The organism is Enterobacter cloacae complex sp. 402C9 (genome assembly GCF_050030745.1).
GTDB classification, from domain to species: domain Bacteria; phylum Pseudomonadota; class Gammaproteobacteria; order Enterobacterales; family Enterobacteriaceae; genus Enterobacter; species Enterobacter intestinihominis.
This window is the reverse complement of sequence record NZ_JBLGUW010000001.1, coordinates 1-461373: the sequence shown is the minus strand read 5'-3', so window position 1 is coordinate 461373 and position 461373 is coordinate 1. Positions and strand designations below refer to the sequence as shown.

Sequence of the window (461373 nt, the reverse complement as noted above, 5' to 3'; positions counted from 1 at the left end):
CCTTCCGTAATGCCGCCGATCTCTACCTCTATCCCAACACCCTCGTGGTGGTGAAAGCCACCGGGAAAGAGGTGAAGGAGTGGCTGGAATGCTCTGCCGGACAGTTCAACCAGATCGATCCGCACAGCAGCAAACCGCAGTCGCTGATAAACTGGGACGGTTTCCGCACCTACAACTTCGACGTGATCGACGGCGTGGAATATCAGATTGATGTAACCCAGCCCGCGAAATATGACGGCGAATGTCAGGCCATTAATCCGCAGGCAGAACGCATCAAACACCTGACCTTCAACGGCAAAGCAATTGATCCGAATGCCTCTTTCCTGGTGGTGACCAACAACTACCGCGCCTATGGCGGTAAGTTTGCCGGTACGGGTGACAGCCACATCGCCTTTGCCTCGCCGGATGAGAACCGTTCGGTGCTGGCGGCGTGGATTAGCGCGGAGTCGAAAAAAGCGGGTGAAATTCATCCGGCGGTGGATAACAACTGGCGTCTGGCGCCGATCCACAGCGACACGACGCTGGATATTCGCTTTGAGACATCACCGTCCGATAAAGCAGCCGCGTTTATCAAGGATAAGGCGCAGTATCCGATGAAACAGGTCGCGACGGATGATATTGGGTTCGCGATTTATCAGGTGGATTTGAGCAGGTAGCGATGATTGTGCCGGGTGGCGCTTGCGCTTACCCGGCCTACGGGATCGAGGATTGCGGGTAGGCCGGGTAAGGCGAAGCCGCCACCCGGCATTTCATGCCGCACGATCGTCCCGATTCGCCATCACCTTCGGCGTATTCACCTCAATCCAGTCAGCCAGCGCGGCCACCTTCTCGCTAACCTCCATCCCCATCGGCGTCAGGCTATATTCCACGTGCGGCGGCACAACCGGATAAGAAACGCGATCGACAAACCCGTCCTGCTCCAGCGCCTGAAGCGATTGGGCCAGCATCTTCTCGCTCACACCGCCCAGCTTGCGGCGCAGATCGCTAAAACGATGCGTCCCCTGACGTAACGCCACCAGGATCAGCACGCCCCAGCGGCTGGTAACATGTTTGAGCACTTCCCGTGACGGGCACTGTTCTGCGAAGAGATTGCCATCGCGCATTTGCTCGCTGAGCGTCGGTATCGGTGTTTTCATACTTACCTTTTTGTGCGTACTTACTAAAAGTTAGTTATGGTGATAGTGTGCCACAACACCAGACAAACACGAAGGAGATTCATCATGATCGCGATTACCGGCGCAACCGGCCAGCTTGGCCAACACGTTATTGAAGAACTGCTGAAAACCGTTCCGGCCAGTCAGATCGTGGCTATTGTGCGTAACCCGGCAAAAGCCGACGCCTTAAGCCAGCGGGGAATTGTGGTACGTCAGGCGGACTATACCGACCAGGCCGCGTTCACCACCGCCCTGAACGGCGTGGATAAGCTGCTGCTTATCTCCTCCAGCGAAGTGGGCCAGCGCGCCGTACAGCACCAGAACGTGATAAACGCCGCCAAAGCCGCCGGGGTGAAATTCATCGCCTATACCAGCCTGCTGCATGCGGACAGATCCCCGCTGGGTCTGCACGTTGAGCACGTCGAAACCGAAAATGCACTGGCGGCTTCAGGCGTGCCTTACGCCCTGCTGCGCAACGGCTGGTACACCGAAAACTACCTGGCAAGCGCGCCGCCAGCGCTGGAACACGGCGTATTTATAGGTGCCGCAGGCGAAGGCAAAATTGCCTCTGCGACCCGTGCGGATTACGCGGCGGCTGCGGCAAAAGTGATTTCTGAAGAGGGTCACGCCGGCAAGGTGTATGAACTGGCAGGTGACAATGCCTGGACGCTGAGCGAACTGGCTGCGGAGCTTAGCAAGCAGAGCGGTAAGCCGGTAACGTATCAGAACCTCAGCGAAGCCGATTATGCCGCTGCACTGAAAGGCGTTGGTCTGCCTGCCGGGCTGGCGGAGATGCTGGCGGATTCCGATACCGGCGCGTCCAAAGGCGGCCTGTTTGACGACAGCCGTACCCTGAGCAAACTGATTGGCCGTCCGACCACGCCGCTGGCGGAGAGCATCAAAGCCATTCTGTAATTGTTAAGAATTGGTTATTTTTTGTGGCATCCCTTCGGGTCATCTCGGATAATGAAGCGATGACCCACAAGGAGGCTCACCGTGCAAGGCGTACCGGAACAGTTTACTGATGAGAGAGACAGCGCGCGCTTTCGCCATCTGGCGCAGTTGCCGGGTCTGGAGCTATATCACGCGCATATTGCTGACTACGCCTTTGAGCCTCACACGCATGAAGCCTTCGGTATCGGCACCATTGAAACCGGTGCCGAACGCTTCCGTTACCGCGGAACCCAACACTTAGCCGCTGAAAAATCGGTCGTGACCATGAACCCGGACGAGATCCACACGGGCGAATCCGCCACCGAAGGCGGCTGGCGCTACCGGATGGTCTATATCGAACCCGACCTGCTGGAAGAAGTCACCGGCCTGCGCCACTGGTGGTTTAGCGACGTGACCCGCCACGACCCGCTGCGCTCGCAGCAAATTGGCCAGCTGATTTACGGCCTTTGGCATACGAACGATGCGCTGGCACAAAAAGGGTTGCTGCTGGATCTGATTGAGACGTTCCAGCCGCTGGCCCGTCACGCGCCGGTAGCCCGGGAGGGCGCGCACCGCTTCGAGCGCGTTCGCGACTATCTGCACGACAACTATATGCGCGCGCTCACCCTGGACGAACTGGCGAGCGTCGTGTCGCTCAGCCCGTACCATTTCCAGCGCCAGTTTAAGGCCCATTTTCACGTCACCCCACACCAGATGCTGATGGCCATCCGGCTGTGGCGCGCCAAAGCATTCCTCACCCACGGCATGCCTGCCGCCGAGGTGGCCGCCGCAACGGGGCTGACCGATCAGTCTCACCTGACCCGCGCCTTTACCCGCCGCTACGGCATTACGCCCGTGCGTTACCAGAAGCAGGTTTCGCCGCGCTAATGCGCAACCTCATACAATACGCGTGCATCTGTGCCTCCTACACTGGCTACAACATGTATTACTGTGGACGAAAAGATGATTAGCGGCGTGTTGTATGCCCTGCTTGCAGGGTTGATGTGGGGGCTGATTTTCGTCGGCCCGCTGATTGTGCCGGAGTACCCGGCAATATTGCAGTCGACCGGACGCTATCTGGCGCTGGGGCTTATTGCCGTGCCGCTGGCATGGCTGGGGCGTGCGCGTCTGCGCCAGCTGAGTTGCCAGGACTGGCTCACCGCGCTGTGGCTGACCATGATGGGTAATCTTATCTACTACGTCTGCCTGGCGAGCGCCATTCAGCGTACCGGTGCGCCGGTGTCGACCATGATTATCGGCACGCTGCCGGTGGTCATTCCGGTTTTCGCAAACCTGCTTTATAGCCAGCGTGACGGCAAACTGGCGTGGTCAAAAATGGTGCCTGCGCTGGTATGCATCGCCGTGGGGCTGGTGTGCGTGAATATTGCCGAGCTACGCCACGGCCTCGAAAACTTCAGCTTGTGGCGTTACGGTTCTGGGATCTTTCTGGCGGTTATTTCGGTTGTCTGCTGGGCCTGGTATGCCCTGCGCAACGCACGCTGGCTGCGGGAAAACCCGGATAAGCATCCGATGATGTGGGCGACGGCGCAGGCGCTGGTCACGCTTCCTGTCTCGTTGCTGGGCTATGTGGGTGCATGTATCTGGCTGGGTAGCCAGCATCCGGATTTCGCCCTGCCCTTCGGACCGCGCCCGTGGGTATTCGTCGGGTTAATGGTCGCCATTGCCGTGCTCTGTTCGTGGGTTGGCGCGCTGTGCTGGAACATTGCCAGCCAGAAGCTGCCGACGGTGATACTGGGGCCACTGATTGTCTTTGAAACGCTGGCCGGGCTGCTCTATACCTTCCTGATGCGCCAGAGCGTGCCGCCGCTGCTAACGGCCTGCGGGATCGCGCTGCTGGTCGTTGGGGTGGTGATTGCGGTGAGAGCGAAGCCGGAAAAACCGATGGTCGTTCCGGCGTCGGAGGGGTGAGCTTTTCGACCAGCGGCGCTTCGCTTGCAGGGCCTACAAAACCGTAGGCCGGGTAAGCGTCAGCGCCACCCGGCACAGTATCAGAACGTTTCCCAGTTCGCTTCAGACGCCGCTACGGTCTGCGCTTTAGGTACATAGGTCTTTACCGGCGCGGCTTTCACCGCCTGGTTACGGGTGATCTTAAACACCGCCACCGCGTCGTTCAGGCGCGCGGCCTGATCTTCCAGCGCCGCCGCCGCCGCCGCAGACTCCTCCACCAGCGAGGCGTTCTGCTGGGTAACGCGATCCATCTCCGCCACCGCCTGGCCCACCTGGTCGATACCGCGGCTCTGTTCGTCGGAGGCCGACGCAATCTCCCCCATGATGTCCGTCACGCGCGTAACTGCATTGACGATCTCTGCCATCGTCGCGCCCGCTTCATTTACCAGCTGAGAGCCCGCGTTAACGCGCTCGCCGGAATCATCGATCAGGGCTTTGATCTCTTTCGCCGCCTGAGCGCTGCGCTGGGCAAGGGTACGCACCTCACCCGCGACAACCGCGAAGCCACGCCCCTGCTCGCCCGCACGCGCCGCTTCTACCGCCGCGTTCAGCGCCAGAATATTGGTCTGGAAGGCAATGCCATCGATTACGTTGGTAATTTGCGCAATTTTGCTGGAACTGGTGGCGATTTCGTCCATGGTGCGCACCACGCCTTCTACCACATTTCCGCCCTTCTTCGCGGTGGAGGAGGCGTCCAGCGCCAGACGAGAAGCCTGACGCGCGTTATCGGCGTTTTGCTTCACGGTGGCGGTTAACTGTTCCATGCTGGCTGCCGTCTCTTCCAGAGAAGCGGCCTGCTGCTCTGTGCGAGACGAGAGATCGTTGCTGCCCGCCGAGATTTCACCCGCGCCGGTGTAGATGGTATCTGCGCCTTCACGCACCACGCCCACCGTGTTGGCCAGCGCAGTCTGCATCTCTTGGACATTGCGCGCCAGGATCGCCATTTCATTTTTACCCTCAGCCTGAATCGGCTGGGTTAAATCCCCTGCCGCAATGGCGCGGATATGGCTGATCACCTCTTCCAGCGGCAGCAGCAGCACGCGGCGCATCGCAATCCAGCTGGAAATAATCACCGCGATCACCAGCAGCATCACCGCAGACAGGATCCACAGAATGCGTTTGTAGTCGCTTTCATTGTCCTTGATGCCTTTGTCGGTGAGCGCGGCCTGCGCCTCCCGCCACTCGCGATAGACCTTTTGCATCGCGGTCTGCTTCTGTTCGGCATTTTGTTTGAACATATCTTCCAGATTGCCCTGCCCCAGCAGAACGTTCATTTGCGTCAGCGTGGCGGAGTAGATGCGGTAGTGCTCTTCCAGCCTGTCGGCCAGGTGCTCGTCCATACCCGGCGTTTCCGGCAGCGCGTAATATTTATCGTAATGTGTCTGGGCATCAGCCAGCAGGTTTTTCGCGGTATTGACCAGCTCGTTCAGCTGCCCGCCATTAATCTGCGACGCCATGCTGCTTTGCAGACGCAGCATGCCGCGGTTAAGGGTGACACGCGCCTGATTCAGGCTGATCCAGGCGTCGGTAAACTCCGCGACGTTCTGGCTGGAAAGCTGAGAAACGGTGAAGTTCTCTTTGTCGTTATTGAGCGCATTAATGAAAATGCCGGCGGAGATCAGTTGCATGATGCCGAGCACAAGCAGCACCGAAATCAAAAGAGTAATGACTTTTATACGTTTAAACATGCGTTGCCTTTTTTATATACAGGTATTGTCTGACCTGTATCTATCGGCACGCGCGGCAGGTTGTTTACTGTTTCTCCACCTTTAAAAACTTTCGAAAGCCCTTTTCTGCATTCAATCAGCAAGTTAAAAGCACGATTTTTTTGTGATCCCCTTCTCATTTTTACCCTTGCCTCTAAAGGGTTATAGTATCCACATAAAGATGCATTTAAAATGCATCTTATATTCCTGATGATGAGGTAACTGCTATGGCCTTCCGCGACCAACCCTTAGGCGAGCTGGCGCTCTCCATCCCTCGCGCTTCAGCGCTGTTCCGTAAATACGATATGGATTACTGCTGCGGCGGTAAGCAAACGCTGGCGCGCGCAGCGTCGCGTAAAGAGCTGGATGTAGAAGCTATCGAAGCGGAGCTGGCTAAGCTGGCAGAACAGCCTGTCGACAAAGACTGGCGCACCGCGCCGCTGGCTGAAATCATCGACCATATCATTGTGCGTTACCACGACCGTCACCGCGAACAGCTGCCGGAGCTGATTTTACAGGCCACCAAAGTTGAGCGCGTTCACGCCGATAAACCTTCCGTACCGCGCGGCCTGGCGAAATACCTGACCATGCTGCACGAAGAACTATCCAGCCACATGATGAAAGAGGAGCAGATCCTCTTCCCGATGATCAAACAGGGCATGGGCAGCCAGGCAATGGGGCCAATCAGCGTGATGGAAAGCGAACATGATGACGCCGGCGAACTGCTGGAAGTGATCAAACACACCACCCACAATGTCACACCGCCGCCAGAGGCGTGCACCACCTGGAAAGCGATGTACAACGGCATCAACGAGATGATCGACGATCTGATGGAACACATCAGTCTTGAGAATAACGTTCTGTTCCCGCGTGCATTATCGGGTAAATAAAAAAGCCCGGTGGCGCTAGCGCTTACCGGGCCTACAACGTCCTCGAACGTAGGCCGGGTAAGCGACAGCGCCACCCGGCAACATGCTTAACGCATGCCAGCCATCCGTTTCTTACCGATAAACAGCCAGCCCAGCCCCAGCGCGATAAACCACAGCGGCGTGACGATCAGCGCCTGACGGGTATCTTCTTCCAGCGTCAGTAGCACCAGCACGAAGACGAAGAACGCCATGCATACCCAGCACATCAGCTTGCCCAGTGGCATCTTGTAGATCGACTTCTCATGCAGATGTGGACGCTGTTTGCGGTACACCAGGTATGAGCAGAGGATGATGGTCCAGACGAACATAAACAGGATCGCCGACACCGTGGTGATCATGGTGAACGCGCCGATTACGCTCGGGTTAACGTAGAGCATCACCACACCGCCCAGCAGACAGATGCAGGAGAAGGTCAGCCCTTTCGCCGGTACCGCGCGTTTTGAGAGTTTGGCGAACGCGCTTGGGGCAACCCCCTCCTGCGCCAGACCAAACAGCATACGGCTGGTGGAGAAGACGCCGCTGTTCGCGGAAGAGGCCGCAGAGGTCAGCACCACGAAGTTAATCAGGCTCGCGGCAGCGGGCAGCCCCACCAGCACGAACAGCTCGACGAACGGGCTCTTGGTTGGCACTACTGAGCTCCATGGCGTCACGGACATAATGATGATCAGCGCGAACACGTAGAACATGATGATACGCAGCGGAATGGAGTTGATCGCGCGCGGCAGGGATTTCTCCGGATCTTTAGTTTCCGCCGCCGTGGTTCCCACCAGCTCAATCCCGACAAACGCGAACACCGCAATCTGGAAACCGGCGAAGAAGCCGCTGATGCCTTTCGGGAACCAGCCGCCATCATTCCACAGATGGGCAAACGAGGCCTGAACGCCAGTTGGCGACTGGAAGTGCGTCAGCACCATTACCAGCCCGACGACAATCAGCGCGATGATGGCGACGATTTTGATCATCGCGAACCAGAACTCCATCTCACCGAACATTTTAACGGTCGCGAGGTTGAGGCTCAGCAGCAGGACAATCACCGCCAGCGAGGCCACCCAGTCCGACAGGCCGGGGAACCAGAATTGGGCGTAGGCCGTAATAGCGACAACATCCGCCATGCCGGTAACCACCCAGCAGAACCAGTAGGTCCAGCCGGTAAAATAGCCCGCCCACGGGCCAAGCAGGTCTGACGCGAAGTCGCTGAAGGATTTGTATTCGAGGTTCGAGAGCAGCAATTCACCCATTGCACGCATCACGAAAAAGAGCATAAAACCGATGATCATATAAACGAAGATGATCGACGGGCCTGCAAGACTGATGGTTTTGCCCGAGCCCATAAATAGCCCTGTGCCGATGGCGCCGCCAATGGCAATAAGCTGAATGTGACGGTTCGTGAGATTTCGCCGTAGCGACTGTTCAGACGTCGCCTCTTCTGCGGCGGCGACTTTGACCTGATCTACCATGTGATATTTTCCTGTTTATGCCTGTCTGTGTTGTTAAGGCTCTTCTGGCCTTTAAATACGCCAAAAAAAATGACGGTCCCTTTGTAAGGGCTTATCGATAGTAGGTAAGAATCGGCGGGATGAATACTATGATTTGAATATTATGTTAATAATATGTTGAAAGTGAGTGTCATATCACTCATACAGCGCGAAACAGCTCACAAAAATACACGTAACAGTTTCGTTTGCAATACAAAATGTTGATTCCGTCGTAACTCCAGGTTTTATCGCTATTTTCCTCTCCCCGATCGGAGAGAGGAAAATAAGAAAAACCGATTACAGGATTTCCAGCAGCTCGACTTCAAACACCAGGGTGCTGAATGGCGGAATGGACGCGCCAGCGCCACGCTCGCCGTATGCCAGGTTGTGCGGGATAGTCAGTTCCCATTTTGAACCTACTGGCATCAGGGTCAGGGCTTCGATCCAGCCTGCAATCACGCCGTTGACCGGGAATTCAGCCGGTTCGCCACGCGCGACGGAGCTGTCGAACACGGTGCCGTCGATCAGCTTACCGGTGTAGTGTACGCGAACGTGGTCGGTACGCGCCGGGATTGCGCCATCACCCTGATTGATTACGCGGAACTGCAAGCCGGACTCGGTGCTGTTCACGCCTTCACGCTCACGGTTCTCTTCCAGATATTTCACGCCTTCTGCCGCCATCTCTTCGAAACGCGCGCGACGTACAGTGTCAGCACGTTCGTGGATTTCACGCAGCGCACGGTGCACAACGTCAACCGGCACAGCGGGCTGCTTGCCTTCCAGCGCGTCAGCGATACCCGCCACCAGCGCTTCCGGTAACAGACCTTCCAGGCCGGATTCGCTCAGCTGCTGTCCTACCTGCAAGCCGATGCCGTAGCTTGCCTGCGCTTCGATAGTGTCAAAAGTCGGGGTGGTCATGGGTTTTCCTTCCATCACATTTAAAGTAGCGGGCAGCATATCAGCCATGCCCTTATGGGTAAAACTTTGTCTTAAGTAAAGGTGACAAACTGCGACGAAACGGAAACAATAGTAGCCGTCAGGATTTTCCCTAATATATGTCACGAAAGCTGGCTTTGTTACGCCCATCAGGCAGTTAGCAAACTACACTTCTCAGGACAGGATAAAAAGACGCGGAGCAGGAGGAGAGCCATGCCCGGGCGATTTGAACTGAAACCTACCCTGGCGAAAATCTGGCATGCGCCGGATAACTTTCGCATCATGGACCCGCTGCCGCCTTTGCACCGCAGAGGCATTATCATCGGCGCGTTGCTGATGGTCATCGGTTTCCTGCTTCCTTCCGGCAGTGACAACGTTGATACCGGGCCGGTAAGCCGCAATGCTGAGCTGGATATCCAGTCGCAAAGCCAGCCGCAGCCTGATTCACAGCCGATGCAGACGCAACTGGTCACACCGTCTAACGATCCGGGCCAGGTTGCGCCGGTTGAACCTGAACCTGTTCAGGAAGATCAGGAGCAGGCCGCCGCCCCTTCAGAGCCACAGGCGCAACAGCCCACCGGCATTGAGCAGCAGTGGCGTTCGTATCGCGTAGAGCCAGGGAAAACCCTTGCTCAGCTGTTCCGCGACCACAATCTGCCGGCAACGGATGTGTATGCCATGGCGCAAGTCGAGGGGGCTGGCAAGCCGCTCAGCAACCTGCAAAATGGTCAGATGGTGCAGATCCGCCAGAATGCCAGTGGGGTGGTGACCGGGTTAACGATCGATACCGGAAACGGGCAGCAGGTACTGTTTACCCGCCAGCCGGACGGCAGTTTTATCAGAGCACGTTAATAGCCCAGGCCGGGTAAGGCGAAGCCGCCCCCCGGCACTTTTGTTCTCAGGCACGACGTTTATTCACCCACCAGATCCCCGAGCAGACCAGCACCAGCGCAATCGCGTATTTGATGTCCAGAATGTCTTCGCCGAGGAATATGGCGGAGAGCACTGTTCCTGCTACAGGTATGACAAAGTTGAACGGGGCAATCATACTCACGCGGTTCACTTTCAGCAGCGCGCTCCACAGGGCGAACGCCACGGATGAGAGCAGCGTCAGATACCCCAGCACGGCGACGGCCTTCATGCTGTGCACCTCCAGCGCCCCGCCCGTGGCATAGCCTCCCACAACCAGTGCCGCCCCGCCTATCGCCAGCTGCCATCCCGTCATCACCGTCGGGTCAACGGTCTGGGAAATGCGTTTCCCGTAAAGCGTGGCCGCAGAGAGAATAAAGGCCGCCAGCACCACAAATCCGTCACCTTGCCAGACAAACTGGAAATCACTTAACCCGCCGTGGAAGTTCACCAGCATCACGCCGGTAAAGCCCAGAACACAGCCCAGCGTTTTGTTATAGCTGAGTTTGTCGTTGTGGTAGATAAAGTGCGCCAGCAGCACGCTGAAGAAGGTCCCGGTGGCATTCATGATCGAGCCGTTCACCCCGGTGGTGTAAGCAAGGCCGATATAAAAGAAGGTGTACTGGATGGTGGTCTGGGTCAGCCCGAGGATCGTGAGCTGACCAAACTGCGTGGGTGTGAGCCTGGCAATCGGTTTACGCTGGGCCAGGGCAAAGAGCAGCAGCAACGCACCGGCAAACAGAAAACGGTATCCGGCAAAGACGACTTTGGACGGAATATCATCGGTCGCGATCTGGAAGAGTTCGTAGCCACTTTTAATGGCCGGGTATGAGCTTCCCCAAAGCAGACAGCAGAGCGTGGCGCAGGCATAGGCCACATTTCGACGGGCAAAGACGGGCGTGGGCAGAGCGGTATCCATGACAAATCTCATAAATAAAATTGCGTTTCAATTTATTATCAGAGAATGCATCAGGAATAGCGACCTTACAATCGCAAAACATGACGTAGGGTCACGCTAAAAAGCAAAACGCCGGCACAAGGCCGGCGCTTCGACGTGAGCAGAGTAAAAAATTACTCAGCTACTACGTTAACAACCAGTTTAGCGAACACTTCGCTGTGAACCTGGAAGTCAACTTCGTGCTCACCAGTGGTACGCAGAACGCCGTTCGGCATGCGAACTTCGCTCTTAGCCACTTTAACGCCTGCTGCAGTGACTGCATCAGCGATATCGCGGGTACCGATGGAACCGAACAGTTTACCTTCGTCGCCAGCTTTAGACGCGATGGTAACGGTGCCCAGTGCGTTGATTGCTTCAGCGCGAGCGTTAGCAGCCGCCAGAACGTCAGCCAGTTTGGCTTCCAGTTCAGCACGACGTGCTTCGAAAAACTCTACGTTTTTCTTAGTAGCTGGAACAGCTTTACCCTGTGGTACCAGGAAGTTACGAGCGTAACCCGCTTTAACGTTTACCTGATCACCCAGGCTGCCCAGGTTTGCTACTTTATCAAGCAGAATAACTTGCATTACCTTATCCTCTTAAAGTCGTATTAATGGACCGTGCCCGATTACTGATGACGATCAGTGTACGGCAGCAGAGACAGGTAGCGAGCGCGTTTGATAGCGCGAGCCAGCTGACGCTGATATTTTGCACGAGTACCGGTGATACGGCTTGGGACAATCTTACCGCTTTCGGTGATGTAGTTTTTCAGCGTTGCGATATCTTTATAGTCGATCTCTTGAACGCCTTCCGCGGTGAAACGGCAGAACTTGCGACGACGGAAATAACGTGCCATTTGGCTAGTCTCCAGTATCTATCAAATCAATCTGCTCGGCATGCAGAACCATTTTGCTCAGGCCGTTCTTTGCCTTGTGGCAAGAGATGAACCCCTGAACGATTACTGCACTACCGACCGTTAAACTGTGAGTAATGGCCTGGTTTTCGTGTCCGCTAATGATAACGGGCATTTGGCACCACGCCTGCCGGTGAAACCCGGCTTCCTCTTGCACAGAACGATGCTCAAGCACGAACTGGCAATGCGGAATTCCTGATGGGCTGACCTTTCGAAGGGGGGTCCTGCACACGGTGCCGGACAACACCAGACGGTTGGTCATCAGAAATTACTCTTCAGAATCCCCAGCATCAGAATCATCTGCGGTTTCGTTTGCGAAATCATCGCGACGCTCACGGCGCTCGTCTTTCGCTTTAACCATCGGAGATGCTTCGGTCACTGCGTGTTTGGTACGCATAACCATGCTGCGGATAACGGCATCGTTGAAGCGGAAGGTAGTTTCCAGCTCATCAATCACTTCCTGCGGCGCTTCAACGTTCATCAGAACGTAGTGAGCTTTGTGCAGTTTGTTGATTGGGTAAGCCAGCTGACGGCGGCCCCAGTCTTCCAGACGGTGGATCGTGCCTTCTGCACCAGTGATGGCAGCAGAGTAACGCTCGATCATACCCGGAACCTGTTCGCTCTGGTCAGGATGGACCATAAAAACGATTTCGTAATGACGCATCGAATTGCTCCTTACGGATTATTCAGCCTCCTGTCTGGGTCAGCCGAGGCCCGGGGAGGCAAGGAACGTGTTAAAGGTCGGCTGAAAAATTGACGCGTCATAATACTTGCGCGCCCCGCTAAACACAAGGTGATTGCACAAATAATTCGCACAAAGGGTAAAGCTGTTCTAAGTGGGTGATTTAAAATCTCACTTATCAGAAACGCTGTTTTTTTGAACAACACCATCAGAAATGGTCACCCATCGCAACCCGAGTAGCGATTACACTTTAATCAGAAGCCTTAAGCAGAGAAGGAGAGCATTACCCCATATCACAGCACGCAGTCGTGGAGCGCATATCATGAAAAGAATCGCATTCGCCATTTTGGCTGCGCTTTTGCTCAGTGCAAACGCGATGGCAGCCATCAAGATAGACAGCCGACAGGCCAGAAACATGGATGATGTGCAGAGCTTAGGCGTTATTTACATCAATCATAACTTCGCCACTGAAAGTGAAGCAGATCAGGCGCTTAATGAAGAAACCGATGCGCAGGGCGCAAAATACTATCACGTCATACTGACACGTGAGCCCGGCAGCAACGGCAATATGCGCGCCAGTGCAGATATTTACCAGTAACGCTTTATCGCCAGCACCAGGAAAGCCAACGAAAATCATAGCTATATATGATTGCCCCCTGCCGGGGGCTTTTTTTATGAATGGCTCCGGAATACCACCGGTTACAACTGTTTCGGTATTCCAGAGCACTTATTCACTTCTGCCCGTAATAAGCATTCGGGCCGTGCTTACGCATGAAATGCTTGTTCATCAGATAATCATCAATGCCCTGAAGCTGTGGGTTAATGCCGCGCGCAATCCACGCCATTCGAGCCACCTCTTCCATCACCACCGCGTTATGCACGGCGTCATGCGCATCTTTACCCCATGAGAATGGACCATGCTGGTACACCACAATACCCGGCGTATGCAGTGGTTCCGTCTCACCCAGCGTTTCGATAATGACCCTGCCGGTGTTAAGTTCGTACTCGCCTTCGACCTCAGCCTGCGTTAACGCCCGCGTGCAGGGAATATCGCCGAAGAAGTAGTCCGCGTGCGTCGTACCCAAAGCAGGGATCGCCAGCCCGGCCTGTGCCCAGGCGGTGGCGTGCGTGGAATGGGTATGCACAACACCACCCAGGGACGGGTAACGCTGGTACAGCGCCAGATGGGTTGCCGTATCTGAAGAAGGACGCCATTTGCCTTCAACAACGTGTCCTTCCAGGTCAACCACCACCATATCGTCCACTTTCATGGCGTCATAGGCCACGCCGCTCGGCTTAATCACCACCAGCCCCTGATCGCGATCGATGGCGCTTACGTTGCCCCAGGTAAACGTCACCAGTCCATAGCGCGGGAGATCCATATTGGCCTCAAAGACCTGCTGTTTCAGCTTAAGCATGTTCCGCCTCCAGTAAGCCTGCCCGCGCCATGCGCTCGCGCACCCAGTCCCGGGCTTTCGCCACTTCTGCCGCCGGGTCGTCCGCGGTTTCGCTCCACATCTCAATCAGGTAAGGTCCGCAATAACCTGTCTGTTTAAGCGTCTGGAAGCACCGTTCGAAATCCACCACCCCGGTGCCGAACGGTACGTTTTTAAACACGCCGGGACGGGTATCTTTTACGTGCACCGCCACGATATGCCCGATGCCCGCCTGAAGCTCCATCTGTACGTCGTTATCCCATGCCGACAGGTTGCCGATATCCGGATAAAGCTGGAACCACGGATTGTTCAGATAGTGCGCGTAGCCCAGCGCCTTGCTGATGGAGTTCATCAATGGATAATCCATGATCTCCATCGCCAGCGTCACCTGCGCACGGCTTGCCATCTCAACGCTCTCTTTCAGGCCGTCACGGAAACGACGGCGCGTCTCATCGTTGGCTTCCTGATAGTAAACATCGTAACCCGCCAGTTGGATCACGCGGATGCCAACATCCTGTGCAAAGCGAATGGCTTTACGCATGATCTCCAGCCCTTCGGCGCGTACGGCATCATCTTCGCTGCCAAGCGGAAAACGACGGTGAGCGCTCAGGCACATGGATGGCACGCGCACGCCGGTTTCGGCAATGGCGCTCACCAGCGCCAGACGCTGGTCGCGGCGCCAGTCCAGGCGAGAAAGACGCTCGTCCGTCTCATCCACCGACATTTCGACAAAATCGAAACCCAGCTGCTTCGCCAGCTGTAACCGCTCCAGCCAGCACTCCCCCGCAGGGAGTGCCTTTTCATAGATGCCAAGCGGGACCTGTTTTGACAACATACCCGCTCCTTAACCCCAAAGCTGAGCGATTGAGCTTTTGAACTGACGCGCCGCTTCCACCGGAGACGCAGCATCACGAATGCTACGACCGGCAATAAAGACGTGAATCGGGATACCCTGGAACAGCGGCAGATCCTCCAGCGCCAGGCCACCGGTGACGGTCACTTTGAAGCCCATATCGGCCAGACGTTTGATCGCGCTGATATCGGCTTCGCCCCACGCCACGCCTGCGGCCTGCGCATCACGGCTACGGTGATAAACCACCTGCTGGATACCCGCTTCGCGCCACTCCTGCGCCTGCTCCCAGGTCCAGAAACCAGTCAGTTCAATCTGCACGTCGCCGTTGAACTCTTTCGCCACGTCCAGCGCGCCTTTCGCGGTGTTGATATCCGCACAGCAGATCACGGTGACCCAGTCGGCGTTGGCTTCAAAGCACATGCGAGAGAGAATTTTGCCCGCATCGGCAATTTTGGCATCCGCCAGCACGATTTTATGCGGATAGAGCGCCTTCAGGTCACGAACCGCACGAACGCCTTCGCCCACGCACAGAATGGTGCCGACTTCGATGATGTCCACCTCTTCCGCAATCAGACGGGTGGTTTCGTAAGCGTGAGACAGCGTCTGGTTATCCAGCGCGACCTGCAACATTGGTAATGACATTTTCAATTCCTCTTAAACGGCCGCCGCAGTGGCGTTATCAATTAAATCCAGCACGTCCTGCGCGGTACGGCAGGCACGTAAACGGTCAAAATTAGCTTCGTCATCAAACAGGTTAACGATCTGCATGATGCCCACTTCCTGGTGGGTGTTGGCATCGACAGCTGCCATGGTGATCAGAATGTCGACCGGGTCGTTATCTTCGTGGTTGAACACCAGCGGGGTTTTCAGCGTCACCAGCGCAAAACCGGTTTTCTTGACACCCTCTTCCGGGCGGCCATGCGGCATTGCCAGCCCCGGGGCAATCACAAAATAGGGGCCGTGCTGCGCCACGCCATCCAGGATGGCCTGGTAATAACGCGGCTCGACAACGTCCGCCTTAACCAGCAGGTCCACGCTCAGCTTCACCGCTTCCTGCCAGGTACTGGCTTCGGCCTGTAAAAGGATGGAGTTATTCTCAGCCAGCGAATCACGTAGTTTCATGTGGCATCCTTACTTCACGTCTTGTGGGAAGTGCTCTTTGATCACTTCCAGCAGTTTTGGCCCAAAATCCGCAGGCGACAGCATGTTGCGCACGCCTACCACGTATTTGTTGCCCGATACGCTAATCTCGCCGGCAATGTGCGTTGAAGCGATGATGATGTCCGCGCCGTTCAGTTCACTTTTGTATTCACCCACTGCGCAGCTGTTTACCGTGTGGTCAATGTTTGACTGGGTTAAAAACTGATCCACTTTCATTTTCATGATCATGGAGCTTCCTTGCCCATTGCCACACACAGCCAGGATACGTACGGTCATAATCGAAACTCCTTAGTGAGCAGAAACTTCTGCTGTTTGTTTTTCCGCATCTTCTTCAGCTCGCAGCGAACGGCCAGCGAAGAACATATAAGTCAGTGCAATCAGGATGATGACGGCCATAAAGACCAGCCCGACGGACGCAAAGCCCTGCATCATCGGCGGCGCCAGAATTGACCAGTCCGCCATGCCCATCCAGGCGCTCATGCCGGTGAGCTTGACCGCCCACACGCACCCGAAGATTTCAACCATGCCCATCACCAGGCAGATCTTGAGCGCGGCGCGCCATCCGCCGAAGTGGTTAGCAAACACGCCGATAGTGGCGTTGGAGAAGAACATCGGGATAAAGCCAGGAATAATCAGGATTGAGGAGCCACAGCCCACCAAGATGCCGACCGCAATCAGCTGGCCGATGGTGCCCCACATAAAGCCCCAGACGACGGCGTTTGGCGCAAAGCTATAGATAGCCGCACAGTCAATCGCCAGCACCGCGCCAGGGATCAGGCGCTGAGAGATACCGTTGAACGCTTCCGACAGCTCGGCGACGAACATACGCACGCCCTGAGTGATGATGAAAATGGCCACGGCAAAGGAGAAACCGGTTTGCAGGATATAGACCGTCCAGTGGGTTTTACCCGCCATCGCCTGCACCACGTCAATGCCAAAGGAAAGCAGGATGGCACCGAAGAAAAGGGTCATCACAATCGCCGTGGAGACGATGTTGTCGTGGAAGATATTCAACCAGCCAGGCAATTTGAGGTCTTCAACACTCTCCTCTTTTTTACCCAGGTACGGTGCAACTTTGTACGCAATCCAGGAGGCGAACTGCTGCTGGTGACCGATGGAGAAACCGCAGCCGTCAGTAACGTCCTGCGTTGGCTTATACATCATGTTGGAGGTGATGCCCCAGTAAAGCGAGACCAGCACTGCCGTGCAGATGACCGTGGTCCACATTGGGTAGCCGAAGATATAGAGAGAAACGGCAATCAGCCCCGCCTGCTGGAACATGATGTGCCCGGTGAGCATGATGGTGCGAATACCGGTGATGCGGCGCAGGAGCACGTAAATGATGTTCAGCGCCAGCGCGAGCAGTACCGCATACCCAACCCAGCTGTACGCATCCCCCATGCGATCGATGGTGGCCATCATGGACGCGTAAGTGTCAGAGATGGCGCCGTTAATGCCATATACCTCAGACATTTTGGCAACGACCGGCTTAAACGTGCTGGTCAGAATGCCAGACCCCGCCTGCAACAGCATAAAACCAATGATGGTTTTGATGGTGCCTTTGATAATCACGCTGACGCTTTTGCGCAGCAGGATGTACCCCAGGCACGTCACGATACCCAGCAACAGCGGGGCGTTGGTCATTACCTGATTAAAGAAAACGGTAAAGACGTTGTAGAGGATCTCCATAACTCTCTCCAGAAAATGAGAACACGAGGGGCAATCCCTGTGTGGTTGGTGTCATCACTCTATTAATCACAAATAATCACCACAAGATTGCATTTGATTATTTGTGACGGATCACGCAATTTATTTCCATGGAGTTAGTAATGATTTTCACTACCGATCCAGAAAGATAAATAAATTGTTAATTTTCAATATATTAATTATATGTAGCGGTTATCTTAACAACGACGAGGTGTATTTTCTGTGATGTGGCGAGGGGAATTTTCCGCAAATCAGCCATTGCAAATCGATTCAAACAGTGCCAGCATTAATCACAACAAGTCACAGTATGATTACTTTTGATTAAAACCAGGAGTCAAACGATGAGTAAAGTGAAAACCATCACCCGTGAATCATGGATTTTGAGTACCTTTCCGGAGTGGGGTAGCTGGCTGAACGAAGAGATCGAGCAGGAACAGGTTGCTCCTGGCACATTTGCGATGTGGTGGCTTGGATGCACCGGGATCTGGCTGAAATCAGAAGGCGGCGCCAACATTTGTGTCGATTTCTGGTGCGGCACCGGCAAACAGAGCCACGGCAATCCACTGATGAAAAAAGGCCACCAGATGCAGCGTATGGCCGGCGTTGAAAAGCTCCAGCCGAACCTGCGCACCACGCCTTTTGTGCTTGATCCTTTCGCCATTCGCCAGATCGACGCCGTTCTCTCTACCCACGATCACAACGATCATATCGACGTGAACGTGGCGGCAGCGGTAATGCAAAACTGCGCGGACGACGTACCCTTTATCGGGCCGCAGACCTGCGTGGATTTGTGGATTGGCTGGGGCGTGCCAAAAGAGCGCTGCATTGTGATGAAGCCGGGCGACGTGGTGAAAATCAAAGACGTTGAAATTCACGCGCTGGATGCCTTTGACCGTACCGCGCTGATCACCCTGCCTGCCGACCAGAAAGCCGCAGGCGTACTGCCAGACGGGATGGATGAGCGCGCGGTGAACTACCTGTTCAAAACGCCTGGCGGTTCCCTGTATCACAGCGGTGACTCTCACTACTCCAACTACTACGCGAAGCACGGTAACGAGCACCAGATTGACGTGGCGCTTGGCTCTTACGGTGAAAACCCGCGCGGGATTACCGACAAAATGACCAGCGCGGACATGCTGCGCATGGCCGAAGCGCTGAACACCAAAGTGGTGATCCCCTTCCACCACGATATCTGGTCAAACTTCCAGGCCGATCCGCAAGAGATCCGCGTCCTGTGGGAGATGAAAAAAGACCGACTCAAGTATGGTTTCAAGCCGTTCATCTGGCAGGTTGGGGGCAAGTTCACCTGGCCGCTGGATAAAGACAATCTCGAGTACCACTACCCGCGTGGTTTTGATGATTGCTTCACCATTGAGCCAGACCTGCCGTTCAAGTCCTTCCTCTGATTGTGCAGCCCAATCGCCAGACACAGTGTCTGGCGATGTCATATTTAATTTAGTAATTTCATGCTATTTCAAATATCATCTTTTCAAATCAATTCTTTTCGGAATAGCTCATGACGGAAGCGCAACGGCATCAAATTTTACTGGAACTCCTGGCGCAAACAGGGTTTATCACCGTCGAGAAAGTGATCGAACGTTTAGGGATCTCCCCTGCTACCGCGCGGCGGGACATTAACAAGCTGGATGAAAGCGGCAAGCTGAAAAAAGTCCGCAACGGCGCAGAGGCCATCAGCCAGCAGCGTCCACGCTGGACGCCGATGAATATTCACCAGGCGCAGAATCACGATGAAAAGGTGCGGATTGCCAGAGCGGCATCACAGCTGGTGAATCCCGGGGAAAGCGTGGTGATTAACTGCGGCTCGACAGCGTTTTTACTGGGCCGTGAGATGTGCGGCAAGCCGGTGCAAATCATTACCAACTATCTGCCGCTGGCCAACTATCTCATTGACCAGGAACATGAAAGCGTGGTGATCATGGGGGGCCAGTATAACAAGAGCCAGTCCATAACCCTGAGCCCGCAGGACAGTGAAAACAGCCTCTACGCCGGGCACTGGATGTTTACCAGCGGCAAAGGCCTGACGGCGGATGGCCTGTATAAAACCGATATGCTCACCGCAATGGCAGAGCAGAACATGCTCAACGTGGTGGGTAAACTGGTGGTGCTGGTCGACAGCAGCAAGGTCGGTGAACGCGCCGGCATGCTTTTCAGCCGCGCCGAGCAAATCAGCATGGTGATCACCGGCAAAAACGCCAACCCCGAGATCCTCAGCAAGCTCGAGGATCAGGGTGTCACGGTGCTGCGCGTTTAAAGGTGCTGACGGAAAAACTCCACGGTGGCTTCCAGCGCAGCCGGAGTAATACGGTGCCGGACACCGGCACCCCACAGGCAGATCAGATTGCTGTCCAGCCCTTCACGCTGTAGCGCCTGTTGCAGACGGAACGTTTCACCGGGCGGTACGACATCGTCGGCATCCCCATGCCACAGCAGCAGGGGACGATCGGCCAGCTGCGAAAGCGCATGGCTGACGTCCCATTCAGACAACAAGGCTTCAATCTCCTGAGGTGCCTGCGGCGGGAACAGCGTCTTTGCCAGTGACATAAAGTAGCCCGATCCCATCAGGCAAGCCACGGACGTCACCTCCGGATGCCTGGCCATGAGCCCCAGCGCCGTCATTCCGCCCATTGATGCGCCGACGACCGCCAGCCGTTCCCCCTCCACCAGCCCGGCCTGTAAAAGCGCGTCACGCAGCCCGGAGAACTCGGTCAGATTGCCGTGCAGCGTTTGCCAGAACAGCCCCAGCCGCGCCTGTTCATCGCCCGTAAAGCGTGCCCCATGATTCGGCGCATCAGGCATGACCACCCGGAAACCGGCCTGCGCCAGCGCGACGGCAAAATAGCTGTAGACCAGCTTTGAGGAGAGAAAGCCATGATAGAAAACTACCGTCGGCAGCGGCTGTTCACCTTTACCAGCCGGAAAAGCATGGATGATTTCATGCTCACTAAGCAGGCGAGTTTCAATTTCAATCATTGTCGATCCTGTGCTGATGAATGATTCATAATGTTGAGAGCTGGATTACGGTTTCACGATATTTTCATTCGAAATCTACGTCCCAGATAACACTTCGGGAACATTCCCCCAAAACTAAATTCGCAGACCACTACACTATGGCTATCAGGAAAAGAGACAGGTTTATGCGCAGGCTTACCGCTTTATTGCTGGTCTCACTGCTCAGCGGATGTTCCGTATTGCAGGGTACTCCAGAACCGGCACCGCCGGTTACCGATCATCCTCAGGAGATTCGTCGTAATCAGACGGAAGGATTACAACGCCTGGGAACCGTATCCGCGATGGTTCGCGGTTCACCGGATGATGCAGAAGACGCAATTGAAGCACAGGCCGTTGCCGCAAAAGCAGATTATTACGTCATCACGATGATTGATGAAACCATTATTACGGGACAGTGGTATGCACAAGGCATTTTGTACCGTAAGTGAGCATCATCATTTGAACGACCTTTACACTGCTTTGCGTCCGTAGACATTTTCCTGTCCACAATAAACTCCATGCCAGCAACAATGGAAATGAGTTTATTCGCGAAGGATTGCCCGGCGGATACCGGAGACAGGTGAAAAGGAGCTGACGATGAAACGAACCCTTGCTTTAACGACGCTATTGCTTTCAGCGGGCCTGCTGAGCACCACGGCGCAGTCGGCTGAATTTGCCAGCGCGGATTGCGTCACGGGCCTGAATGAGATTGGTCAGATCTCCGTCAATAATATCACGGGGAGTCCGCAAGACGTTGAACGTGTCGTCGCCCTGAAGGCGGATGAACAGGGCGCATCCTGGTATCGTATCGTCCAGATGCAGGAAGATCACCATGTTAATCACTGGCGCGTGCAGGCTATTCTTTATGCATAATCCCCTCCGATAAAAGCCACTTAATTTTAGTGGCTTTTCACTTTTGCAAATTTTTTATCTCTCCCGAAACCCAATAAAAACAAACGCGTAACATTCAGTTACATTAAACAGATAAACGTTCTCTCCGCTCTGCCGTTGAACAGCCATCACTTTTCAATAATGAGCAATTTATGATCACCTTTTTCCGCCGGGCAGGACTGGGCACGAAGCTATCGCTGCTAACAGCTGTAAGTGTCGCTACGCTTTTTTTGCTGTTCACTTTCCTGTTGAGCCACAACGCCAGCCAGCAGCTTGAAGATCTTGCGGTTGAAGACCTGCATAACCAGTCCACCGGCATGGTGGATATGGTAGAGATGTTCAACACCAGCCTGAGCGAAGAAGTTGAAAGCTATACCCGTCTGTTCACCACCTTTTTGCCACAGCCATTGAACAGCGACAGTAGCCAGAGCCGGACCATAAATGGGCTTACCGTTCCTTTGCTGAAAGGCGGCGAAACGGAGTTGCATGAAAACAATACGCTTTCTGATGACTTCCTGAGCCGAACGGGAGCCATCTCGACGCTGTTTGTCCGCAGCGGTAACGATTTTGTCCGCGTGGCGACGTCGCTGCGCAAAGAGAATGGTGACCGCGCGATCGGAACCGTTCTTGATACCACCAGCACGGCATTTGCCGCCGTCACTAAAGGGGAGGTCTATCGTGGCCTCGCGCTGCTGTTCGGCAAGCGCTATATCACGCAGTACCAGCCTGTTAAGAATGCGGAAGGCCAGGTTATCGGGATTATCTTTGTCGGCGTGGACATCACCCATTCGTGGAACGTCATGCGCGAGAAAATCCTTAACCGTCGTCTGGGCGAGAGCGGTCACTTCTTTGTACTGGATCGCAGTAGCGGCAAAACGCGCGGACAGTATCTGTTCCATGCCAGCGAAGAGGGCAAACTGCCTAACTGGGACACGGCGACACAGCAGCAGCTTCTGAGTGATAAAGCCGGCACGCTGGAACGCGTGAGCGCGGATGGCCGTACGCTCAAAGTTGCCTACACGCCGCTGCCGGGCTGGAACTGGACCATCGTGGGTGAAGTGGATAAAGCCGTACTGCTTTCAAGCGTCACCACACTGCGCGATCGCTTCCTGATGGCGGGCGTGGTGCTATCCGCTCTCTTCGCGGGCCTGTTCGTTATCCTCATTCGCCGGATGCTAACCCGCCCACTGCGCGAGGTGATCGCGCTTGCCCGGCAGTATGCCGCAGGCGATCTGCGCGCCAGCCTGCCGGTTACCCGCCAGGATGAAGTCGGCCAGCTGATTGACGCCATCAACGGGATCGGGGAAGGCCTGCAAAAAATTGTGTTGCAGGTCCGCGAGGCCGCAAGCGAGATCCATCTGGGGACTAACGCGCTGGCTTCAGACACCGGCGAGATCTCTGAACAGATTAACAAGCAGGCCAGCAGCGTTGAGGAGACCTCCGCCAGCATGGAGCAATTAGCCGCCACCGTGCAGCAAAATGCCGCCAACATGGAGCAAACTCAGCAGCTGGTGGGTGAAACCTCGCGCGCGGTGCATCAGGGTGGAGAGACGGTGACCCACGCAGTCTCCACCATGGATGATATTCGCGATGCATCGAAACGCATTGAAGACATCACCCGCGTGATTGAGTCCATCGCTTTCCAGACCAATATCCTGGCGCTCAATGCGGCGGTTGAGGCGGCTCGGGCGGGCGAGCACGGGAAAGGTTTCGCAGTGGTGGCGCAAGAGGTACGCGCCCTGGCCGCACGCAGCGCCAACGCGGTAAAAGAGATTGAACAGCTGATTGGCGACACGCTGAACAAGGTGAGCGAAGGCCATGCGTTGTCTGAGCAGACGCGTCTGGCGATGGATGCCATCATTGTTCATATCGATAACATCAGCCAGCTTGTCACTGAGATCAACCACGCCTCCCGCGAGCAGTCGGCGGGAATTGGCCAGGTGAATCTGGCGATGACGCACATCGGTGAGGCATCGCACATCAATGCCGATCGCATCTCACGCAGCGAGCAGACGGCACAGACGCTGCGCGAGAAGGGTTCACATCTGACCCGGCTGGTGAGCCTGTTCCAGCTGAAGGCTTAACCGACCCGGCCCGTGGCGCGCAGCAGCAGGTCGTTTTGCACCTGCTCGCTCATCAGCGTGCCGCCCCGGGTATCCAGCATCATGCGGCACCACGCCTGCGCCACGGGCGGCGATGCGTGCCGCAGTATTTGACTTCCGGCCCCGAGTAAAAAGAGCTGCTGCGCGATCTCCCTGCCCTGCGCTTCCTGCGGTTTCCGCAGCTTCTGCTGTAGCTGCCGCCAGCTGCGATCGAAGTGCCTGTCCTGGCCTTTTACCTGCGCGAAATCATCGGCGAGCAGGTCGAGAATGCCCGACTGCTTCGCCAGCACGCGCAGTACATCCAGGCACATAATATTGCCAGAGCCTTCCCAGATGCTGTTGACGGGCATTTCACGGTACAACCGCGGAAGCTCACTCTCTTCGCAATAGCCTGCACCGCCCAGCACCTCCATTGCCTCTGCCACAAACGGTATGCCCGCTTTGCAGACGCTGTATTTTGCCGCCGGAGTGAAAAGCCGCGCCCATGCGGCTTCCTGTGGGTCGTTGCGGTTGTCCCACGCCCGGGCGAGTCGGAACAGCAGTGCCGTGTGTCCCTCCAGCACCAGCGCCATACGGCTTAGCACGTCGCGCATTAACGGCTGGTCGATCAGATTTTTGCCGAAGGTCTGCCGCTGATGGGCATGATAAAGCGCCACCGAGAGCGCACGGCGCATCAGTCCGTGACTGCCCAGCGCGCAGTCAAAGCGCGTCAGCCCGCCCATCTTCAGAATTTGCCGGACGCCTTCCCCCTCTTCGCCCAGCAGCCAGCCGGAAGCATCAAGAAATTCAGCCTCACTGCTGGCATTTGAGCGGTTGCCGAGCTTGTCCTTCAGACGCTCAAGGCGCACGGCATTACGTTGCCCGTCGGGTAAGAAACGCGGGACAAAAAAGCAGGACAACCCGCCCTTCGCCTGCGCCAGCACCAGATGCGCATCGCTCTGCGGCACGGAGAAAAACCATTTGTGCCCCACCAGCCGGTAACTGCCATCGCTGCATTTCTCTGCTTTGGTAGTATTACTGAGTACGTCCGAACCGCCCTGCTTTTCCGTCATCCCCATGCCGATCAGCAGGCCGCGCTTTTGCGCCCCCGGCGCAAGATGGGGGTCGTAGCGATCGCTCATCAGCGGCGTTAACCACTCATGAAACGGTTTGGGCAGCGACTGTTGCAACAGCGGCGTGGCCGCAAAGGTCATGGTCACCGGGCAAAGCGTTCCCGCCTCCACCTGAGCATGAAGTACGAAACGCGCGGCCCTGGCGACGAACGATCCTTTCCGCGCCTCCTCCTCCCACGCCAGGTTGTGCACCCGGTTGGCGCAAAGCCCCTGCATCAGAAGATGCCATGCCGGATGAAAGCGGACGTCATCCAGCCTCGCTCCCGTGGCGTCATAACGCAGCAGCTCCGGCGGATTAACGTTCGCCAGTCTGCCCAGCTCCAGCGACTCTGCCGTACCCAACTGCTGGCCGATGCTGGCAAGAAGATCCACATCCCACTCAGCCCCTTCGCGCGCTACCGCATCGCGCAGGGCGCAATCAGAGAGAAAAAGGTTGCTGTTCGATAGCGGTGCAGGTTGATTAAAAACGGTATGTGTCTGCCAGTGCATGCTGTCTCCCTCCTTTCATTGGCAATAAAGATAAGTATGGACAGAGGGCATGCACGCTGCATGGGAGGGGGGTCACACGATGACGATCATGTTGATATCATTCGTGAAACAGCTCACAGAACATAAGAATAAACTATTTCTTTACTTAACTAATGCTGAATAATTTATTCTTACCCCGTTTTTGTGAGGATCGTTATGCAACAGGCTGCGCACAAGCGTGCATTAATTGCAGGCTCCATCGGTAATTTCATCGAGTGGTATGAATTTGCGGTCTATGGTTTTCTGGCAACGGTGATTGCCAGAAACTTCTTCCAGCTTGAGGGGGAAGCGGAGCTCACCAGCCTGATCCTCACCTGGGCCTCGTTCGCCATCGCTTTCTTCTTCCGTCCGCTGGGTGCGGTGGTCTTTGGCCGCATTGGCGACAGGATTGGCCGCAAACCGACGCTGATTATAGTGCTGGTATTGATGACGCTCGCCACCGCTGCCATCGGTATTGTGCCGGTCTACGCCAGTATCGGGATTGCCGCGCCGCTGATCGTTACGCTCCTGCGTATTCTGCAAGGACTGTTCGCGGGCGGTGAGTATGGCGGTGCGGTCTCATTGATGACGGAGTTCGCCCCGCGCGGCAAGCGCGGTCTTTACGGGGCATGGCAGTCCTTTACCGTGGCGCTCGGGCTGTTAGCGGGCGCAGGCATTGTCGCGTTGCTCTCTGCCCTTCTCTCCCCTGAAGCCTTGCACGACTGGGGCTGGCGCATTCCGTTCTTCCTGGCGCTGCCGATGGGTGCGGTCGCGCTATGGCTGCGGGTGAGCATGGAAGAGACGCCGAGCTTTGTGCAGCAACGGGAAAAACCGGTCGTTACTCAGGCCAGCACCGCCGCCACGTTCAAAACCATCCTGATGGGCATTGGCCGCGTGATGGTCTGGTCTGCGGCGGGTTATACCTATCTGGTGATTATGCCGACCTATCTGCAATCTGCGCTGCACACCGGTTTTAACCAGGCGTTACTGATTGCGGTGATTTCTAACATTGGGTTTGCGCTCACGATCATTCCGTCGGGCATACTGAGCGACAGGATCGGGCGGCGGACGGTGATGATTATCGCCACCGTGCTCCTGCTGATCCTCGCCCTGCCGCTGCTGAAAATTTTGCAGGCGGAGTCCAGCACGTTGGCTGTCAAAGCGATTGTGGTGTTGATTGCGGGGGGTTTGGTTGGGATGCTGGCAGGGCCGGGGCCGGCAATGCTGTCTGAGATGTTCCCGACGCGCGTGCGTTATACCGGGCTGGGGCTGGCCTATTCTCTGTCGAATGCGATCTTCTCGGGCTGTGCGGGGCTGATCATTACCGGGCTGATTAAAGAGACGGGCAATCTGGATATTCCGGCGTACTACGTGATGGCAACGGCGGTGGTGAGTATTTTCGCGCTGATGACGTTGAGAAAGGATGACCATTTGCGGTCGTTAGAGGAGTGAGATTGTTGCCCGGTGGCGCTGCGCTTACCGGGCCTACGGTACCATGCTTTTGTAGGCCGGGTAAGGCGAAGCCGCCACCCGGCACAACAGGCTACCCGCGCTGACGCACCGCTTCAAACAGGCAGATACCCGTCGCAACAGAAACGTTCAGGGACGATACGCTGCCCGCCATCGGGATGCTGATCAGCTCATCGCAGTGCTCGCGGGTCAGGCGACGCATGCCTTCACCTTCTGCCCCCATCACCAGCGCCATACGGCCGGTCATTTTGCTCTGATACAGGGTGTGATCCGCTTCACCGGCTGTGCCGACGATCCAGATATTTTCTTCCTGCAACAGACGCATGGTGCGCGCCAGGTTAGTCACACGGATCAGCGGAACGTTTTCCGCCGCGCCGCAGGCCACTTTTTTAGCGGTAGCGTTAAGCTGCGCGGAGCGATCTTTTGGCACAATCACCGCATGCACGCCTGCTGCATCGGCGCTACGCAGGCACGCGCCCAGGTTGTGCGGGTCGGTTACGCCATCGAGGATCAGGAAGAACGGGTTATCCAGCTCAGCGATCAGATCCGGCAGATCGTTCTCCTGATACTGACGGCCCGGCTTCACGCGCGCGATAATGCCCTGGTGTACAGCACCTTCGCTTTTCTCATCCAGATACTGGCGGTTCGCCAGCTGGATCACGACGCCCTGCGCTTCCAGCGCGTGGATCAGCGGCATCAGACGTTTGTCTTCACGCCCTTTCAGAATAAAAACTTCCTGAAAACGCTCCGGCGCGCGCTCCAGCAGGGCCTGCACCGCGTGGATGCCGTAAATCATTTCACTCATTGATGGTTCTCGTAATAAATATTTTCCCTCTCCCCGTTGGGGAGAGGGTCAGGGTGAGGGGAAATTACTCCGCCTGCTGTTTCTTCGCCGCGCGCTTCGCTTTGGTTGCGGCCGCTATTTTTTGGGTCTTGGTCGACGGTTTTTTCGCTTTACGAGCGTCTTTTTTCGCCGCCTTGGGCTTCTGCTGCTTCTCGCCACGGAAGGCGCTGTCTGGCTCAAAGTTTACTCTTTTACCTGCCTGACGTCGCTTGCCGCCCGCTTTACCGTTGCCGCCTTTTTTCGCTTTCTCACGCTCGGTTTTCCCGACGTTACGCGGAGCACGTTCGCTGGAGATGAGGCTGAAGTCGATTTTACGGTCGTCCATATTCACGGCTTCAACCTTCACTTCCACCCGATCGCCCAGACGGTAGGTCTGACCGCCGGATTCACCGATCAGACGTTGTCCGACCTGGTCGAAGCGGTAGTAATCGTTATCAAGGCTGGAAACGTGCACCAGACCGTCGATAAACAGCTCATCCAGACGTACGAAGAAGCCAAAGCCGGTGACGCTGGCAATCACACCTTTAAAGACGTTACCCACCTGATCCAGCATAAAGTCACACTTCAGCCAGTCCGCCACGTCGCGCGTTGCTTCATCCGCACGACGCTCGGTCATGGAACAGTGCTGGCCCAGTTGCAGCATCTCTTCCATGGAGTAGTGATACCCACCGGTTTCGGTCGTATTGCCTTTGTGACCTTGCTCGTGCGCCAGCAGATACTTGATCGCACGGTGCAGGGACAGATCCGGATAACGGCGAATCGGCGAGGTAAAGTGCGCATACGACTGTAACGCCAGACCAAAGTGGCCCCGGTTTTCCGGATCGTAAATCGCCTGCTTCATGGAACGCAGCAGCATGGTTTGCAGCATTTCCGCGTCAGGACGATCGCTGATGGATTCCAGCAGCTCGGCATAATCGCGTGGCTCAGGCTTATTGCCGCCAGGCAGTTCCAGGCCGAGTTCGGCCAGCACGGAACGGAACGAGGTTACGGCTTCCGTGGTTGGCTTATCGTGAATACGGAACAGAGCAGGCTCTTTGGCTTTCTCAACGAAACGTGCCGCCGAGATGTTCGCCAGGATCATACACTCTTCAATCAGCTTGTGCGCATCGTTACGCTGAGTCTGCTCGATTCGCTCGATACGACGCTCAGCGTTAAAGATGAATTTCGCCTCTTCACTCTCAAACGAGATCCCACCGCGCTCTTCGCGCGCCTGATCCAGCGTTTTGTAGAGGTTGTGCAGCTCTTCGATGTGTTTGACCAGCGGCGCGTACTGTTCGCGAAGATCCTGATCGCCCTGCAACATATGCCAGACCTTGGTATAGGTCAGGCGCGCATGAGAACTCATCACCGCTTCGTAGAACTTATAGCCCGTCAGACGTCCCTTGCTGGAGATGGTCATTTCGCAGACCATACACAGGCGGTCCACCTGCGGGTTGAGGGAACACAGGCCGTTCGAGAGCACTTCTGGCAGCATCGGTACAACCTGCGACGGGAAGTAGACCGACGTACCGCGGCTGCGCGCTTCGTTATCCAGCGGCGTGTGTGGACGTACGTAATAACTCACATCCGCGATAGCCACCCACAGACGCCAGCCACCACCGCGTTTTTTCTCACAGTACACGGCATCATCGAAGTCACGGGCGTCTTCACCATCAATGGTGACCAGCGGCAGATCGCGCAGATCCACGCGGCCTGCTTTGGACTCTTCCGGCACTTCTTCACGCAGGTTTTCGATCTGGTCTTCAACCGCTTTCGGCCAGACGTAAGGAATTTCATGGGTGCGCAGCGCCATATCAACGGCCATGCCGGTGCCCATGTTATCGCCCAGCACTTCGACGATTTTACCTACCGCTTTGGTACGGCGGGTCGGGCGCTGGGTAAGTTCAACCACTACCACAAAGCCCATGCGTGCGCCCATCACCTCTTCAGGCGGGATGAGAATGTCGAAGCTCAGACGGCTATCGTCCGGCACCACAAAGCCTACGCCCGCATCGGTAAAGTAACGGCCTACAATCTGGCTGGTTTTCGGCACCAGCACGCGGACCACGCGCGCTTCGCGGCGGCCTTTACGATCTGCACCCAGCGGCTGCGCCAGGATCTGGTCGCCGTGAATACACATCTTCATCTGTTCGGATGAGAGGTACAGGTCGTCTTTACGGCCTTCCACGCGCAGGAAGCCGAAGCCATCGCGATGACCAATAACGGTGCCTTTCAGCAGATCGAGGCGTTCTGGCAGCGCGTAGCACTGGCGACGAGTAAAGACCAGCTGGCCGTCGCGCTCCATGGCGCGCAGGCGGCGGCGAAGGGCTTCAATTTGCTCTTCACCCTCAATGTTTAATTCAACGGCAAGTTCTTCACGATTGGCGGGTTTTTCGCGTTTTGTTAAGTGTTCAATGATGAACTCGCGGCTGGGGATAGGATTCGCGTATTTTTCGGCTTCGCGTTCCTGGAAAGGATCTTGTGACATGTCGGTTCCTCCGTTGTCAGCTCCGGTGGAAATTTTCTTCATTCCACCAGCAATAATTTATAAAGCGGTTGATTCTCTTCAACCAAATCGGCCAGCGTGTAGTTATCCAGTTCCTTGAGAAAACTTTGCACGGCCTTTGAAAGCGCCTGTTTCAGGCGGCAAGCGGGCGTAATGTGGCAAAACGCACTGCTACAGTTCACCAGAGATAGCGGCTCCAGTTCACGTACCACATCGCCAATACGGATACTCTGTGCCGGTTTACCGAGACGGATCCCTCCATTCTTCCCGCGGACGGCAGCAACGTATCCGGCACGACTAAGTTGATTGATTATTTTGACCATATGATTACGGGACACACCGTACACCTCTGTGACTTCAGAGATGCTGGTCATCTTCCCATCGGGTAACGACGCCATGTAAATCAGCGCGCGTAAGCCGTAATCGGTGAAACTTGTTAACTGCACATCAACCTCAGGAAAAAGGGAAAACGCGGTCAAACCGCAGAGATATTCATTAATGATGATAAACCAGCCAGATAGTTAGCGGCTAATTTATTTGACAGACGGGGCGAAAAAGCGGAGATCCAGGAGCGGTCGCCGGATGGCGCTGCGCTTATCCGGCCTACGGGTTTCCCCGCAGGCCAGCAGTCACGAAGATTATGCGTCGAACGGGTCGCGCAGGATCATCGTTTCAGTACGATCCGGGCCGGTAGAAATAATATCGATCGGCACTTCGGTCAGTTCTTCAATACGCTTAATGTAGTCCAGCGCAGCTTTTGGCAGGCCACTACGTTCTTTCACACCGAAGGTGGTCTCAGACCAGCCCGGCATGGTTTCGTAGATTGGCTCAATGCCTTCCCAGTCGTCAGCGGCCAGCGGAGTGGTAGTCACTTCGCGACCATCTGGCAGACGGTAGCCCACGCAGATTTTCACTTCTTTCAGGCCGTCCAGTACGTCCAGCTTGGTCAGGCAGAAGCCAGACAGGGAGTTGATCTGCACAGCACGACGCACGGCAACGGCGTCCAGCCAGCCGGTACGACGACGACGACCGGTGGTTGCGCCAAACTCGTTACCCTGCTTGCAGAGGAACTCGCCGGTTTCATCAAACAGCTCGGTCGGGAATGGACCTGCACCCACGCGAGTGGAGTACGCTTTGATGATGCCCAGAACGTAATCCACATAACGTGGGCCCAGGCCGGAGCCGGTTGCCACGCCACCCGCGGTGGTGTTAGAGGACGTTACATACGGATAGGTACCGTGGTCGATGTCCAGCAGGGTACCCTGCGCACCTTCAAACATGACGAAATCGCCACGCTTGCGCGCCTGGTCCAGCAGATCGGACACATCAACAACCATGCCGGTCAGAATGTCAGCAATCGCCATGACGTCATCCAGCACTTTCTGGTAGTCAACGGCTTCGGCTTTATAGAAATTCACCAGCTGGAAGTTGTGATATTCCATCACTTCTTTCAGTTTTTCAGCGAAGGTCGCTTTGTCGAAGAGGTCGCCCACGCGCAGACCGCGACGAGCCACTTTATCTTCGTATGCCGGGCCGATGCCACGACCGGTAGTGCCGATCGCTTTCGCGCCACGCGCTTTTTCACGCGCCACGTCCAGCGCCACATGATAGTCCAGGATCAGCGGGCAGGCTTCGGAGAGCAGCAGACGCTCACGAACAGGGATACCACGGTCTTCCAGACCTTTCATCTCTTTCATCAGCGCAGCTGGAGACAGCACAACGCCGTTACCGATGATGCTGGTGACGTTTTCGCGAAGAATGCCTGATGGAATAAGATGGAGGACGGTTTTTTCACCGTTGATTACGAGAGTATGGCCTGCGTTGTGACCGCCCTGGTAGCGTACAACATATTTAGCCCGTTCAGTCAGAAGATCGACAATCTTCCCTTTACCTTCGTCACCCCATTGGGTGCCCAGTACGACGACGTTGTTACCCATTTTTTTCAAAATCACCGTTTGCTTAAAAATGGATTCTACCATCGCTTTTTCAGATATACAGCACTTTTTGACCCTAAAATATGCCGATTGCGGTTAGTTTTTGATCAGCCAATCGTTTTCCTCAACATGTAGTAGATAACGATACCGGCAACCACAAGTCCACCACCAAAACGACGCAAAATATTGTCCGGAAGTTGGCTCATGGTCGCGATCATCCGTCGCCATGCGCGTGGATAGAGCATCGGGCCGAGGCCTTCCAGCACCAAAACTAAAGCCAGTGCGAGCCAGATCGTTGAATTCATTTTTCATCCTTATAAAAGAAAACCACCGCTCCGTGAAGAGCGGTGGTTTGAATACTCAAACGAGCCTGAGTTTATCGCGTTGCGTTAGTCGGCGTCTTCATATAACGGAAGAAATCGCTGTCCGGGCTGAGTACCATCACATCCTGGTTGCTCTGGAAGCTATTCTCGTAAGCACGCAGGCTACGGATAAAGGCGTAGAAGTCGGGATCCTGGCTGAAGGCATCGGCAAACAGCTTCGCGGCTTCGGCATCGCCTTCACCACGCAGGATACGGCCCTGACGCTCAGATTCCGCCAGCGTCTTGGTCACTTCGTAGTCCGCTGCGGCACGCAGTTTCTCGGCCTCTTCCTGACCCTGTGAACGGTGACGACGGGCTACCGCTTCACGCTCGGCGCGCATACGGTTGTAGATCGCCTCGGACACCTCCGCTGGCAGGTTGATCTGCTTGATACGCACGTCAACCACTTCGATACCCAGTGCAGCCATACTGTTCGGGTTGATCACCGGTACTTTACCGTTGGTTTCAGCCTGAACGCGTTCAGCCGCTTTGGCAATCGCGTCATCCGCTGCCGGTGTTTCCACTTCGTCTTCGGTACCCGCTGTACCTGAGTTCAACGCATCACGCACTTCCAGGGTCAGACGACCACGGGAGTCGGTCACGATGTCTTTTACATCCAGACGACCAATTTCAGAACGCAGACGGTCAGAGAACTTACGTTTCAGCAGCACTTCTGCCTGAGAAACGTCACCACCGCCGGTTGCCAGGAAGTAGCGGCTGAAGTCGCTGATACGCCATTTGATGTAGGAATCAACGATCAGGTCTTTCTTCTCTTTAGTCACGAAACGGTCGGCCTGGTTATCCATGGTCTGGATACGTGCGTCGAGCGTTTTGACTGACTGAATGAAAGGCACCTTGAAGTGCAGACCCGGCTCGTAGATCACCGGACGCTTGTCGCCGTCACGCACGACGCTGCTAAACTGGAACTTGATCCCACGTTCGCCCTCTTTCACCACAAAGATGGAGGTGTAGAGCACGACCAGTGCGATGATGATGATCGCAATAACTGACTTACGCATCCTTATTCCCCCTGACGCTGGTAGTCGTTACGCTGCGCGTTAGCACGGCGTTGGTCCATAATGTCACCATCGTTCGAAGAAGGCGTTGTGTTCGCGCTGGAGCTACCAGACGAGGCTGGCGGCAGACGCAGCAGGTTGTTGGCTCCGCTGTTGTCTTTTGCTGCCGGTGCAGAACCGCCTTTAAGCATCTGATCCAGCGGCAGGACCATCAGGTTTCCGCCTTTGTTGTCGTTAACCAGCACTTTACGCGTATGGCTCAGCACTTTTTCCATGGTCTCGATATAGAGACGCTCACGGGTAATTTCCGGCGCGGCTTTATATTCCGGCAGGATCTTCGCGAAGCGAGCCACTTCACCCTGTGCTTCCAGGATGGTCTGGGTCTTATACGCGCGCGCTTCTTCCAGAATACGCTGCGCCTGACCGTTTGCACGCGGCTGAACTTCGTTGGTATACGCTTCCGCTTCACGGATGTACTGCTGTTCGTTTTCACGCGCGGCAATCGCATCGTCAAACGCCGCTTTCACCTCTTCCGGCGGACGTGCAGCCTGGAAGTTGACGTCCAGCAGGGTGATACCCATGTTGTACGGACGGATGGTCTCTTCCAGCTCGCGCTGGGTATCGCTACGAATAACGGTACGACCTTCGGTCAGGATACGGTCCATGGTGTATTTACCGATCACGCCACGCAGGGCGCTGTCGGTCGCCTGACGCAGGCTGTCATCCGCGCTGGTCACGCTAAACAGATAACGCTCAGGATCGGTCACGCGGTACTGGACGTTCATCTCAACGCGCACCACGTTTTCGTCAGAGGTCAACATCACGCCAGACGCCGCCAGTTCACGGACGGACTCCACGTTCACTGCGGTCACGTTATCAATGAAGGTCGGTTTCCAGTTCAGGCCCGGCTCAACCAGATGGCTGAACTTACCGAAACGGGTTACCACGCCGCGCTCTGCTTCTTTAATGGTGTAGAACCCGCTGGCTGCCCAGATGATGACTACCGCCGCGGCCACAATGCTTACTACGCGGCCACCCATAGGCGGGCGCGGACTCTGAGTGGAGTTGCCACCCGAGCCAGAACCTTTTCCTCCGCCAAGGCCACCAAGCTTTTTGCTCAGTTTGCGGAAGATATCATCCAGATCCGGCGGCCCCTGCTCGCGACCACCTTTGTTGCCATTTCCCCCAGAGTTGCCGCCTTGATTATTGCTGCTTCCCCACGGGTCGCGGTCTTGTCCGTTATTACCGGGCTGATTCCACGCCATGTATATGCTCCATATTTGTTATGCAAGGGCGAATTTTTCAGGCTTCCCCTTTCTGATCAGACGATATAGTCCGCCAGCGCAGGTTCTTGTTTACAGAGGCGACGCCAGTCAACGATCGGCATACGCACCTGCATCCCCACGCTGCCGTCATCCTCCATCCACTCTTTTTCTATCGCCTGAAGCTGATAAAACCGGCTACGCAGCCTGCCTTCCTGTGGCGGCAGTCGCAGCGTGTGCTGAGCTACCTCACCGGAAAGACGTTCTGTCAAAGCCTGGAAAAGCAGTGGCACACCAATCCCGGCCTGAGCAGATAGCCAGACCCGAATTGGTTTGTTCTCTTCATCTCGGTCGATACGCGGTTCGAAATCGTCCAGCATATCGATCTTGTTCATCACCAACAGGGTGGGAATTTCGTGGGCGTCAATCTCTTCGAGCACCACATTCACCGCGTCGATGTTCTCCTGCACGCGTACGTCAGCCGCATCAATCACGTGCAGCAGCAGGGTCGCCTGACGCGTCTCCTGCAACGTCGCTTTAAACGCCGCCACCAGATCGTGCGGCAGATGGCGGATAAACCCTACGGTATCCGCCAGTACCGTTTCACCGACGTCTGCGACGTCAATACGGCGCAGCGTAGGGTCCAGGGTCGCAAACAGCTGGTCTGCGGCATACACCTGGGCCTCGGTTATCTGGTTAAACAGGGTGGATTTACCGGCGTTGGTATAGCCCACCAGCGACACCGTTGGGATGTCGGCTTTGGTTCGCGCCCGACGCCCCTGTTCGCGCTGTTTCTCGACACGCTCCAGACGAGAAAGGATCTGGGTTATACGGCCACGCAGCAAACGACGGTCGGTTTCGAGCTGGGTTTCACCCGGGCCACGTAAACCAATCCCGCCTTTTTGTCTTTCAAGGTGTGTCCAGCCACGCACCAGACGCGTCGCCAGATGGCGCAACTGCGCCAGCTCAACCTGCAACTTACCCTCGTGGGTACGCGCACGCTGAGCAAAAATATCTAAGATCAACCCCGTGCGATCGATAACACGACATTCGCAGAGAGCTTCCAGGTTACGTTCCTGAGCCGGAGACAGCGCATGATCAAACAGCACGACTGATGCGCCGGTTGCTTTTACGGCATCCGCAATTTCAACTGCTTTACCTTCACCAACAAAGTACTTCGGGTGCGGCGCTTTACGGCTACCGGTAATCACCTGCATTGCTTCGACACCGGCGGAAGAGACCAGAGATTCAAACTCCTGGAGGTCTTCCATATCTTTGTCTTGCGAAAAATAGATGTGTACCAGCACCGCCTGCTCACCGGCGTCATAACGGTCAAACAAGCGTAAACCTCTCAAAAAAGATCAGCGGGGAACGCAGGATCCCTGGCTCCCCGTGTGGAAAACAGCCCAAAACCTTATTCGGTTTCTTCGCTGTCCTGCGCAGGAGCAGATGAACCCTGCGCGTTGCTGCCATGATGGTAGTTACTGCCAGTGCCGCCGCCAGCGTTATTGCTGTGATGAGATACCGGACGGGACGGAACAACAGTAGAAATCGCGTGCTTATAGACCATCTGGCTGACCGTGTTTTTCAACAGGATCACGAACTGATCGAAAGACTCAATCTGACCTTGCAGCTTAATACCATTCACCAAATAAATAGAAACTGGAACACGCTCCCGACGCAATGCGTTCAGGAACGGATCTTGTAAAGATTGCCCCTTAGCCATTCTATCTTTTCCTTATATGCTTGTTTTGTACTTAGAACCTTGCGATTCTGAAAAATTGCGCACGATACGGCTTAATTGTACACATTCAGTCAGCGATATCACCAATAACCTCAATCACTTCGTTTAACGCCTGTTGTGGTTTTTCACTGTCTAACCAGTGAACACCCTCCCAACCACGCAACCAGGTGATCTGGCGCTTCGCTAACTGTCTCGTGGCGCAAACACCTCGATAAACCATTTCATCGTATGAAATCTCGCCTTCAAGATACGACCACATCTGGCGGTATCCCACACAACGAATGGAAGGCATGTCCGTATGCAAATCTCCACGGGCAAAAAGCGCCCGCACTTCTGCTTCAAAATCTGAAGCCAACATCTGATGAAAACGCTGCTCAATTCGTTGATGGAGCAGTTCACGGCTCGCCGGGGCGATGGCGAACTGATGCACCTGATACGGCAGAGCGTCTCCTGACGTTTGCGTCAGTTCCGTTAAAGTTTTACCCGAAATGAAAAAAACTTCCAGTGCCCGGGAAAGCCTTTGCGGATCGTTTGGGTGGATCCGCGCTGCGGCAACCGGGTCAATCTCTTCCAGTTGCCTGTGCAAAACGTCCCACCCCTGCTCTGCCGCCTGCCGCTCAATCTTCGCTCTCACTTCCGGATCGGCCGATGGCAGAGGCGATAACCCCTCCAGCAGCGCCTTAAAGTAGAGCATCGTGCCGCCAACTAACAGCGGTATGCGTCCCGCGGCGGTAATCTCGGCCATCTCGGCTAAGGCGTCGCGGCGAAAATCTGCTGCGGAGTAAGCCTGTGCCGGGTCGAGAATATCCAGTAAACGGTGCGGTGCCGCACGCAGTTCGTCTGCGTTGGGCTTCGCCGTGCCGATGTCCATTCCTCGGTAAATGAGGGCTGAATCAACGCTAATCAACTCTACTGGCAAAACTTTACGTAACTCAATGGCTAACGCCGTTTTACCGGAGGCCGTTGGCCCCATTAAAAAAATCGCCTTTGGCAGGCTCGCCTTACTTACATCAGTCATGTTTCAGGGCGGTCATCGCCGTTTTTAAATCAACAGGTTGTAACAAACCACCTGGCGGCGCTTTCACCAGCTGTGGACAGAGGCGTTCCACCTCTGCCAGAACGGAAATCGCCTGTGCCATACTCCACGGCGAATGTTCGCTGGCCAGATGGCGGGCGATCCACTGCGCGGTATCGGCGGCATCAAACGTCGTTTGTTGCGCCAGGTAGCCTATCAGTTCAGGAATCAAGTTTTGTAAATTTTGTTGGCGTAAGGGTAAAGGCACTGCGCGAATTGTCACATGCTGCGCGTCCAGTACGATTTCAATCCCCATTTCGGCAAGAAGCGCCTGGGCACGCTGCAAAACCCCTGTTTCCTCATGGTTTATTTTCAACCGAACCGGGATCAGTAACGGCTGAGCGCAGGCGGCGTTTTCCCCTGGCGTCAGTTGCGCCTGTTTAAGCCAGCGTTCCGCTACCGGCAACGCCAGCAGCATCAATTTCCCCTCGCGTTCAAGCAGTGCCATGTCCGGGGCGACAATCGTCAATACCCGGCCAAAACTCTGGCTATGTCCGTCAAGGGAAGACGGCGATACCTCAATATGTTCTTTCCGTTCCACGGCTGGGGTGTCCAGCAATTTACGGTATAACGCACCTTGCTGCTTTTGATACCCCGGCTGGGCATTCGGGTAGTTGGCGCCCGTCGGGCGCGGTGCGCTTCCCGCTGACGAAAAACGCGGAGCCACTGGTTCGCGCGCGGCTGCGGGTTCAGCGAAATGGTTACGTCCGGCCGCCACGCGATTTTCTGGCAGCGATCGCGGTGCAGGAACGTCGTTTTCCAGCGGCAGCGTTGGCTCAGCCTGCTTCTGCAAAACGCTAACGACGCCCTGATAGATAAAATCATGCACCAGACGCGACTGGTGGAAACGCACCTCGTGCTTGGCGGGGTGCACGTTGACGTCAACCTGATGCGGGTCGATCTCCAGATAAAGCACAAAGGCGGGCTGTTGATCGGCGCCGAGCTTATCTTCACAGGCCTGGCGAATGGCGTGGTTAATCAGACGGTCGCGCATCATGCGACCGTTGACGTAGCAGTACTGAATCTCAGCAAACGCGGCGCTACTGGCGTTCGGATCGGCAACCCAGCCGCGCAGGGCCAAATCGCCATGCTGCCACTCAATGGCCAGCGCTTTTTCCAGGAACGGCGTGCCGCAGATGGCGCCCAGCCGACGCTCCTTTTGCCCGCCTTCCGCCACTGCCCGGTACTGACGCATCACCTTACCGTTATGACTGAGGTTAAGAGTGACATCAAAGCGTGCCAGCGCGATGCGGCGGATGATCTCGTCGATATGTCCGAATTCGGTCTTCTCGGTTCGCATAAACTTGCGCCGGGCGGGCGTGTTATAGAAAAGATCCAGCACTTCAAGCGTGGTGCCTACCGGGTGCGCCGCTGGTTTAACCGTGACGTCCATATCGCGCCCTTCGGCGTAGGCCTGCCAGGCTTCCTGCTGGTCGACCGTGCGGGAAGTCAACGTTAAGCGGGAAACGGAGCTGATACTGGCCAGCGCTTCGCCGCGAAAACCCAGGCTGATAATCGCTTCCAGATCGTCAAGTGACGCAATTTTACTGGTGGCATGACGCGCCAGCGCCAGCGCCAACTCGTCCTTTTTGATGCCACTGCCGTTATCACGAATGCGGATAAGCTTTGCGCCCCCGCGTTCAATATCGATATCAATGCGGGTCGCCCCTGCATCGAGGCTGTTTTCCACCAGCTCTTTCACCACCGATGCAGGGCGTTCCACCACCTCACCGGCGGCGATTTGGTTCGCGAGCTGCGGCGGTAGAACCTGAATCGGCATGAACTCTCCTTAATTAGTCGCGGTCATCTCACCCGGCAGCGCGGCGCTTGCCGTCTGGGCTGCCCCGCCCTGCGGCGCAGACTGAAGCGGATGCGCGTCAAAGTATTTACGCAGACCGTTATAAATCGCTTCAGCAATTTGCTGCTGATAGCTGTCGCTTCCCAGTAAACGCTCTTCACCGTGATTACTGATAAAACCCGTCTCTACCAGAATCGACGGAATATCCGGCGAACGCAGGACACCGAGGCTCGCATGTTCCGGACGACGCTTATGCAGCGATCCGACGCTTTGCAGCTGGTTGAGTACGTTAGTGGCGACATCATACCCGACGCGCTGAGAATGACCGAACTGTAAATCCAGTACCGCCTGGCTGAGATACGGATCGGCCTGGCTGTTTGCCAGCACATCGCCTGCCCCGCCTAACAGTTCAGACTGCTTCTCGTGCTCTTCAAGCCAGTTCGCCATTTCACTGTTGGCACGACGGTTCGACAGCACCCATACCGACGCGCCGGTGGCGTTACGGTTCGGCGCAGCATCCGCGTGAATCGACACCAGGAAGTTGGCGTTTTGCTTACGCGCCACATCCGAGCGTCCCATCACTGAAATAAAGTAATCTCCGTCGCGGGTCATGACCCCTTTGAACATCGGATCGTCATTCAGAAGCGCACGCAGCTTACGGGCAATGGCGATAGTGACGTTTTTCTCCCGCGTGCCGCCCGGGCCAATCGCGCCAGGATCTTGCCCGCCGTGTCCGGCGTCGATGGCGATAATCACTTTGTCGCCACTGACCGGCGTTCGCCGCGCGCTGACCGCCGGACGCGTCACCGTGTTGCTGCTGGTCACGGCGGTAAGTCGGTCATTTTGTGATTTAAACGGATTACGGGCTGGCTCAGACGGCCTTGGGGTATAAACCGGCGCTTCTACGCGTTTTGCTACCACAGGTGCAGGCGGTGGCGGCGGCGGAACATCAGCATTAATGGTAAAAACCACCGTATAACTGGCGCCGTTTTGCTGCTTAACCGCCTTCGTTTTGCCCTTTTCGGTGAGATCGACCACCAGACGCAGAGACTGCGCATCCTTCGGCGTCCCCGAACGGATGCTTTTCACCAGATTGTTGCCGCTGAACTGGAGCGGCAGCCCCTGGATCACCCCGGTCTGTTTAATATCGAGCGCCACGCTGCGGCTGTCGATTTGTGAGAAAGCATATTCAGGATCGCCCATAAAGCTGAAGGTAATGCGGGCCTGGCTATCGCCATTCGACACCTGAATATCCGAGAGGCTGGCCGCACCGGCCTGCGCGCTCAGCAGAACCGTGGCTGCCAAAATCCAACCTTTAACGCGATTAATCATCCCGTTATCCCTACGCTCAACCGGCTAAACGCGCCAGTAAGGAACAGCCTGATGAGGAAACCGCACTGATGCGCGCCTCACGCCCTTGTGCCTGATAATCCAAGTGAATTTCGACATCCGGGTCAGGCAGCACACCCGCACCTTGTTGCGGCCACTCCACCAGGCAAATGGCGTCGTTGGCAAAGTAATCGCGGATCCCCATAAATTCCAGCTCCTCAGGATCCGCAAGACGATATAAATCAAAGTGGTACACCATGATATTTTCAAGCGTGTACGGTTCTACTAGCGTATAAGTCGGGCTTTTTACGTTCCCGTTATGGCCTAACGCCTGCAAAAAACCACGGCTGAAGGTTGTTTTACCCGCGCCTAAATCACCATACAGATAAATGACGGTCGCCCCCTGACAGGCCTGCGCCACGCGCTTGCCGAGATCTAAAGTGGCTTGTTCATCAGGTAAAGGAATCGCTCGATTAGTCATTTTCTACGTCAATCACATCCGGGTTAACAACACGCCGCAGCGTGCAAAAAAGATCGGTGGCCAGCATACCGCGCGTTCCGTAACGAGCAGCCAGCCTGTCAGCCGCCGCACCGTGGGCCACGCAGCCAGCACAGGCTGCATCATAAAGGGGAAGTTTCTGTCCGAGCAATGCGCCAATGATGCCAGAGAGCACATCACCCATGCCGCCGCTCGCCATGCCTGCATTACCGGCATCAACGATGCCCATCGCATCATCGCTGGCAATAACGGTCCCCGCCCCTTTCAAAACGACAACACCTCCGTAACGTTTTACCAGACGTTGGGCTGAAAGTAAGCGATCGCATTCAATTTCTGCCACGCTACAGTTAAGCAGCCGTGCGGCTTCGCCGGGGTGTGGCGTCAGAATGCGATTGTGACGCGTATCCGGGTTTATTGCCAGAAGGTTAAGCGCGTCGGCATCCCAGAGCATCGGCTTACGAAAATTCTCGGCCTTTTGCAGGGCCTGTTTACCCCACTCCTGCTGACCCAGGCCCGGACCAATGACTACCACGTCCGCCCACTCAAGACCCTCTTCAATCGCCTGTGGGGCAAGCTCGTGGACCATCAGCTCCGGCCGCGCGGTAATAATCGGCGGAATGTTTTCGCTGCGGGTCAGCACGCGTACTAATCCGGCACCGCTGCGTAACGCGGCCTCTCCTGTCATGCGAATCGCACCTGCCGTGCCATGATCGCCACCGATAATCAGCAGCCGGCCATGATCACCCTTATGGGATGTGGGGCGGCGTGGAGGCAGCCACTGAGCAAGCAGGGAGGCATCAAAGCGGGTGATGTGGGTATCCTGTCCAGCCAGCCAGTTTTCCAGCCCCAGTGCGTTGTGATGTAACGTCCCCACGACATCCCGCGCTTTACCGGTAAGCAAACCCGGCTTCAGGGCGATAAAGGTCACGGTGTGCGCAGCCTCAATCGACACGCCCGGCGTCGCGCCGGTTTGCGCCATCAGGCCGGAGGGAATATCCAGCGCCACCACCGGGGCGGGGTGCGCATTAGCGTGGGTAATCAGCGCGGCGACGTCATCGCGAGGCGCGCGCATCAGCCCCGTCCCCAGCAGACCATCAACAATCACGTCGACATCCTCGGGCCAGATAATATCAGGCGCATGAATAATGCCCCCCGCATTCAGCCAGGCCTCTCTCGCCATGCCAGCCTCTTCCGGTAGCGGCTTGTCGCTCTCCAGCGCCAGTAGGGTAACGCGCAGCCCCGCCGCCACCGCAAGACGAGCCACCACATAGCCATCGCCACCGTTATTGCCGTGCCCGCACAGAATCAGGTAGTGCGAGGCATCCGGATAAGCCGTGCGCGCTATGTTAAACGCCGCCTCGCCCGCGCGCTGCATCAGTTCATAAAGGGTAACGCCCAGGCTATCTGCGGCCTCTTTTTCGGCCCGACGGAGGTCATCCGCATGCCAGATGGAATGTGGTATACTTGCGGGGTTTTTCTTCACAGTATGGTCCGTCATGTCACAGCCCCTCGATCTCAATGAATTAGCGCAAAAAATAAAACAGTGGGGTGCTGAACTGGGCTTCCAGAAGGTCGGTATTACCGATACCGACCTCTCTGCCAGCGAGCCTAAGCTACAGGCATGGCTGGATAAACAATACCACGGCGAGATGGAGTGGATGGCGCGCCACGGTATGATGCGTGCCCGCCCCCACGAGCTGTTGCCGGGTACGCTGCGCGTCATTAGCGTACGCATGAACTATCTGCCCGCTAACGCGGCCTTTGCGCGCACGCTAAAAAATCCTTCGCTGGGTTACGTCAGCCGATACGCTCTGGGACGTGATTACCATAAACTTCTGCGCAACCGTCTAAAAAAGCTCGGGGAAACCATTCAGCAGCACTGTGTTTCGCTGAATTTTAGACCCTTTGTCGATTCTGCGCCTATTCTTGAGCGCCCGATCGCCGAAAAAGCCGGGCTTGGCTGGACAGGTAAGCACTCACTTATCTTAAGCCGCGACGCGGGCTCATTCTTTTTCCTGGGTGAACTGTTGATTGATTTACCCCTGCCGGTAGACGGTCCGGTGGAAGAAGGGTGTGGCCGCTGCGTGGCCTGTATGACCATCTGCCCAACGGGCGCTATCGTTGAACCCTATACCGTTGATGCGCGCCGCTGTATCTCTTATCTCACCATCGAGCTGGAAGGTGCTATTCCAGAGGAATTTCGTCCGCTTATTGGCAACCGCATCTACGGCTGTGATGACTGCCAGCTGATTTGTCCGTGGAACCGTTATTCACAGTTGACGGACGAAGAAGACTTCAGTCCCCGCAAGGCGTTACATGCCCCGCAGCTGATCGAACTTTTCGCCTGGAGCGAAGCCTGGTTCCTGAAGGTGACGGAAGGTTCCGCCATACGTCGTATCGGCCACCTGCGCTGGCTGCGTAATGTGGCCGTTGCGCTGGGTAATGCCCCATGGGATGAAGCCAATCTTCAGGCGCTCGAAAGCCGCAGAGGTGAGCACCCACTTCTTGATGAGCACATAGAATGGGCGATTGCGCAGCAAATTGAGAAGCGAAATGCCGGCGTGGTTGAAGTGCAGTTACCGAAGAAACAGCGCCTGGTCAGGGTGATTGAAAAAGGGCTGCCACGGGATGTGTGATATATTCACAGGCTGTGAATAAAAATAAGAATTCAGGCGCAATAAGGTTTAGCAAACAGGTCAAGTGATCTCAATAACATTTTGAAATCAAATTTTCTTCATAGATTACAGTTAATTACGAAGATATTATTCACCCTGCTAACATTTTGCACAACTGGGATTTATCACAGTTTCTGTGGATAACTCTGTTTACAAGAGTGTTTCAGATACAATAGAAAACGTCCCCAACGAAGCATTTCGCTGTGGATAATTTAGGAAAGAAGAAGAATTTGGAGCGGGAAACGAGACTCGAACTCGCGACCCCGACCTTGGCAAGGTCGTGCTCTACCAACTGAGCTATTCCCGCTTGGGTATTCTGGTGCTGTGCGTATCTTGCGATACTTTCAAATTTTGGAGCGGGAAACGAGACTCGAACTCGCGACCCCGACCTTGGCAAGGTCGTGCTCTACCAACTGAGCTATTCCCGCTTGGGTGTTCTGGTGCTGGCGTATCTTGCGATACTTTTCAAATTTTGGAGCGGGAAACGAGACTCGAACTCGCGACCCCGACCTTGGCAAGGTCGTGCTCTACCAACTGAGCTATTCCCGCAAATCTGTACTGCTTTTGTTGCTGTCGTAACGTGTAATTCTCTGTCGTTACGGGAGGCGCATTATACGAGAAATCCGTTTAGCTGCAACCCCCCTCAAAGCGATTTTTTTGAAATTCAGTTCAAGTGCTTATTTAATCGGCAAGCTGAACAATTTAGCGACAAAAACCCGGCCACGCAAGGCGCCGGATCGCAAAATTAAAGCTTAATAAAGTTTTCGCGATAGTACGCCAGCTCCGCAACAGACTCACGGATGTCGTCCATTGCCTGGTGCGTCCCCTGCTTTGTGAAGCCGTCGAGAATTTCCGGTTTCCAGCGGCGGGCCAGCTCTTTTAAGGTGCTCACATCCAGATAGCGGTAGTGGAAGTAGGACTCCAGCTCCGGCATGTACTTAAACAGGAAACGACGATCCTGACCAATGCTGTTGCCACAGATAGGCGATTTTCCTGCCGGCACCCACTGCTTCAGAAACTCAATCGTCGCCAGCTCCGCTTCGCGGTCGCCCAGAGTGCTGGCCTTCACGCGTTCCACCAGCCCGCTGCCAGTATGGGTACGCACGTTCCACTCATCCATCAGCGCAAGCTGGTCATCGGACTGGTGCACGGCAATCGTTGGGCCTTCCGCCAGAATATTGAGGTTGGCATCGGTGACCAGTGTGGCGATCTCAATAATGCGATCGCGCTCGGGATCCAGGCCGGTCATCTCCAGATCGATCCAAATCAGGTTGTTTTCGTCCGCGCTCATGTTATTTTCCACCCTTCTCGCTTAACCGGCAGTAGCAGGTTAACTAGTATTAATTAGAGTGTATCATAGAGGTTTTGCCCGCTATGGGCGACCAGGAGCCAGCGCGATTGAGTAAAAATAAACTCTCCAAAGGGCAGCAGCGCCGCGTGAATGCAAATCACCAGCGCCGTCTTAAAACCACTACGGAGAAGCCCGATTACGACGACAACCTGTTTGGCGAAGCGACGGAAGGCGTGGTGATTAGCCGCTTCGGTATGCATGCCGATGTCGAGTCTGCCGACGGGGACATCCACCGTTGCAATATCCGTCGCACCATCCGTTCCCTGGTGACCGGTGACCGCGTGGTCTGGCGTCCAGGCAAAGCGGCTGCGGAAGGGGTAACGGTTAAAGGTATCGTTGAAGCCGTGCATGAACGCACGTCGGTTCTGACCCGTCCTGATTTCTACGACGGCGTAAAGCCCATTGCCGCCAATATCAACCAGATCGTGATCGTTTCAGCGATTTTACCCGAACTTTCGCTCAACATTATTGACCGTTACCTGGTGGCCTGCGAAACGCTACAGGTTGAGCCGCTCATCGTGCTGAATAAAATCGATCTGCTGGATGACGAGGCCATGGCCTTTGTGAATGAGCAGATGGATATCTATCGCAATATTGGTTATCGCGTTTTGATGGTTTCCAGCCGCACCAAAGATGGCCTGAAGCCGTTAGAAGATGCGCTGACCGACCGCATCAGTATCTTTGCAGGGCAGTCTGGCGTGGGTAAATCGAGCCTGCTTAACAACCTGCTCGGCCTTCAGCAAGAAATCCTGACCAACGATGTGTCGGACGTCTCCGGGCTGGGCCAGCACACCACCACCGCCTCACGTCTCTATCACTTCCCGCACGGCGGCGATGTGATTGACTCCCCGGGTGTGCGTGAATTTGGTCTCTGGCATCTTGAGCCGGAACAAATCTTTAACGGATTTGTCGAATTCCATGACTATATAGGCGCTTGCAAATACCGCGACTGTAAACATGACAACGATCCGGGCTGCGCCATCCGCGAAGCGGTGGAGAACGGTGAAATAGCGGAAACCCGTTTCGAAAATTACCATCGTATTCTCGAAAGCATGGACCAGGTAAAAACGCGTAAAAACTTTTCTGATTCTGATAACTGACAACTAAGCTAAGCGTCGCTAAAATCGTCCCCTTTTTTCAGGTTCCGGCAGCGTACTGCCGGATCAGGAACGACAAAACAATGGCCTGGAGGCTACCTTGTTAAACTCATTTAAACTTTCGCTTCAATACATTCTGCCTAAACTGTGGCTCACTCGCCTGGCGGGCTGGGGCGCGAGCAAACGAGCGGGCTGGCTGACCAAACTGGTCATCGATCTGTTCGTGAAATACTACAAGGTCGACATGAAAGAAGCGCAGAAGCCGGATACGGCAAGCTACCGCACCTTCAACGAATTTTTTGTGCGTCCGCTGCGCGACGAAGTGCGCCCGCTGAATACCGACCCGAACGTGCTGGTGATGCCTGCTGACGGCGTGATCAGCCAGCTGGGTAAAATTGAAGACGACAAAATTTTGCAGGCGAAAGGCCATAACTACAGCCTGGAAGCGCTGCTGGCCGGTAACTACATAATGGCGGATCTGTTCCGCAACGGGACTTTCGCGACCACCTATCTCTCCCCACGCGACTACCACCGCGTTCATATGCCGTGTAACGGCATCCTGCGCGAGATGATCTACGTGCCGGGGGATCTGTTCTCTGTAAACCACCTGACGGCGCAAAACGTCCCTAACCTGTTTGCCCGTAACGAGCGCGTCATCTGCCTGTTTGATACTGAATTTGGCCCAATGGCGCAGATTCTGGTAGGTGCTACCATTGTGGGCAGCATCGAAACCGTCTGGGCGGGCACCATTACGCCGCCACGCGAAGGCGTGATCAAGCGCTGGACCTGGCCTGCCGGGGAAGAAGAAGGTTCTGTGGCCCTGCTGAAAGGTCAGGAGATGGGCCGCTTCAAGCTGGGCTCAACGGTAATCAACCTGTTCGCACCGGGCAAAGTTAACCTTGTCGACGAGCTGGAAAGCCTGTCCGTGACCAAACTCGGCCAGCCTCTGGCAGTATCGACGGAGGTCTTTGCAACGCCAGACGTTGCGCCAGCCCCGTTGCAGGAAGAAGAGATCAAAGCCGAGCACGATGCCAGCCCGCTGGTTAACGACAAAAAAGACGAAGGTTAACAACAGAAGGATCGCTGACGTGCGCCCGATTATCGTATTACTGATGGCCTGGTGCCTCAGCATGGGGGCGTACGCAGCGACGGCCCCCGACGCCAAACAGATAACCCAGGAGCTGGAGCAGGCAAAAGCGGCGAAACCCGCTCAGCCGGAGGCCGTTGAGTCGCTCCAGTCTGCACTGAACGCACTTGAGGAACGAAAGGGTTCTCTTGAGCGCGCCCAGCAATATCAGCAGGTTATCGACAACTTCCCCAAACTCTCTCAGACCCTGCGCTCGCAGTTAAACAGCCTGCGTGATGAACCACGCCAGGTACCCGCAGGGATGACGTCCGAGGCGCTGAATCAGGAGATCCTGCAAGTCAGCAGCCAGCTGCTGGAAAAAAGCCGTCTGGCACAGCAGGAGCAGGAACGGGCGCGTGAAATTGCCGACTCTCTCAGTCAGCTTCCACAGCAGCAAACCGATGCCCGCCGTCAGTTAAATGAGGTGGAACGCCGCATTGGGACGCAGACCGGCAACACCCCGCAGAATCAGGCCCAAAATCTTGGGCTACAGGCGGAATCCGCCAGACTTAAAGCACTGGTTGATGAACTGGAGCTGGCACAGCTTTCTGCTAACAACCGCCAGGAGCTGTCGCGGATGCGTTCGGAACTGGCGCAGAAGCAGAGCGAACAGCTGGATGCGTATCTCCAGGCGCTGAGAAATCAACTCAACAGCCAGCGTCAGCGTGAAGCTGAACGTGCGCTGGAAAGCACCGAGTTGTTGGCCGAAAACAGCGCTAACCTGCCCGACAGCATCGTCGCCCAGTTTAAGGTTAACCGCGAGCTTTCTGCCGCGCTGAATCAGCAGGCGCAGCGCATGGATTTGGTGGCCTCGCAGCAGCGTCAGGCCACTAATCAAACCCTCCAGGTTCGTCAGGCTCTCAACACGCTGCGTGAACAGTCCCAGTGGCTTGGCTCGTCTAACCTGTTGGGCGAAGCGTTACGCGCACAGGTGGCTCGTCTGCCAGAGATGCCAAAACCGCAGCAGCTTGATACGGAGATGGCGCAGCTGCGCGTTCAGCGTCTTCATTATGAAGACCTTCTTAATAAGCAGCCACAAATCCGCCAGATCCGTCAGGCTGACGGACAGCCGCTCACCGGCGAGCAAAGCCGTATTCTGGAAGCGCAGCTGCGCACCCAACGCGAACTGCTCAATTCCCTGTTGCAGGGGGGCGATACGCTGATCCTCGAACTCACCAAGCTGAAAGTCTCAAACAGCCAGCTGGAGGACGCGCTGAAAGAGGTCAACGAAGCCACGCACCGTTACCTGTTCTGGACCTCCGACGTGCGGCCGATGACCTTCGCCTGGCCGATCGAGATCGTGCAGGATCTGCGCCGCCTCATTTCGCTGGACACCTTCAGCCAGCTGGGTCTCGCCAGCGTGATGATGCTCACCAGTAAGGAGACCATCTTCCCGCTGCTGGGGGCACTGATTCTGGTGGGTTTCAGTATTTATTCCCGTCGCCACTTCACCCGTTTCCTTGAGCGCTCCAGCGCCCGGGTGGGGAAAGTGACACAGGATCACTTCTGGCTGACGCTGCGTACAGTGTTCTGGTCAATTCTGGTCGCGTCCCCGCTGCCGGTGCTGTGGATGACGCTCGGATACGGCCTGCGTGAAGCCTGGCCCTATCCGCTTGCCGTCGCAATTGGCGATGGCGTGACCGCCACCGTTCCGCTGCTGTGGGTGGTGATGATTTGCGCCACGTTTGCGCGGCCAAATGGTCTGTTCATCGCTCACTTTGGCTGGCCGCGTAATCGCGTGGCGCGGGCGATGCGCTATTACCTGATGAGCATCGGGCTGATTGTGCCGCTAATTATGGCGCTGATCATGTTCGATAATCTCAATGACCGGGAGTTCTCCGGCTCGCTGGGACGGCTGTGCTTTATGCTGATCTGCGGGGCATTAGCGGTAGTGACGCTCAGCCTGAAGCGCGCCGGGATCCCGCTCTATCTCGACAAGTCCGGCAGTGGCGATAACATGTTTAACCGTCTGCTGTGGAACCTGCTGCTTAGCGCGCCGCTGGCGGCGATGCTGGCGGCGGCTGTCGGTTATCTCGCCACATCGCAAGCGCTGCTCGCACGACTGGAAACGTCAGTAGCTATCTGGTTCCTGCTGCTGGTGGTCTACCATGTTATTCGCCGCGGCATGCTGATCCAGCGTCGTCGTCTGGCGTTTGACCGTGCCAAACATCGTCGCGCAGAAATACTGGCCCAGCGCGCGCGGGGTGAGGAAGAGCCGAACCACGTCAACAGCACCGAAGGGACTTCAGACGCCGATGACGTCGAACTGGATCTCGATGCGATCAGTACCCAGTCCCTGCGGCTGGTACGCTCAATTCTGATGCTGGTTGCCCTGCTGTCGGTGATCTTCCTGTGGTCGGAAATCCACTCCGCGTTTGGCTTCCTGGAGAACATCTCTTTGTGGGATGTGACGTCGACGGTGCAGGGGGTCGAAAGCCTGGAGCCCATCACCTTAGGGGCCGTGCTGATTGCGATTCTGGTACTCATTATCACCACGCAGCTGATCCGTAACTTCCCTGCCCTGCTGGAGCTGGCGCTGTTGCAGCATCTGGATTTAACCCCCGGCACAGGCTATGCGATCACCACCATTACCAAGTATTTAATCATGCTGTTTGGTGGGCTGGTTGGCTTCTCGATGATTGGTATCGAATGGTCAAAACTGCAATGGCTGGTTGCCGCCCTGACCGTAGGCCTGGGCTTTGGTTTACAGGAGATCTTTGCCAACTTCGTCTCGGGTCTGATCATTCTGTTTGAAAAGCCGATTCGAATTGGCGATACGGTGACCATCCGCGATCTGACCGGCAGCGTCACCAGGATCAACACCCGCGCCACCACCATCAGCGACTGGGACCGTAAAGAGATCATCGTCCCGAACAAAGCGTTTATCACCGAGCAGTTTATCAACTGGTCGCTGTCTGACTCCGTCACGCGTGTGGTGCTGACCGTACCCGCTCCGTCGGATGCCAACAGCGAAGAGGTGACGCAGATCCTGTATACGGCTGCTGAACGCTGTTCGCTGGTAATCGACAACCCGCCGCCGGAAGTCTTCCTGGTTGATTTGCAGCAGGGGATCCAGATTTTCGAGCTGCGTATCTACGCCGCCGAGATGGGACACCGTATGCCGCTGCGCCATGAGATCCACCAGCTGATCCTGGCTGGCTTCCGCGAGCACGGAATTGATATGCCGTTCCCACCTTTCCAGATGCGTCTGGAAACGCTGGACGGACGTAAGACGGGAAGAACGTTGACGTCTGCGGCGCGTTCGCGCCCGGCGGGAAGTTTATAATCCATTTCCCCCTCCCTTCCGGGAGGGGTTTTTTCATCCGCTATGCCACTTCTGCCACGCAGGTCATCATGCGGCGGCGGTAGTTCTCATAAATCCCCATTGCCAGCAGCGAGAAGAAGATCGGTCCGCCAACCATCCACAGCGTGCTGCTCCAGTCATTTGCCTCAACCACGGGCTGAATGACGGTAAAGATGTTGGCGAACGCGACGACCAGCACCACAACAGTGGTCGCCAGCAGCGTCGCCACGCGGGTTTTGAAGATCACAAACGGTCGCTCCAGATCCCGCTTCGCCTTAAAGAACGGGAACGCCAGCGCCAGGAATAGGTACGGAAGCGTCATCGATACGTTTGCCATCAGGGTCAGCTTGTTATAGAACGCCGACGCGGTATCGCCGCCAAAGGACACCAGCAGAATGAACACGCACACCAGCAGGCACTGCATCCACATTGCGTTGGCAGGCATACCGGCAGCGTTCAGCTGCGTCATACGTGCGGGCCACAGCGCCTTTGGCGTCCCCTGAATAATCGCTTTCAGCGGCGAGTAGATCAGCGTGAAGAACGCGCCAGTATAGGCGAGGAACATCGACAAACCGGTAATCCGCGCAAACCAGATCCCCAGGGTGGCCGACGTTTCCGGCGCGAGATCCATGGCGTTGCCCAGCGTCACCCCCAGGCTTTTCATCAACACGTAGGTAATGTTGCCGAGGTTGGTGGTGTTATTGCTCAGTACCTGCTGCCAGTTGGTGCTGACGCCCCAGAGGAAAATCGCCAGCGAGTAGCCAATGGAAATGACGATGGCGGCAAAGATAATGCCTTTGGCGAAGTTCTTTTCCGGGTTTTCGGTTTTATCGACCAGCCCGCCCACGGCTTCAATTCCACCGTAAGCAAAGATGGCAAACACCACGAAGGAGAGCATGGCCAGCCCGGACTGGTAACCCGGATTAGGCGATGAAACGAAGTTGACTTCCTGTGCGAAATGCCCGCCGTTCAGGCACAGAATAGCGATACTGACCAGCAGCAGCACCAGGTTCAGGCACATCACGGAAATTCCGCCAACGGCAGTGATACGGGCAATTTTGTTGATGCCTTTCGAGGCCACCCGCGTGACAACCACCATCCAACACACCGCCAGAATACCGACCACCTGTGTGGAACTCAGCCCCGCCAGAGACCAGACCTGCGTTTTATCCGCACCGAAGAGAAACGTTGAGAACGGCACCCAGACCTTGGCCGCCGTGCTGACCATCCAGACGACATAGGATGAAAACCACATGAACGTACCGATAAACGCATAACGCGGACCGACGCTGTTGTTCATCCACGAATAGATGCCGCCTTCTTCTTTCCTGTACGCCGACCCCATCTCCGCCATCATTAGCGCAAACGGAATAAAGAAGAACAGCGCGGAAACGATATAAAACGGCGTCGCGCTGTAGCCCATCAGATAAAACGCGGACGGGCTATTGGCAAAGCCAAAAACTGACGTAAAAATCATCAGGATGAGCCCGGTAAGGGTCATTTTTTTGATTGAGTGAGACATATAACCATCCGAAACGGAATTAAACTGCGCGGATGGTAGCAGATGACCTGACAAATATTGTGTCTATCCGAGTCAAATTAAGAAAAAGCCCCGTGCATAGAGAAGATAGTAGTTTTTAATGTGGCAGAGTTAAATGACCAAGTAGGCCGGGTAAGCGACAGCGCCACCCGGCAATCCTTTATGCGCGATCGACCGTAAAGGCAATCACATCGCCCAGTTGTTCTGCGCCCAGCGCCAGCATGACCAGGCGATCCACACCCAGCGCCACGCCGGAGCAGTCCGGCAGACCGGCTTTAAGCGCTTCCAGCAGGTTGGTGTCAATCGGCTGCTGCGGCAGACCGCGCGCGTTGCGCTTGCGGTTATCCTGCTCGAAACGCTGTTGCTGTTCGCGCGCGTCGGTCAGCTCATGGAAACCGTTCGCCAGCTCGATGCCTTTAAAGTACACCTCAAAGCGCTCCGCCACGCGGTGATCTTCGGTGCTGATCTGCGCCAGTGAAGCCTGGCTGGCCGGGAAGTGATAGACAAACGTCGGACGATCTTTGCCAATCTGCGGTTCAACACCAAAGGTGAACAGCAGTTGCAGCAGCGTGTCGCGATCCTCTTCGTTATCCGCCACGTTGCTCAGATCCAGTTTTGCCGCCACTTCACGCAGCTGTGTTTTATCAGCCGACAGCGGATCAATTTCCAGATGACGCTGGAAGGCCTGCTGATAGGAGAGCGTTTCAGCTTCCGCACAATCCAGCACCTGTTGGAGCAGATCGTCGACTTCGTTCATCAGACGATACATGTCGTAGTGCGGGCGGTACCACTCCAGCATAGTGAATTCCGGATTATGGTGTCGGCCCATCTCTTCATTACGGAAGCTACGGCACAGCTGATAGACCGGACCACACCCGGCCGCCAGCAGACGCTTCATATGGTATTCCGGGCTGGTCATCAGATACAGATTCATGCCCTGAGAGTGGCCTGGGCCAACAAAACGGGTTTCAAACGGGACCAGATGAATATCCGTGACCGTCGCCTGACTCATGCACGGCGTTTCCACCTCCAGGACGCCGCGATCCGCAAAGAAGCGGCGGATCTCCGCCATAATTGCTGCGCGCTTTAGCAGGTTTGGAATGGATGCGCTCGGCTGCCAGGTGGCCGTTTCGCTCATGAGTTATTTCTCCGTTTTCAGACAAGGGCACGAAGTCTACTCGCAAGCCGGGGCAGAGACAAATTTTGCACAGTAAAAGCCCCTTTTCATTGCACAGAGAAATACTGTGACGCCATTCATTAATCACGATGATAAATCACCGCACAGAACAGCAAAAAAATCGAACACGTCAAATTTCCCTCACTTCTACGCGGTTATACTGTTTTACCCATAAAGGAGCAGTGGAATCGCTTCCGCAATCGTCCGTTCGGGCAGGTGAACGTCCTTTAGCTCATCACGTTGCGGGAAAACCAAAATCTGGAGGAATGTCGTGCAAACTTTTCAAGCCGATCTTGCCGTAATAGGCGCTGGCGGGGCTGGATTACGCGCTGCAATTGCTGCGGCACAAGCCAATCCGAACGCCAAAATCGCATTGATTTCAAAAGTCTATCCGATGCGCAGCCACACGGTAGCCGCAGAAGGAGGATCCGCCGCCGTCGCGCAGGATCATGACAGCTTCGAATACCATTTCCACGACACGGTTGCAGGGGGCGACTGGCTTTGCGAACAGGATGTCGTTGATTACTTCGTGCACCATTGCCCAACGGAAATGACCCAGCTGGAACAGTGGGGATGTCCTTGGAGCCGCCGTCCGGACGGGAGCGTCAACGTCCGCCGCTTCGGTGGCATGAAGATCGAACGCACCTGGTTTGCCGCCGATAAGACCGGCTTCCACATGCTGCACACCCTGTTCCAGACCTCCCTCCAGTTCCCACAAATCCAGCGCTTTGACGAACATTTCGTTCTCGACATTCTGGTCGACGACGGTCATGCGCACGGACTGGTAGCAATGAACATGATGGAAGGCACGCTCGTCCAGATCCGCGCTAAGGCGGTGGTGATGGCAACGGGCGGTGCGGGCCGCGTATACCGCTACAACACCAACGGCGGCATCGTCACCGGTGACGGTATGGGCATGGCGCTCAGCCACGGCGTCCCGCTGCGTGATATGGAGTTCGTCCAGTATCACCCAACCGGCCTGCCGGGCTCCGGTATTCTGATGACGGAAGGCTGCCGCGGCGAGGGCGGTATTCTGGTCAACAAAAACGGCTATCGCTATTTGCAGGATTACGGCATGGGTCCGGAAACCCCGCTTGGCGAGCCGAAAAACAAATACATGGAACTCGGCCCACGCGACAAAGTCTCTCAGGCTTTCTGGCACGAGTGGCGCAAAGGCAATACCATCTCAACGCCGCGCGGCGACGTGGTACATCTCGACCTGCGTCATCTCGGCGAGAAGAAACTGCTGGAGCGTCTGCCGTTTATCTGCGAGCTGGCGAAAGCCTATGTGGGCGTCGACCCGGTGAAAGAGCCGATCCCGGTGCGTCCAACCGCGCACTACACCATGGGCGGTATCGAAACCGACCAGCAATGCGAAACCCGTATCAAAGGGCTATTTGCGGTGGGTGAGTGTTCCTCCGTCGGTCTGCACGGCGCAAACCGTCTGGGCTCGAACTCGCTGGCTGAGCTGGTGGTCTTTGGTCGCATGGCGGGCGAACGCGCGATGGAGCGTGCCGCAACGGCAGGTGAAGCTAACAGCGCGGCGCTGGATGCGCAGGTTGCAGACATCGAAAAACGCCTGAAAGGCCTGGTGAACCAGGAAGGTAACGAAAACTGGTCGAAGATCCGCGACGAAATGGGGCTGTCGATGGAAGAAGGCTGCGGGATCTACCGTACGCCAGAGCTGATGCAGAAAACCGTCGACAAGCTGGCGGAACTCCAGGAACGCTTCAAGCGCGTGCGCATCACCGACACCTCCAGCGTCTTCAATACCGACCTGCTCTATACCATTGAACTGGGCCACGGCCTGAACGTCGCAGAGTGTATGGCCCATTCTGCCCTGGCGCGTAAAGAGTCCCGCGGCGCGCACCAGCGTCTGGATGAGGGCTGCACCGAACGTGACGACATCAATTTCCTTAAACATACTCTCGCCTGGCGCGATGCGGATGGTACCACCCGGCTGGACTACAGCGACGTGAAAATCACTACGCTGCCACCGGCGAAACGCGTGTACGGTGCAGAAGCAGAAGCCGCCGATAAGAAGGAGAAGGCGAATGGCTGAGATGCAAAAACTGAAAGTTGAAGTGGTGCGCTACAACCCGGAAGTGGACGCCGCGCCGCACAGCGCTTTCTATGAAGTCCCTTACGACGAGCAAACCTCCCTGCTGGATGCGCTCGGCTATATCAAAGATAACCTGGCCCCGGACCTGAGCTACCGCTGGTCCTGCCGCATGGCAATCTGCGGCTCCTGCGGCATGATGGTCAACAAAGTGCCGAAGCTGGCGTGTAAAACTTTCCTGCGTGATTACACCAAGGGCATCAAGGTTGAAGCGCTGGGCAACTTCCCGATTGAGCGCGATCTGGTGGTCGACATGACCCACTTTATCGAAAGCCTCGAAGCGATTAAGCCGTACATCATCGGCAACCCGCGCACGCCGGATCAGGGGCCAAACACCCAGACGCCCGCGCAGATGGCGAAATACCATCAGTTTTCCGGCTGCATCAACTGCGGCCTGTGCTACGCCGCCTGTCCACAGTTTGGCCTGAACCCTGAGTTTATCGGCCCGGCCGCCATTACTCTGGCGCACCGCTATAACGAGGACAGCCGCGACCACGGCAAAAAAGAACGTATGGCACAGCTTAACGGCCAGAACGGGGTCTGGACCTGCACGTTTGTCGGTTACTGCTCCGAAGTCTGTCCGAAGCATGTCGACCCGGCCGCCGCTATTCAGCAGGGAAAAGTGGAAAGTTCGAAAGACTTTCTTATCGCTACCCTGAAACCACGCTAAGGAGTGCATGATGACGACTAAACGCAAAGCCTACGTGCGACCAATGCCGTCCACCTGGTGGAAAAAACTGCCGTTTTATCGCTTCTATATGCTGCGTGAAGGCACGGCTGTTCCCGCGGTCTGGTTCAGCCTCGAACTGATGTACGGGGTGTATGCCCTCAAGCACGGCCCGGAAGCCTGGGCCAGTTTTGTGGGTTTCCTGCAAAACCCAATCATCGTGGTTCTGAATCTGATTGTGCTCGCAGCCGCGCTACTGCATACCAAAACCTGGTTTGAACTGGCGCCAAAAGCAGCGAACATCATTGTAAAAGGCGAAAAAATGGGGCCAGAGCCGGTTATTAAAGGGCTCTGGGCAGTGACGGCCGTTGTCTCTGTGGTCATTCTGTTTGTCGCACTGTTCTGGTAAGGAGACTACTATGATCAATCCAAATCCAAAACGTTCAGATGAGCCGGTCTTCTGGGGGCTGTTTGGCGCAGGCGGCATGTGGAGCGCCATTATTGCCCCGGTCATTATCCTGCTGGTCGGGATCATGCTGCCGCTGGGGCTGTTCCCGGGCGATGCGCTGAGCTATGAGCGCGTACTGGCCTTTGCGAGCAGCTTTATTGGCCGGGTATTCATCTTCCTGATGATCGTCCTGCCGCTGTGGTGTGGTCTGCACCGTATCCACCATGCGATGCACGATTTGAAAATCCATGTGCCAAACGGTAAATGGGTCTTCTACGGTCTGGCAACCATTCTGACGGTCGTCACGTTGATTGCCGTGGTTACCATCTGACTGAACAGGCCCGCCATCCGGCGGGCTTTTTACTTTTTCATCTTCTCCACCAGCCACCGGGAAAATTCGCGCATGGCAGGCGTTTCTGCCCGGGATTGCAATCGGGTAAGCCAGTAACTGCCGAGCTCAATCTGCGTTGCAAAGGGCTGCACAATGCGCTCGCTGGCTAACAGATGGGTAAACATATCGACAGGCGCAATGGCAATACCTACCCCTGCCTGAGCGGCCTCCAGCATGGTCACGGACGAATCAAATACCATCACACGGTGCGTTGGCGAAGGGGGGTGCTCGCCGGCCGCCTGCATCCACGCGGTCCACTCGTCGCGTCGGTAGGAGCGCAGCAGCGTAAACCTGAGGATGTCGGCCGGACTGTGCAGACTGGCGGCGATATCGGGTGTACACAGCGGCGCGAGCGGCGCATGACAAAGAAATTCAGCCTCGGTGCCATGCCACGCCCCGCCACCGTAGCGGATCGTATAGTCAAGCCCTTCGGCAGCCGGATCAACGCGGTTGTTATGGGTGGAAAGCTGAAGATCGATGTGCGGATAGCCACGGCGAAAATCGTCCAGCTGTGAGAATAAAACCCCGATGGCAAACGTACCCACCACGCCGATTTTCAGCTTCTCCTGCGCACGATGGTTAGCGAAGCGATCCAGCATTCCGGCTATACGATCGAACGAATCATTCAGTACCGGCAGTAAGTTTTCTCCCTCGGTAGTCAACATCAGCCCGCGCGACACGCGAACGAACAGCTGACAGTTCAGGTGCTGCTCCAGCGTTTTCACATGCTGGCTAATGGCTGAATGGGTCACGTTCAGCTCAATGGCCGCATGCGTAAAGCTGAGATGTCTCGCGGCGGCTTCAAAGGCTCGAAGCGAATTGAGGGGGAGATAGCTTCGCGTCATGGTCTCTTCCGTTAGAAAAATTAACAGCTAATGCTAAATTTAACCGTTTGTCAGGCACAGTCAAATCCAACAGACTACGCCTGTCTGACGGGCCCGGACATCCCCTTGACTCGCTATTACGGAAGATTACTGATGATGAAAAAATCTCTTTGCTGCGCCCTGCTGCTCGGCATCTCTTGCTCTGCTCTCGCCGCGCCAGTGTCAGAAAAACAGCTGGCGGAGGTGGTCGCGAATACGGTTACCCCGCTGATGAAAGCCCAGTCGATTCCAGGCATGGCGGTGGCCGTTATTTATCAGGGTAAACCGCACTATTACACGTTTGGCAAAGCCGATATCGCGGCCAGCAAACCCGTTACGCCTCAGACTCTGTTCGAGCTGGGTTCTATAAGTAAAACCTTCACCGGGGTTTTAGGTGGGGATGCCATTGCTCGCGGTGAAATTTCGCTGGACGATCCGGTGACCAGATACTGGCCACAGCTGACGGGCAAGCAGTGGCAGGGGATTCGTATGCTGGATCTCGCAACCTACACCGCTGGCGGCCTGCCGCTACAGGTACCGGATGAGGTCACGGATAATGCCGCCCTGCTGCGCTTTTATCAAAACTGGCAGCCGCAGTGGAAGCCTGGCACAACGCGTCTTTACGCCAACGCCAGTATCGGTCTTTTTGGCGCGCTGGCGGTCAAACCTTCCGGCATGGGCTATGAGCAGGCCATGACGACGCGGGTCCTTAAGCCGCTCAAGCTGGACCATACCTGGATTAACGTTCCGAAAGCGGAAGAGGCGCATTACGCCTGGGGCTATCGTGACGGTAAAGCGGTGCGCGTTTCGCCGGGAATGCTGGATGCACAAGCCTATGGAGTGAAAACCAACGTGCAGGATATGGCGAACTGGGTCATGGCAAACATGGCGCCGGAGAAGGTTGCTGATGCCTCACTTAAGCAGGGCATCGCGCTGGCGCAGTCGCGCTACTGGCGTATCGGGTCAATGTATCAGGGTCTGGGCTGGGAGATGCTCAACTGGCCCGTGGAGGCCAACACGGTGATCGAGGGCAGCGACAGTAAGGTGGCGCTGGCACCGCTGCCCGTGGCAGAAGTGAATCCACCGGCTCCCCCGGTCAAAGCGTCCTGGGTCCATAAAACGGGCTCTACTGGCGGGTTTGGCAGCTACGTGGCCTTTATTCCTGAAAAGCAGATCGGTATTGTGATGCTCGCGAATAAAAGCTATCCGAACCCGGCACGCGTTGAGGCGGCATACCATATCCTCGACGCGCTACAGTAAAACATTGCGGGTGGCGCTGCGCTTACCCGGCCTACACAACGCATGAACTTTGTAGGCCGGGTAAGGCGAAGCCGCCACCCGGCAAAACACCCTGCACAATCTCCCGCATTTTCCCTGCTGTCATCTACACTTAACAAAAAACAGTAAGGAAACTCCTATGCGCATTCTGCCTGTTATTGCCGCAGTAACAGCCGCGTTTTTAGTGGTTGCTTGCAGTTCTCCTACTCCTCCGCCTGGCGTCACGGTAGTCAGTAATTTCGACGCACAGCGCTTCCTCGGCACCTGGTATGAAATCGCCCGACTGGACCATCAGTTCGAACGGGGCTTAGAAAAAGTCACGGTCAGCTACAGCGCGATGGATGACGGCGGGATCCGGGTCATTAACCGCGGCTATAACCCGGATCGCCAGATGTGGCAGCAGTCAGTTGGTCAGGCCTATTTCACCGGCGCATCTAACCGCGCGGCCATGAAAGCCTCTTTCATCGGCCCATACTATGGCGGGTATAACGTCATTGCGCTGGACAGAGAGTACCGCCACGCGCTGGTCTGTGGGCCGGATCGCAACTATCTGTGGCTCCTCTCACGCACGCCAACGATCTCGGCGGAAATGAAACAGCAGATGCTGGAGATAGCGACCCGGCAAGGGTTTGATGTGACGAAGTTAATCTGGGTAAAACAGCCGCATTAGTGCGTACTGAGTTTTAACCCGATGATACCCGCGACAATCAACGCGAGGCTGGCGATGCGCGCCAGACTCGCAGACTCCCCCAGCAGCAGAATGCCGGTAATGGCAGCCCCTACCGCGCCAATTCCCGTCCAGACAGCGTAAGCTGTGCCGACCGGTAAGGTTCGCATCGCCCATGAAAGCATGACGATACTGACAATCATTGCGGCGATAGTGATGACGCTGGGCGTCAGGCGGGTAAAACCGTGTGTGTATTTCAGACCAATTGCCCATACCACTTCGAGCAAACCAGCAATAACAAGAACGATCCAGGACATTTCAGGCTCCTTAACTTAAAGACAAGTTGGGGCCGTCCCCGATGAGTGAAGCGCTTACGGGTCGTCCCGCAAGGCAGAAGTTGCGCCTTATATTTTGGTTAGCGTGGAATTTTTTTTCAAACTTTTTCTGCTGAACACCTTAAAGCAAGAAATAGCCTCAGTAAGGCACGTAGTTCAGGCATTTATGACTCATCCGACTTCTCTATGATGATAGGCTTTCTGATGGCAGGAAGCCAAACCACTAGCCGACTGCGAAAATTTTATGTTCAAAATTCTTTTGATTGACCGTTGTCACTTCACCCGCGCGGGATTTGAAGCATGGGTCAATCATTCAGACCTGTTTTCGGGTCATTTCGTCGTAACCGAGGTAAATAATCTTTTCCTCGCCAGAGAGCATATCCTGCAATGGAAACCTGCGCTGGTCATCGCTGATTTATCTGGCTTCCGGCAGGATCTACACCATTTTCAGCAGCTTTCCTCCCTGCTAATTGCCAGCGAAACACTGCCTTTTATTATGCTGCAATCAGGGCAGGAGCAGGAGATGACTGATTATCTGGCGCAGTTCCCGATATGGTCTTCGCTCTCCAAAAATACCGATCTGGAAGCACTGGCGGCGGTGATAAACGACGCGCTAACGTCATGCGCGAGCGCGGAGCTACCGAAAATGGCGGCACCGTTGCTGACGCGTCAGGAAGAAAGAGTTCTGACCTTGTGGATGGATGGTGCGAGCAACCAGAAAATTGCCAGCAATCTTCGCATTAACGGAAAAACGGTATACACGTACAAACGCAATATCCGCATGAAGCTGCATATGGATACGCGCTACTCGCCGTTTTTATCGCTACAGGAAGTGGAGAATTGACGGTACGGTGTAATAACTTGCCGTACCGTCGCTTACATTAGTTCTGAGCTTTAGTTGCTGCGCCAGAAATCGCGCTACCACCGTCGGAGATATCTTCCCCTACGCCACGGGTGGTGTTACATGCAGTCAGTACCGAAGAAAGCACCAGAACAGAAAAGATCGCTGCAATTGTTTTCTTAACCATAATATCTTCCTTTTATAGCCAAAGTTATTTTGTGTATAGCAACTTAAGAATAGACAAAATCTTGCCGTTTGACGGAAAAGGAAGAATTTTTAGGAAAATTAGACGGAATTAGCTGGCCGCATGGGAAATGATATGGCCGAGATCCTTGATATCTTCACCCACGCCACGCGCGGTGTTGCAGCCGGAGAGAATTGCGCTGGAGAGCGCTAACAGAAGCAGAATTTTAACGGTACGTTTCATCTTCCCTGCCTGCAAAATCAGGCGCAGCGGGCGCTGCGCCTTTAATCATGACGTAAATTACTTCACGCGGGATACGTATTCGCCGGAGCGGGTATCCACTTTGATCACTTCACCGATCTGTACGAACAGTGGCACTTTCACCACAGCGCCGGTAGACAGGGTGGCAGGCTTGCCGCCAGTACCTGCGGTATCACCTTTCAGACCTGGATCGGTTTCAACGATTTCCAGCTCAACGAAGTTCGGCGGCGTAACCGCGATAGGCTGACCGTTCCACAGGGTCACGATGCACTCAGCCTGATCCAGCAGCCACTTGGCGTTGTCGCCAATCGCTTTCGCGTCCGCAGACAGCTGCTCGAAGGTTTCGTTGTTCATGAAGTGCCAGAACTCACCGTCGTTGTACAGGTAAGTCAGGTTCATATCGACAACATCAGCGCCTTCAGCGGAGTCAGTAGATTTGAAGGTTTTCTCAACACGGGTACCGGTCAGCAGGCGGCGCAGCTTAACGCGCGCAAATGCCTGGCCTTTACCTGGTTTAACGAATTCGCTGGCTTCAACCGCGTACGGTTCGCCGTCCATCATGATTTTAAGACCAGCACGAAAATCGTTGCTATAGTACGTTGCCATAAGGCCCTCTAAATTTGTTAACTGGTAGCTAAGCCACAAAATGGCGCATATTGTAACCCTAAACACCCCGTCCAGAGAAGATTGGTTATCGCAACTTGCCGATGTAATCACCAGTCCTGATGAATTGCTGCGTCTTTTAGACCTCGAACAGCACGAAGCGTTGCGTGCAGGCCGTGAGGCGAAGCGCCTTTTCGCCCTGCGCGTTCCCCGCGCGTTTGTTGCCCGAATGGAAAAGGGTAACCCTGATGATCCATTATTAAAACAAACGCTGACCTCTCAGGATGAGTTTATTACCGCCCCCGGATACAGCACCGATCCGCTGGAAGAGCAGAACAGTGTTGTACCGGGTTTACTGCATAAATACCGCAATCGTGCCCTGCTGCTGGTTAAGGGCGGGTGCGCGGTAAATTGCCGCTATTGCTTCCGTCGCCACTTCCCGTACGCCGAAAACCAGGGCAATAAGCGCAACTGGCAGGTGGCGCTGGACTACATCGCAGCGCATCCGGAACTGGATGAAATCATCTTTTCCGGCGGCGACCCGCTGATGGCAAAAGATCATGAGCTGGACTGGCTGCTGACTCAACTTGAGACCATCCCGCACATTAAGCGTCTGCGCATTCACAGCCGTTTACCGATCGTCATCCCGGCGCGTATCACCGACGCCCTGGTCACGCGCCTGGAGCAGTCCCGTTTACAGGTGCTGCTGGTAAACCATATCAACCATGCAAATGAAATTGACGCGGACTTTCGTGCGGCGATGACGCGTATGCGAATGGCAGGCGTGACGCTGCTCAACCAGAGCGTATTACTGCGCGGCGTGAACGACAGCGCCCACGTGTTGGCCGATCTCAGCAATGCCTTATTTGATGCGGGCGTAATGCCCTATTACCTGCATGTTCTGGATCGCGTCCAGGGCGCGGCGCACTTCATGGTGACGGATGAAGAGGCCCGGAAGATTATGCGCGAGCTGTTAACGCTGGTTTCAGGTTATATGGTGCCGAAGCTGGCACGTGAGATTGGCGGAGAGCCGAGTAAGACGCCGCTGGATTTGCAGCTGCGGCAGCAGTAAAAAAAGCAGGTGGCGCTACGCTTACCTGCCTACAGGTAAAGCGGCAGCGCCATCAAAATGTTATATCAGTTCGGGCACTTATAGACCTGGCCGTTCATCTGGCTGGCGGTTGGCACAAAGCTGGACAGCATACCCTGCGTCGGGCTGCTTACCCCGTAAATCACGTTGCCGCCCATTGCCGCAGCCTGATTACGCAGGGCATTGGCCGCACCGCGCATAGAGCCGCCCTCCTCGCCGTGCTGCCCTGACATCCAGTTGCTTTGCTCGCCAGAGGCGGTGCCTAACAGCTGGCATTCGCTGCCCGGCTTATCTTCCACAAAGCGAACGCTCTGGCCCGCTGCCGTCAGCTCATTGCTGGTGCTACAACCCGCCAGCAGCAATGCTGCACCTACAATCCCTGCACAGACTTTTATGCGCATGTTATTCCTCGTTTTCAATAAGCTGGACAGTAGTTGTCCGCGTGTAAACCTTATACTAAAAAGATGACCAAAAGAAAAATGCTGAGCATTTCTGCGAGCCAGATTCCGCTGGCACTCCTCCGACATCTTAAATGAATTCTGATAATAACCTTTGGGATATCGTGTTTTAGCCCCCGATCGTTTTTAGTGATGCGACGTACAACTTTTGTACGGGACTAAAAAAAAGGGGGTTTCATGAGTGCATCATCCTCAGGAGAGGAAAAAGTAACCTGGGTGGGCTATCTGGCGTTCGTGCTCACCATCGTATTTTTCTCAGGTTTTTTCGCCAAAAGTACTGAATGGTGGCGCATGCTGGATTTTACCGTCCTGAACGGCAGCTTTGGACCGGTGAACGGCGCCCTAACGTTTCGCGGCGAGGGTGGCACAGGAGCGAAAGACGGTTTTTTGTTTGCCCTTGAACTGGCGCCCTCGGTCATTTTATCGCTCGGGATCATTGCCGTTACCGAGGGGCTGGGCGGGCTGCGCGCCGCACAACAGCTCATGACGCCCATTCTGCGCCCGCTGCTCGGCGTGCCGGGCATCTGCTCTCTGGCGCTTATCGCCAACCTGCAAAATACCGATGCAGCCGCAGGGATGACCAAAGAGTTGACCGACGAAGGGGCGATTACTGACCATGAACGCGCCATTTTCGCCACCTTCCAGACCAGCGGTAGCGCCATTATTACCAACTATTTTTCTTCCGGTGCCGCACTTTTTACCTTTATTACCGTCCCGGTGATCGCGCCGCTGGCGGTCATTCTGGTATTTAAATTTGTTGGCGCCAACTTCCTGCGGCTGTGGATCGCCCACATGGAAGTTCGTCGCGTTCAGGAGGAAAAATGATCGCCCAGACGCGTAAAAATATCATGGACTTGTTTATCGATGGCGCCCGCCGCGGCTTTACCATCGCCACCACCAGCCTGCTGCCGAACGTGGTCATGGCGTTTGTCATCATTCAGGCGCTTAAGGTGACCGGCCTGCTGGATATTGTCGGCAGGGTATGCGAGCCCATCATGGCCCTGTGGGGGCTTCCGGGTGCGGCGGCAACGGTACTTCTGGCCTCGGTGATGAGCATGGGCGGCGGCGTGGGGGTTTGCGCCAGCCTGGTCGTCGCCGGCACGCTCAGCGGCCATGATGCCACCATCCTGCTGCCCGCCATCTACCTGATGGGCAATCCGGTGCAAAACACGGGCCGCTGCCTCGGCACCGCGGGCGTGAACCCGAAATATTACCCGCACATCATCGCTGTCTGCGTTATCAACGCCTTGCTCTCGATGTGGGTGATGCAGCTACTCTTCTGAGGAGATAAAAATGGATTTTTCAGTGCTGGAACCGCATCTCTTCCGCCATGCACATCTTGTTTGAGTAACGGCTCGACGGGCAATAAAAAACCCCGGGCATCGCTGCCCGGGGTTCATTCTGAGAGGTTCAGAACAACATGATTACATCATGCCGCCCATGCCACCCATGCCGCCCATACCACCAGCAGCACCTAAGTCAGGCGCGTCGCCTTTAGGCATGTCGGTTACCATGCATTCGGTCGTGATCATCAGGCCAGCTACAGATGCCGCGTACTGCAGAGCAGAACGGGTAACTTTAGTTGGGTCCAGGATACCGAAGTCGATCATGTTGCCGTATTCTTCAGTTGCTGCGTTGTAACCGTAGTTACCTTCGCCCGCTTTCACGTTGTTCGCAACTACTGATGGCTCTTCACCGGCGTTGGACACGATCTGACGCAGAGGGGCTTCCATTGCGCGAAGCGCAACTTTGATACCTACGTTCTGGTCTTCGTTCTGAGCGGTCAGGCCAGCCAGTTTAGCGGCTACACGCACCAGCGCGACACCACCACCAGCAACTACGCCTTCTTCTACCGCAGCACGGGTCGCATGCAGGGCATCGTCAACGCGTGCTTTCTTCTCTTTCATTTCAACTTCGGTCGCAGCACCAACTTTGATTACCGCAACGCCGCCTGCCAGTTTCGCTACGCGCTCCTGCAGTTTTTCACGGTCGTAATCGGAAGTTGCTTCTTCGATCTGCTTACGGATCTGACCAACACGGCCCTGAATAGCGGCTTCTTCACCCACACCGTCGATGATGGTGGTAGTGTCTTTGTTGATCACAACGCGTTTCGCCTGGCCCAGGTCTTCCAGGGTCGCTTTTTCCAGCTCCATACCAATCTCTTCAGAGATCACGGTACCGCCGGTCAGGGTAGCGATATCCTGCAGCATCGCCTTACGACGATCGCCGAAGCCAGGTGCTTTAACCGCTGCCACTTTCACGATGCCACGCATGGTGTTAACCACCAGAGTCGCCAGCGCTTCGCCTTCAACGTCTTCAGCAATGATTACCAGCGGCTTGCCTGCTTTCGCAACGGCTTCCAGCACTGGCAGCATTTCGCGGATGTTGGAGATTTTCTTGTCAGCCAGCAGGATGAACGGGCTTTCCAGCTCAACAGCGCCAGTTTCTGGCTTGTTGATGAAGTATGGGGACAGGTAACCGCGGTCGAACTGCATACCTTCAACCACATCCAGTTCGTCTTCCAGACCAGTACCGTCTTCAACGGTGATCACGCCTTCTTTACCGACTTTATCCATCGCTTCAGCGATCAGTTTACCTACGGTTTCGTCGGAGTTAGCGGAGATAGTACCAACCTGAGCAATGGCTTTAGAGTCAGAGCACGGTACGGACAGCGCTTTCAGCTCTTCAACAGCAGAGGCGACAGCTTTGTCGATACCACGTTTCAGATCCATTGGGTTCATGCCCGCAGCAACGGCTTTCAGGCCTTCGGTGATGATCGCCTGCGCCAGTACGGTCGCGGTGGTGGTACCGTCACCAGCAGCGTCGTTCGCTTTAGAGGCAACTTCTTTCACCATCTGTGCGCCCATGTTTTCGAACTTGTCTTCCAGCTCGATTTCACGTGCAACAGAAACACCATCTTTGGTGATGGTTGGCGCGCCGAAGGATTTGTCCAGCACGACGTTACGGCCTTTCGGGCCCAGAGTGACTTTCACTGCGTCTGCCAGTACGTTTACGCCGCGGAGCATTTTTACACGAGCGTCGTTACCGAATTTTACGTCTTTAGCTGCCATGTTCTTATTTCCTCAAATTCGTACAGTTTCGTGCGTTAATTACGCTTCAACAATTGCCAGAATGTCGCTCTCGGACATGATCAACACTTCTTCATTGTCGATCTTCTCGGATTTCACGCCGTAGCCATCGTTGAAAATGACGATGTCACCAACTTTAACGTCCAGTGGCTGCACAGTTCCGTTTTCCAGGATGCGGCCCTTACCGACAGCGATGATTTCGCCACGCGTTGATTTTGCTGCTGCTGAACCGGTCAGAACGATGCCGCCAGCAGACTTGGTTTCAACTTCTTTACGTTTGACGATCACACGATCATGTAACGGACGAATACTCATTGATAGCTCTCCTTTGAGAAAGTCATTATCAGTTATGGATGACGCCGGTCCGCATGCGGTTTTCCGGCTAGTGCCCTGAGAGATGGGGATAGCTTTTTACCCCTTCAAGGGGTAATCGAAAAAAAATTTGCGAAAGTGTTACCATCCACTCTCTTTTGATGGTGGCGGGACGAGGTAAATGAGTGGACTCAGGCAGGAGTTGGGGCTGGCGCAGGGCATTGGCTTACTCTCAACGTCTTTGTTAGGCACGGGCGTTTTTGCGGTTCCCGCGCTGGCGGCGTTGGTTGCCGGCAATAACAGTCTTTGGGCATGGCCGGTGCTGATCGTGCTGGTGTTTCCGGTGGCGATTGTCTTTGCCATACTCGGGCGGCACTTCCCGAGCGCAGGCGGCGTAGCGCATTTTGTCGGCATGGCGTTTGGGCCGCGAATGGAGCGCGTCACCGGCTGGCTATTTTTGTCGGTAATACCCGTTGGCCTTCCGGCAGCCCTGCATATCGCAACCGGCTTCGGACAGGCGCTGTTTGGCTGGCACGATGAACAACTGCTGCTGGCTGAACTCGGTACGCTGGCGATTATCTGGTGGGTTGGCTCACGCGGGGCCAGTTCCAGCGCCAACCTGCAAACGCTGGTCGCCGTGTTAATCGTCGCGCTGATCATCGCCATCTGGTTTGCAGGCGACATTACGGTGGCGGATATTCCTTTCCCCGCGATTAATGACATCGACCACACACAGCTTTTCGCTGCACTATCCGTCATGTTCTGGTGTTTCGTCGGTCTGGAGGCGTTCGCTCATCTGGCATCCGAGTTTAAACAGCCCGAGCGTGATTTTCCCCGCGCCCTGATGATTGGCCTGCTGCTAGCGGGCACCGTGTACTGGGCCTGTACCGTACTGGTGCTGCACTTCAACGCGTTCGGTGAAGAGAAAGCCGCCGCCGCGTCGCTGCCGGGCATCGTGGTGCAGCTGTTTGGCGTTAAAGCCCTGTGGGTAGCCTGCGTGATTGGCTATCTCGCCTGCTTTGCCAGCCTCAACATCTATATTCAGAGCTTCGCCCGGCTGGTGTGGTCTCAGGCACTTTATAAACCGGATAGCCCCCTCTCACGCCTGTCAAAGCGTCAGCTTCCGGTGAATGCGCTGAATACCGTACTGGGCTGCTGCGTGGTGAGTTCCCTGGCCATTTATCTCCTCGACATCAACCTTGACGCGCTGATTATCTACGCCAACGGTATTTTCATCATGATCTATCTGTTGTGCATGCTGGCGGGCTGTCGGCTACTGAAAGGACGCTTTAAGGCGCTGGCGGCTATCGGGTGTGTCCTGTGCCTGCTGCTGCTGGCGATGGTGGGATGGAAGAGTGTGTACGCCATCGTCATGCTGGCGGGGCTGTGGGTGTTTTTACCGAAGCGGCAAAATCCGCAGGCCCGGTGAGCGAGCGCCACCGGGCAAGAAACTTACCGATCGTCTTTATGATCTAACCGGTCGCGCTGCTCATCCTTACGCTGATATTCCCCTTCAAAGGTATCCCCCGGGCCGGTGCTGAAACCACCGCCTGGCATACGGCTGAAACGCAGATGCGGCAGCAGCTTCATGGTCAGATGCTTCTGCACCGGCGGCAACAGCAACAGCAGGCCGAGGAAGTCTGTAAAGAAGCCCGGCAGGATCAGCAGCAGGCCAGCAATAATCAGCGACACGCTTTTGATCATCTCGGCGGCCGGGCTTTCACCTGCGGCCATCTTCTGCTGCATTAACAGGAAATTTTTGAAACCCTGATTGCGCACCAGCGACATGCCGATGACGGAGGTGAAGATCACCAGAATCAGCGTCAGCAGGACGCCCAGCACATGGGCAACCTGGATGAAAATCGAAATCTCAATGTAAACATAAAGAAAGAAAGCAATAAATGGTATCCAGCGCACTGGCATCTCCTGTGTGGCAGGTGCCTTCTGGCCCCTGACTGAATGTGTTCGCGAAGCGCGTAGATAAGAAATGGTGACGGTTAGCCAAAATTCAATCGGTTTGCACGGATATTTTTTCTGGAAATATTAAAGCGGTGACATATTTCACAGATTAATAATTATCATGAAATCGGGTCGATAATAAGTGATCCAGCTTACGGCAATTCGCTATCATCAGCATATGATCTCGAACATCTGGCCGATTGAGGGAATAATCGTCGGTCATAAAATATTCAAAACCACATATCTACTGTGTGTTTAGTACAATCCATCGGCAGCTTGAAAAGAAGGTTCACATGTTAAACAACATTCGTATCGAAGAAGATTTGTTGGGTACCAGGGAAGTTCCAGCGGATGCCTACTATGGTGTTCACACTCTGAGAGCGATTGAAAACTTCTACATCAGCAACAGCAAAATCAGCGACATCCCTGAATTTGTGCGTGGCATGGTGATGGTAAAAAAAGCCGCGGCTCTGGCAAACAAAGAGCTGCAAACCATTCCTAAAAGCGCTGCAAATGCGATTATCGCCGCGTGCGATGAAGTGCTGAACAACGGCAAATGCATGGATCAGTTCCCGGTTGACGTCTATCAGGGCGGCGCAGGCACCTCCGTCAACATGAACACCAACGAAGTGCTGGCAAACATCGGCCTGGAGCTGATGGGTCATCAGAAAGGTGAATACCAGTACCTGAACCCGAACGACCACGTTAACAAATGTCAGTCCACCAACGACGCCTACCCAACCGGCTTCCGCATCGCGGTGTATGCCTCTGTCGTCAAACTGGTCGACGCGATTAATCAGCTGGGTGATGGCTTCCAGCGTAAAGCCGTTGAGTTCCAGGACATTCTGAAAATGGGTCGTACCCAGCTGCAGGACGCAGTGCCAATGACCCTCGGCCAGGAGTTCCACGCGTTTAACGTGCTGTTGAACGAAGAGACCAAAAACCTGCTGCGCACGTCCGAACTGCTGCTGGAAGTGAACCTGGGTGCTACCGCCATCGGTACACGCCTGAACACCCCGGATGGCTATCAGCAGCTGGCGGTACAGAAGCTGGCTGAAGTGTCCAACCTGCCGGTTGTGCCTGCAGAAGACCTGATTGAAGCCACCTCAGACTGCGGCGCCTACGTGATGGTGCACAGCGCATTGAAACGTCTGGCGGTGAAACTGTCCAAAATCTGTAACGACCTGCGCCTGCTCTCCTCCGGTCCGCGCGCTGGCCTGAATGAAATCAACCTGCCAGAGTTGCAGGCGGGTTCATCCATCATGCCAGCTAAAGTGAACCCGGTGGTGCCAGAAGTGGTGAACCAGGTTTGCTTCAAGGTGATTGGTAACGATACGACCGTCACCATGGCCTCCGAAGCCGGTCAGCTCCAGCTGAACGTAATGGAGCCGGTGATTGGCCAGGCGATGTTTGAATCTATCCACATTCTGACCAACGCCTGCTACAACCTGCTGGAAAAATGCATTAACGGCATCACCGCGAATAAAGAAGTGTGTGAAGGCTACGTCTATAACTCCATCGGCATCGTCACCTACCTCAACCCGTTCATTGGCCACCACAACGGCGATATCGTCGGGAAGATTTGTGCCGAAACCGGTAAGAGCGTGCGTGAGGTGGTTCTCGAGCGAGGATTGTTGACCGAAGCCGAACTGGACGATATCTTCTCCGCCCAGAACCTGATGCACCCGGCATATAAAGCGAAACGATATACCGATGAAAGCGAACAGTAACCGTTCAGGCTAAGCTTCCGAAAGGCACGTCACTTGTGACGTGCCTTTTTTCTTTATGGCCGTTACCAAAACACAACAATTCAATATCAACTTGTTAATAAGCAAGGCAGGTCTTTATGTTTGGAGCAGAACTCGTCATCGTCCTGTTGGCGATTTATTTGGGCGCACGACTCGGGGGTATCGGCATCGGCTTTGCCGGCGGTCTCGGCGTACTCGTACTTACCCTGATCTTTCAGATTAAACCCGGCGCAATCCCTTTTGACGTTATCGAAATCATCATGGCGGTTATCGCTGCCATTGCGGCCATGCAGGTTGCTGGCGGTATGGACTACCTGGTGAGCCTGGCGGAGCGTATGCTGCGTCGTCATCCAAAATACATCACCTTCCTTGCCCCACTGGTGACCTGGTTTATGACCATTCTCGCCGGTACTGGCCATACCGCTTTCTCCACGCTGCCGGTCATCACCGAAGTGGCGAAAGAGCAGGGTATTCGCCCGTCTCGCCCTCTTGCTATTGCTGTAGTCGCCTCCCAGATTGCGATCACCGCCTCGCCCATTTCCGCGGCGGTGGTCTTTTTCGCGGGTATTCTCGAGCCGATGGGCGTAAGTTATCTGACGCTGCTGGCGATCTGTATTCCGGTCACGCTGATTGCGGTAATGATCACTGCCGTGCTGTGTAACTTCCTCGGCGCCGAGCTGAAAGACGATCCGGTTTACCAGGAGCGTCTGGCAAAAGGTGAAGTGAGCCTGCGCGGTAGCCAGGTCTTTGAGCTGAAGCCGCATGCAAAACGCTCCGTGCTGCTGTTCCTGATTGGTATCGTCGCCGTGATGTTCTACGCGACCGCCATCAGCGATACGGTAGGTCTGATCCAGAACCCGGTTCTGCCGCGTAACGAAGCGATTGTGGTATTTATGCTGACCATCGCGACGCTGATCAGTATCACCTGTAAAATCGACACCAGCGAAGTGCTGAATGCCAGCACCTTCAAATCCGGTATGAGCGCCTGCGTGTGCGTGCTGGGTGTGGCGTGGCTCGGTGACACCTTCGTGAAAGCGCACATCAGCGATATCCAGACAGTTGCAGGCGACCTGCTGCACAACTATCCGTGGCTACTGGCGGTGGTGCTGTTCTTTGCCGCAACGCTGCTGTACTCCCAGGCTGCGACCACCAAAGCGCTAATGCCTGCGGCACTGATGCTGGGCGTGACGCCGCTGACGGCGATTGCCTCTTTCGCGGCGGTTTCCGCCCTGTTCGTGCTGCCAACCTACCCAACCCTGCTGGCTGCGGTTGAGATGGATGACACCGGCTCGACCCGTATCGGTAAATACGTGTTTAACCACGCGTTCCTCATCCCGGGCGTGGTGGCGATTACGCTCTGCGTGGTCCTCGGCTTTATCATCGGCGGCATTGTGCTGTAAACGGTTAGCCGTTGTAAAAATAGTTAAAAACGGGCCGCGCTGCGGCCCGTTTCATTAATGACCAATCACATGGCGTGATATAGTGAAGACTTTCGTGATGAGGAGGTCGACTCGTGAACACGCCTGATGCTGTTGTTGTACTGTGTACCGCCCCTGATGAAGCTTCTGCCCAGGATCTCGCCGCCAAAGTGCTGGCCGAAAAACTGGCTGCCTGCGTCACGCTACTTCCCGGCGCCACCTCCCTTTATTACTGGGAAGGCAAGCTGGAGCAAGAGTACGAAGTCCAGATGTTGCTCAAAACCAATCTGACCAACCAGCAGGCGCTCCTCGACTGCCTCAAGTCTCATCATCCTTACCAAACCCCGGAGCTGCTGGTGCTGCCAGTGGTCCACGGCGATAACGATTATCTCTCATGGCTCAACGCTTCTTTACGCTGATCCTGCTGCTGTGCAGCACGTCAGTTTTTGCCGGGTTGTTTGACGCGCCCGGCCGTTCGAACTTTATTCCTGCCGACCAGGCATTCGTTTTCGACTTTCAGCAAAACCAGCACGATCTCAGCCTCACCTGGCAGGTGAAAGAGGGTTACTACCTCTATCGCAAGCAGGTCAGCATCACGCCGGCAAAGGCTGACGTCGGCGCATTGCAGATGCCCGCTGGCGAATGGCACGAGGACGAGTTCTACGGTAAAAGTGAAATTTATCGCCAGCGCTTAAGCGTGCCCGTCACGGTGAATCAGGCGGATAAAGGCGCTACCCTGACGGTGACGTATCAGGGTTGCGCCGATGCGGGCTTCTGCTATCCCCCTGAAACAAAGGTCGTTCCGCTTAGCGAAGTGAAAGCGGCGGCCTCCCCTCTCCCCTCAGGGGAAATGGCCAGTGTGAGGGGTGAAGGCGAAGCCGCTTCAGACCTTCCGTTCTCAGCGCTTTGGGCGTTATTGATTGGTATCGGCATCGCCTTTACGCCCTGCGTACTGCCTATGTACCCGCTTATCTCTGGCATCGTGCTGGGCGGTAAGCAACGCCTTTCCACCGCCCGCGCGCTGTTGCTGGCCTTTATCTATGTGCAGGGCATGGCGTTAACCTATACGGCGCTCGGCCTCGTGGTCGCCGCTGCCGGGTTGCAGTTCCAGGCCGCCCTTCAGCACCCCTATGTGCTTATCGGACTGTCAGCAGTGTTTATTATGCTGGCGCTGTCGATGTTTGGCCTGTTCACTCTGCAACTGCCCTCTTCCCTGCAAACCCGTCTGACGCTAATGAGCAACCGTCAGCAGGGGGGCTCTGCGGGCGGCGTGTTCGCCATGGGTGCCATCGCCGGGCTGATTTGCTCCCCCTGCACCACCGCGCCGCTGAGCGCCATCCTGTTATACATTGCCCAGAGCGGCAACCTTTGGCTCGGCGGCGGCACACTGTACCTTTACGCGCTCGGCATGGGTCTGCCGCTGATCCTTGTGACGGTATTTGGCAATCGTCTGCTGCCGAAGAGCGGCCCGTGGATGGAGGCAGTGAAAACCGCGTTTGGTTTTGTCATTCTGGCGCTACCGGTATTCCTGCTGGAACGCATCATCGGTGATGTGTGGGGTACGCGTCTGTGGGCTATGCTCGGCGTGGCCTTCTTCAGCTGGGCATTTATCGTGAGTCTGGGTGCGAAGAAACCGTGGATGCGCCTGCTACAGATCCTTCTGCTGGCGGCCGCGCTGGTGAGCGTCCGTCCGTTACAGGACTGGGCGTTTGGCACCCCGACAGGTCAAACGCAGGCTCATCTGAATTTTATACAGATTAAAAACGTGGATGACCTTAACCGAGCCCTGGTGCAGGCGAAAGGCAAACCGGTCATGCTCGATCTCTATGCCGACTGGTGCGTGGCCTGCAAAGAGTTTGAAAAATACACCTTCAGCGATCCGCAGGTACAACATGCGCTGAGCGATACCGTTCTGCTCCAGGCGAACGTTACCGCCAACAGCGCGCAGGATAAGGCTCTGCTGAAGCAACTTAACGTGCTCGGGCTGCCTACCATCCTGTTCTTCAATGAACAGGGGGAAGAACAGCTGACGCAGCGTGTAACCGGGTTTATGGACGCGACGGCATTCAACGCGCATTTGCGCAATCGCCAACCGTAAACAACACTTTAGACGGGACAAACCGTTGGGAATAGCGGAGGAGATAACCGTGCAACGCGAAGACGTACTGGGACAAGCCCTGCAATTACTTGAGATTCAAGGGATCGCCAGCACCACGCTTGAGATGGTAGCCGACCGTATCGATTACCCTCTGGATGAACTTAAGCGCTTCTGGCCGGATAAAGAGGCGCTGCTGTATGATGCCCTGCGCTATCTCAGCCAGCAGGTGGATATCTGGCGCAGGCAACTGATGCTGAATGAAGAGCTGACCACCGAGCAAAAGCTGCTGGCACGCTATACCGCACTGACGGAGTGTGTCACCAACAACCGTTACCCAGGCTGTCTGTTTATCGCCGCCTGCACCTACTTCCCCGATCCCGGACATCCCATCCATCAACTGGCAGATCAGCAAAAACGAGCCGCGCACGAGTTCACACACGAGCTGCTGACCACACTTGAAGTGGATGATCCGGCAATGGTCGCGAAGCAGATGGAGCTGGTGCTGGAAGGTTGCCTGAGCCGCATGCTGGTGAACCGTAGCCAGGCGGATGTGGATACGGCGCACCGTCTGGCGGAAGATATTTTGCGGTTTGCGCAGTGTCGTATGGGTGGTGCACTGACCTAAGCCAGCATTCCCGTCCAGGCGGAAATAAACAAACACAGCGCCATTGCACGTTGAAATCGCACCATCGCCACGGTGGTGCGGAAAATCCGGTTCACCGCCTTCCCCAGCCACGCCCAGCACAACAAACAGACCACTGAGATCGCCAGAAACCATAGCGCCATCAGCGAAATATCCCGTAATGCATGGTCGCTTGCCGGAGCAAACAGGCTGACGACGGCCAGCGCCATCATCCAGGTTTTTGGGTTTACAACCTGTAATAACGCCGCTGCCCGCGCGGTAAATCGGACATGACGCCTGGAGGAGAGATTCGCGGCCGGGGCGCTAAACAGCTGCCAGCTCATCCAGGAAAGCCACAGCACGCCCGCCCAGCTCATCACCTGACGTATCAGCGGATACTGGCGTAACACTTCTCCTGCCCCAGCGCCAGAAACCAGAACAATAGCGCTGGCGGCAATACACCCGCCCAGGATCGCAGGAATCGTATTTTTTACGCCAAAGTGCTGACTGTTAGCCAGTACCAAAATATTGGTTGGCCCCGGTGTAATCGAGGCGACAAATGCAAACAGCAGGAAGGGTATTAAATTCACAGGTGGCTCCTTTTAGTAGAGCCATGAATGTGCCGTTATTTTCTGGAAACGTCTGGAAGGTTTGTGCACAACCGACGGTAGTGTGCCGGAGAAATACGGTACGCCCGCTGGAACCAGCGACCAAGATGGCTTTGATCGGCAAAACCTACTGCCGTCGCCACATCAACAGGCAGTTCCCCATACGCCAGCATCTGTCGGGCCTTTGCCAGGCGCAGCTGGATAAGCCAGGCGTGCGGCGCAAGGTGAAATTCGCGCTTAAAGCAGCGGGTGAGCGTAAAGCGATCCGTCCCCGTCTCCCGCGCAAGGTCTGACAGCCCCACGTTCTCGCCGATATGCGCATAGAGATAGTCGCGGGCACGATGCGCCACAGCGGAGCTTTGTAACTGCGACGGGAGTTTCTTCCGCCAGTGGCAGTGGGCTGTAATCTTAGTGAGCAGGTTATCCATTGTGCTCTGTTGTACGATCTTCATCTCATCGTTATGCAGCGAGGCAAATGTATCACCGATAGCGCGCACCAGCTGAGGCTCTCGCGTCAGCGTTTGGGCAAAGTGGAGGGTGTAACTCCCGGGAGTAGAGTCATACAGCCCTTGAAGCGTACGGGTGAGCCAGTGTTCATCCAGATAAAAGGTCAGATAAGTAAAGCCACCCTCTACCGGTGCATCACCGTCATGTATTTCACCAGGCTCAAGTAAAAAAGCATCGCCCGGCTGGCTACGGTGGCGTTCACGGCGACAGTGGAACTGCTGCGTACCGGAAAGGGTTATTCCGACCAGATAGCTATCATGCCAGTGGGGATCAAAGGCGTGTCCTTCGAAATGCGCCTTAATTGTCTCAATACCTGTTTCTGCATGCTGACGCAGCTCAAGCCAGTCGTTTGCCATACTGCCCTCCTCTTACCGTCAGCATTGCCACATCTTGCCTGAACTGTCTGAAAGATTTGTGCATTTTCAGCGCACAAACGGACAGATTGCCGCAAACTTAAGCAGTTGAACAGCTTTTCCCGAAATAATGTTGACGATCGCGCGCGATTGCGGTTTAATGCGCTCCGTTGCCCGGATAGCTCAGTCGGTAGAGCAGGGGATTGAAAATCCCCGTGTCCTTGGTTCGATTCCGAGTCCGGGCACCACTATTTAAAGAACCCAGCCTATGGCTGGGTTTTTGCTTTTCTGCGCTTATCAAAACCTTACCTAAATTTTATTCCTGTATCTCTTCCCGATGAGGTCGTGCGGCCGGCATTGCCCGGTGGCGCTGCGCTTATCGGGCCTACAAAACCCGCATGCCAGATAAGGGGAAGCCGCCATCCGGCATGTTTTTCCGCGCACAAAGCAAAAAACCCCGCACCTTCCGGTACGGGGTTCTTCCTGATTGATGCCTGGCAGTTCCCTACTCTCACATGGGGAGACCCCACACTACCATCGGCGCTACGGCGTTTCACTTCTGAGTTCGGCATGGGGTCAGGTGGGACCACCGCGCTAAAGCCGCCAGGCAAATTCTGTTAATCTGTATCAGGCTGAAAATCGTGTCTGTCTCTCTTCGCCAAAACAGCTTCGGCGTTGTAAGGTTAAGCCTCACGGTTCATTAGTATCGGTTAGCTCAACGCATCGCTGCGCTTACACACCCGACCTATCAACGTCGTCGTCTTCAACGTTCCTTCAGGAGACTTAAAGTCTCAGGGAGAACTCATCTCGGGGCAAGTTTCGTGCTTAGATGCTTTCAGCACTTATCTCTTCCGCATTTAGCTACCGGGCAGTGCCATTGGCATGACAACCCGAACACCAGTGATGCGTCCACTCCGGTCCTCTCGTACTAGGAGCAGCCCCCCTCAATTCTCCAGCGCCCACGGCAGATAGGGACCGAACTGTCTCACGACGTTCTAAACCCAGCTCGCGTACCACTTTAAATGGCGAACAGCCATACCCTTGGGACCTACTTCAGCCCCAGGATGTGATGAGCCGACATCGAGGTGCCAAACACCGCCGTCGATATGAACTCTTGGGCGGTATCAGCCTGTTATCCCCGGAGTACCTTTTATCCGTTGAGCGATGGCCCTTCCATTCAGAACCACCGGATCACTATGACCTGCTTTCGCACCTGCTCGCGCCGTCACGCTCGCAGTCAAGCTGGCTTATGCCATTGCACTAACCTCCTGATGTCCGACCAGGATTAGCCAACCTTCGTGCTCCTCCGTTACTCTTTGGGAGGAGACCGCCCCAGTCAAACTACCCACCAGACACTGTCCGCAACCCGGATTACGGGTCTACGTTAGAACACCAGCCATTAAAGGGTGGTATTTCAAGGTTGGCTCCACGCAGACTGGCGTCCACGCTTCAAAGCCTCCCACCTATCCTACACATCAAGGACCAGTGTTCAGTGTCAAGCTATAGTAAAGGTTCACGGGGTCTTTCCGTCTTGCCGCGGGTACACTGCATCTTCACAGCGAGTTCAATTTCACTGAGTCTCGGGTGGAGACAGCCTGGCCATCATTACGCCATTCGTGCAGGTCGGAACTTACCCGACAAGGAATTTCGCTACCTTAGGACCGTTATAGTTACGGCCGCCGTTTACCGGGGCTTCGATCAAGAGCTTCGCGTTGCCGCTAACCCCATCAATTAACCTTCCGGCACCGGGCAGGCGTCACACCGTATACGTCCACTTTCGTGTTTGCACAGTGCTGTGTTTTTAATAAACAGTTGCAGCCAGCTGGTATCTTCGACTGATTTCAGCTCCGTCCGCAGGGACTTCACCTACATATCAGCGTGCCTTCTCCCGAAGTTACGGCACCATTTTGCCTAGTTCCTTCACCCGAGTTCTCTCAAGCGCCTTGGTATTCTCTACCTGACCACCTGTGTCGGTTTGGGGTACGATTTCGTGTTACCTGATGCTTAGAGGCTTTTCCTGGAAGCAGGGCATTTATCACTTCAGCACCGTAGTGCCTCGTCATCACACCTCAGCGTTAACAAGGTACCGGATTTACCTGGAACCTCCGCCTACATGCTTAAACCGGGACAACCGTCGCCCGGCTGACATAGCCTTCTCCGTCCCCCCTTCGCAGTAACACCAAGTACAGGAATATTAACCTGTTTCCCATCGACTACGCCTTTCGGCCTCGCCTTAGGGGTCGACTCACCCTGCCCCGATTAACGTTGGACAGGAACCCTTGGTCTTCCGGCGAGCGGGCTTTTCACCCGCTTTATCGTTACTTATGTCAGCATTCGCACTTCTGATACCTCCAGCACCCCTCACAGGACACCTTCAACGGCTTACAGAACGCTCCCCTACCCAACAACACATAGTGTCGCTGCCGCAGCTTCGGTGCATGGTTTAGCCCCGTTACATCTTCCGCGCAGGCCGACTCGACCAGTGAGCTATTACGCTTTCTTTAAATGATGGCTGCTTCTAAGCCAACATCCTGGCTGTCTGTGCCTTCCCACATCGTTTCCCACTTAACCATGACTTTGGGACCTTAGCTGGCGGTCTGGGTTGTTTCCCTCTTCACGACGGACGTTAGCACCCGCCGTGTGTCTCCCGTGATAACATTCTTCGGTATTCGTAGTTTGCATCGGGTTGGTAAGCCGGGATGGCCCCCTAGCCGAAACAGTGCTCTACCCCCGAAGATGAGTTCACGAGGCGCTACCTAAATAGCTTTCGGGGAGAACCAGCTATCTCCCGGTTTGATTGGCCTTTCACCCCCAGCCACAGGTCATCCGCTAATTTTTCAACATTAGTCGGTTCGGTCCTCCAGTTAGTGTTACCCAACCTTCAACCTGCCCATGGCTAGATCACCGGGTTTCGGGTCTATACCCTGCAACTTAACGCCCAGTTAAGACTCGGTTTCCCTTCGGCTCCCCTATACGGTTAACCTTGCTACAGAATATAAGTCGCTGACCCATTATACAAAAGGTACGCAGTCACCCCATAAAGAGGCTCCCACTGCTTGTACGTACACGGTTTCAGGTTCTTTTTCACTCCCCTCGCCGGGGTTCTTTTCGCCTTTCCCTCACGGTACTGGTTCACTATCGGTCAGTCAGGAGTATTTAGCCTTGGAGGATGGTCCCCCCATATTCAGACAGGATACCACGTGTCCCGCCCTACTCTTCGAGTTCACAGCATGTGTGCTTTCGTGTACGGGACTATCACCCTGTACCGTCGGACTTTCCAGACCGTTCCACTAACACACAAGCTGATTCAGACTCCGGGCTGCTCCCCGTTCGCTCGCCGCTACTGGGGGAATCTCGGTTGATTTCTTTTCCTCGGGGTACTTAGATGTTTCAGTTCCCCCGGTTCGCCTCGTTAACCTATGTATTCAGTTAACGATAGTGCAACGGATTGCACTGGGTTTCCCCATTCGGACATCGCCGGGTCAAAGGTTCATATCACCTCGCCGGCGCTTTTCGCAGATTAGCACGTCCTTCATCGCCTCTGACTGCCAGGGCATCCACCGTGTACGCTTAGTCGCTTAACCTCACAACCCGAAGATGTTTCACTTCATGATTGCGAAAATTTGAGAGACTCGAACACACATGAGCTGTGTGTCGTTTCAATTTTCAGCTTGATCCAGATTTTTAAAGAGCAAATATCTCAAACATGACTCGCAAGTCAGTTTTGAGATATGACGGCAGGTGACTTTCACTCACGAACCAGCAAGTGGCGTCCCCTAGGGGATTCGAACCCCTGTTACCGCCGTGAAAGGGCGGTGTCCTGGGCCTCTAGACGAAGGGGACGTACAGTCTCAATCGCAAGACGCCTTGCTATTTACTTTTCATCAGACAATCTGTGTGGACACTACAAAGGCAGGTTCTTTAAGGTAAGGAGGTGATCCAACCGCAGGTTCCCCTACGGTTACCTTGTTACGACTTCACCCCAGTCATGAATCACAAAGTGGTAAGCGCCCTCCCGAAGGTTAAGCTACCTACTTCTTTTGCAACCCACTCCCATGGTGTGACGGGCGGTGTGTACAAGGCCCGGGAACGTATTCACCGTGGCATTCTGATCCACGATTACTAGCGATTCCGACTTCATGGAGTCGAGTTGCAGACTCCAATCCGGACTACGACGCACTTTATGAGGTCCGCTTGCTCTCGCGAGGTCGCTTCTCTTTGTATGCGCCATTGTAGCACGTGTGTAGCCCTACTCGTAAGGGCCATGATGACTTGACGTCATCCCCACCTTCCTCCAGTTTATCACTGGCAGTCTCCTTTGAGTTCCCGGCCGGACCGCTGGCAACAAAGGATAAGGGTTGCGCTCGTTGCGGGACTTAACCCAACATTTCACAACACGAGCTGACGACAGCCATGCAGCACCTGTCTCAGAGTTCCCGAAGGCACCAATCCATCTCTGGAAAGTTCTCTGGATGTCAAGAGTAGGTAAGGTTCTTCGCGTTGCATCGAATTAAACCACATGCTCCACCGCTTGTGCGGGCCCCCGTCAATTCATTTGAGTTTTAACCTTGCGGCCGTACTCCCCAGGCGGTCGACTTAACGCGTTAGCTCCGGAAGCCACGCCTCAAGGGCACAACCTCCAAGTCGACATCGTTTACGGCGTGGACTACCAGGGTATCTAATCCTGTTTGCTCCCCACGCTTTCGCACCTGAGCGTCAGTCTTTGTCCAGGGGGCCGCCTTCGCCACCGGTATTCCTCCAGATCTCTACGCATTTCACCGCTACACCTGGAATTCTACCCCCCTCTACAAGACTCTAGCCTGCCAGTTTCGAATGCAGTTCCCAGGTTGAGCCCGGGGATTTCACATCCGACTTGACAGACCGCCTGCGTGCGCTTTACGCCCAGTAATTCCGATTAACGCTTGCACCCTCCGTATTACCGCGGCTGCTGGCACGGAGTTAGCCGGTGCTTCTTCTGCGGGTAACGTCAATCGACAGGGTTATTAACCCTGTCGCCTTCCTCCCCGCTGAAAGTACTTTACAACCCGAAGGCCTTCTTCATACACGCGGCATGGCTGCATCAGGCTTGCGCCCATTGTGCAATATTCCCCACTGCTGCCTCCCGTAGGAGTCTGGACCGTGTCTCAGTTCCAGTGTGGCTGGTCATCCTCTCAGACCAGCTAGGGATCGTCGCCTAGGTGAGCCGTTACCCCACCTACTAGCTAATCCCATCTGGGCACATCCGATGGCAAGAGGCCCGAAGGTCCCCCTCTTTGGTCTTGCGACGTTATGCGGTATTAGCTACCGTTTCCAGTAGTTATCCCCCTCCATCAGGCAGTTTCCCAGACATTACTCACCCGTCCGCCACTCGTCAGCAAAGCAGCAAGCTGCTTCCTGTTACCGTTCGACTTGCATGTGTTAGGCCTGCCGCCAGCGTTCAATCTGAGCCATGATCAAACTCTTCAATTTAAAAGTTTGATGCTCAATGAATTAAACTTCGTAATGAATTACGTGTTCACTCGTTGAGACTTGGTATTCATTTAGTGTCCGAGGACATTAAGAATCCATGTCACTTTGAGTGCCCACACAGATTGTCTGATAAATTGTTAAAGAGCAGTTGCGACGCGCTTCAGCGCTCTGTCGCGAGGTGGCGTATATTACGCTTTCCTCTTTCAGAGTCAACCCGTTATTTCAGGATTTTTTCTCTTCAACCGACCGGGTTGTCTGTGAAGTGATTCACATCCGCCGTGTCGATGGAGGCGCATTATAGGGAGTTCCCGAGCGACCGCAACAGAAAAGTTGCAAAAAAATGACTGACTGCTGTATTCCCCAGCAAAACCCCGCCTTATACCCTTTTACGCACAGAGTTATCCACAATCCATTGACGATCCCGGTGCGATCCCGCTAATTGAACACTATACTAGCGGCAAATATTCCTCTCGCAGACCAACCTGATGACGACACAACGACTTCAACGTGACTGGCATATCCCAACCGCCGGGCTCGCCGTGCTGGTGTTACTTATGGCAGGTTTCGCACTGCATACGCACTGGAATGCATTTATTCAGTGGTGCCTCGCCGCTCAGATCACCCTGCACCGTTATCTGGTGATGTATTTGCTGCAACTTAATAATCATCAGTACAGCGGTGGGTTGTGGTTGTTAACCGGTGCGTTTCTTTATGGTGTACTCCATGCCGTTGGACCAGGACACGGCAAATTTATCGTCGCCACGTATCTCAGCACCAATAAAGAGAGCCAGCTCGCGGCGCGCGTCGTACCGTTTATCGGTAGCCTGATGCAGGGCGTCAGCGCGATCCTCTTTGTCTTTATCCTGGCGGTTGGATTGAACCTCGCATCAGGAGATATCAGTACCAGCCGTTGGTACGTCGAGAAAATCAGCGCCTTACTGATTGCCGCCTTCGGTGCGTTTATCATTTATCAGGCGCTCAGCAGCCTGCGTCCGCGCAAAATGGCGATTAGCGCCATCAAGCCGCATCATCAGCATAATGAACACTGTGGCTGCGGCCATCACGGCGTAGGGGTGGATCTGGCTAAAAGCGACTGGAAAACCCGTCTGGGCGTGGTGCTGGCCATTGGCGCACGCCCGTGCAGCGGAGCAATTATGATCCTGATGTTCTCGAATGCGCTCGGCATTATTAGCTGGGGAATTGCTGCTGTGATGACAATGTCGCTGGGCACGGCGCTGTCGATTATGGGGCTGTCGCTGGCAGTACGTTACGCGCGTGAACGCACAGTAGCCTGGTTTAGTGGCGGCACTTCCCTGAACTGGGTAATGCCGATGGTCAAAATAGCCGGAGGAGTTGTTCTGATATTGTTCGCAACTATCCTCTTCCTGACGGTGATCCCCGTCAGCGTCAGCGGCGACTATATCGCCGCAGGATGCTAATAAAAGAAAACCCGCCAGCGGCGGGTTTTTTATCACTCGTTAATTCGCGGATGCTGGTCAACCAGGCGAGAACGTTTTTTCTGAAGCTCTTCAATCTCTGCGTCAATATCTTCAATCTTCTGCTCTACGTTATCGTAGTGCTCGCGCAGGATCTCCTTCGCTTCCTGAATATCGGACGCCGCAGGCGTTGCCCCTTTCAGTGGACGGTTCGCCGTCTCCTTCATAGTAATACCGGTAATCAGGCCAATCACCGCAATAACCATCAGATAGTAAGCAGGCATCATCAGGTTCTGCGTGCTCTCCACCAGTGAAGCAGCAAGCGTCGGCGTCAGGCCCGCAATCAGAACGGAGATATTAAAGGCTGCCGCCAGCGCACTGTAGCGAATATGCGTCGGGAACATTGCCGGTAGCGTAGAAGCCATCACCCCGATAAAGCAGTTGAGGATCACCGCCAGCATCAGCAGACCGGCGAAAATCAGCCCCAGCACATTGCTGTTAATCAGAATAAAGGCCGGGATTGCCAGCGCGAACAGCGCGACGCTACCGAGAATAATGAATGGCTTACGGCCAAAGCGGTCGCTCAGCAGACCCATAATCGGCTGCACGAACAGCATGCCTACCATGATGGCGATAATAATCAGCACACCGTGGTCTTCCGAGTAGTGCAGGTTATGCGACAGATAGCTCGGCATGTATGTCAGCAGCATGTAATAGGTCACGTTGGTGGAAATCACCAGACCGATACAGGTCAGCAGGCTGCGCCAGTGTTTGGTCGCAATCTCCTTGAACGACACTTTCGGGCCATCCTGCAACCCTTCACGGTCGCCCTGCTCCAGCTTTTCAACGTGCTGCTGGAACGCAGGCGTCTCTTCCAGGGCGTGACGCAGGTAAAGACCGATGATGCCAAGCGGCAGCGCCAGGAAGAACGGAATACGCCAGCCCCAGTCGAGGAAGTTCTCTTCACCCACTACGGTTGAAATCAGAACCACAACTCCCGCGCCCATGACAAACCCGGCAATCGAACCAAAGTCGAGCCAGCTGCCCATAAAACCGCGTTTTCGATCCGGAGAATACTCAGCGACAAAAATCGATGCACCGGTATATTCGCCGCCAACGGAGAAGCCCTGCGCCATCTTACAGATCAACAGTAGGATCGGTGCCCATATACCAATGGTCGCATAGGACGGAATAAGGCCGATACAGAATGTACTTATCGACATGATGACAATAGTAATAGCCAGGATCTTCTGGCGACCATATTTATCACCCAGCATGCCGAAGAACAGGCCACCGAGAGGGCGAATAAGGAAGGGAACAGAGAACGTACCCAGCGCGGCAATCATCTGCAAGCTGGGATCGGCACCGGGGAAGAACACTTTACCAAGCGCATAGGCAACAAAGCCGTAGACACCAAAATCGAACCACTCCATCGCATTACCGAGCGAGGCCGCCGTAATCGCTTTGCGCAGTTTCGCGTCATCAATAATGGTGACATCGCGCAGCGTGATGGGTTTTACTTTTTTCCTTCTAAGCATAGCTTTCCTCGTAGACTCAGCCCCGTCCGTTTCACAGCGCATTTGCAAGCTGTGAACCAGAGATCCGCTCCATGCGAATCTCCTTATTCAAGCGTAGCAGGTTTACTTACATTGACGTTTTACCGCAATACAACCGAACCTGTTGACGCCTGTCTGGGCAGTTAAAGACCTTTTTACCCTACCAGCGTTTATATATGTGATCAACTTCACATATATTTTTCCGGTTCGTAAGTTGGCTTCAGGTTTTGTCAATTCACGATAAATAAGGTCATTCTCACCCCCTTTATCAAGCACATCTTAACACCCGTTATTATTCCTCTTAAAACAAAAAACAATCACATTTCTTCACATCGAATTTACACAAAATTTAATTATTAACAGCGGGCATTCCTGTTTACATTCAATATGCGACGCAGATAACTAAAACATTGTTTTATTTTCATTGAATCGCAATTCCAAAGATCGCATGATAAACCCGAACACAATATCCCAGCGGCTTTCAAATGAAGGAATGCTAAGCACCTGAATTTCGCTTTACAGCATAAGTAACGAATCGATTGGTCTTCAAAAAAGGCAATCATTTGAATTTGTTTATCTATTTTTTGAGATTTCCGCCAGCCACGCGGGCGAGATGTGAGGGTTAATGATGAAGATTAAAGCAACAATAGAACGCATCCCGGGCGGGATGATGCTGGTCCCGCTGGTACTTGGCGCGATATTAAATACGCTGGCCCCGAATACCGGTGCTTATTTTGGCGGTTTTACAAAAGGTATGATCACTGGAACGGTGCCGATTCTGGCAGTCTGGTTCTTTTGCATCGGCGCATCTATTAATTTACGTGCAACTGGTACGGTATTAAGTAAATCAGGGACGCTGGTCATTACTAAAATTGCGGTCGCCTGGGTCGTTGCCATGATCTGCGCGATGTTCATTCCGGAGAATGGCATACAGACCGGATTCTTCGCCGGATTATCCGTTCTGGCCATTGTTTCAGCAATGGATATGACCAACGGCGGTCTCTATGCCAGCCTGATGAATCAATATGGCACCAAAGAAGAATCAGGCGCGTTCGTGCTGATGTCCCTGGAGTCGGGTCCGCTAATGACCATGCTGATTCTGGGTTCCGCCGGCCTTGCCTCCTTTGAACCCCACCATTTTGTCGGGGCGATCCTGCCGTTCCTGATTGGTTTTGCGCTAGGCAACCTCGATCACGATCTGCGCGATTTCTTCAGCAAAGCCACCCCGGTACTGATCCCGTTCTTCGGCTTCGCGTTGGGCAATACCATCAATCTGAACGTGATTCTGGAAACCGGCCTACTGGGTATTGTGCTGGGTGTTGCCGTCATCGTCATCACGGGTATTCCGCTAATTATTGCAGACCGCGTCATCGGGGGCGGTAACGGAACCGCAGGTGTGGCCGCCTCGTCGGCCGCAGGCGCTGCGGTAGCTAACCCGGTGATTATCGCCCAGATTAACCCGGCCTTTGAACCGGTGGCGGCTTCCGCCACGGCCCTGGTTGCCGCCAGCGTGATTGTGACGGCGATTCTGGTCCCGATCATCACGGCGCTGTACGCCAGACGTTTTGGACAGGTTCCGGAAACCCAGGCAGAGCCAAAAGCGGTAGAAATGCACCACTAAGCCGTTCGCCCCCTCCTTAAAAAGAGGGGGCAATCACGCACTAAATATCTCTTCCACCATGCCATCCACCAGCCGTTTTGCCGAACAGAGTCTCGGCATACCCAGCGCGACCGTTTGCCAGCTCTGCGTCACTGACCAGCTCACCGGATGTTTATCCGCCTGACACCAGTCCCCCAGCCAGCCAAGCATATCTTTATAATCCATTAGACAGGAGAAGCGGGCGTCGTCAGCCACTGATGGTAAAAATGCCGGGTGGTGGGAGAAGCGTTAATCCCCTGTGCCAGATAGTTTGCGGCCATGCTGCGCAGGTTATCTTTCAGCATGGCCGCCACATCACTATTCGCCAGACGACAGGCATCGCCAAACGCGCCCCAGCGCAACTCTTCCAGCACGATAAAGCAGCGGCCAGCCAGCGACCAGCCGTCATACTGCCCGGCTCGCCAGCGGGTAAAAATTTGCTCGCTGTGCTCACCCGCCTGAACCGTAAGGCCACGCTGCGCGAGCGCTTTCTCTTTATAGGCGGCACGCTGGTTGAAATGTGCGGAGAGCGCCTCGTACTGTTGCAACAATCCGGAAGGTTGAGGGAGGCGTGGATTAACCTGCTGGCGCAGGGCTACCAGCTTGTCGGACATGCGGGTCAGCGCCAGGTGTCCGGGGTCGAGCATACCGGCCAGTTTCTCCGCCAGACCCAGCCGCAGTGCTGCATTTTCGTTGAGCATTCCCGCCATTGCCCATGGCCGCAACCGGGTCTGCGTAACGATCTCCTGCGTCAAACGCTCACGAAATTGCAGTTGCTGTGGCCCCAGGAGGGTGTGACGAGCAGCATCCGCCCCCTGGACCAAATCGACCATAAATTTTGGATGAATACACTCCAGCGTCCGCCCGGGACCGTCCAGTAGCTGTGTTGTCATGGTTGCTCTGCCGCGAATAAGGTTTGAATATCATCGCGTAACAGTCGGGTATCTTCCTGAATCCACGCCGCTGTGGTCATACTTTGCTTCAACAACTGGCTAAGCGCCCGGGTTGAATGCTCATTCTGCTGCCGCACGGCAAGGCTATCACGCAAGCTTTCCTGTAACCCGGTCAGGCACAACGAAAACTCTGCAAAAAACGTTGCCATACCTGCCGTAACAGAGACATCGACCTGCGCGGCCAAAGCTTTACGAATTTGATCGCAAAACTGATCGGTATGCTGCGTAAATTTGCCATGAAGCTGGGCGATATCGATGACATATCGGGTGCGCGTCTCCACATACGCTTCCCAGCCCCAGCCGGGATGATTGAGCCAGCGCGAGACGGTATTACGTACGCTGCCCGCCCCTGCAGGCTGACTGGCGGGAGGGGTGTCCTGCACAATGGCATCATTAAATAAGCCGCGCGTATTGAAGTTAAGCTGGTTTGCCTGAAACGCCGGAAAGCTAATCCGCGCCCGAAAGCCGGCATGACTGAGCTGTTCCTTAATTTGCATCTCGATGGGGCGCATCGCCTCATTCAACGATCGGGCGAGCGTAGACTCCAGCTGATCGAAGCGTAACGCCAGCTCCCGGCTAATTCTGCTCTGCGCATTCAGCAAAATCTGCTCGCATGACGATCGGATCTTGCTCAGGACAATCTGTGCCTGCCCTTCATCGTCAAGCACCAGCTGCTGGTGCTCATCCGTGTCGTCTGTACGCATGCTGGATGGCTCGCGCCCGGCTAAATCAAGAATTAACGGGCGGCTAAACATGTCGTCCAGCGCCTGGTGAAGTTCACCTTTCTGACTAAGCAGAAATGCATCCGCTGCGTTGAGCGCCTCTTCAACTTCATGCTGGACCTCATCGCTCACTACGCTCTGCCGCTGACGCAGCATCGCCATGTCCTCTTCCAGGCGCTTAATATTCCGCTCCAGCTCATCAAAGGCGACCGTCAGTCCCTGATGGCGAAAATCCAGGTATTCTCTGGCATTTTGCGCATAGTTCAGCAGCTTATGCGATGCCGACCGCAGGGCGAACAGCGAGGCGTTGGCGTAAGCCGCGTAAATCAGCTTGCGGATGGGCTGTTCGAACAGCGAATCCTCCCACAGCAGATCCGCCGCATGGCGAATATGGTCACTATCGTCGAGATCGGCCGTACGCCAGCGGCGGCCCAGCGCGGCCTCGGCAAAATCCTGTACCCAACGCTGATCCTGATGATCGGGAAGCCGCCCATGGGTGTTCATCTCATAGCGGGCGCGGTTTGCCAGGTAGGCCCACATGGAAGAGACCGGATAAATTTGTCCCGGAGAAATATTCCCTTTCATCAGCGTGCCGGAAATCATCGCCCGTATCTGCTCTTCATCGTCGCTGTTACGATCTTTCTGATCGAATTTGTTGACCAGGGCGTAAAGCGGCACGGATTTCCCCGCCGCCGAAATTGCCTGACGAACCTCGGCGTCGGAAATGGATTTAAGCTGGGTATAGTCCATCACCGCCAGCACGGCGGAGGCGCGCGCCAGCTGCTCGCTGAGCATTTTTTGCAGGTGCGGCTGACCGGCCTCGTTCGGCCCCGGCGTGTCGAGCAGCGTCAGTTGCCCCAGGCGCGCATCCAGACCGGCGAGGTGCACAAATTCCACCTCAATCACCGGAATATGTTCAATCGCGGCGTACTCAGAAAAAGGAAACTCCACGCCCAGCGCCTGAGAAAGCCGCACCAGATCGTTCAGGCTTTTCAGACAATGAAAGATGGGCTCCGCGCCCAGGTGATGTTTTCCGAACGCCTCACCTCTTTCGATGCGCTCCAGCAGCGTATTCATGTCCTTGTCGATTTCCAGACGCCGCGCCAGCTTGCCGCGATCTTTATCGCACAATTTCGTCTGCAACTGGGAAATCAGGGTATCAATGGGCGCAACGTGCAAAAAATGCAGCACCGGCTCCTTCTGGCCCGGCGTATGGCGGATCAGCGTGGGCAGCGCCGTCATCGGACGATTGCGGTTCGGCAGCACTTCCGTGCCCACAATCGCATTAATGGTGGTCGATTTTCCCGCTTTCATGGTACCCACAATCGCCAGCACCATTTCGAGGCGGGTTATTTTGCGTAATTCGTTATTCAGCAACGCCTGCTGAGCGTCGACACCCCGCGCGCTAAAATGTAATGGCAAAACGTTGTTATTAACGCCGCTCATGGCAGCGGCTGTGCTATCCAGCTTTGCAATCGGCATTGATTTTAATGAATCAAGATTGTTCAGAGCCAGCTGTAACAAACGTTCGGCTTCCTGGCTTAATTCAAATATGGTCTGTGTGTGCATGATAAAAGCCTTCCCTTAACGCAAATTTATTACTTTTATTAAGCCACGTTTTTTTAATTATACTGTTCAGGCTTATATGATCACGTATGGAAAACATGTTCATTTAATACAAGTAACTGAAGATAATGAGAATTTAAATCTCACCCTTCTAATACGTGTAAAACATCCCTCTGGTCAGAAGACCAAAAGTAAATAGACAAAACGCATTTTCAGGAAACATCAGGAGATATCATCGTTATTTACCCACCAAAAAAGAGAGGTATTCCCTGACACCAAAAGATGTATAGCATCAGAAAGGATAGATAAATAACGGTTTGTTCCTTCACCTTATCCGAAATGGCACAGCGTAGCAATTTGCTGTAATAAAATATTCGATATATTTATCATCATAACGATCACTGCCGTGCAGGGCATAAGCTTCCCCTAATTCACTGACAGTTCGTGTCATCTTTTACGCATTTTTGCGCTATTTTTCTAAAACAATATCACCGACAAAAGTGGGGATTTGCGTTATACTCGCTGCCTTTTTCGGCACACTGCCGTCATTTAGCTGGCGTTTTCCAGCGTGTTAACACTTTTGAGGATACCAACATGCAACTTCCACACTGCCCGAAATGCAATTCTGAATACACCTATGAAGACAATGGCATGTTCGTTTGCCCGGAATGCGCCCATGAATGGAACGATGCGGAGCCTGCGCAGGACAGCGATACGCTGATTGTGAAAGACGCGAACGGCAACCTGCTGTCAGACGGCGACAGCGTTACCGTTGTGAAAGATCTGAAGGTAAAAGGCAGTTCTTCCATGCTGAAGATTGGTACCAAAGTGAAAAACATCCGTCTTGTTGAAGGCGATCATAATATCGATTGCAAAATTGACGGCTTCGGTCCGATGAAACTGAAATCTGAGTTCGTGAAAAAGAACTGATTGACCCGCCCGGTGACGCTTCGCTTACCGGGCGTTCGGGAACTACACTTAACGGGCTTTTCTTACGTGAGGTAAAGATTATGCCGTTAAGTCCCTACATCTCTTTCGCTGGCAACTGTGCGGAGGCCACCGCCTTCTATCAGCAGGCCGTCGGCGCAGAACTCCTCTACAAAATCACCTTCGGCGAAATGCCTAAAGACGAAAACAGCGAAGAAGGCTGTCCGTCCGGCATGAACTTTCCGGATACCGCCATCGCCCACTCTAACGTCCGCATCGCGGGCAGCGACATTATGATGAGCGACGGGATACCGCCTGGCAGCAGCGCGCAATACGCGGGTTTCACACTGGTGCTCGACACCCAGGATGTGTCGGAAGGCAAGCGCTGGTTCGACAACCTCGCCGATGGCGGCAATATTGAAATGGCCTGGCAGGAGACCTTCTGGGCGCATGGATTCGGCACTGTGACCGACAAATACGGCGTGCCGTGGATGATTAACGTCGTTAAATCGTAGGCTGGATAAGCGCAGCGCATCCGGCAACAGCGTCCGGTGGCGCTGCGCTGACCGGGCCTACGGTGATTGTCATCAAATCCCCCTCAACTCTTCAAACTCCCGCAACCAACACTTAACCTGAATGTCATATTGATGCGCCAGCATGAGGCCACATTTATCGTGAGGCCCAGCACATGCAAACTGTCATTCGCGTCGAGAAACTGAGCAAAACCTTCCATCACAACAAGGCGCTGCATGCCGTTGATCTGACCGTCCAGCAGGGCGAAATGGTGGCGCTGCTGGGGCCATCCGGTTCAGGAAAATCCACCCTTCTTCGTCACTTAAGCGGCCTCATTACCTGTGACAAAACGCCGGAAAGCCGCGTCGAGCTGCTGGGTAACACCGTGCAACATGCGGGGCGTCTGGCGAGCGATATTCGCAAAAGCCGCGCGCAGACGGGCTATATCTTTCAGCAGTTCAACCTGGTGAACCGCCTGACGGTGCTCGAGAACGTGCTGATTGGCGCGCTCGGCAGCACCCCGTTCTGGCGCACCTGCCTGCGCTGGTTCTCCCCTTCCCAGAAACAAGAAGCCTTACAGGCGCTGACCCGCGTCGGCATGGCGCATTTTGCCCACCAGCGCGTCTCAACGCTCTCCGGCGGACAGCAGCAGCGCGTCGCCATCGCCCGCGCCCTGATGCAGAAAGCCAAAATCATTCTGGCCGATGAGCCTATCGCCTCGCTGGATCCGGAATCGGCCCGCATCGTGATGGAAACCCTGCGCGACATCAACCAGAACGACGGCATCACAGTGGTGGTGACGCTGCATCAGGTGGATTACGCCCTGCGCTACTGCGAGCGCATCGTCGCCCTGCGTCAGGGCCACGTGTTCTTCGATGGCGCCAGCCATCAGTTTGATAACGAACGTTTTGATCATCTCTACCGCAGCGTAAACCGCGTCGAAGAACGCGCGCAGGCTGCTTAACGCCCCGATAACGAGGAATGGAAATGAACTACAAAGCCGTTGCCGCGCTGGCCTTCACCAGCATGTTCAGCATCAGCACCCTGTTAAGCCCGGCCTGGGCAGAGGAACAGGAAAAAGCGTTGAACTTTGGCATCATTTCAACGGAATCACAGCAAAACCTGAAGCCGCAGTGGGAACCGTTCCTGAAAGATATGGAAACCAAACTGGGGATCAAAGTGAACGCCTTCTTCGCCCCGGACTACGCGGGCATTATCCAGGGAATGCGCTTCAACAAAGTCGACATCGCGTGGTACGGCAACCTCTCTGCCATGGAAGCGGTAGATCGCGCCAACGGCCAGGTCTTTGCCCAGACCGTTGCAGCAGACGGCTCCCCGGGCTACTGGAGCGTGCTGATCGTTAACAAAGACAGCCCGATCAACAACCTCAACGATATGCTCGCCAAACGCAAAGAGCTGACCTTTGGTAACGGCGACCCGAATTCTACGTCCGGCTTCCTCGTCCCGGGTTACTACGTCTTCGCGAAAAACAACATCTCCGCCAGCGACTTCAAGCGCACGGTCAACGCCAGCCACGAAACCAACGCCCTGGCCGTAGCGAACAAGCAGGTAGACGTTGCCACCAACAACACTGAAAACCTCGACAAGCTGAAGACCTCCGCGCCGGACAAGCTGAAAGCGCTGAAGGTGATCTGGAAATCGCCATTGATCCCGGGCGACCCGATTGTGTGGCGTAAAAACCTCTCCGAAAGCACCAAAGACAAGGTCTACGACTTCTTTATGAACTACGGCAAAACGCCGGAAGAGAAAGCAGTGCTGGCGCACCTGGGCTGGGCACCGTTCCGCGCGTCCAGCGATTTGCAGCTGGTGCCGATTCGCCAGCTGGCGCTGTTTAAACAGATGCAGGGCGTGAAGGACAACAAAGGTCTGAAGGAAGAAGAGAAGACCAGCAAAGTGTCGGAAATTCAGGCGCAGCTGGACGATCTCGACCGCCTGACCGCCGCGCTCGGGGCGATGACCAGCGTGAATAAAGCGGTGCAGTAACTCAAGTCCCCTCTCCCACAGGGAGAGGGAGAACAGATTAAGGAGCCAACATGCAAACCATCACCCTCCCGCCGCCAAAGCGCAGCTGGTTCTCGCTCATAAGCTGGGCCGTTCTGCTGGCGGTGCTCGTTATCTCCTGGAAGGGCGCGGAGATGGATCCGCTGCTGCTCTTCAGGGACTCGGGCAACATGGCGACCTTCGCCGCCGACTTCTTCCCGCCGGACTTCAGCCAGTGGCAGGACTACCTCAGTGAAATGGCCACCACCCTGCAAATCGCCGTCTGGGGCACCGCCCTCGCCGTGATCCTCTCCATTCCGTTTGGCCTGATGAGCGCCGAAAACATCGTGCCGTGGTGGATCTACCAGCCGATGCGTCGCCTGATGGACGCCTGTCGCGCCATCAACGAAATGGTCTTTGCGATGCTGTTCGTGGTCGCCGTCGGCCTGGGTCCGTTCGCTGGCGTGATGGCGCTGTTCATCCACACCACCGGCGTACTCTCCAAGCTGCTCTCCGAAGCGGTTGAAGCCATCGAGCCCGGCCCGGTGGAAGGCATCCGCGCAACCGGCGCGAACAAAATCGAAGAGATCCTCTACGGCGTCCTGCCGCAGGTCATGCCGCTGCTCATCTCCTATTCGCTATACCGCTTCGAGTCCAACGTTCGCTCCGCCACCGTGGTCGGCATGGTGGGCGCAGGCGGTATTGGCGTCACCCTGTGGGAAGCGATTCGCGGTTTCCAGTTCCAGCAAACCTGCGCATTGATGGTGCTCATCATCGTCACCGTCAGCCTGCTGGATTTCCTCTCTCAACGCTTGCGTAAGCACTTCATCTGAGAAGCGAGGCTTTGATTGGTATGCACTTATCCAGACATCCGACCAGTTACCCTACCCGCTGGCAAGAGATTGCGGCAAAGCTCGAAGTGGAGCTGCGCACGCACTATCGGTGCGGCGACTACCTGCCTGCCGAGCAGCAGCTTGCCGACCGCTACGAAGTGAATCGCCACACCCTGCGTCGCGCCATCGATCAGCTGGTGGAACGCGGCTGGGTCCAGCGTCGTCAGGGCGTCGGCGTGCTGGTGCTGATGCGCCCGTTTGACTACCCGCTCAATGCTCAGGCGCGTTTTAGCCAGAACCTGCTCGATCAGGGCAGCCACCCCACCAGCGAAAAGCTGCTGTCTGTCCTGCGCCCGGCCTCCCGCCACGTAGCGGACGCGCTGGGGATTCAGGAGGGCGACAACTTCGTTCACCTGCGCACGTTGCGCCGGGTGAACGGCGTGGCGGTCTGTCAGATCGACCACTACTTCGCGGACCTCTCCCTCTGGCCCGTGCTGCAACATTTCGCCAGCGGTTCCCTGCATGATTTTCTTCAGGAGGCGACGGGTATCGCGCTCAAACGCACCCAGACGCGCATCAGCGCCCGCCGCGCGCAGGCTAAAGAGAGCAAGGTGCTGGAGATCCCCAACATGGCCCCGCTGCTCTGCGTGCGCACCCTCAACCACCGTGACGGCGACGTCAACGCAACGGAATACTCCGTCAGCCTGACCCGCGCCGACATGATTGAATTTACCATGGAGCACTGAATGCACTTCGACACCTCCACTCGTCAGCGCTGGATGCGCGTGCTGGCCCACAGCCAGCCTGCTGCGCTGGCTGCCCGCATGAACGCGCTTGGCCTGACGCCGGACTACGACACGATCCGCGCGCCGGAGATCGGCCTGGTGCAGATCCAGGCACGCATGGGCGGTACCGGCGAGCGCTTCTTCGCCGGCGATGCCACCCTCACCCGCGCGGTGATCCGCCTGAGCAGCGGCACGCTGGGCTACGGCTACGTACTTGGACGCGACAAAACGCACGCCGAGCGCTGCGCGGTTATCGACGCGCTTTTACAGGAACAGCCGCATTTTCAGACCTTAATGGAAACCCTTATTGCCCCGCTGGAAGCTGACCGCGCCGCACGCCTTGCCGCGCGTCAGGCCGAAGTGAATACCAGCCGGGTCGACTTCTTTACGCTCGTTCGCGGAGACAACGCATGACGCTTCAACCTGCCTTTACCCTGGCCGTCCAGGATGCCCAACAGAGTTTCCGTCGCCTGCTGAAAGCCATGAGCGAGCCCGGCGTGATCGTCTCGCTGCACCAGCTTTCGCAGGGCTGGCTGCCGCTGAACCTCGCCTCTACCAGCGTGCTGCTGACGCTGGCGGACAACGACACGCCGGTATGGCTGTCAGGGGCATTGCTGAACGATATCGCCAGCCAGAACCTGCGCTTTCACACCAACGCACCGCTGGTCGAGCAGCCCCAGCAGGCGGTCTTTGCCGTGGCAGACGAGCAAATCAGCCACGAGCAGCTTAACGCCCTGAGCGAAGGCAGCGCCGTCGCCCCGGAAACCAGCGCCACGCTGATTTTGCAGGTCTCCAGCCTGAGCGGTGGTCGCATGCTTCGCCTGACGGGTGCAGGCATCGCCGACGAGCGGATGGTCGCCCCCCAGCTGCCGGAGTGCATCATCCATGAGCTGACCGAGCGCCCGCATCCGTTCCCGCTCGGTATCGACCTGATCCTGACCTGCGGCGAGCGCCTGCTGGCGATCCCGCGAACCACTCACGTGGAGGTGTGCTGATGTACGTTGCCGTCAAAGGGGGCGAGAAGGCGATCGCCGCCGCCCATGCCTTGCAGGCGCACAGACGCCGGGGGGATGACGCTCTTCCCGAGCTGAGCGTCGCCCAGATTGAACAGCAGTTAAATTTGGCCGTCGACCGCGTGATGACCGAAGGCGGCATCGCGGACCGTGAGCTGGCGGCGCTGGCGCTGAAACAAGCCAGCGGCGATAACGTGGAAGCCATCTTCCTGCTGCGCGCTTACCGCACAACGCTTGCGAAGCTGGCGGTGAGCGAGCCGGTAAATACGGCGGAAATGCGTTTAGAGCGCCGTATTTCTGCGGTGTATAAAGATATTCCTGGCGGCCAGCTGCTTGGCCCCACCTACGACTACACCCATCGTCTGATGGACTTCGCTCTGCTGGCAAACGGTGAAACACCGCAGCTCAGCGCCTCTGACGCTGAACAAGACGCCTCCCCGCACGTCTTTAGCCTGCTGGCAAACCAGGGGCTGGCGAAGGCGGAAGAAGACACCGGCAGCACACCGGATGACATCACCCGCACGCCGCCGGTCTATCCCTGTTCGCGCTCGTCCCGTCTGCAACAGCTGATGCGCGGCGACGAAGGCTATCTGCTGGCGCTGGCCTACTCCACGCAGCGCGGCTACGGGCGCAACCACCCGTTCGCGGCAGAGATCCGCAGCGGCTATCTCGATGTCGAAATTGTGCCAGAAGAGCTGGGGTTTGCGGTGAACATCGGCGAACTGCTGATGACCGAGTGCGAAATGGTCAACGGTTTTGTCGCGCCAGAAAATGAAGATCCACACTTTACCCGCGGCTACGGGCTGGTGTATGGCCTGAGCGAGCGCAAGGCGATGGCGATGGCGCTGGTTGACCGTGCGCTCCAGGCGCCGGACTACGGCGAGCATATTGCAGGCCCGGCACAGGACGAAGAGTTCGTGCTGGCCCACGCGGATAACGTTGAGGCCGCGGGCTTTGTCTCGCACCTCAAGCTGCCGCACTACGTCGATTTCCAGGCCGAACTGGAACTGCTGAAACGCCTGCAACGGGAGCGCGCCAATGGCTAACTTAAGCGGCTACAACTTTGCCTATCTGGACGAGCAAACTAAACGCATGATCCGCCGCGCCATCCTTAAGGCTGTGGCGATCCCCGGCTACCAGGTGCCGTTCGGCGGCCGCGAAATGCCGATGCCCTACGGCTGGGGCACCGGCGGTATTCAAATCACCGCCAGCGTGATTGGCGAAGCGGACGTGCTGAAGGTCATCGACCAGGGGGCAGACGACACCACCAACGCCGTGTCGATCCGCAACTTCTTCAGGCGCGTAACGGGCGTCAACACCACTGAAAAAACCGAAGACGCGACGCTGATCCAGACCCGTCACCGCATTCCGGAAACCCCGCTGACGGAAGATCAGATTTTGATTTTCCAGGTGCCGATCCCGGAGCCGCTGCGCTTTATCGAGCCGCGGGAAACCGAAACCCGCACCATGCACGCCCTGGAAGAGTACGGGATCATGCAGGTCAAACTGTATGAGGACATCGCCCGCTTCGGCCATATCGCCACCACCTACGCCTACCCGGTGAAGGTGAACGGCCGCTACGTGATGGACCCGTCGCCGATCCCGAAATTCGATAACCCGAAGATGGACATGATGCCCGCCCTGCAACTTTTTGGTGCCGGACGTGAAAAACGCATCTACGCCGTACCGCCGTTTACCCGCGTAGAGAGCCTGGATTTCGACGATCACCCGTTTACGGTGCAGGAGTGGGACGAGCCGTGCGCCATCTGCGGATCCAAACACAGCTATCTGGATGAAGTGGTGCTGGACGACACGGGCAAACGGATGTTTGTCTGCTCCGACACCGATTACTGCCGCCAACAGAGCGAGGCGAACAGCCAATGAAACCGCTGCTTTCGGTTAACAACCTGACTCACCTTTATGCGCCGGGCAAAGGCTTTAGCGACGTGTCGTTTGAGCTGTGGCCGGGCGAAGTGCTGGGCATTGTCGGCGAGTCCGGCTCCGGTAAAACCACCCTGCTGAAGTCCATCTCCGCGCGCCTGACGCCGCAGAATGGCGACATTTTGTATGAGGGCGTGTCGCTGTACGGCATGAGCGAAGCCGAGCGCCGCCGCCTGCTGCGCACCGAGTGGGGCGTGGTGCATCAGCACCCGATGGACGGCCTGCGCCGTCAGGTGTCAGCGGGGGGCAACATCGGCGAACGGCTGATGGCCACCGGCGCACGCCACTACGGCAATATCCGCGCCACGGCGCAGCACTGGCTGGAGGAAGTTGAAATCCCCGCCTCGCGCATCGACGACCTGCCGACCACCTTCTCCGGCGGCATGCAGCAGCGTTTACAGATTGCCCGCAATCTCGTCACCCATCCGAAGCTGGTGTTTATGGACGAACCGACCGGCGGGCTGGACGTATCCGTGCAGGCTCGCCTGCTCGACCTGCTGCGCGGCCTGGTGGTGGAGCTGAACCTGGCGGTGGTGATTGTCACCCATGATTTAGGCGTCGCGCGCCTGCTGGCGGACCGTCTTCTGGTGATGAAGCAGGGTCAGGTGGTGGAAAGTGGGTTAACCGACCGGGTGCTCGACGATCCCCATCATCCGTATACCCAGCTGCTGGTGTCGTCGGTGTTGCAGAACTGAGGGCGCTGTTGCCGGGTGGCGCTGCGCTTACCCGGCCTACGAACAGCGCACCCGTAGGCCGGGTAAGGCGAAGCCACCACCCGGCAAAACGAACACCGCACCCGTAGGCCGGGTAAGGCGAAGCCGCCACCCGGCAAAACGAACACCGCACCCGTAGGCCGGGTAAGGCGAAGCCGCCACCCGGCAAAACGAACACCGCACCCGTAGGCCGGGTAAGGCGAAGCCGCCACCCGGAAAAACGAACACCGCACCCGTAGGCCGGGTAAGGCGAAGCCGCCACCCGGCAAAACGAATCGCGAGGCAAAAATGATCCACGTTGAAAATGTCAGTAAAACCTTTGTGCTCCACCAGCAAAACGGTGTCCGCCTGCCGGTACTGCAAAATGCCTCATTAGAGGTCAGCAACGGCGAATGCGTGGTGCTGCATGGCCATTCCGGCAGCGGAAAATCCACCCTGCTGCGCTCCCTGTATGCCAACTACCTGCCGGACGAAGGCCATATCCATATCCGCCATAACAATGAATGGGTCGATCTGGTCCAGGCTCCCGCGCGCAAGGTGCTGGAAGTACGCCGCTCGACGATCGGCTGGGTCAGCCAGTTCCTGCGGGTGATCCCGCGGATCTCTGCCCTGGACGTGGTCATGCAGCCCCTGCTGGATCTCGGCGTGCCGCGCGAAACCTGCGCCGCTAAAGCCGCCAGCCTGCTGACGCGTCTCAACGTACCGGAGCGTCTGTGGCACCTCGCCCCGTCGACCTTTTCCGGCGGCGAACAGCAGCGCGTGAACATCGCCCGCGGCTTTATCGTCGATTACCCGATTTTACTCCTGGATGAACCCACCGCCTCGCTCGACAGTAAAAACAGCGCAGCGGTGATGGAACTGATCGAACAGGCCAAAGCGCGCGGCGCGGCGATCGTCGGGATCTTCCACGACGACGCCGTACGCCATCGCGTGGCGGACAGACTGCACCCGATGGGGACAAACGTATGATTATCAATAACGTCAGGCTGGTACTGGAAAATGAAGTCGTGAACGGCTCGGTTGAGGTCCGGGACGGTGTCATCCGCGCGTTTGCTGAAACCCAGAGCCGCTCACCGGACGCGATGGATGGCGAAGGCGGCTGGCTGCTGCCGGGGCTGATTGAGCTGCATACCGATAATCTTGATAAATTTTTCACGCCCCGCCCGAAGGTCGACTGGCCTGCTCATTCAGCGATGAGCAGCCACGACGCGCTGATGGTCGCCAGCGGCATCACCACGGTGCTGGACGCGGTGGCGATCGGCGACGTGCGCGACGGCGGCGATCGGCTGGAGAACCTGGAGAAGATGATCAACGCCGTGGAGGAGACGCAAAAGCGCGGCCTCAACCGCGCCGAGCACCGCCTGCACCTGCGCTGCGAGCTGCCGCACCACACCACCCTGCCGCTGTTTGAAAAGCTGGTGGGCCGCGAGCCGGTCTCGCTGGTTTCCCTGATGGATCACTCGCCGGGGCAGCGCCAGTTCGCCAATATTGAAAAGTATCGCGAATACTATCAGGGCAAATACGCGCTGAATGATGCCGAGATGGCGCGCTATGAAGAAGAGCAGCTCCAGCTTGCAGCGCGGTGGTCGCAGCCGAATCGTCTCTCCATTGCCGCGATGTGCCGTGACCATAATATTGCCCTGGCCAGCCATGATGATGCCACGCACGACCATGTTCGCGAATCCCACCAGCTTGGGAGCGTGATCGCCGAATTTCCCACCACGTTCGAGGCGGCAGAGGCATCGCGTAAGCATGGCATGAACGTGCTAATGGGTGCGCCGAACATCGTGCGCGGCGGGTCGCACTCCGGAAACGTGGCGGCAAGCAAGCTCGCCTCCCTCGGCCTGCTGGATATCCTCTCATCTGACTATTACCCCGCCAGCCTGCTGGACGCGGCCTTCCGCGTCGCGGACGACGAAGGCAACAGCTTCACGCTGCCGCAGGCGATTCGTCTGGTGACGAAAAACCCGGCCTCGGCGCTTAATCTTCACGATCGCGGGGAAATTGCCGAGGGGAAACGGGCCGATCTGGTGCTGGCGCACCGTAAGGGCGAGCATATTCATATCGACCACGTCTGGCGTCAGGGAAAAAGGGTGTTCTGATGGGAAGACTCATCTGGTTAATGGGCCCGTCCGGCTCCGGGAAGGACAGCCTGCTGTCGGCGTTACGGCAGCGGGAACACTCACAGCTGCTGGTGGCGCACCGCTATATCACGCGCGATGCCAACGCCGGAAGCGAAAACCATATCGCCCTGAGCGAGCAGGAATTTTTTACCCGCGCCGGACAAAACCTGCTGGCGCTAAGCTGGCATGCCAACGGTTACTACTATGGCGTCGGCATTGAGATCGACCTCTGGCTGCACGCGGGGTTCGACGTGCTGGTTAACGGCTCACGGGCGCATCTCCCGCAGGCTCGCGCCCGGTACGAAGCGGCGCTGCTCCCGGTCTGTTTGCAGGTTTCCCCGGAGGTTCTGCGTAGCCGGCTGCAAAAGCGGGGGCGCGAAAACGCACGCGAGATCGACCAGCGGCTGGAACGGGCGGCGCGCTACACCCCGTCGGGTTGTCATCTCCTCAATAACGACGGAAGTTTGCTACAGTCAGTCGAGACCTTTCTATCGCTTATTCGCCAGAAGGAGAAACAGCATGCCTGACTGCCAGCTTCGCCCCGCCACCGCCGACGATGCGCCGATCGTTTACGCTCTGATCTGCGAACTTAAGCAGGCCGAGTTCGATCATCAGGCGTTTCACGCCGGGTATCTGGCCAACTTGCAGGATCACAATATGCGCTACCAGCTGGCCGAGCTGGACGGGCAGATCATCGGTATGATCGGCCTGCATATGCAGTTTCACCTGCATCACGCCCGCTGGATCGGCGAGATCCAGGAGCTGGTGGTGATGCCGCAGGCGCGCGGATTAAAAGTGGGCAGCCAGCTGCTGGCCTGGGCAGAGGAGATCGCACGCCAGGCAGGCGCCGAGCTGACCGAGCTTTCCACCAGCGTGAAGCGCGTGGACGCGCACCGTTTTTATGTTCGTGAAGGATATACGCAAAGCCATTTCCGCTTCACCAAACCGCTGTAGAGGTGCGTTATGAGTCTGACGATCACGCTAACAGGAACGGGAGGGGCGCAGCTGGTGCCGGTGTTTGGCTGCGACTGCGCGGCGTGCCGACGGGCGCGTTTGCAGGAAAACCATCGCCGTCGCCCCTGTAGCGCGGCGGTGAAATTCAACGATGCGGTCACCTTGCTGGACGCAGGTATTCCACACCTGATGGACGACTGGCCCGCAGGGAGTTTCAGGCAGTTTTTGCTTACCCACTATCATATGGATCACGTTCAGGGGCTGTTTCCTCTGCGCTGGGGCGTGGGAGCGACCATTCCGGTTTACGGTCCGCCGGACGACGCAGGCTGTGACGACCTGTTCAAACATCCGGGCCTTCTGGATTTCAGCCACACGGTGGAGCCGTTTGTGACGTTTGAACTTCAGGGCTTGCGGGTCACGCCGCTGCCGCTCAACCATTCAAAACTCACATTTGGCTATCTGCTGGAGTCCGCCCACAGCCGCGTGGCGTGGCTTTCTGATACCGCCGGGCTACCGGATAAAACGGTGACGTTTCTGCTAAATAATCAGCCGCAGGCGATGATTATTGACTGTAGCCATGAACCGCACCAGGAGACGCCGCGCAACCACTGTGATTTGAATACGGTGATTGCGCTGAACGAGGTGATTGGCTGTCCGCAGGTGATCCTGACGCATATCAGCCATCAGTTTGACGTCTGGATGATGGATAACCCGCTGCCGTCCGGCATTGAAGCGGGGTATGACGGGATGGTACTGGTGCTGGATTAGGTTTTGCCGGGTGGCGGCTGCGCCTTACCCGGCCTACGCGTTGCGATAACGGGGTTTACCACCGATCGTAATCATCCTCTAACCGGCGCTCATCCTCCTCTAACCGACGCCGGTCGTCATCCAGCTGCCGCTGACGCTCGTCTAAGCGCTGGCGTCGGTCTTCTAACTGCCGACGACGATCGTCGTACTGGCGGCTGTCGGTTTGACGGCTGCGATCGTAACGATCGTCGTCATCGTCATTACGGCTGCTGCCGGGGTTATAAGCGTCGTTGATCGCCTGCTGAATATTGCCAATAGCATCATCAATCACATCGGCATGCGCCAGTTGGCTGGTTAAAGTCAGCAGACCCAATAACAGAGCGGTAGAGTAACGTTTCATAAGGCCAGACTCGCAGGTGAACTGGCCTTAAAGTAATGACTGGCTGTTAGCGGGAGTAGCGGAGGAATCTCAAATTACCATCACCTTGCGCAGCGCCTGCGCCAGCTGTGCGCGGGTGAACGGTTTTCGCAGTAACGGAACGTCCGGCAGCTGCGGGTTATGCGCCGGGCGCAAATCCTGCCCGCTGATCAGCAGAACCGGCAACTGCGGATAGTGGCTGCGTACATGGCCGATCACCTCCGCACCGCTCAGGCCGCCCGGTAACATCAGGTCGCTGATAAACATGCCGATATCCGGTGATGCGTCCAGCATGTTCAACGCCTGCTCGCCGTTTTCGGCTTCAAACGTCAGGTAGCCAAGCTGGTGCAGTTGCTCGCACAGGGTCTGCCGCACGCCCGCCTCATCTTCCAGGACCAGCACAAGCAGCTCACTTTCTGCCGGGGCCGTGGTCGCCAGCGCGGCATCATCGGAGAACGCGGGCAGCGTCGAGCGCGGCAGCTGGAGCCGCACGGTGGTTCCCTGCCCCGGCGCGCTTTCGATCTCAACGCGACCACCCGACTGGCGCACAAAGCCGTACACCATCGACAGCCCTAACCCGCTGCCGCTGCCGGTCTGTTTGGTGGTGAAGAACGGTTCAAAGACCTGCGATTTCACCTCCTGCGACATCCCGCAGCCGTGGTCAATCACCTCCAGCGCGACCATATCCTGCCTGCACCCGTCGCTGCGGGTCACACGCTGGTTCCAGGTGCGGATTTTGATCACACCGTATTGCCCCTCCATTGCGTCACGGGCGTTCATTACCAGGTTGATAATGGCGTTTTCCAGCTGGCTGACGTCAATCCATGCGGGCCACGCCGGGGTTTGCGCTTCAATATCCAGCGTCAGCGTGGCGGGAAGCGAGTGCCGCATCAGCTCGCTCAGGTTCTCCAGCAGCGGCTTCATCTCTACCGCATGTGGATGCAGGGATTGCTTGCGCGAGAAGGCCAGCAGACGCTGGGTGAGCATGGCTCCGCGTTCCGCGGCTTTAAGCGCACGGGTGATGCGCGGCGCGTCCGGTGATGCCGAATCGGTCAGCTCCAGACTGCCGATAATCACCGCCAGCAGGTTATTAAAATCATGCGCCAGGCCACCCGTCAGTTGCCCGACCGCCTTCATTTTCTGGCTGTGCAGCAGCGCCTCCTCCAGCCCCTGACGTTCGATGCGGTCAACCTCCATCTGTGAGGTCTTCTCCTTCAGCAGCCGCGTGGTGTGCTCCAGCGAAGCGGTATTGCGGGCGAAAACGTTAAACGCGCGCGCCAGTTCCCCCAACTCATCACGCCGCTGTAGCGCGGGCACCGACACATCCTGCTCCCCGTGAGCGAGACGCGACATCGCCCTTGAGATAGCCGTCAGGTTGGAGCCCAGATTGCGGTAAATATACCAGCAGGCACAGCCGGTGATGATCAGCGCCAGCACCGCGAAGATGCTGATAAACACGCTGATGGATTGCAGCTCGTGATGGCTCTGGGCCGTGCGAAGCCGGGAAGCCTGCGCCACCTGTTCAACGTACTGATTAATGTCGCTGTTTAATATCGCCACCAGCGCCTTGATGTGGAACATGTACCAGCTGATGGACAGATCGCTCTCCTCCAGCTGCGTCGACAGTGGTGCGAGCTTGCGCAGCTCATCATTAAAATCCGGGAGCACCAGGTTGGCCACCGGTTGCAGGGCGCTCGCGGGTAACCCCGCGGTTACTGCATCCAGCTGCTGCACCGTGGCGCGCGGTGAAGGGGTATCAATGGCGGCAACGATCAACCTGTCCATCTCTGCAAGCTGTCGGGCGTCTGGCACATTGCTCGCGTAACGGCGGTTGATATCCTGCAAATGACGCAGGTAGCTTTGGCTTTGATAGAGCGAGCTGAGCAGCGCGTTACGCTCCAGATGCCGCTTTTGCCCGCGCTCCAGCATTCCCGTCACGCTCTGCTGTAATTCATTACTCCTGCGAATAATTCGCGCCACCAGCGCCGGCTCCTGCTGCGCCAGCGGCGCATCGGCAAGTTGATCCAGCGAGTGGCGCAGCGCCATCTGCGTCTGTTTCAGCCGCTCGGCTTCGCCTTTGTACTCCAGCGCACCGACCACCTGCGACAGCCGCACCGCCGCCGTTGCCACATTTGCGGTATCACGGGCGAGGTTCATGCTGCCGGTCATGTCATCCAGCGTTTGCTGTTGGACCTGCTCCTGGATCTGGCTGGCGTGACGAAAGCCGAGCACCGCCACACCGCTCACCATCAGCGTGACGGCGACCACCAGCAGATTAAAAATCAGCAGGCGTCCGCGGGCGCTGGTGAAGAACGGGGGGCGTGAAGACATGGGTTTGGGCTCCTCTGCGGATTGGTGCCTTCACCCTGGCCCTCTCCCACAGGGAGAGGGAAAAGGAAAATGTGATGGCGATTAGCTATTCATAACTATGACAAATATGAACAGCTTCTGACATTTTGCATTTACGCGCCTGTGATGAAGTGCAGATATCGACATTCACAGGAGATCCGCCATGAGCAGAACCCCGGTTTTAGAGATGCGCAATATTGCCAAGACGTTTGGCAATTTCCACGCGCTCAAGGGCGTGGATTTGACGGTTTTCCCCGGTGAGATCCACGCGCTGATGGGGGAAAACGGCGCCGGAAAAAGCACGCTGATGAAGATCCTCGCAGGTGCCTATACCGCCAGCAGCGGCGACATCCTCATCGACGGCAAGCCATTTCACATCAAAGGTCCGAAAGATGCGCTGGCCGCAGGCATTACCCTGATTTATCAGGAGATGCAGCTTGCTCCTAACCTGACCGTGGCGGAAAACATTTTTCTCGGCAGCGAGCTGTCACGCGGCGGGCTGGTCCAGCGCAAAGAGATGGCTGCCCAGGCGCAGGCGGTCATTGACCGCCTCGGTGCGCAGTTCAGCGCCACCGACCTGGTCATGAAGCTGACGATCGCCGAGCAGCAGCAGGTGGAGATCGCCCGCGCCCTGCACCGCAACAGCCGCATTCTGGTGATGGACGAACCTACCGCCGCCCTCTCCTCACGCGAAACCCACCGTCTGTTCGAACTGATTTTGCGCCTGCGCGATGAAGGCATGGCGATTATTTACATCAGCCACCGGATGGCGGAAGTGTATGAACTCTCGGACCGCGTCAGCGTGCTGCGCGACGGGCAATACGTCGGCAGCCTGACGCGCGACAGGCTCAACGCCTCCGAGCTGGTGCGCATGATGGTGGGCCGTCCGCTCAGCGATCTGTTTAACAAAGAGCGCGATATTCCCCTCGGCAGCCCGCGTCTTAACGTCCACCACCTCACCGACGGCAAAAAAGTACAGCCGTGCAGTTTGCAGGTGCGCTCCGGTGAAATCGTCGGGCTGGCAGGGCTGGTCGGGGCCGGGCGTTCCGAGCTGGCACAGCTGATCTTCGGCGTGCGCAAAGCCACCGGCGGCATGATTGAGGTGGACGGCGAACCGGTGGTGATCCACTCCCCGCGCGCGGCCATTGAGAACGGCATCGGTTTTCTTACCGAGAACCGCAAGGAACAGGGTCTGTTTCTGGAGCTGGCGGCGCAGGAGAACATCACTATGGCGACGCTGGAGCGCGACGCCACTTTCGGCTGGCTGAACCGCAAAAAAGCGCAGTCGATTTCCGACGACGCCATCGCCCTGCTCAATATCCGCGTGCCCCATTCACAGGTGCGCGCGGGCGGGCTCTCCGGCGGCAACCAGCAAAAACTGCTGATCTCCCGCTGGGTGGCGATAGGCCCGCGCATTCTGATTCTGGACGAGCCCACGCGCGGCGTAGACGTCGGCGCAAAAAGCGAGATCTACCGCATCATGAACCAGATGGCGCGCAAAGGCGTTGCGATACTGATGATCTCCAGCGAGCTGCCGGAAGTAGTAGGGATGAGCGACCGGGTGTACGTGATGCGGGAAGGCAGCATTGCGGGTGAACTGCACGGGCGCGACATCTCTCAGGAAAACATCATGACGCTGGCAACCGGCGTAAACGACACACATCATCAGGCGGTGTAATTATGACAACTCCAACCCATCCGCAGCAGGTGGCGAAATCCGCCTCCGCCAAAAAAATGCTGATGAGCGATCTGATGCAAACGATCGGCATTTTGCCGATTTTAATCCTGATTGTGGCGGTATTTGGCTTTATCGCCCCTAACTTTTTCACCGAGAGTAATCTGCTCAACATTACCCGGCAGGCGTCGATCAACATTGTGCTGGCGGCCGGGATGACCTTCATCATCCTGACCGGCGGGATTGACCTCTCCGTGGGCTCGATTCTGGGCACCACGGCAGTGGCGGCGATGGTGGTCTCACTTATCCCTGAATTTGCGATGCTCTCCATTCCGGCGGCGCTGATGCTCGGTATGGTGCTGGGGCTGTTCAACGGTGCGCTGGTGGCCTTCGCCGGACTTCCGCCGTTTATCGTTACGCTCGGCACCTATACGGCGCTGCGCGGCGCGGCCTATCTGCTGGCGGACGGCACGACGGTTATTAACTCCAACATTAACTTCGAGTGGATCGGCAATAACTACCTCGGCCCGATTCCGTGGCTGGTGGTGATCGCCCTGGCGGTGATTGTGGTGTGCTGGTTCATCCTGCGCCGCACCACCCTCGGCGTTCACATCTATGCGGTTGGTGGCAACATGCAGGCGGCACGCTTAACCGGCATTAAGGTCTGGCTGGTGCTGCTGTTTGTCTACGGCATGAGTGGCCTGCTCTCGGGCTTAGGCGGCGTGATGAGCGCTTCACGTCTCTACAGCGCCAACGGCAACCTCGGCACGGGGTACGAGCTGGATGCGATTGCGGCGGTGATCCTCGGCGGCACCAGCTTCGTCGGCGGGATCGGCACGATCACCGGCACCCTGGTGGGCGCGCTGATCATCGCCACCCTCAACAACGGCATGACGCTGATGGGCGTCTCCTATTTCTGGCAGCTGGTGATCAAAGGGGCGGTGATCATCATAGCGGTGCTGATCGACAAATACCGTACCCGACACCATCAAAGTGCATAACAACAATACCCTACGTGAGGAATACAGCATGAGATTGAAGCCCTTAGTGACCGCGCTCTGTGCTGGCGCGCTGCTGGCCGCAACCCCGTTTGCGCAGGCAAAAGATCTGAAATCCATCGGCGTGACGGTGGGTGACCTGGCTAACCCGTTCTTCGTGCAGATCACCAAAGGTGCCGAGCTGGAAGCGCGCAAGCTGGCGGGGGACAACGTCAAGGTGACGCTGGTCTCCAGCGGGTACGATCTGGGCCAGCAGGTGTCGCAGATCGATAACTTCATTGCGGCGAAAGTAGACATGATCATCCTCAATGCCGCGGATTCCAAAGGGATCGGCCCCGCGGTAAAACGCGCTAAAGAGGCGGGGATCGTGGTCGTGGCGGTGGACGTGGCGGCGGAAGGGGCCGATGCGACCATCACCTCCGATAACACTCAGGCGGGAGAAATGGCCTGTAAGTACATTACCGACCGCCTGAAAGGTAAAGGCAACGTGGTGATCATCAACGGACCGCCGGTTTCTGCGGTACAAAACCGCGTGGAGGGCTGCCAGACCGAGTTCAGGCGCCACCCGGATATCAAAGTGCTCTCGGATAATCAGAACGCCAAAGGCAGCCGCGAAGGCGGCCTGGAGGTCATGACCTCCCTGCTGGCTGCCAATCCGAAGATCGACGGCGTATTCGCGATTAACGATCCGACCGCGATCGGCGCCGATCTGGCGGCTAAACAGGCGCAACGCAATGAATTCTTTATCGTTGGCGTAGATGGCAGCCCGGATGGTGAAGAAGCCCTGAAGCGCGAAAACTCGCTGTTTGTTGCTACCCCGGCGCAGGATCCGCAGGTGATGGCGGCGAAGGCGGTGGAGATCGGCTATGACATTCTTCAGGGCAAACCTGCGCCGAAAGAGCCCGTGCTGATCCCGGTGACGATGATCGATAAAAAGAACGTCGGCACATATAAGGGGTGGACGGTTAAGTAAGCCCCTCACCCCGACCCTCTCCCCAAAGGAGAGAGGGTGTTCAAGTTCCCTCTCCCCTTTGGGGAGAGGGTTAGGGTAAGGGGGCGGCAAAAACTCAAGGAGTCCCCATGAAACGCTCCGACATCAATGAAATCCTCGGCCACACGCGGCAGTTCTTCTCCATGCACGGCGTGCATCTCCCGCCGTTTGCCAGCTTTCCGCCGACAAAATGGCAGCAGCTTGACCAGGCAGCATGGCAGGAGGTGTTTGACCTCAGGCTCGGCTGGGACGTGACGGCATTTGGTGGCAACAACTTCGCTGCACAGGGGTTAACGCTGTTCACCCTGCGCAACGGCTCCCCCAACGGCGTGCCCTATGAAAAGTGCTATGCCGAAAAAATCATGCACGTCCGCGACGGCCAGGTGACGCCGATGCATTTTCACTGGCGCAAGCGGGAGGACATTATTAACCGCGGCGGCGGGAATCTGATTATTGAGTTATGGAATGCGGGCGCGCATGAAGAGACCGAAAACACCGACGTGACCGTCACGATAGACGGCTGTCGGCAGACGCACGCGCCCGGCAGCCAGCTGCGCCTCACGCCTGGGGAGAGCATCTGCCTGACGCCCGGCCTGTACCACAGTTTCTGGGGTGAACGCGGCTTTGGTGACGTGCTGGTGGGCGAAGTGTCGTCGGTCAATGACGATGAACACGACAACCACTTTTTACAGCCCATTGACCGCTACAACACCATTGAAGAAGACGAACCGGCGGTGCTGGTGCTGTGCAACGAGTACACCCTCTTTCGGATATAAGGAGTGAATGATGCCATTGATTTCTCTTGCCGACGGTCTGGCCCACGCCAGGGAACACCGCTACGCCCTGGGCGCGTTCAACGTGCTCGACTCCCATTTCCTGCGCGCGCTGTTTGCCGCCGCGAAGCAGGAACGCTCGCCGTTTATCATCAACATCGCCGAAGTGCATTTTAAGTACGTGTCTCTGGAGTCGCTGGTGGAAGCGGTGAAATTCGAAGCTGCCCGCCACGATATTCCCGTGGTGCTTAACCTCGACCACGGACTGCATTTTGAGGCGGTGGTGCTCGCCCTGCGTTTAGGGTTCAGCTCGGTGATGTTCGACGGCTCCACGCTGAGCTATGAGGAAAATATCCGCTAGACCCGGGAAGTGGTGAAGATGTGCCACGCGGTGGGCGTCTCGGTAGAGGCGGAGCTGGGCGCGGTAGGCGGGGATGAAGGAGGCGCGCTGTACGGTCATGCGGATGAAGCCTTCTTTACCGACCCGCAACTGGCGCGCGAATTTGTTGATTCAACCGGCATCGATGCGCTGGCGGTTGCCATTGGCAACGCGCACGGCAAATACAAGGGCGAGCCGAAGCTTGATTTTCCGCGTCTGGACGCCATTCGCCAGCAGACGGGCCTGCCGCTGGTTTTACACGGTGGCTCTGGCATAAGCGACACTGATTTCCGCCGCGCCATTGAACTCGGTATTCATAAAATCAATTTCTATACCGGCATGTCGCAGGCCGCACTTGCCGCCGTTGAGCAACGCATGGCGAACCGCCAACCGCTTTACGATGAGTTTGCCGAGCTGCTGCTGGGCATTGAAGAGGCCATTACCGATACGGTTGCGGAACAGATGCGCATCTTCGGCAGTGCGGGGCAGGCCTAATGGAACGCAAAGGGATCGTCGCCGCAGGCAATATGCTGGTGGATCACGTCCACCAGATCGTACAGTGGCCGGAGCGCGGCTGGCTGGCAGAAATCACCCACAGCGAACGCTCAACCGGCGGTGCGCCGCTCAACGTTCTGCTGACGCTGGCAAAAATGCACGTCGGCCTGCCGTTACAGGCGGTGGGGCTGATTGGGGAAGACAGCGACGGAGACTATATTCTGGCGATGCTCGACCAGTATCACGTCAATCGCCAGCGCGTGCAGCGCACGACGTTCTCCCCAACGTCGATGTCGCAGGTGATGACCGACCCCAGCGGACAGCGCACCTTTTTCCACTCGCCGGGCGCCAACCGCCTGCTGGATCTTCCCGCCTTCGATCGTTTAGATGGATCGCTGAAGATCTTCCATCTCGGCTATCTGCTGCTGCTCGACAGCCTGGACATGCCGGATGACGAATTTGGCACCCGCAGCGCGCGGTTACTGGCACAGATGCACGATCAGGGGTATGAAACCTCGCTCGATCTGGTGTCCCGCAAGGGCGACCCGCGCTATCAGCCGCTGGTGCTCCCTGCCCTGCGCCATCTTGATTATCTGGTGATTAACGAGCTGGAAGCCGGTGAGTTTAGCGGGCTTGAGATCCGCGACAGCCATGATGCGCTGAACATGGCCCATATCGCCGACGCTGCCGCACAGCTGCTGGCGGCAGGCGTGCGGCAGCGGGTGGTGATCCACTGTCCGGAAGGGGCATGGGGTGAATCGCCGGGTGAAAAAGGGCAATGGGTTCCGTCGTGGAAGCTGACGCAGGACGAGATTATCGGCAGCGTCGGCGCGGGCGACGCGTTTTGCGCGGGCTTTTTATACGGCTGCCATGAATCCCTGCCGCTGACGGAGAGTATTTATCTGGCGCACGCCTGCGCGCGGGCCAGCCTGCTGGCGGCTAATGCAATTGACGGCGCGAAAACGCTGGCCGAGCTTCAGACGTTTATTCAGGAGAACGGTCAGGCGGCTTTCTCATGATGGGAAACGTCCGTGGCAAAAACATAGCCCAGACCGCGAATGGTTTTGATCAGCAGAGGCTGGTGCGGATTGACCTCAATTTTTCGCCGCAGCCGCATGATCAGCACGTCGATAGTGCGGTCAAAGACCTCAGCGCTTTCGCTGTGGGTCAGTTCAAGCAGCTGTTCACGGCTCAGTACCCGGCGGGCGTTTTGCGTTAATGCCAGCAGCAGGCCATATTCGCCCTGGGTTAACGGCACGGTATTACGCTGCGGATCGCTCAGCTCGCAGCGGGTGGTGTCCAGCGTCCAGCCGTTAAAAGCAATACCCTCAACGCGCGGCGCGGCAGGCTCCGCGGCCAGCGCGCCGGTACGACGCAGCACCGCCTTAACGCGGGCGACCACCACGCGCGGATTGAACGGTTTTCCGATGTAATCATCAGCGCCCATTTCCAGCCCAACGACCACATCTGATTCACTTCCCAGCCCCGTCAGCATCACCACCGGTAGCGACGGTCGCCGCTTTTGCATCTGCAGCAAAACCTGTAATCCGTTGATATCCGGCAGCATCATGTCCAGCAGAACCAGCGCAATGCCGGAGTCCTGCTGGACACGGTTCACCGCTTCCTGACCGGTGTGACACGTCAGCACGGTAAAGACGTGCTCGCTGAGCACATCCTGTAGCAGTTCGCAGACTGCGACATCATCATCAACCACCAGAATCGCCGGTTTCATCGCATGCTTCCGTCAGGGAATTATGTTAAGTCTGAACCATTCTGCCGCCGGCTCCAGCCGAATTGTTTTTTACGTGACGGAAATTCAATCCATGTCACATCCCCTGCCCTTTCGACACGTCAATTTTGACGATTGGCTGTTTTTCGTCAGGGTTTTGCCCCGCAAAGGGTCGTAAAGTCAGGAAATACCCATAGTAAAAACATGGCATAGAAGCTGCATATTGGGCAGGTAAGAACTGTTTAACTGGAGCAAAGTGATGAAAAAAGTCGTCACGGTTTGCCCTTATTGTGCCTCAGGTTGCAAGATCCACCTGGTGGTCGATAACGGCAAAATCGTCCGGGCGGAAGCGGCGCAGGGTAAAACCAATCAGGGCACGCTGTGCCTGAAAGGGTACTACGGCTGGGATTTTATTAACGATACCCAAATCCTCACCCCGCGCCTGAAAACCCCTATGATCCGCCGCGAGCGCGGCGGCAAGCTGGAAGCCGTCTCCTGGAATGAAGCGCTGGATTATGTTGCCACGCGCCTTAGCGCCATCAAGGCCAAGTATGGCCCGGATGCGATTCAGACCACCGGCTCCTCACGCGGAACCGGGAATGAAACCAACTATGTGATGCAAAAATTCGCGCGCGCCGTTATTGGTACCAATAACGTCGACTGCTGCGCTCGCGTCTGACACGGCCCATCGGTTGCAGGTCTGCACCAGTCGGTCGGTAACGGCGCAATGAGTAATGCCATCAATGAGATAGATAACACCGATCTGGTGTTCATCTTCGGCTATAACCCGGCGGATTCTCACCCTATCGTCGCGAATCACGTGATTCGCGCCAAACAGAACGGGGCGAAAATCATCGTCTGCGATCCGCGCAAAATTGAAACCGCGCGCATTGCCGATATGCACATCGCACTGAAAAACGGCTCGAACATCGCGCTATTAAATGCAATGGGGCACGTCATTATTGAGGAGAACCTCTACGACCAGGCGTTTGTCGCGAGCCGTACGGAAGGGTTTGAAGAGTATTGCAAGATTGTCGAAGGCTATACGCCGGAGTCCGTAGAGGCGATAACCGGCGTCAGCGCACAGGAGATCCGCCAGGCGGCGCGGATGTACGCCGGAGCGAAAACCGCCTCTATTCTGTGGGGTATGGGCGTGACCCAGTTCTACCAGGGCGTGGAAACCGTGCGCTCGCTCACCAGCCTCGCCATGTTGACCGGCAATCTGGGTAAAGCGCATGTGGGCGTGAACCCGGTACGTGGTCAGAATAACGTGCAGGGCGCGTGCGACATGGGCGCGCTGCCGGACACCTATCCGGGCTACCAGTACGTCAAATTCCCGGAAAATCGCGAGAAATTCGCGAAGGCCTGGGGCGTGGAGAGCCTGCCTGAGCACACGGGGTATCGCATCAGCGAGCTGCCGCACCGCGCGGCGCACGGTGAAGTGCGTGCGGCCTACATCATGGGTGAAGATCCGCTCCAGACCGACGCCGAGTTGTCTGCGGTGCGTAAGGGCTTTGAGGATCTGGAGCTGGTGATTGTTCAGGATATCTTTATGACCAAAACCGCGGCGGCGGCGGATGTGATTTTACCGTCGACCTCCTGGGGAGAGCATGAAGGTGTCTATACGGCGGCAGACCGCGGCTTCCAGCGCTTCTTCAAGGCTGTCGAGCCGAAGTGGGATCTGAAAACGGACTGGCAGATCATCAGCGAAATCGCCACCCGCATGGGCTACCCGATGCACTACAACAACACCCAGGAGATCTGGGACGAGTTGCGGCATCTGTGCCCGGACTTTTATGGGGCAACCTATGAAAAAATGGGTGAGCTAGGCTACATCCAGTGGCCATGCCGGGATGAGTCAGAGGCGGATCAGGGAACGTCGTACCTCTTTAAAGAAAAATTCGACACCCCGAACGGGCTGGCGCAATTCTTCACCTGCGACTGGGTCGCGCCGATCGATAAACTCACCGACGAGTATCCGATGGTGCTCTCCACCGTGCGTGAAGTGGGCCATTACTCCTGCCGTTCCATGACCGGCAACTGCGCCGCGCTGGCGGCGCTGGCGGATGAACCGGGCTACGCGCAGATCAACACCGCCGATGCCGAACGGCTCGGTATTGAAGATGAAGCGCTGGTGTGGGTGAACTCGCGTAAAGGCCGCATCATTACCCGCGCGCAGGTCAGCGACCGTCCGAACAAAGGCGCGGTCTATATGACCTACCAGTGGTGGATTGGCGCCTGTAACGAGCTGGTGACGGAGAACTTAAGCCCGATAACCAAAACGCCGGAGTATAAATACTGCGCCGTAAACGTGGAGCCCATAGCGGATCAGCGCGCAGCGGAACAGTACGTGATCGACGAATATAACAAGCTGAAAGCCCGCCTGCGTGAAAGCGCAATGGGATGAAGCTGTTAATTAATCGCTGACTAAATGGGGTGAGATATTCACCCCATTATTATTTCTGGCATCGCTATTAATAATAACAATATATTTCTCTGAAGACGTCTCGCAGAAAAATGTAATTTTCGCGAAAATTAATTACATCTTTGCATTTTAATTCAGAGGGATAAGATATGCGGCGGGTGCTTAAGACTTTCTGTCTTGAGCATTGTTGAGGGACAGAAAGTGGAAAGCCCCGGGAAATTTGCATTTACCCGAGGCTACCCCTCAACCCCAACAAGTTGAGAGCAGCCTCTTATTCTTTTTTTCACAAGGAGTAAAAGGCATGACGCCATTAAAAACTGCGTTAGGCATCGTTTTTATTATTTGCCTGACGATAGTGAACTTTACCTTTATTACTCGCGGTAAGTTATGTGAGTTTTCAATAAAGAGTGAACATCAGGAGGTGGCGGCGAAATTAGCCTGTAACGCAGGCTAACCTCTTCGGGCGGAACGCGTGTTCCGCCCGGCTTGTGGGATGCTGAGGTCTTAACGCACCCGTTTTTTTCTTCTGTCACCGCGATTATACTGCGCGGCATGTACCCCGATGATAAGAATCCATGAAAGCCATTTTTCTGTTGTTGTTATTTTTAACCGCCTTTGCCCGTGCCGATGAGATAGGCAGCCAGTATCGAAAACAGGCGGAAGCCGGTGATGCGCGCGCCCAGTATTATCTTGCCGATACGTACTTCAGCTCCGGCGACAGCAAGCAGGCCGCGCTGTGGGCCGAGAAAGCGGCGAAAGGCGGCAATGTCGACGCCATGGCGCTGCTGTCGCAAATCCTCTTTACGCAGGGCGACTACGCACAGGCCAAAGCTCTGGCCCAACAGGCAAACATTGCGGGCAGCAAACGCGGCGCGATCATGCTGGCGCGGGTGCTGGTGAATACGCAGGCAGGCAAGACCGACTACCCGCAGGCCATTAAACTGCTGCAAACGGCGACCGAAGACATCGATAGCGACTCGGCGGTAGACGCGCAACAGCTGCTGGGGCTGATCTATGCCAACGGCGTTGAAGTCCCTCAGGATGACGTGCAGGCTGCGGCGTGGTTCAAGCGGAGTTCGGCTCTGTCCCGGACGGGCTATGCGGAGTACTGGGCAGGCATGCTGTTCAGGCAGGGTGAGAAAGGCTTTATCACACCGAATAAACAGAAAGCGCTTTACTGGTTAAACCTGAGCTGTATGGAAGGGTTTGATACCGGGTGTGAAGAGTTTGATGCGTTGAGCGGAGAGTAAATTATTGCCCGGTCGCGCTGCGCTTACCGGGCCTACGGCTTATGTAGGCCGGGTAAGGCGAAGCCGCCACCCGGCATTTTTACATCAATGGTCAGCCGTTTTATCAAAACGACCCAGCACCTCGCGTTCATACGCCAGCGCTTTTTTACGGTCGAACTTGTGTTCCCACTTGGAGATTACCAGCACCGCCAGCGCATTACCCACCACATTCAGCGCGGTACGCGCCATGTCGAGGATACGGTCCACACCGGCGATAAACGCCAGGCCTTCCAGCGGAATACCGACGCTGCCCAGCGTCGCCAGCAGCACCACGAAGGAGACGCCCGGCACGCCTGCGATACCCTTTGAGGTCACCATCAGGGTCAACACCAGCACGATTTCCTGCCACAGCGACAGGTCAATGCCATACAGCTGAGCGATAAAGATTGCCGCAATACTCTGATACAGCGTTGAACCATCCAGGTTGAAGGAGTAACCGGTCGGTACAACGAAGCTGGTAATGGACGCCGGTGCACCGTAGGCCTCCATCTTCTCAATGATACGCGGCAGCACGCTCTCGGAGCTTGCCGTGGAGTACGCCAGAATCAGCTCATCTTTCAGAATGCGGATCAGGATCCAGATGCTCAGCCCGCACAGGCGCGCCACAATCCCCAGCACCACCAGCGCGAAGAACAGGATCGCGAAGTGCACCAGAATCACCAGCTTCGCCAACGGCCACAGGGAGGCAAAACCGAAGTTCGCCACGGTTACGGCGATCAGCGCAAAAACACCCACCGGCGCATAGCGCATCACCATGTGGGTGACTTTGAACATGGTTTCAGAGATAGAGCGGAACACCGTTACCAGCGGTTCACGGTGCGTCGCGGGCAGGGAAGAAAGCCCCAGACCAAAGAGCACCGAGAAGAAGATGATCGGCAGCATCTCGCCCTTCGCCATTGACGCGATAATGTTGGTCGGCACCAGTGACAGAATTGTGCCCATCAGACCGTGCGAATGGCTCTGCACGTCGGCGGTGGTGCTTTGATATTTCGAAATATCCACCGTCGCCAGCTGCGACATATCAATCCCGGAACCTGGCTGGAACACGTTCGCCAGGGTGATACCAAGAATGATGGCAACCGTGGTGATCACTTCGAAATAGAGAATGGTTTTAACGCCGATGCGGCCTAACTGTTTCGCATCACCTACCCCGGCAATACCGACCACCAGCGTCGAGATCACAATCGGCACAACAATCATCTTGATCAGATGAATAAAGATATCGCCCGCTGGCGAGAGAAGGTTCGCAATCAGCCACTCGCGGCTGTCGCTATGATAATGGAGGTAACTGCCCAGCAAGATGCCCAGCACAAGGGCCAGCAGGATCTGCCAGGCCAGGCTGACTTTCAAATTTTTCATAGAAACTGACTTCCTCAATGAAATCTCCGCACCATCAAAACTGCATGAATATGAAGACATACTGAAAGAGTATGAATTGTGTTGCGTTGGTTTATGGGATTTTTTAACGCGCCGTATGAGTATCATTTGCACGGCATGCTGCGCAAGCCTTAAAGAACAAGGCATTTCACTGCAAAAAGCGTCATTGACGGTAATAAATAGCAATCCACATCAATAACCGATTGTTATGAAAAAACTTTTACAAACAAAAAAGTGAATAATTCTTCAGATGAATTATTTCCCTTCAAAGTTTCATTCGCTCAATTTTCATACTCTTCAGACATTGCGTGATCTGTCGCCCAAATACTAAACAAAGCTTGTAAAGCCCCTACTATTAACGTTTTTGCGACATATTATTAACATCTTACAAGGAGAAAAAAAGCCATGAGCCAAATACACAAACACGACATTCCCGCAAACATTGCGGACCGTTGCCTGATAAGCCCGGAGCAGTACCAGGAGAAATACCAGCAGTCCATTTCCAGCCCTGACGCATTCTGGGGTGAACAGGGCCACATCCTCGACTGGATCAAACCTTATCAGAAGGTAAAGAACACCTCTTTCGCGCCGGGCAACGTCTCCATTAAATGGTATGAAGACGGCACGCTGAACCTGGCGGCGAACTGCCTGGACCGCCATCTTGCCGAACGCGGCAACGAAACGGCCATTATCTGGGAAGGCGACGATGCCTCTCAGAGCAAACACATCTCATATAAAGAGCTTCATCGCGACGTCTGCCGCTTCGCCAACGTGCTGCTGGCCCAGGGCATTAAAAAAGGCGATGTGGTGGCGATCTATATGCCGATGGTGCCGGAAGCCGCGGTGGCTATGCTGGCCTGCGCGCGCATCGGCGCGATCCACTCCGTTATTTTTGGTGGCTTCTCGCCGGAGGCGGTTGCCGGACGTATCGTCGACTCGAACTCAAAGCTGGTGATCACCGCTGACGAGGGCGTGCGTGCCGGGCGCGGCATTCCGCTGAAGAAAAACGTCGATGAAGCGCTGAAAAACCCGAACGTGAAATCCATCCATAACGTCATTGTCTTCAAACGCACGGGCGGCAACATTGACTGGCACGAGGGCCGAGACCTGTGGTGGAGCGATCTGATTGAAAACGCAAGCGACCAGCATCAACCGGAAGAGATGAACGCGGAAGATCCGCTGTTTATCCTTTATACCTCCGGATCCACCGGTAAGCCGAAAGGCGTGCTGCATACCACCGGCGGCTATCTGGTTTACGCGGCCACCACCTTTAAATACGTTTTCGACTACCATCCGGGCGACATCTACTGGTGTACCGCCGACGTGGGCTGGGTCACCGGTCACAGCTACCTGCTGTACGGCCCGCTGGCCTGCGGCGCAACGACGCTGATGTTTGAAGGCGTACCTAACTGGCCATCGCCGGCGCGTATGTGTCAGGTGGTTGATAAGCATCAGGTCAACATTCTCTACACCGCGCCAACGGCGATCCGTGCGCTGATGGCGGAAGGCGATAAAGCCATCGAAGGGACCGACCGCTCTTCCCTGCGCATCCTCGGTTCCGTGGGCGAGCCGATCAACCCGGAAGCCTGGGAGTGGTACTGGAAGAAGATCGGCAACGAGAAGTGCCCGGTGATGGACACCTGGTGGCAGACCGAAACCGGCGGCTTCATGATCACCCCGATGCCGGGCGCCACGCAGTTGAAAGCCGGTTCGGCCACCCGTCCGTTCTTCGGCGTGCAGCCCGCGCTGGTGGACAACGAAGGCAATCCGCAGGAAGGGGCCACCGAAGGCAACCTGGTAATCGTCGATTCCTGGCCTGGCCAGGCGCGTACCCTGTTCGGCGACCATGAGCGCTTCGAGCAGACCTACTTCTCGACCTTTAAAAACATGTACTTCAGCGGCGACGGCGCGCGCCGGGACGAAGACGGTTATTACTGGATCACCGGACGCGTGGACGATGTGCTGAATGTTTCCGGCCACCGTCTGGGTACGGCGGAGATTGAGTCTGCGCTGGTGTCGCATCCGAAGATTGCCGAAGCGGCAGTTGTCGGCATTCCTCACAACATCAAAGGCCAGGCGATCTACGCCTACGTCACCCTGAACCACGGCGAAGAGCCGTCACCAGAGCTGTATACCGAGGTGCGTAACTGGGTGCGTAAAGAGATCGGCCCGCTGGCCACACCGGATGTGCTGCACTGGACCGACTCACTGCCGAAAACCCGTTCCGGCAAGATTATGCGCCGTATTCTGCGCAAAATCGCAGCGGGCGACACCAGCAACCTCGGTGATACCTCAACGCTTGCCGATCCTGGCGTGGTGGACAAACTGCTCGAAGAGAAGCAGGCCATCGCAATGCCTTCCTAGTGTTTTCTCCCTCTCCCCGTGGGAGAGGGCCGGGGTGAGGGCATCAGACCGCACCTTCCTTCCATCACCCTAACCCTCTCCCCATAGGGGAGAGGGGATAAAAACAAACCAACCTTACCTTTGGAGACTCTGTGATGAATAACGATATTTGTCAGCAGATAGAGAATAGTGCGCACTACAGGGAGCTCGTCGAAAAACGGCAACGGTTTGCCTTTATCCTTTCCATCATCATGCTGGTTATTTACGTCGGCTTTATTCTGCTGATCGCCTTTGCGCCGCAGTGGCTCGGTACGCCGCTGCACGCCGGAACCAGCGTTACGCGCGGCATCCCAATTGGCATTGGCGTTATCGTTATTTCGTTTGTGCTGACAGGTGTGTATGTCTGGCGTGCGAACGGTGAATTCGATCGTCTTAACAGAGAAGTTCTGCGCGAGGTAAAAGCATCATGAAGCGAGTCCTGACGGCGCTTGCCGCCACACTTCCCTTTGCTGCCCATGCGGCAGATGCCCTTACCGGCGAGGTCCAGCGCCAGCCAACCAACTGGCAGGCGATTATCATGTTCCTGATTTTCGTGGTGCTAACGCTTTACATCACCTACTGGGCGTCGAAACGCGTGCGCTCCCGTAACGATTACTACACCGCGGGCGGCAACATTACCGGCTTCCAGAACGGGCTGGCGATTGCGGGAGACTTTATGTCTGCCGCCTCGTTCCTCGGGATCTCCGCGCTGGTTTATACCTCGGGGTATGACGGCCTGATCTACTCTCTCGGCTTCCTCGTCGGCTGGCCGATCATTCTGTTCCTGATTGCCGAGCGCCTGCGTAACCTTGGCCGCTACACCTTTGCAGACGTAGCTTCATACCGCCTCAAACAAGGCCCCATCCGCATGCTCTCCGCCTGCGGTTCGCTGGTGGTGGTGGCGCTGTACCTGATTGCGCAGATGGTGGGCGCGGGTAAATTGATCGAGCTGCTGTTCGGTCTGAACTACCACGTCGCGGTGGTGCTGGTAGGCGTGCTGATGGTGATGTACGTCCTGTTCGGCGGCATGCTGGCCACCACCTGGGTACAGATCATCAAAGCGGTACTGCTGCTGTTCGGCGCCAGCTTTATGGCCTTTATGGTGATGAAACACGTCGGGTTCAGCTTCAATAATCTGTTTACCGAAGCCATGTCAGTGCACCCGAAAGGGGAAGCGATCATGAGCCCGGGCGGGCTGGTGAAAGATCCGATATCCGCGCTCTCGCTCGGTCTCGGCCTGATGTTCGGTACCGCTGGCCTGCCGCATATCCTGATGCGTTTCTTCACGGTGTCTGATGCACGTGAAGCGCGTAAAAGCGTGTTCTACGCCACCGGGTTTATGGGCTACTTCTACATACTGACCTTTATCATCGGCTTTGGCGCGATCATGCTGGTGGGGGCAAACCCGGCGTTTAAAGACGCGGCGGGCGCGCTTATCGGCGGTAACAACATGGCGGCGGTGCATCTGGCCGACGCGGTAGGCGGTAACCTGTTCCTCGGCTTTATCTCTGCCGTGGCCTTCGCCACCATCCTCGCGGTGGTTGCAGGGCTGACGCTGGCTGGTGCGTCTGCGGTATCGCACGATCTCTACGCCAACGTTTTCCGCAAAGGCGCAAGCGAGCGCGATGAGCTGAAAGTCTCCAAAATCACCGTACTGGTGCTGGGCGTCGTCGCCATCCTGCTGGGGATTTTGTTCGAGAAGCAGAACATCGCCTTTATGGTGGGGCTGGCCTTCTCGATTGCGGCAAGCTGTAACTTCCCGATCATTCTGCTCTCCATGTACTGGTCAAAACTGACCACCCGTGGGGCGATGATTGGCGGCTGGCTGGGGCTGCTGACGGCGGTGATTCTGATGATCCTCGGCCCGACCATCTGGGTGCAGATCCTCGGTCACGAAAGCGCTATCTTCCCGTATGAATACCCGGCGCTGTTCTCCATTGCCGTGGCGTTTATTGGGATCTGGTTCTTCTCAGCGACCGACAACTCGCCGGAGGGTAACCTGGAGCGTGAGAAATTCCGCGCCCAGTTTATCCGCTCGCAAACCGGCCTGGGTGTTGAGCAGGGCCGCGCGCACTAAACCTTTTCTCCCCGGTCGCTCTGGCCGGGGAACTTAAAACATCACCCACGCCACCAGCGGCGCGATTAATACCATTGTCACGCCCGAGAGCATCATCACCAGGCTTGCAACAACGCCTTCCTGCTGTCCCAGCTCATACGAACGTGCCGTCCCCGCCCCGTGCGACGCCGCGCCAAACCCCGCCCCTTTCGCCATCCCTTCGCGAATGGAAAGGCGCAGAAACAGCACATCCCCCACTGCCATGCCGAACACGCCGGTCACCACCACAAACAGCGCCACCAGATCCGGCTGTCCGCCGAGCGGTTTAGCCGCCGCCAGCGCGAACGGTGTGGTCACCGAGCGTACCGCCAGGCTGCGCTGGATTTCATCAGACAGGGTAAACAGCCGCGCCAGCCAGACCGAGCTGCACACCGCCACTACCGTCGCGGTGACGACTCCCGCGCTGAGCGACATCCAGTGGCGTTTAATAATTGCCAGGTTGTCATACACCGGCACCGCAAAGGCGATAGTCGCCGGGCCGAGCAGCCACAGCAGCCAGTGGGATTCACCAATGTAGTTCTGCCAGGAGATATGGCCGAAGACCAGCATCAGCACCAGCAGGATCGGCGTAAAGACCAGCGGCATCAGCGGCAGCGTGCGAAAGCGGCGATACAGGCGCTTGTTGGCAAAGTAAATGACGACTGTCGCAATCAGGCATAGCACGCTTATCTGAAAGTTAGTCATGCTTCTGCCTGCTGATTTCAAAGCGATACACTTTATCCACCACCCAGGCGGTGGCGCCCAGCACCATCAGCGTGCTCAGGGCGATAACCGCAAAGATGCGCCAGCCGTCGACCATCAGCAGTTGCGCATAATTCACCACCGCCACCACGGCCGGAACGAAGAACAGCAGCATCTCCGCCAGCAGCCAGCGCGCACCGGCCCGCACCCAGCTAAGGGGCAACGCGCGACAGAGGATCAGCGTCAGCATCAGCACCATTCCCACCAGGTTGGCGGGTAAAGGCAGGTTCAGCCAGTCGACAAGATAATCAGCAAAAACAAACAGTCCCGCGTAGAGCAGTACCTGAACCGGTACCTGGAGTCGTTGAACAACGGCAGGCGTAACACGGCTTAACGCCACGGCCATGGGGGTTTTCCTCAGAAATGAGACGAGGCGCCAGTATAGTGAGCGTACGGTATCGACTGAAATGAATTAAAATCATCGAAGGTATAGTTTCGAGGAATAATCATGGACATAAGAACGCTGCGCTATTTTGTCGAGGTGGTTCGCCAGCAAAGTTTTACCCGCGCAGCGGAGAAGTTATTCGTAACCCAGCCTACCATCAGTAAGATGCTGAAAAACCTCGAAGATGAGCTGAACTGTACCCTGCTGATCCGCGACGGGCGCAAGCTGCTGCTGACCGATACCGGTCGCGTGGTGTTCGAGCGCGGGCTGGCAATTCTGGCGGAGTTCCGCCAGCTGGAGGCCGAGCTTGGGGACATCAACCACCTGACAAAAGGGCTGCTGCGGCTCGGCATTCCGCCGATGGTCGGCATGATGATGGCCGGGCCGATTAGCCTGTTTCGCCAGCGCTATCCCGGCGTTGAGCTAAAAATCTCTGAATTTGGCGGCCTGACCGTGCAGCAGGCGGTGATGAACGGTGAACTGGACGTGGCCATGACGGCCCTTCCCGTAGAGGAGGAAAGCGGCCTGGCGACGCTGCCGCTGTTCAGCCACCCGCTGTGCGTGCTGGTGCCGCGCTCCGGCGACTGGCTGAAGATTGAATCAGTAAAACCCGAGCTGCTCGGCGAACACCCGCTGCTGATTTACAACGAAGATTTCGCCTTAAGCCGCCAGCTGATGGCGCTGTTTAACCAGCACAACGTAAAGCCGCGCATTGCGGTGCGCAGCGGCCAGTGGGATTTTCTGGCGGCGATGGTACAGGCGGGCGTGGGGATAGCCATTCTGCCGCAGCCGATCTGCGAGCGGCTGGATAAAAACACGCTGCGCTGGATCCCGCTGGAGAGCGATCTGCACTGGCAGTTAGGGATGATCTGGCGTGAAGGGGTGTATCTGTCGCACAGCGCACAGGCGTGGTTGCAATGCTGTGAGGGGTTTTGGGTACCCTCACCCTAACCCTCTCCCATAGGGCTGAGGGATCCCCAGTAATTTTTTTATGCAGAAGCAATAAAGTTGCTTTCTAAATGACTGAGGGCTGTCAGCGATGCCCTGGTCCGGCTGTAAATCGCTGAGGCGTTTCCTGCAGGCCGGGGCGAGGCGCAGGGATGCGCCGAGAGGGCGGCTTTACAGGGACGTTGCCTCCGCCCGTACCCGATAAGCCGGAAGGAATAAGCCGAGGGCACCGCGAAGCGGCGATTTTCCGCCGGGAGCCCGGGTCGCCAGGGTGGTGGCGACTGAGCCACCCTGGCACGTTCACCGGTCATGTCGTTACAGAGTAGCAAGGAACATAAAGTGAACGGAATGACCACCACCGCCGTATGTTCCCCTCACCCTAACCCTCTCCCCGGAGGGGCGAGGGGATTGCTCAGTGCTCGCATTAATTTGTGGGGAACCCTCAGCCCATAGGGAGAGGGAACCGATCGAGCACGTAGGCCCGGTAAGCGCAGCGCCACCGGGCAATTACAGCGCTACTGATTCTCTATCAACAACGCTTCCAGCAGATCCAGATCGTGCAGCAGCTTTTGCAGCGTCTCGTTGCTGATCTGCCGCGTCGCGCGCAGGTGATACAGCTCGGCACGCTCGGAGCGCAGCGCCGCCAGGCGGAAACGGCGCTCGAGGTTCTCTTCCTGCAACGAACTTTCCACGTCGTTACGTCCGTCAGCACGGCGACGCAAATTACCGATCACGCGTGAACTGACTTCCTTCAGCAGCTGGTTATCAATGTTCTCTTCGGCATCGGCGGCCAGACGCTCCTCCATCTTCTCGATGGCGACAATCGCTACTTCCGCCGTCGCCGCACGGGCAATCCGCTCTTCCTTATGCTGCTGCGAGGTGTCACCCGCATCAATATGCTGCAGCAGAATCGGCAGCATAATTACGCCGACAAACAGGGAGAAGAGGATCACGCCCGCCGCCAGGAACACCAGCTCGTAGCGCGCCGGGAAGACCTCGCCCGTCGGCAGAAGCAGAGGAATGGAGAGCACACCAGCAAGGGTGATCGCCCCGCGAACGCCCGCGAAAGAGGCAATCAGCAGCTCGCGCGTGGTCCAGGAGCCGAACTCCATCGGCTTTTTGGTCAGGAAGCGAACGCTGAACTTCTTCATCGTCCACAGCCAGCCGAAACGCACCAGCATTAGCGAAAGGTAGATGAGTACGATATCGGTAAACAGCATCCAGACTTCAACGTTTGGATCCGCTTCGGCCGCGATCAGCGAAGATTCCATAATGCCCGGCAGTTGCAGGCCCAACAGCAGGAACACCATGCCGTTAAAGACAAACTCGAGCATCGCCCAGGTACTGTTCGCGCGCAGACGCATCGCCAGCGGCGCCCGGCGCATCACGCCGGAACGGGTGATGGTCATCCCCGCGGCTACCGCCGCCAGAATGCCCGACACGCCGATATGTTCGGCAATCAGGTAAGAGGCGAACGGCAGCAGGAACAGCAGGACGATCTGCGTCGCCGGTTCATCGCCGCCCCAGCGGCTGAGGAAGCGCAGCGAACGACCGTACAGCCAGCTTACAACAAAGCCTGCGAGGATACCGCCAATCGCCACCTTGAAGAATTCGAGGGTTGCACCGCCGACGGTAAAGACCATGGTGCCCATGGCTACCGCCACGGCAAACTTCAGGGCTACCAGGCCGGAAGCGTCGTTCATCAGCGCCTCGCCCTGCAAAATGCCCATGATTTTCTTAGGAATGCGCCCTTCGCCCACAATGCCGGACAGCGCCACGGCGTCGGTCGGCGACAGCACGGCAGCCAGCGCAAAGGCGGGTATAAGCGGGATCCCCGGTACGGCCCAGTAGATCAGGAAACCAATCCCGACCACGGTAACGACCACCAGCGCCAGCGCCAGACCGAAGATCTCTCGCCCGTGCTCAAGAAATTCGCGCGTCGGCGTTTTCCAGCCATCGGCAAACAGCAGCGGCGGGATAAACAGCACGAGGAACAGTTCCGGATCGAACTCCACGTGCAGACCGAACGTCGGCCACGCCAGCAGCGCACCGATAGCTATTTGCATTAAAGGCAGGGGGACCTGGAAGGGCAGTACGCGTGTAACCACCCCGGATAATGAGACCACAAGGGTCATGATGAGTATTGTGAAGAAAATTTCCATGCGTTCCCTGTTTGCTGTGTTTCTTTTTAAGCCAAACCTGAGGCGTCGTGCCTCTTATTCTATCCTCTCCAGAGTAACGTAAAAGACAACGGGATGAGTCCTGAAAATAAAAACGGGCGGCCTGAGCCACCCGTTTTCGCATCAATGGATAACTTAAATTGCCCAGCCGCCCGCGTAGAACGCCACCAGCGCAACGGCGATGACAACGGTACCGATGTTCAGCTTGCGCCACTCACCGGAGACCAGACGCCCAATCACCAGCGAGGCGAAACCGATCATAATGCCGGTCACGATGTTACAGGTCAGCACGATAAAGACCGCGGTGATCAGGCCGGACATGGCATCAACAAAGTCAGCAAAGTCGATTTTCGCCACGTTGCTCAGCATCAGCAGGCCGACGTACATCAGCGCAGGTGCGGTCGCGTAAGCTGGCACCAGATAAGAGAGCGGAGAGAGGAACAGGATCAGCAGGAACAGTACGCCAACGGTAATAGCCGTCAGGCCGGTTTTGCCGCCTGCCGCCGTACCCGCTGCGGACTCAATGTACACTGCCGCTGGCGCTGCACCCACCAGGCCAGAGAAAACGCTGCTCAGGGAGTCGGTGGTCAGCGCTTTGCCGCCGTCAATGATCTGGCCGTCTTTGTCCAGCAGGTTAGCCTGCCCCGCCACCGCGCGGATGGTCCCGGTGGCGTCAAACACCGCGGTCATTACCAGCGCCAGCACGCTTGGCAGGATCACCGGGTTCAGCGCGCCCACAATATCCAGGCTGCCAATCAGGGAGTTACCGTTGTCATCGCTCAGCGACGGCATGGCGAAAATCCCGGAGAAATGAACGGACGGGTCGAAGATCAGACCGACGATGGACACGCCGATAATGGTCAGCAGAATGCCGCCCGGCACTTTCAGTTTTTCCAGGCCAATGATCACCGCCAGACCCACCAGCGACATAATTACCGGGAAGCTCGCGAAGTTACCCAGCGCAACCGGCAGGCCGTCCAGCGGGTTCTTGATGACCAGACCCACGCCGTTGGCAGCGATCAGCAGCAGGAACAGGCCGATGCCGATACCGGTGCCGTGCGCCACGCCCTGCGGCAGGTTGCGCAAAATCCAGCTACGGATGCCGGTAGCAGAGATCACGGTGAACAGAACACCCATCAGGAACACCGCGCCGAGCGCTACGGGGACGCTGATATGCTGGCCCAGCACCAGGCTGAAGGCGGTAAACGCGGTCAGGGAGATGGCGCACCCGATCGCCAGCGGCAGGTTCGCCCACAGGCCCATCACAATCGAACCCACACCCGCAACCAGGCAGGTGGCAACAAAGACCGCCGCTGGCGGGAAGCCCGCTTTGCCGAGCATGCCCGGCACCACGATGACGGAGTACACCATCGCCAGAAACGTCGTCAGACCGGCAACAACTTCCTGGCGCACGGTGCTGCCGCGAGCAGAAATTTTAAACATGGCGTCAAGTGAACCGCCGGTACGCGCAGATGGCGTAGACATAGAAAACATCCCCTGAAAATTTTTATTGAAAGTCCGTAAGCGTGGTGGAGACTCCACTGCCAGCGAAACGTCAAATCCTTGTGCTGCGTTTGCGACGAAAGGGGCGTCACAAAAAAAGCAAACGTTTAGCTCCGCGCTTACAAAACGGGTGGTCAAATGTAGGCAAACGATTATCTAGCCTAATACCCGCCCTTTTCAACTGAACTTTCTCGTTTTTCGCTAAAATTGCCTCATGACGATGAAGAATTAAGCAGAGGATGCGCAAACGTTATCGTCCATGCGCAATTTCGTTACATTTCATCCCCCGCCGGGTATCGTCAGCGGGCCGCCTTTCGCAAGCGTTGTCTGCCAGCCCGGACGTGCCTCCACTCTCTGTTTCCACGCCGCTATGTGGTCGAGATTGTCGATGCCGCCTCTCGCCAGCAGGGCGAAGAGGGGAAAACTCATCTGGATGTCCGCCATGGTCAGCGTGTCGCCGGCAAACCAGCTGTTTTCGGCAAGATGATCGTTAATAAAGCGCGCATGCGTTTCCAGCTGGCGGTTGAGATACGCTTTTTGCACCCCCTGCCCCAGCGCCTTACCCAGCGTGCGCAGGCCAAACGGGACGGGGGGTTTGCCGAGGCTGTTAAATACCAGCTTCATTAACAGCAGCGGCATCAAGGACCCTTCGGCGTAATGCAGCCAGAAGCGATACTGCACTTTATGAGCGGGATCTAACGGTTTGAATCGTGACGCCGAATCGTACGTTTCCTGAAGATATTCCAGAATCGCGCCTGATTCAGCCAGAACCAGTCCGTTATCTTCCAGTACCGGGGATTTTCCCAGCGGATGCACTTTTTTGAGCGCGTCTGGTGCGAGCATGGTTTTTTCGCGCTGGTAGCGCACAATCTCATATGTCAGACCCAGCTCTTCCAGCGCCCAGAGGACGCGATGGGAACGAGACTGGTTAAGGTGGTGGACCGTTAGCATGATGTTCTCCGGTGATTCATACTTTTTAACTATAGAAAACTGAACAACTTCACGAAAAAAATTCGGCTAAAATCTCATCATCTCCGGTGGCAAAAACGGCGGCCGGGCATAGAATTAAAGTGTCAGTACAAACCGGAACCTCCTCCACAAGCTCGACACGAGGAGTACTGATGTCGGGGGAAACCCTCCCGTGAGCCAGCGGGATAGAGAGAAAGACAAAGACCGGAAAAAACTAAAGCGCCCTTAGTGGCGCTTTAGTTCTTTATGCTTGTTGCCGGGTGGCGGCTGCGCCTTACCCGGCACACACCTCTCAATCCTCCTCCAGCAACCGCGCCCCCGTCCCCTGCTCGCCCAACCTGTCACCCGGGTTACGCAGCGGACAATCGCTACGTGATAAACACCCGCAACCAATGCAGCCATCCAGTTCATCGCGCAGGGCCACCAGCGTGTGAATACGACGATCCAGTTCTTCTCGCCACTGGGACGACAGCTGCTTCCACTCTTTCGCGCTCAGCGAGTGTCCTTCCGGCAATACGCCGAACGCGTCGCCGATGGTAGCCAGGGGGATGCCGATACGTTGCGCAATTTTGATAATCGCCACGTAGCGGAGCACATCGCGGGTATAGCGCCGCTGGTTTCCGGCGTTACGGATACTTTTTATTAACCCTTTGCTTTCATAGAAGTGGAGCGCCGACACCGCCACGCCGCTTCGTTTCGCCACTTCACCGGGGGTTAACAGCGCTTTGATGCGCGGTAATCTCTTTTCCATAAAACCTCTTTACCTCAAGTTAACTTGAGGAATTATACTCCCCCGCAGAGAAAACGACGAATCAACCAGGACAGATGTCTCCACAGAGGGGTAACCTTATGTCGCATCAGCAAATTATTCAGACGCTTATTGAATGGATTGATGAACATATCGACCAGCCGTTGAACATTGATGTGGTCGCTAAGAAGTCGGGCTATTCGAAATGGTATTTACAGAGAATGTTCCGCACCGTAATGCATCAAACGCTGGGTGACTACATTCGCCAGCGCAGGCTCCTGCTGGCGGCGCAGGCGTTACGCTCAACGCAGCGGCCCATTTTTGATATCGCAATGGATCTGGGCTATGTGTCGCAGCAGACCTTTTCCCGCGTCTTCCGCCGCGAGTTTGACCGTACGCCGAGCGACTACCGCCATCAGCTCAATTAATGCGTGTTAACGCAAGGGTTGCTGCTGCCAGGCCATAAATGCCTGGGGCGGCATCGCTTTCGCGAAGTGCCATCCCTGACAATACTGCACGCCACGCTTCAGCAGCCAGCTCACCTGCTCCCCCGTCTCGACCCCTTCCGCAATGGTTTTCAGCCGCAGGCTTTGCGCCATCTCAATGATGTGCTCGGCAATCAGGTGGCTGGTGCTGTTGGTGGTTAAGGTATCGATAAAAGATTTGTCGATTTTCAGGATATCGACGTTCAGCGAATAGAGGTTATGCAGGTTAGAGTAGCCGGTTCCGAAATCATCAATCGCCACTTCATACCCCGCCTGGCGAAACGCCTGAATGACCGGCGTGGTTTTCGGCACGTCAATAAACCCCCGCTCCGTCACCTCAATTTTTATTTGCTGCGCGCGAACCGAGTAAAAGCGGGCTTTGTCGGAGATCAGGGCAATAAGACGTGAAGAGTGAAAATCCGACGCCGACAGGTTAATCGAGACATACAGATCGGGGTGAGCGGCAAGAAAATGGCCCAGATCGGTGAACACCTCCTCCACGACGTAATCCGTAATGCGCTCAATCATCCCCTCTTTTTCGGCCAGGGGAATAAATTCCGCCGGGCTCATAACCTGACCGTTGAATCCTGGCCAGCGCAACAACGCCTCTGCTCCCACGCACTGGTTATTTTTTATATCAATAATGGGCTGATAATGGACGCACAGCTGGCGTTTATTCAGCGCCCGGTGCAGAAGTCGGCCAGGCGAATTGAATTCACGGTGTGTTCGCGACCACACCAGCAAAATAATAATGCTGCAAATCATCCCCAGCGGTAGCGTCAGAGTAGCCTGATGATAAAGCGTTTTATAAAAACGGGCATTGGAGGTTGAAACGATGGCCGCAATGGGCCTCTGCTCTGATTTTACGATCGTATAAAAACGGTCATCTTTCTGAAAAGTCGTTTCCTGATGTCGGAGCATCGAATGCAATAAAGAAATATTGGCTTTCTGACTCACAGAAAAGAATGCATTGCTGACGGTGTCATACACTCCCCACGACAGGGAACGATCGTCTGACATCACCTCACTGTACGAAAGCGGGTTGACCACTGCGACATAATTTCCGCGCTGCATATATATCATTTTATAACCATTAAAAAATGGCGTATCGCGAAAATAATAGATAGCAACGTCGGGTTTACGTGTGTAATTGGCAGCGGGGATGATGTAAGGATGATCCGGCGTAAAAAGGGTCGAGCAGAGAAAGTCCTGGCCTTCAGCATAAATTAAATCGGCAACAAAAAGGCGACCGCGGGAAACGTTCAACATATATTGACGATGCTCCGGCGTACACACTTTACCCTGATATTTTTCCGCGTCTTCCCGGGCCATATCAACCTGTTGAATAACCCGTTCAGTTTTGTTTAAAGCAAGTTCAGCAAACGTGCGCAGCTGAGCGCTGATTTCCGACACGGCTCTAAGCTGGGCAAACCATAGCGCAAGCATCACCGGCAGCATAACTACCATGATAATCCCGACCGCTTTGAGCATTTTGCGCCGCGCGCTACGATTCATTTCCCGCTCTGTATCCCTGCATGTTGTACGCCTGTAGCAATGAAGACCGGCTGCTTTGATAAACAGGTGATTACGTTGCATGAATCATGGGAAGTTAGCAACTGACTTTTGGTATTAAAAATCCTAAAATTCGTGATGCCGATAATATTTTCCCGTAAGCCAAACTAAAAGTATTCATTTCGTTTCTGATAAGGATAATAATTACCCGCGACAGGTGTGGAAAATTTGTTGGCTGAAATAGCCTGCTCTTTGTTCTTATGCTGATTTATAAATAATCAGACGCCAGAACCGTTTTTCCTCTTCCCGTACGCTTGGCGTCATATAATGCCTTATCAGCACGCATCAGTATGGCAGAAGTATCCCGTTGCCCCTGACAGACTTCAACCACCCCGGCGCTGAAAGAGAGTACCAGCGTTTTATCGCCCACACGCAGCGGTTTTGAGATCAGCGCGGCACGCAGCCGGGAAGAGAGCAACGTAGCGGCCATACCATCCGTACGCGCCAGCAGAAGAACAAACTCTTCGCCCCCTACCCGTCCCAGTGCTGACCCGGCCGGGCTCACTTCGCGAATACGGTCGCAAAAGTGAATCAATGCCGCATCGCCAACCTGATGTCCCCACCGATCGTTGATCTGCTTGAAATAATCGAGATCGAACATCAGGAGACAGAAATGGCTACTGACATCCTGCGGCGAACTGGCTGCCAGCGCCATTTTGAGCCGCTGTAAAATTGTCGAGCGATTCAGACAGCCCGTCAGATCGTCCGTGGTGGCTTTGACGGTCAGCTGCTGTTCTGCTTTTTTACGTTCGGTGATATCGAGGCCAATATTGAGAATGGAGTTATCCGGTAAAAGGATGTTTGACCAGAGGATGGTTAACGGCGTCCCGTCTTTACGCACCGGGTGCCATTCGTACATATCCTTAAGTGGTGCGAAACGAACCGACTCCTGCACGCGCTGTCGCTCCTCGGGATCCGGGTAAAACAGGGCCAGCGGATCGGGGTGCTCGCCGATTTCAGTCATACTCCAGCCAAAGACTTTTTCGCATTCGGCGTTCCACAATACACACCGGTTATGTCTGTCAAAGGCGTTCATCAATACCGGAGCACGTTCAAATAAAGTTTTATATTGCGTGACGACGCGCTGCATCTCTTGCGCTGTTTTTTCCCGCACGATGATGTCATCAAAATAATCTTTTAGCTTCTCGACCAATACCACCACGATATTTTTCAATATCGGTAACGAGGTCAGTTTTTCATTAAAAGCCAAAAAGAAATAACCACTGCACTGTCTGCCATGCGCTGAGAGTTTACACAGCACGCCGCTTTGCAGCCGCGCATAGCCCGGGTGCTGAGGGGAAAATACCGCCCGGCCAATATGCTCTTTCCAGTAGATAACGCGCCAGGCGCGGTGATGCCGTTGCAACAGGGTGCTGGCAAGAAAATCCGCCACGTTGAAGGCGTGACACGTCACGTCGCCGGCACAAACCACGCGCGGCCCGTCTGCGGATTCGACACTGACCCACGAGAGATTTGCCCCCAGTGCGCTGTTGATGATTTCCAGCATTTCAACCGGCGAACACTGCGCGTTGAGTTGTGGCATCAGCTTCGCCAGGGCGTGCAGAGCCTGCATGCTGTCGTTAATAATCTCGCGTCTTTTTTCTTTCATTATCTTTTCGCAGGTCATTAATCGAGAGAGCAACCGCAATAACTCATATCTGAATAAAAGAATAAGACCACGAAATCAAAGAGTATGCTGAGTGTTAAAAAAGAATAAAAATCCAAAAAAAACCAAATAATTCAATGTGATGAATTATTTTTGCGGGTACATTTATTGTTCCACACAAGCATAATCCATAGACATAATGCTGTAAACGCTATACAGCCGAGGGTGTTTTGCAAAGGTTTTGCTATCTGAATGAATTAAAAATAAAAATTCCGGCTTAGCGCCGATCTGAACGAGGACGATATATTTTACCCGGTTATAAACCCACTTTTACCTCATACGATACTGGCGAATAAAACAGCAAATGTGATATAGTTCACACATCTTATGTAACGAGAAACATTGTTTCATTCCAGTTCGTCTGTTTTGTCGAGGATGGGTTTTATGGCAACCATTACCACCAGTATGGTGCTCCTGCGCTGGCCGTTGTTGAGCGCGGTTTTGATGTTCCTGGCCAGCACGTTAAACATTCAGTTCCGAAAGTCCGACTACGCAGGTCTTGCTGTGATTAGCACCCTGTTAGGGTTGGGTGCCGCATGCTGGTTCGCGACAGGTTTGCTCGGCATTACGCTGGTGGATATGGCCGCCGTCTGGGAAAACATTAAAGTGGTGATGGTTGAAGCCATGAGCCACACTCCGCCAGACTGGCCGATGGTGATTACCTGATAGCCTGTTATAAAAAAACCCAGACATTGTCTGGGTTTTTTGTGTTTCACGCGTCTGGATATCAGAACGGGATATCGTCGTCGAAGTCCATTGGCGGTTCGTTAGACGGTGCCGGAGCAGACTGCTGCTGAGGACGAGACTGCGCGCCGCCGCTGAACTGATTGCCGCCCTGAGGCTGTTGAGGCTGACCCCAACCGCCCTGCTGCTGGCCGCCACCTGCCGGTGCGCCACTGCCCTGACGACCACCCAGCATCTGCATGGTGCCGCCTACGTTGACCACCACTTCCGTGGTGTATTTTTCCTGACCGGATTGATCGGTCCATTTGCGGGTACGCAGCTGGCCTTCGATATAGACCTGAGAACCCTTACGCAGATACTCACCGGCCACTTCAGCCAGTTTGCCAAACAGCACAACGCGGTGCCATTCGGTCTGCTCTTTCATTTCACCGGTCGCTTTATCACGCCAGGATTCGGAAGTAGCCAGCGTAATGTTGGCAACTGCGCCACCACTCGGCATGTAGCGTACTTCCGGGTCCTGGCCCAGATTACCGACGAGAATCACCTTGTTTACGCCTCTGCTGGCCATGTTCGTGTCTCCTGAATACGTTTCTTAATAGTGTAAACGCGCGAGTGTACCATTTCCATGCGACACTTTGATAGTTGCGTAGCATGTTCCAGAGTTCTCTCGCGGACTCGACATTGTTACACAGTGAATCAGAAAATGCATTCCAATACTGTATATTCAAACAGGTCATTTTGTGTCATAATTAGCCGTTTCTGACAGCCGTTTGTCCTTCAAACAAATCAGGCAATCCGTGTTCCAACCGGGAAAGGTGAATGGATAAGATCGAAGTTCGGGGCGCCCGCACCCACAATCTCAAGAATATCAACCTCATAATCCCTCGCGACAAACTCATCGTCGTGACCGGGCTTTCGGGGTCTGGCAAATCCTCACTGGCTTTCGACACTTTGTATGCCGAAGGACAGCGTCGTTACGTTGAATCGCTCTCGGCGTACGCGCGTCAGTTCCTGTCGCTGATGGAAAAACCGGATGTCGACCACATTGAAGGGTTGTCTCCTGCTATCTCCATTGAGCAGAAATCCACATCGCATAACCCGCGTTCTACGGTCGGTACCATTACCGAAATCCATGACTACCTGCGTCTGCTGTATGCGCGCGTGGGCGAGCCGCGTTGTCCGGATCATGACGTTCCGCTGGCGGCCCAGACCGTCAGCCAGATGGTGGATAACGTGCTGTCTCAGCCGGAAGGCAAACGCCTGATGCTGCTGGCGCCAATCATTAAAGAGCGTAAGGGTGAACACACCAAAACGCTGGAAAACCTGGCAAGCCAGGGCTATATCCGCGCCCGTATCGATGGCGAAGTGTGTGACCTGTCCGATCCGCCAAAGCTGGAGCTGCAAAAGAAACACACCATCGAAGTGGTGATTGACCGCTTTAAGGTACGTGAAGATCTGGCGACGCGTCTGGCGGAATCCTTTGAAACGGCGCTGGAACTGTCGGGCGGCACGGCGGTGGTGTCAGACATGGACGATGCGAAAGCGGAAGAGCTGCTCTTCTCCGCCAACTTCGCCTGCCCGATTTGCGGCTACAGCATGCGCGAGCTGGAACCGCGCCTGTTCTCGTTCAACAACCCAGCGGGCGCGTGCCCGACCTGTGACGGCCTCGGCGTTCAGCAATATTTCGACCCGGACCGCGTGATCCAGAACCCGGAGCTGTCGCTGGCGGGTGGCGCCATTCGCGGCTGGGATAAGCGTAATTTTTACTACTTCCAGATGCTGAAATCGCTGGCAGAGCACTATAAGTTCGACGTTGAAGCCCCGTGGGCCAGCCTGAGCGCGAACGTACATAAAGTGATCCTGTTCGGTTCCGGCAAAGAGAACATCGAGTTCAAGTACATGAACGATCGCGGTGACACTTCCGTGCGTCGCCACCCGTTCGAAGGGGTGCTGCACAACATGGAGCGCCGCTACAAAGAGACCGAATCCAGCGCGGTGCGCGAGGAGCTGGCGAAGTTCATCAGCAACCGCTCCTGCGCCACCTGCGAGGGTACACGTCTGCGTCGCGAAGCGCGTCACGTGTTTGTCGAAAACACGGCGCTGCCGACCATCTCAGACATGAGCATCGGCCACGCGATGGACTTCTTCAACAACCTGAAGCTCTCCGGCCAGCGCGCGAAAATCGCCGAAAAAGTGCTGAAAGAGATCGGCGATCGCCTCAAGTTCCTCGTGAACGTCGGCCTGAACTACCTGACGCTTTCCCGATCGGCTGAAACGCTCTCCGGCGGTGAAGCCCAGCGTATCCGCCTGGCGAGCCAGATTGGCGCGGGCTTAGTCGGCGTAATGTACGTGCTGGATGAGCCGTCTATCGGCCTGCACCAGCGCGACAACGAACGCCTGCTCGGCACGCTGGTTCACCTGCGTAACCTTGGCAACACGGTGATTGTGGTTGAGCACGACGAAGACGCCATTCGCGCCGCAGACCACGTGATCGACATCGGCCCGGGCGCTGGCGTGCACGGCGGACAGGTGGTGGCAGAAGGAACGCTGAAAGACATTATGGCGGTGCCCGAGTCGCTGACCGGCCAGTACATGAGCGGCAAGCGCAAAATTGAAGTGCCAAAACAGCGCGTGGCGGCGAACCCGGAAAAAGTGCTGAAGCTAACCGGGGCGCGTGGCAACAACCTGAAAGACGTGACCCTGACGCTGCCTGTCGGGCTGTTTACCTGCATCACCGGCGTGTCCGGTTCCGGTAAATCGACGCTGATCAACGATACGCTGTTCCCGATTGCGCAGACGGCGCTGAACGGCGCGACGCTGGCCGAGCCTGCACCGTACCGCGACATTCAGGGGCTGGAGCATTTCGACAAGGTTATCGATATCGATCAGAGCCCGATTGGCCGCACCCCACGTTCCAACCCGGCGACCTATACTGGCGTCTTTACGCCCGTCCGTGAACTCTTCGCGGGTGTACCGGAAGCGCGTTCGCGCGGCTACACGCCAGGACGTTTCAGCTTTAACGTGCGCGGCGGCCGCTGTGAAGCGTGCCAGGGCGACGGCGTAATCAAGGTTGAGATGCACTTCCTGCCGGATATCTACGTGCCGTGCGACCAGTGTAAAGGCAAGCGCTATAACCGCGAAACGCTGGAGATTAAGTACAAAGGCAAGACCATCCACGAAGTGCTGGATATGACTATCGAAGAGGCGCGCGAGTTCTTTGACGCCGTCCCTGCGCTGGCGCGTAAGCTGCAAACCCTGATGGATGTTGGTCTGACCTATATCCGTCTGGGGCAGTCAGCGACAACGCTGTCCGGTGGTGAAGCGCAGCGCGTGAAGCTGGCGCGTGAGCTGTCCAAACGCGGAACCGGTCAGACGCTGTATATTCTGGACGAGCCGACCACCGGCCTGCATTTTGCGGATATCCAGCAGCTGCTGGACGTGCTGCACCAGCTGCGCGATCAGGGCAACACCATCGTGGTGATTGAGCACAACCTGGACGTGATTAAAACCGCGGACTGGATTGTCGATCTCGGCCCGGAAGGCGGCAGCGGCGGCGGTGAAATCCTCGTCTCCGGTACGCCAGAGACCGTTGCAGAGTGCGAAGCCTCGCACACCGCGCGCTTCCTTAAACCGTTGCTGTAATCGTTACACGGAGAGCTGCTGTCGGATCGTTTCCGGCAGCAGTTCTACCGCCTGTTGATACGACGCATCTACCAGGTAGTAAATTTGCGAATCTGGCAGCGAGCCGTCGAGAAACACCGTACTCCAGTGTGCTTTATTCAGATGCTTGCTTGGCCTGACATCATCGTGCTGCTGGCGCAGTAAGTCGGCCAGTTCAGGACTGGTTTTCAGCGATGCCGCAGGACGTCCCTCCACCTCTTTTACCATCGCGAACAACACATCACCCACTTTGATCTGCGTGGCTTTCCAGTCGCTGTGAACGCTCTGTTCTGCGCCCGGCTTGCTCATGCAGTACTGAAGTATCTCCGAAATTGTCATCTTTATTCCCCTTGTAGCGTTGCGATAATTTTACGCGAACCACCGTGAATGCGATGTTCTCCCAGCCAGATCCCCTGCCACGTTCCCAGCAGCAGCCGTCCGTTGTGGACCGGCAGCATCAACGAGACCCCCAGCAAAGAGGATTTGATGTGCGAAGGCATATCATCCGCCCCCTCGTAATCATGGTCATACGGGGCGTTATCCGGGACGGTTTTCAGAAAATGCCGCTCCATGTCAGACCGGACGGTGGGATCGCAATTTTCATTGAGCGTGAGAGAAGCAGACGTGTGCTGAAGCAGCAGATGCAGCAAACCCGTTTTGACGCGCGACAGGTCGCGGATTTGCCCGATGACTTCGTCCGTCACCAGGTGAAATCCGCGTGGTTTTGCGCTTAAGGTCAGGGTCTGTTGATACCACATGTGCTGCTCCGTGTTGAAAGATGAATCTTTCTAAGTGTGCAGCAAGAAAGCGAAAGGTAAAACCCGCGCGGCGAGATTTGCTTAAAAAAGCATTCACCCCGCCGTTAATGCATCAGTATTCGGAGTTAACGATCACCTCTTCACCAAATTTTCCGGCCATTGGCAGCGGCCGGTAGGTGGAGTTCGAGGCGCGTAACACCCGGATGCCTCTGGCTCCCACATCGTGCGCCGCGGTGATGTCGTTATCTGAATCACCGTAGAACACCTTGATATTTTTCTTTTCCAGCCACTGGGTTTTGGTGTTTTGCCCTTCCTGGTCCCCGGCAAAAATGACCGGATTCATGCTGGCCGCCGGGATCAGAAAATCATCCTGTAGCGTTTTCGAGACGGTTTCGGTTTTGGTCTGGCTACGTCCGGTCACGAAGTAAATGCTGTCGCCGCGCTTTACGTGCATGGCGATCAGCGCGCGGGCAACCTCTTTCGGGATACTGAACTCATCCCAGCCGTTGTTCATCTTTTCCCAGAATTCCGGGTTTTTCAGATAGGCTTCGCTCTCAGGGGAGTACGTTTTTTTGCCGCGCCAGAAACCGGGACTGGAGAAGAGAACGGTATCGTCAATATCGAAGCCCACGGCCATCGGCGGGCGACCCGTCAGGCTGTTTTCGATTTGTGCCACTGAAACCCAGTGAATGGGGGCCTGTTCGGCAAGAATGGCGGCGGTGGTGCCGGTATAAAGCGGCGTGGGTGCAGAAGCCCGCGCAACAACGGTACTATTAAGCGAGAACAATAAGCAGGCGGCGCTGAGCGCCAGTGTGATCTTGCGCATGTTTTCCCCTGAATATTCAGTTTGTTATCTTTTTATTTTGAGCGGATGGTCAAAAACTATCCGACCATAACCCCAGCGGGAGGGGAAGAAAAGGAGTTTTTACTTATGAAGCTGAATAAAAAGAAGACGATCACAAAGTGTGGATGAGTGATGTAGGCCCGGTAAGGCGCAGCCGCCACCGGGCAAGATTTTCTGCGGCCTGATGCCCTCACCCCAGCCCTCTCCCACAGGGAGAGGGAGATAATAAGTAGTGAGTACTTACATCACAGCTGCAAACGCCTGCGCCACGCGCTGGACGTTGCCAGCATTCAGCCCCGCCACGCACATACGGCCGCTGGCGATCAGGTAGACGCCGAACTCTTCCCGCAGGCGATCGACCTGCGCCGCGCTCAGTCCGGTATAGCTGAACATCCCGCGCTGCTTGAGAAGATAATCAAAGTTATGTCCAGGCACGGCCTCTTTCAGAACGTTAACCAGCTCCTGACGCATCGACAGGATGCGCTTACGCATGCCTTCCACTTCCGCAAGCCAGGTGGCTTTCAGCTGATCATCGCCCAGTACGGTCGCGACCACCTGCGCACCAAAATTCGGCGGGCTGGAGTAAATACGGCGGACCGTCGCTTTCAGCTGACCGAGTACGCGTCCCGCGGCTTCGGCGTCTTCACACACCACGGACAGACCGCCGACGCGCTCGCCGTAGAGGGAGAAGATTTTTGAGAAAGAGTTGCTGACCAGCGCAGGCAGACCCGCGCTGGCAATCGCGCGAATGGCGTAGGCGTCCTCCTCCATGCCCGCCCCAAAGCCCTGATAGGCGATGTCGAGGAACGGGATCAGGTTACGCGCCTTCAGTACCTCGATCACCGCATCCCACTGGGCATTGGTGAGGTCCGCACCGGTCGGGTTATGGCAGCACGGATGCAGCAATACGATACTGCGCTCCGGCAGGGTGTTCAGTTTTTCCAGCAGCGCATCAATGCGTACGCCGTTGGTTTCGCTGTCGAACCATGGATAGGTCGCAACCTTAAAGCCCGCGCCTTCAAAGATGGCCACGTGGTTTTCCCACGTCGGGTCGCTGACCCACACGCCGGAATCCGGGAAGTACTTTTTCAGGAAATCTGCGCCTACCTTCAGCGCACCCGAGCCACCCAGCGTCTGGATAGTCGCCACGCGCTTTTGCGCGAGCACCGCGTGATCCGCACCAAACAGCAGCGGCGCAATGGTATTACGGTAGGTATTTAACCCTTCCATCGGCAGATAAAGCGAAGCCCCGTGCGGGGTTGCGTTAAGACGCGCTTCGGCTTCGGCAACGGCTTTCAGTTGAGGAATGATGCCGTCCTCGTTGTAATAAAGACCGATGCTGAGGTTCACTTTGTCGCTGCGAGGATCTTCTTTGAAACGCTCCATCAAGGAGAGGATAGGGTCGCCGGCGTAGGCGTCTACTTTCTGAAACACGCGATGTTCTCCGGATTGTTATGAGGCAGGATTTTCAACAATAAACCGGAAGCAGGAGAAGGTCGAGAAGGTTATGAAAACCGTTTCTTGATATGCCCACGAATTTGTTCGATACGCTCAGACGTCGACCCTGTGACGCGTAAATACGGGATGTTTCGGCGCGCCAGTTCAGCGATATACCACGACTGCTGCCTGCGGCGAAACGCCGCGCCTTGCCTGGTACCGTCCTGTACGAAGGGAAATTCATCGCCGCACAGTACAACCAGCGAATAGTCCCGCCCGGCTAAGTCGTGCAGCGCCTGAGGCGCCGAGCCATACTGGTCGAGGGTATAAAACAGCGTGGTTAAGGGCGACGTATCACAAATCAGATAAGGCGCCGTGCTGGCTGCGTCCTCACGCCGCACCTGCTCGCGCGCAATATGCAGGAGATCGTCGCATTCCAGTACTCCGTTCTTTTCTTCCCAGTATTCGCGCCCGAACTCAGCGACATAGGGCGCGTTAAGCGCTGCTGCCAACGCCCGGGAAAGCGTGCTTTTGCCCGTCGACTCGCCGCCCAATAAGCAAATTCGAAAGACAAAACTCCGGTAAACCTCCGCCGAGAGCATCTCGCGGTAGCGATGAACATCAGAGCGAATAAGCGTGCCTGAGGGCGCATCAGGGCCCTCCGGGCGCTGAAGCCGCACGTGCGTGACCGGTTTGCCAAAACGCTGGCTTAATACGCGGGCAAAGCCATCGCCGTAATCCTCCGCAGTGAATACGGCGTCCGGTCGGCAGTGAAAGAAGCGTTCGCACAGGGTAGCCACGTAGTGTCGGTGGCGATCGGCATCTGCGTCGTTGGGCGGCGGCGGTTCAATATCATGGCCCGCCGCGATCTCTGGCGAAAACACCAGGTGACGACACCGCGGGAAACGCGTCTGTAGCCACTGAAGGCGCTTTTCGGGTTCGCACCCCGGCATTTCCGGTAGCGAATAGCTGATGATAAATACCGTCTCGCACCGGGCAAGCGCAGCGTTGATAAGCAATTCATGTCCTGCGTGTAAGGGCGCGAACTTGCCGACAATCAGACCCTCTGCGTAAGGTTTCATCGCGCGCGGATCTCCTTACGCCATTGATATAAACCGTGCCAGGCGTTAAACCAGAACACCAGATACAGAACCGCGGTCAAATGCAGGCCCCTCATCGCATACAGCGGCACGGCAAGGGTATTGACGGCAAGCCAGACGTACCAGTTCTCCAGGCGTCGGCCCATTAGCATGAACTGCGCCAGGATGCTGAAGGTTAAAATAATGGAGTCCAGCCAGGGTGCCCAGGCGTTGGTATACCGATGCAATAAAAGCCCGTACAGCGCCGCTACTGCCACGGCACAGGCCAGCAGAAGGAGAAAATGTCTGGGGTGGGTTCGCCGCACCGGCAATACCTCTCCGCGGTTTCCTTTCAGCCAGTGCACCCAACCCGTTATGCTCGTGATAATGAAAAAGAGCTGTAGGGTAACATCGGCATAGAGCTGCACTGAATAGAAGACCCAGGCGTATAGCCCGCTGCCGAGAATACCGATCCACCACGTGTTGATATTGTTTCTGGCCGCCAGCCAGACAGAGAGCGCATAGGCCAGACAAGCAGCCATTTCAGATGGTGACATATCCCTTCCCGGATACTGTGATTAGTCGACGTATTTCATCGCGACCCTTGAGGTAAGGCGCGTGATAAGTTCGTAAGCACTCACTTTTGTTATTTCAGCAATACGCTCTACCGGCAGGCCTTCGCCCCACATCACCGCATCGTCCCCCGCTTTATCCTGCGCGTCGGGTCCCAGATCGACACAAATCATGTCCATCGCCACACGGCCGACAATCTTCACTTCGCGACCATTGACCAGCACCGGCGTGCCCGTTGGCGCGGCGCGCGGATAGCCGTCGCCGTAGCCCATCGCTACCACGCCAAGCCGCGTGTCGCGCTCACTCGTCCAGGTGCCGCCGTAACCTACCGGCTCGCCTGCTTTGTGCTCACGCACGGCAATCAGCTTTGAAACCAGCGACATCACCGGCTTAAAGCCGAAGTCCGGTCCCCAGGGTTTGTTCTCAAGCGGGGAAACGCCATACAGTATAATCCCCGGACGCGCCCAGTCGAAGTGCGACTGCGGCCACAGCAGAAGGCCGCCGGACGCCGCAATGGAGCGCATCCCCGGTTTGCCTTCGCAGAAGGTGGTGAAGATATCAAGCTGCTGTTCCGTTGCGCCGCATTCAGGCTCATCGGCGCGGGCAAAGTGGCTGACGATATTCACCGGTTGACGCACGTTCTTGCACTGGCACAGCCGCTGATAAAACGCTTCGGCATTCTCCGGGCGCACGCCCAGGCGGTGCATGCCCGTGTCGAGCTTCATCCACACGGTGACCGGCTCGCTCAGTTCGGCCGTTTCCAGCGCGGCCAGCTGTTCTTCGTTATGCACCGCCGTGTGCAGGTGCTGATCGGCAATGGTCGGCAGGTCCGAGGCTTCAAAAAAGCCTTCGAGGAGCAGAATCGGTTGCGTAATTCCACCTGCGCGCAGGCGGAGAGCTTCTTCGAGACGGGCGACGCCAAAAGCGTCGGCATCGGGGAGCGTTCGCGCGGTCTCAAGAAGACCGTGTCCGTAAGCGTTCGCTTTCACGACTGCAACGAGCTTACTGGCGGGCGCCAGTTCTCGCAGATGTTGCAGGTTGTGTCGCAGAGCGCGGCGGTTAATCACAACAGTTGCCGCTTGCATTTGAATTCCTTAGAAATTACTCATCATCATATTGAGGACCGGCATAGTTGTCGAAACGCGACCACTGGCCGTTAAAGGTCAGACGTACCGTACCGATGGGGCCGTTACGTTGCTTACCAATAATAATTTCGGCGATCCCTTTCAGATCGCTGTTCTCGTGATAAACCTCATCACGGTAGATGAACATGATTAAGTCGGCATCCTGCTCGATGGAGCCGGATTCACGCAGGTCGGAGTTGACCGGGCGCTTGTCTGCACGTTGTTCCAGAGAACGGTTTAGCTGCGACAGCGCCACCACCGGCACGTGCAGCTCTTTGGCTAACGCTTTGAGCGAGCGGGAAATTTCGGCAATCTCCAGCGTACGGTTGTCGGAAAGCGACGGAACACGCATCAGCTGGAGGTAGTCAATCATGATAAGGCCGATGCCACCGTGTTCACGGGCGATACGGCGCGCGCGGGAGCGCACTTCCGTCGGCGTCAGGCCGGAGGAGTCATCAATATAGATGTTCCGTTTTTCCAGCAAAATCCCCATGGTGCCGGAGATCCGCGCCCAGTCCTCATCGTCGAGCTGACCGGTACGGATGCGGGTCTGATCCACGCGCGACAGGGATGCCAGAGAACGCATCATGATCTGTTCTGAGGGCATCTCAAGACTGAAGATAAGAACCGGTTTATCCTGCAACATCGCCGCGTTTTCGACGAGGTTCATCGCAAATGTCGTTTTACCCATCGACGGACGTGCCGCGACGATAATCAAATCCGATGGCTGAAGACCTGCCGTTTTCTTGTTGAGATCGTCATAACCGGTGTTCACCCCCGTCACGCCATCGTGCGGCTGCTGGAAAAGCTGCTCAATACGCGCAACGGTGGCGTCGAGCACATCGGCGATGTTTTTCGGGCCTTCGTCTTTGTTCGCACGGCTTTCGGCGATTTTAAAGACGCGGGACTCGGCAAGATCAAGTAGATCTTCGCTGGTGCGCCCCTGGGGATCGAAACCGGCCTCGGCGATCTCATTCGCCACCGAGATCATCTCGCGGACAACGGCACGTTCACGGACGATATCAGCGTAAGCGCTGATATTCGCGGCACTTGGCGTGTTTTTTGACAGTTCTGCCAGATAGGCAAACCCGCCGACACTGTCGAGCTGTCCCAGACGCTCCAGCGATTCTGCGAGCGTAATCAGGTCGATAGGGCTGCCCGACTCCTGCAAACGCGCCATTTCCGTAAAGATATGGCGGTGCGGGCGGGTATAGAAGTCTTCCGCGACAACGCGCTCGGCGACGTCGTCCCAGCGTTCGTTATCCAGCATTAAACCGCCCAACACCGACTGTTCCGCTTCAATCGAGTGCGGCGGGACTTTTAACCCGGCGACCTGATAATCACGTTCACGGGGTTCAGTCTGTTTGTTGAAGGGTTTGTTTCCTGCCATAGTGAATGGAGTTACCGAGATAAAGAGTGGGTCGAAAGATTACCATAATTTTCTAACGGAGGGAGCATGGCAACACGCATTGAGTTCCAGAAACATGGCGGGCCAGACGTACTGCAAGCCGTGGAGTTTACCCCCACGGCACCTGGCGAGAACGAAATCCAGGTTGAAAACAAAGCAATCGGCATTAACTACATCGATACCTATATTCGCGGCGGTCTCTATCCGCCTCCGTCGATGCCGAGCGGACTGGGCACCGAGGCGGCCGGTATCGTCAGCAAAGTGGGCAGCGCGGTTAAGCACATTAAGGAAGGCGATCGCGTGGTGTACGCGCAGTCGGCGCTGGGCGCTTACAGCTCCATCCATAACGTTCCGGCCGAGAAAGCGGCGCTTCTGCCAAATGCGATCGGCTTCGAGCAGGCTGCCGCCTCATTCCTGAAAGGGCTGACGGTCTATTATCTGCTGCGCAAAACCTACGAAATTAAGCCTGACGAGCAATTCCTGTTTCACGCAGCCGCAGGTGGCGTAGGGCTGATTGCCTGCCAGTGGGCGAAAGCCCTGGGGGCGAAGCTGATCGGCACCACAGGCAGCGCGCAAAAAGCGCAGCGCGCGCTGGACGCGGGCGCATGGCAGGTGATCAACTACCGGGAAGAGAGCATCGTTGAGCGGCTGAAAGAGATCACTGGCGGCAAAAAGGTACGCGTGGTGTATGACTCGGTGGGGAAAGACACCTGGGAATCTTCGCTGGACTGCCTGCAACGTCGCGGGCTGATGGTGAGCTTCGGTAACGCCTCCGGGGCTGTCACCGGCGTGAACCTGGGCATTCTGAATCAGAAAGGGTCACTGTACGTCACTCGCCCTTCCCTGCAAGGTTACATCACTAATCGGGAAGAACTTGAGGAAGCCAGCAACGAGCTGTTCTCGCTGATCGCCAGCGGGGTGATCAAAGTGGATGTGGCAGAAGCGCAGAAATATCCGCTGACCGATGCGCAACGTGCGCATGAGGTGCTGGAGAGCCGGGCAACCCAGGGCTCAAGTCTGTTAATTCCCTGAGCCATAAAAAGAAATTGGGCTTCCCATGGGAAGCCCTTTCTTTTTTTTAGTTCGGCTGTATGTAGGGTACAGCTCGATGAATTCTTTAGCGGCAGCCATAGTGACAGATTCGATAAGTAAATCCTATTCTGTTCTAAAGATTGCTGCCGGAAAAGTTGCAGGTATGTGACGTACCCCTCAATACCTTAGTAACGGAAGCGGTTATTACGCTGATAAGTCGGCAGTTTTGGTGATTTAATCGCCCGTATGGCCCATACCACCGCAATCGCCAGAAGTAACCACGGCAAGAGTTTAATCGTCAGGGCAAATAATCCGCCGACAAACATCACCACCGTGGCCACAACGAGCGCGGCCAGAATACCGAGCAGCGACACGCCCGTGACCATCAGCATGATAAAGAAGCCAATCACAAAAAGTAGTTCCAGCATGGTGCTCTCCCACGAGTTCCCGAATGATGCTGCGATCATTACAAGAATCATGCCAAAAATAAGTTGTTGTTCTGAAAGCAAAACGCCCCGCAATGTGTTGCAGGGCGTGGCGTATTTGACCATCTTTTAGCGAAATTTAACGTTTATCCGCAACCAGACGCAGCGCGTGTTCCAGTACCTCAATATCCGCACCGGCTTTATGCGCGTTCTCGCTGAGATAACGACGCCACTGGCGCGCACCAGGAATGCCCTGGAACAGGCCAAGCATATGGCGGGTAATGTGGCCCAGATACGTACCATGACTCAGCTCGCGCTCAATGTACGGATACATGGCGCGCACTACGGCCACGGGATCGGTGTCAGCACCCTCAACGCCAAAGATTTCCCGGTCAACCGTCGCCAGAATGCCCGGATTCTGATACGCCTCGCGTCCGACCATCACGCCATCCATATGTTCGAGGTGCGCTTTGGCCTCGTCCAGCGACTTAATACCGCCATTGATCGACATGGTCAGGTGTGGGAAGTCGCGTTTCAGCTGGTACACGCGCGGGTAGTCCAGCGGCGGGATCTCGCGGTTTTCTTTCGGGCTAAGGCCTGAGAGCCAGGCTTTACGGGCGTGGATGATAAACATCTCGCATTCACCCTTCCCTGATACCGTGTTGATGAAATCACACAGAAACTCATAGCTGTCCTGGTCGTCTATGCCGATACGGGTTTTGACCGTGACCGGGATAGAGACGACGTCGCGCATCGCTTTGATGCAGTCCGCCACCAGGTGCGCATTTCCCATCAGACACGCGCCGAACATGCCGTTTTGCACACGGTCGGACGGACAACCGACGTTGAGGTTAATCTCGTCATAGCCGCGTTCTTCGGCCAGCTTCGCGCACTGCGCCAGCGCAGCCGGATCGCTGCCACCGAGTTGCAGCGCAACCGGATGCTCCTCTTCGCTGTACGCCAGATAGTCGCCTTTGCCGTGAATAATTGCGCCGGTAGTGACCATTTCGGTGTATAGCAGCGTATGGCGGGAGAGCTGACGCAGGAAATAGCGGCAATGTCTGTCCGTCCAGTCGAGCATTGGCGCAATGGAGAAACGATGTGCAGGGAAAGCGGTCTGAAATTCTGACGACATGGCGAACTTTTAAGCATCTGGTGGAAAAGGGGCGCTACTATAGCACAAAGAAAAGCCGGAGGCGCAGCGCCTCCGGTGTACTTTAGAACGTCATGCTCAACTGTGCCCCTGCGCCCCAGGTCTCGTCTTCGCCATAAAGCCCCATCAGGTCAACATGGACGGAGTTGAACGGCGCAAAACCGACACCGCCGGTAAAGACGTTGCTGTCGTTCCCCTTCATATCCGCACGATAACCGGCGCGTACTGCCAGCCAGCTCAGCGGCGTGACTTCGGCACCGACGCCAACGTACTGGGAGGTGTCTTCGCTTTTAAAGCCCTTGGTTTCGGTCAGATCGCCATCTGCGGTCAGCGTGACCAGATCGTTGTGCCAGGCGGCCCCGGCAGTGACCAGCGGACGGATCTGATAGGTGTCTTTATAACTCACCACCTCTCCTGTGCGCCCGTTGCGAATGCGGATATCTTTGGTATCGATATCGCGCGACATCAGGTTTTGCCCGCTCACGCCGACCGTCCAGTTTTCACCGAAATCAGCAGCAATACCGGCTTCAACGTTGAAGCCAGTGTCGTCGGTACGGTAGCGGCTGTCGTTCCACTTATTACTGTCGTAATCGTAGATTGAGGTAGTGTAGTTATAGAGCCAGGTTTTTTGCAGCTTCGGCGTGACGCCAACGGAAACCGGAACGCCGCCAAGATCGAACTGACGGGCTACCGCAATACCGTAGTCGGACACAATCGCCGCCCGACCAGACGCCGTAGAGTTAAGGTTTTTGGTGATCTGATCGGAACCGTTTAGCGCGGCATCCAGCGCCACACCGGCAGCCACCGCATCGCTTCGTTGTATACCGCGCAGATAATCAATGTCCTGCTGATCGATTGAAGAGCTGACGCGGCCATGTGCATAGCCTTTGGCCATAAAGGCCACGGAAAGGACATCGTTAGGGATACTGACGGCAATCCCCGCCCCTGCGGTGGCGTGTGCGGTTTTGCCTTTCAGGTAGTCCAGCTCATCAGCGAGATCTTTCGCTGCGCCCTGGAACTGATTGATCGAACCTAATGGATCCGTGATGATATCAATGGGGGTCAGACTATCAACCACGTCCTTGTAATGATTGATTTTATCGTTAATGGTATCAATCTCGTCCTGAAGATTGTCTTCATCGGTCACCTGCACGCCAACGGACGGCAAAATGACCGTCACATCATCCTCGGGCTTAGATTTTGCCAGTAACGCGGGGTTGATTAACGCCCCGCTGCCATAGCTCCCTGCCGCGACACCCGTTCCGCCCATTGCGTCGCTACGCGCTTCCGTCCAGGTATTGGCTGCTCCCGCCTGATTTGCCATAAAAAAGGAGACAGCAATGCTAACCATCGAAAATTTAAAATGTTTTTTCACAGTGTGCTCGTAAATAGTTTGTTATTAGTTAACCCTGTCTGTTATCACCCAAACAGGAACGAACTATTGCTGTGAATAAGTACAAAAAGACCCGCTATTTCCCTAAGTTAAATTCCATCCCGGCCTGTTCTAATGTGTGACGACCATCAATATTTATAGAAGAGGAAATTATTTTCGCCCAGGTTTTCCATCGTGCGGGCCAAAAAACTGAGGCGGATGGTCTACCCAGTGGTCTTCGCGCGTCACGGCATACACCGGATTGAGGGGATAGTAGATGCGGTTATGTTTTTTATTAGCCTCACCCACCACCAGTAAGCGCACCTCTTCATCGGTGTTGTTGATAAAGGTATGGCACACCCCCGTGCCGGCAGGAAATCCCACGCTGTCTCCGGGTTCAAGCTTCCACAGATAACCATTGATCCAGGCCTCAGGGTAACCCTCCAGAACGTAAACAAACTCCTCTTCGTCGCTTTCCGCATGCGGATAAGAAGTACGGCGTCCGGGCGGCAGCCGTTCATGGTGAATACCAATGCGGCCGAGACCCAGCTTGCGGGCCAGCGGCGCGCCAATAGAAAACCGTTCATTGCTGTCCGGATACGTTGCGTCATCGGCGCCTTCCACGTCCCGCCAGTGCCGAATACAGTCAGGTCTTTTCATCATGCGATCTCCCGATTTGCGATGCGTCAGGTATAGCACAGCCCGGCGGATCTCGGTGTTTTTAGCAGAACATGATAAAGTGAGGGTTTTCACCCCTTACCACATCCGAGGTGCCCGATGGACAAGTCCACAAAAGAGCTGTTAGCGCAAGCTGAAAAGCTCTGTGCGCAACGCAATGTGCGCCTGACCCCGCAGCGCCTTGAGGTACTGCGTCTGATGAGCCTGCAACAGGGTGCCATCAGCGCTTACGATCTGCTCGACCTGCTGCGTGAAAGCGAGCCGCAGGCAAAACCGCCGACCGTCTATCGGGCGCTGGATTTTCTGCTGGAGCAAGGGTTTGTGCATAAAGTGGAATCAACAAACAGCTATGTGCTGTGCCATCTTTTTGACCAGCCTACTCACACGTCCGCCATGTTTATCTGCGATCGCTGTGGCGTGGTGAAGGAAGAGTGTGCGGAAGGTGTGGAAGATATTATGCATACGCTGGCAGCCAGAATGGGCTTTGCGCTGCGTCATAACGTGATCGAAGCCCACGGCTTATGTTCTGCCTGCGTGGAGGTGGAGTCATGCCGTCATCAGGATGCCTGTCAGCACGATCACTCTATCCTGGTGAAGAAAAAGCCGCGTTAAGGCCAAAGAAAAAGGCGGCTCAGAGCCGCCTTTGGGGATAGTGCCGGTTACCAGCGGTAGTCGTTACGGGTTTCCCAGTCTTTGACTTCGTTTTCCGCCTGATCTTTTTCATAACCGTAGCGCTCCTGGATTTTACCTACCAGCTGATCGCGCTTACCTTCAATGACGGTCATATCGTCATCTGTCAGCTTACCCCACTGTTCTTTCGCTTTACCTTTGAATTGCTTCCAGTTGCCGCCGATTTCGTCTTTATTCATAATCGTGTCCTCGTGTTAAGCGTCTATGAGTGTCGTCCGCTTCGTTCTTTTCTGCTGGACGTGATTATTATTGTAGTTAAGGATTCGGCATTTATTTTTATATTCGGAATCTTTAACCGTTACGATATATCGTGCGGGGCTGGAAACCAGGTCTTGTTTCGCCAGTGACGACGCCAGATAACGGCAAGCGAAAGGCCACGCAGTGAGAGAAACACCGCCAGCGCGAGCCACAGACCATGATTGCCGAGATACGGCAAGGTCAGCAGCGTCAGGCCGAACCCCGCCGCAGCGACGGCCATGCTGTTGCGCATCTCCGCCCCTCGCGTCGCACCAATAAACATGCCGTCCAGCAAATAGCACCACACACCCACCACCGGTAATACTACCTGCCAGAGGATGTAGCGATCAGCCAGCTCACGTAGCGCGGGCAACGAGGTGAGAAGCGCGACAATATGCCCACCAAAACAGGCGTAAACCAGAGCAAAGACCAGCGCCACCAGACCCGCCTGACGACAGGCAGCACGCCAGACTTCGCGTAACTGGCCGCTTTCACGCGCGCCATAAGCCTGCCCTGAATGCGCCTCGACGGCGTAAGCAAAACCATCCAGCGCGTAAGCGGTAAAGGTCAGTAACGTCATGAGCACTGCGTTGACGGCGACGATCTCAGGCCCAAGACGCGCACCAAAAACGGTTAATGCGCCGAAGCAGAGTTGCAGCAGGAGCGAACGGAGCATGATGTCGCGATTAAGCGCCAGCAGCTTACGCATATTGCCGCGCCAGGCCGATTTCAGCAGATCCAGGGTGATACCGCGCATCGCCAGCACGCGCCAGACCATCCCCAAACCGATCAGCAGCGTCCCGTACTCGGCAATTGCCGTAGCCAGCGCCGCGCCCCGGACGTTCATGTGCAGTCCCATCACCAGCCAGAGATCGAGGACAATATTGAGAAGGTTACCCACCACCAGCAGGATCACCGGCGCGCGGGCATACTGCACGCCCAGCAGCCAGCCCAGAAGGACCAGGTTTGCCAGTGAAGCGGGCGCGCTGAGCCAGCGAATTTCGAGGAACCGACGGGCTTGTTCCAGTACGGCATCGCTGCCGCCTACAATATGGAGCGCAAGATCAATCAGTGGCGTACGCAACAGAACGATTAACGCGCCAGCACCGAACGCCAGAATGAGCGGCTGAACCAGCGCACGCGCCAGACGCAGGGGATCTTTTGCACCATACGCCTGGGCCGTCAGGCCTGTCGTACTCATGCGCAGAAAAAGTAGCAGCATAAAGAGGAAGCTGGTCGCCGTTGCGCCAATCGCGACGCCGCCCAGGTAAATCGGCGAATCGAGATGCCCGATAACTGCCGTATCCACCAGCCCCAGCAGAGGAACGGTAATATTGGAAAAAATCATCGGTAGCGCAAGACGCCACAACGCCTTATCGGCAGAAGTTAGCAATGCCATGGAAATTACCGGAATCAGAAAACAGGCCAGGCTGTAGAGGAACTACAGCCTGTCAGGAAGAGATTACAGCCATTCACCGTTGCGGATAACGCCGACCGCCAGCCCTTCAATAGAGAAGCTCTGCTCGCGGAGATCCACCACAATCGGGGAGAATTCATTGTTTTCAGGCAGAAGCTGCACGGTATTGCCTTGTTTTTTCAGGCGCTTAACCGTCACTTCATCATCAATGCGCGCCACCACGACTTGCCCGTTACGCACGTCCTGCGTTTTGTGTACCGCCAGCAGATCGCCATCCAGAATACCGATATCTTTCATGGACATTCCGCTAACGCGCAGCAGGAAATCGGCGCTCGGCTTGAACATGCCTGGGTCAACCTGATAGTGCCCTTCGATGTGCTGCTGCGCCAGCAGAGGTTCACCTGCGGCTACGCGACCCACCAGCGGAATACCGCTCTCTTCTTCCACCAGCAGACGGATGCCGCGTGAGGCGCCGGAAACAATCTCAATCACGCCCTTACGCGCAAGCGCCTTAAGGTGCTCTTCGGCAGCATTAGGAGAACGGAAGCCCAGACGCTGCGCAATTTCTGCACGCGTGGGTGGCATACCCGTCTGGCCGATATGATCCCGAATGAGATCAAACACCTCTTGCTGCCTGGTCGTTAACGCTTTCATACCGCCCCCTGGGTGTATATACAGTTATGCTGTGAGTATATACAGTCAAAGGCGATTTTGGAACCAAAAACTGCACAAAAAACCAGGGGCTTAATTATTCCTCGAGGCTCATTGGAAATGCGACCAAAGTAGCGTGACCCAGGTGATCGCCGCCGTGATAATCGACAGCAGTACGGCAGCGGAACCCATGTCTTTCGCCCGGCCAGACAGTTCATGGAATTCCGACCCGATTCGGTCAACAACGGCCTCAATAGCGCTATTCAGAATTTCCACTATCATCACCAGAAGGACAGATCCGATGAGCAGTACGCGGGTGATAGCATCAACATCAAGGAAGCAGGCGATAACAACGGCAACGATTGCGGCAACCGCTTCCTGGCGGAAAGCGGCTTCATTAACCCATGCGGCGCGGAAACCTTTCCATGAATAACCGGCAGCTTTAATGATTCGAGTTAACCCAGTGGTATTATTGGCCATTAAAAGAACCTTTTATGATAAATAGCGTCAGTAACTAAAGCCGCAACGCGTTTTGCTGCGACCTGAAGTATGACGGGTAACAACAGAAATTTTGCGCGCTTTCTGTTATCCTTGCGCCGCAATTGCATTATTAACCAGAGGCTTTACATCGTTTATGTCCGGCTGGCCACGAATTTACTACAAATTACTTAATTTACCATTAAGCGTACTGGTAAAAAGTAAGTCTATCCCAGCAGAACCTGCGCTGGAATTAGGGCTCGATACGTCGCGCCCTATTATGTACGTTTTGCCTTATAACTCGAAGGCAGACCTGCTAACGCTTCGCGCTCAATGTCTGGCGCACGATTTACCTGACCCGCTTGAACCGCTGGAAGTCGACGGTACGCTGCTGCCGCGCTACGTGTTCATCCATGGCGGACCGCGCGTGTTCACCTATTACACGCCGAAAGAAGAGTCCATTAAGCTGTTCCATGATTACCTCGATCTGCACCGCAGCAACCCCGATCTGGACGTGCAGATGGTGCCGGTGTCGGTGATGTTTGGCCGTCGTCCGGGGCGTGAAAAAGGGGAAGAGAACCCGCCGCTGCGTATGCTCAACGGCATTCAGAAATTCTTCGCCGTCTCATGGCTGGGACGCGACAGCTTTGTTCGCTTCTCGCCTTCCGTTTCACTGCGCCGCATGGCGGATGAACACGGTACTGACAAAATCATTGCGCAAAAGCTGGCGCGCGTTGCGCGTATGCACTTTGCACGTCAGCGTCTGGCGGCCGTTGGGCCTCGTCTCCCGGCGCGTCAGGATCTGTTCAACAAGCTGCTGGCTTCCAAAGCGATTGCCCGTGCCGTAGAAGACGAAGCGCGCAGCAAGAAGATTTCGCACGAGAAAGCGCAGCAGAACGCAATCGCGCTGATGGAAGAGATCGCCGCGAACTTCTCCTACGAGATGATTCGTCTCTCTGACCGTATCCTCGGTTTCACGTGGAACCGCCTCTATCAGGGGATTAACGTCCACAACGCCGAGCGCGTGCGTCAGTTAGCGCATGACGGCCACGAGATTGTCTATGTGCCCTGCCACCGCAGCCACATGGACTACCTGCTGCTCTCTTACGTGCTCTATCACCAGGGCCTGGTGCCGCCGCATATTGCTGCCGGTATCAACCTGAACTTCTGGCCAGCAGGTCCGATTTTCCGCCGTCTGGGTGCGTTCTTCATTCGTCGTACCTTCAAGGGTAACAAGCTCTACTCCACCGTTTTCAGGGAGTATCTGGGCGAGCTGTTCAGCCGCGGTTATTCCGTGGAGTACTTTGTTGAAGGCGGTCGCTCCCGTACCGGTCGTCTGCTCGATCCGAAGACCGGCACGCTGTCGATGACCATTCAGGCCATGCTGCGTGGCGGTACGCGTCCTATCACGCTGGTGCCTATTTACATCGGTTATGAACACGTGATGGAAGTGGGCACCTACGCGAAAGAGCTGCGCGGTGCGACCAAAGAGAAAGAGAGTCTGCCGCAGATGCTGCGTGGTCTGAGTAAATTGCGCAACCTCGGTCAGGGCTACGTGAACTTTGGCGAGCCCCTGCCCCTGATGACATATCTGAACCATCATGTTCCGGAGTGGCGCGAGTCTATTGATCCTATCGAAGCGGTACGTCCGGCCTGGCTGACGCCAACGGTCAACGGCATTGCATCCGAGCTGATGGTACGCATCAACAATGCTGGTGCGGCAAACGCCATGAACCTGTGTTGTACCGCGCTTCTGGCCTCTCGCCAGCGTTCACTGACCCGTGAACAGCTGACCGAGCAGATTGATTGCTATCTGGATATCATGCGCAACGTGCCGTATTCCGTGGATTCGACCGTGCCGTCTGCCACCGCCAGCGAATTGATCGATCACGCGTTGCAGATGAACAAGTTCGAAGTCGAGAAAGATACGATTGGTGACATCATCATTCTGCCGCGCGAGCAGGCCGTGCTGATGACCTACTACCGTAATAACATCACTCACATGCTGATGCTGCCGTCACTGATGGCTGCCATTATTACCCAGCACCGCCGTATTTCGCGTCAGGAGCTGCTGCGCCATATTCAGGCCATCTATCCGATGCTGAAAGCGGAGCTGTTCCTGCGCTGGAGTAAGGATGAGCTGGCGGCAGAGCTCGATAAAATGTCCGCAGAGATGCGTCGTCAGGGGCTGATTACCATCAGTGATGACGAACTGCATATCAATCCGTCACGTTCCCGAACCTTGCAGCTCCTGGCTTCCGGTGCGCGTGAGACGTTGCAGCGCTACGCCATTACCTTCTGGTTATTGAGTGCTAACCCGTCAATCAACCGCGGTACGCTGGAAAAAGAGAGTCGGACGCTGGCCCAGCGCCTGTCCGTTCTGCATGGCATTAACGCCCCGGAATTCTTCGACAAAGCGGTATTCAGCTCCCTGGTGCTGACCCTGCGCGACGAAGGTTACATTAGCGATACGGGCGATGCTGAGCCGGAAGAGACGATGAAGGTTTACCAGATGCTGGCAGAGCTGATTACCGCGGATGTGCGTTTAACGATTGAGAGTTCGACGCAGGGCGAGTGATGTTAAAGCCGGGTGGCGCTAACGCTTACCCGGCCTACATGTTCTGCTAAATCGTAGGCCGGGTAAGGCGAAGCCGCCACCCGGTTTTTTTATGACCAGTAACTCATCGCCAGCCCCATAAACAGCACCAGCCCGACGTAGTTATTATTCAGAAACGCTTTAAAGCAGGCTTCACGCTCGCGCTTCACGATCAGCTTCTGCTGATACGCAAACAGCAGACCCGCCACCAGCACGGACCAGTAAAACTCCCAGTTCAGCCCGTTCAGGCGACCAATCGCCACCATCAACGCCAGCACCGCCACCTGCAATATGCCGATGATCAGTTTGTCGTGACGGCCAAACAGGATCGCTGTCGATTTGATGCCAATCTTGAGATCGTCATCGCGATCGACCATCGCGTATTGGGTATCGTACGCAACGGCCCAGAGAATATTCGCCAGGAACATCAGCCAGCAGCTGAGCGGAACGGACTCGCTGACCGCGGCAAACGCCATGGGAATCGACCAGCCAAATGCCGCACCCAATACCACCTGCGGCAGATGGGTGTATCGCTTCATAAATGGGTAGACCCAGGCCAGCGCCAGAGCAGCGACGGACAGCAGAATGGTCATGGTGTTAAGGGTTAACACCAGCATGAAAGAGAGAAGCACCAGCACCACAAACAGGATGCGCGCCTCTTTCCCGGTCACCTGACCGCTCGGCAAAGGACGATTCGCGGTGCGCTTAACATGTCCATCAAATTTCCGGTCAGCATAGTCGTTGACCACACAGCCCGCAGCGCGCATCAGCCAGACACCCGCCACAAACACCGCCAGGATCCACAGCGGCGGTACGCCCGGCGTGGCAACCCACAGCGCCCATAAGGTCGGCCACAGCAGCAGCAGCGCGCCAATGGGTTTATCAGTACGCATCAGGCGGTGATAGGCCAGCAGCTTATTCTGCGTCAGACTCCACTCCATTTTTTCTCCCTCTTAGTACAACGGCGATGCAGGCAAAAAGAGTTCCGTCAGTATTAACGGCTTGCCACTCAAACGAAGGCGGGAACGGCGCCCCCACAAATCGGCATCGCAACCAATTTCAATAAAATCACGGGTCAGTTCAGACGAGGTGAACAGATAGCGCCCCAGCGGCGTTTTGCCGAGGCGTTGCAGTGCAAGCTCCGGCCCGGAAAGTGTAGACTCAGGAACCACCGTTCGCCCGGCAAGCCACGGCTCGCCATCCGCACAGAGTAAAATTTCACGCAGCCAGTAGCGTTCTTCCTGCGGCAGCAGCGGCAGCTCGCTGGCAATCGCTTCAGCCGAGACAAAACCTTCCTGAATCATCGTCACCGTGACCGTTTTACCCTGTTGCTCAAAACGTTTTGTCATGGAATCTTCCAGCAACAGCCAGTCCAGTTGCTCCGGGTCAAGCGCGGGTATTTGGTCGAAATAGCGTAGCGCACGCAGCTGCGTTAGCGCGGGGTGTGACATGCCAGACTCTCCGATACATAACGTAAAGGCATTGTATCGCAGATTGGCAAAATGAGGACGGACAAACCAAATTTAGCGATCACTATCGCAACAATGGTGCAACAGCGCGGGAGAAATGTTCGTGGCAGCAATAGCAGAACTTGATTTTGGTTAAGTATCGCGCGGATAAATTGTGAGCTAATGCAGCTCTTGAGAAGGAATATCAGGAACTTAATACATGGATGACAACAAAAATAGCCCCCCTAATCGGTCTTATCATCGTCCCATCTGGGATGACGATGGCACGTTTCATTATAAAGTTTTTTCTCAGCCAAAAGACAAAAACCACATCTCGGTTTGTCTCAAGCCCCCTACAAAAGTGATCCCGGTGATTTTTATTCCTGGGGTGATGGGGTCAAACTTAAAGAGTGGAGATAAAAAAGTCTGGCAGTTCAGCTTGTCATCGCTTAAAAAATGGCCACTTGCTGGCCCCCAAAAAAGAAAGCAACTGCTTGATCCGACGACCACCGTCGTCGATGACTCTGGGGAAATTTTAAACGACGGTGCGGATGGGAAAAAATTCCCGTCCCGTCACGCCCGCGGATGGGGAAGTGCGTTTTACATGAGCTACGGTGAGGCGCTTGACCGGCTGCAATACCTGCTCAGCGACGACGAGATCCTGATGGATAATTACTTTCGGGAGACACAGTTGCAAACGGCACGTCAGCGTTTTATCGGCGTCAGAATCGGTAACGAGCCTCAGGAGCAGGTGCTGAGCGAAGAAGAAGTGGCTCACGGGCACAAGTTCTTATTCCCGCTGCACGTTTTTGGTTACAACTGGCTGCAATCGAATGCGGACTCTGCGGCGTTGCTGGGCGAATATATCCGTAAGGTGCTGAGTGTGTATCACGGACGCCTGGCAGTCAACAAGGTCGTCCTGATCACCCATTCGATGGGCGGACTGGTCGCCCGCCATTACTCGGAAAATATGGGCGGACAAGACTCAATCCTGGGTATCGTACACGGCGTCATGCCGGATCTCGGCTCACCGGCAGCTTATCGCCGCATGAAGATCGGTGAGCGTGGCATTACTGGAATGATTATCGGGGAAAGTGCTGAAAAGCTGATGCCGGTGCTGGCACAGTCTCCCGGTCCGTTACAGCTTCTGCCGGGTATGGCTTATGGTCCGGGATGGCTGAAAATCAACAGTAAAGAGACTCAACTTTCCCTCCCGGTGGCCGATCCGTATGAGGAAATTTATCTAAACAAAACAGCGTGGTGGCGGCTATGTGAGCAGGATTTGCTGCTGGATGATACTAGGGTCGAATGGAATAAATATGAGAAAACAATAAGTAATATCGTTAAAAAATTTATTGAGAAGTTAAACGGCAAATACCACCCCCAGACCTGGCTATTTTACGGAGCCAGCAAAAGCAACCCGTCAGATGGATTCCTGACATGGGAAGAGCGGATCCCCCTGAGCGTTAAGGAAGCGCAGAGGAGCAGGGAAAATGCAGCTAACCCTTTTGAACTGTCCCCGTTAAGGTCCCATCAACTAATTTCATCCGCAAGCCCCGGCGATGGGACCGTGCCGATCACCTCCGTCTGCACCAGCTCTTCACGTATTCAGGGCGTCCTGGCGACAGATGTCGATCATGAAGGAGCTTATGCTGTCGATCCTGTCGATCTCTCCCGCTCGGTATACAGCGATCTCTCCGACGCACTGGTGTTCACGGTTCGCTCGGTGGTGAAGATTGTGCAGCAGGTTCCCGCCCCATGAAAAAAGACACATCCCCCCTGATTGTTACGCTGACGCTCCTGCTGCTGGCGGCAGGATATTACATCCATAACTATGTGACATTTGTGCATGCGCCCCCGGCGTTAACGGACAAGGAAAAACGTATGGTTAATACTCTTTTTGCCACCACCAAATCCCAGTGCGTGGGGCGCTATGTGTTTGAGGTTCCGGCCTCATTCGAAAACACCTTGACTGACCGGGCACAGATTAATGAGATCCGCATCAGCAGCAAGCGACTCTACCGCCCGGCATTTGAGCAGCGTATCCGGTTGCGGGAACAGAAACTGAAAAACAGCGCTACCGTGGACCCTGTTGATCAGCCATTTCTTAAGCAGATATACAAGCTGAGTGATAATGCGGTCATTTTTGACCGTAATGAAAATGAGAGTGTGGCGGGATTTGGGCGCATTCTGGAAGGTCATCTCTACGTTGACGGAGTAGCGTTTATCCTCATGCAGGGGATTACCGATTATTCTGATCCGCGCTTCGCTAAAGAGCGAGCGTTTTATCTGCGCAAGGAAGCGGGAAGACCTGACTGGATGGCGAATGATAAACCCCAGAAATTGGCGGAATTACAGGACCTCATGTCCCGACTGAGCGGACGGCATAATGAGGATATTCCTTCCGTGCCCGGCACCTGTATTCCGCAAGGGTTTATCCGCGACGGAAACGGCAAGCCTAAGGAAGATATTACCTTTGTTTACCCCTATAGTTCGGTGTTTTCTTTTTCAGTCTGGAGCAATAACGCCCTTAAGGAAAGCACAACCATGCTGGAGCGCAGCGGGGAAATTCAGTCTTATATCAATAGCATAGACGGAAGTACGCTGCGAAAAGGAGAAGCACGCATTGCCGGTTTTAATGCCAGTGAATGGCTAATCACCGCCCCGCCAGATAAATCATCCGAAAATCCGTCAAAACAACTAATGTTTACCGCCGTAGCCAATGAAACCAACGCTGATTTTGCACACCCCAGCCTTGATCTGACATTAAGCAATGAAATCTTACCTGAAGGAAGTGATGTCTCATCCCCACCTGATTACAGCGACGCTGAACTAGTGGAAATCTGGGATCGCATCATTCTTTCTTTCCGCGTCAGGGATAATGCGTTCTGAACAGATTGCCCCTGAGTAGTGGCAAAAAAAGTGCGCCCGCGAAGGCGCACCAAACGACTAACAAAATCAGCACTGTGGGGAGACGGTTACCCCTTGCCTTTTACACTGCTGATAAAGGTGGAACGGGCAGTGGTTGAACCTAAACGCTCGGCTTCATCAAGCAGTTTCAGCGCTTTATCGACATCGCCGTTTTTAACTGCCTGCTTGATGGCGTTGTTAAAGTAAGTTTCAGTATCGTTAAGCACCGGCTCGGCTTTTTTCGCCGGGGCTGCGGCTGGTGCTGCGGCTGGCGCGGCATACACAGGCGCGGCAGTATTACCCACCGTTACCGGACCCGGGCCAGATGAGCCAAACAGTGGGCCTACGAGTACGCTGGAGCTGCTGTTGGTTTTCACCTTCAGCTTAAGCAGGCCGTCGGTGGTATGGCGCGCAATCGGATCGGGAATATCGGGAATGGCGTTACCAACCCCTTTGGCATAGGCTTTTGCCGGATCGAGCAGAGTGGTGGTTTGCTGCAAATCTTTTTCAGTGGTGAAGACCAGTACGTAGAGCTTTTGCTGCCCGAGCGCCGGGGTCAGACGCATTACCCCTTCCAGGCGGTCCGCGCTCATTACACCCGGCTCTTGATAGGTAAAATAGCTGCTGGGGAAATAGGCGGAAGGCGTCATGTTCTGATCGAGGATCAGAACGTTCGGCGCAAAAACGCTGGTCTGTTTGTTAACTTCACTGGATAAAGTCAACGTTAGCTCACCGATATTAGCCGGTACGCTATAGGCGGCTACCGGCCCGGTAATGCCAGCCACATTGAGCTGTTGGCCACCCGTCGCAAGCTGTGTGCTCTGCGTTTTGGACTGATCCACCGGCGTCCAGGTTAATTGCTGTAGAGCGGCTGTCGGAATGGCAGGCGCTGCGCTGGTATTCTGCGGTACATAATTGACGTCAGCGAGCGTAACGCCAGGCACACAGGCCAGCAGACCCGCTGTCAGGCACAGCGCGACGAGATTTTTCTTCATTTTCATTGTTATCACCTCAGAAAGCGTAAGCACTGCGGTGGCCAGGCAATAGCGCGCAGTACCTCAGGAATTGAGGGGCTTTCGCCCCCCAGATTACATCGTCAGATCAGGATGCGGTTACCACCAGATTTCCATCTGGGCGCCGAAGGAGAACTCATCGTCATCGCCGCGGCTGGTAGAGAATCGACCGTTACCGGTGGAGTCAGAGATCGCGTAACGGGTGGCATCGCCGTTACCGTTCTTCGCGTAGCCCCATTTCTCATCCCACTTCGCGTAGGTTGCGAAGACACGGATGGCCGGACGAGACCAGATGCTGCCGCCAGCCTGCCACTGTTGCGCCAGGGTGATTTTGTACTGGCTGTTGCGATCGCCGGTTTCCTGGGATTTGACATTGTCGTAGCCCACTTCCAGCAGGGTGCTCATGATTGGCGTCCATTTGTACATCGGACGTACACCCACGGTCCACCAGTCACTCCCCTGGTTATCATCCATGTCGAGTTTCTGGTACATACCGACATACATCAGGTCCCACTTGTCGGCCAGGGTGATTGCACCGTGGTCCAGGATGCGCCAGAGGCTGCCGTTGTTATTAATCACATCGTTGGCGTAGTTGGTCGTCGTGCCATCAGGATTCGTGATGGTAAAGCTGGAAGAACCATAGGAACCCTGGCTCAGACCTTTACCCTGCGTGGTCATTGAGTCCATCGCATACTGCAGCACAAACTTGTTGTAGCCTTTCAGCATGCTCTGGGTATGTTCAGCGGTGAACATCCAGCCATCTTTCGACGCGCCGTCGGCAAGATCATAGCCGTCGGTCGTGTTCGCGCGGCCATAATCCACACCCAGTTCCAGCACGCCGTCCGGGTTAGTTTCCAGGCCCGCTAAACGCACGTCAAATACGTCGTTCGCGGTATCTTTGGTACGGTCATAGATGTTCTGGCTGCTGAAGGCATAAGAACCGCCAGCTTCCTGGGAACGCGTCGCTGCCAGAGACAGTTTACCGAAGCCCAGATCGATGTTTTCAATACCGGCACCAGGACCAGAGATATCCCAGTAGTAGAAGTCGATCATGTGTACGTCATGACGCTGATAGAAGCGCTTACCGGCCCAGATGGTAGAGCCAGGCAGCCATTCAATCAGGTTTTTACCCTGCACGTTAGCTTCACGGAACGCCGGATCGGTACCTTCCCAGTCATTCTGCTGTGCCACGGAGTACGCTACGTTGGTGTCGAAATAGAAGCTCTTGTCGCCTTCTTTCCACACTTCCTGGCCCAGTTTCAGTTCGGCGTAGGTTTCACATTCGTTACCGAGACGGTATTTACTTTGTGCGCCTGTTGCCTGGAAACATTGTTGTTCACCGCCACTACCCGTCCAGCCGATACCAGAACGAGCATAACCATGGAAATCCACTGCCAGTGCCTGAGCAGACATTACGCCCGCTGCGACGGCAACTGCCAAAGGAAGTTTGCGCAGAGTAATCATTATTCTATCTCCTGAGATCATTGCTTTTCTTTGTAATTGGAATGCTTAAACGCCTGGCTCTTTGTGCAACCGACGACATGCAGTGCCATCCTCACGGAACAGATGGCAACGCTCTGGCGGCAAACCGATAGCGAATGTGGCACCCTCTTCTACCAACACCACGTCATTCTGGCGGTAGACCAGGTTCTGACGGATGGCGGGGATCTGGATATGAATCTGTGTTTCGTGACCAAGCTGTTCGACGACCTGAACTTCACCTTCCAGCGTCACATCCGCAATGTGGCTTGGCAGTAGATGCTCAGGACGGATACCGAGGGACATATTGGCCCCCACCTGTACGTTGGCGCTGTCGACTGGCAGCCAGACCTGCTGACGGTTTGGCAGCTCCACCTGTACCTGTTCAATCGCCGTCGCGGTCACTTTGACGGGCAGGAAGTTCATCTTTGGCGAGCCAATGAAGCCCGCTACAAAGCGGTCTGCCGGGTAGTGATACAGCTCCAGCGGTTTACCCACCTGCGCCACGCGACCGGCGTCCAGCACCACGATTTTGTCGGCCAGCGTCATCGCTTCGACCTGATCGTGGGTGACGTAAATCATCGTGCGCCCAAGGCGCTTGTGCAGACGGGAGATTTCGATACGCATCTGGACGCGCAGGGCGGCATCCAGGTTAGAGAGAGGTTCATCGAGCAGGAAGACGCGCGGCTCGGCCACCAGCGTACGGCCGATCGCCACACGCTGACGCTGACCACCGGAGAGCGCCTTCGGTTTACGCTCCAGCAGATGTGCCAGCTGGAGCACTTCCGCCACCTGGGTGACGCGCTGGTTAATGGTCTCTTTTTTCGCGCCGGCCAGCTTCAGGCCAAAGGACATGTTCTCGGCAACGGAAAGATGCGGATAAAGCGCATAAGACTGGAACACCATGCCCACGCCGCGTTCAGCTGGCGGGATGTCGTTCATTCGGGTATCACCAATAAATAAATCGCCACTGGTGATGGTTTCAAGACCGGCAATCATACGCAGCAGAGTAGATTTACCACAGCCTGATGGACCAACGAACACCACAAACTCACCTTCGTGGATGTCCAGATTGATGTCTTTTGACACCACAACGTCGCCCCAGGCTTTCGTTACATTACGCAGCTGTACGCTCGCCATGCCCTTCTCCCTTCGTTACAACCTGTCACCGACAGAAACATTCAAGATAAGTTCACTATGCGTGTTCCATTACTTTCGTGAATCCTCCACCCCCCGGCTTTTTTATGGGGGAGGAGGCGGGAGGATGAGAGAGCAGGCTCTGCGACCGCAGCGGAGGGGCTAAGGCGAAAATCGTGAAGCGGCCTGCAAAATTCAGTGGGTTTTTATGTGCGCCAGCACTCATAACTTAAATTTATGTTACAGGGATCACACAAACAGGGGGTGGGGCGTAGGGACTGGGAGGATGGAAAGAGGATGTCAAATAAGGAGACTGAGTCACGTTGAACCACCTTATGTATCCACGAGCACATCACCAATAAAGGATGGCAGATATGAAGATCAAGACTGGCGCACGCGTTTTCGCATTGTCCGCCCTCGCAGCAATGATGATTTCCGCACCGGCTCTCGCCAAAATTGAAGAAGGTAAGCTGGTTATCTGGATTAACGGCGACAAGGGCTATAACGGTCTGGCCGAAGTGGGCAAAAAATTCGAGAAAGACACTGGTATCAAAGTCACCGTAGAACACCCGGACAAACTGGAAGAGAAGTTCCCGCAGGTTGCGGCAACCGGCGATGGTCCGGACATTATCTTCTGGGCGCATGACCGTTTCGGGGGCTATGCGCAGTCTGGCCTGCTGGCAGAAGTCACGCCAGACAAAGCCTTCCAGGACAAACTGTTCCCGTTCACCTGGGACGCCGTTCGCTATAACGGCAAGCTGATCGCTTACCCAATCGCGGTTGAAGCCCTGTCACTGATTTACAACAAAGACCTGGTGCCAAATCCACCGAAAACCTGGGAAGAGATCCCTGCTCTGGATAAAGAGCTGAAGGCGAAAGGTAAATCCGCTCTGATGTTCAACCTGCAAGAGCCGTACTTCACCTGGCCGCTGATTGCTGCCGACGGCGGCTACGCGTTCAAGTTTGAAAACGGCAAATATGACGTGAAAGACGTGGGCGTGGACAACGCGGGCGCGAAAAAAGGCCTGACCTTCCTGGTTGACCTGATTAAGAACAAACACATGAATGCGGATACCGACTACTCCATCGCGGAAGCGGCGTTCAACAAAGGCGAAACCGCGATGACCATCAACGGTCCGTGGGCCTGGACCAACATCGACAAGAGCAAAGTCAACTACGGCGTGACCCTGCTGCCAACCTTCAACGGCAAGCCGTCTAAACCGTTTGTTGGCGTGCTGAGCGCGGGTATCAACGCCGCCAGCCCGAACAAAGAGCTGGCGAAAGAGTTCCTCGAAAACTACCTGCTGACCGATCAGGGTCTGGATGAAGTGAACAAGGACAAACCGCTGGGCGCCGTTGCGCTGAAATCCTTCCAGGATCAATTAGCGAAAGATCCACGCATTGCGGCCACCATGGATAACGCCCAGAAAGGCGAAATCATGCCGAACATCCCACAGATGGCTGCGTTCTGGTACGCCACCCGTACCGCCGTCATCAACGCTGCAAGCGGTCGCCAGACTGTTGATGCCGCGCTGAAAGATGCTCAGGGTCGTATTACTAAGTAAGTCTGAAAAACGGCGGGTGGCGCGTGCGCTTACCCGCCCTACGACTACGGCACGATCCGTAGGTCAGGTAAGCGCAGCGCCACCTGACGATAAGTTTCCACCGTTGTAGAGGAAGAACCCCATGGATGTCATTAAAAAGAAACGCTGGTGGCAAAGCGACGCACTGAAGTGGTCAGTGATAGGTCTGCTGTGTCTGCTGGTGGGTTACCTTGTTGTTTTAATGTACGTGCAAGGGGAATACCTTTTTGCCATCATGACGCTGATTTTAAGCTCGGTTGGCCTGTATATTTTCGCCAACCGTAAAGCGTATGCCTGGCGCTATGTCTACCCCGGTGTTGCCGGGATGGGGCTGTTTGTCCTCTTTCCGCTGATCTGCACCATCGCGATTGCCTTTACCAACTACAGCAGCACCAACCAGCTCGCGCAGGAGCGTGCCACCCAGGTGCTTCTGGATCGTTCTTATCAGGCGGGTAAAACCTTTAACTTCGGCCTGTATCCTGCGGGAGATGAGTGGAAGTTAGCGCTCACTGACGGTGAGAGCGGCAAAAACTATCTTTCCGACGCGTTCAAATTTGGCGGCGAGCAGAAGCTGGTCTTAAAAGAAGCCGCGGCCCTGCCGGAAGGTGAACGTGCCAACCTGCGTATCATCACTCAAAATCGCCAGGCGCTGACCCAGCTCACCGCCGTGCTGCCCGATGACAGCAAAGTAACCATGAGCTCGCTGCGCCAGTTTTCCGGCACGCAGCCGCTTTATACTCTGGCGGATGACGGCACGCTGACCAACAACCAGAGCGGCGTGAAGTACCGTCCGAATAACGACATTGGTTTCTATCAGTCGGTGAATGCCGACGGCAGCTGGGGCGACGACAAGCTCAGCCCGGGCTATACCGTTACCATCGGCTGGGATAACTTTACCCGCGTGTTTACCGACGAAGGCATCCAGAAACCGTTCTTCGCCATCTTCGTCTGGACGGTAGTCTTCTCCATCCTGACCGTGATCCTGACCGTGGCCGTGGGCATGGTGCTGGCCTGTCTGGTCCAGTGGGAATCCCTGAAGGGCAAAGCGATTTACCGCGTGCTGCTGATTCTGCCGTACGCCGTGCCGTCGTTCATCTCGATTCTGATTTTCAAAGGGTTGTTTAACCAGAGCTTCGGTGAAATCAACATGATGCTGAGCGCGCTGTTCGGCATCAAACCGGCCTGGTTCAGCGACCCGACCACCGCTCGCTCGATGATTATCATCGTGAACACCTGGCTCGGTTATCCGTACATGATGATCCTGTGCATGGGGCTGCTGAAGGCCATCCCGGATGACCTGTACGAAGCCTCGGCGATGGACGGCGCGGGTCCGTTCCAGAACTTCTTCAAAATTACCCTGCCGCTGCTCATTAAGCCGCTGACGCCGCTGATGATTGCCAGCTTCGCCTTTAACTTTAACAACTTTGTGCTGATTCAGCTGTTGACCAACGGTGGACCGGACCGTCTCGGCACCACCACGCCGGCAGGCTATACCGACCTGCTCGTGAGCTACACCTACCGTATCGCCTTCGAAGGCGGCGGCGGTCAGGACTTCGGTCTGGCGGCAGCGATTGCCACCCTGATCTTCCTGCTGGTGGGCGCCCTGGCGATCGTGAACCTGAAAGCTACACGTATGAAATTTGACTAAGGAGGGCACTGAACATGGCTATGGTACAACCCAAATCTCAGAAACTGCGCCTCCTCGCGACGCACTTAGGCCTGCTGATTTTCATCGCGGCGATCATGTTCCCGCTGCTGATGGTTATCGCCATCTCCCTGCGTTCGGGGAACTTCGCCACCGGGAGCCTGATCCCGGACGAAATCTCCTGGGAGCACTGGAAGCTCGCGCTGGGCTTCAGCGTGGAGCACGCGGATGGCCGCGTCACGCCGCCGCCGTTCCCGGTGCTGCTGTGGCTGTGGAACTCGGTGAAGGTGGCGACCATCACCGCGATCGGCATCGTGACGCTCTCCACGACCTGCGCTTACGCCTTCGCCCGCATGCGCTTCCCGGGCAAAGCGACGCTGCTGAAAGGGATGCTGATTTTCCAGATGTTCCCGGCGGTGCTGTCACTGGTGGCGTTGTATGCCCTGTTTGATCGTCTGGGCCAGTACGTGCCGTTTATCGGCCTGAACACCCACGGCGGCGTGATCTTCGCCTATCTTGGCGGCATCGCCCTGCATGTGTGGACCATCAAGGGCTATTTCGAAACCATCGATGGTTCACTGGAAGAAGCCGCCGCGCTGGATGGCGCCACCCCGTGGCAGGCGTTCCGTCTGGTGCTGCTGCCGCTGTCGGTGCCGATTCTGGCGGTGGTGTTCATCCTGTCGTTTATCGCGGCGATCACCGAAGTACCGGTCGCCTCTCTGTTACTGCGCGATGTGAACAGCTACACCCTGGCCGTCGGTATGCAGCAATACCTCAACCCGCAAAACTACCTGTGGGGCGACTTTGCCGCGGCGGCCGTCCTCTCTGCCATCCCGATTACCGTGGTGTTCCTGCTGGCCCAGCGCTGGCTGGTCAACGGCCTGACGGCGGGCGGTGTGAAAGGTTAAGTTTCATCTGTTATGCCACTGCAACCCTCAACTTTAGACGTAATGTATTGAACCAACTTGTGACTGTTGTTAGGCGCTCTTCGGAGCGCCCTTTTTTTATTCGCGTTTCAGCCGCTTTGAGTTGCACAGCCAGAGGGTGATCACCAGCAGCAGGATCGCCGCCGAGTAGATCAGCACGTCGAGCGGGGATTTATGATCGACGATGATCAGCCGCACAATGGCGGTGATGCCAATGTAGACAAAATAGCGCAGCGGGAAGTGAAAGCCGGACTGAAAGTACTTCACAATCAGGGCGATAAATTCAAAGTAGAGAAAGTAGACCACCAGGCCTTCCACCAGCGCGTATTTGCTGGTTTGCTCAGGTGCGAACAGCACATCCGCCAGATGCACCGTCTCTTTACCCAGAAACACGACCAGGATCAGGCCAAGGCTCAGCAGACCGAGGTTCAGCACGGTCTGGAGTATCGTTGAGATAAACTCAACACGCGGACGAGTCAGGGATGTCATAAAGCACCTCATTCTCCAGGGCGAGGTTCCTGTATAACGCAAAAATGTGACGGGGATCTATATTTTTTGTTTATGTTTTGTCCAGATGAACATTCCTGCCGGGCGGCACTGCGTTTGCCCGGCCTACAAAAATATTCTCGTAGGCCCGGTAAGCGCAGCGCCACCGGGCAAACAAGCATCAGCGGAAGTTAATGTTCTTATCGCTGGTCATATCATACAGCTGGAACTTACGTCCAAGCTGCTGACCGCCGTCGCGCGTCAGCGGCGTCCAGCCCACTGCCGCACGGCTGCGGGTTGGGCCTGACGAGAACAGATCCAGCGGAATCGACACGTACACCCCTTTGGTGAAGTCCCCTTCCCCGTACTCGTCTGGCGAAACGTTGGTGATGGTGGCATAACCGCCTACCACTACGCCGCTGTCGAAGTGTTTGGAGATATCCAGCGTGCCGCCCTTATCGCCCGCCAGGTACTGCCCGACGCTGGCTTTCACCAGCACATCCTGTGCGAACGACGGCGTCCAGTAGGCGGTCAGGTGGCCGGTTTTGACGCTGTAGTCGGTGAACTTCATCATGTCCTGCGCGCTGCGCCAGTCACGCTGTTTCACGTAGTTGGCATCAATCCCAAACGCCCAGTTACTGTCGACGGGACGATAAAGCACCTCCGCCCCCGCGCCGCCGAACATGGTTTCCAGATAGCCACCGTAAACCTGGCCGTAGAAGCCGTTACCGAAGTACTGGAAGTAGTTGGCCTGCAGGTTATTCACGTAGATATCGTTCTGCACATATTCGCGAACGCGGGTACGCACGCGCGGCAGTTTTGAATCATTCGGCGGGTTGGTGTAGTTAAATTTGTCGTAGTTGTTGGCAAGGTTACCGAACAGACTACCGGTGGTCAACAGGTGGTCGGTCACCCACAGATCCGCCGTCGCCATCGCGCCCAGCTGATACATGTAGAAGTTTTCCGGCCCACCCACGGACTGGTTCAGCACCGGATCGATATGGAAATCGAAGCGGGATTTATCGATATACCAGCCCTGCTCGGTGCTCTCTGGCACCACCGGCTCAACGCGTTTTTGCACCAGCTCGGTTTCATGTCCCAGCGGTTCGCCTTCAAGATGACGCTTAAGGCTGGCAACATCGGTTTCAGTGGTGACCTGCGGCAGGTTGAGACGGTTCTCCGTCACGCGGATCGTGCGGATCCCCTCCGGCAGATCGTTCATGACGATCCGGTTGGCGCGCTCGATCCCTTCGCGGGAGTCGCGGTATTTTACCTGCTCGCCGGTGACGTACAGCGTATCGCCTTTGGTCTGGATCTTCGGATCCGCCAGGCCTGCGTTATATTTCAGCAGCGTCAGCTGGTTCGCTACCACGGAGTGCTGAATGATCGCATCCTGCGGCTCCGGCTGGTATTTGGGCCGCGGGTTATCATTGTAGCGCGGCCGCATGTCGTTAAAGTTGGTGCGCAGCGTAAAGCCAAACATCAGGGTATTACCGCGCTCATAGCTGAGGTTAACGTCGGCCCAGTCGGTGACGCGGTAAATGGCGCCGACGTTAAACTTGCTCTTCTGCTCAATCTTGCCGGCAAAATCTTCGCTGTAGTTATTGCCTTCGTACTCCAGCTTCAGGCGCAGCGGCTGCCATGGCGTTTGATACTCTACGCCTCCAAACAGCGAGGCCGGGCCGTGGAACATCTGGTCGCCGTTGATGGAACCCGCTTTTTTATAGCTGTTATCGCGGTAGCAGTATTTGTCGCTGTAGGTACAGAACGGGTTGGTTACGTTGCCGCTGGTGCCGAGGTAGCCCCAGCCAAGACCCAGCGAGAAATCAAACGGTCCCCAGGCTTTGCTGGCAACGATGTATTCCGCATCAAACAGGCCGGTCCCGCCAATGTCTTTCGCCCCGACGGAGACCTGCGGCATCCAGTAGCTCTCTTCCCACAGGCGCAGCTTCACGTCGAAGGCTTTGTCTTTATAGGTCTGATCGCCGGAGAAGGCGTCCACGCTGCTGTACTGTTTTGTACGCACGTCGGTGTAACGCAGCGTGGTCTCCAGCCAGGGGAACAGCTGCACGGACGCAGAGTAGTAACGGTACTGATCGTTATCGCGATAGTTAAGGCTGATTTCCCCCTCGCGGGCCATACGCGCGGTCGGGGTTTGCAGTAAGCCCACGCCGCCAAAATCGGACTGCGACGGGCCGATGGGTGCCGGATACGTTTCTGCATGACAGGCGGCACTCACGCACAGTGCAAGCATGCTGTAGAGATAGGTTTTTTTCATTATTCCGGTATCCGCTGTATCAGGGAGCGAAGGATATCGGCATTAAGCCCGTCATACGCTTTCGTCCAGAAATGGTCGGCAAAACCGACAAAAATGATGCTGCCTGGCATAGGTTCGATATGGCGTTTATTCCAGTAAGCCACCGGCGCTTTTTGCGTATGCCCGTCCGGATAGACCACCCAGGCATAGCTGTTATCCGCACCGCTCAGCAGACTCTGCTCATCGAGATAGCTCGCCACATCGCGGCCGGGCGTAAAGGGCTTTTTGCCCGGGCTGCTGATGAGCCCCATCACGGTCACCGTCGTCGGCTTCAGCGGAAGCCAGAGCGTATAGTCGCCTTCAAGCATTGGGTTGCCGTTTTCCGCGACACGCACTTCATCTGGATCAAGATTCACCTTCTGTCGACCTGTCACCTTCAGTGCCTGGAGCTGCTGGCGCACGGCGTTGATGGCTGCGGCATCATCGCCGTCTTCACGCTTCGCCAAACCTGTCAGGCGAGCCAGCAGCGCCTGGTGTTTTTGCTCCGCCTCGACCGTGGCCTGACGCTCGCTGATAACCGCCCCCGGCCACCAGCTGTTGGCAAGCCTTGGCTGCCCAACGAGATCGAGCAAATGCCCGGCGTTGGTTAAGGTTTTGGGTTTTTCATTGTCCGGCGTGTAGACCTTTACTGTCCCTGCGGACCATGCCAGCGGCGCGGAAAGGCTGGCGAGAAGCGCAATGTGGATAAGCGTTTTCATGATTTCGCCGCCTTGATCAGGGTGGTCTTCACCGGGAAGAAACCGGCACCGAGATACTGTAAGGACTGGCGGATTTGCCCCTCTTCGTCCACCCAGAAGCGGTTATGCCAGGTGGCCTGATCGGTTGTCACCTCTTCATCCAGCACGCGCACCTGCGTTTCGTCGCTGCCCACTTTGACGCTGTCCGTACCATCCCAGCGGAAGGTGGAGCGGGCCGTGGCGTAGCGCACCTGTTTGTGCTCGGTCCAGCCCATTGTGCGCGTCCAGCTTGCGCCATCGACGATCTGATTCGGCTTGATGAGCGGATCTTCAGCCAGGTTGTTTACCTCAAGCAGGTTGTCGCCGCCGAGCAACGTTTTCACGATTCGGGAATGCTGAGTCACGATGGTGGCCTGATCCTGCGTCACCCATTTCTGCTGCCCGTTTTCATCGAAAGCGAGCACCACAAACAGTTGCGGACCATCGTTTAGCTGCATGTACTGGCTGGCATACGGCATGTTCTGAAGTTCGTCATCGGTCAGATGCACGCCCGGCGTGCCGAACATGCTGTCCCACAGTGAGTGGCCCAGCCCTTTGGTGGTAGCTGAGCACGCCTGCAACAGCAGGCAAATCAGGATGATTGCAGGTCGCTTCACGACTCTTCTCCGAAGGGGCGAAATAACCACACCGAAGTGTGGTTATGATTAAAACACCCGGTATTACTGGGTGCTGGTCGTCGTAGTGGTCGTGGTTCCGGTATTGGAGCCATCACCGCCACCGGTTGCCGCCAGCGCGACACCCACGGCTGAACTTACGGCGCTGGTGCTGGCTGCGGTAGAACTCCCCGCAGACGCAGACGTCGCTGCCGACCCTGCTGCTTCCCCGACCTGGACCGGAGCTGCATAGACAGACGTCGCCGCAAGCGCAGATATGGCAAAAATGCCATACAGTACTTTCTTCATAACAATTTCCCTTCAATGAATGAATGGAGATTTGCCCGAAAAGAAATTCAGGCGGATTCGAGTATACACAACTAAAGCAGTGGGTTTACCGTGGGGGTAAATAGGGATGAGGTTTTCAGACTAATGGTTAAAAATGAAAAGAAAAAATAATTATTGAAATAGATAACCATTCATTATCAAACAGTTATAATATAAACCCATTAAAGTATCACTCCGTATTTTCTTAAAATAACCCTCAGCAATTAACGGGGTAACCGTGTTTTTCGGATTAAACTCAGATTCAGAATTTGAGATAACTAACAGACATCAGGAATTATCCGATAAAAAAATGCCGGCATATCGCCGGCATTGTTCATGACATATTTATTACGCACGCCATGCTTTATAACGGTTAATCAGACCATTGGTGGAGCTGTCGTGGCTGTCGATTGCTTTATCGTCACCCAGCTCTGGCAGAATGCGGTTTGCCAGCTGTTTGCCCAGCTCAACGCCCCACTGGTCAAAGGTGAAGATGTTCAGAATAGCGCCCTGAGTGAAGATCTTGTGCTCGTAGAGGGCAATCAGCGCGCCCAGGCTGAACGGCGTAATTTCACGCAGCAGAATGGAGTTAGTTGGACGGTTGCCTTCGAACACTTTGAACGGCACAACGTGTTCCAGGGTTGCCGGATCTTTACCCTGGTCACGGTACTCCTGCTCAACCACCTCGCGGGATTTACCGAACGCCAGCGCTTCGGTCTGGGCGAAGAAGTTAGACAGCAGCTTCGGATGGTGGTCGGAAAGCGGGTTGTGCGTAATCGCCGGGGCGATGAAATCGCACGGTACCATTTTGGTGCCCTGATGGATCAGCTGGTAGAACGCGTGCTGACCGTTGGTGCCCGGCTCGCCCCAGATGATTGGGCCAGTCTGATAATCCACCGCGTTACCGTTACGGTCAACGTACTTGCCGTTGGATTCCATGTTGCCCTGCTGGAAGTAGGCCGCAAAGCGATGCATATACTGGTCGTACGGCAGAATCGCTTCGGTTTCAGCGCCGAAGAAGTTGTTGTACCAGATCCCGATCAGCGCCAGCAGCACCGGCAGGTTTTTCTCAGGCGCGGTGGTGGAGAAGTGTTTGTCCATCGCGTGCGCGCCGGAGAGCAGCTCAACGAAGTTGTCGAAGCCGACGGACAGGATGATGGACAGACCGATCGCAGACCACAGTGAGTAGCGGCCACCCACCCAGTCCCAGAATTCAAACATGTTCGCAGTATCAATACCGAACTCACCCACCGCTTTACCGTTGGTGGACAGCGCCGCGAAGTGTTTCGCCACGTGCTTTTCGTCGCCCGCGGTTTTCAGGAACCAATCGCGCGCGCTGTGGGCGTTGGTCATGGTTTCCTGAGTGGTGAAGGTTTTAGACGCCACCAGGAACAGCGTGGTTTCCGGGTTCACCTTTTTCAGCACTTCAGCGATGTGAGTCCCATCGACGTTGGACACGAAGTGCATGTTGAGATGGTTTTTGTACGGGCGCAGCGCCTCGGTCACCATAAACGGGCCGAGGTCAGAGCCGCCGATACCGATGTTTACGACGTCGGTGATCGCTTTCCCGGTGTAGCCTTTCCACTGACCTGAGATGATCGCTTCAGAGAAGGTTTTCATCTTTTCCAGCACCGCGTTCACTTCCGGCATCACATCTTTGCCGTCAACGATAATTGGAGTATTGCTACGGTTGCGCAGCGCCACGTGCAGCACGGCACGGTCTTCGGTGCGGTTGATCTTCTCACCGGAGAACATGGATTTGATGGCATCTGCCAGCTCAGTCTCTTTCGCCAGATCTTGCAGCTTCGCCAGCGTCTCTTCGGTGATACGGTTCTTAGAGAAATCCACCAGCATCAGGTCATCGAAGGTGGCGGAAAACTTGCTGAAACGATCGGCATCTTTCGCGAACAGATCCGCGATAGTGACGTCTTTCATTTCATCAAAATGTTTCTGTAGTGCCTGCCATGCAGCGGTCTGCGTTGGGTTGATGTTTTTCATAGCAATACTCTTCTGATTTGAGAATTGTGACTGCGGTCGATTGTAGCGCCTGCAAATAAAAATTGTGATGGTTTTTATGCCATTGCCCTGGTCTGCATCAAACGCAGGTGAAAAGACCCGAAAAGTATAGCTGCTGTCGCGCCCTTCCGGCGTGGCGAAATGTTGGTCAAAAAGGGGTAAAAAGGAGCATAAAATATGGGCCTGTTATAAGTCCTGTTTCTGAGGGGTACCCCCCCATGAAAAATCCGCATAATCCCAGCATTGACAGGACCTCCCCCGCATTTTATTTATAGGGCCGTATTTTGCGCCTGCACCTGTTCTCGCTTCATTCTTGTGCCAAGGTCGCTCTATTCATTCCCTGACACGAGGTTGTTATGACGAGTTTTGTGGTCGCCAAGTTTGGCGGCACCAGTGTGGCAGACTACGCTGCCATGAACCGCAGCGCCGATGTGGTGCTGGCCGATCCGAATACCCGCCTGGTGGTGCTCTCCGCCTCAGCCGGCGTGACGAACCTGCTGGTTTCTTTGTCTGAAGGACTGGAAGCGACCGAGCGTTTCGTGAAGCTGGATGCACTGCGCAAAATTCAGTTCGACATCCTTGAGCGTCTGCAAAACCCGAACGTCATTCGTGAGGAAGTGGAACGCCTGCTGGAAAATATTACTACCCTGGCAGAAGCCGCTTCACTGGCAACCTCTACCGCTCTAACCGACGAACTGGTCAGCCACGGCGAACTGATGTCCACCCTGCTATTCGTTGAGATCATGCGCGAGCGCAATATTCAGGCGCAGTGGTTCGACGTGCGTAAAGTAATGCGCACCAGCGACCGCTTTGGCCGCGCCGAGCCGGACGTGGAAGCGCTGGCCGAGCTGACCAACCAGCAGCTTGCCCCGCGTCTGGATGAAGGCATAGTGATCACCCAGGGCTTTATCGGCAGCGAAGCCAAAGGGCGCACAACCACGCTGGGCCGTGGCGGCAGCGACTATACCGCCGCCCTGCTGGGTGAAGCCCTGCATGCCACCCGCGTGGATATCTGGACGGACGTGCCGGGCATTTACACCACCGACCCGCGCGTGGTCTCTGCGGCAAAACGCATTGACGTGATCGCCTTTGAAGAAGCGGCTGAAATGGCCACCTTCGGCGCGAAAGTGCTGCATCCGGCCACGCTGCTGCCCGCCGTGCGCAGCGACATTCCGGTCTTCGTTGGCTCCAGTAAAGATCCAAAGGCGGGCGGGACGCTGGTCTGCAAGAAAACCGAGAACCCGCCGCTGTTCCGCGCGCTGGCCCTGCGTCGTAAGCAGACGCTGGTTACCCTGCACAGCCATAATATGCTGCACTCCCGCGGATTCCTGGCGGAAGTGTTTGGCATCCTGGCGCGCCACAATATCTCCGTGGACCTGATCACCACGTCAGAAGTCAGCATTGCGCTGACGCTCGACACCACCGGCTCCACCTCTACCGGCGACACCCTGCTGACGCAGTCGCTGCTTATTGAGCTTTCCGAGCTGTGCCGCGTGGAGGTGGAAGAAGATCTGGCGCTGGTTGCCATCATCGGTAATAAGCTGTCGCGCGCGTGCGGCGTGGGCAAAGAGGTGTTCGGCGTGCTCGACCCGTTCAGCATCCGCATGATTTGCTACGGCGCGTCCAGCTACAACCTCTGCTTCCTGGTCCCTGCCGATCAGGCCGAGCAGGTTGTGCAGAAACTTCATCAGAATTTATTTGAATAAAATTCGTTAGCACGATAAACATTATCCATAAGCCGGGCACAGACCCGGCTTTTTTATAACAAAACAACACGACAATACTGCAAGGAATTCACTATGCTCTCCGCTATCACCCGGCTGTTCCCGTTATGGGCGCTGCTGCTCTCCGTACTCGCGTATTACACTCCCACCACGTTCACGGGCATTGGTCCGTGGGTCACCACGCTACTGATGCTGATTATGTTCGGCATGGGCGTGCATCTAAAAATTGACGATTTCAAACGCGTGCTGTCTCGCCCGGCACCGGTTGCCGCAGGGATTTTCCTGCACTACCTGGTGATGCCGCTCGCGGCCTGGCTGCTGGCGATGGCCTTTAAGATGCCGCCCGACCTTTCCGCCGGGATGGTGCTGGTGGGGAGCGTCGCCAGCGGCACGGCATCTAACGTCATGATCTATCTGGCGAAAGGCGACGTGGCGCTCTCCGTCACTATCTCTTCCGTTTCCACGCTGGTGGGCGTGATTGCCACGCCGCTGTTAACCCGCCTGTACGTGGACGCGCATATCCAGGTGGACGTGATGGGCATGCTGCTCAGCATTCTGCAAATCGTGGTGATCCCGATTGCGCTGGGCCTGGTGATCCACCATCTCTTCCCGCGGGTGGTGAAAGCGGTTGAGCCGTATCTGCCCGCGTTTTCGATGGTCTGCATACTTGCCATTATCAGCGCCGTGGTAGCCGGTTCCGCATCGCACATTGCTTCGGTGGGCTTTGTAGTGATCGTCGCGGTTGTGCTGCATAACACCATTGGTCTGCTGGGCGGATACTGGGGTGGAAAGCTGTTTGGTTTCGACGAATCCACCTGCCGCACGCTGGCGATCGAAGTGGGGATGCAGAACTCTGGCCTGGCGGCGGCGCTGGGTAAAATTTACTTCTCACCGCTGGCGGCGCTACCGGGAGCGCTGTTCTCCGTCTGGCACAACCTGTCCGGTTCGCTGTTAGCAGGGTACTGGTCCGGTAAGCCGATTGATGACCAACCGAAAAAAGATGCGGTGAAACAGGGTTAATTGAGCCGGCTTGCTTTACACTGAAGCCTCCCCATCAGGAGGCTTCAGCAATGGCTACACCACGTTTGACCCAGAAAGACATGACCGAAGCCGAGCAGCGCGAACTTAAAACGCTTCTCGACCGCGCCCGCATCGCGCATGGCCGCACGCTGACGAACGCCGAAACCAATCAGGTTAAAAAAGAGTACATCGATAAGCTGATGGCGCAGCGTGATGCCGCGGCGAAAAAAGCCCGCAAGCTGAAAAAAGAGCAGGCGTATAAACCCGACGCAGAGGCGACTTTTTCCTGGTCCGCCAGCACATCAACCCGTGGAAGGCGCTAATCAGCGCCCTTTCTTTTTGCGCCCCGGCTGGGTAAAGCGTTTTCCGTTGCCCGGCTTGCCTCGCCCTTTCTCTTCCGCCTGCGGTGCCTTCACCACCGGACGCTTAATCGCCTGCGTTTTCGGTTTGGCTTTAGCTTTCGGCTTCGCTTCGGACGAGGAGTTCTCGATAAGTTTGAACAGCTCGATCAGCTCGTCATCCGTTAAGTCACGCCACTCGCCCAGCGGGATGCCAGACAGGCTGACGTTCATGATGCGCGTGCGTTCCAGCTTCGTCACTTCATAACCGAAGTACTCGCACATGCGGCGGATCTGGCGGTTCAGGCCCTGAACCAGCGTGATGCGGAACGCGAACGGTGCTTCTTTTTTGACTTTACACTTCTTCGTCACGGTGCCCAGAATCGGCACGCCAGCGCCCATTCCGCGGATAAACTCGTCCGTCACCGGCTTGTTCACCGTCACGATGTACTCTTTCTCGTGGTCGTTACCGGCACGCAGAATTTTGTTGACCAGATCGCCGTGGTTGGTGAGGAAAATCAGCCCCTGAGAGTCTTTATCCAGACGGCCAATCGGGAAAATGCGGCTGCTGTGGTTCACGAAATCAACAATGTTGTCCCGCTCGCCATCTTCCGTGGTGCTGACAATCCCAACCGGTTTGTTCAACGCGATAAACACCAGGTCTTCGGCATCACGCGGTTCGATGACCTGACCATTCACTTTCACCACATCGCCAGGTTCCACCTGATCGCCAATGGTGGCGCGTTTGCCGTTAAGAAACACGTTACCCTGTTCAATGTAACGGTCAGCCTCGCGACGTGAGCAGATCCCGCTCTCGCTAATGTATTTGTTTAATCGGGTTGATTGAGTTGGCAGCATAGTTTCTCCTGTGAAGGGCGAAATATACCTTACCTTGCGCCTGACAAAAAAGTCCTAGTAACCGCTGATCAGAAAATCGAGTGCATCCCGCAATGAAGCACTGCTGTTAGTAAGATCGGCAACGCGTCACCTAACTCTTTTAGCGATATGCCTGCCATCATGTGCATCATCACCACGCAGGGTTTTCCCGCGACCTCAACGGCGGGAGCGACCAGTACATGCTTCATCAGAACGACCTCTGAAACTCACTAAAGGAGCCGTTTTCATCCACCCACTGGATAATGGCGTCAATAGAAGCTTTATTTTCTTCAAGCCACTCTGCGCGCCGATGTTCACGAAATTGCTCCTGCAAAGCCGCCGTTAGCACGGCAGAAAGGTTAAGTTTAAGCCTTCGCGCCTCTTCAAGAATGTCCGGCGACAGGGAAACATTCACTGATTTTTTAATGCTATTAGCACCGCATGAGACCCCCCATTGGAATGCGCATGAACTGGCGAAGTGTAGCGTAATAATTGAGCACTTCCTATTCCCTTAAAAATGTAAGGGTTGAAGAATAAATTGCTTTATGGGGAGTCACGCCTCACAAAACCGTTTTGCGAGGCGCTTTCAGAGATTAGTACTCATCCCGCTCATCGTCTTCATCCGGTTGCTCCATCACGCTGTATGCCACCGCACAGAACAACGAGTTAAGACGCTTCATATCTCCCAGCAGCCCCAGGTGCAGGGAGCTGGTCTCGATACTCTGCACGTTCTGCTGGTGCAGACGCTCAACGTGGGCGTGCGAGTAGCGCCGGTTGAGGATGCGGAAACGGTGCTTGTTGCGGCGCAGGCGGCGCGCGCTCGGCACGTCGCTGGAGAAGAAGACCGACATCGCCAGCTTCAGGTTGCTGACCAGCTGTTCGTGGAGCGCTTCCAGCTCCTTCAGCCCTTCGACAGAAAACGCCCGACGTGCGGCCAGGGATTTGTCTGCGATTTCACTGCCCATACGCTCGACAATATCCGAAGCCTGCTCCAGGTTAAGCGACATCTCAATGATTTCCGCCCAGCGGCGCGACTCCTCTTCCGCCAGCTCGTCCTGCGGGATCCGCGCCAGATAGAGCTTGATGGCGGTATACAGCACGTTGATATCGTCCGCCAGCCTGCGCAGCTCTTTTTCTTCGCGCGGCTCGCCGTGCATCACCTTTTGCAACCCTTCCAGCATGGTTTCCATCGCGTCACCCATGCGCAGCGTTTCGCGGGCGGCATTGGCGATAGCCAGCGCGGGCGTGTCCAGCACCGAGGTGTCCAGATGCTTCGGTTTAAGGCGCGCGTCCAGCTCCGGTTCATCACGAATAAGCCGCTCGCAGAAGCGGGCCATCGGCGCGGCAAACGGCACCATCGCCAGACAGCGTACCAGGTTGTAGAAGACGTGGAAGTAGATCACCAGCTCCGCTTTCGGCAGAGAGAGGTTGTCCATCAGGTTCGCCAGCGGGTGCACAAACGGCAGAATGATCAGGCTACCCACCAGCTTGAAGAGCAAACTCCCCAGCGCCACCCGGCGGGCGGCAGCATTGGCTGCGCTGTTGTTAAGCATCGCCAGCAGGCCAGAGCCAAGATTCGCACCGATGACCAGGCATAGCGCCACCGGGAAAGAGATCGCGCCCGCAGCGGTTAGCGTGGCCGTCAGCAACACGGCCGCCAGGCTGGAGTAGCTGACAATGGCAAACACCGCGCCGATCAGCGCATCCAGCATAATATCGCCGGTTAACGAGGCGAAAATGACCTGCACACCGTTGGCCTGGGTGATCGGCGTGACAGCCTGCACAATCAGCTCCAGCGCCAGCAGGATCAGCCCGAGGCCAATACCGACGCGGCCAAGCTGCCCGGCACGGCTTTGCTTACGGCCGAGGAAGAAAATGACGCCAATAAAAATCAGCAGCGGCGACAGCCAGGAGAGATCGAAGGTCAGGATACGTGCCATCAGCGCGGTACCGACGTCGGCGCCAAGGACAATCACCAGCGCCGGGGCGAGCGCCACCAGATCCTGCGCCACGAACGAGGTGACGAGCATGGTGGTGGCGTTGCTGCTTTGCACCAGCGCCGTGACGCCAATACCCGCACAGAAGGCGAGCGGCTTCTTCTCAACGCTGCCGCTGAGAACGGTACGTAAACGTGCGCCAAACACGCGCATCACGCCGGTACGAACGATATGGGTGCCCCATACCAGCAGTGCGACTGCGGAGAGCAGGTGTAACAACGTCAACACAGTGGGTTTTCCTCCTTATCGTTATCTGTTTTCCTGAGGCTTGTTGCGCGTTATCTTGCCGGATGGCGGCTACGGCTTATCCGGCCTACGCGCAGGCCCGGTCAGCGCAGCGCCGCCGGGCAATGTAGTAAGAACCTTCTTCCAGTATAAGGGTTTAAACGTAAGAAAGAGACAAGGCACCATAGCGGTGCCCTGTTTGTTGTAAGGAAAAGTGACGTTAGTCTGCGTCGTAGCCTAAATTCGGCGCCAGCCAGCGTTCCACCTCAGACACGCTCATGCCTTTTCGCAGGGCGTAGTCTTCAATCTGATCCCGCTGAAGCTGTGCCACGGCGAAGTACTTGCTGTCCGGGTGGCTGAAATACCAGCCGGAAACGGACGCGCCCGGCCACATGGCGAACGACTCGGTAAGTTTCATGCCGGTATGCGCTTCCACGTCGAGCAGTTTCCAGATAGTGCCCTTCTCGGTGTGTTCCGGGCAGGCCGGATACCCCGGCGCCGGACGAATGCCCTGGTAGTTTTCGCGGATCAGCTCCTCGTTGCTGAGATTCTCATTCGCCGCGTAGCCCCAGTGCACCTTACGTACGCGCTCATGCAGATACTCGGCAAAGGCTTCCGCCAGGCGATCGGCAATCGCTTTCACCATGATTTTGTTGTAATCATCGTGCTGTGCGTCGTACGCGTCCGCCAGCGCGTCTTCTTCCAGACCACCGGTTACGGCAAAGGCGCCGATATAGTCGGCTTTACCGGAGAGTTTCGGTGCGACGAAATCCGCCAGGCAGTAGTTGGCAAAGCCCACTTTCTCGGTTTGCTGGCGCAGATGGTGGCTCACGGCCAGCACATGGGTGCGGGTTTCATCGCGGTAAATTTCGACATCGTCGCCCACGCGGTTCGCCGGGAACAGCCCCACCACGCCGCGCGGGTTGAGGGCTTTCTCTGCGCTCAGTCTGTCGAGCATATCGTTGGCATCTTTAAACAGGCGTTTCGCCTCTTCGCCTACTACCTCATCTTCAAGAATGCGCGGATATTTGCCCGCCAGCGACCAGGTCATGAAGAACGGCGTCCAGTCGATGTAGTTACGCAGCGTTTCGATGCTGGCCGTCACGTCCTGCACGCCCAGACGGTGCGCGACCGGCGGCGTATAGCTGGACCAGTCGAACGCCAGATCGTTATCGCGTGCCGCCTGAAGCGAAACCGGCGGCGTGCGCGGTTTCTTACGTCCATGCTGAATGCGGACGGTTTCATACTCTTTGCGGGTGCGGGCGACAAAGTCATCGCGCTGGGTGTCAGACAGCAGCGCGGAGACCACGCCCACGGTGCGCGAGGCGTTTTGGACATACACCGTCGGCCCACTGTAGTTCTGCTCGATTTTCACTGCGGTGTGGGCTTTCGAGGTGGTTGCCCCGCCAATCAGCAGTGGAATAGTGAAGCCCTGGCGCTCCATCTCTTTTGCCACGTTGACCATTTCGTCCAGCGACGGCGTAATCAGCCCGGAAAGACCAATCAGATCCGCATTCACTTCGCGAGCGGTCCTGAGGATTTTATCCGCCGGGACCATCACGCCAAGATCGATAATTTCGTAGTTATTGCATTGCAGTACCACGCCGACAATGTTTTTGCCGATGTCGTGTACGTCGCCCTTCACGGTGGCAATGACCATCTTACCGTTACTGGAGCCCTTCTCTTTGCTGGCTTCGATAAACGGCTCAAGATAAGCCACGGCCTGCTTCATGACGCGGGCGGATTTCACCACCTGCGGCAGGAACATTTTGCCCTCGCCGAACAGATCGCCGACCACGTTCATGCCGTCCATCAGCGGCCCTTCGATCACTTCAATCGGACGGGCTGCCTGCTGACGCGCTTCCTCGGTATCCTGCTCAATGAACTCAGTAATGCCTTTTACCAGCGAGTATTCCAGACGCTTTCTCACATCCCAGGAACGCCATTCGGCCTGTTGAACATTGGCTGATTCGTCAGCTTTACTGCCGCGGTATTTTTCCGCCAGATCCAGCATGCGTTCGGTGGGGTCGTCGCGACGGTTGAGGATCACATCTTCTACTGCGTCGCGTAGTTCTGCGGGCAGGTCGTCGTAAATCGCCAGCTGTCCGGCGTTAACGATCCCCATGTCCATCCCGTTGCGGATGGCATAGTAGAGGAACACGGCGTGGATGGCCTCACGCACCGGGTCGTTGCCGCGGAACGAGAACGAGACGTTCGACACGCCGCCGGAAATTAGCGCATGCGGTAGCTCGCGTTTGATGTCTTCACACGCGCCGATAAAGTCCTGGGCGTAGTTGTTGTGCTCTTCAATGCCGGTTGCGACAGCAAAGATGTTCGGGTCGAAAATAATGTCTTCCGGCGGGAAGCCCACCTCTTCGGTCAAAATTTTGTACGCCCGGCGGCAAATCTCAATTTTGCGCTCGCGGGTATCGGCCTGGCCCACTTCATCGAAGGCCATCACCACCACGGCGGCCCCGTAGCGACGCACCAGCTTCGCGTGGTGGATAAAGGTATCGACGCCCTCTTTCATTGAGATGGAGTTAACGATGCCTTTGCCCTGAATGCACTTCAGCCCCTTTTCGATGACGTCCCATTTGGAGGAGTCAATCATGATCGGCACGCGGGCGATATCCGGCTCACCGGCAATCAGGTTGAGGAAACGCACCATCGCCGCTTCGGCGTCGAGCATCCCCTCGTCCATGTTGATATCGATAATCTGCGCGCCGCTCTCCACCTGCTGGCGGGCAACGTCCAGCGCTTCGCTGTACTTCTCTTCTTTGATCAGGCGCTTGAACTTCGCAGAACCGGTGACGTTGGTACGTTCACCCACGTTCACAAACAGGCTGTCGTCACCGATGGTCAACGGCTCAAGGCCGGACAGACGGCAGGCTACCGGAAGCTCGGGTAACTTGCGCGGTGCAAGCCCGGCGACGGCGCGGCTCATGGCGGCGATGTGCTCTGGCGTGGTGCCGCAGCAGCCGCCGACGATGTTGAGGAAGCCAGATTCGGCCCACTCGCGGATTTGCGCCGCCATGGTATCGGCATCCAGATCATACTCACCGAACGCGTTCGGCAGACCGGCGTTCGGGTGGGCGGTGATGTAGCACTCAGCGATGCGCGAAAGCTCCTGCACGTACTGGCGCAGCTCGTCCGGCCCCAGCGCGCAGTTCAGGCCGAAGGAGAGCGCTTCGGCATGGCGCAGAGAGTTATAAAACGCTTCGGTTGTCTGGCCGGAAAGCGTGCGCCCCGAGGCATCGGTGATGGTGCCGGAAATCATGATCGGCAGGTCAACACCCAGCGCCTCGAACTCCTCTTTCACCGCGTAAATTGCGGCTTTGGCGTTGAGGGTGTCGAATACGGTTTCAATCAGGATCAGGTCGGAACCGCCTTTCACCAGCGCTTTAGTGGACTCACGATACGCGGCCACCAGTTGGTCAAAGGTGATATTGCGGAAGGCTGGATCGTTCACGTCCGGAGAAATCGACGCGGTGCGGTTGGTCGGGCCCAGCACCCCGGCAACATAGCGCGGTTTGTCCGGCGTGCGGGCCGTCCACTCGTCGGCGCAGGCGCGCGCCAGTTTCGCCGCTTCAAAGTTGATCTCCGCCGACAGGGATTCCATCTGGTAATCCGCCATGGCGATGGTTGTCGAGTTGAAGGTGTTGGTTTCTACAATATCCGCACCCGCTTCGAAGTAGGCGTTGTGGATATCCCTGATGACAGAGGGTTTGCTCAACACCAGCAGGTCATTGTTTCCTTTCAGGTCACAAGGCCAGTCGGCAAAGCGCTCTCCACGGAAATCGTCTTCACTCAGACGATAGCCCTGGATCATGGTGCCCATGCCGCCGTCCAGCACCAGAATTCGTTCATTTAACTGCGCACGCAGTTGCTCTACTTTGCTGCTCACACTTGCTCCCGACAACGTTCAACATGGCCAAAAGGCTGCGTTCCATACTGGCATAATCTCTAAGGGTCGAAAAGTCACACAGCGGTAACATGAGACATGTTCACTATCACTCCTCCGATCAGTCAGGAAAGCGGTTGCAAAACCACCAAATAAAACGAAAATGATTTCCACGATACAGAAAAAGGAGTTCGTCATGGTTATGACCGTTCCCGCTAAACGCGGCAGAAAACCTGCTGCAACCACCGCTGCACAACCTGGCGGACAGGTTCAATCCCTGACGCGCGGCCTGAAGCTGCTGGAATGGATAGCCGAATCGCATGGTAGCGTGGCCCTGACAGAGCTGGCGCAGCAGGCTGGCCTGCCGAACTCCACCACGCACCGTCTGCTGACCACCATGCAGCAGCTGGGCTTCGTGCGTCAGGTGGGCGAGCTGGGACACTGGGCGGTGGGCGCACATGCGTTTATCGTTGGCAGCAGCTTCCTGCAAAGCCGCAACCTGCTGGCCATTGTCCACCCGATTCTGCGCAAGCTGATGGAGGAGTCCGGCGAGACGGTAAACCTGGCCGTGCTGGATCAGAGCGATCATCAGGCGATTATCATCGACCAGGTGCAGTGTACGCAGCTGATGCGCATGTCCGCACCGATTGGCGGCAAGCTGCCGATGCATGCCTCTGGCGCAGGGAAAGCGTTTCTCTCGCAGCTTAGCGAAGAGCAGGTGACGGGTCTGCTGCACCGTAAAGGTCTGCACGCCTACACCCACGCCACCCTGGTGTCGCCGGTGCATCTGAAAGAAGATCTGGCTCTGACCCGCAAGCGCGGCTATTCGTTTGATGACGAAGAACATGCCCTCGGGCTGCGCTGCCTCGCGTCCTGTATTTTCGACGAACACCGCGAGCCGTTTGCCGCCATCTCCATCTCCGGGCCGATTTCACGTATGACCGACGACCGCGTCACCGAGCTGGGTGCGCTGGTGATTAAGGCCGCAAAAGAGGTGACGCTGGCGTATGGTGGGATTCGCTAGGATTGAGAGCGGTCTGGTGCCCTCACCCCGGCCCTCTCCCACAGGGCTGAGGGTTCCCCACAAATTAATGCGAGCACTGAGCAATCCCCTCGCCCCTCCGGGGAGAGGGTTAGGGTGAGGGGAACATACGGCGGTGGTGGTCATTCCGTTCACTTTATGTTCCTTGCTACTCTGTAACGACATGACCGGTGAACGTGCCAGGGTGGCTCAGTCGCCACCACCCTGGCGACCCGGGCTCCCGGCGGTAAATCGCCGCTTCGCGGTGCCCTCGGCTTATTCCTTCCGGCTTATCGGGTACGGGCGGAGGCAACGTCCCTGTAAAGCCGCCCTCTCGGCGCATCCCTGCGCCTCGCCCCGGCCGGAAGGCAAACGCCTCAGCGATTTACAGCCGGACCAGGGCATCGCTGACAGCCCTCAGTCATTTAGAAAGCAACTTTATTGCTTCTGCATAAAAAAATTACTGGGGATCCCTCAGCCCACAGGGAGAGGGAGAAAACATGATGCCCTTACCCTGCGGGAGAGGGAGAAAAGCGGATGCAAAACCGCTGCTTGCGGCGGTAAGCGTAGACATCTTCCACGTGCCCGTTTTTGATCCGCGCTTGCAGCCCGCGCCAGTAGCTGGCGCGGAACAGATCGGCATGCATCTCTTCAAATAACGGCCCGATGCGTGGGTCCGCACACAGCCAGTGGCGAAACTCCTCCGGAAACACATCGCCCGGCGAGACGCTGTACCACGGCTCGCTGGACAGTTCATCTTCCGGATAGCGCGGCGGCGGGATATCGCGGAAGTTCACCTCGGTCATGTAGCAAATTTCATCGTAATCGTAGAACACCACCCGCCCGTGACGGGTGACGCCGAAGTTTTTAAACAGCATATCCCCGGGGAAAATATTGGCAGCGGCGAGCTGGCGGATGGCGTTGCCGTACTCTTCGATGGCATCACGTAAAGCCTGGCCCTCTGACTGTTCCAGCCAGATATTTAGCGGCACCATACGGCGCTCAATGTAGAGATGGCTGATCGCAATCTTATCGCCAAGATCGGTAATTTTCGTCGGCGCTTCCTGCATGAGTAGCGTCATTAGCGCCGGATCGATCTGCTGCTTATCCAGCACAAAGTTTTCAAACTCCTGGGTATCGGCCATTCGCCCGACGCGATCGTGCTCTTTTACAAGCTGATAGCAGGCACGGACGTGGGCTGCGGTCATCTCTTTCTGCGGGGCGAATTTATCCTTAATCACCTTAAACACCCGATCAAAGCCCGGCAGCGTGAAGACCAGCATCACCATGCCGCGGATACCCGGCGCTTCGATAAACTGCTCATCAGCCGTGGTGACATAACGCAGGTATTCCCGATAACTCTCCGTTTTGGCATGCTTCTGACAGCCAATCGCCATATACAGCTCGGCGGTGGTTTTGCCCGGCAGGATCTCGCGCAGCCACTCCACCAGGGCGGCGGGCAGCGGGGCGTAGACCATGAAATAGGAGCGGGCGAAGCCAAATACGATACTCGCCTCAGCGCTGGTAGTCAGGCAGGTATCGACAAACAGTTCGCCGTCGTCGGTACGGTGAATGGGCAGCAGAAACGGCACGATGGCTGTCGGCGTAACCAGTTTGCCCACCAGCCAGGCGGCCTTATTGCGGTAGAAAAGCTCGTTGGCAACCTGCAAATGGCTGCGGCTGAGCACCGCCTCACCGAAGGTTTCACTGAGATACGCGTGGGTATAGCCGATATCCCGGGGTTTATTCTGCCACGGCAGGCGCAGCGGCAAATCCGTTAAGACGCGGTGCAGGAGCTTTTCCCAGCCGCGATCGGGAAAGAAATCTTTCGCCAGCGGACGCGGAATGGTACGGAAGCGTCGCTCGGGCTGGGAGCTGAAGATAAATAACCGCTCAGGAGATAATGAGCGGTGGTCAAATAACCGGCAATAGACGGAGTTGAAAAAGCTCTCCGCAATCTCGAAGCGCGGGTAGTCGGGTAACAGATGGGTGTAATGCTCTTTCACGCGCAGTAAAAATTCCGCATCCGGGCTTTTACCGTCGGTGATACAGCGCAGTTGTTCCACCACCAGACCTACGTGGTGATCATAGAGATGGATACGCTGCTTCATGGCCTGCTGAACCGCATGCCAGTCGGCGTGCTCAAAACGCTGTTGCGCGCCGGATGTGACTTCCAGAAAGCGGCCATACTGGGCATCGAAGCCCTGCAAAATAGTTTGGGCTATCAGTAATTCCAGACCACGCGACATATATTCCCCCTCACCCCAACCCTCTCCCCGAGGGGGGAGAGGGGGAAAGATCAGAACTGTGCTTCTTCCGTTGAGCCCGTTAATGCCGTGACGGAGGAAGTCCCGCCCTGAATAATCGTGGTCACATTATCGAAATAGCCGGTTCCCACCTCCTGCTGGTGCGAAACGAAGGTGTAACCCTCTTTGCCCGCCGCAAATTCTGGCTGCTGTACCTTCTCAACATAGTGCTTCATGCCTTCGCCCTGTGCGTAGGCATGCGCCAGGTCGAACATGTTGAACCACATGCTGTGGATACCCGCCAGGGTGATGAACTGGTACTTGTAGCCCATATCCGACAGCTGCTGCTGGAAGCTGGCGATGGTCGTGTCGTCCAGATTTTTTTGCCAGTTGAAGGACGGCGAACAGTTATAGGCCAGCAGCTTGCCCGGATATCTCGCATGAATCGCATCGGCAAAGCGCTTCGCCAGCGCCAGATCCGGCGTGGATGTTTCACACCAGACCAGGTCGGCGTAAGGGGCATACGCCAGGCCGCGGCTGATCGCCTGTTCAATACCGGCATGCGTGCGATAGAACCCTTCGCTGGTGCGTTCGCCGGTGATGAATTCGCTGTCGTACGGGTCGCAGTCAGAGGTGATCAGGTCCGCTGCGTCCGCATCGGTACGGGCAATGACCAGCGTCGGCACGCCGAGCACGTCAGCAGCCAGACGCGCGGCAACCAGCTTCTGGATCGCTTCCTGAGTTGGCACCAGCACTTTCCCGCCCATATGCCCACACTTCTTCACTGACGCCAGCTGATCTTCAAAGTGTACGGCCGCTGCACCGGCCTCAATCATCGATTTCATCAGCTCAAAGGCGTTCAACACGCCGCCGAAACCGGCTTCCGCATCGGCGACGATCGGCAGGAAATAGTCAATAAAACGCGGATCGTGGGGCTCGATGCCCGCAGCCCACTGGATCTGATCCGCACGACGGAAGGTATTGTTGATCCGATCTACCACTGACGGCACCGAGTTCGCCGGGTAAAGAGATTGATCCGGATACATGCTGGAGGCCAGGTTAGCATCCGCCGCGACCTGCCAGCCGGAAAGATAGATAGCTTCAATGCCAGCCTTCGCCTGCTGCAATGCCTGACCGCCAGTCAGTGCGCCGAGGCTGTTGATATAACCTTTTTTAGCCCCCCCGTGCAGCAGATCCCACATTTTCGCCGCGCCGTTCTGCGCCAGCGTACACTCCGGGTTAACCGAGCCGCGTAACTTCACCACTTCCTCTGCGCTGTACGGACGGCGAATGCCTTCCCAGCGCGGTTGGGTCCACTCTTTTTGTAACTCTTCGATCTGTTGGGTACGGGTTTTCATGTGCAGATGCTCCATATTGTTATGTGGTGAATTACGCCAGGAAGCGGTAGCCCGGCAGGGTCAGGAAGTCGATTAAGTCATCAGAGGTGGTGATTTGCTCCATCAGGCGCGCAGCGTCATTAAAACGCCCGCTGCTGAAGCGGTGCTCGCCCAGTTCGTCCTGGATGACCCGCATCTCTTCGGCCAGCATCTGACGGAACAGGGCTTTGGTGACCGGTTTGCCGTTGCTGAGCGTTTTTTGATGATGGATCCACTGCCAGATGGAGGTACGTGAAATTTCCGCCGTGGCGGCATCTTCCATCAGGCCGTAGATCGGCACGCAGCCGTTGCCGGAGATCCATGCCTCGATGTACTGCACGGCGACGCGAATATTGGCGCGCATGCCCTCTTCCGTACGCTCGCCCGCACACGGCGCAAGCAACTGTTCTTCTGCGATTGGCGCATCGTCTTCACGGGTGACAAACAGCTGGTTTTTGTTGTCGCCGAGTACGCGGTTGAAGACCTCCATCGCCGTGTCGGCCAGACCGGGGTGGGCAATCCACGTCCCGTCGTGGCCGTTACGGGCTTCCAGCTCTTTATCGGCTTTCACCTTGTTGAGCACCTGGTTGTTACGCTCTGCGTCTTTGCTCGGGATAAACGCCGCCATGCCGCCCATCGCAAAGGCGCCGCGTTTGTGGCAGGTCTTAATCAGCAGGCGCGAGTAGGCGCTGAGGAACGGTTTATCCATGGTGACAACCTGACGATCCGGCAATACCCGGTCGGCATGGTTTTTCAGGGTTTTGATGTAGCTGAAGATGTAATCCCAGCGGCCGCAGTTCAGGCCCACAATATGGTCACGCAGCGCATGGAGGATCTCATGCATCTGGAATACGGCTGGCAGGGTTTCAATCAGCAGCGTGGCCTTAATGGTGCCGCGCGGCAGGCTGAAACGGTCTTCTGCGTAGCTGAAGACTTCACTCCACCACGCCGCTTCCTGCCAGGACTGGGTTTTCGGCAGATAGAAATAGGGGCCGCTGCCTTTCGCCAGCAGGTTCTTATGGTTGTGGAAGAAGTACAGCGCAAAGTCGAACAGGCTGCCCGGAATCGCTTCTCCGCGCCACGTAACGTGTTTTTCAGGCAAATGCAGACCGCGTACGCGGCAGATCAGCACCGCCGGATTCGGTTTGAGCTGGTAAATTTTACCGGCTTCGTTGGTATAGCTGATGGTGCCGTTGACGGCGTCGCGCAGGTTGATCTGCCCGTCGATAACTTTCTGCCAGTCCGGCGCGAGGGAATCTTCGAAGTCCGCCATAAATACTTTGACGTTGGCATTCATGGCGTTAATCACCATTTTGCGCTCTACCGGGCCGGTGATCTCTACGCGACGATCCTGTAAATCTTCAGGGATTCCGCGAATTTTCCATTCACCATGACGAATGGAAGCGGTTTCCGAAATAAACCCTGGCAACTTGCCGTTATCGATCTCCTGCTGTTGATGAATGCGTGCCGCCAGCAGTTTATTACGCTGTGGCGTAAAGCGAGTCACCAGTTCAGTCAGAAACTCTACCGCTTCTGCCGTCAAAACTTGCTGTTCTTGCTCACCATTCGGCTGGGTAAAGGTCAGTTCATCGACCGTTGTTGCCTGTTGAGTCATCGTTCTGCTCCTCATCAAAGATCCAAAATCACGCCCCCGATGCGAGCGAAAGATCGTTGTGTAGTTTTCGCTCAGCAGAATTAAGACTATCTATAATTTTTCCAAAATCAAAAACAATTTCCATTTTAATTCATATACAATCACAACTGCATGATTAATATGGGATTAAAGTTTTTCACGATGTTGAGTTGGTTTTCGGAAATAAAAAAGGCACCCGAAGGTGCCTGATGTGAATAGCTGAAACGCTTTAGGATCGTTTAATGCAGACGATTACTCCAGCGTCGGATTCATGTGGCGCAGATCGTACGGCGTAATCTGGTAGACGTAATAGTTGAGCCAGTTAGTGAACAGCAGATTTCCGTGACTACGCCAGGTTGCCCGAGGCGTGTTTTGCGGATCGTCTTTCGGGAAATAGTTGTACGGGACATCCGGATTCAGACCCGCTTCAACGTCACGAAAATACTCTGACGCGAGGGTATGCGGATCGTACTCAGGATGGCCGGTAACGAACGCGATGCGTTTGTCTTTACTGGCGAACAGGTAGGCATCGCCGTCTTCCGTTTCGGCCAGGATTTCCAGGTCGGTGTAATCGCGGATCAGCTGTGCCGGAAAATCGGCGTAGCGAGAATGCGGAGCCAGGAAAGTGTCATCGAAACCACGCGTCAGCAGCGCATGCGGGTGAAGAATGTGGTGTTCGTATACGCCAGAAAGTTTGTCGCTGCGGGTTTGCTTGGGAATGCCATAGAGGATATTCAGCGCGGCCTGTACCGCCCAACAGACAAATAAGGTGGACGTGACGTGATCTTTTGCCCACTCCAGCACCTGCCTGATTTGTGGCCAGTAGGCAACGTCATTAAATTCCACCAGACCCAGCGGTGCGCCGGTGACGATCAGTCCATCGAAATTCTCATCGCGAATATCTTCAAAATTACAGTAGAAGTTATTCAGATGCTCAGCAGGCGTGTTGCGTGACTCACGGGCGTCAATGCGCAGCAGCTGGATATCAACCTGAAGCGGAGAGTTGGAGAGCAAACGCAGGAACTGGTTCTCCGTTTCGATCTTTTTTGGCATCAGATTGAGAATAAGCACCTTCAGCGGGCGAATTTCCTGACCTGTCGCACGCGAAGCCGTCATGACGAAGACATTCTCTTCACGCAAGAAATTGACGGCTGGTAGCTCGTCCTGCACCCGAATCGGCATAACCTTAAATCCTCACAGCATACGTATAAACGTTTAGACATCCAGACAGCTAACGATACCCAGAAACGGGCTTAATGTCGAGTCTGCAAGCGAAAGGTGAGAAAGTTTCAAGGAGGGAAAGCATGTAGGGCGGGTAAGGTGGGGCCACCACCCGACTTTTCAGAACGCACAAAGCAAAAAACCCCGCACCTTCCGGTACGGGCTTCTTTCTGTTTGATGCCTGGCAGTTCCCTACTCTCACATGGGGAGACCCCACACTACCATCGGCGCTACGGCGTTTCACTTCTGAGTTCGGCATGGGGTCAGGTGGGACCACCGCGCTAAAGCCGCCAGGCAAATTCTGTTAATCTGTATCAGGCTGAAAATCGTGTCTGTCTCTCGTTCGCCGAAACAGCTTCGGCGTTGTAAGGTTAAGCCTCACGGTTCATTAGTATCGGTTAGCTCAACGCATCGCTGCGCTTACACACCCGACCTATCAACGTCGTAGTCTTCAACGTTCCTTCAGGAGACTTAAAGTCTCAGGGAGAACTCATCTCGGGGCAAGTTTCGTGCTTAGATGCTTTCAGCACTTATCTCTTCCGCATTTAGCTACCGGGCAGTGCCATTGGCATGACAACCCGAACACCAGTGATGCGTCCACTCCGGTCCTCTCGTACTAGGAGCAGCCCCCCTCAATTCTCCAGCGCCCACGGCAGATAGGGACCGAACTGTCTCACGACGTTCTAAACCCAGCTCGCGTACCACTTTAAATGGCGAACAGCCATACCCTTGGGACCTACTTCAGCCCCAGGATGTGATGAGCCGACATCGAGGTGCCAAACACCGCCGTCGATATGAACTCTTGGGCGGTATCAGCCTGTTATCCCCGGAGTACCTTTTATCCGTTGAGCGATGGCCCTTCCATTCAGAACCACCGGATCACTATGACCTGCTTTCGCACCTGCTCGCGCCGTCACGCTCGCAGTCAAGCTGGCTTATGCCATTGCACTAACCTCCTGATGTCCGACCAGGATTAGCCAACCTTCGTGCTCCTCCGTTACTCTTTGGGAGGAGACCGCCCCAGTCAAACTACCCACCAGACACTGTCCGCAACCCGGATTACGGGTCTACGTTAGAACACCAGCCATTAAAGGGTGGTATTTCAAGGTTGGCTCCACGCAGACTGGCGTCCACGCTTCAAAGCCTCCCACCTATCCTACACATCAAGGACCAGTGTTCAGTGTCAAGCTATAGTAAAGGTTCACGGGGTCTTTCCGTCTTGCCGCGGGTACACTGCATCTTCACAGCGAGTTCAATTTCACTGAGTCTCGGGTGGAGACAGCCTGGCCATCATTACGCCATTCGTGCAGGTCGGAACTTACCCGACAAGGAATTTCGCTACCTTAGGACCGTTATAGTTACGGCCGCCGTTTACCGGGGCTTCGATCAAGAGCTTCGCGTTGCCGCTAACCCCATCAATTAACCTTCCGGCACCGGGCAGGCGTCACACCGTATACGTCCACTTTCGTGTTTGCACAGTGCTGTGTTTTTAATAAACAGTTGCAGCCAGCTGGTATCTTCGACTGATTTCAGCTCCGTCCGCAGGGACTTCACCTACATATCAGCGTGCCTTCTCCCGAAGTTACGGCACCATTTTGCCTAGTTCCTTCACCCGAGTTCTCTCAAGCGCCTTGGTATTCTCTACCTGACCACCTGTGTCGGTTTGGGGTACGATTTCGTGTTACCTGATGCTTAGAGGCTTTTCCTGGAAGCAGGGCATTTATCACTTCAGCACCGTAGTGCCTCGTCATCACACCTCAGCGTTAACAAGGTACCGGATTTACCTGGAACCTCCGCCTACATGCTTAAACCGGGACAACCGTCGCCCGGCTGACATAGCCTTCTCCGTCCCCCCTTCGCAGTAACACCAAGTACAGGAATATTAACCTGTTTCCCATCGACTACGCCTTTCGGCCTCGCCTTAGGGGTCGACTCACCCTGCCCCGATTAACGTTGGACAGGAACCCTTGGTCTTCCGGCGAGCGGGCTTTTCACCCGCTTTATCGTTACTTATGTCAGCATTCGCACTTCTGATACCTCCAGCACCCCTCACAGGACACCTTCAACGGCTTACAGAACGCTCCCCTACCCAACAACACATAGTGTCGCTGCCGCAGCTTCGGTGCATGGTTTAGCCCCGTTACATCTTCCGCGCAGGCCGACTCGACCAGTGAGCTATTACGCTTTCTTTAAATGATGGCTGCTTCTAAGCCAACATCCTGGCTGTCTGTGCCTTCCCACATCGTTTCCCACTTAACCATGACTTTGGGACCTTAGCTGGCGGTCTGGGTTGTTTCCCTCTTCACGACGGACGTTAGCACCCGCCGTGTGTCTCCCGTGATAACATTCTTCGGTATTCGTAGTTTGCATCGGGTTGGTAAGCCGGGATGGCCCCCTAGCCGAAACAGTGCTCTACCCCCGAAGATGAGTTCACGAGGCGCTACCTAAATAGCTTTCGGGGAGAACCAGCTATCTCCCGGTTTGATTGGCCTTTCACCCCCAGCCACAGGTCATCCGCTAATTTTTCAACATTAGTCGGTTCGGTCCTCCAGTTAGTGTTACCCAACCTTCAACCTGCCCATGGCTAGATCACCGGGTTTCGGGTCTATACCCTGCAACTTAACGCCCAGTTAAGACTCGGTTTCCCTTCGGCTCCCCTATACGGTTAACCTTGCTACAGAATATAAGTCGCTGACCCATTATACAAAAGGTACGCAGTCACCCCATAAAGAGGCTCCCACTGCTTGTACGTACACGGTTTCAGGTTCTTTTTCACTCCCCTCGCCGGGGTTCTTTTCGCCTTTCCCTCACGGTACTGGTTCACTATCGGTCAGTCAGGAGTATTTAGCCTTGGAGGATGGTCCCCCCATATTCAGACAGGATACCACGTGTCCCGCCCTACTCTTCGAGTTCACAGCATGTGTGCTTTCGTGTACGGGACTATCACCCTGTACCGTCGGACTTTCCAGACCGTTCCACTAACACACAAGCTGATTCAGACTCCGGGCTGCTCCCCGTTCGCTCGCCGCTACTGGGGGAATCTCGGTTGATTTCTTTTCCTCGGGGTACTTAGATGTTTCAGTTCCCCCGGTTCGCCTCGTTAACCTATGTATTCAGTTAACGATAGTGCAACGGATTGCACTGGGTTTCCCCATTCGGACATCGCCGGGTCAAAGGTTCATATCACCTCGCCGGCGCTTTTCGCAGATTAGCACGTCCTTCATCACCTCTGACTGCCAGGGCATCCACCGTGTACGCTTAGTCGCTTAACCTCACAACCCGAAGATGTTTCACTTCCGATTGCGAAAATTTGAGAGACTCGAACACACATGAGCTGTGTGTCGTTTCAATTTTCAGCTTGATCCAGATTTTTAAAGAGCAAAACTTCTTAATGCACTCGAAAGTACATTCAGAAGTTCATCATTCATCAGACAATCTGTGTGGACACTACAAAGGCAGGTTCTTTAAGGTAAGGAGGTGATCCAACCGCAGGTTCCCCTACGGTTACCTTGTTACGACTTCACCCCAGTCATGAATCACAAAGTGGTAAGCGCCCTCCCGAAGGTTAAGCTACCTACTTCTTTTGCAACCCACTCCCATGGTGTGACGGGCGGTGTGTACAAGGCCCGGGAACGTATTCACCGTGGCATTCTGATCCACGATTACTAGCGATTCCGACTTCATGGAGTCGAGTTGCAGACTCCAATCCGGACTACGACGCACTTTATGAGGTCCGCTTGCTCTCGCGAGGTCGCTTCTCTTTGTATGCGCCATTGTAGCACGTGTGTAGCCCTACTCGTAAGGGCCATGATGACTTGACGTCATCCCCACCTTCCTCCAGTTTATCACTGGCAGTCTCCTTTGAGTTCCCGGCCGGACCGCTGGCAACAAAGGATAAGGGTTGCGCTCGTTGCGGGACTTAACCCAACATTTCACAACACGAGCTGACGACAGCCATGCAGCACCTGTCTCAGAGTTCCCGAAGGCACCAAAGCATCTCTGCTAAGTTCTCTGGATGTCAAGAGTAGGTAAGGTTCTTCGCGTTGCATCGAATTAAACCACATGCTCCACCGCTTGTGCGGGCCCCCGTCAATTCATTTGAGTTTTAACCTTGCGGCCGTACTCCCCAGGCGGTCGACTTAACGCGTTAGCTCCGGAAGCCACGCCTCAAGGGCACAACCTCCAAGTCGACATCGTTTACGGCGTGGACTACCAGGGTATCTAATCCTGTTTGCTCCCCACGCTTTCGCACCTGAGCGTCAGTCTTTGTCCAGGGGGCCGCCTTCGCCACCGGTATTCCTCCAGATCTCTACGCATTTCACCGCTACACCTGGAATTCTACCCCCCTCTACAAGACTCTAGCCTGCCAGTTTCGAATGCAGTTCCCAGGTTGAGCCCGGGGATTTCACATCCGACTTGACAGACCGCCTGCGTGCGCTTTACGCCCAGTAATTCCGATTAACGCTTGCACCCTCCGTATTACCGCGGCTGCTGGCACGGAGTTAGCCGGTGCTTCTTCTGCGGGTAACGTCAATCGACAGGGTTATTAACCCTGTCGCCTTCCTCCCCGCTGAAAGTACTTTACAACCCGAAGGCCTTCTTCATACACGCGGCATGGCTGCATCAGGCTTGCGCCCATTGTGCAATATTCCCCACTGCTGCCTCCCGTAGGAGTCTGGACCGTGTCTCAGTTCCAGTGTGGCTGGTCATCCTCTCAGACCAGCTAGGGATCGTCGCCTAGGTGAGCCGTTACCCCACCTACTAGCTAATCCCATCTGGGCACATCCGATGGCAAGAGGCCCGAAGGTCCCCCTCTTTGGTCTTGCGACGTTATGCGGTATTAGCTACCGTTTCCAGTAGTTATCCCCCTCCATCAGGCAGTTTCCCAGACATTACTCACCCGTCCGCCACTCGTCAGCAAAGCAGCAAGCTGCTTCCTGTTACCGTTCGACTTGCATGTGTTAGGCCTGCCGCCAGCGTTCAATCTGAGCCATGATCAAACTCTTCAATTTAAGTTTGATGCTCGTGAATTAAACTTCGTAATGAATTACGTGTTCACTCAGAGACTTGGTATTCATTTTTCGTCCGAGGACGTTAAGAATCCATGTCACTTTGAGTGCCCACACAGATTGTCTGATAAATTGTTAAAGAGCAGTTGCGACGCGCTTCAGCGCTCTGTCGCGAGGTGGCGTATATTACGCTTTCCTCTTTCAGAGTCAACCCGTTATTTCAGGATTTTTTCTCTTCAACCGACCGGGTTGTCTGTGAAGTGATTCACATCTGCCGTGTCGATGGAGGCGCATTATAGGGAGTTCTCCGCAGGCCGCAACCGCTAAATGACAGAAAAATGACTGACTGCTGCATTCCCCAGCAAAACCCCGCCTTATACCCTTTTACGCACAGAGTTATCCACAGCGCTTCGAAAAAGTGAAAATATGCGAGCGTTGCGCAAACGTTTTCGTTAAAATGCTCGCGCTTAACAAGGAGGCCTCGTCAGGTGTGTTAGATGAGTTTTTCGCTGGAAAATTCATCTAACGCTCTCTGTAATCGTGAAATCCAGGGGATTTACCATGCAACAACGTCGTCCAGTCCGCCGCGCTCTGCTCAGTGTTTCTGATAAAGCCGGTATCATCGAATTCGCTCAGGCACTTTCCGCACGCGGTGTGGAGCTGCTTTCTACAGGCGGTACCGCTCGCCTGTTAGCAGAGAAAGGTCTGCCGGTAACCGAAGTGTCCGACTACACCGGTTTCCCGGAAATGATGGATGGACGCGTCAAAACCCTGCACCCGAAAGTGCACGGCGGCATTCTGGGTCGTCGCGGTCAGGACGACGGCATTATGGAGCAGCACAATATTGCCCCCATCGACATGGTTGTCGTTAACCTCTATCCCTTCGCCCAGACCGTCGCCCGCGAAGGCTGTTCTCTGGAAGATGCCGTAGAGAACATTGATATCGGCGGCCCGACCATGGTGCGCTCCGCAGCCAAGAACCATAAAGATGTGGCCATCGTGGTGAAGAGCAGCGACTACAGCGCCATTATTAATGAGATGGACGCCAACGAAGGGTCCCTGACGCTTGATACGCGTTTCGACCTCGCCATCAAAGCCTTCGAACACACCGCCGCGTACGACAGCATGATCGCCAACTACTTCGGTAGCCTGGTTCCTGCCTACCACGGTGAAAGCAAAGATCCATCTGGTCGCTTCCCGCGCACCCTGAACCTGAACTTCATTAAGAAGCAGGATATGCGCTACGGCGAGAACAGCCACCAGCAGGCAGCCTTCTATATAGAAGAAGAGGTGAAAGAAGCCTCTGTTGCGACTGCTCAGCAGGTACAGGGCAAAGCCCTCTCTTATAACAACATTGCCGATACCGACGCCGCGCTGGAATGCGTGAAAGAGTTCAGCGAGCCGGCCTGCGTTATCGTCAAGCACGCCAACCCATGCGGCGTCGCAGTAAGCACCTCCATTATGGATGCCTACGATCGCGCCTACAAAACCGACCCGACCTCCGCGTTCGGCGGCATTATCGCCTTCAACCGCGAGCTGGATGCGGAAACCGCGCAGGCCATCATCTCCCGTCAGTTTGTCGAAGTGATCATCGCGCCATCCGCATCCGAAGAAGCGCTGAAAATCACCGCGGCGAAACAGAACGTGCGCGTGCTGGTTTGCGGTCAGTGGGCGGAACGCGTGCCGGGCCTGGACTTCAAGCGCGTGAACGGCGGTCTGCTGGTTCAGGATCGCGATTTGGGTATGGTGACAGAAGCCGACCTGCGCGTGGTGACCAAACGTCAGCCGACCGAACAGGAGCTGCGCGACGCGCTGTTCTGCTGGAAAGTGGCGAAGTTCGTGAAGTCTAACGCCATTGTTTACGCCAAAGAGAACATGACCATCGGGATAGGCGCAGGCCAGATGAGCCGCGTTTACTCTGCGAAAATTGCGGGTATTAAAGCAGGTGACGAAGGTCTGGAAGTCAAAGGTTCCGCCATGGCCTCTGACGCCTTCTTCCCGTTCCGCGACGGTATTGATGCGGCCGCTGCTGTGGGCATCACCTGTGTGATCCAGCCTGGCGGTTCAATCCGTGATGACGAAGTGATTGCCGCTGCCGACGAACACGGCATCGCAATGATCTTTACCGACATGCGCCACTTCCGCCATTAATTTCCGGAGCAGAAAATGAAAGTATTAGTGATTGGTAATGGCGGGCGCGAGCACGCTTTGGCGTGGAAAGCAGCGCAGTCTCCGCAGGTTGAAACCGTCTTTGTGGCACCGGGTAACGCCGGTACCGCACTGGAGCCCGCGCTACAGAACGTCGCCATCGGCGTAACCGATATCCCGGCGCTGCTGAGCTTTGCCCGGAACGAGAATATCGATCTGACGATTGTGGGCCCGGAAGCGCCGCTGGTGATCGGCGTTGTAGATGCCTTCCGCGCCGCGGGCCTGAAAATTTTCGGCCCAACGGAAGGTGCCGCACAGCTGGAAGGTTCAAAAGCCTTCACCAAAGATTTCCTCGCGCGTCATAACATCCCGACGGCGGAATATCAGAACTTCACCGAGGTAGAGCCTGCTCTGGCTTACCTGCGTGAAAAAGGCGCGCCGATTGTGATTAAAGCCGACGGTCTGGCTGCCGGGAAAGGCGTTATCGTGGCGATGACCCTTGAAGAAGCGGAAGCCGCTGTGCAGGATATGCTGGCGGGTAACGCCTTTGGCGATGCGGGCCACCGCATCGTGATTGAAGAGTTCCTCGACGGCGAAGAAGCGAGCTTTATCGTGATGGTTGACGGTGAGCACGTCCTGCCGATGGCCACCAGCCAGGATCACAAGCGCGTAGGCAATGCCGACACGGGTCCAAACACCGGCGGGATGGGTGCTTACTCCCCTGCTCCAGTGGTCACTGACGAAGTACACCAGCGCACCATGGACCGCATCATCTGGCCAACCGTAAAAGGGATGGCGGCGGAAGGCAATACCTACACCGGTTTCCTCTACGCAGGCCTGATGATCGACAAGCAGGGTAACCCGAAGGTGATTGAATTCAACTGCCGCTTCGGCGATCCGGAAACTCAGCCGATCATGCTGCGCATGAAGTCCGATCTGGTTGATCTGTGTCTGGCGGCGTGCGAAGGCAAGCTGAATGAGAAAACTTCCGAGTGGGACGAGCGTGCCTCTTTAGGTGTGGTGATTGCTGCGGGTGGCTATCCGGGTAGCTACAACACCGGGGATGAGATCCACGGCCTGCCGCTGGAAGAGATTGACGGTGCGAAGGTGTTCCACGCCGGTACAAAGCTCTCTGACGATGACCGCGTGCTCACTAATGGTGGACGCGTGCTGTGTGCGACCGCGCTGGGTCATACCGTGGCAGAGGCGCAGAAGCGCGCCTATGCGTTGATGGCGGATATTCACTGGAACGGCAGCTTCAGCCGCCAGGATATCGGCTATCGTGCCATTGCGCGGGAGCAGGGGGAGTAATTTCACACCCTCACCCTAACCCTCTCCCAAAGGGAGAGGGGATTTACGTCAGAAACTCTTTTCTGTCGGCTGCCAGGTGCAGAAATCTTCGTTCGCCACCAGCAACAGCTGAGAGCCTTCCGGCGCTTCCAGCCATGCCACACTCACCTCAACAGATGAATGCCGCTGACGACGCTGAATGTGTTCGGTTGCCCAGGATTCAAGCTCAGGTTTCACTGTCTGCCCTTCGCAGGTGGTCACCGTGCCGTCGGCATGCCAGCGCCCCTGGCGCAGCACCACGCGGCCCTGACGCAGCGCATCGCTGGTCTGGCGAAGTTGTTCAGCACGGTAGCGGTAGAGCGCGACCTGATCGCTGGAAAGCTGCTGTTTCAGTCCACTGACCTCATGCTGCATAAAGCTCAGCTCGCCGTGGTCGTCAAAACGCACCTTCACATGTTCGGGAGTCTTACTGTAGATATTCAGTTCAATGAGCGACAGCGCATCGCCCTGCCAGCGGTATTCTGCGGTCGAGGTATTGCCGTTATGCCACGGACTGAACGCGGTAAGCATATGCACTTCATCGCTGGAATCTTTGCGCCAGATCCTGACCGCACCCTGGTTGTCAGCGTAGCCGCTGGCGGTAAACGGGGGGAGTGAGGAATCATGACTACAGGCAGACAGCAACAGTACGCCTGCCAGCGCGAGCGGTCCACGCCATAATGACAAAAGGGGCGTTGCCGCCCCTTCGTTAAAACTGTTCACTGCCACGCGTCTTACTTAACTGCGTCTTTCAGTGCTTTACCAGAAACAAATGCCGGCACGTTAGCTGCGGCGATTTTGATTTCTTTACCGGTCTGCGGGTTGCGGCCAGTACGCTCAGCGCGGTGGTTCACTTTGAAGGTACCGAAACCAACCAGTTGTACAGCATCGCCTTCTTTCAGAGACTCAGTAATAGCAGCCAGGGTAGATTCCAGAGCAGCTTTAGCCTGCACTTTAGACAGATCAGCCTTGTCCGCAATTACATCAATCAGTTGAGTCTTGTTCATAAGTTATCCTTTCAATGTGTTTATCGCTTGCTAAGCATCGAGTGCGACGAAAATGCCAAAAAAGCACTCTCCTGCATACACGCACCGATAGCCACTTTTTTTCGCCCCCCAAATGTAGACCAGACGGGGGGCGAAAGGGAAGAGTCGAGGAGTGACAAAACAGGCGTTAAATCACGTTTTGTTGTCTCATTGGTTAAAAATTATACCAATATTGCTCTCACCGGCCTCGCGCAGGTCCGCGCGAAGCCCTTTGATCAGCTCAATATCACGTTCTTCACACTCCGCCAGCAGACGGAAAATTTCCCACTGAATATCCCATTCCTGTTCAACCCCCGGGTTAGCACGCAGCTCTTCGTCGGTCATTTCACGGCCTTCCTGGGTCATTTCCAGCATCGCGACGGTCGTGATGGATGCCTTACTGACTTCAATGGCGTGCTCCAGGGTTTCACCGCTCAGACGGGAGTGGATCAGCTCGCTCAACGCCACACAGGCATCGATAGCCGGGTAGACACCATACAGGTCGTAATCGTCCGCCGCAGGGATTGCCTCTTCCAGCTTTTCAAGCTGAGAGTCGAAGTTTACCTTTGCGTCTTTGACCGTCAGCGTCTCCCAGATCAAATCCAGGATACGTCGATAAATCTGGCCTTCGCCAAACTCCGTTTGCTTACAGAACGCGGCATAGTTGGGGTACATGCGCTCGCACAGGCAAGCCATAAACGTCACGTGCTGCCAGCTTTCCAGCTTCTCAAGGCGCAGATGAATCGGGTTTTGTAACATGATGATGTCTCGAATCGAAAATTAGCCGCAGTTTACCTGAATCACGGCTGAATTTCCTGCCAACGAATGAATGCCGGACGTGAAGAGGCAACGGCGTCAGCCCAGCGGGTAGGCTCAGGTAAGCGGTAGCCCTTCATACAGCGTTGCACCCATGCCAGGGCGCTGTCCATGCTGACCCGATGCCCGGTTGCGATAAACAGCGGATTGCAGCGCGCTTTACTGCGCCAGACCCACGCCAGCTGCTCGCCTTTATGGATAAGCGGCGCCAGCGCGCCCGGTTCGGCAGAGAGCGGCTCAAACGCGCCGCACAGGCGTTTTTTCGCCACGCCGATGGTCGGCACGTCTACCAGCAGACCAAAGTGGCTGGCAACGCCCAGGCGACGCGGATGGGAGATGCCGTGCCCATCCACAAACAGCAGATCGGGTTTTTGCGAGAGTTGCTCCCACGCGGCCAGCAGCGCGGGATATTCGCGGAAGGAGAGAAAGCCGGGGATATAGGGCATGGTGGTGGCGATACGCGCCACCTTGTACTCCACCAGCTCCAGCGACGGGTATTTCAGCACCACCATCGCCGCTCGCGTCACTTCACCGCCTTGCTCAAACCCGACATCCGCCCCGCCAATGTATCGCGGAGGGTCCGTATCCAGACGATCCTCGCGGATCACCGATGAAGCCAGTTCGATTTGCTGAGCGCGTAGCGACGCGAGATCCATAACCACTCCTTACTTGTGATACTGGGCAGAAAGCCGATGCACCGCCTCCACAAATACGCCAGCGTGTTCTGGCGGTACATCCTGATGAATACCGTGACCAAGGTTGAAGACGTGGCCTTCGCCCTGGCCGAAACCAGACAGTATAGTCGACACTTCTTCTTCGATACGGGCAGGCTGTGCATAGAGCATGGACGGGTCCATGTTGCCCTGGAGCGCCACTTTATCCCCCACGCGACGACGCGCATCGGCAATATCAGTGGTCCAGTCGAGGCCCAGCGCATCACAGCCGGTGGCCGCCATCGCTTCCAGCCACTGACCGCCGCCTTTCGTAAACAGCGTTACCGGCACGCGACGGCCTTCGTTTTCACGCAGCAGACCATCGACAATTTTGTGCATGTAGTACAGGGAGAACTGCTGATAATCACGCCCGGTCAGCACGCCGCCCCAGGTGTCGAAAATCATCACCGACTGCGCGCCCGCTTTAATCTGCGCGTTGAGATAGAGCGTGACGCTCTTCGCCAGCTTGTCGAGCAGGGCATGCAGGGCCTGCGGCTCTGCGTACATCATCTTTTTGATGACGGTAAAGGCTTTGCTGCTGCCACCTTCCACCATGTAGGTTGCCAGCGTCCACGGACTACCGGAGAAGCCAATCAGCGGCACGTCGCCTTTGAGCTCGCGGCGGATGGTGCGCACGGCGTTCATCACATAGCCCAGCTCGCCTTCCGGATCGGGGATCGGCAGCTTATCAACGTCGGCTTTGCTTTTGATCGGTGAGGTAAAACGCGGCCCCTCGCCGGTTTCGAAATAGAGCCCAAGGCCCATCGCGTCCGGAATGGTAAGAATGTCCGAAAAAAGAATGGCGGCATCGAGCGGGAAGCGGCGCAGCGGCTGGAGCGTCACCTCACAGGCCAGTTCGGCGTTTTTGCACAGCGACATAAAATCGCCCGCCTGCGCACGCGTGGCTTTGTACTCTGGCAGATAGCGTCCCGCCTGGCGCATCATCCACACCGGGGTGACATCAACGGGCTGGCGCAGCAGCGCACGCAGATAACGATCGTTCTTCAGTTCGGTCATTTTGCAGTTCCTTATTGCGTCAGTCCGTCAGTGTAACACTACTCATACTCGGCCCGACACATTGCCACGGTATCTTCTATCAGGCGACGCGCCACCGTTCCCGGCGGGGGCAGCAGCGGTAAATCGTCGTAGCGATACCAGTTCGCCTCCAGCAGCTCTTTCTGATCGATAACAATCTCGCCGCTGTCGTATTCCGCCATAAACGCGGTCATCAGGGACATCGGGAACGGCCACGGCTGCGACGTCACATAGCGCAGGTTTTTCACCTTAATGCCGCTCTCCTCCATCACCTCGCGCGCCACCGCCTGTTCCAGCGTTTCGCCGACTTCCACGAACCCGGCGAGGACGGTGTGAATGCCGTTGCGATGGCGGGTATGCTGCGCCAGCAGGATGGAATCATCACGGCGGATGGCGACAATGATGCACGGTGCGATTTGCGGGTAGTAACGTTCACGGCAGTGGCCGCAGAGCAGCGCCCACTCGGTTTTGCTCGGGTGCATGGTGTGGCCGCAGTAACCGCAGTATTTGTGCGAGCGGTAAAACTCCGCCAGCTGTACGCCGCGCCCCGCCAGCTGGAACAGGCCGACGTCCAGATCCAGCACCTGACGTACGGATCCCATATCCTGACGGCGCGCCTGTTGGATCAACCACACGGGATCGCCCTGCCACTCGCCGATCTTCAGCGCGGACTGGCCCACCAGATCGAACGTTTCCGCGGCACCGTAGGGCAACTCTCCTGAGGGTAGCCATAATTTTTGTTCGTGGCTGACGATCCACCAACCCAGATCTGATTTTTCAATAATACGATCCATATCTATTGCACTACCTTCGCTTCACTGACATGTTGTTAGCATTGTGGTTACATTTTGGATAAGCAGATCCCATTTTAAACCTTATGGAGTCGACCATGTTAAACCAGCTGGAAAGCCTGACTGAGCGCGTTGGAGGAAGTAACACCCTGGTGGATCGCTGGCTACATGTGCGCAAGCATCTCCTTGTGGCGTATTACAATCTGGTTGGACTTAAGCCTGGCAAAGAATCCTTTATGCGACTCAATGAAAAAGCGCTGGACGACTTTTGTCAGAGCCTGGTCGACTACCTCTCCGACGGCCATTTCAACCTTTATGAACGCATTATCCGCGAAATGGAAGGGACAACGCCGTATTTAGCGGCCAGTAAACTCTGTCCGTTGCTTGAAGCCAACACCCAGCAGATCATGGACTACTACGATTCCACGCTGGAGAACGCTATCGATCACGATAACTATCTTGAGTTTCAGCAGGCGCTTTCCGACCTTGGCGAAGCACTGGAAGAGCGATTCACGCTGGAAGACAAGCTCATCGCCCTCGTGCTGGACAACAACCTGACTATCAGCACCAGCGATAACGTTGCGCGCCCTGCTTGAGTTCTTAATCGTTAACGAGTAATTTACAACCATTCGCCCCTCTGCGGAGGGGGATTTTTCTTGTCGGAGTGCCCAGTGTGAAAGCACGGGCTGAGACCGTTAATTCGGGATCCGCGGAACCTGATCAGGTTAATACCTGCGAAGGGAACAAGAGTCACACTGCTGTTGTATCGCCCTCGGGCGATCTTCTCTTGCTTCATCCGTCGTCTGACAAGCCATGTCCTTCACATCTGGAATGAGCTATGTCTACAACAAAACTGACCCGCCGCGAACAGCGCGAACACGCACAACGCTTCATCGACACCCTGGAAGGCACCGCTTTCCCGAACTCAACGCGCATCTACATCACCGGTTCACAGGCCGATATCCGCGTGCCGATGCGCGAAATCCAGCTCAGCCCGACGCTTATCGGCGGCAGCAAAGAGCACCCGCAGTTTGAAGACAACGAAGCCGTGCCGGTGTATGACACCTCCGGCCCGTACGGCGATCCTGATGTTGCTATCAACGTGCAGCAGGGTCTGGCAAAGCTTCGCCAGCCGTGGGTTGATGCCCGTAACGACTGCGAAGAACTGAGCGTGCGCAGCTCGGCGTACACCAACGCGCGCCTGGCCGACGACGGTCTGGACGAGCTGCGCTTTACTGGCCTGCTGACGCCGAAACGCGCTAAAGCGGGCAAATGCGTAACCCAACTGCACTACGCGCGACAGGGTATCGTCACGCCGGAGATGGAGTTCATCGCCATCCGCGAAAACATGGGCCGCGAGCGCATTCGCAGCGAAGTGCTGCGCCACCAGCATCCGGGTGAAGGGTTTGGCGCTCGCCTGCCGGAGAACATCACGCCGGAATTTGTGCGTGATGAAGTGGCCGCCGGGCGCGCCATTATCCCCGCCAACATCAACCACCCGGAATCCGAGCCGATGATTATCGGCCGCAACTTTCTGGTGAAGGTCAACGCCAACATCGGCAACTCTGCCGTCACCTCTTCCATCGAAGAAGAGGTGGAAAAGCTGGTCTGGTCGACGCGCTGGGGCGCGGACACGGTGATGGACCTCTCCACCGGCCGCTATATTCACGAAACCCGCGAATGGATCCTGCGTAACAGCCCGGTGCCGATTGGCACCGTCCCGATTTATCAGGCGCTGGAGAAGGTCAACGGCATCGCCGAAAACCTCACCTGGGAAGCGTTCCGCGACACGCTGCTGGAGCAGGCGGAACAGGGCGTGGACTACTTCACCATTCACGCGGGCGTGCTGCTGCGCTACGTGCCGATGACCGCGAAGCGTCTGACCGGTATCGTCTCACGCGGCGGTTCGATTATGGCGAAATGGTGCCTTTCCCATCATCAGGAAAACTTCCTCTACGAGCACTTCCGCGAAATCTGCGAGATCTGCGCCGCTTATGACGTTTCTCTGTCGCTGGGCGACGGCCTGCGTCCTGGCTCCATCCGTGACGCGAACGACGAGGCGCAGTTTGCCGAGCTGCACACGCTGGGCGAGCTGACCAAAATCGCCTGGGAGTACGATGTGCAGGTGATGATTGAAGGCCCGGGCCATGTACCGATGCAGATGATCCGCCGCAACATGACCGAGGAGCTGGAGCACTGCCACGAAGCACCGTTCTACACCCTGGGGCCGTTGACCACCGATATTGCGCCGGGCTATGACCACTTCACTTCCGGGATCGGCGCGGCGATGATCGGCTGGTTCGGCTGCGCCATGCTCTGCTACGTGACGCCGAAAGAGCACCTCGGGCTGCCAAACAAAGAGGACGTGAAGCAGGGACTGATTACCTACAAGATTGCCGCCCACGCGGCGGATCTGGCGAAAGGCCATCCGGGCGCGCAAATTCGCGACAACGCCATGTCCAAAGCGCGCTTTGAATTCCGCTGGGAAGACCAGTTCAACCTGGCGCTGGATCCGTTCACCGCCCGCGCCTACCACGACGAAACCCTGCCGCAGGAATCGGGCAAAGTCGCGCACTTCTGCTCCATGTGTGGGCCGAAGTTCTGCTCGATGAAAATCAGCCAGGAGGTGCGCGACTACGCCGCCGCGCAGACCATTGAAGTCGGCATGGCAGACATGTCCGAAACCTTCCGCGCCAAAGGCGGCGAAATCTACCTCAAAAAGGAGGAGGCGTAATGTACCAGCCCGATTTCCCACCTGTCCCCTTCCGCTTAGGGCTTTACCCGGTGGTGGACAGCGTGGCGTGGATAGAGCGCTTGCTGGAGGCAGGCGTTCGCACCCTCCAGCTGCGCATCAAGGATAAACGCGACGAAGAGGTGGAGGCCGACGTGGCCGCCGCTATCGCGCTGGGACGTCGCTACCTCGCCCGCCTGTTTATCAACGACTACTGGCGGCTGGCGGTTAAACACCAGGCGTATGGCGTGCATCTGGGACAGGAAGATCTGGAAACGACCGATCTCAACGCAATCCGTAACGCCGGTCTGCGGCTGGGCGTTTCCACCCACGATGATATGGAGATCGACGTGGCGCTGGCGGCCCGCCCCTCCTACATCGCCCTCGGCCACGTTTTCCCGACGCAAACCAAACAGATGCCGTCTGCCCCACAGGGTTTGGCTCAGCTGGCAGCCCACGTTAAGCGCCTTGCCGATTACCCCACCGTCGCCATCGGCGGGATCAGCCTTGAACGTGCGCCCGCCGTGCTGGAAACCGGCGTCGGCAGTATCGCCGTCGTCAGCGCTATCACCCAGGCCGCAGACTGGCAGGCCGCCACCGCACGGCTTTTACAACTGGCAGGAGCAGGCGATGAAAGATCGTGATTTTATGCGCTACAGCCGCCAGATCCTGCTGGAGGATATCGCCATTGACGGGCAGCAAAAGCTGCTCGCCAGCCGGGTACTGATTGTCGGTTTGGGTGGCTTGGGCGCGCCCGCCGCGCTGTATCTGGCCGGGGCGGGCGCGGGAACGCTGGTACTGGCCGATGACGATGAGGTACACCTCAGCAACCTGCAACGGCAAATCCTCTTCACGACAGAAGATGTTAACCAGCCTAAAGCACAGGTTACGCGCAAGCGGCTGAACCAGCTTAACCCCGATATTGAACTGGTGGCGCTCCAGACGCGGCTGAGCGGAGAAGATCTGCAACGCGAAGTTGCCCTTGCCGACGTGGTGCTGGACTGCACGGACAATATGGCAACGCGTCAGGCCATTAATGCGGCCTGTGTTGCACAGAACACGCCGCTGATCACCGCCAGCGCGGTCGGTTTCGGCGGGCAGATAATGATGCTTACGCCGCCGTGGGCGCAGGGCTGCTACCGCTGCCTGTGGCCGGACGAGGCTGAACCGGAGCGTAACTGCCGCACGGCTGGCATTCTTGGGCCGGTGGTGGGCGTGATGGGTACCCTTCAGGCGCTGGAAGCCATCAAGTTGCTCAGCGGCATGGAAACAGAGCGCAACACGCTCCGGCTGTTCGACGCCCGTTCCAGCGGCTGGCGCCATCTGGCGTTAAACCGCGCCAACCGCTGCCCGGTATGCGGAGGCCGCGATGCGCATTCTGTTTAACGATGAGCCGATGACGTGCGACGACGATCTCACCGTTGCCGCCCTGCTCGACACGCTGCGCCAGCTGAAGCCGGGAACGGCGCTGGCGCTCAATCAACAGATCCTGCCGCGCGAGCGGTGGGAACATCAGCAGGTCAATGAAGGCGACCAGATCCTGCTGTTTCAGGTTATCGCTGGGGGCTGAGATGTTACGTATTGCCGACAAAGTCTTTGATTCACATCTGTTTACCGGAACCGGAAAATTCGCCTCCCCGCAGCTAATGGTGGATGCTATTCGTGAAAGCGGCAGCCAGCTGGTGACGCTGGCGATGAAGCGCGTGGATCTGCGTCAGCACAACGATGCCATACTTGCGCCGTTACTGGAGGCAGGCGTGACGCTCTTACCCAATACCTCCGGTGCGAAAACGGCCGAGGAAGCAATTTTCGCTGCGCATCTGGCCCGGGAAGCGCTCGGCACCTGCTGGCTGAAGCTGGAAATTCATCCGGACGCCCGCTGGCTGTTGCCCGATCCGATCGAAACCCTGAAAGCGGCAGAGACGCTGGTGCAGCAGGGATTCACCGTTCTGCCCTACTGTGGTGCCGATCCCGTGCTGTGTAAGCGTCTGGAAGAGGTCGGCTGCGCGGCCGTGATGCCGTTAGGGGCGCCCATTGGCTCCAACCAGGGACTGGAGACCCGCGCGATGCTGGAGATCATCATCGAGCAGGCGACCGTGCCCGTGGTGGTGGATGCGGGCATCGGCGTACCCAGTCACGCCGCGCAGGCGCTGGAGATGGGGGCCGATGCGGTGCTGGTCAATACCGCGATTGCGGTGGCCGACGACCCGGTGATGATGGCGCGTGCGTTCCGCCTTGCCGTGGAGTCCGGTCTGCTGGCACGACAGTCCGGCCCCGGCTCGCGCAGCTTTCAGGCGCAGGCCACCAGCCCGCTGACCGGTTTTCTGGAGGCACTCTGATGGCTACCTTTACCGATCGCTGGCGTCAGCTTAACTGGGACGATATTGCCTTACGCATCAACAGTAAAACCTCTGCGGACGTAGAGCGGGCATTAACAGCCCGGCATGTGACCCGCGAGGATTTGATGGCCCTGCTTTCTCCGGCAGCCAGCGCATACCTTGAACCGATGGCGCAGCGCGCGCAACGCCTCACCCGCCAGCGCTTTGGCAACACGGTGAGCTTTTACGTGCCGCTTTATCTCTCTAACCTGTGCGCCAACGACTGCACCTACTGTGGCTTCTCAATGAGCAACCGCATTAAGCGTAAAACGCTGGATGAGCATGAGATCGCCCGCGAGTGTGCGGCTATTCGTGAGATGGGTTTTGAACATCTCTTACTGGTGACGGGTGAACATCAGGGCAAAGTGGGGATGGACTATTTTCGCCAGCATCTTCCGGCCATCCGCCGCGAATTTGCCTCATTGCAAATGGAAGTGCAGCCTCTGTCGCAAGAGGAATATGCGGAACTGAAAACCCTCGGGCTGGACGGCGTAATGGTTTATCAGGAAACCTACCATGAGGCGACCTATGCCCGACATCACCTGAAAGGGAAGAAGCAGGATTTCATCTTCCGGCTGGAAACGCCGGACAGGCTGGGGCGCGCCGGTATCGATAAAATTGGGCTGGGCGCGCTTATCGGTCTGTCCGACAGCTGGCGGGTTGACTGCTATATGGTGGCGGAGCATCTGCTGTGGCTACAGCAGTACTACTGGCAAAGCCGCTATTCCATCTCATTCCCACGGCTGCGTCCGTGTACGGGAGGCATTGAACCCGCCTCGCTGATGGATGAGCGCCAGCTGGTGCAAACCCTGTGCGCATTTCGCCTGTTCGCGCCGGAAGTGGAATTGTCGCTCTCCACGCGTGAATCCCCCGCGTTTCGCGACCGCGCGATCCCTCTGGCGATCAACAACGTCAGCGCCTTTTCCAAAACGCAGCCGGGCGGTTACGCGGACGATCGCCCGGAACTGGAACAGTTTGCACCGCACGACGGACGACGGCCCGACGCGGTGGCGGAAGCCCTGACTGCACAGGGGCTACAGCCCGTGTGGAAAGACTGGGACAGCTGGCTGGGAAGAGCTTCGCATTTGCGCTGAAACCGCCTGCAACAACGCGGAAAGGTTACGAGACGGCTCGTAAGATCAACGCCGGGTGATTGAGGAGATCTGCCCGGTTTTATTAGGATTAACCACGTCAGCAACGGACGCTGACCAGGGTGAAAATGCTTCTTCCTCGTTTCGCCCTGCCCTCCGCCTCTTAAACAAAATTTCAATTGATAAAATAAATACGTCGTTTCTTATCTACTCTTAAGATAAATCAACCCGTCGGAAATCGCTTTCTGTATAATTTACTACCAGCAATCTGACAGCGACTATGCTGAGGATATCGACAGACGCAACGCGTCTACCATCTGGATTGATGCACAACTCATGGCACTCCACAGTAAAAAGCTCTCTTTCACCCGACCAATTATGGTCAGCTTCGCGGGGATTCTGTTCAGTTTCGCGATAATCGCGATTCTGGTCATCCTTTCACAACGGAAGGATTTTATTGAGGATTATCATAAAATTAATGGTAACTTCACCCATAATCTGGCGGTGAACTATACCGAATCCATCCTGCGAGAAAATGACTATATTCTTGGTCGCGCTGCGATGTACTACGCCCGTGAAGACAGAGTGAATCAGACGATAAATATCGATCCGACACAGGGTTTGCAGATGTTAATGCATTTGCAGAATCTGATGCCGACGGTGTCGTCTATCTCTCTTGCGGACACCGAAGGGCACCATCTGCGCGCGCCGGAAGTACTGCCAACGGAGAAGAGTAGGTCGTTCGACGCACGAACACGCCCATGGTTTATCGGGCAAGCGGAAGCCAGCAACTTTCCTCACTACACCCGCCCCTATCTGGACTATTTCACCCAACATCCTACGGTCACCCTCTATAAACCGGTCATTTCACCGGAAGGCCGTCTGAAGGGCACGCTCGCTTTCCATCTTGATTTAACCTCCATGGGGTATACCTTGCGCCAGATGGTGGCACCGGTTCAGGGTGAGTTTTTTGTCGTGGAACGTGACGGCGCCGTTGTGCTGCATCCGGACACGGGGGCGCTCTTTAAGCAGTACGTAAGCGAAGCGCTGATGGACAAAATGACCAGCGGCGAAGGGCATCTTTTCGACCCCAAAAGTAAAACCTGGTATTACTACTACTCTTTCACCAATCCGGACTGGTTTGTGATTTATCGGGTCTCCGATGCCACGCTTTCCGTCATCACCCGGCATGAAACCACCGTCGTCGGCTGGGGATTTGCGCTGGCGGCAATCATCATCATTCTGTTCGGGCTTTACCTGCGCCATGCCTCGCGTTCTGTGCTGATGAACATTATCAACGCCATCAAAACCGGAGACGTCAATCAGGCGCCACGTCTTGAGGCGATGCTCAGCCATACCATTCGAACCAATAAGGAACGTGAGATGGCCTATGTCCGTCAGGCCACCCATGATGCGCTGACAGGCTGCAAGAACCGCCGTGCTTTCGACAACGATGTGGATGAGCTGCTGACCGCTCATCAACCCTTCGTTCTGGCGCTGGTCGATATCGATAACTTCAAATCTATTAACGACACCTGGGGCCACCTGAGCGGGGATATTGTTCTGCGCAGCGTGGCGCGCGAAGGTATTCAGATCATGCAGCCGCACCACGTTTCTGTTTACCGCTACGGTGGGGAAGAGTTCGGGGTGATTTTCCCGGCCGAGCTGATGAACTCCGCGCACGCGCTACTGGAAGCCTGGCGCACCGCCGTGGAAAAACGGACCTGGCGGGAAGAGAACCTGCGAGTAACCTTCAGCGCGGGGGTGGGAGAGTGGCACTTCGAACCGCTGGAACAATTTATTGGTAGCGTAGATGAAGCGCTGTATACCGCTAAACAACAGGGTAAAAACCGCATCGTAAGCACGGCCAGCCGATAATACCCTTTCTCAAATTCTGCCCGTTAAGACGGGCAGAATGCTTTCATGTATAAAATTGTAACCGGTTTCAGAAAAATGCCGATTTCTTTGTGATGCCTGACACACAATCGCGGTAAAGCGGTTGTTGAAGCGGTCTGCGCGGGATAATTATCAATAAACACATGTAGATCGAGGCTGACTATGAAGAACATCGTTTTATGCTGTGCAGCGGGAATGTCAACCAGCATGCTGGTTCAACGTATGAAAGATGCCGCGCAGAAAAAAGGAGTCGAAGTAACCATTAAAGCCGTTCCGGTCGCGGAGTTTAAAGATAACATCGCGACGGCTGATATCGTATTACTGGGGCCACAGGTTAAATACGAACAGGCAAAACTCCAGGCGCAGGCCGATCCGCTCGGAAAAAAGGTCGCGGTTATCGACATGATGGATTACGGCATGATGAAAGGTGATGCCGTACTGGAAAAAGCGCTCAAGCTGCTGGAGTCATAATGGAAGACTTAGAAACCACAATCATGGAGCTACTGGTCAATGCAGGTGCGGCGCGCAGTGCGGCCCTGACAGCGTTGCAGATGGCGCGAAAAGGTGACTTTGACGAAGCCGAGAAAGCGATGGAAGAGTCGCGTGAATATGTGAAACATGCGCATACGATCCAGACGCAGCTCATCGGTCTTGACGAAGGGACCGGGAAACTTCCGGTTAACCTGATCACCGTTCACTCTCAGGATCACCTGATGAACGCGATGGTCATTCAGGATCTGGCGGGCGATATGATTGAGCTTTATCGACGCATCCCGTTAGTGAATTGAAGACATACAGACGTAAAAAAACCCGCCGAGGCGGGTTTTTTATTGTCGGGTGGCGCTGCGCTTACCCGACCTGTGATTCATATGCCCGGTAATTTTACCTACCGGGCATCAACGATTACTCGTTGTCGGAACCGCCCAGACCTGCGTTCAGCAGTTCTGCAAGGCTCGCGGATGCATCTTCGGCAGTCACCTGCGGTGCAGCTGGCAGTTCACCCGCTGCACGACGACGCATACGATCCTGGTGGTACGCATAACCGGTACCGGCCGGGATCAGACGACCCACGATAACGTTCTCTTTCAGACCGCGCAGTTCATCACGTTTACCTGCAACAGCCGCTTCGGTCAGGACACGAGTGGTTTCCTGGAACGATGCAGCAGAGATGAAGGACTCGGTTGCCAGAGACGCTTTGGTGATACCCAGCAGATCGCGTGCAAAGGTCGCACCGATTTTGCCGTTCGCTTCCAGATCGCGGTTAGCGATCTTAACGCGTGAGTATTCAACCTGCTCGCCTTCCAGGAAGTCGGAGCTGCCCGCGTTTTCGATGGTTGCTTTACGCAGCATCTGACGAACGATAACTTCGATGTGCTTATCGTTAATCTTAACGCCCTGCAGACGGTATACGTCCTGTACTTCGTTAACAATGTAACGAGTAACAGCATGCACACCACGCAGACGCAGGATGTCGTGCGGCGCTTCTGGACCATCGGAGACCACGTCACCACGTTCCACGCGTTCACCTTCGAACACGTTGAGCTGACGCCACTTAGGAATCATCTCTTCGTACGGCTCGCTGCCATCTACTGGCGTGATAACCAGACGGCGCTTACCTTTGGTCTCTTTACCGAAGGAGATGATACCGCTGATTTCAGCCAGAATAGCAGGCTCTTTCGGACGACGTGCTTCGAACAGGTCCGCAACGCGTGGCAGACCACCGGTGATGTCCTTGGTACCGCCGGATTCCTGAGGAATACGCGCCAGGGTGTCACCAGAGCTGATCTGTACGCCATCTTCCAGCTGTACAATCGCTTTACCCGGCAGGAAGTACTGCGCAGGCATATCGGTGCCAGGGATCAGAACGTCGTTACCCTGAGCATCAACGATTTTCAGTGCAGGACGCAGATCTTTACCACCGGTAGTACGTTCAGCAGAATCCAGAACCACCAGAGAAGACAGACCGGTCAGCTCGTCGGTCTGACGAGTAATGGTCTGGCCGTCGATCATGTCAGTGAAGCGGATGAAACCACTTACTTCGGTGATAACCGGCATGGTGTGTGGATCCCAGTTTGCTACGGTTTCGCCGCCGGCAACCTGCTCGCCATCACCTTTCGCCATAACCGCACCGTAAGGCACTTTATAGCTCTCTTTGGTACGACCGAATTCGTCGATCAGCTTCAGCTCGGTGTTACGAGAAGTCACAACCAGCTTGCCTGCGGAGTTAACAACAGACTTCGCGTTGCTGAGCTTGATGCTACCTTTGTTTTTCACCTGGATGCTGGATTCAGCAGCCGCACGAGATGCCGCACCACCGATGTGGAACGTACGCATCGTCAGCTGTGTACCCGGCTCACCGATGGACTGTGCTGCGATAACGCCGATAGCCTCACCTTTGTTGATGATGTGGCCACGCGCCAGGTCACGACCGTAGCAGTGCGCACACACACCAAAGTCGGTGTCACAGGATACAACGGAACGCACTTTCACAGAGTCAACAGAGTTCGCTTCCAGCAGGTCACACCACTGTTCGTGCAGCAGAGTGTTGCGTGGAACCAGAATGTCTGCGGTGCCCGGCTTCAGGATGTCTTCCGCGGTCACACGACCCAGTACGCGATCGCGCAGCGGCTCTTTAACATCACCACCCTCGATAACCGGGGTCATGGTGATACCTTCGAGGGTGCCACAATCGTCTTCGGTGACGACCAGATCCTGCGCAACGTCAACCAGACGACGCGTCAGATAACCGGAGTTCGCCGTTTTCAGTGCGGTATCCGCCAGACCTTTACGCGCACCGTGCGTGGAGATGAAGTACTGGAGTACGTTCAGACCTTCACGGAAGTTCGCGGTGATTGGCGTTTCGATGATGGAGCCATCTGGCTTCGCCATCAGACCACGCATACCTGCCAGCTGACGAATCTGTGCCGCAGAACCACGCGCACCGGAGTCGGCCATCATGTAGATGCTGTTGAAGGAGACCTGCTGCTCTTCTACGCCGTCACGGTTAATCACGGTTTCGGTTTGCAGGTTATCCATCATCGCTTTGGATACACGATCGTTCGCCGCAGCCCAGATATCGATAACTTTGTTGTAACGTTCGCCTGCGGTTACCAGACCAGACTGGAACTGCTCCTGGATCTCAGCAACTTCAGCTTCCGCTTCAGAGATGATCTCGTGTTTCTTCTCTGGGATGACCATGTCATCGATACCAACAGATGCACCTGAACGCGCTGCATAAGCAAAGCCGGTGTACATTGTCTGGTCAGCGAAGATAACGGTCGGCTTCAGGCCCAGAATGCGGTAACAGGTGTTCAGCATTTTGGAGATCGCTTTCTTGCCCAGCGCCTGGTTGACGATGGAGAAAGGCAGACCTTTCGGTACGATCATCCACAGAATCGCACGGCCAACGGTCGTGTCTTTCAGGCTGGTAATCGCCACGAATTCGCCGTTTTCATCTTTTTCGTATTCGGTGATACGCACTTTAACGCGCGCATGCAGAGAGGCCAGGCCAGCGCGATAAATACGCTCAGCTTCTTTCGGGCCAGTCAGCACCATGCCTTCGCCTTTGGCGTTAACACAGTCACGGGTCATATAGTACAGACCCAATACAACGTCCTGAGAAGGAACGATGATAGGTTCACCGTTCGCTGGAGACAGGATGTTGTTGGTAGACATCATCAGCGCACGCGCTTCGAGCTGGGCTTCCAGCGTCAGCGGTACGTGAACAGCCATCTGGTCACCATCGAAGTCGGCGTTATAGGCCGCACAAACCAGCGGGTGCAGCTGGATCGCTTTACCTTCGATCAGGACTGGCTCAAATGCCTGGATACCCAAACGGTGCAGAGTTGGTGCACGGTTCAGCAGTACCGGGTGTTCGCGGATCACTTCGTCCAGGATATCCCAAACGACAGCTTCTTCACGCTCAACCATTTTCTTAGCGGCTTTGATGGTGGTGGCCAGGCCACGCAGTTCCAGCTTGCCGTAGATGAACGGTTTGAACAGCTCCAGAGCCATTTTCTTCGGCAGACCGCACTGATGCAGACGCAGGTATGGACCTACGGTGATTACAGAACGACCGGAGTAGTCAACACGCTTACCGAGCAGGTTCTGACGGAAACGACCCTGCTTACCTTTGATCATGTCGGCCAAAGATTTCAGAGGACGTTTGTTAGAACCGGTGATCGCACGACCGCGACGACCGTTATCCAGCAGGGCATCTACCGCTTCCTGCAGCATACGTTTTTCGTTGCGTACGATGATGTCCGGCGCAGCCAGATCCAGCAGACGTTTCAGACGGTTGTTACGGTTGATCACGCGACGGTACAGATCGTTCAGATCCGACGTTGCGAAACGACCACCATCCAGCGGAACCAGCGGACGCAGATCTGGCGGCAGAACCGGCAGAACGGTCAGGATCATCCACTCTGGTTTGTTACCAGACTGAACGAACGCTTCCAGCAGTTTGATACGCTTGGTCAGCTTTTTACGCTTGGTTTCGGAGTTGGTTTCGTTCAGCTCTTCGCGCAGAGTTTCACACTCTTGCTCCAGATCCATACTCTTCAGCAGGGCCTGGATAGCTTCCGCACCCATCTTCGCGTCGAATTCGTCACCGAACTCTTCCAGCGCGTCCAGATACTGTTCTTCGGTCAGGATCTGGTTACGTTCCAGATTCGTCATCCCGCCTTCGATCACAACATAAGATTCGAAGTACAGAACACGTTCGATATCGCGCAGCGGCATATCCAGCAGCAGGCCGATACGGGACGGCAGAGATTTCAGGAACCAGATGTGAGCAGTTGGAGACGCCAGCTCAATGTGGCCCATACGCTCACGGCGTACTTTGGTCTGGGTCACTTCAACGCCGCACTTCTCACAGATCACACCACGGTGTTTCAGGCGCTTGTACTTACCGCACAGGCACTCGTAGTCTTTTACTGGCCCGAAAATACGCGCACAGAAAAGGCCGTCACGCTCAGGTTTGAACGTACGGTAGTTGATGGTTTCCGGCTTTTTAACTTCACCAAAAGACCATGAACGGATCATGTCTGGCGAAGCCAGAGCAATTTTGATCGCATCAAACTCTTCGGTTTTAGTCTGCGCTTTCAGAAACTTTAATAAATCTTTCACGGATTTGCTCCCGTCGGAGTTAGCACAATCTGGTGTCGGGGGTTAACCCGACACCAGTGACCTGTTTGAGCGAGAATTACTCGTCTTCCAGTTCGATGTTGATACCCAGCGAACGAATCTCTTTCAACAGTACGTTGAAGGATTCTGGCATGCCCGGTTCCATCTGATGGTTGCCGTCTACGATGTTCTTATACATCTTAGTACGACCATTCACGTCATCAGACTTAACGGTGAGCATTTCCTGCAGGGTGTATGCTGCGCCGTATGCTTCCAGCGCCCACACTTCCATCTCCCCGAAGCGCTGACCACCGAACTGAGCCTTACCACCCAGCGGCTGCTGAGTAACCAGGCTGTAAGAACCGGTAGAACGAGCGTGCATCTTGTCGTCGACCAGGTGGTTCAGTTTCAGCATGTACATGTAACCTACGGTTACCGGACGCTCGAACTGTTCACCGGTACGGCCGTCAAACAGCGTAATCTGACCAGACGTTGGCAGACCACCCAGTTGCAGCAGCTCTTTAATTTCAGCTTCTTTTGCACCGTCGAATACCGGCGTTGCAATTGGCATACCCTTACGCAGGTTTTCCGCCAGACGCAGAACTTCATCATCGCTGAAGGTGTTCAGGTCGACTTTCTGACGCACGTCGGTACCCAGATCGTAGGCACGCTGGATGAACTCGCGCAGTTTCGCGACTTCTTCCTGCTGCTTCAGCATGGCGTTAATCTTGTCGCCGATACCTTTCGCAGCCATACCCAGGTGGGTTTCCAGGATCTGACCGATGTTCATACGAGACGGTACACCCAGTGGGTTCAGTACGATATCTACCGGCGTACCGTTAGCATCGTGCGGCATATCTTCGATCGGGTTGATCTTAGAGATAACACCCTTGTTACCGTGACGACCTGCCATCTTGTCACCAGGCTGGATCTGACGTTTAACAGCCAGATACACCTTAACAATCTTCAGCACGCCTGGTGCCAGATCGTCGCCCTGAGTGATTTTGCGGCGTTTCGCTTCGAGTTTTTTCTCGAACTCGTGTTTCAGTTCGTCATACTGCTCAGCCAGCTGTTCCAGCTGATTCTGTTTCTCTTCGTCGGTCAGGCCCAGCTCCAGCCAGCGATCGCGTGGCAGTTTGTCGAGCTTCTCAGCTTCAACGCCACCGGCAACCAGCACCGCATAGATACGGCTGAACAGACCCGCTTCGAGGATTTGCAGTTCTTCAGACAGGTCTTTCTTAGCCTGTTTGAGCTGCATCTCTTCGATTTCCAGCGCACGCTTATCTTTCTCAACGCCGTCACGAGTGAAGACCTGAACGTCGATAACCGTACCGGAAACACCGTTTGGTACGCGCAGAGAAGAGTCTTTAACGTCAGACGCTTTCTCACCGAAGATAGCACGCAGCAGTTTCTCTTCTGGCGTCAGCTGGGTTTCGCCTTTCGGTGTAACCTTACCAACCAGAATGTCGCCGCCGGTCACTTCCGCGCCGATGTAAACAATACCGGATTCATCCAGTTTAGAGAGCGCAGCTTCACCCACGTTAGGGATGTCGGCAGTGATCTCTTCTGGCCCCAGCTTGGTGTCACGGGACACACAGGCCAGTTCCTGAATGTGGATGGTGGTGAAACGATCTTCCTGAACCACACGCTCGGAGACGAGGATGGAGTCTTCGAAGTTGTAACCGTTCCACGGCATGAACGCTACGCGCATGTTCTGACCGAGCGCCAGTTCACCGAGGTCGGTGGACGGACCGTCTGCCAGCACGTCGCCGCGCTCAACTGGCTCACCCAGAGATACGCAAGGCATCTGGTTGATACAGGTGTTCTGGTTAGAACGGGTGTATTTGGTCAGGTTGTAGATGTCGATACCCGCTTCGCCCGGATACATCTCGTCTTCGTTAACTTTGATAACGATGCGGGATGCGTCAACGTACTGAACGGTACCGCCACGCTTAGCAACTGCTGTAACACCGGAGTCAACGGCAACAGCACGTTCCATACCGGTACCAACCAGCGGCTTATCAGCACGCAGAGTTGGAACGGCCTGACGTTGCATGTTCGCACCCATCAATGCACGGTTGGCGTCATCGTGTTCCAGGAACGGGATCAGGGACGCACCGACGGATACCACCTGTTGGGTGGATACGTCCATGTAGTCAACCTGGTCGCGGCTGAACAGGCTGGATTCGCCTTTGCTACGGCAGGTAACCAGATCTTCTACAAAGTGGCCTTCGTCATCCAGGTTGGAGTTCGCCTGAGCGATAACGTAGTTGCCTTCTTCGATAGCAGACAGGTAATGAATTTCGTCGGTAACCACACCGTCGGTCACTTTACGATACGGGGTCTCAAGGAAACCGTATTCGTTTGTCTGTGCGTACACGGACAGGGAGTTGATCAGACCGATGTTTGGACCTTCAGGCGTTTCGATTGGACATACGCGACCGTAGTGAGTCGGGTGTACGTCTCGAACTTCAAAGCCTGCACGTTCACGGGTCAGACCGCCTGGGCCGAGTGCAGAGATACGACGTTTGTGCGTGATCTCAGACAGCGGGTTGTTCTGGTCCATGAACTGAGACAGCTGGCTGGAACCGAAGAACTCTTTCACTGCCGCAGAAATCGGCTTGGCGTTGATCATATCCTGAGGCATCAGGGTATCCAGATCGCCCAGAGACAGACGCTCTTTCACCGCACGCTCTACACGAACCAGGCCAACGCGGAACTGGTTTTCCGCCATTTCGCCTACGGAACGGATACGACGGTTGCCAAGGTGGTCGATATCATCGACTTCGCCTTTACCGTTACGGATATCGATGAGCTTCTTCATCACTTCAATGATGTCGTCTTTGCTCAGGATACCGGAACCTTCGATTTCGTCGCGCAGCAGAGAACGGTTGAACTTCATACGACCTACCGCGGACAGATCGTAGCGGTCTTCGGAGAAGAACAGGTTCTCGAACAGGCTTTCAGCCGCTTCGCGAGTTGGTGGCTCACCAGGACGCATCATGCGGTAGATTTCAACCAGCGCGCTCAGACGATCGTTGGTTGGGTCGACGCGTACAGTCTCAGAGATGTACGGACCGTGGTCCAGATCGTTGGTGAACAGCGTTTCGATACGTTTGTGGCCAGACTGGCTCAGCTTAGCCAGCAGATCCAGGCTCAGCTCCATGTTCGCCGGGCAGATCAGCTCGCCAGTTGATTCATCAACGTAATCTTTCGCGGCTACTTTTCCTGCAATGTATTCAACCGGAACTTCGATGTGTTTGATATCATCTTTTTCCAGCTGGCGGATGTGGCGCGCGGTGATACGGCGACCTTTTTCCACATACACTTTGCCGTCGGCTTCGATGTCGAACGACGCGGTCTCACCACGCAGACGTTCCGGCACCAACTCCATCTGCAACTTGTTGTCGCGGATTTCAAAGATCACTTTCTCAAAGAACAGGTCCAGGATCTGCTCAGTGGTATAGTTCAGTGCACGCAGAATGATGGTTGCAGGCAGCTTACGACGACGGTCGATACGGACAAACAGGTTGTCTTTTGGATCGAATTCGAAGTCCAGCCATGAACCACGGTAAGGAATGATGCGTGCGTTATACAGTACTTTACCGGAAGAGTGCGTTTTACCTTTATCGCTGTCGAAGAAGACGCCCGGGCTACGGTGCAGCTGGGAAACGATAACACGCTCAGTACCGTTGATAACGAAAGTACCGTTGTCCGTCATGAGTGGAATTTCACCCATGTAGACTTCTTGTTCTTTAATGTCTTTTACGGTGCCTTCCGGCGCTTCGCGCTCGTAGATCACCAGACGCAGTTTTACGCGCAGCGGTGCGGAATAGGTCACGCCACGGATCTGACATTCCTGAACGTCAAACACCGGTTCGCCAAGGCGGTAGCTGACGTACTGCAGCTCGGAATTACCGCTGTAGCTCTGAATCGGGAACACGGAACGGAAGGCTGCTTCCAGGCCGTACTGCCCTTCAGGATCTTGCTCGATAAACTTCTGGAACGAGTCAAGCTGGATAGAAAGGAGATATGGAATGTCCAGAACTTGTGGACGTTTACCAAAATCCTTACGAATACGTTTTTTCTCGGTATAGGAGTAAACCATAGGGTTCCTCAGCTCGCTGACAAGTCGACCCATCTGTCCGACGAAGGGACAGTTTGTGCAACACCATTTTGTGGACCGGAAAATTGAATACTTTCCGCAATACCTGTTGCTATCACGCTTAAACCATTTCATTGCGATTTACACAGAGCGAGCACCCTGTCGCAGTATATTAAGTCGTCGATAGAAACAAGCATTGTCAGGACAACCAGCAGTCAAACAGTGTGAAATGCTGCTGATGCCTTACAGCGCAAAAAGGCTGGTGACTAAAAAGTCACCAGCCATCAGCCTAATTACTTAGGCTGCAACCAGAAAAGTTGGCTTATTTAACTTCAACTTCAGCGCCAGCTTCTTCCAGAGATTTTTTCAGTGCTTCTGCGTCGTCTTTGCTCACGCCTTCTTTCAGCGCAGCTGGAGCAGATTCTACCAGGTCTTTAGCTTCTTTCAGACCCAGGCCAGTTGCGCCACGTACTGCTTTGATTACAGCAACTTTGTTCGCGCCAGCAGCTTTCAGAATTACGTCGAATTCAGTTTTTTCTTCAGCAGCTTCAGCCGGGCCCGCAGCTACAGCTACAGCAGCAGCAGCAGAAACACCGAATTTTTCTTCCATTGCAGAAACCAGCTCTACAACGTCCATTACGGACATAGCTGCTACTGCTTCAATGATTTGATCTTTAGTGATAGACATTTAAATTGTTCCTGAAAATCAGAATAAGTTTATACGTAAGCAAATGCTTTATAAAGATAACTGCGATTAAGCAGCTTCTTTCGCATCGCGTACAGCAGCCAGAGTGCGAACCAGTTTGCCAGCCGCAGCTTCTTTCATGGTTGCCATCAGGCGTGCAATTGCTTCTTCGTAGGTCGGCAGGGTGGCCAGGCGATCGATTTGCGATGCCGGGATCAACTCACCTTCAAAGGCTGCAGCTTTGACCTCAAATTTTGCATTCGCTTTCGCGAACTCTTTGAACAGACGAGCAGCAGCGCCCGGGTGTTCCATAGAGTATGCAATCAGGGTCGGACCAACAAACGTGTCTTTCAGGCACTCGAACTGAGTACCTTCAACTACGCGACGCAGCAGGGTGTTACGAACAACACGCATGTATACGCCAGCTTCACGACCTGCTTTACGCAGTTCAGTCATTTTGTCTACAGTAACGCCACGGGAATCCGCAACTACTGCAGACAGCGCGCCTTTGGCTACTTCGCTGACTTCAGCAACAATCGCTTGTTTGTCTTGAAGATTTAAAGCCATTAGCTTTGCTCCTGGATGTTTGCCGGAACTCATGTTCCGGAACTCACTTCACTCGACCCAACGGGAAGAGCGTCTTAATACGGTGAGCAGAAACAAGCCAGAGTATTTAAAATAATCTTAGCGTTCTGTCACCGTCTACGCAGGGGATTAAGTTTCTTGCGAAACACCTGCGGTCTTCGACGGAGGCCTGGATAGGCCAGGCTCCAACGAACAATTCTTTTAGCCGCTAACTTTTGTTAGCAAACGTGGGGGTAAGATTGTAGACAAAATCACCGCCCACGTAAAGGCATTAGTTTGCAGCAGCGCTCAGGCCAGCCTGGTCAACTGCAACACCTGCACCCATGGTGGTGGAGATACTAACTTTCTTGATGTACACGCCTTTCGCCTGAGTTGGTTTAGCTTTTTTCAGCGCAACCAGCAGAGCTTCCAGGTTTTCTTTCAGTTTGTCAGCGTCAAAGTCCACTTTACCGATGGTGGTGTGGATGATGCCGTTTTTGTCGTTACGGTAACGAACCTGACCTGCTTTAGCGTTCTTAACCGCTTCAGCAACGTTAGGAGTTACAGTACCCACTTTCGGGTTTGGCATCAGGCCGCGTGGACCCAGAACCTGGCCCAGCTGGCCAACAACGCGCATTGCATCTGGAGAAGCAATAACAACGTCAAAGTTCATTTCGCCTTTCTTGATCTGATCAGCCAGATCTTCCATACCTACCAGTTCAGCGCCGGCAGCTTTAGCCGCTTCAGCGTTTGCACCCTGAGCAAATACAGCTACGCGTACGGAACGGCCAGTACCGTGTGGCAGTACAGTTGCGCCACGAACGTTCTGATCGGATTTACGAGCGTCGATGCCCAGGTTAACGGCAACGTCAACGCTTTCAACGAACTTAGCAGTTGCCAGTTCTTTCAGCAGAGCGATAGCTTCGTTGATGTCGTACTGTTTGGTCGCATCAACTTTGTCACGGATCACGGACATGCGCTTGGTCAGTTTAGCCATTTCTTAGTCCTCCACTACCAGGCCCATGGAACGTGCAGTACCTTCAATGGAGCGAGTCATCGCTTCAATGTCGGAACCAGTCATGTCGGCAGCTTTGGTCTGCGCGATTTCCTGCAGCTGAGCGCGGGAAATTTTACCCACTTTGTCTTTGTTCGGCTTACCGGAACCAGACTTGATGCCCGCTGCTTTCTTCAGCAGAACTGCTGCTGGAGGGGTTTTGGTAACGAAAGTGAAAGAACGGTCAGCGTAAACAGTGATTACAACTGGGATTGGCAGACCTTTTTCCATGGATTCAGTTTTGGCGTTGAACGCTTTACAGAATTCCATGATGTTCACACCCTGCTGACCCAGAGCTGGACCAACTGGTGGACTTGGGTTCGCCATACCTGCTGCAACCTGCAGCTTGACGTAGGCTTGTACTTTCTTAGCCATTCTAAAATCCTCTGATTGGGTAATAACGCCTCGGAGAGGCTCCCCGTGAATAAAATTCGTTTTACGGGTCGGAACCCATAAAAACAAAAGGCGCGAAATTGTATTCCAATCTCGCGCCCTGTGCAACGATTAAATCGTCGCTTTTTTGATCGCTGCTTAGGCTTTTTCTACCTGAGCAAAGTCCAGCTCTACCGGGGTCGCACGACCAAAGATAGAAACGGAAACTTTCAGGCGGGACTTCTCGTAGTCCACTTCTTCGACGACGCCATTAAAGTCAGCAAACGGACCGTCGTTAACACGAACCATCTCACCCGGTTCAAACAGCGTTTTCGGACGCGGTTTATCACCCACCTGCTGGAGGCGGTTCATAATCGCATCAACTTCTTTGTCGCTGATTGGCGCCGGACGGTCAGATGTGCCGCCGATAAAGCCCATCACGCGTGGTACGCTGCGCACCAGGTGCCAGCTCGCGTCGTTCATCACCATCTGAACCAGCACGTAACCCGGGAAGAATTTACGCTCGCTTTTGCGACGTTGGCCGCCACGGATCTCAACCACTTCTTCGGTCGGAACCATAACTTCGCCAAATAACTCTTCCATATTGTGTAATTTGATATGCTCACGCAGCGACGTAGCTACGCGGCCTTCAAAACCGGAAAACGCCTGAACGACGTACCAGCGCTTTTTAGGGGCTTCAGACATCTCAGAACCTCAGGCCAGTGATAAAGGATACCAGGCGAACCAGAATACCATCCAGTCCCCACAGGATCAGTGACATTACAGCGGTTACCGCCGCTACAATCAGCGTGGTGTGCAATGTTTCCTGGCGAGTCGGCCAAATGACCTTGCGGACTTCGGTACGCGCTTCGCGGGCAAACGCAACGGTCGCTTTGCCTTTCGTCGTCAACAGCGCGACACCACCCGCCGCAGCAATCAGAATTACCACTGCAAGCGCGCGTAGCGGCAGCATCATGTCACGATAAAGATAGTTGCCGACAATCGCCACAATCAGCAGCACGGCTACAACTACCCATTTCATCGCTTCCAGGCCGCGCCCGCTCCCTTGAGCTTCGGTATTCGCACTCATAAACCAACCTGTCAGAAGTATTCTACAAACATTTTCACCCCGCGAGTGCGAGGCAAACCAATCGAAATGCTATTCGCTTTTCGTATTATACGCTCTCCGCAGAGCCTGTCTCAGCAATGATTATGACAAAATTAATCACTGATGAGCCAGGTTCTGATGTGAAAGCGTGCAAAAAGGGCATCAAATGATGCCCTTTTATTGCGCATTGCGTCAAATGTTATCAGCGATTAGCCGAGAACTTTAGCAACAACGCCCGCGCCAACGGTACGGCCGCCTTCACGGATTGCGAAACGCAGACCGTCGTCCATCGCGATTGGGTGGATCAGAGTCACAACCATCTTGATGTTGTCGCCTGGCATTACCATCTCTACGCCTTCTGGCAGTTCGATGGTACCGGTCACGTCAGTTGTACGGAAGTAGAACTGTGGACGGTAGCCTTTGAAGAACGGAGTATGACGGCCGCCTTCGTCTTTGGACAGAATGTACACTTCAGATTCGAACTTGGTGTGTGGCTTGATTGAGCCTGGCTTCGCCAGAACCTGACCACGTTCGATTTCTTCACGTTTGATACCACGCAGCAGAACACCAACGTTCTCACCAGCACGGCCTTCGTCCAGCAGTTTGCGGAACATTTCAACGCCAGTACAGGTAGACTTCGCAGTCTCTTTGATACCAACGATTTCAACTTCTTCACCAACTTTGATGATACCGCGCTCTACACGACCGGTAACAACGGTACCACGACCGGAGATGGAGAATACGTCTTCGATTGGCAGCAGGAATGGCTTGTCAATCGCACGCTCTGGTTCTGGGATGTAAGAATCCAGGAAGCCAGCCAGTTCGATGATTTTCGCTTCCCACTCTGCGTCGCCTTCCAGCGCTTTCAGCGCGGAACCACGAACGATTGGAGTATCGTCGCCTGGGAAATCGTACTGAGACAGCAGTTCACGAACTTCCATCTCTACCAGTTCCAGCAGCTCTTCGTCATCAACCATGTCGCATTTGTTCAGGAACACGATGATGAAAGGAACGCCTACCTGACGACCCAGCAGGATGTGCTCACGAGTCTGAGGCATAGGGCCGTCAGTCGCAGCAACAACCAGGATCGCGCCGTCCATCTGCGCAGCACCGGTGATCATGTTTTTGACATAGTCGGCGTGGCCTGGGCAGTCTACGTGTGCGTAGTGGCGAGTCGGGGTGTCATACTCAACGTGAGAGGTGTTGATGGTGATACCACGAGCTTTTTCTTCTGGTGCGTTATCGATCTGGTCGAAAGCACGAGCAGCACCGCCGTAGGTTTTAGCCAGTACGGTAGTGATTGCAGCGGTCAGCGTTGTTTTACCATGGTCAACGTGGCCGATAGTACCGACGTTAACGTGCGGTTTTGTACGTTCAAACTTTTCTTTAGACATCGATTGTCCCTCTAAGACACGGATAAATCGGTGATATCACCACATCAACCAGGCGAAAATGCCTGAACTGTTGAATACATTTACATTGAAACAGAGAGAAAGGGAGGGAGAAGTGAAGTGGTGCTGATACCCAGAGTCGAACTGGGGACCTCACCCTTACCAAGGGTGCGCTCTACCAACTGAGCCATATCAGCACGTATTGGAGCGGGCAGCGGGAATCGAACCCGCATCATCAGCTTGGAAGGCTGAGGTAATAGCCATTATACGATGCCCGCATCCTGAAACTCGGCTACCCAGTTCTTTCTGTAACAAAAAAAGAGATTTCTCTCTTTTCTGTTCGAGCTGGTCAATTTTTCCAACCAGCTCCGGCGGCGTTGACGCTGCCAGAAAGTGGTGGTGGGGGAAGGATTCGAACCTTCGAAGTCTGTGACGGCAGATTTACAGTCTGCTCCCTTTGGCCGCTCGGGAACCCCACCGGACTTGATGGTGCCGACTACCGGAATCGAACTGGTGACCTACTGATTACAAGTCAGTTGCTCTACCTACTGAGCTAAGTCGGCATCAAGTAGCGCGCATTCTATGGAGACCTGCGCAGTCATGCAACTAAAAAATTGCATAAAACGTTCTTTCGCTCACATTTTATTCGAAACCAGGGCTAACCGCTGTAAATTCATCCGCTCGTGATTAAAAATCCAACATGAACGCCTGATTTCGGCACGCTATAGCCCCGGGTGATGCCTGCCCGGTTAAGCATCGCTTTCCCATATTTTTTCTTATTATTCCTCTCATCTGGTGTTAACCTCCTGCCCATTGTCCAAAATTAACTATGTGATGAGCCCGCACCCGCCGTTTCGTGATGGTTCACAGAAGCATGCTTATGAGCAAAAAAGAGCAAACGTTAATGACGCCCTATCTTCAGTTTAACCGTAGCCAGTGGGCAGCCCTGCGTGACTCCGTCCCTATGACACTGACGGAAGGTGAAATCGCACGGCTAAAAGGGATAAACGAAGATCTCTCCCTGGAAGAGGTGGCAGAAATCTATCTCCCCCTCTCTCGCTTGCTTAACTTTTACATCAGCTCCAACTTGCGTCGTCAGGCCGTACTGGAACAGTTCCTCGGCACGAACGGTCAACGTATTCCTTATATCATCAGTATTGCGGGCAGCGTGGCAGTGGGTAAAAGTACCACCGCGCGCGTGCTACAGGCGCTGCTTAGCCGCTGGCCGGAACACCGCAGCGTGGAGCTGATCACCACCGACGGCTTCCTGCATCCCAATGAGGTGTTGAAAGAACGCGGCCTGATGAAGAAGAAGGGCTTCCCGCTCTCTTATGATATGCACCGCCTGGTAAAGTTTGTCTCTGATTTAAAATCGGGCGTGCCGAACGTTACCGCACCGGTCTACTCGCATCTGATCTACGACCGCATCCCGGATGGTGACAAAACGGTGGTGCAGCCCGACATCCTGATTCTGGAGGGCTTAAACGTACTGCAAAGCGGGATGGATTACCCTCACGATCCGCATCACGTGTTTGTCTCTGACTTCGTCGATTTCTCAATTTATGTGGATGCGCCTGAAGATCTGTTGCAACGCTGGTATATCAACCGCTTCCTGAAGTTCCGTGAAGGGGCGTTCACCGACCCGGATTCTTACTTCCACAACTACGCTCAGCTCTCTGAAGAAGAGGCTATCAACGTGGCGACCGGGCTGTGGAATGAGATCAACTACGTCAACCTCAAAGAGAACATCCTGCCGACGCGCGAACGTGCAAGCCTGATCCTCACCAAGAGTGAGAAACACGCCGTTGACCAGATTCGTTTACGGAAGTAGATCTCAGACGTAAAAAAAACCGGCTAATCGCCGGTTTTTTCCTTTATGCATGCGGCTTTTCGCCGTTTTCATCCTGATCGACCGCGAAGCAGGCCACCAGCTGTCCACCATAATCTTTCAGTTGTGGCTGCAACTGCGTACACGGACCGAAGCGGCGACGGCAGCGGGCGTTGAACGCACATCCCGGCGGCGGGTTAAGCGGGCTTGGTAACTCGCCGGTCAGCTTAATGCGCTCACGACGGTCATCCGGGTTCAGTCGCGGCGTCGCAGACAGTAGTGCCTGAGTATATGGATGACGCGGGTTATTAAAGATCTGATCTTTCGTCCCCTTCTCTACGCAGCGTCCCAGATACATCACCATCACCTCATCGGCAATGTGCTCAACCACAGACAGGTCATGGGAGATGAAAACGTACGACAGCCCAAGATCCTGCTGTAAATCCATCATCAGGTTCAGCACCTGCGCACGCACGGATACGTCGAGCGCCGAAACCGGTTCATCGGCAATCACCACGTCCGGGTCGAGCATCAGACCACGGGCGATGGCGATACGCTGACGTTGACCGCCAGAGAACATATGCGGATAGCGATCGTAATGCTCGGTTTTCAGGCCCACCTTCGCCATCATCGCCAGCGCTTTTTCACGACGCTGCTCTTTGCTCAGGTTGCTGTTGATCAGCAGCGGCTCTTCCAGAATCTGCCCCACTTTTTTTCGCGGGTTCAGCGAACCATACGGATTCTGGAACACAATCTGGATTTTCTGACGTCGCAGTTTCTGCGCCTGCGGATCGTGCTTGAGCAGATCCTGGCCCTGATAGTAAAGCTCGCCGCCAGTCGGAACTTCAATCATCGTTAACAGACGGCCCAGCGTGGACTTCCCACAGCCAGATTCCCCTACCACCGCCAGCGTTTTTCCGCGTTCGAGAGTAAAGGAGACACCATCCAGCGCTTTTACCAGGCGCTCAGGAGCAAAGAGGCCCTTCTTCACCGGGTAATGTTTTTTCAGGTCGATGGCCTGCAACAGCATTTGTTGCGTACTCATAGTGTTGGCCTCCCGGCATCATCGAGTGGGTAGTGGCATTTCGACTGACGTCCGCCAGCTAACAGGTTCAGCTCCGGCTCGTCGACGCGGCATTTATCCGTCGCATACGGGCAGCGCGGGTTAAGCAGACAGCCCTGAGGACGGTCATATTTACCCGGTACCACCCCCGGCAGCGAGGCCAGACGCGCTTTATCCTGCGCGAACTCCGGCAGCGCGCGCAGCAGCGCCTGCGTATAGGGATGACGCGGGGCCCGGAAGATATCGTGTGAACTCCCGGTCTCCACCACCTGGCCTGCATACATCACAATGATTTTGTGTGCCGCTTCAGCCACCAGCGCCAGATCGTGCGTAATCAGCACCAGCGCCATATTCTCTTTCTGCTGCAACTCCAGCAGTAGCTCAATAATTTGCGCCTGAATGGTCACGTCCAGCGCGGTTGTCGGTTCATCGGCAATCAGCAGTTTTGGACGACAGGCAATGGCCATCGCGATCATTACACGCTGACTCATCCCACCGGACAACTGGTGCGGATAAACGTCCAGACGCGATGCCGGATCGGGTATACCCACCTGCGTCAGCAGGTCAATAGCGCGCTGGCGACGGGTTTGCTTGTTACCGCCCTGGTGCACCTTAATGGCTTCCATAATCTGGAAACCCACGGTGTAACACGGGTTCAGACTGGTCATCGGGTCCTGGAAGATCATCGCCACTTCCGCTCCCACCAGTTGGCGGCGCTGTTTTTCGGAAATGCGCTGCAGATCCTGACCATTGAACTCCAGGCTTTCCGCCATTACGCGGCCGGGATAGTCAATCAGCCCCATGATTGCCAGTGAACTCACTGACTTACCGGAACCGGACTCCCCAACGATACCAACCACTTCGCCCTGATTTACGCTATAGCTGATGCGGTCCACAGCACGAAACGGTGTGCCTTCATCGCCGAAGTGCACCGATAATTTATCTACATTTAATAACGCCATCTCGTGCCTCTTACTGCTTCAGTTTGGGATCAAGTGCATCACGCAGACCATCACCCATCAGGTTAAATGCCAGCACCGTCAGCAGAATCGCCAGACCCGGGAAGGTGACGACCCACCAGGCGCTTTGCGCGAACTGCAACACGTCGGAGAGCATGGTGCCCCATTCCGGTGTTGGCGGCTGCGCACCCATGCCAAGGAAGCCAAGAGCGGCCATATCGAGAATGGCGTTAGAAAAACCGAGCGACGCCTGAACAATCAGCGGTGCAAGGCAGTTAGGAAGAATATTGACGAACATCTGGCGCATCGCCCCCGCACCCGCCACTCGAGATGCTGTCACATAATCGCGGTTCACCTCGACCAGCACGGCCGCACGGGTTAATCGGACATAGTGAGGAAGCGCAACGAACGTTAGCGCGAGCGCGGCATTGCCTATCGAAGGACCAAAGACCGCGACCAGCACCAGGGCCAGCAGAAGGCTTGGCAATGCCAGCATGATATCGACGATACGCATGATGACGTTATCAACGATGCCGCCGAAGTAGCCCGCCACCAGACCAAGCACAACGCCCATGATCAGCGACAACACCACCACGAGACAGCCAACCAGCAGAGAGAGGCGCGCACCGTACATCAGACGAGACAGCACATCGCGGCCAACGTCATCAGTACCGAGCAGGTGCGTCAGGCTACCACCTTCCTGCCAGGCCGGTGGCGCGAGCAGCGCATCACGGAACTGGTCCGCGGGGTTATACGGCGCAAGGAAGTTCGCAAACACCGCAATCAGGATCATAATGGAAACATACACCAGCCCGACGACCGCGCCTTTGTTGCGCTTGAAGTAGTGCCAGAATTCCTGCATCGGCGTCATTGGCACCGGTGCGGTAACCGCTTTATTTTGAGTAACTTGTGACATGATGGCCCCTTACTTCTTATGACGAATACGCGGGTTCACCACGCCGTACAGCAAATCGACCAGCAGGTTGACGAGGATAATCATCGTCGCGACCAGCAATACACCGCCCTGCACAACCGGATAGTCACGGCGTTGCAGCGCATCAATCAGCCAGCGTCCAAGGCCTGGCCAGGAGAAGATGGTTTCGGTCAGGATCGCCCCGGCCAGCAGCGTACCGACCTGCAAACCGATAACGGTCACCACCGGCAGCATGGCGTTACGCAGGGCATGAATGATGATGACGCGCATACGGGTCAGACCTTTAGCGCGGGCAGTCCGAATATAATCTTCGCCCAGCACTTCCAGCATGGAGGAACGAGTCATACGCACGATCACCGCAAGTGGGATGGTGCCCAGCACCATTGCAGGCAGGATCATGTGCGCAACCGCATCAATGAAGTTGCCCTCTTCGCCCCAGATCGCCGTATCAATCAGCATAAAGCCGGTTAACGGGTTGGTGTCGTCAAGGAAAACCATATCGCTGACACGTCCGGAGACCGGCGTCAGGTTCCACTGCACCGAGACCAGCATGATCAGCATCATGCCCCACCAGAAGATAGGCATGGAGTAGCCGGTCAGTGCCAGGCCAACGGCGGTGTGGTCGAAAATAGAGCCACGCTTAACGGCAGCCAGCACGCCGACGGGAATCCCCACCGCGGTCGCGAAGATCATGGCGCAGATGCCGAGTTCCAGCGTCGCCTGGAAACGCGGCACGAACTCGTCCCACACCGGAAGACGGCTTTTCAGTGAAATCCCTAAATCGCCGTGTAATACGCCCCAGATGTAGTGGAGGTACTGCTGCCACATCGGCTTATCAAGGCCGAGTTCAGCCAGCAGTTGCGCATGACGTTCAGGGGAGATACCACGCTCGCCCGCCATAATCATCACCGGATCACCCGGGATCATATGGACGAAGGCAAAAGTGAGAAGGGTGATACCGATAAACGTCGGGATAACCAGTCCCAGACGTCGGAGGATGAACTGCAACATAACCCGGATTCTCTCTGATGACGCACGCTCAGTAGCGTGACGTCTGTATTGCTCACAAATGTAAATTCCCTCTCCCTTCGGGAGAGGGTTAGGGTGAGGGGATGCATGCACGCCCCTCACCCCTGCCCTCTCCCACAGGGAGAGGGAGAACACCCTACTTATTATTCAACAGACACGTTTTCGAAGTGGTGTTTGCCCAGTGGATCGACCACGTAGCCCTTCACTTCTTTACGCACTGGCTCGTACACGGTGGAGTGAGCAACAATCAGCGCCGGAGCCTGATCGTGCATGACAACCTGCGCTTGCTTGTACAGTTCGATACGTTTGTTGTGATCATCGGTCGCACGCGCCGGCTGGATCAGGTCTTCAAACGGCTTGTAGCACCAGCGAGAGTAGTTGGAACCGTCTTTCGCTGCCGCACAGCTGAACAGGGTCGCGAAGAAGTTGTCCGGATCCCCGTTGTCGCCGGTCCAGCCCATCATGACCGCCTGGTGTTCGCCCGCTTTGGCGCGTTTCAGGTACTCGCCCCACTCGTAGGTCACAATTTTGGCCTGTACGCCAATCTTCGCCCAGTCAGCCTGAACCATTTCCGCCATACGACGTGCGTTCGGGTTGTAAGGACGCTGTACCGGCATCGCCCACAGCTCAACGGTGAAACCTTTATCCTGGCCCGCTTCTTTCAGCAGCGCTTTCGCTTTCTCAGGATCGTAGGTGTAGTCCTTAATGTCGTCGTTATAGCCCCACATGGTTGGTGGGATCAGGTTCTTGGCCGCAACGCCAGCGCCCTGGTAAACGGCTTTGATGATCGCTTCTTTGTTCACCGCGTAGGTCAGCGCCTGACGCACTTTCACGTCATCGAACGGTTTCTTCTCGGTGTTGAAGGAGAGATAACCCACGTTCAGGCCCGCCTGCTCCATCAGGTTGATATTTTTGTCCTGCTTCATGCGCGCGATGTCAGCCGGGTTTGGATACGGCATCACCTGACATTCGTTTTTCTGCAATTTTGCGTAACGCACGGATGCGTCAGGCGTGATGGAGAAGACCAGACGGTCGATCTGCGGCTTGGTGCCCCAGTAGCCCGGGAAGGCTTTATACAGAATACGGGAATCTTTCTGGTACTGAAGCAGCTGGAACGGGCCGGTACCGATTGGGTTCAGGTCCACTTTTTCCGGCGTGCCGGCTTTCAGCATGTTGTCCGCGTACTCTTTAGAGAGAATAGAGGCGAAGTCCATCGCCAGGTCAGCGAGGAATGGCGCTTCCGGACGCGTCAGCACAAACTGAACGGTTTTATCGTCCACTTTTTTCACTTCAGCAATCAGGTCTGGCAGACCCATCCCTTCGAAGTATTCATAGCTGCCGCCAGACACTTTATGGTACGGGTTCTGGGCATTTTTTTGACGGTCGAAGGAGAACACTACGTCGTCGGCGTTAAAGTCGCGCGTAGGTTTGAATTCTTTGCTGTCCTGCCACTTCACGCCCTGACGCAGGTGGAAGGTATAGGTTTTACCGTCTTCGCTGATATCCCACTTTTCAGCCAGGCCAGGAATCACTTCCGTGGTACCGGTTTTAAATTCAACCAGACGGTTATAGATCGGTACAGAGCTTGCGTCGTAAGTCGTACCAGAGGTAAAGAGCTGTGGGTTAAAGCCTTCCGGAGAGCCTTCAGAACAGTAAACCAGGGTTTTTGCCTGTACGCTTGCTGCGACGGTCATGGCCACCAGGCTCAGACCAAGCTTCAGCATCCCTGACTTCTTCAAGGAAATACTCATTATTGTGCTCCAATGTGATGTTTTGCTTTGTTGTGTTACGCCGCCTGACCTTTATTTATTTTTTACCCGGTCCGGTCGGTGATGCCCGAGGGCGTTAAAAGGGATAGAGAATCCTTTCAGAAGAGCGTTTGAGTTGCAGCGCAGATCCTCCCTGAAATGCCCCTCGTGCCCTACAATCTGTCAACAGAATGTGAAAACGTCAATACAGGTGGCGGGGATTTACGTGGAGTGTGAGAAACCGCAAACAAAGATTAAAAAAACTCTGAATGCCAGTTTTCAGCAGAGAAATTTATGCTACTCGCCATGTTGCAGCACAAACCCCTCCCTATTTCGCAACACCCAGTGATTAAGTTTTATTCAGAATGGGTAAATTTTCTTACAGAATGGTGATTATCTGAGCACTAAATACCGCGAACGTTAAAACGCACAGCGAAAAATGCTGAGGTTATCCATAAGCAACGCGAAAAAAGATCAAACTATATATAAAAAAATACAATGGATTATGTCACAAAACCGCAAGCAGGCAGGGGGAAGCAGGGCTAAGGGGTATTTTGAGGACTCGGGTGGGGTAACGCGTTAATGCAAAAAGGGCTAACCTTGCGGTTAGCCCTTTTTAGAATGTGGTCGGCGAGAGAGGATTCGAACCTCCGACCCACTGGTCCCAAACCAGTTGCGCTACCAAGCTGCGCTACTCGCCGAATGCGGAGCACATCTTACTGCTGAGGTGCGCCCTCGTCAATCCCTTATTTTCAAAAAGCCATTCAACTGGCGATATTCTCGCCAGACCAGCTACTGCGCGGCTTTTGTGGTGTTATCAGGGAGTTTACACCAGTTGTTGTTTTCGTTAATCCCACCGTTCGGTGAGGTATAGCCGAGACAGCCCATAATAGTGTCGTACAGCTCAACGTGACGGCGCGGTACCTTAATCTCTGCCTGCTGTTTCAGGTGGGCAAACATTTTGGCTTTGTCCGGGTTTTCCAGATACTTGTCCGACATCCACATGATCATCGGCACGCGGAACTGCTCTGGTGGCGCCAGCTTACGCGGCGTACCGTGTAAATGCTCTTTCTCGTTGATGGACTCGCCGTGGTCGGCCGCGTAGATCACAATCGCTTTCTTATCGCGAAGCTGGTCAATCACCCGGCTGAGGAAGGTATCCACATACAGAATCGAGTTATCATAGGCATTTATCAACTCCTGCTTGCTACAGTTCTTGTTAATGCCGACGCACTCAGGCGTCCATTTGGCGAAATCGCGCGTGTAACGCTGATAGTAGCTGTAGTGTGACCCTTTGGTATGCAGAACAATAAGGTGCTTACCCTGCGGATGGTTTTTCAGCGACTGTTCCATTTCAGAGAGCAGCAGCATGTCATCAACGTTCTTTCCGCGGTTACGCGGCTCGGCGCCAATCTGCTCGCGGTAGGCGATGTTATCCGCCATGGTGTTGGTGTAGAACCACATCTCACTTTGCATGGCGAACAGATCGGAGCTAAATCCAAGCTGCTTCAGAACAGCAAATACGTTTTGCTCTTTGAGAGTGCGCTGAGGGTTATCACTCGCACCGCCCTCGCGAACAAACATACAGCGCAACGAGAGCTTCGTGGCGGTATCGCAGGAGTAGCCGCGGTATGCCACCAGATTCTTTTCCTGCGCCAGTTTCGGGGTGGTATCGCGGTCATAACCGAGAATACCCATATGATCCCAGCGCGTCGTTTCGCCGATAACGAAGACCACGTAAGTATCATCCAGCCCGTCAGCCGGAGCCTGGTAGGTGAACTTTTTGGTTGGGTTAATCAGCGATTTCACATCGCTGGATTCGTCCGCCTGAGCCCAGGCATAAAGACCTAACGCCGACAGCCAGTTAGACGGCAGGTACGAGTTAGCCACCACGCCGCCGTAGCTTGGCATATCCACGCCTGTCGCTTTTTCGATCCGTTTTTGCTGCTTTTCCATCAGGCGAATAGGCGCCCATACCAGCAGACCCGCCAGAAGAACGACGGCGACGTTGCGGATGCGCTGTCCCCGGGTACGCAACTGGCGTAACAGGGTGTAGCGACAGGTGTTACTCCAGATAAAGAAGAGCGGGATCAGGCAGGTCAGAATCGTCCACAGGATGAACCCTTGACCCACCACCTCTTTCGAGAGGTCGATGTCCGTGGTCATCACCGAGGCCACAATACCGTAGCCAATGACCACGTTCATGAATGTCATGTAATAGCTTGCGGCGGCGGAGATAATCACCACCAGCGAGGCCAGAATTTGCCATGTACGACGGCCAAAGAGAGAGAGCAGGCGTAACAGGAAGAAGGTCGCCAGAATTGAGCCAAACACTTCAATCGCGGCAAAAATTCCATTTCTTACAGTGAGGTGTTCGAAATAACCTTCCACTCGTCTGAACAGCACCGCGCCATTCAGAAACAAACCGATATAGACAGCCAGCATCAGACACAATCTTTGCTGGGTAAGAGACCTAATATATTTCATGCAAACAACCCTGGGGGAAGGGGTATAAAAAACCCGCCGAATCTCAGTGAGAAAGCTGACAGAGTAAGTAGATGCGAGAGAAACCGTTATCAGAAACGTCTACAAGCGCGATAAGTAGACCACAGCAGGGAAGAAAAGTGGCAGCAGAGAATGTGAATCGATGAAGATTTTTACAAAATAGCAAGTCCGGAAGCGATTTAGAAATAAATAAAAGAGGCCCAGCGGCCTCTTTTCATCGCATCATACATGCGCTTCTTTATACAGTTCGCGCTGCGGCTGACGGATCGTGGTGGACAGCGCCAGCGAAATAATCAGCAAAGCGAATATCACGCAGAAGGTCACGTAGAAGCCGCCAAACAGCGAGGCAATCAGTGAACCGCAAATACTGCCGATACCGAAGCCGAGATAAATGACGCCGTAGTTTTTCGCCAGGTTGTTCAGGCCGAAGAACTCGCTCACCAGTGACGGGAAGACGGTAATAGTGCCGCCAAAGTTAAAGGCTACGCAGGCAATTGCTGCAAAGAATGTCGCCTCGTTCAGCGGAGCGAACAGCAGTGCTGCCATACCCACCAGGGAGATGACCTGCCCCAGTGTAATCACACGGATACGGGCGATTTTGTCAGACAGGATACCCAGTACCAGACGACCCGAGAGGTTAGCGATGGAGATGACCGTTACCGCGTTCGCCGCCGTCGCCGCGTCCAGTTTTACCATCCCCTGCGCGATATCTTTCGCCACACCGATGACATACAGACCGCTCATGCAGGCCGTCAGGAACATCACCGCCAGCATCCAGTACTGCGGCTTACGCATGGACTGAGCGAGGGTGAAATCGTTCTCCACCACGCCGTTAACGGTTTTCACTTCCTGCTGCGGCGCATCTTTCATCAGCGTGGCGCCGAAAAGGATCATTACCAGCACAATCACGCCCCAGATCATAAAGGTTTTCTCAAGCCCCACCGAGGCCAGCAGATGGGAGTCAATGAATTTGAACCCCAGGCTGCCCAGGCCATATGAACCAATGGCAAACGCGGAGATAAGCCCTTTACGCTCCGGGAACCACTTCACGCAGTTAGACAGCGTCAGCAGATAACCTGCGCCGTCCGCCAGACCCACCAGCACCCCGGCGCTTAGCCACAGCATCATCAGGTTGTTTGAATGTGCCGTCAGGAAGAAGCCCACGCCCAGCAGGATCCCGGAGGCCATGGTTACGCGCTTCACGCCGAAGCGCTCCTGAAGTTTGCCCGCCACGGAAGAGGAAATCGCTAATCCAAGGCTCAGCAAGCCGAAGGAGAATGCCACCTGGCTTATCGGTGCGCCGAGCTTATCGGACAGGGCGCTGTTAAACAGGCTCCAGGTATAGACCGAGCCCAGTGCGAACTGGGTAACGATGGTGCCGAAAAGCGTCAGCCAACGCGTGCGGTTATAAGTTGATGTGTTCATGGCAGTGTCCTGCAAGAGAAATTAAGGAAGTTCGCTGAGGACACGATAAACAAAACCCCAAAACGCCAGGGGTAAAACGGCATGAAATGCAGGAGATACGGAATGAAATGCCTGGAAGCGGGAATGAATGACCTTGCCGGAAAAGAAAACGCTTAAAGGTGAGTGACCACTATCACCACAGCCCGCGCCGTTATTGTATTAAATATGTTACCGCAGCGTTTAAAAAAGTAACAACCCTAAAATTTGGCGCTTAAGCCCAGGGTGTACAAATATTCTTCCTCCGACTGCTGGTTGTAGCTGATCTTCGCCCAGGGATGTAAATCACCATACTGCGTATCAACGCGCCACCCCAACGAGTTCACGCTGGCATGCCAGAGGGGATCGGTAAGCGGCTGCGTGGTAGTTACCTCACCAAATGCATTCACCGTTGCAGGGGGAGCGCCATCAGTGCGCCACGCCATGACGGGGCCGGTGGTAAAATGTCCCGCCACGGGAAAATTCCAGCCAACGCTCAGAACGGTTTCCGCATCTGAACCGGATGGGTCGTTCAGGGCAAAGCCCGCAGCATTCTGCGAATGGTTGATACGCTCCGCGAGAATATCTTCATAACGAGGTTGGTGATCGGCGTCCCATGTATAGCGTTCCGTCGTATTACTTTGTGCATCTGAAACGATATATTCCTGTTGCCACGCAAAAGCGGTGTTACATATAAGCAGGCAGGCTGAGACACCCACCAGGCCAGAAGCAGCATGGCAACCACTGATTTTTTTTAACATCATCAAAGCGACTCCAGAAAGAGCCGAGTTCGGCGATATATGTCATTGTTCGAAGAGGTATTAGGGCGTATAGCCCTGTATTAACTATTGTCTCTTTAGCAAACACGTCAAGCCGGGCAGATTGAAATTTTTGCGTTTACCGTATCAGGAAGGGAGATGACCTATGCAACGTTGCGGCTGGGTAAGCCAGGATCAGCTTTATATCGATTATCACGACAAGGAATGGGGCGTGCCGGAAACCGACGGTAAAAAACTGTTTGAAATGATTTGCCTTGAAGGCCAGCAGGCCGGGCTGTCGTGGATCACCGTTCTGAAAAAGCGTGAGAACTATCGCAAGGCCTTCCACCATTTCGATCCGGTTGCGGTGGCCGCCATGACCGACGAAGACGTGGAAAGGCTGGTTCTGGATACCGGTATCATCCGCCATTGCGGTAAAATTCAGGCCATTATTGGTAACGCGCGTGCTTATCTGGCGATGGAGCAAAACGGCGAACCCTTCTCAGCTTTTGTCTGGTCGTTTGTGGATAACGAGCCGAAGGTGACGCAGGCCGCCACGCTTGCAGAGATCCCAACGTCTACCCCCGCCTCAGATGCCCTGTCAAAAGCGCTGAAAAAACGCGGCTTTAAGTTTGTGGGCACCACCATCTGCTACTCCTTTATGCAGGCCTGCGGGCTCGTCAATGACCACATTAAGGGCTGCTTCTGCCACCCGGAGGGCCACCATGATCCGCAAATGGCAAAGTGAGGATACCGCTCCGCTTTTGAGTCTGTGGCTGGAGAGCACCACCGAGGCGCATCCGTTTATCGACGCAAGTTACTGGCAAGCGAATGAAGCGGTAGTGCGGGATGATTACCTTCCCGCCGCCGAGACCTGGGTCTGGGAGGAAAACGGTACCCTGTGCGGTTTTATCAGCGTCATGCAGTTCCAGTTCGTGGGGGCGTTGTTTGTCGCCCCGGCGTTCATCGGAAGGGGGATCGGGCGTGCGCTGCTGAACTATGTTCAGCAGCACTACCCGTATTTAACCCTGGAGGTGTATCAGAAAAACGTGCGGGCGGTGAATTTCTATCATGCTCAGGGTTTTCGCATCGAAGACAGCGCCTGGCAGGATGATACCCAACACCCGACGTGGATCATGAGCTGGCAGGCGGATCAAATGCCGTAAGGGGAAGCGCCGGCCCCTCATATTTCTCCACCCATGCCAGCGCCGTATTCCCCGCACAGCCGTTCCCCAGCTTCGAGCTGGGGAGATCTTTGGTCAGCACGTTTACGGCGCCGTTCTTACAAATACCGCCCTCGTCCAGCGCCAGATCCGGCCATGCTCCCTGATGAATGCAGAACACGCCTGGGCGGATCCCTTCACTCACCACGGCGCCAGCCAGCACCTGCCCGCGTGCATTCCAGACGCGAACGAGATCGCCGTCGTTAATCCCCCGCGACTTTGCATCGTCGCTATTCAGCGCGATCGGCTCACGACCCGCCACCGCATACTGCTCGCGCAGAGCCGAATAGTTGAGCTGGCTGTGCAGACGATGGGCAGGATGGGCAGACAGCAGCTGAAGCTGCCCCGGCTGCGCATTGCCATGCCATTCGTCCGGCTCCAGCCACGCCGGGTGCGGCGGGCAGTCCGCGTAGCCAAAGCTGGCGATGCGCTCGCTGTGGATCACAATCTTCCCGCTTTCGGTTTTTAACGGGTTATTCTCCGGATCGCGACGGAAGTCAGCAAAGCGCACAAACCGCGCGTTCTGCTCGCTTTCCGGCATTTCGAAGAGTTGATTCGCTTCCCAGAATTCAGAAAATGGCGGCAGCGTCACGCCCTGCGCAGCCCCGCGCTGGCAGGCAATCTGGTAAAACGTTTCCAGCCATTGCAGATCCGTTTTGCCCTCGGTGAAACGCTCCCGTCCGCCCGCTTCCCATAATTCACTCAGGTCAGCAAAGACGTCATAATCATCCCGCGCTTCATCCCGGGGAGCCACGACGCGCTTCATCGGTACCATATGCTGGTTGCTGTAATCCCCCGTCATGGTGAGATCGTTACGCTCGAACGAGGTCGTGGCGGGCAAAACGATATCGGCATGTTTCGCTGACGCGGTCCAGAAGCACTCCGAGATCACCACCAGCTCCGGTTTCTGCCAGGCGCGGATCAGGCGGTTGGTATCCTGGTGATGGGTGAAGTTGGCCCCACCCGCCCACCAGACAAACTTAATATCCGGGAAATGGCGATCCTGACCGTTGTGCTGATAAAACCCGCCGGGGTTCTCCAGAGCTTCAACAATGCGTGCCACCGGAATTTTATCCACAGCGTCCACGCCACCCTGCACCGAGCCCTGCATGGACGCCAGCACCGCCGCTTTACGCGTCGGGTTGCCGCCGTTGGCAAAGTGATAGGAAAGGCCAAAACCGCCGCCGGGTGTGCCAATCTGCCCAAGCATCGCGGCGAGCGTCACCAGCATCCAGTGCTTCTGCTCGCCAAACTGCTGGCGCTGCATCCCCCATCCGGACATGAGCATCGTGACATTGCTATGGAATAACGCTGCCAGTTCGCGGATTTTAGCGGCATCAACGCCGCAAATCGCCGCAGCCCACTCTGCGGTTTTGGCGATACCATCGGTTTTGCCCGTCAGATAGTCGGCAAATTTATCGAACCCCGTTGTGCAGCGCGTCAGAAATTCCGTGTCGTGCCAGCCGTTCTCCACCAGGGTGTGGGCGATACCCAGCATCATCGCCACGTCGGTGCCCATATGCGGCGCGATCCACTCGGCGCTGTCGCCGAAGAAATCAAGCGTTTCAGAACGCATCGGATCGATACAGATGATGCGCTTGCCGCTTTTGCGCAGCGCATCGAAGTAGGAAACGCCCTGCTCGTCGGACGCATTCCAGGCAATTTTAAGGGTATTGAGCGGGTTGGCGCTCCACAGCACCACCACCTCTGTATGCTCCAGCACCAGCGGCCAGCTGGTCTGCTGCTGATAAACCTCATTCCCGCCCACGACATACGGCATGATCGCCTGCGCCGCACCGGTCGAGTAATCACCCAGATGGCCGGTATATCCTCCGGCCAGGCTCATATAGCGTTGCAGCAGGGTTGCGGCCTTATGCAGCACGCCGTTTGAGCGCCAGCCATAGGAGCCGGCAAAAATGGACGACGGGCCATAGCTGTCGCGGATGCGTTTATGCTGCGTATGGATCAGCGCCAGGGCATCGTCCCAGCTCACGCGCACGAACTCATCCTGCCCGCGAATACCTTGCGGTTTATCCGGTGACGCCAGAAAGCCTTTACGCACCATCGGCCAGCGTACGCGGGTTTTGCTATGTACCTGATCGCGAACGACGGTCTGTAAAGAGTTGAGATGGCGCGAAGGCAAAGCCCCGCGAGACGACAGCACGGTGTCGCCATCGGTTTCGACCAGCATCGGCCCCCAGTGGGCGGCGGTCAGAATGGTTTTTGTTGAGGTGCTCAAAGCGTGCGCTCCTGGTTGCGTGCAGGTATGACGGCCTTTCATTGAGGCAGTTTATCGTTTGTGACAAATTTCAGAGTTATACACTGAATTTTCTCCGTATTCGGACGTCATAATCCACTGCCACGTCCGTCGTGGCAAAGAATAAAAAGGATTAAGGAAATAAGATGAAAAAACGCGTACTCGTTATTGCCGCTCTGGTGAGCGGTGCACTGGCTGTTTCAGGCTGCACAACCAACCCTTACACCGGCGAACGCGAAGCGGGTAAATCCGGCATTGGCGCGGGTATTGGTTCCCTGGTGGGCGCTGGCGTTGGTGCACTCTCCTCCTCCAAGAAAGATCGCGGTAAAGGTGCGCTGATTGGCGCAGCGGCAGGCGCAGCCCTGGGCGGCGGCGTGGGTTATTACATGGATGTGCAGGAAGCAAAACTCCGTGACAAAATGAAAGGTACAGGCGTGAGCGTGACGCGCAGCGGTGACAACATCATCCTGAACATGCCAAACAACGTGACCTTTGACAGCAGCAGCGCGACGCTGAAACCCGCAGGCGCGAACACCCTGACCGGCGTGGCCGCGGTGCTGAAAGAGTACAACAAAACTGCCGTGAACGTGATTGGCTACACCGACAGTACCGGCAGCCAGGATCTGAACATGCGTCTGTCGCAGCAGCGTGCCGATTCCGTGGCCAGCTCGCTGATCACCCAGGGCGTAGAAGCGAACCGCATCCGCACCAGCGGCATGGGTCCGGCTAACCCGATCGCCAGCAACAGCACGGCGGAAGGCAAAGCGCAGAACCGCCGCGTTGAGATTACGTTGAGCCCTGTGCAGTAGGTAAAAGCAAAACGGCAACCCCGTTGCCATTTTTAGTGTTTGCGCCCTCTCCCGTGGGAGAGGGTTGGGGTGAGGGCATCAGACCGCCACCCGGCAAATTGCTTGATTCGTCAGATTTTCCCGCTAAGGTATTCTCACTAATTTCAGGGAAATCAGCGATGAGCAAACCAACCCGGGCCACCATCAGCGACGTGGCGAAAGCCGCCAAAACCGGTAAAACCAGCATTTCACGCTACCTCAACGGCGAGAAACACCTGCTTTCCGATGCACTGCTGGCGCGAATTGAACAGGCCATTGCCGATCTCGACTACCGTCCCAGCCTGATGGCGCGCGGCCTCAAGCGGGGTCGTACCCGTCTGATTGGCCTCATCATCGCCGATATCACCAACCCTTACTCCGTTAACGTCCTCAGCGGCATTGAGGCGGCGTGCCGTGAGAAAGGCTTTACCCCGCTGGTCTGTAACACCAATAACGAAGTTGATCAGGAGTTGCACTACCTCGATCTGCTGCGCAGCTATCAGGTGGAAGGGATCGTGGTCAATGCCGTCGGGATGCGCGAAGAGGGACTGAATCGCCTGCAACAATCGTCGCTGCCGATGGTGCTTATTGACCGCAAAATCCCGGAATTTGCCTGCGATGTGGTCGGGCTGGATAACACCCAGGCGGCCACCACTGCCACCGAACATCTGATTGAACAGGGTTTCGAAGCCATTTTGTTCCTGAGCGAACCGCTGGGTATGGTTAACACCCGCCGCGACCGCCTGGCTGCATTTCGTGCCACGCTGGCGCGTTATCCCGGTGTGATCGCCGAAAATGCCGAAATCTCCCTCCATGAAGCCGGTCAGCTGGATAATACCCTGTGCCAGTTCCATACCCGCCATCGGGGTATGCGCAAAGCGGTGATCTCCGCGAACGGGGCGCTGACGCTTCAGGTTGCCCGCTCGCTTAAACGCATTGGCCTGCACTGGGGCAGCGACATCGGCTTACTCGGCTTTGATGAACTGGAGTGGGCTGAACTTGCTGGCGTAGGCATTACCACCCTCAAACAACCCACCTGGCAGATCGGCTATGCCGCGGTTGAACAAGTGGTTCGCCGCATTGAAGGCACCCGCGACGCCGTACGCGAGCAGGTTTTTTCTGGCGAGCTGATCGTTCGCGGCTCTACTGCCCGTTAATTTCCCCTTCGTGACAGCGATCATAAATTCAGCATCCCGATCTTTTCTTTGGAACCGGTTCCATCTAGCGTAATACTATCGATTACGCCCTGGAGTCAGGAAATGAGCAGGAAAATTATGGTGGTCACCGCCGCGTATGGCGCGGATCAGGTGCGACAAGCAGGCGGTCAACGGGCGATGCTTCCCGTTATTGCCGGCGCAGGGGCTGATGGCGTTGAAATCCGCCGTGAGCTCTTCAGCAGCGACGAGTTAATGGCCCTGCCTGCGCTCGGCGAGTCCATTGAACTGCTGGGTTTACTGGCGTGCTACTCCGCCCCGGCCCCCCTGTTTATGCCCGATGGAACCCTCAACCCGGATCTTCCGCGCTACCTTAGCGAAGCCAGCACCCTGAACGCCCTGTGGCTTAAAGTCTCGCTGGGCCATTTCAGCGACAAACAACCGCTTGAAGCCCTGCGCGTACTGCTGGATGAAAGCGGCATGACGCTGGTGGTGGAAAACGACCAGACCGACTGCGGTCAGCTCGCTCCGATGCAGCGCTTCAAAGCCGCCTGCCGGGTAATGGCGCTGCCGGTCACGCTGACGTTCGATATGGGCAACTGGCTGTGGGTTGGCGACTCCCCGGAAGAGGCTGCACGTCAGTTGGCTCCCGCCGTGAGCTACATTCATGTGAAGGCCGCGGTCCCGCATAAGGCGCAATTCCGCGCCGTCGCGCCGGATCAGACCGATTCTCGCTGGCGGGATCTGCTTAATCAACTCCCTGCCGATGCGCCACGCGGTATCGAATTTCCGCTGGAAGGGACGGATCTCACCGCCGTCACCCGCCATTACGTCAACCTGCTGCGCGAGGAGTAAACCATGCACAAGACGCTGGATGTCATCACCATCGGCGAGGCCATGGCGATGTTTGTCGCCACCGAAACAGGCGAGCTGAGCGCAGTGGAGCACTTTATCAAACGCGTTGCAGGTGCTGAGCTGAATGTTGCTACCGGCCTTGCGCGGCTGGGGCTGAATGTTGGCTGGGTAAGCCGCGTGGGAAATGACAGCTTTGGCCATTTCGTACTCGACTCGCTGAAAAAAGAGGGCATTGATGCCGCAGGCGTGACTCTCGACGGACGCTTCCCGACGGGCTTTCAGCTGAAATCTAAAGTTGAAAATGGAACCGATCCCATCGTGGAGTATTTCCGTAAAGGCTCAGCGGCAAGCCATCTCTCCGTGGATGATTATCACGCCGCGTATTTCTCCTCTGCGCGCCACCTGCACCTGAGCGGCGTGGCGGCGGCGCTCTCGGCCAGTTCGTACGATTTACTCGATCATGCCGCTTCGGCAATGAAAGCGCAGGGCAAAACGATCTCCTTTGATCCAAACCTGCGTCCGGTGCTGTGGAAAAGCGAAGCGGAGATGGTTGAGAAACTCAACCGACTGGCGTTTCAGGCGGACTGGGTACTGCCGGGGGTAAAAGAGGGAATGATCCTCACTGGCGAGAGCACGCCGGAAGGCATTGCTGATTTTTACCTCAACAAAGGAGTAAAAGCCGTGGTGCTGAAAACCGGTGCTGACGGTGCATGGTTCAAAACTGCCGACGGCGAGCAAGGCGCCGTCGCTGCGGTAAAAGTCGATAACGTGGTCGATACCGTGGGTGCGGGCGATGGGTTTGCCGTCGGGGTCATCAGCGCCCTGCTGGAGGGCAAACCGCTGTCGCAGGCCGTGGCGCGAGGCAACAAAATTGGTTCGCTGGCGATTCAGGTGCAGGGCGACAGCGAAGGATTACCAACACGAGCAGAGCTCGGAGTCTGAATTCCCTCTCCCTGTGGGAGAGGGCCAGGGTGAGGGCAGCAATCCGCACCAGATAATTAAGCCACCGTGTACCCTACAGACAACGGCGGCAACAACCTCAACAACAGAGGCAAGCCTATGAACAGTTCGACCAATGCAGTAAAACGCTGGTGGTACATCATGCCAATCGTGTTTATCACGTACAGCCTGGCGTACCTGGATCGTGCCAACTTCAGTTTTGCATCCGCCGCCGGGATCAACGAAGACCTCGGGATCACCAAAGGGGTCTCCTCCCTGCTGGGCGCCCTCTTCTTCCTGGGTTATTTCTTCTTCCAGATCCCCGGCGCGATTTACGCTGAACGCCGCAGCGTGCGAAAGCTCATTTTCATCTGCCTGATCTTATGGGGTGCATGTGCATCGCTGACTGGCGTGGTGAATAATATTCCTGCTCTGGCGGCTATTCGCTTTATTCTCGGCGTGGTTGAGGCGGCCGTCATGCCAGCAATGCTGATTTACATCAGCAACTGGTTCACAAAATCTGAGCGTTCACGTGCCAATACGTTCCTGATACTCGGTAACCCGGTCACCGTGCTGTGGATGTCGGTGGTTTCCGGCTATCTGATCCAGTCCTTCGGCTGGCGCGAGATGTTCATCATCGAAGGGGTTCCCGCGATTATCTGGGCCTTCTGCTGGTGGGTGCTGGTGAAAGATAAGCCAGCCCAGGCAAAATGGCTTTCTGAAGACGAAAAAGCCGCACTCCAGGCGCAGCTGGATAAAGAGCAGCAGGGGCTGAAAGCGGTACGTAACTACGGCGAAGCCTTCCGCTCCCGGAACGTTATTCTACTGTGCGCACAGTATTTTACCTGGAGTATTGGCGTGTACGGCTTTGTTCTGTGGCTGCCGTCGATTATCCGCAGCGGCGGTGAAAACCTTGGCATGGTGGAAGTGGGCTGGCTGTCATCAGTGCCTTACCTGGCTGCAACCATCGCGATGATTATCGTCTCCTGGGCATCGGACAAGCTGCAAAACCGTAAGCTGTTCGTCTGGCCACTCCTGCTGATCGCTGCTTTTGCCTTCATTGGTTCCTGGGCCGTAGGCGCGAACCACTTCTGGGCCTCGTATACGCTGCTGGTGATTGCGGGTGCGGCCATGTATGCCCCGTATGGTCCGTTCTTTGCCATCATCCCGGAAATGCTGCCGCGTAACGTCGCAGGGGGCGCGATGGCGCTGATCAACAGTATGGGTGCGCTGGGTTCGTTCTTTGGCTCGTGGTTTGTGGGCTATCTGAACGGCGCCACCGGCAGCCCTTCAGCTTCTTACATCTTTATGGGGGTGGCGCTTTTTGCCTCGGTATGGCTTACTCTGATCGTTAAGCCTGCTAATAATCAACAGCTACCCGTCGGCGCACGCCACGCCTGAATCCTTTTAAATCAACGGAGATTAGCATGAAGCCGTCCGTCATTTTGTACAAAGCACTGCCTGAAGATCTGCAAAAACGCCTGGAGGAACACTTTACCGTTACCCGGGTAAAGAACCTCAGCCCGCAAACCGTGGCACAGCACGCCGACGCGTTTGCCTGCGCCGAGGGCCTGCTGGGTTCAAGCGAAAAGGTGGATGCAGCGCTGCTGGAGAAAATGCCGAAGCTTCGTGCAACCTCGACCGTTTCTGTGGGCTACGACAATTTCGACGTGGATGCGCTTAACGCGCGCAACATCCTGCTGATGCACACGCCACATGCTCTGACGGAAACCGTCGCCGACACGCTGATGGCGCTGGTGCTCAGCACTGCTCGTCGCGTGGTGGAGGTGGCTGAGCGCGTGAAAGCGGGCGAATGGACGAAAAGCATTGGCCCGGACTGGTTCGGCGTGGACGTACATGGCAAAACGCTGGGGATTGTTGGGATGGGCCGTATCGGTCTGGCGCTGGCACAGCGCGCCCATTTCGGCTTCAACATGCCCATTCTGTATAATGCACGCCGTCATCACGCTGAAGCTGAAGAACGTTTCAACGCCCGTTACTGCGAGCTTGATACGTTGTTGCAGGAAGCCGACTTTGTCTGCCTGATCCTGCCGCTGACGGATGAAACGCGTCATCTCATCGGCAGGGCGGCGTTTGAAAAGATGAAGAAATCGGCCATTTTCATCAACGCGGGTCGTGGTCCGGTGGTCGATGAGAAGGCGCTGATTGAGGCACTGCAAAACGGTGAGATCCACGCCGCCGGTCTGGACGTGTTTGAACAGGAGCCACTGCCGGTGGATTCTCCGCTACTGAACATGCCAAACGTCGTCGCCCTGCCCCACATCGGCTCTGCAACTCACGAAACACGCTACAACATGGCGGCGACCGCCGTGGATAATCTGATTGCCGCGCTCGGCGGTAAAGTGGATAAGAACTGCGTTAACCCGCAGATACAACAGTAGAAACGAAAAAACCCGCCAGAAGGCGGGTTTTTGAATTTTGTGCTACTGGGTTGGAAGCTTACAGGCTTACAACGTTACCAGCTGCTGGGCCTTTAGCGCCGCTTTCGATGGTGAAGGAAACTTTCTGACCTTCATCCAGAGATTTGTAGCCATCGTTCTGGATAGCAGAGAAGTGTACGAACACGTCTTTAGAGCCATCGTCAGGAGTGATGAAGCCGAAACCTTTATCAGCGTTGAACCATTTTACCAGACCAGTCATTTTAGCAGACATAGAAATTACCTTATTAACAAATATATTGTGCCTTCCGGCTTGATGGATTGCGTTACAGATTTTTAAGCGATGAAGGAAGGGTCACTACGAAGGGTATCTATGGATAACAATCTGGACTGCTTTACTAAACTGCTTTAGGTCTGTGTAACAAACCGACGAAGATAGTTATACCGATATGGTAGAAGAATGACAAGCGTTATTTTCATCATGCATAAAAAAACCCCGCCGAAGCGGGGGTTTTTCTTATTCCGTTGCAGCGACCGCTGCGCTCCAGGCCTGGCTAAAGGCCTGATGCTGGGACGCCAGCGGCCCAATCAGCGTATTGTACTGACTCGCCTGCTGGGAGGTCGGGAACTGGATACCGTTAGAGACGAAGCTCACCTGCGTACCCTGCTCATTAATAAAGTCACCCACCTGAACCAGCTGCTGAGTAAAGACCTGCGCCGCCGGGATCAGTGGTTGCAAGGCGTTTGACGGCTTGGTCACGACTTTCTCATACACCTGGTCATAAACCGGCTTGAGATCCTCGTCCTGCTTCAACGCGGAGCGCGACGCATCAGCCTGCATTTTGGCATTTTGCAACTGCTGGCTCAGCACCCCAAGGGCGCCGTTGGACTGGCGCAGCGGTTCGCGCTGGGTCATATAATCCTGTGGAACGCGAATGGCATTGACGCTATCCACGACCGGGCGAATGCCCGAATCCATCGCCTGGCTTACCTGCTGTGAATAGCCATACAGAATGGCGTAATCCGACACGAATGGACCAAACTGTTTTTTCTGATCCGCAGTCAGCGTTGGTAAACGCTCGCCGCTACGCATCACTGTATTCTGTAAAAAATCGATAAACGCTTTGCGCTGATCGCCTTCTTTATCGAAACACCCACTCAGGCTAACAACCATCAACAACGCCGCAATAGGCGCAAACCAGCGAGAGCAGGACTTTCCTGTCGCCATTTTATTACTCCTTTCACCCAAAAAGCGCACACCGGCACACGCGTGCCCAACGCTGACAAGGATAGTCCAGGTCAGCCTTGCAAGATAGAGTTTTCATGCAAAACGGGTATTGCCGTTTTTGTACTGACTATTTACAAAAAAATACCTGTGCATCCCTACATATGATTAATCAGGTAATTAGCATAACTATCCATATAGCTGAAACGGGTAAAGCGATCGTTATCGCACAATTAATCACAACCGTGACGATCCTGTGTTTGGTTTAGGGACTATTCTTAACATGCTCTCTGATGTTCATGATCCCGATGTGTGATTTATGAGGAGTTCTCAATGGAATTAAAAGATCCTGAGTTTGAGCTGCTGAGCAGCCTGGAACAGATTATTTTTAAAGATGTACCGCCGACGGTTACCCTGAATCAAAAGTCCAATCCTTTTAGTGAATTTGAGCGTTTACGCAAAGGGTCGGGCCTGAAAACAGATGAATTCGCAAGAGCGATGGGTGTCAGCGTAGCGATGGTGCTGGAGTGGGAGTCAAAGCGTGAAAAACCTACCCCAGCCGAGCTAAAGCTGATGCGCCTGATACAGGCAAACCCTGACCTTCGCAAGCAGTTAGCCTGATAAAGTTTGTTTGCCCCCGCCCTTGCGGGGGCTTGTGTTTAGAGGCTTTCACATCGCCATCCCGACTCTTCCCACACCAGCTCATGCGTCAGCTTTAATCCTGCTAAAAACGCTTCATCGTGCGACACCACCAGAAGCGCGCCGGGATAATCGGCCAGGGCCGCTTCAATGGCCTGAACGGAAGCCAGATCGAGGTGGTTGGTCGGCTCATCCAGAAGCAACAGCTGCGTTGCCGCTTCACGCCACAATACGCAGGCCAGCGCGGCCTTCAGGCGCTCGCCGCCGCTTAGATCGGCCAGTGGAAGTGTCACTTTCTCCGCGCCCAGCTGAAGCTGCGCTAAACGGGTACGCAGCGCCCCCTCTTCGAGCGGTGTATTGCCCAGGCTAAGGTGTGTCATCACCGACTGCGACAGATCCAGCCGGGAAAGATGCTGATCGAGATAAGCACATCTGACGGAGACCTTACAAGTTCCCGTAACAGGGGCGGTTTCGCCCAACATCACTTTCAACAGCGTGGATTTCCCACAGCCGTTCGGCCCGCGTAGCGCCACGCGCATCGGGCCATCCATTCGCCAGTTTATCGGGGAGACAGGCACGTGCGGAAGCACCAGTTCTTCCAGCACCAGCACCTGTTTTCCTTCCGGGATTTCACTGCCCGGCAGGGTAAACATCACCGCGTTATCCTCTTCAACCCGCTCGCGTGCCTGGTTAACCGCAGCGTTCAGGGCATGATTTTGATCGCTATGCTGTTTTTTCCAGGAACCAATCCGCTCTTTCGCCGCCCCTTTGTATTTGACCCGTTCAAACGAGGCGATGTTAAGACTGTCGACCGTGCGAAGCGTTTTGGCCGAACGCCGCTGGCTGTCGTCATGCTCTTTATGCATACGGGCGCGGGTACGCTTGCGTTCGGTGGCAGCATGTTCCAGCGCGGCGCGGGCAGCCAGCTGCTCAGCATCACGCTGGGTTCAATAGTCAGCATAATTCCCGCCGTAGCTGCGCAAGCCCAACGCGCTCAGTTCAAGGATACGCGGTACCTGGGCCAGCAACTCACGGTCGTGAGAGGCCACCAGCACCCCGCCCTGATACCGGGAAAGCTGCTCGTAGAACCACACGCGGCCTTGCCTGTCGAGGTGGTTGGTCGGTTCGTCCAGCAGCAGGTAATCAGCATCCGCGGTGAATGCGCCGCACAGCAAGGCACGAATGCGCTCGCCGCCGCTCAGCTCTGCCGCGCGTTTGTTCGGCTCAAAAGCGGGAAGTTTTGCAGCGATAAAAGCCTGGCTTAGCCGTTCAGCCAGATCCCAGTAACCATCGAGCGTGTCGAGATCGTCGGGTTCATAATGACCGCCGTCGATGCGCGTGCGCGCCGCAAAGATCGCGTCGTAACCAAGCAGTCCGGCAAGAGTCGTATCCGCAGAAATATCCTGCTGCTGCGCCACATAGACGTGTGTACCAAAGCGCTCAATGTGACCGCTGGCGGGTTCATCAACCCCTGCCAGCAGACGCAGAAGGCGTGTTTTACCGCTGCCGTTGCGGCCAACCAGCGCACACACTGACGCATCCAGAGAAAGATTCAGTGGACCAAAAAGGATATCGCCCGTCGCAAACTGACAGGTGACCTGATGCAAAATAAAAGAGGGGGATTGCGCAAAATGAGCCATAAGCACTCCTGAATGAAATCAAAACATCCCCTGCCGACGCGATGCGTTGAGCAAGGATCGAAATTCATCAGTCGTGTTTGTTCATTTTTGGGGGGCGCTCCTGAGGGCGAAATTTAACGGGAACAAGAATAACGGCAATGCGCCGCCCATTTCAAGGTTAAATTTTCACCAGCGCTATTGCCCGAGCGTAAAAAACCCGCCGAAGCGGGTCTCACAATCAGATAAACGCAAACGCATCGCCAAACAGACGATCTTCCCGCGCGTCACGCTCGTTGCAGAACAGGTCGCGGGCAATTTTCGCCATTTCAAAGCGACCGGCAATGTAGATATCGTGCCCGGCCAGCGTTCCGTGATCCTGCAATACCGCAGTCAGCACCGTGCCGCTGCGCCCGCGCCAGCCCTCTTCCGGCTGCTCGACGACCGGCTCGATGCGCAGGTTTGGATGATTGACGCTCAGCGCTTCCAGCTCAGACAGATCGTAAAGGTGCTTCTCTTCACGGCCGCCCCAGTAGATGGTGATATCGCGATTTGGATTACGCGCCAGCGCCGTCAACAGAATAGAGCGGACATAGGAGAAGCCTGTACCACCGGCAATCAGGATCAGCGGACGGTCTTCGTCTTCACGCAGCCAGGCCTCGCCATGAGGAATATCGACCACGATTTCACGCTCTTTCAGGATGCGATCCATCACGGCCATCGCGTACAGGTTAAGCTCAGACGCACCAATATGCAGCTCAATAAATTCCTTCTCTGCTGGCGTTGAGGCCATAGAGAAAGGACGCTTATCACGCTCGTCCATCACGACCATCAGGTACTGACCGGCACGGAATGAGAATGCCGCTTCAGGAACCAAACGGACGCGATATACGGTGTCGGTAATAGCATCTACCGACGTCACTTTACAGCTTAAGGTTGTCATTCGCTCTCTCTGTCGGGAAGTCTATAGGGCTAAACGGTCTTATTCTGCCTTACCGTTATTCATTATGGCCAGCTCGTCCCAGATCGCGTCAATTCGCGCGGTCACGGCAGGATCTTTTTCAATCGGGCGACCCCATTCACGGTCGGTTTCGCCAGGCCATTTGTTCGTGGCATCCAGTCCCATTTTTGAACCAAGGCCGGAAACCGGCGAGGCAAAGTCCAGATAATCAATCGGCGTGTTTTCCACTAACACCGTATCACGCGCCGGATCCATACGCGTGGTGATGGCCCAGATGACGTCATTCCAGTCGCGGGCATTGACGTCATCATCGCAGACAATCACAAACTTGGTATACATAAACTGGCGCAGGAAAGACCATACGCCCATCATCACGCGCTTAGCGTGACCGGCATACTGCTTCTTCATCGTCACCACCGCCAGGCGATACGAACACCCTTCCGGCGGCAGATAAAAATCAACAATTTCCGGGAACTGCTTTTGCAGGATCGGCACGAACACTTCGTTCAGCGCCACGCCAAGTACCGCCGGTTCATCCGGTGGGCGGCCGGTGTAGGTAGAGTGATAAATGGCATCTTCACGCTGGGTAATGTGCGTGACGGTGAATACCGGGAAGTTATCCACTTCGTTGTAATAGCCGGTGTGGTCGCCGTACGGCCCTTCGGGCGCCAGCTCGCCCTGTTCAATGTAACCTTCCAGCACGATCTCTGCGCTGGCTGGCACTTCCAGGTCATTGGAGATGCACTTCACCACTTCGGTTTTGGTACCGCGCAGCAGCCCTGCAAAGGCATATTCCGACAGCGTATCAGGAACAGGCGTCACCGCGCCCAGAATGGTTGCCGGATCGGCACCCAGCGCGACGGAAACCGGGAAGCGTTCGCCCGGATGGGCCGCGCACCACTCCTGGAAATCCAGCGCGCCACCGCGGTGGGATAACCAGCGCATGATGAGCTTGTTTTTGCCAATCAACTGCTGGCGGTAAATGCCGAGGTTTTGACGCTCTTTATGCGGCCCACGCGTCACGGTGAGGCCCCAGGTAATCAGCGGTGCGGCATCTTCAGGCCAGCACTGCATGATAGGAATTTTGGTCAGATCAACCGCATCGCCTTCCAGCACTTTTTGCTGGCATGGCGCGCCGCGCAGGCGTTTGGTGGGCATATTCAACACCTGCTTAAACTGCGGCAGCTTGTCGAACAGGTCGCGGAACCCTTTTGGCGGCTCCGGCTCTTTCAGAAAGGCCAGCAGTTTGCCCACTTCACGTAACGCCGTGACATCTTCCTGCCCCATGCCCATCGCCACGCGGCGAGGTGTGCCAAACAGGTTGCACAGTACCGGCATAGCGTAGCCTTTTGGGTTTTCAAACAGCAACGCCGGGCCGCCCGCGCGCAGGGTGCGGTCAGCGATTTCTGTCATTTCCAGATACGGATCAACAGGAAGCGTAATGCGTTTGAGTTCGCCCTGCTTTTCCAGCAGCGCCAGGAAGTCGCGTAGATCGTGGTATTTCATGCAGTTAATCATGGCCTCTCTGTAAGCGCTTCATTATACGGCGTAAAACCGCGTGATGCTGTAATTTTGTTAAATTAGCGTGAACTTCCACGACTTACTCTCTTTTTCGCCATTATAATCACCTTAGCGATCCCGCCAGGGTTTTGGTATGCTTGCGCCCCGAACAATGGGAAGAGTGATTATGCAGGCCTGGTATTTACTGTATTGCAAACGCGGGCAACTTCAGCGCGCACAGGAACATCTTGAACGTCAGTCTGTTAACTGCCTGACGCCCGTGATCACGCTTGAAAAAATGCAGCGTGGAAAACGCACGACCGTCAGTGAGCCTCTGTTCCCGAACTATCTGTTCGTTGAGTTCGACCCCGAAGTGATCCACACCACGACGATCAGCGCCACGCGCGGCGTCAGCCATTTTGTGCGTTTTGGCGCCCATCCGGCAAGAGTACCGTCATCGGTTATTCATCAGCTCTCTGTCTACCAGCAGCCTGAAGATATTACCGATCCGGAAACCCCTTATGCCGGGGACAGCGTGGTGATCACCGAAGGCGCTTTTGAAGGGTTACAGGCCATCTTCGCTGAACCAGACGGTGAAGCGCGTTCTATGCTGCTGCTCAACCTGCTGAACAAAGAGGTGTTGCAGAGCGTTAAAAACACCGATTTCCGCAAAGTTTAAAACTGCACGCCGAACAGACGACGCACGTTGTCATCGGTTTGGGCTGCCAGCCACTGCGCATCTTCCCCGCGCCAGTACGCCACTCGCTCAGCAATGTGTCCCAGATAAGCCGGTTCGTTACGTCGTGATGCCGGTTTGGGCTGCATATCCCGGGGCAACAGATACGGCGCATCCGTTTCCAGCAACAAACGATCGGCCGGGATTACGGATAACAGCTCGCGCAGCTCTAGCCCACGACGCTCATCGCACACCCAGCCCGTGATACCCAAGTAAAGCCCGCGGTTCAGGCAATCCAGCGCTTCCTGACGGGAGCCCGTAAAGCAGTGCAACACCGCGCCTGGCAGTTTCTCCAGCCAGGGGTCCAGTAGCGCCAGAAAACGTTCATGCGCATCGCGACAGTGCATAAACACCGGCATCCCCAGCTCTGCAGCCAGCGCGAGCTGGGCGGTAAATGCCTTCTCCTGCTCTTCAGGCGTCGAGAAGTTACGGTTGAAATCAAGCCCGCATTCGCCAATGGCAACCACTTCTGGCGTAGCCGCCAGACGATGAAGCGCCTCAGCGCTTTCCTGCGTCCACTGGCTGCTGTCATGAGGATGCACGCCTGCAGTGGACCAGCAGTGTTGATAGCGTTGCGCCAGCTGCCGTGCCTGCTCACTCTCATGCAGATTTGTTCCCGTCAGTAACAGCCCGTTCACGCCGGCGGCAAAGGCGCGCGCCACCACCTCATCGCGGTCTTTCGCAAACTGGGCGCTGGTCAGGTTAAGCCCGATATCAAACATACGTATCCCCATATGACAACCGCCCTGACGGGCGGTTGGTTTTATTCTTTAGTAGTCTCTTCAGACGGCTCGTCTTCTTCGTCCCGGGTACGCCCCTTTCCGACGTAGAAACGAGCGAAGAATACGCCGACTTCAAACAGGCAGTACATGGGTATCGCCAGTAAGGTTTGCGAGAAGACGTCCGGTGGCGTTAACAGCATACCTACGACAAATGCCCCCACCAGGATGTACGGGCGCTTCTTACGTAGATCGTCAGGCGTGGTCACCCCCACCCAGCAGAGCAGGACAATCGCGACGGGCACCTCGAAGGCGACACCAAACGCCATAAACAGCGCCATCACGAAGCTGAGGTAGCTGGCGATGTCCGTCGACACCTGTACCCCTTCCGGCGCGGTATGCGTCAGGAAGCCGAAGGCCAGCGGGAAGACAACGAAGTAGGCGAACGCCATACCGATATAAAACAGCAGCGAACTGGACACCAGCAGCGGAATAACCAGCTTGCGTTCATGCCTGTACAGCGCGGGTGCCACAAATGCCCAGACCTGATACAAAATGACCGGCGCAGAGGCAATCAACGACACCCAGAAGGTCAGCTTGATCGGGGTAAAGAACGGCGAGGCAACGTCCGTTGCAATCATCGTTGCGCCCAGCGGCATCTGCTTAATCAGCGGTGCGGAAACCACCTGATAGATATCGTTGGCAAAATAGACCAGACATAAAAAAATGAGGAAAACCGCAATAATGCAGTTTAACAGACGCTTACGCAGCTCAATGAGGTGCGTAATCAGCGGTTGAGTATCATCTACTGCCATGTTTACGCTTTATCACTCGACGAGGGGGATGATTCGGAAACGGGCGCGGCGGGTTTTACCTCAGCCGTTTTGACCACGGGCTCTTCCGGCGGCACCTGCTTTTTCACTTCGGGCTCCTGCGGCGATTGCTCTGGCGAAGCAGCCTGATGTTCCGCGCTGGAAGGCGTCACACCCTCGCGCTGCTCTTCGCTGCCCTTCACCACCGGATTATGGATGGTGTTTGCTTCATCACTCGCCTTCTCAGGATCGTTAACGCTGTATGAGCGCTTCATGGATTCAGCCGCTTCGCGCAACTCATCCATGGATGCTTTCAGCTCCGGCGTCAGGTTGTCCATGCTCGCCTTTTCAACCTTTTTCAGGCTGTCCTGAAATTCCTGAAGCTTCAGTTCCTGCGCCAGCTCGTTCTGCACGGTCGTTGCCAGCGAACGGAGCGCACGCACCCAGCCCACGACAGTTTTTACCGCAACGGGTAAACGCTGCGGCCCCAGCACAATCAAACCAATCACAAAGACCAGCAGTAACTCACCAAAACCAATGTCGAACACGAATTACACCTGCTCTTTATCGTGACGTTTGGCCTCTTCCTTTTTGGCTTCGTCCTGCTTATCGGCGATAGATTTAGCGGTAAAATCAGCGTCCTGACCGCTTTTTTCCTGCTTATTCTCATCATCGCTCATGGCTTTCTTGAAGCCTTTGATTGACGCGCCCAGGTCGGAACCAATTGATCCGAGTTTTTTCGTGCCGAACAGCAGCACAACAATGACGGCAATGATCACTAACTGCCAGATACTGATACCACCCATGCGTGTTCCCCAGTGATAGATGATTAATTAGTCAGATCGCATTATACGTATGCAATCCCTCGATAGCGACGCTAATTCAGCGTGTTTTTTGCCAGCCAGCAAGCCAGACAACCACACCGGCAGCCATAATCCAGGCTGGCATCATTTCCCAGTCCGGACGATTGATCAACAGCAACGTGCCGCTTATCAGCAGCGTCGCGCCAATTCCGAAGAGATAGCGGGACTGCCCCTGACGCACGCGACTGGATTGAAGCTCGTGCGCGATTTTATCCATGCTGTGCTGAAGGTTCTTGCTCTGACGCAAACTGTCGTAAACCAGTTCAGGAATTTCTGGCATTTTTTCAATCCAGAACGGGCCTTTCTCTTTAAGCGAGCGAACCAGGGCTGGAATACCGACCTGATCCTTAATCCAGGATTCGAGGAACGGTTTCGCGGTTTTCCACAAGTCTAACTGAGGATAGAGCTGGCGGCCTACGCCCTCAACGTAAAGTAATGTTTTCTGAAGTAAAACTAATTGTGGCTGCACTTCCATATTAAAACGACGTGCGGTGTTGAACAGGTTGAGCAGAACATGCCCGAAAGAGATCTCTGAGAGCGGCTTTTCAAAAATTGGCTCACAGACGGTACGGATCGCAAATTCAAACTCTTCCACGTTGGTATCTGGCGGAACCCAGCCTGAATCCACGTGCAGTTCGGCCACCTTACGGTAGTCGCGATTGAAGAAAGCGATAAAGTTCTCGGCGAGATAACGCTTATCCTCTTTATTCAGCGAGCCGACAATACCGCAGTCGATGCCGATGTATTTCGGGTCTTCCGGGTGCTCATAGCTGACGAAAATGTTGCCCGGATGCATGTCAGCATGGAAGAAGCTATCGCGGAAAACCTGAGTAAAGAAGACCTGCACGCCGCGCTCGGCCAGCAGCTTCATGTTGGTGCCCTGTTTTTCCAGCGCTACCACGTCCGAGACCGGGATGCCGTAGATACGTTCCATCACCATCATGTTCTGACTGCAATAGTCAGAATAAACTTCAGGAACATACAGCATCGGGCTGTCTTCAAAGTTTCGACGCAGCTGAATGGCGTTCGCCGATTCACGCAGCAGGTTAAGTTCATCGATGAGCGTTTTTTCGTATTCCCGTACCACTTCCAGCGGACGCAGACGGCGGCCATCCGGCAACAGACGCGGCACCCAGCGAGCCAGGCGATAGATCAGCTTCATGTCCGCTCTGATAACCGGCAGGATATCAGGGCGAATCACCTTAATGACCACCTCTTTGCCATTCTCCTTCAGGCGCGCGGTGTGAACCTGCGCAATAGAGGCAGAGGCCAGAGGCTGAATGTCGAAATCATCAAACCAGGTCTCGATGGGGATATTGCCCATCGCTTCTTCGATTTGTTTCTTCGCTCTCTCTCCGTCAAACGGAGCGACGCGGTCCTGCAATAGCGCGAGCTGATCGGCAATCTGCGGCGGGAAAAGGTCGCGACGCGTTGAGAGCATCTGCCCAAACTTGATCCAGACCGGTCCCAGCTCCTGCAATGCAAGACGCAGGCGTGCGCCCAGCTCCTGATCCTTATGGCGATTCGGCATCCAGAACAGCGTGCGACGCCAAAGCCGAAGCGGCAGGGTGATACGCATTCTGGGGATAAGCTCGTCGAGCCCGTAGCTCAAAAAGGTGCGAACGATAAAATAGAGGCGCCGAATTTCACCAGGCGTCATTTGCCCTCCAGTTTTTCAAGCCGTTTGGTTAACGCATCAACTGCGCGCTCAACTGCCGCGGTCTCTTCTGCAAACCAGGCGACTTCTAAAGGCCCAGGCGCCATACGCCACTCTTCGGTCAGCACCTCGGCAGCATAGCGCTGTTGACGGAGCAGGCCTTTACGCAGGAAAGTGGAACCCGTGCGCAGCGTTTTGCTTATCCCTTCAGCCGCGATGTCGCCGATATAGGGCGCCAGCAGTTCCGCGGGGTCAAATTCAGCCTGATCGCTGAGTGCAACGAAGTTCTGTATCACCTGAATATCGCCCTCGACCTCCAGCTCACCGCTGCGAATAAGCGCCGTCATCTGCTGACGGTCACGCAGTTTTGGCAATACGCTCATGTGCGTAATCACCGAGCAGTCAGCCTCGCCTTCCCACTCCCCCAGAACGTCAAGCTGGCGTTCGCTGAAGACCAGCACAAGCGGCGTCGAGAACTCTTTTAAAACGATACGCAGCACCTTTCCGTTAAGCCGCTGACGTGCGGTTTTCAGCGCCGGGGCGCGATACAGAAAGGCATTCAGTACATTCTCGATGCCTGCGGTGACTAAGGGTTTAATGGGCACGGGAAACCTCCACTCAGAACTTGTAACCACGATGCAGCGCGACGACACCCGCCGTCATATTGAAGTATTCCACGTTTTCAAACTCCGCATCCTGCATCATCGCTTTCAGCGTGTCCTGATCCGGGTGCATTCGGATGGATTCGGCCAGATAACGGTAACTTTCTGCATCGTTTGCCACCAGCTCGCCGATGCGCGGCAGAACGTGGAAGGAATAGGCATCGTAAGCTTTGCTCAGCGGGTCGATAATCGGTTTAGAAAACTCAAGTACCAGCAGTCGGCCACCCGGCTTCAGCACGCGGTACATAGAGCGCAGCGCTTTATCTTTATCGGTCACGTTACGCAGGCCGAAGGAGATGGTGATGCAGTCGAACGTATTGTCCGGGAACGGCAGCGCTTCGGCGTTGGCCTGAACATATTCAACGTTGCCTACCACGCCGATGTTACGCAGCTTTTCGCGTCCCATTTTCAGCATGGAGTCGTTGATATCTGCCAGCACCACGCGACCAGTTTCGCCAACCAGACGGGAGAATTTAGCGGTCAGATCCCCTGTGCCGCCGGCTAAATCCAGGACCTTTTGTCCACGGCGCACGCCGCTGCAATCAATAGTGAAGCGCTTCCACAAGCGATGAATGCCAAACGACATCAAATCATTCATCACATCGTACTTCGCCGCCACGGAATGAAATACGTGGGCCACCATGTCAGCTTTCTGCGCTTTGGCGACAGTCTGAAAGCCAAAGTGCGTTGTGTCTTGTGAATCGTCAACCATCTCAGAGCCTGCTAATCAGTCAAATGTTCGTGAAGTGTAACAGATTGGGCGCATTTGCCCTACGTTTCAACCACCGCGAAAGAAACGCGCCGACTGCGCTTCGGGGGATAAACTCGCCGCTAACCCATTGTCTTCATTGCGGCTATTTTGCTCACCGTCGCCTTCACGCAGACGAAACTCTTCGTCCTGAGCCGTAGCCTGCTCCACCAGTTCCGGATTAATCTCGCGTTTAACTTCCACCCCCAGGCTGCGAAACGCCTCCGCCTGCGCCAGCAAATTGCCGCGCCCGGAGGAGAGTTTTTTCATCGCCTGGCGGTAGTTATCCTGCGCGCGATCCAGGCTTTGCCCCACCGAGGACATATCGTCCACAAACAGCCGCATTTTGTCGTACAGCTTGCTGGCGCGATCGGCAATCTGCTGCGCGTTTCGGCTTTGGTGCTCATAACGCCACAGGTTGGCAATGGTACGTAACGCCACCAGCAGCGTGGTGGGGCTGACCAGCATAATGTTATTTTTCAGCGCTTCGGTGATCAGTTCGGGCTGTCTGTCGAGCGCCAGCAGGAAGGCTGGCTCAACCGGAATGAACATCAGCACATAATCCAGCGATCGCAGCCCCGGCAACTGTTGATAATCTTTTCTGCCCAGCAGACGGATATGGTTACGCACGGAGGCGATATGCTCCTGCAACGCTGTCTCGCGGGTATAGTCATCTTCCGCGTTGAAGTAGCGCTCATAGGCCACCAGCGTCATTTTGGCGTCGATAACCACATCTTTACCCTGCGGCAGACGAACAATGACATCCGGCTGCATTCGCGAGCGCGCATCGTTTTCAATGCTGACCTGCGTTTCGTATTCGTATCCTTCACGCAGGCCAGAGGCCTCCAGCACGCGCGTCATGACCACTTCGCCCCAGTTTCCCTGCGCTTTGTTATCACCTTTCAGTGCGCGCGTCAGGTTAACCGCCTCCTGAGCCATCTGCGCATTCAGCTGCTGGAGATTACGGATCTCATGCGCCAGCGTGTGGCGCTCGCGAGCCTCCTGACCAAAGCTGTCCTGCACCTGACGGCGAAAGCCGTCCAGCTGTTCACGCAGCGGCGTCAGCAGGCTGTTCAGGCTCTGGCGGTTCTGCTCATCCACGCGGCGATTGCTGTGCTCAAAAATGCGGTTCGCAAGGTTCTCAAACTGCTCGCTAAGACGCTGCTCGCTGTTGATCATCTGACGGATTTTGTCTTCGGCGTGCAGTTGGGTGGATTCAAGGCGGGTGGTCACTTCCCGGAGATCGGCCTCCAGCGAGGTGTTAATGTCGCGCAGATTGCGCAGTTCGTTATTGAGCAGTTCACACTCATCGCGCCAGTGGTCACACAGCGCAAGCTGTTGTTTCGTCGCGCTGAGTTCGGCGACGATCTCTTCGCGCTCTGCCAGCTGATCGGCTTTCTGCTGAGCATGTTGGTAGCCGCAAATGAGCCAGCCAATCCCCACGCTCACCAGCGCAACTACCGCATAAACCAGGATTGAGATATCCACAATGCCCCCTGCATCCACGTGTAACCCGCACAAAATAGAATTGTGCTGTATGAACGTCCAGTTTGAAAGGGTTTTCCTGCGAGGCGTTACGCAAAAAAGAAAGGCCGAGCATGTCGGCCTTTTAGCACTGAAGAGAGAATTAGATCAGACGGCGCGCCGCTTCAACCACGATTTTCACCGCATGGCTTTCAGTCTGCTTCATGGTTTCAGCGTTCGGGATCTCCTGCTGGGTACGGTTGACGATAACGCCCGCCACCATACCGGCACGCAGACCCTGGCTTGCGCACATGGTCAGCAGCGTCGCAGATTCCATTTCGTAGTTCATGACGCCCATCGACTGCCACTCTTCCATTGAGCCTTTGAAACGGCTCACCACGCGACCAGAGAAGGTGTCGTAACGCTCCTGGCCCGGGTAGAAGGTATCGGAAGAGGCAGTGACGCCCACGTGGGTGGTGGCGCCCACGGACTTCGCGGCTTCAACCAGCGCGGTGGTGCATTCGAAATCAGCCACTGCCGGGAATTCCATCGGTGCAAAGTGCAGGCTTGCCCCGTCCAGACGCACGGATGCGGTGGTAACCAGCACGTCGCCCACGTTGATGTGCGGCTGAATGGCGCCTGTGGTGCCAATGCGCAGGAAAGTACGAATGCCCAGCTGTGCCAGCTCTTCAACGGCGATAGAGGTAGACGGGCCACCGATACCGGTAGAGCACACGATCACCGCTTTACCGTCCAGCTCTGCGCGCCAGGTGGTGAATTCGCGATGCGCTGCCAGCTTAACCGGCTTATCCATCAGCGCGGCGATCTTTTCCACACGCTCAGGATCGCCAGGGACGATAGCAAGCGTAGCCCCTTGTAAATCGTTTTTAGTGAGGCCGAGATGAAAAACATCAGACTTAGACATAGGTGACTCCTCTGTGGGTCGGTTTGTCAGAAGAAGTAAAACGGTACTTTACAGAAGCAATGTGCATTATTTCGTGACACACCTCACCATGAATGAAAATGATTGCAGTTAATTTCCATAAAATGGTGATTCACATCACATTAACAAGTTATATCGCCGGGTGCTGCACAAAAGATAGACGCTATAAGGCACTGTGGGTTGTTAACCTGGTGTCTATATTTATCTTTGCGCTAATCCATTCATTGGTACGGAGAATGCCATGACTGAAAAAATCGGTTTTGCACCTGCTGCGGCCCCGCATGCTTCAACCATCGTCTCAACCCCTGAAGAGGCCATTACCGCAGGCGAGACCTCCATTCCCTCCCAGGGAGAGAACATGCCAGCGTACCACGCGAGGCCAAAATCCGCCGATGGCCCGCTGCCCATCGTGATCGTGGTGCAGGAAATATTTGGCGTTCATGAACATATTCGCGACCTCTGCCGCCGTCTGGCGCTGGAGGGTTACCTGGCCGTTGCGCCGGAACTCTATTTCCGTCAGGGCGATCCGAATGATTACAGCGACATCCCGACGCTGTTCAGCAACCTGGTCAGCAAAGTGCCGGACGCGCAGGTGCTGGCCGATCTCGACCACGTTGCCAGCTGGGCAGCGCGCAACGGTGGCGATGCGCATCGTCTGATGGTGACTGGCTTCTGTTGGGGCGGACGCATTAGCTGGTTGTACGCCGCGCATAACCCGCAGCTAAAAGCGGCCGTGGCCTGGTACGGCAAGCTGGTGGGTGAAAAAACGCTGAATTCACCAAAGCAACCTGTTGATATTGCCACGGATTTAAATGCGCCTGTGTTGGGGCTCTATGGCGGTCAGGATACCGGGATCCCGCTTGATACGGTCGAGACCATGCGCCATGCGTTGCGCGCAGCAAACGCGAAGGCGGAAATTGTGGTGTATCCGGAAGCCGGGCACGCCTTTAATGCCGATTATCGTCCGAGCTATCACGCGGAATCGGCGAAAGATGGCTGGCAGCGGATGCTGACATGGTTTAGCCAGTACGGCGGGAAAAAAGCGTAAAAGCAAAAAGCCCGGTGGCGGCTACGCCTGACCGGGCCTACATTTCATCAAGCCTGACGCAAATTCTGCGCCGCCTGCACCATGTTCGCCAGCGCCGCGCGGGTTTCAGGCCAGCCACGGGTTTTCAGGCCGCAGTCCGGGTTTACCCACAGACGTTCCGCCGGGATGCGCTGGGCCGCTTTTTGCAGCAGCGATTCAATCCACTCCACGCTTGGCACATTCGGGGAGTGAATGTCGTACACGCCCGGCCCGATTTCGTTCGGGTAGTCGAACTCTTCGAACGACTCCAGCAGTTCCATGTCTGAACGCGAGGTCTCGATGGTGATCACATCGGCGTCGAGCGCGGCAATGGAGTCCATGATGTCGTTAAATTCGCAGTAACACATGTGGGTGTGGATCTGCGTATCGTCCTTCGCGACGGCCGCGTTGAGGCGGAACGCCTCCACGCCCCACTGTAAGTAAGCATCCCAGTCGCTGCGACGCAGCGGCAAACCTTCACGCAGCGCAGGTTCGTCGATCTGAATGATGCCAATCCCGGCCGCTTCCAGATCCGCAACTTCATCGCGCAGCGCCAGGGCGATCTGTTTGGCGATGGTTTCCCGGGTTACGTCTTCACGCGGGAACGACCAGCAGAGAATGGTCACCGGACCCGTCAGCATGCCTTTTACCGGTTTGTCGGTCAGAGACTGGGCATACTTCGCCCACTCCACGGTAATCGCTTCCGGGCGGCTGACGTCGCCGATTACCACCGGCGGCTTCACGCAGCGGGAGCCGTAGCTCTGCACCCAACCGTTCTGGGTAAAGACAAACCCGTCCAGGTGCTCACCGAAGTATTCCACCATGTCGTTACGCTCGGCTTCACCGTGCACCAGCACGTCCAGACCTAAACGTTCCTGCTCGATAATCGCCTGTTTGATGTGTTCCGCAATACCGGTGCGGTAGTGATTCGCATCCAGATTGCCCTTTTTGAAGTCCAGGCGCAGGCTGCGGATCTCGGTAGTCTGCGGGAAGGAGCCGATTGTCGTGGTCGGCCACGCGGGCAGGTTAAAGCGCGCACGCTGGGCTTCGGCGCGCACTTCATACGGGCTCTGGCGCTGGCTGTCCCGGGCGGTGATGGCCGCCAGACGTTTTTCCACTGCCGGGTTATGCACGCGCGTCGAGTGACGGCGCGCCTGGATCGGAGCGCTCCAGTCGCTAATCGCTGCCGTGTCGCCGCTGTTCAACGCGTCGCGCAGCAGAGCCAGCTCCTCACACTTTTGCAGGGCGAAGGCAAACCAGCTTTTCACCTCAGGGTCGAGTCGGGTCTCCACGCTCAGGTCAATCGGGCTATGCAGCAGGGAACAGGAAGAGGCCACCCACAATTCACGTTTACCGACTATGTCTTTAATTTGTGCATATTTCTCGGTGAGATCGGCACGCCAGACGTTACGACCATTCACCAGACCGGCAGAGAGCAGCCAGTCCACTGGCAGACGCTTGTGCAACTCTGCTACATCGTCTTTGCCGTGAACGAGGTCAACGTGCAGACCCTGAATCGGCAGCGCGGTAATGGTTTTCAGGTTGGGCGTGACGCCTTCGAAGTAGGTGGTCAGCAGCAGCTTCACCTGCCCGGTGAGTGCGTTATACGCCGGTTTGAAGGCGTCCAGCCACGCCTGCGGCAGCTCAAGCACCAGCGCCGGTTCATCGATTTGCACCCACTGAATGCCGCGTTTGCCCAGCTCAATCAGCACCTGCTTATAAACCGGCAGAATGTCGTTCAGCAGGCTGAGGCGGTCGAACTGTTCACCTTTCACTTTGCCCAGCCACAGGTAGGTTATCGGCCCCAGCAGCACGGGTTTCACCTTGTGACCCAGCGCCAGCGCTTCGTCCACTTCATCCAGAAGCTGGGTCCAGGTCAGTTTGAACTGCTGGCCTTTAACGAACTCCGGCACCATATAGTGATAGTTGGTGTTGAACCACTTGGTCATTTCCGCCGCTGCCGCTGGCTCACCCGTTGGCGCGCGGCCACGGCCGATGCGGAACAGGGTATCGATATCCACCGATCCATCGTTGTTCTGATGACGAGCCGGCACGTTGCCAAGCAGCAGGCTGGTGGTCAGAACATGGTCGTACCAGGCGAAATCGCCCACCGGCAGCAGGTCAATGCCCGCCTGTTTTTGCTGATCCCAGTGACGCGCGCGCAGCTCACGTCCCACCGCCAGCAGTTCTTCACGGGTGGCGTTACCTGCCCAGTAGCTTTCTTGCGCTTTTTTTAGCTCGCGACGCAGGCCAACGCGAGGGAAACCGAGAGTGTGAGTGCGGATTGTCATGGTATGCCCCTTGTGAAATTCGTTATTTAGACGTCCAGATGTTTACACATCTATAATTGGCAGGTACTGTATATTCCTCAAGCGCAAAATGTTCATGGCGAAGTGAAGGACTTTCATGATCGAGATAAAACACCTGAAAACGCTACAAGCGTTGCGGAACTGCGGTTCTCTTGCGGCGGCAGCGGCCACGCTGCACCAGACTCAGTCTGCCCTTTCTCACCAGTTCAGCGATCTGGAACAACGCCTCGGCTTTCGTCTTTTTGTGCGTAAGAGCCAGCCTTTGCGCTTTACGCCGCAGGGCGAAATTTTGCTTCAGCTGGCGAACCAGGTGCTGCCGCAGATTGCCAGCGCGTTGCAGTCCTGTAACGAGCCGCAGCAGACCACCCTGCGCATCGCCATTGAGTGTCACAGCTGTATTCAGTGGCTGACCCCAGCGCTTGAGAATTTCCGCCAGAAGTGGCCGCAGGTGGAGATGGACTTCAAGTCCGGCGTCACGTTTGATCCGCAGCCGTCGCTTCAGCAGGGTGAGCTGGATCTGGTGATGACCTCAGATATTCTGCCGCGCAGCGGTCTGCACTATTCGCCAATGTTTGATTTTGAGGTGCGTCTGGTGCTGGCCCCGGACCATCCGCTGGCCGCCAAAACGCGTATCACGCCGGAAGATCTGGCAACGGAGACGCTGCTGATTTATCCGGTACAGCGCAGTCGTCTGGATATCTGGCGCCATTTCCTGCAACCCGCAGGCATCAGCCCACAGCTGAAAAGCGTGGATAACACGCTGCTGTTAATTCAGATGGTGGCGGCCAGAATGGGAATTGCGGCGCTGCCGCACTGGGTGGTCGAGACGGTTGAACGCCAGGGTCTGGTGGTTACCAAAACCTTGGGTGAAGGACTGTGGAGCCGGCTGTACGCCGCCGTGCGCGACGGCGAGCAGCGTCAGCCGATTACGGAAGCGTTTATTCGCTCAGCGCGGAACCACGCGTGCGACCATCTTCCGTTTGTGCGGAGCGCGGAGCGACCCAGCGGCGATGTACCCACAGCGAAGCCAGGATCACCGTTCCCCCAATAAGGAAACTCGGCCAGTGCGGCTGTTCCTGCCAGATGGCGAGGTTCACCAGTAGCCCCGCCGGCACGTGCACGTTGTTCATGATCCCCAGCGTTCCGGCGTCTACCTGCGTCGCGCCGTAGTTCCACATAAAGTAGCCCAGCCCCGACGCCACCACGCCCAGCCAGACCAGAACGCTCCACTGCACGGTGGTGGTCGGCAGCTTTTGCGGGTTGCCGAGCATAAACCATGCCGCAATCGCGACAATCGCCGCGCCCATATAGAACCACGCAAACGCGTTATGCTGCGGCATCGGGCGGGTCTCCATCAGGCGTTTATAGCCCACCATCCCGATGGCGAAGCTGATATTGGCGAGCTGGACGAACATCAGCCCGGTCCAGAAGTGATCGCTCACCTTGTCATAGCGAATTATCGCCGCGCCAATGACTGCCAGCGCCGCGCTCAGCAGATATCCCCAGCGCAGGCGGCGCCTGCTGAGCAGGTCGTAAATCAGCGTGATATAGAGCGGCGTGAGCACGGTAAAGAGCAGAAATTCCGAGACGGAGAGGTAGACGTAAGCCCGGAAGCTGAACAGGTACATGATGCCGAGCTGCATCGCGCCCACCAGCATATACAGCAGAATGGTTTTCAGCGATTGCCCGCGGGTACGCAGGAACGGCAGGAACACCAGCGCCGCCAGCCCCACACGCATCAGCACCGAAAAGTAGCTGTCGACCGATCCGGCAAGGTATTCGCCAATCAGGCTAAAGGAGAAGGTCCACAGGATAGTGGTGATAATGAGTAGCGCCACAATGCTTGTCTCTCAGAAAGAAGGAGAGGCATTGTAGCGAACTCTTTAGTTGACATCTGAACAATAAATAATCAAATGAAGATTATTCAAGGAACAGTTTGCGCAAATACTTAGGTACCGCGTTGTCTGCGTTGGTGCCAATCACTTCCAGCTCCGGGTGCAGATCTTTCAGGCGCTGGTGCGCGTTCTGCATGATGCAGCCTTTGCCCGCCATGGAGAGCATCTCGGCATCGTTCATGCCATCGCCGAACGCGATGCAGTCTTTCAGATCAAAGCCCAGACGCTTCGCGACCGCTTCCAGCGCGTGACCTTTGGACACCCCGCCCGCCATCACTTCCAGACAAGTCAGCGTGGAGAAGCTCACGTTCACGCGGTCTCCCCAGCGGGCGTTGATCGCCTGCTCCAGCGGAAGCAGCGCTTCGTGACTTTCGCAGGTAAAGAACACCTTGCTGATCCCTTCAGGATCCAGCAAACCCGGTTCATACAGGGAGTAGTTGAAGACGGCTTCCTTGAAGAAACGCATTTCGTCCGGGCGATGACGGTTCATAAACCACTCGTCGTCGCGATAAACGTTAGTGACGATATCCGGGTTGTTATGCACAATGCCGAACAAATCAGTGGCGATGTCGCGATCGAGATTGTGGGTAAAAATCAGGTTGCCGTCCGTGTCGTGTACGCGCGCACCGTTGGAGGTGATCATGTACGACTTGATCTCCAGGTTATCGCGGATCTGCCCCACGTCCACGTGGTGTCGGCCGGTGGCGAACACAAAGTTCACGCCGCGGGCAGTCAGGAGTTTTAAGGTCTCTTTCGCATAAGGCGACAGGGTGTGGTCGGGGGAAAGCAGCGTGCCATCTAAATCAGATGCAACAACCTGGTACATAGGGATTTCAACCTCTGGTGGAAAACAATAATCAGTTATGCCTGTTGAAAAATTCAACAATGGCGTTGAGCGCGACTGAGCGCATAGCGTCCTTTTCAAAAAGGATCTCATGGTACGCACCGTTGATGACCAGCGGTTTACCCCCTTCACAGGGATGGCCCGCCGCGGCGCGAAGTTCACAATAGCGGTCATGCATGCGGTTATCCACCACACGCTCTTCTTCCGCCTGGATCAGAAGCGTCGGCGTGTCATCATCGCCTACGCCCGCCAGCACCTGCTCACCGGCATGAATACCTTCCCGCACCCAGTGCCAGGTGGGGCCGCCGACCCGCAGACGCGGTTCATCGGCATAAAAACGCAGGTTGCGGCGATAACGCTGCCGACTGTGGGTTAACACGTTGATGGCAAACGGCAACGCCCGCCAGCGTCCTGTTCCGATGGCATAGCCTTCACGAATGCGCTGATGGCCCTCAGCCCAGTCGAGAAGATGGCGCACCATCCAGTCAGGAAAACGTATCACAATGCCGTACATCGGCGCGGTCAGCGCAATGGCGTCGCACTGGTGCTTATGGCGCTGCAAAAACAACGTCGAGATCGCGCCCCCCATGGAGTGGGCAAGAATATAACGCTTGCGCCACGGTCCGGGCTGCACTTCCTGCTGCCAGAACGCGGCCAGATCGTCGACGTAATCGCTGAAGTTATCCACGTGGCCGCGATGGGTATCCGGCAGCATCCGGCCGGAAAGCCCCTGCCCGCGATGGTCGATAATTAACACATCAAAGCCCAGATGGAACAGGTCATACGCCAGCTCGGCATATTTGATATAGCTTTCGATGCGCCCGGGGCAAACCACAATCACCCGGTCATTTTTTTCATCATGGAAACGAACGAAGCGTACCGGGATATCCCCGACGCCCATAAACTCATCTTCCTCACGCTGGCGCCAGAAATCGGTCAGCGGCCCCATGGAGAAAGCAGCAAATGCGTTTTCTCGTGTTTCCCAGTCCTTTTTCTGCTGAAACATTGGGTTTCCACCCCCCGTAATTCAGGGAATATCGTTTTTTTCGTCACCGGTCACAAAATGACTCAACAATAGCGTATTGTGGCATAAAAACAGACGATCCGGGAGTTTCAAATGACCTTCGAGTGGTGGTTCGCTTACCTGCTGACATCCATCATCCTCAGCCTTTCACCTGGCTCGGGCGCAATCAACACCATGACCACCTCCATTAATCACGGCTATCGCGGCGCGGCGGCGTCAATTGCCGGTTTACAGACAGGGCTTGGCATTCACATTGTGCTGGTGGGGATTGGTCTGGGCACGCTGTTCTCCCGTTCGGTACTGGCCTTCGAGGTGCTGAAATGGGCTGGCGCAGCGTATCTTATCTGGCTGGGCATTCAGCAGTGGCGCGCCGCAGGCTCGATTGATCTGCATACGCTCTCCCGGACGCAAACACGCGGCCACCTGTTTAAGCGCGCGGTATTCGTTAACCTGACCAACCCGAAAAGCATTGTGTTCCTCGCCGCCCTGTTCCCGCAGTTTATCGTGCCGCATCAGCCCCAGGTGATGCAGTACGTGGTGCTGGGCGCGACCACCATTATTGTCGATATCATTGTGATGATTGGTTACGCGACGCTGGCGCAGCGAATTGCGGCGTGGATCAAAGGGCCTAAGCAGATGAAGGCCCTGAACAAAGTCTTTGGTTCGCTGTTTATGCTGGTTGGCGCGCTGCTTGCGTCAGCGCGTCATGCTTAGCGAGAAATGATGAGATGAATGCCGAAGCCGGCGAACAGTGCGCCGGCAAAGCCGTCGATCCACTTCGCGATGCGCTGGTAGCCGCGACGCATCGCCGGTAAAGCAAACAGGCTTGCCACAACGGTAAACCAGGCGAACGTCTCAACAACGATTAGCAGGAAGATCCCCCAGCGCGCGCCCGCACCGACGTTATCCCCCACAAACAGCGAGAACACAGAGCCGAAGTAAATAATCGCTTTCGGGTTCGCCAGGTTAGTCAGCAGCCCTTTCACAAAGCTACGGCCGCCCGTTGCCAGCTCAACCTTTGGCTCTTCCGGCTTTTTCTCTTCTTTCTTCAGCGCCCCGCGCAGCATCTGGTAGCCCATCCAGCACAGGTACAGACCGCCGCCAACCATGATGATGTTATGCAGCCACGCCATTTTCGCCAGGATCAGGTTCAGACCAAGCAGCGCAACCGCCGCCCAGACCATAACGCCCATGGTGATACCGAGCACACCCATCATCGCCTCTTTGCGGGAGCGGCTGACGGCCGTTTGTGACACGAAGAAGAAGTCAGGGCCAGGGCTCATCAGCGCAACGATGTGCACTAACGCCACGGTGAGAAATAGCATTAACATAATTAGCTCGCGGGGAAATAATGTAGTGATTCATCATCCTGGCACTTTTTCGCCCGGCTGACTACTCCTCATCATCACCATCAGCGTGGGAACGGATAAGCGCCATAAACTCTTTACCAAAGCGCTCCAGCTTGCGCGTGCCGACGCCGTTGACGCTGAGCATCTCGCTGGCGCTGAGTGGCATTTGCTCGGCCATCTCGATCAGCGTCGCGTCATTGAACACCACGTATGGCGGGATGTTCTCTTCATCGGCAATGGCTTTACGCAGCTTGCGCAGCTTGGCGAACAGCTTGCGATCGTAGTTGCCGCCGTAGGATTTTTGCATCACGCGCGGCTTGAGGGCGACGACGCGCGGAACGGCGAGCTTCAGTTCAACCTCACCGCGCAGGACCGGTCGCGCCGCTTCGGTAAGCTGAAGCGCAGAGTGCTGAGCAATATTTTGCGTGGCAAAGCCGAGATGGATCAGCTGGCGGATGATGCTTACCCAGTGCTCGTGGCTCTGGTCTTTCCCGATGCCGTAAACCGGCAGCTTGTCGTGCCCCATATCGCGGATACGCTGGTTGTTAGCCCCACGCAGCACTTCGACGACGTAGCCCATCCCAAAGCGCTGGTTCACGCGTCCGATAGTCGAGAGCGCTTTGCGCGCGTCCATCAGACCGTCGTACTGCTTCGGCGGGTCGAGGCAGATATCGCAGTTGCCGCACGGCGCCTGACGCCCTTCACCAAAGTAGTTGAGCAGCACCAGACGGCGGCAGGTTTGCGCTTCGGCGAAGGCACCCATCGCGTTAAGCTTGTGGCGTTCGATATCCTGCAACTGCCCCTGCGGTTTCTCCTCGAGACAGCGGCGCAGCCACGCCATATCCGCCGGATCGTAAAACAGCATCGCTTCCGCAGGCAGGCCATCACGCCCGGCGCGGCCGGTTTCCTGATAATAGGATTCGATATTGCGCGGGATATCAAAGTGCACCACAAAGCGCACGTTGGGCTTGTTGATCCCCATCCCGAACGCCACCGTTGCGACCACGATTTGCAGGTCGTCGCGCTGGAATTTTTCCTGTACGTCGGCGCGGATGTGGTTTTCTAACCCGGCATGGTATGCCGCCGCGCTAAAGCCGCGATTTTGCAGACGCGCAGCGGTGTCTTCCACCTTCGCGCGGCTGTTGCAGTAGATGATGCCGGACTTGCCGCGCTGCTCCTGCACGTAGCGCAGGAGCTGATCCAGCGGCTTGAATTTTTCCATCAGCATATAGCGGATGTTCGGCCGGTCGAAGCTGCTGACCTGAATATAGGGGTCTTTCAGCCCCAGCAGGCGAACGATGTCCTGACGCGTGGTGTCATCCGCCGTGGCGGTAAGCGCCATAAACGGCAGCTCAGGGAAGCGCTGACGCAGCTGGCCGAGGGCGGCATATTCCGGGCGGAAATCGTGCCCCCACTGGGAGATACAGTGCGCTTCATCCACCGCCAGCAGCACCGGGTTCCAGTGCGCCAGGTGATCGAGGAAGTTGTCCAGCATCAGGCGCTCTGGCGCGATATACAGCAGGCGGATCTGCCCGGTGCGGCACCCGGCCATCACCTCTTGCTGCTGCTCGCGGGTTTGCGTCGAGTTAAGACAGGCCGCCGCCACACCGTTGGCAAGCAGCTGGTCGACCTGGTCTTTCATCAGGGAAATAAGGGGGGAGACCACAACCGTCAGGCCATTAAGTACCAGCGCGGGCACCTGATAGCAGAGCGATTTTCCGCCGCCGGTCGGCATGACCACCAGGCAATCGCGGCCTTCCAGCACGGTTTCAATGATGGTTTCCTGGCCAGGACGGAACTGCTGGTAGCCAAAGGTTTCATGCAAAACCTGTTTAGCCAGCGATTCCTGATTCAATACTTCCGCCTGCGCCACGTTAACCCCATATGCCAGAAATGAAACAGGCGCTATTTTCAGCGCCTGAGAGAGAAACTTCAACGTTTAACGCAAAAACATTCGAGCAGCTTAGAAAATATCGTTCAGCATGACGCCCACACCAACGCGGGTCTGGTTGAAGTTATAGTCAATCAGCGATTCGCCATAACCGCTATACACCTGGGTATAGAGACGAACGTGTTTCGTCACCGGGTAGCTCAGGCCCAGCTCTGCGCCGCCGTAGCCGGTATTCCAGTTGTACTGCCCTTTGGCGCTCAGCACCGCGTCACCCAGCTGATAGCCCACTTTAAGCTGATAATAGCCCATGTATTTGGTGATATCAGGATTGTCATCGGTGCTGCCCACCACGTACCACGGCTTCACTTCCACCATGAAATTGCCGTTCTGCGCCATCAGACGCGTATAAACGCGATTCCAGCTGCGTGAGGTTGGGTCGGAACGACCGTTGGAATCGTGGTTATAGCCCACCTCCACGTCTCGCAGCGTCCAGCCTGCAAACTCATAATCAGTGGCGAAACCGAGGAACAGCTGCGGTTCATAGTTGGTTTCGCGGAACGGTGAAGATTCCCCGCTGTTGGAGAGCTGCCACCATGACTTCTGCGTGTAAGATGCACCAAGCACCGAGTTCGGCCCCAGGATGCCGCGCCATAACGGGAAGGCCTGGCTGAGCTGGAACTTCACCTCATCTTTACGCGCATTGTCAGACCAGTTATAGGAGCTTATCGCCTCTTTGTTGAGATCGCTGGTCTGGGTATAGATCACGTAGTTTGTGTCATAGGGGTAGAGCGTGAACGGATTGTCATGCTCCTGAAGCATATTGGCGATGATGCTGCCCTGAACGGCAGGTTTATCATGCACTTCTTTGATCGTCGCTTCCTGCGCATATGCTGTGAGGGGCAGCGCAACCGCCGCCAGTAACCAACCCAGATACGTCCGCATCGGTGGTGTTCTCCTGAAATTGTGACATTTAATGAATAGTTTTGTCCGGGCATTCTACAGACTTCTGCGATAACTTCCGCTTCCTCGTTTCTTAAAGTGGCATTCCTTTATCCTGAAGCATAAAATCAACATTTTGTTAACAACAAGGATGCCACGTCAGATGTCAGCCACACTCACCGCCGAAGAAACCTTAAAGCTCGTGGGCGAGATTTTTGTGTACCACATGCCATTCAACCGTGCACTGGGTCTTGAGCTGGAGCGATACGAAAAAGACTTCGCTCAGCTGAGTTTCAATAATCAGCCAATGATGGTCGGTAACTGGGCGCAAAGCATTTTGCACGGCGGGGTGATTGCCTCTGCGCTGGACGTGGCGGCCGGTCTGGTGTGCGTGGGCAGCACGCTGACGCGCCACGACACCATCAACGAAGATGAGTTACGCCAGCGCCTCTCGCGCATGGGAACCATCGATTTACGCGTCGACTATCTGCGACCGGGACGCGGAAACCGCTTCACCTGCACCAGCAGCCTGCTGCGCGCCGGGAATAAAGTTGCCGTCGCCCGCGTTGAGCTGCATAACGAGGAGCAGGTTTATATTGCCAGCGCAACCGCCACTTATATGGTGGGTTGAGGCGGCAAATTCGGGTAAAATTACTTCACTTTTTTGTAACGGATTTTCCCGATGGATGCTAAACAGACGCGGCAGGGCGTTTTACTCGCTCTTGCCGCTTATTTTATTTGGGGTATCGCGCCGGCGTACTTCAAGCTTATCGCCTATGTCCCGGCGGACGAGATCCTCACTCACCGCGTCATCTGGTCGTTTTTCTTTATGATCGCGCTGATGAGCATCAGCCGTCAGTGGTCAGGCGTCAAAACGCTGCTAAAAACCCCGAAGAAGGTCTTCCTGCTTGCCCTCTCTGCGGTGCTGATTGGCGGAAACTGGCTGCTGTTTATCTGGGCGGTGAATAACCATCACATGCTCGAAGCCAGCCTGGGCTACTTCATTAACCCGCTGGTGAACATCGTGCTGGGGATGATTTTCCTCGGCGAACGTTTCCGCCGGATGCAGTGGGTGGCGGTGATTCTGGCCCTCTGCGGCGTGCTGGTGCAGCTGTGGACCTTCGGTTCACTGCCGGTTATCGCCCTGGGGCTGGCGTTCAGCTTTGCCTTCTACGGCCTGGTGCGTAAAAAAATCGCCGTGGAAGCGCAGACGGGAATGCTGTTTGAAACCCTGTGGCTGCTGCCTGTCGCCGCGATCTACCTGTTCGGTATTGCCGACAGCGCCACCAGCCACATGGGCAGCAACCCATGGTCGCTGAACCTGATGCTGATGGCGGCGGGCGTGGTCACGACGATTCCCCTGCTGTGCTTCACCGGCGCGGCAACGCGTCTGCGTCTCTCGACGCTTGGCTTCTTCCAGTACATTGGCCCGACGCTGATGTTCCTGCTGGCGGTGGTGTTTTACGGCGAGGTGCCGGGTGCGGATAAGATGGTGACGTTTGCCTTTATCTGGGTGGCGCTGGCGATTTTCGTTGCGGATGCAATTTATACCCAGCGCAGGACTCGCAGAGGAATTTAGGTGCTTTGTAGGGCGGGTAAGCGCAGCGCCACCCGCCTGATTTTTACAACCAGTTCTTCCGCTTGAAGTACAGGTATGGCGCCAGCCCGGCGAGGATCATAAAGATAATCGCCCCCGGGTAGCCAAAGCTCCACTTCAGCTCCGGCATAAACTCAAAGTTCATCCCGTAGCTGGATGCCACCAGCGTCGGCGGCAGGAACACCACGGAAACCACCGAGAAGATCTTGATGATGCGGTTCTGCTCGATGTTGATAAAGCCCATTGCCGCCTGCATCAGGAAGTTGACCTTCTGGAACAGGGATTCGTTGTGCGGCAGCAGGGATTCGATATCGCGTAAGATCTCACGCGCCTGCTCCAGCTGACCGCCCGGCAGACGCGCCTTGCGAACCAGGAAGTTCAGCGCGCGCTGGGTATCCATCAGACACAAACGCACCTTCCAGCCGATATCTTCCAGCTCTGCAAGCGTGGACAACGCTTCGTCGTACTCATCGCCCTGATGGCCTTCCATGATCACGCGGCTCAGCTTTTCCAGGTCGCTGTAGATGTTTTCGATTTCATCCGCCAGCTGTTCGATTTTGGTTTCGAACAGATCCAGCAGCAGCTCATAGGCGTTACCGTCCATCATCGCCTGGCTGCGGGCGCGCATGCGGTAGAGACGAAACGCAGGCAGTTCGCGCTCGCGCAGGGTGAACAGGCGGCCATCGCGGATGGTGAACGCCACAGTGGAGTTCCCCGCGTGGTCTTCGGCATCTTCGAAGAAGAAGAAGGAGTGAATGTGCAGGCCGTCTTCGTCTTCAAAAAAACGGGCGGATGCTTCGATGTCTTCCAGTTCCGGGCGTGTCGCCAGGCTTTGCCCCAGTTCAGATTGTACGCGAAGGCGCTCATCGTCGTCCGGCTCGACCAGATCCACCCATACGGCATCAATGAGGGGCTGTGACTCTTCGGCTTCAAGCCGAGTCAGTCGGTTATTTTCGAGTTGAAATGCGCTCAACATGACCGGGACTCCCAATGCAAAAAATATCGGACAGTTCGGTGGGCACACAGAAACAAATTGGGTTTCAGACCATTAAACAGCCTGACTCAGCGCGACGGGAATGATGCAGTCGCTGACAACCACTAAGGCCATCAGCAAGAGGAGATAGCCTTAGGAGTTGTTCCTGGATGACAGGGAATTGAGCCAGTATCTACTGGGTGTGTCCAAGGCGAATGTCCTCTTAGCGTAATCGTGCGCGCATGTTACGCCAGCAATAACTGTGGCGTCAACACGCAACGGAACGCTGAAGGGCATTAATTGACCTTCAACGTATAAGGCTAGCAGATTATTACAAAATAGTGATATTTTTCTGAAAGTTACACACTTTCCAGCTTGGCATAGGCTGCCACCAGCCATTTGATCCCCTGCCCCTGGAACGCGACCTGCAAACGGCTGTGCTCGCCGCTGCCTTCCAGATTGACGATGGTGCCTTCGCCAAACTTCGAGTGGCGTACGCGCTGGCCCAGCTTGTAACCGGTATCGGTTTCCGAGATTGGCGAGCCCATACGCTGATGACTGACCGGACGGCTGATGCTTGCGCGCAGGCGCACCTCTTCCACACACTCTTCCGGCAGTTCGCCGATAAAGCGCGACGGACGGTGATACACCTCTTTCCCGTACAGGCGGCGGGTTTCCGCGTAGGTCAGGGTCAGTTTCTGCATCGCACGGGTCACGCCCACGTAGGCCAGACGACGCTCCTCTTCCAGACGCCCGCCTTCATCCAGCGACATCTGGCTCGGGAACATCCCCTCTTCCATCCCGACGATGAACACCTGCGGGAACTCCAGACCTTTCGCGGAGTGCAGGGTCATCAGCTGAACCGCATCCTGCCAGGTATCGGCCTGCCCTTCACCCGCCTCCAGTGCGGCGTGAGAGAGGAATGCCTGCAACGGCATCAGGTCTTCGTCTTCTTCGTTGTAGCTGAACTGTCGCGTTGCCGTCACCAGCTCCTCTAAGTTCTCAATACGAGTCTGGCCCTTCTCGCCTTTTTCCTGCTCGTACATGGTGCGCAGGCCGGAATCTTTGATCACCCGGTCGGTCTGGACGTGCAGCGGCATGTCGGCCGTTTCCTGCGCCAGTGCGTCGATTAATTCCAGAAAGCGTTGCAGTGCGCTGGCGGCGCGCCCGGCGAGGGCTTTTTCCTGTAACAACTCGCGGCATGCCTGCCACAACGTGAGCTGACGATCGCGCGAGGCCTGACGCACCACGTCCAGCGTACGATCGCCGATGCCACGCGTCGGCGTGTTCACCACGCGCTCAAACGCCGCATCGTCGTTACGGTTGGCAATCAGACGCAAATACGAGAGCGCATCTTTGATCTCCTGACGTTCGAAGAAGCGCATACCGCCATAAATGCGGTACGGCATGCTCACCTGTAACAGCGCCTCTTCCAGCACGCGCGACTGGGCGTTGCTGCGATAGAGAATGGCACACTGCTCCAGCGCACCGCCGTTCTCCTGCCAGGTTTTAATGCGGTTCACCACGAAGCGGGCTTCGTCGAGCTCGTTGAAGGCGCAGTAAATCGAAATCGGTTCGCCGTCGACGCCATCGGTCCACAGCTTTTTACCCAGTCGCCCGTTGTTGTTCTCAATCAGGGCGTTGGCCGCGCTCAGTATGTTGCTGGTAGAACGGTAGTTCTGCTCCAGACGGATGGTTTGCGCGCCGGGGAAATCGTTGAGAAAGCGCTGGATGTTCTCCACCTGCGCGCCGCGCCAGCCGTAGATAGACTGGTCGTCATCGCCCACGATCATCACCTTGCCGGTATCCCCGGCCAGCAGGCGGATCCACGCGTACTGAATGTTGTTGGTATCCTGGAATTCGTCCACCAAAATGTTGGTGAAGCGTTCACGGTAGTGTTGCAGGATATGTGGTTTGTTGAGCCACAGCTCGTGGGCGCGCAGCAGCAGTTCGGCGAAATCCACCAGACCGGCGCGATCGCACGCTTCCTGATAGGCCTTGTAGACGTTCTGCCAGGTCTGCTCAACCGGGTTACCGAAGCTTTGAATGTGGTGCGGACGCAGCCCTTCGTCTTTCTGACCGTTGATGTACCACATCGCCTGACGCGGCGGCCACTGCTTCTCGTCGAGGTTCATCGCCTTGATCAGACGTTTCAGTAAGCGCAGCTGGTCTTCGCTGTCGAGGATCTGGAAATCCTGCGGCAGGTTAGCGTCCATATGGTGCGCGCGCAGCAGACGGTGCGCCAGGCCGTGGAAGGTGCCAACCCACATGCCGCCCTGGCTGGTACCCATTAGCTGTGCGATACGGTGGCGCATCTCCGCCGCCGCCTTGTTGGTGAACGTCACGGCCATAATCGAGTACGGCGAGCAGTTCTCCACGCTCTGTAGCCAGGCGATACGGTGAACCAGCACGCGCGTCTTACCACTGCCCGCTCCAGCCAGTACCAGCAGGTTTGTACGCGAGGCGGCAACCGCGTCACGCTGTTTGTCATTAAGGCTGTCGAGCAGGTAAGAAACGTCCATTGGCACCGTCACGTCATGTCGGGCGGGCAAATGTTTCCATTCGCCAAAACCCTGTTAATTTATACAGAACAATTGATGATTATATCAGCGTCGTGAGGGATGCCAACCGTGAAATTTCCACGTGCGGCAGAAGACGGCTATCCGGGGTAGTCATCAGATCGGCATTTTCCGGCTTGATCCAGCAGGCCTGCATGCCGCAGCGGATCGCCCCGGCGACGTCCGTGGTCAGGTCGTCGCCCACGTGCAGGATCTCACCGAGCGGCAAATCCAGTTTTTCCGCTGCCAGATGATACATATCGTTGAACGGCTTCGAGCGTCCGTGCGGGCCCGCGCGCAGCACGAACTGAAAATAGTTACCCAGACCAAACAGTTCAGGCTGAGCGTTGCCGTTGGTAATGGCGACCAGCGGCCACTTTTCGGCGAGCTTCGCCAGCGTGTCGTGGGTCTCCTGCGGCACATCGATGCGACTGCGCCATTTGGCGAAGTTTTCCATGGCCGCTTCAGCACCCATGGCCGCGTCCTGCGCGCTCAGGCCGGCATTGAGCATCGCCTGCTCAACCGCACGGCGGCGCCATTCGGTCACGTCATGGTAAATTTCCGGCTCGGTTTCCCGCAGGGACTGACGCAGCTTCTGGAACTCTTTGTTCTGGATCGCTTTCAGCGCAGGATGGTAGTTTTGCACAAACGCCAGCGACTCCTGCTCGGTACGCAGGATCACTGGGCGGTTGTCGTAAAGGGTGTCATCAAGATCAAACGTCAGGGCTGAGATCTGACCGAGTGGGCGGTAAAAACGCATTATTTCCCCCGTTTGGCGCGTGGATGCGCCGCGTCATACACCGAGGCAAGGTGTTGGAAGTCTAAGTGGGTATAGATTTGGGTGGTCGACAGATTCGCGTGACCAAGCAGCTCCTGTACGCCGCGCAGGTCGCCGCTTGATTCCAGCATGTGCGTCGCAAAAGAGTGGCGCAGCTTATGCGGGTGAACGTGGCTGTTCAGACCCTGCTTAATGCCCCACTCCGCAAAGCGCTTCTGCACGTTACGCGCCGAGATCCGCTTGCCGAGCTTCGACAGGAACAGCGCATCCTCTTCCGCGCCAAACAGACCGCGCAGATCCAGCCAGTGCTCAATCCAGGAAACCGCATTGCGGCCGATCGGCAGGCGGCGCTCTTTGCTGCCTTTGCCCATCACCCACACTTCGCCAGATTCCAGATCGAGGTGCTTTAAGTCGAGGTTCACCAGCTCAGAGAGACGCAGGCCCGCGCCGTACATCACCTCCAGCATCGCGCGGTCGCGCACGGCCAGCGGATCGTTGAGATCGATATCCAGCAGGCGGTTTACGTCGTCGACGTCGATATTTTTCGGCAGATGACGCGGGGCCTTTGGCGTGGCGATCCCTTTTGCCGGGTTGGCTTTCAGACCGCCCTGACTGACCAGCCAGTCGAAGAAACTGCGCAGGGCAGAGAGCCGGAGCGCCAGGCTCGCCGGACTGAGATTTTTTTTACGGCTACGCACGACGAACCCGCGTACCGTGGCGGCGTCACATTGTTGCCAGCTTTTCAGGCCGATTTCATCGGCAATCTGCATGATGGCATCAAGCTGACGCTGATAGTTGAGCAGCGTAATAGGGCTGAGCTGGCGTTCTACGCCCAGATAGCGCAGAAAGCGGTTGACGTCAGTGGCGAGCAGTCCGTCCGTCATACGCGCTCAATCCAGCGCTCCAGCAGCTCAGGCAGCATCAGGGCGATCTCCTGCAACAGTTGCGTACCCTGCCCCTGTTCATAGTGATGCGCGTCGCGGCTGGTAAATAACATCACGCCCAGGTCACCATCGCGCCCCATCAGCGACATCGCCACCGAGCCGATAGCTTTGGCTTCCGGCAGCACCACCAGCAGTTCTGGCCCGTTAAGCGGCCCCAGATAGTGGTGCTCATGGCCCAGACGCTGAATGCGCAGCGGCTCAAACGCCTGACGGCTCAGCGCCAGATGGGTAAACCCGGACGGCGCGCCAATGCGCCAGCGGTCAGGGAAGAGACGGATCGTCGCGCCTGCCAGCCCCAGCTCGCGCGCCCAGCGATGGAAGCGGTTGAGGAACTCTTCGAGACTGTGCGCGGAAGCCAGACGCGCCTGAAGGTGCAGAAGACGATAGAACAGGCTTTCGTTATTGCTGGCCTGCTCCATCAGCAGCGTCATGTTCTCTTCGAGCTGATTGATGTGGTTGCGCGAGCGCGCCATGTGCCATTCAACCAGCGACACGGTCTCGCGAACCGGATGCGGCACGCGCATCCTTTCGACGACGCGTGCATTGCGGATAAAAAACTCAGGATTGTGCAGCAGGTAATCCACAACAGCGCTGTCATCCAGCTCCGTTACAGGTTCCCGCAGTTCTTCCCCTGGTTGCTTCATAGATGGATAAACCCGTCATAAACATGTGTCGCCGGGCCAGTCATGTACAGTGGATGACCCGCTCCTTTCCAGGCGATATCAAGACGCCCGCCCGGTAATTCCACGCGAACCTCTTCCGCCAGTAACCCCTGCGAGATTCCGACGGCCACCGCCGCACAGGCACCGCTTCCGCAGGCCTGGGTTTCGCCCGCGCCGCGCTCGTAAACCCGCAGGCGAATGTGTTCACGCTTCACCACCTGCATGAAACCGATGTTCGCCCGCTCCGGGAAGCGCTCGTGGCTTTCCAGCACCGGGCCGAGCGTTTCAACCGCCGCGGTTTGCACATCATCTACCTGAATCACGCAGTGCGGGTTACCCATCGAGACGACGCCGCACAATACTGTCTGCTCGGCGGCACGCATAATATAGGTCTTTTCCGCTTTGTTGGCGCGAAACGGCACGGCAGCGGGTTCGAAGTTCGGCTCGCCCATGTTCACGCGCACCAGTTCGTCGTCGGTGACGCTGAGCACCATCCGGCCATTGGCGGTGCTGACGCGGATATCGCGCTTGTTGGTCAGCCCTTTCAGCCGAACAAAGCGGGCAAAACAGCGCGCGCCGTTGCCGCACTGGGAAACTTCGCTGCCGTCGGCGTTAAAAATGCGATAGTGGAAGTCCAGGTCAGGATCGTAAGGCGGCTCCACCACCAGCAGCTGGTCAAACCCCACGCCCACGTGCCGATCCGCCAGACGACGGATCAGTTCCGGGGAGAAAAAGACATTCTGCGTTACCGCGTCGACGACCATAAAGTCGTTGCCAAGGCCATGCATTTTAGAGAACTGCATCATTTGCTCCATTGCGCGGGTACAGAACGTAATCGTCAGAGATTGACCTGAGTCGGGCCGCCGTTATTGCCGCGATCGTTGGTATCCGGCGTAGATGACTCGATACCACTTTGCACTGGTTTTGTCGGCGGTGGTGCGTTTTTATCCTCTGGCGGGAAGTACAGTGGTCCCTTCAGTCCACAGCCGGTCAGGCTAAACAGAGTGACAAGAACGACAAGCGTTCGAAAGACGTTTTTCATGTAGAGGTTGCCCGTAAGTTCAAATCTGTTTCTATCATCGCAGGAGAAGACACAAAAGCAAGAGTTTGCCGCTTTCCTGCAACGGGAATTATTTAGCGTTATACTGCCGCCATCACGAAAAACAGGAATAAAACCATGAACGACAGTGAATTTCATCGCCTTGCCGATACCCTGTGGATGACCATCGAAGAGCGTATCGACGACTGGGACGGCGACAGCGATATCGATTGTGAAATCAACGGCGGGATCCTGACCTTAAGCTTCGAAAACGGCAGCAAGATTATTATTAACCGTCAGGAGCCGCTTCACCAGGTGTGGCTGGCGGCGAAACAGGGCGGCTATCACTTTGATCTAAAAGGTGACGAGTGGATCTGCGACCGCAGCGGCGAAACGTTCTGGGATCTGCTGGAGCAGGCGGCGACCGCGCAGGCGGGTGAGAACGTGAGTTTCAGGTAGTTTTGTTGCCCGGTGGCGGCTACGCCTTACCGGGCCTACAACGGCTCGAACCATAGTCCGGGTAAGCGTGAGCTCCAACCGGCGAAAAGGTTCAGGAGAAATACTGCTGCAACAGCGGCGCAGTTTCCTGGTTAGCGGGCGCCGCAGGGGTAATCGCCTGCGTACGGAACGGGATCACCTGCGCTCGTCCATCCACATTCACAATCTGGTAGAACTGCGGCAGGTTGAAGTTGATAAAGCTTGAGCCGTAGGTAAAGCGATCGTGCGAGGATGAATAGAACCGGCTGACGTCGCGCACCAGCTCCTCTTTGCTGCCTTCACAGTGGTGATACACCTCGGCACGGTTGGTTTCATCCAGAATGTAGATATTAAACCCGGCGTTATCGCCCGACTCCTCGAAGAAGAACTGAATAATCCCTTCACTCGCAAAGCCATCCACCACCTGCGGCAGCTTAACGTGGTTGGTTTCCACCTGAACCGACAGGCCATGCAGTTTGTTGTGTGAAATCGCGCCGTAGAATTCAATGGCGTTCTCCAGCTTCTGCACCGACACGTTCAGGCGCTCAAAGAACAGCCCCCAGGTCTGGCCGGAGACGCGCAGCGCTTTAAAGCGTCCGGTTTCATTCCGGGTGCTGGAAAGACGCAATTCGATGCACTCAGACACCAGCTGCTGCACGCGGGTACGAATCAGGCCGCGAAGGTGCTGGCTGTAGCAGAACACCTCCACGCTGTCCGGCGGCGCGGCGTCCTGGTGCATCTTGCCGAGGATCGTTTTCAGCGCCTCGATCATCGCCTGCTCGCCGTTAAAGTGCAGGGTACGCACTTCGTTCCACGAGTTGCGGTACAGCAGATCCACGCTGCCCACCAGGCAGTTTTGCTGCTCACCGAAGCTAAAGACGTCCAGCTTACGGAAGTCAAAGTGAACCACCTGATTGCGGAAGGCCGCCGTCGGGTCGTATTCCAGGTTGACGATGATCGCCAGATGGCGAATCTCGCACGGGCTGTAGAGCGCTTTTGGCGTCGGCGCAGGCAGACGCAGTGGGAAGTGGTGCGAGACATCCGCCACCATCTCCTGCAATTTGGCTAAATCGACCACCTCGTTGCCCTTGATAAACAACCGGGTGCGTGAGGTGAGAAGGCCGTTAAACCAGGCCCAGGCCACCAGCTTGTTAAGGTAGCGGTTATACTCCAGCGGCTGATGGCTGATGATCGAATCCATGCTTGGCGCACGGTTGTACAGATACCACCCGGTGCGGTTTGCGCGGCCCGGCGGCACGTAGATAAAGGTCAGATTCGGTTCAGACAGGTCAGGCGAAATCTGTGGGTTCACCAGCGTTACCTTGCCCGGCAACGCTTCAAACGCGGCGTACAGTTTACGGGTCAGCACCCCGATATCCTGTGGGCTGGCAGAAACGCTAAGGTTGTTACGGCGGGCAAAGCGGATCAGGTTGCGGTAGCTCTGCATCATCGCATCAAGCAGCTCGTTGTGCGCCTCGCGCACCTGATCGATTTTCCAGTTGGCGCGGTTGTCGAGCATGGCGAGACGCGCTTCGTCCCATCCCCACTCTTTGACTAACTGGCTGACCACTTCACGGCGCCAGCCAACGCAGGCGCGCTCGCGGCTCAGTTTTTCACAGACTTTGAGATAGAAACATCGACGCACCAGGTCAAGACGCGTGGCGTCATCAATGGCCGTCAGGTATTCGGTGACGCGTTCCAGCATCATGCAGTAGGCATCAAGCCCGTAGGAGACGATCTCCCCGTCGTGCAGACGCTGCTTAATATCTTTCGCCAGCAGACGCGGGGTGGGGTATTCCCAGGAGTAGGCTTCCAGCAGCAGGGTTTTCAGCACCGCTTTGTACGGTGAATCAATGCTCTTATAGAGCTGCCAGAGGCTTGCACCAAAGTACTCTTCGGCGGACAGGGAGCTCAGACCGCCCAGATCCAGCCACTCGTTTGGCGTCAGTACGCCCTGCGAGTAAAGCGACATGACGTAGTCGTCATAATTCTCTTCTTCATCGCACGGCACCATATTCCACAGAATACGTTTTCCGGCCAGGCGAACCGCAGTACGGTAAAACTCATCCAGCAACAGAATGTGCTGAGTCGAGCCGCAGTCTTCACCACCCAGACTGCCGCTTTCGTTATGGCGGAAACGGTTTTCATCAATCAGGAAGAAGCTCACTTCCACGCCGAGCGACGCCGCCCAGCTCTCCAGCAGACTGCATTTACGCTGCAACAGCTGGCGCTCTTCATTGTCGAGCCAGGACTGATGGCAGACCCAGATATCCAGGTCAGAAGAACAACTTTGCCCAACCGATGACGTGCTGCCCATGGAGTAAACCCCGGTAATCGGCAGCTCGCCTTTCGGCGAAACCTGCGGCGGCATACCACGGTAAAGCTCAAGTTCAGTCAGATAGTGCTGTTGGGTTTCATCAGGCGTGAAGAGGCAAATGCCCTGGGGAACGTTACCATCGAGGTAACCCGGCATTAGCGGATGGTGATAGTGCAACAATGTCGGCAGTAGACTGTATACCTGCTGGAAAGCAGGGCCCATGGCAGCAAGCGCGCGATCCACACGCAATTGATTGATGGCATCCAGTCTCTGTTTCAGAGTCTCAATATAGAGGTACAAGACGTATCGCCTGATGTTTCCGGGTGTCGCACGCCAGTCAAAACAGAACAAGCAGCGGACCCGCAGTATTTCAAAAAATAACCGTTACCCTTTTTCGCCTTGTTCTTTTCTGGTGGTACAGACGAAAAAATGGTCTAAAACGTGATCAATTTAACACCTTGCCGGTTGACCGTAAAGAAAGATGCGCTACATACAAGTGTAGCACCGTTCTGTACGTGTAAATTCCTGAATACGGCGGTGGCTGACGCGAACGCCGCCCTGTCCCTCTCACTCTTCATCAACCGTAAAACTGCCATCCGAGTGTCAACAATGTTAGGATGGTTAGCGATTGATAATGACGGTAACAAGCATGTTAGACAATGTTTTGAGAATTGCCACACGCCAAAGTCCTCTTGCGCTCTGGCAGGCACATTATGTTAAGCAGCGCCTGGAAGCCTGCCACACCGGATTACGCGTTGAGCTGGTGCCAATGGTCACGCGTGGCGATGTCATTCTTGATACGCCGCTGGCCAAAGTGGGCGGAAAGGGTCTGTTTGTCAAAGAGCTGGAACTGGCATTGCTTGAGAACCGCGCCGATATCGCCGTGCATTCGATGAAGGATGTGCCCGTTGAGTTCCCGGAAGGGCTGGGGCTGGTGACCATCTGCGAGCGCGAGGATCCGCGCGATGCGTTTGTCTCTAATCGCTATGACTCGCTTGATGCGTTGCCGGCAGGCAGCGTGGTCGGCACGTCAAGTTTACGCCGCCAGTGTCAGCTGGCTGAACGTCGCCCGGATCTGGTGATTCGCTCGCTGCGTGGGAACGTCGGCACACGCCTTGGCAAGCTGGATAACGGCGACTACGATGCCATTATTCTTGCGGTTGCGGGCCTGAAACGCCTGGGGCTGGAAGAACGTATTCGCGTGGCGTTGCCGCCGGAGCTATCGCTCCCCGCCGTCGGCCAGGGTGCCGTCGGCATTGAGTGTCGTCTGGATGATGCGCGTACTCAGGCACTGCTCGCGCCGCTGAATCATGACGATACCGCCGTTCGCGTAAAAGCCGAGCGCGCGATGAACACTCGCCTCGAAGGGGGCTGTCAGGTGCCAATTGGCAGCTATGCTGAATTAACTGACGGTGAGCTGTGGCTGCGTGCGCTGGTTGGCGCGCCGGACGGCTCGCAGATGGTTCGCGGTGAACGTCGCGGCAAGCCGCGGGATGCCGAGGCGCTTGGCGTATCGCTGGCGGAAGAGCTGCTGAATAACGGCGCGCGTGAAATTCTGGCTGAGGTCTATAACGGAGAGCCCCCTGCATGAGCATACTTGTCACCCGCCCTTCTCCCGCAGGAGAGCAGTTAGTGAGCCGTCTGCGCGCACTGGGGCAGGTGGCCTGGAGTTTTCCGTTGATTGAATTCTCCCCCGGTCGCGAGCTGGCTACGCTCGCTGACCAGATGCGTGCCTTGCAGGAAGGTGATCTGCTCTTTGCGCTATCGCAGCATGCCGTGGAATTTGCCCATGCGCAGCTACAACAGCAGGGCGTTAACTGGCCCCACGCACCCCGCTATTTCGCCATCGGGCGCACCACGGCGCTGGCCTTACATACCGCGAGCGGAATCGATGTTCGTTACCCGTTAGATCGGGAAATCAGCGAAGTCTTGCTACAATTACCTGAATTACAAACTATTGCCGGAAAGCGTGCGCTCATTTTGCGCGGCAATGGTGGTCGCGAACTGCTGGGCGAAACGCTGCGCGAACGCGGCGCAGACGTGACGTTTGTGGAGTGCTATCAGCGCTGTGCAAAACACTATGATGGCGCGGAAGAAGCCATGCGCTGGCATGCGCGCGGCATTAATACGCTGGTGGTTACCAGCGGTGAAATGTTACAACAGCTTTGGTCGCTGATTCCGCTTTGGTATCGCGAAAACTGGTTACTCCGCTGTCGGCTTCTGGTCGTCAGCGAGCGTCTGGCGAACCACGCCCGGGAACTGGGCTGGCAGGATATTCGGATCGCTGATAACGCCGACAACGATGCGCTGCTGCGCGCATTACAATAACTCTCAAATGGGAAGCCATAATGACGGAACACGAAAAATCCTCCGCCGTGGTTGAAGAGACCAGGGAGACTGTGGACACCACGTCACAGCCAGAGACGACAGACAAAACCGTTGAGAAGAAAAACGGCAGCAATAAAACCAGCCTCACGCTGAGCGTGATTGCCATCGCGATTGCGCTGGCCGCAGGCGTGGGTCTCTACGGACTGGTGAAGAAACAAGGCACCAACCAGACGGCCACCAGCGACGCGCTGGTTAACCAAATCACCGCCCTACAGAAAGCGCAGGAGACGCAAAAAGCTGAGCTGGAAGGCGTGATCAAACAGCAGGCTGCCGCCCTCGCCGACGCGAACAGCAAACGTGAAGAGTTGACCAAACAGCTGAGCGAAGTGCAGGAGAAAGTCGCCACGATTTCGGGAACCGATGCCAAAACCTGGCTGCTCTCACAGGCCGATTTTCTGGTGAAGCTGGCCGGGCGCAAGCTCTGGAGCGATCAGGATGTCACCACCGCCGCCGCGCTGCTGAAAAGCGCCGACGCAAGCCTGGCCGATATGAACGATCCGAGCCTCATCAACGCACGCCGCGCTATTACGGAAGATATCGCCAGCCTGTCTGCGGTTTCTCAGGTCGACTACGACGGTATCATCCTTAAGGTAAATCAGCTCTCCAACCAGATTGATAACCTTCAGCTGGCCGATAACAACGACGATGACTCCCCGATGGATTCTGACGGCACCGAGCTGTCCAGCTCCCTGAGCGAATGGCGTATCAACCTGCAAAAGAGCTGGCAGAACTTTATGGACAGCTTTATTACCATTCGCCGCCGCGATGAAACCGCCGTGCCGCTGCTGGCACCGAACCAGGATGTTTATCTGCGCGAAAACATTCGCTCCCGCCTGCTGGTGGCTGCTCAGGCCGTACCGCGTCACCAGGAAGAGACCTACAAACAGGCGCTGGATAACGTTTCAACGTGGGTACGTGCTTACTACGATACCAATGACGCAACCACGACCGCGTTCCTGGAGGATATCGACAAGCTGAGCCAGCAAAACATCACCATGAACGTGCCGGACAAGCTGGAAAGCCAGCCGATTCTGGAGAAGATCATGCAGACGCGCGTGCGTAACCTGCTGGCCCAGCCGGGCGTTCCGGCAGAGCGCCCGGCTGAAGCACCTGCCGCCGCGCCAGCGCCTGAAAGCGCGCCGCAAGGAGAGTGATGATGCTAAAAGTCTTCTTACTCTTCATCCTGCTGATCGCCGGGATTGTACTGGGACCGATGCTCGCGGGTCACCAGGGTTACGTATTGATCCAGACCGATAACTACAACGTCGAAACCAGCGTGACAGGGCTGGTGATCATCCTGATCCTGGGTGTGGTCGTCCTGCTGGCAGTGGAATGGATCCTGCGTCGGATTTTCCGTACCGGGGTTCACACGCGCGGCTGGTTCGTTGGCCGTAAGCGCCGTCGCGCCCGTAAGCAGACCGAGCAAGCGTTGCTGAAGCTGGCCGAAGGCGACTATCAGCAGGTTGAAAAGCTGATGTCGAAAAATGCCGACCATGCAGAACAGCCGGTTGTTAACTATCTGCTGGCCGCTGAGGCGGCGCAACAGCGAGGCGATGAGGCCCGCGCCAATCAGCATCTTGAACGCGCATCTGAGCTCTCAACTAAGGATCCGATTCCGGTTGAGATCACCCGCGTTCGTCTGCAACTGGCGCGCAATGAAAACCATGCCGCACGTCACGGCGTTGACCGTCTGCTGGAAATTACCCCTCGTCATCCGGAAGTGCTGCGTCTTGCGGAGCAGGCATACATTCGGACCGGTGCCTGGGGTTCGCTGCTGGACATTATCCCTTCCATGGCGAAAGCCGACGTGGGCGATGATGAACATCGTGATGAACTTCAGCGTCTGGCCTGGATTGGCCTGATGGATCAGGCGCGCGCCGATCTTGGCAGCGACGGCCTGAAAACCTGGTGGAAAAACCAGAGCCGCAAAACGCGCCAGCAGGTTCCCCTTCAGGTGGCGATGGCAGAACATCTGATTGAGTGTGACGACCATGACACCGCCCAGGAGATCCTTCTCGACGGTCTCAAGCGACAGTATGATGACCGCCTGGTGATGGTCATCCCGCGTCTGAAAACCAACAATCCGGAACAAATAGAAAAAGCATTGCGCCAGCAGATCAAAACCGTGGGCGATCGCCCGCTGCTGTGGAGTACGCTGGGCCAGTCTTTGATGAAACACGGCGAGTGGCAGGAGGCGAGTCTCGCCTTCCGCGCAGCGCTGAAGCAACGCCCGGACGCATTTGATTACGCCTGGCTTGCTGATTCGCTGGACAAGCAGCACAAGCCGGAAGAGGCCGCAGCCATGCGGCGTGATGGGCTTCTGCTTACGCTACACAATAACGGAACGCAGCAGTAATTATCCAGGAGGCCAGATGGCCTCCTTTTTTGTACCCATAAAAAAACGCCTGCTATAAAAGCAGGCGTTAAAACAGGTCTGTAAGACAACATATTTGGTGCTTCACTCAACGTTATGTCCATGGTGTTTGATGAGGCCGAAGCGACATCTGTCAGTGGACGATAAGCACCGTAAACGGCTCTGCGTCATTCCTGAGTTTATGAGGCCGTAGGGCGAACATAAGAGATGGAATGAGCATCTACACGCATATTATTGCATGTAATGCGCCAGGTTTACACGCATAACTTTTACATCGCGCAACATTTTAAGATAAAAGGAAATTATGTTGTTAAGAGCCGCCTTACGCCATACAAACTCGCGCTAAGGGCGGCAATCTGTCGTCACCAGGAGACAGGTTAAGAGAGAAAATAATAAATTCTTTATTATTAACAGCTTATATGTCGCTGAATCGCGACAAGGATATAGAGTGTTGTCGGGGAATGGCTACAGGATGAAAAAGCGCAGAAAACAAAAAACCCCGCCGAAGCGGGGTTCAAAATTGGTCGGCGAGAGAGGATTCGAACCTCCGACCCACTGGTCCCAAACCAGTTGCGCTACCAAGCTGCGCTACTCGCCGATGTACTGCTTTTTTGAATTTTTAGTTCAACTCATTAAAAGTCGTGGTGCGAGGGGGGGGACTTGAACCCCCACGTCCGTAAGAACACTAACACCTGAAGCTAGCGCGTCTACCAATTCCGCCACCTTCGCAATTCACAACTCTTTCAATAATGGGGTGGCTAATGGGATTCGAACCCACGACAACTGGAATCACAATCCAGGGCTCTACCAACTGAGCTATAGCCACCACTGTATTCTTTCACGCGGTTCTGACTACTTCTCAGACCACCGCAGCTCTAGCGCCGGGACTAAAATGGCGCGCCCGACAGGATTCGAACCTGAGACCTCTGCCTCCGGAGGGCAGCGCTCTATCCAGCTGAGCTACGGGCGCTTAGCGCCGTTGCGGGGCTGGATATTACGTACCTCCGACCCCGCTGTCTAGTGCTTTTTTGAAAAAAATGCGCGTTTGGTTATGGTTTGCACATTTTGCCGCTTATTCCTCCACTTTATGGGCGGAGCCACGGCGACCCAGGCCAAAAAGTTTATATGCAGCTGTGACGGCAGCCAGGAAGATCATCCCGACAAACAGCGACATGCGGGTATCTTCATTAAAGTACATTCCAATTAATACGCAAATCAGGAACGCCATCGTCAAGTAGTTCGCATACGGGAACAGAATGGAACGGAATGGATGGCTGGCGATCGCTTCTTTGTGCGCCTGTCGGAAACGCAGCTGGCTAATCAAAATGACAAACCACGGTACCATCCCCGGCAGCACGCTGGCGCTATAAACATAAACAAACACGCGCTGCGGATTCGGGATGATGTAGTTCAGGCAAGAGCCAATCAGCAGAATCACAATCGACACCGCTACGCCCGCCACCGGTACACCGACGCGGGAGACTTTACCCATCACCGCCGGCAGCTGTTTGTTTTGCGAGAGCGCGTAAAGCATGCGCCCGCAGCTGTACATCCCGCTGTTACAGCCGGAGAGCGCCGCCGTCAGCACCACAAAGTTGATAATGGCGGCGGCCGCCGTGATGCCAATCTTAGCGAAGGTTAAGACAAACGGGCTGCCGGTGGTGCCGATCTCGTTCCATGGGAAAATGGTCACGATAACGAAGATCGCGCCCACATAGAAAATCAGGATACGCCACAGCACCTTGCCTACCGCGCTACGCAGCGTGACCTGCGGGTTTTTCGCCTCACCTGCGGTAATGCCGATCAGCTCAACGCCCTGATAGGAGGCGACAACGATACAGAGCGCCGTCAGAAAGCCCTTCCAGCCCCCCGCAAAGAAGCCGCCGTGCCCGGTCAGGTTACCAAAACCTATAGCGTGCCCGCCGTTACCGAAGCCAAAGAAGATGACCCCAAGGCCAACGACAATCATCACGATGATGGTGGTGACTTTGATCATCGCAAACCAGAACTCGATTTCGCCGTAAAGACGAACGGCGGCAAGGTTCGCCAGCGCCACCAGCCCTACGGCAATCAGCGCGGGTATCCACTGGGCCATCTCCGGGAACCAGAACTGCACGTAGACCCCGATGGCGGTGATCTCCGAAATCCCCACGGCCATCCACATAAACCAGTACGACCAGGCCGTGAGATAACCAAAGAACGGGCTCATATACCGGTGGGCGTAAACGGCGAAAGAGCCCGTCACCGGCTCCAGAAACAGCATTTCGCCCATTGAGCGCATGATGAAGAAGACGAACAGTCCGGCAATAATATACGCCAGCAGGACGGAAGGCCCCGCCCACTTCAGCGTGCTTGCCGAGCCCATAAACAGGCCAACGCCGATAGTCCCGCCCAGCGCGATCAGTTCAATATGTCGAGCTTCCAGCCCACGCTGAAGCTCCGGTTTTTTCTCTGCCATAATTCCTCGGTTGTGTTTGCTGTTTCCCGACTTGTTGCCGGGTATTGTTTTGAGGGGTACTGAAATACGGAGCGAATGGTTTCTTAAATTCTGGCAAATGGCAAACAATGCATTAAAAAAATGAATGCATTGCACATAAACTCAGCAGTTTTGCGGGGGGCGTTGCAGCGCGAACAGCAGATCGCGCTGCATATTGATTACATTTTCCCGGTGTAGTGCCAGGCGAGGTAGCGCAGAAGGCGAATCTGTCGTTTTATACGCGTCGGTTGGGAGAGCAGGCGGTAGAGCCACTCCAGCCCCAGGTTTTGCCAGACTTTGGGCGCACGCTTAACGTGGCCGGTAAAGACGTCGTAGGTGCCGCCAACGCCCATATAAAGCGCATCCGGGCTGACCAGACGGCAATCGCGCATCAGTATTTCCTGGCGCGGCGACCCCATAGCGACAGTGACAATTTTCGCCCCGCTGTCGCGCACGCGCTCATATAACGCCAGGCGATCTTCCGGCCTGAAATAGCCATCCTGGCTGCCCACTATGTTAACATTCCACTGGTTACGCAGCTTTTGTTCGGTCTGCGCCAGCACCTCTGGCTTGCCGCCGATCAAAAATACCGGCGTGCCTTCAGCGCCTGCGCGCTCCATAAGCCGCTCCCAAAGGTCAGCACCCGCCACGCGAGACACATTAGCGTCTGGAAACTTTTTACGAATTGAACGCACCACGCTAATACCGTCTGCGTATTTAAACTCCGCGGCTTCAATCAGGCTTTTCACTTCCGCATTATCTTCAACCGCCAGCATTTTTTCTGCGTTGATGGCCACCAGCGTGCCCGACTTCATCTGCCCGTCCGCGAACAGAAAATCCAGCGCGTGCTGCATGTCACGCCAGCCAAACAGCTGTAGCCCGCGCAGCGCATAACGCGGGGCTGAAGTTGTATCCGTCATGATAATCCCTACTCAGACTTGCGACAGCGTTGTGCTGCCCTGTGGCTCACGTCTGTGCACAAGCCCTGCACTGTCAAACAACCAGTACAGCAGTTTTGCCAGCAGCAGACAGAGTCCGAAAACGACCATAAAGAACACCACGCGTGAGACGAATGAATCCAGCCCCTCGCGCGCCAGAACGATCATATTGAAAATGGCACCGAAACAGAAACTGTGCAAAACAGCGGCTTTGTAGCGGTTGGTCTCTTCGTTACCCAGCGTATATAGCCAGTCGAACCATTTTATTATCAGCCCTACCGCGATCGCGCCAGGCAGGATAAACCACGTTCCGCCCATCACTACCAGCGAGCCAATCAGGGTTGGGGAAATCGCCAGACCCGAATGGTTGTTCAGCACTTCCCAGGTGAAGTAGTTCGCCGTGTTCAGGACAATGCCGGGACGATCGGGCCACAGCCACGTCGGTATAAAGACATAGAAATCGCGAACAATCGGCGCCAGCCCCTGGAATTCGATCTTGTCGTAGTTTTGCAGCAGTAATGCCAGGTTTTCCCACGGCGAGAAGGTGTCGCGCGTCAGATACAGGAAGGTGTAAAACGCTTCGTCGCCGGCCACGTTCAGCCCGTAGCGCTTCAGCGCCAGCCAGAACATCCCCACAATGCCAAAGACGCCTGCCGCCGCCAGCATCCACAGCGAGATCCAGCCGCGAATAATGCCGATAAACAGGAAAATCGCGAAGGCGATAATGATGTTGGCGCGGGTGCCGCCGACGATCATGTAGGTCAGAATGCCAAATGCGACGGTGCTGACCAGGAAGAATAGCCAGGCTTTGCTGTCCTGACGCAGGAAAAAGACCACCAGCATCGCCGGGATAAAGAAATAGAAGAAACGCTTGAGCGCGACGCCGGAGACTTCGGCGGAGAAAATCTGGCTATAGGACTGCAACTTAAACAGTAAAAAGCCGTTATGCATGAAGAAAATCGCCACGCTAACGAGGGCGATAGTCATCAGCATAACCCACGTCAGATGGGTTTCTACCCGGTTCATGGTAAACAGCGGACGACGAGGGGTGGTGTCTTTTGCCGCTCGCAGGCGCGTTTTATAAGTGACGTAGTACACCGCGTAGAAGCAGGTCGCAGAGAGCAGCGCCTGCAACAAGATTTCCGGCGGCGCGACGCCAACATCAAAGCGGAACACGAGGATGCTGGTCAGCGGGAAGCCAAAGAAAAAGGTCAGCAAAAACAGCAGCGAGAAGAATACGTTGAAGTTAAAACGTACCCGCCGGAATTCAAACCAGGTGAGCGTGGCGATAAACAGCGTGCTCAGCAGCCAGACCACCAGCAAGCCGCTAAACTGCAACTGGCTCATGCGTTGTCTCCTGAAGCAATACGCAGCGCGCGGTGCCACGGCGTGAGGTAGTTCGGGCTGAAAAAGTCGATGCTATTTTTATCAACCAGCGTGAGCTGACGCTGCGCTTCCCGTACCACCTCGACATTAAGCGTGTCAGAGGTAAACAGCACCGGAATATGCTGCTCGGCCATGTCCTGCCAGAACGGGTTTTCGCGGTTGAGCACGCAGGGTACGCCCGCCTGAATCAGCAGACACAGCGTGCCAATCCCCTGCTGACGGGCAAAGATGAAATAGCCCAGATCGCATTTTCGCAGCAGCGCGAGATAGTCATCAAATTCCAGCTTATCGCTGAGAATGTGCAGGTTTTCTGCGCTAAACAGCGCAAGCCCCTGCTGGCGAACTTCATCGATGTAGGCGTCGTTATTGGCGGGATAGCCCATCGGCACCACCACGTTCACCGTGTCGCCAAACTGCTGATGCACCGCCCTCAGCGCCGCGACATGCTCGTTACTGCGATCGCCGGAATTCCCCACCAGGATGGTCAGCTTGCCCTCTCGAACCGTGTCATTCGCCATGGTGTTCAGCGCCGGATCCATACGGGTCGGGAAATAGAGCAGCTCCCCGCGAACCTTCGGGTGCTGTTTAGCAAAATAGTTGAGATCGCCTCGGGTAGCAAAAACGCAGCCCACGCGCGCCTGCGCCAGACGACGCAGCGGATAGAAAAGTCGGAACTTCCAGCCACGGGAGACTTCGTAGAGATCCGCTCCCCAGATATGCCAGCTGAACTGAGAAGGTTTGATCCCGCCGCTTAACAGCGCCAGCCACAGTCCGGTATTGAACTGTCCATGGAAGAAGAAACGTTGGCTTCGATCCGCTTTGGCTTTAGCAACCACGGCCTTCGTCAGCGCCGCTTTGTCTGGCCAGAAGGTGATATGCAATGCCGGACACGCCGCGCTCAGGCCGTTATCGCATCCAACGACCATAAACTCACGCGCATCGGGCGTGCCGGATGCCAGTTCATCGTTGAAGAACCGCAGAACGGTCTGGTTATGATGCGGGATATCCGATCCCAGTATGTGTATCAGTGCAGTCATGCGCGTTTACGCCAAAGTAAAAATACGCCGCAACAGGCAGCGAAATAAACGATATAAGTTGCCATATAGGCCTGCGCCGCCCCCAGCGCACCGTGGGTGGGGATCAGCCAGTGAGAAAATGCCGTTAGCAGCGCAAACTGGCCGATCTCTGCCAGGATATACAACCGCAGCGAAGCCTTCGCAATCACCAGATAGCCGAAAACGTATGCCCCCACTTTCAGCACATCGCCGACCAGTTGCCAGGCAAACAGATCGCGCATGGCGGTAAACTTCGCCGAAAACAGCAGCCAGATGGCGAAATCACGCAGTAACCAGACGGTAAAGCTGGCGATCGCAACGGCCGGCAACACGAAACGCAGGGCGCGAAAAATCTCGCGGGTAATATCCTGCCTGGACGTCAGGCGCGATAAGGTTGGCAGCAAATAGACGCTAAAGGAAGCCGTAATAAATTGGAGGTAAGCATCTGAAATGCTGCTTACGCCCTGCCAGATCCCCACTTCATCCCAGCTGTAATGCGCTGCCAGCAGGTTTCGCATCATCACGTAAGCCACGGGAAGCGTTACCGAAGTGATGAGCGCCATCAGGGTAAACTTTCCTAGCTGCCCCGCCAGCATCTTGTCCCACTGCGGTTTCAGGTAACTCAGCGGGACATTGCCTCTGCGCATCAGCATAAACGCTGCCGGAATGACAACGAGCGCAGGCACCAGCGCCAGCCCCAGCAGCGCGCCTTCATAGCCGCCCAGTCGATAGCAAAAGTAGTAGGCGATAACGCCGATGATGCTGCCGAGGATCAGCGCCAGCGCATTCCCGGCGGCATCACGGAAGCCTTTCATCAGCGCCAGCAGCAGGTTCGCCCAGGCGATCCCCATCTGAACGAACGCCACCAGGCGCACCAGTCCCTGATAGTGCGTGTGTCCGAACAGTCCCTGACTAACAGGTGCCGCCGCCAGCAAAAAGACGATGGCCAGCAACGTAGAGAAGCCCAGCACCATAGCAGAGGAGGTGCCCACCACCGTGCGAAGCTTTTCGGCATCGTCATGATGCTGCGCGACGTATTTGGTGACGCCATTGAATATCCCGGCACCTGCCAGCACGCCAAGCACCGTGACCAGCTGGCGGAAGTTCCCTGCCAGCCCAACGCCTGACGGACCAAATGAGACGGCCAGCAGCTTGACGACCAGTAACCCGGCGCCAATTTTTACTAGCGTGGACGCTGCCGTCCACACCGACGCTTTTGCCAGAGACATATCAGGCGAAATAACTCAGAAGCGAATTGATCACCGTACGCTGGTTCACCGGCGCGAGGTTGTAGAACAGGGGCAGGCGGAGCAGACGTTCGCTCTCTTTGGTGGTGTAGCGGTCTTCACCGGCAAACATCCCGAAGGCTTCGCCAGCCGGGCTGGAGTGCAGCGGAATATAGTGGAATACCGCCATAATTTCCGCCTCCTTCAGCCAGGCAATCAGCTTGCTGCGATCGTCGTTATCGCGCAGCTTGATATAGAACATGTGGGCGTTGTGGATGCAGTCTGCCGGAATAGTCGGCAGTTCAATACGTCCGGCTTTAGCCAGCGGCTCCAGCGCGTCGTAGTAGGTTTGCCACAGGGAGAGGCGTTGCAGATTGATTCGCTCTGCCGCTTCCAGCTGCGCCCAGAGATACGCGGCCTGCAAGTCCGCCATCAGGTAGCTTGAGCCGATATCGCGCCAGGTGTATTTATCCACCTGACCGCGGAAGAACTGGCTGCGGTTGGTCCCTTTTTCACGGATCACTTCCGCACGCTCCACAAGGGCACGATCGTTAATCAGCGTCGCGCCGCCTTCGCCGCCTGCGGTGTAGTTTTTGGTTTCGTGGAAGCTAAAGCAACCGATATGACCGATGGTTCCCAGCGCGCGACCTTTGTAGGTGGACATCACGCCCTGCGCGGCGTCTTCCACCACGAACAGGTTGTGCTTTTTGGCGATGGCCATGATGGTGTCCATTTCACAGGCCACGCCCGCGTAATGCACCGGAACAATCGCCCGCGTTTTGTCGGTGATCGCCGCTTCAATCAGCGTTTCGTTGATGTTCATGGTATCCGGACGGATATCCACAAACACGATTTTCGCCCCGCGCAGGACAAACGCGTTCGCCGTGGAGACGAAGGTGTAGCTCGGCATGATCACTTCATCGCCGGGCTGAATATCCAGCAGCAGCGCGGCCATTTCGAGCGATGCGGTACAGGACGGCGTCAGCAGCACCTTGGCACTGTCAAAACGTTGCTCCATCCACTGCTGGCAGCGACGGGTAAAACCACCGTCGCCACAGAGCTTGCCGCTGCCCATAGCCGACTGCATGTAATCAAGTTCAGTGCCCACAACGGGAGGCGCGTTAAATGGAATCATCTTGTCACCTGTATAACCAGTAGGCGGTGGCGTCGATGCTGGCACCACTCGCAATATAACGTTTAAGCGCAGCGGTGTTGCCCATCTGGGTTGCGACCCGCAGCGTCGATACCTGTTGTTGCTCCGCCCAGTGCAGCGCCGCCTGCATGAGTTTTTCGCCCATGCCGCGCCCGGCTAACAAACCAATGCGCGCCTCGTGCTCGTTGAGCCTGCGAAGCGAAACAAAACCCTGAATCTGACCCCCGGCAGTACGGAACACCAGACAGACGTGGTCAAACGTGCCTTTAACCGCATTCTCTATCCACCGGGCATAAAAGCGGCCGCTGTCATCGGGCGCATACCAGGGCGTCCGGAAACGGCTTTGAGCGAAAGCCAGCGCCGCCATCTTGCGCAGCGCGGGGATATCCTGCTCCGTTGCAATTTCCGCGCCCGGTGAGCCGTGGCGGGCCACGGTAACAGAGAGATCAACCTCGCCCTCGACCAGCCGGAATCCGTGCTGCTGGAGCGCGTCCAGCAGATCGGCGCGGTCCGCCGGGATCTTAGCCTGTACGCGCTGCCAGGCGCTGAAGTCTGCGTCCTGCAACGCAGGAGCGTTATCGCGCAGACGCACTATCGCTGAGGGGAGCGAAAAAAATACGCTTTCCCACTCAAGGGACTCCAGCACGCCGTTGAGAGTAATCAACGCCAAACGCCCTTAGTATCAACAATATACTGCTGACGCACGGCATCAGCGGAGACCGCTTTAAACGCATTGTGATCCACCAGCAGCACCAGCACATCCGCCGTCGCCAGCGCGTCATCCAGTGCGGTAAGGGTGCAGTGACCGGCAAGTTTTGCCGGCAACGCATGAATATTCGGCTCAACCACCAGCGTTTCACCGCTGTGCCAGGCTGCGATCGTTTCGGCAATTTCCATTGCCGGGCTTTCGCGAAGATCGTCAATATTCGGTTTGAATGCCAGACCAAAGCAGGCAATTTTCAGCTCACTGGCACGTTTACCGCTGTCGGCGAGGCAATCCGCCACCGTGGCTTTCACCTGGTTGATAACCCAGTGCGGTTTGTGGTCGTTTACTTCGCGCGCGGTGCGAATCAGGCGCGCCTGTTCCGGATTCTGCGCCACGATAAACCACGGATCGACAGCGATACAGTGCCCACCCACACCCGGCCCCGGCTGAAGGATGTTCACGCGTGGGTGACGATTGGCAAGGCGAACAAGTTCCCAGACGTTAATCCCCTGATCGGCGCAAATCAACGACAGTTCATTCGCAAATGCAATGTTAACATCGCGGAAGCTGTTTTCGGTCAGTTTGCACATCTCGGCGGTGCGGGAGTTGGTCACCACGCATTCGCCTTCAAGGAAGATCTTATACAGCTCGCTGGCGCGCGCGGAGCAGACTGGGGTCATGCCGCCAATCACGCGGTCATTTTTAATCAGTTCCACCATCACCTGGCCTGGCAGTACGCGCTCAGGGCAGTAGGCGATGTTGATATCGGCCTGGTCGCCCGCCTGCTGGGGGAAGCTGAGATCGGGACGCGCCTCGGCCAGCCACTGTGCCATCTGCTCGGTTGCCCCAACAGGTGAAGTGGACTCAAGAATAACCAGTGCCCCTTTCTTCAGCACAGGCGCAATGGATTTTGCCGCCGCCTCGACGTAAACCATGTCAGGCTCGTGATCGCCTTTAAAGGGCGTAGGCACCGCAATCAGGTACGCATCGGCTTCTACCGGCGTGGTGCTGGCGCGCAGGAAGCCACCGTCCACCGCCTTTTTCACCACACGATCGAGATCGGGCTCCACGATATGAATTTCGCCACGGTTGATGGTTTCTACCGCATGCGCGTTGATATCTACGCCAATAACCTGCTTTTGACGAGAGGCAAAGGCCGCCGCAGTAGGCAGCCCGATATAGCCGAGACCAACAACAGAGATGGTAGTAAAACTCATAGCGTTACCCGATTGTGTTTAAGTGCGTGCAAAATACGTCCACAAGCCTGCCCGTCCCCGTACGGGTTATGGGCACGGCTCATCGCCTGATACTCTTCTTCGTCATGCAGTAAGCGCGTGACCTCTTCGACAATACGACGCGGATCCGTTCCCACCAGACGCACGGTACCGGCAGTGACCGCTTCCGGACGTTCAGTGATTTCGCGCATCACCAGTACCGGCTTACCGAGGGAAGGCGCCTCTTCCTGAATGCCGCCAGAATCGGTCAGGATCAGCCAGGCGTGGTTCATCAGCCAGACAAATGGCAGATAGTCCTGCGGCTCTATCAGGAGCACGTTTTCCACGTGGCCCAGGATACGGTTGACCGGTTCGCTGACGTTAGGGTTAAGGTGCACCGGATAGACAATCTGCACATCCTCATTCTGCGCGGCGATTTCAGCCAGCGCGTGGCAGATTTGCTCAAAGCCACGGCCAAAACTTTCGCGGCGGTGTCCCGTCACCAGAATCGTTTTCTTGCCGTTGTTCAGGAACGGATAGCGCGCAGCGAGTTCTGCCTGAAGCTCGCTGTTAGCCAGCACGCGGTCACGCACCCAAATCAGCGCATCAATGACCGTATTGCCGGTAACGAAGATTTTGCTGTCGCTGATATTTTCGCGCAGCAGGTTCTGACGTGAGTTCTCGGTTGGCGCAAAATGGTACATCGCCAGGTGACCGGTGAGCGTACGGTTGGCCTCTTCCGGCCACGGGGAATAAAGATTGCCGGTACGCAGTCCCGCTTCGACATGGCCAACAGGGATACGCTGATAGAACGCGGCCAGGCTGGTCGCCACGGTGGTGGTGGTGTCGCCGTGCACCAGCACTACATCCGGCTTGAACGACTCCAGAATAGGCTTTAATTCTTGCAGAATACGGCAGGTGATTTCCGTCAGTCCCTGTCCCGGTTTCATTATATTGAGATCGTAATCCGGGACGATAGAAAAGAGGGTTAAGACCTGATCGAGCATCTCACGGTGCTGGGCAGTCACGCACACTTTCGCTTCAATATCAGGATCTCTGGCCAGCGCATGAACCAGAGGCGCCATCTTGATGGCCTCCGGCCTGGTGCCAAATACGGTTAGTACTTTCACATCGATTCTCTTCGATTAGACGATGAAGGCCGAAGCCTTCATCGTAGACGGCGTTCTTAGTTTGTGCGGCGACGTAATAACGCTACGCCAGCGCCAGTCAGTGCGCCCACAATCCCCCACATGATCATCAGGAATGCGCGACGCGGACTATCGCGTTTTACAGGCTCTTCAGGCGTTCTTAAATAACGATAGGTCTGAAAACGCGGGTCCAGCGTTGGACCGACGTTGAGCGTATTGAGCATGGCGCGGTTTTGGTCGTAATCAAGGTCAAAGTCAGGGCCAACGGCCTGGATATTTTCCAGACGTGCCTGAAGCATTGGGCGACCAAGAAGGAACATTTCTGAATCAGGGAGTTCGTCAGCCGGAACATCCGTTTCGCTACGGGAAATATTGTGCTGTTCCGCAATCTTCAGCGCCTGCTCAATATTATGCACGCGACGGGCGAAGATGGCCTTAGCGACCTCTTCCTGACGTTTGACCTGCGCTTTCATCTGGATAGTTCGCGCAGCCCAGGCGCCTTTCAGCTCGTCATTCAGATGACTGGCCGCACGCTGGCTGGCAAAAGCAACGTACTGACGCAACAGGTTATTGGCGTCCGGCGCCGTTTCCGCAATCAGCTTCACGCTGTCGCTAACGTTACGGAGCACATCGCCAGGCATAAACTGAATGTTGTTGATTAAATCATCCAGCAGCGCGGCATCCGCTTTGCTGTTACCGACCATGCGCTGCTTGTAGTAGTCTGTCTGGGACCAGAAATCGCGACGTGTATCCCACGACGCCAGCTGCATCACAAACTCTTTGTAGGACTCATCCATTACCGAGGCCTGATCCGGGGTCGCCAGATTGGCCTTGATATCAAGATTACGCAGGAATTGCTGCTGGGAGTAGTAGCCTCCAAGCATATTCACCGTTGGTCGGTCTGTGATCGCCGTGGCGCTCCACTCTTGTTTCGCAAAGAAGGTGTAGGCAAGCGCTAACAGCGCGAACCCCAGGCCAATCCCCACAATCCACAGTTTGCCCTGCCATAACACTCGAAACAAACCACGAATATCCAGCTCGTTCTCAGTGCCCACTGATTTCGCTCCCGCCAACGGTTGAGTCATCATAGTCCCGGTTTTACTTAGTTAAAGTTGTGTTTTTGCCACTGTTCCGACGCATCCTGCGTTTTAAACGTTTAATAAAACGCGCGACTTTCCATGCACGCTTGATGCAGTAACCGTACATGAAAAATGCTAGCAAGAATAATACCAACATTACCCATTCAGGAATGAAATGAGCGTATTCCGCGGCAACGCCAATCGCAGCCAGAATAGCAGCCGCTAGCGTAATCAGCACAAAGGCCTGACGAGACGTGAAGCCGGCGCGCATAATCAGATGATGAATATGCTGCCGGTCCGCAGAAAATGGGCTCATTCCTTTACGCAGACGACGATACATAATCGCCACCATATCCATCAGCGGAATGGCAATGATCCAAAGCGCTGTAACCGGGCTGATTGGATGTGTTTTACCCTGAGTGGTTTCCAATAAGATCCAGATAATAGTGAAACCAATCAATGTGCTACCCGCATCGCCCATAAAGACTTTATAGCGACGGCCCAGCGCGCCAAGATTTAAAAGAATATAGGGCAGAATGGCCGCAATCATAGCAAAACACCACATTGCCAGGCTGTATTGACCATCAAACCATAAGATTATGCCAATGGCAGCAAATGAAACACAAGATAGTCCGCCCAATAAACCATCAATCCCATCTACCATATTAAATGCATTGATGGCGACCCATACGGCAAAGAGTGTAAGGAAGTAACCAAACGGCCCAAGTACCATCTCCCAAGAACCAAAAATGTATCCAAGACTGCTAAGGTGAAGGTTTGCCGCCACCATCATGGCAAGAGCAACTGCAGCCTGCACGAAGGCTCGAATTTTTACACTGATATCGTAGCGATCATCAAGTGCCCCCACAACAACCAGAACAGACGCACAGCACAGGTACAGCCTGGCATGTGGGATATAGTAATCCGCGATAGCAAAAGTGAAAGAAACACCTGCAAAAACGGAGATTCCGCCCACCAAGGGAATCATACCTTGGTGCCGTTTACGGAAGTTAGGTTTGTCCACTAAACCGACATATTTTGCTACCTTACGTGCTAAAAAAAGAAAGCAAGTAGTGAACAAAAAAATACTGGTGAGTTCAGCAAACGTATCGAATAGGTTCACAACGGATGTTCTCAACATATGTTAGTCAAAGAAGTATAACCATGATGGCATCAAGCCAGAAGGCATAAAGCACACCTCTTGCGACCCATTTGTTTATTATTCAAGCTATTAATATTTTTACTGTGCGAATTTTCTTATTGTCGCACCGACCGGTCAAAATTGGGAGTGTGTGGTAATAGCGTATAGTCCATAAATAAAAAACGCCACGTAAAAACGTGGCGTTTACTGGGATTATTTGCGTTACGAGCGTTTCATCATGTCGAAGAAATCGTCGTTCGTTTTAGTCATCGCCAGTTTGTTAATGAGGAATTCCATTGCGTCGATTTCGCCCATTGGATGGATGATTTTGCGCAGGATCCACATTTTCTGCAGCTCTTCCTGAGTGGTAAGCAGCTCTTCTTTACGGGTACCGGAACGGTTGTAGTCAATCGCCGGGAAGACGCGTTTTTCTGCGATTTTACGAGAAAGGTGCAGTTCCATGTTGCCTGTACCTTTAAACTCTTCGTAAATAACTTCGTCCATTTTGGAGCCGGTATCGATCAGCGCCGTCGCGATAATGGTCAGGCTACCGCCCTCTTCCACGTTACGCGCCGCACCGAAGAAACGCTTCGGACGATGCAGGGCGTTGGCATCCACACCACCGGTCAGTACTTTACCGGAAGCCGGCACCACGGTGTTGTAGGCACGCGCCAGACGGGTAATGGAATCAAGCAGGATGATCACGTCTTTCTTGTGCTCAACCAGGCGTTTCGCCTTCTCGATAACCATTTCCGCAACCTGAACGTGGCGGGAAGCAGGCTCGTCGAAAGTTGACGCAACCACTTCCCCTTTCACCAGACGCTGCATCTCGGTCACTTCTTCCGGACGTTCGTCAATCAGCAGCACCATCAGCACACAGTCTGGATGGTTGTAAGCAATGCTCTGCGCGATGTTTTGCAGCAGCATGGTTTTACCGGCTTTTGGTGGCGCCACAATCAGACCACGCTGGCCACGACCAATTGGCGATGCCAGATCCAGCACACGAGCGGTTAAGTCTTCAGTAGACCCGTTACCACGCTCCATACGCAGACGAGAGTTCGCGTGCAGCGGCGTTAAGTTCTCGAACAGGATCTTATTGCGGGAGTTTTCCGGTTTGTCGTAGTTGACTTCATTAACCTTCAACAGCGCAAAGTAGCGTTCACCCTCTTTTGGAGGACGAATCTTACCTGAAATGGTGTCACCAGTGCGGAGGTTGAAACGGCGGATTTGGCTAGGGGATACGTAGATGTCGTCAGGGCCGGCGAGGTAGGAGCTGTCTGCAGAGCGGAGGAAACCAAATCCGTCTTGCAGTATCTCCAGCACACCGTCGCCAAAGATATCTTCGCCACTCTTAGCGTGTTGCTTCAGGATGGCGAAAATGATGTCCTGCTTGCGCATACGAGCCTGGTTTTCCAGTCCCATATTTTCGCCGAGAGTGATCAGCTCAGAAACCGGCGTATTCTTTAATTCGGTAAGATTCATAATGGTGTGGGTTCTTAAACTCGGGGTGATTCTCGAACTTAATGTTGTGAATGGTATGGCAGGGTCATCCATGCCTGTTTAGCGGCCATCACCTCATGTCTGTTCGCTGTCTGGTCACAGGGAAAGAACGCAGAACTGAAACGACAAGACGGATTGAGTGACAAGCCCGGAATCTAGCAACTTCACGCACTGTTTAAGTTAACAACGGGAAGTATCGGGTAAAACAAGATTCAAACAACAAGATATGTTTAAAACGTAGTCATAGCTAACTTAGCACGACTAAAGCCGGGCGTCCAGAGCTCACCATTAATTAGGCGCTCTGGACGCTCAGCGGAGAAACCTTACGCCAGGTTAGCGTCCAGGAACTCTTTCAGTTGACCTTTGGACAGTGCGCCCACTTTGGTCGCCGCCACGTCACCGTTCTTGAACAGCAGCAGGGTCGGGATGCCACGGATACCGTATTTTGGCGCGGTGCCCGGGTTCTGGTCGATGTTCAGCTTGGCAACGGTCAGTTTGCCCTGATATTCGTCAGCGATTTCATCCAGAATCGGAGCGATCATTTTGCAAGGACCACACCATTCAGCCCAGAAATCAACGAGGATCAGCCCGTCAGCTTTAAGTACGTCCGTGTCAAAACTGTCGTCAGTCAGGTGAATAATTTTATCGCTCATATATAACTCCACAGGAATAAGCCTGGTACGTTGGTTTTGTCTCCACCAACGACGTGTTGATGTCGCATTAACCAACTAAAGGTTGACTTTATTTCACCGGATACGCTTTCGTAAAGCAATAGTAAGCTGATATTCTACCACACTATGAGCAAAACACATTTAACAGAACAGAAGTTTTCCGACTTCGCCCTGCACCCAAAGGTGATCGAAGCCCTTGAAACTAAAGGGTTTCATAACTGCACGCCCATTCAGGCTCTCGCCCTGCCGCTGACGCTGGCCGGTCGTGATGTTGCAGGGCAGGCGCAAACCGGTACTGGCAAAACGATGGCGTTTTTAACGTCAACGTTTCATTATTTACTTTCTCACCCAGCGATTGCAGACCGCAAAGTTAACCAGCCGCGCGCGCTAATTATGGCCCCGACGCGAGAACTGGCGGTACAGATCCACGCAGACGCTGAGCCCCTGGCGCAAGCCACTGGCCTGAAACTTGGCCTGGCCTATGGCGGCGACGGCTACGATAAACAGCTGAAAGTGCTGGAAAGCGGCGTGGATATCCTGATTGGGACCACAGGCCGTCTTATCGACTACGCTAAACAGAACCATATCAACCTCGGCGCAATCCAGGTCGTGGTGCTGGATGAAGCAGACCGCATGTACGATCTGGGCTTCATTAAAGACATCCGCTGGCTGTTCCGCCGTATGCCTGCGGCAAACCAGCGTCTGAACATGCTGTTCTCCGCAACCCTTTCATACCGCGTACGTGAACTCGCATTCGAGCAGATGAACAATGCGGAATATGTGGAAGTAGAACCGGAGCAGAAAACCGGGCACCGCATTAAAGAAGAGCTCTTCTATCCTTCTAATGAAGAGAAAATGCGCCTGCTGCAAACCCTGATCGAAGAAGAGTGGCCGGATCGCGCGATCATCTTTGCGAACACTAAACACCGCTGTGAAGATATTTGGGGCCACCTGGCGGCAGATGGTCACCGTGTGGGCCTGCTGACCGGCGACGTGGCGCAGAAAAAACGCCTGCGCATTCTCGACGAATTTACTCGTGGCGACCTTGATATTCTGGTCGCGACCGACGTGGCGGCCCGTGGCCTGCACATTCCAGCCGTGACGCACGTCTTTAACTATGACCTGCCAGATGACTGTGAAGACTATGTACACCGTATCGGTCGTACCGGTCGTGCCGGCGCAAGCGGTCACTCCATCAGCCTTGCATGTGAAGAGTATGCGCTGAACCTTCCGGCCATTGAGACCTATATCGGTCACTCTATTCCACAGAGTAAATACAATCCGGACGCGCTGATGAGCGAACTGCCGCCACCTAAGCGCCTTACCCGTCCACGTACCGGTAATGGCCCGCGTCGTTCCGGCGGTGCGCCGCGTAATCGTCGTCGTTCAGGTTAAAAAATGATGCTCAGTTCCACCTCGCTTTATGCGGCAATTGATCTCGGTTCGAATAGTTTTCATATGCTGGTTGTACGCGAGGTGGCGGGAAGCATACAGACGCTGACGCGCATCAAGCGTAAGGTCCGCCTGGCGGCGGGCCTGAGCAGCGATAATCACCTCTCTCCCGAAGCCATGGAACGTGGCTGGCAGTGTCTGCGCCTCTTTGCAGAACGTCTGCAGGACATACCGCATGCCCAAATCCGCGTTGTCGCGACCGCGACGCTCCGTCTGGCGGTTAATGCCGTCGATTTTATTGCCAAAGCGCAGGAAATTCTCGGCTGCCCGGTGCAAGTCATCAGCGGTGAAGAAGAAGCGCGTCTGATATATCAGGGCGTGGCGCACACTACCGGGGGCGACGATCGCCGTCTGGTGGTGGATATTGGCGGAGCGAGTACTGAACTGGTGACCGGCACGGGTGCCCAGGCGACCTCGCTGTTCAGTCTGTCGATGGGCTGCGTAACCTGGCTTGAGCGCTACTTTACTGACCGCAATCTCGCGCAAGAAAACTTCGACGAGGCTGAAAATGCCGCGCGTGAAGTGCTGCGTCCGGTCATGGACGAACTGCGCTACCACGGCTGGAAAGTGTGTGTTGGGGCGTCAGGAACTGTACAGGCGTTGCAGGAAATCATGATGGCGCAGGGGATGGATGAGCGGATCACGCTTGCTAAACTCCAGCAGCTTAAACAGCGCGCCATTCAATGTGGTCGTCTGGAAGAGCTGGAAATTGAAGGGCTGACGCTCGAACGTGCGCTGGTCTTCCCCAGCGGGCTAGCCATTCTCATCGCCATTTTTACCGAGCTAAACATCCAGTGCATGACCCTGGCAGGCGGCGCACTGCGCGAAGGTCTGGTCTATGGGATGCTGCATCTTTCGGTGGATCAGGACATTCGAAGCCGTACGCTACGTAACGTCCAGCGCCGCTTTATTGTGGATACCGATCAGGCGCAGCGAGTGGGCCAACTGGCATCGCTCTTTGCGGATCAGGTTAAATCACGTTGGGATATCGAACCGTTAAGCCGCGATTTGCTGCTAAGTGCGTGTGCGTTGCATGAAATTGGGCTTAGCGTTGAGTACAAGCAAGCGCCGCTACACGCAGCCTGGCTGGTGCGTAATCTCGATTTGCCGGGCTACACTCCCGCGCAGAAAAAATTGCTCGCGACCCTGCTGCTGAATCAAACCAACGCCGTTGACCTCTCTTCACTCCATCAGCAAAACGCTGTACCGCCGCGCGTGGCCGAACATCTCTGCCGCTTACTTCGTCTGGCGATTCTGTTTGCCAGCCGGCGACGCGACGATCTCCTCCCGGCCATTACGCTGGTGGCAGACGATGAAAAACTGACGCTGACGCTGCCGGAAAATTGGCTAGAAGATCATCCGCTTGGAGCAGAGTTGATCGAGCAGGAGTGCCAGTGGCAGAGCTATGTGCACTGGGCGCTTGATGTGAAGTGACCCTTGAAGCGTGCCGGGGGGCGGCTTCGCCTTACCCGGCCTACAAAATTGTTATCCCTTCTCTTTGGCTTTCGCCAGCATGGCGCGTATGTTCGCCATGTTGGCTTGCCCCTTGTGCATCCGCTCTTCAGCGGTAATAGCTTTACGCTCCTGCTCCCAGATAAGATCGTCCTGAGGCAACTCCAGCAGGAAACGGCTCGGCTCCGGGCGCACCAGCTCACCATACTGACGGCGCTCTTTGCACAGCGTAAACGTCAGCTCTTTCTGCGCACGGGTGATCCCCACGTAGGCCAGACGGCGCTCTTCGTCGACGTTATCTTCATCAATGCTGCTCTGGTGCGGCAGCAGGCCCTCTTCCATCCCCACCAGATAGACATACGGGAACTCCAGCCCTTTCGAGGCATGCAACGTCATCAGCTGGACCTGATCGGCTTCTTCTTCACTCTCGCCGCGCTCCATCATATCGCGCAGCGTGAAGCGGGTGACCACCTGCGTCAGGGTCATCGGCTCGTCAATCTCAGATCCTTCAAGCATTTCGGTCATCCAGCTGAAGAGCTGGTTAACGTTTTTCATGCGCATTTCTGCCGCTTTCGGGCTGGCGGAGGTTTCATACAACCAGGATTCGTAATCAATGCCGTGGATCAGATCGCGTACTGCCGCCACGGGCTCGCGCTCTGCCAGACGCTGCACCTCACCCAGCCAGTGGGTAAAGCGGGTTAAGGCGTCATAGCCGCGCCCGGTCAGGGTCTGGCTCAGCCCCATATCGAAGCTGGCGGTGAACAGACTTTTGTTGCGGGTCATCGCCCATTCACCCAGCTTTTGCAGCGTCGCAGAGCCAATCTCGCGCTTCGGCGTATTTACAATGCGCAGGAAAGCGCTGTCGTCATCCGGGTTGGTCAGCACGCGCAGATAGGCCAGCAGATCCTTGATTTCCGGACGCGAAAAGAACGACGTACCGCCGGAGATTTTGTAGGGGATGCGGTTCTGCATCAGCATCTTTTCAAAGACGCGCGACTGGTGGTTACCGCGATAGAGGATCGCGTAATCCTTGTATTCAGTTTTGTTGACGAAGTGATGGGCAATCAGCTCGCCGGTTACGCGCTCCGCTTCGTGCTCTTCGTTATTGGCGCTAAGGACTTTCAGCTCGGTCCCGTAACCCAGTTCAGAGAACAGGCGCTTCTCAAAGACGTGCGGGTTGTTGGCAATCAGGATGTTCGCCGCCTTCAGGATACGCCCGGAAGAACGGTAGTTCTGCTCCAGTTTAATCACCTGCAACGCCGGGAAGTCTTTGCTCAGCAGCACCAGGTTCTGCGGACGTGCGCCACGCCAGGAGTAAATCGACTGATCGTCATCGCCTACGACGGTAAAACGCGCGCGCTGTCCTACCAGCAGCTTCACCAGCTCGTACTGGCTGGTGTTGGTATCCTGGTATTCATCCACCAGCAGGTAACGAATTTTGTTCTGCCAGCGCTCGCGCACCTCTTCATTCCGCTGAAGCAGCAGCGTCGGCAGCAGGATCAGATCGTCGAAATCCAGTACGTTGCAGGCTTTCATATGCGCGTCGTACAGGCCATAGCAGTGGGCAAAGATGCGGTCACGCTCGCCTTTGGCACTTGCCGCTGCCTGGGCCGGCGTCATCAGATCGTTTTTCCAGTTCGAGATCGTTGAGATCAGCTGTTGCAACAGCACTTTGTCATCTTCTATCAGCCCTTCCGTCAGCTCTTTGAGCAGCGCCACCTGGTCGGTGTCATCAAAGAGCGAAAAGTTGGACTTCATTCCCAGCGCCGCGTATTCGCGCTTGATGATATCCAGACCCAGCGTGTGGAAGGTGGAGATCATCAGCCCGCGCGCCTCTTTACGGCCAAGCGTCTGGCCGACGCGCTCTTTCATCTCACGCGCCGCTTTGTTGGTAAAGGTGACCGCCGCGATATGGCGCGCCTGGTATCCACAACCCCGAATTAAGTGGGCGATTTTGTTGGTGATCACGCGTGTTTTACCAGATCCCGCTCCCGCCAGCACCAGGCAGGGTCCGGTGACGAATTCGACAGCTTGTTGTTGTCCGGGGTTTAAACGCATAAATGATCACTCAATGAAAGTCGGGAGAGGAGGAAAAACGCGTGGTAGTATACCGATCGTAAACTCGTTGACTCAAGGCACGATCATGGCAAAAACAGCAGCAGCACTGCATATCCTTGTTAAAGAAGAAAAACTGGCACAGGATCTGCTCGAACAGATTAAAAACGGCGCCGACTTCGGCAAACTGGCGAAGAAACACTCGATTTGCCCGTCAGGCAAACGCGGTGGTGACTTAGGCGAGTTCCGCCAGGGCCAGATGGTTCCGGCGTTTGATAAAGTGGTCTTCTCCTGCCCGGTGCTGGAGCCAACCGGCCCACTGCATACGCAGTTCGGCTATCACATTATCAAAGTGTTATACCGCAACTAATCAAAAGCCCGGTGCATTAACTCACCGGGCTTTTTTATTTGAGTGTTCCAGCGTTCAGATACCGTCGCCGTATTCGAAGGTGTGGTGAATACCGTTAAAGTGCTGATCCATATCCATCGACGGTTTATCGCTGTCTGGCTTACCGACGATGCGCGCCGGGACACCAGCGGCGGTGGTGTGCGGCGGTACAGGCTGGAGCACAACCGATCCCGCGCCAATCTTTGCGCCGCGTCCGACTTCAATATTGCCAAGGATTTTAGCACCCGCGCCGATCATCACCCCTTCACGAATTTTCGGATGGCGATCGCCGCTGGTTTTACCTGTACCGCCCAGCGTAACGGATTGCAGAATCGACACGTCATCTTCGATCACCGCCGTTTCACCGACAACAATGCCGGTGGCGTGATCGAGCATGATCCCGCGGCCAATTTTCGCCGCCGGGTGAATATCGACCTGGAAGGTCACGGAAACCTGGTTTTGCAGGAAGATGGCCAGCGCGCGGCGACCCTCATTCCATAACCAGTGGCCGATGCGGTACGCCTGTAAGGCGTGGAAGCCTTTGAGATACAGCAGCGGCGTGGAGTATTTATCCACCGCCGGGTCACGCGTGCGCACGGCCTGAATATCGCAGGCGGCAGAAGCAATCATTTCCGGATCGGCAGCGTAGGCCTCTTCCACCACCTCGCGAATAGCGATAGCAGGCATGATAGGGGAAGCCAGTTTATTGGCGAGCATGTAGCTCAGGGCGCTGCCGAGATTTTCGTGCTTGAGTAGCGTCGCGTGATAAAAACTGGCCAGCATGGGCTCACAGTCGGCCAACGCTCGGGCTTCGGCTTTAATATTATTCCAGACGATATCCAGTTCTTCACACGGCATTGCTTGCTCCAGACGATAGTTAATGACCAGCCAGTTCTGCGCTGGCTGGGTCATTCAGGTGACGATACTTCCCGGCTAATTGCTGCTGCGCTCGTCCTTGCGCGCACGACCTAATAAGGTCAATGCTGCCTCGCGCGCATTTTTTCCGCAATACAATACCTGATAAATTTCCTCGGTTATTGGCATTTCGACACCGAAACGATGCGCCAATTCGCGAACTTCTTTGGTATTGCGATAGCCTTCAACCACCTGACCAATCTTCTCCTGCGCGCTTTTGACATCGCTACCCTGTCCGAGCATCATGCCAAAGCGGCGGTTACGCGACTGGTTGTCGGTGCAGGTCAGCACCAGATCGCCCAGCCCAGCCATTCCCATAAAGGTGGCCGGATCGGCGCCCAGCGCTTCTCCCAGGCGTGACATTTCGGTCAGGCCACGGGTGATCAGCGCCGTACGCGCATTCGCGCCGAAGCCGATGCCGTCAGACATCCCGGCCCCGATGGCAATGACGTTCTTCACCGCGCCGCCCAGCTGTACGCCGATAAAATCAGGGTTGCTGTACACGCGGAAGCTTTTGCCGCAGTGCAGCAGTTGCTGAAGATCGTCGGAAAATGCCTGGTCGGTGGACGCCAGCGAGATCGCCGTCGGCAAGCCCGCAGCCAGCTCTTTGGCGAATGTCGGCCCGGAGATCACCGCCAGCGGGATCGCTGTTCCCAGCGCTTCGCGGGCAACGTCCTGCAACAGACGTCCGGTTTCCGCTTCCAGCCCTTTCGTCGCCCACACAATACGCGCATCCGCACGCATCAGCGGCTTAATCTGACGCAGGACTTCGCCAAACACATGGCTTGGCACCACAATCAAAATATTGCGGCTGGCCGCCAGCGCGGTCGCGAGGTCGCTTTCCAGATACAGTGAGTCAGGGAACGGAACGTCCGGGAGAAACGCCACGTTGCAGCGGTCGTGTTGCAACGTCGCGATATGTTTTGGATCGTGGCCCCACAGGACCACGTCGTGACCATTTCTTGCCAGTGTGATGGCAAGAGCGGTGCCGTAAGAGCCGGCACCGATCACAGTCATTGACGCATTAACAGTGCTCATCAGGCATCCTGATGTTGTTCGGCACCTTCGCCAGCCTGCTGCTGTAGATAGTTCATAAACAGCGCATCAAAGTTGACTGGCGCAAGGTTCAGTTGCGGGAATGTACCGCGAGAAACCAGGCTGGTGATGCATTCACGCGCATACGGGAACAGAATGTTCGGGCAGTATGCACCCAGGCAATGCGCCATCTGGTTACCTTCGATGCCGCCGATGGAGAAGATACCGCCCTGCTGGACTTCGCACAGGAATGCAGTTTCTTCGCCCAGGGAGGCGGTCACGGTGACACGCAGTACGACTTCATACACGTCATCCGCCAGTTGGGTGGATGCGGTATCCAGATCAAGTTTAACCTCTGGCTGCCAGTCTTTCTGGAAAACGTGCGGCGCATTTGGCGCTTCGAAAGAGACATCCTTGGTGTAGATGCGCTGGATCTGGAAAGTCATCTCGGTGTTGTTTTGTTCTGACATGGAAAAACCCTTTTTAATTGTCCTAAAGTCTCTAGCTCAGCAGCGGATCGAGTCCACCGCGGGCGTCGAGCGCATACAAGTCATCACAGCCGCCAATGTGCTGCGCATCAATAAAAATCTGTGGAACCGTTGTGCGACCACTGCGTTGGATCATCTCTTCGCGTTTAATCGCGTCACCATCAATCGGCAGTTCCTTAAACGTTACGCCTTTGCTGGACAGCAGCGCTTTCGCTCGGTGGCAGAACGGGCACGTTGCTTTGGTGTAGATCTCAATATTGGCCATCACTTAACTCCTTATTTACCGCGCACTAAAGGAAGATTCTCCCCGCTCCAGCCGGAGATGCCTTCTTTCAGCACCGTTACGTTTTCAAAGCCTGCTTTATGCAGTGCGTTGGCAGATTCCTGCGCCTGCATGCCAGTGCCGTCAACAACAATAATCGGCTGGGCTTTATGCTTCTCCAGCTCACCAATGTTGTTCGCTTTAATTTCCGCTGGCAGCAGGTTGATAGCACCTGCAATATGGCCCTTGCGGAAATCGTCGCGCTGACGCAGATCGACAACCACGGCGTCCTCTTTGTTGATCAGACGTGTCGCTTCACCGCGGGTGATCACCTTAATTTTAGACGTCAGTCCCTTAAATGTGGTGAACAGTACAGCGACCAGCAGGCCAATCCACGCGATGCTCAGAACCGGGTGGCGGCTAACGAATTGCATAATTTCTTGCATGGGGGGTAACAACTCCCGACTAAGTGATTAAAAAAACCAGGACAGGAGTATACCTGTGCGCTGTGGCAAATACAGCCAGCGACATAAAGCTAATCTATTTTCTGCGGCATGCCACGTAAAAAAAGCCTCAAAATGGCCTGAGAACAGCCTTGCCCCCGCGCTTTCTTTGATCTTCTGCGGCTATTTTATCGATTCAGCTGTAGTAAAATTACGCAAATTTTTTGTCTCTTGAGCATGAGGTTGTCGCAATGTCGGTTTCTAAAAAACCTATGGTACTGGTGATTCTGGATGGCTATGGCTACCGTGAAGATCAACAGGATAACGCCATTTTCAACGCCAAAACCCCGGTTATGGATGCGCTATGGGCAAAACGTCCCCACACCCTGATTGATGCGTCTGGTCTGGAAGTCGGCCTGCCGGATCGTCAGATGGGCAACTCTGAAGTGGGTCACGTTAACCTGGGCGCAGGCCGTATCGTTTATCAGGACCTGACGCGCCTGGACGTTGAAATCAAAGAACGTACATTCTTTGCCAACCCAACGCTCACCGGAGCAGTTGATAAAGCCGTTGCCGCAGGCAAGGCCGTTCATATTATGGGCCTGCTCTCTGCGGGCGGCGTTCACAGCCACGAAGATCACATCATGGCGATGGTAGAGCTGGCCGCTGAGCGCGGTGCGGAAAAAATCTATCTGCACGCCTTCCTGGATGGTCGCGATACGCCGCCACGCAGCGCAAAAGGTTCTCTGAAAGCCTTTGAAGATAAATTTGCCGCACTGGGCAAAGGCCGCGTGGCATCCATCGTTGGCCGTTACTATGCCATGGACCGCGACAACCGCTGGGACCGCGTTGAGCAAGCCTATGATCTGCTGACCCTGGCAAAAGGCGAGTTCCAGTTCCCGACCGCCGTTGAAGGCCTGGAAGCGGCTTACGCGCGTGATGAAAACGACGAATTTGTGAAGGCAACCGTGATCCGCGCTGAAGGCCAGGCCGATGCCGCTATGGAAGATGGCGATGCGCTGATCTTCATGAACTTCCGTGCTGACCGCGCGCGCGAAATCACCCGCGCCTTCGTCAACAGCGATTTCGACGGTTTCGCCCGTAAGAAAGTGGCGAAGATCGATTTCATCCAGTTGACCGAGTATGCAGCGGATATCAAAGCCCCATGCGCGTATCCACCCGCTTCCCTGGAAAATACCTTCGGCGAGTGGATGGCGAAAAACGATAAAACGCAGCTGCGCATCTCCGAAACTGAGAAGTATGCGCACGTGACCTTCTTCTTTAACGGGGGCGTAGAAGAGCCGTTTAAAGGCGAAGACCGCATCCTGATTAACTCACCGAAAGTCGCCACATACGATCTCCAGCCAGAAATGAGCTCTGCGGAGCTGACCGAAAAACTGGTGACCGCGATCGAAAGCGGTAAATACGACACCATCATCTGTAACTATCCGAATGGCGACATGGTGGGCCACACCGGCGTGATGGAAGCTGCCGTTAAAGCGGTTGAAGCGCTGGACCACTGCGTTGAGCAGGTCGCGAAAGCGGTTGAATCCGTGGGCGGCCAGCTGCTGATCACCGCTGACCACGGTAACGCAGAACAGATGCGTGACCCGGCAACCGGTCAGGCGCATACCGCCCATACCAACCTGCCTGTTCCACTGATTTATGTAGGTGATAAGTCAGTGAAAGCAGTGGAAGGCGGCAAGCTTTCCGACATCGCGCCAACCATGTTGTCGCTGATGGGTATGGAAATCCCTGAAGAGATGACTGGCAAGCCGCTGTTCATCGTGGAATAATCGCTCCCCATGAGGGGAAAGGCGATTTTTTCAATCACATGGGTCGTGAAGCCGTTTCGGTTATCAGTCAGACCTCTGCTTTGCGCCAGCGCACTCAGCGCTGGCGTATTGCTGTGCGCCGCATCTGCTCACGCGGATGACCGCGACCAGCTCAAATCCATTCAGGCCGATATCGCCGCCAAAGAGCGTGTGGTACGCCAGCAGCAGCAGCAGCGCTCTGCCCTGCTTGCCCAGCTTAAAAAGCAGGAAGAGGCTATTTCCGCCGCCGCGCGTAAGCTGCGTGAAACACAAAACACCCTTGCCCAGCTTAATAAGCAAATCGATGAAATGAACGCATCGATTGCGAAACTGGAGCGTCAGCGCGATGCCCAGGAGCGGAACCTTGCTGCACAGCTTGATGCCGCTTTCCGCCAGGGTGAGCACACAGGCCTTCAGTTGATCCTCAGCGGTGAAGAGAGCCAGCGCGGTCAGCGTTTACAGGCCTATTTCGGCTATCTCAACCAGGCTCGTCAAGAGACCATTGCGCAGCTGAAACAGACGCGCGAAGAAGTCACCACGCAAAAAGCCGAGCTGGAAGAGAAGCAGAGCCAGCAGCAAACGCTGCTCTACGATCAGCAGGCGCAGCAGGAGAAGCTTGAGCAGGCGCGCAATGAGCGTAAGAAGACGCTCGCCGGGCTGGAGTCCTCTATCCAGGCAGGACAAAGCCAGCTGAGCGAAATGCGCGCCAACGAATCCAGACTGCGTAACAGCATTGCCCGGGCAGAAGCCGCGGCCAAAGCGCGCGCCGAAAAAGAAGCGCGCGAAGCGCAGGCGGTGCGTAATAAGCAGCAGGAAGCCTCCCGGAAAGGCACCACCTACAAACCGACTGAAAATGAACGTTCCCTGATGTCGCGTACCGGCGGCCTCGGCTCCCCGCGTGGTCAGGCTTACTGGCCCGTTCGCGGTACGATCCTGCATCGCTATGGCGAACAGTTGCAGGGTGAGCTACGTTGGAAGGGGATCGTTATCGGTGCGTCTGAAGGTAGCGAAGTGAAAGCCATCGCCGATGGCCGCGTGATCCTGGCCGACTGGCTACAGGGTTACGGGCTCGTGGTGGTGGTCGAGCACGGTAAAGGCGACATGAGTCTTTACGGCTACAACCAGAGCGCGCTGGTCAGCGTTGGCACTCAGGTGCGCGCGGGTCAACCCATTGCCCTTGTGGGCAGCAGTGGCGGTCAGGGCCGCCCGTCACTCTATTTCGAAATTCGTCGTCAGGGTCAGGCGGTCAATCCACAGCCGTGGTTGGGAAGATAAGTTTTGCTTCAATTTCGTCGAATTGTTTTTTCCGTCGTCAGCGCACTGGCGCTGGCTGCACCGGTTTATGCAGGCAAACTCGCGATTGTGATTGATGACTTCGGTTATCGACCACACTATGAAAATCAGGTGCTGGCGATGCCGTCAGCCATCTCTGTCGCCGTCCTGCCTAATGCGCCTCACGCGCATGAAATGGCGACCAAAGCGCACAATGGCGGCCATCAGGTCCTCATCCATCTGCCGATGGCCCCTCTCAGCAAGCAGCCGCTGGAAAAAGATACCCTGCGTCCGGACATGAGCAGCGACGAGATCGATCGGATCATCCGCGATGCGTACAATAAAGTGCCGTATGCCGTGGGTCTGAATAACCATATGGGCAGCGCGATGACCTCCAGCCTGTACGGTATGCTGAAAGTGATGCAGGCCCTGGAGCGTTACAATCTCTATTTCCTCGACAGCATGACCATCGGCAACAGCCAGGCGATGCGTGCCGCTCAGGGGACGGGTGTAAAAGTCATCAAGCGCAAAGTCTTCCTGGACGACTCCCAGAACGAAGCGGATATCCGCGTGCAGTTCAACCGCGCGGTACAGCTGGCGCGCCGTAACGGTTCGGCGATTGCCATTGGGCATCCGCATCCGTCTACCGTTCGCGTTTTGCAGCAAATGTTGCCGGGCTTACCCGCCGATATCACGCTGGTGCGTCCGAGCGATCTGCTCAATGAACCTCAGGTGGATACTTCCCGTCCGGGTAGCGCGCAACCACCCGCAACGCAGCCGCGTAATCCATTCCGCGGCGTGAAGAACTGCACGCTGAAACAGCCGCCTGAACCGGTCTATGCAACCCGCTTCTTCACGGTGATTGGCGAAAGCATCAGCAGCAGTACGCTGGTTAAATACGTCCAGCAACAGTGGCAGGGTTGGGGGAAAAAAGCCTGATCGGCTAACGCCTATTCTGCCAGATAAGAGTCCGACTGCTCTTTTGCAACGGACTCTTTCTTTTCCCGATCCTGATACCAGGCCTTGAAATACTTCAAAAAACTGTACGCCGTGGCATAAAACCCTGTCACCACACCCACTTTGCCCTGACGCCACGCACCGCTAAACAGATACCATTTGAAAAATGCGCCGATAGCGCTGATCGCGCCGCGACCAAGAGAGGGACGTATCGTCTGATATTGAACCAGGCGAGTGGTATATCCGTTTAATTTATTGAAAAGTTCATGCAGTGAATAAAACGTATCATGTCTGACATAGCCAGGAATACGTTCAGAACGGAGAAAACCTTCAACCTGATCGTCTACTGGCCGGTTATTAAATCGCGACTGCGTACGGTTAAAAAGACGCACCGGATAATCCGGAGATGAGACTGGATAAATCGTTCGGACATTTTCTCCCAGAACAAACCAGTGACGACATATCCGCCACGCCATATCCGGTTCGGGTTCATCGCCCATTTTTAATTTTAAAATAGCACCAACGGTTTCTTGATCGAGTATTTCGTCACTGTCCATGCACAGCACCCAGTCGTTGTGCGCATGGGATATGGCATGGTTCATCTGCTCGCCGTGCCAGCTATATTTTTTGAATATGGGCGACAATCCATAACTCTGGCTAATATATATCGTTGCGTCTGTACTTCCGGAATCAACTACAACGAATTCATCTGCTATTTTTAAAAGAGGAGGAATAACATCGTGCAACGTTCTTTCGGAGTTAAACGTTAATAAGCAAACCGTTATTTTAAACATATTCTCACTCTCTCAAAAACAACATAAAATTTTTGTGCTAATACTATCGAATTGAGAAGAGGCGATTAAAGTCTTAAATCGCACTTTTAAAATAAGCGCGTTTAAAACCTTTCCTTATAAAAAGACAAAGAAATACAAAAAATCTATTTTATTTCAGTAAATTCTTTATAATGCGGTCAGATGAAGGGTAGCATACGGATTCAGACATGCCGCAAAAACGTAAAATCCTCCTCCTGGACACAGGCAAAGAATGGGGGGGAGGTACCAACAGTATGCTTGAGCTTCTGAAGCGAATCAACCGCGACAAATTCGACATTACCTGTTGTTTTTACAGTGATTATAGTCGTGCTGAAGGTCAAACGATAGGCCAGGTGCTCAACAGCATTGGGATCCCATTACTCGTTATCCCTCAACGTAAGCAACCGGCATGGGCAAAACTCCTGAAAGAAGCGGGACGTGGTCTGCTGTTTTTCTCGCGTTCGGCGCGCAAAGCATTTACGCGGCATATTGATACCCTGTGGCGTATCCGGCCCAACGTCAGCAAGATCGAGACCATTTTCAGGGAAGGTGGATTCGATACGCTGTATATGAACAACCAGCCAGGCTCTAATGAAGAAGGGTATCTGGCGGGCGCAAACCTGCGTGCACGGATAATCCAGCACTGCCGGATTGAACCAGTGCTGACCCCGCCGCTGGTGAAGCTGGTGAATGCCCATGCCACAAAAATCATTGCCGTCTCGCACGGCGTTGAACGCGTGCTACTTCAGCATGGCGTCCGGCCAGAGCTGTGTACCACGGTCAACAATGCCATCGACATCCATCAGCCTTTGCCGGACCGATGCGCGATGCGCCAGCGACTGAATATTGAAGACGATACGTTTGTATTCGGCAGCATTGGCTCGTTAATCCCTCGTAAGGCCAACCACCACACGCTGGAGGCGCTGGCACAGTTCAGCCAGAGACACCCGCAGGCAAAATGGAAAATGGTGCTGGTCGGTGAAGGGGCTGAACGCGGCGCGCTGGCTGCACAAGCTGATGCATCAGGTATTGCTGAGCACGTCATTTTTACCGGTTTCCAGAACACGCCTTTTGACTATCTCGCCACTTTTGACGCGTTCATTCTGGCCTCGCAGAGCGAAGGCTTGCCCCGCGTAGTGCTGGAAGCAATGCTGCTCAACATCCCCGTGATTGGTTCAAAAGTGACCGGCACGGCAGAATTGATCGACCATGAGTCGACCGGGCTGCTGTTCCCCTGGAGCGACGTGTCGCAACTTGCTCAACATCTGGATAATATCTGGCAGGATCCTGCTCTGCGCGCCCGGCTCGCCGCAGCCGCGCACCAGAATGTCTGCAACATGTATGCCATTGAAAGCTATGTTAACGGTGTCGAGGCCGTTCTTGGCGCGCAATAACCAAACGAGAAGAACATGTTTAAATTCCTGAATGCTCGCTACCGCCACATTACCGGGCGTCATAACATTCCTTACGCTTCCCTTCCGGTCACGCGCGATCTCGTTGCGGTTGATTCCATTGTGATCCCGTGTACGGGCACGGATTTCGTCGAAGAGGCGTTATTGTCAGCGACCTTTGCAGAGCGTTATGCCTCTGACGTCAGCGAGATTGTTATCGTCAGCGATCAGCCTGAATCCGCTTTCGGCGAACTGCCGCCAAAAACTCGCGTTGTTACCCTCACGCTTCCAAAACGTGAAGAAGGTTACCGCTATAAGCAGATCTACCTCAGTCGTCTGGTGAAGCTTAACGCTCCGTTGCAGGCGCGCGGTGAAGGTGTGCTGATGATCGACTCCGATCTCAACCTGCTTAAAATGCCAGAGATCAACATGGCGGATATGCACATCTACTCCAGCTTCCGTCAGGGCAAAATGATTGCCAAGCTGGACGGCGCGCCAGCGGAGAAAGTGCCGGCGTATTACAAAGAAACGGTGCGCCCGTATCTGGTCGATCATGTTAACGGCGCGTTTCTTGCCGCCACCAAAAAGACTTGGCGCCGTATCTGCCCGCTGTGGCTGACGCTGTTCCAGGATACCTGGGAGCTGATGGACGATACGCAGCCGCCGACCGATCAGCTGCCGCTCGCTGCGCTGCTGGACATGCTGGATGTCAAAACGGTTAACCTGGGCGACTGGATGAACTGGCCGGTCTCCAAGAAGATCGGCGGACAGGAAGCCGTTGTGCCGAAAGAGGTGATTGGCGCGCACGGCGGTTTCCCGCTTTCCGAATGGCAGAAGTATCTGGAATCACCGGATAATAAGCTGCTGTTCAAAGGTCAGGATTACACCCGCAAGGTGCGTTACCTGACGGACGAAGAGAAAAAGAATCAGTAAAAAAGGGGCCTCAGGCCCCTTTTTGATTACTTATCCCAGCTCAGGATCACTTTCCCTGACTGGCCGGAACGCATTGCGTCGAAGCCCTGCTGGAACTCATCGATGGAGAAACGGTGAGTGATAATCGGGGACAGATCCAGACCGGACTGGATCAGCGCAGCCATCTTGTACCAGGTTTCGAACATCTCGCGGCCATAAATGCCCTTAATGAACAGCCCCTTGAAGATGACTTTGTTCCAGTCGATGGACATATCTGACGGCGGAATACCCAGCATCGCGATTCGGCCTCCGTGGTTCATGGTGTCGAGCATGGTGCGGAACGCCGGTGGCGCACCGGACATCTCCAGACCCACGTCAAAACCTTCGGTCATGCCCAGCTCTTCCATCACGTCTGTCAGGCTCTCTTTCGAGACATCCACCGCGCGGGTGACGCCCATTTTGCGCGCCAGCGACAGGCGGTATTCGTTCACGTCGGTGATCACCACGTTGCGCGCACCCACATGCTTCGCCACGGCTGCCGCCATAATGCCGATTGGGCCCGCGCCGGAGACCAGCACGTCTTCACCCACCAGGTCGAAGGAGAGCGCCGTGTGTACCGCGTTGCCGAACGGGTCGAAGATGGAGGCCAGGTCGTCAGAGATATTGTCCGGGATTTTGAACGCGTTAAACGCCGGGATCACCAGGTATTCCGCGAAGCAGCCCGGACGGTTCACGCCCACGCCGACGGTGTTGCGGCACAGGTGCGTACGCCCACCGCGACAGTTGCGGCAGTGACCGCAGGTAATGTGGCCTTCACCGGAGACGCGGTCGCCAATGTTGAAGCCTTTCACTTCCTGGCCAATGCCGACCACTTCGCCGACATATTCGTGGCCGACAACCATTGGCACGGGAATGGTTTTTTGCGACCACTGGTCCCAGTTGTAGATGTGAACGTCAGTACCGCAGATGGCGGTTTTACGAATTTTGATCAGCAGATCGTTATGACCGACTTCCGGCTCCGGCACGTCGGTCATCCAAATCCCTTCTTCCGCTTTCAGTTTGGATAACGCTTTCATCACACGTCCTCAGGCAATTACGCCCAGCTGTTTGCCGATGCGGGTAAAGGCTTCCACCGCACGTTCAATTTGTTCAGGCGAGTGCGCCGCAGACATCTGGGTGCGGATACGCGCCTGACCTTTTGGTACCACCGGGAAGAAGAACCCGGTCACGTAAATCCCTTCTTTCTGAAGCTCACGAGCAAATTTCTGCGCGACAACCGCGTCGCCCAGCATCACCGGAATGATCGCATGGTCAGCGCCGGCCAGGGTGAATCCTGCGGCACTCATTTTTTCACGGAACAGGCGGGCGTTAGCCCACAGGCGGTCGCGCAGCTCAGCACCGGATTCCACCATCTCCAGCACTTTAATAGAGGCGGCCACAATCGCCGGCGCCAGGGAGTTGGAGAACAGGTACGGGCGGGAGCGCTGACGCAGCCACTCAACCACCTCTTTGCGCGCAGCAGTGTAGCCGCCAGACGCGCCACCAAGCGCTTTGCCCAGCGTACCGGTGATGATATCTACGCGGCCCATTACGTCGCAGTATTCGTGGGAGCCGCGGCCATTTTCGCCGACAAAGCCAACCGCGTGAGAGTCATCCACCATCACCAGCGCGTCGTATTTATCCGCCAGATCGCACACGCCTTTCAGGTTGGCGATCACGCCGTCCATGGAGAACACGCCGTCGGTGGCGATCAGCACGTGGCGGGCACCGGCTTCACGGGCCTCTTTCAGGCGGGCTTCCAGCTCAACCATGTCGTTGTTGGCGTAGCGGAAACGCTTTGCTTTGCACAGGCGCACACCGTCGATGATGGAGGCGTGGTTCAGGGCGTCGGAGATAATCGCGTCTTCTGCACCGAGCAGGGTCTCAAACAGACCGCCGTTGGCGTCGAAGCAGGAGGAGTACAGAATCGCGTCTTCCATTCCGAGGAAGTTCGCCAGCTTTTGCTCAAGCTGCTTGTGGCTGTCCTGGGTACCGCAGATAAAGCGAACGGAGGCCATGCCGAAGCCGTGGGTATCCATGCCGTTTTTCGCCGCGGCAATCAGCTCAGGGTGATTCGCAAGACCTAAATAGTTGTTCGCGCAAAAGTTGATCACATGGCTGCCGTCGGCAACGGTGATGTCCGCCTGCTGGGCAGACGTGATAATACGCTCTTCTTTGAACAACCCTTCCGCACGTGCGGTGTCGAGGTCGCTGTTTAACTGTTTGTAAAAATCACCACGCATTGCAATTCTCCAGACTCGGCAAATTTTGGCACATATTACCCAAACCAATAGTTCATGACGAGATGACGCCGTATCTCTTCTCGTTTTTGCAGCATAAATCACGTGTACCCCTGCTGCATATCGGTGAATGGCTGAAGACCGGGCATTGTGATGATATGATAAAGAGATTAGCGTTCGGGATGTTCCCCGGACTCCACACTTCAAAGGTTACAGTTATGATCATCGTTACCGGCGGCGCGGGCTTTATCGGCAGCAATATTGTTAAGGCCCTCAATGACAAAGGCATCACCGACATCCTGGTGGTGGACAACCTGAAAGACGGCACCAAGTTCGTAAACCTGGTGGATCTGAACATCGCTGACTACATGGATAAAGAAGACTTTCTTATCCAGATTATGGCGGGTGAAGAGTTCGGCGAGATCGAAGCCATCTTCCACGAAGGGGCCTGTTCCTCCACCACCGAGTGGGACGGCAAGTACATGATGGACAACAACTATCAGTACTCCAAAGAGATCCTGCACTACTGCCTGGAGCGTGAAATTCCGTTCCTGTACGCCTCTTCCGCGGCAACCTACGGTGGGCGCACTTCAGATTTCATCGAATCCCGCGAGTATGAGCAGCCGCTGAACGTTTACGGTTACTCCAAATTCCTGTTTGATGAGTACGTGCGTCAGATCCTCCCAGAAGCCAACTCTCAGATTGTCGGCTTCCGCTACTTCAACGTCTACGGACCGCGCGAAGGCCACAAAGGCAGCATGGCAAGCGTGGCGTTCCACCTGAACACCCAGTTAAATAACGGCGAAAGTCCGAAACTGTTCGAAGGCAGCGACGGCTTTAAGCGTGACTTCGTCTACGTAGGCGACGTGGCGGCAGTGAACCTGTGGTTCCTGGAAAACGGCGTGTCCGGCATTTTCAACCTGGGCACAGGCCGCGCGGAATCCTTCCAGGCGGTGGCAGACGCGACGCTGGCTTACCATAAGAAAGGCAGCATCGAGTACATTCCGTTCCCGGATAAGCTGAAAGGCCGCTACCAGGCATTCACCCAGGCGGACCTGACTAACCTGCGCGCCGCAGGCTACGACAAGCCGTTCAAGACCGTTGCCGAAGGCGTAACGGAATATATGGCCTGGCTGAACCGTGACCGCGATATAAATTCACAAAATCATTCGAGCGGTATCAAGGCGGCAACTAAGTGAATCTCCGGGAGCTTACAAAAGTAAGTGACTGGAGTGAACGCAGGCAGCCAACGCAGAGACAGCTTGAAGGATGAAGTGAATGAAAATACTGGTGATCGGCCCGTCCTGGGTGGGCGACATGATGATGTCGCAAAGTCTCTATCGCACGCTCAAGGCGCGTTATCCCCAGGCGATAATCGACGTGATGGCACCCGCATGGTGCCGTCCGCTGTTATCGCGTATGCCGGAAGTGAACGAGGCGATCCCGATGCCGCTCGGCCACGGGGCGCTGGAAATCGGTGAACGCCGCAAACTCGGCCATAGCCTGCGCGAGAAACGCTATGATCGCGCATATGTCCTGCCAAACTCCTTCAAATCCGCTCTTGTGCCCTTCTTTGCGGGCATCCCGCACCGTACCGGGTGGCGCGGTGAAATGCGCTACGGCCTGCTGAACGATGCCCGTGTGCTGGATAAAGAGGCCTGGCCGCTGATGGTAGAACGCTACGTGGCGCTGGCCTACGACAAAGGCGTGATGCGCAGCGCGAAAGATCTGCCGCAGCCGCTACTGTGGCCGCAGCTCCAGGTAAGCGACGGGGAGAAATCCCACACCTGCAACGCGTTTGGCATTTCGTCCGAACGCCCGATGATTGGCTTCTGCCCCGGCGCGGAGTTTGGTCCGGCAAAACGCTGGCCGCACTATCACTACGCAGAGCTGGCGAAACAGCTGATCGACGAAGGCTATCAAATTGTGCTGTTTGGCTCGGCGAAAGATCACGAGGCGGGCAATGAAATTCTCGCCACGCTCAGCACCGAGCAACAGGCCTGGTGCCGAAACCTGGCCGGGGAAACGCAGCTCGAGCAGGCGGTTATTTTGATTGCCGCCTGTAAAGCCGTTGTCAGCAACGACTCTGGCCTGATGCACGTCGCCGCCGCGCTGGATCGTCCGCTGGTGGCGCTGTATGGCCCGAGCAGCCCGGATTTCACGCCGCCGCTGTCGCACAAAGCGCGCGTAATTCGCCTGATCACCGGCTACCACAAGGTACGTAAAGGTGATGCCGCAGAAGGCTACCATCAGAGCCTGATCGACATTACGCCGCAGCGCGTTCTCGAAGAGCTCAACGAACTTCTGTTGAGCGAAGAAGGATAACGAATGCGGGTATTGATCGTTAAAACCTCTTCGATGGGCGATGTGCTGCATACGCTGCCGTCACTGACGGACGCGATGCGGGCCATTCCCGGCATTCGTTTTGACTGGGTGGTGGAAGAAGGCTTCGCGCAGATCCCCACCTGGCACGAAGCGGTTGACCGCGTGATCCCGGTGGCCATTCGCCGCTGGCGCAAAGCATGGTTCTCCGCACCGATTAAAGCCGAACGTAAAGCCTTCCGCGAAGCGGTGCAGGCCCGGCGTTACGACGCGATCATTGACGCTCAGGGCCTGGTGAAAAGCGCCGCGCTGGTCACGCGTCTGGCGCACGGCGTAAAGCACGGCATGGACTGGCAAACCGCCCGCGAACCGCTGGCGAGCCTGTTCTATAATCGTCGCCACCATATTGCGAAGCAGCAGCACGCCGTGGAACGTACCCGCGAGCTGTTCGCGAAAAGCCTGGGCTATGCAAAACCTGAAGCCCAGGGTGACTACGCTATTGCACAGCATTTTTTGCGCGAGACGGAGGAGCATGCTGAACCGTATCTGGTGTTCCTGCATGCCACAACGCGCGACGATAAGCACTGGCCGGAAACGCACTGGAGAAGGCTGATTGAACTAATGCAACCTTGCGGTATCCATATTAAACTCCCGTGGGGTGCAGAACATGAGCGGCAGCGTGCGGAACGTCTGGCAGCAGGCTTTTCCCACGTTGAGGTGTTACCCAAACTCACGCTGGCGCAGGTTGCCGCACAGCTGGCGGGCGCTAACGCCGTCGTTTCTGTGGATACAGGGTTAAGCCATTTAACCGCCGCACTGGATCGTCCTAATATCACGATTTTCGGCCCGACCGATCCGGGGTTGATCGGGGGTTACGGTAAAAACCAGCATCAGATGGTCAGCCCTACGCAACAAACGAAGGATATTAGCGCAGATGCTATTTTTTCATTTTTACAGGGCAGCCATCGGCTTTCCAACAGGGATATTTAACCCATGAGTTATGTATTTCTGCTGATTTTACTCTTTCCGGTGAAACTCCTCCGGAAGCTGTTTCGAAAAGACACGGGCAAAAACCTTGTCATTCAGACAGCCAAAATCGGTGACTTTATTAATGCGACACCTCTACTGGCATATCTGCAAAAAAGCGATGTGTTGGTCAGTCGCAGCGTTGGTGCGCTGGCGAAGCATGATGAGACTATCGAGCAGATCTATTTTATTGAGCAGCATAAGCGCAACCTGTGGCGTAAACTGTGCTTCGCGTGCAGGATCATGAACCGCTACGACAACGTCTACCTGCTACAACCCAACAGCGTGAACCTCTTTTTTGCCGCCGTCTGCAATGCTAAAAACAAACAATTTTTAACCATTTACACGCGCAGGTGGTATCACGGGATTTTCTATCTTGCGGCTGACGGTACCGTTGAGCATGGCAAAAAAACGCTTTCGGTGACGAACTACCTGAAACTGGCCGACCGCGCACTCACATGGCAAGACTCTCCCAAGCACGCCACAAAGCCGCTCTTTGAACCGACGACCTGGCCGGCCATTCTTGATAAACCTGACGTTATCCGCATCGGCATCAGTATTGCGGCGGGCAATAAAGCCAAAACCGTTCCTCCGGTTATCTGGAAGCGGATTGTTGATCAACTCGCTGATTTACCCTGCGAGTTTTATGTCTTCGGCGCGCCAAATGAACAGTCGTGGATGGACGATATCACCCGCCTTTACGGTGAAATCCCTAATTTTATCAATCTTATTGGCAAAATTTCGCTGGAAGAGCTTCCCTGGGCCATTTCTAAGATGGACTGTTATATCGCGTCTGACTCGGGGAATGTGTATATCGCAGACGCCGTTGGCGTTCCGGTAGTCCTGCTGTTTGGTCCGTGTTGTCACTATGAACAACGTCCGCTTGGCAATGTGTTGCTGATCGGGAATGACGACAACATTTGTTCTTATGTGTTTGAAACGCGCTATTACTTCTCACAAAGCCGGGAAGAACTCTTCGCGGTGACAGACGAATCGCTGGATGAACTCAAACATTTCATTTGCGGGCTACCAACAGCAAATTCTGCCTTTGATGCTCAGGGAAATTAATCACTATGTCTTTTCTCAGCATCATTATTGCCGCACATAACGCCGAAAACTCACTTCACGCTACGCTGGAAAGCCTGCAAAACGCGATTGAGGATGCAGGCGATGATATAGAAGTCATTATCTTAAATGACAGTTCCGATGACGCCACTCAGGATATTATTGAGACGTGGTTACCACAGCTTCCGAATGCGCAATCCCGATACGTTGAGTACCGTAACGTGGGTCATGTTCGAAACAGTGCAGTCTCCCTGGCGTCAGGTGAATACATCACGATGCTGGATAGTGATGACCTGTTGAAACCGGGTAGCATTCGGAATGCCATCGCATTCCTGCAAGCAGAACGTCCTGATATGCTGCTGACGCGCCTGCTGGAAATACGGGATATTCGAAAAATCACGTCCGACTGGCAGGGAGTCACGCCCGTCCCATTGTCGCAAAGCGATGCCATAAAACGGTTTCTGCAGCATAAGGATTTTCAGGCCCATCTGATCGGGCAATTCGCGCATCGCAAACTGTACGAAAGCAACCCGATCCCTGCAATGGTCTGTTATGAGGATTTCGCGGTATTTCCCGGCATGCTGATGCAATCAGCTAAAATATACTACCAGCGTCAGGGGCACTACTATTACATCAAACGCAGCGACAGTTTATCGAGCCGTCTTGACGCCAGTAAAATCGCTGCGCTGGTTGAATGTACGTTACAAATGGAAAAAACATTCCCGCGCTCGTTTAGGCATCTTGTTAATTGTCACTGGTTTGATATCTACAGTAACCACCGGCAACATCTGACCGACCCGCAGCTCAAACTGGTTAAGCAGCGGGTAAACGCACTTTATTCTTTCTCTTTCTTCCTCTCCGGAGATGTACGTTTCAGCTACAAAAAAAGGGTCATTGAGGCATTATGGAAAAAGTAAAACTGCGGCTCTATCAGTTGACGCTGATTTTGAGCCTCATTTCGTTTGCACTGGCGCTGCTGAGCTCAGGTAAACAACGCGAATTTTTCTATATTGCGGTTTATGCCAGCATTATCGGCTTAGCTTGCGAATATAAAAAAATCACCCTGCGACCCTTTTCAATCGCGCTCCCCATTTTGCTGATTGGGCTACTCAATTTTGTCTGGTATATGGTGTATGAATATCATAACGAAGGTTTAAACGCTTACAGCGATTATCTGGGCGCAAGTAAGAAACTGATATTAGCGAGCATTCTCGTTTTTTATCTGGACCGGTTTAAAACTTACGTCGATAAAAACGCTTTCCAGAAGTACTTCCTGTACACGGCAGGTGCGGGGTTTGTCCTCGCCACGGGATATGGCTTATGGCAGGCATTACAGGGTATGGGACGTATAGAGATGGCCATCAATCGCGCTACCGTGTCGGCCTATGTTTACTCTGTACTCTCACTGGCGCTGGTATACAGCCTTTATCTTCAAAAAAACAGAACACTGTTGGGTGTCGCGGGCTTCACCATTTTAATATCTTACTTCGTTATTCTTTTAACGGGGACGCGTGCTGCAATGGGATTATATTTACTCCTTGCGATTGTACTCACGCTATACCATTTCAGAAGAATTCATCTTAAATCAACGCTGATTTTTTTATGTATTGTGGCGGGCATCATTATCGTTAGCTACAAACCATTAATTTCTCCAAAGGTTACGCAAGCTCAGCTCGAAGTTGAAAAATATCAAAATGGCGTTGACGGAACCTCACTTGGTTCTCGCTTTACCATGTGGTCGGTAGGCATTCATAATGGGCTGGCACATCCATTAGGACAGTCATTAAAAGATAGAGAAATTTGGACGCAAAAATATATTAATAATGGACACCCAAATCTAATTACTGCAATTGGCTATTTAAAAATACATCTGCACAATGAATTCATCGAAAAATATTCTCTGCAGGGGCTCCCGGGCCTGGCAATATTACTCTTCTTTTTCGTATCGATGATCGCATATGCGCTGAAGAACAGAAATGGCCTGCTGCTGGCGACCATGCTGCTTTTATTACTTTATGGCCTGACGGACGTCATTTTACTGAGCTCAGAAGCCCTAATCTTCTTTGTAACCCTGTTTGCATTGAGCCCACCCTTCTCGCAAACCAGACAACGTCAATAAGTAATAATGCCCGCCTGGCGGGCATAACTATTTTTTGTACTGGTAAAACTCCGCCAGCGTCATCCCCACGGTCTTATCTGATAACCAGGTAAAGAGCTGCTCCAGATCCTGATAAAGCCCCTCAATCGCGGCCTCGTCTTTAAAAGTAGGGCTCCCGCCAGGCATAAATTCCGACGAATGCAGCATGAACTCCACGTAGTCATTTCCCTGAGACAGGCACTGCTGCGCAACCTTAATCATCTCCTCCGCGTTACCGCCGGCCGGGCGTAACCAGTTAACTGACGGAGAACGGTATTTACCGCGCAGACGATCGTAACCCTGCTTCAGGGAATTCAGCCATGCCGGGTGTTTATACTGGATGCTCATTGGCACTTCGAGGAGAAGGCTGTTTCCCGGCCGGGAAATGTCGTCTACGTCCAAAAAGTAGGCGCGATCGGGAAAATGCTGGTAATTCGTTCCGCCATTACCCTGCGGGGCACCTTTCGCGTTGCGCCAGTTCACGCGCGGCGTAACGGAACAATCTACCTGATACCCCAGCTCAATCAGTAACCGGGCGTAACGGCTGTCGAATGCCCAGCGCCCGGCGCGATGGCTGAGCATTTTTGTCTGGAAAGTCTCTTCCAGTAAGCGGGTCATGAACAGCACTTTCTCACGCATGACCTCGTCTGAAAACTCAATCAGATAAGGCTGCCAGCGCCAGTCATCACCGGTCAGATCGTGCTCCGGAGGGCTGTTCCAGGCATGGAGATGCATTCCTACCTCGCCCTGCCCCCGGGCTATGACCTCTTTCGCGAACTCAATGAACACCGGTTCGACGGCCATCTCGTAATTGGTGAGCCAGACAGGCTTAAAGCCGAAACGCTCGCAAAGCGTCTGAAACCGCGCCAGGTAGCGCGCGTTTTCCGTTTTGATGACCCGGTGGTTCTGCCAGAGATTATCCCCTTCGGTATCGATCGTGATGATAAACGCTGGTTTTTTCATAATGAGTCCGCAAGACAAAATAGTTAGCGCTATGTTACGCACGCCCGAAAGCAGGAGTAAACCCTTCCAGGGAAATTCCTGACATTATGGAGAAAGAGTGCAAGTCGTTACCAGGTCTATTAGAATTGCCAACAGTACAACGCCGATAAGATGATGATGAATAACTTACCTGACACGCCTGATTTGCGCATTTTACTGATTAAACTTCGCCATCATGGTGACATGTTACTCACCACCCCCGTCATCAATTCATTGCGCCAGAAATGGCCTGAAGCCCAAATCGACGTGCTTCTCTATGAAGAGACGCGAGACATGCTCGCCGCGCATCCGGCAATCGGTACGATCTATGGTATCGATCGTAAATGGAAGCAGTTGGGGACGCTGAAGCACCTGCAAAAAGAGTGGCAGTTGCTTCGTGCTCTACGCGCTCAGCATTATCATCTGGTGATCAATCTTGCCGATCAGTGGCGCAGCGCGATTGTTACCCGCTTCACCGGCGCACCGGTTCGGCTCGGGTTCGCTTTTAACAAGCGCAATAATGCCTTCTGGCGTTTTTGTCACAGTGAACTGGTCTCGGTCGCCAGCCATCAGAACCTGCACACCGTTGAACAAAACCTGTCCATACTGAAACCATTACCCGTTGCCGCCAGACCCGCCGTCACCATGGCTTACAGCGCGGATGACTGGCACCATGCTCATCACAAGCTGACACAAAAGGGCGTGGGGGAACGCTATATCGTTATTCAACCCACTTCACGCTGGTTCTTTAAGTGCTGGGACGAAGGCAAAATGGCGCAAACTATCGCCGCGTTGCAGCAGGACGGCCACACTATCGTCCTTACGGCGGGACCGGATAAGAAAGAGCTGGCGATGATTGACCGCATTCTTGCCGCCTCCCCGCAGACGGGTGTTGTATCGCTGGCAGGGCAGTTAACCCTGCGCCAGCTGGCCTCGCTTATCGATCACGCAGCCCTGTTCATTGGCGTTGACTCCGTCCCCATGCACATGGCCGCCGCCCTTCAGACGCCCTGCGTGGCGCTGTTTGGCCCGTCAAAATTGACGTTCTGGTCGCCATGGCAGGTTAACGGCGAGGTCATCTGGGCTGGTAACTACGGCCCGCTTCCCAACCCTGACGCCATTGATACAAAAACGACGGAACGTTATCTCGACGCCATCCCCGTTGATGCTGTCGTCTCCGCCGCAAGGAGATACCTGCAATGAAGCTTCATCGTCTGGCCATTGTGCGCCAAAAATATCGGCCGGATGGGGGAGCAGAACGTTTTGTCTCCAGGGCACTCACCGCGCTGAGCAATCAAAATCTTGAGCTCAACGTCATCACCCGCGAGTGGCAGGGCGAAAAGCAGGACGACTGGCATATTCATATCTGCGATCCACGAAAGTGGGGCCGCATCAGCCGTGAACGCGGCTTTGCACACGCCGCGCGCGCGCTGTGGCAGCAACAGCAGTTTGATATTGTACAGAGCCACGAACGTATTCCGGGCTGCGATATTTACCGCGCCGGAGATGGTGTACATCGACGCTGGCTGCTACAGCGTACGCGTGTTCTTCCCGCCTGGCGCGCGAAGCTGCTCATGCACGATCGCTATCACCGCTACGTGATGAACGCCGAACGTGAAATGTACCAGGCTCCCGAGTTGAAAGCCGTTATCTGTAATGCGGAGATGATCAAGCGCGAAATCGTCGAAGACTTTGATATTGACGCAAAAAAGATACATGTGATTTATAATTCAATAGATTCCCGCCGCTTCGTTCCGGCAGCAGAGAGGCAGCGCGCTGTACTGCGTAAGCAATTTGGCTTACCCGCTGATGCCGTCATTTTCTGCTTCGTGGGTTCAGGGTTTGAACGCAAGGGGCTGGCAAGCGCTATTCAGGCTATAGCAGGAACATCGGCGTGGCTGGTTGTGGTCGGTCAGGATAAAGCGGAAAGCCGCTATCGCGACCTCGCCCGTTCATTAGGCTGTGAGGGGCAAATCCGTTTCCTGGGGATGCAAAAAGAGACGCTGCCATTTTATCAGCTTTCTGATGGTTTACTGCTGCCGACGCTGTATGATCCTTTCCCTAACGTCATACTTGAAGCAATGGCCTGTGGATTGCCCGTCATTACGTCAGAGAGTTGCGGTGGTTCAGAATTTATTGCGCAAGGCCAGAACGGGTTTTACTGTGATGCACTTGATATCCACACATTGAAGGAGGCCGTCATGTCCATCCCTTCACTGGAAAAAAATAACAATATGGGGCTTGCGGCGCGTGAACGCGTCAGAGAAGCAACCCCTGAAAAACTATCAAGTCAGCTTATTTCGCTTTATCAAAAATTACTGGATTAATAATGCGCATCCTAATGATTATTGATGGTTTACCCGGTGGAGGAGCCGAAAAAACGGTTCTCACCCTCTCCAGCGGACTGACAGAACTGGGGCATCAGGTCACCCTTTTCTCCTTACGGAAGGTGTGCGACTACGCCATTCCGGAAGGCATCGATTTTCAGGTCGTGCAGGATACCTGTAAAAAACCCTGGCGGAAGCTGACCGAGATCCCGCGTCGCGCCCGTTTGCTGGATCGCGCCATTGAGCAGGCAGAACGCAGCGGTAAATTTGACGTCGTCTTCTCGCATCTGCATAAAACCGACCGTATCGTGGCGCACAGCCGCGTGCTGGATCGCGATAAGGTCTGGTTTTGCGTACACGGGATGTTCTCCTTCTCCTATTTGCGCCATCGCAGCGGGCTTTCTCGCTGGTTTAAGCATTATAAAATTCGTCATACCTATGAAAACCGCAACGTGGTGGCGGTATCCGGCGCCGTGCTGCACGATCTGTCTGAAGTACTCGCGATCCCCCTGCGGCGCAAAGCGGTTATCCATAACCCGTTTGATATCCCTGAAATTCAGCGTCTGGCGGAAGCGCCCTTTGAGATGCAGGGGCAGAATTACATTATCCACGTTGGCCGTTTTCATGAGCACAAACGTCACGACCGGCTGCTTCGCGCGTTCGCGATGAGCAAGATTGACGCATCACTGGTGTTGATGGGCAAAGGCTCTGACGTGAAAATTAACCAGCTCAAACAGCTTGCCGCTAAGCTGGGAATTGAAAACAAGATCGTCTTCCGCCCGTTTGAAACCAATCCTTATCCGTGGATCAAAGGTGCACGCCTTTTAGTGTTAAGTTCCGACTGCGAAGGTTTTGGTAATGTACTGGTAGAGTCCATTATCTGTCAGACCCCACCGGTGAGTACAAACTGCCCTGGCGGCCCTGCTGAGATCCTTACTGGCCCTCTGGCGCGTGGTCTGACCGCGTTAACCGACGAATCACTGGCGAATACCCTGGCAGAACTGTATGCCTCTCCGCCGGTTGTTGATCGCGAAACGATCGCATCGTTCGGTATCAACGCCATTTGCCAGCAATACATTGCTTTGGTCGACAACCAAAAATAATCAGGTTTCATATGCAAAATTCAGCGCCTTTATTAAGCGTGGTGGTTGCCGTTTATAACGGTGAAGCTTTTCTCGATCAGTTCTTTACCTGCCTTGTAAATCAACACATCGACAGTATGGAAGTCATCATCGTGAATGACGGCTCCACTGACCGCTCGATGCAGATTGTCGAAAAATGGCGCGAACAGCTGCCACAGATGCAGGTCATTGAACAACCTAATCAGGGCGTGTCCATCGCGCGTAATACCGGCCTGGCCGTTGCGACCGGCCAATATCTCTCTTTCCCGGATATTGATGATGTCTTCAAACCCGGCATGTACCAGCGTCTGCTGGATATGGCCGTCACGCAGAACCTGGATGTCGCCACCTGCAATGGCAACTACGTCTGGGAAAATAACAAAAAACCGTCTCGCCCTATCTTCCCTGAAGATAAGCTCGCCTCAACGAGCGTCATGAATGGCGCGGCATGGTTAAAAAAGGCGCTGGATTCACGTAAGTTCCTGCATGTGACCTGGCTGAATATCTATCGTCACGATTTTATTCGTCAGCACGGCTGCCGTTTCGAGCCTGGCCTGCGCCATCAGGATATCCCGTGGACGACTGAGGTGCTGCTTGCTGCGGAACGCGTTCAGTACACCAGCGAGCGCTTTTACGACTACTACATTCACTCCGCCTCGGTATCGCACACCCCGGATAATGACGACACGCTGATTCGCTCAGCGCGCCATTACATGAAGATCCTGAAGATGCTTGATGCCATTAACCAGCGCTACCCGGATAAAGTGAAAAATATCCCGGCCTGTCACTGGCAAATCGCCAAAGAGGGTCTGGGAATTATTCATACCTTCGACAACATGAAGGATGAAGCGAAGAAATCAATGATAATCAAAGAGTTCTTCGACACCGGGATCTGGAAGCTCATCTGGAAAAGTGCCAAAAGCCCGCGTTTGCGCTGGCGCCTGGGCCGACGCTACTTCCGTTTAAAACGGTATCTGGCATAAGAGATAGCTTTAGCACGCTTAAATGCTTAGAATTTCCCGGCCGAAACTAAAAAAACGGATAATCGCTTGGAATTGTTGTATACCGCCCTGCTCTACATCATTCAGCCACTGGTGTGGCTGCGACTGTTGCTTCGTAGCCGTAAAGCGCCTGCGTACCGTAAACGCTGGGCCGAACGCTATGGCTACTGCCGCAATAAAGTGGCGCCGGACGGTATTCTGCTGCATTCCGTGTCAGTCGGGGAAACGCTGGCCGCCATTCCACTGGTGCGTGCCTTACGCCACCGTTATCCGTCACTGCCCATCACCGTCACCACGATGACGCCAACAGGCTCAGAGCGCGTGATGTCTGCCTTCGGTAAAGACGTGCATCACGTCTACCTGCCGTACGATCTCCCCTGCGCCATGAACCGTTTCCTGAATACCGTTCGCCCTAAACTGGTGATCGTCATGGAAACTGAACTGTGGCCGAATATGATTTCCGCCCTGCATGCCCGTAAAATTCCTTTGGTTATCGCCAACGCGCGTCTGTCGGAACGCTCGGCTAAAGGGTACGGCAAGCTGGGTAAATTTATGCGTCGCCTGCTCAGCAAAATTACGCTGATCGCCGCGCAGAACGAAGAAGATGCCGCGCGCTTTATCGCCCTCGGCCTGAAGCGCAACCAGCTTGCGGTCACGGGTAGCCTGAAGTTCGATATTTCCGTCACCCCTGAACTCGCCGCCCGTGCGGTGACGCTGCGTCGTCAGTGGGCGCCGCGTCGCCAGGTCTGGATTGCCACCAGCACCCATGACGGCGAAGAGGCCATTATTCTTCAGGCTCACCGCCAGCTGCTGGAAAAATTCCCTGATTTACTGCTGATTCTGGTGCCTCGCCATCCTGAGCGTTTTAAAGATGCCCGGGAGATGGTGCAAAAAGGCGGTTTCAGCTTCACCCTGCGCAGCAGCGGCGAAATCCCCTCTGGCAGCACGCAGGTGGTGATTGGCGATACGATGGGCGAACTGATGCTGCTGTACGGGATTGCCGATCTTGCATTCGTTGGCGGAAGCCTGGTGGAGCGCGGTGGTCATAACCCGCTGGAGCCGGCAGCCCACGCCATTCCCGTGCTGATGGGTCCACACACGTTTAACTTCAAAGATATCTGCGCGAAATTGCAGCAAGCCGATGGCTTAATCACCGTGACCGATGCGGACTCGGTGGTCAAAGAGGTCTCAACCCTTCTGACTGACGAAGATTACCGCCTGTGGTACGGTCGTCACGCCGTTGAAGTCCTGCATCAGAACCAGGGCGCACTGACCCGTCTGCTGCAACTTTTGCAACCTTACCTGCCGCAGCGGAGCCACTAATGTCAACGCGTCTGTCGGTCGTGATGATCGCCAAAAACGCCGCCGACCTGCTTCCGGATTGCCTGGCCTCTGTTGCCTGGGCTGACGAAATCGTCATTCTCGATTCCGGAAGTACGGACAATACGGCGGACGTTGCCCGTGCAGCCGGGGCAAAAGTCTTTACCGACACCGACTGGCAGGGCTACGGTATTCAGCGTCAGCGTGCGCAGGGTTACGCCACAGGCGATTACGTGTTGATGATCGATACCGATGAGCGCGTCACCCCGGAACTCCGACAGGCCATTCAAACGGTGCTTGCTGCGCCACAGCCCGGCGCGGTCTACAGTATCGCGCGTCGTAACTATTTTCTGGGCCGCTTTATGCGCCACAGCGGCTGGTACCCCGACCGCGTGATGCGCCTCTATGCCCGCGAGCGTTATCAGTACAACGACAACCTGGTCCATGAGTCTCTGGCCTGCGATAACGCTCAGGTCATCCCTCTGACGGGCGATCTGCTTCATCTGACCTGCCGCGATTTCGCCAGCTTCCAGCGGAAACAGCTGAACTATGCCACCGCCTGGGCACAGGAGCGGCATGCGCGCGGCAAGAAGGCCACGCTGACCGGCATCTTCACCCACACGCTGGGCGCGTTTCTGAAAACGCTGCTGCTACGTGGCGGCGTGCTGGACGGCAAACAGGGCTGGTTACTGGCGGTAGTGAATGCCCAGTATACTTTCAATAAATACACCGAGCTGTGGGCGCTGAACCGCGGCTACTCAGAGAAAACGTGAGCCATGAGCACAAAAGCGATTTATCCGGGTACCTTCGATCCGATCACTAACGGTCATCTTGATATCATCACCCGTGCGGCGTGTATGTTCGACAAGGTGATTCTGGCCATTGCCGCCAGCCCGAGCAAAAAGCCGATGTTTGACCTGAACGAACGCGTGCAGCTTGCCACCGATGCGATTTCGCATTTGTCGAATGTTGAGGTCGTCGGATTCAGCGATTTGATGGCAAACTTTGCCCGTGCCCAGCAGGCCAATATCCTGATCCGCGGTCTTCGCGCGGTAGCAGACTTCGAATATGAGATGCAGCTGGCGCACATGAACCGCCATCTGATGCCGGAGCTGGAGAGCGTATTCCTGATGCCCTCCAAAGAGTGGTCCTTCATCTCTTCTTCGCTGGTGAAAGAGGTGGCGCGCCATCGCGGGGACGTTACCCACTTTCTGCCGGTTAACGTCCACCAGGCGTTGATGGAAAAGTTAAAGTAACCCTACTTCTGGCACTGACGGCAGTAAAACGTGGCGCGCTGAGCGTGCTTCGTGGCAATAATCGGCGTCCCGCATGCTCTGCACGGTTCCCCCTTACGACCATAAACCTGCAACTCCTGCGCAAAATAGCCCGGCTTCCCGTCGCTTTGCAGAAAATCCTTCAGCGTCGTCCCGCCCTGCTCAATTGAGCGCAGTAGTACCGCTTTAATCACTCTGACCAGCAGCTCGCACTCCTGCGCAGACAGCGAAGAGGCCAGCCGATCGGGATGGATCCCGGCGGCAAACAACGATTCGCTGGCATAGATATTCCCCACGCCCACGACCAGCTTGTTATCCATCAGCCAGGGTTTAATCGGGGTTTTCTTTTTCGCGCACTTCTCTTTGAGATAATCTGCGTTAAACGCCTCTGAGAGCGGCTCAGGTCCAAGATGCGCCAGCACATTGTGCCCTTCCAGCTCTTTGGTCCACAGCCATGCGCCAAAGCGACGCGGGTCGGTGTAACGCAGCACCTTGCCGTTACTCATCACCAGATCAACGTGGTCGTGCTTTTCCGCAGGCAACTCTTCGGTGAGGATGCGCAGGCTTCCCGACATGCCCAGATGGATAATGATCCAGCCGTCAGGCAGCTCCAGCAGCAGGTATTTCGCGCGGCGCTGTACGCTCAGGACGGGTTTATCGCTTAACGCGTGGATCTCATCGGACACCGGCCAGCGCAGACGCCCGTTGCGAACGACAGCATGAAGAATAGTCGCGCCAACCAGATGGGGCTCAATGCCGCGGCGGCTGGTCTCTACCTCAGGTAATTCAGGCATGGTTCCTCCGTTGAGATGCAGAATGCAAAAAACCCCGCAGTTGCGGGGTTTTTCAATACAAGGAGACTAAAATTATTTGATTTTAGCTTCTTTGTACAGTACGTGCTGGCGTACAACTGGATCGAATTTTTTCAGTTCCAGTTTTTCCGGCTTAGTACGTTTGTTCTTCGTGGTGGTGTAGAAGTGACCTGTACCAGCAGAAGAAACCAGCTTGATTTTCTCGCGAATACCTTTAGCCATGATTTATTTCCTCTTTAAGTACTTAGTACTTTTCGCCACGGGCACGCAGTTCGGACAGAACTGTATCGATGCCTTTCTTATCGATTACACGCATACCTTTAGCAGATACGCGCAGGGTGACAAAACGCTTCTCGCTCTCAACCCAGAAACGGTGAGAGTGCAGGTTCGGCAGGAAACGGCGTTTAGTCGCGTTCAGTGCGTGGGAACGGTTGTTACCGGTCACCGGACGCTTGCCAGTAACTTGGCAGACTCGGGACATGTCTATTCTCCAAAAATCAAATTAGCTCGAGCTTCGTATGGGGTATCGGCGCCTCGTCAGGCTTTACAGCCCGGTCATCGCATAGTTCTATTGAACTCTCGATTGCCAGGCCCAAATGCCAAACCCGAGATTCTCAAAGGTGGCGTAGTATACGCTGACTCGGCGGTGTGCTCAAGTCCCGAACAGACAAAGATCCCGATGGATCGCGAGAAAAGGCCTAAATCCAGCCACGTTCGGCAAAAGAAATGTACTCTCCGCGGCCAATTATCAGATGGTCCAGCACACGAATGTCCATGAATTGACAGCATTTGATAATACGTTCGGTAATTGCTTTGTCAGCTCTGCTTGGTTCTGCACAGCCAGAGGGGTGATTATGCGCGAGGATCACGCCGGCTGCATTCACTTTTATCGCTTCCCGCACAATTTCACGCGGATGCACCTCAACGTGGCTCAATATTCCCGAAAAAAGGCGGGTATGTTTCAGTACCCGGTTTTTGTTGTCGAGAAAGATCACCATAAAGATCTCCCGCTCCAGATCGGAAAGCTGGCTTTGCAGAAATTCGCGGGTCATATCGGGGGTGAGGATCGGGTCTTCTTCCTCCATACGCACGTTGTAAAATCTCCGGGCCAGCTCCGCAATGCCCCGCAACTGGGCATATTTCGCCACGCCAATACCCTCAACGTGCGTAAACGCCTCCAGCTCGGCGGTCAACAATCCATACAGTGAGCCGAAATGCTCTATCAGCTCTTTCGCCAGCGTAAATACCGTTTTCCCCGGCGTGCCTGTGCGTAAAAAGAGCGCCAGCAGCTCGTCGTCCTTTAACAACGTGACGCCATGGCGCAGCATTTTTTCACGCGGTAGCAGCAGTTCAGTCTCTTCCATGTCCGGCCTCCTTCTGTTTGCCATTATGCTGCCACAGGCAAATTCGGGGCTCGACGCTGGCGTTTCGTTCTTGCGTAGCGCCTCGCAAAGTGAATTGAGGACATCATCACCCCGTTTTAGGGATTGTGATAAAATGCCCGCTCTCTGGTGAAACCCAACAGGAAAGAATCATGATGAGCCTGGCCGGTAAAAAAATCGTTCTTGGCGTCAGCGGCGGTATTGCTGCCTATAAAACGCCAGACCTGGTGCGCCGTTTGCGCGAGCGCGGGGCCGACGTACGGGTCGCGATCACCGAAGGCGGCAAAGCCTTTATCACCCCGCTGAGCCTGCAAGCCGTCTCGGGATACCCGGTATCCGACAGCCTTCTCGACCCGGCAGCCGAAGCCGCAATGGGCCATATTGAGCTGGGGAAATGGGCCGATCTGGTTATCCTTGCCCCCGCCACGGCAGATGTAATTGCCCGCGTGGCGGCCGGGATGGCGAACGATCTGGTAACGACCATTTGCCTCGCCACGCCTGCGCCCGTCGCGGTTGTACCCGCAATGAACCAGCAGATGTATCGCAACGCCGCTACCCAGCATAATCTGGATACGCTGGCCTCGCGCGGCCTGCTAATTTGGGGACCGGAGAGCGGCAGCCAGGCCTGTGGCGACGTGGGGCCAGGGCGTATGCTCGACCCATTGACGATTGTTGATATGGCCGCCGCCCATTTCTCGCCTGTCAACGATCTGCAACATCTCAACATCATGATTACCGCGGGCCCCACGCGCGAGCCGCTGGATCCGGTGCGATACATCACCAACCACAGCTCCGGCAAAATGGGCTTTGCAATTGCTGCCGCGGCAGCCAAACGCGGCGCGAACGTGACGCTGGTGAGCGGCCCGGTGTCGCTTACCACCCCTGCGTTTGTGCGGCGTATTGATGTAACTACCGCGCTGGAAATGGAAGCCGCCGTACAGGCGCATGCTCAACAGCAGCATATTTTTATCGGCTGTGCGGCCGTCGCTGATTACCGCGCCGAAACCATTGCCGACGCCAAAATTAAAAAGCAAGGTGATGAATTAACAATAAAAATGGTGAAGAATCCGGATATCGTTGCCGGTGTCGCCGCATTGAAAACTCATCGTCCTTACGTTGTTGGGTTTGCCGCAGAAACGAATAATGTGGAAGAATATGCCCGGCAAAAACGTACCCGCAAAAACCTCGATTTGATTTGCGCGAACGACGTATCGCTGTCCACGCAAGGATTTAACAGCGACAGCAACGCATTGCACCTTTTCTGGCAGGATGGAGATAAAGTCTTACCGCTTGAGCGCAAAGAACTCCTGGGCCAACAATTACTGGACGAGATCGTTACCCGTTATGATGAAAAAAATCGACGTTAAGATTCTGGACCCGCGCGTTGGCGAGCAATTTCCGCTGCCAACGTATGCCACCTCCGGCTCTGCCGGTCTTGACCTGCGCGCCTGTCTCGATGACGCCGTAGAACTGGCGCCGGGTGCAACGACCCTGATCCCGACCGGGCTGGCGATTCACATTGCTGACCCGTCACTGGCAGCGGTGATCCTGCCGCGCTCTGGCCTGGGCCATAAGCATGGCGTCGTGCTGGGTAACCTGGTCGGCCTGATCGACTCTGACTATCAGGGTCAGCTGATGGTATCCGTCTGGAACCGTGGCCAGGACAGCTTCACCATTGAACCGGGCGAGCGTATTGCGCAGATGGTGTTTGTACCGGTGGTGCAGGCAGAATTTAACCTGGTGGCAGACTTCGACGCTACCGACCGTGGCGAAGGCGGCTTCGGCCATTCCGGGCGCAAATAACCGCCCGACAAACACGCATCTCACAGCGCCATAATGCAATAACAAACCGCAAACGTCAGTTTGCGGGTCGCTGTGTGGTTGCCAGCCTGACAAGTGCTTATTTTCAGGGGTATTTTGTAACATGGCAGAAAAACAAACCGCGAAAAGGAATCGTCGCGAAGAAATACTTCAATCTCTGGCTCTGATGCTTGAATCCAGCGACGGCAGTCAACGCATCACCACCGCCAAGCTGGCGGCCTCTGTGGGCGTGTCAGAGGCGGCGCTGTATCGTCATTTCCCGAGCAAAACCCGGATGTTCGACAGCCTGATCGAGTTTATCGAAGATAGCCTGATCACGCGCATCAACCTGATTCTGAAGGATGAAAAAGACACCAGCACGCGTCTGCGTCTGATTGTGCTGCTGATTCTGGGCTTTGGTGAACGTAACCCGGGTCTGACCCGTATTCTTACCGGCCACGCGCTGATGTTTGAACAGGATCGTCTGCAAGGCCGTATAAACCAGCTTTTTGAGCGTATCGAAGCCCAGCTTCGTCAGGTTCTGCGCGAGAAGAAAATGCGGGAAGGCGAGGGATATAATACGGATGAGACGCTGCTGGCAAGCCAGATCCTGGCATTTTGCGAAGGGATGCTCTCCCGGTTTGTGCGCAGCGAGTTTAAATATCGACCAACGGACGATTTTGACGCCCGCTGGCCGTTAGTGGCAGCACAATTACAGTAACGCCATCGCCGGATGGCGGCTTCGCCTTATCCGGCCTACGAACAGGTAGGCCCGGTAAGCGTAGCGCCACCGGGCAATTGAATTATACGCCAAACTCTTCGCGGTATTGACGTACCGCCGCCAGGTGATCCGCCATTTCAGGCTTCTCTTCCAGATATGCAATCAGGTCTGTCAGCGTGATGATAGAGATCACTTTGCAGCCATAATCGCGTTCCACTTCCTGAATAGCAGAGATGTCGCCACGCCCGCGTTCCTGACGATCGAGCGAAATCAGCACACCCGCAAGCGTTGCACCGTTAGCCTGGATAATTTCCATCGATTCACGGATCGCGGTACCTGCGGTGATCACGTCATCTACCAGCATCACGCGGCCCTGCAACGCACTGCCTACCAGATTGCCGCCTTCACCGTGGGTTTTGGCCTCTTTACGGTTAAAGCAGTACGGTACGTCGCGGTCATGGTGCTCCGCCAGCGCCACCGCCGTGGTGGTTGCAATTGGAATGCCTTTGTACGCGGGGCCAAACAGCAGATCGAAATCAATCCCGGAATCCACCAGCGCTTCGGCATAGAAGCGGCCTAACAGTGCCAGGTCGCGCCCGGTATTAAACAGCCCGGCGTTGAAGAAATACGGGCTTTTACGCCCGGATTTCAGCGTGAACTCGCCAAACTTAAGTACCTGCTTGTTAAGCGCAAACTCAATAAACTGGCGCTGATACGATTTCATGGATTTGCTCCTTTGTCTTTTCAGTCTTACAGGCAAAAAAAAGGCGACTCATTGGTCGCCTTAAAATCAATTTTCTAACGCCGCTTTCTGCGTCGCTACAATAGATTCAATACCCCCTCGGGCCAATGCCAGCAAGGTGAGCAGTTCTTCGTGAGTGAATGGCTCGCCTTCTGCCGTGCCCTGCACTTCAATGATGCGACCATCTTCGGTCATCACCACGTTCATGTCGGTTTCTGCGGCAGAATCTTCAACGTATTCCAGATCGCAAAGCGCTTCGCCGTTAACAATACCAACGGAGACAGCAGCAACCATCCCTTTCATTGGGTTGGTTTTCAGCTTACCGGCGGCAACCAGCTTGTTCAGCGCATCTGCCAGCGCCACACAGGCACCGGTAATGGAGGCCGTACGCGTGCCGCCATCGGCCTGGATCACGTCGCAGTCCAGCGTGATGGTGAACTCACCCAGCGTTTTTAAGTCAACCGCGGCGCGGAGCGCACGTGCGATCAGGCGCTGGATCTCCATAGTACGGCCGCCCTGCTTACCTTTTGCCGCTTCACGGGCATTACGGGTATGGGTTGCGCGCGGCAACATACCGTATTCCGCGGTGATCCACCCCTGCCCCTGACCTTTCAGGAAGCGAGGCACGCCCTCTTCGATGGACGCGGTGCAAAGCACTTTGGTGTCACCAAACTCAACCAGCACGGAGCCTTCAGCGTGTTTTGTATAGTTACGGGTCAGGGTGACGGGACGCACCTGGTTGGTGCTACGACCTGCTGGACGCATGATGGATTCTCCGGCTTGAAACGAATGTGGCTGCGCATTATACGGATAAAGGACGCTTATTCCTATCCTGAGAAGCCCCTGAAAGCTATAATCCCCCCATCTCTCCTTTAAAAACGGGAATGTCTATGATCCGCAGTATGACCGCCTACGCCCGGCGTGAAATCAAGGGTAGCTGGGGTAGCGCTACCTGGGAAATGCGCTCGGTAAACCAGCGCTATCTGGAAACATATTTCCGTATGCCGGAACAGTTCCGCAGCCTGGAGCCTGTGGTGCGTGAGCGTATCCGTACGCGTCTGACCCGCGGGAAAGTGGAATGTAACCTGCGTTTTGAGCCCGATGCCAGTGCACAGGGCGAACTGATCCTGAACGAAAAGCTGGCAAAACAGCTGGTTAATGCGGCGAACTGGGTCAAAATGCAAAGCGATGAAGGCGAGATCAACCCGGTTGATATTCTGCGCTGGCCTGGCGTGATGGCCGCCGGAGAGCAGGATCTGGACGCGATTACCGCTGAAATCCTGGCTGCACTCGACGGCACGCTGGATGACTTTATCGTTGCCCGCGAAACCGAAGGCCAGGCGCTGAAAGCGATGATTGAGCAACGCCTTGAAGGCGTGAGCGCCGAAGTGGCTAAAGTGCGCGCTCATATGCCAGAAGTGCTGCAATGGCAGCGTGAGCGTCTTGTCGCCAAACTGGAAGAGGCGGAAGTCCAGCTGGAAAACAACCGTCTGGAACAAGAGCTGGTGCTGATGGCGCAGCGTGTAGACGTGGCTGAAGAGCTGGATCGTCTGGAAGCGCACGTTAAAGAGACCTACAACATCCTGAAGAAGAAAGAAGCGGTAGGCCGCCGTCTCGACTTTATGATGCAGGAGTTCAACCGCGAGTCGAACACGCTGGCGTCTAAGTCTATCAATGCAGAGGTGACCAATTCAGCAATTGAACTGAAGGTCCTGATTGAGCAGATGCGCGAGCAGATCCAGAATATCGAGTAATACCTTTCAGGGTGGTGTCTGGCACATCACCCATTACTTTTTCTAATCCTTATTTATCCTTACTTTCTTTGCCTCCCGCCTTATCACAAGCCCGCTTGGCATGCGTTGATAAATTCCTTTAGGGCAAATCCCCTCGCCTTAGAAAATCTCAATCGTGATCTTGCGCACAAATCGCTAACCTCCTCCACTTCATTCCGGAGGGTTTATGCTGCTTCACATTCTCTATCTTATTGGCATTACCGCTGAAGCCATGACCGGCGCGCTTGCCGCCGGACGTCGCCGAATGGACACCTTCGGCGTGATCATTATTGCCACGGCCACTGCGCTCGGCGGCGGGTCCGTGCGCGATATCCTGCTTGGCCATTATCCGCTCGGCTGGGTTAAAAACCCTGAGTACGTCATTATCGTGGCAACGGCAGCCGTGTTAACCACGATTGTAGCCCCGGTGATGCCTCATCTGCGCCGCTTGTTCCTGGTGCTGGATGCGCTTGGGCTGATTGTTTTTTCCATCATTGGCGCACAAATTGCTCTCGATATGGGTGAAGGCCCGGTTATCGCCACCATTGCGGCGGTGATCACGGGCGTGTTTGGCGGGGTGCTGCGCGATATGTTCTGCAAACGTATCCCGCTGGTTTTCCAGAAGGAACTGTACGCCGGCATCTCCTTTGCCGCGGCAGTGCTTTATGTCGCCTTGCAGCACTATGTCACCAACCACGATGTGGTGGTTATCTCCACGCTGCTGTTTGGTTTCACGGCGCGTATGCTGGCATTGCGCCTGAAGCTTGGCCTGCCGGTTTTTCATTACAAGCACAACGCGCATTAAGGTCAGAACCCGTTAATGTGCTGCTCAGCCAGCCACCTTGCCAGTCTATCAACGGGAGGCGCATGCAGCCAGTTAACGACCTGCTGCGCCTTCTCTTCACCTGTTCCCGGCAAAGCCTGCCAGTCAGCGGCGCTCCGCTGATTCAGCGCCTGCCACGACGCCGCCCCAACCGCATTCAGCGTGGCTTTTGTCAGCGGGATCCCCATCGCTGTGACCCAGCGAATAAAAGGTTGTTTGCGCACAATATTAAAACGATGCCAGAGCGATAACCCGCGCCCGGCGGAAAAGCCAGGCGTGGACTGTAGCTGCGCCTGCGTCAGTGTTAACCACGAAAAAATATTCTCGAAACGATGCGTCTGATGAAGCGTTCGCCAGCCCGCCTCGCCTAACCCCTCGATCCCTAGCCCTTGTTTTGAGCTAAGCCACGTCAACCGGGCAAAGAACTGTTCCATACACGCTGGTGAGGCATAAAAACAGGTCAGCGAGTGGTACTGCAGGGCCGGAGGTTCTGGTTTTTCCCTGTTCGCTCCCCGCCAGACAACTCGATCGAATCGGGGGATCCCCTGCCCGGCGAGGCTTATCAGAACCTGATCGCCGGGAACAATATCCAGCCGCTGCCAGCGTGTGACCGACCCCAGGCTCACCCGCCGCACCTGTTTATCATCAAGCTTTACTGGATCCAGTTCGGCTACAACGGACACCTTGCCCGTTCGCCCGACGCCAAACTGTATCCCTCGCACTTCAGCAACCTGAGCGACAGGCGTATATTTCCATGCGACAACCCAACGGCCTTCACCGGGTAACCAACCGTCGCCCGCGGGTTCATCCGCTGAACGCACCACAATGCCGTCCGTGGCAAAGGGCAATGCTGTTGTATGCCACGCTGAACGCTGCGCTTCGACCGCATTCACAGACGCGGCGGGCAGCGTATAACGCGCCGTCAGGGTGAACCCGGCTTTTGACAACGCATCCAGAGATACCTGCATCTCTTTAGGTCCATCCGGCCAGGCCCAGATAAACACGCCGAGCTGCCTGAGAAGTGCGCTATCGTTATGACGCATCATGGCGCCCGCCACTTTTGCCCGCATGTTCATCCCCCCCATCTGACGCTGGATGTGGTTTTCATGAATCCAGAACAGTTCACCCTGTAAGACGCTATTTGCCAGGGGGCCGGACAGGTTTTGCGGAACAGAGGGGATTGATCGAACCTGCGCCGTCCAGTCTTCACCTTTCACACCGTTGCCACGGCTAATGGCCCGGACAAGCTTCCCGCCCTGGTACACCAGCGTCACAGCCACGCCATCCACTTTGGGCTGCACCCAGAGATGTTGCCGGGCTCGCATCCACTGGCTGAGCTCAGCTTTACTGGCAACCTTATGCACGCCCGTATGCGCAACCGGGTGTGTCACACTACCTGTCAGAGGTGGCGGTCTCTCTTCGGAAGAGACATGACCAAAGCAGCGCTGCCACTGGTTCAACCGCGCGTTAAGCTGATCGTAAACCCCGTCATCAACGTCACTGACTCCCTGCTTCCAGTAAGCATCGTCCCAGCGTTTGATCTGCGCGCTCAGCGCTACAATTTCCTTTTCTGCTTTTGCCTGCGACCATACCGGGCATACCGCTAACCCGGTGCTACACCACAACAGCGCAAACCCGCTTATCCATCGCCACATTATTACCCCTCCTTTGCGTTGGAGGAGGTATAACCCGGTATTGAAAACGACGCGAATGGCAACGTTACGCTTTACGAGGCGTTATCCAGCGTTTCTTTTTGTTGCTGCAAACCGCAGACAAAACCTGAAAACGGCACGCAAAATTTAATCATCCACGGGAAAAAGTGTGACAAAGGCTACGTCACACAGCGGCGACGTGTATAATAAGCCCGTATGTAGGACTTCTTCGTTAACACATACAAAAGACTCTCATGGCTCAAGGCACGCTTTATATTGTTTCTGCCCCTAGTGGCGCGGGTAAATCCAGCCTTATTCAGGCACTGTTAAAAACCCAACCGTTGTACGATACGCAGGTTTCTGTTTCTCACACCACGCGAGCACCGCGTCCGGGTGAGGTGCACGGTGAACACTATTTCTTTGTGAATCACGACGAATTCAGAGCGATGATTGGCAGAGACGCGTTTCTTGAACACGCAGAAGTATTCGGTAACTACTACGGTACTTCGCGTGAAACCATTGAGCAGGTTCTGGCGACCGGCGTGAACGTGTTCCTGGATATCGACTGGCAGGGCGCGCAGCAAATTCGTAAGAAAATGCCTGATTCGCGCAGTATCTTTATTTTACCGCCATCGAAAGATGAACTGGATCGCCGCCTGCGGGGTCGCGGCCAGGACAGCGAAGAAGTTATCGCGAAGCGTATGGCACAGGCTGTTGCAGAAATGAGCCATTACGCGGAATATGATTACCTTATTGTGAATGATGATTTTGATGCCGCGCTGAGCGATCTCAAAACTATCCTTCGCGCAGAACGTCTGCGTATGAGCCGCCAGAAGCAGCGACATGACGCATTAATCACCAAACTGTTGGCAGACTGAACCCACTTTCAGTATCATGCCCAGTCATTTCTTCACCTGTGGAGCATTTTAAGTATGGCACGCGTAACTGTTCAGGACGCTGTAGAGAAAATTGGTAACCGTTTTGACCTGGTACTGGTCGCCGCGCGTCGCGCTCGTCAGATGCAGGTAGGCGGTAAAGATCCGCTGGTACCGGAAGAAAACGATAAAACCACCGTTATTGCACTTCGCGAAATCGAAGAAGGTCTGATCAACAACCAGATCCTCGACGTGCGTGAGCGCCAGGAGCAGCAAGAGCAGGAAGCCGCAGAACTGCAGGCCGTAACCGCCATTGCTGAAGGTCGTCGTTAATTAAACCTGCGGGTCGCCCTTGTATCTGTTTGAAAGCCTGAATCAACTGATTCAAACCTACCTGCCTGAAGACCAGATTAAGCGTCTTCAGCAGGCGTATCTCGTTGCACGTGACGCTCACGAGGGCCAGACACGTTCAAGCGGTGAACCCTATATCACGCACCCAGTAGCGGTGGCCTGTATTCTGGCCGAGATGAAACTCGACTACGAAACGCTCATGGCCGCCCTGCTGCATGACGTGATTGAAGATACCCCTGCCACCTACCAGGACATGGAACAGCTGTTTGGCAAAAGCGTTGCCGAGCTGGTGGAAGGGGTCTCTAAGCTTGATAAGCTGAAATTCCGCGATAAGAAAGAGGCGCAGGCCGAAAACTTTCGCAAGATGATCATGGCGATGGTGCAGGATATCCGCGTCATTCTCATCAAACTTGCTGACCGCACCCACAATATGCGCACGCTGGGCTCACTTCGCCCGGATAAACGTCGCCGCATCGCCCGTGAAACCCTCGAAATCTACAGTCCGCTGGCGCACCGTTTAGGTATTCATCACATTAAAACCGAGCTGGAAGAGCTGGGTTTTGAAGCGTTATACCCAAACCGCTATCGCGTGATTAAAGAGGTGGTGAAAGCCGCTCGCGGTAACCGTAAAGAGATGATTCAAAAGATCCTCTCTGAAATCGAAGGGCGCTTGCAGGAAGCCGGTATTCCGTGCCGCGTTAGCGGTCGCGAAAAGCATTTGTACTCTATTTACTGCAAAATGGTGCTCAAGGAGCAGCGTTTTCACTCGATCATGGATATCTACGCGTTCCGCGTCATCGTCCACGACTCGGACACCTGCTACCGCGTGCTGGGGCAGATGCATAGCCTGTACAAGCCACGTCCGGGGCGCGTCAAAGATTACATCGCCATTCCAAAAGCGAACGGATACCAGTCTTTGCACACCTCGATGATTGGCCCGCACGGCGTTCCGGTTGAGGTGCAAATTCGTACCGAAGACATGGATCAGATGGCGGAAATGGGTGTCGCGGCGCACTGGGCTTATAAAGAGCACGGCGGCGAAAGCAGCACCACCGCGCAAATCCGCGCCCAGCGCTGGATGCAGAGCCTGCTGGAGCTGCAACAGAGTGCAGGTAGCTCGTTTGAATTTATCGAGAGCGTTAAATCCGATCTCTTCCCGGATGAGATTTACGTTTTCACGCCGGAAGGGCGCATTGTCGAACTGCCTGCGGGCGCGACACCGGTCGACTTCGCTTACGCCGTGCATACCGATATCGGCCATGCCTGCGTGGGTGCCCGCGTCGACAGGCAGCCTTATCCGCTGTCGCAGCCGCTCTTCAGCGGGCAGACTGTCGAAATTATTACCGCGCCGGGCGCACGTCCTAACGCTGCCTGGCTGAACTTTGTCGTGAGCTCAAAAGCGCGCGCAAAAATCCGCCAGCTGCTGAAAAATCTCAAGCGCGACGACTCCGTTAGCCTGGGGCGTCGTCTGCTCAATCACGCGCTGGGTGGCAGCCGCAAACTGGCAGAGATCCCACCAGAAAACATTCAGCATGAGCTGGAGCGTATGAAGCTCGCCTCGCTGGATGACCTGCTGGCAGAGATTGGCCTCGGAAACGCCATGAGCGTGGTCGTGGCGAAGAACCTGCAACAGGGCGAAACGACAGCCGTTCCTGCTAACGCGCAAAATCATGGTCACCTGCCAATCAAAGGCGCTGACGGGGTGCTCATCACCTTCGCCAAATGCTGCCGCCCTATCCCGGGCGACCCGATTATTGCGCACGTCAGCCCGGGTAAAGGGCTGGTGATCCACCACGAATCCTGCCGTAACATCCGTGGCTATCAGAAAGAGCCTGAGAAGTTCATGGCGGTCGAATGGGATAAAGAGACAGCGCAGGAATTTATCACTGAAATCAAGGTGGATATGTTTAACCACCAGGGTGCACTGGCGAACCTGACGGCAGCGATCAACACGGCCTCGTCAAACATTCAGAGCCTGAATACTGAAGAAAAAGATGGCCGCGTTTACAGCGCCTTTATTCGCCTGACCGCCCGTGACCGCGTACATCTGGCCAATATTATGCGCAAGATCCGCGTGATGCCGGATGTCATTAAAGTCACCCGTAACCGAAACTAGCATTATGAATTCAACACGTTACGAGCGAATCTGCGAAATGCTCGCCAGGCGTCAGCCTGATCTGACGGTCTGCATGGAGCAGGTCCATAAACCTCATAACGTCTCTGCTATCGTTCGCACCGCAGATGCCGTCGGCGTGCATGAAGTCCACGCCGTCTGGCCAGGCGCACGTATGCGTACCATGGCCTCCACCGCCGCAGGCAGCAACAGCTGGGTATCCGTGAAAACTCACCAAACTATTGGTGAAGCGGTCTCGCACCTGAAAGGGCGTGGCATGCAGGTTCTGGCAACCAACCTCTCTGCTAAAGCCGTGGATTTCCGTGAGATCGATTACACCCGTCCGACCTGCATTTTAATGGGCCAGGAGAAAACGGGGATCACGCAGGAAGCACTGGATTTGGCTGACCGGGACATCATCATTCCGATGATCGGCATGGTCCAGTCACTCAACGTGTCGGTCGCCTCAGCGCTGATCCTGTATGAAGCGCAGCGCCAGCGTCAGAATGCCGGAATGTACGAGCGCAGCAACAGCATGCTGCCGGAAGAGGAGCAGCAGCGCCTGCTGTTTGAAGGTGGCTATCCGGTGCTGGCTCGCGTTGCGAAGCAGAAGAAATTGCCTTACCCCCACGTCAACGCGCAGGGCGAAATTGAAGCCGATGCCGAGTGGTGGTCCACCATGCAGTACGCAGGGTAAATCATGAAAGGCCGCCTGCTGGACGCCATACCGCTCAACAGCCTGACGGGCGTGGGCGCGGCACAAAGCAGTAAACTGGCGAAGATTGGCCTGCACACCGTGCAGGATCTCCTGCTCCACCTCCCCCTGCGTTACGAAGACCGTACTCAGCTTTATAAAATTGGCGATCTGCTGCCCGCTATTTACGCCACCGTTGAAGGGGAAGTGCTGAACTGCAACATCACCTTTGGCGGACGCAGGATGATGACCTGCCAGATCAGCGACGGCACCGGCATTCTCACCATGCGCTTTTTCAACTTCAATGCGGCGATGAAAAACAGCCTTGCCAATGGACGACGCGTACTTGCGTACGGTGAAGCCAAACGGGGCAAATACGGCGCGGAGATGATCCACCCGGAATACCGCGTGCAAGGCGATCTCAGCTCACCTGAGCTACAGGAGACGCTCACCCCGGTCTATCCAACCACCGAAGGCATTAAGCAGGCCACGCTGCGCAAGCTCACCGACCAGGCGCTGGAGCTGCTCGATACCTGCGCCATTAACGAGCTGCTGCCACCGGAGCTAGCGCAGGGCATGATGAGCCTGCCGGAGGCGTTGCGCACCCTGCACCGTCCACCGCCAACGCTTCAGCTTGTTGATTTAGAAAGCGGTAAACATCCCGCCCAACGGCGTCTTATCCTTGAGGAATTACTGGCTCACAACCTGAGCATGCTGGCCCTGCGCGCCGGTGCGCAGCGTTTCCACGCGCAGCCATTAAGCCCGCATGATGAGCTCAAAGATAAGCTGCTGGCCACACTGCCGTTTAAACCCACCGGCGCCCAGGCGCGGGTCACCGCCGAGATCGAACGCGATATGGCGCTGAATGTGCCGATGATGCGCCTGGTGCAGGGCGACGTGGGCTCCGGGAAAACGCTGGTTGCCGCATTGGCCGCTTTACGCGCTATCGTCCACGGCAAGCAGGTGGCGCTGATGGCGCCGACAGAACTGCTGGCCGAGCAGCACGCCAACAATTTCCGTAACTGGTTCGCCCCACTGGGGATCGAAGTGGGCTGGCTGGCCGGGAAGCAGAAGGGCAAAGCACGTCTTGCGCAGCAGGAAGCTATTGCCAGCGGGCAGGTGCAGATGATTGTCGGCACGCACGCCATTTTCCAGGAACAGGTGCAGTTTAACGGCCTGGCGCTGGTCATTATCGACGAACAGCACCGCTTTGGTGTTCATCAGCGTCTGGCGCTGTGGGAGAAAGGTCTGCAACAGGGCTTCCACCCGCATCAGCTGATCATGACCGCCACGCCGATTCCGCGCACCCTGGCGATGACGGCCTATGCCGATCTGGATACCTCCACCATCGACGAGTTGCCGCCGGGCCGAACGCCTGTGACCACGGTTGCCATACCGGACACGCGGCGCAGCGACATCATTGACCGCGTGCGCAACGCCTGTACGCAGGAAGGGCGTCAGGCGTACTGGGTCTGCACCCTGATTGAAGAGTCTGAGCTGCTGGAAGCGCAGGCTGCCGAAGCCACATGGGAAGAGTTAAAGCTCGCCCTGCCAGAGCTGAACGTCGGTCTGGTTCACGGGCGCATGAAGCCTGCCGAGAAGCAGGCGGTGATGCAGTCGTTCAAACAGGGCGAGCTGCACTTACTCGTTGCGACCACGGTTATCGAAGTGGGCGTGGATGTGCCGAACTCCAGCCTGATGATTATTGAGAACCCGGAGCGTCTGGGCCTGGCGCAGCTCCACCAGCTACGAGGCCGCGTGGGCCGTGGCGCGATCGCCTCTCACTGCGTGCTGCTCTACAAAGCCCCGCTGTCGAAAACCGCGCAGATGCGTTTGCAGGTATTACGCGACAGCAATGACGGCTTCGTCATTGCGCAAAAAGATCTGGAGATCCGCGGCCCGGGCGAACTGCTGGGCACGCGTCAGACGGGTAACGCCGAATTTAAAGTGGCGGATTTGCTGCGCGATCAGGCCATGATCCCCGAAGTACAACGCCTTGCGCGTCATATTCATGAACGCTACCCCGAACAGGCGGCAGCGTTAATTGAACGCTGGATGCCGGAAACCGAGCGGTATTCCAACGCCTGACGGTCAGCCAAACATCGGCAGCATCAGGTAGAGCTTAATGACCAGCGCGTTGACGATATCAATGAAGAATGCGCCCACCATCGGCACCACCAGAAACGCCATGTGCGACGGGCCGAACCGTTCGGTGATCGCCTGCATATTCGCGATGGCCGTTGGTGTCGCTCCCAGACCAAATCCACAGTGACCCGCAGCCAGTACCGCCGCATCATAGTTTTTGCCCATCATGCGCCAGGTAACAAAGATGGCATACAGCGCCATAAACACGGCCTGTACCGCCAGGATCGCCACCATCGGCAGCGCCAGCGAGGCCAGTTCCCACAGCTTGAGGCTCATCAGCGCCATCGCCAGGAACAGCGACAGGCTGACGTTCCCCAGCACGGACACCGCGCGTTCGAAGACGCGGTAGAAGCCCATCTGCGCCAGACCGTTGCTCAGGATCACCCCGATAAACAACACGCAGACAAAGGTTGGCAGTTCGAAAGCCGTTCCCGCCAGCCATTGCGCAACGATTTTGCCCACGGTGAGGCAGATGGCAATCATGGCGATGGTTTCAATCATCACCAGCGAGGTGATGCTGCGACCAACGTCCGGTTTTTCGAACGCGGTCGGCACCATTTCATCGTCTGGTCTGCCTTCCGGCGTAGTGGAATGTTTCACCAGATAGCGCGCCACCGGGCCGCCAATCAGCCCGCCAAGCACCAGGCCAAAGGTCGCGCAGGCCATTGCCACTTCCGTTGCGTTTTCAAAGCCATAGCGTTCGATGAACAGCTTGCTCCACGCCGCGCCCGTTCCGTGGCCACCTGACAGGGTAATCGACCCCGCCAGCAGACCCATCAGCGGATCCAACCCCAGCAGCGACGCCATACCGATGCCGATGGCGTTTTGCATCAGCAGCAGGCCCACCACGACAATCAAAAACACGCCCAGCACCTTGCCACCCGAACGCAGGCTTGCGAGGTTAGCGTTCAGGCCGATAGTGGCAAAGAAGGCCAGCATCAACGGATCTTTCAGGGACATATCAAAATCAATTTCCCAACCCATGCTTTTTTTCAGTACCAGCAGGGCCAGCGCCACCAGCAATCCACCGGCGACAGGTTCAGGAATGGTGTACTTTTTCAGAAAGGAAACACTGTGTACCAGCTTGCGACCAAGCAGAAGAACCAGCGTTGCGGCAACAAGGGTCGACAACGTATCGAGATGAATCATAAAAGGCTCCTGTTATGCGCGTGTTCCATACACACGCGGCGTTATCCTGGGCCGGGTGATGCTCGTCATGAGCCGCCGGCGCGAAAAGTGTAATTTTTTTTTCCTGTTCGTTGTAGAAAACCTGCTCACACCGGCAGATTTTCTCTCTTTTTTTTGCTGGCAATCGTTTGCTTTTACCAGGTGGTCAGCTAAAATGCCCGCTTTTCCACCGTGGGATTGCCGCCGATGTCTGTTAACACTCTGGAGTCTGCTGATGCGCAACCGATTGCGCAGAAGCAAAACAGTGAACTGATTTACCGCCTTGAAGATCGTCCCCCGCTACCTCAAACCCTGTTTGCCGCCTGCCAGCATCTGCTGGCGATGTTCGTTGCGGTCATCACGCCGGCTCTGCTGATTTGTCAGGCGCTGGGGTTACCGGCGCAGGATACGCAACACATCATCAGTATGTCTCTGTTCGCTTCCGGTGTAGCCTCCATCATTCAAATTAAAGCCTGGGGTCCGGTGGGTTCGGGGTTGCTGTCGATTCAGGGCACCAGCTTTAACTTTGTGGCGCCGCTGATCATGGGCGGTACGGCACTGAAAACCGGCGGCGCAGATGTCCCGACGATGATGGCGGCGCTATTCGGCACCCTGATGCTGGCAAGCTGCACAGAGATGATCATCTCCCGCGTTCTGCACCTTGCGCGCCGGGTGATCACCCCGCTGGTCTCCGGCGTGGTGGTGATGATTATCGGCCTGTCGCTGATTCAGGTGGGTCTGACCTCCATCGGGGGCGGCTACGCGGCAATGAGCGACCATACCTTCGGCGCGCCGAAAAACCTGCTGCTGGCAGGCGTAGTGCTGGCGATCATTATTCTGCTTAACCGCCAGCGTAACCCGTACCTGCGCGTGGCTTCGCTGGTGATCGCCATGGCGGCCGGTTACCTGCTGGCGTGGGCGCTGGGCATGCTGCCGGAAAACACCACCCCAACCAACAGCGCGTTGATTACCGTGCCAACGCCGCTCTACTACGGCCTGGGCATTGACTGGAGTCTGCTCCTGCCACTGATGCTGGTCTTTATGATCACCTCGCTGGAAACCATTGGCGATATCACTGCCACCTCCGACGTGTCCGAGCAGCCGGTCTCCGGCCCGCTGTACATGAAACGTCTGAAAGGCGGCGTGCTGGCGAACGGACTGAACTCGTTTGTCTCGGCGGTGTTCAACACATTCCCGAACTCCTGCTTCGGCCAGAACAATGGCGTGATCCAGTTGACCGGCGTGGCCAGCCGCTACGTGGGCTTCGTGGTGGCGCTGATGCTGGTGGTCCTCGGCCTGTTCCCGGCGGTGAGCGGGTTTGTGCAGCACATTCCCGAGCCGGTCCTGGGCGGCGCGACGCTGGTCATGTTCGGTACCATCGCGGCCTCCGGCGTGCGTATCGTCTCCCGCGAGCCGCTGAACCGCCGCGCAATCATGATTATTGCGCTGTCTCTCGCCGTAGGACTTGGCGTCTCCCAGCAGCCGTTGATTTTGCAGTTTGCCCCGGACTGGGTGAAAAACCTGCTCTCTTCCGGCATCGCCGCGGGCGGTATTACCGCTATCGTGCTGAATCTCATTTTCCCGCCTGAAAAGAACTGATCCCCACACGGCAGGCTGTCAATGCCTGCCGTGACATCTCTTTACACCATTCCCGCCTTGAGCATTGCGCATAAATCGTGCATAACACCCTTATGTGCGTTTCGCGGGAAGGAAGACCATGAAATTTATTGGAAAGCTGCTTATCTATCTTCTGGTAGCCCTGCTCATTGTAGTGCTCGCCTTTTATTTTCTGCTCCAGACCCGCTGGGGCGCATCGCAGGTCAGTAGCTGGATCACGGTGAATACCGATTACGAGCTCAACTTTGACCTGATGGATCACCGCTTTTCATCCCCTTCTCACATTCTTCTGGAAAACGTTACCTTCGGACGAGATGGCAAACCGGCCACGCTGGTCGCTAAAAAAGTGGATATTGGCTTAAGCAGCCGCCAGATCACCGACCCGCTGCATATGGACGCCATCACCCTGTTCGATGGCACGCTGAATTTATCTCCACAGACGGCGCCGCTGCCGTTCCAGGCCGATCGTCTGCAACTGAATAACATGGCCTTTAACAGCCCGAATACGGAGTGGGATCTCAGTGCGCAAAAGGTGACCGGTGGCGTCAGCCCGTGGCAGCCCGAGGCGGGGAACGTACTGGGGAAAAATGCGCAAATCCAGATGAGCGCCGGGTCGCTCACGCTCAACGGCATACCGGCCAACAACGTGCTGATTCAGGGACAACTCAACGGCAAAGAGGTGGTGCTCAATACCATCGGTGCCGATATGGCGCGCGGCTCGCTTACGGGGTCGGCTCAGCGTAATGCCGACGGTGGCTGGGTTATCGACACCCTGCGTCTGAATGAGATACGCCTGCAAAGCGACAAATCGCTGCTGGATTTCTTCGCCCCTCTCTCCACCCTGCCTTCGTTACAGATTGGGCGGCTGGAAGTGACCGATGCCCGTCTACAGGGGCCAGACTGGGCGGTAACCGACCTCGATCTCAGCCTGCGTAACCTCACCCTGAGTAAAGGTGACTGGCAAAGCCAGGAGGGACGGTTATCCCTGAACGCCAGCGAATTTATCTACGGCTCGCTGCATCTTTTTGATCCTATCCTGAACGCGGAATTCTCCCCGCAGGGCATTGCGCTGCGTCAGTTCACTTCCCGCTGGGAAGGGGGCATGGTGCGCACCTCCGGCAACTGGCTGCGCGACGGGAACGCGCTGGTGCTGGACGACGTTGCCATTGCCGGGCTGGAATATACGCTTCCGGAAAACTGGAAAACGCTGTGGATGGATCCGCTTCCGGCATGGCTGAACAGCGTGACGCTGAAAAAATTCGGCCTGAGCCGCAACCTGGTGATCGACATCGATCCGGCGTTCCCATGGCAGATCACCTCCCTCGACGGTTATGGCGCTAATCTGCGTCTGGCGCAAGACCACAAGTGGGGCGTGTGGGGCGGTAACGCAACCCTGAACGGGGCGGCAGCAACCTTTAACCGCGTCGACGTGCGACGCCCGTCGCTGGCGCTGAATGCCAACGCCGCAACGGTAAACATTACCGACCTGAGCGCCTTTACCGAGAAAGGGATCCTGGAAGCGACCGCCACCGTGTCACAGCTGCCACAGCGACAAACCACCGTGAGCCTGAACGGGCGCGGCGTACCACTCAACGTCTTGCAGCAGTGGGGCTGGCCAGCGCTGCCGATTGCGGGCGACGGCAATATTCAGCTCACCGCCAGCGGCAGCGTGCAGGCGAATGCGCCGCTGAAGCCGACGGTGAACGGGAAGCTGAGCGCGGTAAATATGGATAAACAGCAGGTGCAGCAGACGATGACCGGCGGGATGGTGTCGGCGGTGGCTCCGGCACAGTAAAAAGCCGGGTGGCGGCTTCGCCTTACCCGGCCTACGAGGTTTTGGTTCCTTCTACCGTGGGTGAGGGCATCAGACCGCATAATTACCGTAGGCCCGGTAAGCGAAGCGCCACCGGGCATTTTTACGGCTCAGAGGTGAACCACCACCTCATCCCCGTCGGCTTTCACCACCACACCCCACTCGCTGCCCGCATGTGAACCGCCTTTCACGCCGCCAACCTTTTGCACGTTGCGCAAGCACACCGACCAGTTTTGCGCATCTCCCGCGCCGGTAAAGGTCACGACGTCGCCCTGACGTGACGCCTTCAGCGTAAACACCACAGAACCGTCCGCCGCAGGCACTTCGCTTACCGCCGTTGCGCCATCGCTCAGGTTGAAGAGCTGGAAGGCTGTCCCCTCGTGCCACGCATAGTCCGGCTTCTGGTTATTATTGCCGAGCGCCAGCAGCGTGTTGTCGCGCACATAGACCGGCAGGCTCTGGAAATCGTGCTGCTGCTTATGCCAGCGGCTGCCCTCGATTACATCGTTGTGCCACAGGTGCGTCCAGCGCCCTTCCGGCAGCCAGAACTGCACGTCGCCCGCCTCGGAGAACACCGGCGCCACCATCATTGAATCCCCCAGCATGTACTGGCGGTCAAGGTAATCGCACGCCGGATCGTCCGGGAACTCCAGCATCATTGCCCGCAGCATCGGCGTGCCGAACTCGCGGGCCAGCGCCGCCTGACGATACAGGTACGGCATCAGCTGGCATTTCAGCTGGGTGAAGTGGCGCACCACGTCGCAGGACTCGTCATCGTACGCCCACGGCACACGGTAGGATTTGCTGCCGTGCAGGCGGCTGTGGCTGGAGAACAGCCCGAAAGCGCACCAGCGCTTATAGACGTGCGCCGGAGCGGTGTTTTCAAACCCGCCGATATCGTGGCTCCAGAATCCGAAGCCGGACAGGCCAATCGACAGCCCGCCGCGCAGGCTTTCCGCCATCGATTCATAGTTGGCGTAGCAGTCGCCGCCCCAATGCACCGGGAACTGTTGCGCCCCCACGGAGGCAGAACGGGCAAACAGCACCGCCTCTTCTTCTCCCACCGTCTCTTTCAGCACGTTCCATACCAGTTCGTTGTAGATGTAGGCGTAATGGTTGTGCATCTTCTGCGGATCGGAACCGTCAAACCACTGGACGTCCGTCGGGATACGCTCGCCGAAGTCGGTCTTGAAGCAGTCGACGCCGATCTCCACCAGGCCTTTCAGCTTGTCGGCGTACCACCGGCACGCGTCCGGGTTGGTGAAGTCGTAGATCGCCAGCCCCGGCTGCCATTTGTCCCACTGCCACAGGGAGCCGTCCGGGCGCTTGAGCAGGTAGCCCTTCTCTTTCAGCTCACGGAAGATCGGCGATTTCTGGCCGATGTACGGGTTGATCCACACGCAGACCTTCAGCCCTTTCTCTTTCAGGCGGCGGATCATCCCTTCCGGGTCGGGGAAGGTCACCGGGTCCCACTCAAAATCGCACCACTGGAAGGCTTTCATCCAGAAGCAGTCGAAGTGGAACACGTGCAGCGGCAGGTCGCGCTCGGCCATGCCGTCGATAAAGCTGTTGACCGTCGCTTCGTCGTAGTTAGTGGTGAAGGAGGTGGTCAGCCACAGGCCGAACGACCACGCCGGCGGCAGCGCCGGACGCCCGGTGAACTGCGTATAGCGGTTTAATACCTCTTTTGGCGTCGGGCCGTCGATCACGAAGTACTCCAGATACTCCCCTTCCACGCTGAACTGCACTTTGGACACTTTCTCGGAGCCGACTTCAAACGAGACATTTTCCGGGTGATTCACCAGCACGCCATAACCACGGTTGGTCAGGTAGAACGGGATGTTTTTGTAGGACTGCTCGGTGCTGGTGCCCCCGTCGCGGTTCCAGGTTTCGACCGTCTGACCGTTGCGCACCAGGGCGGTAAAGCGCTCGCCCAGACCGTAGACCGTTTCCCCCACGCCCAGATCCAGACGTTCAAACACATAGTTGCGATCGGTGTTGGTATCCTGCACGTAGCCGTTGTTTTTCAGCTGGCTGCCGGTAATGCGCTGGCCGTTGCGCAGGAAATCCAGCGCCCAGAACTCGCCTTTGGTGACGCGCACGCTGACGCTGCCGCTTTTCAGCTCGGCAAATTCGGCGTTGTTTTCAATCTCAACTTTTACATCCTTCAGAACGTTCAGCGGATAGTGCGGGCCGTTGTTCAGCGCGCCCTGGAAGTGCTCAATGCGCACCCCGATAATCCCTTCCTGCGGAGCAAACAGGCGCACCGTGAACATCAACGTGTCGAGCTGCCAGGTGCGTTCGCGCACGTCACGCGGCGCCACATACACCACCAGGTCATTGCCCTGCTGCTCCACGTCGAACACCTGTACCGGATACGTCACGTTAAGGCCCGGTTGGATAAGCCAGTTTCCATCACTGATTTTCATGCTTACGTCCTCTTAGTTCTGCAATTCTTTACTGACCGGCAGGTTTTCAAACTCCTGCTGATTGCGGCGCGCGCCCTGCGCCAGCTCGCGCAGGATTTTGGTCAGGAAGGGGGTTTTCAGCGTGTAGTAGCGTTTGGCGATAATGGCGCTCAGCACGTAGCAGATCGCCGGAGCCAGGGTAAACAGACCGATAATGATGCTGATGGTCGCGCTGTTCTGGGTTTTGGCCGCAGCGTCGTAGCCGCCGCCTGCCAGCATCCAGCCGATCATCGCCCCGCCCAGCGCCAGGCCGAGCTTCAGCACGAACAGCGTGCCCGCAAAGCTGATGCCGGTCAGGCGTTTGCCGTTGGTCCATTCGCCGTAGTCGACGGTATCGGACATCATTACCCACTGAATCGGTGTCACCAGCTGATGCAGCACGCCGATAACGAAGATGAAGCCGAACATCAGCACGGTGGCATGCATCGGCACGAAGAACATCGCCACGCTGACCACCGCCAGCGCGGCGTTGGTCCACCAGAAGATGCTGACCTTGCACTTCCAGTCGGTGAGCGGTTTCGCCAGCGCGGAGCCAATCAGGTTGCCGACGCAGTAGGTGGTGAGGAACGCGACGAACACTTCCGGCGAACCCATGATCCAGGTGCAGTAGTACATCATCGCGCCGCCGCGCACGCAGACGGCAAGGGTGTTGAGGATGGTCAGCACGCCGACGATGCGCCACTGGTCGTTTTGCCAGATGTCGCGCAGATCTTCCCGCATGGAGGTGGTGCTCGGCGGCACCTGGATGCGCTCTTTGGTGGTGAAGAAGCAGAACGCCAGCATCAGGAACGCGACCACCGACAGCACGGCGATCCCGCCCTGGAAGCCGAACGCTTTATCGTCGCCGCCAATCAGGTTTACCAGCGGCATCATCAGCACCGTAGAGAGCATGCCGCCCGCCGTCGCCAGCACAAAGCGCCAGGACTGAAGGGAGATACGCTGCGTCGGGTCGTTGGTGATCACCCCGCCCAGCGCGCAGTACGGGATGTTGACCACGGTATAAAGCAGGGTCAACAGCGTGTAGGTGATAGCGGCGTAAACCATTTTGCCGTTGAGGCTCAGGTCCGGCGTGGTATACGCCAGCACGCAGACGATGCCGAACGGGATCGCGCCGAATAAAATCCACGGACGGAACTTGCCCCAGCGGCTGCGGGTGCGGTCGGCAATCAACCCCATGCACGGGTCGGAGATCGCATCCAGCGCGCGGGCCAGCAGGAACATGGTGCCGACAAACCCGGCGGGAATACCAAAAATATCGGTGTAGAAAAACATCATATAAAGCATGACGTTATCAAAAATGATATGGCTGGCGGCGTCTCCCATGCCGTAGCCAATCTTCTCTTTTACTGAAAGTACTTCGCTCATATTTTTATCCTTCACGCTGTAGGGGGCGCTGAGACCGGTTGCATTGGTTTTAAACCATTGTTTCAGGAGCGGGTATTGCGTTTTCTGGTTAAGAGATTACGTTTCTTGTTTTTTGTGATCAGGATAAAAGTTGATGAGCACGAAATGCTAACCTGAGGATTTTCTTAAGAATTAGCTGAAACAGGGGGATTCAGGTCAAAAGAGAGGTGAAAAAAGTGGTGTGGGGTATGTGGTAAATGCCTGAAAGTAGCTATAATGCGCCCCGCCTCCATGTAGCAATGCAGGCGCGGAAGATCGTCATCTCCGGTGAGGTGGCTGGACTTCAAATCCAGTTGGGGGCGCCAGCGTTCCCGGGCAGGTTCGACTCCTGTGATCTTCCGCCAAAAATGCAAAACGCCAACAATCCAATAATCCTAATCACCTTTTATTCCTTGAAAAATAAGGTTGTGAAATGGAACTATCCTCCCCTGATTTCTCTAAAATTAGATACAATTTAAATAACTTTATTGATGTTCTTGAGGGTATTGAAGAAACATTACCTACGATTAGAAGGAATCTTTATAGAGATTTTAAGGCAAAAGAAAAACAATCAGACGAATTCATTTTAGCGCACTCATATCAGCGAGAGTATGATGGGGAAGGTATATTAATAAAATATAAAATGCCTTTTGAAAAGCAAAGAGAATTATATTTCCTAATGCGTTCCGTTCATAAATCCTTAAAAACAGCGAGAGCCATTCCATCAAGTTTTCTTGTATCTATCGTAAGCGAGTATGATGCATATCTCGGAGTGCTATTAAAAGAAATCTATCTTTCCAAACCTGAAATAATAAACTCTCTAGAGAAGAACCTTACATTTAATGAGATTATGGAGTTTGGAAGCATTGATAAGATAAAAGATTTTGTAATTGAAAAGGATATTGAAACAACTTTAAGAAAAAGTCATTTAGAACAATTATTAAGTTTGGAAAAAAATTCTCGATTCCATTAACTAAAGGGTTAACTATATTAACATCTTTTATAGAAATTACAGAACGTAGAAATTTATTTGTACATTGTAATGGCGTAGTCTCTTCACAATATATGAAGATTTGTACTGAAAACAATTGTAATATTGGAGATACGAAATTAGGAACTGCTCTTTTCGCTTCAAACACATATATTTTCAATGCGATTGCAATTATTTCTGAGTTAGTAATAAAGCTAACCCATGTTCTTTGGCTGAATCTATTCAAAAGTCAAGAAGATAGCCTCCCTGCATATAATAGTTTGATACAACTATCATATGAATTATAAAAAAAAGGAAAAATATGATTTATGTATTAGTGTATTGCCATTATTTTCGGAAACCAAATCAAAATCTTTAGATGAAATAACAAGAAGGTATCTTGTTATTAATCTTGCCATAGCTTATAAATTTTCCAATGAAGAGAAAAAATGTTATTCGCTGCTTTCTCAGTATGATTGGTCCGCATTAAGTTTTCTTTTCAAAATGGCAGAAAGGATCTTGTTATCTGATTATGACAAGGCTGCTGAATATATGAAAAAGGCATATCTTGCAGAAGAATTTAAAAAAGAACATTTGATAGATTGGCCTTTATTTAAATATTTCAAAGAAAGCGAACAATTTAAGTCCATCTGCCAAGAACTTTTCACAGAAGATGAGATGCTTGAATTCATCGTACCTCAAAACGACCCTGAACCTATAGAAGAGCATACTTCTCCGTCTATGGCTGATGTCAAAGCGGAGGTCGAAGCAGAAGCAGAGGCAGAGGCAGAGGCAGAGGCAGAGGCAGAGGCAGAAACAGAAACAGAAACAGAAACAGAAACAGAAACAGAAACAGAAATAAAATAATCATATAAAAAAGAGGTAGTATTACCTCTTTTTTGATTTTATATTTAGCCTTTCCCAACAAGCCTCTTTAACCCACTTACTAAAATTCCCTTTCCCCGCAGCCTTCTCAATCTGCTCCAAAAGCTCATCCTCAAACCGGATGTTCTTCATAGTGCTTTTGGTACGGTCAAAATTTGGTTTCTTTTTCTCTTGCATGGTAGGTACCACTTCGGTTAATTTATCTGCATGTGGTACCTACCACATGGATTCGTAATTCTGACAACGCCCAGCAGTGTTGGAGCACTAATGGGCGTCTAACCTCACCAACTATCAAGGAGTTGATTATGGCTGATTCGCATTCTACCCCAGACACCGACCAATCCGGAACCGAGCGTTCGTTAATTGTGGGATACCGCCCGAATGTTTACGACAAATCTACGCCAAAAATCATCCTTTCCGGCAAGTGGCTGCGCGCGGCGGGGTTTGATACTGGGCAGCAGGTCACGGTAAAGGTGATGAAAGGGTGCATCGTTCTGGTGGCGTATAACGAGCAGGAGCAGAGGTTGCAGGACGATTATAAAAGGACGAAGGCAAAGCTCACCGAGATAGAGGACGCGCTTGCAGCGATCCAAATTCCACATGCTGAAAAGCGCCTCGCAAAATCAAATACAAACCACCTGGCTTAGCGGCTGTTTCTGGCGCGCAAACCGTCTTGTGCAACAGGCGTTTAAGATATGAAAACGACATGGCTGATAAGACGTAATCCAATCTCCGACAGGTGATTTGTTATGTTTGCCTGTGATGACGGAACCGCTCGCATCACATGTCGCTTTAAACTTGAAACACTCTGGCTGTCGCAAGCAGCCAGAGCGGCTCTTTTTCAGGTCACACCGCAAGCCATAACTCAGCATATCAAAGCAATTTATGAAGAGGGTGAACTTGAATAAAAAGTAACTTGTAAGGCTTACTTACAGGTTCAGCAAGAAGGACAATCGCAACACATTTCACTATTGCCTTCCCGGCTTCCTCGCTTTCGGTTAGGGCAGACCAGGCGCTCCAGGAATAACTTGTAAATGGCTTTGTTATGGATAACAAGTGTCTGAAGAATCTTCCAGTCGGATCATCCGCCCTATATGATCATTTCGAAGAAACGCTGGAAAGCGCCTCGCAGTTTCTCACTTGCACCATCCGTTTGATATCTCTTCTTTGTCATACTCCTGCCACTCACGCCCCGGCTGCCACTGACAGCCATTGCATTTATTAACTACAGCTTATATTCTTTTTATAAGCTACAGCTTATCATGGACGAAAGCATGTGGACGGTACTGTTTAGTAAGGTATTCGAGCAATGGTTGCTTGAACAGGAAGATGGGTTGCAGGAAAAGGTACTGGCAGACCTGTTAAATCTACAGAATTATGGACCGCGTCTTCCTCGTCCCTATGCGGATACCGTTAAGGGCTCACAGTATAAGAATATGAAAGAGTTACGTATTCAATATGCGGGTCGCCCGGTTCGTGCGTTCTTCGCGTTTGATCCTGTACGTCAGGCCATTGTGCTTTGCGCGGGCGATAAGCGTAATGACAAAACCTTTTATGAAAAACTGATTCGCATTGCGGATGCTGAATTCACCCTTCATCTGACAAGCCTGGAGGCAGCCAAGTGAAAACCTTAAATGAAGTGATTGCGTCACGCTCACCGGAAAGCCAACAGCGCATTCAGGAGATGGCAGAGGAAATGTTCCTCGAAACCGGTCTGCAACTTCTGCGTGAAGAGCTCCAGCTTTCGCAAAAACATGTCGCCGATCTTATGGGCGTAAGTCAACCTGCGGTAACACAGCTGGAGCAGCGTGGAAACGATCTGAAGATTGCTACGCTTAAGCGTTACATCGAAGCGATGGGCGGAAAACTTAGCATTAACGTGGAACTACCCACTGGCAAGCAGGTTGCGTTTCATCTCTAGCGCGATTGTATCTGTAGTTGATGGCGCAACTATATAAGCCGCATTTTACATCCACCTCAGAAAATTAATTCTGCGACGTGCGCCACACCCCAGGCGTACAACCATACTCCGTCTGAAAATGACGAATAAAGTGCGCGCAGTCGCTGAATCCCATCCGCTGCGCAATATCCGTCACGCTTTGCTGCGAGTTCTTCAGCAGCCAGCAAGCATAGCGCAGTCTGGCGCTGCGGATAAATTCGCGGGCCGTTTTGCCGAATTCTGCGTGGAACAGACGGTTGAGCTGGCGTTCACTCAATGCCACTTCTCGCGCAAGCCCGGCGGTAGTGAGCGGCCGGGTCAGGAACTGTTCAATCAGCATGACGGCGCGGCGCAACCGCGAGTCAGGGATAAGCGCAAGATTCGCCGGACGTGGGGTGGCAATTTCATGCGGAACGAGCGACAAACGCTGACAGGTGGTGCTGGCGATATCATCCCCGGCATGGGCGCGGATAAGCTCAGTTGCCAGCGTCAGGGTGGAAATACCGCCCGGGCAGGTCAGCACATCGCCATCGTCGATGAAATCATACCCTTGCTCAGCATAAACCAGCGGGAAAGCCTGCCGAAATGCATCAAGGTGGAAAGGATGGATGGACGCTCGTCGTTCATTCAGCAATCCTTCCTGTGCGAGGACAAAACTGCCGGTGCCAATGCCAATGAGCGGAACCCCGGCATGGTGGGCATGTGCCAGATACGCTTTATCCCCCTGATACCCTAAGTCCAGATACTGCAATTCACCGCCGATAACAGCAAGGTAGTTAAAACTTTCCGGCGGGGCATGGGGGGAATCCGGTCTCATGATTATTCCCGCATTGCTGATAATCGGGATATCAGGAAACTCACTTATCAGGCTGATTTTAAATGCTAATTTATCCTGAGCTTTCGCTGCATAACGCAGCGCCTCCAGCAACCCGGAGACGGCCAGGAGTGAATAACGGGGCCATAATATCAACCCAATATGCAGACACTTTTCCGGTACTGATTTCCCCCCATCGGAGGAGTCAAATACACTTTTCATTTACTTGCCAAATTTAAAATTAATTACATTATCGCAACATGATCTGTCGCACTTTATATTTCTAAGATAATCCTGATATTTTAAATCAAGCATAAATGAGACGGGAGGAAAATATAATGCTTTTCTCGTTTACATCATTCTTTTTTTGAACCACGACACACATATGTCGGTAATGTTCCTAAGGTAAAGATATAGTTACCATTATGTTGTTCATTGATACGCATATAAATACTCTTGCCCGGATAGACAAAAAATTGCGGTTCATATTTTTCCAGCCAGCTGTCTTCGACATTATCGTCCGGGAAAGTCATATTTTTTTCTGACGTCAGCAAATAGAGGCGATCTTTTCTCTCCACCCGAAAGGAAATTTTCCTGTCGATGGTTTTACCCGGATCGCTCTTTGCCCGGCCATTCATGCTCAGGGTGCCGAATTTCCCGTCGAAGGTGTAATTCAGCCAGACCGTCAGCGTCTCATCCGGATGGTGCTGTACCAGATTAGCCTGGCATGAAAAAGGCTGAACGTAAGATCGGTGCCACAGGTAATAGCCCGTCAGCACGCCTGCCGTGACGAGGCCCGTCACGATGACATACAGCATCTGCCGAAAACGAGTCATGCTAGCTATCCTTCAGGAAATAATCAGATATACAGCGGTTCGGTTCTTTCATTGGCCGGTCGCAGCGAATAACCGACGCACGAGGAAGCAGGGCGTACCAGCTGATGTAAACCCAGGGATATTGCGCGCATTCAGCCTTGAATTGTTCTACATAGGTCAGCGCGGAAGCGCGTTCAGCGTGAGTCTGAATGTCGTTCGCAAGATAAACGCGACAGGCCCCGACGGATGCCGCAAAACGGTAATCCTCAACAAAACGGTTTTCCCTGGCGCTCATATATCCCGTCACGCCTGCCCCGGCCAGGATGACCAATAGCCCCATGACGACAGCCAGCCAGCGCGTGGGCTTCCTGGCAACGGGCGCTGCTGGCGCGGAGGATGCAGAGACCTCCTCGATCGCTGGCGCCTCCATACATTGTCCCTCTGCGGGTTGAGGCGCGACGGGTGAAGACTCTCTGACAGTTATTTGCGTGTCGCTTGCCAGCGTCAGCCCAATCCGGGGAATGGTAACGATAGGGTCAGTTTCAAAACCAATCTTTTTGAGCCCTTTGCGCAGAATGGAGATGTTCTGGTAATAGGTATTGGAGGAGACAAGCATGCCGCGGCTTTGCCAGACAATATCAAGGAACTCTTGCTGAGTGACAATCGACCCCGCTCTGTCGATTAATAACAACAGGCATCGGCCTGCTGGCGAATTTAACACAACCACACGGTCAGGATTGTTGATATCACGTAACGTGCTGGCCGCAGGATGAAATTCGACGATATTATTTATAATGTAATGCTTATGCATAGGGGCAGTATGAATTCTCCGGTTAACAGATGTTGAACCTGAGTCACCGCATGTATGTGATGACATTCGCGTCGGGATTAATGTGACTGATTAACAGCATGCTGTATATCTTCGCCATTGGCGAAAAATCTTAATTTATATTTCATCCCTTAAGCTTCACTGAACCTGCATAAGAACTCAACCCTTGTAGAATGGGGCTTGCAGAGCCGCTTCATCCGCGACCATCCTCATTATGATGTTTTGTGAAGGGAATTTCCGCTCCACAGAAGTATCTGACTATCGACAGCATCTCTTTTATCAGAGCCTCTCCTTTTGGCGCACTCCTCGCCTCTTGACATTGACAAATATCTACATAAAAAAACATTGTACGCCACGGACATGCGTGTCTGAAATATTCAGTACTCTTAAGCCTTAAGTTTTCTCAACCTGACAAATATCAATAAGTTACATGGTTTTTGTATGCTTTTCACCCACCTCTCTATCAGTTTTTATCGATGATAACATTCGTAAATTGTTATTCCCCGTCAGCAACTTCACACCCGCACTGACACCAGACGACAAACTCCTTACAAAACATTTATCAAAGCTAAATTTTCATTAAAAATAGCGGCTATCATAATTTACAGAAAGCGAAGCGGAATAAGACCAATCAGAGGGAAGCGTCGTAACCGGTCTCGATCTCAGTAATTAATACAATTTTAGATTAATTCAGATTACCTCTTTATTGGCCGACGTATAGTAGGCCTACACTATGCAATACGTCATTGCTTCGAGAATACTGGCGATACCCTTATAAATAATTCGCCTGATTACTATTATAATTCGAGGAATAACATGACGAACAATAACCAAATAACACAGCATATTACTGTTGCATTGATGGGCGGCGATCATTATGCAAGAAACGGCATTAAAACGTTATTACGCAGCATCCGCGACGACCTTCACATCATTATCATCGAAGGAGGTTATCAGGAACTGGATAAGGCGCTGTCGTCGATTCGTATCGATATCTTATTTATATCCGGCGCAGAGAAATACCATACAGGGTATGGCTCACTGAAATATTTAAAAAAAATCAAAGCCACGCATCCAGAGGTGATTATCTGCCTGTACTCAACCTCTGCCCATTCCCTGTTATGGGCCAGGGAAGATATTGATGCCTATATCTCGCTACAGAACACGGTTTATCAGTGGCGGATAAAGCTAGCAAAAATGGTCGATAGCCATTATCGGCCCCAAAAGCAGCCAGCGGCGTTATCGCTGACGCCTGGAGAAAGGAGGGTATTAAAGGAACTCAGGAACGGACTGGATATACGTTACATCGCAGAACTGGAGAAACTTTCTTATCGCCGCGTGAGCGCTTTAAAAAGCTCAGCGATAAGAAAACTCGGGCTCAGGAATAAGACAGATTTGCTGGTCTTTTTAACCAGTTAGACCTGCCGCTTTCAGAGCAAATCTCGTAATAAAAAACCAAGGAACCATGAAATGAAAGCACGCCTTACTTGCCATTCTCTGCTGGCATTAAGCATTGCCGCCCTGCTGCCAGCGGGCTCAGCACTGGCCACCACCACCAGCGGCGGCACGGTTAACTTTAGCGGTAAAGTGGTGACCTCCGCCTGTGCCATCAGCGCCGGTAGCGCGAATATCGACGTCGACATGGGTGAAGTGCGTACCGCCACGCTGGCTGCCGCAGGCAGTGAAGCCAGTACCGCAAAAGCCTTCTCCATCACGCTGGAGGATTGCGAAATCGCCGATACCTCCGCGTCCACGGAAGATAACCCCATTGCCGCAACGACCGTGGCTATCACCTTCACCGGTACGCCGGACAGTACCGATGTGAATAGCCTGGCTGCGGGAGTAAACGGCGGCGCGGGCTCGGCGCAGCATGTCGCTATCCGTCTTTATGATGAACAGGGCAACGTCGTCAGGCTGGGTGAGCCGGCAGCAGCGATCCCCCTGCGTGCGGGGGCGAACACCCTGAACTTCAGCGCGAAATATTACTCCCCACTGGGCAACGCCACGGCGGGTGATGCCAGCGCGGTCGCAACCTACACCGTGACCTATTCGTAATCTTCAGGCCCGGTCTGCTGGCCGGGTCTGACTCAGCTTTCAGGAGACGCACAATGCGCGTAAACACATGGATTTGTCTGGCTGGCACGTTATGTTCATCCGCCGTGTATGCAGGCGGCGTGGGGTTGGGTGCAACGCGGCTGGTCTATGCAGGCGCGACGACGCAGACGATGATGCAGGTAAGAAATACCCACCCTGATGCCACGTTCCTGATCCAGTCATGGATGGAAGACGAGAAAGGGAGCCGTACCAACGACTTCGTCATCACGCCGCCGCTGTACGTCATGAAGCCCGCCAGCGAAAGCGCGGTGAAAATCATGTTCAGCGGCAACGCACTGCCAGCCGATCGCGAAACGCTGTACTGGATGACGGTCAAAGCTATCCCACAGCAGGTTAAAAACGGTTCCGGCAATTCGCTGCAATTCGCCTCTGCCAACCGCATCAAGGTCTTTTATCGCCCTGAGTCGCTTCGGGAAGGCGCAGGAGAGGCATGGAAAAACCTTGCAGGCGCCTACCGCGCGGGCAAGGTCACGCTGACCAACCCAACGCCGTATTACCTCACCACCATTAACCTGAAAATTGATGGCAGGCCGGTGTCGCCCGTCATGGTGCCGCCGAAAGCCAGCGTGACGCTGGCAGACACCTTCAGCCATGCGAGCAGCATGAACTACCAGACGATTAACGATTATGGGGCCTGGACGCCCGTTACCCGCACGTCATTGTCCCAATAATAAAAACAGTAAGGCGTGACCACATGAAAATTAAAATCCTGTGCGCCACGGCGATCGCCCTGGTGATTCGGCAAGCCGTGGCTGCCGAAAGCGAGCTGCACTTTAATCCTGCGTTTCTCAACGGCGAACAGGCAAACAGCGCCGACCTCGCCTGGGTCAACGCCGGGAGCGCGTTGCCGCCGGGCGAGTACAATCTTAACGTGTATATCAACACCCAGTTCGCGTTCACAGGTAACGTCACGTTTCGCGTCGCTGAAAACACCGCCGGTGAAGCCCTGCCGTGCCTTACACCTGCGCAATTCGCCGCACTTGGCATTGACAGCCGTCAGGCGAAAGGGGGTGAGCTGTCGCCTGCGCAGCGCTGCATTTTTTTAACCCGGTCGTTCGCCGATACCCGGTTTGATTTTGACCAGAGGACGCTTACCCTCAACTTCACCGTACCGCAAAGCGCGATGCGCGCTCTGCCGCGCGGGTACGTCAGCCCGGAGAGCTGGGAATCCGGCATCCCTGCCGCGTGGCTGAACTATGTGGTCAATGGCGCGAATAATGACTACCGGGGCGAGACGCGCACGCGGGAACAACAGCTGTTTGTGAGCCTGAACAGCGGCGCCAACCTGGGCGCATGGCGGCTGCGTGATTTCACCACGTGGACCAAAGAGAGTAACGAGCTCACCCACGTCCAGACCTGGCTACAGCGGGATATCCGCGCCCTGCGTGCCCAGGTTTATGCCGGTGAAACGTTCACCTCATCGCAGGTGTTTGACGCCGTTGGCCTGCGTGGGATTGCCCTGAAGACCGATGACAATATGTTGCCCGCCAGCCTGAGCGGTTACGCGCCTGAAGTGCGCGGCATTGCGCGCAGCAATGCCACGGTGACGGTTCGCCAGAACGGTAACGTTATCTATCAAACCTCGGTTCCGCCGGGGGCGTTTGTGCTGAAAGATCTCTATCCGACCTCTTCCGGCGGCGATCTCGCGGTCACCATTCAGGAGAGCGACGGCAGCCAGACGCAATACACCCTGCCCTTTGCCAGCGTGCCGAATCTGGTGCGTAACGGTCAGGTCAAATATGCTCTGGGGGCCGGGAAATACCGCCCTGCGGGCAATCAGATCTCGCCCTCCTTCGCGCAGGGCGAGCTGTTCCTGGGCTGGCGATACGGCCTCACGTTTTATGGCGGGGCGCAGTTTTCCGATCGCTACAACGGCCTGGCCTTCGGTATCGGGCAGAATCTCGGCCGCTTTGGCGCCTACTCCCTCGACCTCACCCATGCCCGCAGCCAGCTGGCTGATAATCAGCACTACACCGGGGATTCGGTACGCCTGCGGTACAGCAAGCTGCTGAACGATATCGGTACGCGGGTCAATTTCTTCTCGCTGCGTTACTCAACGGCAGGGTTTTATACCCTCAGCGATACCACTTACAAAGGCATGGCGGGCGGAGCGCCAGAACAGACCGTGGAAGACGATGGCACCGTCACCACTCACTACGACACGGTTTACAACCTGCATATGTCGCGTAAAGCAAAAAATCAGCTGCTGTTGTCGCAGCCGATGGGCGAATACGGCGCGCTGTCTCTGTCCTGGGATCAACAAACCTACTGGAATACGTCAAAAACCACGCAAAGTTTGCAGTTCGCGTGGAACGCAACGTTTCGTAATCTGTCGCTTGGCATCAGCGCCCAGCGTAGCTCTAGCCTGTACGACAACAAGAAAGACAATATCCTTGCGTTGTCCCTGTCGGTGCCGCTGGGTAACCCGGCGCTGTCGACCCGTCTCCGTTTTACCGCTACCCATGCGGATCCCGCTGGCACCACCGCCAGTACCGGTGTCAGTGGTTATCTGCCGGGACAGGAGAATCTTTTCTATAGCGTCAACCAGCGCTACAGCGCACAGCAGCACTACGGCGGCGATGCCGCGCTGCAATACGAGGGCGCGTGGGGAGACTATAACCTGGGCTACAGCTACGCCGGTAACTCCCGCAACCTCAGCTACGGGATGAGCGGCGGTGCGGTGCTGCATGAGGATGGCCTGACGCTGAGCCAGCCACTCGGGAACACCAATATCCTGGTGAAAGCCCCGGGCGCCAGCCATGTCGCCGTGCTCAACCACAAGGGCATCAAAACCGACAGCCGGGGCTATGCGGTGATCCCGTACGCCACGCCGTATCGCGTTAATCAGGTTGCGCTGGATGTCACCACCGTGGGCAATGACGTGGAACTTGAGAACGCCATCGCCAATAAAATCCCCACCGACGGGGCACTGGTTCGCGCCACCCTCACCACGCGTCAGGGGGCAAAAGCGATGTTTATCGTGCGTCACGCTAAAGACGTGCTCCCCTTCGGCACGCTGGTCTCGTCAGAGGATGACAACGCCAGCGGTATCGTCGGCGATGGCGGCAGCGTGTATCTGACCGGCCTGTCAGCGGAGGGAACATTGCATGCCGTATGGGGGCGCGACAGCGCCCAGCGCTGCACGATCCGCTATGCGTTGAACCCGAAAAATTATCAGGCCCGCACCGGGCTGTATTCTCAGGAGGTCATATGTCAGTAACCGTCCGGTTTCTCCCCCTGATCCTGCTGATGTTCATCACCGTCCCCGTATGCGGCTATGACGTGCTGGTTTCCGTGACCGGCAACGTGATCGGCAATACCTGTATTGTCTCGGAAGATTCGAAGGAGCAAAACGTGCCGCTGGGCACCCTCGGCGTAAAGCAATTTAGCGAGGCGGGGGCAGTCAGCAATATCAAAACGCCCTTCACGCTCACCCTTGAAGCGTGCGGCCCTACCTTTGCTGGCGTGAAAATCCGCTTCAGCGGTACACCGGATGACGAAAACCCGCAGCTTCTGAAAGTCGCTGACGGCGGCGCGACCGGCGTGGCGGTGCAGATTCTGGATAAAGACAGCGTACTTATCCCGCTGGACACCCAAACCACTGCTTACGGCGCGGCGGGGGATGGCAGCGTAAAAATGACCTTCTATGCGCGACTGGCCACCACGGGTGCGCCGGTCAATGCCGGAGACGTTTCGGCAGTGGCGACCTGGACGACGGAGTATCAATAATGCGTTTACTGTTTTTAGGTCTGGTTTTCATGACGTCTCAGGCACTTGCCCTCTCCTGGACATCGGATATCACACTTTCACCCACGTCCATGTCCTGGTCCGGCCCGGCAGACTCCATCGTGCCCGGAAAGACGATCGGCTCTGAATGGAGCGCCACTGCGAGCGTCTCGGAAGTGTTCTGGTGCGGCCTGGTATTTACCTGCTCCAAAGGGACGCTGGAGCCGAGCAGCAGCGTAACGGCCACCGGCATCACGGTTATTCTTGATGGTGCCAGTTACATGGTATTTGAAACGGGCGTGCCCGGCATCGGCTTCATTCTTGGGCTTAAAGATTATAATGGCACCACCTATGTCCCGATGCAGACGGGCATTACGCAGAGTTATCCGGCCGACGGGACTAACGGTTACGCCTCCACACTGGGCTGGTCGGCAAAAGTGACGTTTATCAAGACCGGCGTTCCGCTGAAATCCGGCGTATACCAGACCCCCACCATTAATGCGGCGATCCTGACGGCCTATAACAACGAAGTGAAAACCGCGCAGGTGATCATCAACCCGACCACCATCACGGTGACGGCAAGCGGCTGCACGGTAGGCACGAAAAGCGCCAACGTCGACCTGGGCACCATTGATGTTCACACGCTACCCAGCGTAGGCAGTACCTCGCCATCGGAGGCGTTTAACGTCAGCCTGACCTGCGATGAGAACGTGGCGGTTAACGCAGTAATGACCGATCAGACCACGCCGTCAAATACCTCGTCGGTCGTGACGCTGACCGGGGACTCCACAGCCTCCGGCATTGGCGTACAGTTTTTCTATAACGGTACCGGGCCGCTGATGATGGGGCCAGACAGCTCGGCCGCAGGCACGACGGGACAGTTTTTCATCCAGACCACCAGCGCAGCACAAACGCTGTCGCTGCCGTTCCAGGCGCAGTACATCCGAACCGGAGAGCTGGTCCCCGGCTCGGCCAACGCCCTGGCAAGCATCACCTTTTCGTATCAGTAGGTCAGTGCTTTACCCACACCAGCTGATCGACCCGGAAGCCCAGATCGCGTGCGGTATTCAGGTAGTCCTGTTTTACCGCATCCGGAATGGTCGGGGTGCGCGATAAAATCCACAGGTAGTCGCGGTTCGGGCCGCTGACCAGCGCGTACTGGTACTTATCGTCCAGCTTGATCACGTTATAGCCGCCGTAGAACGGGCCGAAGAACGATACCTTCAGCGCAGCCGTAGTCGGTTCGCCGGTAAAGTACGCCTTTCCTTCGCTCTCATTCCACTTGTTCTTCACCGGATCATAGCCACGATTCAGTACGCTGATACCGCCATCGCTGCGCTTGCCGTACGTCGCGGTCACCTGTTCCAGACCGCGCTCGAAGCGATTTTCCAGTCGGGCGACTTCATACCATTTGCCGAGATAGCGGCTGGCATCAAAGCCGGTAATGGGCTGCACGCCTTTCGGCGGCGTGGGAGATTTACAGGCAACCAGCGTCAGCGCAATGGCGACACCGGTAACGACAGGCCATAGCCTCATGAGAACTCCTTTCATTTACGCGGTTGGACGTTAAGTGTAGCGCACCCGTGCGGCGCTTCATCCCGTCGGGGAATATTCGTAGTATATTGAGACTACTCCTTCTCTTCGGATGCAGACATGGCTTACTCCATCGGCGAATTCGCCAGACTCAGCGGCATCACCGCCACCACGCTGCGGGCGTGGCAGCGACGCTATGGATTACTCAAACCCGAGCGTACGGACGGCGGTCACCGCCTGTACAGCGATGAGGACGTTCAGCAGGCGCTGAAAATCCTCGACTGGGTTAAAAAAGGCGTACCCATCGGCCAGGTAAAATCACTGCTGGAACGTCCTGTGCCGCGCCGCGCCAATAACTGGCAAACCCTGCAACAGGCCATGCTGCAAAAGTTGCAGGAGGGGAAAATTGAATCCCTGCGTCAGATGATCTACGACGCCGGACGCGAATACCCAAGGCCAGAGCTGGTCACTAACGTGCTGCGTCCGTTGCGCAGCCAGATATCGGCCAACGTCGCCGCCGCTATGACGCTGCGTGAGATCCTCGACGGCATCCTCATCGCCTACACCTCGTTTTGCCTTGAGGGCGATAAAAAAGCGCCGGGCGATAACATCCTCATCAGCGGCTGGCATCTGAACGACCCGTGTGAGATCTGGCTTGAAGCCCTGACGCGCACCGGCCAGGGCCACCGCATCGACATTCTGCCGGTTCCCCCTGCCGCGCTGGCCCCGGAAATTTTTCCGGATCGCAAATGGCTGCTGGTTACCAGCGGTAAACTTACCGCCGCGCGAAAAAAGCAGGTTGCGCAGTGGCAGCAGCAGGTTTCCCTTGAGGTAATTATCCTCTGATTATTTTCTGCTGTGGCAAACTTCACGAAAAGTTGAATATTTTTTCGCGCAGCGAGTGCTAACGTTTTCCTGTCACCGACAACTCAACAGGAAAACACGATGAAAAAGACACTCCCTCTGATAATACTGGCTACAATGGCTTTCGCCCCTGCCGCGTTCAGCGCCCCGGCAGGCACCCTGAGCGTCCACGTTCTGGACCAGCAAACCGGTATGCCGCCAGCGGATGTGGCCGTCACGCTGGAAAAGCAGGAGCAGGACAAGTGGACCCCGATTGCCAGCGGTAAAACCGACCACGACGGGCGTATTAAATCGCTCTATCCGCAGGATCAGGATATGGCGCCAGGCGTCTATAAAGTGACCTTCAAAACCGCAGATTACTTCCACGGCAAAAAGCTGGACTCCTTCTTCCCGGAAGTGCCGGTGCTGTTCACCGTCACCCGCACCAATGAAAAACTGCACATCCCGCTTCTGCTCAGCCAGTACGGTTACTCAACCTACAAGGGCAGCTGATTGCTCTTGATTTTAAAGACGATTAAAAAATAACCCCGTCAATACTTGGACAAATACGCATAGTTGTGTAACTTTTAGATATGAGATCGGGAGGTGCACATCATGACAACAAAACCTGTGCTGGGTATTAGCGGATGTTTGACCGGTTCCGCCGTTCGCTTTGACGGCGGACATAAGCGTATGGGCTTTGTGATGGATGAGCTGGCGCAGTGGGTCGCTTTCCGCCCGGTATGCCCTGAAATGGCTATCGGCCTGCCCACGCCCCGTCCGGCGCTGCGCCTGGTGATGACCACTGGCGGCGAGACAGAAATGCGATTCAGCAAAGCGCCGCACGATGACGTCACGCAGAAGATGGCCGCATTTACGGCAGATTATCTGCCGAAAATCGGCGATCTGTCAGGGTTTATCGTCTGTGCAAAATCCCCTAGCTGCGGCATGGAGCGCGTGCGGCTGTACGACGAAAACGGCAACCGGGGCCGCAAGGAGGGTGTCGGGCTGTTCACCGCCGCCCTCCTTGAAACTTTCCCCTGGCTGCCCGTCGAAGAAGACGGTCGCCTGCACGATCCGGTACTGCGGGAAAACTTTGTTGAGCGCGTTTTTGCTCTCCATGAACTGAACGTAATGCGTAAAAATGGCCTGACGCGCCGTGCCCTGCTGGACTTTCACAGCCGCTATAAGCTTCAGCTTCTGGCGCACCATCAGGCAGGCTACCGTGAAATTGGTCCGTTTGTGGCATCACTGCATGAGTGGGACGATCTGGACGCGTTTTTCGTGGCCTATCGCGACAAACTGATGAATATCCTGAAAAAACCCGCTTCGCGGAAGAATCATACTAACGTGCTGATGCACATTCAGGGCTATTTCCGTAACCAGCTGAACAGCCGCCAGCGCGGAGAACTGCGTGATGTGATCCTGCATTACCGGGACGGACTGCTGCCGATCCTCGCGCCGCTGACGTTGCTTAAGCATTATCTGGCTGAATACCCTGACCGGTATCTGATGACGCAAAACTACTTTGATCCCTATCCTGATGATTTGGGTCTGCGTCTGGCCGTTACCTGATAAGAAAGAAGCGAAGGCCCATTGACCCACAGAGGCCCAAAGCTGTACCCCGTTTAGACGACACCCTCACTGTCGTCTTTTTTTTGCGCTCAGCGTAAAATACTGTAATTCTGTACAGGTTAAGCATGCACAGCGGAGTACCCCGATGATCAAAAATCTGCATATTCAAAACTACCGCTCAATTCGCGATATGTCGCTTGAGCTGGAACAGCTCAACATCGTGTTCGGCCCCAACGGCACCGGAAAATCCAATATTTATAAAGCGATTTACCTGATGCACAGCGCGGCGCAGGGGCAATTCTCCCAGGCGCTGGCAAACGAGGGGGGAATTTTGAAAGTGTTCTGGGCGGGCAAAACCCGCAGCGATCAGCTGCGGCGCATGAACCTGGCGGTGGAAACGGAAACCTATGAATATGAGCTTCAGGTCGGGTTCGTGGAAAAGCTGCCCTATCCCTCACAGTTTCAGCTCGATCCGGTGATCAAAGAGGAAGCTATCTGGCTGAGCGGCCAGCACCGTCGTCCGTCGTCACAGCTGATGAAGCGTAAGAATCAGGCGGTTTTCCTGAACAACGTGCATCACGAAAAAGTGACCCACAGCGGTACGCTGTATGAGAACGAGTCGGTGTTCGGGCAACTCGGTGAACCGCACCTCTACCCCGAAGTGTCGCAGATGCGCGAGTCCCTGCGTAACTGGCGATTTTATCATGAGTTTTCCGTCTCATCCGGCTCGGCGATCCGTGCGCCGCAGGTAGGCTTTCGTTCCCCGGTGCTGGCCAGCGACGGTGCGAACCTGGCCGCCGCGTTTCAGACCATTGTCGAAATTGGCGACGAGCTGCTGCTGATGCGCATTCTCGACCAGGCCTTCCCCGGCTGCGTGTTTTACAGCGACAACACCGGCGGGCGCTTCCGCATGATGATGCAGCGCGAGGGGCTAAGCAGACCGCTGGAACCGGCAGAGTTCTCCGACGGCACGCTGCGTTTTTTGTGCCTGGCGGTGGCGCTGCTAAGCCCGCGCCCTCCCGCATTTATCGCCCTCAACGAACCGGAAAACAGCCTGCATCCGCAGATGCTGCCCGCTCTGGCAAGCCTCATTGCCGAGGCCAGCCGCTACTCGCAGATCTGGCTCACCAGCCACTCGCCGGAGCTGGCGCAGTTGATTGAGAAGCACCGATCGTTTTCGCTGTATCAGCTGTCGATGGTGGAGGGGGAGACGCGGATGGAGCGGCTGGGGTAATGCATTTCTTTTATGCAGTCACCACTTTCAAGGTCGCCATCAACGACGAAGATGATTTCCGTCGGTATATACCTTCGGCGAATTCTGCGCTCGCGACAGATTATCAATACTGCGAATATTGTCGGAGGGCAACATCTCAGCGACGGACTCGCACGGATTAAATTTATGGATGATATTCGGCAGTTTGTGATGCAACAATTTAGCGCTACCCGGGCGGCCAGAAGTGATGAGGAGTGCATGGAGTGCCTGAAAAACATCCGGGCTGAGAACGAAAGTCTTCTTGAGCAAAGCAGAATGCTTCGCTCCCGTACTGCTCAGCTTTTTGCTCAGATTAACTAGTTAAAGAAAATAACAAAGTCGTCGGTTACGTTATCTCCCGCTGGATTTCTACCGCAAAGTCGACGGAATGAATCGCGCAGCGCTCACTATGAAAATTGTCGGCTGGGGTGTCTCTGCAAAAGTCTCGTTTGATTTAATTTCTAATGCGTCTGGCCAGAACGAATGTATTTCTTTCTGAAGCGCCAGGCTTTGTAAGCAATGATTGGGGGTTGAAAAAACCAGGCAATAATCAATACGATGAAAAGAGAAATACCGCCGGAAACAATATTGTAATGTTCAGCGAAAAAAAGAAGCGCCAGGAAAATCAGAGCCACAGCCGCAGTAATACACAGTACCATGATGAAACGCTTGCCCAACTCAAGCACCACCTCGAGCAGGGATGAACCATAACGACTACTATTCCGGTTCAGATATGCTAATTCTTTTACGGTGAAACCTGATTCAAGTAACTGCGTTTCAATATTGTTCATGCCACTACCTTTTCTTCTGGAAAGTAACGTGGATTATCTTAACCGGAAGAGAAGTGCTAGTAACCCGTCTGATGCATACCCATTACCGCCCGCTTTAAAGGCAAAGAAGCCGCCCACGTCTTTTTATTCCATCTCGCCAGCATTATTTTTCGCTGCAAACGGCTTAACGCGAAACGTCTTACGCCACTCCGCCGGACTGACGCCAAAGCGCGCCTTAAACTGCTGCCGATACGTCACCGCTGATAAAAACCCCACCTGCTCAGCGACGCTTTCGATTGGCAGACTGCCGGACTCCAGCAGGATCTGGCTGCGCCGCAGGCGCTCGGCGGTAAGCCAGTCGGCAACGCTCATGCCCGTCGCCTTGATAAAATGGCGGGTCAGCGTGCGTCGGCTCATCGACACCACGTCCGCCAGCGAATCCAGGTTATGCGGCTCGGAAATGTGCTGCTGAAGGTAGTCTATGAGACAGTTAATCCGCCCGTCGCGGGTATCTTTCGGCACAGGCTGCGCAATAAACTGCGCCTGCCCACCCTCGCGGTGCGGCGGGACGATCATCCGGCGGGCAATCTGATTGGCGACAACGCTGCCAAAGCGCTGGCGGATGATGTACAAACAGCAGTCGAGCGCGGCGGCGGTACCCGCCGAGGTAATCATATTACCGTCATCCACGTAGAGCGCGTTGATGTCCAGTCGAACGTCCGGAAACAGCGTCTGAAACTGGTGTTCAAACTCCCAATGGGTGGCAGCCCTTTTGCCGCTGAGTATGCCGGCATAGCCCAGCACAAACGATCCCAGACACAGCCCAACAATTTCCGCCCCGTTGTCTCTGGCCTTAACCAGGCTGTCGAGCAGCGTCTGAGGCGGGCGCTCCAGTACGTGCTGCCAGTAGGGTACAACCACAATTTCAGCCGATGCGATCGCGGAAAAATCCTGCGTCGCATGCAGGGCAAAACCGTCTTTCGAGGTCAGGAATCCCGGTTTTTCAGCGCAGATCGTGACGTTAAAGCGCTTTTCCCCGGATACCGTATCGCCAAACAGAATGCAGGGGACGGAGTAGTGGAACGGGCTAAACCCGTCCACCGCGACAATAGCAACGTTAACAAGCGGCATCTGTCTCTCCTTCCCCTTTAACACTCAGAATATAACGGTTTCGCCGTCCTGAGGAATGCTCACCGCGTCACTTACCTCGTTGGCGTCAACATACTCGCGCAGCGCGCGGCGGGTCAGCAGGCAGTGGTTGATAGCTTCCATATGGGTCGCCACGATTTTCGCCTGCGGCAGCAGGAAATGCACGTTAAGCAGATCTTCTTCCCCCATGATAATTGGCCCAAACCCGATGACGTGGGCGTAACCAGCGTTGAGCACGACAACGTCCGGCTGATGCTTTTGTAGATCGGCCGCAACCGCGTCGCGCCAGATGGTATCCCCTGCGATATAAAGCGTCTTCTCATCGGGATGACGGAAGACCACGCCGCAGGCTTCACCCAGACGCTCTGCCAGCTCCGGCAAGGCGTAAGCGCGGTCAGTGCCGTGCTGGCCGCCATAAGTTTTCGCAATTCGGATATCGCCGAACGTCGTTTCGTCGGTCATGACCGTCAGGTTTTGAAAGCCCTGTCCGCGCAGCAGCGCGGCATCGCTATCATTTTGCACGTAGATCGGCTTGTGTTTGGCGATCAGCTCAACGGCATACTGATCCCAGTGATCGTCATGGGTATGGGTGACGATCACCGCATCGGTGTCCAGCAGCGTTTGAACGTCAACGGGAAGCTCGACCATCGGGTTGCGAATATCGGCCCGCGCGGTGCCGGGAAAACCCGGATAAGCGCCTTTTGGCGCCAGCATTGGGTCGATTAAAAAGCGTTTTCCTGCGTAAGTGATCAGCTGGGTGGCATTGCGAATTTGCGTAATGTTCATGGGCTATCCTCCGGTTAGTATGAGAAGGAGAATAGCCTCAGGGTGCCGTTAAGAATGTGGGCTAAAGGGCGATGATCGATGAAATCGGGTCAATCGATAAACCGCTTGCGTACCCTTTCCAGCGGCGCAATCAGCAGATTGATGAGCGGTTTACGATCGATAACGATATCGGCGTTCACCGTCATCCCGCCCATCAGCATGCGCTTTTTCTTGTCCGGGTCGGTAAACCAGGAGGGGACGCGCACTTTAGCCAGGTAGTAGTTCTGCCCTTCCTGGAGCGGGATCAGCGCCGAATGGGCATCAATGTTTACCTCATAGAAATCGGACAGCGTCGCCTCCACGGAACCGTATTTGTCCACGGGCCAGGAGTCGAAGCGCAGCTTGACCTTATCGCCTTTCGCCACGCGCCCCACCCCCGTTGCCGGAACATACAGGTACCCCTCCATCGTCGCCGCGGTATTTTTACGGATCACCACCACCACCTCGCTGTTTTGCGTAATGGCCCGGCCTGGCGGGAAGTTAATCGCCACCACGTAGCCATCTGAAGGGGCCAGCATCGCCATGGTGGAACTCCCCCGGCTGGACAGGTTGCGATCAATTTCGCTGATGCGGTTTTTCACGTACAGCTGCTCTTCGCTCAGCGAGTCAATTTGCGACTGGGTGCTGTCGGTCAGGCTGGTTTTGCGCGCCTCAAGCTCAAGAATAGTGCTCTCCTCCAGCGTCAGGTTGAGCTGGGCGTTGAGCACATCGTTATGGCTTTTATCGAGATCCACTTTGGAGACATAGCCCTTCCCGGAGACGGATTTCCACGCCTCGTAGGTGTCGGTGCTGTTTTTTAACAGCGCGCGCAGCTTCTTCACCTTATCGCGGGAAACGGCGATCTGCTTGTCAGTGAGAGCCAACTGCTGTGCCAGATTTTTGCGATACGACGCAATCGAGTCCTCAATGGCCTGGATGCGCTGCTCGCTGCGCTTTTTCTCCGCTTCCATCTGCTGGCGGTCAAACTGCACCACCGAGCCCTGCTTGCCGCCATAGTCCTGCGACACGGTGAACAGCGGATCGTTTTCCTTCACGTACTGGCCGGGCCGGACGGCAAAATCAACAAGGGTTCCGGACTCTCTGGCGCGCACCTCCACATCGCCCTGCGCCGGGATCAGCACCCCGCGTGCCAGCGTGGTTTCCGAAAAGTTGAAAGCAATCGCAAAGACCAGCAGGCAGAGAAAAAAGGCGATGAACAGCGTCAGCACGGTTTTCAGCCGCGGCGCGTTGATTTGATAGCTTTTTGAGAAGTGGTGCGGGATTAGCGCCCGACGCTGTCGGCTTCGGTTTTTTAATTTCACGATATGTCATCCATGATAAATCACTGAAAGATCGTCCCATCCACTCCAGAGCGTGGGGGTTTTGCGCAGCGCGTTCAGCGTGTCGGCGGCGGCCAGACGGTAATCCTCTGGCGCATACGCCTGGCTCTCCAGCCCAAACTCTACCGCGTGCAGCGAACAGACCGGCAGCAGCGTTCGGACGCTGTAGCCATAACGCGATAAAAACCGCGTGGAGACGTCCGTTAACCACGCCTTGCGATCGCCTGCCTGAATTGGGAACAGTGGCGCATCCGGCAGGCGTTCATCCATCAGCAGCACCGTCACCAGGCGCTGAGGGGCGAAAAACGAGCCGACGCGCCGTCCGTCGTGTGCGGCCATCAGCTTGTGCAGCGCAGGGTGACGGGTAATAAACTGAAAGCGCACATCATCTGGCGCGGTGGCGAGCAGCGCATCCATAATCAGGCCAAAGCCCGCCCAGCGCATGCCCAGAAGCAGGGTGCGAGGCGAACTGTAAAACCCCTGATCCTGCGTCCACTGCGCCACGTACGCATGCAGATTGAAGCGAACGTTGCGCGCCCACAGCGCGGGCGGGAAAATCTGTTCCACGAAGTTAAACCCGCTCAGCTCATGGGCGTTCTGATGCAGAAAATCAGCCGGCACATCGGCCTCCGGGCAGGGCATAAACTGGCTGTAGTTTTGCGCAATCCGGTTTGCCATTAAGGTGCGTCCGGCCTGGCGCGCGCAGAGTCGGGCATAGAGACGCGGCAGAAACATCATTGCTCACTCTCCCGCAGGGTGCCGTTTTCCATGGTATAGAGACGCCCCTGACAGCCCACCACGTCCGGCGAGTGGGTAACAAATACCAGGCCAATCCCCAGGCTACGCAGGTTCGCCAGCACCTTTTGCGCGGTGGTCTTATCCAGGTTCGCCGTCACTTCGTCGCAGAGCAGTAGCTTAGGCTGGCTGTACAGGGCGCGCGCCAGGACCAGACGCTGCATCTCCCCGGCCGAGAAAAAGGTGTTCCCCGGCAGCATCTCCGTTTCGTAACCGTGCGGCAGACGGGCGACGACGTGGTCCACTTCCGCCAGCCGACACGCGGCGATGACCTGCTCTTTATCCGGCGCGCTGTCAAAGCAGGCGATGTTGTCCAGAATCGAGCCGGTGAAGAGAATATCGTCTGCATGGACAATGCGGATGTGCTGGCGTAGCGAGGAAAGATCGCACTCTTCAATGGGGATCTTATTGATCCGCAGCGTGCCAGACGATGACAGCAACATGCCGGAGATCAGACGCAGCAGCGTGGTTTTTCCCGACCCGCTCTGGCCCACAATCACCGCCTCTTCGCCCTGCTTCAGGGTCATGTTGATATGCTGTAGCGTGGCCTCCCGGCCCGGATAGGCAAATGAGACATCCTCAAATTGCAGACAGACCGGCGAGGTGACAATCCGCTTCCCAAACTGGCTGGTTTCAGAGGGGGCAAACAGCAGGTCGCCCACGCGATCCAGCGGCCCCTTAAGGGCATTTTTGTCCAGCAGCTTCTGCGCCACCTGCACCATGGCATCGGAAAAATAGCGCTTATAGCTGATATAGGCGTACAGCATCCCGATACTCATCTGCCCTTCCAGGATCAGCCACGCGCCAAAGCAGACCACCAGCAGCTGCTCGGCATTGATCACCAGCAGCGAAGCCACGTCAAAGCGGGCCAGCAGCCGCTCTTTACGCATCAGCCCGGCGATGTGTTCGCGCTGGGATTTGTCCATCACCGCATCCCGGGCCTGTTCCATATTGTTCGCCTTGAGCGTAATGATCCCTTTCTGTGTCTCTACCAGCAGAGATTCATACTGGGCGGTACGCTCGATGGAGTCATCCACCGCGCGTTGATAGGGGCCGATCAGCGAAAAGCGGATCAGGAAAAACACGCCCATCAGCAGCATCGTCAGCAGCGCAATTTTGACGTTATACAGCAGCATAAACAGCAGGCTGGTGACGGCGATCAGGCTGGAAAAGAGAATTTGCACGTAGCCATTGCTGATGAACTCCGCGCAGGCGTGGAGCGATTTTTCAATAGCCAGCACGATGCCCGGCGGGCGCGAGCGGAACCAGCTGGTCTGGGTGCGCAGCATGTAGTGGCGCACGGACTGGCTTAAATCGTCATAGGCAATGTTACGCATCAGGATCTCAAGCAGCTGCTTGAGGAATTTACCGATGACTTCAAAGATAAAGACGATAGCGAAGATCGCGGTGAGCAGGATCACCAGATCGCTGTCGCTGCGGGAAATGGCCTCATCCATAATCAGCTGCACGTAGGTGGGGCTCGCCAGCATGGTGATGAGAGTAAAAATACAGAGCACAAACAGCAGCAGCTGGCGCTGGAACAGGCTCGGGGATTTATTGGCTAACCGGCCAAGCGTGAGCTTTTCATCCGGGGATTTCTTTTCGAAACACGGCGTGGGCTTAAGCTCAAGCACATAGCCGGAAAACAGTTTTTCCGCCTCTTTCAGGCGGTAACGACGCACGCCGCTGGCCGGGTCGTGAACGGTCACGCTGCGGCTGTCGATCTTCACGATGACCACGAAATGGTTGCCGCGCCAGAAGGCGATGAGCGGCAGCTCAGACGTTTCTATTTCAGTGATTTCGCCTTTAAGCACCCGGCCAGACATATTTTTATCGCTGGCAAGGGTCAACAATTCCGCCATTGAGGTTCCCGCATCGGCGGAAACGGAAATCTCCCGGCGCAGCTGGCTGACGGAGACATGGTGGTCATAGTGCCCCAACACCATCGCCAGGCAGGCCAGTCCACATTCGGTAAATTCATGCTGGCGAATAACAGGGGTCTTACCCTGTTTTTTATACTGAAAGAGCGAAAACATAATGATCCGTGGCTGAAATAAAAAAATGGCCCGGCAATGCGGGCCATGCGTACAACGTGCTTCTCGCTTAAGCGCTGAAGAAACCGCCGATGAAGCCGCCCACCAGGCCGAATACGCCGCCGATGGTGCCGCCCAGCGCGCCTAACATCTGGCTGCCCGCGTTATAGCCCGCGCTTGCGCCCTGAATAGCGGCAGCAAACGGATCCCAACCACCGATGATGGCCTGTGCTTTTTTGAAATCGATAACTTGCATGATACTTTTCCTGTAAACGTGAATTAGTTGTAGCTACCAACCAGCGCGCCCAGGAAGCCCATTGCGCCACCCAGAACTCCGCCAACCACACCGCCAACCATGCCCATGATGCTGGCGCCAGTGTCGTAACCCAGCTGTGCACCTTTAACCAGACCAGCGAACGGGTTTAACGCGCCGCCAATAATGTCTTTCGCTTCTACGAATGAAATCGCTTTCATTTTTATCTCCTGTAGTGATGGATCTTTAGCATGATGCTAAAGGCTAATTTCCTTTTATGAAGGAAAGCGGTTGCTACGGGCAGGTGGTCAGCGGAATGATTTTATTGCCATAAATAATCATTCGCCTTGCAGCCTGCCCGGCATTATCTATTTCCAGCCGTTGCCCCGGAGGAATATATTTTGAATTATTGTATTGCGTACTGCACCCGACCGAGGAAACATATTTAAAATAGGTATTCCCGGTATTACTCACCACCCCGTTGCTAAACGCATAATCAAAATGTCGTGTCCATGGACGGACAATCAAAATAGCCTCAAGCGAGACCACCACATCCGACTGGATGCGCTGGCCTTTGCGCGTGATGACCTTTGCCTGGAGCGGCGTCTCGGTGAATTTTACGCGATAGTATCGCTCTTTGTTGTCATGCGGGCCGGTATAGTAAAATTTAAAACCCGCGCGCTCACCGCTCCCCAGCGTTAATTGCTTAGGCGAATACATGACTTCGCCGTCTTTTATTTCGGTTTCTTTTCCCTTCTCTTTAGGAACGTCTACCTGAATAAGCGAAACGGTATAATTCTGACGTTCGCTGGTATCGTTTTTTATCGGCTGAAAAACAACTTCTCTTTCGGGAAGAAAATCAATATTCAGACTTTCGATAATTAAAGCATTTGCCCCTGTGGAAATGAAGCAATTTATTGCAAAAATAGCCAGGAATTTTCCAGTCATGGTTGATTAATTCCAGGATGCGCTAACATCTATTCTTCCCTGCGCGGTCACTTCGCCAAACCAGCTATTTCCGTCATAGGTGGTCTTCGATACCGGATTATCCATAACGAACTGGAGGATCAGCGGTGTTTTCCAGAGCCACATATCGGTCACGCCGGAACTCATTTTGTCCCACTCTTCCGCATGGGTGGCTGGCGCCGGGATCGACAGTACCTCGCCTTTACAGTTATGCGCCATGCGCGTCTGGCTTTTCCCCACCAGCACGTTGCCCGGAATGGGAACCGTAAAGCCGTTGCCGCTGAAGGCGCAGTAGTCCACCCCATTCAGGCTTTGAGTAGGCCCGGTGACTTTTACCGTGACCGCAATCGCCGCATCTTTTTGCGCCCCGCTGTAGGTGATGGTGTAGGGGATCTCAATGGGCGTTTCGCCGATGGCGCCTTTCCCGGAGCCGCCCAGACCGTCAGGATCGAGGGCGTAATCCGGGTTGTCGGGCGTAATCTCCAGCCCCGGCTGAATAGGGTTAATCACCAGGCCGCCCCCCGGCTGGAAGCAGAAATCCGCCGCCAGCGAGCTGTTGCCGGGCGTCAGGCACAGGCTGACGATATTGCCAATGCTGCTGCCGTCCCCCGCCTGCGCCACGCTCAGAATTAACGCTTTCGGCAAAAATATTTTAAGGTACGCTTTGCCGCCGTTTTTCTGCGGCGCCGCGAGGAAGGTGTTTGCCAGGACACGCGTATCACTCAGGATACCGCCGGAGATACTGTACCAGGTGTTTTCATCGAAGGTCAGCTCGGCGGCAAGCCCGGTGCCGCCGTTCATGTGCGATTGCAGCACGCTGTTGACGCGGGAAGAGGTGAGCGCCAGCCCCCCGTTGTAACCGGAGATATCTTCCCCAACAAACGTGTATTCAAGCAGGTCGCACAGCACGCCAGAGACCGTGTTGCGGGTGTATTTGGTGCAGGTGGCCCCTGTTGATCCATCGACAATCGTCACCTCGCCGCTGATCGGGTCAATCCCCAGGTTGAGCGCCCTGGCGTTGGTCATGGTCAGCGTGCCCACCTTGTGAAGCGTATTGGTGGTGGTCACTTTGTTGATGGAGCTGATTTGCGGCGTGGAGGTGATGGTCACTTCATCCCCTGGCGCGGCGTTGAGCAGATAGTTAAAGAACGGATCGCCCAGGACCCAGCGCCCGTATGACGTGCCGGGCTCCATCACCGGCGGCTTGACCACCATCGACGTATCGGTATAGCGGGTCGTCGGGGTGTACCCCGTGTTGCCGCAGGACGAGGAACACGCCGTCCCTTTAAAGAACGGAGAGGCGCTGGAACCGGTCACCGAAAAGTCGATGGTCAGCGCGCTGCCTGCCGGACCGCTGTAGCTGTTGTCCGGGATGTAAGTGGCGATACCGTTATTCGTTTTCGCGCTCAGCGTCGGCCACTCACGCGAACCGTGTAAAAACGCGGTCGAGGTGCTGTTCAGACTAAACAGCCCCGCGCTGTTTCCCGTACCGTTATTGTCCGGATTATTAATGGCGAAATAGGGCAGCTCCTGCGCATGGGCCACCGCGCTCATCAGCAGCAAATTAAGAGCGAATATCTTTTTCATCGTCACGTTCCTGCGTTCCTTTTGCTTCCTGCCAGACGAAATCGCCTTTGTCGCAGGAGATGTCCCCGAGCCACAGCGCACCGCGGTTAGACTCAATGTCCAGGCGCACTTCGCAGACGCTGTCGTCCGGCGTGGCGATACTCAGGACAGGGTTGTTCTTATCAACGTCGATCACGAAGCGTCCGTCGTTCTCCGTCCGGGTCAGCCCAACGTGGTTTTTGATCTGCGTGGCGCCAATCGGATTGCCGTTTGCATCCACAAGGCGGCCAAACAGGGTGACGATTTTCTTCACCTGCGGCTTCATCACCACGGTATTGCCCGGATAAACCGTGATATGGCGACGCGCATTCGCGCCAATCTCATAGCTTTCCGTACCGGTTTCACTGTTCATCACTTCCAGGTCATAAGCCTGGTATGCCGGCAGCGACAGCCAGGTTTTATCCCCTTTGATGCGTTCTGCCCGGCCGTTAAGCTTCAGGGTCAGCGCTTCATCAGATTTGAGACCGGTACTGACAATCACCCCTGCGCTTTCGGTGCCTTTCCCGGCGGCGATGGCCTCTTTGGACCAGCCCACGCTGCCGTCACTGGTCAGCGTGGAGTTCCAGCCTTTACTCATGCCGCTCTGGACGCTGAGGATGTTGCTGTTCCACGGCGTGTCGAAGTTCACGCTGCCGCCGCCGCTTACGCTGCGATCCTGGCGGCTGTTAAAGGCTTTGGAGACGTTGGCGGTGGCCGATTTCAGGTAATCGCCTTCAAACTGGCGGCTGGCGCTGACGTTCAGCGCCGTGCCGGTATCGCGATTGTGGGAAACGCCAACCGACACGGTATTGCCGAGCGGTATGGCGAAATCGAGCATCACGTAGCGATCTTTCTCTTCGTAATACCCGTCGTATTTGTTGCGCGACATCCCCACCCGCAGGCGCGCCGTACCGTAGCGACCGGCGTATAACCCCTGGGAGTAGTCCAGCTGATAGCGTTTATAGCGATAGAGGTCGTCCTCCTGACGCATCAGGCTCAGGTTGCCCGCTGAGGGCAGGCCGAACGACGGCAGGCTAAAGGAGGCGCCCCAGGTGTTGCCCTTGCTCTCATAGATATCGAGGAACTTGCCGCTGGAGAGCTGTTCATGGGAGTACCAGACCGAACCGATCTGCCACGGCAGGCTGAGATTCGCGCCGTAGTTGGCGCGGTACGTTCCGTCGGAGGCGGCCATGGTCTGGGTATTCACCGAGAAATAGCCCGTCAGGTTCAGGGAGGCCCACAGCTCGCTGACGATGTGTTCCCGCATCATGTAGGTGGAGGCGTTCCAGTCGACCATCCCGCTGCGCTTGCTGAACGAGGCCCCCACCAGCGACATGGTGTCTTTATGTTTGGTGTCGTAATCGTAGTAGTAGGTGTTGTCCTGCTCGTTTTTGTGTTTCGCGTATTTTTTATAATTGACGACGGATTTATCGCGGCTATACATCCCGCCCCACATCTGCCAGCGCAGCGTTTCCGACACGTTGCTGGAGAACGGCTTATTCACGGTGTACATGCTACGCGACACGGTGCGGCTTCCGCTCACCACCTCAACTTCGATGCTGTAGATCCCGTAGGGCAGGCTGCTGGTGTCAATTTCATGGTTGCCGACGTCAAAGCGCTGAATCCCGATAAGCTGCCCGTCACGACGAATACGGGCCTCGCCCGCCGTGGGGAAATAGACCACCACAGGCGTCAGAGAGAGCGTGTTATCGCGCTTACGGGAGTTGGCCTGGTTGCCCATGGAAACGCCGTAGACTTCACCGCCGGAAATCCCGCTGACGCTCGCCAGAGACTGCATCGCCCAGCCGTTCAGCATGCCCGCGGCGTAGCGCATCCCCTGATAGTCGCGCTCCCACATAACCGCATTCATCTGGGTATCGCTGCTGCTCTCGTTGACGTAGCCAGAGCCGTCGATCAGCACATGATCAACGCCCATTGAGATCCAGTTTCTTGCGTTCAGATAGCCCGACGACCAGCTGTCACCGTAGCCGCTCTCGGTGTGATACGCCCCGAGGTTGTAGGAGAATGTGCCGCTCAGATCGTCAGACTCGGGCGCATCAATATCCACCTCGCGCGGGCGGATATTTACCCCGTAGTCGCTCTGCGACAGATTCAGCAACAGGCGCATTTTTTTCTGATCCAGCTCGAACGCGGACCCCGTACTTACCGGAATGCGCATCTGGTCATCAAACTGCTTGTCGTTAATGCTCTGCAATAACGTTTTCATCTCTTTTGACAGACGAATGCCGTTATCAGACTCCTGGACCTGAACGTCCCTCAGCCCCAGCTTCAGATCTTTTGCAAAGAGCGTCACGTCACCGATACGAACATATTCGCTCGCCGTGCCTTCGTGGTTCCCTTGTTGTGCTGAGTGTGGACGCGTATTCACCAGATAGACGGGAATTTTGATCCCCTGCTCCAGCAGTGCATAAAGCGAGTCGGGAAAACGGTAATTAGCGATAACCACGGAGCTTGAGGCTGCATGCGCAAGCGCGGGCAGCGTGCCGGATGCGCAAACCATCATCACCGGCAACACTAATTTATTTTTCACCATGCATCCTTACTTAACAGGTATGAACTGTTTCAGGTCCCATATTCCGAGATGAAAATGGTTATCCGTAACGTTGATATCCTCGATAGCGCGCGAGGTATCCGGCATCAGGTAGAAGTTTTTGGTACACGGCGTAGTCGGTGATTCCGGATTCGGCTTCAGGCAGGTTCCGGTCGCATTGACGCGAAAAGCGGTGTTGCCCTTATTCGTTATTTTCCCCGCCACATAGACGAAGTCGATCTTCTTATCACGGGGCTGAACCACCAGAATGGTGCTCACCACCGCGCGCGTCATCCCGGTACCGTTTTTTGGTGAACCGCTGTCCACCTCTTCGCTCACCCCTTCATCCGTGAAGGTAATGCGGTAGTAACGCTCTTTGTTATCGGCGTTCCCGTGATAGTAAAATTTGACAATATTGCTGGTACCGGCGGGCATTACCATGCGCGTGGGAGTCAGCAACAGCTCGTCCACTTTCTCCGGATTAATGACGATCCCTTCATCCATTGGGCTGCTGATCCGCTGTGCGCGAACAGAAACAATACGCACGCTGTCTGCTTCGTTTTTTATTTCCTTGGCGGTGGAGTCAGCATCCGCAGGAATAATGGTGGTGACTTTTCCCACATTAATGGCCAGCGCGGAGGAAGAGATAAATAATAAAAATAAGAAGGCGGATTTGAGGTTAAACATGCTATTTCCCTAAACAGGGGCTTGCGCCCCTGGATCGATCAGGCCTTAGCCCCAGGTTGCGCGGAACGCAACAGATACGGTCCCTTCCCACAGGCTGTTGGTCAGGTCTTTGAACTCTTTCGCAGTACCCGCGTTGTCCTGAGCGGAGTCAACGTAGAAGACGAATTTGTCCTGGCCGGTAATTTCGGTATCTGCCGCCGCGCCTGCGCTGGTGGTCAGGTTCCACAGGCCAGAAGAGACGCCGGTGTTAGAAGAAGAATCAACCAGCGTGGTCCATGCGGTTGATTTCGCCCCCACGGTGCCACCGATAGAGCCCAGGTCGTTACCGCCCCAACGCGCACCCACTTTCAGCTTGGTCGCTTCACCGCCCACGCTGAACAGCGTGTTGTTTGAATCGTCGAGGATAGCTTCGAGTTTGAAGCTGGTCGCCGTAGAGTGATCGCCACGGATAGCCACATCAAACAGACCGGTATCGGTGTTGAAAGATTTGGTATTGGCGCTGTAAACGAAGTTCAAAGCACGCGTTGGCGTAACAACCAGGTCGGATTCGCTGTCTTTGGTCGCGGTTGCCTGCCAGGTGGCAGAAGCCGTCGTTTCTGCTGCATTAACTGCGCTCAGGGCAGAAACAGACAGCAGGGAGCCCAGAACGATAGCGTTCAGTTTGTTCATTTATTTAGTCCTTCAAAAAAGAATCCACGTGTATAAAAAGGGGAGCCCCTTTTTCGAGGCGGAGTATAGACAGCCGCAAAATAACGAGGCAATACAGAAAAATTCACTCGCCGGAGAATAACAATAAAAATATAAATAAATTTCTCGTATCTTATTGTTACGTATTGAGTAAATCACTCAATTTCCCGAGCAATAGATAAATATCGATTTTTCAATAAAGAGAAATATCAGGACGTCGGAACAGCCACACACATCATTACAGGCAAAACCAGCCCCTTAATTAACCAGGCGTGCGGTTTAACGCGGGTAATATAGAAGAAGTTGATATTATCAAGTAACATTTCGTTTACAACGCCATCCGGTGCCGCATCATCTTCAGATTTATTCAGCTTTTTATCCTTAATATAAAAGATATTGCTTCCGTCGACTTTTTCCACGCTGAGCGTGTAATTTCTGTCAATCAGGTAGCTTTTGCCCTCTTTCTTGAGTACGCCTTTATGAATAACCGTCACAACATCTTTGTTGTTAAACAGGAAAAGCGTGGTTAGCGACATATCGGTTAACTCACCCGTGGAATAGGTTTTCCAGGAAATGGTATCTGACTGGCAGCCAAACCCCTCATCCTGCGTTCTGGTAAAATAGATCCACAACAACGCGATGGCAGACAGCGCCAGTACGATACTGAACAGTACACTCATTTTAGTCCTTGACATATTTTAACTCCCGGTCAGGCTTCTGTAAGAAATGCAGTTCTTATAATCGTCGATACTGTCCTGCTGATAACAGATGGCCAGGAAATAATTTTCTATCTGCGACTTTTTAAACCTGGAATAGTAAGCATCTGCAACCTGGTGTTGACAGTCGATATGTTGACTGGCAATGACCTCTTTTACGTGATTAAAGTAGTGCTGTCGCGGCTGATACATATTCTTATCGATCAGGTATACCGTACACCGGTCCACTTTACCGAGCAGATGCATATCAGAATCTTTCAGGCTCTCGGCATAGGAATCCCTTTGGTGCAACAGTAAAACAGCGGTGCCGATAACGGTAATCAGTAATAACGTGCAAAGAGAAATAAAGAGTCTGTGCAGCGATATTAATTGTTTAGGCGGATCGGCATCTTTCTTATGCGCTAGCGTATCGAATGCTTCAGAGGCAGATTGCTCACTAAGCGTTGAAACGACCGGCGGCCTGACCGTGTGATGTTCAATATGCGCGGCAAGGCTAAATCCCTTGCCACGTATCGTTTTTATCAGTAAAGGATCGCATCCTAAAGTACGAAATGCTTTTCTGATTTCACTTATGGCAACATTCAGACTTACCGAAGAACCAGAGAAACCATGATCCTCCCAGACCTTCTTTATCAGGTCGTCTCTGTCGAGAGTTTTACCATTATTGATGATAAGTTCATAAAGCAGACGACCCGCCTGGTTAGATAACTTAATGGATGACTCTTCCTCTCCATTAATCATGATCATACCGGTGTCGACTTCATAAAGCATTGTAAGATCAATGAGATACTTCATATTATTATTACGCCATTGTTAAAATTATGTGCATTTGCCAGGCAATAATAAGTCTAAAGTTTGTGTGGTCAAGTCGCGTGATATTAATTGAGAGATGAATTCATAAAGCTTCATTAATTAACAATTATTAAATCATTAATAAAAATATTCGAACTAACGCATTTAGGTTAAAACATTAAAAAAAACTAACTCGCAAGATTATAATCTTAAACTTTAGAAGTTGTTGGAATAATGTTTTGTTATGTACTTTTTTAGTGCAACATAATATCGTCAAAGCATTCTCCCGAGTCGCCATGCGTCTAGCCGGTACATCAGGGACATGTGTAGCCGATTAACATTCATTTTAAATAACACAAATCTTCATGGAGTTTATCATGTTCAAATCGATCATGACCGTATCACTGCTGGCCGCCGCTATTGCTTCTACCAGCGCAGTTGCCGCAGACAATTCGGCGGGTGGTATCATTAACTTTACCGGCGCTATTACCGATACAACCTGTACCATTAACGGCGGTAAAAGCGCGGACTTTACCGTTGCGCTTTCCCCTATTTCGGTAAAAGATGCAGGCACCACGGTTGGCCTGATCACTAAGAATAAAAAATCTATTGCGCTGACGTTCTCAGGTTGTTCACCAGCAGCCGGAACAACCGGTACCCCGCTGAAAGTGTATTTCTCCAGCGCGGATAATATTTCCACTGACGGTAAATACCTGCTGAATAACAGCGTGAACGAAAGCGATGCCAGTGTGGCACGTAATGTCGGTTTTGCGTTAGTGGAGCCAGGTTCGTCTACGCCAATTACCCTGAACCAGCCTTACACTACGGATATTATGGGTACAGCGACCGCGCCAGATTCCGAGACGCTGACGCTGGATGTTTATTACTATAAAACGAACGCCGCTGCCGCCACCGTGGGCGAGTTAAGCTCCAACGTAACGTATACCATTTCCTACCTGTAATAATGATTATACAGGCTCTGTTTTCTCAGAGCCTGTATTTAAGGTTGCAATCATGCGCAAGGCAATTTTGCTGGCAGGCTTACTGCTAAGCACCGGTCACTCATGGGCCAATATTGTCATTAATGGCACCCGTGTCCTTTATCCTGAAAATAACAAAGAGGTGATCGTCCAGTTAATGAATACGGGCGATGCGCCCGCTCTGGTGCAATCCTGGATAGATGACGGTGATATTAATTCCACGCCGGAAACAGCCAATGTGCCGTTTCTGCTGTCGCCGCCGGTGATAAAAGTTAACGAACATAATGGCCAACAGCTTCGTATTAAAAAGCTGCCGTCCAGCTTGCCTGCGGATCGCGAATCCGTCTTTTTCCTGAATGTCCTCGACATTCCGCCCAGACCTGAAAATCTGCAAAATCAGAATACCGTTCAGCTGGCGATTAAATCCCGTATCAAACTTTTTTACCGGCCCGCTGCGCTGAAAGGCACGCTGGATGACGCGGTGGCGAAACTGACGCTCGCCGCCGAAGGCGATCGCTTTCGCATTACAAATAACAGTCCGTTCCATATTACGGTCGCCAATATTTCGCTGGGTAAAACGAAATTGCTCCAGGAGTCCCCGATGGTTTCCCCGTTTGGGCAGCTGACGGTCGCCGCAAAAAATACGGTTAAGCGCGGACAGACCTTCCAGCTGATGTATGTGGACGATCTTGGCGCGTATAAAACCCGGACTTTCAACAGTCAGTGATCGGAAAGACTCACCATGAAAATGAAACAAAACAGACTCTGTCTGCTGGCAGTCTGCACGCTTCTGCTTTCGCATAAATCAGGGGCCGTCTCGTTTGATCCCTCCCTGCTTGCTGGCGCATCCGGTGAGTCCGATCTGTCTCGCTTTTCCGAAAACAACGCCATGCCTGCCGGCAGTCAGGAGATGGATATCTACGTAAACGGCAGCTGGAAGGGACGTTATACCGTCATCTACGGCGAGCAGCGTGACGACATCCGCCTTGCCTGGAAAGATGCCCGGTCGCTTGGCATCAACACCACGTCCGTGCCTGCGCCCGCCATTGCGCACGGGCAGGTGCAGCTGCGCGATCTGGTTCAGGGCGGTGAAGTCAAAACCGATACCAGCACCCTGAGTCTGGCGCTTACCGTTCCGCAGGCGGCCGTGCTGCGTACTGAAGAAGGTTACATTGCCCCCCAGTTTTGGGATGAGGGGATCCCGGCGCTGATGCTCTCGTGGAACACGACCTGGTATAACACCCGCGCAAAAGGCGCTGCGAAAGACACAAATGATGATTTTTATGCCGGGCTGGATTCCGGCGCCAACCTGTTCGGCTGGCAGTTTCGCGACAGCAGCGCCTGGCGGAAAACGGCCAGCGGAGAGAGTAGCTGGCAGAATAATACCCGCTACCTGCGCCGTCCCCTGGCCTCGCTGAAATCCAACCTGACGCTGGGTGACTTTTATATTCCTGGCGATCTGTTTGATTCCCTGCGCGTGCGCGGCGTGTCGCTGGCGTCGGACATGAAGATGCGCCCAAATTCACAGCAGGGTTTTTCACCGGTGGTTCACGGCGTGGCACGGACGAACGCCCTGGTGAAAGTTATCCAGAATGGCAACGTGATCTATCAGGAGAACGTACCGCCGGGCCAGTTTACCCTCGACAGCATTCAGCCTACCGGCTCTGCGGGCGATTTGCTGGTGGTGGTGCGTGAAGCGGACGGTTCACAGCAGTCCTTCACGGTGCCGTTTTCCGCCGTGCCCGGGATGCTAAAAGAAGGGGTGAGTCAGTACAGCGTGGTGGCGGGTAAAGTGCACCAGAACACGCTCGATGCCGAACCCGCATTCATGCAGGCCACGCTGCGCTACGGGTTTAATAACCTCATCACCGGGTATACCGGGACGATTATTAGCGATAACTACCAGGCCGGGCTTGTCGGTACCGGGTGGAACCTTCCGTTTGGCGCGGTCTCGTTTGATGTCACCCACGCCAAAACCACCCTACAGGATCGCACCAGCAGCGGTCAGAGTTATCGCGTGTCGTACAGCAAATTTATCGATACCACCGCCACCAACTTCACCCTGGCGGCCTATCGCTATTCCACTAAAGGCTATTACAGCTTCAGCGACGCGCTCTATTCGCGCGAAGGGTATCAGCGCCTGAGAGCGCAGTACGACGACTATGAAGATCGGTTTGGCGTTGCGCCCGACATGTCGCTAAGCACCTGGGATGCCCTGCGCGCGGCGCAGCCCAAGAATACCTTTACGCTTAACCTTAATCAGCGCCTGCTCAATAACTGGGGCACGGTATTTGTCTCCGGCACACAGCGCGATTACTGGAACTCACAGCAAACCACGCGCGAATACCAGATGGGCTATTCCAACGCCATCGGCCGCGCCAGCTATACCCTGTCGGCCAGCCGGGTACGGAACAGGGACAGTGAAGAAGAGACGCGCCTTTACCTCTCCCTCAGCCTGCCGTTCTCGCTGTTTGATAATAATGCCTGGATCACCTCCAGCCTGACGGCCAGCGATTCGCATTACGAGCAGAGCAATATCAGCATGAGCGGGAACGCGCTGGCGTCGAACCGACTGAGCTACACCCTCTCCGGCAGTAATGCGCGGGGGGGTAAAAATGCGGCAAGCGTTAACGCCGCGTACCGTTCGAACTTCGCGACACTCGGTGGCTCTTACAGCGAATCCTCCGACTACCGCCAGACCGGGCTCAGCGGACGGGGAAGCCTGGTGGCCTACCCGTGGCAAGTTCTCGCCTCAAACGAAACCGGCACAACCATGACTATCGTCGATGCGCCAAAAGCGGAGGGACTGATGGTGAACGGCGATGAAAGCATTATGACGAACCGCGATGGCGTGGCGCTGGTGCCTTACGCCACCCCGTATCGCAAAAACGCCATTACGTTATCGCAAACGGAAAACAGCGCTGGCGCGGAGGTGATCGGCAACATGGCTAACGTGGCCCCTTACGACGGGGCGGTGAGCTACATCCGCTTCGAAACCGACAAACGCCAGTCATGGGTACTTCATGCGACGCGTGCCGACGGCAAACCGCTGCCCTTTGGTACCGAAGTGCTTGATGAACACGGTGAATCTGTCGGGTATGTCGGCCAGGCCAGCGTACTGTATATCCGCGCTGAACAGCCGCCACGCGCGCTCAACGTGCATCTCCGGGGCGGGAAGTGCGAAATCTCCGCCCCAGCCTGGGGGCTGAACAGCCCCTCATCGGTTTGCCATTAATTACGGATTATCAAAATGTTACGATCATTCATATTCCTGCTCCTCTCCAGTATTAGTGGGATGAGCTATGCCACCTGCTCCGGCAGCAGCATCGTTTATGGCACACCGATTACCATTGATTTATCGGATAAGCTGAGCCCGGCCACGCCCACATGGACCGGCAGCTTCAGCACCCAGTACAGCGGCTCATTCAACTGTACGACGGGTAACAGTGAATTTTCTTACACGCCGATCCTCTCGACCGACAGCAAATACGCGACCATCCTCGGATTCAGCAATAACAAGTATATGGTGCGGGCGGAGATCACCAATCCCCCGGCCAATAAAACCCTGACTGCCAGCGGTAGCCATACGGCGTCTGAGCTGAACACACCGTTTACGGTTCGCTTCACCCTCGTTAACCAGAGCGGCACCACCCTGACGGGGGATACAGCGAACATGAGCGACGTTCTGTTCGTCAGCGACATGAGTGGGTTATCCTTCTGGGAAATCATCACCTGGCCAATCAATCAGGTCATCAAGATAGCGCAGTGGTTATTCAGCGGGTTCAAGTGGCCTTACGACAACCGGGATATGTTTGGTCAGCCGATGATCATCAAATACGCGCCAAAACTGACTACCTGTTCCTTTGATAATGCGGGGCTGACCGTAGCGCTGCCGACGCTCGGCATTCCCCAGCTCAGTGCATCCTCACAGCCGGGGCTGACGCCTTTTTCACTGAACATGAGCTGTCAGAACGTCGGGGTTAACGGCAATTCCGATCGGGCAATTGAGATGTTTCTGTCCAGCACGCAGCTGCTCTCAACCGACAGCTCGGTGCTGATCGACAGCGGCAGTAGCGCGGCACAGGGCGTGGGGCTACGCCTGATAAAACGTGACGCCCCGCAAACGCCGGTGATCTTCTCTACCTCAACCACCAGCCGTGGCAACGCCACGATGATTTTCAGCGTGGCGGCTGGCGCGGCGCTGGACGAACATTTCACCCTTCCGATGGCGGCGTACTATTACGTGTGGGCGCCCGCCCAGGTGAGCCAGGGTAAGATCAATACATCGGCTACGCTGAATATTATCTATCCCTGATGTGAGCTATTTCTCCATCTTTCCAACCGCTTGCACATACTTAATCAGTTCGCTGTGGTTGGAAAGATTCAGCTTTTTCATCGCATTGTGCTTCTGCGTCGCAATGGTACTGACCGAACGGTTTCGATGACGGGCAATCTCCGTCGTTGAAAATCCTTCCACGATAAGATGGAGCACCTCCCACTCTCTGGCCGAGAGGATGGAGCGCGCCCGGGAACCGGACCGCATTACCCGCCTGAGCCACGAAGAGATCGACGGTGTTTGCCCGTCCGCCATGAGCAACGCGGGTAATTCCTTTTTCAGTTCAGTCAATTCATCCTGCTGACTGATGGTTAATTCAAATTTCATCTCCAGAACTTTTTTTAACAGCCCGTAAGGCAGCTCGGGCACCAACAGAACACGCCTGACGTGATGGGTTTTACATAAAGATGTAAAACGGCTGCTGACCTCCGCACTCCACTCTTTATGATTAAGCAGATAATTAAATTCAGTGAAGAAAACATCCACGTTATTATCCGCGACCGCCGCCAGCGCCTGTTCAGTGGAATCGACCTGAGTAATGTTCAGTACGTAATCGGGTAAAAGATCATGGAGCGCCCGGAATATTATCTCTTTAAATATATTTATTTTGTAAAACACCATTACCTTTACGATACGTTCAGTATTATTCATGTCTTTTCTAAATTCTCGTGACCGGAGGAAAATGATAATAGTTTATGTACTCATCACTCACAACCTCTTCACGCCAGGATTTTATCCTTCTCAGGCTTAAAAATCTGAACAAGGACATTAAATTTATAGAAAAAATTCTATTTTATTCTGCACGCCGTTTCCTCTTGCAGATAAAGCCTTGTCGATAACCCTGCCGCGATCACAATTTTTCTTTCAGGAATAGCAGTAAGCCACTGAAAAAACGGTGGATAAACCCCATCAATCAACCTTCTGATGCTTATTAACCGCCCATTCACAGAATAAAAATCTGGCATGAATATTATTAGAAGATTAAAACAATTGCATATACCATTAAAACCATTTTTCAATTTTATCTTCCTCTAATAATTGGCATCGGCTTTACTCGACGGTTTGTATTGGCTTACATTGATGCCATCGCATCGCGTTATTTAAAAAGTGCTCGCCATTCTTTTAATAAGAGAGTGCGAACCGCCATTTTCTCTTATATGGACTGTTTACTCAGCGAAAGGAGAATGCCAATGCAAAATAAAAAAACAATTCACGTTGCCGTTGTTGACAGCTGCGAATTCACGATGATTGGCCTGCAATCGCTCGGAAAGCGTGAGCCTGATGAAAAACACGACGTTATTTTCCATGGGTTTACCCATATCGAAGAACTTGCTATGAGTGAACAACTCTTTGATATCATCATTTATGATCCGTTGAATACGCGTCATTTCCGGGTGACGACGAATGACGACATTCTCTGTATTAAACAGAAACAAGTGACGGCGAAGATCTATATCTATTCGTTATCCGCCGGCTATTTGAAATTCAAACATGTTGATGGGGTAATCAGCAAAAGAGTCTCCCTGGGGGATATCAAAGCGCTGTGGCAAATACTGATGAGCCAGACGCCGCAAGAGTCTGGTCGTTACAACGTAGGCATGACTACCCGCTTACGCACCCCGGCGAGGCTGTCCAGCGAGGAGGCCAGCGTATTGCGCGGCTATTCCTGTAATCTCAAAACCAAGCAAATCGCCCGTCAGCTGGGGTGTAACGTCAGGCTGGTTTACTTTTATAAAAACAACGCCATGAACAAGCTTAAGGCCGTGCGTGGCCCCTCGTTTTACCAGAGCATTCGCTGGATCCTGAATTAAGAATTTGACCGTGTGTCGTTTGCCTTTTGTTCCCGTGTCCGCGGGAACCTTTTTTTCATTTCCTGAAGGCTGTTCCATGTATACCGTTCTTCCCTCTCCCCTGTTGCAACGTATCTCAGGGCTGCGATTCCAGCCGCTTGTCGATCTTCATTCGGGCCAGGTGTTCGCGCATGAAGTTCTCGTGGAGATCCATAACGTCAATCTGGAGATATTGTTTGCTTCTCTGCCTTCGCGCAGCGCGCTGCAAATCTTCTTCTGGCAGGCCAACACCCTGTTACAGATACCCGTCCGGGACGCTTACTGGCTAAACCTTCCGGCAGAACACCTTCTCGACGAACGCGCTATCCGGTTGTTGCTGGCGTTACGCCATCAGCAGCGGTTAACGATTGAAATTCAGGATCCTCTCACCATCACACGGCTGAGTAAGGCTGAGCAACATCGTCTTCATGCCACGCTTGTTCGGTTAAAAGAGGCGGGATGGCAAATCTGGCTGGACGATTTAACCCGGGAGTTGGCTGAGGCGTTCGCGCGGCTTGCGCTGCCGCTGGATGGGGTAAAAATTGACCGTTCAGCGCTGCGCGAGCGCGCGCCGCTTGCCCCGTTTGTGCAGGAGGTCAGGGCAGGTATCGCGCAATCAATTCTTATCGAAGGCATCGAGAATTCGCGGGATCTGGCGCGCGTCCGCACGTCTGGCGCACAGTCTGGCCAGGGTTTTCTGTGGCCCGAAAGCCGCACCGATGCCCGCGTAACGCTGTGAGGGCCAGCTTACCGTGGCTTACCAGCCCGGCACCGCACCGCCGTTAAAAAGGGTCTCTGCCGCTTTCGCCACTTCCGGCGACTGATAGGACTGGATAAATTCCTTCACGTTTTCGGCGTCTTTGTTGTCTTCACGCGTGACCACTATATTCACGTAAGGCGAGTTTTTGTCCTCAATAAAGACGCTGTCATGTACCGGAGACAGCCCCGTTTGCTGAAGATAGGTGGTACTGATGATGGCCACATCCACTTTCGGATCGTCCAGCACGCGCGGCAGCTGCGCACCTTCCAGCTCCATAATCTGTAAGTTTTTCGGGTTCGCGGTAATATCCAGCGCCGTCGGCAGCAGGCCTACATCCGGTTTAAGGGTAATCAGCTTCTCTTTTTGCAGCAGCAACAGCGCGCGACCGAGGTTGGTGGGATCGTTTGGAATCGCAATGGTTGCGCCATCCTTCAGCTCAGACACCGATTTAATCTTTCGGGAGTAACCCGCCATCGGGAAGACGAAGGTATTGGCCACGGCGACCAGCGTGTAATTGTGCGCCTTGTTATCTTGTGCAAGGAACGGGCGATGCTGGAAGACGTTGGCGTCCAGTTCGCCCTGGTTGGTGGCATCGTTGGGCAGCAGCGAGCCACTAAAGCCCACCAGCTCAACATCCAGACCGTATTTCTCTTTTGCCACCTTTTTGGCGACTTCCGCCACGTCCTGCTCAGCGCCATTAATCACGCCGACTTTAATGTGTTTGGCATCATTGCCGCCTTGATCGCAACCTGCCAGCAGCAGGGCCGCGAGCACCAGAGCACTCAACTGAAATTTCACGAGACAGTTCCTTTCGACAGTGGTTTTGAAGACTATATCGACAACGAGATGGCAGGCTAAAAAACGAAAAGGAATCAGTAAGACGGTTAAGTTATATGCGGCCTGTTGCCGGGTGGCGCTGCGCTTACCCGGCCTACGTAACGGGCGAAGTGTAGGCCCGGTAAGCGTAGCGCCACCGGGCGATGGGCATCAGGCTACGGTAGTCCAGGCGCAAGCAGAACCGCTAACCTCACGCCTGCCGACGCAGCGGCGCTTCGCGCAAAAACCACGACAGCACAAACGCCAGCACCATAATCCCCGCCGCCAGCATAAACACCGCATGGATAGCCGAGCCGAACGCATCCAGATAGTCCAGACGCAGGGCATCAGGCAGATGGTGAATGGCAACGGGATTTAGTTCGCGCGGCAGTTCCGCCCCTTCCGGCAGCCTGTCGATCAGCCCTGATTGCAGAATATGGGTGAACACCGCGCCAAACAGCGCAACGCCAATCGCCCCGCCAATGGAACGGAACAGCGTCACCCCAGAGGTCGCTACGCCGTATTGATCGGCTGACACGCTGTTCTGCACCGCCAGCACCAGCACCTGCATCACCAGTCCCAGCCCCATGCCCAGCACGCCGGTAAACAGGTACAGCTGCCAGGTTGGGGAGGTGATTGAAATGCGCGTCAGTAACGCCATCCCCACCACGCCGAGCAGCGTGCCGAGGATCGGGAACAGACGGTATTTCCCGGTGCGGCTGATGATGCGCCCGCTGATGATGGAGGTGAGCAACAGCCCGCCCATCAGGGGGATCAGCTGCAAGCCGGCCTGCGTTGGCGTGGCGTCTTTCACCACCTGTAAATAGAGCGGCAGGAACGTTACCGAGCCAAACAGGGACATGCCGATGATAAAGCCAATCAGGCTACAGAGCAGGAAGCTGCGGTCGCGGAAGAGCGACAGCGGGATAATCGGCTCCCACGCCAGCCGCTCTTCGTAAATAAACCCGGCGATCCCCGTCAGGCCGAAGGCCAGAATGCACCACAGCTGCGGGTCGTTCCATTGGCGGATCGTACCGCCCTCGGTGGTAAACAGAATGATGCACAGCAGCGCCATGCTGAGGTAAATCGCCCCCAGGTAATCAATCTCATGCTTGCTGCGCCGCGCGCTGCCGTGGAATACCGCGCCAATCACCAGCAGCGCAAACAGCCCCAGCGGCAGGTTGATGTAGAAAATCCAGCGCCAGGATGCATGCTGAACGATAAACCCGCCGATCAGCGGGCCTATCACCGTCGCCAGGCCAAACACGCCGCCAAACAGACCCTGATAGCGACCCCGATCGGCAGGCGGGATCACGTCCGCCACGGCGGCCATGCTGATCACCATCAGGCCGCCGCCCCCCAGCCCTTGCAGGGCGCGCATCAGCACCAGCTGGGTCATGTTCTGCGCCAGGCCACACAGCGCAGAGCCCACCAGGAAAAGCACTATTGCGATTTGCAGGACGATTTTACGGCCAAACAGATCGCCGAATTTGCCATACAGCGGCACCACGATGGTCGAACTGAGGATATAGGCTGTCACCACCCAGGAGAGCTTATCCAGCCCGCCCAGCTCGCCGACGATGGTCGGCAGCGCGGTGGAGACAATGGTCTGATCCAGCGCCGAGAGCAGCATCACCAGCAGGAGTGCGCTGAACAGCAGCTTAATCGACGGTGCGTTTTTCGCAGGTTGAGTCATTACGTCAGACTCCATAAGAGATCGCTTGAAATTAATTAATCGAATAATTAATATTCAGGTAAGTTATGGATAAGATCAAGAGACAGCGTGACCGTGCCAGCACTAAAAGACAATTCTGAACCCCGCCGTCCCGGACGTCCGCGCGGCGGCAAGCGCGTTACCGCCAGCCGCGAACAGCTGCTGGACATCGCCCTGAACCTCTTCTCCCGCCAGGGGATCGCCAATACGTCGTTGAACGCTATTGCCCGCGAAGCCGGCGTGACGCCCGCCATGCTGCACTACTACTTCAACTCCAGAGAACAGTTACTGGATGCGATGATTGAGGAGCGCTTCCTGCCGTTACGTGAGCGGATCGGGGCAATTTTCGCCGACAACCGGGATTCGCCGGTGGATGCCCTGACGGAAATGGTCAGGGTGCTGGCCGAACTGGCGGAAAAGTATCGCTGGTTTGCCCCGCTGTGGATGCAGGAGGTGATCGGCGAGATGCCGGTACTGCGTACGCATTTGCAGGAGCGCTTTGGCGATGAGAAATATCACACCACGCTGGCAACCATCAAAGGCTGGCAGCAGGAAGGAAAGCTGAATCCGGCGCTAGCCCCCGAACTGCTGTTCACGACGCTGCTGAGCCTGGTGCTGGTGCCGTTCTCTCGCATGCGCAATGACGAGAGGCTTAATGCCCTCTCGCCGGAGATCGTTGTGCGCCACGTGTTAGCCGTGATCGGCAACGGGATCGGCGGTTAAAGATCCCTGGTCAGATAGTGTCTCTGCATTCCCTGATAAGGGTAATCCTGTAAGGACATCTGCACCTGATAACCCTGTTTTTCATAGAACGGACGCGCCTGGAAGCTGACCGTATCCACCAGCGCGTGACGACACCCTTTACGACGGGCCTCCTCTTCAGCCGTTTTGATCAGCTGGCTGCCGACGCCCGTTCCCCGCACCCTGTCGCTGACCCACAGAAAGTCGATATTCAGCCAGTCGCCTTTACGTACGCCGATTAACCCGCCCAGCATGACGCCGCTGTCGTCCCGCACATATACGCCAATATCGCCACTAAACGTCGCCAGATCTAAATACTGCGCGTTATAGGCTCTTAGCCCCGTTAATAATTCTTCTTTTTCTTCAGCCGTGACTTTATCTGTAATGCTCAGGTGCATAAATCTCTCCTTATTTTCAGCGCAATCTGAATATCTCACAGCTTAACCTTCATAAAAACTCCTTATTTCCTCCATTGTTTAAACAAGGAAATATTCATTCAATATGTAAATAAAAAAAACCTTTCCAATAGGCTCCGAAAACGTATAATGAGAACGATCATTCTCACTTTTTACGGTAGCCGACGATGAGCACAAAGCTGGAAGAACGACAAAAACTACGGCAGGACGAAATCATCACCGCCGCGCGCCGCTGCTTTCGCGCCAGTGGATTTCACGCTGCCAGCATGTCGCAGATCGCCAGCGAAGCCAGGCTCAGCGTCGGACAAATCTATCGCTATTTCAGTAACAAAGACGCGATCATTGAAGAGATGATCCGGCGCATTATCGACTCACGTATTGAGGAGATGCAGGGCAAAACCCTGGTTGAAGGGATGCCGCAGGCGCTTGCCTGGCGCCAGACGCTTAACGAAGATGATGACGCGCTAATGCTCGAAATGTCCGCAGAGGCCACGCGCAATCCGCTGGTGGCAAACATGCTGATCGAAGCCGAAGCCCGCATGTTCGCCAACGCCTGTGAGCACCTGAAAAAGCAGTTCCCCCACCTGAGCGATGAGCATATTCGCTGCTGCGTGGAGATTACCGCCGTGATGATCGAAGGCACGATTTACCGTCGACTCACGCCTTTAAAAGTACCGTCAGAACAATTAGAGCCCATATACCAGAATATTTTAAATATGCTTTTCTCTGCGAAGTAATCGCATGTGAATAATTAGCGGAAATAAGTAATTTCCCTTTTTTCATTTCTGGCTCTGCCAGAGATGCGGGATCGCTGTGCTTTTAATTAGCCCTCCTCCCTGTTAAGCGATTAACAGGGCAGGCTTCGTTCACCCTGGAAAAAGATTATGAAAACCATAACAACCTCCATCGCAGCATTACTCCTCCTGACAGGGTGCGATAATGCGCAAACATCTGCTCCCCAGCGTCCTCTTCCGGAAGTGGGGATTGTCACACTCATGAGCCAGCCGGTGTCCGTGGTCAGCGAGCTGACCGGCCGCACCGCCGCCGCGATGAGCGCCGAAGTGCGCCCTCAGGTGGGCGGCATTATTCAGAAACGGCTCTTCACCGAAGGCGATACGGTCAAGGCCGGGCAGGCGCTGTATCAGATCGATCCTTCCAGCTACCGCGCCGCTTATGATGAAGCTGCCGCCGCACTGAAACAGGCGCAGGCGCTGGTGCAGGCCGACTGCCAGAAAGCCCGGCGCTATGCGCAGCTGGTTAAGGATGACGGCGTATCACGTCAGGATGCGGAAGACGCGAAGTCCACCTGCGCGCAGGACAAGGCCAGCGTCGAGTCAAAGAAAGCCGCGCTGGAAAGTGCCCGCATTAACCTCAACTGGACCACCGTCACCGCGCCGATTGCCGGACGTATCGGCATCTCCTCTGTGACCCCCGGCGCGCTGGTGACCGCCCAGCAGGATACCGCGCTGGCCACTATTCGCGGGCTGGACAGTATGTACGTCGATTTAACCCGTTCCAGCGCCGATCTGCTGCGATTACGCAAGCAAACCCTCGCCAGCAACAACGATACGCTGAACGTGTCGTTGATCCTCGAAGACGGCAGCAGCTACAGCGAAAAAGGCCATCTGGCGTTAACCGAAGTGGCGGTGGATGAGTCTACCGGCTCAGTCACCCTGCGCGCCGTCTTCCCGAACCCGCAGCATCAGCTTCTGCCGGGCATGTTCGTCCGCGCCCGAGTGGATGAAGGCATCATGAATGACGCGATCCTCGCGCCGCAGCAGGGCATCACCCGCGACGCCAAAGGTACCGCCACCGCGCTGGTGGTGAACGCCAGCAACAAGGTCGAGCAGCGTCAGCTGGAGACGGGCGACACCTACGGCGATAAATGGCTGGTGCTGAATGGCCTGAAGGCGGGCGATAAGCTGATTGTGGAAGGCACCGACAAAGTCACCGCCGGGCAGGAAGTGAAAGCTGAAGAGATGAAAACCAACGGAGGAAACGCCTGATGTTTTCCCGTTTCTTCGTGCGTCGCCCGGTCTTTGCCTGGGTTATCGCCATTCTCATCATGCTCGCCGGGATACTGGCGATCCGCACGCTGCCCGTTGCGCAGTACCCGGACGTTGCCCCGCCGTCGATCAAAATCTCCGCCACCTACACCGGCGCCTCCGCACAAACGCTGGAGAACAGCGTGACGCAGGTGATCGAGCAGCAGCTCACCGGGCTGGATAACCTGCTCTACTTCACCTCCACCAGCAGCTCGGACGGTTCGGTGAGCATCAACGTCACGTTTGAACAGGGAACCGATCCGGACACCGCTCAGGTACAGGTGCAGAACAAAGTCCAGCAGGCGGAATCACGCCTGCCGACCGAGGTGCAGCAGTCCGGGATCACCGTCGAAAAATCCCAGAGCAACTTCCTGCTGATCATGGGCGTATATGATAAAACCGACACCGCCAGCAGCTCGGATATCGCCGACTGGCTGGTGAGTAATATGCAGGATCCGCTGGCGCGCGTGGATGGCGTCGGCAGCCTGCAGGTGTTCGGTGCAGAATACGCGATGCGCATCTGGCTCGACCCGGCTAAGCTGGCGTCGTACTCGCTGATGCCCTCCGACGTGCAGAGCGCGATTGAAGCGCAGAACGTCCAGGTCTCCGCCGGTAAAATCGGCGCGCTGCCCTCGTCGAACGCCCAACAGCTGACCGCCACCGTTCGCGCTCAGTCGCGTCTGCAAACGGTCGATGAGTTCAAAAAAATCATCGTCAAGAGCGAGTCCAACGGTGCGGTGGTGCGCATCAGCGACGTCGCGCGCGTGGAGATGGGCAGCGAAGATTACACCGCCACCGCGAAGCTGAACGGCCACCCGGCGGCGGGTATGGCGGTGATGCTCTCGCCGGGCGCCAACGCGCTTAACACCGCCACGGCGGTAAAAGACAAGATCGCCGAGTTCAAAAAGTCGATGCCGGAAGGCTACGACGTGGCCTACCCGAAAGACAGCACCGAGTTCATCAAGATCTCCGTTGAGGACGTGATTCAGACCCTGTTCGAAGCCATTATCCTCGTGGTGGTGGTGATGTACCTGTTTCTGCAAAACATCCGCGCGACGCTGATCCCGGCGCTGGCGGTGCCGGTGGTGCTGCTGGGCACCTTCGGCGTACTGGCGCTGTTCGGTTACTCCATCAACACCCTGACGCTGTTTGCCATGGTGCTGGCGATAGGACTTTTGGTGGATGACGCCATCGTGGTGGTGGAAAACGTCGAGCGTATTATGCGCGACGAAGGGCTGCCCGCTCGGGAAGCGACCGAAAAATCGATGGGCGAAATTTCCGGCGCACTGATCGCCATTGCACTGGTGCTCTCTGCGGTATTCCTGCCGATGGCCTTCTTCGGCGGCTCTACCGGGGTCATTTACCGTCAGTTCTCGGTCACCATTATTTCGGCGATGTTCCTCTCCGTGGTGGTGGCGCTGACCCTGACGCCCGCGCTGTGCGGCTCGATCCTGAATCACACCGCTCCGCACAAAAAGGGCTTCTTCGGCGCGTTTAACCGCTTCTACAGTAAGACCGAGCACGGCTATCAGAATAAGGTTCTGCGCGCCCTGCGCCGTTCCGGCGGCATGCTGGTGATCTTCGCCCTGCTCTGCGGCGCGATGGGGTTCGCCATGCTGAAACTGCCGGGCAGCTTCCTGCCAACCGAAGACCAGGGTGAAATCATGGTGCAGTACACCCTCCCTGCCGGCGCAACCGCGGTGCGTACCGCAGAGGTAAGCCGCCAGGTACGCGAGTGGTTCCTCACCAAAGAGAAAGCCAATACCGACGTGATCTTTACCGTTGAAGGTTTCAGCTTCAGCGGCAGCGGCCAGAACGCCGGGATGGCGTTCGTCTCCCTGAAAAACTGGTCAGAGCGTAAAGGCGAGGAAAACACCGCGCAGGCCATTGCCCTGCGCGCCACGCAGGAGCTGAGCGCCATCCGCGATGCCACCATCTTTGCGATGACACCGCCGGCAGTGGACGGTCTGGGCCAGAGCAACGGCTTTACCTTTGAGCTGATGGCGAGCGGCGGCACCGACCGCGACGCGCTGCTGAAACTGCGTAACCAGCTGATTGGCGAAGCGAATCAGGACAGCTCGCTGCACGCCGTGCGCGCCAACGATCTGCCGCAGATGCCGCAGCTTCAGGTGGATATCGATAACAACAAAGCCGTGTCGCTGGGGCTCTCCCTGAGCGACGTCACCGACACCCTGTCCAGCGCCTGGGGCGGCACCTACGTGAACGACTTCATTGACCGTGGCCGCGTGAAAAAGGTCTACATCCAGGGCGACAGCGACTATCGTGCGGTGCCGTCGGATCTCAACAAATGGTATGTGCGCGGCAGCGACAGCACTATGACCCCATTCTCCGCCTTCGCCACTACCCGCTGGGAGTATGGCCCGGAAAGCCTGGTGCGCTACAACGGCTCGGCGGCGTATGAAATTCAGGGCGAGAACGCCAGCGGCGCCAGCTCCGGTACGGCGATGAGCAAAATGGAGCAGTTGGCGAATAACCTGCCGTCCGGCAGCACCTGGGCGTGGAGCGGTTTGTCGTTGCAGGAAAAACTGGCGAGCGGTCAGGCGATGAGCCTTTATGCCCTCTCCATCCTCGTGGTGTTCCTGTGCCTGGCGGCACTGTATGAGAGCTGGTCGGTGCCCATTTCGGTGATCCTCGTGATCCCGCTTGGGGTGCTGGGCGCGGCCATTGCCGCCTCCCTGCGCGGCCTGAGCAACGATGTCTATTTCCAGGTGGCGCTGCTGACCACCATCGGTCTGTCGTCGAAGAACGCCATTCTGATTGTCGAGTTTGCCGAAGCCAAAGTGGCCGAAGGCTACTCACTGACGCGCGCCGCCCTGCGGGCCGCCCAGACGCGTCTGCGTCCGATCATCATGACCTCACTGGCGTTTATCGCAGGGGTTACGCCGCTGGCCGTGGCAACCGGGGCAGGTGCCAACAGCCGCGTGGCGATCGGTACCGGCATTATCGGTGGGACGCTGGCCGCGACGCTGCTGGCCATCTTCTTTGTTCCTTTATTCTTTGTACTGGTGAAACGTCTGTTCTCCGGTAAGCACGCAAACCGGAGGTCATAATGTTTCGTGTAACTGTTTTAGCGTTAGCACTGCTGAGCGCAGGCTGTGTGTCATTAGATCCCACGTATCAGCGCCCGGACGCACCCGTTCCGGCCACACTGCCCGGCGCGCACGGCGAAGCCAGCGCCGTGGTGAGCCAGTGGCAGCAGGTGATGAATGATGCGCGGCTGAAAAGCGTGGTGACGATGGCGCTAAACAGCAACCGCGACGTGCAAAAAGCGATTGCGGATATCGACGCCGCCCGTGCCCAGTATGGCGAAACGCGCTCGTCCCTGTTCCCGACGGTGGACGCGGAACTGAGCCACACCCGCAGCCGCACGCTGGCGAGCGGCGTCGCGACGAGCGACGAAGCCAACGGCACGGTCTCCAGCTTCGAACTGGATCTGTTTGGCCGCAACCAGAGCCTGTCGCGCGCCGCGCGTGAAACCTGGCTTGCCAGCGAGTTCACCGCGCAGAACACGCGCCTGACAATGGTCAGCGAGCTGACCACGGCCTGGGTGACGCTGGCGGCGGATAACAGCAATCTGGCGCTGGCGAAATCCACCCTGGAGAGCGCCGCGAACTCGCTCAAAATCGTCAAACGTCAGCAGGAAGTAGGTGTGGCAGCGGCCACGGACGTCAGTGAAGCGATGGCGGTTTACCAGCAGGCGCGCGCCAGCGTGGCGAGCTACCAGACGCTGGTGATGCAGGACAAAAACGCCCTTAACCTGCTGGCGGGCGATACGGTGCCCGAGAACCTGCTGCCCGGCACGCTGGAGAGCCTGAGCGATAACGCCATCACGCTGATCCCGGCGGGCGTCAGCTCCAGCGCGCTGCTGCGTCGCCCGGACATTCAGGAGGCGGAACATAACCTGCTGAGCGCTAACGCCAACATCGGCGCGGCACGCGCCAACTTCTTCCCGACCATTTCACTGACCGCCAGCGCGGGCGTCGGCAGCGATTCGCTGTCATCCCTGTTCAGCCACGGCATGAAGGTCTGGTCGTTCGCGCCGTCCATCACCCTGCCGCTGTTTAGCGGGGGCAACAATATGGCGCAGCTGCGCTATGCGGAAGCGGAGAAAAAAGGGTTAATTGCGACCTATGAGAAGACCATCCAGAGCGCGTTTAAGGACGTGGCCGACGCGCTGGCGCGGCGCGAAACGTTGAGCGAACAGCTTGATGCCCAGCGTGAATACGTGGCGGCGGAGCAAAAAACGCTGGATGTGGCGACGCGCAGTTACAAGGCTGGCGCGGGCGATTATCTGACGGTGCTCACCGCGCAGCGATCGCTGTGGTCAGCACAGGAATCACTGATTGCCTTGCAGCAAACCGACCTGGAAAACCGCATCACGCTGTGGCAATCGCTGGGTGGAGGGGTTCAGTAACGGCCTGAGAGGGCGATTCTCATACCAGGTGAAAAGTAAATTCATACTTTCGGCTGGAATCGCCTGCCTGAATGTAACGATACATTTCAGGGAAAGCCTGTGACTTTACCGGAGGTCTCAATGAAATCTGCACACCTGGTTTGCCTGCTCGTTTGCCTGATTTTCGCTGCGTTTGTTCACGCGCTGGAGAAGAGCGCTCCGGAGAAAGAGGCCCAGATGAAACAGCAGGTCCTGAAAGATGTGAAGAAAACCTGTACCCCGCAGAAAAAGCAGAGCGATAAGGCCTGGCAGGCGATGATTTTGTCGTCTGAGGCCAATCAGCTGCTGATCAAAAATGCCATCACCGCCGTGAAGCGTGACAACCTGGACGCCTACTGGGATGCAGTAAGTCAGGTGGATTGTATGGAAGATTACTGAGGGTTGAGCGCCGGGTGGCGGCTGCGCCTTACCCGGCCTACATCACATGTTTAACGCTTCCGCACATCCGGAATAATCAAATCCCCACGCAGAACGTAGGACCCGAGCATCTGCGTTTTCGCCGTCAGCCAGCTCACGATGCGCGCCGCCATGGCGTCCATGGAATATTCAATCGCCGGGATCACCGGAATACCCGGCAGATGCAGCGAACCGCCGAGGCTGAAGACCATGATGTCTTCCGGTACCGATTTATTAAACGCCTGTAACTGCGGGATCACCCGCTGGGCTTCCTGCTCGTCTGCCACCAGCAGCGCGTTGAAGTTCAGCGTGGACGCGTTGTTGAGTAATTCCTGAAGCGCAACGGACGATGAAGTCGCGTCCATAAACACGAGGTTGCGATTAAAGGGCAGGAAGTTTTTCTCCAGCGCATGTTTGTAACCCAGCAGCACCTGATCGGCAAAGCCGCTGCCGTGCGGGTGGATCAGTGCTATCTGGCGACGCCCCTGGCTGGTGAGATAGTTGCAGGCCGTTTCAGCCGCGAACGCGTGATCGAACTGAATGCTGTTGGCGTTATCGGCTTCCATACAGTCGACCAGAATGACGTTGTCCATGTCCACGTCCAGCGGGAAACGCGCGCCAATCACCAGAATGTCATCACATAAGCCGCAGGAGAGTTCTTCAAGGGCGTTCATCACTTCTGTTTTCGTGTGTGCGAAACGCAGCAGCAGATGTTTTTGATGCTGGCTGAGGTGTTTTTCCAGCGCGTACAGGTAACCGGTGGTCTGGTTAATGTTCTCCTGCGCGCAAATCACCCCAATGCAGCCCGTCGACTGGCTGAGCAGCGACTGGGCGATCACGTTGGGACGATAGTTCAGCTCATCCACCGCTCTCAGAACAGCCTGTCGGCTGGCTTCTTTAACGCCACGCGACCCGCTCAACACCCGTGATACCGTGGCTTTGGACACCCCGGCCAGACGCGATACATCGTTGATTGTAGACATCTTTCTCCCCTGTCAGACGCAACTGGCGTCTGTAATTTCCATCACCGCTACGGCTCACATTATAGCCAGAACGGAGTATATCCGTTTCCGTTTTCCATGGAAACCGATTTTCCGTTTCCACTCAATTTGATGTCAAAACAGCCAAATTATGTGACCCACATCCGGTTAATTAGCGTCATAAGTAGTGGATATTGATGGTTGTCACACTTCTGTCTTTTATGAATGGAAACCGGTTTCCGTATCATGTCCAATCATCATCGCAATAACTTTTTACATTTTGAGGATGGTCGTCGATGTTCAAGATTATGCTGTGCTGCTCTGCCGGGATGTCCACCAGCCTGCTGGTCAGCAAAATGATCGATGTTGCAAAAGAACGGGGCTTGCCCGTGAAGATAGATGCGTATGGCGTATCCGAATTTGATACGCAGTTTCCGCACTATCAGGTGGTGCTTCTCGGACCGCAAGTGAAATACATGTTAAAGACGCTCTCAGACAAGGCAGCGACGCAAGGCATACCGGTGCAGCCCATCGACATGATGGATTACGGCATGCAGCGTGGCGATAAAGTACTGGACTATGCTCTGTCGCTCATCGAAGCGGCACACTAAAAGGTGTTCACATGAGTTCGTTATATCAATCCATGGTCGCGGTGATTGAACAGTCAATTACGCCGCTGGCCGCGAAGCTCGGTCAGCAAAAGTATGTGATTGCCATCCGCGACGGCTTTACCGCCGCGCTGCCGTTTATGATCATCGGCTCGTTTATGCTGGTGTTTATCTTCCCGCCGTTTTCGGCGGATACCACCAACAGCTTCGCCCGCGGCTGGCTGGATTTCTCCGAGACCTACCGCGAACAGCTGATGCTGCCCTTTAACCTCAGCATGGGCGTCATGACCTTCTTCATCTCGGTGGGGATTGGGGCGAGCCTGGGACGTCAGTTTAACCTCGATCCGGTGATGTCCGGTCTGCTGGCCTTTATGGCCTTCCTGCTGGTCGCCGCGCCGTATGCCGACGGCAAAATTTCGACGCAGTATCTGTCGGGTCAGGGCATCTTCACTGCGCTTATCACCGCGATCTACTCCACCCGTGTGTACGCGTGGCTGAAGCAGAACAACGTCACCATCCGCCTGCCGAAAGAGGTGCCGACCGGCGTGGCGCGTTCGTTTGAGATCCTGATCCCGGTGATGGTGGTGATTGGTACCCTGCATCCGCTGAACCTGTTCATTGAAGCGCAGACCGGGATGATCATCCCGCAGGCGATTATGCACCTGCTGGAGCCGCTGGTGTCCGCGTCTGACTCGCTGCCCGCGATTCTGCTCTCCGTTCTGCTGTGCCAGATCTTCTGGTTTGCCGGTATCCACGGGTCGCTGATTGTCACCGGCATCATGAACCCGTTCTGGATGGCGAACCTCTCTGCAAACCAGGCGGCGCTGGCGGCGGGCGCGGCGCTGCCGCACGTTTATCTGCAAGGTTTCTGGGATCACTACCTGCTGATTGGCGGCGTAGGCTCGACCCTGCCGCTGGCGTTCCTGCTGCTGCGCAGCCGCGCCACTCACCTGCGCACCATCGGCAAAATGGGCGTTGTGCCAAGCTTCTTTAACATCAACGAACCGATTCTGTTCGGCGCGCCGATCATCATGAACCCGATGCTGTTTATCCCGTTCGTGTTTGTTCCGCTGGTCAATGCCTGCCTGGCGTACGGCGCAACCAAACTCGGCTGGCTGGCCCAGGTGGTTTCGTTAACCCCGTGGACCACGCCCGCGCCGATTGGCGCCTCGTGGGCGGCGAACTGGGCGCTGAGCCCGGTGGTGATGTGCCTGGTCTGCATGGTGATGTCGGCGCTGATGTACCTGCCGTTCCTGCGCGCCTATGAGCGTACGCTCATCAAAAATGAAGAGCAGAAAGCCCAGGCAACCGTCGGCTCCGCTGAAACAGTTAGCAATTAAGTCAAAGAGGAAGGGTCATGAAATACGCATTTCCCGATAACTTCTGGTGGGGCAGCGCAAGCTCCGCTCTCCAGACGGAAGGGACACGAGAGGGTGAAACCACGTGGGACTACTGGTTTGCCCGCGAGCCGAACCGTTTTCACAACGGCGTGGGACCGCAGCACACCTCCACGTTTTATCAGCACTGGAAAACGGACATTCAGCTGTTGAAGCAGCTGAACCACAACAGCTTTCGCACCTCGATTAGCTGGGCGCGCCTGATCCCCGACGGTATCGGTGAAGTGAACCCGGACGCGGTCGATTTTTATAATCAGGTCATTGATGAGCTGAATGAACAGGGCATCACGCCGTTTATCACCCTGTTCCATTTCGACATGCCGATGGCGATGCAGGAGATAGGCGGCTGGGAAAACCGTGACGTAGTGGACGCCTACGCCCGCTATGCGCAGATCTGCTTCGAGCTGTTTGGCGACCGCGTGCTGCACTGGTTTACCTTCAACGAGCCGATCGTGCCGGTGGAAGGCGGTTATCTGTACGATTTCCATTACCCGAACGTGGTGGATTTTCGTCGGGCGGCGACCGTGGCGTATCACACGGTGCTGGCCCATGCGAAGGCCGTTCAGGCTTACCGCGCCGGGCATTACGCGGGGGAGATCGGCATCGTGCTGAACCTGACGCCGTCATACCCGCGTTCGCAGAACCCGGCGGACGTGAAGGCGGCGCATATCGCGGATCTGATGTTTAACCGCAGCTTCCTCGACCCGGTGCTGCGCGGGGAGTATCCGGCCGACCTGGTGGCATTGCTGAAATCTTACGTTCAGCTACCCGCCTGCAAGCCGGAAGACGGTTTCCTGATTGCGGAAGGGAAAATCGACCTGCTCGGCGTTAACTACTATCAACCGCGCCGCGTGAAGTGTCGCGACAGCGCGGTGAACCCGCAGGCGCCGTTTATGCCGGAGTGGTTCTTTGATAGCTACGAGATGCCGGGCCGCAAGATGAATCCGTACCGCGGCTGGGAAATTTACGAGCCGGGTATTTACGATATTCTGGTTAACCTGCGCGACAATTACGGCAACCCCCGCTGTTTTATTTCTGAAAACGGGATGGGTGTCGAAAACGAGCAGCGCTTTATTGAAAACGGTCAGATAAACGATCGGTACCGCATCGAATTTATTTCTGAGCATTTAGCGTGGCTGCATAAAGGTATTAGCGAAGGCTGCAATTGCCTTGGCTACCATATGTGGACGTTTATTGATAACTGGTCGTGGTGCAATGCCTATAAAAACCGCTACGGTTTTATTCAGCTCGATTTGGAGACGCAGCAGCGCACCATTAAAAAAAGCGGAGAGTGGTTTGCCGCTACCGCCTTAAATAATTGCTTTGATAAAGAGTAAAAATGATGATCGCATTAGAAGAAGCCGTAATGGAAATTATCGTCAACGCCGGTCAGTCCCGCAGCCTGTGCTTCGAAGCGCTGCATGCGGCGCGCCAGGGCAACCTTGACGAAGCCAAAAGCCTGCTGCGTGAAGCCGATGGCTACGCGCGCCAGGCACACAAGATGCAGACCAAACTGATCGAGCAGGACGCGGGCGAAGCCCGCCAGCCGATGACCTTAATTATGGTGCACGCGCAGGATCATTTAATGAATTCGCTATTAGCGCGTGAATTATCTGAAGAGATTATTCATTTATATCAGAGATAGTCTATGGCGAAATAAATTAATGTAATACCTCTGTACCTAAAACTAGAAATCCACTTGTTCTGATGATAGCGACATATTCTGTCAGATCGGAGCGGGATGGTTATTGTCTGAATAAAATTAAACTATATTGAGATAACCATGAATACGATTAAAAAACTTCCATTAACCATGGCGGTTATCGCCGCGCTTTGTCCAATTTCCGTGCTCGCGCAAGAATTTACGCAGGAGCAAATTGACGCCATTGTGGCGAAAGCGGTGGATAAAGCCCTGGCCGAGCGTCAGGCGAAAATGGATGCGGCGGTCGCGAAAAAAGCGGACGTCATCACCGAGCCGCAGAGCGCAGCGCAATCCCCGGACATGGCGATTCCGTTTGGCATCAAATTTACCGGCTACGCCCGCTACGGCGCGCACTTCCAGGCCGCTGACCAGAAGTATGTGGCGGTGGACGGCTCCTACAACGGCGCGTCCGCGATTGGTCGTCTGGGTAACGAAGGCAACGGCGGGGAATTCCAGCTCTCCAAGGCCTTCAAGGGTGATAACGGCGCCATCTGGGACATCAACGTGATGATCGACCACTGGGGCGACGAAGTTAACCTCAAAAAAGCTTACGCCGGGGTGACCAACATTATGGCCTCCAACCCGAACGCCTACTTCTGGGCCGGTCGTGACTTCCACCAGCGTCCGCAGCAGGGCATCAACGATTACTTCTGGATGAACCACGATGGCCAGGGCGCCGGGGTGAAGAACTTCGACATCGGCGGCATGCAGTTCGACGTGGCTGCCGTGGCGGCGGTGGAATCCTGTAGCCCGGAAGTGATGGAAGATGAAGCCAACCCGTCGCGCATCACCTGTACCGGCGGCTCCGGCACGGGTGACAAGGGCAACTACGCTGCCACCTCAAAAATCCACGGCATGAAGCTCGGCCCGATCGACCTGGAGCTGTACGCCAACTACGGTTTTGACTCCAAAGCCGTTGAGAGCGACGAGCGTCTGAACGCCTGGCAGGGCGGCGTGGTGCTGAGCCACACCAACGATAGCGGCGTGAACAAGGTGATCGCCCGCTACTCCGATAATTCGGACAACAGCGTGTTCAACAAAACCGAAGATCTGACCACGGTCTACGCCAGCTTCGAAGGGCTGTATAAATTCACCCAGGCCACGCAGGTGGAGTACATCCTCGCCTTCCACGACTATGACAACAGCCGTGATGACACCGACAACCGTAAGAACTACAACGCCATCGTGCGCCCGATGCACTGGTGGAACGACGTTCACTCCACCTGGCTGGAAGCGGGCTGGCAGCACGTAGATTACGACAACGGCGGCGACAACAAGGGCTGGAAGCTGACCCTGTCGCAGAACATGTCTATCGCCATGGGGCCGGAGTTCCGTCCGATGCTGCGCTTCTACGTGACCGGCGGCAAAGTGGACAACGAACGCACCGCGCGCGTGAACAACACCAAAGATGAGACGCTGGACGACTTCAACGTCGGCGCGATGTGGGAGGCGTGGTTCTAAGGTCAACAACATGCCGGGTGGCGCTACGCTTACCCGGCCTACGGTTTTCCCCCTCTCCCCGTGGGAGAGGGCCGGGGTGAGGGCATCAGGCCGCACACAACCATGCTATGCTGTTGGCCAATTAACGACAACATAACAGGGGAGAACATGGGTTCCACACGCAAAGGGATGCTCAACGTCCTGATCGCCGCCGTTTTATGGGGCAGTTCCGGGGTTTGCGCGCAGTACATCATGGAGAAAAGCCACATTTCTTCACCTTACCTGACCATGGTTCGCCTGCTGTTTACCGGCGTGATCCTGCTGACGCTCTCCTTCGTTCACGGCGACAAGATTTTCTCGGTCATCAAAAACCGCAAGGACGCCCTCAGCCTGCTGTTTTTCTCACTGGTTGGCGCGCTCACCGTGCAGCTCACCTTCCTGCTGACGATTGAAAAATCCAACGCCGCTACGGCCACCGTGCTTCAGTTCCTGTCGCCAACCATCATCGTGGCGTGGTTCGCCCTGGCGCGGAAGAAGCGTCCCGGCATGTTTGTCCTGTCGGCGATTTTGACATCGCTTGTGGGTACCTTCCTGCTGGTGACCCACGGCGACCCGACGTCGCTCTCCATCTCGCCTGCCGCACTGTTCTTCGGTATCGCCTCGGCGTTTGCTGCGGCGTTTTACACCACCTATCCATCAACGCTTATCGCCCGCTACGGCACGCTGCCGATTGTCGGCTGGAGTATGTTGATTGCGGGACTAATGCTGACGCCGTTCTACGCCGGACGCGGCACCACCTTCGCCATTGACGGCGGCCTGCTGCTGGCGTTTTTCTACCTGGTGGTGATTGGCACCGCGCTGACGTTCAGCCTGTATCTGAAGGGCGCGCAGATGATCGGCGGGCCGAAGGCAAGCATTTTGAGCTGCGCCGAACCCCTGAGCAGCGCGCTGCTGTCGGTGGTTTTGCTGGGGGTGGCATTCACCCTGCCGGACTGGCTGGGAACGCTGCTGATTGTGTCGTCGGTGGTGTTGATTTCGATGGATTCACGCAGAAGGGTTAAGGCATCGGCGTAAGCGAATGTCCCCTCACCCCGGCCCTCTCCCCAAAGGGGCGAGGGTGAAAAGACAGCACCGAGCAGTCCCCTCTCCCCGGCCCTCTCCCCAAAGGGGCGAGAGTGAAAAGACAGCACCGAGCAGTCCCCTCTCCCCAAAGGGGCGAGAGTGAAAAGACAGCACCGAGCAGTCCCCTCTCCCCTGCGGGGAGAGGGTTAGGGTGAGGGGAGAATTGACTACTTCGCCTTCACCTTCCCCGCCACCAGCAGCGCGGTCAGCAGCATCAGCATACCGGAGATCACCAGCGGTGACGTCAGCCCCAGATGGTCGAGCGCTACGCCGCCCACCGCCGCGCCGCAGGTGTTCGCCAGCTGGATCACCGCCACCTGAATCGACCCGGCTTTTTCCGCCTGATCGGCAAGCGAGCGGGTGATCCACGTCGACCAGCCCACCGGCACCAGTGCAAAGGCAAAGCCCCAGACAATCGCAATCGCCGATGCGACCCACTTGTCGCTGCCCCACAGCACCAGCACCGCGGCACTGATCGCCAGCACCAGCGGCGCACCCGCCAGCGCCACCTTCAGGGAGCGTTTCAGGAACTGAGACGACAGTGAGGTGCCGACGAAGCTGGCGATACCGAAGCTCAGCAGCACCAGCGTCAGGCCATCCACGTCAAAGCCCGCCATGGTCATATACACCGGGCGAATATAGGTAAAGAAGGCAAACTGCCCGGCAAAGGCCATGAAGATGGCGGTCATCCCCGCCAGCACGCCCGGACGCTTGAGCAGCGCGAACATGTTCTGTTTGTGGTGCGCCGCTTCACCCGGCAGAGACGGTAGCGCTTTCCACACCCAGATAATGCACAGCACGCCCATCACTGCCGCCGCGTTAAAGACGTTACGCCAGCCGATAATCCCACCAAGGAAGCTGCCCAGCGGCGCGGCAATCACCAGCGCAATAGAGACCGCGCCGAAGATAACGGACAGCGCTTTTGGCACGGTGCGCGCGGGCACCAGGCGCATGGTCAGCGAGGCCGACATCGCCCAGAAGCCGCCTAACCCCAGCCCCAGGCAGGCGCGACCCAGCAGCAGCAGGGTGAAGCTTTCAGCGAAAGAGACCAGCAGGCAGGAGAGCGTCAGCAGCACGCTGAACAGAATGACCACTTTACGACGGTCAATGGTGCCAATCGCCTGGGTGATAAACAGGCTGGCGAACATCGCCACAAAGGCGGTGACGGTAACGGACTGCCCCGCCACGCCTTCGGAAATGCCCAGATCCTGCGCCATCGGCGTCAGCAGGCTGACCGGCAGAAACTCAACGGTGATCAGGCAGGCGACGCAGAACGCCACGGAGAAAACCGCCGACCAGTTGGGGCGAGACACCTCTTTGGCCTGCGGCGGAGTCGTGGGCTGGATATGTTCTGTCATGGCATCACCTGAGATTAAAACGTGCGGAAAAGTCGCGCAGTTTATCATCAAAAGTGTGACGGATTTAACGATTTGACAACTTTTGTGGTTTTAGAGGGGATCAGTGCAGATAAAACACACCTTCTTCCGGCAGAAATAGCTGGTTATAGCGCAGCTGGAAGGCGTTCAGCTCCTGCGGATCGGGCTCCATTTCGCGCATAAAGCCAAGTGCCAGTCGAATTTGCGCATCGGTAATGGGTGCGGCAAGGCGGGCTTTACGCAGCATACGGTGCCAGGTATGCAGATTCTCTTCACTGCCGTCGACAATGCAGACCTGCCAGATGAGCAGCACCTGCGCCGCATTTTGCAGATGTGCCTCGTCGGGGCGCTCAAGGTAGCGGATAAACTCATTGCCCGGCGTTTTACCGAACTGATCGATCATCGACTCGACCGGCATCGGGGTGATGCCCAGCCGCTCGCTTAAACGTTTGATGGCGCGGCGGGAGTCTGAGGTCAGGACACGAAATCCAACCACAAATACCACGGCAAGCGTTGCCAGCATTATCCAGACCATGCGTTCTCCTTAGACTAGCCGCCCATCATAGCGGGAAACGCAGCGCGTCAACAGCGGGAACGGCCAGAATAGTGAACCGAAAAAAGCTGGATAATTGCGATGAAAGCAATCCCGCGCAGGCGTGGCTGCGCGGGCTGTTGCTGGAGACCCGTCAGCGCGCCTGAAGCCCTTTCAGCAGCGCGTCGTGGAAACGTTCAGGATCCTGCATCTGCGGCGCGTGGCCCATGTCGTTAAACTCGACCAGCGTCGCGTGCGGAATGCGGTTCGCCGTCTCTTTGCCCAGCACCGCGTAATTGCCGAGCGTCTTGCGGATCTCCGGTGGGGCGAGATCTTTCCCGATGGCGGTATTGTCCTTCGTACCGATCATCAATAATACCGGCATCTTCAGCTCGCTAAATTCATAGACAACCGGCTGGGTATAAATCATGTCATAGAGCAGCGCCGAGTTCCACGCCACGCGCGCTTTACCCGGCCCGTTGTTCAGCCCGGCGAGCATGGTGACCCAGCGCTCGTACTCCGGCTTCCACTCCCCGGCGTAGTAGGTATTTTTCTCGTACTGACGAATACCGTCGGCGCTGACTTTCAGCTCGCGCTGGTACCACTGGTCGACCGTAATATGCGGCACGCCGCGCGCTTTCCAGTCTTCCAGGCCAATCGGGTTCACCATCACCAGCTGCTCCACCTGCTGCGGCCACATCAACGCATAGCGGGTTGCCAGCATGCCGCCGGTCGAATGTCCTATAACCGTCACGCGCTCGACGCCCAGCGTTTTCAGCAGCGCGTGGGTGTTATCCGCCAGCTGCTGGAAGGTGTACTGGTAATGCTCCGGCTTGGTGGATTTACAAAAACCAATCTGGTCAGGGGCGATCACGCGATACCCACCGGCCGACAGCGCGCGGATAGTGCCGTCCCAGGTGCCAGCACAGAAGTTTTTGCCGTGCATCAGCACCACGGTGCGGCCGTTGGGTTTTTCCGGTTTCACGTCCAGGTAAGCCATATCCAGAGGCTGGTTCTGCGAGGTAAAGGTAAAGTGTTTTACCGGCCAGCCGTAGTCAAAACCTTCCAGCTTCTCACCGTAGGTGGGGGCATCTGCGGCCATTGCGGGGGACGCCAGCGCTATCAGCAGCGCCAGGCAGGACAATCGTCGGGTTAACATGCAAGCTCTCCGTTAGCAAAAGGGCTAAGGCTGCACGAAAGGCGGCAGCAAAAACACTGTAGAGCATAGAGAGGAGCGAGTGTGTAAAGCGGAGTAAAGGTAGGCCGTGCAAAATAAAAAAGCCCGGCATCACACACCGGGCAAAGAAGTTACCTGCACACTCAGGCTACTTTTAATTTCTGCGCACGATTCTCACGGCGGATCTTACGCTCTTCCAGCACCGCAACCATCGCCATCAGGACGATACAGCCAATCGCGGCGGCATCCAGCGCGGCGAAGGTGCCCGCCCAGCCGGTAAGGCCGAAAATCGGCGTGCCGTCGGCGATCATCCCCAGGCCCAGCTTGGCGAAGCTGTCGCCGATCAGGTAGGCGAAGGTGCCCTTAATCCCATCGGCGGCGCCGATCGCTTTTTTCGGGACGAAGCCCACTGCCGCCACACCGATCAGTAATTGCGGACCAAACACCAGGAAGCCGAGCGCGAACAGGGACGCCAGGTAAATGTACTGGTTGCTGGCGTGCTGGTAGACGCCAAGGGTGGCGATAATCAGCGCCAGCGCGACGCAGGCCACCAGCGCGCGGCGGCCATTGGCGAGGTCGGAGAGCCATCCCCACAGCAGCGTGCCGACCAGCGCGCCCACTTCAAACAGGGTGAAGCCCTGAATCGCCACTTCTTTAGAAAGCTTCAGCTCCTGGAAGGCATACACGGTGGACCACTGGTCGATACCAATGCGCACCACGTACAGGAAGATGTTCGAGAAACAGAGCAGCCATATCACTTTGTTTTTCAGCACGTACTCAACAAAGATCTGCCATTTGGACATCTCGTTTTCTTCGGTCTCTTTGTCCTCTTCGCTGATCTCTTCCCCGAACAGCTCTTCGGCTTTGCCGAGGCCGTACGATTCCGGAGAATCGCTGCCGTAGCGCAGGCCGATAAAGCCAACAATCAGGGCAATAATCGACGGGAAGATAAACATGCCGATGACGTGACCGTCGAACAGGTAGTTCGCGCCGAACAGCGCCACGCCTGCCGCACCCGCTCCGCCGAGGTTGTGGGAGATGTTCCACATGCCGAGGTACGACCCCCGCTTGCGGCGCGGCGTCCATTTGGTGATGGTGGAGTAGCTGCACGACCCTCCGGTGCTCTGGAAGAAACCGCTCAGGGCGTAAAAGGCGATCATCAGGAACAGGCTGACGGAGCCCGCGCCCATGCTGGCGCTGAAGCCGAGCATACAGATGGCAGAGAGGATCAGCATAAACGGCAGGAACTGCTTGGTGTTTTTGCCGTCCGCATAGTAGGAAACAACGGTTTTCCCCACGCCATAGGTGATGGAGAAGCCCAGGCCAATCATCCCCAACTGCGTCATGCTCAGCCCGTAGGTGGAGATCATGTCGTTCTGCGCGATGTTAAAGTTTTTGCGGATCAGGTACATAGTCAGGTAGCCGATGAAGACCACCAGATAGGACTGCATGAACGGTTTGAACCACATTTTGCGCCGCACGTCGAGCGGCAGATCCAGGGTCGGCTTGCGCACCTGATTTAAGAAGGCCAGCATGACTGAGTTACTCCTGAGCTGATTTTTGCAGCATTGTAAAAACCAGCCAGGAGAGATGCCTGAGACAGCGTCCAGGTGAAACCGGGAAAATTTCTTAGTTTTGCGCGACTCGGCAGCAAAAGGTGAGGCGCGTCACGCTTCGCGCGGTGCCTGCGCGTGCAAAAACGGCAGCAACAGCAGGGCGGAGATGCCCGCCGCGATAGCGATCACCGCGAAGAACCCGCTCCAGTGCCAGATGTCGATCACCCGCGCCAGCGGCCAGCCGGAAAGCGATGCGCCGAGGTAGGCAAACAGCCCGACAAAGCCCGTCGCCGCGCCTGCCGCCTCTTTGTGGGAGCACTCTGCCGCCGCCATGCCGATCAGCATCTGCGGGCCAAAGACGAAAAAACCGATGGTGAAGAAGCACGCCGCCTGCATCACGTAGCTGGCGAACGGCATCAGCCACAGCGAGCCGACGGAGAGCAAAATTCCGGCGGCGAAAATCAGGTTCATCGGCCCGCGGTTGCCGTTGAAGAGCTTGTCCGAGCCCCAGCCCGCCACCAGCGCGCCGATAAACCCGCCCAGTTCAAACATGGTCACCGCCGAGTTGGCGGTCACCAGATCCACACCGAGCGTCTCGGACATGTACAGGTTGCCCCAGTCGTTGATGGCCGCGCGCACCACGTAGACCAGCACGTAGCAGAGCGACAGCAGCCAGATGTAGGGGTTTTTCAGTACGTATTTGGTGAGGATCTGCTGGCGGGACAGCCCGGCCCCCTCCTGCTGCTGGGCGATCTCCATCTCGTCGTGCCGCCAGTCGCCCACCGGTGGAAGGCCGACGGTTTGCGGCCTGTCGCGCAGGCGCCAGCAGAGGAACAGCCCGGCGACAATCGCGAGGCCACCGGCAATCATCATCCCCGCACGCCAGCCGTAGTGCAGCGCGGCAGCCCCCACCACCATCGGGATCAGCGCCCCGCCGACGTTATGCGCGGTATTCCATATCGCCCACCAGCCGCCGCGCTCATTGCGCGAATACCAGGCGGTCAGCAGACGGGCGCAGACCGGCGCGCCCCAGCCCTGGAAAAAGGCGTTCAGCGCCCACAGCAGGGCGAAGGCCCACAGCGACGTCGAGAAGCCAAACAGGATGTTCACCACGCCGGTGGCGATCAGCCCAACGCCCATGAAATAGCGCGCATTGGAGCGGTCGCTGACGATGCCGGAGAAGAACTTCGACAGACCGTAGGTGATGTAAAACAGCGTCGCCAGCAGGCCGATGTCGGTGCGCGCCATCACGCCGCTGGCGAGGATCTCCGGCGCGGCGGCGTTGAAGCTTTTGCGGGTGAAGTAGAACAGCGCGTAGCCGAGCCAGATAGTGACCAGGATATGACGTCGCCAGTAGCGGTAGCGGGCGTCGATTTCCGCTTTGTTGCCTAGCGGGGCGGCGCTGGCCGGGGTTTTAAACATGGTGCGTCCTTAACGGCAAACTGACGCTGACGCGCGTCCCGTGGGTGCAGGAGATTGTCAGCGTGCCGCCGAGCGCCTTCACGCGCTCGCGCATGCCCGCCAGGCCAAAGCCCTGTTGGCCGGATCCCGGCGGCAGGCCGCAGCCGTCGTCTTCAATCACCAGCATCAGGCGCTCGTCCTGCTGCCAGCCCTGGATCGTGACCGCGCTGGCACTGGCGTGTTTGACGATGTTGTTCAGCCCCTCCTGACAGACGCGGAACAGCGTCACGCGCTGACCTTCGCTCAGGATAGCTTCATTGATGCGCCAGTCGAGATGGCTGACTATCCCGCGGCTTTCCAGCTCCATCTCGCGCATCAGGGAACGCACCGCCTGCTCCAGGGACAGATCGTCAAGCTGGCGCGGGCGCAGCCGCCCTAACAGGCGGCGAACGGAGTCATAGACACCCAGCGAAAGCTGTTCGATATGCGCCCCGCCCTGCTTCACACCCGCGTTTTCTGCCGCCAGACGCTGGACAATGCCCGCCTGGGTGCGGATGGCGGTGATGGTCTGGCCGATGTCATCGTGCAGCTCGCGGGCAACCTCCTGGCGCACGCTCTCTTCCGTCTCCAGCAGACGCTCCGCCAGACGGCGATTGCGCGCCAGCTCGGCTTGCAGAGACTGGTTCAGCTCGCGCAGGCGCTGGATGCCCGCCCCCAGCAGCAGCCCGGTCAGGCTCTGGGCCAGCAGCGAGAGCAGCAGATCTACCGGATGATCGTGCCAGGTCTGGCTGGCGATCAGCGCGATGGCATTCATTAGGGTCGCGATCAGCGCCCCCTGCCAGCCGTAGTGCCAGGCGAGGGCGATGATCGGCAGCGCCAGACAAAACGGCGTGAAGCGTGATAATTCAGCGGGCAGACCAAGCTGCAACCACAGGCTCACCACAAACAGCAGCAGATACCAGATCAGGTGCCGGGCGCGCCAGTTCACCGGCTGGGAGACCAGCGCCGGGCCGAGCGGCTGCCAGACGGTGCTGGTAAGGTAATGCCAGAAAACCAGGCAGGTCGGTGCCAGCGTCAGGCCGCCGGTGAGGGTCAGCAGCAGGGCGTTGAGCACCTCCTTTTCGCCCACCCACGGCAGGGACTGCAACAGCGCGGCGGCAATCAGCGCCGCCCCCTGACGCAGCAGCGTGCGCCAGTCGCGCTGGTGACGGTAGCGGGAAATCAGGGCGACCGGGATAAGCGTGAGCAGGCTTCCGGTCATCAATAAAGGCAGATGCGCCAGCGCCACTTCCTGCGCCAGCCAGATCAGCATCAGCCACTCTGCGCCCAGCAAAACGGGCCAGTATCCGCGCGGGCACTGAAGCATCAGTCCCAGACGCAGGCCAAAGGGGAACAGCAGCACCGCCAGCTCCGGGCGTTCCACCAGATGCAGGCTGATGCTCCACAGGCAGAACCATGCGGCGGAGAAGATAAAAAAGCTGGCGACGACGGCGATCAGCCGTGAAAAAACGGGACTCATTGCCAGCTGTCAAACATACGGCGCGCCAGCTCGACATCGTTACTGACGTTGAGTTTTTCCATCAGGTTGGCGCGATGAACGTGCACGGTTTTCGGGGACAGATCCAGCTCCGCGGCAATCTCTTTCACCGACATGCCCTGGGCAAGTTTCTCTGCCACCTGACGCTCGCGTCTGGTGAGCGGATCCTGCCGTCCCGCCGCCAGCTTGATGGCGATATCCGGCGTCAGGTAGCAGCCGCCGGTGGAGACGGTGCGCACGGCGGCAATCAGCTCGTCGGGGCTACAGCGTTTAGAGAGGAAGCCGCGCGCGCCCGCGTTGAGCGCCTGCTCGACCAGCGCCGGGCTGTCGTGGACCGAGAGCATAATGGTCGCCATCCCTTTCGGCAGCTGGCTTAACAGCTCCAGCCCGGAGAGATCCGGCATTGAGATGTCGCAGATACAGACCTGCACCCCGCGTCCCGGCAGGCCCGCCAGCGCCTCGCGACCGGAGCCAAACTCGGCCACGACCTGAAAATCCGGTTCGAGGTTTAAAAGCTGGGCAAAGCCGGAGCGGACGATAAGGTGGTCGTCGATAAGGGCGATGGTGGTCATGGTTTGATCCTGATGCGTGAACACGCCGGATGTCGGCGTAAACGCCTTATCCGGCCTACGTGTAACGTCCTTGCAGGCTGGATAAGCGCAGCGCCATCCGGCAAAAGCCTTTTACCTTAAGTGATTTACTCGAAAAACACCGCAATTTTGTTAAACATGGTGGGATCGGACTGGTTGCGTGCCACTTTGGTGACATCTTCCAGCTTGTCGATCTGCGCCATCATCTGCTCCAGACGCTGGTCGTCGTTCACCAGTAGCCAGATGCGGCTGTGCTCGCTGCCCTGAATCGGCAGGCACAGAATGCCTTCCACGTTAAACGCCCGTCGGGCAAACAGCCCGCAGACGTGGGTCATGACGCCAGGGTGGTTGCGGACGGTGAGTTCCAGAATGACGTTATCATGTTGTTTCTGCATGGCTTATTCCCCCACCATCTCAGTATTGGCCGCACCCGGCGGCACCATCGGATACACTTTTTGTTGCGCGTCGATACGCACGTGGATCAGCGCCGGGCCAGGGCGAGAAATCGCATCCTGCAACGCCGCGTGGGCATCTTCTTCGGCGTTCAGATCGCAGGTGTGCAGGCCAAAACCAGCGGCAATCTGCAGGAAGTTGATCATCCCCGGATAGGTCGCCGCAAACACGCCCTGCTTATAGAACAGGCTCTGCTGCTGGTGTACCAGGCCCAGCGCCTCGTTGTTCATCAGAATGATTTTGACGTCTAACTGATTTTCGGCTGCGGTGGCCATCTCCTGAATGTTCATCATCAGGCTGCCGTCACCGGAGAAGCAGATCACCTTACGGTCCGGGTTGGCGAGCGCCGCGCCAACCGCTGCTGGCAGGCCGAAGCCCATGGTGCCAAGGCCGCCGGAGGTCAGCCACTGGCGCGGGCGGTTAAGCGGATACGCCTGTGCGGTCCACATCTGATGCTGGCCGACGTCGGTGGTGATAATCGCGCTGTCATCCACGCAGGCGGCAACGGCGTTGATAAGACCATAGTGGCTCAGCGGGTCGCCCTCGGTTGGGATAGCGCCCGGGAACTCGCGTTGCAGATCGGCTACCAGCTGGCGCCAGTCGGCGCGGTCGTTTGCCTCCGTCTGTGGGATCAGCTGTGCCAGCACCTCGGCCACGTCGCCCTGAATCGCCACGTGCGGCTGCTTGATTTTACCCAGCTCGGCGCGGTCGATATCCACGTGAATGATTTTGGCGTTCGGGCAGAACTCCTCGGTTTTGCCGATCGCCCGGTCATCAAAACGCGCCCCCATAACAATCAGCAAATCCGCCTCTTGCAGGATGTAGTTGGTGCTGCGCGCGCCGTGCATGCCCAGCATCCCTAAAGACAATGGGTGCGCTTTTGGCAGCATGCCGAGCGCCATCAGGGTCATGGTGGTAGGCAGGCTGGCTTTTTCAGCGAACTGACGAATTTCATCCGCGGCGTTGATCGCCCCGCCGCCCAGATAGAGCACCGGGCGTTTGGCCGCGTTAATCATGGCGGCGGCATCGCGCACGCTCTCAACGCTGAATTCCGGCGCCGGGGCACGCTTGCCCGGCTCGGGCAGGACGTCGATCTCAATTTCTGCGGTCTGGACATCCTTAGGAATGTCTATCCACACCGGACCCGGGCGGCCAGACTGGGCAATGCGAAACGCATCGCTGATCACCTGAGGCAGCTCGCTGATATCGCGAACTAAATAGTTATGTTTGGTGATGGGGATAGAGATACCGTAGGTATCCACTTCCTGGAACGCATCGGTACCGATCATCGAGGACGGCACCTGGCCGGTAATGCAGATCAGCGGAATGGAGTCGAGGCGCGCATCGGCGATGGCGGTCACCAGGTTAGTGGCGCCCGGCCCGCTACAGGCCATACACACCGCCGGTTTGCCCTGGGTACGCGCCATGCCCTGAGCGATAAAGCCTGCGCCCTGCTCGTGACGCGCCAGCACGTGGCGGATCTGTGTGCTTTGGCTTAACGCATCGTACAGCGGCAGCACGGTCCCACCCGGGATGCCCGCAACGGTGGTGATGCCCTGTCGTTCCAGTAAATGAACAATCAGCTGCGCGCCTGTAAAACGCGTTTTTGTGGATGTTGTGCCCGAACTTGCCATGCTCCAGTCCTTTTCTTCTGGGCCGACTTTCCGGGGAGGCTCTTAAACGAAAAACCCCGCCCGGTTTGCGCCGGCGGGGTTTTGGATTCGTGTGTTGATCCAGTCCCTACGGCGCATTGCCGACGACCACCACCACACGCACGACGACCACTGCGGCAGGTTGCGCAGTTTTTAGTAGGGTCGACGTGAAGATGGATGAAGTCATTGGGGACCTGTGTTTGGAATCATTGATAGAATTTATACAAACACAGGTTTTCGGATGTGACAATGGAAATATTTTCAACTGCGCAAAAATGCGTCAGGGATCACGTTTCGTTTGTTGGGCGATGACACTCAATAAAGGGTTTTTACTCACTCAATAAATAGCGCAGGTGATACCCCAAATCTGGCCGCCAGCTTTTTAATATGGTTCAGAGTAAGCTGTCTCTGACCATTCAGAACCCGTGAAACCATCGATTTACTACCAATTTCATCCTTAAAATCCGATATCGTCAGATTGTATTGATCCATCAAGGTTCTCAAAACTGCAATTCCGACGGGAACGGACTCCATCTCCTTGCGTAATGCGACTATCTCTGGCCGATTAGCTTCGTAATGGCTAATTCTGGCGCAAACAATATCCAGCAAGGGGCTATTGGGCTCGTTCATAAGGAGATACTCAACCAGCTCAAGCGCATCCTTATAATCTTTCTCGCTCGGCTGTTCACCCAGTAAAGGAACGGCCGCAACAAGGGCGTTCGTAGCTTTCATTGCATCAGCGACGATCATCATTTCTTCCCCTTAGTGCGATGTTTCTCCGTAAAACGGTCATATACCTTATGAGTAAAAACATGGCGCACATAAAACTTTTGGCTTTCAAAGAATATGAGAGCCACTACTCTGAGATTGTTATTTGCAATATCAATAACATAATGCTTATCAAGATACTTGAAGTTATCCAGCGTTGGGAAAAGTTTCCTCAGTGCAGCGGGCGTCGGGCAGTGGCTCTTTTCAATAACTCGTCCTAAAAAGAGAAGCTCTTCTCTGTGTTGCGGGAACTGGCTTACCGCATCCAAAATTGCCTTCATTGAGATTAAATGCATCCTGCTTGTCTGCCGCGTCCGTTGCCATTATGGCAACGATAACACCTATTGCCAATAAGTCAACGGAGGATACTATTTTCACTTCGTCAGAAAACAAAAAACCCCGCCTAAGCGAGGTTTTTATCAGGGTTTTGCGGTTGGTTGCCGCAGAACACACTGTGTTACGTCAACGCGAAAAGTATACGCGATCGAAGACGAACGCGCAATTCCGGCACGGATTTTGACGTTTTGGAGTATGGATCGCCTTCCAAAATTTGTCCATAAAATACTGTTCATACATACAGTATTTATCTATACTGAGGGTGTTCGCAGTGAGCGAGGGGGCCGCAGTTTACCGGCGCAACGAAGTCCTGGCTGAAACGGGTGGTGCCGTCAGTGCCTTAACCCCTGAAGTGAGCACACTGTGTTACGTCAATCCAGGTGCTGGCCACAGGCGGCGGAAAGGTACGCCAGCATCGTGCTCCTTTTAACCAAAAGGAGGCGCGTATGAGCGTCGTGGATATGGTCATACTTGTCCTCAAACTCATTGTTGCTGTATTGCAACTGCTTGATGCTGTCCTGAAATACGTTAAGTGATTCAGGTTCAAGTCGCACCTGAGAGGGGCGGGCAACCGCCCCTCTTTAATAACGAGGGAATGCTATGTCGCGTCTGTTAATTGAGCCTGTTACGCCTGATGAACCGGGCTATATCGCCCTGAAGGCCGAGAGTATCGCGTTAAATTTCAATATGCTGCGCAGGCTGGAAGAGAACTGGCAGCGCGGTGAGAATCGCTTTAACGCGCCGGGTGAAAAGCTGCTGGGGGCGTTTCTTAACGGCAGGCTGGTGGGCGTGTGCGGTCTAAATCGCGATCCATTCAGCCAGCAGCCGCGCGCCGGACGTATTCGTCATCTCTACGTCAGCGAAAAGTGCCGTGGGCTGGGGATTGGAAAACAACTTTTGACCGTGGTGATGGCGGATGCCAGCATCTGGTTTGATTTTCTTAATACCCATGCGCCGGAAACCGCGTACGGATTTTATCATCGGGCGGGCTTCAGGCTTGTGTCAGACGAGCCCCGGGTGACGCACCGCCTTTTTTGCGCAGTGTAAGCGGCTGACAGCCTCGACGGGGGAATGTTACAGTTGGATGACATTTCACCAACCGATCCGCCATGTCCATCACCGTTTTCTGCATTTTACTGTTCGCCGCACTGCTGCATGCCAGCTGGAACGCCATCGTTAAAGCCGGAACGGACAAGCTCTACTCGGCGATCGGGGTCAGCGGTTCAGCCGCGCTTATTGCGCTGATTTTACTCCCCTTCTCGCCCCAGCCGACTGCCGCAAGCTGGCCATATTTGTTCGTCTCCTGTGCGTTACACTGCTCGGCGGCGTCGGGACGATGGGATCTTACGGTCTGGCACTCTGGGCGATGACTCAGGCGCCGCTGGCGGTGGTCGCCGCACTACGTGAAACCTCTATTCTCTTCGGCGCATTCATCGCATTTGTGCTTTTAAAAGAGAAGGTTGGGGGCCTGCGCATCGCGGCGGCGCTGGGTATTGCAGCCGGTGCGGTCCTGCTGCGCCTGGCGTAATTCGCTGGCAACATTAGTTGCCGATCTTGTTTACAAATCCTGCCTTCACGCCTTCTGTCATTCATCACAGTAATGCTTAAATTGTCATCTCTCTGTGGTAGATTCCTCGCGCATTTATGGGAATGCGTAGTCACTTATTCTTTATTTATCTCTTTTGGCAAAAGTATTCAGCGACATGAAAAAGCAACGGAACGTGAACTTATTGTTGATGCTGGTGTTACTGGTGGCCGTCGGGCAGATGGCGCAAACCATCTACATTCCGGCGATTGCCGATATGGCAAAAGATCTGAGCGTCCGCGAAGGTGCGGTACAGAGCGTGATGGCAGCCTACCTGCTGACCTATGGCGTTTCACAGCTGGTTTATGGTCCCCTGTCCGATCGCGTCGGGCGTCGTCCGGTCATTCTGGTGGGCATGAGCATTTTCATGGTGGCGACGGTGATTGCCATTACTACGCACAGCCTGACCATCCTGATTGCCGCCAGCGCCCTCCAGGGCGTGGGCACCGGCGTCGGCGGGGTCATGGCGCGTACCCTGCCGCGTGATATGTACCAGGGCACCCAGCTTCGCCACGCCAACAGTCTGTTAAATATGGGCATTCTGGTCAGCCCGCTGCTCGCCCCGCTGATTGGGGGTCTGCTGGACACCGTCTGGTCCTGGCGCGCCTGTTACGCCTTCCTGCTGGTGCTGTGCATTATTGTCACCTTCAGCATGGCGCGCTGGATGCCGGAAACACGTCCGCAGGACGCGCCGCGCACGAAGCTCATCGCCAGCTACAAAACGCTGTTCGGTAATGGGTCGTTTACCTGTTATCTGTTGATGCTAATCGGCGGCCTGGCGGGCATTGCGGTGTTTGAAGCCTGTTCCGGCGTACTGCTGGGCGCAGGCCTTGGCCTGAGCAGCATGGTGGTGAGCATTTTGTTTATTCTGCCGATCCCGGCGGCGTTCTTCGGCGCATGGTTCGCCGGACGTCCGAACAAACGCTTCTCTACGCTGATGTGGCAGTCGGTGATCAGCTGTCTGCTGGCCGGGCTGATGATGTGGATCCCGGGGCTGTTTGACGTGATGTCGGTCTGGACGTTGCTTATCCCGGCAGCGCTGTTCTTCTTCGGCGCGGGCATGCTGTTCCCGCTCGCCACCAGCGGCGCAATGGAGCCGTTCCCGTTCCTCGCGGGCACCGCTGGTGCCCTGGTCGGCGGTTTACAGAATATCGGTTCCGGCGCGCTGGCCTGGCTTTCGGCTATGATGCCGCAGACCGGGCAGGCGAGTTTGGGCCTGCTGATGACCCTGATGGGGCTGCTGATTTTGCTGTGCTGGCTGCCGCTGGCGTCGCGCGTCCCGCATCACGAACAGCCGGTTTAACCGCATGATGGCCCGGCTTCTCGCCGGGCTTTTCACACACGGGCGCAATCATCGCCTGTAATAACGGCTCTGGCGCAGGCCGCCAGGCACCCTCTTCCCCGTCGTAAAACTGGAAGTCCGCGTTAAGCGCATACGGGATTTTCGCCTTTTGCAGCTCGCAGGCCATAAAGTTGGCGAAGGCCATTTGCGAAGCGGTTGGTGTGAGGTGGTTTGACTCCCCCACGCCCCAGCCCCCGACCCAGCTAACGTGCCCGGTTTTTTGCTGCCAGTGCAGCGCGGCATTGATTCGGTTACGGATAGCCGCTTTCTCAGCCGCGGTTCCGGACGTCCACGGGTATCTGCCGTTCGTTTTCAGCGGACCCCAGGGGAAAATATGCCATTCCGCCAGCAGGTAATTCTGGCTGTGTGCGGGCAGCTTCAGGCTGGATAAATCCTCCGGCGCGGCGCGCAGACGAGGGGCGATAAAAATCATGCGGCTGGCATCAATGGCGTGAATGTCTTTGATCGCTTTCTCATACACCCGGATGAGCGAAGCAACGTTGTGGTTGAGCTTGTCCGCCGGTTCGTAGATCAGGTCAAACCCCAGCAATGGCGAGCGCTGACCAAAATAGTGCGCCACGGCAATCCACCAGTTGATCACCGCTTTTTCGGTATCCGCTTTCGGATCGTTTTTATATTCATCGGCCTGATAGGCGATGATGGGGATGACGCCGTATTGCTCGCAGGCCTCCACCAGCTTACGCAGGTGAATCAGCCGCGCTTCCGTCGGTTCGCCCGCCACCCGAATACGGACATGATGTATGCCTTTCGCCTGGAAATCACGGACCACCAACGGGTCGAATTCGCGTATACCGCGCTCGGTGCGGGCCCAGTCGACATCCATTCCGACGCCCAACATCTGCGCGTAACGGGCAGCCGTCAGGGGTGGCTCAGCGGCACAGGCCCAGCCGGAAGCGAGCGCTAACACGGTGACAATGAACGGCTTTAACACGACGCCCCTTGCAAATAATCAAATGCTTTACTCTGTATTTAGCATGCTTTTTCACAATTGGTGTAGAGTCAAAACGAACTAAATTCTGAGACAGATTATGAAAACGACTGACCTGATCGGCCTCATTGACCGGTTTCCGCTGCTGGCGGATTTGATTGCCCTGAAAGAGATCACCTGGCTTAATCCGAACACCACGACGCTGGCGGAAGGGTTGCCATATGTCGGGCTGACCAAAGCCGACGTGGACGACGCGCATGCGCGCCTGAAACGCTTCGCGCCGTATCTGGCGAAAGCCTTCCCGGAAACGGCAGCAACGGGCGGGATTATCGAATCCGAACTGGTCGCTATCCCGGCGATGCAAAAGCGGCTGGAGAAAGAGTCCGGCAAGGCCATTCCAGGCACGCTGCTGCTGAAAAAAGACAGCCATCTGCCGATTTCCGGCTCCATTAAAGCGCGCGGCGGTATCTATGAGGTGCTGGCCCATGCGGAAAAACTGGCGCTGGAAGCCGGGTTGCTGAGCGTTGAAGATGACTACAGCATCATGCTGGAGCCACGCTTTAAAGCCTTCTTCAGCCAGTACAGCATCGCGGTGGGTTCAACCGGCAACCTGGGGGTGTCCATCGGCATTATGAGCGCGCGCATCGGCTTTAAGGTCACGGTGCATATGTCCGCAGACGCCCGCGAGTGGAAGAAAGCCAAACTGCGCAGCCACGGCGCGATCGTCGTGGAATATGAGCAGGATTATGGCGTGGCGGTGGAGCAAGGGCGCAAAGCGGCGGAAAGCGATCCAAACTGTTTCTTTATTGACGATGAGAACTCACGCACGCTGTTCCTGGGCTATGCGGTTGCAGGTGAGCGCCTGAAAGCGCAGTTTGCCGCGCAGGGGCGCGCGGTGGATGCTGAACATCCGTTGAATGTCTATCTGCCGTGCGGCGTCGGCGGCGGCCCCGGCGGCGTGGCGTTTGGCCTGAAGCTGGCCTTTGGCGATAACGTCCACTGTTTCTTCGCCGAGCCCACGCACTCCCCGTGCATGCTGCTGGGCGTTTACACCGGGCTGCACGATGAAATCGCCGTGCAGGATCTGGGTATTGATAACGTGACGGCGGCGGACGGTCTGGCGGTAGGTCGCGCGTCTGGCTTCGTGGGCCGCGCGATGGAGCGTCTGCTTGACGGGTTCTATACCCTCGCCGATCAAAGCATGTACGACCTGCTCGGCTGGCTGGCGCAGGAAGAAGGCATTTGTCTGGAGCCGTCGGCGCTGGCGGGGATGGCCGGGCCGGTACGCATAACGGCGAATGCTAACACTACACACCTGGTCTGGGCGACCGGCGGCGGCATGGTGCCGGAAGACGAGATGGCGAAATATTTAGCGAAAGGGAAGTAAATATGCCGGGTGGCGGCTGCGCCTTACCCGGCCTACAGGTGCAAAATTTGTTGAATGTGGGTGACCGCAAACAGCAGTGACAGCGACAGCACGGCCAGGGCGATAAGGAACTTATCCCGCACCGCCTTCGGCTGTACAAAGTCGCTCTGCGCCACGTCCATCAGGTTACGGCTGCGGGTGTAGCGCCATAAAATGATGGCTACCAGCGCCAGCACAACAATGGAGATCCAGAATGGCGCCCCCGTGCGGTGCCAGTTGTGCTTAATGGCAAGCGCGATCAACGCACCATACCCAAGCAGCGTGCGCAGCCAGGCCAGCGAGGTTCGCTCCGGCTGAAGCCCGGGGTCCGCTTCCCGCCGCGCTTTGCGGCTATCCGGCATACAGCACCAGTAACATCACTACGCCCGCAACCATCAGCAAAATCGTACTGATGATGAGCAAACCGCGCGTGTAGGGGAGATCCTGCTTCAGACGCATCGCTTTTTCATTTCTCAGCCAGCGCAGATAGCCATAAATCGCCAGCACGCCGGCAATCAGGCACAGCAGCAGGGCCAGCACTTCGCGAATCAACGGAGTGGCAAAATCGGGGGCGAGCTGATCAAGGCCGACGCCTGCGGCCAGAAAGCCCAGGGCGGTGCGGATCCACGCTAAGAACGTGCGTTCGTTAGCCAGTGAGAAGCGGTAGTCCGGCGCTTCACCGAGGCGGGAAATGTTCATGAAGGTTCCTTGTCGTGCATCATGCAGGCTTCAGCATAGCGTAATTCAGCCAGGACAAGGAGACCGGCATCTGGCGATGCCGGTCAGAAAGATTAGTGCAGCTCTGGCCAGTAATCCTTATTAGCTTCAATCAGATCGTCCAGAATCGCCTTCGCCACCGATGCGCTCGGTACGGTTTTCGACAGGGTAATCGCCTGCCAGAGTTTCTGATACGAGCGCTGCTCCCAGGCGTCCACCACCAGTTTTTCCACCGCCACCTGCTGGCTCATGAGCCCTTTCTGGAAGTGCGGAATATCACCCACGGTCAGCGGCTCCGGTCCGTTGTGGCCGACCAGACACGGAATTTCTACCATCGCGTCGGCGTCAAAATTATGGATAGCCCCATTGTTAGGCACAATCAGCAACATGCGTTCCTGGGTGTTAAAGGCAATCGCGGTCGCCAGATCGACGATGTACGACGCATGTTCGTCGATTTCCAGTTCACCGGCAGAAGAATGACCGGCTTCGATAATCGCCCGGCATGAACTGAATACATGCTTCTCACGGTGATCCATCACTTCATTGGCGCGGGTACGCTCCGGGTTGGAATGGGCGACCACATAGTCCGGGAACAGGTAATACTTCAGGTAGGTGTTCGGCATGGTGTCCGGATCCAGCGCCTGTACGTCTTTGGCCTTGGCGAAGGTATCGTTCCAGCTCGCTTCAGTATGCGCATCTTCCGAAGGCGGAACATAACCGTTTTTCGCCACGTATTCGCGCAGTTTCGGCATCAGATCGTTTCCGTTCAGATCTTCAATCGACGTCCACCAGCCGAAGTGGTTCAGACCGTAGTAGCGCACGCGCATCTCTTTGCGGTCTTTCAGGCCGACGATTTGCGCCATACGGCCTTCAATGCCGATCGGCATGTCGCAGATGTTGAGGATTTTCGCGTTCGGACGCAGGCGGCGCGTGGCTTCCGCGACAATCGCCGCCGGGTTGGAGTAGTTCAGCATCCACGCTTTCGGGGAGTACTGCTCCATATAATCTACCAGCTCAAGCACGCCGCCGATGGAGCGCATGCCGTAGGAGATGCCACCCGGCCCGCACGTTTCCTGGCCCAGCACGCCGTGGCGCAGCGGGATTTTTTCATCTTTTTCACGCATCGGGTATTTGCCCACGCGAATATGCGCCATCACGAAATCCACATCGGTAAAGGCTGCTTTCGGATCGGTGGTGTAACTAAATTCAATCTCAGGCGCCTGCTCCCTGAGGATGATTTTGCACGCCTCCGCGATAACCTCCTGACGTGCTCCGTCATTGTCATAGAACTTCAGCGCACGCAGCGGGAAACGGTCACGGTTGGCTAACAGCATCAGGACGATACCAGGCGTGAATGTACTGCCGCCGCCTGCAATAACAACTGAGAATTTTTTCATGATATAGCCTCTGTCAGAGTGGTTTGTTCGTTTGTTAAAGGGGTTTTCATCAGCGATTCCAGCTGGTCGCGCACCTGAGGAACGTGCAGACCGACAATCACCTGAATGCCGTTGCCGCGTCGCACCACACCGTGTGCGCCCAGGGCTTTGAAGACGTCGTCGCTTTGGGCTTTCGTCATATCCACCAGGGCGATACGCAGGCGGGTGGCGCAGTTATTGATACTTTCGATATTTGCTGCGCCGCCGAGCGCCTGTAAGAACCCAGCGGCCTGTCCGACCTGCTGGCTGGCTGCTGCCGGGGCGGTGGTTTGCCCACGCGCCGCCTTATAGTCGGCCTTGCTGTAGAGCTTGATTTCGCTCTCTTCCCGGCCCGGCGTTTTCAGATTCAGACGTTCGATAAGCGTCCTGAAGACCACGAAATAGAGAGCGGTGAAGCAGAGGCCGATGCCAATCTGGGTGAATACCGTCGAGGCGTGGTTATGGAACATCGGGATCCAGTTTTGCGGCAGGAACTGGTCCAGCAGACCGCCCCCCATGTTCCCCACAACCCCGAAGGTATACATCACCGTCGCCATCGTTGCGGCCAGCACGGCATGGATAGCAAACAGCAACGGCGAGATAAACAGGAAGGTGAACTCCAGCGGTTCGGTAATACCCACCAGCACGGCGGTAAGCGTGGCCGGAACCAGCAGCCCCGCAACCTTGACGCGGTTTTCCGGCGACGCGGTGTACCAGATCGCCAGCGCAATCCCGACCGAGCCAAACACTTTCGAATTGCCGTGCAGGGCGAAGCCGCCTTCAGGGAACAGTGTTTTTAGCGGCACAGTGCTCTGGCTGAATTCCTGCAGGTGCTGCGCCCAGTAGACCTGAATGCCGCCCTCTACCGCCGCCGGGCCGAAGATAAACGGACCGTAGACAAAGTGGTGCAATCCGGTTGGGATCAGAATGCGTTCCAGGAAGGTATAGACCCATACGCCGAGCGCACCGGCAGAGCGCAGGAACGCCTGCAGGGACTCAATGCCCATCTGCACTTTCGGCCAGCCCAGCAGCGTCAGCCAGGCGCAGGGGATCATCACGAAGAACGCGAGGATAACGACAAACGAGGTACCCTGGAAAATCCCCAGGAAGACTGGCAACGGCTTGTCGAAAAATCGGTTGTGGATGGCGGTGACGAGCCCGGAAATGATAATCGCCCCGATGATGCTGGTATCAAGCGTTTTGATTCCGGCAATCATCGCCAGCCCGCTGCCAGCAGTGGGTTCAGCAGAGAAGTCGACGCCAAAGAAGTGACCCCAGGTCATCCCCATCGCGTTGATAAAGTAGTTCCAGGTCAGAAAGCTAATCAGCACCGCCAGACAGGCGCGGCCCTGCGCCTGCTTTGCCAGGCCAATCGGTAAGCCGACAGCAAAAATCAGCGGCATATTGCGGAACACCGCCCAGCCGCCCTCTTCGATGATGTGAACAATCTGCGCGAACAGATGATCGGGGGCCGTTAAAGCTTCGCCGACAAACAGCGGGTTGCGAAGCATGATGGCGATCCCGACCACGATCCCGGCAAAGGGAAACAGTAAAACCGGGGTGAACATGGCGCCGCCAAAACGTTGTATTTGACTGAGCATTTTTAAATCCTCATGAAACAACCTGTAGGGGTAGAGGCCTTTATGATTTTTTACTGGCCTGAGGTGAGCATAAGAAGTTACTGATGCGGGAACATGGCGTGCCGCTGCGATTCGTGATCGCATTCATGGTTTTAATTTGACCAATCAGGTCTACTTTTGATAGCAAATATGGACAAGTTAAGACGTAATCCACGCCATAACGGGCGAGCAGAGGTCTACAGGTGATCTACAAATCTATTGCCGACAGATTGCGGCTACGGCTCAATTCGTCGGACTACAACATTGGCAGCCCGTTACCCGGCGAAAAAGCGCTGGCAAAGGAGTTTGGCGTAGCCCGGATGACCATCCGCAAGGCATTGGATCTGCTGGTAAGCTGGGGGCTGGTTGAACGTCGACACGGCAGCGGGACGTTCGTGGCGCGCAAAGACGTTCATCATGAAACGACTAACCTGACCGGGCTGGTGGAGGTACTGCGCCAGCAGGGGAAAGAAGTGCAGAGCAAGGTGTTGCAGTTTGAAGTGATGCCCGCGCCGCCCGCCATCGCCAGCCAGCTGCGGATTCAGGTTGATGAGCGGATCTATTTTTCAAGGCGGGTGCGTTACGTGGACGGAAAACCGCTGATGCTGGAGGACAGCTTTATGCCGGTGAAGCTGTTCCGCAATCTTTCCCTGGCGCATCTCGAAGGGTCTAAGTTTGATTACATCGAGAAGGAGTGCGGGATTACCATTAGCGGCAACTACGAGAGCCTGACGCCAGTGCTGGCAGATAAACAGCTGGCCGGTTATATGAATCTGCCGGAACAGACGCCGCTGCTGCGCATCACCTCTCTTTCCTACAGCGACAGCGGCGAGTTCCTCAACTATTCCGTGATGTTCCGGAACACCAGCGATTACCAGGTGGACTACCATCTGCGGCGTATCCACCCGGAAGACTTATTAGCCCATCCCCCAGAACAGCACCGCCAGTAGTTGCGGGGTGATAATGCGCAAAAACATCACCAGCGGATAGACCGTGGCGTAGGACAACGCCGCCGCGCCGCTGGTGGCGTGCAGGTTATTGGCGAACGCCAGCGCGGGCGGATCGGTCATGGAACCGGCCAGCATGCCGCACAGCGTGAGATAGTTCATTTTAGCGAACATACGCGCCAGTAATCCGACCGTTATCAGCGGGATGGCGGTAATGAATATGCCGTAGCCTACCCAGCTCATCCCTTCGCCGTTCACCAGAGTATCGACAAAATCACCGCCGGATTTAAGCCCCACCACCGCCAGAAACAGCACGATGCCCAACTCCCGCAGCGCCAGGTTAGCGCTCGGCGGCATAAACCAGTAGAGCTTACCGATGGAGCCGATACGCCCGAGGATCAGCGCCATAATGAGCGGCCCGCCTGCCAGCCCCAGCTTCAGTGCTACCGGGAAGCCGGGCACGTACAGGGGGATGGAGCCAAGCATGACGCCAAGCCCGACGCCGATAAAGACCGGCAGCATCTGCACCTGCTGGAGTTTTTGCTGGGCGTTGCCCACCATGTTCGCTACGGCATCAATAGATGAAGGACGCCCGACGAGGTTGAGAATATCACCGAATTGCAGGCTGGCATCCTGGCTGGCCACCAGCTCGACACCGGCGCGGTTAAGCCGGGAGATCACCACGTCATAACGCTCTTTAACCTGCAAATCGCGTATTTTCTTGCCCAGGACCTTCTCATTGGTCACTACCACGCGCTCCACGCGCATGTCCGTTCCACGGGTTGAGAGCGAGGTATCCACCTCCTGACCAATCACCAGCCGGGCATTGTTTAAATCCGCCGGTTGCCCTACCAGATGCAGGAGATCGCCGTGCTGAATGAGGGTGTCAGGTGAAGGCACCATCAGCGTGTCGTCACGTTTCAGGCGTGAACAGATAATGGTCGCGCTGTTCAGAATGGGGACATCCTGTATCGCCATATTATTCAGGTTGGGGTTTTCGACGCGAATGTTGATGGTTTTAATGAGCGCATGGCCGTTGGTCAGCGTGCTTTCATGCTCTTTCGCCTCCTGCTCGACGTTAATGCGGAACAGCACGCGCACCAGCCACATGGAGAGCAAAATACCGCAAATGCCAAACGGATAGGCCATGGCGTAGCTCATCCCCATCTGATCGACGACATCAGCAGGGATACCCAGATCGCGCAGAATTTGCTGGCCCGCCCCGAGCGCGGGCGTATTGGTTACGGCGCCGGAGAAGATGCCCAGCACGACGGGCAGCGGAATAGCGAAGAGTTTGTGCAGAATGGCGGTGACCAGCCCACCCATCACGACGATGCCGAAGGCAAAGAGATTAAGGCGTAAACCGGAGACGCGCAGGGAAGCGAAGAAGCCCGGCCCCACCTGAATACCGATGGTATACACAAAGAGGATCAGGCCGAACTCCTGGATGAAATGCAGCATATCGGCGCTGAGCACCCACCCAAGCTGGTCGGCAAAATGGCCGACAAAAATCCCGCCGAAAAGCACTCCGCCAATCCCAAACCCGACGCCGCGGATTTTGATATTCCCCAGCCATAGCCCCACTACCGCGACAAGGGCCAACACGCTGACGGTTAACGCGATATCACTCATGTTCCACATCCTGTGTATAACCTTAGTTATAACAGGGATTCTCTCAGAGCTGGCGGCGGTTGTATGGGCGATGGCGCACAAAAAAGCCCTGCCGGGGCAGGGCCTTGTGCGGTCTGTGAGCGTTGTCGGGTGGCGGCTGCGCCTAACCCGACCTACAGTTTCGGCGGGTTTGTTAACTGTTTAACGCCGGCCTGTCGCTAATGGCGATGCGCTGCGGCGCGATAGCTTCCGGCACGTTACGGGTGAGGTCAATATTCAGCAGCCCGTTAGTGAACGTCGCGCCAGAAACTTCCATATGGTCTGCCAGGGTAAAGCTCAGGCTAAACGGCTGAGTGACAAGCCCCTGATGCAACCATTTGGTCTCGGTGTCTGGTTTTTCCGGTGACCCTTTAACGGTCAGGCGCGTACCCTCAAGCTGGATGTCGAGATCTTCCTGACGAAACCCGGCCAGCGCAAGCGTGATGCGGTAGTGGTTATCATCGCTTTTTTCGATGTTGTACGGCGGAAACGTCTGCTGTTCGGTTGCGCTTTGCAGCGCGTTAGCCAGTTTGTCAAAACCGATCCACTGACGCAGCAGGGGGGAAAAATCATAGTTACGCATACTAAATCTCCTTCTGAGAAGCGAGTTCGGCACAGTTTATTTTTGTGCGCAGTTGTACCTGCAAACCCTTACGGATTCGCATATGCTCCCTTTACGGCAAGCAATTTCAGGTGGGCCGCAGCCGCGACCCGCTTAATTAATTGATTTCGATACGACGCGGTTTTTTCTCTTCCGGAATCACACGTTCCAGCTCGATAAACAGCAGGCCGTTCACCAGGTTCGCGCCCTTGACGTGGATGTTTTCAGCCAGCTGGAACTTGCGTTCAAAGTTGCGCTCTGCGATGCCCTGGTAGAGGTAGGTTCGTTCTTTCTGCTCGCCCGCATGGGAGCCTTTCACCACCAGCAGATTGTCCTGCGCGGTGATCTCCAGTTCGCTCTCTGCGAAACCGGCGACAGCAATCGCAATGCGATAGTGGTTTTCGTCAACCAATTCAACGTTGTAAGGAGGATAGCCGTTGCTCTGGCTCTGGTTGTTTTCTAAGTGGTTGAACAGACGATCAAAACCAATGGCAGAACGGTATAGCGGAGAGAGATCGAAATTACGCATAGATAAAAACTCCTGGAATCAGCGAGAAAATGTAGCCTTCCACCATGGACAGGCTTCTGCTTCCCCGAACACCCATCAGGCGTGTCCGTTATCGGGTTACATTCTTAAAATGGGTCTGGATACGGCCTTTTCAAGCCTGTTGATGTGAGATTTTTTTGCACTTTGCTGGTTGTCGCATAGACTCAGGGGCACAGCACAAAGGGTTAAATTGCGATGGCGACCACAGTGCGGGAGTTTTGAGCTATCCATTTTGGACGCGCCTCGCTATAACCCTGAGTTGCAGGTCAATGCCGTGCTACTAATGATGACTGAGTGATGATGAGAAATGTTCTGATTAAGCTGGCGACGTTCAGCGGGGTTGTTTTACTTTGCGGGTGTTCGAGCGTGATGTCGCACACCGGCGGTAAAGAAGGAACATATCCGGGGACGCGCGCCAGTGCCGCCATGATCTCTGATGATGAGACAAACTGGGGTACCAAATCTCTGGCGATTCTTGATATGCCGTTTACGGCGGTTGCCGATACGCTTCTGCTGCCGTGGGATATGTTCCGCACCGACAGCTCAGTGCGTTCGCGCGTTGAGAAAAGCGAGCAGGAGACGCTGGCGACTAACTCCGTCATCCCACCCGCAGAGATGACCCCGCGCTAATTCTGTGCGGTTTCCGTTAGCCACAGCTGGCGGAAACCGTCCTTCTCTTCCATCCACGCAACAAAACGTCCGTCCGGGGAAAACACCACAGCGTCAGCAGACGGCGGGTTGCCATGATCGGACGTCAAAAACGTCACCTCTCCGGTCTGCGCATCGCAGCAGGCAATGCAGCCTGCAAGCACAAATCCCAGCCCGTTGCCGGAAGGATGCCAGTTAAAGGCCGACTGAATATCGCTCTCAGCGTGGGTCAACTGACGCGGCTCACCGCCTTCAGGGGAGATAAGCCACAGCTGCACAATGCCGTTATCGTCCCGCATTAAAAACGCAATCTGCGTCCCCTGTGGATTGCTGCGCACCCAGTGGCGCGGCACGTTCACCAGCCCCGGATACGCCTTCTGATGGGTGAAGGTAAGGCGGCGTTGCATGACGCCCGCAGGCGGCGCGGGCATTGTATCCGGCGTCCCCTGCAACGGCGCATCGCCCGCCCGTTTCCAGCCCTGCTCGTCCTTGGGAAGGTCCACAATAAACAGTTCGGGCACTTTCTCGCCTTTCGCAGACACCGTATCGCCGATAAACGCCAGCCTGTCGTTGTCCACCCAGCCCTCTTCATAGGCGCGGTTGATCTCATCGCTGCCCGGTTGCGGGTTCGGCGTTGTCCGGCTTACCAGCACGCTCCAGAAGGTGCCAGCATATTCCCGCGGATGGTTCCCCTGTGGATTTACCGGACCAAAAGGCGCCGCCACCCCGACGTTACGCAAATCCAGCTGCGGATCGCGCGCGTGCAGTACATGGTCGTTGTAGGTAAAGCTGACGAACTGCCCGTTCGGGCTAAAAACGTGAACGTGGCTGCCGCCACGCAGCGCCCCCGCCGTGTAAGGCGCGGTGATATCCATCGCATCAAGATTGCTCACCTGGCCATTGTGCGCAATCACTCCCTGACGATGGTGAAAATCATACTGCCAGTCTGCATCCGGTTTTTTCGGGCCGTGGATAAAAACATATTTCTCCTCGGCAGGATGAACGGTCACCACGCCGACATGCGCGCCGTCAGTCGCACGGTAGATCACCTCAACCTCGCCCGTAATGACATTGACCCGCTCAATGGTTTTACCGGTAAACGACGCGCCGGACGGGCGGACATCATAGACAAGCCACTGGCTGTCTGGCGTCCAGATGTTGATGTTGGTGAGCTGGTGGTTGCGGGAAGCGAAGGTGATTTGTTTCATGAAAATACCCTGATGCGCGGTTATCGCATCAGGGTAAAACATCCGAAGGGATTAGCCTACTCGTTTCACGTCACCTACCAGCAGGATGTAGGAGAGCGCGCCGATCAGCGCCACGGCAGAGATATACACCAGAGCCGGACCAAAGCCGTAGTCCTGCGCCAGGTAACCGATGACCAGCGGCACGGTGATCCCGCCCAGGCCGCCAACGAAGTTGAACACGCCTCCGGTCAGGCCAATCAGCCGCATCGGTGCCAGGGACGACACCAGCGACCAGGTGATGGAGGCAAAACCGTTCCCGAAGAACGCTACCGCCATCAGGGTCATGATCCACACTGGATCGTTGGTGTAGTTCGCTCCCATGATGCAGGTAGAGATCAGCAGTCCGCAGATAATCGGCGTTTTACGCGCAACGCCCAGTGAGAAGCCTTTTTTCACCAGCTTATCCGCCAGCCAGCCCGAGAGCAGCACGCCGAAAAACGCCGCAAGGAAGGGAACGGTGGTCATAAAGCCCGCCTTCAGCGCGGTTATCCCTTTTTCCTGGGTCAGATAGTTCGGGAACCAGGTGAGGAAGAACCACAGCGTGGAGGTCACCGCGAACTGGCCCAGATATACGCCCACCAGCTTACGGTGGAAGACCAGCTTCCAGTCCGCTCTGGTCAGCGGCTGGCGCGCCTCTTTTTTCACTGGCGCATCGCCGTCCACCAGACCGCCGCCGTCGCGGATGTAGTCCAGTTCGGCTTTGGTGATGCTTTTGGTCAGACGCGGCGGCTGATAGACCTTAAACCAGATTAACGACCAGATAATGCCGATCCCGCCGGTGACGATGAACACCCAGTGCCAGCTCAGCAGCTCCTGGATCCAGATTAACAGCGGCGTCAGAAACGCCAGACCAACAAACTGCCCGGAGGTGTAAAAACCAACAGCGGAAGCACGTTCGTGTTCAGGGAACCAGCTGGTCACCATGCGGTTGTTGGTCGGGAACGCGGGCGCTTCAAACACCCCGGTGATGGCGCGCAGGCCTATCAGCGACATCAGCCCGGTGGCGAAGCCCTGGAACAGGGTCGCCACGGACCAGCCCAAAATAGCGATAAAGTAGGTCAGACGTGACCCCACGCGGTCAAGGAACCAGCCGCCGGGGATCTGGCAGAGCGTATACAGCCAGGCAAACGCCGAGAAGACGTAGCCCATTTCCGCTTTGGTGATGCCAAACTCTTCCTGAATATGAGCCGATGCCACGGCAAGGTTGGCGCGGTCGACATAACAGATGACCACGGTAATAAAGATCATGATCAGCGTCAGGTAACGACGACGCCCGGTTTTTGTAGCAGTAACTGGAATATCCATCGCAATCTGTCTCCAGATTTTGGGCATAGCGAAGCCGCTCACCATGCCCTGTAATTTACAGAGGGTTATATTTTTTCTATGTACGTTTTTTTTGCCCGGTGGCGCTTCGCTTACCGGGCCTACGAGAGAGTAGGCCGGATAAGCGTAGCGCCATCCGGCGATTTACCACTCGGCTACGGAACCGTCTTCAAGACGCCACAGTGGGTTACGCCAGTCCGGCGCACTTTTACTCAGCTCAATGACTTTGGCTTCGTCGATCTCCACGCCAAGGCCCGGCTTCGTTAACGGTTTAAAGAAACCGCCTTCCATGCTGAAGTCTTCCTTGTTTTTCACAAAGTCGAGCAGCTCCGCGCCCTTGTTATAGTGAATGCCCATGCTTTGTTCCTGGAACACCGCATTGCGGGAGACGAAGTCCACATGCAGACAGGCTGCCAGCGCAATCGGCCCAAGCGGACAGTGCGGCGCCAGCGCCACATCGTAGGCTTCTGCCATGCCGGCAATTTTGTAGCATTCAGTGATGCCACCCGCGTGGGAGAGGTCCGGTTGCAGGATCGCAATGCCGCCCGCTTCTAGCACGCGCTTAAACTCGAAGCGCGAGAACATACGCTCCCCCGCCGCGATGGGAATGTGCGTCTGTTCAGCCAGTTTTGGATAGTATTCCGCCTGCTCGGCCAGAACAGGCTCTTCAATAAACAGCGGGCGATACGGCTCCAGCTCTTTAATCAGCACTTTGGCCATTGGCGCGCTGACGCGGCCGTGGAAATCCAGGCCAAACTCAATCTCGTTGCCGAAAGCCTCGCGGATTTGCGCCACGGTGTTCACCGCCCGGTCTACCGCGCGCGAGTTATCGATAACGCCCATCTCTTCGCAGCCGTTGAGTTTGAAGGTGTCAAAACCGATGTTGCGCAGCTGCCGGATACCGTCGATCACTTCCGCAGGGCGGTCACCGCCCACCCAGCTGTAGGCTTTGATTTTGTCTCGCACCAGGCCGCCCATTAATTGCCAGACCGGGGCATTCAGAACTTTGCCTTTGATATCCCACAGCGCCTGATCGATACCGGCGATGGCGCTCATCAGGATCGGACCGCCACGGTAAAATCCCGCCCGGTACATGACCTGCCACAGGTCGTTGATGCGCGCCGGATCCTGGCCAATCAGGTATTCACCCAGCTCGTGAACCGCGGCTTCAACCGTACGCGCACGGCCTTCAATCACCGGCTCGCCCCAGCCAACCACGCCTTCGTCGGTTTCGATTTTCAGGAACATCCAACGCGGGGGTAAACGGTACGTGGTAAGTTTGGTTATTTTCATTGCACTGCCTCTCGATACGCTTTCACAAATGCTGCCGCCTGCTGTGCGGTACGCTCAACGGGCTGTCCGGCACGATAGAGATCGCTGCCCAGCCCCGCGCCCGCACAACCCGCTTTTATCCACTGCACCAGGTTTTCCGGCGTGACGCCGCCCACGGCAAAGACCGGCACGCTGGCGGGTAAGACCGCTTTCAGCGCTTTGATGTAATCCGGACCAAAGGCCGACGACGGGAAAATTTTGAGAGACTGTGCGCCCGCATTGAGGGCGGCAAAGGCTTCTGTGGCCGTGGCGCAACCCGGGCATACGGTCATGCCGTAATCCACCGCCCGGCGGATCACCTCGGGGTTGATATTCGGTGTGACGATAAGCTTGCAGCCCATCTTCGCCAGCTCATCCACCTGCTCCGGCTGTAATACGGTACCAGCACCAATCAGCGCCTTATCACCGAACGCCTTAACAACTGCCGGAATGCTTTTTTCCCATTCCGGGGAGTTGAGCGGGATTTCCACCGCGTCGAACCCGGCGTCGATCACCGCGCCAACGTGCGCTAAGGCCTCACCGGGCGTGATACCGCGCAAAATCGCGATAAGGGGAAGATCAGTTTGCCACTGCATGAGCGATGCTCCTTATGCCTGCCTGAAATGCCGTGTCGCCTTCCACCGCAGCAACATCCCGTCCGATAGCGTGGAACGCCTGGCGGTAACGAGACGTCAGCGATGAACCCGCGACGAGCGTGATGGCCTGCTGCCCGGCGAACCCGTCGCTCAGGGCGGCGACTTCTGCGCCAATCAGCAGGCCGGACAGAAATTCGCTGACCTGCTCGCGCGGAAGATTTCCCAGCACGTGCGAGGCGCGAACCTCAAAAAGTTGCGGCAAAACGGCAGGGGATGCGATCCCGCGCTCAAGCCCGGCGGCAAACGCTTCCGGCGAAGGGGTTTGCTCCGGCAAACCGGCCCCCACCAGCGAATGCTTAAGCAGCAAGTGGTGCAGTTCGCCGGTCATCACCGTGCGGAAATCATGAATTTGCTCAGCATCCGCCTGGACCCATTTGCAGTGCGTCCCGGGCATGACGTAGCCAGAAGAAGGAGAAAGGGTGCGCGCCCCGAGCAGCTGCGTCTCTTCGCCGCGCATCACGTTATGGTTATCGTCGCGAGAGACGCATAAACCGGGAATAATCCAGACATTGTCGCCAACAGACGTTAACTGCTCGCCAACGGCGGTGAAATGCACCGGAACCGACAGGTAAGGCGCAACCTTCCAGCCCACGTTACTGCCGACCATTCCGGCCATCACCACTGGCGTAGTACCGTCGCGCCAGTTTTGTGTCACCTCTGCTAACACCGCTTCGGGGGATTTACCGTTCAGGCGCGTCACACCTGCTTCTGAATGCCTGCTTTCCAGACACTGCTCACCCTGGTAGAGCCAGGCGCGCAGATTGGTCGATCCCCAGTCAATTGCGATGTAGCGTGATGTCATGTGATTTCCTTCAACCTTCGAGTCGAGCTGGCGATCATGGTCAGCGCCGCCTGCTCTGCCGCATCGCCGTCCTGATGCCGTATCGCATCGAACAGCGCTTTATGTTCCTGAAGCGTTTTCGGCATGTTGGCCTCATCGCCCATCCAGGTACGTTCAAAAACTGCTCGCTGTAGCGAGCTGATCGCCACGCTAAGCTGCTGTAACACCGGGTTATGCACCGACTGCAGTACCGCCTCGTGGTAGCGAATGTCCGCCTCGTTGAACGCCTCCCGATTCTGGTTATTGGCGATCATGTCGTTTAACGCCGACTCAATCTGTGCCAGGTCACCTGACGTTGCACGCTCTGCTGCCCAGCGGGCGATGGCCGGTTCCACCAGATTTCGGACTTCGCTCATCGCGCCGATAAGCCGTGGGTCGTAGTCGTTTTCCAGTACCCATTGCAGAACATCGGTATCGAGGTAGTTCCACTGGTTACGCGGCGCAACAAACGCGCCGCGATAGCGCTTCATTTCAATCAGCCGCTTCGCCATCAGCGAGCGGAACACTTCCCGGATGATATTGCGCGAGGTTTCAAACTCCTCGCACAGTTCCGCCTCTGCTGGCAGCGGCGAACCGGGAACGTATTTGCCACCCACAATCTGAGTGCCCAGCGTGATGACAATGCGATCGGTTTTATTGAGTGTCATGGAGAGTCCTTGTGCTCTGTAAGTCCATCACTACTTTACCGCGACCGCTGAATTTCGCCTCACTTTTGCAGTACAAACGTGAGTCCTTTCGCCTTTGCCGTGGTGACAATGTAGTACAATCAATTAATGTTGTACTACAATCCAGATCACAAAAAGAACAATTCGATAAATTCAGCGCCAAAAAAAGCCCCGGTTGATAACCGAGGCTGATGATTACAGACAGCTGTCAGGACAGGACAAATTTCTCAATCGCATAAGCCACGCCGTCTTCCAGGTTAGATTTGGTGACGAAGTTCGCCACTTCTTTCACCGACGGGATGGCGTTATCCATCGCCACGCCCATGCCTGCATATTCGATCATCGCAATATCGTTTTCCTGGTCGCCCAGCGCCATAATCTCCTCAGGCTTGATGCCCAGCGCATCGGCAAGCGATTTGACACCCGTGCCTTTATTGACGCGTTTATCGAGGATTTCGAGGAAGTACGGCGCACTTTTCAGCACGGTGTATTTCTCTTTTACCTCAGCCGGAATGCGTGAGATGGCTTTGTCGAGAACCGCAGGTTCATCAATCATCATCACTTTCAGGAACTGGGTTGCCGGGTCCATGTTTTCCGCTTCGCAGAACACCAGTGGAATGGTTGCAACGTAGGACTCGTGCACCGTGTAGTAGCTGATATCGCGGTTGGCGGTGTAAAGCGTATTGCGATCGAGCGCGTGGAAGTGAGAGCCCACTTCGCGGGAGAGCTTTTCCAGGAACAGGTAGTCATCATAGCTCAGTGTAGTTTGCGCCACCGTGCTGCCATCGGCTGCCTTTTGCACTAGCGCGCCGTTATAGGTGATGCAGTAATCGCCAGGCTCATTCATGTGCAGCTCTTTCAGGTAGCTGTGCACCCCGGCATACGGGCGTCCGGTGGTGAGCACCACGTTCACGCCTTTTTCGCGTGCGGCGGCGATCGCATTTTTAACGGCAGGAGAGATAGTGTGGTCTGGCAGCAGCAGCGTGCCGTCCATATCGATTGCAATGAGTTTGATAGCCATGAGGTCCCCGGGATAAATGAGTGCTATTTCATGCTAACGCGATTAAGCACACAAAAATAGAGCTACCTTGCGTAACAAAAAGCCCCTTTTATATTTATCCCGGGAACAAGAACTCACTCGCGGGTGAGAACGATTTTGCCAAACGCACCGCGATCCAGATGCTCAAGCGCCTGTTCCAGTTCGTCAAAACGATAGCGATGTTCAATCACCGGTTTTAACTCCGTGACATCAACAGCACGGACAAAATCTTCCAGCGCCCGGCGGTGTCCAACCCCAATCCCCTGAATGACGGGGGATTTCAGCAGCAGCTCGCCAGCAGGCAGGGAAATGTCCGTTCCGGCCAGCACGCCAATAACGGAGATACGCCCGTGAACGGCTACCGCGCGAAGGGAATGTCTCAGATTCTCCCCACCCACGGTTTCGATAATATGGTCGATGCCGCGATCCTGCGTCAGTGCCAGCGAATTTTCAGCCCAGTCGCCTTTCAGTCGGTTGATGCCCTGGCTGGCTCCCAGCTTTTTGGCTAGTGCCAGTTTTTCATCACTCCCCGACGTAACAATAACTTCTGCGCCGTGCGCTTTTGCTATCTGCAAAGCGAATAGCGCCACACCGCCCGTGCCTTGTACCAGCACCGATTGCCCGGCGCGTAAATGACCGCGCTCCACCAGCGCGAACCATGCGGTAAGCCCCGCGCAAGGAAGCGTGCTGGCCTCAGCGTCATTCAGGCTTTCCGGGGACGCCACCAGCGCGTTTTCCTTCACAATCACATACTCGGCCAGCATACCCTGGAAGTATCCACCGGACGTTTTATAGGGCAAATCGCGCGCGTCTGCCTGCGGCTTGCCGTCGATCCACTCAGGGAAGAAGGTTGAGATGACGCGTGCGCCGGGTTTGAAACGCGTAACGCCTTCGCCAATGCTGTCCACCACGCCTGCCATGTCAGATGCTGGGGTAAACGGGAAGGAAAGCGGAATCGGCATCGTGCCTTCAATCACCATTTTATCCCGGTAGTTGAGCGCAACGGCACTCACCCGCACGCGGATCTCACCCGGGCCGGGCTGTGGCACAGGCACCTGAACAAGCTGAAGGCTCTCGCGCCCAAGGGCGTTCATTGACCAGCGCTGCATTGTTTCTGTCATTTTTTCTCTCCTGCCATCAAATAAGCTTTAGGACTGACAGTCTACCGTTGACGCCTGGTCGCCAGTGGCGATAAGTTTTCCCATAATTGATGACGCAGTGGATACAATCCATGACCGATACGCTGAAGGATATACCTGTATTTGTGGCCGCCGTTGAGGCGGGAAGTTTTGCGCAGGCCGCCGTCCGTCTGCATTTGTCGCGCTCGGCGGTAGGAAAAAGCATTGCTCGTCTTGAAGAGCGGCTGGGCGTACGTCTTTTCCAGCGTACCACCCGCAGCCAGAGGCTGACCGACAACGGCGCTCTGTTTTATGAACGCTGCCTTCGCGCGCTGGAGGAGATTCGGGGCGCGGAGTCGCTGCTTGAAACAGGGAAGCAGCAGGTCAGCGGCCGCCTGCGCGTCGCCATGCCGGTTCTGTTTGGTCGCCAGTGCGTCGCGCCACTGCTGATAGAACTGACGCAGGAACATCCTGGGCTTGAGCTTGAAATGTCATTCAGCGACCGCGTGGTGGATCTGGTAGAGGAAGGCTTTGATATGGCGGTACGTAACGGCACGCTGCAGGACAGCAGCCTGCTGGTCGCCAGAAGGCTGGGCGAGCATCGCATGGTGCTGTGTGCCGCCCCGGATTACCTGATGAAGAACGGCCATCCAGAAAACGTTGCTGATTTACCCCACCACACTGCCATTAACTATCTGCGATCAGGCAGAGTGCTGCCCTGGCAGCTAATGGATAGCGAAGGGAGATCGCACACCTTTACTCCCCGCTCATCGCTCAATATGGATGATTTACAGGCAATCTGCGACGCTGCGCTGGCCGGACACGGCCTTGCGTGGTTGCCCTGCTGGATGGCCCGCAGAGAAATACATCAGGGAAAACTCATCCCGCTTTTAAAGCAGGCACCGGACGTGCGCTTCGACGTTCATGCAGTCTGGCAGCAGACGCCGCATCTGCCGCTGAGGGTTAGAATAGCGATAGATACGCTGGCGAGCCGTTTACCGTCCGTGATGTCGCTGGATATGCCTGCGCCCATAAAAAAGCCGCGCTAAAAGCGCGGCCTGTTATCGTGCGGTATAACGACGATTAAATATCGATATTCGCCGCTTTCAGGGCGTTCTCTTCGATGAAGGCGCGACGTGGTTCAACCGCGTCACCCATCAGGGTAGTGAACAGCTGATCCGCTGCGATTGCGTCTTTAACGGTGACGCGCAGCATGCGACGGCTTTCCGGATCCATGGTGGTTTCCCACAGCTGATCCGGGTTCATTTCGCCCAGGCCTTTATAACGCTGAATAGAGAGGCCACGACGGGACTCTTTCACCAGCCACTCCAGCGCCTGTTCGAAGCTGGCTACCGGCTGACGACGCTCGCCACGTTCGATAAACGCGTCGTCTTCGATCAGACCACGCAGCTTCTCGCCGAGGGTGCAGATACGGCGGTATTCCGGACCGGTAACAAACTCGTGCTCCAGCGGGTAGTCGGTATCGACGCCGTGGGTACGCACGCGTACGATCGGCTCGAACTGCTGCTCAGCGTTCTGCTGAACGTCAAACTTCCACTGGCTGCCGTGCTGCTCTTTCTCGTTCAGCTCGCTCACCAGGGTGTTCACCCAGCGGGTGACGGTCTGCTCGTTGCTCAGATCGGCTTCGGTCACGGTTGGCTGATAAATCAGCTCTTTCAGCAGCGCTTTCGGATAGCGACGCTCCATACGGCCAATCATTTTCTGCGTGGCGTTGAACTCGGAGACCAGACGCTCCAGCGGTTCACCGGCCAGCGCTGGCGCGCTGGAGTTTGCGTGCAGGGTCGCACCATCAAGGGCGATCGCGATTTGGTACTGATCCATCGCCTCGTCATCTTTAATGTACTGTTCCTGCTTGCCTTTCTTCACTTTATACAGCGGCGGCTGGGCAATGTAGACGTGGCCGCGCTCAACGATTTCCGGCATCTGACGATAGAAGAAGGTCAACAGCAGCGTACGAATGTGCGAGCCGTCGACGTCCGCATCGGTCATGATGATGATGCTGTGATAGCGCAGTTTGTCCGGGTTGTACTCGTCGCGACCGATGCCGCAGCCGAGCGCGGTGATGAGCGTCGCCACTTCCTGAGAAGAGAGCATCTTGTCGAAGCGCGCTTTCTCAACGTTAAGGATTTTACCCTTCAGCGGCAGAATCGCCTGGTTCTTGCGGTTACGGCCCTGCTTTGCAGAACCGCCCGCGGAGTCCCCTTCCACAAGGTACAGTTCAGACAGCGCCGGATCGCGTTCCTGGCAGTCAGCCAGTTTGCCCGGCAGGCCTGCCAGGTCCAGCGCGCCTTTACGACGGGTCATTTCACGGGCTTTACGCGCCGCTTCACGGGCACGCGCCGCATCGATAATTTTACCCACCACGATTTTCGCGTCGGACGGGTTTTCCAGCAGGTATTCGCTCAGCAGTTCGTTCATCTGCTGTTCAACCGCCGATTTCACCTCAGAAGAGACCAGCTTGTCTTTGGTCTGTGAGGAGAATTTCGGATCCGGCACCTTCACGGAGACCACGGCAATCAGGCCTTCACGGGCATCGTCACCGGTGGCGCTGACTTTCGCTTTTTTGCTGTAGCCTTCTTTGTCCATGTAGGCGTTCAGGGTACGGGTCATCGCCGCGCGGAAGCCCGCAAGGTGAGTACCGCCGTCGCGCTGTGGAATGTTGTTGGTAAAGCAGTAGATGTTTTCCTGGAAACCATCGTTCCACTGCAGTGCCACTTCCACGCCGATACCGTCTTTTTCAGTAGAGAAGTAGAAGATATTCGGGTGAATTGGCGTTTTGTTCTTGTTCAGATACTCAACGAACGCCTTGATACCGCCTTCGTAGTGGAAGTGGTCTTCTTTGTTGTCGCGTTTGTCGCGCAGTCGAATCGACACGCCGGAGTTCAGGAACGACAGTTCACGCAGGCGTTTCGCCAGGATCTCGTACTCGAATTCGGTGACGTTGGTGAAGGTTTCAAGGCTCGGCCAGAAACGCACCATGGTTCCGGTTTTGTCGGTATCGCCGGTAACGGCCAGCGGTGCCTGCGGCACACCATGGGTGTAAATCTGGCGGTGAATTTTGCCTTCGCGCTGGATAACCAGCTCCAGCTTCTGCGACAGGGCGTTTACTACGGATACGCCTACGCCGTGCAGACCGCCGGAAACTTTATAGGAGTTATCATCGAACTTACCGCCTGCGTGCAGAACGGTCATGATAACTTCCGCAGCAGATACGCCCTCTTCCGGGTGAATACCGGTTGGGATGCCACGACCATCATCGGTAACGGACACGGAGTTGTCCGCATGGATCGTGACCACGATGTCTTTACAGTGACCCGCGAGCGCTTCGTCGATAGCGTTATCTACCACCTCGAATACCATGTGGTGCAGACCGGTGCCGTCATCCGTGTCGCCGATATACATACCCGGGCGCTTACGCACCGCATCCAGTCCTTTCAGGACTTTGATACTGGAGGAGTCATAAGAATTCGACATCAACGTTTCTCGCTCATTTCAACTTGGGTTAATCCGTTATTTTACCCTTTTCCACGGTAAACATCTTCGAATTTTCGTCCGACATGTCCATAACGTGTTCAGCGCTAATGGCGCTGACGAAAACCTGCGACTGCGTGGCTTTTAAGCGGCTGGCAAGTAGCCCGCGCCGCGCGTCGTCAAGTTCCGAGGCAAAATCATCTATCAGGTACAGGCAGCGTCGCCCACTTTCGCGGGTGAGGAACTCCCCCTGCGCCAGGCGTAGCGCGCACATCAGGAGCTTCAGCTGCCCGCGCGACAGCGTGTCTTCCACCGGCGCACCGTCGGCACGAATGCGGAAATCCGCCTTGTGCGGGCCGTGCGCGGTGTAGGTCAACATGCGATCGCGCTCGAAGCTTCTCTCTAACACCTCGGCATAATCCGTCTCTTTTTCCCAGCCACGCTGGAAAGAGAAGGTGAGAGAGAACTCGGGTAAAAACTGTTTGCAGGTGTCGGCCATGTCTTCGGCGATACCTGCGCTGTATTCGGCACGCCAGCGGCTGATTTGTTCCGCAAGAGGAATTAATTCCATGTCCCACGGACGCAGCTGGGCGTAGCGCGTGACCTGGCGCAATGCGGCGTTACGCTGTTTAAGCAGACGCTTCAGATTGCTCCAGGCGTTAAAGAAACCGGCTTCATTGTGAAAGCATCCCCAGTCGAGGAACGCTCTTCTGTATTTGGGGCCGCCGTTGAGTAAAGTAAACCCCTCCGGCGTAATCAGCTGCATCGGCATCAGCAGTGCCAGCTCCGCCACCTTGTGGCCGTCGGTGCCGTCGATGCGCACCTTGCTGTCGCCCTGCTTGTCTTTGGTCAGGCCGATGGCGGTTTCCCGCTCGGCGCCCTGCAAGCGCCCATGCAGCACAAACGCATCCTGCTCGTGGCGAATTACGCGACCAATCTGCAAACTGCGAAACGCCCGGCCATGACCGAGCGTATAGATGGCTTCCAGCACGCTGGTTTTGCCGCTGCCGTTCGCGCCAACCAGGAAATTAAAGCCAGGGGATAAAGCGAGATCCGCGCTCTCGATGTTGCGAAAGTCGCGGATCAACAGACGGGTGAGCGACATTACAGTCTCATTGGCATGACAACATAAGCAGCCGACTGTGATGCGGCATCTTCAATCTGTACGCTCGAAACGGAGTCAGTCAGCAGGATGCGAACGTTCTCGCATTTCAGTGCATTCAGCACATCCAGCACATAGCTGACGTTGAAGCCGATTTCCATCTCAGCCCCGGCGTAGGTGACGTCCAGAATCTCTTCTGCCTCTTCCTGCTCCGGGTTGTTGGCGGTGATTTTGATCTGGTTTTCACTCACGTACAGACGTACGCCGCGGAATTTCTCGTTGGAGAGAATAGCGGCGCGCGCGAACGCCTGCTTGAGGATGTCGCAACCTGCCTCCAGCGTTTTGTCCGGGTTCTTCGGCAATACGCGGCGATAATCCGGGAAACGTCCGTCTACCAGCTTCGATGTGAAGACAAAATCGCCCACGTGGGCACGAATATTGTTGCTACCGATCTGCACGCGCAGCGGGGTGTCGCCGCCGTCGAGCATACGCATCAGTTCAATTACGCCTTTACGCGGTACGATCACCGAATGGTTTGGCAGTGAATCGCCAATCGGCATGGAACAGACCGCCAGACGGTGACCGTCTGTAGCCACGGTACGCAGCTCTTCACCTTCGGTTTCGAACAGCATGCCGTTTAAGTAGTAACGAACGTCCTGATGCGCCATGGAGAACTGCGTGGCTTCAATCAGACGCTTCATCGTCGCCTGCGGCAGGGTAAATTCAACTTCGCTCTGCCAGTCATCCAGGTTCGGGAAGTCCGCAGCGGGCAGCGTGGAGAGGGAGAAACGGCTGCGGCCAGAGCGCACCAGCATGCGGTCGCCCTCCAGCTGCACGGCGATTTCAGCGCCTTCCGGCAGCCCACGGCAAATATCAAAGAATTTACGTGCCGGAACCGTGGTCGCGCCCGCGTCGTGCGGCTGAGTCAGCGTAACGCGCGCGATCATTTCCATTTCCAGATCTGTGCCGGTCAGCGACAGCGTACCGTCAGCGACCTGAAGCAGCAGGTTTCCAAGAATAGGCAGCGTAGGGCGGCCGCCTAATGGGCCACTCACCTGTTGCAGCGGTTTTAATAAATGTTCACGTTCAACGGTAAATTTCATAGCGTCACGATGATAATGTTCTGATTAAATTGGAAAAATCTTCTTTTATGTCGTGGCTTTCTTCGCGTAACTGCTCAATCTTGCGACAGGCGTGCAGCACGGTCGTATGGTCACGTCCACCAAACGCATCACCGATTTCCGGCAGGCTGTGGTTGGTGAGCTCTTTTGCCAGCGCCATCGCCATCTGACGCGGACGCGCCACCGAGCGGGAACGACGTTTAGACAGTAAATCTGCCACTTTGATCTTGTAGTACTCAGCCACCGTCTTCTGAATATTGTCGATGGTGACCAGTTTTTCCTGCAATGCCAACAAATCGCGCAGCGCTTCACGCACAAAATCGATGGTGATCGCACGACCGGTAAAATTGGCGTTGGCGATAACGCGGTTCAGTGCCCCTTCCAGCTCACGAACGTTGGAACGCAGGCGCTTGGCAATAAAGAACGCCACTTCACCCGGCAGGCGAATGTCGTTCTCGTCGGCTTTTTTCATCAGGATCGCGACGCGGGTTTCCAGCTCCGGCGGCTCGATCGCCACGGTCAGGCCCCAGCCGAAGCGGGATTTGAGACGATCTTCAACGCCGTTGATCTCTTTTGGATAACGATCCGAGGTCAAAATGATCTGCTGATTGCCTTCCAGCAGGGCGTTAAAGGTGTGGAAAAACTCTTCCTGCGATCGTTCTTTATTGGCAAAGAACTGGATGTCATCGATCAGCAGCGCATCAACGGAACGGTAGTAGCGTTTAAACTCTTCGATCGCATTGTTTTGCAGGGCTTTTACCATGTCCTGAACGAAGCGTTCGGAGTGCATATACACTACTTTGGCATTGGGCTTACGCGCCATAATGCCGTTGCCCACCGCATGCAGCAGGTGCGTTTTACCGAGACCCGTGCCGCCATAAAGGAACAGCGGGTTGTAAGCACCACCGGGATTATCGGCAACCTGGCGGGCCGCCGCGCGCGCCAGCTGGTTCGACTTACCTTCAACGAAGTTATCGAACGTGTGTTTCACGTTAACATTAGAGCGGTAGGTAGGCTCAGCGGGGGCTGGAACGTTATCCCAGCCCTGACGAGCCGGTGCAACGCGAGGCGCTGGAGCGGGCGCCGCCTGTGCAGGGGCTGCCACATTGACAACTTCACGAACGGTTTGGGTGACCGGCTTTGTGCCCACTTCAAAACGCAGCTGTGGGGCATCTGACCCGCAGAAATCGTTCAGCAGTCCATTGATGTTATTAAGGTATTTATCCCTTACCCAATCGAGCACGAAACGGTTTGGCGCGTACAAAGCCAGCGTGTTATCGCTCAGTTCCGCCTGCAATGGGCGGATCCACATACTGAATTCTGTGGCTGGTAACTCATCCTGCAATCGGGCAAGACACTGCTGCCAAAGCGAAAGTGACAC

General features: G+C 55.6%; 423 protein-coding genes, 15 tRNA genes, 6 rRNA genes, 6 pseudogenes, 1 riboswitch and 1 other annotated feature (1 of these 452 only partly in view). Of the genes and pseudogenes, 190 read left to right on the top strand and 260 right to left on the bottom strand.

The genetic code is table 11. The features are described 5' to 3' along the window. Nucleotides 1-656, top strand: the end of a protein-coding gene (locus ACQG1K_RS02250) for a bifunctional 2',3'-cyclic-nucleotide 2'-phosphodiesterase/3'-nucleotidase (protein ID WP_426720963.1). The gene continues 1288 nt to the left of window position 1, outside the view; the window shows 656 of its 1944 coding nt (coding positions 1289-1944); the start codon falls outside the window, past its left edge; it ends in the stop codon at nt 654-656. 93 nt (nt 657-749) lie between these two features. Here ACQG1K_RS02250 and ACQG1K_RS02245 read toward each other — a convergent pair whose 3' ends face one another. Beyond that, nucleotides 750-1136 carry a winged helix-turn-helix transcriptional regulator gene (locus ACQG1K_RS02245; protein WP_058647070.1) on the bottom strand — a complete coding sequence of 129 codons (387 nt, stop codon included), beginning with the start codon at nt 1134-1136 and terminating at the stop codon, nt 750-752. A gap of 84 nt (nt 1137-1220) precedes the next feature. On the opposite strand from ACQG1K_RS02245, the gene ACQG1K_RS02240 reads away from it, so the two are divergent. From ACQG1K_RS02240 to ACQG1K_RS02230, 3 genes are all read left to right on the top strand, one after another. Then, on the top strand, nt 1221-2069 hold the full coding sequence (locus ACQG1K_RS02240; RefSeq protein WP_023299152.1) for an SDR family oxidoreductase: 849 nt from the start codon (nt 1221-1223) through the stop codon (nt 2067-2069). An 81-nt stretch (nt 2070-2150) separates the two neighbouring features. Then, complete coding sequence (locus tag ACQG1K_RS02235) at nt 2151-2975, top strand: AraC family transcriptional regulator (protein WP_023299151.1); 825 nt, start codon at nt 2151-2153, stop codon at nt 2973-2975. A gap of 75 nt (nt 2976-3050) precedes the next feature. Next, on the top strand, nt 3051-4016 hold the full coding sequence (locus ACQG1K_RS02230; protein WP_032625208.1) for a DMT family transporter: 966 nt from the start codon (nt 3051-3053) through the stop codon (nt 4014-4016). Nucleotides 4017-4096: 80 nt separating this feature from the next. On the opposite strand, the gene ACQG1K_RS02225 is transcribed toward ACQG1K_RS02230, so the two are convergent. Next, nucleotides 4097-5743 (bottom strand): methyl-accepting chemotaxis protein, encoded by a 1647-nt coding sequence (locus ACQG1K_RS02225; protein WP_171932312.1) that lies wholly within the window; start codon nt 5741-5743, stop codon nt 4097-4099. Between the two features lie 245 nt (nt 5744-5988). Between ACQG1K_RS02225 and ytfE the strand changes: the two genes are divergently transcribed. After that, nucleotides 5989-6651, top strand: coding sequence for an iron-sulfur cluster repair protein YtfE (ytfE, locus tag ACQG1K_RS02220; protein WP_023299148.1), 663 nt, complete (start codon nt 5989-5991; stop codon nt 6649-6651). Nucleotides 6652-6737: 86 nt separating this feature from the next. On the opposite strand, the gene cycA is transcribed toward ytfE, so the two are convergent. After that, complete coding sequence (gene cycA, locus ACQG1K_RS02215; RefSeq protein ID WP_022646840.1) at nt 6738-8147, bottom strand: D-serine/D-alanine/glycine transporter; 1410 nt, start codon at nt 8145-8147, stop codon at nt 6738-6740. A 315-nt stretch (nt 8148-8462) separates the two neighbouring features. After that, nucleotides 8463-9083, bottom strand: coding sequence for an FKBP-type peptidyl-prolyl cis-trans isomerase (fklB, locus tag ACQG1K_RS02210; protein ID WP_022646839.1), 621 nt, complete (start codon nt 9081-9083; stop codon nt 8463-8465). A 231-nt stretch (nt 9084-9314) separates the two neighbouring features. Here fklB and ACQG1K_RS02205 point away from each other — a divergent pair, with 231 nt between their 5' ends. Next, on the top strand, nt 9315-9953 hold the full coding sequence (locus ACQG1K_RS02205; protein ID WP_032625204.1) for an OapA family protein: 639 nt from the start codon (nt 9315-9317) through the stop codon (nt 9951-9953). A gap of 46 nt (nt 9954-9999) precedes the next feature. On the opposite strand, the gene ACQG1K_RS02200 is transcribed toward ACQG1K_RS02205, so the two are convergent. The 5 genes from ACQG1K_RS02200 to rpsF all read right to left on the bottom strand — a co-directional run bounded on the left by ACQG1K_RS02200 (nt 10000) and on the right by rpsF (nt 12521). Next, on the bottom strand, nt 10000-10929 hold the full coding sequence (locus tag ACQG1K_RS02200) for a DMT family transporter (protein ID WP_022646837.1): 930 nt from the start codon (nt 10927-10929) through the stop codon (nt 10000-10002). Nucleotides 10930-11081: 152 nt separating this feature from the next. Then, nucleotides 11082-11531, bottom strand: a complete 450-nt coding sequence (gene rplI / locus ACQG1K_RS02195; RefSeq protein ID WP_006810372.1) for a 50S ribosomal protein L9 — start codon at nt 11529-11531, stop codon at nt 11082-11084. 41 nt (nt 11532-11572) lie between these two features. Beyond that, nucleotides 11573-11800, bottom strand: a complete 228-nt coding sequence (gene rpsR, locus ACQG1K_RS02190) for a 30S ribosomal protein S18 (protein ID WP_000135199.1) — start codon at nt 11798-11800, stop codon at nt 11573-11575. Between the two features lie 4 nt (nt 11801-11804). After that, complete coding sequence (priB, locus tag ACQG1K_RS02185) at nt 11805-12119, bottom strand: primosomal replication protein N (protein ID WP_022646836.1); 315 nt, start codon at nt 12117-12119, stop codon at nt 11805-11807. A 6-nt stretch (nt 12120-12125) separates the two neighbouring features. Further along, complete coding sequence (gene rpsF, locus ACQG1K_RS02180; RefSeq protein ID WP_003856034.1) at nt 12126-12521, bottom strand: 30S ribosomal protein S6; 396 nt, start codon at nt 12519-12521, stop codon at nt 12126-12128. Nucleotides 12522-12861: 340 nt separating this feature from the next. Here rpsF and yjfY point away from each other — a divergent pair, with 340 nt between their 5' ends. Then, nucleotides 12862-13137: a DUF1471 family protein YjfY gene (yjfY, locus tag ACQG1K_RS02175; protein WP_023299144.1), complete on the top strand. Its 276-nt coding sequence runs from the start codon at nt 12862-12864 to the stop codon at nt 13135-13137. A 133-nt stretch (nt 13138-13270) separates the two neighbouring features. On the opposite strand, the gene ACQG1K_RS02170 is transcribed toward yjfY, so the two are convergent. From ACQG1K_RS02170 to ulaA, 6 genes are read right to left on the bottom strand one after another with little or no spacing between them, the layout of a single operon-like run. Then, the gene (locus ACQG1K_RS02170) at nt 13271-13957 is read right to left on the bottom strand and encodes an L-ribulose-5-phosphate 4-epimerase (protein WP_045307814.1); all 687 of its coding nucleotides are present in this window, start codon (nt 13955-13957) and stop codon (nt 13271-13273) included. After that, nucleotides 13950-14810: an L-ribulose-5-phosphate 3-epimerase gene (locus ACQG1K_RS02165; RefSeq protein ID WP_022646833.1), complete on the bottom strand. Its 861-nt coding sequence runs from the start codon at nt 14808-14810 to the stop codon at nt 13950-13952. The genes ACQG1K_RS02170 and ACQG1K_RS02165 overlap by 8 nt, the downstream gene beginning before the upstream one ends. 9 nt (nt 14811-14819) lie before the next feature. Beyond that, a complete protein-coding gene (ulaD, locus tag ACQG1K_RS02160; protein ID WP_058677069.1) occupies nt 14820-15470 on the bottom strand; it encodes a 3-keto-L-gulonate-6-phosphate decarboxylase UlaD in 651 nt (216 codons plus the stop codon). A 12-nt stretch (nt 15471-15482) separates the two neighbouring features. After that, nucleotides 15483-15950: a PTS ascorbate transporter subunit IIA gene (gene ulaC, locus ACQG1K_RS02155; RefSeq protein ID WP_003856024.1), complete on the bottom strand. Its 468-nt coding sequence runs from the start codon at nt 15948-15950 to the stop codon at nt 15483-15485. Nucleotides 15951-15959: 9 nt separating this feature from the next. Beyond that, the gene (gene ulaB, locus ACQG1K_RS02150; RefSeq protein ID WP_003856022.1) at nt 15960-16265 is read right to left on the bottom strand and encodes a PTS ascorbate transporter subunit IIB; all 306 of its coding nucleotides are present in this window, start codon (nt 16263-16265) and stop codon (nt 15960-15962) included. A gap of 12 nt (nt 16266-16277) precedes the next feature. Further along, on the bottom strand, nt 16278-17678 hold the full coding sequence (ulaA, locus tag ACQG1K_RS02145) for a PTS ascorbate transporter subunit IIC (protein ID WP_022646831.1): 1401 nt from the start codon (nt 17676-17678) through the stop codon (nt 16278-16280). Between the two features lie 359 nt (nt 17679-18037). On the opposite strand from ulaA, the gene ulaG reads away from it, so the two are divergent. Beyond that, nucleotides 18038-19102, top strand: a complete 1065-nt coding sequence (ulaG, locus tag ACQG1K_RS02140) for an L-ascorbate 6-phosphate lactonase (protein ID WP_023299142.1) — start codon at nt 18038-18040, stop codon at nt 19100-19102. A 110-nt stretch (nt 19103-19212) separates the two neighbouring features. Beyond that, entirely contained in the window at nt 19213-19968 is a 756-nt protein-coding gene (ulaR, locus tag ACQG1K_RS02135) for an HTH-type transcriptional regulator UlaR (protein ID WP_003856014.1), read from the top strand. On the opposite strand, the gene yjfP is transcribed toward ulaR, so the two are convergent. Further along, the gene (yjfP, locus tag ACQG1K_RS02130; RefSeq protein ID WP_367075411.1) at nt 19965-20687 is read right to left on the bottom strand and encodes an esterase; all 723 of its coding nucleotides are present in this window, start codon (nt 20685-20687) and stop codon (nt 19965-19967) included. The genes ulaR and yjfP overlap by 4 nt on opposite strands. 137 nt (nt 20688-20824) lie before the next feature. Between yjfP and bsmA the strand changes: the two genes are divergently transcribed. The 3 genes from bsmA (at nt 20825) to ACQG1K_RS02115 (ending at nt 23680) form a co-directional block, all read left to right on the top strand. Next, entirely contained in the window at nt 20825-21154 is a 330-nt protein-coding gene (gene bsmA / locus ACQG1K_RS02125) for a biofilm peroxide resistance protein BsmA (RefSeq protein ID WP_003856011.1), read from the top strand. Nucleotides 21155-21302: 148 nt separating this feature from the next. Then, complete coding sequence (gene yjfN, locus ACQG1K_RS02120; protein WP_003856009.1) at nt 21303-21578, top strand: DUF1471 family protease activator YjfN; 276 nt, start codon at nt 21303-21305, stop codon at nt 21576-21578. Nucleotides 21579-21748: 170 nt separating this feature from the next. Further along, complete coding sequence (locus ACQG1K_RS02115; protein WP_367075409.1) at nt 21749-23680, top strand: methyl-accepting chemotaxis protein; 1932 nt, start codon at nt 21749-21751, stop codon at nt 23678-23680. On the opposite strand, the gene ACQG1K_RS02110 is transcribed toward ACQG1K_RS02115, so the two are convergent. Then, nucleotides 23677-25299 carry an isovaleryl-CoA dehydrogenase gene (locus tag ACQG1K_RS02110; protein ID WP_155025628.1) on the bottom strand — a complete coding sequence of 541 codons (1623 nt, stop codon included), beginning with the start codon at nt 25297-25299 and terminating at the stop codon, nt 23677-23679. The two genes, ACQG1K_RS02115 and ACQG1K_RS02110, sit on opposite strands and share 4 nt — an antisense overlap. A gap of 195 nt (nt 25300-25494) precedes the next feature. Here ACQG1K_RS02110 and ACQG1K_RS02105 point away from each other — a divergent pair, with 195 nt between their 5' ends. Beyond that, entirely contained in the window at nt 25495-26769 is a 1275-nt protein-coding gene (locus tag ACQG1K_RS02105; RefSeq protein WP_108367496.1) for an MFS transporter, read from the top strand. 91 nt (nt 26770-26860) lie between these two features. On the opposite strand, the gene rlmB is transcribed toward ACQG1K_RS02105, so the two are convergent. The 14 genes from rlmB to nnr all read right to left on the bottom strand — a co-directional run bounded on the left by rlmB (nt 26861) and on the right by nnr (nt 42633). Continuing rightward, nucleotides 26861-27592, bottom strand: coding sequence for a 23S rRNA (guanosine(2251)-2'-O)-methyltransferase RlmB (gene rlmB, locus ACQG1K_RS02100; protein ID WP_006810385.1), 732 nt, complete (start codon nt 27590-27592; stop codon nt 26861-26863). Between the two features lie 64 nt (nt 27593-27656). Then, nucleotides 27657-30098: a ribonuclease R gene (gene rnr / locus ACQG1K_RS02095; RefSeq protein ID WP_023299135.1), complete on the bottom strand. Its 2442-nt coding sequence runs from the start codon at nt 30096-30098 to the stop codon at nt 27657-27659. 38 nt (nt 30099-30136) lie between these two features. Then, nucleotides 30137-30562 (bottom strand): nitric oxide-sensing transcriptional repressor NsrR, encoded by a 426-nt coding sequence (gene nsrR, locus ACQG1K_RS02090; RefSeq protein WP_003855998.1) that lies wholly within the window; start codon nt 30560-30562, stop codon nt 30137-30139. Nucleotides 30563-30754: 192 nt separating this feature from the next. Further along, nucleotides 30755-32053 (bottom strand): adenylosuccinate synthase, encoded by a 1299-nt coding sequence (locus tag ACQG1K_RS02085; protein WP_032621775.1) that lies wholly within the window; start codon nt 32051-32053, stop codon nt 30755-30757. Between the two features lie 104 nt (nt 32054-32157). Further along, complete coding sequence (locus tag ACQG1K_RS02080) at nt 32158-32355, bottom strand: DUF2065 domain-containing protein (RefSeq protein ID WP_003855996.1); 198 nt, start codon at nt 32353-32355, stop codon at nt 32158-32160. 71 nt (nt 32356-32426) lie between these two features. Then, a complete protein-coding gene (gene hflC, locus ACQG1K_RS02075) occupies nt 32427-33431 on the bottom strand; it encodes a protease modulator HflC (RefSeq protein WP_022646821.1) in 1005 nt (334 codons plus the stop codon). A 2-nt stretch (nt 33432-33433) separates the two neighbouring features. After that, nucleotides 33434-34693, bottom strand: a complete 1260-nt coding sequence (hflK, locus tag ACQG1K_RS02070; RefSeq protein ID WP_022646820.1) for an FtsH protease activity modulator HflK — start codon at nt 34691-34693, stop codon at nt 33434-33436. A 56-nt stretch (nt 34694-34749) separates the two neighbouring features. Continuing rightward, the gene (gene hflX / locus ACQG1K_RS02065; RefSeq protein ID WP_003855991.1) at nt 34750-36030 is read right to left on the bottom strand and encodes a ribosome rescue GTPase HflX; all 1281 of its coding nucleotides are present in this window, start codon (nt 36028-36030) and stop codon (nt 34750-34752) included. A 74-nt stretch (nt 36031-36104) separates the two neighbouring features. Further along, a complete protein-coding gene (hfq, locus tag ACQG1K_RS02060; RefSeq protein ID WP_006810391.1) occupies nt 36105-36416 on the bottom strand; it encodes an RNA chaperone Hfq in 312 nt (103 codons plus the stop codon). An 85-nt stretch (nt 36417-36501) separates the two neighbouring features. Further along, entirely contained in the window at nt 36502-37452 is a 951-nt protein-coding gene (miaA, locus tag ACQG1K_RS02055) for a tRNA (adenosine(37)-N6)-dimethylallyltransferase MiaA (protein ID WP_023299133.1), read from the bottom strand. Continuing rightward, the gene (gene mutL, locus ACQG1K_RS02050; RefSeq protein WP_367075403.1) at nt 37445-39289 is read right to left on the bottom strand and encodes a DNA mismatch repair endonuclease MutL; all 1845 of its coding nucleotides are present in this window, start codon (nt 39287-39289) and stop codon (nt 37445-37447) included. The genes miaA and mutL overlap by 8 nt, the downstream gene beginning before the upstream one ends. A gap of 9 nt (nt 39290-39298) precedes the next feature. Next, on the bottom strand, nt 39299-40639 hold the full coding sequence (gene amiB, locus ACQG1K_RS02045; protein ID WP_367075401.1) for an N-acetylmuramoyl-L-alanine amidase AmiB: 1341 nt from the start codon (nt 40637-40639) through the stop codon (nt 39299-39301). 16 nt (nt 40640-40655) lie between these two features. Continuing rightward, nucleotides 40656-41117, bottom strand: a complete 462-nt coding sequence (gene tsaE / locus ACQG1K_RS02040; protein WP_003855970.1) for a tRNA (adenosine(37)-N6)-threonylcarbamoyltransferase complex ATPase subunit type 1 TsaE — start codon at nt 41115-41117, stop codon at nt 40656-40658. Beyond that, the gene (gene nnr / locus ACQG1K_RS02035; protein WP_367075399.1) at nt 41110-42633 is read right to left on the bottom strand and encodes a bifunctional ADP-dependent NAD(P)H-hydrate dehydratase/NAD(P)H-hydrate epimerase; all 1524 of its coding nucleotides are present in this window, start codon (nt 42631-42633) and stop codon (nt 41110-41112) included. The genes tsaE and nnr overlap by 8 nt, the downstream gene beginning before the upstream one ends. Here nnr and queG point away from each other — a divergent pair. Further along, entirely contained in the window at nt 42632-43771 is a 1140-nt protein-coding gene (queG, locus tag ACQG1K_RS02030) for a tRNA epoxyqueuosine(34) reductase QueG (protein ID WP_015572463.1), read from the top strand. The genes nnr and queG overlap by 2 nt on opposite strands. Nucleotides 43772-44041: 270 nt before the next feature. Here the strand turns inward: queG and ACQG1K_RS02025 are convergent. From ACQG1K_RS02025 to orn, 4 genes are all read right to left on the bottom strand, one after another. After that, nucleotides 44042-44117 (bottom strand) — tRNA-Gly (locus tag ACQG1K_RS02025). A 45-nt stretch (nt 44118-44162) separates the two neighbouring features. Next, nucleotides 44163-44238, bottom strand: a tRNA-Gly gene (locus ACQG1K_RS02020). Nucleotides 44239-44283: 45 nt separating this feature from the next. Next, nucleotides 44284-44359, bottom strand: a tRNA-Gly gene (locus ACQG1K_RS02015). A 196-nt stretch (nt 44360-44555) separates the two neighbouring features. Beyond that, complete coding sequence (gene orn / locus ACQG1K_RS02010) at nt 44556-45101, bottom strand: oligoribonuclease (RefSeq protein ID WP_038415130.1); 546 nt, start codon at nt 45099-45101, stop codon at nt 44556-44558. A 107-nt stretch (nt 45102-45208) separates the two neighbouring features. Here orn and rsgA point away from each other — a divergent pair, with 107 nt between their 5' ends. The 3 genes from rsgA to mscM all read left to right on the top strand — a co-directional run bounded on the left by rsgA (nt 45209) and on the right by mscM (nt 50670). Then, nucleotides 45209-46261 (top strand): small ribosomal subunit biogenesis GTPase RsgA, encoded by a 1053-nt coding sequence (rsgA, locus tag ACQG1K_RS02005; protein WP_072202591.1) that lies wholly within the window; start codon nt 45209-45211, stop codon nt 46259-46261. Between the two features lie 97 nt (nt 46262-46358). Next, a complete protein-coding gene (gene asd / locus ACQG1K_RS02000; RefSeq protein ID WP_367075396.1) occupies nt 46359-47327 on the top strand; it encodes an archaetidylserine decarboxylase in 969 nt (322 codons plus the stop codon). A gap of 19 nt (nt 47328-47346) precedes the next feature. Further along, nucleotides 47347-50670, top strand: coding sequence for a miniconductance mechanosensitive channel MscM (gene mscM, locus ACQG1K_RS01995; protein WP_022646812.1), 3324 nt, complete (start codon nt 47347-47349; stop codon nt 50668-50670). A 40-nt stretch (nt 50671-50710) separates the two neighbouring features. Here the strand turns inward: mscM and yjeM are convergent, their stop codons facing one another. Together yjeM and epmA are read right to left on the bottom strand one after the other, a co-directional pair. Continuing rightward, nucleotides 50711-52210, bottom strand: coding sequence for a glutamate/gamma-aminobutyrate family transporter YjeM (yjeM, locus tag ACQG1K_RS01990; protein WP_367075394.1), 1500 nt, complete (start codon nt 52208-52210; stop codon nt 50711-50713). 178 nt (nt 52211-52388) lie between these two features. Beyond that, nucleotides 52389-53366 carry an elongation factor P--(R)-beta-lysine ligase gene (gene epmA / locus ACQG1K_RS01985; protein ID WP_003855960.1) on the bottom strand — a complete coding sequence of 326 codons (978 nt, stop codon included), beginning with the start codon at nt 53364-53366 and terminating at the stop codon, nt 52389-52391. Nucleotides 53367-53676: 310 nt separating this feature from the next. Here epmA and frdA point away from each other — a divergent pair, with 310 nt between their 5' ends. From frdA to frdD, 4 genes are read left to right on the top strand one after another with little or no spacing between them, the layout of a single operon-like run. Next, nucleotides 53677-55467, top strand: a complete 1791-nt coding sequence (frdA, locus tag ACQG1K_RS01980) for a fumarate reductase (quinol) flavoprotein subunit (RefSeq protein WP_023299127.1) — start codon at nt 53677-53679, stop codon at nt 55465-55467. Further along, the gene (locus tag ACQG1K_RS01975) at nt 55460-56194 is read left to right on the top strand and encodes a succinate dehydrogenase/fumarate reductase iron-sulfur subunit (protein WP_022646809.1); all 735 of its coding nucleotides are present in this window, start codon (nt 55460-55462) and stop codon (nt 56192-56194) included. The genes frdA and ACQG1K_RS01975 overlap by 8 nt, the downstream gene beginning before the upstream one ends. A gap of 10 nt (nt 56195-56204) precedes the next feature. Further along, nucleotides 56205-56600 carry a fumarate reductase subunit FrdC gene (frdC, locus tag ACQG1K_RS01970; protein WP_003855953.1) on the top strand — a complete coding sequence of 132 codons (396 nt, stop codon included), beginning with the start codon at nt 56205-56207 and terminating at the stop codon, nt 56598-56600. A gap of 10 nt (nt 56601-56610) precedes the next feature. After that, nucleotides 56611-56970, top strand: a complete 360-nt coding sequence (frdD, locus tag ACQG1K_RS01965; protein ID WP_126545665.1) for a fumarate reductase subunit FrdD — start codon at nt 56611-56613, stop codon at nt 56968-56970. 29 nt (nt 56971-56999) lie between these two features. Here the strand turns inward: frdD and ampR are convergent, their stop codons facing one another. Continuing rightward, nucleotides 57000-57875 (bottom strand): LysR family transcriptional regulator AmpR, encoded by an 876-nt coding sequence (gene ampR, locus ACQG1K_RS01960; protein ID WP_038415122.1) that lies wholly within the window; start codon nt 57873-57875, stop codon nt 57000-57002. Between the two features lie 132 nt (nt 57876-58007). On the opposite strand from ampR, the gene blaACT reads away from it, so the two are divergent. Both blaACT and ACQG1K_RS01950 read left to right on the top strand, forming a co-directional pair. Further along, nucleotides 58008-59153 carry an ACT family cephalosporin-hydrolyzing class C beta-lactamase gene (gene blaACT / locus ACQG1K_RS01955; RefSeq protein WP_058647079.1) on the top strand — a complete coding sequence of 382 codons (1146 nt, stop codon included), beginning with the start codon at nt 58008-58010 and terminating at the stop codon, nt 59151-59153. Nucleotides 59154-59310: 157 nt separating this feature from the next. After that, the gene (locus ACQG1K_RS01950; RefSeq protein ID WP_367075391.1) at nt 59311-59841 is read left to right on the top strand and encodes a lipocalin family protein; all 531 of its coding nucleotides are present in this window, start codon (nt 59311-59313) and stop codon (nt 59839-59841) included. On the opposite strand, the gene sugE is transcribed toward ACQG1K_RS01950, so the two are convergent. Continuing rightward, nucleotides 59838-60155, bottom strand: coding sequence for a quaternary ammonium compound efflux SMR transporter SugE (gene sugE, locus ACQG1K_RS01945; RefSeq protein WP_015572453.1), 318 nt, complete (start codon nt 60153-60155; stop codon nt 59838-59840). The two genes, ACQG1K_RS01950 and sugE, sit on opposite strands and share 4 nt — an antisense overlap. Nucleotides 60156-60417: 262 nt before the next feature. On the opposite strand from sugE, the gene ACQG1K_RS01940 reads away from it, so the two are divergent. Then, nucleotides 60418-61017 (top strand): response regulator transcription factor, encoded by a 600-nt coding sequence (locus tag ACQG1K_RS01940; RefSeq protein ID WP_426720964.1) that lies wholly within the window; start codon nt 60418-60420, stop codon nt 61015-61017. A gap of 37 nt (nt 61018-61054) precedes the next feature. Here the strand turns inward: ACQG1K_RS01940 and ecnB are convergent, their stop codons facing one another. From ecnB to efp, 3 genes are all read right to left on the bottom strand, one after another. Then, nucleotides 61055-61201 (bottom strand): lipoprotein toxin entericidin B, encoded by a 147-nt coding sequence (ecnB, locus tag ACQG1K_RS01935; RefSeq protein ID WP_006178941.1) that lies wholly within the window; start codon nt 61199-61201, stop codon nt 61055-61057. Nucleotides 61202-61309: 108 nt separating this feature from the next. Beyond that, nucleotides 61310-61441 (bottom strand): entericidin A/B family lipoprotein, encoded by a 132-nt coding sequence (locus ACQG1K_RS01930; protein WP_426720965.1) that lies wholly within the window; start codon nt 61439-61441, stop codon nt 61310-61312. Nucleotides 61442-61498: 57 nt separating this feature from the next. Next, a complete protein-coding gene (gene efp, locus ACQG1K_RS01925; RefSeq protein ID WP_003855940.1) occupies nt 61499-62065 on the bottom strand; it encodes an elongation factor P in 567 nt (188 codons plus the stop codon). A gap of 40 nt (nt 62066-62105) precedes the next feature. Here efp and epmB point away from each other — a divergent pair, with 40 nt between their 5' ends. Further along, nucleotides 62106-63134, top strand: a complete 1029-nt coding sequence (epmB, locus tag ACQG1K_RS01920; RefSeq protein ID WP_022646803.1) for an EF-P beta-lysylation protein EpmB — start codon at nt 62106-62108, stop codon at nt 63132-63134. 65 nt (nt 63135-63199) lie between these two features. On the opposite strand, the gene ACQG1K_RS01915 is transcribed toward epmB, so the two are convergent. Then, entirely contained in the window at nt 63200-63553 is a 354-nt protein-coding gene (locus ACQG1K_RS01915; protein WP_022646802.1) for a DUF4156 domain-containing protein, read from the bottom strand. 234 nt (nt 63554-63787) lie between these two features. Here ACQG1K_RS01915 and ACQG1K_RS01910 point away from each other — a divergent pair, with 234 nt between their 5' ends. Both ACQG1K_RS01910 and ACQG1K_RS01905 read left to right on the top strand, forming a co-directional pair. Then, entirely contained in the window at nt 63788-64435 is a 648-nt protein-coding gene (locus tag ACQG1K_RS01910) for a nucleoside recognition domain-containing protein (protein WP_032625166.1), read from the top strand. Beyond that, on the top strand, nt 64432-64893 hold the full coding sequence (locus ACQG1K_RS01905) for a YjiG family protein (protein WP_022646800.1): 462 nt from the start codon (nt 64432-64434) through the stop codon (nt 64891-64893). Before ACQG1K_RS01910 ends, ACQG1K_RS01905 begins: the two co-directional genes overlap by 4 nt. A 141-nt stretch (nt 64894-65034) precedes the next feature. Here the strand turns inward: ACQG1K_RS01905 and groL are convergent, their stop codons facing one another. Further along, complete coding sequence (gene groL / locus ACQG1K_RS01900; RefSeq protein ID WP_006810416.1) at nt 65035-66681, bottom strand: chaperonin GroEL; 1647 nt, start codon at nt 66679-66681, stop codon at nt 65035-65037. Between the two features lie 39 nt (nt 66682-66720). Beyond that, nucleotides 66721-67014 carry a co-chaperone GroES gene (locus tag ACQG1K_RS01895; RefSeq protein ID WP_003855929.1) on the bottom strand — a complete coding sequence of 98 codons (294 nt, stop codon included), beginning with the start codon at nt 67012-67014 and terminating at the stop codon, nt 66721-66723. Nucleotides 67015-67192: 178 nt separating this feature from the next. Between ACQG1K_RS01895 and yjeH the strand changes: the two genes are divergently transcribed. Next, nucleotides 67193-68440 (top strand): L-methionine/branched-chain amino acid transporter, encoded by a 1248-nt coding sequence (yjeH, locus tag ACQG1K_RS01890; protein ID WP_022646799.1) that lies wholly within the window; start codon nt 67193-67195, stop codon nt 68438-68440. A 23-nt stretch (nt 68441-68463) separates the two neighbouring features. Here yjeH and ACQG1K_RS01885 read toward each other — a convergent pair whose 3' ends face one another. Next, entirely contained in the window at nt 68464-68928 is a 465-nt protein-coding gene (locus tag ACQG1K_RS01885) for an FxsA family protein (protein WP_003855925.1), read from the bottom strand. A gap of 335 nt (nt 68929-69263) precedes the next feature. Here ACQG1K_RS01885 and aspA point away from each other — a divergent pair, with 335 nt between their 5' ends. The 5 genes from aspA to ACQG1K_RS01860 all read left to right on the top strand — a co-directional run bounded on the left by aspA (nt 69264) and on the right by ACQG1K_RS01860 (nt 74859). After that, complete coding sequence (gene aspA, locus ACQG1K_RS01880) at nt 69264-70700, top strand: aspartate ammonia-lyase (RefSeq protein WP_003855923.1); 1437 nt, start codon at nt 69264-69266, stop codon at nt 70698-70700. 116 nt (nt 70701-70816) lie between these two features. Then, entirely contained in the window at nt 70817-72118 is a 1302-nt protein-coding gene (locus tag ACQG1K_RS01875; RefSeq protein ID WP_367075385.1) for an anaerobic C4-dicarboxylate transporter, read from the top strand. Nucleotides 72119-72231: 113 nt separating this feature from the next. After that, nucleotides 72232-72555, top strand: coding sequence for a divalent cation tolerance protein CutA (gene cutA / locus ACQG1K_RS01870; RefSeq protein ID WP_003855908.1), 324 nt, complete (start codon nt 72232-72234; stop codon nt 72553-72555). Next, nucleotides 72531-74234: a protein-disulfide reductase DsbD gene (locus ACQG1K_RS01865; protein WP_367075383.1), complete on the top strand. Its 1704-nt coding sequence runs from the start codon at nt 72531-72533 to the stop codon at nt 74232-74234. Before cutA ends, ACQG1K_RS01865 begins: the two co-directional genes overlap by 25 nt. A 49-nt stretch (nt 74235-74283) precedes the next feature. Continuing rightward, nucleotides 74284-74859, top strand: a complete 576-nt coding sequence (locus tag ACQG1K_RS01860) for a transcriptional regulator (RefSeq protein ID WP_022646797.1) — start codon at nt 74284-74286, stop codon at nt 74857-74859. Here ACQG1K_RS01860 and ACQG1K_RS01855 read toward each other — a convergent pair. Continuing rightward, on the bottom strand, nt 74856-75446 hold the full coding sequence (locus ACQG1K_RS01855) for a LysE family translocator (protein WP_023299118.1): 591 nt from the start codon (nt 75444-75446) through the stop codon (nt 74856-74858). The genes ACQG1K_RS01860 and ACQG1K_RS01855 overlap by 4 nt on opposite strands. A gap of 35 nt (nt 75447-75481) precedes the next feature. Continuing rightward, nucleotides 75482-76327, bottom strand: coding sequence for an AraC family transcriptional regulator (locus ACQG1K_RS01850; protein ID WP_023299117.1), 846 nt, complete (start codon nt 76325-76327; stop codon nt 75482-75484). Between the two features lie 169 nt (nt 76328-76496). Here ACQG1K_RS01850 and ACQG1K_RS01845 point away from each other — a divergent pair. Beyond that, nucleotides 76497-76572, top strand: a tRNA-Phe gene (locus ACQG1K_RS01845). Between the two features lie 244 nt (nt 76573-76816). Here the strand turns inward: ACQG1K_RS01845 and rrf (ACQG1K_RS01840) are convergent. From rrf (ACQG1K_RS01840) to ACQG1K_RS01825, 4 genes are all read right to left on the bottom strand, one after another. Beyond that, nucleotides 76817-76932, bottom strand: a 5S ribosomal RNA gene (gene rrf, locus ACQG1K_RS01840). Nucleotides 76933-77003: 71 nt separating this feature from the next. Beyond that, a 23S ribosomal RNA gene (locus tag ACQG1K_RS01835) occupies nt 77004-79908 on the bottom strand. Between the two features lie 183 nt (nt 79909-80091). Then, nucleotides 80092-80167 (bottom strand) — tRNA-Glu (locus ACQG1K_RS01830). An 84-nt stretch (nt 80168-80251) separates the two neighbouring features. Next, nucleotides 80252-81793 (bottom strand): 16S ribosomal RNA (locus ACQG1K_RS01825). The 16S, 23S and 5S rRNA genes sit together here with 1 tRNA gene alongside, the layout of an rRNA operon. Before the next feature lie 485 nt (nt 81794-82278). Between ACQG1K_RS01825 and ACQG1K_RS01820 the strand changes: the two genes are divergently transcribed. Further along, a complete protein-coding gene (locus ACQG1K_RS01820; protein WP_367076545.1) occupies nt 82279-83232 on the top strand; it encodes a nickel/cobalt transporter in 954 nt (317 codons plus the stop codon). Nucleotides 83233-83264: 32 nt separating this feature from the next. Here ACQG1K_RS01820 and proP read toward each other — a convergent pair whose 3' ends face one another. Beyond that, on the bottom strand, nt 83265-84767 hold the full coding sequence (proP, locus tag ACQG1K_RS01815) for a glycine betaine/L-proline transporter ProP (RefSeq protein WP_022646793.1): 1503 nt from the start codon (nt 84765-84767) through the stop codon (nt 83265-83267). A gap of 646 nt (nt 84768-85413) precedes the next feature. Here proP and kdgT point away from each other — a divergent pair. Then, entirely contained in the window at nt 85414-86406 is a 993-nt protein-coding gene (gene kdgT / locus ACQG1K_RS01810) for a 2-keto-3-deoxygluconate transporter (RefSeq protein ID WP_367076547.1), read from the top strand. A gap of 33 nt (nt 86407-86439) precedes the next feature. Here the strand turns inward: kdgT and ACQG1K_RS01805 are convergent. Then, a pseudogene (locus tag ACQG1K_RS01805) lies at nt 86440-87317 on the bottom strand (diguanylate cyclase regulator RdcB family protein). Next, nucleotides 87314-89668 carry a clamp-binding protein CrfC gene (gene crfC, locus ACQG1K_RS01800; protein ID WP_367076543.1) on the bottom strand — a complete coding sequence of 785 codons (2355 nt, stop codon included), beginning with the start codon at nt 89666-89668 and terminating at the stop codon, nt 87314-87316. Before crfC ends, ACQG1K_RS01805 begins: the two are co-directional and overlap by 4 nt. A 591-nt stretch (nt 89669-90259) precedes the next feature. Between crfC and ACQG1K_RS01795 the strand changes: the two genes are divergently transcribed. The 16 genes from ACQG1K_RS01795 (at nt 90260) to phnP (ending at nt 102236) form a co-directional block, all read left to right on the top strand. After that, nucleotides 90260-90595: a zinc ribbon domain-containing protein YjdM gene (locus tag ACQG1K_RS01795; RefSeq protein WP_022646789.1), complete on the top strand. Its 336-nt coding sequence runs from the start codon at nt 90260-90262 to the stop codon at nt 90593-90595. 80 nt (nt 90596-90675) lie between these two features. Then, nucleotides 90676-91107 (top strand): VOC family metalloprotein YjdN, encoded by a 432-nt coding sequence (gene yjdN / locus ACQG1K_RS01790; protein ID WP_022646788.1) that lies wholly within the window; start codon nt 90676-90678, stop codon nt 91105-91107. A gap of 173 nt (nt 91108-91280) precedes the next feature. Beyond that, a complete protein-coding gene (gene phnC, locus ACQG1K_RS01785) occupies nt 91281-92069 on the top strand; it encodes a phosphonate ABC transporter ATP-binding protein (protein ID WP_003860210.1) in 789 nt (262 codons plus the stop codon). A gap of 23 nt (nt 92070-92092) precedes the next feature. After that, on the top strand, nt 92093-93109 hold the full coding sequence (gene phnD, locus ACQG1K_RS01780; RefSeq protein ID WP_022646786.1) for a phosphonate ABC transporter substrate-binding protein: 1017 nt from the start codon (nt 92093-92095) through the stop codon (nt 93107-93109). A 50-nt stretch (nt 93110-93159) separates the two neighbouring features. Next, on the top strand, nt 93160-93939 hold the full coding sequence (gene phnE, locus ACQG1K_RS01775) for a phosphonate ABC transporter, permease protein PhnE (protein WP_022646785.1): 780 nt from the start codon (nt 93160-93162) through the stop codon (nt 93937-93939). Nucleotides 93940-93959: 20 nt separating this feature from the next. Beyond that, nucleotides 93960-94685, top strand: coding sequence for a phosphonate metabolism transcriptional regulator PhnF (phnF, locus tag ACQG1K_RS01770; RefSeq protein WP_426720966.1), 726 nt, complete (start codon nt 93960-93962; stop codon nt 94683-94685). Then, the gene (phnG, locus tag ACQG1K_RS01765; protein ID WP_023299115.1) at nt 94686-95138 is read left to right on the top strand and encodes a phosphonate C-P lyase system protein PhnG; all 453 of its coding nucleotides are present in this window, start codon (nt 94686-94688) and stop codon (nt 95136-95138) included. Continuing rightward, a complete protein-coding gene (phnH, locus tag ACQG1K_RS01760; protein WP_003860219.1) occupies nt 95135-95719 on the top strand; it encodes a phosphonate C-P lyase system protein PhnH in 585 nt (194 codons plus the stop codon). Before phnG ends, phnH begins: the two co-directional genes overlap by 4 nt. After that, nucleotides 95719-96783: a carbon-phosphorus lyase complex subunit PhnI gene (locus ACQG1K_RS01755; RefSeq protein ID WP_022646782.1), complete on the top strand. Its 1065-nt coding sequence runs from the start codon at nt 95719-95721 to the stop codon at nt 96781-96783. The genes phnH and ACQG1K_RS01755 overlap by 1 nt, the downstream gene beginning before the upstream one ends. Then, nucleotides 96776-97621, top strand: a complete 846-nt coding sequence (phnJ, locus tag ACQG1K_RS01750) for an alpha-D-ribose 1-methylphosphonate 5-phosphate C-P-lyase PhnJ (RefSeq protein ID WP_023299113.1) — start codon at nt 96776-96778, stop codon at nt 97619-97621. The genes ACQG1K_RS01755 and phnJ overlap by 8 nt, the downstream gene beginning before the upstream one ends. Beyond that, nucleotides 97618-98373: a phosphonate C-P lyase system protein PhnK gene (gene phnK / locus ACQG1K_RS01745; RefSeq protein ID WP_003860225.1), complete on the top strand. Its 756-nt coding sequence runs from the start codon at nt 97618-97620 to the stop codon at nt 98371-98373. The genes phnJ and phnK overlap by 4 nt, the downstream gene beginning before the upstream one ends. A gap of 306 nt (nt 98374-98679) precedes the next feature. Continuing rightward, entirely contained in the window at nt 98680-99360 is a 681-nt protein-coding gene (gene phnL, locus ACQG1K_RS01740; protein ID WP_022646780.1) for a phosphonate C-P lyase system protein PhnL, read from the top strand. Next, nucleotides 99357-100493: an alpha-D-ribose 1-methylphosphonate 5-triphosphate diphosphatase gene (phnM, locus tag ACQG1K_RS01735; protein ID WP_367076539.1), complete on the top strand. Its 1137-nt coding sequence runs from the start codon at nt 99357-99359 to the stop codon at nt 100491-100493. Before phnL ends, phnM begins: the two co-directional genes overlap by 4 nt. After that, complete coding sequence (gene phnN, locus ACQG1K_RS01730; protein WP_032621424.1) at nt 100490-101041, top strand: ribose 1,5-bisphosphokinase; 552 nt, start codon at nt 100490-100492, stop codon at nt 101039-101041. Before phnM ends, phnN begins: the two co-directional genes overlap by 4 nt. Next, nucleotides 101034-101468: an aminoalkylphosphonate N-acetyltransferase gene (gene phnO / locus ACQG1K_RS01725; protein ID WP_006810443.1), complete on the top strand. Its 435-nt coding sequence runs from the start codon at nt 101034-101036 to the stop codon at nt 101466-101468. The genes phnN and phnO overlap by 8 nt, the downstream gene beginning before the upstream one ends. Before the next feature lie 9 nt (nt 101469-101477). Beyond that, nucleotides 101478-102236, top strand: a complete 759-nt coding sequence (gene phnP / locus ACQG1K_RS01720; protein WP_367076538.1) for a phosphonate metabolism protein PhnP — start codon at nt 101478-101480, stop codon at nt 102234-102236. 55 nt (nt 102237-102291) lie between these two features. On the opposite strand, the gene yjdP is transcribed toward phnP, so the two are convergent. Continuing rightward, nucleotides 102292-102615 carry a DDRRRQL repeat protein YjdP gene (gene yjdP / locus ACQG1K_RS01715; RefSeq protein ID WP_017382647.1) on the bottom strand — a complete coding sequence of 108 codons (324 nt, stop codon included), beginning with the start codon at nt 102613-102615 and terminating at the stop codon, nt 102292-102294. 69 nt (nt 102616-102684) lie between these two features. Beyond that, a complete protein-coding gene (locus tag ACQG1K_RS01710) occupies nt 102685-104964 on the bottom strand; it encodes an ATP-binding protein (protein WP_367076536.1) in 2280 nt (759 codons plus the stop codon). Between the two features lie 181 nt (nt 104965-105145). Here ACQG1K_RS01710 and ACQG1K_RS01705 point away from each other — a divergent pair, with 181 nt between their 5' ends. From ACQG1K_RS01705 to ACQG1K_RS01680, 6 genes and pseudogenes are all read left to right on the top strand, one after another. Then, on the top strand, nt 105146-106660 hold the full coding sequence (locus ACQG1K_RS01705; protein ID WP_022646773.1) for a sugar ABC transporter ATP-binding protein: 1515 nt from the start codon (nt 105146-105148) through the stop codon (nt 106658-106660). 2 nt (nt 106661-106662) lie between these two features. Further along, a complete protein-coding gene (locus tag ACQG1K_RS01700; RefSeq protein ID WP_003860239.1) occupies nt 106663-107658 on the top strand; it encodes an ABC transporter permease subunit in 996 nt (331 codons plus the stop codon). Between the two features lie 28 nt (nt 107659-107686). After that, on the top strand, nt 107687-108628 hold the full coding sequence (locus ACQG1K_RS01695; RefSeq protein ID WP_003860240.1) for an ABC transporter substrate-binding protein: 942 nt from the start codon (nt 107687-107689) through the stop codon (nt 108626-108628). A gap of 107 nt (nt 108629-108735) precedes the next feature. Beyond that, on the top strand, nt 108736-109422 hold the full coding sequence (locus ACQG1K_RS01690; RefSeq protein ID WP_063163965.1) for a D-lyxose/D-mannose family sugar isomerase: 687 nt from the start codon (nt 108736-108738) through the stop codon (nt 109420-109422). Between the two features lie 10 nt (nt 109423-109432). Next, nucleotides 109433-110293: pseudogene (locus ACQG1K_RS01685) on the top strand (ketose 1,6-bisphosphate aldolase). Next, nucleotides 110293-111312, top strand: coding sequence for a carbohydrate kinase family protein (locus tag ACQG1K_RS01680; protein ID WP_058646401.1), 1020 nt, complete (start codon nt 110293-110295; stop codon nt 111310-111312). The pseudogene ACQG1K_RS01685 and the gene ACQG1K_RS01680 overlap by 1 nt, the downstream one beginning before the upstream one ends. Here the strand turns inward: ACQG1K_RS01680 and ACQG1K_RS01675 are convergent. Beyond that, nucleotides 111294-112025, bottom strand: a complete 732-nt coding sequence (locus ACQG1K_RS01675; protein WP_022646769.1) for a response regulator — start codon at nt 112023-112025, stop codon at nt 111294-111296. The two genes, ACQG1K_RS01680 and ACQG1K_RS01675, sit on opposite strands and share 19 nt — an antisense overlap. A 256-nt stretch (nt 112026-112281) precedes the next feature. Between ACQG1K_RS01675 and fdhF the strand changes: the two genes are divergently transcribed. From fdhF to ACQG1K_RS01660, 3 genes are all read left to right on the top strand, one after another. Then, entirely contained in the window at nt 112282-114429 is a 2148-nt protein-coding gene (fdhF, locus tag ACQG1K_RS01670) for a formate dehydrogenase subunit alpha (protein ID WP_367076532.1), read from the top strand. Nucleotides 114430-114748: 319 nt separating this feature from the next. Then, the gene (locus ACQG1K_RS01665) at nt 114749-114901 is read left to right on the top strand and encodes a Hok/Gef family protein (RefSeq protein WP_045309109.1); all 153 of its coding nucleotides are present in this window, start codon (nt 114749-114751) and stop codon (nt 114899-114901) included. Between the two features lie 121 nt (nt 114902-115022). Next, nucleotides 115023-115697 carry a tetratricopeptide repeat protein gene (locus tag ACQG1K_RS01660; protein ID WP_063151025.1) on the top strand — a complete coding sequence of 225 codons (675 nt, stop codon included), beginning with the start codon at nt 115023-115025 and terminating at the stop codon, nt 115695-115697. 84 nt (nt 115698-115781) lie between these two features. Here the strand turns inward: ACQG1K_RS01660 and gltP are convergent, their stop codons facing one another. Beyond that, a complete protein-coding gene (gene gltP, locus ACQG1K_RS01655) occupies nt 115782-117095 on the bottom strand; it encodes a glutamate/aspartate:proton symporter GltP (RefSeq protein ID WP_279262987.1) in 1314 nt (437 codons plus the stop codon). A 423-nt stretch (nt 117096-117518) separates the two neighbouring features. On the opposite strand from gltP, the gene acs reads away from it, so the two are divergent. From acs to actP, 3 genes are all read left to right on the top strand, one after another. Continuing rightward, entirely contained in the window at nt 117519-119477 is a 1959-nt protein-coding gene (gene acs / locus ACQG1K_RS01650) for an acetate--CoA ligase (RefSeq protein ID WP_225455081.1), read from the top strand. Nucleotides 119478-119611: 134 nt separating this feature from the next. After that, nucleotides 119612-119926 carry a DUF485 domain-containing protein gene (locus tag ACQG1K_RS01645; RefSeq protein WP_022646763.1) on the top strand — a complete coding sequence of 105 codons (315 nt, stop codon included), beginning with the start codon at nt 119612-119614 and terminating at the stop codon, nt 119924-119926. Further along, on the top strand, nt 119923-121572 hold the full coding sequence (actP, locus tag ACQG1K_RS01640) for a cation/acetate symporter ActP (protein WP_023299099.1): 1650 nt from the start codon (nt 119923-119925) through the stop codon (nt 121570-121572). Before ACQG1K_RS01645 ends, actP begins: the two co-directional genes overlap by 4 nt. A gap of 33 nt (nt 121573-121605) precedes the next feature. On the opposite strand, the gene ACQG1K_RS01635 is transcribed toward actP, so the two are convergent. Together ACQG1K_RS01635 and ACQG1K_RS01630 are read right to left on the bottom strand one after the other, a co-directional pair. Continuing rightward, nucleotides 121606-122295 carry an LrgB family protein gene (locus tag ACQG1K_RS01635; protein ID WP_022646761.1) on the bottom strand — a complete coding sequence of 230 codons (690 nt, stop codon included), beginning with the start codon at nt 122293-122295 and terminating at the stop codon, nt 121606-121608. Next, nucleotides 122288-122698, bottom strand: a complete 411-nt coding sequence (locus tag ACQG1K_RS01630; RefSeq protein ID WP_367076365.1) for a CidA/LrgA family protein — start codon at nt 122696-122698, stop codon at nt 122288-122290. Before ACQG1K_RS01630 ends, ACQG1K_RS01635 begins: the two co-directional genes overlap by 8 nt. A 102-nt stretch (nt 122699-122800) precedes the next feature. Here ACQG1K_RS01630 and ACQG1K_RS01625 point away from each other — a divergent pair, with 102 nt between their 5' ends. Beyond that, nucleotides 122801-123688, top strand: coding sequence for a LysR family transcriptional regulator (locus tag ACQG1K_RS01625; protein ID WP_022646759.1), 888 nt, complete (start codon nt 122801-122803; stop codon nt 123686-123688). Between the two features lie 512 nt (nt 123689-124200). Here ACQG1K_RS01625 and ACQG1K_RS01620 read toward each other — a convergent pair. The 4 genes from ACQG1K_RS01620 to soxR all read right to left on the bottom strand — a co-directional run bounded on the left by ACQG1K_RS01620 (nt 124201) and on the right by soxR (nt 129088). Continuing rightward, complete coding sequence (locus tag ACQG1K_RS01620) at nt 124201-125847, bottom strand: Na+/H+ antiporter (protein WP_367076363.1); 1647 nt, start codon at nt 125845-125847, stop codon at nt 124201-124203. 153 nt (nt 125848-126000) lie between these two features. Beyond that, on the bottom strand, nt 126001-127350 hold the full coding sequence (ghxP, locus tag ACQG1K_RS01615; protein WP_022646757.1) for a guanine/hypoxanthine transporter GhxP: 1350 nt from the start codon (nt 127348-127350) through the stop codon (nt 126001-126003). A gap of 297 nt (nt 127351-127647) precedes the next feature. Then, a complete protein-coding gene (locus ACQG1K_RS01610; protein ID WP_022646756.1) occupies nt 127648-128319 on the bottom strand; it encodes a glutathione S-transferase family protein in 672 nt (223 codons plus the stop codon). A 310-nt stretch (nt 128320-128629) separates the two neighbouring features. Further along, nucleotides 128630-129088, bottom strand: coding sequence for a redox-sensitive transcriptional activator SoxR (soxR, locus tag ACQG1K_RS01605; protein WP_003860275.1), 459 nt, complete (start codon nt 129086-129088; stop codon nt 128630-128632). A 98-nt stretch (nt 129089-129186) separates the two neighbouring features. On the opposite strand from soxR, the gene soxS reads away from it, so the two are divergent. Beyond that, nucleotides 129187-129513: a superoxide response transcriptional regulator SoxS gene (gene soxS / locus ACQG1K_RS01600; RefSeq protein ID WP_003860277.1), complete on the top strand. Its 327-nt coding sequence runs from the start codon at nt 129187-129189 to the stop codon at nt 129511-129513. A gap of 6 nt (nt 129514-129519) precedes the next feature. Here the strand turns inward: soxS and ACQG1K_RS01595 are convergent, their stop codons facing one another. Continuing rightward, on the bottom strand, nt 129520-131085 hold the full coding sequence (locus tag ACQG1K_RS01595; RefSeq protein WP_023299098.1) for an EAL domain-containing protein: 1566 nt from the start codon (nt 131083-131085) through the stop codon (nt 129520-129522). Nucleotides 131086-131350: 265 nt separating this feature from the next. Beyond that, nucleotides 131351-132751: a sensor domain-containing diguanylate cyclase gene (locus tag ACQG1K_RS01590; RefSeq protein ID WP_063850406.1), complete on the bottom strand. Its 1401-nt coding sequence runs from the start codon at nt 132749-132751 to the stop codon at nt 131351-131353. A 441-nt stretch (nt 132752-133192) separates the two neighbouring features. Between ACQG1K_RS01590 and ACQG1K_RS01585 the strand changes: the two genes are divergently transcribed. Next, the gene (locus ACQG1K_RS01585) at nt 133193-133474 is read left to right on the top strand and encodes a YjcB family protein (RefSeq protein WP_022646751.1); all 282 of its coding nucleotides are present in this window, start codon (nt 133193-133195) and stop codon (nt 133472-133474) included. Between the two features lie 61 nt (nt 133475-133535). On the opposite strand, the gene ssb1 is transcribed toward ACQG1K_RS01585, so the two are convergent. Further along, nucleotides 133536-134060: a single-stranded DNA-binding protein SSB1 gene (ssb1, locus tag ACQG1K_RS01580; RefSeq protein WP_045620928.1), complete on the bottom strand. Its 525-nt coding sequence runs from the start codon at nt 134058-134060 to the stop codon at nt 133536-133538. Between the two features lie 251 nt (nt 134061-134311). On the opposite strand from ssb1, the gene uvrA reads away from it, so the two are divergent. Beyond that, nucleotides 134312-137134, top strand: coding sequence for an excinuclease ABC subunit UvrA (gene uvrA, locus ACQG1K_RS01575; RefSeq protein WP_003860287.1), 2823 nt, complete (start codon nt 134312-134314; stop codon nt 137132-137134). Nucleotides 137135-137137: 3 nt separating this feature from the next. Here the strand turns inward: uvrA and ACQG1K_RS01570 are convergent, their stop codons facing one another. The 8 genes from ACQG1K_RS01570 to dnaB form a co-directional block, all read right to left on the bottom strand. Further along, the gene (locus ACQG1K_RS01570) at nt 137138-137491 is read right to left on the bottom strand and encodes an MmcQ/YjbR family DNA-binding protein (protein WP_006810472.1); all 354 of its coding nucleotides are present in this window, start codon (nt 137489-137491) and stop codon (nt 137138-137140) included. A 2-nt stretch (nt 137492-137493) separates the two neighbouring features. After that, nucleotides 137494-137910: a secondary thiamine-phosphate synthase enzyme YjbQ gene (locus tag ACQG1K_RS01565; RefSeq protein WP_023305263.1), complete on the bottom strand. Its 417-nt coding sequence runs from the start codon at nt 137908-137910 to the stop codon at nt 137494-137496. 112 nt (nt 137911-138022) lie between these two features. Beyond that, the gene (gene aphA / locus ACQG1K_RS01560) at nt 138023-138736 is read right to left on the bottom strand and encodes an acid phosphatase AphA (RefSeq protein ID WP_048966216.1); all 714 of its coding nucleotides are present in this window, start codon (nt 138734-138736) and stop codon (nt 138023-138025) included. Between the two features lie 258 nt (nt 138737-138994). Further along, nucleotides 138995-140188 carry an aromatic amino acid transaminase gene (gene tyrB, locus ACQG1K_RS01555; protein WP_045309055.1) on the bottom strand — a complete coding sequence of 398 codons (1194 nt, stop codon included), beginning with the start codon at nt 140186-140188 and terminating at the stop codon, nt 138995-138997. Between the two features lie 71 nt (nt 140189-140259). Beyond that, entirely contained in the window at nt 140260-141273 is a 1014-nt protein-coding gene (locus tag ACQG1K_RS01550) for an AAA family ATPase (RefSeq protein ID WP_367076358.1), read from the bottom strand. Continuing rightward, nucleotides 141270-141827, bottom strand: a complete 558-nt coding sequence (gene pnuC, locus ACQG1K_RS01545) for a nicotinamide riboside transporter PnuC (RefSeq protein WP_032627030.1) — start codon at nt 141825-141827, stop codon at nt 141270-141272. Before pnuC ends, ACQG1K_RS01550 begins: the two co-directional genes overlap by 4 nt. 21 nt (nt 141828-141848) lie before the next feature. Beyond that, nucleotides 141849-142928: an alanine racemase gene (alr, locus tag ACQG1K_RS01540; protein ID WP_367076355.1), complete on the bottom strand. Its 1080-nt coding sequence runs from the start codon at nt 142926-142928 to the stop codon at nt 141849-141851. Nucleotides 142929-142944: 16 nt separating this feature from the next. Beyond that, nucleotides 142945-144357 carry a replicative DNA helicase gene (gene dnaB / locus ACQG1K_RS01535; RefSeq protein WP_003860298.1) on the bottom strand — a complete coding sequence of 471 codons (1413 nt, stop codon included), beginning with the start codon at nt 144355-144357 and terminating at the stop codon, nt 142945-142947. A 66-nt stretch (nt 144358-144423) separates the two neighbouring features. On the opposite strand from dnaB, the gene ACQG1K_RS01530 reads away from it, so the two are divergent. Beyond that, nucleotides 144424-145407, top strand: coding sequence for a quinone oxidoreductase (locus tag ACQG1K_RS01530; RefSeq protein ID WP_022646744.1), 984 nt, complete (start codon nt 144424-144426; stop codon nt 145405-145407). Between the two features lie 185 nt (nt 145408-145592). Here ACQG1K_RS01530 and pspG read toward each other — a convergent pair whose 3' ends face one another. The 4 genes from pspG to ACQG1K_RS01510 form a co-directional block, all read right to left on the bottom strand. After that, entirely contained in the window at nt 145593-145835 is a 243-nt protein-coding gene (gene pspG, locus ACQG1K_RS01525) for an envelope stress response protein PspG (RefSeq protein WP_017382623.1), read from the bottom strand. Nucleotides 145836-145971: 136 nt separating this feature from the next. After that, nucleotides 145972-146967, bottom strand: coding sequence for a tRNA dihydrouridine(20/20a) synthase DusA (gene dusA, locus ACQG1K_RS01520; RefSeq protein ID WP_003860304.1), 996 nt, complete (start codon nt 146965-146967; stop codon nt 145972-145974). Nucleotides 146968-147049: 82 nt separating this feature from the next. Continuing rightward, on the bottom strand, nt 147050-148336 hold the full coding sequence (gene traF, locus ACQG1K_RS01515) for a conjugal transfer protein TraF (RefSeq protein ID WP_426721013.1): 1287 nt from the start codon (nt 148334-148336) through the stop codon (nt 147050-147052). Between the two features lie 192 nt (nt 148337-148528). Further along, entirely contained in the window at nt 148529-149017 is a 489-nt protein-coding gene (locus ACQG1K_RS01510) for a cupin domain-containing protein (protein WP_022646741.1), read from the bottom strand. A 117-nt stretch (nt 149018-149134) separates the two neighbouring features. Between ACQG1K_RS01510 and zur the strand changes: the two genes are divergently transcribed. Next, nucleotides 149135-149647 carry a zinc uptake transcriptional repressor Zur gene (zur, locus tag ACQG1K_RS01505; RefSeq protein WP_006810484.1) on the top strand — a complete coding sequence of 171 codons (513 nt, stop codon included), beginning with the start codon at nt 149135-149137 and terminating at the stop codon, nt 149645-149647. A gap of 47 nt (nt 149648-149694) precedes the next feature. Here the strand turns inward: zur and ACQG1K_RS01500 are convergent, their stop codons facing one another. From ACQG1K_RS01500 to ACQG1K_RS01485, 4 genes are all read right to left on the bottom strand, one after another. Further along, nucleotides 149695-149904, bottom strand: a complete 210-nt coding sequence (locus tag ACQG1K_RS01500) for a CsbD family protein (protein ID WP_003860314.1) — start codon at nt 149902-149904, stop codon at nt 149695-149697. A gap of 119 nt (nt 149905-150023) precedes the next feature. After that, nucleotides 150024-151361, bottom strand: a complete 1338-nt coding sequence (gene dinF, locus ACQG1K_RS01495; RefSeq protein WP_046618218.1) for an MATE family efflux transporter DinF — start codon at nt 151359-151361, stop codon at nt 150024-150026. Between the two features lie 63 nt (nt 151362-151424). Further along, the gene (lexA, locus tag ACQG1K_RS01490; RefSeq protein WP_003860318.1) at nt 151425-152033 is read right to left on the bottom strand and encodes a transcriptional repressor LexA; all 609 of its coding nucleotides are present in this window, start codon (nt 152031-152033) and stop codon (nt 151425-151427) included. 108 nt (nt 152034-152141) lie between these two features. Continuing rightward, complete coding sequence (locus ACQG1K_RS01485; RefSeq protein WP_367076350.1) at nt 152142-152510, bottom strand: diacylglycerol kinase; 369 nt, start codon at nt 152508-152510, stop codon at nt 152142-152144. 154 nt (nt 152511-152664) lie between these two features. On the opposite strand from ACQG1K_RS01485, the gene plsB reads away from it, so the two are divergent. Next, complete coding sequence (gene plsB, locus ACQG1K_RS01480) at nt 152665-155085, top strand: glycerol-3-phosphate 1-O-acyltransferase PlsB (protein WP_023299088.1); 2421 nt, start codon at nt 152665-152667, stop codon at nt 155083-155085. A gap of 89 nt (nt 155086-155174) precedes the next feature. Here plsB and ubiA read toward each other — a convergent pair whose 3' ends face one another. Together ubiA and ubiC are read right to left on the bottom strand one after the other, a co-directional pair. Next, complete coding sequence (gene ubiA / locus ACQG1K_RS01475; protein ID WP_022646737.1) at nt 155175-156044, bottom strand: 4-hydroxybenzoate octaprenyltransferase; 870 nt, start codon at nt 156042-156044, stop codon at nt 155175-155177. Nucleotides 156045-156056: 12 nt separating this feature from the next. Next, nucleotides 156057-156554: a chorismate lyase gene (ubiC, locus tag ACQG1K_RS01470; RefSeq protein ID WP_023299087.1), complete on the bottom strand. Its 498-nt coding sequence runs from the start codon at nt 156552-156554 to the stop codon at nt 156057-156059. A 217-nt stretch (nt 156555-156771) separates the two neighbouring features. Between ubiC and ACQG1K_RS01465 the strand changes: the two genes are divergently transcribed. Together ACQG1K_RS01465 and ACQG1K_RS01460 are read left to right on the top strand one after the other, a co-directional pair. Continuing rightward, complete coding sequence (locus tag ACQG1K_RS01465; RefSeq protein ID WP_367076347.1) at nt 156772-158313, top strand: lipase family alpha/beta hydrolase; 1542 nt, start codon at nt 156772-156774, stop codon at nt 158311-158313. Further along, nucleotides 158310-159443 (top strand): T6SS immunity protein Tli4 family protein, encoded by a 1134-nt coding sequence (locus tag ACQG1K_RS01460; RefSeq protein WP_015570173.1) that lies wholly within the window; start codon nt 158310-158312, stop codon nt 159441-159443. The genes ACQG1K_RS01465 and ACQG1K_RS01460 overlap by 4 nt, the downstream gene beginning before the upstream one ends. 86 nt (nt 159444-159529) lie before the next feature. Here ACQG1K_RS01460 and malM read toward each other — a convergent pair whose 3' ends face one another. From malM to malK, 3 genes are all read right to left on the bottom strand, one after another. Further along, complete coding sequence (gene malM, locus ACQG1K_RS01455; protein WP_265190382.1) at nt 159530-160462, bottom strand: maltose operon protein MalM; 933 nt, start codon at nt 160460-160462, stop codon at nt 159530-159532. Nucleotides 160463-160573: 111 nt separating this feature from the next. Beyond that, on the bottom strand, nt 160574-161941 hold the full coding sequence (locus tag ACQG1K_RS01450) for a maltoporin (RefSeq protein WP_426760337.1): 1368 nt from the start codon (nt 161939-161941) through the stop codon (nt 160574-160576). 42 nt (nt 161942-161983) lie between these two features. Continuing rightward, entirely contained in the window at nt 161984-163093 is a 1110-nt protein-coding gene (gene malK / locus ACQG1K_RS01445; RefSeq protein WP_003860329.1) for a maltose/maltodextrin ABC transporter ATP-binding protein MalK, read from the bottom strand. Between the two features lie 371 nt (nt 163094-163464). On the opposite strand from malK, the gene malE reads away from it, so the two are divergent. The 3 genes from malE to malG all read left to right on the top strand — a co-directional run bounded on the left by malE (nt 163465) and on the right by malG (nt 167226). Beyond that, nucleotides 163465-164655, top strand: coding sequence for a maltose/maltodextrin ABC transporter substrate-binding protein MalE (malE, locus tag ACQG1K_RS01440; RefSeq protein WP_022646733.1), 1191 nt, complete (start codon nt 163465-163467; stop codon nt 164653-164655). Between the two features lie 121 nt (nt 164656-164776). Then, a complete protein-coding gene (malF, locus tag ACQG1K_RS01435) occupies nt 164777-166321 on the top strand; it encodes a maltose ABC transporter permease MalF (protein WP_023299085.1) in 1545 nt (514 codons plus the stop codon). A gap of 14 nt (nt 166322-166335) precedes the next feature. Continuing rightward, entirely contained in the window at nt 166336-167226 is an 891-nt protein-coding gene (gene malG, locus ACQG1K_RS01430; protein ID WP_003860332.1) for a maltose ABC transporter permease MalG, read from the top strand. Between the two features lie 96 nt (nt 167227-167322). Here the strand turns inward: malG and psiE are convergent, their stop codons facing one another. From psiE to pgi, 6 genes are all read right to left on the bottom strand, one after another. Then, entirely contained in the window at nt 167323-167733 is a 411-nt protein-coding gene (gene psiE, locus ACQG1K_RS01425; RefSeq protein WP_000202963.1) for a phosphate-starvation-inducible protein PsiE, read from the bottom strand. A gap of 178 nt (nt 167734-167911) precedes the next feature. Next, the gene (locus tag ACQG1K_RS01420) at nt 167912-170008 is read right to left on the bottom strand and encodes a YjbH domain-containing protein (RefSeq protein WP_023299084.1); all 2097 of its coding nucleotides are present in this window, start codon (nt 170006-170008) and stop codon (nt 167912-167914) included. Then, nucleotides 170008-170745, bottom strand: a complete 738-nt coding sequence (locus tag ACQG1K_RS01415; protein WP_275062471.1) for a capsule biosynthesis GfcC D2 domain-containing protein — start codon at nt 170743-170745, stop codon at nt 170008-170010. Before ACQG1K_RS01415 ends, ACQG1K_RS01420 begins: the two co-directional genes overlap by 1 nt. Beyond that, nucleotides 170742-171380 carry a YjbF family lipoprotein gene (locus ACQG1K_RS01410; protein ID WP_003860339.1) on the bottom strand — a complete coding sequence of 213 codons (639 nt, stop codon included), beginning with the start codon at nt 171378-171380 and terminating at the stop codon, nt 170742-170744. The genes ACQG1K_RS01415 and ACQG1K_RS01410 overlap by 4 nt, the downstream gene beginning before the upstream one ends. Before the next feature lie 63 nt (nt 171381-171443). After that, nucleotides 171444-171686: an exopolysaccharide production protein YjbE gene (yjbE, locus tag ACQG1K_RS01405; protein ID WP_003860341.1), complete on the bottom strand. Its 243-nt coding sequence runs from the start codon at nt 171684-171686 to the stop codon at nt 171444-171446. A gap of 366 nt (nt 171687-172052) precedes the next feature. After that, on the bottom strand, nt 172053-173702 hold the full coding sequence (pgi, locus tag ACQG1K_RS01400) for a glucose-6-phosphate isomerase (protein WP_022646728.1): 1650 nt from the start codon (nt 173700-173702) through the stop codon (nt 172053-172055). Between the two features lie 374 nt (nt 173703-174076). On the opposite strand from pgi, the gene lysC reads away from it, so the two are divergent. The 3 genes from lysC to ACQG1K_RS01385 all read left to right on the top strand — a co-directional run bounded on the left by lysC (nt 174077) and on the right by ACQG1K_RS01385 (nt 176787). Then, the gene (gene lysC, locus ACQG1K_RS01395; RefSeq protein WP_022646727.1) at nt 174077-175426 is read left to right on the top strand and encodes a lysine-sensitive aspartokinase 3; all 1350 of its coding nucleotides are present in this window, start codon (nt 174077-174079) and stop codon (nt 175424-175426) included. A 93-nt stretch (nt 175427-175519) separates the two neighbouring features. Beyond that, complete coding sequence (gene panS / locus ACQG1K_RS01390) at nt 175520-176464, top strand: ketopantoate/pantoate/pantothenate transporter PanS (RefSeq protein ID WP_023295757.1); 945 nt, start codon at nt 175520-175522, stop codon at nt 176462-176464. A gap of 50 nt (nt 176465-176514) precedes the next feature. Further along, nucleotides 176515-176787: a DUF3811 domain-containing protein gene (locus ACQG1K_RS01385; RefSeq protein ID WP_017382612.1), complete on the top strand. Its 273-nt coding sequence runs from the start codon at nt 176515-176517 to the stop codon at nt 176785-176787. Here the strand turns inward: ACQG1K_RS01385 and rluF are convergent, their stop codons facing one another. The 5 genes and pseudogenes from rluF to metH all read right to left on the bottom strand — a co-directional run bounded on the left by rluF (nt 176788) and on the right by metH (nt 183804). Further along, the gene (gene rluF, locus ACQG1K_RS01380) at nt 176788-177660 is read right to left on the bottom strand and encodes a 23S rRNA pseudouridine(2604) synthase RluF (protein WP_046618197.1); all 873 of its coding nucleotides are present in this window, start codon (nt 177658-177660) and stop codon (nt 176788-176790) included. A 68-nt stretch (nt 177661-177728) separates the two neighbouring features. Next, entirely contained in the window at nt 177729-177887 is a 159-nt protein-coding gene (locus tag ACQG1K_RS01375; RefSeq protein WP_233167242.1) for a hypothetical protein, read from the bottom strand. Next, a pseudogene (locus tag ACQG1K_RS01370) lies at nt 177887-178178 on the bottom strand (type II toxin-antitoxin system CcdA family antitoxin). The gene ACQG1K_RS01375 and the pseudogene ACQG1K_RS01370 overlap by 1 nt, the downstream one beginning before the upstream one ends. 93 nt (nt 178179-178271) lie before the next feature. Further along, the gene (locus ACQG1K_RS01365; protein ID WP_022646722.1) at nt 178272-179903 is read right to left on the bottom strand and encodes a Na/Pi cotransporter family protein; all 1632 of its coding nucleotides are present in this window, start codon (nt 179901-179903) and stop codon (nt 178272-178274) included. 217 nt (nt 179904-180120) lie between these two features. Next, nucleotides 180121-183804, bottom strand: coding sequence for a methionine synthase (gene metH / locus ACQG1K_RS01360; protein WP_367076339.1), 3684 nt, complete (start codon nt 183802-183804; stop codon nt 180121-180123). 193 nt (nt 183805-183997) lie between these two features. Here metH and iclR point away from each other — a divergent pair, with 193 nt between their 5' ends. After that, nucleotides 183998-184825, top strand: coding sequence for a glyoxylate bypass operon transcriptional repressor IclR (iclR, locus tag ACQG1K_RS01355; RefSeq protein WP_367076337.1), 828 nt, complete (start codon nt 183998-184000; stop codon nt 184823-184825). 506 nt (nt 184826-185331) lie between these two features. Here iclR and aceK read toward each other — a convergent pair. The 7 genes from aceK to ACQG1K_RS01320 all read right to left on the bottom strand — a co-directional run bounded on the left by aceK (nt 185332) and on the right by ACQG1K_RS01320 (nt 196310). After that, nucleotides 185332-187071 carry a bifunctional isocitrate dehydrogenase kinase/phosphatase gene (gene aceK / locus ACQG1K_RS01350; RefSeq protein WP_105322905.1) on the bottom strand — a complete coding sequence of 580 codons (1740 nt, stop codon included), beginning with the start codon at nt 187069-187071 and terminating at the stop codon, nt 185332-185334. A 50-nt stretch (nt 187072-187121) separates the two neighbouring features. Then, on the bottom strand, nt 187122-188426 hold the full coding sequence (gene aceA, locus ACQG1K_RS01345) for an isocitrate lyase (RefSeq protein ID WP_367076648.1): 1305 nt from the start codon (nt 188424-188426) through the stop codon (nt 187122-187124). A gap of 31 nt (nt 188427-188457) precedes the next feature. Beyond that, nucleotides 188458-190059 (bottom strand): malate synthase A, encoded by a 1602-nt coding sequence (aceB, locus tag ACQG1K_RS01340; RefSeq protein ID WP_023299079.1) that lies wholly within the window; start codon nt 190057-190059, stop codon nt 188458-188460. 270 nt (nt 190060-190329) lie between these two features. After that, nucleotides 190330-191259 (bottom strand): homoserine O-acetyltransferase MetA, encoded by a 930-nt coding sequence (gene metA, locus ACQG1K_RS01335; RefSeq protein WP_367076647.1) that lies wholly within the window; start codon nt 191257-191259, stop codon nt 190330-190332. A gap of 218 nt (nt 191260-191477) precedes the next feature. Next, nucleotides 191478-191593, bottom strand: a 5S ribosomal RNA gene (gene rrf, locus ACQG1K_RS01330). Nucleotides 191594-191665: 72 nt separating this feature from the next. Beyond that, nucleotides 191666-194570, bottom strand: a 23S ribosomal RNA gene (locus ACQG1K_RS01325). 198 nt (nt 194571-194768) lie between these two features. Continuing rightward, nucleotides 194769-196310: ribosomal RNA gene (locus ACQG1K_RS01320) — 16S ribosomal RNA — on the bottom strand. Nucleotides 196311-196868: 558 nt separating this feature from the next. Here ACQG1K_RS01320 and purH point away from each other — a divergent pair. Both purH and purD read left to right on the top strand, forming a co-directional pair. Then, nucleotides 196869-198458 (top strand): bifunctional phosphoribosylaminoimidazolecarboxamide formyltransferase/IMP cyclohydrolase, encoded by a 1590-nt coding sequence (gene purH / locus ACQG1K_RS01315; protein WP_022646715.1) that lies wholly within the window; start codon nt 196869-196871, stop codon nt 198456-198458. 15 nt (nt 198459-198473) lie between these two features. Continuing rightward, entirely contained in the window at nt 198474-199766 is a 1293-nt protein-coding gene (purD, locus tag ACQG1K_RS01310; RefSeq protein ID WP_022646714.1) for a phosphoribosylamine--glycine ligase, read from the top strand. 48 nt (nt 199767-199814) lie between these two features. Here purD and ACQG1K_RS01305 read toward each other — a convergent pair whose 3' ends face one another. From ACQG1K_RS01305 to nudC, 6 genes are all read right to left on the bottom strand, one after another. Next, on the bottom strand, nt 199815-200507 hold the full coding sequence (locus tag ACQG1K_RS01305; RefSeq protein WP_032626488.1) for a DUF1481 domain-containing protein: 693 nt from the start codon (nt 200505-200507) through the stop codon (nt 199815-199817). A gap of 11 nt (nt 200508-200518) precedes the next feature. Continuing rightward, entirely contained in the window at nt 200519-200791 is a 273-nt protein-coding gene (hupA, locus tag ACQG1K_RS01300) for a nucleoid-associated protein HU-alpha (RefSeq protein ID WP_002445246.1), read from the bottom strand. Between the two features lie 186 nt (nt 200792-200977). After that, complete coding sequence (locus ACQG1K_RS01295; RefSeq protein ID WP_032626491.1) at nt 200978-201568, bottom strand: YjaG family protein; 591 nt, start codon at nt 201566-201568, stop codon at nt 200978-200980. Between the two features lie 41 nt (nt 201569-201609). Further along, on the bottom strand, nt 201610-202281 hold the full coding sequence (gene nfi / locus ACQG1K_RS01290; protein ID WP_003862312.1) for a deoxyribonuclease V: 672 nt from the start codon (nt 202279-202281) through the stop codon (nt 201610-201612). Between the two features lie 9 nt (nt 202282-202290). Next, nucleotides 202291-203355: a uroporphyrinogen decarboxylase gene (gene hemE, locus ACQG1K_RS01285; protein WP_023299076.1), complete on the bottom strand. Its 1065-nt coding sequence runs from the start codon at nt 203353-203355 to the stop codon at nt 202291-202293. A gap of 38 nt (nt 203356-203393) precedes the next feature. Next, a complete protein-coding gene (gene nudC / locus ACQG1K_RS01280) occupies nt 203394-204167 on the bottom strand; it encodes an NAD(+) diphosphatase (RefSeq protein ID WP_022646710.1) in 774 nt (257 codons plus the stop codon). A 95-nt stretch (nt 204168-204262) separates the two neighbouring features. On the opposite strand from nudC, the gene ACQG1K_RS01275 reads away from it, so the two are divergent. The 10 genes from ACQG1K_RS01275 to ACQG1K_RS01230 all read left to right on the top strand — a co-directional run bounded on the left by ACQG1K_RS01275 (nt 204263) and on the right by ACQG1K_RS01230 (nt 213048). Beyond that, nucleotides 204263-204760 (top strand): Rsd/AlgQ family anti-sigma factor, encoded by a 498-nt coding sequence (locus tag ACQG1K_RS01275; protein ID WP_023299075.1) that lies wholly within the window; start codon nt 204263-204265, stop codon nt 204758-204760. Between the two features lie 54 nt (nt 204761-204814). Then, a riboswitch (TPP riboswitch) is annotated at nt 204815-204924 on the top strand. A 78-nt stretch (nt 204925-205002) separates the two neighbouring features. Continuing rightward, nucleotides 205003-206898 (top strand): phosphomethylpyrimidine synthase ThiC, encoded by a 1896-nt coding sequence (gene thiC / locus ACQG1K_RS01270; RefSeq protein ID WP_038415060.1) that lies wholly within the window; start codon nt 205003-205005, stop codon nt 206896-206898. Continuing rightward, complete coding sequence (gene thiE / locus ACQG1K_RS01265) at nt 206898-207539, top strand: thiamine phosphate synthase (RefSeq protein ID WP_367076551.1); 642 nt, start codon at nt 206898-206900, stop codon at nt 207537-207539. The genes thiC and thiE overlap by 1 nt, the downstream gene beginning before the upstream one ends. Next, entirely contained in the window at nt 207526-208281 is a 756-nt protein-coding gene (thiF, locus tag ACQG1K_RS01260) for a thiazole biosynthesis adenylyltransferase ThiF (protein ID WP_426720968.1), read from the top strand. The genes thiE and thiF overlap by 14 nt, the downstream gene beginning before the upstream one ends. Further along, a complete protein-coding gene (thiS, locus tag ACQG1K_RS01255) occupies nt 208265-208465 on the top strand; it encodes a sulfur carrier protein ThiS (RefSeq protein ID WP_003862324.1) in 201 nt (66 codons plus the stop codon). The genes thiF and thiS overlap by 17 nt, the downstream gene beginning before the upstream one ends. 1 nt (nt 208466) lies before the next feature. Further along, entirely contained in the window at nt 208467-209234 is a 768-nt protein-coding gene (gene thiG, locus ACQG1K_RS01250; protein WP_023299071.1) for a thiazole synthase, read from the top strand. Beyond that, nucleotides 209234-210367, top strand: a complete 1134-nt coding sequence (thiH, locus tag ACQG1K_RS01245; RefSeq protein ID WP_022646704.1) for a 2-iminoacetate synthase ThiH — start codon at nt 209234-209236, stop codon at nt 210365-210367. Before thiG ends, thiH begins: the two co-directional genes overlap by 1 nt. Before the next feature lie 333 nt (nt 210368-210700). Then, nucleotides 210701-212242: a sensor domain-containing diguanylate cyclase gene (locus tag ACQG1K_RS01240; RefSeq protein ID WP_199009190.1), complete on the top strand. Its 1542-nt coding sequence runs from the start codon at nt 210701-210703 to the stop codon at nt 212240-212242. Between the two features lie 180 nt (nt 212243-212422). Further along, complete coding sequence (locus ACQG1K_RS01235; protein WP_010425948.1) at nt 212423-212731, top strand: PTS sugar transporter subunit IIB; 309 nt, start codon at nt 212423-212425, stop codon at nt 212729-212731. After that, nucleotides 212731-213048 carry a PTS lactose/cellobiose transporter subunit IIA gene (locus ACQG1K_RS01230; RefSeq protein WP_003862327.1) on the top strand — a complete coding sequence of 106 codons (318 nt, stop codon included), beginning with the start codon at nt 212731-212733 and terminating at the stop codon, nt 213046-213048. Before ACQG1K_RS01235 ends, ACQG1K_RS01230 begins: the two co-directional genes overlap by 1 nt. Nucleotides 213049-213163: 115 nt before the next feature. Here ACQG1K_RS01230 and rpoC read toward each other — a convergent pair whose 3' ends face one another. From rpoC to ACQG1K_RS01165, 13 genes are all read right to left on the bottom strand, one after another. Continuing rightward, on the bottom strand, nt 213164-217387 hold the full coding sequence (rpoC, locus tag ACQG1K_RS01225) for a DNA-directed RNA polymerase subunit beta' (protein ID WP_023299069.1): 4224 nt from the start codon (nt 217385-217387) through the stop codon (nt 213164-213166). A gap of 76 nt (nt 217388-217463) precedes the next feature. Continuing rightward, the gene (gene rpoB, locus ACQG1K_RS01220; protein WP_023299068.1) at nt 217464-221492 is read right to left on the bottom strand and encodes a DNA-directed RNA polymerase subunit beta; all 4029 of its coding nucleotides are present in this window, start codon (nt 221490-221492) and stop codon (nt 217464-217466) included. 319 nt (nt 221493-221811) lie between these two features. Further along, nucleotides 221812-222177 (bottom strand): 50S ribosomal protein L7/L12, encoded by a 366-nt coding sequence (rplL, locus tag ACQG1K_RS01215; protein WP_002445276.1) that lies wholly within the window; start codon nt 222175-222177, stop codon nt 221812-221814. Between the two features lie 66 nt (nt 222178-222243). Continuing rightward, a complete protein-coding gene (gene rplJ / locus ACQG1K_RS01210; RefSeq protein WP_003862338.1) occupies nt 222244-222741 on the bottom strand; it encodes a 50S ribosomal protein L10 in 498 nt (165 codons plus the stop codon). Nucleotides 222742-223030: 289 nt separating this feature from the next. Further along, nucleotides 223031-223735 (bottom strand): 50S ribosomal protein L1, encoded by a 705-nt coding sequence (rplA, locus tag ACQG1K_RS01205; RefSeq protein WP_006810530.1) that lies wholly within the window; start codon nt 223733-223735, stop codon nt 223031-223033. 3 nt (nt 223736-223738) lie between these two features. Then, nucleotides 223739-224167 (bottom strand): 50S ribosomal protein L11, encoded by a 429-nt coding sequence (gene rplK, locus ACQG1K_RS01200; RefSeq protein ID WP_003862340.1) that lies wholly within the window; start codon nt 224165-224167, stop codon nt 223739-223741. Between the two features lie 156 nt (nt 224168-224323). Then, the gene (nusG, locus tag ACQG1K_RS01195; RefSeq protein ID WP_003862341.1) at nt 224324-224869 is read right to left on the bottom strand and encodes a transcription termination/antitermination protein NusG; all 546 of its coding nucleotides are present in this window, start codon (nt 224867-224869) and stop codon (nt 224324-224326) included. Between the two features lies 1 nt (nt 224870). Further along, nucleotides 224871-225254, bottom strand: a complete 384-nt coding sequence (secE, locus tag ACQG1K_RS01190; RefSeq protein ID WP_003862342.1) for a preprotein translocase subunit SecE — start codon at nt 225252-225254, stop codon at nt 224871-224873. Between the two features lie 227 nt (nt 225255-225481). Then, the gene (gene tuf / locus ACQG1K_RS01185) at nt 225482-226666 is read right to left on the bottom strand and encodes an elongation factor Tu (RefSeq protein WP_022646700.1); all 1185 of its coding nucleotides are present in this window, start codon (nt 226664-226666) and stop codon (nt 225482-225484) included. A 118-nt stretch (nt 226667-226784) separates the two neighbouring features. Further along, a tRNA-Thr gene (locus ACQG1K_RS01180) sits at nt 226785-226860 on the bottom strand. Between the two features lie 6 nt (nt 226861-226866). After that, nucleotides 226867-226941, bottom strand: a tRNA-Gly gene (locus ACQG1K_RS01175). 116 nt (nt 226942-227057) lie between these two features. Beyond that, nucleotides 227058-227142 (bottom strand) — tRNA-Tyr (locus tag ACQG1K_RS01170). Between the two features lie 8 nt (nt 227143-227150). Then, nucleotides 227151-227226 (bottom strand) — tRNA-Thr (locus ACQG1K_RS01165). A 317-nt stretch (nt 227227-227543) separates the two neighbouring features. Here ACQG1K_RS01165 and coaA point away from each other — a divergent pair. Continuing rightward, complete coding sequence (gene coaA, locus ACQG1K_RS01160; protein WP_032622068.1) at nt 227544-228494, top strand: type I pantothenate kinase; 951 nt, start codon at nt 227544-227546, stop codon at nt 228492-228494. Between the two features lie 43 nt (nt 228495-228537). Here coaA and dppF read toward each other — a convergent pair whose 3' ends face one another. The 9 genes from dppF to ACQG1K_RS01115 form a co-directional block, all read right to left on the bottom strand. Then, entirely contained in the window at nt 228538-229536 is a 999-nt protein-coding gene (dppF, locus tag ACQG1K_RS01155) for a dipeptide ABC transporter ATP-binding subunit DppF (RefSeq protein WP_022646698.1), read from the bottom strand. After that, nucleotides 229533-230516: a dipeptide ABC transporter ATP-binding protein gene (dppD, locus tag ACQG1K_RS01150; RefSeq protein ID WP_063146913.1), complete on the bottom strand. Its 984-nt coding sequence runs from the start codon at nt 230514-230516 to the stop codon at nt 229533-229535. The genes dppF and dppD overlap by 4 nt, the downstream gene beginning before the upstream one ends. A 10-nt stretch (nt 230517-230526) precedes the next feature. Continuing rightward, the gene (gene dppC / locus ACQG1K_RS01145) at nt 230527-231429 is read right to left on the bottom strand and encodes a dipeptide ABC transporter permease DppC (RefSeq protein ID WP_022646697.1); all 903 of its coding nucleotides are present in this window, start codon (nt 231427-231429) and stop codon (nt 230527-230529) included. Nucleotides 231430-231438: 9 nt separating this feature from the next. Continuing rightward, complete coding sequence (gene dppB, locus ACQG1K_RS01140) at nt 231439-232458, bottom strand: dipeptide ABC transporter permease DppB (RefSeq protein WP_022646696.1); 1020 nt, start codon at nt 232456-232458, stop codon at nt 231439-231441. Between the two features lie 161 nt (nt 232459-232619). Beyond that, entirely contained in the window at nt 232620-234227 is a 1608-nt protein-coding gene (gene dppA / locus ACQG1K_RS01135) for a dipeptide ABC transporter periplasmic-binding protein DppA (protein WP_022646695.1), read from the bottom strand. Between the two features lie 621 nt (nt 234228-234848). Then, nucleotides 234849-234925, bottom strand: a tRNA-Pro gene (locus tag ACQG1K_RS01130). A gap of 91 nt (nt 234926-235016) precedes the next feature. Continuing rightward, entirely contained in the window at nt 235017-236711 is a 1695-nt protein-coding gene (gene eptB, locus ACQG1K_RS01125) for a kdo(2)-lipid A phosphoethanolamine 7''-transferase (protein WP_022646694.1), read from the bottom strand. A gap of 240 nt (nt 236712-236951) precedes the next feature. After that, entirely contained in the window at nt 236952-238154 is a 1203-nt protein-coding gene (locus tag ACQG1K_RS01120; protein ID WP_023299065.1) for an L-lactate MFS transporter, read from the bottom strand. Between the two features lie 236 nt (nt 238155-238390). Then, nucleotides 238391-238933: a lipase gene (locus ACQG1K_RS01115; RefSeq protein WP_367075611.1), complete on the bottom strand. Its 543-nt coding sequence runs from the start codon at nt 238931-238933 to the stop codon at nt 238391-238393. A gap of 160 nt (nt 238934-239093) precedes the next feature. On the opposite strand from ACQG1K_RS01115, the gene tag reads away from it, so the two are divergent. After that, nucleotides 239094-239675, top strand: coding sequence for a DNA-3-methyladenine glycosylase I (gene tag, locus ACQG1K_RS01110; protein WP_032626511.1), 582 nt, complete (start codon nt 239094-239096; stop codon nt 239673-239675). Then, entirely contained in the window at nt 239653-240093 is a 441-nt protein-coding gene (locus ACQG1K_RS01105) for an N-acetyltransferase (protein WP_022646690.1), read from the top strand. The genes tag and ACQG1K_RS01105 overlap by 23 nt, the downstream gene beginning before the upstream one ends. On the opposite strand, the gene ACQG1K_RS01100 is transcribed toward ACQG1K_RS01105, so the two are convergent. Beyond that, nucleotides 240062-242431, bottom strand: a complete 2370-nt coding sequence (locus ACQG1K_RS01100; protein ID WP_367075608.1) for a molybdopterin guanine dinucleotide-containing S/N-oxide reductase — start codon at nt 242429-242431, stop codon at nt 240062-240064. The two genes, ACQG1K_RS01105 and ACQG1K_RS01100, sit on opposite strands and share 32 nt — an antisense overlap. 122 nt (nt 242432-242553) lie before the next feature. Here ACQG1K_RS01100 and ACQG1K_RS01095 point away from each other — a divergent pair, with 122 nt between their 5' ends. The 6 genes from ACQG1K_RS01095 (at nt 242554) to ghrB (ending at nt 248584) form a co-directional block, all read left to right on the top strand. Beyond that, nucleotides 242554-243216, top strand: coding sequence for an OmpA family lipoprotein (locus ACQG1K_RS01095; protein WP_022646688.1), 663 nt, complete (start codon nt 242554-242556; stop codon nt 243214-243216). A 158-nt stretch (nt 243217-243374) separates the two neighbouring features. Further along, entirely contained in the window at nt 243375-244391 is a 1017-nt protein-coding gene (locus tag ACQG1K_RS01090) for a LacI family DNA-binding transcriptional regulator (RefSeq protein WP_367075606.1), read from the top strand. A 102-nt stretch (nt 244392-244493) separates the two neighbouring features. Beyond that, nucleotides 244494-245243, top strand: coding sequence for a sugar phosphate isomerase/epimerase family protein (locus ACQG1K_RS01085; RefSeq protein ID WP_023305240.1), 750 nt, complete (start codon nt 244494-244496; stop codon nt 245241-245243). A 3-nt stretch (nt 245244-245246) separates the two neighbouring features. Beyond that, a complete protein-coding gene (locus tag ACQG1K_RS01080; protein WP_063850214.1) occupies nt 245247-246185 on the top strand; it encodes a sugar kinase in 939 nt (312 codons plus the stop codon). A 117-nt stretch (nt 246186-246302) separates the two neighbouring features. Continuing rightward, nucleotides 246303-247583: an MFS transporter gene (locus ACQG1K_RS01075; protein ID WP_001089079.1), complete on the top strand. Its 1281-nt coding sequence runs from the start codon at nt 246303-246305 to the stop codon at nt 247581-247583. A gap of 26 nt (nt 247584-247609) precedes the next feature. Continuing rightward, complete coding sequence (ghrB, locus tag ACQG1K_RS01070) at nt 247610-248584, top strand: glyoxylate/hydroxypyruvate reductase GhrB (protein ID WP_022646684.1); 975 nt, start codon at nt 247610-247612, stop codon at nt 248582-248584. 58 nt (nt 248585-248642) lie between these two features. Here ghrB and cspE read toward each other — a convergent pair whose 3' ends face one another. Together cspE and ACQG1K_RS01060 are read right to left on the bottom strand one after the other, a co-directional pair. Beyond that, complete coding sequence (gene cspE / locus ACQG1K_RS01065) at nt 248643-248855, bottom strand: transcription antiterminator/RNA stability regulator CspE (protein WP_003860775.1); 213 nt, start codon at nt 248853-248855, stop codon at nt 248643-248645. 243 nt (nt 248856-249098) lie between these two features. Next, complete coding sequence (locus ACQG1K_RS01060) at nt 249099-249809, bottom strand: DUF3053 domain-containing protein (protein WP_023299059.1); 711 nt, start codon at nt 249807-249809, stop codon at nt 249099-249101. A gap of 330 nt (nt 249810-250139) precedes the next feature. Between ACQG1K_RS01060 and ACQG1K_RS01055 the strand changes: the two genes are divergently transcribed. After that, the gene (locus ACQG1K_RS01055; protein ID WP_003860776.1) at nt 250140-250427 is read left to right on the top strand and encodes an HTH-type transcriptional regulator; all 288 of its coding nucleotides are present in this window, start codon (nt 250140-250142) and stop codon (nt 250425-250427) included. A 38-nt stretch (nt 250428-250465) separates the two neighbouring features. On the opposite strand, the pseudogene ACQG1K_RS01050 reads toward ACQG1K_RS01055, so the two are convergent. From ACQG1K_RS01050 to ubiD, 3 genes and pseudogenes are all read right to left on the bottom strand, one after another. Continuing rightward, nucleotides 250466-252085, bottom strand: a pseudogene (locus tag ACQG1K_RS01050) (ABC-F family ATP-binding cassette domain-containing protein). Nucleotides 252086-252302: 217 nt separating this feature from the next. Further along, entirely contained in the window at nt 252303-253004 is a 702-nt protein-coding gene (gene fre / locus ACQG1K_RS01045) for an NAD(P)H-flavin reductase (RefSeq protein ID WP_003860778.1), read from the bottom strand. A gap of 39 nt (nt 253005-253043) precedes the next feature. Next, on the bottom strand, nt 253044-254537 hold the full coding sequence (gene ubiD, locus ACQG1K_RS01040; protein WP_088581798.1) for a 4-hydroxy-3-polyprenylbenzoate decarboxylase: 1494 nt from the start codon (nt 254535-254537) through the stop codon (nt 253044-253046). 172 nt (nt 254538-254709) lie between these two features. Here ubiD and rfaH point away from each other — a divergent pair, with 172 nt between their 5' ends. Further along, nucleotides 254710-255201 carry a transcription/translation regulatory transformer protein RfaH gene (rfaH, locus tag ACQG1K_RS01035; protein WP_032626529.1) on the top strand — a complete coding sequence of 164 codons (492 nt, stop codon included), beginning with the start codon at nt 254710-254712 and terminating at the stop codon, nt 255199-255201. On the opposite strand, the gene tatD is transcribed toward rfaH, so the two are convergent. The 9 genes from tatD to udp form a co-directional block, all read right to left on the bottom strand. Then, nucleotides 255198-255980 (bottom strand): 3'-5' ssDNA/RNA exonuclease TatD, encoded by a 783-nt coding sequence (gene tatD / locus ACQG1K_RS01030; protein WP_032626531.1) that lies wholly within the window; start codon nt 255978-255980, stop codon nt 255198-255200. The two genes, rfaH and tatD, sit on opposite strands and share 4 nt — an antisense overlap. 41 nt (nt 255981-256021) lie before the next feature. After that, nucleotides 256022-256792, bottom strand: coding sequence for a Sec-independent protein translocase subunit TatC (tatC, locus tag ACQG1K_RS01025; RefSeq protein WP_022646678.1), 771 nt, complete (start codon nt 256790-256792; stop codon nt 256022-256024). Between the two features lie 2 nt (nt 256793-256794). Then, nucleotides 256795-257337 (bottom strand): Sec-independent protein translocase protein TatB, encoded by a 543-nt coding sequence (gene tatB / locus ACQG1K_RS01020; RefSeq protein ID WP_022646677.1) that lies wholly within the window; start codon nt 257335-257337, stop codon nt 256795-256797. A gap of 3 nt (nt 257338-257340) precedes the next feature. After that, nucleotides 257341-257595 (bottom strand): Sec-independent protein translocase subunit TatA, encoded by a 255-nt coding sequence (tatA, locus tag ACQG1K_RS01015; protein ID WP_022646676.1) that lies wholly within the window; start codon nt 257593-257595, stop codon nt 257341-257343. Nucleotides 257596-257671: 76 nt separating this feature from the next. Continuing rightward, entirely contained in the window at nt 257672-259312 is a 1641-nt protein-coding gene (gene ubiB / locus ACQG1K_RS01010) for a ubiquinone biosynthesis regulatory protein kinase UbiB (protein WP_022646675.1), read from the bottom strand. Further along, entirely contained in the window at nt 259309-259914 is a 606-nt protein-coding gene (gene ubiJ, locus ACQG1K_RS01005; protein ID WP_426720969.1) for a ubiquinone biosynthesis protein UbiJ, read from the bottom strand. The genes ubiB and ubiJ overlap by 4 nt, the downstream gene beginning before the upstream one ends. 13 nt (nt 259915-259927) lie before the next feature. Next, on the bottom strand, nt 259928-260683 hold the full coding sequence (gene ubiE, locus ACQG1K_RS01000) for a bifunctional demethylmenaquinone methyltransferase/2-methoxy-6-polyprenyl-1,4-benzoquinol methylase UbiE (protein ID WP_022646673.1): 756 nt from the start codon (nt 260681-260683) through the stop codon (nt 259928-259930). 66 nt (nt 260684-260749) lie between these two features. Continuing rightward, nucleotides 260750-262207: a DNA recombination protein RmuC gene (gene rmuC / locus ACQG1K_RS00995; protein WP_046621691.1), complete on the bottom strand. Its 1458-nt coding sequence runs from the start codon at nt 262205-262207 to the stop codon at nt 260750-260752. Between the two features lie 139 nt (nt 262208-262346). Beyond that, on the bottom strand, nt 262347-263108 hold the full coding sequence (udp, locus tag ACQG1K_RS00990) for a uridine phosphorylase (RefSeq protein WP_003860792.1): 762 nt from the start codon (nt 263106-263108) through the stop codon (nt 262347-262349). Between the two features lie 259 nt (nt 263109-263367). Between udp and ACQG1K_RS00985 the strand changes: the two genes are divergently transcribed. Next, nucleotides 263368-264174 (top strand): dienelactone hydrolase family protein, encoded by an 807-nt coding sequence (locus tag ACQG1K_RS00985; protein ID WP_045621342.1) that lies wholly within the window; start codon nt 263368-263370, stop codon nt 264172-264174. Nucleotides 264175-264221: 47 nt separating this feature from the next. Here ACQG1K_RS00985 and metE read toward each other — a convergent pair whose 3' ends face one another. Next, nucleotides 264222-266483 carry a 5-methyltetrahydropteroyltriglutamate--homocysteine S-methyltransferase gene (gene metE / locus ACQG1K_RS00980; RefSeq protein ID WP_271075119.1) on the bottom strand — a complete coding sequence of 754 codons (2262 nt, stop codon included), beginning with the start codon at nt 266481-266483 and terminating at the stop codon, nt 264222-264224. A 115-nt stretch (nt 266484-266598) separates the two neighbouring features. Between metE and metR the strand changes: the two genes are divergently transcribed. Beyond that, on the top strand, nt 266599-267552 hold the full coding sequence (metR, locus tag ACQG1K_RS00975; protein WP_015570000.1) for an HTH-type transcriptional regulator MetR: 954 nt from the start codon (nt 266599-266601) through the stop codon (nt 267550-267552). On the opposite strand, the gene ACQG1K_RS00970 is transcribed toward metR, so the two are convergent. From ACQG1K_RS00970 to pldB, 3 genes are all read right to left on the bottom strand, one after another. Beyond that, the gene (locus ACQG1K_RS00970) at nt 267440-268339 is read right to left on the bottom strand and encodes a carboxylate/amino acid/amine transporter (protein ID WP_367075599.1); all 900 of its coding nucleotides are present in this window, start codon (nt 268337-268339) and stop codon (nt 267440-267442) included. The two genes, metR and ACQG1K_RS00970, sit on opposite strands and share 113 nt — an antisense overlap. 82 nt (nt 268340-268421) lie before the next feature. Next, complete coding sequence (gene yigL, locus ACQG1K_RS00965; RefSeq protein ID WP_023299050.1) at nt 268422-269222, bottom strand: sugar/pyridoxal phosphate phosphatase YigL; 801 nt, start codon at nt 269220-269222, stop codon at nt 268422-268424. Nucleotides 269223-269253: 31 nt separating this feature from the next. Continuing rightward, the gene (gene pldB / locus ACQG1K_RS00960; RefSeq protein ID WP_022646668.1) at nt 269254-270246 is read right to left on the bottom strand and encodes a lysophospholipase L2; all 993 of its coding nucleotides are present in this window, start codon (nt 270244-270246) and stop codon (nt 269254-269256) included. A 111-nt stretch (nt 270247-270357) separates the two neighbouring features. Between pldB and rhtB the strand changes: the two genes are divergently transcribed. After that, a complete protein-coding gene (gene rhtB, locus ACQG1K_RS00955; protein WP_006812363.1) occupies nt 270358-270978 on the top strand; it encodes a homoserine/homoserine lactone efflux protein in 621 nt (206 codons plus the stop codon). Here the strand turns inward: rhtB and rhtC are convergent. From rhtC to pldA, 3 genes are all read right to left on the bottom strand, one after another. Beyond that, nucleotides 270975-271595, bottom strand: coding sequence for a threonine export protein RhtC (gene rhtC, locus ACQG1K_RS00950; protein WP_006179256.1), 621 nt, complete (start codon nt 271593-271595; stop codon nt 270975-270977). The genes rhtB and rhtC overlap by 4 nt on opposite strands. A gap of 61 nt (nt 271596-271656) precedes the next feature. Next, the gene (recQ, locus tag ACQG1K_RS00945; RefSeq protein ID WP_032626543.1) at nt 271657-273486 is read right to left on the bottom strand and encodes an ATP-dependent DNA helicase RecQ; all 1830 of its coding nucleotides are present in this window, start codon (nt 273484-273486) and stop codon (nt 271657-271659) included. 90 nt (nt 273487-273576) lie between these two features. Continuing rightward, entirely contained in the window at nt 273577-274446 is an 870-nt protein-coding gene (gene pldA, locus ACQG1K_RS00940; protein ID WP_426720970.1) for a phospholipase A, read from the bottom strand. A gap of 160 nt (nt 274447-274606) precedes the next feature. On the opposite strand from pldA, the gene yigI reads away from it, so the two are divergent. Together yigI and rarD are read left to right on the top strand one after the other, a co-directional pair. After that, nucleotides 274607-275074, top strand: a complete 468-nt coding sequence (gene yigI, locus ACQG1K_RS00935) for an acyl-CoA thioesterase YigI (protein WP_006812366.1) — start codon at nt 274607-274609, stop codon at nt 275072-275074. Between the two features lie 51 nt (nt 275075-275125). Beyond that, entirely contained in the window at nt 275126-276022 is an 897-nt protein-coding gene (gene rarD, locus ACQG1K_RS00930; protein WP_023299047.1) for an EamA family transporter RarD, read from the top strand. Nucleotides 276023-276065: 43 nt separating this feature from the next. On the opposite strand, the gene corA is transcribed toward rarD, so the two are convergent. From corA to lptM, 8 genes are all read right to left on the bottom strand, one after another. After that, on the bottom strand, nt 276066-277016 hold the full coding sequence (gene corA, locus ACQG1K_RS00925; protein WP_003860807.1) for a magnesium/cobalt transporter CorA: 951 nt from the start codon (nt 277014-277016) through the stop codon (nt 276066-276068). 150 nt (nt 277017-277166) lie between these two features. After that, nucleotides 277167-277223, bottom strand: coding sequence for a YsgD/CorL family protein (gene ysgD, locus ACQG1K_RS00920; RefSeq protein ID WP_212743980.1), 57 nt, complete (start codon nt 277221-277223; stop codon nt 277167-277169). A 149-nt stretch (nt 277224-277372) separates the two neighbouring features. Next, nucleotides 277373-279535, bottom strand: a complete 2163-nt coding sequence (gene uvrD, locus ACQG1K_RS00915) for a DNA helicase II (protein WP_017383586.1) — start codon at nt 279533-279535, stop codon at nt 277373-277375. Nucleotides 279536-279614: 79 nt separating this feature from the next. After that, complete coding sequence (gene yigB, locus ACQG1K_RS00910) at nt 279615-280331, bottom strand: 5-amino-6-(5-phospho-D-ribitylamino)uracil phosphatase YigB (RefSeq protein ID WP_022646664.1); 717 nt, start codon at nt 280329-280331, stop codon at nt 279615-279617. Continuing rightward, a complete protein-coding gene (gene xerC / locus ACQG1K_RS00905) occupies nt 280331-281233 on the bottom strand; it encodes a tyrosine recombinase XerC (RefSeq protein WP_063163322.1) in 903 nt (300 codons plus the stop codon). Before xerC ends, yigB begins: the two co-directional genes overlap by 1 nt. Further along, nucleotides 281230-281937 (bottom strand): DUF484 domain-containing protein, encoded by a 708-nt coding sequence (locus ACQG1K_RS00900; protein ID WP_023295731.1) that lies wholly within the window; start codon nt 281935-281937, stop codon nt 281230-281232. Before ACQG1K_RS00900 ends, xerC begins: the two co-directional genes overlap by 4 nt. Next, nucleotides 281934-282758: a diaminopimelate epimerase gene (gene dapF / locus ACQG1K_RS00895; protein ID WP_023299045.1), complete on the bottom strand. Its 825-nt coding sequence runs from the start codon at nt 282756-282758 to the stop codon at nt 281934-281936. The genes ACQG1K_RS00900 and dapF overlap by 4 nt, the downstream gene beginning before the upstream one ends. 35 nt (nt 282759-282793) lie before the next feature. Further along, nucleotides 282794-282997: an LPS translocon maturation chaperone LptM gene (lptM, locus tag ACQG1K_RS00890; protein WP_003860815.1), complete on the bottom strand. Its 204-nt coding sequence runs from the start codon at nt 282995-282997 to the stop codon at nt 282794-282796. 135 nt (nt 282998-283132) lie between these two features. Between lptM and cyaY the strand changes: the two genes are divergently transcribed. Continuing rightward, nucleotides 283133-283453 carry an iron donor protein CyaY gene (cyaY, locus tag ACQG1K_RS00885; RefSeq protein WP_045309028.1) on the top strand — a complete coding sequence of 107 codons (321 nt, stop codon included), beginning with the start codon at nt 283133-283135 and terminating at the stop codon, nt 283451-283453. Nucleotides 283454-283544: 91 nt separating this feature from the next. Here the strand turns inward: cyaY and cyaA are convergent, their stop codons facing one another. After that, nucleotides 283545-286088, bottom strand: coding sequence for a class I adenylate cyclase (gene cyaA, locus ACQG1K_RS00880; protein ID WP_023299043.1), 2544 nt, complete (start codon nt 286086-286088; stop codon nt 283545-283547). Between the two features lie 349 nt (nt 286089-286437). Between cyaA and hemC the strand changes: the two genes are divergently transcribed. Genes hemC through hemY form a run of 4 tightly spaced genes read left to right on the top strand, consistent with a single transcriptional unit; the run spans nt 286438 to nt 290532 of the window. Continuing rightward, on the top strand, nt 286438-287379 hold the full coding sequence (gene hemC / locus ACQG1K_RS00875; RefSeq protein WP_032622059.1) for a hydroxymethylbilane synthase: 942 nt from the start codon (nt 286438-286440) through the stop codon (nt 287377-287379). Beyond that, a complete protein-coding gene (gene hemD / locus ACQG1K_RS00870; protein WP_022646658.1) occupies nt 287376-288116 on the top strand; it encodes a uroporphyrinogen-III synthase in 741 nt (246 codons plus the stop codon). The genes hemC and hemD overlap by 4 nt, the downstream gene beginning before the upstream one ends. 20 nt (nt 288117-288136) lie before the next feature. Then, entirely contained in the window at nt 288137-289330 is a 1194-nt protein-coding gene (gene hemX, locus ACQG1K_RS00865; RefSeq protein WP_022646657.1) for a uroporphyrinogen-III C-methyltransferase, read from the top strand. A 2-nt stretch (nt 289331-289332) separates the two neighbouring features. Then, nucleotides 289333-290532: a protoheme IX biogenesis protein HemY gene (gene hemY, locus ACQG1K_RS00860; RefSeq protein ID WP_032622057.1), complete on the top strand. Its 1200-nt coding sequence runs from the start codon at nt 289333-289335 to the stop codon at nt 290530-290532. Between the two features lie 539 nt (nt 290533-291071). Here the strand turns inward: hemY and ACQG1K_RS00855 are convergent. The 17 genes from ACQG1K_RS00855 to trxA all read right to left on the bottom strand — a co-directional run bounded on the left by ACQG1K_RS00855 (nt 291072) and on the right by trxA (nt 306225). Then, nucleotides 291072-291148 (bottom strand) — tRNA-Pro (locus ACQG1K_RS00855). A 44-nt stretch (nt 291149-291192) separates the two neighbouring features. Then, nucleotides 291193-291279: transfer RNA gene (locus ACQG1K_RS00850), tRNA-Leu, on the bottom strand. A gap of 21 nt (nt 291280-291300) precedes the next feature. Continuing rightward, nucleotides 291301-291376: transfer RNA gene (locus ACQG1K_RS00845), tRNA-His, on the bottom strand. A 67-nt stretch (nt 291377-291443) separates the two neighbouring features. After that, a tRNA-Arg gene (locus ACQG1K_RS00840) sits at nt 291444-291520 on the bottom strand. A 102-nt stretch (nt 291521-291622) separates the two neighbouring features. Continuing rightward, nucleotides 291623-293008: a bifunctional threonine/serine APC transporter ThrP gene (thrP, locus tag ACQG1K_RS00835; RefSeq protein WP_023305225.1), complete on the bottom strand. Its 1386-nt coding sequence runs from the start codon at nt 293006-293008 to the stop codon at nt 291623-291625. A 197-nt stretch (nt 293009-293205) separates the two neighbouring features. Further along, the gene (gene wecG / locus ACQG1K_RS00830) at nt 293206-293946 is read right to left on the bottom strand and encodes a lipopolysaccharide N-acetylmannosaminouronosyltransferase (protein ID WP_367075590.1); all 741 of its coding nucleotides are present in this window, start codon (nt 293944-293946) and stop codon (nt 293206-293208) included. A 12-nt stretch (nt 293947-293958) separates the two neighbouring features. Continuing rightward, a complete protein-coding gene (wzyE, locus tag ACQG1K_RS00825; RefSeq protein WP_017693948.1) occupies nt 293959-295311 on the bottom strand; it encodes an ECA oligosaccharide polymerase in 1353 nt (450 codons plus the stop codon). Next, nucleotides 295308-296387 (bottom strand): TDP-N-acetylfucosamine:lipid II N-acetylfucosaminyltransferase, encoded by a 1080-nt coding sequence (locus ACQG1K_RS00820; RefSeq protein ID WP_023305223.1) that lies wholly within the window; start codon nt 296385-296387, stop codon nt 295308-295310. Before ACQG1K_RS00820 ends, wzyE begins: the two co-directional genes overlap by 4 nt. Continuing rightward, nucleotides 296384-297634 carry a lipid III flippase WzxE gene (gene wzxE, locus ACQG1K_RS00815; protein WP_023299037.1) on the bottom strand — a complete coding sequence of 417 codons (1251 nt, stop codon included), beginning with the start codon at nt 297632-297634 and terminating at the stop codon, nt 296384-296386. Before wzxE ends, ACQG1K_RS00820 begins: the two co-directional genes overlap by 4 nt. Nucleotide 297635: 1 nt before the next feature. After that, nucleotides 297636-298766, bottom strand: coding sequence for a dTDP-4-amino-4,6-dideoxygalactose transaminase (gene rffA / locus ACQG1K_RS00810; protein WP_367075587.1), 1131 nt, complete (start codon nt 298764-298766; stop codon nt 297636-297638). Nucleotides 298767-298770: 4 nt separating this feature from the next. Next, nucleotides 298771-299448 carry a dTDP-4-amino-4,6-dideoxy-D-galactose acyltransferase gene (rffC, locus tag ACQG1K_RS00805; protein ID WP_023299035.1) on the bottom strand — a complete coding sequence of 226 codons (678 nt, stop codon included), beginning with the start codon at nt 299446-299448 and terminating at the stop codon, nt 298771-298773. Further along, on the bottom strand, nt 299445-300707 hold the full coding sequence (wecC, locus tag ACQG1K_RS00800; RefSeq protein ID WP_023299034.1) for a UDP-N-acetyl-D-mannosamine dehydrogenase: 1263 nt from the start codon (nt 300705-300707) through the stop codon (nt 299445-299447). Before wecC ends, rffC begins: the two co-directional genes overlap by 4 nt. Further along, nucleotides 300704-301834 (bottom strand): non-hydrolyzing UDP-N-acetylglucosamine 2-epimerase, encoded by a 1131-nt coding sequence (gene wecB, locus ACQG1K_RS00795; protein WP_426720971.1) that lies wholly within the window; start codon nt 301832-301834, stop codon nt 300704-300706. Before wecB ends, wecC begins: the two co-directional genes overlap by 4 nt. A 56-nt stretch (nt 301835-301890) precedes the next feature. After that, the gene (gene wzzE, locus ACQG1K_RS00790) at nt 301891-302937 is read right to left on the bottom strand and encodes an ECA polysaccharide chain length modulation protein (protein WP_022646646.1); all 1047 of its coding nucleotides are present in this window, start codon (nt 302935-302937) and stop codon (nt 301891-301893) included. Nucleotides 302938-302950: 13 nt separating this feature from the next. Next, nucleotides 302951-304072, bottom strand: a complete 1122-nt coding sequence (gene wecA, locus ACQG1K_RS00785) for a UDP-N-acetylglucosamine--undecaprenyl-phosphate N-acetylglucosaminephosphotransferase (protein ID WP_047359830.1) — start codon at nt 304070-304072, stop codon at nt 302951-302953. Between the two features lie 222 nt (nt 304073-304294). Further along, on the bottom strand, nt 304295-305554 hold the full coding sequence (rho, locus tag ACQG1K_RS00780) for a transcription termination factor Rho (RefSeq protein WP_001054528.1): 1260 nt from the start codon (nt 305552-305554) through the stop codon (nt 304295-304297). 341 nt (nt 305555-305895) lie between these two features. Beyond that, entirely contained in the window at nt 305896-306225 is a 330-nt protein-coding gene (trxA, locus tag ACQG1K_RS00775; RefSeq protein WP_006812392.1) for a thioredoxin TrxA, read from the bottom strand. A gap of 144 nt (nt 306226-306369) precedes the next feature. On the opposite strand from trxA, the gene rhlB reads away from it, so the two are divergent. Together rhlB and gppA are read left to right on the top strand one after the other, a co-directional pair. Further along, a complete protein-coding gene (rhlB, locus tag ACQG1K_RS00770; protein WP_022646644.1) occupies nt 306370-307638 on the top strand; it encodes an ATP-dependent RNA helicase RhlB in 1269 nt (422 codons plus the stop codon). A 6-nt stretch (nt 307639-307644) separates the two neighbouring features. Further along, entirely contained in the window at nt 307645-309129 is a 1485-nt protein-coding gene (gene gppA / locus ACQG1K_RS00765) for a guanosine-5'-triphosphate,3'-diphosphate diphosphatase (RefSeq protein WP_063200598.1), read from the top strand. A gap of 51 nt (nt 309130-309180) precedes the next feature. On the opposite strand, the gene rep is transcribed toward gppA, so the two are convergent. Further along, nucleotides 309181-311205 (bottom strand): DNA helicase Rep, encoded by a 2025-nt coding sequence (gene rep / locus ACQG1K_RS00760; protein WP_367075582.1) that lies wholly within the window; start codon nt 311203-311205, stop codon nt 309181-309183. Nucleotides 311206-311290: 85 nt separating this feature from the next. Between rep and ppiC the strand changes: the two genes are divergently transcribed. After that, the gene (gene ppiC / locus ACQG1K_RS00755) at nt 311291-311572 is read left to right on the top strand and encodes a peptidylprolyl isomerase PpiC (RefSeq protein WP_006812396.1); all 282 of its coding nucleotides are present in this window, start codon (nt 311291-311293) and stop codon (nt 311570-311572) included. A gap of 54 nt (nt 311573-311626) precedes the next feature. On the opposite strand, the gene cysE is transcribed toward ppiC, so the two are convergent. The 5 genes from cysE to ACQG1K_RS00730 form a co-directional block, all read right to left on the bottom strand. After that, the gene (cysE, locus tag ACQG1K_RS00750; protein ID WP_022646641.1) at nt 311627-312448 is read right to left on the bottom strand and encodes a serine O-acetyltransferase; all 822 of its coding nucleotides are present in this window, start codon (nt 312446-312448) and stop codon (nt 311627-311629) included. Between the two features lie 75 nt (nt 312449-312523). After that, nucleotides 312524-313543, bottom strand: coding sequence for an NAD(P)H-dependent glycerol-3-phosphate dehydrogenase (gene gpsA / locus ACQG1K_RS00745; RefSeq protein ID WP_006812398.1), 1020 nt, complete (start codon nt 313541-313543; stop codon nt 312524-312526). Continuing rightward, a complete protein-coding gene (gene secB, locus ACQG1K_RS00740) occupies nt 313543-314010 on the bottom strand; it encodes a protein-export chaperone SecB (protein WP_003860835.1) in 468 nt (155 codons plus the stop codon). The genes gpsA and secB overlap by 1 nt, the downstream gene beginning before the upstream one ends. 31 nt (nt 314011-314041) lie before the next feature. Next, nucleotides 314042-314293: a glutaredoxin 3 gene (grxC, locus tag ACQG1K_RS00735; RefSeq protein ID WP_003860837.1), complete on the bottom strand. Its 252-nt coding sequence runs from the start codon at nt 314291-314293 to the stop codon at nt 314042-314044. 11 nt (nt 314294-314304) lie between these two features. Further along, on the bottom strand, nt 314305-314736 hold the full coding sequence (locus tag ACQG1K_RS00730; RefSeq protein WP_003860840.1) for a rhodanese-like domain-containing protein: 432 nt from the start codon (nt 314734-314736) through the stop codon (nt 314305-314307). A 248-nt stretch (nt 314737-314984) separates the two neighbouring features. Between ACQG1K_RS00730 and gpmM the strand changes: the two genes are divergently transcribed. From gpmM to ACQG1K_RS00715, 3 genes are read left to right on the top strand one after another with little or no spacing between them, the layout of a single operon-like run. Then, nucleotides 314985-316529 carry a 2,3-bisphosphoglycerate-independent phosphoglycerate mutase gene (gene gpmM, locus ACQG1K_RS00725; RefSeq protein WP_048966556.1) on the top strand — a complete coding sequence of 515 codons (1545 nt, stop codon included), beginning with the start codon at nt 314985-314987 and terminating at the stop codon, nt 316527-316529. 33 nt (nt 316530-316562) lie between these two features. Continuing rightward, nucleotides 316563-317822 (top strand): murein hydrolase activator EnvC, encoded by a 1260-nt coding sequence (gene envC / locus ACQG1K_RS00720; protein WP_230259580.1) that lies wholly within the window; start codon nt 316563-316565, stop codon nt 317820-317822. 3 nt (nt 317823-317825) lie between these two features. Then, entirely contained in the window at nt 317826-318758 is a 933-nt protein-coding gene (locus tag ACQG1K_RS00715) for a divergent polysaccharide deacetylase family protein (protein WP_032622054.1), read from the top strand. A gap of 11 nt (nt 318759-318769) precedes the next feature. On the opposite strand, the gene ACQG1K_RS00710 is transcribed toward ACQG1K_RS00715, so the two are convergent. After that, complete coding sequence (locus ACQG1K_RS00710; RefSeq protein WP_063850226.1) at nt 318770-319570, bottom strand: glycosyltransferase family 2 protein; 801 nt, start codon at nt 319568-319570, stop codon at nt 318770-318772. A 206-nt stretch (nt 319571-319776) separates the two neighbouring features. Between ACQG1K_RS00710 and ACQG1K_RS00705 the strand changes: the two genes are divergently transcribed. Together ACQG1K_RS00705 and ACQG1K_RS00700 are read left to right on the top strand one after the other, a co-directional pair. Beyond that, on the top strand, nt 319777-320982 hold the full coding sequence (locus tag ACQG1K_RS00705; RefSeq protein WP_022646636.1) for a glycosyltransferase: 1206 nt from the start codon (nt 319777-319779) through the stop codon (nt 320980-320982). Between the two features lie 15 nt (nt 320983-320997). Continuing rightward, on the top strand, nt 320998-321912 hold the full coding sequence (locus ACQG1K_RS00700; protein WP_063849925.1) for a hypothetical protein: 915 nt from the start codon (nt 320998-321000) through the stop codon (nt 321910-321912). 26 nt (nt 321913-321938) lie between these two features. On the opposite strand, the gene tdh is transcribed toward ACQG1K_RS00700, so the two are convergent. Then, nucleotides 321939-322967 carry an L-threonine 3-dehydrogenase gene (tdh, locus tag ACQG1K_RS00695; protein ID WP_017383610.1) on the bottom strand — a complete coding sequence of 343 codons (1029 nt, stop codon included), beginning with the start codon at nt 322965-322967 and terminating at the stop codon, nt 321939-321941. Between the two features lie 9 nt (nt 322968-322976). After that, a complete protein-coding gene (kbl, locus tag ACQG1K_RS00690) occupies nt 322977-324173 on the bottom strand; it encodes a glycine C-acetyltransferase (RefSeq protein WP_015570030.1) in 1197 nt (398 codons plus the stop codon). 215 nt (nt 324174-324388) lie between these two features. On the opposite strand from kbl, the gene rfaD reads away from it, so the two are divergent. The 6 genes from rfaD to ACQG1K_RS00660 all read left to right on the top strand — a co-directional run bounded on the left by rfaD (nt 324389) and on the right by ACQG1K_RS00660 (nt 330702). Continuing rightward, nucleotides 324389-325369, top strand: a complete 981-nt coding sequence (rfaD, locus tag ACQG1K_RS00685; protein ID WP_022646634.1) for an ADP-glyceromanno-heptose 6-epimerase — start codon at nt 324389-324391, stop codon at nt 325367-325369. Between the two features lie 79 nt (nt 325370-325448). Further along, nucleotides 325449-326495 (top strand): ADP-heptose--LPS heptosyltransferase RfaF, encoded by a 1047-nt coding sequence (gene rfaF / locus ACQG1K_RS00680; RefSeq protein WP_023305214.1) that lies wholly within the window; start codon nt 325449-325451, stop codon nt 326493-326495. A 3-nt stretch (nt 326496-326498) separates the two neighbouring features. After that, on the top strand, nt 326499-327482 hold the full coding sequence (gene rfaC, locus ACQG1K_RS00675; RefSeq protein ID WP_032626573.1) for a lipopolysaccharide heptosyltransferase RfaC: 984 nt from the start codon (nt 326499-326501) through the stop codon (nt 327480-327482). Between the two features lie 3 nt (nt 327483-327485). After that, nucleotides 327486-328586, top strand: coding sequence for a glycosyltransferase family 9 protein (locus ACQG1K_RS00670; RefSeq protein ID WP_063200526.1), 1101 nt, complete (start codon nt 327486-327488; stop codon nt 328584-328586). Nucleotides 328587-328591: 5 nt separating this feature from the next. Then, a complete protein-coding gene (locus ACQG1K_RS00665) occupies nt 328592-329500 on the top strand; it encodes a glycosyltransferase family 2 protein (protein ID WP_367075574.1) in 909 nt (302 codons plus the stop codon). Further along, a complete protein-coding gene (locus ACQG1K_RS00660) occupies nt 329488-330702 on the top strand; it encodes an O-antigen ligase family protein (protein WP_063200532.1) in 1215 nt (404 codons plus the stop codon). The genes ACQG1K_RS00665 and ACQG1K_RS00660 overlap by 13 nt, the downstream gene beginning before the upstream one ends. A 27-nt stretch (nt 330703-330729) precedes the next feature. On the opposite strand, the gene ACQG1K_RS00655 is transcribed toward ACQG1K_RS00660, so the two are convergent. Continuing rightward, nucleotides 330730-331683, bottom strand: coding sequence for a polysaccharide deacetylase family protein (locus ACQG1K_RS00655; RefSeq protein ID WP_023299025.1), 954 nt, complete (start codon nt 331681-331683; stop codon nt 330730-330732). A gap of 150 nt (nt 331684-331833) precedes the next feature. On the opposite strand from ACQG1K_RS00655, the gene rfaQ reads away from it, so the two are divergent. The 7 genes from rfaQ to coaD all read left to right on the top strand — a co-directional run bounded on the left by rfaQ (nt 331834) and on the right by coaD (nt 338726). Continuing rightward, nucleotides 331834-332904, top strand: a complete 1071-nt coding sequence (rfaQ, locus tag ACQG1K_RS00650) for a putative lipopolysaccharide heptosyltransferase III (RefSeq protein WP_023299024.1) — start codon at nt 331834-331836, stop codon at nt 332902-332904. Continuing rightward, nucleotides 332901-334028 carry a glycosyltransferase family 4 protein gene (locus ACQG1K_RS00645; RefSeq protein WP_367075571.1) on the top strand — a complete coding sequence of 376 codons (1128 nt, stop codon included), beginning with the start codon at nt 332901-332903 and terminating at the stop codon, nt 334026-334028. Before rfaQ ends, ACQG1K_RS00645 begins: the two co-directional genes overlap by 4 nt. A gap of 2 nt (nt 334029-334030) precedes the next feature. Further along, entirely contained in the window at nt 334031-335131 is a 1101-nt protein-coding gene (locus tag ACQG1K_RS00640; protein ID WP_023299022.1) for a glycosyltransferase, read from the top strand. An 11-nt stretch (nt 335132-335142) separates the two neighbouring features. Beyond that, the gene (locus tag ACQG1K_RS00635; RefSeq protein ID WP_150312227.1) at nt 335143-336132 is read left to right on the top strand and encodes a glycosyltransferase; all 990 of its coding nucleotides are present in this window, start codon (nt 335143-335145) and stop codon (nt 336130-336132) included. A 66-nt stretch (nt 336133-336198) separates the two neighbouring features. Beyond that, nucleotides 336199-337473, top strand: coding sequence for a lipid IV(A) 3-deoxy-D-manno-octulosonic acid transferase (gene waaA / locus ACQG1K_RS00630; protein ID WP_003860874.1), 1275 nt, complete (start codon nt 336199-336201; stop codon nt 337471-337473). Next, nucleotides 337473-338243: a glycosyltransferase family 2 protein gene (locus ACQG1K_RS00625; protein WP_003860875.1), complete on the top strand. Its 771-nt coding sequence runs from the start codon at nt 337473-337475 to the stop codon at nt 338241-338243. Before waaA ends, ACQG1K_RS00625 begins: the two co-directional genes overlap by 1 nt. 3 nt (nt 338244-338246) lie before the next feature. Continuing rightward, nucleotides 338247-338726 (top strand): pantetheine-phosphate adenylyltransferase, encoded by a 480-nt coding sequence (gene coaD, locus ACQG1K_RS00620; protein ID WP_022646622.1) that lies wholly within the window; start codon nt 338247-338249, stop codon nt 338724-338726. Between the two features lie 2 nt (nt 338727-338728). On the opposite strand, the gene mutM is transcribed toward coaD, so the two are convergent. The 4 genes from mutM to radC all read right to left on the bottom strand — a co-directional run bounded on the left by mutM (nt 338729) and on the right by radC (nt 340920). Further along, nucleotides 338729-339538 carry a bifunctional DNA-formamidopyrimidine glycosylase/DNA-(apurinic or apyrimidinic site) lyase gene (mutM, locus tag ACQG1K_RS00615; protein ID WP_003860879.1) on the bottom strand — a complete coding sequence of 270 codons (810 nt, stop codon included), beginning with the start codon at nt 339536-339538 and terminating at the stop codon, nt 338729-338731. Between the two features lie 72 nt (nt 339539-339610). Next, nucleotides 339611-339778, bottom strand: coding sequence for a 50S ribosomal protein L33 (rpmG, locus tag ACQG1K_RS00610; protein ID WP_003024094.1), 168 nt, complete (start codon nt 339776-339778; stop codon nt 339611-339613). Nucleotides 339779-339800: 22 nt separating this feature from the next. Continuing rightward, nucleotides 339801-340037: a 50S ribosomal protein L28 gene (gene rpmB, locus ACQG1K_RS00605; protein WP_002436699.1), complete on the bottom strand. Its 237-nt coding sequence runs from the start codon at nt 340035-340037 to the stop codon at nt 339801-339803. Between the two features lie 217 nt (nt 340038-340254). Further along, the gene (radC, locus tag ACQG1K_RS00600) at nt 340255-340920 is read right to left on the bottom strand and encodes a RadC family protein (protein ID WP_367075566.1); all 666 of its coding nucleotides are present in this window, start codon (nt 340918-340920) and stop codon (nt 340255-340257) included. A gap of 173 nt (nt 340921-341093) precedes the next feature. Here radC and coaBC point away from each other — a divergent pair, with 173 nt between their 5' ends. The 3 genes from coaBC to slmA all read left to right on the top strand — a co-directional run bounded on the left by coaBC (nt 341094) and on the right by slmA (nt 343459). Beyond that, nucleotides 341094-342305: a bifunctional phosphopantothenoylcysteine decarboxylase/phosphopantothenate--cysteine ligase CoaBC gene (gene coaBC / locus ACQG1K_RS00595; RefSeq protein ID WP_087878399.1), complete on the top strand. Its 1212-nt coding sequence runs from the start codon at nt 341094-341096 to the stop codon at nt 342303-342305. Further along, on the top strand, nt 342283-342741 hold the full coding sequence (dut, locus tag ACQG1K_RS00590; RefSeq protein ID WP_015570042.1) for a dUTP diphosphatase: 459 nt from the start codon (nt 342283-342285) through the stop codon (nt 342739-342741). Before coaBC ends, dut begins: the two co-directional genes overlap by 23 nt. A 121-nt stretch (nt 342742-342862) precedes the next feature. Continuing rightward, entirely contained in the window at nt 342863-343459 is a 597-nt protein-coding gene (gene slmA, locus ACQG1K_RS00585; RefSeq protein ID WP_003860901.1) for a nucleoid occlusion factor SlmA, read from the top strand. An 82-nt stretch (nt 343460-343541) separates the two neighbouring features. Here the strand turns inward: slmA and pyrE are convergent, their stop codons facing one another. Then, on the bottom strand, nt 343542-344183 hold the full coding sequence (gene pyrE, locus ACQG1K_RS00580) for an orotate phosphoribosyltransferase (protein WP_032622050.1): 642 nt from the start codon (nt 344181-344183) through the stop codon (nt 343542-343544). A 66-nt stretch (nt 344184-344249) separates the two neighbouring features. Beyond that, a complete protein-coding gene (gene rph / locus ACQG1K_RS00575; protein ID WP_023305205.1) occupies nt 344250-344966 on the bottom strand; it encodes a ribonuclease PH in 717 nt (238 codons plus the stop codon). Between the two features lie 125 nt (nt 344967-345091). Between rph and ACQG1K_RS00570 the strand changes: the two genes are divergently transcribed. Together ACQG1K_RS00570 and ACQG1K_RS00565 are read left to right on the top strand one after the other, a co-directional pair. Beyond that, nucleotides 345092-345955 carry a YicC/YloC family endoribonuclease gene (locus tag ACQG1K_RS00570; RefSeq protein ID WP_003860907.1) on the top strand — a complete coding sequence of 288 codons (864 nt, stop codon included), beginning with the start codon at nt 345092-345094 and terminating at the stop codon, nt 345953-345955. Between the two features lie 205 nt (nt 345956-346160). Beyond that, a complete protein-coding gene (locus ACQG1K_RS00565) occupies nt 346161-346778 on the top strand; it encodes a trimeric intracellular cation channel family protein (RefSeq protein ID WP_023299016.1) in 618 nt (205 codons plus the stop codon). 2 nt (nt 346779-346780) lie between these two features. Here ACQG1K_RS00565 and ligB read toward each other — a convergent pair whose 3' ends face one another. Next, on the bottom strand, nt 346781-348451 hold the full coding sequence (gene ligB / locus ACQG1K_RS00560) for an NAD-dependent DNA ligase LigB (RefSeq protein WP_367075562.1): 1671 nt from the start codon (nt 348449-348451) through the stop codon (nt 346781-346783). A 251-nt stretch (nt 348452-348702) separates the two neighbouring features. Here ligB and gmk point away from each other — a divergent pair, with 251 nt between their 5' ends. From gmk to recG, 5 genes are read left to right on the top strand one after another with little or no spacing between them, the layout of a single operon-like run. Next, entirely contained in the window at nt 348703-349326 is a 624-nt protein-coding gene (gene gmk / locus ACQG1K_RS00555) for a guanylate kinase (protein WP_006177710.1), read from the top strand. A 54-nt stretch (nt 349327-349380) separates the two neighbouring features. Continuing rightward, on the top strand, nt 349381-349656 hold the full coding sequence (rpoZ, locus tag ACQG1K_RS00550; RefSeq protein WP_000135058.1) for a DNA-directed RNA polymerase subunit omega: 276 nt from the start codon (nt 349381-349383) through the stop codon (nt 349654-349656). A gap of 19 nt (nt 349657-349675) precedes the next feature. Beyond that, nucleotides 349676-351790, top strand: a complete 2115-nt coding sequence (spoT, locus tag ACQG1K_RS00545; protein ID WP_022646616.1) for a bifunctional GTP diphosphokinase/guanosine-3',5'-bis pyrophosphate 3'-pyrophosphohydrolase — start codon at nt 349676-349678, stop codon at nt 351788-351790. 4 nt (nt 351791-351794) lie between these two features. Further along, on the top strand, nt 351795-352484 hold the full coding sequence (gene trmH / locus ACQG1K_RS00540; protein ID WP_032622047.1) for a tRNA (guanosine(18)-2'-O)-methyltransferase TrmH: 690 nt from the start codon (nt 351795-351797) through the stop codon (nt 352482-352484). Nucleotides 352485-352487: 3 nt separating this feature from the next. Then, entirely contained in the window at nt 352488-354569 is a 2082-nt protein-coding gene (gene recG, locus ACQG1K_RS00535) for an ATP-dependent DNA helicase RecG (RefSeq protein ID WP_069596128.1), read from the top strand. Nucleotides 354570-354572: 3 nt separating this feature from the next. Here the strand turns inward: recG and gltS are convergent, their stop codons facing one another. After that, nucleotides 354573-355775 carry a sodium/glutamate symporter gene (gene gltS, locus ACQG1K_RS00530; RefSeq protein WP_006812438.1) on the bottom strand — a complete coding sequence of 401 codons (1203 nt, stop codon included), beginning with the start codon at nt 355773-355775 and terminating at the stop codon, nt 354573-354575. 225 nt (nt 355776-356000) lie between these two features. Between gltS and xanP the strand changes: the two genes are divergently transcribed. Further along, nucleotides 356001-357392 (top strand): xanthine/proton symporter XanP, encoded by a 1392-nt coding sequence (gene xanP / locus ACQG1K_RS00525; RefSeq protein WP_032626600.1) that lies wholly within the window; start codon nt 356001-356003, stop codon nt 357390-357392. A gap of 118 nt (nt 357393-357510) precedes the next feature. After that, a complete protein-coding gene (locus ACQG1K_RS00520; protein WP_038415017.1) occupies nt 357511-359205 on the top strand; it encodes an AsmA family protein in 1695 nt (564 codons plus the stop codon). Between the two features lie 128 nt (nt 359206-359333). Here the strand turns inward: ACQG1K_RS00520 and yicI are convergent, their stop codons facing one another. Together yicI and ACQG1K_RS00510 are read right to left on the bottom strand one after the other, a co-directional pair. Further along, nucleotides 359334-361652 carry an alpha-xylosidase gene (gene yicI, locus ACQG1K_RS00515; protein ID WP_367075558.1) on the bottom strand — a complete coding sequence of 773 codons (2319 nt, stop codon included), beginning with the start codon at nt 361650-361652 and terminating at the stop codon, nt 359334-359336. Between the two features lie 12 nt (nt 361653-361664). Next, nucleotides 361665-363056 (bottom strand): glycoside-pentoside-hexuronide family transporter, encoded by a 1392-nt coding sequence (locus ACQG1K_RS00510; RefSeq protein ID WP_426720973.1) that lies wholly within the window; start codon nt 363054-363056, stop codon nt 361665-361667. A 288-nt stretch (nt 363057-363344) separates the two neighbouring features. Here ACQG1K_RS00510 and ACQG1K_RS00505 point away from each other — a divergent pair. The 3 genes from ACQG1K_RS00505 (at nt 363345) to ACQG1K_RS00495 (ending at nt 364911) form a co-directional block, all read left to right on the top strand. Then, nucleotides 363345-363439, top strand: a tRNA-Sec gene (locus ACQG1K_RS00505). A gap of 68 nt (nt 363440-363507) precedes the next feature. Beyond that, nucleotides 363508-364047, top strand: a complete 540-nt coding sequence (locus ACQG1K_RS00500) for a hypothetical protein (RefSeq protein ID WP_367075556.1) — start codon at nt 363508-363510, stop codon at nt 364045-364047. A 294-nt stretch (nt 364048-364341) separates the two neighbouring features. Continuing rightward, entirely contained in the window at nt 364342-364911 is a 570-nt protein-coding gene (locus ACQG1K_RS00495; protein ID WP_426720974.1) for a hypothetical protein, read from the top strand. 21 nt (nt 364912-364932) lie between these two features. Here the strand turns inward: ACQG1K_RS00495 and ACQG1K_RS00490 are convergent, their stop codons facing one another. Continuing rightward, nucleotides 364933-365106: a YlcI/YnfO family protein gene (locus tag ACQG1K_RS00490; RefSeq protein ID WP_126291579.1), complete on the bottom strand. Its 174-nt coding sequence runs from the start codon at nt 365104-365106 to the stop codon at nt 364933-364935. Nucleotides 365107-365234: 128 nt separating this feature from the next. Between ACQG1K_RS00490 and ACQG1K_RS00485 the strand changes: the two genes are divergently transcribed. From ACQG1K_RS00485 to ACQG1K_RS00470, 4 genes are all read left to right on the top strand, one after another. Further along, entirely contained in the window at nt 365235-365576 is a 342-nt protein-coding gene (locus ACQG1K_RS00485) for a SymE family type I addiction module toxin (protein ID WP_126291581.1), read from the top strand. Between the two features lie 102 nt (nt 365577-365678). Next, nucleotides 365679-365837, top strand: coding sequence for a hypothetical protein (locus ACQG1K_RS00480; protein WP_226869726.1), 159 nt, complete (start codon nt 365679-365681; stop codon nt 365835-365837). A 366-nt stretch (nt 365838-366203) separates the two neighbouring features. Further along, entirely contained in the window at nt 366204-366554 is a 351-nt protein-coding gene (locus ACQG1K_RS00475) for a type II toxin-antitoxin system RelE/ParE family toxin (protein WP_047050720.1), read from the top strand. Beyond that, nucleotides 366551-366850, top strand: coding sequence for a helix-turn-helix domain-containing protein (locus ACQG1K_RS00470; RefSeq protein ID WP_023299004.1), 300 nt, complete (start codon nt 366551-366553; stop codon nt 366848-366850). The genes ACQG1K_RS00475 and ACQG1K_RS00470 overlap by 4 nt, the downstream gene beginning before the upstream one ends. A gap of 64 nt (nt 366851-366914) precedes the next feature. Here the strand turns inward: ACQG1K_RS00470 and ACQG1K_RS00465 are convergent, their stop codons facing one another. The 3 genes from ACQG1K_RS00465 to ACQG1K_RS00455 form a co-directional block, all read right to left on the bottom strand. Further along, complete coding sequence (locus tag ACQG1K_RS00465) at nt 366915-367685, bottom strand: GlxA family transcriptional regulator (protein ID WP_237765595.1); 771 nt, start codon at nt 367683-367685, stop codon at nt 366915-366917. Nucleotides 367686-368038: 353 nt separating this feature from the next. Next, on the bottom strand, nt 368039-368518 hold the full coding sequence (locus ACQG1K_RS00460; RefSeq protein ID WP_022646606.1) for a hypothetical protein: 480 nt from the start codon (nt 368516-368518) through the stop codon (nt 368039-368041). 1 nt (nt 368519) lies between these two features. Beyond that, nucleotides 368520-369308, bottom strand: coding sequence for a winged helix-turn-helix domain-containing protein (locus ACQG1K_RS00455; RefSeq protein WP_126291583.1), 789 nt, complete (start codon nt 369306-369308; stop codon nt 368520-368522). 834 nt (nt 369309-370142) lie between these two features. Between ACQG1K_RS00455 and ACQG1K_RS00450 the strand changes: the two genes are divergently transcribed. Genes ACQG1K_RS00450 through ACQG1K_RS00425 form a run of 6 tightly spaced genes read left to right on the top strand, consistent with a single transcriptional unit; the run spans nt 370143 to nt 376177 of the window. Beyond that, nucleotides 370143-370745: a helix-turn-helix domain-containing protein gene (locus tag ACQG1K_RS00450; protein WP_022646604.1), complete on the top strand. Its 603-nt coding sequence runs from the start codon at nt 370143-370145 to the stop codon at nt 370743-370745. A 51-nt stretch (nt 370746-370796) separates the two neighbouring features. After that, on the top strand, nt 370797-371381 hold the full coding sequence (locus tag ACQG1K_RS00445) for a fimbrial protein (RefSeq protein WP_058646788.1): 585 nt from the start codon (nt 370797-370799) through the stop codon (nt 371379-371381). Between the two features lie 53 nt (nt 371382-371434). Next, entirely contained in the window at nt 371435-372112 is a 678-nt protein-coding gene (locus tag ACQG1K_RS00440; protein ID WP_232934669.1) for a fimbrial biogenesis chaperone, read from the top strand. A 23-nt stretch (nt 372113-372135) separates the two neighbouring features. Next, the gene (locus ACQG1K_RS00435; RefSeq protein ID WP_045621015.1) at nt 372136-374661 is read left to right on the top strand and encodes a fimbria/pilus outer membrane usher protein; all 2526 of its coding nucleotides are present in this window, start codon (nt 372136-372138) and stop codon (nt 374659-374661) included. Beyond that, the gene (locus ACQG1K_RS00430) at nt 374652-375170 is read left to right on the top strand and encodes a fimbrial protein (protein ID WP_367075550.1); all 519 of its coding nucleotides are present in this window, start codon (nt 374652-374654) and stop codon (nt 375168-375170) included. Before ACQG1K_RS00435 ends, ACQG1K_RS00430 begins: the two co-directional genes overlap by 10 nt. After that, nucleotides 375170-376177: a fimbrial protein gene (locus tag ACQG1K_RS00425; protein ID WP_426720975.1), complete on the top strand. Its 1008-nt coding sequence runs from the start codon at nt 375170-375172 to the stop codon at nt 376175-376177. Before ACQG1K_RS00430 ends, ACQG1K_RS00425 begins: the two co-directional genes overlap by 1 nt. 1 nt (nt 376178) lies before the next feature. Here ACQG1K_RS00425 and ACQG1K_RS00420 read toward each other — a convergent pair whose 3' ends face one another. Further along, nucleotides 376179-376703 carry a lipocalin family protein gene (locus ACQG1K_RS00420; protein ID WP_023305169.1) on the bottom strand — a complete coding sequence of 175 codons (525 nt, stop codon included), beginning with the start codon at nt 376701-376703 and terminating at the stop codon, nt 376179-376181. Between the two features lie 117 nt (nt 376704-376820). On the opposite strand from ACQG1K_RS00420, the gene ACQG1K_RS00415 reads away from it, so the two are divergent. The 5 genes from ACQG1K_RS00415 to ACQG1K_RS00395 all read left to right on the top strand — a co-directional run bounded on the left by ACQG1K_RS00415 (nt 376821) and on the right by ACQG1K_RS00395 (nt 380691). Continuing rightward, nucleotides 376821-377546 (top strand): MerR family transcriptional regulator, encoded by a 726-nt coding sequence (locus tag ACQG1K_RS00415; RefSeq protein ID WP_022646597.1) that lies wholly within the window; start codon nt 376821-376823, stop codon nt 377544-377546. A 99-nt stretch (nt 377547-377645) separates the two neighbouring features. After that, nucleotides 377646-378056 (top strand): hydroxyisourate hydrolase, encoded by a 411-nt coding sequence (uraH, locus tag ACQG1K_RS00410; RefSeq protein WP_155024892.1) that lies wholly within the window; start codon nt 377646-377648, stop codon nt 378054-378056. A gap of 102 nt (nt 378057-378158) precedes the next feature. Next, a complete protein-coding gene (locus ACQG1K_RS00405; protein ID WP_022646596.1) occupies nt 378159-379118 on the top strand; it encodes a YbgA family protein in 960 nt (319 codons plus the stop codon). Between the two features lie 145 nt (nt 379119-379263). After that, nucleotides 379264-380352, top strand: coding sequence for an AAA family ATPase (locus ACQG1K_RS00400; RefSeq protein WP_023298997.1), 1089 nt, complete (start codon nt 379264-379266; stop codon nt 380350-380352). A 165-nt stretch (nt 380353-380517) separates the two neighbouring features. Then, nucleotides 380518-380691 carry a hypothetical protein gene (locus tag ACQG1K_RS00395; protein WP_159425306.1) on the top strand — a complete coding sequence of 58 codons (174 nt, stop codon included), beginning with the start codon at nt 380518-380520 and terminating at the stop codon, nt 380689-380691. A 140-nt stretch (nt 380692-380831) separates the two neighbouring features. On the opposite strand, the gene ACQG1K_RS00390 is transcribed toward ACQG1K_RS00395, so the two are convergent. The 15 genes from ACQG1K_RS00390 to ACQG1K_RS00320 all read right to left on the bottom strand — a co-directional run bounded on the left by ACQG1K_RS00390 (nt 380832) and on the right by ACQG1K_RS00320 (nt 395521). Then, nucleotides 380832-381161, bottom strand: a complete 330-nt coding sequence (locus ACQG1K_RS00390) for a hypothetical protein (protein WP_063150636.1) — start codon at nt 381159-381161, stop codon at nt 380832-380834. Nucleotides 381162-381284: 123 nt separating this feature from the next. Further along, nucleotides 381285-382271 carry a GlxA family transcriptional regulator gene (locus ACQG1K_RS00385; RefSeq protein WP_063150637.1) on the bottom strand — a complete coding sequence of 329 codons (987 nt, stop codon included), beginning with the start codon at nt 382269-382271 and terminating at the stop codon, nt 381285-381287. Nucleotides 382272-382295: 24 nt separating this feature from the next. Then, nucleotides 382296-383075: an MBL fold metallo-hydrolase gene (locus ACQG1K_RS00380; RefSeq protein ID WP_367075542.1), complete on the bottom strand. Its 780-nt coding sequence runs from the start codon at nt 383073-383075 to the stop codon at nt 382296-382298. An 89-nt stretch (nt 383076-383164) separates the two neighbouring features. Then, nucleotides 383165-384415: an HlyD family secretion protein gene (locus ACQG1K_RS00375; protein ID WP_023298992.1), complete on the bottom strand. Its 1251-nt coding sequence runs from the start codon at nt 384413-384415 to the stop codon at nt 383165-383167. Between the two features lie 6 nt (nt 384416-384421). Continuing rightward, nucleotides 384422-385171 carry a hypothetical protein gene (locus tag ACQG1K_RS00370; protein ID WP_022646588.1) on the bottom strand — a complete coding sequence of 250 codons (750 nt, stop codon included), beginning with the start codon at nt 385169-385171 and terminating at the stop codon, nt 384422-384424. Further along, nucleotides 385168-387264, bottom strand: a complete 2097-nt coding sequence (locus tag ACQG1K_RS00365) for a peptidase domain-containing ABC transporter (protein WP_032626638.1) — start codon at nt 387262-387264, stop codon at nt 385168-385170. Before ACQG1K_RS00365 ends, ACQG1K_RS00370 begins: the two co-directional genes overlap by 4 nt. 67 nt (nt 387265-387331) lie before the next feature. Next, nucleotides 387332-387517 carry a hypothetical protein gene (locus tag ACQG1K_RS00360; RefSeq protein WP_001196016.1) on the bottom strand — a complete coding sequence of 62 codons (186 nt, stop codon included), beginning with the start codon at nt 387515-387517 and terminating at the stop codon, nt 387332-387334. Nucleotides 387518-387540: 23 nt separating this feature from the next. Beyond that, entirely contained in the window at nt 387541-387735 is a 195-nt protein-coding gene (locus tag ACQG1K_RS00355; protein WP_022646586.1) for a hypothetical protein, read from the bottom strand. Between the two features lie 73 nt (nt 387736-387808). Then, entirely contained in the window at nt 387809-388462 is a 654-nt protein-coding gene (locus ACQG1K_RS00350; protein ID WP_006812468.1) for a hypothetical protein, read from the bottom strand. A gap of 6 nt (nt 388463-388468) precedes the next feature. Continuing rightward, nucleotides 388469-390067, bottom strand: a complete 1599-nt coding sequence (locus ACQG1K_RS00345) for a hypothetical protein (RefSeq protein ID WP_023305163.1) — start codon at nt 390065-390067, stop codon at nt 388469-388471. After that, complete coding sequence (locus tag ACQG1K_RS00340; RefSeq protein ID WP_367075537.1) at nt 390045-392639, bottom strand: CS1-pili formation C-terminal domain-containing protein; 2595 nt, start codon at nt 392637-392639, stop codon at nt 390045-390047. Before ACQG1K_RS00340 ends, ACQG1K_RS00345 begins: the two co-directional genes overlap by 23 nt. Nucleotides 392640-392645: 6 nt before the next feature. Beyond that, entirely contained in the window at nt 392646-393323 is a 678-nt protein-coding gene (locus tag ACQG1K_RS00335; RefSeq protein WP_022646582.1) for a fimbria/pilus periplasmic chaperone, read from the bottom strand. A gap of 45 nt (nt 393324-393368) precedes the next feature. Beyond that, nucleotides 393369-393992 carry a common pilus major fimbrillin subunit EcpA gene (locus tag ACQG1K_RS00330; protein WP_003860995.1) on the bottom strand — a complete coding sequence of 208 codons (624 nt, stop codon included), beginning with the start codon at nt 393990-393992 and terminating at the stop codon, nt 393369-393371. Nucleotides 393993-394219: 227 nt separating this feature from the next. Next, on the bottom strand, nt 394220-394690 hold the full coding sequence (locus ACQG1K_RS00325; RefSeq protein WP_022646581.1) for a hypothetical protein: 471 nt from the start codon (nt 394688-394690) through the stop codon (nt 394220-394222). A gap of 18 nt (nt 394691-394708) precedes the next feature. Beyond that, nucleotides 394709-395521 (bottom strand): winged helix-turn-helix domain-containing protein, encoded by an 813-nt coding sequence (locus ACQG1K_RS00320; protein ID WP_022646580.1) that lies wholly within the window; start codon nt 395519-395521, stop codon nt 394709-394711. Nucleotides 395522-395895: 374 nt separating this feature from the next. On the opposite strand from ACQG1K_RS00320, the gene ACQG1K_RS00315 reads away from it, so the two are divergent. Genes ACQG1K_RS00315 through ACQG1K_RS00300 form a run of 4 tightly spaced genes read left to right on the top strand, consistent with a single transcriptional unit; the run spans nt 395896 to nt 400813 of the window. Beyond that, on the top strand, nt 395896-396480 hold the full coding sequence (locus ACQG1K_RS00315; protein ID WP_022646579.1) for a fimbrial protein: 585 nt from the start codon (nt 395896-395898) through the stop codon (nt 396478-396480). Nucleotides 396481-396532: 52 nt separating this feature from the next. Further along, nucleotides 396533-397225, top strand: coding sequence for a fimbrial biogenesis chaperone (locus tag ACQG1K_RS00310; RefSeq protein ID WP_367075534.1), 693 nt, complete (start codon nt 396533-396535; stop codon nt 397223-397225). 15 nt (nt 397226-397240) lie between these two features. Next, nucleotides 397241-399733, top strand: a complete 2493-nt coding sequence (locus ACQG1K_RS00305) for a fimbria/pilus outer membrane usher protein (RefSeq protein WP_367075532.1) — start codon at nt 397241-397243, stop codon at nt 399731-399733. A 15-nt stretch (nt 399734-399748) separates the two neighbouring features. Next, entirely contained in the window at nt 399749-400813 is a 1065-nt protein-coding gene (locus tag ACQG1K_RS00300; RefSeq protein WP_157506423.1) for a fimbrial protein, read from the top strand. A gap of 6 nt (nt 400814-400819) precedes the next feature. Here ACQG1K_RS00300 and ACQG1K_RS00295 read toward each other — a convergent pair whose 3' ends face one another. Then, complete coding sequence (locus ACQG1K_RS00295) at nt 400820-401455, bottom strand: LuxR C-terminal-related transcriptional regulator (RefSeq protein WP_032622107.1); 636 nt, start codon at nt 401453-401455, stop codon at nt 400820-400822. A gap of 569 nt (nt 401456-402024) precedes the next feature. Between ACQG1K_RS00295 and ACQG1K_RS00290 the strand changes: the two genes are divergently transcribed. Together ACQG1K_RS00290 and ACQG1K_RS00285 are read left to right on the top strand one after the other, a co-directional pair. Further along, a complete protein-coding gene (locus ACQG1K_RS00290) occupies nt 402025-402645 on the top strand; it encodes a LuxR C-terminal-related transcriptional regulator (protein WP_015570093.1) in 621 nt (206 codons plus the stop codon). A 76-nt stretch (nt 402646-402721) separates the two neighbouring features. Beyond that, nucleotides 402722-403402 carry an EAL domain-containing protein gene (locus ACQG1K_RS00285; protein WP_426760306.1) on the top strand — a complete coding sequence of 227 codons (681 nt, stop codon included), beginning with the start codon at nt 402722-402724 and terminating at the stop codon, nt 403400-403402. 18 nt (nt 403403-403420) lie between these two features. On the opposite strand, the gene nlpA is transcribed toward ACQG1K_RS00285, so the two are convergent. Both nlpA and ACQG1K_RS00275 read right to left on the bottom strand, forming a co-directional pair. Next, nucleotides 403421-404221: a lipoprotein NlpA gene (nlpA, locus tag ACQG1K_RS00280; protein WP_058677108.1), complete on the bottom strand. Its 801-nt coding sequence runs from the start codon at nt 404219-404221 to the stop codon at nt 403421-403423. A gap of 229 nt (nt 404222-404450) precedes the next feature. Then, nucleotides 404451-405950 (bottom strand): MDR family MFS transporter, encoded by a 1500-nt coding sequence (locus ACQG1K_RS00275; protein ID WP_058646776.1) that lies wholly within the window; start codon nt 405948-405950, stop codon nt 404451-404453. Nucleotides 405951-406028: 78 nt separating this feature from the next. On the opposite strand from ACQG1K_RS00275, the gene ACQG1K_RS00270 reads away from it, so the two are divergent. Then, nucleotides 406029-406676, top strand: a complete 648-nt coding sequence (locus tag ACQG1K_RS00270) for a TetR/AcrR family transcriptional regulator (RefSeq protein ID WP_032622106.1) — start codon at nt 406029-406031, stop codon at nt 406674-406676. Here ACQG1K_RS00270 and ACQG1K_RS00265 read toward each other — a convergent pair. Beyond that, on the bottom strand, nt 406673-407092 hold the full coding sequence (locus tag ACQG1K_RS00265) for a GNAT family N-acetyltransferase (RefSeq protein ID WP_058677106.1): 420 nt from the start codon (nt 407090-407092) through the stop codon (nt 406673-406675). The genes ACQG1K_RS00270 and ACQG1K_RS00265 overlap by 4 nt on opposite strands. A 185-nt stretch (nt 407093-407277) precedes the next feature. Here ACQG1K_RS00265 and ACQG1K_RS00260 point away from each other — a divergent pair, with 185 nt between their 5' ends. The 5 genes from ACQG1K_RS00260 to ACQG1K_RS00240 all read left to right on the top strand — a co-directional run bounded on the left by ACQG1K_RS00260 (nt 407278) and on the right by ACQG1K_RS00240 (nt 414007). Beyond that, complete coding sequence (locus ACQG1K_RS00260) at nt 407278-407847, top strand: TetR/AcrR family transcriptional regulator (RefSeq protein ID WP_022646570.1); 570 nt, start codon at nt 407278-407280, stop codon at nt 407845-407847. A gap of 147 nt (nt 407848-407994) precedes the next feature. After that, on the top strand, nt 407995-409116 hold the full coding sequence (locus ACQG1K_RS00255) for an efflux RND transporter periplasmic adaptor subunit (RefSeq protein ID WP_367075527.1): 1122 nt from the start codon (nt 407995-407997) through the stop codon (nt 409114-409116). Next, complete coding sequence (locus ACQG1K_RS00250; protein ID WP_367075526.1) at nt 409116-412226, top strand: efflux RND transporter permease subunit; 3111 nt, start codon at nt 409116-409118, stop codon at nt 412224-412226. The genes ACQG1K_RS00255 and ACQG1K_RS00250 overlap by 1 nt, the downstream gene beginning before the upstream one ends. Then, nucleotides 412226-413590, top strand: coding sequence for an efflux transporter outer membrane subunit (locus ACQG1K_RS00245; protein ID WP_022646568.1), 1365 nt, complete (start codon nt 412226-412228; stop codon nt 413588-413590). The genes ACQG1K_RS00250 and ACQG1K_RS00245 overlap by 1 nt, the downstream gene beginning before the upstream one ends. A gap of 120 nt (nt 413591-413710) precedes the next feature. Then, a complete protein-coding gene (locus tag ACQG1K_RS00240; protein ID WP_108368038.1) occupies nt 413711-414007 on the top strand; it encodes a YicS family protein in 297 nt (98 codons plus the stop codon). A 50-nt stretch (nt 414008-414057) separates the two neighbouring features. Here the strand turns inward: ACQG1K_RS00240 and ACQG1K_RS00235 are convergent, their stop codons facing one another. Next, nucleotides 414058-415008, bottom strand: a complete 951-nt coding sequence (locus ACQG1K_RS00235) for a LacI family DNA-binding transcriptional regulator (protein WP_022646566.1) — start codon at nt 415006-415008, stop codon at nt 414058-414060. A gap of 293 nt (nt 415009-415301) precedes the next feature. On the opposite strand from ACQG1K_RS00235, the gene ACQG1K_RS00230 reads away from it, so the two are divergent. The 6 genes from ACQG1K_RS00230 (at nt 415302) to ACQG1K_RS00205 (ending at nt 421226) form a co-directional block, all read left to right on the top strand. Beyond that, on the top strand, nt 415302-415616 hold the full coding sequence (locus ACQG1K_RS00230; RefSeq protein WP_003861034.1) for a PTS sugar transporter subunit IIB: 315 nt from the start codon (nt 415302-415304) through the stop codon (nt 415614-415616). An 11-nt stretch (nt 415617-415627) separates the two neighbouring features. Then, nucleotides 415628-416953: a PTS sugar transporter subunit IIC gene (locus tag ACQG1K_RS00225; RefSeq protein ID WP_063841687.1), complete on the top strand. Its 1326-nt coding sequence runs from the start codon at nt 415628-415630 to the stop codon at nt 416951-416953. A gap of 17 nt (nt 416954-416970) precedes the next feature. Then, complete coding sequence (locus tag ACQG1K_RS00220) at nt 416971-418347, top strand: glycoside hydrolase family 1 protein (RefSeq protein WP_367075522.1); 1377 nt, start codon at nt 416971-416973, stop codon at nt 418345-418347. Between the two features lie 5 nt (nt 418348-418352). After that, nucleotides 418353-418655 (top strand): PTS lactose/cellobiose transporter subunit IIA, encoded by a 303-nt coding sequence (locus tag ACQG1K_RS00215; RefSeq protein ID WP_014168006.1) that lies wholly within the window; start codon nt 418353-418355, stop codon nt 418653-418655. Between the two features lie 138 nt (nt 418656-418793). Next, nucleotides 418794-420173 (top strand): carbohydrate porin, encoded by a 1380-nt coding sequence (locus ACQG1K_RS00210; RefSeq protein ID WP_126314396.1) that lies wholly within the window; start codon nt 418794-418796, stop codon nt 420171-420173. Nucleotides 420174-420320: 147 nt separating this feature from the next. Then, on the top strand, nt 420321-421226 hold the full coding sequence (locus ACQG1K_RS00205) for an EamA family transporter (protein WP_023298973.1): 906 nt from the start codon (nt 420321-420323) through the stop codon (nt 421224-421226). Between the two features lie 215 nt (nt 421227-421441). Here the strand turns inward: ACQG1K_RS00205 and nepI are convergent, their stop codons facing one another. From nepI to ACQG1K_RS00145, 12 genes are all read right to left on the bottom strand, one after another. Further along, nucleotides 421442-422632 carry a purine ribonucleoside efflux pump NepI gene (nepI, locus tag ACQG1K_RS00200; protein ID WP_426720976.1) on the bottom strand — a complete coding sequence of 397 codons (1191 nt, stop codon included), beginning with the start codon at nt 422630-422632 and terminating at the stop codon, nt 421442-421444. 100 nt (nt 422633-422732) lie between these two features. Then, nucleotides 422733-423185, bottom strand: a complete 453-nt coding sequence (locus tag ACQG1K_RS00195) for a DUF1198 domain-containing protein (protein WP_014830062.1) — start codon at nt 423183-423185, stop codon at nt 422733-422735. A gap of 151 nt (nt 423186-423336) precedes the next feature. Then, nucleotides 423337-424341, bottom strand: a complete 1005-nt coding sequence (locus ACQG1K_RS00190; protein ID WP_367076631.1) for an alpha/beta fold hydrolase — start codon at nt 424339-424341, stop codon at nt 423337-423339. Between the two features lie 161 nt (nt 424342-424502). After that, nucleotides 424503-425894 (bottom strand): hexose-6-phosphate:phosphate antiporter, encoded by a 1392-nt coding sequence (gene uhpT, locus ACQG1K_RS00185; protein WP_023298970.1) that lies wholly within the window; start codon nt 425892-425894, stop codon nt 424503-424505. Nucleotides 425895-426026: 132 nt separating this feature from the next. Further along, the gene (locus ACQG1K_RS00180; protein ID WP_032626671.1) at nt 426027-427337 is read right to left on the bottom strand and encodes an MFS transporter; all 1311 of its coding nucleotides are present in this window, start codon (nt 427335-427337) and stop codon (nt 426027-426029) included. Beyond that, entirely contained in the window at nt 427330-428835 is a 1506-nt protein-coding gene (gene uhpB, locus ACQG1K_RS00175; RefSeq protein WP_038414991.1) for a signal transduction histidine-protein kinase/phosphatase UhpB, read from the bottom strand. Before uhpB ends, ACQG1K_RS00180 begins: the two co-directional genes overlap by 8 nt. Further along, the gene (uhpA, locus tag ACQG1K_RS00170; protein ID WP_022646555.1) at nt 428832-429425 is read right to left on the bottom strand and encodes a transcriptional regulator UhpA; all 594 of its coding nucleotides are present in this window, start codon (nt 429423-429425) and stop codon (nt 428832-428834) included. Before uhpA ends, uhpB begins: the two co-directional genes overlap by 4 nt. A gap of 125 nt (nt 429426-429550) precedes the next feature. Then, nucleotides 429551-429838 carry an acetolactate synthase small subunit gene (ilvN, locus tag ACQG1K_RS00165; RefSeq protein WP_010426528.1) on the bottom strand — a complete coding sequence of 96 codons (288 nt, stop codon included), beginning with the start codon at nt 429836-429838 and terminating at the stop codon, nt 429551-429553. A 3-nt stretch (nt 429839-429841) separates the two neighbouring features. Further along, nucleotides 429842-431530, bottom strand: a complete 1689-nt coding sequence (gene ilvB / locus ACQG1K_RS00160; protein WP_367076625.1) for an acetolactate synthase large subunit — start codon at nt 431528-431530, stop codon at nt 429842-429844. Nucleotides 431531-431636: 106 nt separating this feature from the next. Continuing rightward, nucleotides 431637-431735: an ilvB operon leader peptide IvbL gene (gene ivbL, locus ACQG1K_RS00155; protein WP_057979964.1), complete on the bottom strand. Its 99-nt coding sequence runs from the start codon at nt 431733-431735 to the stop codon at nt 431637-431639. A 146-nt stretch (nt 431736-431881) separates the two neighbouring features. Further along, on the bottom strand, nt 431882-432301 hold the full coding sequence (locus tag ACQG1K_RS00150) for a helix-turn-helix domain-containing protein (protein ID WP_426720978.1): 420 nt from the start codon (nt 432299-432301) through the stop codon (nt 431882-431884). After that, nucleotides 432298-432612 carry a type II toxin-antitoxin system HigB family toxin gene (locus ACQG1K_RS00145; RefSeq protein WP_367076623.1) on the bottom strand — a complete coding sequence of 105 codons (315 nt, stop codon included), beginning with the start codon at nt 432610-432612 and terminating at the stop codon, nt 432298-432300. The genes ACQG1K_RS00150 and ACQG1K_RS00145 overlap by 4 nt, the downstream gene beginning before the upstream one ends. A 486-nt stretch (nt 432613-433098) precedes the next feature. On the opposite strand from ACQG1K_RS00145, the gene tisB reads away from it, so the two are divergent. The 4 genes and pseudogenes from tisB to emrD all read left to right on the top strand — a co-directional run bounded on the left by tisB (nt 433099) and on the right by emrD (nt 435540). Beyond that, nucleotides 433099-433188 (top strand): type I toxin-antitoxin system toxin TisB, encoded by a 90-nt coding sequence (gene tisB / locus ACQG1K_RS00140; RefSeq protein WP_022646551.1) that lies wholly within the window; start codon nt 433099-433101, stop codon nt 433186-433188. A gap of 64 nt (nt 433189-433252) precedes the next feature. Beyond that, entirely contained in the window at nt 433253-433699 is a 447-nt protein-coding gene (locus tag ACQG1K_RS00135; protein WP_023298965.1) for a GNAT family N-acetyltransferase, read from the top strand. A 62-nt stretch (nt 433700-433761) separates the two neighbouring features. After that, nucleotides 433762-434180, top strand: a pseudogene (locus ACQG1K_RS00130) (EamA family transporter). Nucleotides 434181-434355: 175 nt separating this feature from the next. Beyond that, a complete protein-coding gene (gene emrD / locus ACQG1K_RS00125; protein WP_023298963.1) occupies nt 434356-435540 on the top strand; it encodes a multidrug efflux MFS transporter EmrD in 1185 nt (394 codons plus the stop codon). Here emrD and ACQG1K_RS00120 read toward each other — a convergent pair. Beyond that, nucleotides 435446-436531, bottom strand: a pseudogene (locus ACQG1K_RS00120) (cellulase family glycosylhydrolase); the annotation flags it as partial. The gene emrD and the pseudogene ACQG1K_RS00120 sit on opposite strands and share 95 nt — an antisense overlap. A 97-nt stretch (nt 436532-436628) precedes the next feature. Here ACQG1K_RS00120 and dsdA point away from each other — a divergent pair. Beyond that, nucleotides 436629-437915: a D-serine ammonia-lyase gene (gene dsdA, locus ACQG1K_RS00115; protein WP_367076370.1), complete on the top strand. Its 1287-nt coding sequence runs from the start codon at nt 436629-436631 to the stop codon at nt 437913-437915. Nucleotides 437916-437947: 32 nt separating this feature from the next. Here dsdA and ACQG1K_RS00110 read toward each other — a convergent pair whose 3' ends face one another. The 4 genes from ACQG1K_RS00110 to ACQG1K_RS00095 all read right to left on the bottom strand — a co-directional run bounded on the left by ACQG1K_RS00110 (nt 437948) and on the right by ACQG1K_RS00095 (nt 441666). Next, a complete protein-coding gene (locus ACQG1K_RS00110; RefSeq protein ID WP_022646545.1) occupies nt 437948-438295 on the bottom strand; it encodes a DUF202 domain-containing protein in 348 nt (115 codons plus the stop codon). Further along, the gene (locus tag ACQG1K_RS00105; RefSeq protein ID WP_003861080.1) at nt 438285-438632 is read right to left on the bottom strand and encodes a YidH family protein; all 348 of its coding nucleotides are present in this window, start codon (nt 438630-438632) and stop codon (nt 438285-438287) included. The genes ACQG1K_RS00110 and ACQG1K_RS00105 overlap by 11 nt, the downstream gene beginning before the upstream one ends. A 92-nt stretch (nt 438633-438724) precedes the next feature. Next, complete coding sequence (locus tag ACQG1K_RS00100) at nt 438725-440047, bottom strand: 6-phospho-alpha-glucosidase (RefSeq protein WP_023305140.1); 1323 nt, start codon at nt 440045-440047, stop codon at nt 438725-438727. Continuing rightward, on the bottom strand, nt 440044-441666 hold the full coding sequence (locus ACQG1K_RS00095) for an alpha-glucoside-specific PTS transporter subunit IIBC (protein WP_367076372.1): 1623 nt from the start codon (nt 441664-441666) through the stop codon (nt 440044-440046). Before ACQG1K_RS00095 ends, ACQG1K_RS00100 begins: the two co-directional genes overlap by 4 nt. A gap of 221 nt (nt 441667-441887) precedes the next feature. Between ACQG1K_RS00095 and ACQG1K_RS00090 the strand changes: the two genes are divergently transcribed. Continuing rightward, the gene (locus ACQG1K_RS00090; RefSeq protein ID WP_022646541.1) at nt 441888-442634 is read left to right on the top strand and encodes a GntR family transcriptional regulator; all 747 of its coding nucleotides are present in this window, start codon (nt 441888-441890) and stop codon (nt 442632-442634) included. On the opposite strand, the gene ACQG1K_RS00085 is transcribed toward ACQG1K_RS00090, so the two are convergent. The 3 genes from ACQG1K_RS00085 to ibpA form a co-directional block, all read right to left on the bottom strand. Beyond that, nucleotides 442602-444263, bottom strand: a complete 1662-nt coding sequence (locus ACQG1K_RS00085) for a putative transporter (RefSeq protein WP_022646540.1) — start codon at nt 444261-444263, stop codon at nt 442602-442604. The genes ACQG1K_RS00090 and ACQG1K_RS00085 overlap by 33 nt on opposite strands. A gap of 172 nt (nt 444264-444435) precedes the next feature. Next, entirely contained in the window at nt 444436-444864 is a 429-nt protein-coding gene (gene ibpB / locus ACQG1K_RS00080; protein ID WP_022646539.1) for a small heat shock chaperone IbpB, read from the bottom strand. 136 nt (nt 444865-445000) lie between these two features. Further along, nucleotides 445001-445411 carry a small heat shock chaperone IbpA gene (gene ibpA, locus ACQG1K_RS00075; protein ID WP_003861094.1) on the bottom strand — a complete coding sequence of 137 codons (411 nt, stop codon included), beginning with the start codon at nt 445409-445411 and terminating at the stop codon, nt 445001-445003. Beyond that, nucleotides 445405-445479: a sequence feature (ROSE (Repression Of Heat Shock gene Expression) occurs in the 5'-region of heat shock genes and acts as an RNA thermometer to modulate expression.), on the bottom strand. (Overlaps the previous gene by 7 nt.) Nucleotides 445480-445726: 247 nt before the next feature. Between ibpA and ACQG1K_RS00070 the strand changes: the two genes are divergently transcribed. Then, nucleotides 445727-446059 carry a YceK/YidQ family lipoprotein gene (locus ACQG1K_RS00070; protein ID WP_032622035.1) on the top strand — a complete coding sequence of 111 codons (333 nt, stop codon included), beginning with the start codon at nt 445727-445729 and terminating at the stop codon, nt 446057-446059. On the opposite strand, the gene ACQG1K_RS00065 is transcribed toward ACQG1K_RS00070, so the two are convergent. From ACQG1K_RS00065 to ACQG1K_RS00030, 8 genes are all read right to left on the bottom strand, one after another. Beyond that, nucleotides 446056-447285 (bottom strand): DUF3748 domain-containing protein, encoded by a 1230-nt coding sequence (locus ACQG1K_RS00065; RefSeq protein WP_367076375.1) that lies wholly within the window; start codon nt 447283-447285, stop codon nt 446056-446058. The two genes, ACQG1K_RS00070 and ACQG1K_RS00065, sit on opposite strands and share 4 nt — an antisense overlap. Before the next feature lie 51 nt (nt 447286-447336). After that, nucleotides 447337-448674, bottom strand: coding sequence for an MFS transporter (locus tag ACQG1K_RS00060; RefSeq protein ID WP_161177384.1), 1338 nt, complete (start codon nt 448672-448674; stop codon nt 447337-447339). 117 nt (nt 448675-448791) lie between these two features. Continuing rightward, on the bottom strand, nt 448792-449940 hold the full coding sequence (dgoD, locus tag ACQG1K_RS00055) for a galactonate dehydratase (protein ID WP_017694024.1): 1149 nt from the start codon (nt 449938-449940) through the stop codon (nt 448792-448794). After that, nucleotides 449937-450554 (bottom strand): 2-dehydro-3-deoxy-6-phosphogalactonate aldolase, encoded by a 618-nt coding sequence (locus ACQG1K_RS00050; protein WP_063841676.1) that lies wholly within the window; start codon nt 450552-450554, stop codon nt 449937-449939. The genes dgoD and ACQG1K_RS00050 overlap by 4 nt, the downstream gene beginning before the upstream one ends. Beyond that, on the bottom strand, nt 450538-451416 hold the full coding sequence (locus ACQG1K_RS00045; RefSeq protein WP_367076377.1) for a 2-dehydro-3-deoxygalactonokinase: 879 nt from the start codon (nt 451414-451416) through the stop codon (nt 450538-450540). Before ACQG1K_RS00045 ends, ACQG1K_RS00050 begins: the two co-directional genes overlap by 17 nt. Continuing rightward, nucleotides 451413-452102, bottom strand: a complete 690-nt coding sequence (gene dgoR / locus ACQG1K_RS00040; protein WP_003861109.1) for a D-galactonate utilization transcriptional regulator DgoR — start codon at nt 452100-452102, stop codon at nt 451413-451415. Before dgoR ends, ACQG1K_RS00045 begins: the two co-directional genes overlap by 4 nt. Before the next feature lie 226 nt (nt 452103-452328). Then, the gene (gene yidA / locus ACQG1K_RS00035; RefSeq protein ID WP_069596104.1) at nt 452329-453141 is read right to left on the bottom strand and encodes a sugar-phosphatase; all 813 of its coding nucleotides are present in this window, start codon (nt 453139-453141) and stop codon (nt 452329-452331) included. 113 nt (nt 453142-453254) lie between these two features. Further along, nucleotides 453255-454280 (bottom strand): zinc-dependent alcohol dehydrogenase family protein, encoded by a 1026-nt coding sequence (locus tag ACQG1K_RS00030; RefSeq protein WP_275062034.1) that lies wholly within the window; start codon nt 454278-454280, stop codon nt 453255-453257. Nucleotides 454281-454390: 110 nt separating this feature from the next. Here ACQG1K_RS00030 and ACQG1K_RS00025 point away from each other — a divergent pair, with 110 nt between their 5' ends. Next, on the top strand, nt 454391-455326 hold the full coding sequence (locus ACQG1K_RS00025) for a LysR family transcriptional regulator (protein WP_063849880.1): 936 nt from the start codon (nt 454391-454393) through the stop codon (nt 455324-455326). A gap of 34 nt (nt 455327-455360) precedes the next feature. Here ACQG1K_RS00025 and gyrB read toward each other — a convergent pair whose 3' ends face one another. The 4 genes from gyrB to dnaA all read right to left on the bottom strand — a co-directional run. Further along, nucleotides 455361-457772 (bottom strand): DNA topoisomerase (ATP-hydrolyzing) subunit B, encoded by a 2412-nt coding sequence (gene gyrB, locus ACQG1K_RS00020; RefSeq protein WP_367076379.1) that lies wholly within the window; start codon nt 457770-457772, stop codon nt 455361-455363. Between the two features lie 28 nt (nt 457773-457800). Beyond that, entirely contained in the window at nt 457801-458874 is a 1074-nt protein-coding gene (gene recF, locus ACQG1K_RS00015) for a DNA replication/repair protein RecF (protein WP_022646527.1), read from the bottom strand. Then, nucleotides 458874-459974, bottom strand: coding sequence for a DNA polymerase III subunit beta (dnaN, locus tag ACQG1K_RS00010; protein WP_003861122.1), 1101 nt, complete (start codon nt 459972-459974; stop codon nt 458874-458876). Before dnaN ends, recF begins: the two co-directional genes overlap by 1 nt. 4 nt (nt 459975-459978) lie before the next feature. Then, nucleotides 459979-461373: chromosomal replication initiator protein DnaA (gene dnaA, locus ACQG1K_RS00005; RefSeq protein ID WP_223831758.1), on the bottom strand; the 1395-nt coding region annotated here is incomplete at its 5' end.

What these genes read in the sequence shown, in the direction of transcription:
- ACQG1K_RS02245 (WP_058647070.1), bottom strand. Translation starts at nt 1,136, where the DNA reads ATGAAAACACCGATACCGACGCTCAGCGAGCAAATGCGCGATGGCAAT.
- ACQG1K_RS02240 (WP_023299152.1), top strand. Translation starts at nt 1,221, where the DNA reads ATGATCGCGATTACCGGCGCAACCGGCCAGCTTGGCCAACACGTTATT.
- ACQG1K_RS02230 (WP_032625208.1), top strand. Translation starts at nt 3,051, where the DNA reads ATGATTAGCGGCGTGTTGTATGCCCTGCTTGCAGGGTTGATGTGGGGG.
- ACQG1K_RS02225 (WP_171932312.1), bottom strand. Translation starts at nt 5,743, where the DNA reads ATGTTTAAACGTATAAAAGTCATTACTCTTTTGATTTCGGTGCTGCTT.
- ytfE (WP_023299148.1), top strand. Translation starts at nt 5,989, where the DNA reads ATGGCCTTCCGCGACCAACCCTTAGGCGAGCTGGCGCTCTCCATCCCT.
- cycA (WP_022646840.1), bottom strand. Translation starts at nt 8,147, where the DNA reads ATGGTAGATCAGGTCAAAGTCGCCGCCGCAGAAGAGGCGACGTCTGAA.
- fklB (WP_022646839.1), bottom strand. Translation starts at nt 9,083, where the DNA reads ATGACCACCCCGACTTTTGACACTATCGAAGCGCAGGCAAGCTACGGC.
- ACQG1K_RS02205 (WP_032625204.1), top strand. Translation starts at nt 9,315, where the DNA reads ATGCCCGGGCGATTTGAACTGAAACCTACCCTGGCGAAAATCTGGCAT.
- ACQG1K_RS02200 (WP_022646837.1), bottom strand. Translation starts at nt 10,929, where the DNA reads ATGGATACCGCTCTGCCCACGCCCGTCTTTGCCCGTCGAAATGTGGCC.
- rplI (WP_006810372.1), bottom strand. Translation starts at nt 11,531, where the DNA reads ATGCAAGTTATTCTGCTTGATAAAGTAGCAAACCTGGGCAGCCTGGGT.
- rpsR (WP_000135199.1), bottom strand. Translation starts at nt 11,800, where the DNA reads ATGGCACGTTATTTCCGTCGTCGCAAGTTCTGCCGTTTCACCGCGGAA.
- priB (WP_022646836.1), bottom strand. Translation starts at nt 12,119, where the DNA reads ATGACCAACCGTCTGGTGTTGTCCGGCACCGTGTGCAGGACCCCCCTT.
- rpsF (WP_003856034.1), bottom strand. Translation starts at nt 12,521, where the DNA reads ATGCGTCATTACGAAATCGTTTTTATGGTCCATCCTGACCAGAGCGAA.
- yjfY (WP_023299144.1), top strand. Translation starts at nt 12,862, where the DNA reads ATGAAAAGAATCGCATTCGCCATTTTGGCTGCGCTTTTGCTCAGTGCA.
- ACQG1K_RS02170 (WP_045307814.1), bottom strand. Translation starts at nt 13,957, where the DNA reads ATGCTTAAGCTGAAACAGCAGGTCTTTGAGGCCAATATGGATCTCCCG.
- ACQG1K_RS02165 (WP_022646833.1), bottom strand. Translation starts at nt 14,810, where the DNA reads ATGTTGTCAAAACAGGTCCCGCTTGGCATCTATGAAAAGGCACTCCCT.
- ulaD (WP_058677069.1), bottom strand. Translation starts at nt 15,470, where the DNA reads ATGTCATTACCAATGTTGCAGGTCGCGCTGGATAACCAGACGCTGTCT.
- ulaC (WP_003856024.1), bottom strand. Translation starts at nt 15,950, where the DNA reads ATGAAACTACGTGATTCGCTGGCTGAGAATAACTCCATCCTTTTACAG.
- ulaB (WP_003856022.1), bottom strand. Translation starts at nt 16,265, where the DNA reads ATGACCGTACGTATCCTGGCTGTGTGTGGCAATGGGCAAGGAAGCTCC.
- ulaA (WP_022646831.1), bottom strand. Translation starts at nt 17,678, where the DNA reads ATGGAGATCCTCTACAACGTCTTTACCGTTTTCTTTAATCAGGTAATG.
- ulaG (WP_023299142.1), top strand. Translation starts at nt 18,038, where the DNA reads ATGAGTAAAGTGAAAACCATCACCCGTGAATCATGGATTTTGAGTACC.
- ulaR (WP_003856014.1), top strand. Translation starts at nt 19,213, where the DNA reads ATGACGGAAGCGCAACGGCATCAAATTTTACTGGAACTCCTGGCGCAA.
- yjfP (WP_367075411.1), bottom strand. Translation starts at nt 20,687, where the DNA reads ATGATTGAAATTGAAACTCGCCTGCTTAGTGAGCATGAAATCATCCAT.
- bsmA (WP_003856011.1), top strand. Translation starts at nt 20,825, where the DNA reads ATGGCTATCAGGAAAAGAGACAGGTTTATGCGCAGGCTTACCGCTTTA.
- yjfN (WP_003856009.1), top strand. Translation starts at nt 21,303, where the DNA reads ATGAAACGAACCCTTGCTTTAACGACGCTATTGCTTTCAGCGGGCCTG.
- ACQG1K_RS02115 (WP_367075409.1), top strand. Translation starts at nt 21,749, where the DNA reads ATGATCACCTTTTTCCGCCGGGCAGGACTGGGCACGAAGCTATCGCTG.
- ACQG1K_RS02110 (WP_155025628.1), bottom strand. Translation starts at nt 25,299, where the DNA reads ATGCACTGGCAGACACATACCGTTTTTAATCAACCTGCACCGCTATCG.
- ACQG1K_RS02105 (WP_108367496.1), top strand. Translation starts at nt 25,495, where the DNA reads ATGCAACAGGCTGCGCACAAGCGTGCATTAATTGCAGGCTCCATCGGT.
- rlmB (WP_006810385.1), bottom strand. Translation starts at nt 27,592, where the DNA reads ATGAGTGAAATGATTTACGGCATCCACGCGGTGCAGGCCCTGCTGGAG.
- rnr (WP_023299135.1), bottom strand. Translation starts at nt 30,098, where the DNA reads ATGTCACAAGATCCTTTCCAGGAACGCGAAGCCGAAAAATACGCGAAT.
- ACQG1K_RS02085 (WP_032621775.1), bottom strand. Translation starts at nt 32,053, where the DNA reads ATGGGTAACAACGTCGTCGTACTGGGCACCCAATGGGGTGACGAAGGT.
- ACQG1K_RS02080 (WP_003855996.1), bottom strand. Translation starts at nt 32,355, where the DNA reads ATGAATTCAACGATCTGGCTCGCACTGGCTTTAGTTTTGGTGCTGGAA.
- hflC (WP_022646821.1), bottom strand. Translation starts at nt 33,431, where the DNA reads ATGCGTAAGTCAGTTATTGCGATCATCATCATCGCACTGGTCGTGCTC.
- hflK (WP_022646820.1), bottom strand. Translation starts at nt 34,693, where the DNA reads ATGGCGTGGAATCAGCCCGGTAATAACGGACAAGACCGCGACCCGTGG.
- hfq (WP_006810391.1), bottom strand. Translation starts at nt 36,416, where the DNA reads ATGGCTAAGGGGCAATCTTTACAAGATCCGTTCCTGAACGCATTGCGT.
- miaA (WP_023299133.1), bottom strand. Translation starts at nt 37,452, where the DNA reads ATGACTGATGTAAGTAAGGCGAGCCTGCCAAAGGCGATTTTTTTAATG.
- mutL (WP_367075403.1), bottom strand. Translation starts at nt 39,289, where the DNA reads ATGCCGATTCAGGTTCTACCGCCGCAGCTCGCGAACCAAATCGCCGCC.
- amiB (WP_367075401.1), bottom strand. Translation starts at nt 40,639, where the DNA reads ATGATTAATCGCGTTAAAGGTTGGATTTTGGCAGCCACGGTTCTGCTG.
- tsaE (WP_003855970.1), bottom strand. Translation starts at nt 41,117, where the DNA reads ATGACTAATCGAGCGATTCCTTTACCTGATGAACAAGCCACTTTAGAT.
- queG (WP_015572463.1), top strand. Translation starts at nt 42,632, where the DNA reads ATGTCACAGCCCCTCGATCTCAATGAATTAGCGCAAAAAATAAAACAG.
- nnr (WP_367075399.1), bottom strand. Translation starts at nt 42,633, where the DNA reads ATGACGGACCATACTGTGAAGAAAAACCCCGCAAGTATACCACATTCC.
- orn (WP_038415130.1), bottom strand. Translation starts at nt 45,101, where the DNA reads ATGAGCGCGGACGAAAACAACCTGATTTGGATCGATCTGGAGATGACC.
- yjeM (WP_367075394.1), bottom strand. Translation starts at nt 52,210, where the DNA reads ATGTCTCACTCAATCAAAAAAATGACCCTTACCGGGCTCATCCTGATG.
- epmA (WP_003855960.1), bottom strand. Translation starts at nt 53,366, where the DNA reads ATGAGCGAAACGGCCACCTGGCAGCCGAGCGCATCCATTCCAAACCTG.
- ACQG1K_RS01975 (WP_022646809.1), top strand. Translation starts at nt 55,460, where the DNA reads ATGGCTGAGATGCAAAAACTGAAAGTTGAAGTGGTGCGCTACAACCCG.
- frdC (WP_003855953.1), top strand. Translation starts at nt 56,205, where the DNA reads ATGACGACTAAACGCAAAGCCTACGTGCGACCAATGCCGTCCACCTGG.
- frdD (WP_126545665.1), top strand. Translation starts at nt 56,611, where the DNA reads ATGATCAATCCAAATCCAAAACGTTCAGATGAGCCGGTCTTCTGGGGG.
- ampR (WP_038415122.1), bottom strand. Translation starts at nt 57,875, where the DNA reads ATGACGCGAAGCTATCTCCCCCTCAATTCGCTTCGAGCCTTTGAAGCC.
- blaACT (WP_058647079.1), top strand. Translation starts at nt 58,008, where the DNA reads ATGATGAAAAAATCTCTTTGCTGCGCCCTGCTGCTCGGCATCTCTTGC.
- ACQG1K_RS01950 (WP_367075391.1), top strand. Translation starts at nt 59,311, where the DNA reads ATGCGCATTCTGCCTGTTATTGCCGCAGTAACAGCCGCGTTTTTAGTG.
- sugE (WP_015572453.1), bottom strand. Translation starts at nt 60,155, where the DNA reads ATGTCCTGGATCGTTCTTGTTATTGCTGGTTTGCTCGAAGTGGTATGG.
- ACQG1K_RS01940 (WP_426720964.1), top strand. Translation starts at nt 60,418, where the DNA reads ATGTTCAAAATTCTTTTGATTGACCGTTGTCACTTCACCCGCGCGGGA.
- ecnB (WP_006178941.1), bottom strand. Translation starts at nt 61,201, where the DNA reads ATGGTTAAGAAAACAATTGCAGCGATCTTTTCTGTTCTGGTGCTTTCT.
- ACQG1K_RS01930 (WP_426720965.1), bottom strand. Translation starts at nt 61,441, where the DNA reads ATGAAACGTACCGTTAAAATTCTGCTTCTGTTAGCGCTCTCCAGCGCA.
- efp (WP_003855940.1), bottom strand. Translation starts at nt 62,065, where the DNA reads ATGGCAACGTACTATAGCAACGATTTTCGTGCTGGTCTTAAAATCATG.
- epmB (WP_022646803.1), top strand. Translation starts at nt 62,106, where the DNA reads ATGGCGCATATTGTAACCCTAAACACCCCGTCCAGAGAAGATTGGTTA.
- ACQG1K_RS01915 (WP_022646802.1), bottom strand. Translation starts at nt 63,553, where the DNA reads ATGCGCATAAAAGTCTGTGCAGGGATTGTAGGTGCAGCATTGCTGCTG.
- ACQG1K_RS01910 (WP_032625166.1), top strand. Translation starts at nt 63,788, where the DNA reads ATGAGTGCATCATCCTCAGGAGAGGAAAAAGTAACCTGGGTGGGCTAT.
- ACQG1K_RS01905 (WP_022646800.1), top strand. Translation starts at nt 64,432, where the DNA reads ATGATCGCCCAGACGCGTAAAAATATCATGGACTTGTTTATCGATGGC.
- groL (WP_006810416.1), bottom strand. Translation starts at nt 66,681, where the DNA reads ATGGCAGCTAAAGACGTAAAATTCGGTAACGACGCTCGTGTAAAAATG.
- ACQG1K_RS01895 (WP_003855929.1), bottom strand. Translation starts at nt 67,014, where the DNA reads ATGAGTATTCGTCCGTTACATGATCGTGTGATCGTCAAACGTAAAGAA.
- yjeH (WP_022646799.1), top strand. Translation starts at nt 67,193, where the DNA reads ATGAGTGGACTCAGGCAGGAGTTGGGGCTGGCGCAGGGCATTGGCTTA.
- aspA (WP_003855923.1), top strand. Translation starts at nt 69,264, where the DNA reads ATGTTAAACAACATTCGTATCGAAGAAGATTTGTTGGGTACCAGGGAA.
- ACQG1K_RS01875 (WP_367075385.1), top strand. Translation starts at nt 70,817, where the DNA reads ATGTTTGGAGCAGAACTCGTCATCGTCCTGTTGGCGATTTATTTGGGC.
- ACQG1K_RS01865 (WP_367075383.1), top strand. Translation starts at nt 72,531, where the DNA reads ATGGCTCAACGCTTCTTTACGCTGATCCTGCTGCTGTGCAGCACGTCA.
- ACQG1K_RS01850 (WP_023299117.1), bottom strand. Translation starts at nt 76,327, where the DNA reads ATGGCAAACGACTGGCTTGAGCTGCGTCAGCATGCAGAAACAGGTATT.
- ACQG1K_RS01820 (WP_367076545.1), top strand. Translation starts at nt 82,279, where the DNA reads ATGACGACACAACGACTTCAACGTGACTGGCATATCCCAACCGCCGGG.
- proP (WP_022646793.1), bottom strand. Translation starts at nt 84,767, where the DNA reads ATGCTTAGAAGGAAAAAAGTAAAACCCATCACGCTGCGCGATGTCACC.
- kdgT (WP_367076547.1), top strand. Translation starts at nt 85,414, where the DNA reads ATGAAGATTAAAGCAACAATAGAACGCATCCCGGGCGGGATGATGCTG.
- crfC (WP_367076543.1), bottom strand. Translation starts at nt 89,668, where the DNA reads ATGCACACACAGACCATATTTGAATTAAGCCAGGAAGCCGAACGTTTG.
- ACQG1K_RS01795 (WP_022646789.1), top strand. Translation starts at nt 90,260, where the DNA reads ATGCAACTTCCACACTGCCCGAAATGCAATTCTGAATACACCTATGAA.
- yjdN (WP_022646788.1), top strand. Translation starts at nt 90,676, where the DNA reads ATGCCGTTAAGTCCCTACATCTCTTTCGCTGGCAACTGTGCGGAGGCC.
- phnC (WP_003860210.1), top strand. Translation starts at nt 91,281, where the DNA reads ATGCAAACTGTCATTCGCGTCGAGAAACTGAGCAAAACCTTCCATCAC.
- phnD (WP_022646786.1), top strand. Translation starts at nt 92,093, where the DNA reads ATGAACTACAAAGCCGTTGCCGCGCTGGCCTTCACCAGCATGTTCAGC.
- phnE (WP_022646785.1), top strand. Translation starts at nt 93,160, where the DNA reads ATGCAAACCATCACCCTCCCGCCGCCAAAGCGCAGCTGGTTCTCGCTC.
- phnF (WP_426720966.1), top strand. Translation starts at nt 93,960, where the DNA reads ATGCACTTATCCAGACATCCGACCAGTTACCCTACCCGCTGGCAAGAG.
- phnG (WP_023299115.1), top strand. Translation starts at nt 94,686, where the DNA reads ATGCACTTCGACACCTCCACTCGTCAGCGCTGGATGCGCGTGCTGGCC.
- phnH (WP_003860219.1), top strand. Translation starts at nt 95,135, where the DNA reads ATGACGCTTCAACCTGCCTTTACCCTGGCCGTCCAGGATGCCCAACAG.
- ACQG1K_RS01755 (WP_022646782.1), top strand. Translation starts at nt 95,719, where the DNA reads ATGTACGTTGCCGTCAAAGGGGGCGAGAAGGCGATCGCCGCCGCCCAT.
- phnJ (WP_023299113.1), top strand. Translation starts at nt 96,776, where the DNA reads ATGGCTAACTTAAGCGGCTACAACTTTGCCTATCTGGACGAGCAAACT.
- phnK (WP_003860225.1), top strand. Translation starts at nt 97,618, where the DNA reads ATGAAACCGCTGCTTTCGGTTAACAACCTGACTCACCTTTATGCGCCG.
- phnL (WP_022646780.1), top strand. Translation starts at nt 98,680, where the DNA reads ATGATCCACGTTGAAAATGTCAGTAAAACCTTTGTGCTCCACCAGCAA.
- phnM (WP_367076539.1), top strand. Translation starts at nt 99,357, where the DNA reads ATGATTATCAATAACGTCAGGCTGGTACTGGAAAATGAAGTCGTGAAC.
- phnO (WP_006810443.1), top strand. Translation starts at nt 101,034, where the DNA reads ATGCCTGACTGCCAGCTTCGCCCCGCCACCGCCGACGATGCGCCGATC.
- phnP (WP_367076538.1), top strand. Translation starts at nt 101,478, where the DNA reads ATGAGTCTGACGATCACGCTAACAGGAACGGGAGGGGCGCAGCTGGTG.
- yjdP (WP_017382647.1), bottom strand. Translation starts at nt 102,615, where the DNA reads ATGAAACGTTACTCTACCGCTCTGTTATTGGGTCTGCTGACTTTAACC.
- ACQG1K_RS01710 (WP_367076536.1), bottom strand. Translation starts at nt 104,964, where the DNA reads ATGTCTTCACGCCCCCCGTTCTTCACCAGCGCCCGCGGACGCCTGCTG.
- ACQG1K_RS01705 (WP_022646773.1), top strand. Translation starts at nt 105,146, where the DNA reads ATGAGCAGAACCCCGGTTTTAGAGATGCGCAATATTGCCAAGACGTTT.
- ACQG1K_RS01700 (WP_003860239.1), top strand. Translation starts at nt 106,663, where the DNA reads ATGACAACTCCAACCCATCCGCAGCAGGTGGCGAAATCCGCCTCCGCC.
- ACQG1K_RS01695 (WP_003860240.1), top strand. Translation starts at nt 107,687, where the DNA reads ATGAGATTGAAGCCCTTAGTGACCGCGCTCTGTGCTGGCGCGCTGCTG.
- ACQG1K_RS01690 (WP_063163965.1), top strand. Translation starts at nt 108,736, where the DNA reads ATGAAACGCTCCGACATCAATGAAATCCTCGGCCACACGCGGCAGTTC.
- ACQG1K_RS01680 (WP_058646401.1), top strand. Translation starts at nt 110,293, where the DNA reads ATGGAACGCAAAGGGATCGTCGCCGCAGGCAATATGCTGGTGGATCAC.
- ACQG1K_RS01675 (WP_022646769.1), bottom strand. Translation starts at nt 112,025, where the DNA reads ATGAAACCGGCGATTCTGGTGGTTGATGATGATGTCGCAGTCTGCGAA.
- ACQG1K_RS01665 (WP_045309109.1), top strand. Translation starts at nt 114,749, where the DNA reads ATGACGCCATTAAAAACTGCGTTAGGCATCGTTTTTATTATTTGCCTG.
- ACQG1K_RS01660 (WP_063151025.1), top strand. Translation starts at nt 115,023, where the DNA reads ATGAAAGCCATTTTTCTGTTGTTGTTATTTTTAACCGCCTTTGCCCGT.
- gltP (WP_279262987.1), bottom strand. Translation starts at nt 117,095, where the DNA reads ATGAAAAATTTGAAAGTCAGCCTGGCCTGGCAGATCCTGCTGGCCCTT.
- acs (WP_225455081.1), top strand. Translation starts at nt 117,519, where the DNA reads ATGAGCCAAATACACAAACACGACATTCCCGCAAACATTGCGGACCGT.
- ACQG1K_RS01645 (WP_022646763.1), top strand. Translation starts at nt 119,612, where the DNA reads ATGAATAACGATATTTGTCAGCAGATAGAGAATAGTGCGCACTACAGG.
- actP (WP_023299099.1), top strand. Translation starts at nt 119,923, where the DNA reads ATGAAGCGAGTCCTGACGGCGCTTGCCGCCACACTTCCCTTTGCTGCC.
- ACQG1K_RS01635 (WP_022646761.1), bottom strand. Translation starts at nt 122,295, where the DNA reads ATGACTAACTTTCAGATAAGCGTGCTATGCCTGATTGCGACAGTCGTC.
- ACQG1K_RS01630 (WP_367076365.1), bottom strand. Translation starts at nt 122,698, where the DNA reads ATGGCCGTGGCGTTAAGCCGTGTTACGCCTGCCGTTGTTCAACGACTC.
- ACQG1K_RS01625 (WP_022646759.1), top strand. Translation starts at nt 122,801, where the DNA reads ATGGACATAAGAACGCTGCGCTATTTTGTCGAGGTGGTTCGCCAGCAA.
- ACQG1K_RS01620 (WP_367076363.1), bottom strand. Translation starts at nt 125,847, where the DNA reads ATGGAAATTTTCTTCACAATACTCATCATGACCCTTGTGGTCTCATTA.
- ghxP (WP_022646757.1), bottom strand. Translation starts at nt 127,350, where the DNA reads ATGTCTACGCCATCTGCGCGTACCGGCGGTTCACTTGACGCCATGTTT.
- ACQG1K_RS01610 (WP_022646756.1), bottom strand. Translation starts at nt 128,319, where the DNA reads ATGCTAACGGTCCACCACCTTAACCAGTCTCGTTCCCATCGCGTCCTC.
- soxR (WP_003860275.1), bottom strand. Translation starts at nt 129,088, where the DNA reads ATGGAAAAGAGATTACCGCGCATCAAAGCGCTGTTAACCCCCGGTGAA.
- soxS (WP_003860277.1), top strand. Translation starts at nt 129,187, where the DNA reads ATGTCGCATCAGCAAATTATTCAGACGCTTATTGAATGGATTGATGAA.
- ACQG1K_RS01595 (WP_023299098.1), bottom strand. Translation starts at nt 131,085, where the DNA reads ATGAATCGTAGCGCGCGGCGCAAAATGCTCAAAGCGGTCGGGATTATC.
- ACQG1K_RS01590 (WP_063850406.1), bottom strand. Translation starts at nt 132,751, where the DNA reads ATGAAAGAAAAAAGACGCGAGATTATTAACGACAGCATGCAGGCTCTG.
- ACQG1K_RS01585 (WP_022646751.1), top strand. Translation starts at nt 133,193, where the DNA reads ATGGCAACCATTACCACCAGTATGGTGCTCCTGCGCTGGCCGTTGTTG.
- ssb1 (WP_045620928.1), bottom strand. Translation starts at nt 134,060, where the DNA reads ATGGCCAGCAGAGGCGTAAACAAGGTGATTCTCGTCGGTAATCTGGGC.
- uvrA (WP_003860287.1), top strand. Translation starts at nt 134,312, where the DNA reads ATGGATAAGATCGAAGTTCGGGGCGCCCGCACCCACAATCTCAAGAAT.
- ACQG1K_RS01570 (WP_006810472.1), bottom strand. Translation starts at nt 137,491, where the DNA reads ATGACAATTTCGGAGATACTTCAGTACTGCATGAGCAAGCCGGGCGCA.
- ACQG1K_RS01565 (WP_023305263.1), bottom strand. Translation starts at nt 137,910, where the DNA reads ATGTGGTATCAACAGACCCTGACCTTAAGCGCAAAACCACGCGGATTT.
- aphA (WP_048966216.1), bottom strand. Translation starts at nt 138,736, where the DNA reads ATGCGCAAGATCACACTGGCGCTCAGCGCCGCCTGCTTATTGTTCTCG.
- ACQG1K_RS01550 (WP_367076358.1), bottom strand. Translation starts at nt 141,273, where the DNA reads ATGAAACCTTACGCAGAGGGTCTGATTGTCGGCAAGTTCGCGCCCTTA.
- pnuC (WP_032627030.1), bottom strand. Translation starts at nt 141,827, where the DNA reads ATGTCACCATCTGAAATGGCTGCTTGTCTGGCCTATGCGCTCTCTGTC.
- alr (WP_367076355.1), bottom strand. Translation starts at nt 142,928, where the DNA reads ATGCAAGCGGCAACTGTTGTGATTAACCGCCGCGCTCTGCGACACAAC.
- dnaB (WP_003860298.1), bottom strand. Translation starts at nt 144,357, where the DNA reads ATGGCAGGAAACAAACCCTTCAACAAACAGACTGAACCCCGTGAACGT.
- ACQG1K_RS01530 (WP_022646744.1), top strand. Translation starts at nt 144,424, where the DNA reads ATGGCAACACGCATTGAGTTCCAGAAACATGGCGGGCCAGACGTACTG.
- pspG (WP_017382623.1), bottom strand. Translation starts at nt 145,835, where the DNA reads ATGCTGGAACTACTTTTTGTGATTGGCTTCTTTATCATGCTGATGGTC.
- dusA (WP_003860304.1), bottom strand. Translation starts at nt 146,967, where the DNA reads ATGTCGTCAGAATTTCAGACCGCTTTCCCTGCACATCGTTTCTCCATT.
- traF (WP_426721013.1), bottom strand. Translation starts at nt 148,336, where the DNA reads ATGGTTAGCATTGCTGTCTCCTTTTTTATGGCAAATCAGGCGGGAGCA.
- ACQG1K_RS01510 (WP_022646741.1), bottom strand. Translation starts at nt 149,017, where the DNA reads ATGAAAAGACCTGACTGTATTCGGCACTGGCGGGACGTGGAAGGCGCC.
- zur (WP_006810484.1), top strand. Translation starts at nt 149,135, where the DNA reads ATGGACAAGTCCACAAAAGAGCTGTTAGCGCAAGCTGAAAAGCTCTGT.
- ACQG1K_RS01500 (WP_003860314.1), bottom strand. Translation starts at nt 149,904, where the DNA reads ATGAATAAAGACGAAATCGGCGGCAACTGGAAGCAATTCAAAGGTAAA.
- dinF (WP_046618218.1), bottom strand. Translation starts at nt 151,361, where the DNA reads ATGGCATTGCTAACTTCTGCCGATAAGGCGTTGTGGCGTCTTGCGCTA.
- lexA (WP_003860318.1), bottom strand. Translation starts at nt 152,033, where the DNA reads ATGAAAGCGTTAACGACCAGGCAGCAAGAGGTGTTTGATCTCATTCGG.
- ACQG1K_RS01485 (WP_367076350.1), bottom strand. Translation starts at nt 152,510, where the DNA reads ATGGCCAATAATACCACTGGGTTAACTCGAATCATTAAAGCTGCCGGT.
- plsB (WP_023299088.1), top strand. Translation starts at nt 152,665, where the DNA reads ATGTCCGGCTGGCCACGAATTTACTACAAATTACTTAATTTACCATTA.
- ubiA (WP_022646737.1), bottom strand. Translation starts at nt 156,044, where the DNA reads ATGGAGTGGAGTCTGACGCAGAATAAGCTGCTGGCCTATCACCGCCTG.
- ubiC (WP_023299087.1), bottom strand. Translation starts at nt 156,554, where the DNA reads ATGTCACACCCCGCGCTAACGCAGCTGCGTGCGCTACGCTATTTCGAC.
- ACQG1K_RS01465 (WP_367076347.1), top strand. Translation starts at nt 156,772, where the DNA reads ATGGATGACAACAAAAATAGCCCCCCTAATCGGTCTTATCATCGTCCC.
- ACQG1K_RS01460 (WP_015570173.1), top strand. Translation starts at nt 158,310, where the DNA reads ATGAAAAAAGACACATCCCCCCTGATTGTTACGCTGACGCTCCTGCTG.
- malM (WP_265190382.1), bottom strand. Translation starts at nt 160,462, where the DNA reads ATGAAAATGAAGAAAAATCTCGTCGCGCTGTGCCTGACAGCGGGTCTG.
- malK (WP_003860329.1), bottom strand. Translation starts at nt 163,093, where the DNA reads ATGGCGAGCGTACAGCTGCGTAATGTAACGAAAGCCTGGGGCGACGTT.
- malE (WP_022646733.1), top strand. Translation starts at nt 163,465, where the DNA reads ATGAAGATCAAGACTGGCGCACGCGTTTTCGCATTGTCCGCCCTCGCA.
- malF (WP_023299085.1), top strand. Translation starts at nt 164,777, where the DNA reads ATGGATGTCATTAAAAAGAAACGCTGGTGGCAAAGCGACGCACTGAAG.
- malG (WP_003860332.1), top strand. Translation starts at nt 166,336, where the DNA reads ATGGCTATGGTACAACCCAAATCTCAGAAACTGCGCCTCCTCGCGACG.
- psiE (WP_000202963.1), bottom strand. Translation starts at nt 167,733, where the DNA reads ATGACATCCCTGACTCGTCCGCGTGTTGAGTTTATCTCAACGATACTC.
- ACQG1K_RS01420 (WP_023299084.1), bottom strand. Translation starts at nt 170,008, where the DNA reads ATGAAAAAAACCTATCTCTACAGCATGCTTGCACTGTGCGTGAGTGCC.
- ACQG1K_RS01415 (WP_275062471.1), bottom strand. Translation starts at nt 170,745, where the DNA reads ATGAAAACGCTTATCCACATTGCGCTTCTCGCCAGCCTTTCCGCGCCG.
- yjbE (WP_003860341.1), bottom strand. Translation starts at nt 171,686, where the DNA reads ATGAAGAAAGTACTGTATGGCATTTTTGCCATATCTGCGCTTGCGGCG.
- pgi (WP_022646728.1), bottom strand. Translation starts at nt 173,702, where the DNA reads ATGAAAAACATCAACCCAACGCAGACCGCTGCATGGCAGGCACTACAG.
- lysC (WP_022646727.1), top strand. Translation starts at nt 174,077, where the DNA reads ATGACGAGTTTTGTGGTCGCCAAGTTTGGCGGCACCAGTGTGGCAGAC.
- panS (WP_023295757.1), top strand. Translation starts at nt 175,520, where the DNA reads ATGCTCTCCGCTATCACCCGGCTGTTCCCGTTATGGGCGCTGCTGCTC.
- ACQG1K_RS01385 (WP_017382612.1), top strand. Translation starts at nt 176,515, where the DNA reads ATGGCTACACCACGTTTGACCCAGAAAGACATGACCGAAGCCGAGCAG.
- rluF (WP_046618197.1), bottom strand. Translation starts at nt 177,660, where the DNA reads ATGCTGCCAACTCAATCAACCCGATTAAACAAATACATTAGCGAGAGC.
- ACQG1K_RS01375 (WP_233167242.1), bottom strand. Translation starts at nt 177,887, where the DNA reads ATGAAGCATGTACTGGTCGCTCCCGCCGTTGAGGTCGCGGGAAAACCC.
- iclR (WP_367076337.1), top strand. Translation starts at nt 183,998, where the DNA reads ATGGTTATGACCGTTCCCGCTAAACGCGGCAGAAAACCTGCTGCAACC.
- aceK (WP_105322905.1), bottom strand. Translation starts at nt 187,071, where the DNA reads ATGTCGCGTGGTCTGGAATTACTGATAGCCCAAACTATTTTGCAGGGC.
- aceA (WP_367076648.1), bottom strand. Translation starts at nt 188,426, where the DNA reads ATGAAAACCCGTACCCAACAGATCGAAGAGTTACAAAAAGAGTGGACC.
- aceB (WP_023299079.1), bottom strand. Translation starts at nt 190,059, where the DNA reads ATGACTCAACAGGCAACAACGGTCGATGAACTGACCTTTACCCAGCCG.
- metA (WP_367076647.1), bottom strand. Translation starts at nt 191,259, where the DNA reads ATGCCGATTCGGGTGCAGGACGAGCTACCAGCCGTCAATTTCTTGCGT.
- purH (WP_022646715.1), top strand. Translation starts at nt 196,869, where the DNA reads ATGCAACAACGTCGTCCAGTCCGCCGCGCTCTGCTCAGTGTTTCTGAT.
- purD (WP_022646714.1), top strand. Translation starts at nt 198,474, where the DNA reads ATGAAAGTATTAGTGATTGGTAATGGCGGGCGCGAGCACGCTTTGGCG.
- hupA (WP_002445246.1), bottom strand. Translation starts at nt 200,791, where the DNA reads ATGAACAAGACTCAACTGATTGATGTAATTGCGGACAAGGCTGATCTG.
- ACQG1K_RS01295 (WP_032626491.1), bottom strand. Translation starts at nt 201,568, where the DNA reads ATGTTACAAAACCCGATTCATCTGCGCCTTGAGAAGCTGGAAAGCTGG.
- nfi (WP_003862312.1), bottom strand. Translation starts at nt 202,281, where the DNA reads ATGGATCTCGCGTCGCTACGCGCTCAGCAAATCGAACTGGCTTCATCG.
- hemE (WP_023299076.1), bottom strand. Translation starts at nt 203,355, where the DNA reads ATGACCGAACTGAAGAACGATCGTTATCTGCGTGCGCTGCTGCGCCAG.
- nudC (WP_022646710.1), bottom strand. Translation starts at nt 204,167, where the DNA reads ATGGATCGTATTATTGAAAAATCAGATCTGGGTTGGTGGATCGTCAGC.
- ACQG1K_RS01275 (WP_023299075.1), top strand. Translation starts at nt 204,263, where the DNA reads ATGTTAAACCAGCTGGAAAGCCTGACTGAGCGCGTTGGAGGAAGTAAC.
- thiC (WP_038415060.1), top strand. Translation starts at nt 205,003, where the DNA reads ATGTCTACAACAAAACTGACCCGCCGCGAACAGCGCGAACACGCACAA.
- thiE (WP_367076551.1), top strand. Translation starts at nt 206,898, where the DNA reads ATGTACCAGCCCGATTTCCCACCTGTCCCCTTCCGCTTAGGGCTTTAC.
- thiF (WP_426720968.1), top strand. Translation starts at nt 207,526, where the DNA reads ATGAAAGATCGTGATTTTATGCGCTACAGCCGCCAGATCCTGCTGGAG.
- thiS (WP_003862324.1), top strand. Translation starts at nt 208,265, where the DNA reads ATGCGCATTCTGTTTAACGATGAGCCGATGACGTGCGACGACGATCTC.
- thiG (WP_023299071.1), top strand. Translation starts at nt 208,467, where the DNA reads ATGTTACGTATTGCCGACAAAGTCTTTGATTCACATCTGTTTACCGGA.
- thiH (WP_022646704.1), top strand. Translation starts at nt 209,234, where the DNA reads ATGGCTACCTTTACCGATCGCTGGCGTCAGCTTAACTGGGACGATATT.
- ACQG1K_RS01240 (WP_199009190.1), top strand. Translation starts at nt 210,701, where the DNA reads ATGGCACTCCACAGTAAAAAGCTCTCTTTCACCCGACCAATTATGGTC.
- ACQG1K_RS01235 (WP_010425948.1), top strand. Translation starts at nt 212,423, where the DNA reads ATGAAGAACATCGTTTTATGCTGTGCAGCGGGAATGTCAACCAGCATG.
- ACQG1K_RS01230 (WP_003862327.1), top strand. Translation starts at nt 212,731, where the DNA reads ATGGAAGACTTAGAAACCACAATCATGGAGCTACTGGTCAATGCAGGT.
- rpoB (WP_023299068.1), bottom strand. Translation starts at nt 221,492, where the DNA reads ATGGTTTACTCCTATACCGAGAAAAAACGTATTCGTAAGGATTTTGGT.
- rplL (WP_002445276.1), bottom strand. Translation starts at nt 222,177, where the DNA reads ATGTCTATCACTAAAGATCAAATCATTGAAGCAGTAGCAGCTATGTCC.
- rplJ (WP_003862338.1), bottom strand. Translation starts at nt 222,741, where the DNA reads ATGGCTTTAAATCTTCAAGACAAACAAGCGATTGTTGCTGAAGTCAGC.
- rplA (WP_006810530.1), bottom strand. Translation starts at nt 223,735, where the DNA reads ATGGCTAAACTGACCAAGCGCATGTCCGTGATCCGTGACAAAGTTGAT.
- rplK (WP_003862340.1), bottom strand. Translation starts at nt 224,167, where the DNA reads ATGGCTAAGAAAGTACAAGCCTACGTCAAGCTGCAGGTTGCAGCAGGT.
- nusG (WP_003862341.1), bottom strand. Translation starts at nt 224,869, where the DNA reads ATGTCTGAAGCCCCTAAAAAGCGCTGGTACGTCGTTCAGGCGTTTTCC.
- secE (WP_003862342.1), bottom strand. Translation starts at nt 225,254, where the DNA reads ATGAGTGCGAATACCGAAGCTCAAGGGAGCGGGCGCGGCCTGGAAGCG.
- tuf (WP_022646700.1), bottom strand. Translation starts at nt 226,666, where the DNA reads ATGTCTAAAGAAAAGTTTGAACGTACAAAACCGCACGTTAACGTCGGT.
- coaA (WP_032622068.1), top strand. Translation starts at nt 227,544, where the DNA reads ATGAGCAAAAAAGAGCAAACGTTAATGACGCCCTATCTTCAGTTTAAC.
- dppF (WP_022646698.1), bottom strand. Translation starts at nt 229,536, where the DNA reads ATGAGTACGCAACAAATGCTGTTGCAGGCCATCGACCTGAAAAAACAT.
- dppD (WP_063146913.1), bottom strand. Translation starts at nt 230,516, where the DNA reads ATGGCGTTATTAAATGTAGATAAATTATCGGTGCACTTCGGCGATGAA.
- dppC (WP_022646697.1), bottom strand. Translation starts at nt 231,429, where the DNA reads ATGTCACAAGTTACTCAAAATAAAGCGGTTACCGCACCGGTGCCAATG.
- dppB (WP_022646696.1), bottom strand. Translation starts at nt 232,458, where the DNA reads ATGTTGCAGTTCATCCTCCGACGTCTGGGACTGGTTATCCCGACGTTT.
- dppA (WP_022646695.1), bottom strand. Translation starts at nt 234,227, where the DNA reads ATGAGTATTTCCTTGAAGAAGTCAGGGATGCTGAAGCTTGGTCTGAGC.
- eptB (WP_022646694.1), bottom strand. Translation starts at nt 236,711, where the DNA reads ATGAAATATATTAGGTCTCTTACCCAGCAAAGATTGTGTCTGATGCTG.
- ACQG1K_RS01120 (WP_023299065.1), bottom strand. Translation starts at nt 238,154, where the DNA reads ATGAACACATCAACTTATAACCGCACGCGTTGGCTGACGCTTTTCGGC.
- ACQG1K_RS01115 (WP_367075611.1), bottom strand. Translation starts at nt 238,933, where the DNA reads ATGATGTTAAAAAAAATCAGTGGTTGCCATGCTGCTTCTGGCCTGGTG.
- tag (WP_032626511.1), top strand. Translation starts at nt 239,094, where the DNA reads ATGCAACGTTGCGGCTGGGTAAGCCAGGATCAGCTTTATATCGATTAT.
- ACQG1K_RS01105 (WP_022646690.1), top strand. Translation starts at nt 239,653, where the DNA reads ATGATCCGCAAATGGCAAAGTGAGGATACCGCTCCGCTTTTGAGTCTG.
- ACQG1K_RS01100 (WP_367075608.1), bottom strand. Translation starts at nt 242,431, where the DNA reads ATGAAAGGCCGTCATACCTGCACGCAACCAGGAGCGCACGCTTTGAGC.
- ACQG1K_RS01095 (WP_022646688.1), top strand. Translation starts at nt 242,554, where the DNA reads ATGAAAAAACGCGTACTCGTTATTGCCGCTCTGGTGAGCGGTGCACTG.
- ACQG1K_RS01090 (WP_367075606.1), top strand. Translation starts at nt 243,375, where the DNA reads ATGAGCAAACCAACCCGGGCCACCATCAGCGACGTGGCGAAAGCCGCC.
- ACQG1K_RS01085 (WP_023305240.1), top strand. Translation starts at nt 244,494, where the DNA reads ATGAGCAGGAAAATTATGGTGGTCACCGCCGCGTATGGCGCGGATCAG.
- ACQG1K_RS01080 (WP_063850214.1), top strand. Translation starts at nt 245,247, where the DNA reads ATGCACAAGACGCTGGATGTCATCACCATCGGCGAGGCCATGGCGATG.
- ACQG1K_RS01075 (WP_001089079.1), top strand. Translation starts at nt 246,303, where the DNA reads ATGAACAGTTCGACCAATGCAGTAAAACGCTGGTGGTACATCATGCCA.
- ghrB (WP_022646684.1), top strand. Translation starts at nt 247,610, where the DNA reads ATGAAGCCGTCCGTCATTTTGTACAAAGCACTGCCTGAAGATCTGCAA.
- cspE (WP_003860775.1), bottom strand. Translation starts at nt 248,855, where the DNA reads ATGTCTGCTAAAATGACTGGTCTGGTAAAATGGTTCAACGCTGATAAA.
- ACQG1K_RS01060 (WP_023299059.1), bottom strand. Translation starts at nt 249,809, where the DNA reads ATGGCGACAGGAAAGTCCTGCTCTCGCTGGTTTGCGCCTATTGCGGCG.
- ACQG1K_RS01055 (WP_003860776.1), top strand. Translation starts at nt 250,140, where the DNA reads ATGGAATTAAAAGATCCTGAGTTTGAGCTGCTGAGCAGCCTGGAACAG.
- fre (WP_003860778.1), bottom strand. Translation starts at nt 253,004, where the DNA reads ATGACAACCTTAAGCTGTAAAGTGACGTCGGTAGATGCTATTACCGAC.
- rfaH (WP_032626529.1), top strand. Translation starts at nt 254,710, where the DNA reads ATGCAGGCCTGGTATTTACTGTATTGCAAACGCGGGCAACTTCAGCGC.
- tatD (WP_032626531.1), bottom strand. Translation starts at nt 255,980, where the DNA reads ATGTTTGATATCGGGCTTAACCTGACCAGCGCCCAGTTTGCGAAAGAC.
- tatC (WP_022646678.1), bottom strand. Translation starts at nt 256,792, where the DNA reads ATGGCAGTAGATGATACTCAACCGCTGATTACGCACCTCATTGAGCTG.
- tatA (WP_022646676.1), bottom strand. Translation starts at nt 257,595, where the DNA reads ATGGGTGGTATCAGTATCTGGCAGTTAGTGATCATTGCCGTCATTGTT.
- ubiB (WP_022646675.1), bottom strand. Translation starts at nt 259,312, where the DNA reads ATGACGCCTGGTGAAATTCGGCGCCTCTATTTTATCGTTCGCACCTTT.
- ubiE (WP_022646673.1), bottom strand. Translation starts at nt 260,683, where the DNA reads ATGGTTGACGATTCACAAGACACAACGCACTTTGGCTTTCAGACTGTC.
- udp (WP_003860792.1), bottom strand. Translation starts at nt 263,108, where the DNA reads ATGTCTAAGTCTGATGTTTTTCATCTCGGCCTCACTAAAAACGATTTA.
- ACQG1K_RS00985 (WP_045621342.1), top strand. Translation starts at nt 263,368, where the DNA reads ATGACTGAAAAAATCGGTTTTGCACCTGCTGCGGCCCCGCATGCTTCA.
- metE (WP_271075119.1), bottom strand. Translation starts at nt 266,483, where the DNA reads ATGACAATCCGCACTCACACTCTCGGTTTCCCTCGCGTTGGCCTGCGT.
- metR (WP_015570000.1), top strand. Translation starts at nt 266,599, where the DNA reads ATGATCGAGATAAAACACCTGAAAACGCTACAAGCGTTGCGGAACTGC.
- yigL (WP_023299050.1), bottom strand. Translation starts at nt 269,222, where the DNA reads ATGTACCAGGTTGTTGCATCTGATTTAGATGGCACGCTGCTTTCCCCC.
- pldB (WP_022646668.1), bottom strand. Translation starts at nt 270,246, where the DNA reads ATGTTTCAGCAGAAAAAGGACTGGGAAACACGAGAAAACGCATTTGCT.
- rhtB (WP_006812363.1), top strand. Translation starts at nt 270,358, where the DNA reads ATGACCTTCGAGTGGTGGTTCGCTTACCTGCTGACATCCATCATCCTC.
- rhtC (WP_006179256.1), bottom strand. Translation starts at nt 271,595, where the DNA reads ATGTTAATGCTATTTCTCACCGTGGCGTTAGTGCACATCGTTGCGCTG.
- pldA (WP_426720970.1), bottom strand. Translation starts at nt 274,446, where the DNA reads ATGCGGACGTATCTGGGTTGGTTACTGGCGGCGGTTGCGCTGCCCCTC.
- yigI (WP_006812366.1), top strand. Translation starts at nt 274,607, where the DNA reads ATGTCAGCCACACTCACCGCCGAAGAAACCTTAAAGCTCGTGGGCGAG.
- rarD (WP_023299047.1), top strand. Translation starts at nt 275,126, where the DNA reads ATGGATGCTAAACAGACGCGGCAGGGCGTTTTACTCGCTCTTGCCGCT.
- corA (WP_003860807.1), bottom strand. Translation starts at nt 277,016, where the DNA reads ATGTTGAGCGCATTTCAACTCGAAAATAACCGACTGACTCGGCTTGAA.
- uvrD (WP_017383586.1), bottom strand. Translation starts at nt 279,535, where the DNA reads ATGGACGTTTCTTACCTGCTCGACAGCCTTAATGACAAACAGCGTGAC.
- yigB (WP_022646664.1), bottom strand. Translation starts at nt 280,331, where the DNA reads ATGCGTTTTTACCGCCCACTCGGTCAGATCTCAGCCCTGACGTTTGAT.
- xerC (WP_063163322.1), bottom strand. Translation starts at nt 281,233, where the DNA reads ATGACGGACGGACTGCTCGCCACTGACGTCAACCGCTTTCTGCGCTAT.
- ACQG1K_RS00900 (WP_023295731.1), bottom strand. Translation starts at nt 281,937, where the DNA reads ATGAAGCAACCAGGGGAAGAACTGCGGGAACCTGTAACGGAGCTGGAT.
- dapF (WP_023299045.1), bottom strand. Translation starts at nt 282,758, where the DNA reads ATGCAGTTCTCTAAAATGCATGGCCTTGGCAACGACTTTATGGTCGTC.
- lptM (WP_003860815.1), bottom strand. Translation starts at nt 282,997, where the DNA reads ATGAAAAACGTCTTTCGAACGCTTGTCGTTCTTGTCACTCTGTTTAGC.
- cyaY (WP_045309028.1), top strand. Translation starts at nt 283,133, where the DNA reads ATGAACGACAGTGAATTTCATCGCCTTGCCGATACCCTGTGGATGACC.
- hemC (WP_032622059.1), top strand. Translation starts at nt 286,438, where the DNA reads ATGTTAGACAATGTTTTGAGAATTGCCACACGCCAAAGTCCTCTTGCG.
- hemD (WP_022646658.1), top strand. Translation starts at nt 287,376, where the DNA reads ATGAGCATACTTGTCACCCGCCCTTCTCCCGCAGGAGAGCAGTTAGTG.
- hemX (WP_022646657.1), top strand. Translation starts at nt 288,137, where the DNA reads ATGACGGAACACGAAAAATCCTCCGCCGTGGTTGAAGAGACCAGGGAG.
- hemY (WP_032622057.1), top strand. Translation starts at nt 289,333, where the DNA reads ATGCTAAAAGTCTTCTTACTCTTCATCCTGCTGATCGCCGGGATTGTA.
- thrP (WP_023305225.1), bottom strand. Translation starts at nt 293,008, where the DNA reads ATGGCAGAGAAAAAACCGGAGCTTCAGCGTGGGCTGGAAGCTCGACAT.
- wecG (WP_367075590.1), bottom strand. Translation starts at nt 293,946, where the DNA reads ATGACGGATACAACTTCAGCCCCGCGTTATGCGCTGCGCGGGCTACAG.
- wzyE (WP_017693948.1), bottom strand. Translation starts at nt 295,311, where the DNA reads ATGAGCCAGTTGCAGTTTAGCGGCTTGCTGGTGGTCTGGCTGCTGAGC.
- ACQG1K_RS00820 (WP_023305223.1), bottom strand. Translation starts at nt 296,387, where the DNA reads ATGACTGCACTGATACACATACTGGGATCGGATATCCCGCATCATAAC.
- wzxE (WP_023299037.1), bottom strand. Translation starts at nt 297,634, where the DNA reads ATGTCTCTGGCAAAAGCGTCGGTGTGGACGGCAGCGTCCACGCTAGTA.
- rffA (WP_367075587.1), bottom strand. Translation starts at nt 298,766, where the DNA reads ATGATTCCATTTAACGCGCCTCCCGTTGTGGGCACTGAACTTGATTAC.
- wecC (WP_023299034.1), bottom strand. Translation starts at nt 300,707, where the DNA reads ATGAGTTTTACTACCATCTCTGTTGTTGGTCTCGGCTATATCGGGCTG.
- wzzE (WP_022646646.1), bottom strand. Translation starts at nt 302,937, where the DNA reads ATGACTCAACCGTTGGCGGGAGCGAAATCAGTGGGCACTGAGAACGAG.
- wecA (WP_047359830.1), bottom strand. Translation starts at nt 304,072, where the DNA reads ATGTTGAGAACATCCGTTGTGAACCTATTCGATACGTTTGCTGAACTC.
- rho (WP_001054528.1), bottom strand. Translation starts at nt 305,554, where the DNA reads ATGAATCTTACCGAATTAAAGAATACGCCGGTTTCTGAGCTGATCACT.
- trxA (WP_006812392.1), bottom strand. Translation starts at nt 306,225, where the DNA reads ATGAGCGATAAAATTATTCACCTGACTGACGACAGTTTTGACACGGAC.
- rhlB (WP_022646644.1), top strand. Translation starts at nt 306,370, where the DNA reads ATGAGCAAAACACATTTAACAGAACAGAAGTTTTCCGACTTCGCCCTG.
- gppA (WP_063200598.1), top strand. Translation starts at nt 307,645, where the DNA reads ATGCTCAGTTCCACCTCGCTTTATGCGGCAATTGATCTCGGTTCGAAT.
- rep (WP_367075582.1), bottom strand. Translation starts at nt 311,205, where the DNA reads ATGCGTTTAAACCCCGGACAACAACAAGCTGTCGAATTCGTCACCGGA.
- ppiC (WP_006812396.1), top strand. Translation starts at nt 311,291, where the DNA reads ATGGCAAAAACAGCAGCAGCACTGCATATCCTTGTTAAAGAAGAAAAA.
- cysE (WP_022646641.1), bottom strand. Translation starts at nt 312,448, where the DNA reads ATGCCGTGTGAAGAACTGGATATCGTCTGGAATAATATTAAAGCCGAA.
- gpsA (WP_006812398.1), bottom strand. Translation starts at nt 313,543, where the DNA reads ATGAGCACTGTTAATGCGTCAATGACTGTGATCGGTGCCGGCTCTTAC.
- secB (WP_003860835.1), bottom strand. Translation starts at nt 314,010, where the DNA reads ATGTCAGAACAAAACAACACCGAGATGACTTTCCAGATCCAGCGCATC.
- grxC (WP_003860837.1), bottom strand. Translation starts at nt 314,293, where the DNA reads ATGGCCAATATTGAGATCTACACCAAAGCAACGTGCCCGTTCTGCCAC.
- ACQG1K_RS00730 (WP_003860840.1), bottom strand. Translation starts at nt 314,736, where the DNA reads ATGCAAGAAATTATGCAATTCGTTAGCCGCCACCCGGTTCTGAGCATC.
- gpmM (WP_048966556.1), top strand. Translation starts at nt 314,985, where the DNA reads ATGTCGGTTTCTAAAAAACCTATGGTACTGGTGATTCTGGATGGCTAT.
- ACQG1K_RS00710 (WP_063850226.1), bottom strand. Translation starts at nt 319,570, where the DNA reads ATGTTTAAAATAACGGTTTGCTTATTAACGTTTAACTCCGAAAGAACG.
- ACQG1K_RS00705 (WP_022646636.1), top strand. Translation starts at nt 319,777, where the DNA reads ATGCCGCAAAAACGTAAAATCCTCCTCCTGGACACAGGCAAAGAATGG.
- ACQG1K_RS00700 (WP_063849925.1), top strand. Translation starts at nt 320,998, where the DNA reads ATGTTTAAATTCCTGAATGCTCGCTACCGCCACATTACCGGGCGTCAT.
- tdh (WP_017383610.1), bottom strand. Translation starts at nt 322,967, where the DNA reads ATGAAAGCGTTATCCAAACTGAAAGCGGAAGAAGGGATTTGGATGACC.
- kbl (WP_015570030.1), bottom strand. Translation starts at nt 324,173, where the DNA reads ATGCGTGGTGATTTTTACAAACAGTTAAACAGCGACCTCGACACCGCA.
- rfaD (WP_022646634.1), top strand. Translation starts at nt 324,389, where the DNA reads ATGATCATCGTTACCGGCGGCGCGGGCTTTATCGGCAGCAATATTGTT.
- rfaF (WP_023305214.1), top strand. Translation starts at nt 325,449, where the DNA reads ATGAAAATACTGGTGATCGGCCCGTCCTGGGTGGGCGACATGATGATG.
- rfaC (WP_032626573.1), top strand. Translation starts at nt 326,499, where the DNA reads ATGCGGGTATTGATCGTTAAAACCTCTTCGATGGGCGATGTGCTGCAT.
- ACQG1K_RS00670 (WP_063200526.1), top strand. Translation starts at nt 327,486, where the DNA reads ATGAGTTATGTATTTCTGCTGATTTTACTCTTTCCGGTGAAACTCCTC.
- ACQG1K_RS00665 (WP_367075574.1), top strand. Translation starts at nt 328,592, where the DNA reads ATGTCTTTTCTCAGCATCATTATTGCCGCACATAACGCCGAAAACTCA.
- ACQG1K_RS00660 (WP_063200532.1), top strand. Translation starts at nt 329,488, where the DNA reads ATGGAAAAAGTAAAACTGCGGCTCTATCAGTTGACGCTGATTTTGAGC.
- ACQG1K_RS00655 (WP_023299025.1), bottom strand. Translation starts at nt 331,683, where the DNA reads ATGAAAAAACCAGCGTTTATCATCACGATCGATACCGAAGGGGATAAT.
- rfaQ (WP_023299024.1), top strand. Translation starts at nt 331,834, where the DNA reads ATGATGATGAATAACTTACCTGACACGCCTGATTTGCGCATTTTACTG.
- ACQG1K_RS00645 (WP_367075571.1), top strand. Translation starts at nt 332,901, where the DNA reads ATGAAGCTTCATCGTCTGGCCATTGTGCGCCAAAAATATCGGCCGGAT.
- ACQG1K_RS00640 (WP_023299022.1), top strand. Translation starts at nt 334,031, where the DNA reads ATGCGCATCCTAATGATTATTGATGGTTTACCCGGTGGAGGAGCCGAA.
- ACQG1K_RS00635 (WP_150312227.1), top strand. Translation starts at nt 335,143, where the DNA reads ATGCAAAATTCAGCGCCTTTATTAAGCGTGGTGGTTGCCGTTTATAAC.
- ACQG1K_RS00625 (WP_003860875.1), top strand. Translation starts at nt 337,473, where the DNA reads ATGTCAACGCGTCTGTCGGTCGTGATGATCGCCAAAAACGCCGCCGAC.
- coaD (WP_022646622.1), top strand. Translation starts at nt 338,247, where the DNA reads ATGAGCACAAAAGCGATTTATCCGGGTACCTTCGATCCGATCACTAAC.
- mutM (WP_003860879.1), bottom strand. Translation starts at nt 339,538, where the DNA reads ATGCCTGAATTACCTGAGGTAGAGACCAGCCGCCGCGGCATTGAGCCC.
- rpmG (WP_003024094.1), bottom strand. Translation starts at nt 339,778, where the DNA reads ATGGCTAAAGGTATTCGCGAGAAAATCAAGCTGGTTTCTTCTGCTGGT.
- rpmB (WP_002436699.1), bottom strand. Translation starts at nt 340,037, where the DNA reads ATGTCCCGAGTCTGCCAAGTTACTGGCAAGCGTCCGGTGACCGGTAAC.
- radC (WP_367075566.1), bottom strand. Translation starts at nt 340,920, where the DNA reads ATGGAAGAGACTGAACTGCTGCTACCGCGTGAAAAAATGCTGCGCCAT.
- coaBC (WP_087878399.1), top strand. Translation starts at nt 341,094, where the DNA reads ATGAGCCTGGCCGGTAAAAAAATCGTTCTTGGCGTCAGCGGCGGTATT.
- dut (WP_015570042.1), top strand. Translation starts at nt 342,283, where the DNA reads ATGATGAAAAAAATCGACGTTAAGATTCTGGACCCGCGCGTTGGCGAG.
- slmA (WP_003860901.1), top strand. Translation starts at nt 342,863, where the DNA reads ATGGCAGAAAAACAAACCGCGAAAAGGAATCGTCGCGAAGAAATACTT.
- pyrE (WP_032622050.1), bottom strand. Translation starts at nt 344,183, where the DNA reads ATGAAATCGTATCAGCGCCAGTTTATTGAGTTTGCGCTTAACAAGCAG.
- rph (WP_023305205.1), bottom strand. Translation starts at nt 344,966, where the DNA reads ATGCGTCCAGCAGGTCGTAGCACCAACCAGGTGCGTCCCGTCACCCTG.
- ACQG1K_RS00570 (WP_003860907.1), top strand. Translation starts at nt 345,092, where the DNA reads ATGATCCGCAGTATGACCGCCTACGCCCGGCGTGAAATCAAGGGTAGC.
- ACQG1K_RS00565 (WP_023299016.1), top strand. Translation starts at nt 346,161, where the DNA reads ATGCTGCTTCACATTCTCTATCTTATTGGCATTACCGCTGAAGCCATG.
- ligB (WP_367075562.1), bottom strand. Translation starts at nt 348,451, where the DNA reads ATGTGGCGATGGATAAGCGGGTTTGCGCTGTTGTGGTGTAGCACCGGG.
- gmk (WP_006177710.1), top strand. Translation starts at nt 348,703, where the DNA reads ATGGCTCAAGGCACGCTTTATATTGTTTCTGCCCCTAGTGGCGCGGGT.
- rpoZ (WP_000135058.1), top strand. Translation starts at nt 349,381, where the DNA reads ATGGCACGCGTAACTGTTCAGGACGCTGTAGAGAAAATTGGTAACCGT.
- trmH (WP_032622047.1), top strand. Translation starts at nt 351,795, where the DNA reads ATGAATTCAACACGTTACGAGCGAATCTGCGAAATGCTCGCCAGGCGT.
- recG (WP_069596128.1), top strand. Translation starts at nt 352,488, where the DNA reads ATGAAAGGCCGCCTGCTGGACGCCATACCGCTCAACAGCCTGACGGGC.
- gltS (WP_006812438.1), bottom strand. Translation starts at nt 355,775, where the DNA reads ATGATTCATCTCGATACGTTGTCGACCCTTGTTGCCGCAACGCTGGTT.
- xanP (WP_032626600.1), top strand. Translation starts at nt 356,001, where the DNA reads ATGTCTGTTAACACTCTGGAGTCTGCTGATGCGCAACCGATTGCGCAG.
- ACQG1K_RS00520 (WP_038415017.1), top strand. Translation starts at nt 357,511, where the DNA reads ATGAAATTTATTGGAAAGCTGCTTATCTATCTTCTGGTAGCCCTGCTC.
- yicI (WP_367075558.1), bottom strand. Translation starts at nt 361,652, where the DNA reads ATGAAAATCAGTGATGGAAACTGGCTTATCCAACCGGGCCTTAACGTG.
- ACQG1K_RS00510 (WP_426720973.1), bottom strand. Translation starts at nt 363,056, where the DNA reads ATGAGCGAAGTACTTTCAGTAAAAGAGAAGATTGGCTACGGCATGGGA.
- ACQG1K_RS00500 (WP_367075556.1), top strand. Translation starts at nt 363,508, where the DNA reads ATGGAACTATCCTCCCCTGATTTCTCTAAAATTAGATACAATTTAAAT.
- ACQG1K_RS00495 (WP_426720974.1), top strand. Translation starts at nt 364,342, where the DNA reads ATGAATTATAAAAAAAAGGAAAAATATGATTTATGTATTAGTGTATTG.
- ACQG1K_RS00490 (WP_126291579.1), bottom strand. Translation starts at nt 365,106, where the DNA reads ATGCAAGAGAAAAAGAAACCAAATTTTGACCGTACCAAAAGCACTATG.
- ACQG1K_RS00485 (WP_126291581.1), top strand. Translation starts at nt 365,235, where the DNA reads ATGGCTGATTCGCATTCTACCCCAGACACCGACCAATCCGGAACCGAG.
- ACQG1K_RS00480 (WP_226869726.1), top strand. Translation starts at nt 365,679, where the DNA reads ATGTTTGCCTGTGATGACGGAACCGCTCGCATCACATGTCGCTTTAAA.
- ACQG1K_RS00475 (WP_047050720.1), top strand. Translation starts at nt 366,204, where the DNA reads ATGTGGACGGTACTGTTTAGTAAGGTATTCGAGCAATGGTTGCTTGAA.
- ACQG1K_RS00465 (WP_237765595.1), bottom strand. Translation starts at nt 367,685, where the DNA reads ATGAGACCGGATTCCCCCCATGCCCCGCCGGAAAGTTTTAACTACCTT.
- ACQG1K_RS00460 (WP_022646606.1), bottom strand. Translation starts at nt 368,518, where the DNA reads ATGACTCGTTTTCGGCAGATGCTGTATGTCATCGTGACGGGCCTCGTC.
- ACQG1K_RS00455 (WP_126291583.1), bottom strand. Translation starts at nt 369,308, where the DNA reads ATGCATAAGCATTACATTATAAATAATATCGTCGAATTTCATCCTGCG.
- ACQG1K_RS00450 (WP_022646604.1), top strand. Translation starts at nt 370,143, where the DNA reads ATGACGAACAATAACCAAATAACACAGCATATTACTGTTGCATTGATG.
- ACQG1K_RS00445 (WP_058646788.1), top strand. Translation starts at nt 370,797, where the DNA reads ATGAAAGCACGCCTTACTTGCCATTCTCTGCTGGCATTAAGCATTGCC.
- ACQG1K_RS00440 (WP_232934669.1), top strand. Translation starts at nt 371,435, where the DNA reads ATGCGCGTAAACACATGGATTTGTCTGGCTGGCACGTTATGTTCATCC.
- ACQG1K_RS00435 (WP_045621015.1), top strand. Translation starts at nt 372,136, where the DNA reads ATGAAAATTAAAATCCTGTGCGCCACGGCGATCGCCCTGGTGATTCGG.
- ACQG1K_RS00430 (WP_367075550.1), top strand. Translation starts at nt 374,652, where the DNA reads ATGTCAGTAACCGTCCGGTTTCTCCCCCTGATCCTGCTGATGTTCATC.
- ACQG1K_RS00425 (WP_426720975.1), top strand. Translation starts at nt 375,170, where the DNA reads ATGCGTTTACTGTTTTTAGGTCTGGTTTTCATGACGTCTCAGGCACTT.
- ACQG1K_RS00420 (WP_023305169.1), bottom strand. Translation starts at nt 376,703, where the DNA reads ATGAGGCTATGGCCTGTCGTTACCGGTGTCGCCATTGCGCTGACGCTG.
- ACQG1K_RS00415 (WP_022646597.1), top strand. Translation starts at nt 376,821, where the DNA reads ATGGCTTACTCCATCGGCGAATTCGCCAGACTCAGCGGCATCACCGCC.
- uraH (WP_155024892.1), top strand. Translation starts at nt 377,646, where the DNA reads ATGAAAAAGACACTCCCTCTGATAATACTGGCTACAATGGCTTTCGCC.
- ACQG1K_RS00405 (WP_022646596.1), top strand. Translation starts at nt 378,159, where the DNA reads ATGACAACAAAACCTGTGCTGGGTATTAGCGGATGTTTGACCGGTTCC.
- ACQG1K_RS00400 (WP_023298997.1), top strand. Translation starts at nt 379,264, where the DNA reads ATGATCAAAAATCTGCATATTCAAAACTACCGCTCAATTCGCGATATG.
- ACQG1K_RS00395 (WP_159425306.1), top strand. Translation starts at nt 380,518, where the DNA reads ATGGATGATATTCGGCAGTTTGTGATGCAACAATTTAGCGCTACCCGG.
- ACQG1K_RS00390 (WP_063150636.1), bottom strand. Translation starts at nt 381,161, where the DNA reads ATGAACAATATTGAAACGCAGTTACTTGAATCAGGTTTCACCGTAAAA.
- ACQG1K_RS00385 (WP_063150637.1), bottom strand. Translation starts at nt 382,271, where the DNA reads ATGCCGCTTGTTAACGTTGCTATTGTCGCGGTGGACGGGTTTAGCCCG.
- ACQG1K_RS00380 (WP_367075542.1), bottom strand. Translation starts at nt 383,075, where the DNA reads ATGAACATTACGCAAATTCGCAATGCCACCCAGCTGATCACTTACGCA.
- ACQG1K_RS00370 (WP_022646588.1), bottom strand. Translation starts at nt 385,171, where the DNA reads ATGATGTTTCTGCCGCGTCTCTATGCCCGACTCTGCGCGCGCCAGGCC.
- ACQG1K_RS00365 (WP_032626638.1), bottom strand. Translation starts at nt 387,264, where the DNA reads ATGTTTTCGCTCTTTCAGTATAAAAAACAGGGTAAGACCCCTGTTATT.
- ACQG1K_RS00360 (WP_001196016.1), bottom strand. Translation starts at nt 387,517, where the DNA reads ATGCAAGTTATCGATTTCAAAAAAGCACAGGCCATCATCGGTGGTTGG.
- ACQG1K_RS00355 (WP_022646586.1), bottom strand. Translation starts at nt 387,735, where the DNA reads ATGAAAGCGATTTCATTCGTAGAAGCGAAAGACATTATTGGCGGCGCG.
- ACQG1K_RS00350 (WP_006812468.1), bottom strand. Translation starts at nt 388,462, where the DNA reads ATGACTGGAAAATTCCTGGCTATTTTTGCAATAAATTGCTTCATTTCC.
- ACQG1K_RS00345 (WP_023305163.1), bottom strand. Translation starts at nt 390,067, where the DNA reads ATGAAAAAGATATTCGCTCTTAATTTGCTGCTGATGAGCGCGGTGGCC.
- ACQG1K_RS00340 (WP_367075537.1), bottom strand. Translation starts at nt 392,639, where the DNA reads ATGGTGAAAAATAAATTAGTGTTGCCGGTGATGATGGTTTGCGCATCC.
- ACQG1K_RS00335 (WP_022646582.1), bottom strand. Translation starts at nt 393,323, where the DNA reads ATGTTTAACCTCAAATCCGCCTTCTTATTTTTATTATTTATCTCTTCC.
- ACQG1K_RS00330 (WP_003860995.1), bottom strand. Translation starts at nt 393,992, where the DNA reads ATGAACAAACTGAACGCTATCGTTCTGGGCTCCCTGCTGTCTGTTTCT.
- ACQG1K_RS00325 (WP_022646581.1), bottom strand. Translation starts at nt 394,690, where the DNA reads ATGAGTGTACTGTTCAGTATCGTACTGGCGCTGTCTGCCATCGCGTTG.
- ACQG1K_RS00320 (WP_022646580.1), bottom strand. Translation starts at nt 395,521, where the DNA reads ATGAAGTATCTCATTGATCTTACAATGCTTTATGAAGTCGACACCGGT.
- ACQG1K_RS00315 (WP_022646579.1), top strand. Translation starts at nt 395,896, where the DNA reads ATGTTCAAATCGATCATGACCGTATCACTGCTGGCCGCCGCTATTGCT.
- ACQG1K_RS00310 (WP_367075534.1), top strand. Translation starts at nt 396,533, where the DNA reads ATGCGCAAGGCAATTTTGCTGGCAGGCTTACTGCTAAGCACCGGTCAC.
- ACQG1K_RS00305 (WP_367075532.1), top strand. Translation starts at nt 397,241, where the DNA reads ATGAAAATGAAACAAAACAGACTCTGTCTGCTGGCAGTCTGCACGCTT.
- ACQG1K_RS00300 (WP_157506423.1), top strand. Translation starts at nt 399,749, where the DNA reads ATGTTACGATCATTCATATTCCTGCTCCTCTCCAGTATTAGTGGGATG.
- ACQG1K_RS00295 (WP_032622107.1), bottom strand. Translation starts at nt 401,455, where the DNA reads ATGGTGTTTTACAAAATAAATATATTTAAAGAGATAATATTCCGGGCG.
- ACQG1K_RS00290 (WP_015570093.1), top strand. Translation starts at nt 402,025, where the DNA reads ATGCAAAATAAAAAAACAATTCACGTTGCCGTTGTTGACAGCTGCGAA.
- ACQG1K_RS00285 (WP_426760306.1), top strand. Translation starts at nt 402,722, where the DNA reads ATGTATACCGTTCTTCCCTCTCCCCTGTTGCAACGTATCTCAGGGCTG.
- ACQG1K_RS00275 (WP_058646776.1), bottom strand. Translation starts at nt 405,950, where the DNA reads ATGGAGTCTGACGTAATGACTCAACCTGCGAAAAACGCACCGTCGATT.
- ACQG1K_RS00265 (WP_058677106.1), bottom strand. Translation starts at nt 407,092, where the DNA reads ATGCACCTGAGCATTACAGATAAAGTCACGGCTGAAGAAAAAGAAGAA.
- ACQG1K_RS00260 (WP_022646570.1), top strand. Translation starts at nt 407,278, where the DNA reads ATGAGCACAAAGCTGGAAGAACGACAAAAACTACGGCAGGACGAAATC.
- ACQG1K_RS00255 (WP_367075527.1), top strand. Translation starts at nt 407,995, where the DNA reads ATGAAAACCATAACAACCTCCATCGCAGCATTACTCCTCCTGACAGGG.
- ACQG1K_RS00250 (WP_367075526.1), top strand. Translation starts at nt 409,116, where the DNA reads ATGTTTTCCCGTTTCTTCGTGCGTCGCCCGGTCTTTGCCTGGGTTATC.
- ACQG1K_RS00245 (WP_022646568.1), top strand. Translation starts at nt 412,226, where the DNA reads ATGTTTCGTGTAACTGTTTTAGCGTTAGCACTGCTGAGCGCAGGCTGT.
- ACQG1K_RS00240 (WP_108368038.1), top strand. Translation starts at nt 413,711, where the DNA reads ATGAAATCTGCACACCTGGTTTGCCTGCTCGTTTGCCTGATTTTCGCT.
- ACQG1K_RS00235 (WP_022646566.1), bottom strand. Translation starts at nt 415,008, where the DNA reads ATGTCTACAATCAACGATGTATCGCGTCTGGCCGGGGTGTCCAAAGCC.
- ACQG1K_RS00230 (WP_003861034.1), top strand. Translation starts at nt 415,302, where the DNA reads ATGTTCAAGATTATGCTGTGCTGCTCTGCCGGGATGTCCACCAGCCTG.
- ACQG1K_RS00225 (WP_063841687.1), top strand. Translation starts at nt 415,628, where the DNA reads ATGAGTTCGTTATATCAATCCATGGTCGCGGTGATTGAACAGTCAATT.
- ACQG1K_RS00220 (WP_367075522.1), top strand. Translation starts at nt 416,971, where the DNA reads ATGAAATACGCATTTCCCGATAACTTCTGGTGGGGCAGCGCAAGCTCC.
- ACQG1K_RS00215 (WP_014168006.1), top strand. Translation starts at nt 418,353, where the DNA reads ATGATCGCATTAGAAGAAGCCGTAATGGAAATTATCGTCAACGCCGGT.
- ACQG1K_RS00210 (WP_126314396.1), top strand. Translation starts at nt 418,794, where the DNA reads ATGAATACGATTAAAAAACTTCCATTAACCATGGCGGTTATCGCCGCG.
- ACQG1K_RS00205 (WP_023298973.1), top strand. Translation starts at nt 420,321, where the DNA reads ATGGGTTCCACACGCAAAGGGATGCTCAACGTCCTGATCGCCGCCGTT.
- nepI (WP_426720976.1), bottom strand. Translation starts at nt 422,632, where the DNA reads ATGACAGAACATATCCAGCCCACGACTCCGCCGCAGGCCAAAGAGGTG.
- ACQG1K_RS00195 (WP_014830062.1), bottom strand. Translation starts at nt 423,185, where the DNA reads ATGGTCTGGATAATGCTGGCAACGCTTGCCGTGGTATTTGTGGTTGGA.
- ACQG1K_RS00190 (WP_367076631.1), bottom strand. Translation starts at nt 424,341, where the DNA reads ATGTTAACCCGACGATTGTCCTGCCTGGCGCTGCTGATAGCGCTGGCG.
- uhpT (WP_023298970.1), bottom strand. Translation starts at nt 425,894, where the DNA reads ATGCTGGCCTTCTTAAATCAGGTGCGCAAGCCGACCCTGGATCTGCCG.
- ACQG1K_RS00180 (WP_032626671.1), bottom strand. Translation starts at nt 427,337, where the DNA reads ATGTTTAAAACCCCGGCCAGCGCCGCCCCGCTAGGCAACAAAGCGGAA.
- uhpB (WP_038414991.1), bottom strand. Translation starts at nt 428,835, where the DNA reads ATGAGTCCCGTTTTTTCACGGCTGATCGCCGTCGTCGCCAGCTTTTTT.
- uhpA (WP_022646555.1), bottom strand. Translation starts at nt 429,425, where the DNA reads ATGACCACCATCGCCCTTATCGACGACCACCTTATCGTCCGCTCCGGC.
- ilvN (WP_010426528.1), bottom strand. Translation starts at nt 429,838, where the DNA reads ATGCAGAAACAACATGATAACGTCATTCTGGAACTCACCGTCCGCAAC.
- ilvB (WP_367076625.1), bottom strand. Translation starts at nt 431,530, where the DNA reads ATGGCAAGTTCGGGCACAACATCCACAAAAACGCGTTTTACAGGCGCG.
- ivbL (WP_057979964.1), bottom strand. Translation starts at nt 431,735, where the DNA reads ATGACTTCATCCATCTTCACGTCGACCCTACTAAAAACTGCGCAACCT.
- ACQG1K_RS00150 (WP_426720978.1), bottom strand. Translation starts at nt 432,301, where the DNA reads ATGATGATCGTCGCTGATGCAATGAAAGCTACGAACGCCCTTGTTGCG.
- ACQG1K_RS00145 (WP_367076623.1), bottom strand. Translation starts at nt 432,612, where the DNA reads ATGCATTTAATCTCAATGAAGGCAATTTTGGATGCGGTAAGCCAGTTC.
- tisB (WP_022646551.1), top strand. Translation starts at nt 433,099, where the DNA reads ATGAGCGTCGTGGATATGGTCATACTTGTCCTCAAACTCATTGTTGCT.
- ACQG1K_RS00135 (WP_023298965.1), top strand. Translation starts at nt 433,253, where the DNA reads ATGTCGCGTCTGTTAATTGAGCCTGTTACGCCTGATGAACCGGGCTAT.
- emrD (WP_023298963.1), top strand. Translation starts at nt 434,356, where the DNA reads ATGAAAAAGCAACGGAACGTGAACTTATTGTTGATGCTGGTGTTACTG.
- dsdA (WP_367076370.1), top strand. Translation starts at nt 436,629, where the DNA reads ATGAAAACGACTGACCTGATCGGCCTCATTGACCGGTTTCCGCTGCTG.
- ACQG1K_RS00110 (WP_022646545.1), bottom strand. Translation starts at nt 438,295, where the DNA reads ATGCCGGATAGCCGCAAAGCGCGGCGGGAAGCGGACCCCGGGCTTCAG.
- ACQG1K_RS00105 (WP_003861080.1), bottom strand. Translation starts at nt 438,632, where the DNA reads ATGAACATTTCCCGCCTCGGTGAAGCGCCGGACTACCGCTTCTCACTG.
- ACQG1K_RS00100 (WP_023305140.1), bottom strand. Translation starts at nt 440,047, where the DNA reads ATGAAAAAATTCTCAGTTGTTATTGCAGGCGGCGGCAGTACATTCACG.
- ACQG1K_RS00095 (WP_367076372.1), bottom strand. Translation starts at nt 441,666, where the DNA reads ATGCTCAGTCAAATACAACGTTTTGGCGGCGCCATGTTCACCCCGGTT.
- ACQG1K_RS00085 (WP_022646540.1), bottom strand. Translation starts at nt 444,263, where the DNA reads ATGAGTGATATCGCGTTAACCGTCAGCGTGTTGGCCCTTGTCGCGGTA.
- ibpB (WP_022646539.1), bottom strand. Translation starts at nt 444,864, where the DNA reads ATGCGTAACTATGATTTTTCCCCCCTGCTGCGTCAGTGGATCGGTTTT.
- ibpA (WP_003861094.1), bottom strand. Translation starts at nt 445,411, where the DNA reads ATGCGTAATTTCGATCTCTCTCCGCTATACCGTTCTGCCATTGGTTTT.
- ACQG1K_RS00070 (WP_032622035.1), top strand. Translation starts at nt 445,727, where the DNA reads ATGATGAGAAATGTTCTGATTAAGCTGGCGACGTTCAGCGGGGTTGTT.
- ACQG1K_RS00065 (WP_367076375.1), bottom strand. Translation starts at nt 447,285, where the DNA reads ATGAAACAAATCACCTTCGCTTCCCGCAACCACCAGCTCACCAACATC.
- ACQG1K_RS00060 (WP_161177384.1), bottom strand. Translation starts at nt 448,674, where the DNA reads ATGGTGAGCGGCTTCGCTATGCCCAAAATCTGGAGACAGATTGCGATG.
- dgoD (WP_017694024.1), bottom strand. Translation starts at nt 449,940, where the DNA reads ATGAAAATAACCAAACTTACCACGTACCGTTTACCCCCGCGTTGGATG.
- ACQG1K_RS00050 (WP_063841676.1), bottom strand. Translation starts at nt 450,554, where the DNA reads ATGCAGTGGCAAACTGATCTTCCCCTTATCGCGATTTTGCGCGGTATC.
- ACQG1K_RS00045 (WP_367076377.1), bottom strand. Translation starts at nt 451,416, where the DNA reads ATGACATCACGCTACATCGCAATTGACTGGGGATCGACCAATCTGCGC.
- dgoR (WP_003861109.1), bottom strand. Translation starts at nt 452,102, where the DNA reads ATGACACTCAATAAAACCGATCGCATTGTCATCACGCTGGGCACTCAG.
- yidA (WP_069596104.1), bottom strand. Translation starts at nt 453,141, where the DNA reads ATGGCTATCAAACTCATTGCAATCGATATGGACGGCACGCTGCTGCTG.
- ACQG1K_RS00030 (WP_275062034.1), bottom strand. Translation starts at nt 454,280, where the DNA reads ATGACAGAAACAATGCAGCGCTGGTCAATGAACGCCCTTGGGCGCGAG.
- ACQG1K_RS00025 (WP_063849880.1), top strand. Translation starts at nt 454,391, where the DNA reads ATGACCGATACGCTGAAGGATATACCTGTATTTGTGGCCGCCGTTGAG.
- gyrB (WP_367076379.1), bottom strand. Translation starts at nt 457,772, where the DNA reads ATGTCGAATTCTTATGACTCCTCCAGTATCAAAGTCCTGAAAGGACTG.
- recF (WP_022646527.1), bottom strand. Translation starts at nt 458,874, where the DNA reads ATGTCGCTCACCCGTCTGTTGATCCGCGACTTTCGCAACATCGAGAGC.
- dnaN (WP_003861122.1), bottom strand. Translation starts at nt 459,974, where the DNA reads ATGAAATTTACCGTTGAACGTGAACATTTATTAAAACCGCTGCAACAG.